Here is a 461,373-nt window from a genome sequence, read left to right on the forward strand (position 1 = left end):
TTTTATAAATTTTCAATAAAAAAACAGATTAGTTGAAAAATATATAATTTTATTTTACCTTTGGTTTTTAAACAACGGATTGCTTAGCTAGGGTTAAAAAATAGCAATCAAACAAACTATAACATCAATGAAACATAATTTTGGAGCAGGTCCATGTATTCTGCCAAAGGAAGTATTTCAACAAGCCTCAGAAGCTGTAATTGATTTTAACAACACCGGTTTATCAATTTTAGAGATCTCTCACCGTTCCAAAGAGTTTGAAGCAGTGATAGATGAAGCCACACAATTAGTACGCGAGTTATTGGCAGTACCTCAGGGATATTCGATTCTTTTCCTTCAAGGAGGGGCAAGTTTGCAATTTGCAATGGCGCCGTTGAATCTTTTACCTGAAGGCGGTAAGGCTGCTTATTTGGATACGGGTGTATGGGCTACAAAAGCATTAAAAGAAGCTAAAAAATTCGGTACAGTAGATGTTGTAGCTTCGTCGATTGATAAAAATTATTCCTATATCCCTAAGGGATATGCCATCCCAACAGATGCGGCATATTTTCATTATACAGCCAACAATACCATTTACGGTACGGAGGTTTTTGATAAACCCGAAACCGCATTACCAGTGGTTGTTGACATGTCTTCTGATATTTTTTCACGTGAGATCAACGTTGCTGACTATGATTTGATTTATGCTGGTGCTCAAAAAAATATGGGGCCTGCAGGTGTTACACTCGTGATTGTTAAAGATGATATCTTAGGTAAATCAGGACGTATTCTTCCATCGATGTTGGATTATCAATTGCATATCAACGGTGGTTCAATGTACAATACACCACCGGTATATTCGATTTTTGTTTCGATGTTAAACCTTCGTTGGTTAAAAGCAAAAGGCGGTGTTTCGGTATTGGAACAAGAGAATATCATCAAAGCACGTGCTTTATACGATGAAATCGATCGCAACCCATTATTCAAAGGTACTGCTGCTGTAGAAGACCGTTCGCGCATGAATGTTACTTTTGTGATGGATACACCAGAGTTGGAAGCTGAATTTTTGGCTTTGGCGAAAGAACGTAATTTGATTGGCATCAAAGGTCACCGTTCTGTCGGTGGATTTAGAGCTTCAATCTACAATGCTTTACCATTGAGCAGCGTAAATGCGTTGATTGATGCCATGAAAGAATTTGAGGACACGCATACAGCCTAAGGCTGCATGCATGTTGCTGAAATTTAACAGTTGACGAATAAATAATTAGTTAGATTACGAATTATAAAGGTCGTATCGTATTCACGGGATTGGATCTTCCAATGAGTTGAATGGTACTGCTACCTTTAAAAACGAATTATAAAGATGAAAATATTAGCGAATGACGGTATCGATCCACTAGGAAAAAAAATGCTGGAAGATGCCGGTCATAGTGTAGATACAACGCATATTCCACAAGAAGAGCTTCCAGAAAAGCTTCTTGCTTATGACGCAATCACGGTACGTAGCGCAACTAAAGTGCGTCAGGCCCTGATTGATGGCTGCCCTAATTTGAAAGTTATCGGCCGTGGTGGAGTAGGCATGGATAATATTGACGTAGAATATGCCCGTTCAAAAGGCATCGCTGTTGTCAATACCCCGGCGGCATCTTCGCTATCCGTTGCTGAGCTGGTGTTTGCTCACCTATTGAATGGTGTCCGCTTCTTATACGATGCCAACAGAAAAATGCCAGTTGAGGGCAACACAAAATTTGGCGCCCTTAAAAAAAGCTTATGGTGCCGGTACGGAGCTTCGTGGTAAGACGATCGGTATCGTTGGATTTGGCCGTATCGGTCGTGAAGTTGCCAAAATCGCCATTGGTCTAGGGATGGATGTGGTTTATACGATTTGTTCGAAGGACCAAAAGCGTTGACCATAACACTTTCAGGTGGTATCCAGGTTGACGTGCCTATTCAACAAGTGGAGATGGACGAGCTATTGAAAGTTTCAGATTTTATCTCTTTACACGTTCCATTTTTGGATAAACCAGCGATTGGAGCTGCAGAGTTCCCATTATTGAAAGATGGTGTAGGCTTAGTCAATGCTTCTAGAGGTGGCGTTATTGATGAGTTGGAATTGGTGAAAGCATTGGATTCGGGCAAGGTAGCATTTGCTGGTTTAGATGTATTCGACAACGAACCTACTCCACGTGAGGAGATTTTGAAACATCCGAAAATTTCATTGACGCCACATATTGGAGCGGCAACTAATGAAGCTCAAGAAAGAATCGGCGAAGAATTGGCCGGTCTACTGATCGAAAACTTGAAGAAGTAATTCTTCCGCGTAACATATCAGATATGCGGCACAAAACTTTCATGATTTTGTGCCGCATTTTTTTTAATATAAATTCATGAATTGCCTATATTGGCACACAGAAATTTAATAATTGTAACTTTCAGTATGAAAGTTTAAAATTTGGTGGTACTTCCGTGGGGAGTGCAGCACGTATCAAAGGGTTGTTGGATATTGTAAACCCTGCTGAACGTCAGATCGTCGTGTTGTCCGCAGTTGCTGGAACGACAAATGCTTTGGTTGAAATCGGTCAAGCTTACACAGCAGGTAAGAAGGACGAAGCTAAAGAGTTGGTCAAGAAGCATAAGGATAAGTACGAAGACCTTATTAAAGAACTTTTCAGTACTGAACAGGGATATAAAAAATGGTAAAGAATTGATCGATTACCATTTTAACCTGATTTCTACCTTGGCCAACGAATTGTTTACACCGATCGAGGAGAAAGTTATTTTAGCACAAGGCGAATTGATGTCTACCGCTTTATGGCATTTTTACCTGAATGAAATTGGCGTAAAATTCCGTGCTGTTGCCAGCCCTGGACTTTATGAAAATTGATGAAGACAATGAGCCTATGGTTGATTACATTGGCGAAAAGCTAAGCCATATTTTTGGCCCAGAGTCCAGAAAATACCCTATTTATCACGCAAGGTTTTATTTGCCGTAATTCTTTTGGTGAAATTGATAATTTGCGCCGTGGAGGTTCAGATTATACGGCTTCCTTGATCGGGGCAGCAATCCGTGTCGAGGAAGTTCAGATCTGGACTGACATCGACGGGATGCACAACAATGATCCCCGTGTTGTCAAAGGAACCACACCGATTGCACATCTAAGCTTTGATGAAGCTGCGGAGCTGGCTTATTTTGGTGCTAAAATCTTACATCCACAATCGGTGTTCCCAGCGCAAAAATATAACGTTCCAGTTCGGTTGTTGAATACGATGGAACCCAATGCAAAAGGGACATTGATCAGTAAAGACGGTGCGCAGAAAGGTTGTATTCGTGCTATAGCAGCGAAAGACGGTATCACAGCAATTCATATCCATTCGTCGAGAATGCTACTTGCCTACGGTTTCCTGCGCCGTGTCTTTGAAATATTCGAGCGTTATAAAACACCAATCGATATGATCACAACTTCGGAAGTGGCGGTGTCTTTGACGATTGATGATACCACAAATTTGGCGGATATTATCAAAGAAGTGGAAGATTTTGGTTCAGTAACAGTGGATGGTGATCAGACCATTGTATGCGTTGTAGGGGATTTTGGTTTGAATAGCCATGGCTATGCCGCTCGCGTACTTGATGCTGTAAAACACCTTCCAGTTCGTATGATTTCTTACGGTGGTTCAGACTTTAACGTGTCAATTCTATTGAATTCAGATCATAAAACTGAAGCATTACGTTCATTGCACAATCGTTTATTTTAAGAATTAGGTTTTTATATGATAAATACAGGTATCGCGGCGAAAATTTGCAGAGAAAAGAAACGCCGTTTTATTATTATGATCTGCATGTGTTAAACAAGACCCTGGAGGCTGCGCATGCTGCTTCGCACAAACGGGGATTTTCATGTTCATTATGCATTAAAGGCCAATTTTAATGACGAGTTATTGAAGGCGATTCAAGCGGTCGGCTTTGGTGCGGATTGTGTGAGCGGCAATGAGGTGAAGAAAGCCATTGAATGTGGCTTTGATTCCAAAAAAAGTTACTTTTGCAGGAGTTGGTAAATCCGATAAGGAAATCAATTACGCGCTCGATCAAAATATCTTTCGCGTTTAATGTTGAATCCATTCAGGAGCTTGAGGTCATCAATGAGCTTGCCTCAAAGAAAGGTGTAAAAGCGAATGTAGCTTTACGGATCAATCCAAACGTGGATGCACATACCCATCATTATATTACAACAGGGCTTGATGAAAACAAATTTGGTGTGCCCAATGCCGATTTGGAAAAATGTGCAGCCGTGCTTAAAAAATGTGAGTCTATTGAATTGGTAGGTCTTCATTTTCACGTCGGTTCACAGATTACGGATATGACCGTATTCAAAAGCCTGTGTGTGAAAGTCAATGAATGGAAAAACTGGTTTGAAGAACGCGGTACACAAATCCGTGTATTGAATGTCGGTGGCGGATTGGGGATAGATTATAAAAATCCGGATGGAAATACAATTCCCCATTTTGAAGCCTATTTTGATATTTTCGACCGCTTCCTGGAGCGTACAGCACAGCAAGAAGTGCACTTTGAATTGGGACGGGCTTTGGTTGCGCAATGCGGAAGCTTGGTAAGCCGTGTCTTGTATGTCAAAAATGGTGTCAAGAAGAATTTCTTGGTATTGGATGCCGGAATGACTGAATTAATGCGCCCGGCCTTGTATCAGGCCTATCATAAAATTGAGAATATCAGTGCGGTGGACACTGTAGAATCCATTAACTATGATGTTGTTGGACCTATCTGTGAATCTTCAGATTGTTTTGGTAAGGAAGTGCCACTTCCGGTCTCAAAACGTGGCGACTTAATTGCCATTCGTTCTGCAGGCGCCTATGGCGAAGTGATGGCTTCGCGTTATAACCTCCGTGAGGAAATACGGTTTGTGTATAGCAATCAGCTTTAATAGCTGTCGTAAAATAATTATTCTTAAGCCAGTCCATTTCTCGGACTGGCTTTTTTTGTTTTTAAATGCTGGCGTCCTGTCTGCTTGGTGAGCAATTTTGTTTATCATTTTGTTGATCGTCTTTCGTATACTTGTTTATGCTTGTGCTAATTGAATTTCCGGTTACGATAGATTTGTTTGGAAAAACATTTCTCTTACATCCTTTTATGGAAGGGTTGGGGATGTTTATAGGGATGCGTTATTACCAACTGCTCAAGTGGAAGGATGAGGAAAGTTTAGGGCATACCAATTCACTTCTTATTGTTATTGCTGCCGGCTTAGGCGCTTTAATCGGCTCGCATATTATCGGTTCCCTCGAGCGTCCGGCTGAGTTGCTCAATGCGACACAGAAATTGACCTACATCTGGGTGAATAATACGATAATCGGTGGTTTGGCAGGAGGTTTGGTTGCTGTAGAAGGGATGAAAAAGATCATGGGTAAAAAAGAAAGTACCGGGGATCGGATGGTCTTTCCTTTAATTACCGCAATTGTCATTGGCAGGATAGGATGTTTTTACACGGGTGTATTCGAGCAGACCTACGGTTTACCCACTACCTCTCCATTGGGGATGTACTTGGGCGATGCCTACAAACGGCATCCAGTTGCGCTGTATGAAATCGCATTTTTGCTGCTTTTATTTGTAATGCTCCAACTTTTTAAACGACGATACAATTATCGAAATGGTGTGTTGTTTCAGCTTTTTATGCTTAGTTATTTTAGTTTTCGTTTCCTTTTGGACTTTATTAAGCCACGGGCAATTATACTTTTGGGGCTAAGTACCATACAAATTACCTGCATCGTGGTGATAATTTATTATATTTATTTATTAAAAAATGAACGTTTAATCAAAAAATAGGAATCATGTATTTGCTTGAAGGATCATTTGGATCGGAAAGTACCGCGATGTTGGGACTTTTTCTTCTTACTATAGGTGCTATTGTGATTGGCATCGCACTTTTGGTTATTATTATCGGCTCGATTATTAAAGCAGGTAATAAGGAGTCGAAGTTTAATGTCAATCCCTGGCTTAAAGTATTGTTGGGCGGAATTGGAGCAATGCTGGCAGGAGGGCTTGCCTGCGGACTTACCTTTATGAACTAGAAATCAGAACGATGCCAGTAAGAAACTATACGTACTACGATTATACCATTAGCCTATGTCCAACATGCCTTTCGCGTGTGGGTGCCAAGATTATTATCGAGGATGAACAGGTATTTATGACCAAAAACTGTCCCGATCATGGTTTTTTCAAAACGCTGATTGCGACGGATGTTGACTATTATAAGAACATTCGGAATTATAATAAAGCCTCCGAAACACCGTTGAAATTTGACAACGAAGTACATTATGGCTGCCCATACGATTGCGGTTTATGTGTAGATCACGAGCAGCATAGCTGCTTGTCCATTGTTGAGGTGACCGACCGTTGTAATTTGACCTGCCCAACTTGTTACGCCATGTCGTCGCCCCACTACGGACGACATCGCTCGCTGGAAGAGATTGAACAGATGTTTGACAAAATCGTCGAAAGTGAGGGTGAACCAGATGTGGTTCAGATCAGCGGTGGAGAGCCAACCATACACCCTGATTTTTTTAAGATTTTAGACATTGCGAAGACAAAACCTATTAAGCATCTCATGCTCAATACGAATGGTATCCGAATTGCCAATGATCCTGGTTTTGCTGAGCAACTCGCCACCTATGCGCCTGAATTTGAAATCTATCTCCAGTTTGATTCTTTTCGCCCATCCGTGCTCGAAAAGTTTCGGGGCAAAGATCTCACGGATGTCCGAAAAAAGGCCATTGACAAATTAAATGCGCTCAATCTGAGTACAACATTGGTTGTGGTCTTAGAAAAGGGAACAATGATGATGAAATTGGTAAAATCTTGGAGTACGCTTTACAACAGCGATGTGTACGCGGGGTAACTTTTCAACCGGTGGAAAATTGCCGGGCGAAATGCGACCGATGCACAGCAGCATAAAATGACACTGACCGAGGTGCGTCAGGAAATTCTGAATCAATATTCCCTATTGGATCCACATGATATTATTCCTGTTCCTTGTAATCCTGATGCGTTGGCGATGGGTTATATCCTGAAGATAGGCGATGAGCGGATACCCTTGACCCGGCATATTGATCCGGCTATTTTATTAAATAACCAATCGCGCAATACCATTGTCTATGAACAGGACAAAGGTGTTCAGATGCAATTGCTGGATATATTTAGTACCGGAATTTCGGTGGATAAGGTAAAGCCAAAAGTAAACCAGTTACTTTGCTGTTTGCCAGAAGTGTGCGCACCTGATCTTGATTACGACAATCTTTTCCGCATTATCATTATGAATTTTATGGATGCCTACGATTTTGATGTTCGTGCTGTTAAGAAATCTTGTGTCCACATCGTCAATAAAGACTTGAAGTTGATTCCTTTTGAGACGATGAATTTATTTTATCGTGATGATAAAATAAAACGGCTGGAAGAACTAAAACTCTCCGATGCTATTCGATTTTAACAGGAGATAAGTTATTTTTGTCGGAGAAAAACCTTTGGTCCTTTCTTTGCAATTTGTAGTTTCCATGGCATTTGACTACCTATTGCCAGGAAAGAAAATCAACAAAATTAGAAGTATGAAATTGGGCATTGTCAAGCATTTTATTTTTGTCTTAAGTCTCTTGACTTTTCAGCTGCACGGATTTGCACAGGACTCCGTTCAGGTTCGGAAGAATCAGATAGGCGATCGCACGGCGAACCATAGCAGCCTAAGTAGACGGTCGAATGTGGATTCGACACGCGTTAGAAATGACTCACTGCGGAATGAGCTACGAAATGATCTGCGCAAAGTAAATCTAAACTTTTTATCCAATATTCGTACGGCTTCCATGGCCGAGCTTATCGCGCAGCTGAATGAAAAATCCAATGGCTACTTGACAACGAATGCTGGATCGGCTAAAGATAGTATTGCTTTAATAAAAAATAGTATCCATGAAGAAATCAGCCAGCTGAAGTCTATTAAAGGCAGTATCAGCAATTATTCCAATAGCCTCAATGTGACAGCAGATCAGATCAAAACGCTGATCAACCGCTATGATATCAGTGCCAATAATCACAGTAGAGCGTATCAATATCTCGACAATGCGCAGCTTAAACTAGCTGCAAAACAAGATTCGCTGGAGGCGATCAATCGGACGATTGATGAACTTATAGCTAAAAATCAACGTCATCTGATTCGGATCGAAACCGTTCACGAAATGAAAAGCGGAAACAAAAAAGCCGATTCCGTGACCGCTAAAAGTTCGATATGGAAAGCCAATACGGCAGCCATCTCTAAAGATGTGATCTTAAATAATATCCGGAGTAATTACAGTAACAATAAGTCGATAGACAAATATGTGAATCGGACAGATTGGGCGAGCCGTATCCTGTTAATTGTACTGGGATTGGGGTATTGCTACTGGATTGTACGGGTGTCTTATATCCTTCAGCAAAATCATCCTGAACATAAACTTGCGATTGATTCGATCGTTGGGAAAACCATTATTTTTCTCCTGACACTGTTGCCTTTTGTAAACTTCTTTACACCAAGTTTCATTTTGCAGGCTTCCCAATTGGTCATCATGTTAATCTTCATGTTTTTGCTCAGGCATCGCATGAGTGGATTGCAGCGTAAAATTGCCATTATCCTTATTGTATTCTATATCCTGGATGTATTTGTCAATATGATCGTAAGCGATGACCTGTTTTTACGTATCGTTTGTATTGCCTTCAATTTGATTGCTTTAGGATTGGTCAGTTATACGAAACGGCGTATAAAGAATGCGGATAGTCCGGGTTATATCAGTAATTTTATTTATGTGATTTTTGCTATACTCAACGTGACGGCAATTACGCTGAATATTATCGGGCATGTGGAGCATTCACGTAGTTTTAGTATTGCCTGTGCTGTGGGGCTGGTGCAGTCTTTTACACTGCAGTATTTTTCGGATATGATTAAGGCGGATGTCCGCAATCAGTTTAAAAAAGATCGGCTGACTTCCGGTTTTTGGATGCGTTTCAACGAGCAGCGCACCTTGGCTATCATCACCGAAATTCTGCGTATTGTCTGTGTGCTTTTGGCGATCATTGTCCTGGCAAATAACTTACAGTTTATTGAAAGTTTATTGGCATTGAGCGAAACATTCTTCGGAAAAGTACGCAGCATCGGCAGCATCTCTTTTACCTTAGGAAATCTTGGTGTAGCGGTTTTACTGCTGTTGGTGGCCAATTGGTTTCAGAAAAATATTAGTTTGATCGTTCTTGGTGGTGAAGACGGTCAGCTCAGCCAGGTCTATAATCAGAAGATGACCTTATTTCCGCTCTTTCGCTTGGCCATTATTCTGATCGGTTTCTTTATGGCCATCTCGGCCCTGGGTATGAGTTTGGACAAACTTACGGTCGTGATTGGCGCATTGAGTGTTGGTATCGGACTCGGCATGCAGAATATTATCAATAATTTTGTCTCGGGCATAATTTTGGTTTTTGATAAGCCGTTTCGCGTTGGTGATCAAATTGAGCTTGCCGACAAAAAAGGGCGCGTCAAGGAAATCGGTATACGCGCCAGTGTTTTAAAAACAGGTGATGGTGCAGATGTCATTATTCCAAATGGTGATTTGCTGTCGGGAAGGGTTGTCAATTGGACCTTATCCCAAGAATACAGCAAGACAAGTTTTGTTCTCCATATCGATCGGAAAGCAGATTTGGACCAAGCCAAACAATGGATCAAAGACGCGATGGAAAGCAGTGACCATTTTATCAAGGATAGAGATAGCGGAATCAGTATACAGGACATCAGTGCTGAGATGATTTACCTGAGTGTTTCCGGCTGGGTAAATTTTGCTGCCAATGCTTCTGCCTTTAAAAATGATGTATTACTTGTATTGTATAAGAAGTTTGAAGCTGAGGGCTTGAAGTTTTATAGCGTCATTCCACCCAAGATTTAGCCCATTCAATTGCAATTTTTCCGCGTATACAGGGTGTATTATCTGGAAAGCCTACTATTTAGTCCGCTGAGTTCGATAATGTAAAGGACTAAATCCCCTGGCGCGTTTGTAGAAATGGGAAAGATGGCTCTCGTCGGTAAATCCGAGTTCTGCAGCAATTTGTTTCAAGGTATAATCTTTGGATTTAAGTCTGTTCTCGATGAGTTCGATCCGGTAGGTATTGATATACGCTCTTAAACTGCTGCCGAAGTTCTTCTTAAAGTAGGTCCCAAAATAGGATGGGGCAATATTGAATTTCTGAGCCAGTAGGCTGACCTGAAGTTGTTCGGGCGAAAAAATATGCTGATGAATGTAAGCCGAAATCGATCGGTCAACATATAGTTCATGCTGCTGGGGTAAACGTTGCGTCTCTGCTATTTCTTTGAAGAGCCCAAAGATCGCGACGAGTTGGTCAAATAGCCAGTCCGAATGCTCGCTGACTGTGGTATGACTATACAGTCGGACCGCTTCCAGGATATGAGTGTAAATCAGGCGATAATGCTCGTCCATATCCAATTTGCGTTCCTTTAATCCCCTGTCATTCATCAGCTCCATAATCCAGGCATAGCGCTTTTGATTGCGTTTATTCTGCAGGAAGTAGGTATCTGTAAATAAAATAAACAGAAAATGTGTCTTTTCTTCAATGTTAAAATAATGCTTGTCTGCCGGACTAATTAAGAATACATCACCACGTTCATAGTTCAGTTCAAATCTGTTGATCACATGGGTTCCTTTGCCTGAACGAATATAAACAAGCTCATAATAATTCTGTTCATGTGGAGGTAAATGAAAGCTATCCTCAATAAATTCACTGATCCGCAAAGGCTCAAACTGTTTTTTGCGCATTATTCTCCTGATTATATATCCGTAAATGTACATAAAAATAATGTATTTGTACATGTTATTGCCTGCTGTACTATTGCACCTTTGTGTCGTATAAAATGGTAATAAAACATGGTCAATTTTATAATGATTGCATTTTGCATCGCGGCAGGGATGCTGTTAAAGCGAACAAATTTAATTCATTCCGAAGCACATAAAGGGATCAATACCTGGATTCTTTATTTTGCCCTTCCAGCGGTGTCTTTCAAATATATTCCGAAGATTGTATGGTCATCGCAATTACTGTTTCCGGTGTTTTCGGCAATCCTCGTTTGGGCAGGTAGTTGGTTATTTATGGAAATGTACTGTAGGCGTAAAAACTATAAACAGCGTTCGCGCAGTAGTTTGGAATTGGCCGCTGGTTATAGCAATACGTCCTTTATTGGCTTTCCATTGATCATCGCCTATTTTGGCGAAGCCCAGTTGCCGATTGCGATTATTTGCGACCAAACCACATTTATTCTACTTTCTACAGCTGGACTTATCAATGCACTGCGAGCGAATGCCCAAGATGGCGAGGCGATCGATGTCAAATTTATGCTTCGAAAGTTAGTCAGCTTTCCACCCCTGATCGGTTGTATAACAGCCTTAATGCTGTCGCAATTGGTTGATCTTTCAGTTGCCGAGCCTTTTTTTGATAAGCTGGTGGCGACCGTTGGACCCTTGGCCTTATTTTCTATTGGTTTACAGTTGAAGTTTGACGGTTGGCGACAACAGATTTCGCAGATCAGTACAGCGATGAGTTATAAATTGATTCTTGCCCCAGCATTGGTATTACTGTTTGCTTTACTACTTGGTGTAAAGGGCGCTGTTGCGCGGATCAGTATATTCGAAGCGGCTATGCCAACCTTGGTAACCTCAGGGATCATTGCCGAGCAATACCATCTGAATACCAAATTGGTCAATCTGGTGATCGGTTTTAGTATCGTTGTGGGGCTGCTGACAACCGCGTTTTGGGATTTTGTTATTCGATTTTTTTTCTCCTAATTTATGGTTGCATTGATTGATTGATTGATTGATTGATTGATTGATTGATTGATTGATTGATTGATTGATTTTGGAAACAGCGTGAGGCCTCATTTGCCAACGATTGGTTTTAGCAGAAGTGTTGCGTAGGAGTGGGCTGTCTTCACTTCGTAACATTTTGATAGTGAATCATCTCATACAAACAACTTTTTTACTGTTCAATTGTTATTAGGCTATAACCATCTATAAAAAGGAGGTATGTTATGAACCTGATACACAAAATTGAGCATTGGGGCGATGCACATCACCCACAATGGATCGATTACCTAAGAATAGCCTTAGGGATCGTTATTTTTGCCAAAGGTGTAAGTTTCGTAAATGATAGGGATGTTGTTCAACACATGATTGAGCAAAGTGGTTTCCACTTATCATCGTGGGGTGCGTTTCACTATGTGGTTTTTACCCATTTGGTAGGCGGGCTGTTCCTTATCTTAGGTTTTCAAACCCGTTTAGCCTCATTACTATTATTTCCGGTATTGGTAGGGGCTGTATTTTTTGTTAATATCACCCACGGGTTTAGTTATTTGAATTCCGAATTGTGGCTTTCTATAGTCGTATTCTTTTTGCTGATCTTTTTTTTATGGTCATGGGCTCTGGAAAATACTCCCTAGATCAAATGATGAACAAACCAGGATACAAAAGGGATATCTAAAAAAAACTCCTTCATACATGAAGGAGTTTTTCTTTTTTTATTTGCCTTGCTCGTCAATCCATTGACGTGCATTAACGAATGCTTCAATCCAAGGAGAAACTTCGTCCTGACGACCTTTTGGATAATTTGCCCAATGCCATTGGAACACCGAACGCTCAATATGTGGCATCGTAGCCAAGTGGCGTCCAGTCTTATCGCAGACCATTGCTGTATTATAGTCCGAACCATTTGGGTTATGCGGATATTGCTCATAAGCATATTTTGCCACGATATTGTATTGCTCTTCCGCATACGGAAGGTTGAATTTTCCTTCTCCGTGTGAAATCCAAACCCCTAAGGTACTTCCCGCTAGTGTCGATAACATGACCGAATTGTTTTCCTGAACTTTTACAGACACAAAGTTTGACTCGTGTTTCCCTGAAGTATTGTGTAGCATTTTTCCATGGATTTCATGCTCAGGATTGATCATTTCAAGTTCCATAAATAACTGACATCCATTACAGATACCAACCGAAAGTGTATCCGGACGAGCAAAGAAGTCGTTTAAGGCTTTTTTCGCTTTTTCATTGTAAAGGAAAGCACCGGCCCAACCTTTTGCCGAACCCAATACATCTGAGTTCGAGAAGCCTCCGACGGCACCGATAAATTGGATGTCTTCCAATGTCTCACGACCAGTGATCAAATCGGTCATGTGAACATCTTTCACATCAAAGCCTGCCAAGAACATGGCATTTGCCATTTCGCGTTCGGAGTTGGAACCTTTCTCACGAAGGATTGCCGCTTTCGGACGTGCTTTAGTTTCGTCGATTTTTGGTTTCTTACCATCAAATTGACTTGGGAAAGTAAAGGCTAGGGGTTGGTGTTTATAATTATCAAAACGTTGTTGTGCAGTTCCATTTTTAGATTGCTTGGAATCCAAAAGGAAGGATGTCGTAAACCATACATCACGTGTTGCTGTTACATCAAAGCTGAATACCGCTTCTTGATTTTTAATCGTCACTGTATTACCTTCGATCACCTGACCAATTTTAACCGCGTTTACACCGGCATCTTTCACGATTGCTTCGAAAGCAGCGTCGTCTTTTGCTTGAAGGACAATTGCGATATTCTCATTAAAGAAGGCTTTTACGCTATCCGATTCATGTAATGCCGAAAGGTCATAATTGGCACCAAGATTAACATCGGCAAAGGTCATTTCCAATAAGGTGGTAATCAAGCCACCCGATCCGACGTCGTGACCAGCTTCGATCTGTCCTTCTTGAATTAATTGCTGTACGGTATTGAATGCTGTTTTAAAGTAAGCAGCATCTTGAATGGTCGGTACTTCAGTACCTAATTTATTGATGATTTGTGCAAATGACGAACCGCCTAATTTGAACTGATCTTTTGATAAGTTGATGTAATAGATCGATCCGGCTGTTTTGTTTAGCACAGGTTCAACCACTTTGGTGATATCAGTACAGTTTCCTGCGGCAGAAATGATCAATGTGCCAGGGGCAATGACGTTTTCGCCGTTTGGATATTTTTGCTTCATCGACAAAGAATCTTTTCCCGTGGGGATATTGATTCCCAATGCAATGGCAAAATCCGAGCATGCTTTAACAGCTTGGTATAAGCGGGCATCTTCACCCTCATTATTGGCTGCCCACATCCAGTTGGCCGATAGGGAGATTCCTGCAAGACCATTTTTGATTGGGGCAAATACGATGTTGGAAAGCGATTCCGCAATAGCCGTTCTGCTTGCCGCAGCCGGATCCACTAAGGCAGCCACAGGGGAGTGACCTATTGTTGTCGCAATACCTTCTTTACCTTTATAATCCAATGCCATGACACCGACGTTATTCAACGGCAATTGCAATGGACCCGCACATTGTTGTTTGGCAACACGGCCACCAACACAACGGTCTACTTTATTGGTTAACCAATCTTTGGAAGCAACCGCTTCCAGTTGTAATACTTGGTTTAAGTAGCTTGGAATATTAGCTGCATCATAAGCAAGATCAGCGTAGTTGCGAACTACGGTTTTATCGCGCATGAAAGTTTTTGGCGATGAGCCAAAGAAATCTTCAAGGGCATAATCCATTGGTTTTTTCACCCGTACTTTTTGATTCGAAAGTAAAGCGGTGGTCGCCAGTGACATCACCTACGGTGTACATTGGTGCACGTTCGCGATCGGCAACACGTTTTAAGGTGTCAATATCATCTTCGGCGATGACAAGTCCCATACGTTCTTGCGATTCATTACCGATAATTTCTTTTGCGGATAGTGTAGGATCGCCTACAGGAAGTGCATCCAGGTCAATCAAGCCGCCGGTCTCTTCAACAAGTTCAGATAAACAGTTTAAGTGGCCACCTGCACCATGATCGTGGATAGAGACAATAGGGTTATGAATCAGACTCTACTAAGCCACGAACAGCATTCGCTGCACGTTTTTGCATTTCGGGATTGGAACGTTGAATGGCATTAAGCTCAATTCCAGAACCAAATGCCCCTGTATCTGCAGAAGATACAGCAGCGCCACCCATGCCGATTCGGTAATTTTCTCCACCTAGGATAACAACTTTATCGCCAGTTTTCGGCGTATGTTTTTTCGCTTGATCCAGTTTTCCATAACCAACACCACCCGCTTGCATAATGACTTTGTCGTAACCAAGTTTACGGCCATCCTCTTCATGTTCGAAGGTCAATACAGAACCTGTAATTAAGGGCTGACCAAACTTATTACCGAAGTCAGAAGCACCATTGGAAGCTTTAATCAGGATGTCAACCGGGGTCTGGTACAACCATTGACGCTCTTGCATCGCATTTTCCCATGGCCGCGTTTTGTTGAGTTCCTTTGCCGGTTCAGTAACTGTTCCTGCCTGAAGGTCCAATTTATTTTGTTCCAATCGCGAATAAGCAGTCATGTATACGGCAGTACCCGCCAATGGAATCGCTCCTTGGCCACCGGCCATACGGTCGCGGATTTCACCACCTGACCCAGTTGCAGCACCCGAAAATGGTTCTACAGTAGTCGGGAAATTGTGTGTTTCAGCTTTTACGGATAAAACCGAATCAAATGCTTTCTCTTCGTAAAAGTCAGGTTTGTCGGCCGATTTAGGTGCAAATTGTGTGACACGTGGACCTTTGACAAAGGCAACGTTATCTTTATAAGCAGAAACAATCTCGTTCGGATTGGTTTCAGAAGTCTTTTTAATTAATTTAAAGAGGGAAGTGGGTTGCTCTTCGCCATCAATGATAAAGGTACCATTGAAAATCTTGTGTCTACAGTGTTCAGAATTCGCTTGCGAAAAAGCGAATACTTCCGAGTCTGTAAGCAGACGACCCAATTTGGTCGAAAGGTTATTGAGGTAATCTACTTCTTCTGGATTTAGCGCTAGGCCCTCAGATTTGTTGTAGGCCTCGATGTCTTCAATTTCCAATATCGGTTCAGGTGTAATGTTGACGGTATACATGTCCTGTGTCAACATACTGAACTTTTGTGAAATCATTGGATCGAAGTCATTGAAATCCGCTGGTACCGGTTGAAATTCTTCTATACGAACAATTCCTGCAATTCCCATATTTTGCGTGATTTCTACTGCATTGGTACTCCAGGGAGTAACCATCGCGGCGCGGGGTCCTACAAAGTAATGGTTAAGGTTTTGGTCGTCTAGTTTTTTGGCGTTGCCGAATAGCCAGTTGAGTTTAGTAATGTCTTCTTGTGATAAAGAGTTTACGCTTTGAACACCATATACAGTGTTCGATGGGTTCTCAAAGAAATGAATCATTATAAATGTTTGTTTTGAACGTTCTTCAAATTAAAGCACAAAGTTACATATTATTTTTATGGAAATGACTGGATTTTTGATTAAAAAATAGGTCTTTAAGATTGGACATAAAAAGGATAAAAATTGGTACAATTTGATAAGGCTTTTTTTATGAAATTGTGTTGGGCTTGCTTATTCAAGAGCGGAGTGTATATGCCTAAAGTCCGTTTAATTCCCTTTAAATCCGCTCAAGTCCGTTCAAATCCGTACGCTATTCGGCAACGGATCGGGATTGCTTCGGGAACGGCTCGGGACAGCTTCGAGACAGCTTCGGCTGGGCTTCGACTGGGCTTCGGGAAAGATTCGGGTCCGCTTCGGCAAGGAGCCGAACAACGGCCGAACAGCAGGCGAAGCAATCCCGACCATGTTCAGGCCATGTCCCGAAGCTGCCCCGAACCAAGGCCAACGATGTGCCGACTAAAGCCCAAAGCACCTTGTCCATGCGGAAAACCTGAAAAAGCATAAGCAATAGCGCAAGAAAAACGCCCTGTGGCAAGTCGGTTTGTTCGCCGAAGCCCAACAACCCCTTAGATCATATGGTAATTTGTCATACAGCCGGTGAGGATAGGGGCTGCCAGCTATCTTCAAATTCAGGACTTCCGGCGATGATCGGCAAATTGACGTTGGATATAAACTCAAATTTATCTAAGTTTGTGCATCAAATCAGATTCGAGATGAATATTTCATATAATTGGTTAAAACAACACGTTAATATAGATTCGACACCGGAGGAACTATCGCTGATCTTAACAAATACAGGATTGGAAGTAGAAGCTTTGGACGTCGTGCAGAGTATCCCAGGTGGATTGGATGGTTTGGTTGTTGGTGAAGTGAAAACTTGTGAACAGCATCCTAATGCCGATAAATTAAGAGTAACCACTGTTGATGTCGGTGGACCGGAGTTATTGCACATTGTATGTGGTGCACCAAACTGTCGTACAGGATTGAAAGTTATTGTTGCTACAGTAGGTACTACTTGCCATCCGCTTACCGGAGAGCCTTTTAAAATTACCAAATCTAAAATTCGTGGTGAAGTTTCCGAAGGTATGTTATGTGGAGAAGATGAAATCGGTTTGGGTACATCTCATGCCGGTATCGTTGAATTACCAGCTGACGTTGCTGTGGGGACCTTAGTGAAAGATCATTTCAATATCCAGGATGATTACCGTTATGAAATTGGCTTAACACCAAACCGTGCAGATGCTGCTTCGCATTTAGGCGTTGCAAGAGATATTGCGGCACATTTTCGTACACACGTGTTAAAGGCAGATGTTTCTGCATTTAAGGCTGCTGAGGCGGAGGGAACGACAGTGATTGTTGCAGACGCTCAGGCAAGCCCACGTTATAGTGGTATCAATATTACCGGTGTTCGCGTTGGCGAATCTCCCGATTGGTTAAAAGAGAAATTAAATGTTATCGGTGTTCGTCCGATCAATAATATTGTCGATGTTACCAATTATATACTACACGATTTAGGTCAGCCACTGCATGCTTTTGATGCTGATAAAATTGCGGGAAATAAAGTCATTGTTCGTTTGGCGACTGAGGGTGAAAAATTTGTTACGCTGGATGGTGTGGAGCGTACCTTGTCTGCAGACGACTTGGTGATTGCAGATGCTGAAAAACCAATGTGTATTGCGGGTGTTTTCGGTGGAGCACATTCGGGTGTATCAGCCGAAACGACCAATGTATTTTTGGAGTCGGCCTATTTCAATGCTGTTTCTGTACGGAAGACCTCCAAAAGACATGGCTTAAAAACAGATGCCTCTTTCCGTTTCGAACGTGGTACCGATCCGAATATTACGGTTGAAGCCTTGAAGCGCGCAGCTTTATTGATTCAGGAAATTGCGGGTGGAACGATTTCATCGACGCTAAAAGATGAGTATCCCGTGGTGATTAACCCGTTTTCATTTCACGTGAGCTATGCGAATGTGGTTCGTTTGATCGGTCAGGCGATCCCAAATGAAGAAATTAAATCCATTATTGTCGCTCTTGGCATTGAAGTCGCTTCAGAAACTGAAACAGGACTTGATGTGTTGGTGCCTGCATACCGCGTTGATGTCACACGCGAGGTAGACGTTGTGGAAGAAGTGTTGCGGATTTATGGTTATAACAATATCGAGTTGAAGTCACAAATTAAGGCCTCTTTAAATACGGTTGAGAAGCCGGATAAGGAAGTTGTCTTAAATCAATTGGCTGATCTGCTCATCGCCAATGGGTTTCGTGAAATTCTGTCCAACTCCCTAACGAAGCTGGATTATGCGGATGATAGCGAAACGGCGGTCAAATTGTATAATCCATTGAGCTCGGATTTGGATACAATGCGTCAAAATATGGTTTTTTCTGTTTTGAGTGCGATTGAATATAACCAAAAACGAAGAAACTTTGACCTGAAGTTCTTCGAATTCGGTAAAACTTATGTGCTGGATGGTGAAGGCTATAAAGAAACGCAGCATCTGGCTTTTGCCATGGCAGGTAAAAATGAAGCTGAGCAATGGAACAGCAAAAAAGACGCGGTTAATTTCTATAACCTTAAAGCGGCTGTAGATACGCTTGTCAAACGCTTGAAAATTGAAGGAATTCAGATACAAGATGCTACAAGTACACATTTCGCCTATGGTTTGAACTATATGAAAGGGCAGAAATGTTTAGTTTCTTTTGGTGCAATCGCGAACGCAGATTTGAAAAAAGCAGATGTTGAAGGTCAGGTTTTCTTTGCTGATTTTGACTGGGATGTTTTGATGAAAATTATTCGTAAGAATAGCATTCAATACAAAGAAGTTTCCAAATTCCCGGCTGTGCGCAGAGATTTGTCGCTCTTGATCGATGAAAATGTGAGCTTCGATAAGCTACAATTTGTTGCTCAAAAGACCGAACGCAAGCTTTTGAAGGAGGTAAATGTGTTTGATGTGTATAAAGGTGATAAAATTCCGGAAGGGAAAAAGTCTTATGCTCTGAGCTTTATCTTGCAGGATGAAGAAAAAAACACTTACGGATAAGCAAATTGATGCGATAGTTCAAAAATTAATTGTTAATTTTGAGAAGGAACTAGGCGCGGAAGTGCGTGGTTAACGAGAGATACAACATTAATTGGTAATATTCAATTTATACTATGGCAACATTGTCTTCACAAATGAATCTGATCGTTGAGAAAACGAAAAATTTAATTCAATTGTGCGAAGTCTTGCAAGAAGAAAATGATTTGCTTAAATTAGAGGTACAATCCTTAAAAGTGGCTTTCGATGCGAGCAACGATAAGAGCAAGCAGTTGGAAGAGAAGGTCAAAGCGTTGGCAGTTGCCCGCACGTTAGATTCTGAAACGGATAAGGAAGCAATTAATGAAAAAATACTTGACACAAAACAAAAAATTAACGATTTTGTGCGGGAAATAGACAAATGTATTAGTTTGTTGAAATAGTTGGGAGAAGTGTTATCGGATTCAAACTAATACAACGTTAAAAAAGCTCAAAGAAATGGGAGAGATTTCCATAAAAATAAATATCGCAGATCGTGTTTATCCCCTTCGGGTGGAGAGCGCGGAAGAAGAAGTAATTCGACATGCTGCGAAATTGATAAATGAAAAAGTAAAGGAATTGCAGGAAAACTATACTGTGAGAGATAAGCAGGATTTGTTGTCCATGTGTGTATTGCAATTTGCGACGCGTATGCTTAATGCAGAGCGGCAGTCCCAAAACCACGAAGTGGGCTTGGAAAATTCAATACAGGAACTTGATCAGTTGTTGACGGATTTCTTTAAAAAATAAATTTACGTTCTTTATATTTAGAGCTTAAACGACGAATTTGCCGCAATTAAATTCGGGTTGTCACTATTTTAAACTTAACGCTTCAATATTACAGGCGCAAAAAGATATAGGCCATTTTGCGAAAGCCATCTGGGTCATAATCTAAGCCTAATTATGTAATCACGAAGTTTAATAATACATGAGACCTGTTTAAATTTAATTGCGGTTTTTTTTTGTCATGAAGTCTTATGAGCTTATCAGGCTCGCCACATTGGTGCATACCAAAGAAGGGGAATAGGACGATTCATGATTTTACTGGAATTTGAATATAATTAATAAAAACAAACATAATAATACAATTATACATACATGGACATCGCAATTTATAGCATAATTTCTCTGATTGTTGGTGTTGTTATAGGTCGTTATCTATTGGTTTTGTTGTTTAAAAAGCAAGAACAGGAAGCCAAGGATAAGGTAAATAGCATACTGAAAGATGCAGAGCAGGAAGGGGAACACATTAAAAAGAAACGCCTGTTAGAGGCCAAAGAAAAGTTCCTTCAATTAAAATCTGAACATGAAAAGGAAGTCAATCAACGTAACAATGCCATCAACCAGAAGGAAAATACGTTAAGACAAAAAGAGCAGTCAATTAACCAAAAATTGGAAAACATCAACCGCGACAAGCAGGACGTGGATACCAGGAAAAAGCAATTGGATAAATTGGTTGAACTGAATGAAAAGAAATCCGAGGAAGTAGAAGCGTTAAAATTGCAACAGATTAAGCAATTGGAAAGCATCGCTGGCGTAACTGCCGACGAAGCAAAAAATCAATTGGTGGATTCGTTGCGTGAAGAAGCCCGCTCACAAGCCATATTCAAATCAAAGATATTGTGGATGAGGCAAAATTGACAGCGACTAAAGAGGCGAAAAAGGTTGTTATACAGACGATTCAACGCACCGCTACGGAATCTGCAATCGAAAATACCGTTTCAATTTTCAATATTGAAAATGATGAAATTAAGGGCCGTATTATTGGTCGTGAAGGTCGTAATATTCGTGCATTGGAAGCTGCAACGGGCGTAGAGATCATCGTGGATGATACACCTGAGGCAATTATCTTATCCGGTTTCGATCCTGTACGTCGGGAAATCGCACGTTTAGCTTTACACCGTTTGGTAACCGATGGACGTATCCACCCGGCACGTATTGAGGAAGTTGTTGCAAAAACACGGACGCAAATTGAGGATGAAATTGTTGAAATCGGTGAACGTACAGCGATCGATTTGGGGATCCATGGTTTGCACCCCGAATTGATTCGTATGGTAGGGCGTATGCGTTACCGTTCATCTTACGGACAGAATCTTTTACAGCACTCGCGTGAGGTTGCTAATTTTGCAGCGACAATGGCAGCAGAACTGGGCCTGAATGTTAAACATGCGAAACGTGCTGGATTACTACACGATATTGGTAAAGTGCCTGATGACAATCCAGAGTTGCCACACGCTATTTTAGGTATGCAACTTGCAGAAAAATACAAGGAACACCCTGATGTATGTAACGCAATTGGTGCTCACCACGATGAGATCGAAATGACGGCTTTAATATCTCCGGTTGTTCAAGCTTGTGATGCGATTTCTGGTGCACGCCCGGGCGCACGCCGTGAGGTTGTAGAAAGTTATATCAAGCGCTTAAAAGAGTTGGAAGACTTGGCTTTATCGTATCCTGGGGTTGAGAAGACCTTCGCGATACAAGCTGGTCGTGAACTACGTGTCATCGTGGAGAGTGAGAAGGTCTCTGATGCGCAGTCGGAAATACTCGCTGCTGATATCTCTAACCGTATCCAAACGGAAATGACGTATCCAGGGCAAATTAAAGTAACTGTTATCCGTGAGACAAGATCGGTGTCTTACGCAAAATAGATCCTAAGGATCCATCTTAAAAAAAGCTCCAATCAAAATGATTGGAGCTTTTTTTATGGAATTCTACAGCTTTCCCTCAACAGGATGATTTCAGTTATTCAAGGTGTTTGGGTATTGACTTGAACTGTTCTCAATAAACTTGGCCTGAGTAGAATTAGCCTGAATTGACTTGTGTCTTGCCTGGTGAATGGACTTGAATTGGTGTCAATAGACTGTATTGGAATTGATCTGAATAGACCAGACTTGAATAGACTGAACTTGAATAGACTAGACTTGAATCAAGTTGACCTAAATGGACTCAACCTAAATTGTCTTTAATTTAGGATCCCTATTTTTTAATTGAAAAATTCGATCAGGTCAGGCACTGTCTGGATGAGATAGGTCGGTGACTCCTGCTCGAGTTCGGCTTGGCTACCATAGCCATACAGTACGCCAACAGCATCCATGGCAGTTTCCCTTGCGCCAATCAGATCATGTTTACGATCGCCGATCATGAGGCATTCCTGTGGATTTGTTAGTTTGGCCTTTTCCATGACATATTGGATGACGCTGGTTTTGGTCGGTCTGGAATCGTCCAAAGCGCTTCCACCCGCAAAATCAAAATAGGTATTTATTTCAAAGTGTTGTAATATTTTGTGGGCGAATATTTCGGGTTTGGAGGTCGCCAGATAGATGCTGTACCCTTTTGTTTTCAGGAGCGTTAAAAGCTCGGGTATGCGATCAAACAGGATGTTCTCGTACAGTCCTATGGCTGAAAAGCGCTCCCGATATTTTTCTACACAGGCAATTGCTTCGCTGTCCCCAAATCCAAAGGTATGTATGAAAGAATCTTTAAGGGGCGGACCGATCAAGGGTTTGAGGCTATTCAGATCGGCTGTATGGATGCCTTTGGACTCCAAGGCATAGGCAATACATTTTGTAATCCCTTCTGCAGGGTCGGTCAGGGTTCCGTCCAGATCGAATAAGATATGTTTGTAAGACTTCATGCTGCAATATTACGGAATAGAATAGGAGTAAGCGAGTTTGTTTGCCCTGAAAGCAGATAATGACCTACGGCAGACCAAAAAATAGGGAATATTATCATTTTTAAGACCTAAGGCATGCTCAATATTTGTTAAATTTGCCGAATGAAACAAAAGAAGAAAGTTCAAGAAGTCGAACCTTTACGTCCCGTAGATAAGTATTTTGCGGAGCTGGATGCTAATTTTCAGGATCCGACCAACCGCCTGATTCAGGCCATCTTTTTACCATTATTATTTTTTGGTATCATGGGCTGCATCTGGATGATTCCATTTCCACAGTTCGAATTCTTGGTCAAACTCAATTGGCATACGTTTTTGAATTGGGGCTCTTTCTTCATTGCTATTGTCATTTATTATTATTTAAAGCTGTCTGCAACCTTGTCCTATGCGATATTATTCTCGATCGGGGGTATGAGTTTCTTTATCGTGCAACTGGAATACGCACAGAAGAACGGTGGCCCGGCTGTCATCTGGGTGTGTTTGGGAATCGCATTGCTATCTATTGTCGCGCTGTTTATCGGTAAGGGAAAGGAAAAGAAGAAAATCACAGGACAACAGTTTCTGCAGTTTTTACTTGTCGGACCGATATGGCTGTGGCATTTTGTCTTTAAAAAATTGAAATTAAGATATTAATTGAGCTGTCCTTAGGAGCTGATCGCATTGCATCTGATCGCATTGCATCTGATCGCATCCTAATCGGGGGCTTAAAAGAACGGGCCAAATTGCAAGCCAATTTGGCCCCGTTCTTTTAGTTGAGCGCTGACATAGATCGGGGATATCCGACAGCCATGCGTAATTAGTTCAGTACATAACTAACTTTTGTAATTGAACCATTTGATGATTTCTTTGAGATTTGCCTTTTTTCCATAGATCAAAATCCCGACGCGGTAGATACGTGCAGCGACCCAGGTTACCAATAAGAAGGTCAGTATGAGCAAGGTCAACGAGGTCAGGATCTGCCATAGGGGTACACCAAAAGGTATGCGAACGAGCATGGCGATCGGTGAGGTGAATGGAATAAAGCTCAACCATGTTGCAATCGGTCCATTGGGATCATTGATAATGACGCCGAAAGAAAGAATATAGGTCAATAGCAAGGGCATGGTAATGGGCATGGAAAACTGATTGGCCTCTGTTTCGTTGTCGACAGCTGAGCCTGCAGCAGCGAAAATGGCACTATACAGCAGGTATCCGGCAATAAAAAACAGAAAGAAGAAGATGATGACTTCCGTGAAGTTAAAGCTTTGGATCGAAGTAAGGATAGCAGTAGAGTCATTCTGGGCCATTGCTTTTGATACGGTACTCATATTACCCGCTCCAGGTTGGCTTGCGGCGACTTCCTGCATGTCCTGCGGATTGACAAACAGTAGCGTTGCTGTTATAAATAGGCCTCCTGTAAGTACAAGCCACATGACAAACTGTGTCAGTCCAACCATACCGATTCCAACAATTTTACCCATCATGAGCTGAAAGGGCTTGACCGAGGAAATAATTACTTCGATGATACGATTGCTCTTTTCTTCGATAATACCCCGCATTACCTGGGCTCCATAGAGAAACAGGGATAGATAGACTAAGATGGCCAAAGCGACACCAAGGCCCATGGCAATGGCTGTATTGCTGTTCTTTTCTTCACCGTCGGCTGTAATTTCTTTTGCATCGATGCTGACTTTGGGCTTAATGGACTGGATAATCTGCAGGTCGATTCCCTTGGCTTTATATTCCTTTTCACGGATGATTTCTTCCAACTGTCCACTAATGATCTCCTGTATGACAAAGCTGGTCTTGCCTCCAGTAATCAGTTCGGCTCTTTCACTTGTTAAGATATCTTTTGGAATATAAAGGATCGACTTCTTTCCTTCGCTTTGTGTAAGTGCAGCTTTTTGTGCCTGAAGATCCAGTTTACTGATGGTATAACTTACATTTTTATTGCTTTGGAGTTTGCTCGCAAAGTCGCCTTGTTCATCTAAAATAAAGACTTCGGTATGTGAATCTTTAAAGCTCTTTTTTGTCAGATAAAACATGCCTGCATACAATGCAAAAAAGAACAAGGGCACGGCAAAAGTCATGACAATAAAAGATTTTTTCTTGACACGGGATAGGTATTCCCGTTGAATGATAAGTAGTATTTTATGCATGATCTTGAGATAGGGGTGAGACTTGTGTAACTTTTTGAATGAAAATATCCGCCATAGAGGGAACGATTTCGATCAACTGGTTGAGCTGTATTTGGGGTAAGAAACGCATTAAGACATTATTGATATGAATATTGTTATTTAGCTGAATTGTAGTGTTGTATGTTTTGTCGTGCTTTGTGGACGTGATGACCTTAAATAGGCTGTCTTCGGATAGAAGAAAATTATCTTCATTGGCTGTATATTCCAATCGATAGGTTTGATTTCGGTATTCTTTTTTAATCGCCTGTACGGAACCATCGAGTATTTTCTTGGATCGGTTGATGAGGGCGATATTATCGCAAATTTCTTCCACAGTCTCCATACGGTGTGTGGAGAATATAATGGTCGCCCCCTCTTGATTCAATCGGAGAATCTGTTCTTTTATGATATTGGCATTGACGGGATCAAATCCCGAAAAGGTTCATCCAAGATAATCAATTGTGGTTGGTGGATGACCGTGGCGACAAATTGTACTTTCTGCTGCATACCTTTTACTGAGATCTTCAATTTTTTTGTCCAACCAGGATGTGATGTCCAGGCGCTGGCACCAATCTTGGATGCGTGCTAGGGCTTCTCGCTTGGAAAGTCCTTTAAGTTGCGCCAAATACAACATTTGATCGCCGATTTTCATTTTTTGTACAGCCCCCGCTCTTCGGGTAAATAGCCGATTTGTGCAATATGCTGTGGACCCAGCGCTTCGCCATTAAACAAAATCTCACCGGAATCGGGCGCGGTAATTTGGTTAATAATACGGATCAGGGACGTTTTTCCAGCCCCGTTTGGCCCCAATAGTCCGAAAATTTTACCCTTTGGGATTTGAATGGATACGTCGTCCAATGCACGGTGATTGGCGTAATCTTTGGTGACATGATTGATTTCGAGTAACATCTATTTTAAGGTTTAATTAATTCGTTCTTTGAGTTTGTTAGAAATATTCCTTTTTTCCCAAAGACTGACGTTTATTTATGTGATTAGTATCTTGAGCAGCTGAATTGTTACAGCAGCTCCGAAAAATTTCTTGTTTGGTGATGCTTCCATTTTACCTACTGGACTTCTTATTACAAGATTTATTTTTTTTATGGCATGCAGGACTTCTTTTATTTGGCTAATAAGACGTATACCCAACCGCATAGTGCATCTTCGGAATGCGCTCAGTTGTTTGATGAATCGTTTGAAGTGAAAGTTAAAAATAATTGGGGACATTTTAGTCCCTGGCCAATTAAATAGGAGACGGAGCTTTTTTATGGAATAGAAGCGGTACACATCTTGTCAAAGGGATTCATTTAACGTACCTTTGTTCCATGGAAGTGAAAAAAGCCGAATTCGTGTGCAGTAACACGAGAGTTGACAAATTACCTGCACCCAATTTGCCGGAGTATGCGTTTATCGGACGTTCAAATGTCGGTAAATCATCGTTGATCAATGCAATGACCAACAAGAAAGGACTTGCCAAGACCTCCCAAAAGCCTGGTAAGACTCAGTTGATCAATCATTTTATCATCGACGATACCTGGTATCTGGTGGATTTGCCCGGTTATGGTTTTGCCAAAGCCTCTAAAACAAGTCGCACGGAATGGGAGAAGTTCATCCGCAGGTATCTTACCCATCGGGACAATTTGCAATGTGTTTTTGTATTGGTAGATAGCCGTCATGAACCACAGAAGATAGACTTGGATTTTTGCTATTGGTTGGGCGAATGCGGTTTACCCTTTATGTTGGTTTTTACCAAGGCAGACAAGCAATCGACTGTCAAATCCGATGTGAATATTGCGAAATTTAAAAAATCATTGCTTCAATGGTTTGAAGAGGTGCCGCCGATTTTCCTAACTTCAGCAGAAAAGAAAATGGGGCATGAGCCTATTTTAGAAGCTATTGATGAAGTTAATGGCCGATTTGTTCGCCCTGAACCCGAAGGAAACGAACAATTTTAGCTAGATCTTAAGTTCAGATGAAAAAATACTTGTCCTTAGTTTTATTTGCCCATAGTGTATTTGCATTGCCATTTGCCTTCATTGGTTTCTTTTTGGCTTTGCACACAACGGACTACACCTTTTCGTGGAAATTATTGGTTCTGATGCTCGTGTGTATGGTAACGGCCCGTAATGCCGCTATGGCATTCAATCGTTATTTGGATCGCGATATTGATGCCATTAATCCGCGAACGGCCATGCGTGATATTCCTGCCGGAAAAATTTCTGCTAAAAATGCATTGATTTTTACGTTAGTAAATTGCCTGATTTTTATCGCAGCGACATATTTTATCAATTCTCTTTGCTTTATGTTGTCGCCCATTGCACTTTTTGTTGTGCTTTTTTACTCCTATACGAAGCGCATAACACCCTTATGCCATCTTGTATTGGGAGCAGGGCTAGGATTGGCTCCAATAGGTGCATATATGGTTATTACAGGACAGTTTGCGACTGTTCCGGTACTTTATGGCTTCGCAGTGTTGACCTGGGTGAGCGGCTTCGATATTATTTACGCGTTGCAGGATGAAGCATTTGATCGGGCCAATCAGCTGAATTCTATACCCGTTTGGTTGGGAACGAAGGGAGCCATGCGCGTTTCGGAAGGTCTGCACGTGTTTTCTTTTATATTTATTTTAATACCAGCATTTTTGATGCCTATCGGTTGGATTTATTATTTAGGTGTGGCCTTTTACGGTGCATTGCTGATTTACCAGCATACCCTGTTTTCATCGACTAATTTAAGTCGGGTCAATCGTGACTTTATGACAACCAATGGTTATGCCTCGGTGATTTTTGCGGTATTCTACCTCTTGGATATCTGGTTGATCAAATAAACGTTTTAGCATAAAATAAGAAAGGCTTTAGGAATTCCTAAAGCCTTTCTTATTTTTGCATCTAAACCAATACACATGCTATGAAGAAAAGTATTCTTTTTACCTCTATTTTATGTTTGTCATTGTCGACGCAGGCGCAAAAGCTGTCGAGTTATGTCATTCAATATAACCAAAGTTTCAATGGGAATACAGCTGCCAATCAAAATGCCATCCTCGTCTATGCCAATGAAAAGGAGACTTTTGTCAGTTCAGCGAAGGAAATGCAGGGACAGTTGGCGCCGCCATACGAACGGGTTGTGGTGGAGCGTTCCGGAGGCAATGCCTTACTTAAAATTGCTAAACTCAAAGATGGATCAATCATTCTAACCAAAGATTCGCTCGCACTTTCGAAGCAAAAATTTAACACGACAAACGAGACTAAAACAATCTTGGGCTATCCCTGCAAAAAAGTGGAGACCAGTATCAATTCCAATAAAATAGAAGTTTGGTATACCGATAAATTAGGGGTAAAAGGTGCACCCACGGAACTTGGTCAGGACCTTGGTTTGGTACTCGAGGTGATCCGCAATGGGAATACACGGACTTTTGCCACCAAAGTAGAAAAGGTCAAGACGATACCGGAGCAACTGCAATTAAAAGGAAATGAAAAATTGTACGATGAACTCTCGTATAAAGATCTGATCTGGAAAAATCGTTTTATCCAAATACCTGTTTTTCGGAAGGAGCGCATACGTTTTGCGGATGATGTAAAGTCGGATTCTGTTTTGCGTTTTGCCAATGGGACTGTTTTGGTAAAAAAGGTGAAAATCCCAAAAATAAAGACTAGCGATAATGTATTTGTGCAGTTGGTCGAACAATCGAAAGGTGATGCCTATGACCGTACGGGATCAGTTTTTATCATCCCGACCAACAAGGCGCAAAGCTTTTTGGATGGCATGAAAAATGGTATGGGTACCCTGCCTAAGTACGAAAATGGAAATGGTAAAGCTTATCAAGGCGTTGTAAAAACAGCATCTTTTGAACCTATTGTTGAATTGATGCGTTTCTTTACACCCTTTGGTGTTAAGCAGTTTAACTATCTTCAGTTAAAGGATAAGGTTTGGCAAGACTCGGTGCTGTACCGTCAGGACGTAACGGAACTGGCTGGTCTGTTGAGCGAGCAGGAAGTCTATGTGGGCGCCTTCATTGGCAATTATGATAAAAATGGACATGAGGTGAGTGTGGAGTTGACAATACATCCGGGTTTCGATGCCGATTCAAAAGGCAGCCTGAAAAAGACGATGTCTTTATTTACTACAACCAACGTTATGGAAATGGGCGGTCAGGAGTATGGATCTATGTTTGACAAGGAGAAAGGTCTTACTGTTTCGTTTCATTTGGACCAGGACGCTAAAAATGTGCAATTACGCTACATTACCACAGGGCATGGAGGCTGGGGGAACGGTGATGAGTTTGTGCCGAAGGAAAACCGCATTTTCCTAGACAATTCATTACGCTTTAAATACACGCCTTGGCGGAATGATTGTGGCTCGTATCGCTTGTCGAACCCAGCTTCAGGCAATTTTGCTACAGGTCTGTCTTCATCCGATCTGAGCCGCTCCAATTGGTGTCCCGGCACAGTAACACCACCAATCTACATTGATCTGGGGGATTTAAAAGCAGGTGACCATACGATGCAGGTGCAGATTCCACAGGGAGCTCCTGAAGGAACCAGTTTTAGTAGCTGGAATGTGACAGGAACCTTGTTGTTCGATTAATTAGTTTTTCATTGCTGTCATATGCAATAATGCTATTGCATATGACAGCAATATTCCTTGGGTTTTTAAGACAAAGATTAAAGGGGGTAGGCCGTCTCGCTTTTTGTCTCCGATAATACAAAGTAGGTCTGTACGGTATTTACTTGCGGTAGTACGGCCAGTCGATGCCGCAGAAAAATATGATAAGCATCCATATCTTTGGTTGCGATACGTAACATAAAGTCGTAAGAACCCGCCATTTGGTAGCATTCCATCACCTCGGGAAATTTAGCTACCTCTTTTTCGAATTCATTCAACACTTCAAAAGTATGCGCCTTGAGAAAGACCTGAGAAAAGGAAATTAACCCAATGCCTATCTTGTGGCGGTCCAAAATTGCCACCGTTTTTTTGATGTAGCCCAACCGCTTTAGCTTTCTAACGCGTTCGTGAACAGCAGCGATAGATTTGTTAAGTTCAAAGGATAGCGCTTTATTGCTCATGGAGGCATCTTGTTGTAGGAGGCGTAATAATTTTACATCTATTTCATCCAATTCCATAATCTGAATATTTTCGGTACGGTTGTAAAAATACGCTATTGTTCTGAATTATTTATTGGTTTTTATATCTTTTAATTTAATTTTTATTGAAATTATAGTGATGTGTTGAATATTATCTTGTCAATGGTCAATTTTGCAACAGAATAATCATTTATAAGAAATGGCTGAACAAGAATTATTAAGTGCGTGTTTGTCACCTGCATTGGACAAGAGATTCAAACATCTGTGGAGATTGATCGGAAATACACCGATGTTGGAACTACAGTATACTTACAAAGGTAAACCCGGACGAATTTTCGTGAAATGTGAGAACTACAATCTGACTGGTAGCATTAAGGATCGGATGGCGCTTTATATTTTATACAAAGCGTATATGAATTGTCAGATCCGGCCGAGTGATGTTGTCATTGAAGCCACAAGTGGCAACACAGGGATTGCCTTTTCAGCAATCGGTAAAGCACTTGGTCATCAGGTAAAGATTATTATGCCCAATTGGCTGAGTAAGGAGCGTACCGATATTATTCGCAGTATGGGTGCCGATATACAGCTGATAAGCAAAGAAGAAGGCGGTTTTTTAGGAAGTATTCGTTTAAGTGAAGAGCTTGCTGCAAAAGGTGGTGTTTTTCTTCCACGACAATTCGAGAATCAATATAATGCCGAAGCGCATGAGAAAACCACCGGTTATGAAATTGTCAAGCAACTGGAAGAACAGGGCTTAGTTGCTGATGCTTTTGTTGCTGGTGTGGGAACTGGTGGTACGGTCATGGTGTGGGTAGAAGCTTAAGAAAGGTAAACCCAAATGTCCGCGTCCATCCGCTAGAACCGGCAGAAAGTCCAACCTTAACTACAGGGCATAAGGTAGGTTCACACCGTATTCAGGGAATATCTGATGAGTTTATTCCTGCCATTGTGGATTTGGATGAACTCGATACGGTCGTATGTGCCAACGATGGCGACTCCATTATCATGGCGCAGAAGCTATCGCGCCAATTGGGATTGGCTGTTGGAATCTCTTCGGGAGCAAATGTAATCGGAGCGATTAAATTACAGCAGGAGCTGGGGGATGAAGCTGTCGTGGTGACCTTACTTTGTGATGATAACAAAAAATACCTAAGTACCGATTTGGTGAAAGAGGAGCCGGTAAAAGAAGGGTATCTTTCTACGGACGTTGATTTCTCGGGTTTTCAACCGATCTGCAGATTGGCAAATCCGGTATTTGGTGCTTAAAAAGATTTAGTTTCATATGTTTATAGTTAACTCGGGGAGTCTCTAGCTCCTCGGGTTTCATTTATTCAAAAACCAATTTATACCTAAGAATAACACAACATGAAAGTCAATTTTAAATTATTAATCCTTTTGTTGTTGTTGGTTGCGCCTGTGGCAATGTTTGCCCAAGCGGATACAACAAACACGTTGGAGGGGCTTGAGTTTACGGATGGTACGATAAGTCCCGATTCACTGTCCTTTGAGGAGTCTCCAGATACCGCTACCGTAAAAGCCGATTCCGCCCAGATGAAATCGGTAGCTGGGCCAATCGTAGACAAAGCTGGGGCAGAAGGCAAAAAATCGCTGTGGAGTATCTTTATTGCGGGCCTTTTAGGCGGTTTTGCCGCTTTATTGATGCCTTGTATTTTTCCGATGTTACCGCTGACGGTGAGTTATTTTACCAAACAGGCGGGGAGTCGTGCCAGTGGTATTAGTAAAGCCCTGTTATATGGATTATTTATTATTGTGATTTATGTGGCTCTGGGGATGATTATCACGATCGCATTCGGGTCTGATGCACTCAATGCACTTTCCACCAACGGTATCTTCAACTTCATTTTCTTTTTGTTGTTGGTGGGCTTTGCGGCATCTTTTTTTGGTGCTTTTGAAATTACCTTGCCAAGCTCCTTTGTCAATAAAATGGATGCCAAATCGGATAAAGGTGGATTAGTGGGGTTGTTCTTTATGGCCTTCAGTTTGTCCTTGGTTTCATTTTCTTGTACGGGACCGATTATAGGGACACTGTTGGTTGAGGCAGCTTCGAAAGGCGAGCGATTGGGTCCAGCAGTTGGGATGCTGGGATTCTCCATTGCCCTGGCCATTCCTTTTGGTTTGTTCGCGATGTTTCCTTCGATGCTTAAATCCTTGCCGAAATCTGGCGGTTGGCTGAATAGTGTAAAAGTCGTTTTAGGCTTTTTGGAACTCGCTTTAGCGTTGAAATTTTTATCCAATGTCGACCTAGCTTACCACTGGAACTTGTTGGATAGAGAGGTGTTCCTGTCGCTATGGATTGCTATTTTTGCGTTGATGGGGCTATACCTGATTGGCAAGATCAAGTTCTCCCATGATAGTGAGCTGAAATTCCTGTCTGTTCCTCGAACTATTTTGGCCATTGTTGTTTTTTCTTTTGTGGTCTATATGGTGCCAGGTTTATGGGGAGCGCCTTTAAAATCAATTTCCGCTTTTTTACCGCCATCGGCAACACAAGATTTTGATCTTTCTTCGGGCGTAAGTGCCGGAGCTGCTGCGCATTCAGATGGAAAGGTGAAAAAATATGCTGAAATTTTTCATGACAGAGGCACGCCTAAGGGATTTGATCCTTATTATGATTACGACCAGGCCTTAGCTACGGCTAAAGAATTAAACAAGCCTGTTTTAATTGATTTTACGGGCTGGAATTGTGTCAATTGTCGTAAAATGGAAGCGAATGTCTGGACGGACAAAGCTGTGGCAAAATTATTAAAAGAAGAATTTGTGATGGCCGAACTTTTTGTGGATGATAAAACCGAGCTGGCTGCAAACGAACAATTTGTTTCAAAGTATAGTGGCAAAAAGATCAATACCATCGGCAAGAAAAACAGCGATTTTCAAGCGGCTACATTCGATAGCAATTCGCAGCCGCTGTACGTTATTGTCGATCCGACGGGCAAAAAACTGGTGCCCCAGAGTGGTGCCAACTACAATGTAGAAGAGTACAAGGCATTCCTACAAAGTGGTGTGGATGCATTTAAACATAAAAACTAACCATCGTCATATGCTAATTTTATCCTCCTTGTACTATGCAAGGGGGATTTTTTTGTTCATAAGCCATCGGTTTTTGTGTCTGCAGGCCTGATGCAGTGGGGCTTTCCTCGTATCGTGTTCGTACCTGCTTCGTACCAGCTTCGGAAGGCGACAATCTTGCAATAAATATTGACCAGCCCCTGACCAGGTAATTCCTGGTCAGGGGCTGGTCGGAATCTGATCAACATCTGTACAACATCTGTTGTATCTCCGAATAAGGTACGAAGCAGGTACGAAGCTTTCCCCGCTATTTCGTCCAGAAATTGTTGGCGGGGGAGCCGATGTTGCGGAAGCCTAGGGCAAAAAAAGAAGCCCCGTCATTTATATGAACAGGGCTTCAAATTATACTATAAATTTATGGAAACTATTAGAAGTCAAATCTGACCCGCGCACGAATACCCCAAGCTGGTGCATCGACGTGATCAAGATAATTTAGACGTTTTACGTAGTCCACGCGTAATATTTTAAAAATGTTGGATAGACCGATACTGGCTTCCATATAAGGTTCTGAACCGAAGGTATAAGAACTCTGTACACCTTCTGCATTGTGCTGCCAAGTGAATACCTTTGAGCCATAGTTAGGATCGTCAGGATTGTTTTCCTTGCGCAGTCCGCCATATACACCTTTGAAGCTAAATACTTCACGTAATTTAAGCTTTCTGATCAAAGGAATTTTATTCAACAGAAAACCGTTCATGTAATACTGCACGTTCAAAGAGGCATTGTGGTCACTAACAAACTCCAGGAAGTTCATTAAGTTATACGAGTTCAATTGATAAGCATAGGTCTGATTGGCACGATGGATTGTCAAGAAAGGGAATGGGATCTCTTTACCTGCAATATAGTTGCCTTCAGCTGTTACGTCAGCAAATCCAAATTGACTAAAATAAAAGCGTTTGAATGCACCAACATTAAAGTTGTGATAATTGTATTCACCTTTAGCCAATCCTTTGATTCCAGCAGTATAATTGAACGTGAAGATCGGATATTGATTGAATATAGGTGTCCGGTAAATCTTGCCTTGATAGAACTCTTCATGTGGAGCATATCTGAAATTTACGGATACTTCTGTCGAGTTCAATTCATTAAACAGTCTGCTTTCATTGTTGGCATCTACCATCTGGTAGGTAAGGCTTCCAGCAGGTGTTTGTCTGTTGATATTGAATGCCGCGCCAATAGCCAAGTGGTTTAAAAATTCTTTTTTATACTCTAAGCCGTAATTTGTCTCATAGATGTAACGGTCATTATCACCGCGTTTGAAAGACAGCAAGAAGTTGTCTTCCTGAATAAATTCCAGTTTTTGTCCTGGAATCTTCGTATCCTTTTTATAAGAGGCCCTGATGTAGTGCATTGGGAAGGAGTAGACCGATTTGTTGTTAAATGCGTAGGTACCGCTGAAAAAGTACTTCCATTTCTGATCTTTAAAACCATAGGCCGCATACGATTCAGCATAGAAACGCTTGCTTAGCGCTTCTGTTGTACGTCCGCCGACACGTAAACGGAAACCTTCTACGGGATTAAAGCTATAGAATGTATTGACTGGACCGATCTCAACTGGGCCGGCCTGTTTGTATCCTGACAGCAATAAGGCAGCGATATCCATGAACGAACGGAATGAAGGAATCTTTTGTAAGGTATCAATATTATGATAAATATTCAGTTCGTTTTGCGCAAGGACAAGCGGACGTTGTGTTTCAAACAATGTTTTAATCGCTTTCTTATTTTCTACATTATAGGCAATGACCGTAGATGGACCATCATAGGTACTATCAGGACGCTGAATGCCGACTTTGTAATTGTTGTAATCAACTGTACGACTTCCGCGGATCCCCATGCCTTTTTCCGTTAAAGAAAAATCGATACCCAGGGTACTTGTTTTTAGGTAGAAGCGACTTTTGCTGTCTTTCTCAAATTTAAGCTGTATCTGAAGGTCACGTACAAAGTTTAGATTGATATCATCGGCCACAGTCATATTGGCGCCCTGCACCGCATAATTGCCGTCTAGCGTCACATACAGTTGACCTTTAAATAACATGTCGGCCTTGTTGCGTGGAAAGAAGCTTAATTCGACCAACCAGGGTTGAACAGTCTTAATGGTATCCGTTATAAAAAACTTATAAAAAGTAGGAGCGGAATTTGCAATTGGACTTAAAAACTGATTGGTAACCAATGAAATGTTGTTGTCGTAAATATCAACTTGTTCGTACAGTTTATTGAAGTAGGCTGTCAGACCATCATTATCAATAAATCTAGGGTCAAATTGTGCCCGTTGGTCACCAAGGATATACTGTTTGGTTTTGCTTGGATCTTTACGGTAATATACCTTGGACATTTTTTCTTCAATAAAGGCAGGTAAAACATATTTGTTGGCTGTTTTAGCGGAGTCGTCCGTTTCAAAAAGAAATTGATAGTTTTTGAATATTTTTTTATTGACGAATTTCTCCGAAAGATTGCTCAGTCCTAAAGACATCTTCTCATACTGGTCAAATTCAGCATATTGTTGTCCTGAAAGTCTATTTTTCTCCTTATTCTCGATGACTTTTCGGATCAGTGCGACAGCAGGATTATCTTTGTTGCTGTATTTTTTCTTTGTGGCCTTGACAACAACTTCTTCCAGCATGTTGTCCTGTTGATCCATCAGAATTTCTTTTGTTTGCGTTGCATCATTCGTAACAAAAGCGTCTTTGCTGTCATACCCAATGTAACTTGCTCTGATTTTTACATACGATGTTGGAAAGACAAGTTTAAATTCACCATTTGCATTGGTCGACGTCGTGGTTCCAGCAGAAGCCGGAGCGCCAACGACGGCTACGGTAGCATAGGGTATAGGATTCTTGGTCTTTGCATCTTTAACTGTACCGGTTACGGTCTTGTTTTGGGCAAAAGCCATGGACACCGTTAGTACGAGCGTTATCGAAAAAAAGAGTTTAGTTATGAAGGTTGTTGCGTCTATTTTAGCTCTCATTATATTGCTATAATCTTGAAAATTCAAAATTGTTTTCCTGTTTCTACTTTATTTTTGACTTTATAGGTATTAAAATCAAAAAATCAGTGAACAAAGGAAACAAAAAATTAAGAATAATTAAAATTTTATTGTAATGTAATAAAGGAAAGTAGTTGAATTACATTTGTTTGTAAGTATTTGTTTGTGAGTTGTTTATGTTAAATTATTGATTTGGGTCAATAATTTTCACATTACATTTTGACTTGGCGATGATTTTCCGCTACTTTATTTACTGACTTTTGTAACGATATAGTCAGCGCTATTAAAAATCTGGCTCGATTTCGAAGGTCATTTCTTTTTTGAAACGAGGGTGTATAAAGGTAATTGAAGCGGCATGAAGGTGTAATCTATTAGCTTTTTTGCCATAGAGATCGTCACCAACAATAGGTGTATTTAGCCCATTGGGGTGCACGGCATGCATGCGGAGCTGGTGGGTTCGGCCAGTCAAGGGATAAAACCTGATCCTCGTTTGATTATTCTCTATCGCAATTTTTTCCCATTTTGTCTGCGCTGGCTTGCCATAGGTGTAGCAGACCATTTGTCGGGGTCTATCATCCAGATCGACGCGAAGAGGGAGGTCGATCAAGCCGGATGGAGCTTCGATAATACCATCAAGTAAGGCAATGTATGTTTTTTTGATGGTATGCTGAATAAATTGATCCTGAATAAATTTATGCGCTTCTTTGTTTTTGGCAACAACCAATAGGCCGGATGTCGACATGTCCAGGCGGTGGATAATAATCGGGCCTGCTTTTGGATAACGTTGAAGAATACGGTTGTAGACCGAATCCTTGACATATATTCCTGGTACAGAAAGAAATTCTGCTGGTTTGTTGATGATGATAATATCTTCATCCTCATAAATTTGAGGAAGTGCGATATCCAAGGTCGTTTCCTGCTGCATGGGATTCGGATCTACGACCAAGCCTTGGAGCATATACCCTAAAATCGGTTCACATTTTTTGCGGCATGCCGGATAGTAGTTTTTGTGCCTGCGTATTTCAGATGCAGGGGAGCAGCCCCACCAAAATTCGGCCAAAGCTAGGGGTGTTAACTGGTTTTCATATGCATATTGCAGCAGTTTTGGCGCAGCGCATTCCCCCGATCCCGCAGGCGGAGTTATCGTGTCAAATTCATGGAATATGTCGACGACATTCTTGCGTTGCCCTTTTGCATTGCGAAAATTATATTGTTCGAAAAGCTGTTTTTGCAGATTGCCTGAGCGTGTTTTGCGTTCCTCTTTTAGCGCGGTAATCGTAGATAGCAATTGTTGTAAATGGTTACACTCTGTTTCCAGAGCCAAATGCATGTCATATTGAAAGCGCTGAAGCTGTTGTTTGTCTTTTAAACTCTGGCTCCGCATGTCTTCCATCAATAATTCATATTCCGCATCGGATAAACTGACCTTCAGTTTTGTACGGGTTTCTTTTCGTTCCTTCTTTTGGATTCTTAATTTCGATTTTAGCTCATCGAGCGACTTATCCCATTCATTTTTTAACCGGTCAAGATTACGCTGCGTGTCTGCTAGCTCTTCACTATTTTCAAGCCTTTCTATTTTGCGGTTCAGTGCATTGAGATGCACCTCTTCGTTTAGAAAAAAACTGTTTTCTTCCAACATATCGAATATTGGCGGTACAAAATAGCGGTGTTTGTTGCTTCCGGCCAGTTTTCCCGAAACAGCGGCAAGGTAGCCAAGCTCATTGTGTTGGTTTCTGACAACCAGCACACCGAACATTTTTCCAATAGCGAGGCCCTCCATGGCGCTGTCCAGGCCAAAATTGTGGGTCCAGTCCTCTTGTGTTTCGATGTAATATTGAAGTTCTTTTGCGGCGGTTACGGCAAGGGGGTGCGGTTCATAGCAAAATGGGAAGGTAAATCGTGTTGGAAGTTCAATCGCTGAAATATCCTGTTTGAATTTGTGAAAATAGGTGTTGTTGTCCATGTTGTCCGCAGCTTTCCCTCAAAATAAAGATGTCTGCAAAAATACAACATTATGTGCTTTAAATAATAGCTTGATCGATTTTTGTTTAAAATGTTTCGTTCATAAGGTACAATCTAGGTCTTATCTGTTTCTACAAAGAACACTGTCGGTGCAGCCTTCGCTTTTCATTTTTCAGTCTAGCAAACGCTTTGCAGTAATACGAAATGTAAGTCTGGTTTGGTATAGTGGGGTGAGGTAATTGTTGTGAATTTGACTGGCTTTTATTTGGTTTTTACCGCATTTTTGGGTAAATTTAACTAAGCATTTAAAACATATAGTTAACAAAAGATTATAATATGAAAACTTCAATTGGAATTAAAGATGCGGACTTGAAAAAAGTTGCAAAGTTGTTAAATGTGCTGTTGGCAGATGAACACATTGTCTACATGAAGACGCGTAACGCGCATTGGAATGTGGAAGGTGCGGATTTTCATGCTGCTCACTTATTTTTGGAATCACAATACGATGAACTAGCTGAAGTGATCGATGAAGTAGCAGAACGTGTACGTACTTTAGGGCATTATGCGGTAGGTACCTTTGATAAATATTTGAAATTGACTCGTTTAACGGAGTCTACTTCAGAAAAAACCGACAGTCAGTCCTATTACAAAGAATTGTTGGCTGACCATGAAGCTATAGCGATGTCAATTCGTGCCGACATTTCTGTGGTTGAAGGCACTTCAGATAATGGTACGGAGGACTTTTTGGTTGGACTATTGGAAAAGCATGAAAAGATGGCCTGGATGCTTCGTGCGCATTTTGTTAAGTAAGCTGTAGAAGTTTATCCACAGGTATTGAAAAAAATCCCGTCTTTCCCAATAGGCGGGATTTTTTTTTGTGTTTTGTTGTCAGCGCAGGATTAATTTTCTATCTTAAAGAGGAATTAAGCCTTCAGAAACTTTTTAACATATTACAATTATGCTTGAAGACGACAACCTAAATCAAACCACACTACATGAGGAGGAAAATGATGGTACTTTGGAGAGTATGCATCATGTGAATAATCCGGTATTGGATTTACCGAAAATTGAAAAGAAATACCTTGAAACGATAGTAGCCCACAATCAAAACGATAAGTCTTATTATTTTTCTGACGGCAAAGCCAAGGTAGAAATTAAGATCGTCACGGATGAGATCGTGCGAGTACGGCTGGCTCCACAAGGGACTTTTTTGGAGGATTTTTCGTATGCCTTGGCCAAGAAAGATCACCGCGTCAGTATACATCAATGCAAGGAAGAGGCAGATCATTATCTGGTGCATACGAATACTATTTCCTGTAAGATCAATAAGAATGATTTTTTGATTTCTTTTGCTGATCGTTCAGGTAAACTGTTCAATGCAGATTTGGCGCCGATGCACTGGGAGGAAAACCCTGATTTTGGAGGCTATTATGTATATAGCACAAAAGTGGCCTTTGAAAATGAAGCTTTTTATGGACTGGGGGACAAGGCCACTAAATTGAACCTGAGAGGTAAAAGACTTAAAAACTGGAATTCAGACACTTATGCTTTTGCTTACGATCAGGATCCACTTTATAAAACTATTCCGTTTTATATTGGTTTAAAAGATGGTGAAGCCTACGGTATATTCTTTGACAATACCTTTAAAACGTATTTTGATTTCGCCGCGGAAGATCCGGGAAAAACAAGCTTTTGGTCCGAAGGAGGGGAACTGCAGTACTACTACATCCATGGTCCACATATTATCGACGTCATCCGTCGCTATCATACGCTGACAGGTACGCATTACCTGCCACCGCTGTGGGCAATTGGTTACCATCAGTGTCGCTGGAGTTATTATCCCGAAGCGAATGTCCGGAAGGTTGCTGAGGAGTTTCGGAAGCGACAGATCCCCTGTGATGCGATTTATCTTGATATCGATTACATGGAAGGATACCGCTGTTTTACCTGGAACAAGCAGTATTTTCCCAATCCTAAGAATATGATCAGCGATTTGGCCAATGATGGCTTTAAAACGGTGGTGATGATCGACCCGGGCATCAAGGTTGATGAGAACTACTGGGTGTTCAGGGAAGGAAAGGAAAATAGGTATTTCTGTCGCCGCGGGGATGATTATTTTATGGAAGGATTTGTGTGGCCGGGACGTTGTCAATTTCCTGATTTTACCAATCCGGAGGTTCGTCAATGGTGGGGCACCTTATATCAGGGCCTTGTGGAAGATGGCGTGGCTGGCTTCTGGAACGATATGAATGAACCGGCGGTATTTGGCCGCGGAACATTCCCCGACGATGTACGTCACCAATATGACGGGCATCGGGGTTCGCATCGTAAGGCACATAATATCTACGGCATGCAGATGGTCCGGGCAACCTATGATGGTTTAAAGAAATTGTATAAAAATAAACGGCCATTTACCATCACCCGAGCGGCTTATGCGGGAACACAACGCTATTCTTCGGTCTGGACCGGCGATAATTTGGCGAGTTGGGAACATCTCAAGTTGGGAACCTTGCAGTTACAGCGTTTGTCGACTTCGGGCATGTCCTTTTGTGGAACGGATATCGGTGGGTTTACGGGTGAACCCGACGGTGAGTTATTTACGCGATGGATGCAATTTGGCGTTTTCTCGCCTTTTATGCGTGTGCATTCCGCTGGCGATACCCGCGACCGGGAGCCCTGGAGTTTTGGGGAGGATTGGGAAAAGATCAATCGGAAATTTATCGAACTCCGTTATAAGTTGTTGCCGTATATCTATACCTGTTTTTGGGAGCAAACGAAGTATGGTTTTCCCATATTACGTCCGATTTCCATGGTCGAACAGCATATACCGACCAATTGGCAACGTGAGGAGGAATTCTGTTTTGGGGATAAAATATTGGTATCCCCAGTATTGCAGCCGGGACAAAAAAGCAAGATTGTCTATCTGCCTGAAGGTACTTGGTTCTATTATTTCAATAATGAAACCTACGTGGGCGGTAAAGAACATACTGTTCCTACGCCGATTGATGAGATGCCGATTTTCATTCGTGGGGGATCTGTTATCCCCGAATATCCAGTGATGCAATATACTGGTGAAAAGAAAATTGAGGAGCTGCAGCTCAATGTTTACTTCGCTGAAGGTGTAACCCGTTCGTATGTGTATTCGGATCATGGTGACACCTTTGCCTATGAGCAGGATATTTATCTTGAAAAATGCTTTACCGTATCGGGGCTCAAAGAATCCCTGTCGATTAAACAGACGCAAGATGGGCTTTTTACGGAGCGGTATGAGGAATATAAATTACAGTTAATCGGCTTGCCTTTTCAGGTTAAGAAGTTGAAGACTGATGGTATTGAGACAAAAGTACAAGTAGATGATAAGGGGCGGTATTGGATTAATGTCGCACGAGAATTTGATAACATATTGATAGAAGGTTAAAACATGACCAATGAAGTAATTCCGCATAGTCTATTTTCTGAATTTGATGTCGCCTTATTCCAGTCGGGTAAGCACTTCAAATTATACGAAAAGTTCGGTTCACACGAGCTGGAAGTCAATGGTGAAAAAGGCGTTTATTTTGCGGTTTGGGCTCCAAATGCAAAATCGGTCTTTGTAACCGGCAACTTCAATTTTTGGGATAAAGCGCGTCACGCGCTCTATGTGCGCTGGGATGGTAGCGGAATCTGGGAGGGATTTATTCCGGGGCTTGGCAATGGGGAGGCGTATAAGTATGTTATTGAGACTTATACTGGCGAACAACTTGAAAAAGGAGACCCCTTTGCTTTTCAGTGGGAGATCGCGCCAAAGACTGCTTCCATTGTTCATTCGACCTGGTTCGAGTGGCAGGATAAGCAATGGATGCAGGAAAGGGCTGTTAAAAACAGGCTGGATCAACCATGGTCTGTCTATGAAGTGCATTTAGGATCTTGGTCGCGGGATCCCGAAAGTCCGGATACTTTGCTCAACTACCGCGAAATCGCTGTGGCGCTCGTATCCTATGTGAAGGAAATGAATTTTACCCATGTAGAATTTATGCCCCTGATGGAACATCCCTATTACCCTTCTTGGGGATACCAGATAACGGGCTATTTTGCTGCGAGTTCGCGCTACGGATCGGCACAAGATCTCATGTATCTGATTGAGGAGCTGCATGCCGCCGGGATAGGCGTATTGTTGGATTGGGTTCCGTCGCATTTTCCAGGTGACGCACATGGTCTTTATCGTTTTGACGGTACGAGCTTATACGAGCATGAAGATCCCCGGAAAGGGTTTCATCCCGATTGGCAATCCTATATTTTCAACTACGGACGTAATGAAGTGCGTTCTTTTTTGATCAGTAATGCATTTTATTGGTTGGATCGTTTTCATATCGATGGACTTCGGGTCGATGCGGTTGCTTCTATGCTCTATTTGGATTATAGTCGAAACGCAGGCGAGTGGATTGCCAATGAGTTTGGTGGAAATGAGAATCTTGAAGCAGTACAATTTTTAAAAGAACTGAATGAGGCCGTTTACGGACATTTCCCACATGTGCAGACCATCGCGGAAGAATCGACTTCCTGGCCGGGTGTCAGTCGCCCAACCTATGCTGGTGGATTGGGGTTTGGAATGAAATGGATGATGGGCTGGATGCATGACACATTGGATTATTTTAAAGAGGATCCGATTAATCGCAGCTATCATCATGATCGACTGACCTTTGCGACAGTATATGCTTTCCATGAAAATTTTATGCTACCGCTGTCACATGATGAGGTTGTCTACGGAAAGCATTCATTAATTTATAAGATGCCGGGCGATGAATGGCAAAAGTTTGCCAACCTGCGGGCATTGTATCTCTTTATGTATACTTTTTCGGGAACAAAATTGCTGTTTATGGGCGGAGAATTTGGGCAGACTTCGGAGTGGAATGTAAACCAAGCGCTTGATTGGCATCTTTTGGAATTTGCGCCACACCAGGGTATGAAGCAATTTGTAGCCGACCTGAATACGGTTTATAGGAGCCAACCAAGTCTTTACCAGAAGGCTTTTGACGCTTCGGGCTTTGAATGGATAGATGCTGGTGATCGTGAAAATTCGGTTGTGGTCTATTGGCGAAAGGGATTTGACGCCTGGGATGATACGGTTGTTGTACTTAACTTAACGCCTGTTGTTCGGGAACATTTCCGTATTGGTTTACCTTACGCTGGTGAATGGGAAGTGCTGCTGAATTCGGATGATTTGACCTATTTCGGTTCTGGAATACATCAGCTGCTCATTCATAGTGAACACCTGCATTGGATGAACCAGGTACAGTCTGCTCAAGTTCATTTACCTCCGCTTGGCGGATATATTTTGAAAAGGAAGAGAGCGGTAAAGGAAGTCAATCCCATTAAACAAGGCGAGCGTATCCCTGTATAAAATCTTGTTATTAAATCTCATGCTGTAAAAGAAGAATGAACGTATTTCACTTGAGTGTAGAATGTTATCCCGTGGCCAAAGTAGGTGGTCTCGCGGATGTCGTGGGCGCGCTGCCCAAATACCAAACCAAACTGGGATGGGAGGCGGCGGTTGTCATGCCTTGGTATGATCGTCCTTTTGTTAGGGATCATGCTTTTAGCCTAGTTCATGATGGTACTTTTTATCAAGGATCTGAATTGCTGCGCTACAGTGTTTATAAGGAAGATCATCAGGTACTTGGATTTGAGCTCTACCTGATTAAGATTCCAGGTAAACTCGATCGGCAGGAGGTATATTGTTATCCGGATGAAGGCGAGCAGTTTATCGCCTTTCAACATGCTGTTTTGGCGTGGTTTAAGGATAAAAATATAGTACCTGATATCGTGCATTGCCATGATCATCATGTCGGCTTAATGCCTTTTTTGATGAGGTATAGCAATGACTATAACTTTCTTGCCGACGTTAAAACGGTGGCCACCGTCCACAATGGGCAGTATCAGGGCTGGACGCATTGGAGTAAAGCTATTCTGTTGCCCGCTTTCGATAGTTGGAAATGGGGATTATTGGACTGGGATGGTTTAATTAATCCGCTTGCAGCCCTCATTAAATGTTGCGATGCGTACACAACGGTCTCCGAAGGTTATCTCGAAGAGCTTTATGTGGAAGCAAATGGTTTGCAGCAGCTGTTTTATGATGAGCGAAATAAATCTGTCGGTATTGTCAATGGAATTGACTGGGAAATCTGGGATCCTAAAATTGATTATACCTTGCTAGAAAACTATGATGCTGTACAAGCTTTTTCCGGAAAGTTGAAAAATAAGGAGGCTTTGGCGAAGCAGTATAAAATCAATCCAGATCGACCGTTGCTTGTTTTTATCGGCCGATTTGCAACAGAAAAAGGAGCGGATTTACTTCCGGAGATAATTTTGGATTTGACGGAGAAATATCACGATAGATTAAGTATATTTATACTGGGTGCCGGAGACCCAGCGATCCAGTCACGTGTGAAATCACTCGTCGATGATGGAATTGATAATTTTGATGTGTTCTTTGGTTATGATGAAAATCTGGCCCATTGGCTTTATGCCAGTGCGGATTTTCTTTTAATGCCTTCCCGTGTTGAGCCCTGTGGGCTTAATCAGCTCTATGCTATGAAGTACGGTACATTGCCGATCGTGCATCAGGTGGGGGGATTAAAAGATACGGTAATCGATCTGAAAAATGATGGCTACGGTATAGGTTTTGATAGTCTGACAATCACTGAAATTAGTGCAGCGATTGTTCGGGCTATAAATTTTTACGATAGTAAAAAGCAGTTTGAGGAGAATCAACGTAAAATGATGCAGTTGGATTTTTCTTGGGATAAATCTGCAGCGAAGTATATAAGTCTATATAACCAATTAATGTAATTTGATATGTCACGTCATAATGTAGTAGCTATCGTCTTGGGCGGAGGAAGGGGCTCACGTCTGTATCCATTGACCGATCAACGGTCTAAGCCAGCAGTTCCCATTGCCGGGAAATATCGCTTGGTGGACATTCCCATCTCGAATTGTCTTAATTCGGGTTTTAACAAGATTTTTGTGTTGACACAATTCAATTCTTCGTCGCTCAACTCCCACATTAAGAATACCTACAACTTTAGTATTTTTAGCAAGGGCTTTGTCGATATTCTGGCTGCTGAACAGACCAACGATGGCGACAAATGGTTCGAGGGTACGGCCGATGCCGTGCGACGATCGTTTCGGAAGCTGGCGAGTATTGATTATGACTATGTACTGATTTTATCAGGGGATCAGCTATATCAAATGGATTTTGATGCGCTGGTTGACTTCCACGTCGAAAACGAAGGCGACCTGACCATTGCGACTATACCAGTAAACGCCAAAGATGCCACCGGTTTTGGTATACTGAAATCGGATGAAAAGAATCATATCACCTCTTTTATCGAGAAGCCGAATAGCGAGCAGCTGGTAGACTGGAGTTCAGAAGTGAGTGATCATTTAAAGGGTGAGGGCAGAGAATTCCTGGCCTCTATGGGTATTTATGTTTTTTCAAAAGGCGTCCTGAAACGTATGCTTGAAGAGAATCGCGGAATGGATTTTGGTAAAGAAATTATTCCCGATGCCATTGATACAAGTCGGGTGCTTAGCTATCAATTTGAGGGCTATTGGACAGACATCGGTACCATAGGGTCTTTCTATGAAGCCAACATTGGTTTGACCGATAATATTCCGGCCTTCAATCTGTTTGATAAAAATACGGTTTTCACCCGTCCAAGGATGTTGCCGCCTTCTAAGATTTCGGGTACAACATTAATCAATTCGGTCATTTCGGATGGCTGTATTATCCAAGCTGATAAAATAGACCGTTCCGTCGTGGGCGTTCGTTCACGGATTGGTACAGGATCTGTTGTGCGCGGTACTTATATGATGGGATCAGATTATTATGAGGATCTCGTCGATATGGAGGAAGCAAAGCGTAAAAATATACCTGTGGTCGGTGTTGGAGAACGGTGTTATATTGAGAATGCTATTTTGGATAAAAATTGTCGTATCGGCAACGATGTCCGGATCAATGGTGGACCTCATTTGCTGAACGCCAATCACCCCACCTATACCATTTGTGACGGCATTGTTGTCATCAAAAAAAATGCTGTAATTCCAAATGGAACAACAATAGGATTGACAAGCTTATAAAATTTATAGAACAAGGGAGATAATATATTGTTATCATTTCATGTTATTCATATAAAAGTATCTTGAAAAGTAATTACCTGAAGTCAAAATTTGCCTAATACCGGCAAATTAACGTCAGATGGTATTGTCTTTGCTAGCAAAGAATAGATATTATAATGAATAGTATGCGATTGAGACAGATTATCTCCCTTTGTTTTGTGTTGTTTGTTCTTTTGGGCTGCCAAACGTCATTGATGGTTCAAGGTACAGGTGTCTTGCGTGATGCCTCACGAAAATTCGAGCTTCGCCATGGCGATCGATCAGTCGTTTATATTCCAATGCGGCATCTGGGTACGAGGGTGTACTATGATCAAATTCAGCGCGCTGTAGATTCCCTCCAACGTTCGGGCTATGTTGTTTTTTATGAAAGTATCGCCTATCAGGTGGATAGTGCGGCACAACGTGATCTGTATGACCGCAAATTTAGAAAACTTACAGGCAATCGGCTCGGGCTGCAGCAATGTATTGAAATACCGGGCGATACCTCCCGGGTTCTTCGGGCGCCCATGTACCGTAAACTGGGGCAACGAATCATCAGTCAGCCCGATTATTCCTTTTTCCTGGTGAATTATGAAACGGCGGTGAATGCGGATATTCCCAAAAATAAATTGCTTGACGAGTTTGAATACCTGTATGGTACGATCAAACTGGATGATTGTGATTACAAAACACCGCTCCAAGAACCTTATTCCTGTAAACCGATCAAAGCAGCCTTAAAGAACAAATTTGATAAAGAATTTGTCATGAAAAAAAGGGAAGAAAACCTGGCATCATTAGTTGCTGACGCCCCACAGCAAAAGATTTTAATCTTATTCGGAACCTCACATTTTAAAGGCTTTTTGCGTAATTTGCAGGCTCGGGATCCCAAATGGATACAGATCAACTAATATGTTAGGAAAACTATTTATTATACTGCTTATACCAGTAACCATTTATGTTGTTTATTACCTGTTAAATCGTACGGCCAAAAACAGCAAAGCCATTAAACGTGTATTAAGCGACGAAGGAAAGGAAATTCTGGAAAAAGAAGTTGCCTATTACCGCAATCTGTCCAATGCGGATAAAATGGAATTTGAAACCCGCTGTTTAAAATTTTTGGATACAGTCAAAATTGAAGGTGTGGGCGTAGCGGTTGAGCTGAAAGATTATATGATGATTGCCGCCAGTGCAATTATCCCAATATTTGCCTTTAAGAAATGGACTTATCCCAATTTGACCAATATTATGGTTTATCCTTCCCAGTTCAATACAGCGTATGAATTTGAAGGCCATGCTGACCGAAATATAATGGGAATGGTAGGTGAGGGAGCCATGAACGGACAAATGATATTGTCCAAATCGGCATTGGAGTATGGTTTTAGGAACCCAAAAGATGGACAGAATACAGCGATACATGAATTTGTACACTTGATCGATAAAACCGATGGTACTGTGGATGGCATTCCAACACATCTGATGGATAAAGCTTCAGTCATTCCTTTTATGAATCTGATACGGGAAGAGATTGCCAAAATAAAGGCGAATAAATCTGATATTGATGTCTATGGCATGACCAATCCAGCCGAGTTTTTTGCAGTTGCGTCTGAATATTTCTTTGAGGACCCAGCGAAATTCAAGACCCATCATCCTGAACTGTATAAAGCACTTTCTGAAATTTTTGAACAAAGTTAGTTATAGATAAATAAAATTTTACTATTTTTAAGGCAAACAGAAGTTGTTTGCCTTTTTTCTGCGAGCACCCTGCTCCTGGGCTGGAAAGAAGATCATCGCTTCGCTAAAGTTTTGTTAATTATAACTGTTATGCCTAAAACTACAATTTATTCTTCTATTGCCCTGGCTTGTATGCTATTTTGCGGCAGTAATCCGGGATTTTCCCAGCAGCGTTTTGCTACAGGGACAACATTTACTGAAATGGCCGATCCGACAAAGGATACGTTATCCAACTGGTCGAATGTTAAAGCCGGCCTACATGCTTCGTTTGTATCGATAGACAAACGTTACCCCAAATCTGTCAATCCAAATCTGACAACACAACGTACGGCGACTGTAGATGCCTGGAAAGGTGAACAAGTATCGGCGCAAGTATTGTTATGGACCAGTGCTGCCACAGCGCATGTCGCTGTATCAGCAAGTGAATTAAAATCTACAACAGGCAAGGTGATTGGCAGCGATGCGGTACAAGCGCGTTTTGTTCGTTATGTCATGACTGATGAATTTGCAAGTGGCTGTGGCCATCGTAAGCCAGAAGATTTTAAAGCTTCTCTTTCGGCAGATATGTTGGATGATCTCAAAAGCTATGACCTTGAAGCGAAGAAAGTCCGTCCTGTATGGATTACCGTAAAGGTTCCCAAGGAAGCTGCCGCAGGACAATATAAAACGACAATTTCGGTTCAGCAAAATGGCAAGGTGAAAGAGCAATTACAGCTTATCGTCAATGTTCAAAATCATGTGCTGCCGCCATCGTCGCAGTGGACTTATCATTTGGACCAATGGCAGCATCCTTCTGCTGTGGCTCGGGTCAATAATGTGAAGATGTGGAGCGATGAACATTTTGAAGCGTTGAAGCCGACCATGAAACAGCTTGCAGCTGCTGGGCAAAAAGTGATTACAGCGACTTTAAATAAGGATGCGTGGAACGTACAGACCTATGATCCCTATGCGGATATGATCACCTGGAAGAAAGCAAAAGACGGTTCCTGGGTTTATGATTATTCTGTTTTTGATCGATGGGTAAACTTTATGATGGATCTAGGGGTCAACAAACAGATCAATTGCTATTCGCTTTTACCATGGAACAACGAGGTACATTATTTCGATGAGAGCAAAAATGAACTGGTCAATGTGATTGCAAAACCCGGTACAGCAATATTTGAGGAGCTATGGACGCCTTTCTTAAAGGATTTTAGTAAGCATATTACCGCAAAGGGCTGGTTAAAGATTACCAATATTGCGATGGATGAAAGAGGCCGGGAAGAAATGGATCCAGCGATCGCCTTATTGGAAAAAGTAGCGCCCGAATTTGGTGTTGCATTTGCTGATAATCACAAAAGCTACCAACGCTATCATAAGAGTACAGATATCAGCGTCGCCGCTGGCGATCCTTTTGATCAGAACGATCTTATTGAGCGACGTAAAAAAGGATATATCACGACATTTTATGTGTGCTGTTCGGACGAATTTCCAAATCAATTTACGTTCTCGGATCCAGCAGAATCCACCTATATGGCTTGGTATGCGCTGGCGGCAGGTTTCGATGGGGCACTGCGTTGGGCATTCAACTCCTGGGTGAAGGATCCACTGCATGATTCAAGGTTCCGTACGTGGCCGGCAGGAGACACCTATATTGTTTATCCGCAAGGAAGAAGCTCTATCCGTTACGAGCGTATGTTGGAAGGTATTCAGGATTATACCAAAGTCGGCATTCTGAAAGCCAAGTTGGAGAAGTCAAAAGATCAAGCCAACCTAGCGAAGCTAAATGCAAAAATTGCAAAATTAAATACCGCTAAACGCTATGCGGACTGGAATAAAGATCTCAATGATGCAAAGCGTTTTGTCGATGAGTTGTCGCGACAAATCAACTAAGGATTTATCCAAGCTATCATTTTAAAAAAGCTGTTTCAATGAATTTGAAACAGCTTTTTTTGTTGAATACAATTTCTTTTTATTTCAAGTATAGCGAATTGTTGGCTTTAATTTGAGCTCAGTGTATACCTGCTCCCAATTGAGGCTGTTATTGCACATTCGACCAGATTATACGCTTGGGAAACGACAGACCTGTTCAGCTAATGTCCCAAACCATTACGCTACATTATTGTTGTTATTAAATAGCGGCAATATAATTTGCACGATGCCGCTATCACAAAATCTTAAATTATAGTATAAGTATGAAAAATGTAGCACACCAGATTGTGGGTCTTTTAAAGGATGCGGGAATTCAGCGTATTTATGCCGTAACGGGCGATAGTTTAAATTTTTTCAACGAAGCTGTTCATGCAGATGGAACGATGCAATGGATACATGTCAGGCATGAGGAAGTGGGGGCGTTTGCTGCAACGGCAGAAGCTGATTTGCACGGGATCGCTTGTTGTGCGGGAAGCAGTGGGCCTGGGCATGTGCATCTGATCAATGGTGTTTATGAAGCACACAAGACTCGTGTACCCATGCTTGTGATCGCATCAACATGTGCTACCTACGAATTTGGAACCGATTATTTTCAAGAAACCAATCCAATCAAGCTGTTTGATGATTGTTCTTGCTACAACCAAATGATCACTCGGCCGGAGCAGGTGCAACGTATGGTGCAAAATGCATTACAACAGGCTATCTCTAAACGGGATGTTGCAGTTATCGGCCTACCTGGTGATGTATCAGAAATGGAAGCGGTTCAAATGAATACTTCAACGAAGGTGTTTTTTACCGAGCCGCAAATTAGACCTTCGGAGATGGAAATTGGGCGATTGGCACAATATATCAATCAAGCAGAAAAGATAACCTTGTTCTGTGGTGTGGGGGCCAAGAAAGCACAGCAGCAAATTGTAGCATTATCACAAAAGATCCATGCGCCAGTAGGTTATTCATTTAAAGCAAAGTTGGATATCCAACGCGACAATCCCAATGAAATCGGGATGACAGGACTTCTAGGAATGGCTTCAGCATTTCAAAGTATGCATCATTCCGATCTTATTTTACTTTTAGGGACTGATTTTCCTTACAAGGATTTTATACCGACCAACAAAACCATTATCCAGATTGATATTGAAGGTGAAAAGCTAGGGCGTAGATCCATCGTAGACTATGGGCTTGTTGGCGATATTGAGCATACCTTAAAAGCGGTATTGCCCTTTGTAGAAGCGCGTTCGGATACGAAATTTCTGGAGAAGCAGCTTGCTTCTTATGAAAAGGTCAAGGAAGATCTCATGACGTATGTGGAGGATTCAGGCAGCGAATGCGCAATACAGCCAGAATTTGTCGCTCATACCATTGATCAGAAAGCCAATGATGATGCGATTTTCTTGCTTGATACCGGGATGTGCTGTGTTTGGGGAGCACGTTATATTAATCAGCGAAAGGATCGAATCATGCTGGGGTCTTTCAATCATGGTTCTATGGCTAATGCCATGCCAATGGCTATTGGAGCTGCATTGACACATCCTGAGCGCCAGGTTATTGCTTTTTGTGGCGATGGAGGCCTATCCATGTTGTTGGGGGATCTGGCAACAATAAAACAATATAACTTACCGATCAAAATCATCGTCTTCAACAATCGTGCACTTGGTATGGTTAAATTGGAGATGCAGGTATCAGGTCTTAAAGATCAGGAAACTAATATGGTCAATCCAGATTTTGCGATGATCGCCCAGGCGATGGGCATACGTGCATTTACGGTGACTCAACCCCAGGAGGTGGATGGTGTTATCCATGAGGCTTTTGGGATTGTCGATGAGCCTGTCCTAATTGATCTATATACCAATCCCAATGCATTGGCTATGCCACCAAAGATATCCTTCAGTCAAATGAAAGGGATGACAGAAAGTATGGCAAAATTAATGTTGTCGGGTAATTTCGAAGAGGTGTGGGATACCATTAAGTCTAATTATAAACATTTGAAATCGCTTTGATCCCTTGTGACGGCGAATTATTGAATATATTAAAAGCCCCAAAAAGCATAAAGCAGAGGGGCTTATTTTGTGTTAAAAGTGACTTGAATGTGTGGCGGTCAGACCATAAGAGGCTGATCGGCGGATAGTCGAAAATTGAAGGAAAATGTTATCTCAACATTGACGTTGAACAAACCAAAGGCTTTTAAGTAATTCTTCTTTACAGCGTCTGAGTTTTTCAATTTTGGATTCGGAAGGAATCGTAACTTGCTCTTTAACAATAATAGCCAAGTCTGTTTCAATGGACAATTTTGTGAGTGATGTACATCCACTATCAAATTTCTTAAAGCTTACATCTTTCATACTAATATTGGTTAAGAATTCCTGAATTTTATAATGTACAATTTACTAATAAAAATTAGCTTTACAATAAGCCTACGATAATTTTATTGTTACTAAATTGTTTATTTTTAATAGCTTATATCGTGCTAAAATAGTAGACTGCTATCTAACTTATAAACAATATTCGCTTGCTTTTTGTTTTTTGAATTTGAAAATTTTAAATGGTAGTTATTTAAAACAAAAATTCTTTTGAATTGCTATCTATACGATCAAACAAAAAATAGACGATGAGAATAATCAATTTCGGATTTATAGCGTTGCTGTGTTGTGCTGGCTGCCATCAGGAACAAAAAAAACAAGTTACTTCAACGAAACGCAATGATACTGTTCAAACTACTCAACCGTTGGATACCGCGGGGTTTCTTAGTGGAAAGAGTACATATCAGTACCTTAAAAATGGCGATACCATTTCACTGTCAATCACTGTTGATGGAGAAAAGGTACAGGGTGATCTTAGCTATGCCTGGAAGGAAAAAGATCGTAATAGCGGACATATTGATGGTGTATTGAAGGGGGACATTTTAACGGCCGATTATACTTTTTCTTCTGAGGGACAGGAATCGGTCCGCCAGGTGATATTTAAATTATCTAAAGCTCGTGCAATGGAAGGTTATGGTGCGATGAAGGAGAAAGCTGGAAAAATGTCTTTTGTTGATCCGAAGAAGATTGCATTTGATGAGAAATTCGCGTTAGAAAATGTAACGAAGGGCCAATGAGATCAGCTTGGGGGTAAAAATTAATAGGCCGATCAATAGCGCGGTGATGCTGCTTATCATCACTGCCGCTGCGGCGACATCTTTCATCTTTTTGATGTTTGGGTTATGTTCTGGACAGATAAAGTCAGCCATATTTTCCAATGCAGTATTTAACAACTCACAGACGAATACAAAACCAATGGCAAAGAGTACAGCAATCCATTCGTGGGTACTGATGTGAAGCACAACGGATAGCAGTATGGCCATAATGGCCGCTATACAATGCACCCTGAAATTATGTTCTTCCTGCCAGGCTGTTTTCAACCCACTGAAAGCATAGTGAAAACTCTTTAATCTGGCACGGAATGAAAAGTTGTTTTTGGCCATAGTTGTTATGCTATTTTCTGTAAAGATAGCGCTTTCTGCTTATCCAGGTATACTGGATTTTTTTATTGCATGTTGTCTATTATGTCCGCGAGTTTTGTTATGTATATTAGCCTTCACTAAGTAATTTATCGTGCGATCTGAACCCCCTTTTACTTTATCATATTTTTTTTGCAAATGCCTCCTAATTTTAATTAAATTGCTGTATGATCTATAATTTTGACAAAACGATTGTTCGTCGTGGTACCGATTCGGTCAAATGGAATCAACATGATTATGCCGATTTGATTCCACTCTGGGTTGCGGATATGGACTTTCCAGCAGCACAACCAGTCGTGGATGCACTTGCGCAACGGGTTCAACATGCGGTATATGGTTATGCTACGATTCCAGCTGCTTTTTACAGCGCAGTGATGAGCTGGTCCTCACGGCGACATAAATTTGTACTTCAACCGGAATGGATACTTCCAGTTATCGGTGTGGTACCGGCGCTTTCGGCTTTGGTTAGCGCATTGACATCACCCGGAGATAAGGTTTTGGTGCAAGAACCTGTATATCATTGTTTTTTTTCTTCCATAGAACGCAATCAAGCCCAGGTGGTTTCCAATGACCTGATTTATCGTAATGGCGAGTATACGATCGATTTTGAGGATTTTGAGCATAAAGCAAGTGATCCGAAAGTCAAGTTATTTATTTTATGTAGCCCACATAACCCGGCTGGGCGAGTTTGGACCCGAGCTGAGCTTGAACGTCTTGGTGAAATCTGTTTGCGACACCAAGTTTTAGTCATTTCGGATGAAATTCACTGCGATCTGGTATTTGAAGGCTATACACATATTCCTTTTGGAAGTATCAGTGCAGCCTTTTTGGCGAATTCGATTACCTGTGTAGCACCGAGTAAAACCTTTAATTTGGCGGGATTGCAGGTCGCTACAGTCCTCGTGGCCGATCCTGAACTCAAGAGGAAGGTGCAACAGGCTTTCTTAGCTAATGAGATCAGTAGCATTAGCCCCTTTGCCATTACGGGCTTGATCGCTGCGTATGAGTGGGGCGGGGAATGGTTGGATCAGGCTTTAAGCTACATCCATGCAAATTATCTGTATTTGAAAGGCTTTATGAACGAACATCTGCCTGCTTTGCATGTGCTTCCTTTGGAGGGTACTTATCTGGTATGGGTAGATTGCGCCGCTTTGGGGATTTCAAGTCGAAAATTGGGAAAGCTCTTATTGGATGAAGCGCATGTGCAGGTGAATGTAGGTGCGATGTACGGGAAGGGGAGTGATGACTTTATTCGCCTCAACATTGCTTGTTCGAGGGAGGTATTGACAACAGGCTTGTTGCGTTTGAAGACTGTTTTCTCTTCTTTGCTCCAAGGGGCAAAATAGTACGCGAAGCTATTCTGAGTTAGATGAATAGGTTCTGATTTACGGTGAATTCTTCGTTCGCAGTGGCACGCCGCCGGGCGAATCGGAAATAGCGTGGTGAACAAAAAAAAGCCGCTGCATCTCTCGATGCAGCGGCTTTCTTGCGCCTTGTTTTAGACCAGATTAGATACCCATTTCTTTCAGGATAAAATGCGCGTTGTCAATTTTATCGGCAACCCAGAGGACATAACGAATGTCGACTCCGATGGATCTGCTGTAACTCTCGTTCCAAGCGAAATCATTAATTGTTGCGTCGTAAGCACGATCAAAATTTACACCGATTAATTCACCATTGGCATTCATAATTGGAGATCCTGAATTTCCACCTGTGGTATCCATATCATATAGGATATTGACCGGTACGGATCCCAGATCCTTTTGAAGATACGGACCAAAATTTTTGTTGAGGTAAGCTGTCTTGATTTCTTGTGGATAGTCAAATTCTGCTAAACCAAGATTTCCTTTTTGAATAATCCCTTCGATTGTTGTAAACGGTTTCATATAGGTTGCGTCAGCAGGCGAGTAGCCTTTGATGTGCCCGTAAGTCAGACGTAAGGTTGAATTTGCATCAGGAATAAAGTTCTTGGCCTGGAAAATTTCCTTAACGGCGACATAATCGCCCATTAATTTGTTCAGTACCCCTTCACGTCTTTTTTGTTCAGCAGCGAACTGGACAATATCATTGTTCAATTTGCCCTGGAAATCCAATAATTTGTCGTCAAATTTCTGAAGTGCATCGGCATTGGCCAAGACAGTATTTAGTATGTAATTTTGATCGCCAAGTTTACTGTTCTGAATAATCTCTGTTGCAAATTCTTGTGCAGTAGCCGTATTAAATTGCAATTTCTGAATGGAGGCCAATTGATTTTTACCTTGGAATGCAATGGCATCTTCCAACATTCGGGAGAAAATACGCTGATCAGCTTGCTTATTGTAGCTTTCGTAAGTTTCTTTAAGTGCTGTTTTTAACTTTTCAATATTTAAATCGAAAAGCTGTTTGGCCACCTGGGATGATTTTTCCTTGGCTAAGTTGGTTTTCAGAACGTTTAGGTCGCGAGCTACTTTCAATAAGCTTGTGCTGTTGTAAATATTGTTGATCCAAAGTTCCTTAAGGGCATCTTGATCACTGAGCTGATAATAGGCATCAATATCAGCGAGTAGACTTCCATATTTGTTTTTCAATTCGGGTTTACTTAAGATAAACGCTGCCAGTGCTTCGTCTTCTTGTTTTTTTGTCGATAGCAAGTCGATTCCTCGTAAGCCCTTGAGTTTACCACGATAGTTTTTCAATACATTCGCATTACGTTTTATGCGTGTTGCCAAGGACAAGGCGATATCGGTATTGTCTTTTCCTGCTTCCTCCATCTGTTTATTTTGGAAATCATACAGGTTGGATACGTAAGGCAAAAGATATTCCTGTTGATATTGAATATATTGTGCTGGTCTGTGTCGGAATGTTTTTCCGGGATAACCAAGGATAAAGGTGAAATCATTTTCCCGTACCCCATTTGGATTGACTTTAAGGTGTTTTTTGGGCTGGTAAGGAACGTTATCTTTAGAATAAGGTGCAGATTTTCCGTTTTTGCCGACATAAGCTCTCAGAAAAGAATAATCTCCCGTGTGGCGTGGCCATACCCAGTTATCGGTCTCTCCACCAAATTCTCCGATGTTTTGACGTGGAATATAAACTAAACGAACGTCTTCAATTGTTTTATAACGGAATAGGACATAACTTTTGCCGATAAACATTTCCGATACTTCAGCTTTAATCGTTGGATCTTCCTTTTCAGCTTGTTTAACCAGTTCTTGTTGTTTACGTTTGATCGTATTGATACGCTCCACTGGATCGCTGATGTTAGCGACAGCATTTAATATTTTAGCGGAAACATCCTCATAAGAATCGGTAATTCTTATTTTTAATCCTTTTGCCTCAATTTCCTGCTCTTGATTTTGTGCGACAAAACCGTTTTTTAGGTAATTGTTGATTGCTGTACTCGCAAGTTGAACGGCAGAAAAAGCACAATGATGATTGGTAATAATCAGACCACGGTTTGAGACAAACGATCCAGTACATCCACTAACTTGAACCAGGGCATCTACCAGTCCGACCTGGCCAGGATTGTAGATGTCTCTCTCACTGATCTTTAATCCGGCTTTCTTCAATCCAGCTCTATTTAATTCGCTCAATGGAAACATTCCCTCATCAGGATTTGCCTTGCTATAAGGACTGTTTGCCATGGTTAAGAATAAAGCTAGTGCAATTGTCGTACGATTTATAAACTTCATAGGATTTTAACTATCAACTGTTGTAAATCTCCAAATTTAAGAAAAGCATTTCGATGAAATCGATTTTTTATGTGAACTAATGTAACAATAGTGGATATACAGGATCTTTTTGGCAAGGTATTTATTGTATAATAAGCAGGCCAAATACCCCTGTTGACTTTAATTGTAAAGGATTTGACATTGGTTTACGACAGGAATCGTAATTTTGTGCTTTAAAGATAGTAAGATGACCTTAATCCAATTGGAATATATTATAGCTGTTGATACCTACCGAAGTTTTGTTGCAGCTGCAGAAAAATGTTTTGTCACGCAACCTACGTTGAGCATGCAAATACAAAAACTTGAAGAGTCTTTAGGGGCAAAAATCTTTGACCGGAGCCGTCAGCCTGTTGTTCCTACAGAAATCGGCGAGAAAATTATTCTTCAAGCTCGAATGGTATTGACGGAAAGCCGAAAAATCAATGAGATTGTACAGGATAAAAAAGGGGAAATTGAGGGCACGCTAAGGGTCGGTGTTATCCCGACAATCGCACCATATTTACTTCCGAATGTGCTGACCACATTTATGGAAAAATATCCAAAGCTACAATTGCAGATATGGGAATACACGACAGAACGGATTGTGCATGAATTGAAGGTCGGACTTTTGGACTGTGGTGTGCTATCTACTCCTTTAAATGACCCTGGGATTTTGGAGTCGCCCTTATTTTACGAAAATTTTGTCGCCTATATATCCGTCAATAGCCCCCTGTTTCCGAAAAAAATACTGAGTGGCGATGATATTGCCGATGATAAACTTTGGTTGCTCAATGAGGGGCATTGTATGCGTGGGCAGGTACTTAATATTTGTCACCACAAGCACAATCAAGATCTTACGGGAAGATTTGAATATAACACCGGTAGCGTAGAGACCTTAAAACGTATGGTCGATATCAACGATGGCATCACCATATTGCCTGAATTGTCGATTTGGGATTATTCCGACGAACAATTGGATCGTATCCGTTATTTCAAATCACCAGAACCGGTACGTGAGATATCATTGGTGACCACACAGAACTATGTGAAGAGACAGGCCATCCAGGCGCTGGAAAGAGAAATATTGGCCGTAGTACCCGATAAATTCAAAACAAAAAAGAAGAAGGAAGTGTTGAGCTTTCAATAGAACGATATGGGAAACCTCAAAAGACGTTTTTTTAAAAAAATAGACCAGATCAATCAATGGCGGATGAAGAAAGTTTCAAATCGGAACTTTATCATTATACTCGCATTTTTGGTTGGAATTGTCGGTGGTATTATGGCATCTGTACTGAAAAGATTAACCCATTTTATTGCAACGACAATACAAGATGATATCGACTGGAAAGTAAAATACTCAGTTTACTTAATTTTTCCATTGATCGGAATATTGCTCAGCGTGTTTTTTGTTCGCAAATTTCTAAAAGGGAAGAAGATGGAACATGGGATTACACCCATTATCTATGCCATCAGTCGGAAAGGCAGCCGATTGGATCCCAGTAATATTTATTCTCAGGTAGTGACCTCAGCTATAACCGTTGGCTTTGGCGGTTCCTGTGGTTTGGAAGCACCAGTTGCTTTGGGCGGGTCTTCTATCGGTTCTAATATCGCCCGTTTTTTTGGACTGCAGTATAAGGAAGTTACCATGTTATTGGCTTGCGGTGCAGCAGCAGGAATTTCAGGTGCATTCAACAGCCCTTTGGCCGGAATGATCTTTGCCATCGAGATTTTGCTTCCAGAATTTTCAATTCCCGTGTTCATTCCTTTGCTGATCTCATCAGCATTAGCTTCTGTTGTCTCTCGTGTGCTTTATAATGAACCCTTATTCAGTACATTCAATTCCGACTGGCAGGTTTCGGCCTTAATATTTTACCTCTTGTTGGCCGTGTTGATTGGGCTTTATACGATTTACTTTGCACGTGTTTCCAGAAGTGTGGGTAAATGGTTTTCTAAGATTAAGAATCCCTATAATAAAGTCTGGGTCAGTGGAATTGCTTTAGGTCTGATGATTTTTGTATTCCCGGCACTGTATGGCGAGGGCTATATTACCATTCAGCAGATTCTGAATGGTCAGTTTAACTCGATTGTTAAGAACAGTTTGTTTTCAGACTATAAAGATATGGGATTAGTCGTCCTGGGTTATACGATATTGACTTTATTTGGAAAGTCCCTTGCCGCATTATTTACTTTAAATGGCGGTGGAAATGGTGGTGTATTTGGACCAAGTTTAGTCATGGGCGGATTATTAGGATTTGCATTTTCGTATGGTGTAAACTTAACCGGAATAGCCGAGTTAAATGTGCCAAATTTTGTGGTTGCGGGGATGGCCGGTGCGTTGAGCGGCATTATGCATGCGCCGTTGACGGGCATATTTTTGATTGCTGAAGTGACCGGAGGTTATACGTTAATGGTTCCATTGATGTTGGTTTGTTCCATTTCTTATTTGATTAATCGAGCCGTGCTAAAGCATTCCATTTACACCAAGGTATTGGCCGAGTCTGGCGATCTGATTTCTTATGAAGATAAGGATCGATCCGTGTTAAGTATGATGCGGATTAAATATGTATTGGAAACTAATTTTGTGATCTTACGCCCTGACGAAACACCAAAAGGTCGACAAACAGACATCATCCATAGTAAACGCAATATCTTTCCCGTGGTTGATTATGAGGGCAAATTTATGGGACTTCTTTATAGTGAGTTTCTATTTTCAGTCTTATTGGGCGAAGTGGATGGGGGAGATACCACCTTTGAGAAATTAGCGCAGAAGCCAAATGATACCGTTGGGATCAACGAAAACATGGAAATCGTGATGGCTAAAATGAATAAGGACGATACGTGGATACTTCCGGTTTTAGGGGACGAAAATAAATATATGGGCTTTGTTTCCAAATCGAGTGTATTCAATAAATATCGCGCATTACTGATCCGTCAGGGGCACTATTTGGAATAAATCAAGTATACAGTTAGGACCCGGAATAAAGCGTGTAAGGATGAACTTCCTTGGATTACCTTTAAACCCAAGGAAGAACAGTGAATTTTTTAAGCGCGCAAAGCCATTATCTTCGTGACATATTTCCCGATGATATCAAACTCCAAGTTGACTGTGCTCCCCACTTCAACCTGCTGCAAGTTGGTATGCTCTAACGTATATGGAATGATGGCAACGGAGAACTGATCGTCTTTAGAATCGACTACTGTCAAGCTGATACCATTTACGGTAATGGATCCTTTTTCTACGGTGATATTTTGTTTGGAAACATCATATTGAAAGGTGAAAATAAAACTACCATTTTCATCTTTCTTTTGGATACAACGCGCAGTCTGATCTACATGTCCCTGAACGATATGTCCATCAAATCTTCCGCCTGCCAAAGTACAGCGTTCCAGATTGATCAGATCGCCCACCTTTAACTGAGCCAGATTTGTCTTCTGTAGCGTTTCGTCAATTGCTGTCACTTTATGGAGATCATTGTTTAATCCTACTACAGTAAGACAAACGCCATTATGACTAACGCTTTGGTCTATTTTAAGTTCATTGGAAATAGCAGAACTGACGTAAAAATGGATATTACTTTTCTCCTGTTCGATATTTTCTATTTTTCCTAAGGTTTCTATGATTCCAGTAAACATGTTATTTTATTTTTGATTGTTTCCAAAGTTACTAAATAAAAATATGAAATATGATTGTTAAGGTCGCACAAATACTGTCGCGATAAGTCAGGCGTATGCTAGTTGAAACTGGACTTGATGTTCAAACTAGCAGGATCGTTATAGCGATTGTTAAAAGGATCTTTAAAAAGGGCAATCCATCATTTCGGACCCTGTTTATGCATCCAATTGAACCTGTAAAGAATAAGAGTGCTTGATAAAACGAAGCAAAGGAGTGCTCCCTTATTACATAGTAAATTTAAATAATGCACGAGTTAAATACTGTGGTTGGGAGGCGCTGAGCGAAGCTACCAAAAAAAAAGCTTGTTGAAAAATGCAAAAAGATTGTAGTGTACATTGTACACTTACTATTCCTTTTGTGATTGCTATGCTAAAACAAATTTATGGGAGTTGAAAAAAAATATAACAAAATTTTTGTTTATATCATTTGAAGCACTATCTTTGTCCTAGGTTTAGGTTGATTGCCTCTTACAAAGAGGTATTTATAAAAGCTTAGCAGGTCGCCCGACCGAATGCTAAGCTTTTTTTTGTTTCTAGTTTTTTAAAATTATTGCTTTCTTAGTTTACTGATAAACAGCTGTTTGTATTTTTTAAACCGTTCCAAGGTTGGAGGGCAAGTATTGCCTGAAGGTGGTTAACCTTAGGGGGGATGCTGTGTGAATAGCCTATTGGTCTATCTAGGGGTCGGATGCGGGAAATTGAAGGGAGTTAATTATCCTTTGAAGGCATACCATACAGATAGCATAAGAACACTGAGGTATTCAAATTTTTTAGATTTGAACCTTTCTTTTAATGCGTATAATGCCTTAGACCTTGCATAATAGACGGTCGATGCGGTTGTGTTTAATGTTTCACAAATTTCTTCGGTATTCAAGCCGTCCAAAAAGCTGAGCTTGAAGATCTGAGCCTGCTGTCTGGGGAGCAAATTTATTTCAGCAAGCAGCAATTCGGTGAGTTCTGTACGGAATATTTTCTTGAGTACATCGTCTTCCGGAACCGACATATGCTGAAGAATATCGAGCTCCTCTTTCCGTATTTTGAATTGCGTCGTTCTTTGCATATCGATACAGGCATTTTTAGTAGCGATAAAAAGAAAGGCTTTCAGGCTTTCATAATTCTCTACCTTTTGTCGATTATTCCATAACTTAACAAAAACATCGGAGACAATTTCTTCGGCGTCGGTTTTGTTGCGGAGGTAGGAAAAGGCAAAATAGCGTAACGAATGACCAAAATGATCCATAAAAAAGCATAAAGCCATTTCATCACCTTCTTTTAGTGTATTGATGTATGATTCTATTTGCCGCATACTTGGTTATTGATCCTTTTACGTTGGCCTTCGGAATATGTTGTACTCCTCTATGGTCGATACGTCATTCAATAGGTACATTCACATTAGACTCCAGCTGTGGATTGCTGTGCTAAATTACATAAAAAACTTGGGTTGTCATGATTCAATCCGGACAACCCAAGTTTTTTAAGATAAAAAAATGAAGAAAGAAATCGATTTATTTTTTAATCATCTTATTCGCTACAATTTCCCATTCCTGAATATGGGCAGGTCGGTGTTCATGCTGAACAATTTCATCAAAATGTCGCAGCATTTGTGGGTATTGTGCAGCTAAATCATTTTCTTCCCAAGGGTCTGTCGTTAAATCAAACAATTGCCATTTTGCTTTGGGGTTTTTCTTCAGATCGAGTTTGACGGCCTTCCAACGTCCTTCGCGTATGGCGAGCTGGCCGCCCTTTTCTGGATATTCGAAATAGAGGTATTGATGTTTCTGTTGATTCTTCTGACCCAGCCAGGTTGGAAGGAGGGAGAGCCCATTGCTGTGTCCGGGGCTTTGTTGAACCAGCTGTGCGAAGGTTGCCATGAGGTCATATTGGGCCGAGATAAGGTCCGTTTCAGCATTGGCTTTGATATGGTTTGGCCACCTGACAATTAACGGAACTTTGATACCACCTTCAAAAACATCCATTTTTAATCCCCTAAGCGAATCGACACTGCGGAAAAAGCGATAATCTATGCCCCCATTAAAACCAGTTCCGTTGTCACTGGAAAACAGAATAATGGTATTGTCATCTATTCCCAATGATTTGATATGTTTCATAATCGTACCGACTTGGTCATCCAGATAGGTGATCATACCCGCATAGGTCGCTCTTGGATAGGGGGTAGCGGTATAGCCGTCCTGTCCGTAATACGGTTTGTCCTGGAAGAGGTCCTTATATTTATCCACATATTCCTGGGGAACTTGTAGTGATAAGTGCGGCAAAGTATAAGGAAGGTATAAGAAAAAAGGTTTACTTCGGTTTTTGTCGATAAAAGCCAGCGCTTTCGCTGTCATTAGTTCAGGTGCATATTCCTTACCGTCAAACTGCTTGAAGTCCTCTGCCGTGGCCTTACTGGAATCTAAAGGAGTATGTACAAATTTTTCCTTGTTTTGAAGGGGATATTTTGTTTCATTTTCCCAAAGATGGGTTGGGTAGTAATTGTGGGCCTGTTTTTGGTCCAGGTAGCCAAAAAAATAATCAAATCCCTGTTTGTTGGGGCTTCCGGTGGAGTTATTCATCCCAAGTCCCCACTTTCCAATGGCTGCGGTCTGATAGCCGGCTTTTTTAAATAGGTGAGCCATGGTATACGTTCCTTCAGGAAGTGGCATCTGGCCAGCTTCGAGACTATCTGCAAAACCGCCCAATTCATAATTTCCACGAATATAGGATTGGCCACCATGCTTGCCCGTCAATAACATGCAGCGGGCGGGGGCACAGACAGGCGTACTTGTATAGTGGTTTATAAAACGTAGACCTTCACGTGCCAGCTGTTGGATATGGGGTGTTTTGATCAATCGCTGTCCATAGGGCTCCGTTTCGGCATAACCTAAATCGTCCGCATAAAAAAATATAATATTGGGCAATTTTTGTTGCTTTTTCTTTTGTTGTGCAAAAAGAGTCCCCCATCCAAGGAGGATGAGGGCGAGTCCAGCTTTTATTTTCATTTTTTACGTTCTCCTTCCAATAACTGCTTGAGTTCAGCGACCTTTTCTGGATATTTTGAAGCCACATTATTCTTTTCGCCGATATCATTTTTGAGATCGTATAACTGATCTTCCGGAAGACTTCCTGTTTCAGTATCGGTTAGTTTCATGTAGGGGGCACCTTTGCTGGGTGCAATATATTTCCATTCGTCCTTTACGATAGCCAGTGTCTGCGCATGCTGTACCATACTGCTACGTCCCTTATTATCTTGACCGGTTAAGGTTTTCAAGAGTGGGGCGCTGTCTTTTGCTTCATCTGCTTTTAGTGGAACATCCAATAATTGGGCACTTGTTGCCAACAGATCTATTTGGCTGATCAAAGCATTGGAAACTTTCCCCTGTGCAACACCTTTGCCGCTCACGATAAAGGGCACGCGCGTTCCGCCTTCGAAGATGCTATATTTGCCACCGCGTAGTGGGCCTGCGGGTAGATGGCCATTTTGTTGGGCCACAGCTCCATCCATATAGCCGTCGTCGAGAACGGGCCCGTTGTCGCTACTGAAAATTATAATCGTGTTTTTGTCAAGTCCCAAGAGCTGCAACTGCTGTTGAATTTGTCCGACGGTCCAATCCAACTGCAGAATAGCATCGCCGCGGTAGCCGAGTTTGCTTTTCCCTTTAAATTGTGTTGCGGGCATACGTGGGACATGTGGTTCTGTCAAGCAGAAATAGAGAAAGAACGGTTTGTTTTGATGTTGGGAAATAAAGTCCTGGGCTTTGTGGAGAAATGTTGTGGAAACTTCTTCATCCACCCACCTGGCACGTGTTCCGCCGCTCATGTAGCCGATTCTTCCGATACCGTTGACGATAGTCTGATTGTGGCCCTGACCCGGTGAAGAATGCATTTTGAGCAGTTCGGGGTGTTCTTTGCCCGTAGGGTCGTTCCCAATTTTCTTTTCATAGTCCACCAGAATTGGATCATTGGCTTCAGCGGCCACAACTTGATCATTTTCAAGAAACACTGTTGGGACGCGATCTGCTGTTGCAGGAAAAATGAATGAATAGTCAAAACCTACATCATTAGGCCCGGGTTTAATGGGGGCATTCCAGTCTTTTTGGACCTGATTTCCGAGTCCCATATGCCATTTGCCAACAATGGCAGTAGCATAGCCGGCATGTTTAAATACTTTGGGTAATGTAATTTTATCCGTAGGAACGATTAGCTTGGCATCGCCTGGCAGAATGCCTGTACCTTCCTGGCGCCATGGATACGTCCCGGTCATCAATGCAAAACGGGAAGGGGTGCAAGTTGCCGATGTACTATGTGCATTGGTAAATCGGACGCCGTTCCGGGCGAGCTTATCCAGGTTGGGTGTCTCGATTTGTTTGGCACCATAGCTACTTAAATCACCGAAACCAAGATCATCCGCATAAATATAGATGACATTCGGTTTACTTGCCTTTTGGGCAAAACTAACGGTGGGTAGCGTAACAAAAAGGCTCGCGGAGAGTAATAACGCTAGAGATAGTGGCTTCTTCATATACGTTGAATTTTGTTTAAAGGGTATCGTTTGACAATTGACGATACCCAAGGTACTATTTTAAATTTGGATTGATATTAATTTCATTCTGTGGAATTGGCCAATGTTCATCTTGGCCAGCTCGGAAGGCCTTACTGGTTACGTACCATCGGCTATAAGGATCTTTGTTTCCACCTGCTTTTATGCGGAGATTTTTCGCCCCTGGGAATGGTGCCCCATAGAAATCGCCCTTTAGTACATCTTTTGCGATACCCCAACGTAATAAATCCCAATAACGGAGTCCTTCCAGTGCAAGTTCGACACGTCTTTCGTTACGTAAGGTCGAACGCAGTGCGCTACTGCTTTGGACGGTGATGGCTGGCATATTAACGCTGCTTCTTTTTCTGACAGCGTTGATAGTTTTGTCCAGTAGGTCGCTTGTAATAGGATCACCATTTTCGAGTTTGGCTTCAAGGTAACTCAGGAGGACTTCGGCGTAGCGTATAATAGGAACATCGGCTCCAGAGTTTTGTAAGTTTCCACTAAAGCCTTCGTCGTTGAACTTGCGCAATCCGTAGCCCGTGCGTGTTGCCTGTTTTGTTGTTGTCAATTGATCAATAGACAATGTGGAATCTGGATGTGAGGTGTATTTTAAATTTTTAAAGCGGTCTCCATTTGTTATCACCGTGAAGGCTAAACGCGGATCCCGGTTTTTGCTGATGTCTTGCGCATTATATCGCGCATCATCGTACGAAAATGCCGTTCCATCGGTGAAACCATAGCTCTCTACAAGGCTACCAAGCGGGCAATGGAGATGCCAACCGCCGGCGACTGCGGGAAAATTGTGTTGGAACATACCGTTTCCAGCGAGATCAACAAGATACTGCGTGGCAAAAATAATCTCTTTGCTCGTTTCGTTGGTTCCATTAAATAAGCCTGAATAGTTGGGATCAATGCTGTTTTCATTGGCATTGATGATCTGCTCATAACTTTTGATCGCGTCGGCGTAGGCTTTTTCGGCCAGTTGGATGCGTCCCAGGAAAGCGAGGGCTGCCTGTTTGCTTGCGCGGCCCCGTTCTGCGGCAGTCAATTTGCCATAACTCGGTAAGTCGTTTGCCGCTTCCTGTAATTCACGTTCAACAAAAGTAACCAATTCCTGTTTTTTTGCTTTGGATACCTGGTTTGCCTCATTGGGTGTTAAGGTTTTGGTCACCAAGGGAGCGTCACCCCAGTATTGAGAGAGGTAGAAATATTGACAGGCACGTATAAAGCGCGCTTCTGCCTTGAAACGAGCGAGTAGTTCAGCTGAAATCGGCGTCTTATCAATATTTTCAAGGAAATAATTTGCACGGGCGATTTTCTTATAGGTATACTGCCAATAATTGTCTAAGTTGCCGTTATTGCTCGTTAATGTTCCATCGGATAGCTTGTTGAAAACCGAATTATCACCACGTCTATCGTAGGCATTGTCCGAAGCAAACTCCAGATAAAGTAGCCCGTTATAGGACCACCAGTCTGTGGGGCTGAATTCGGCGAGGGAGTTCATTTGGATTTCTGCTTTGTATAATCCTGTCAGCGCTGATTGCGCATTCGTTTCACTGGTCCAAAAAGTCTCGTTTGCAAATTTATCAAGCGGATTGGTTTCCAGCTGTTTTTTGCAGCTGATGCTCAGGCTTGATGCAAGAAGAATGCATAGGGCCAATTTTATATGTCTGTGTGTGCTATGTATCATGGTTTTTTATCGATCGGTTAAAAACTAAGGTTAACCCCAAATGTAAAATTGCGCATAATAGGGTAGTAGGCGCCGCTTGAATTGATTTCCGGATCCCAGCCTTTTCTATAATTGCTTTTGGTAAATAGGTTTTCGGCGTTTGCATAGATCCGCAGGCCTGACAATTTCCATTTTGCAAGGGTGTTCTTGGGAATGGTATAGCCTAATTGCATATTTTTGAGGCGTAAGTAGCTCGCATCCAAAAGCCAGTAGTCTGACAGCAGTGTATTGGGAGTACCTGTGCTTGGCAATTGTTCAATTCTTGGGTAAACCGCATTGCGGTCGGGATTTGCTGCTGTCCATCTGCCATCAGCTTGCCAGCGTTGGATATTGCCGTTTTGTGTCAACGCAAATCCAGCATAATTGTCCAATAAGCCTTTAACACCACTTACACCTTGAAGAAGTATTCCTAAGTCAAAACCTTTATAGCTCATCCCGATATTCATCCCGTAGGTGTATTTGGGGATACGTGATCCGATCACAGTTCGGTCATATGTGGCATCTACTTTTCCATCAGGTATGCCGTCGGGGCCACTAATGTCTTTGTATCGGATATCGCCTGGCTGTGGCTTTGGGTTGATGCTGGTTTGATTGGCCCAGCTTGCAATATCAGCAGCATCGATAAATAGGCCATCGGCTTGGTAGCCATAGTAAGCCTGTATGGGGTAACCGATAAATAGGGTTGAACCATTTCCAACTAAGCCATTTGGCTGGTTGATATTGCCGACACCCAAATCGACGACTCTATTTTTGACGGTAGAGAAGTTTAGATTCACATTATACGAAAATTCGTTCAACTTCTTTTGATGTCCCAAGGTGAATTCCCAGCCACTATTTCGAAGTTTTCCAGAATTCTGTACGCCTACTTCAAACCCCAAAACTTTGGAAACACTAGAACCTGGGCTCACCAAAATATCGTAAGTATATCGGTTATAATATGTACTACTGAATGTCAATAAATTTTTAAATAAAGCCACTTCCATGCCCGCATCTGCCGTTCGGGTTGATTCCCAGCGTAGCGTAGGGTCAACAATTGTTGTTCTGGCGACCCCTGGAGAAATGGTATTTCCAAAAGGGTAATTATAACCAGGATTTAAAACATCCTGGTATGGGTAGTTAGAGACAACGCGCTGTTGTATATTACCGACAATATTTTGGTTTCCAAGTACCCCATAAGATCCTTTGATTTTCAATTCGTCGATCCAACTATAATGGTCCTTTATAAACGATTCTTCACTCAGCAACCAACCTACTGCAATCGAAGGGAAGGTCGCATATTTTTTATCGGTTGGAAAACGGGATGACCCATCGTATCGAACAACACCCTCGACAAGGTATTTCTTGGCATAATTATATTGTACGCGTGCAAATAATGATTCTAATGCCCACTCTGAGGCTGTCCCAGCGTTCTGTTGCCCATCTGGTGAACCTACATTTAACTCGGTAAGATCATTGCTGGGAAAATTCTGGCGGTAAGCGCTTAAACCTTCGCTGTAGCCTTTTTCGAAAGAATAACCACCTAATATTTTCAGGTTATGCGACCCGAAAGTCTTCGTGTAGTCTGCTAAAGCTTGAAAAGTTTTGTAAGTGTCGTAGGGCGCACTTTGGTTCAGATTTGAGGGGCCCAGAATTATGGAATTGTTGATCCGTTGCGAAGCTCTGAAAAGTTTTGTACGGCCATTCGTCTGCGTATACCCGCCAATAGCGGATAAGGTCAGATCTGAAATCGGTTTCCAATCGAGCCTTGCGTTTCCCGAGATATTGGATACTTTTTCTTTGTAGAAGGATTCGCTCTCCAGGAAAGATACGGGTGTCCCTTTCAGGTTATTTCCTGCGCCCCAGTCACCGTTGCTCAACCGAATAGGGTATATGGCGGGATAGCGAATCACCTGAGAAATGATATCCGTCATGCGGGAGAAGTCGAGCGTTGCCGGTGCTGCCGGTTCGTCTGTTTCGGTCTGAATTGCTGCTACCCGCGTCGTTAATTTGAGCTTGTCATTGAGGTTTGATATGAGATTGAGGCGGACATTGTATTTGTCAAAATTGTTTTTGATGACAATACCTTTTTGATTCAAAAAACCAGCAGATAAGGTGTATTGTATTTTATCTGTGGTATTGGATATATTTAAATTGTGGCCTGTTTGTGTTGCTTGCGACTTAAATGAGCTTGCCATATAATTGGCATTGGGATAATTGTCAGGATCTGAGCCATCCTTAAATTTTTGGATTTCTTCGGCCGTATAACCACCGCCACCACTTGTGGTTTCGTTGAGTAAGGAAGCGTACTCCCAAGAGTTGACAAATTCGGGGAATGCTGTTGGCTTTTGGATCCCATAATAACCATTGTAATTGACCGTTAATTTTCCGCCAGCTGCGCCTGTTTTTGTTGTTACCAGAATAACGCCGTTTGCGGCTCTAGCTCCATATATGGCTGCTGAGGAGGCGTCTTTCAATACCGATATCGAGGCAACATCATTTGGATCAATATCATTAAAGGAATTGGTGGGGATACCATCAACTAAAATAAGTGCGTCGGTACTGGCGCCGAATGATCCCACACCACGAATCTGTATCGTATTGTTTGCTGCCCCGGGTTGGCCAGATCGCTGTATGACGGTCACGCCCGGCATTTGACCAGTGAGGGCCTGAGCAAGCTGGGGAACGGAGCGTTTGGCGAGTTGTTTCCCATCAACTTGGGAAACCGAACCGATTAGTTCTTTCTTTTTTGTCGTACCGTAGCCTACGACGACGACTTCCTCCAATGCGTCGATATGCTGGCTAAGTTCAATATTGAGGTAGGGCTGGTTGGCCAACGGGATTTCCTTGGTTTGGTAGCCGATCATTTTAATGACAAGTACGGCGTTATTATTTGCTTCAATCTGAAAGTTACCACTTGCATCTGTAGTAGTTGCTTTTGTCGAACCTTTTATCATAATTGTTGCACCTTGGAGCGCGGTTCCTTTGCTATCGTGAACATTTCCCTTGATGGTGCGGTTTTGTTGCACTAAGACGTAATTGCTTGGAAGGTCATACGTTAGGTGGTTTGTTTTTAACTTCGTTACGACAAGCATATTATCCTGAAAACTCCAATCCACAGGTTGGCCTTTTAAGAGGATCGGTACAGCTTTTTCTAAAGGCATATTGCGAACCTGCGCCTCAATTTTTAGTTCAGCAAGTTCTTTACCATTCAATAGAAAGGGGACGCCACTCTGTTTTTGGATGGTACGTAGTACCTGCACCAATGACATTTTTTTGGCGTTAATCGTGATTGATTGTGCGTAGCTGGCTGCAGACAGCTTAACAACACATGCAAGAGTAAAAAATGCGCTCAGCTTCATTTTGGTCTTCCATTGCTTGGGGATGTTCACAGCAATTCGATTTCTATGAACAAGAAATTTAAAATTCATAAATTTGTTGAATTAGGGATATAATCTATTGTTAAACTGATTGGGTAAATCGGTCAAAAATGGAGATCGCTATTATGGCCGATTAATGTTCGTAGCATTGGTCGGCTTTTTTTAGTATCTCGTTTTGTCTCCTTAGGTTGGTTTTCTCATAATTGTTGTTTTTGGGTTATTTCATGGATAATTGGTTAGTTTGAAACAAAGAGTTTACGGATGCCATTTTCTTGGATCAATTCAAATTTAATATGGCTGCGTTCCAAAATTTTTAGGACTGCCGATAGACTTTTCGTACGTTGAATTTCGCCATATAATAGTGTTTCTTTTATCGGTTGCGTGTAGATGATTTGCAGGTCATACCATTGACCGATCAATTGTAGGGCAGTATGAAGGTCCGTTTCATTAAAATAGAATTTATTGTCGAGCCATGCGATGTAATTAGCGGGATCGACCACTTTTTTGGATAGTTGACCCGAAGCTAAGAGCGCTTGTTGGTTGGGTCTGAGCTGTAACGTTTGCCCTTGCGCCGATAGATTGATGCTTCCCTCCACAAGCGTTGTACTACTTTGGGATTTCGAATAGGTGTTTACGTTGAATTCGGTACCGGTGACTTCGATGAGCTGTCCATTGGAAACGACCTGAAATGGAACCTTTTTATTTTTTGCAATTTTGAAATAGGCTTCACCGTCAACTTCAACAACACGTTTGTTTTTTGCAAAATGAAGCGGGTATTTGAGTGTTGTTTTCGCATTGAGTGTAATTTCCGAGCCATCTTCCAATTGGAGTTTCAGCATTGTGCCGGCGGGGGTATTAACTGTGGCCATCAGATCTTCTTTTAAAGATTCGTTTTGTAGAACAGTACCGTCTTCGTAGGTCAATTTATCTCCTGAAACAAGGGCTCCTTTCTGACTCGATACCTGGAGTACTTTGCCATTCGAAAGTCGTATTTCAGCGTTGTTGTTCTGTGCTTCTACATCATTTAAGACCATTCGATCGCTGATCGGTGTAGCCTGTTTTTTTACCACTATGAAATACATCAGACCACCTAAAATTAGGCTTATTAAAGCTGCAGCGTAGGGTAGCAAACGCTTTAGGTTTCTTATAGGAGATGGTTTAATGGCGGAGGTTCGAATGGTCTCTAGGGTCTTTGTCTTTAACCTTTCGTTCCAATCCATCGTATCTGAGGCCTGGAGTAGGCTCCATTGATTTAAATCGTTGATAAAATCATCGCGATCTAAAAGGTCTTCAAAAAAAATACGGTGTTCTGCTGATTCGTCCAACCATAGCTTTAAATCGGTCTTTTCATCCGACGTTAAGTTGTCGCCGATGTACTTTATGATTAGTTGTTTGATATCATCAGTCAATCTCATGGTGTATAATTTTAGATAGATACGTAACAGGAAGGATAAACCTTAGTAAAAAAATGAAAAAATATTCAGGTGTAGCATGCCGACAAATATTAAGGTCCATCCGTCAAACATCGTCAGGACCACGTCCAATAGTGCTTTGGCATTTATCTTTCAAGGATTAATTTGCATCTTTAAAAAGATTCTTGTCGTTTAAAGGTTACGCGGGTTTAGCAGTTATGCTATGTGAGAAGTCAGCCTTGAATTCGGTTTTGAAATTGAGGCGCTCGGAAGGGGCCTGGTCGAAATTTATTAAGGGAAAATAGGAGGGGACGAGAAGTTCAGGCCTATTCGCGGTTTTGTTTATTTTAAAATATTGTGCCGATGAAAAGAAAGCTAAGTTTTATTTTTCTGCGAATTATAGGGTTTAGTGTGTCGACGACCTTTGTCCTTACAGCCATACTTCAGGCAAATAATGAGGCGGCAAAAAGAGCACGTTGCTACATGCCCTTTTTTACAGAATTGTTGCTTTCATTCGTGACACTCTGTATTGCGATTGGTACGATATCTATTTTTCTAAATTTAAATAAGCAATTCAGAAGCAGTAGGCTTGCACGGGCACTATCCTTTGTTTTATTGCCCGCTGCTATTAGTCTATTGTTTTCATCCTTTCTGATCCAAACTGGTGGAGCCTCTAATATATTTGAAATGCTCCACATGGCTGCAACCATAGTTCCGGTTTGGGGGCTGATCTTATGGCAATATAATAGATTTAGTCATTGGCTGGCTACTACGACTTACCAACATTAATTATGATGACAGCCATTAAAATCAGGAGTATGCCCAACCATTGGAATCCTGAAACAACTTCCTGCAGAACCAACATGGCAGATAAGGTTGAAACAGGAATTTCCAGACTTGAAATAATATTTCCCATCGCTATTCCAGTTTTCGGGATTCCCTTTGTAAACAATAAAGGCGGTAGGATCGTTCCAAAAATGGCAATCAGAAATCCCCAGGGGACTGCATTAACTTGCATATACCGAATAATATCCATGTTCCAAAATGCGACGATGAGCAGCAGTCCGCCTAAAACCAAGAATTGGCTTCGTACCGAACTCGGCAGCTCTTTCTCCACTGTGCTTGAAGCATAAATTGCCAGCGCATAACTTATTCCCGCTCCGAACCCCAGTATTATTCCTCTGTAATCAAGCGCATTATTGTTTTGAAATAGATTGGTTGCTAAGGTCGTGCCGAGCAAAACGATAATAACTCCTGCTAGTTTACCTTTTGATGGGAGCTTTTTCAGTAGCACTGCTTCTGCCACTAAACTTATCCAAATAGACTGCATCAGCAGGATAATCCCAACGGATACGGGAATATATTGGATGGAGAGATAGTAAAGTGTTGTTGTTAGACCAAGGGAAATGCCCCATACCATCAGTTTTATTTTTGATCACTTGCGTCCTAAACGTTTAAAAAGTGGCGGTGTTTAGATATAGCAAAGTTGCTATATTTAAATCGCAAAATTATAACACACCGCCATGATAAATTTAAACGTTTTTAGTCAGATTTTATCTCTTATCGACCGCGAATTATTCAAAGATTTGGTTTCAAAGCACAAAAGTGACAAACATCAGAAAGGGATCAACAGCTGGACGCATCTAGTCAGTATGCTTTTCTGTCATTTTTCCTCGGCAGATTCGGTTCGTGATATTAGTAACGGTTTACGCAGTACCACTGGTAATCTGAACCACTTAGGTGTAGTAAGAGCTCCAAGTAAGTCTAATATATCCTATATCAACACACACCGTACCCATGAACTTTTCAAAGATCTTTACTATTCTGTTTTGGATAGGCTTTGGCAAAAGGACACCCATTTTCGCAAAGATCTTGGTCAGCTAAAGCGTAAAGTATATCTGATGGATGCCAGCATCATCCCCTTATGTCTATCTGTATTTGACTGGGCTAAATTCAGGAGCACCAAAGGTGCGGTAAAACTGCACACCGTTCTGGATTATGATGGCTGCCTGCCTGTTTTTATGCAGATTACCGATGGAAAAGTACATGAGAGCCAGCGGGCCGGTAGTTACAGTTTTTCTAAGGGAAGCGTGGTGGTAGTGGACCGTGGCTACGTGGATTACAGCTGGCTTGGGGATTTGGACAGCAGGGGCTGTTATTTCGTTACCAGGAGTAAAACCAACATGAATTACAAGGTTATCAAATCATATCAGAGTGAAGCACTCTTGGAAAAGGGAATCATTAAAGATGAGATCATTGAGCTTTCCGGTGCTGCCTGCAATAAATACAATTCCAAACCGTTACGCCTGGTCCACTTTTGGGACAGCACCACTGGTAATGAGTACCACTTTTTGACCAATAATACTAAATGGAAGGCTTCTTTGGTGGCAAACATCTATAAACAACGCTGGCATATCGAAGTCTTCTTCAAGCATCTAAAGCAGCGCTTAAAAGTATCGACATTCATAGGGACTTCTGAAAATGCAGTGATGATACAGATCTGGACTTCACTGATCGGCATATTACTGTTAAAGTACCTCCAAAAGAAGGCCAAATATGATTGGAATCTTTCCAATCTTGTGGCATTTATCAGAATGAATATCTTCGTGAAAATAAACATCTGGAAATGGATAGATGATCCATTTGTCAGGCCTCCGGTCAAAGGAAAAAATGGACAGCTGAACATCTTCACGGAATGAAAAGTAGGGGTCAAAATTCAAATGAGCAAAAAATCAATGGTTGTAACACAGAAAACGACTCCTAAAATTTATTTAGGACACATGTGATTTTTGATGAAAATTTGATAACGTTATGTTCTTTTGCGTGACGTTTTGACAACAGATTAAAGGCCAGCAAAAAGAGAAAACCAAACATAAACTGCAGAAAAGTCAACAGACTTGTGTGTATCCCTAAGTGGTTTGCATATTTCACGATCGTTGCGAGTAGTCCATAGCTGCAAGCGCCTGCAGCAACATAGAGTGTCGATCTATAATCCTTCATGTTGAAAGTAGTTTTGAAATAAAGCCAACTGTTGTGATAGTGATTTGCTCCAATAAGCAGTATCGTGTCCGCCTTTTGATTCGATGTAAAGATGCTCGATGTTTTTGTTGGTCAGATGCTTGTGGAATGTACGGTTCATTTCCAGCATTTGCAGGTCTTCCGTTCCACAATCGAGGATATAGCGTTGTTTATTGTGCTTCATTTTATCTTCGTTGCTGTAGATGCGGTCTACATCGTTCAGATTTTTGAAATCGCCCAATACCTTGTCTACCTGATATTGCTGGTAGGCCTGTCCAAAGCGGTCGAAATCAAGTGCGCCGCATGAACTTCCGACGATCGAAAATGTTTGTGGGTAGGCTATGCCGATATGCAATGCTCCGTAGCCACCCATACTCCAGCCCAGTATTCCGCGCGCATTTCGGTTTTGTTGCGTCGGGTAGTGATGATCGATGTAATTGACTAGCTCATTTCCGATAAAGGTGCTGTACTGTGAATGTGGATCGATGGGGCTATCTACGTACCAAGAATTGAAATTTCCATCTGGTAGCACGTAAATAGTCTGAAAAGTTTTTGCTTTTTGGATTAAGTCGGGAATGTCTTCTTGCACTGTACGGGTGGGGTTGCCGCTATAACCATGGAGAATATAAACTGTTTTATAATTGATCCCGTCTTTCATGTCGGGCGTAATTATAATGGTTTCAATGTTTTTGTCCATTTTGGCACTATGGATTTTTGTCTTAACGACTTTTTGTGCCGCCAGTGGTAGGCTAAGGGCAGAAAATAGGAGGGTGTATACTGTTTTCATAGCTTAAAATTTTATCTTTATAAGGCAAAATTCAAGAGTATAATCTTTAAAAACGTATACAGATGTTGATGGAATTATTCTTTTAATTCCTTACGGATGCGGCTTAATTGCGTGGGAGTTACACCAAGATAGGAGGCGATATGATGCTGTTTGAGGCGTTTGAAAAGCACTTGATTCTGATGAAGTTCAAGGTAACGTTCCTTCGCAGATTCCCATTTCAGCTCGATTTCAAGTGGTTCTTTTTTGACCACCCAATTCTTTTCCAGGTAGGCTATCTGAAAGAGTGCTAAATCATGCTTTGTCCGGACAAGCTCACGGAAAGCCTTGGCAGAATACTGAATCAACTCAACATCTTCGAGTGCAACGATGTTGAACGCGCTCGGTGTTTCTGTGATGATGGCGGCGGTGGAAGCACAAAAGCTATTTTCTTCAAAAAACATTTTATAGATGGTATTACCATCAGCGTCTAATTTATAATAGCCTAATAATCCTTTGCAGATAAAATAATAGTACTTGGCATATTCTCCAGCACGTAGAATATGTTCATTTTTTTTGAACTGCTTCACCTGAAAGATAGTTTTCAAAATGTCTGTTGTTTCTGCACTGAGCGCAGCATAAGTATTCATTTCGAAGAGTAGTTTTTCTATCATCTGGGGCAATTGTTTTTGTACATGCTGGTCTGTCTTATTAACAAAGTTAGTGAAATGACAGCTGCAATAGTGTCTTTACGGACTGTAACCTGGAAATTAATGATTTTTACACTAGTCTTTGATGTAATACTCTGTTCCATTTAAGCCGACATAGATTTCCTTATCGAGGTCACCGCGATAGCCAATAAATAGCGGATACTGCTGTTCACGTAGTGGATTATTGTAAAGTTCCTCGATATTCGCATACTTTGCTTTAACAACGATCTGATTGGTTTCGCTATTTTTTATTCCCTTCAGTAAAGTGTGTTCACTGGTAAAATCTATGTAGGGTATTTCTTTTCGTTTGGGCTGAAAAACCAATTTAACACCTTCTTCAATCAACTCCTTGTTTTTTGTTCGAAATTCCTGAATGGATTGCTCGTCCGGAAATAGTTGTTTTCCGTTCCGGTTGTCTCTGATGTGTTGAAAGAGTGTGTTTTGATCTATGTTGTCGCTATAATAAACAGTTGAATTTTTGTAGAGATAAATTGTTGTTTCACCTGTTTTAAAATCGGCACCATTGTATTTATATACTCGTGCACCCTTTTTATCGATGCGGTATCGCTCACCATTGAATAGAACCCAGGCATAGTCTGCTGTTCCATATTTAATGATCTCGGCATTATTCACATGGAAAAGTTGGAAATTGTAATCAGCCTCGAATAATTCTGCCTTTTCAAAAAGCGCTTTTATCTTAATGTTTAGCGATTTGTCAGAGTAGCCATATAAGCTGTTCTGCATGAGTGTCGGAATTAAATCAGGATACGCCAAATCTGTTGAGGCTAATTTATCTTGGGCATGAGCAGGAATACATAAAAAGGTTAGAAGAAGTAAAACAAAATTTTTCATCCGTTGTGCTATTTAATGTGCCTAACAAAGCTATTAAATTAGCTCTGTAAAAAAATCAATGGAAATAGTGATTTTTAATATTGCTGAGCCCCGAAAGGATCGAACCCGGCCGAACTTTTTTTTCGAATCCTAATAGCTTTTAAAACAAAAAAAGCTAATCTTGCGATTAGCTTTTCTTTTGTGATCCCGCTGGGACCATATCTTGAACTACATAAGTAGTTGAAAATCAAAGTTTTATTAGGTTAAATATTTTGATGTCCACTATTTATGACCACCATATAATTTGAACTTAAATGAACGATTTTGGCTAAATCCTTAGCTTCGGAGTGCAAATATAGATTGATGTTTTGAGATGACAAAATTTAAGGCTAATTATTTTTATAATTTCTGGTGGTCATTGAAAGCAATCCATGGTGGTCATCTGGTGGCCATCTAATTATTGTGGTAATATTTCAGCGACAAAATTATTGACTTAAGGGCCTTTTTAAATAAAAGATTTCACTTTAACACAGATGACTCTAGTGATGAAAGCCCGTTTAAAACCCTATAAAATTTGTTGAATGAATAGCAGATTACTCTTTGATGAATAGGAACAGACGCTGGATGATCTCAATGTTGCACTTTGCTAATTTTATTTCAAACCTTAAAGATTAAAAGTAACTTTATAATTTACCTATAAACAATAGTATAGTTCTGATATAGTTAATAATCCAAACAAACGCCCCGGCGAAGAGGCCGCTATAGGGGGGTATGGTTTTCAATACACAATCTTTGCTACAGAAATTTATAATGCATTACTAAATGACCAGAATGAATTAGAGTGGGTTGAGTTTGCCAGCAGTGAAGCCGGAAAACTTGATGATGTATTAATTGGACTGAAAAATACAGTTCTGGCTTTCCAAGTGAAAAGTCTCAATACTTCAACATTTTCTTATTCAGGTTTCATTACACAAAACATTCTTGAGGGAATGGTGGAGGGATGGGAAAAGCTAAAAGATCAGAATCCTGATAAGACCATTGATGTGAGGTTTATTACTACACAGGCGGCTTCAAAGAATGACAAAATAGAAGCTTATTCCGGAGCTATAAAGCCATCCTTCTATGATTTTATCAATAATCTATGGGAACCTATCAAATCTGGAAAGTATACTAATGGGAATCAGTTTATTGGCAAACCAATTCAATTGACAATAAAAATAAACATCATGATTCTGAAGCAGGCTGCGGTTGGTATGTCATTTTATACGAAAGGGGGCATGAGAGATTTAAGAAAATTATTGAAGATCACAAACTAGAACTCTATCACCATAAAAAGGTATCACGTCACATGAGGGGAATCCGTGAACGCCATAATGAGGAGATAAATAACAATTTTTCTATTTATGATGCATCTAAGGTTACTTTGTAATTAACCCCTTTTCCTATTTTAAAACACTCCAGTTTTTAGGAAATACGTCAAATATTCTGACGTACTCTTCTATTAAAATAGTACAAAGGTATTTTGCTTCAGTCATATAAATTGCGATAAGTAACATCAAAAACAGTACAAAAGTTAGTAATACCCAATTCCTCTTTGATTAGCATTTTATTGATCTTTACAGTACTATGATAAAAGTAATGATTATTGAAAATAAGCCTGATTATCAAAACTACTTTAAAACCATTGTAAATATAATCATTTATCATTTAATTGTATTGGTGTTTTCTAGAGGTAAGGCTAGTGTTGATGGAATTTTTAATCTTAAACTAGTTATTGAATTATAGATCAAAGAGATTATTTTTATATCAAATGCATTGCTGTTATGAGTATTTTTATTCGAACACTCCTATATTCCCCATTTATATTATTCACCATGCTATGGAGTAGCTGTACCAACAGAAAAGGGTATAAAATGTTACGTGGATTTGGAAAACCAAGTAGCTAAACCTGACGAAAAATTATTTTATGCTTTTTATGGAAGTATTCGTCATAAGGCAACAAGTGCAACTCGAATTGAAAGTACTTTGACACTAAAATATGATTTAACTTTTCACAAAAGTTATAAAGAATACAATGTATTCCTTTCTCCAAATACAATCTTGGATACAGATGATTACCATGGTTGTAGTGGAGCACCCATTATTGATAAATGAAGGAAAGTTTGTAGGTCTTGCCACAGCAGTAAGAAAAACACAAAAATGATTTATGCACTTAAAGCAGAGGATATTTTTAATATTTGAATGCTTTATTGCTACCGAAGATAATAATTGATTATACAAAATTTGAAAATTAAAAATAATGGATAAACTGGATGATGAGCTTGTAAAATTTGCGTATCAAAAAATTGAATTTAAACTTGCTAATTTTGATCAGATCAAAAGGTCTTGTACCACCAAACTCAATAATAATTTAGATTTTATTAGGGAAGAAGCTTGTAAATCGATATGTTTTGGACTATACCAAGGAGCTATTGGTCTGACCAACCATTTAATAGAATCATTTTTAAGATTGAATTTAGCAATCCGTGAAAGTAAAGCTACGGAATACAATGAACATTCATTTAATTGAAATAAACAAAAATTTTTTAAATCGCTCATCTGACGAATTTGGAAAATTAATAAATAGTGCAAAGTCACTTGGATTAATTACAAAAGACCAAGCAAAGAAAATTGACAAATACCGTGTAGATTGGCGTAATCCGTTTAGTCACGGTTCATCGCATCAATTGTTGAAAAATTCTGGAACTGTAAAAATGTTTAGTACTTCTATATCCGGAATAAGCGAGGTTAAAGATGTTGAAATTCAAGGACATTATCAGCTACATGGATTTATGCAAGCAGCAAAAGCAGCAAAGGAGGCAATACCGTATTTTAATTTTGTAGACAATCTAATAATAGACTTCTATGAAAATTTAAAAAAATAATAATATAAAGTATAATTTCATTTACTTAATATCCACTGCCAAGCTAGTGTTTTCCAATTGCTAATCGGTTGACCTTTAGGGTTTTTCCATGTTAGAGATTGATAATGATCATAGAATTCAGAGGCGTAGTGGTCATCCTGACCGTAATAGGAAAAATAGATTTTAACATGAAACAGGTCTGGAGGAATTTCTTTCCCCAGACCTGTTTTTTTATTTTCTGCCATTTAAATTACTCCTTTCTTCCAGCATTTTATGTACTGCTTTTTCGTTGTAATAGATTGTTCTGCCAATTTTTGTAAATTCAATTTTATTACTATTTCTGAGAGTCTGTAACGTTCCTGGGCAGAGGTCTAAGATCTTGCGAACCTCTTTAGATTTTATCCATTTGGTTTTCGGCTCATTTGAAAATAGCGTTTTTAATAGTTCAATAAGCTCTACTTTAAATTCCAGTAGATCCTGATAAGTAATGAATCTGTCTTCTCTGTTCACTTTTTACCTCCTGTTTCATGCTTACCATTGATGGTACTTTTGTTGATTGTGATGGATAATATTCGATATAGTTCTTTTCCTGTAGGTACTTAATTTTCATGTAGTAAGTGCCAGGGCTAAAGATTTTTGCCATTTGCATAATCTCGGATGTATTGATGGCAAATACGCTAGTTCCTGCTTCAAGGGATTTGGCATAGAGTGCGTAGAATAATGCCAGATGACAGCTATCGATGATATTATCACTCTTAGTTTTTTCAATGAAGTTCTTTAGGACTAAATACTGCCATTGATACATTATAACCTCCTTTTTCTGCCGTTATTCCAGACAGGCCACAAATATCTCACAATTTATGATCTCACCGGTATTACCATCGATAAAATGAAGCTTCTTGCCGGAAAAGTCGATATAAAGTTTATCTGCTGGCGTATGTTCCATGACCATCGAGCTGCGCTTCTGTACTTTGAGATATTGCCCCAGGTGGAAACAGAACTGTGAAAGTTCATAGCCGTCCGACACGCTCTGCTTATATTCTTCCCAAAGAAGTTTACGGGTAACACCGGGACGGCCGAGTTCTTGCTGAAAATAGGAAAGCCGCTCTTTGAAATCCTCAAACCGGGCATCACGATAGGCTGGATTACCGGCATTCAGAAGCCCGTCGAGAATCGGATCCTCCAGTTCCAGCAGCTCGTTCATGTTGAGCTTTGCCTGACCGATCTTGAAAAGATAGGTCTTTACGGTGTTCTTACTCAGTGATAAACAACGTGCTATCGCTTTTATGGCATAGCCCTGCTGTTTCAATCTTATCAATTGTTTTATCTGACTCATGGGTCTTGATTTACCGGCCATTGGAATAACTCTTAAAAATCTTATCCCAAATAAATCAAAATAACCAAGGGGTCAAGATGCTCCGGAATTAGACCCCATATTATTTTTGAGGGTCAGTATGATCCGGAATAAATCCATCTAAATCTTATTAGGGGGTCAACATCTGCCGGAATGGCATGCGATAACTCAATGGAATCGCGCATATACTCCGGTGCAAAGTGCCGGAATCATGGGGTCAATTTACTCCGGAATATGCACCTAAAACAGCTACGATTATAAATGTAGTTTTTAATTTCTAGACTTGGTTCTTAAAATAATGGGAAGTAAATCCAGTTCATGTTGATTTTTTCCATTTCTACACAATTAGAATTAACAATAAAATTGCTAAGCCTTATCAGCCATTCTCACGTAAAATCAAATCCGTGGTGGTCAAATGTAGATCATAAAGATGACCACCACAATGACCACCATATGAAACTGGTTAAGATGAACTTAAATAACCTAAAAATTAGTACTTTGAAGGGAAGAAGATATAGATTAAACTAAAAAAGGCACACCTAAGTGTGCCTTTGTGATCCCGCTGGATTCGAACCCAGGACCCATACATTAAAAGTGTATTGCTCTACCAGCTGAGCTACGGAATCTTACTTCTTTGTTTTTGAACTACCGTTCCTTGTTGAAGTGATGCAAAGATAGGGTTAATCCCTATTCCACGCAAGTATTTGTGCCATAAAAATGCGCTACAGCTGTTTAGGGCTTCATTTTTAGTGGTTTATTTTTCTTTTAGGAGAGGAATTCTCGATCTTCATCCGATAATTGAGGTTTTTTGTGATCGTTTTCTTCTTCCGATTCGTCTATTTCTTCCTCTTCATACGCCCGCTGTTTCTTTTTTCCGATTTTCAATAGAGATACAAATACAATTCCCGCAATAAAAAAGGCCAATAGTAGCTTCCATAGTGCCACTTGCGATTCCCCGATAAAATTGAGCTGCACCGATTGCGGGTTCTTGACACAGACAACTGTGATGATAACCGTAATTAAGATTAAAAAGATATTACGCATGTTACTGTAAGCTATATGTCGTTATTGTAGCAGCGAATATAGGGAATATCTGTTTTTAATCGATATCGATCTTTGCACGATTTAAGCGCAAAGAATTCAAAATAACCGAAACGGAACTAAAACTCATTGCGGCAGCTGCTATCATGGGTGACAAGAGAATTCCGAAAGATGGATATAGCAGGCCGGCTGCCAAAGGAATTCCGAGTATATTATAGACGAAAGCAAAACCCAGGTTTTCCTTAATGTTACGAAGCAATTTATGACTCAGTACTTTTGCTTTGGCAATTCCGGTCAGGTCTCCTTTCAACAAAGTCAAAGAAGCACTTTGTATGGCAACGTCAGTACCCGTACCCATGGCAATGCCGATATCGGCTTGAGCAAGGGCAGGGGCATCATTGATACCATCACCAGCCATAGCCACCACATGTCCTTTTTGCTGTAACGCATGAATTTCCTGCAATTTATCTTTGGGCAAGGCATTGGCTTTGAAATGCTTGATGCCAACTTGATCCGCCACAGCCCTTGCCGTATGGATATTATCTCCCGTCAGCATAACGACATCGACTTTATGCTGTATAAGATATTGGATTGCACGCTTCGAAGAGGCTTTTATTTGATCTGAAATACTAAAATACCCCAATAAGCTACTGTCTTTTGCAAGGAAGGATACCGTCTTTCCATGGGATTGAGCAGTTTCGGCCATCTGCTTCATATCATGAGGAATTGTTATGCCGATAGACTCCATCAACAATTGATTGCCCAGTGCTATGCTATGTCCAGCTATATTTCCCTTGATTCCTTGCCCGGCAACATTTTCAAAATCGGAAACTGCAAGGTCCGTTTTACTATTTTCCTTTTTTGCCCTTTCAATAATAGCATGACCTAATGGATGTGTGCTATTGGCGTTTAAAGCGGCAGCCAAAGATAATATCTCGTCTTTGCTGCTGGAAGAGTTTGGCTGAATATCATCAACGGTGGGTTTTCCTTCGGTGATGGTACCTGTTTTGTCTGTTAGAACCACATCCACTTGGTTCATTTTTTCCAGCGCACTTGCATCTTTGATCAGGATCCCATGTTTGGCCCCTTTGCCGACACCCACCATGACAGACATCGGTGTAGCGAGTCCCAAGGCACAGGGGCAGGCGACAATAAGTACGGCAAGTGCATTGGCAAAGCCGAATGCTAAGGAAGCGGAAGGAACCCAAAGCCACCAGGTAAGAAATGTCAAAATTGCAATAATGATGACAATCGGGACAAATATCTCGGATACTTTATCCGTTAATCGTTGAATGGGTGCCTTGCTTCTGCTCGCATCATTGACGAGTTGAATGATCTGAGCCAGTAGTGTGTCCGAACCGATACGCTCTGCTTTCATGAGGAAACTGCGGTCGCCATTGATTGTTCCCGAACTAACATGATCTCCTTCTTGTTTTTCTACCGGAATAGGTTCACCCGTCAGCATGGATTCATCAATGTTACTGTTGCCATCCGTAATCTGCCCGTCAACGGGGATTTTGTCCCCGGGTTTTACTTTGAGTATATCTCCGAGTTGAATTTGATCTATGCCGATCTTTTTATCTATTCCATTTTCTACGCGCGTAGCTTCGGAAGGGCTCAGCTTGATCAGCTCTTTGATTGCCGAATTGGTTTTGGAATGTGCTTTGGCCTCCATCACCTGGCCTAATAATACCAAAGTCAATATGACGGTAACGGATTCGAAGTAAAGTGCAATGTAGCCATGGTGATTTTTTAATTCAGCAGGGAATACCTGCGGAAAAAATAGGCCAACCAAACTATAGACAAACGCAGCTCCAGCACCAAGTGCAATCAGGCTAAACATATTAAGGCGCCAGGTTTTGAAAGATACCCAGCCCCGTTGAAAAAAAGACCAGCAGGTATAAAAAACAACTGGCAGGGATAAAGCCAGCTGAACCCAACCAGACCAACTCGGCGAAATGATTTTACCTATTGGATTACCGGGAAGCATTTCACCCATGGAAAGTATAAAGATCGGGACCGTAAATAGGATAGAGACCCATAATTTCATGCGTAGATCACGATATGTGTGATCGTCGGCCTCATCATTCCCATTGGCTATAGGCACAAGGTCCATACCGCATATAGGGCAATTTCCAGGATGATCTTGTACAATCTCAGGATGCATAGGACAGGTATATTGAAGATCTGTCTTTAACATGGGTACCTTTTCCAGATTCATGCCGCATACCGGACAGTTTCCGGGTTCGTTATAGCGTTTGTCTCCCTCACAATGCATCGGACAATAGTATTGATCAGCAGACGTATGACCATGTGCTTTGTCAGGTGTAGATATTGTCTGTGATTGATGTACCGTGGCATTTGACTGAGCGGAATGATTGTGTTGCTGTTCGTGTTGGATATGCAAGGTCGCTGCATGCGCAGTATGCAGCTTATTTTTAATTGCTGTTTCTGCATCGAGCTTCACCAAATGCATACCACAAATCGGACAATTTCCTGGCTGGCTGTACGTTTTTTCACCTTCGCAATGCATGGGGCAGCCATATCTCTCCGAAGTTTGTGCTACAATGTGTTGATCGGACTGTACATCACCCTGATGCTTATGTATTTCGCTGAGTTGATAAGGACCTAATTTTGATATTATTTCCTGTAATTGCTGTAACGGAATATGTTTCTGGGATGTTACTGTCATGCTTGGCGGGTTTAAAGTTACCTCGGCATGAACCCCAGGAAGCTCATTCAATGCATGTTCGATTGTGGTTCTACATCCATCACAGGACATTCCCGAAAGTGTATAGTGGTGTTGCATAGCGTTGTCTTTGTTGCCTAAAGTTAAACGTTATATCGAGGTGATTTTTACATTTTTACCGGGTTTTCTTGTAAAATTTCCCGTTGATAATATGTGCTTCCGGTTTGCTCTCATTTTCTAGGTCGAACCAGCGTTATAGTCTTCGGAAGACGGAATATGGTGTAAAAAAAACAGCGAAACTACGCTATGATAAACACAAGCGAGCTATGTTTTGTTTGCTCTGGGGATAGGTATGAGGATAGGGGAATTTCCCTTTGATTAAGCCAGTAGCATTACTTGGGGATGTTTGATCAAGGTATTGATGGTTACTTGTTCTTTCAGAACTGCTTCGTGAAAAGGCGCCGGGATCATCAATTTAAATGTTTTTTTTGTGGTTTTGATTACAAATAAGGCACCGTGAACGACCTGTTTATCATCTATGATCAAGGTGTACTGTTTTGCCGGCTGATTGCCTAATTTTTCCTTTTCGATGAGTTGTATAAGTTGTTGCATTGTATCAGAATATTTAGCCAAAATTACCAAATACTTAGCATTTATTGTTTTTTTTCTAATCGTTGCTATTTGAAATTTATCCAGTGCATTCAACCTTTTATTATTTTTTTAATAGCTAATAATCGTTTTAGCAAAGAAGAGATTTCAAAACATAGCGCAATCGATTGCGTATTTAGTCTGCTAAAATGCTAAATATGAGAAGGATGTATTTGCTAAAGTTTGTTTAACTTTTTTAGCTTTGTGCAACAAATATCCAATAAAACAACATTATGAGTGGTATAACTACACTAGGTCAATTTATCATTGAAAAACAGGCCGATTTTCCGTATGCTAAAGGGGAGCTTTCCAGACTACTGCGCGATATTGGAATCGCAGCAAAAATTGTAAATAGAGAGGTTAATAAAGCGGGATTGGTTGATATTTTAGGCGATGCAGGCCAGGTCAATGTGCAGGGCGAGGGACAAAAGAAACTGGATGTTTATGCCGATGAGCAGTTTATCAAAGCGCTTCAAAGTGGGGAGAATGCTGTGTAGTTGCCTCAGAGGAACATGAAAATCCAGTGTATATCCAATCAGGGGTTTCCAAAAATGCGAAATATATTGTGTGTATTGACCCACTGGATGGCTCAAGCAATATCGATGTTAACGTATCTGTGGGGACGATTTTTTCCATTTATCGACGAATTTCTGATACGGGTGTTTCTTGTAATAGCAATGATATTTTACAGCATGGAACGAAACAGGTCGCTGCAGGTTATATAATCTATGGTAGTTCAACCATGTTGGTGTACACAACTGGAAAGGGCGTAAACGGATTCACATTGGATCCTTCGATCGGCGAGTTTTGTTTATCCCATCCTGATATGAAAATTCCGGCTTCGGGTCAAATTTATTCGATTAACGAAGGAAATTATTCTAAATTTCCAAACGGCGTTAAGCAATATATCAAATATTGCCAAATGGAGGACAGTGCAACGCAACGCCCCTATGCGTCACGGTATATCGGCTCAATGGTGGCCGATATTCACCGTAATCTCCTCAAAGGGGGTATCTTTCTTTATCCAACGACTTCTGCGCACCCTAATGGTAAGCTAAGATTGATGTATGAGTGCAATCCAATTGCCTTCATCATTGAGCAGGCAGGGGGTAAAGCTTCGAATGGATCTCAGCGCATACTAGATATTGAGCCAAAAACTTTGCACCAGCGATCAGCAGCTTTTTTGGGCAATACCGATATGGTGGAATTGCTGGAAGATTTCCTGAAAAAATACAGTGATTGATTCTGTAGTGATTCAATGACAGGTAAGATTCTTTAGACAATAAGAATTATTTATCTTTGTCCTCAGAAAATGGCTTCATTATTGCGAAGCCATTTCTTTTTCACGATTTGTAATATGTTACGATTTTTAGTTTTTATTTCATTTGTTTCAGTAGTATTTTTTTCTTGTAAGGATAATCCTCCGACTTATGGCGATGTATTGGCGAAAGAGTTTGAAAATAAGTCCTATAAGGATTTTGACACAGCAGCTTATGTAAAAGTCTTCCGTGAGGTGTATGGCAAGGAAAAATCTCAATTGGTTAATCCAAGCTGGATGAAGGAATTATCGGATTCTACTGAAGGGATGACTTTAATTGCCGAACACCTTTTTGATGGTAGTATCGACACCATGTTAACTTACTTTGAGCGTAGTGATGCACATGGTATTCGAGCTAGTTATTTCCATACAACTGCGATTAAGGAAACATTATCTTCGCTTCGAAAACTGAAAAGCAAAGATGTTGCTGAAGTTTATCCATTATTGGCCAAACTTGACTTATTGAGTACTGATGGGCTCGTGGCTTATATCAGCAGCATAAAATATGGTGTCGTCAACCCCAAACGCCTTTATGGAAGATATTTCGTTCCTCAAAAGCGTATGAGCTATGGTAAAGTTGTACAAATGCTGGATAGTGTAAAAATTGGAACTGTGTTGACCGATATCCAACCTAAAAATCAGTATTACACCAGGTTTCAGGATTTATTGGAAAATGGCAACCTAAACAGTGCACAACGTAGCCAGGTGTTAATGGTATTGGAAAAATTGCGCTGGATGGGAGATGCTTTTCCGGAGAAATATGTATTTGTGAACATACCTGAACAACGGTTACATATTATGGAAGAAGGGAAGACAAGTCAACTGATGAATGTGTGTGTCGGTGAAACTGATAATCCGGCTTATACGCGAAAAGGTGAGAACCACGAGACACCTGTCATGCAAGGGGTGTTGGATGCCATGCAAGTAAATCCTGTATGGAATATTCCAAGCAGTATTGTCAAGAAAGAGTTATTGTCAAGCGTTCGAAATAATCCAAACTATCTGGCTTCGCGTAATATGGTAGCCTACTACAAAGGTAAACAAGTGGACCCTGCAACGGTCAACTGGAATTCGGATTCTGTGGAGAATTTTCGTTTTAAACAAAATCCTGGTTCGGATAATTCATTGGGGAATGTGAAGTTTTTGTTTGAGAACCCCTATTCCATTTATCTGCACGATACGCCTGCAAAACAAATGTTTGGGCAGAGTAATCGCGCCGTGAGCCATGGTTGTGTGCGTGTTGAAAAACCCGTTGATTTGGCGTCTTACCTTGTCAATAATGAAAAACAGGCCGAAAAAATTGCAAAAGAAATTACCACAGATTCGATCTCAAAATCACGTTGGGTAACACTTAAACGGCAGATGCCAGTTTATATCACCTACTATACAACCTGGTTGGATGACGAAGGAAAAATCGTTACGTATCCGGATATATATGGTTATGATCCGCGTTTGAAGGAAGCGTTAAAGAAATATTGGACAAATTAATCAAAAAGGCTTAACTCATTTAGTTAAGCCTTTTTTTTAGCTAGTATTCAGAGTTGTAGGCTAGTGCTATCCGTACAAAAGGATAGTCTTTGTTGACATTGTTATGGTCTTGATAATGACCTTCCAATCTAAAGTAACCGGAGTAAAGGTTGACACCGAAATTTTTCCAGATACGCATTGAAGCACTCGTGGATACCGCGTGTAGAAAATGGTGGGATTTGTTGCCACTGATTGTGACAAAATATCCGCCACGATAATCTACACCAAATTTAAAGCGGTTTAATGTGCTCAATGTGGCTGAAGCCCTAACATCGGCCCCGGGGCCATAATCGTAAGTGCGGCTTTCACCAAAATGGAGATAAGGATCAGGTACAGCAGCCAATACCACTGGACCACCACCAAGGATGGTTGTCAGCTTGGTACGGCTACCAATATTGAAGTTTGAAAAAACATTGTAATTGATGCTCTGTGATCCGTAATAAAAAGCTTCATTGCGTAGAAAGTCGAAATGCGCAGACACGATACCACGATGACGTCCTGTTAAATTGGATAAAATACGGTTACCGTATAACGAGGCATACACATTGACCGCATTGACGATGGAACTATCATCTGATCCAAGTTCCAAATTGAGGAAGAAGTCATCAAAGGGTTTCTTTTTGTCTAGATCATCGTTGGTGTAAATCAGTTTGATACGGGCATAGATGTCATTCTTTCCTTTATTCAAGATGTCATGTTCTTTGGCATCAAACCGTCTTAGCCCCAATTCAACTTCAGTGTGTACTAAAGAACTGTCGACCACCGCACCTTTTACCTTATCTCCCCAGCGCCCGTCGAGCAGACGGTTGAGCCCATTTATCGGATTGATCAACATGGCCAATAGTTCTTTTTTATTGCGTTGTCCTTTGGTCAGGCTTGGGCGCGAAAGAATATGATGCGATAGTCTATGGGTCATTTCACCTAAAATAGTACCGCCAAAACTTGTGTTGATGATATCATTGATGGATGGTGGTTCTGTTTCACCTGCAGTTTCCCAGATATAGCTACCAGCTACGGTTGCTGCTGTCGATTGTAAAAAACTGTAGTTGTTGGATCGGAACGAATTAAAATAAAACTGACCGTGATAAGGATGCGCTATTTGATTTGTTGCAAAAAGATTGTCGTCCCAGGTCCAGGCAGACAGTTTTAAATGGCTAAAGAAGTTTTTAAAGGAAATATGGGAAACAGGATCTTTTCGAATGAAGTAATTAACCGAAGCAGGAATAGCTTGGATGGAAAACCACTCAATTCCCGCCCTTAAGAAGTTCTTCTTTTGGTACTCGAATAGACTGTCTGTTTGTTTTACGTTGATAAGATGATTGTTCCAAAGTCGTGGTTGCTCATCGCGGTACATGGGATATTTTTCGACAGGTTTCGCTCGAAATAGGCTATCTGAAGTCATTAAGGAATCTCTAGCTGGTAGGAATGCAGCCTTACTAGGCCCTATACTCCCGAGCTGGACAAGCAACAAAATGATATATATTAAGAGACTATAAGGACGTTGGTTAATGCGTTGTTTAATCGAAATGAACATACTGTTTTGCGATAAAATTTGTAAAGAATAACAAATATTGGGGAAAAGTGTTTGTGTGATTAGTACCTTTGCGGCAATTATCCTGTTCAAGTAATTTAAAAATGAACAATACCTTTGAAATATTCAATATAAAATCGATTAATCTTAAGAATGAGTTGTTTGCAGGATTAACGGTCGCAATGACAATGATTCCGGAATCACTCTCATTTGCAATTTTAGCCGGGCTACCACCATTGACGGGACTTTATGCAGCATTTTTAATGGGTTTGGTGACCTCCGTTTTGGGCGGTAGACCAGGGATGGTATCCGGAGGTGCTGGCGCAACAGTGGTTGTATTGATGGCCCTGGCGGCAAGTCACGGGATTGATTACCTGTTTGCTGCTGTCGTCTTGGCGGGGCTCCTGCAATTTTTAGTCGGGCTTTTTAAATGGGGGAAATTTGTACGCTTAATTCCGCAGCCCGTTATGTACGGTTTTTTGAACGGACTGGCCATTATTATTTTTATGGCTCAAGTAGTCCAATTTAAGGTGAATACCGGACAGGGAGCGGAGTGGATGTCGGGAAGTACCTTATACATTATGGGGGGACTGACTCTGCTGACGATGTTGATTGTGATTGGATTTCCTCGGATAACGAAGGCTGTTCCAGCCTCTTTAATCGCTATTTTAGTTGTATTTGGTCTGGTTTCTTTTTTAGGTATTGATACCAAAAAAGTAGTAGATATTGCCTCTGTTAGTGGGACATTACCCCATCTACATTTACCTAATGTACCCCTGAGCTGGGAAACATTGCAACTGATTTTTCCGTATTCTTTGGTGATGGCTGGAGTAGGGTTGGTGGAATCGCTCCTGACACTGAACATGGTGGACGAAATAACGGCGAGTAAGGGAAATGCAAACCGCGAATCCATGGCGCAGGGGATAGCCAATACAATCAATGGATTTTTTTGGGGAATGGGTGGCTGTGCCATGGTTGCTCAAACACTGGTCAATTTAAATGCTGGTGCACGCACGCGACTTTCTTCTTTTATAGGAGCGATGACCATCTTAGTGATTATTTTGGTAGGTGCTCCTTTTATTGAGCAGATACCCATGGCCGCGCTGGTCGGTGTGATGATGATGGTGGCCATTGGAACCTTCCAATGGGTGAGCTTGCGGATTGTCAATAAATTTCCCAAATCAGATATTTTCGTTGGGATTATTGTCGCCGGAATTACCGTGGTTTTACATAATTTGGCACTTGCGGTGCTCATTGGTGTAGTGGTATCCGCACTTGTATTTGCCTGGGATAATGCGAAGCGCATTCGGGCAAGAAAATATTTGGATGCCGAGGGCATCAAGCATTATGAAATCTATGGACCTCTTTTCTTTGGTTCAACAGCTAATTTTTTGGATAAATTTGATGTTTTGGAAGATCCCGAGCGCGTGATTTTAGATTTTAAGGAAAGTCGTGTGGTGGATATGTCCGCCGTGGATGCACTCAACAAAATTACCGAACGCTACGCTGCACAAGGAAAAAAAATAGAATTGTGGCACCTCAGTGAAGATTGTCGCTCTTTGTTAAAAAATGCTGCGGGCATTGTGAAGGTCAATATCATGGAAGATCCAACCTATCGGGTCATGCCGGGCAAGTAGACTATTTTTTGCGCAGCTCAAAAAAGAGTTCATTTCCCTGTCTTTGGGGAATACTGTTGGTTGAATCTGTCAGCTGTAAAATGTCAAATTGCGAAGCGAATAATTGTTGATATTCCGTTGGATCTCCACCGAAAGGTGGTCCCTGTTGTGCAAATTCCCGTTTGAACAATAAACCCATCAGAATACCCTGCTGCTTGAGCAAAGTATGCATTTGTTGTACGTAGCTGGGGCGTAATGAAGGATCCAGTGCACAAAAAAATGTTTGCTCAATTATATAGTCGTACTGGCCCTGGTGCTGGAAAAAATCTTGACATACAATTTGGATCTGAGGGCTATTGGCGAACTCCTTTCTTACCTTTGCAACGAGGGTCGGAGCGATGTCAAGTAAGGTAATTTGATGGAACCCCATGTCAAGTAGAGTCTTTGCTTCATAGGCATTTCCACAACCGGGAATTAGAATAGATGCATCTTTGGCAATAGACTCCGCTGCATAATTGATAATAGCAGGAGAGGCATAGCCAATATCCCAGCCTGTTGCTTTGTTCTTATAACGTTCATCCCAATAATTTTCATCCAATAATGAAGAATTCATAGCTGTTTTGTTCTATATGCTTTAGCAATTTACATAAATATTAGGTCAATAGGGTGCTTCTCTTTGCTGAAAATTGCTTTTAGCTACCCGCTCGGAAGTTGATTTTATTTAGTTGATTTGGACTATTGTGGTCAAAGTTCGATTGGCAAGATGTCGTATTGGAAAGAAATCTTGAAATTCACGTATGTTCCATACGATATTAAAATTTATAGCGTTCAATTACTCTAGTAGGGATAATCCCCTGATGTTTTTAGATGAATTATATTAAAGTAGTTTTATTTATTGTTTTATTTCTAATTGTTGGTCTTGCCTACGCTAATCAAGATTGGAATGGTTTGGAGAGCGCGCATCACTATATCGGTTATTTGTTGTTATCACTCTATATATCGGGCTCAACACTGTTTATGTATAAACCTCTTAAAGGGGATCAAAAACTAAAACGACATTTTTTTATTCGATTTTCTGTAGTCTGTATCGCCTTTCTGCTACTTCTTGTCCCATATTTGATTCTTAAACAACAAAATGATGCTTTGGGGGCTGGATATTTACTCTATTTTATGACCGTCAGTCTTGCAGCACCGTTGTCCATTTATGCCTTTATTGAGATCCTATGGTTATTTACCCAAAAGAAATATCCGCAAATAGGTGTTAACCTATTACTTGTTGGCTATATCTACTGCCTTTTCTTATTCAGTGGTCTATTTGGATATTAAACCTATGGGAGACACGGACTTGTCATCATCGCCTTTTAATCGGTTAAAATTAAGCATGTTTCTGCTCGTTTTTCTAGAATTACTTTTTTGTGAAAAGAATCATTGATTAAAATTGTTGTTTGCTTCTTATCCGGAAAATTGCTAATTTAATAAGGATTCTTAAACCTGAATTTAAAGAATCTCGAGACTAAACCTGATCAGGTCCTTGTTCTTGAAGATAACAATTTTATAACCAATTAATGGATTGAGGTATGATACACAAAGTAGTTTCCCTTGTATTGGGAGGAGGTCGAGGGTCGCGCCTTTTCCCATTGACACAGCAACGGTCGAAACCAGCGGTTCCAATAGCTGGAAAATACCGTTTGGTCGATATTCCGATTTCGAACTGTTTGAATTCTGGCTATAATAAGATCTTCGTACTGACGCAGTTCAATTCAGCCTCTTTGAACACACACATCAAAAATTCTTACAATTTCAGCATTTTCAGTAAGGGCTTTGTCGACATCTTGGCTGCAGAGCAGACCAATGAGGGCGATCGTTGGTTTGAGGGTACCGCTGATGCGGTCAGGCGCACGCAGAAGCATCTCCTTAATGTCGATTACGACTACATTCTTGTATTGTCTGGTGATCAGTTGTACCAAATGGATTATTCAAAGCTGATTGATTTCCATGTTGAAAATGGAGGCGATGTTACCATCGCTACGATACCAGTCAATGGTAAAGATGCTACGGGATTTGGTATTTTAAAAGCGAACGAAGCGAATGAGATTACTGCTTTTGTCGAAAAGCCCGATAAGGATGAAGTATTAAATTGGACCTCAGAGGTTTCAGCGGTTTTGCATAAACAGGGAAGGCATTATTTGGCATCCATGGGCATTTATGTTTTCTCGAAAAACATATTGCGCAACCTTTTGATCGCCAACCCGGGGATGGATTTTGGTAAAGAAATTATACCTGATGCTATCGAAGCACTTCGGGTATTGAGCTATCAATTTGATGGGTATTGGACCGATATCGGGACCATCAAATCATTTTTTGATGCCAATATTGGATTGACAGATGATATTCCGGATTTCAATTTGTTTAATGAAACCGTGTATACACGTGCGCGGATGCTCCCGCCTTCGAAAATTTCGGGTACAACGTTAAATAATACGGTAATTGCCGATGGATGTATTTTAAATGGCGATAAACTGGAGAGGTCTGTTATTGGGATACGTTCCCGTATTGGTGAAGGAACGGTTATTAAATCGACCTACATGATGGGAACTGATTACTATGAGCAGTTGGAAGAAGTATTGGAGTTGGGAAATACACAAAAGCCACCACCGGTAGGTGTAGGTAAACGTTGTTATATCGAAAACGCAATCTTGGATAAGAACTGCCGAATTGGAGATGACGTTCGTATCATTGGTGGACCGGGTTTGAATGATGGTGATTTTGATACGCATATGATCTGTGATGGGATTGTTGTTGTGAAAAAAGATGCGGTCATTGCCAATGGTGTGACGATAGGACTTTGATCATACATAAATTTTAAATCTAAAGCCCGCTGTTCACATCAATTCATGAAACAGCGGACTTTTGTTTACGCTTTTTGAGCAGACACATCTTCATGTGCCGATTACGCTTTCGCCCTACGGCTATTCAACCTATAAGGGAAGCTGACCCTCTGACGAAGGTGGATGCAAGATGCTTAGTTTCCGAGTTGACAATGCCCGTTGTCTTTTTTTACTGGATATTTTAATATTATCTTTGCGCACGATAAAATAAATACGGATAAAATGAGCACTTACAAAAGATACTTTATTTTTTATTGTATCCTGGTTTCACTTTTTGTAGTACCGGCTACCTCAATTGCCCAAATTCTGTCGGAACAACCGTCGGATTCGAGCCGCGGATCTCATTTTTTTAAGAAAGTTCCTTACAAGGAACTGGCTGTTCCTGTAGGACTGATCACCTATGGTGTCGTTGCCAAAGGAAATCCTTTTTTAAAGGGGATAGATGAAGACATTAGAGACGGCGTATCGAGAGGAACTAGCCGAAAAATTAAGTTGGACGATTTCACCCGCTTTGCTGGAACTGCCGGAGTATTTGTTTTGGACGCGGTAGGGGTGCCTGCCAAGCATAACCTTAAACAACGCCTGTTTACGACAGCTGTTTCTAATATTATAATGACTTCAACCGTGAAAATTATGAAATCCACCATTCCCGTATGGCGGCCTGATAGTTCAGCGAATAATTCCTTTCCTTCAGGGCATGCTGCTACTGCGTTCGTTGGTGCCGAACTGCTTTGGCAGGAATATAGACAGGAGTCAATTTGGTACGGTATTGCAGGATATGCTGTTGCAGCAGGTACCGGTTATCTGCGGATGTACAACGACAAGCATTGGTTCTCGGATATCGCTATGGGAGCTGGGGTCGGTATCTTAAGTACTAAAATCGCCTATTGGTTGCTCCCTTTGGTAGACAGTCGATTACAGAATTCGAAAAAGAGCTATGTTGTGCTTCCAACATATAACGGGAGACAATTTTGTTTAAACGCTAGTTTACAGTTTTAGGCTCATTTTTTTAAGCCCCATTCGGAGTCTCTACATTGATCGTTTTCGGCTTGCCTCAAAACAAAATTTCCTAGATAGTATTCGTACAGGGGTATAAATCCACTTTAAACCCCTGTATTCACCACAGTTTTTAGGTGTTCTACCTGAAGATCGGCACTGCTGTGTCGGCCATTTCCATTCCCTATTTCAGCATGTAACGCTTATGTGAACTTCGGATTAAAAAATCACGTTAATTTCGTAAATAAGAATTTGTTTTTTAAATTTAGTAGACAATCTAATCCACTTTTGCTGTTTTTTACAAAAAGAAAAGCAGGCTAAGTAAATAAACCAAAGTTGAGCCTAAGGGTTCTTTATTATTTTAAACCAATTTGTAATTATGATGAGAAATTTTTTTCTTCATGGAAAGGCGAGACCCATTAGCCTTTTGGGGCTCTGCCTGCTGTTTAGTCAGCCTGATTCTTACGCACTGAATCTGGATCCGATCAATGCTATTGTCGATCAAGATCAGGTTACAGGGATCGTCAAAGATGAGAAAGGTCAGGCATTAGCCGGCGCTACCATCACCGTCAAAGGAACATCCGTTCAAGCATCCTCCAATCAACAAGGTATTTTTTCTATTCGGGCCAAGCGTGGTGATGTTTTGGTCGTGAACTACCAAGGCTTTACAAAACAGGAGGTAGCCGTTTCCGCAGGCAACATCAGTGTTGTTATGGTTTCGAGTGATCAGGCGCTTGAAGAGGTCGTGATCATTGGCTATGGTAAGCAGCGGAAAGGGAATATCACCGGTTCCGTCGCTACCGTCAATGCAGAACAGCTAAAGAATATCCCCAGTTCAAATCTTTCCAATTCACTTGCCGGTAGAGCAGCGGGGGTCAATGTCACCAATACTTCGGGGATGGCTGGAGCATCGTCGAGCTTGCGTATCCGGGGGAGTTTTGCCGAGCCACTTTATGTAATTGATGGTGTGGTCCGCGATAAAGCTGCATTTGATGTGCTTGAAGCGAACGAGGTCGACCAAATGACCTTCTTAAAAGATGCAGCGACTGCCGCAGTGTACGGCACCCGGGCGGGTAATGGCGTTGTCGTTGTGACGACGAAAAAAGGAACAGCGCAAGCACCAGTTTTTAATGTACAAAGTAATTATACTTTTAATACGCCAACACAGGAACTTCTTGCGAATTTAACGACTGCACAAGATGAACTCACCTATCAAAATAGGGTCGCCGAATTTCGCGGTCTTTCCATCCCAAATGGACAAAAAGAGTTTGATTATTTCAAGGATAAAAATTACAATGCAAATGATGTGATCTGGCGCAATCCATTTACCCATCGCCAATCCATATCGGTCAATGGTGGTGGCGACAAAATTACTTATTATAGCTTGCTGAGCTACCGCAAAGAAAATGGATCCTATAAATCTTTGGACCATGAGAAGTTCAATTTGCGCAGCAATATCTCCGCGCAGATTACCGAAGATTTTAGCATGGATTTTAATATTTCAGCTAACCAGACCAACTCGAAGCGCTTTTTTTGGCCTTTTAGCACATCTTCCAATGATGATGATTTTGATGTATCCGATTTCTACCGTGTTACCTTCAACTGGCCAAAGATGTATCCGTTTTACTTGAATGCAGACGGAACACCGAGCAATACGCCAACGGCTTATCCCGTACAGACACCTATGGGAAGCTGGCAGGCATGGAATGTGATCGATCAGGTCATCGGGGATCGTTATATCGACCGCAAAGTGCGGCAGGTTAATCCTATTATGACCCTAAATTTGAAGCTGGATAAATTGGTACAAGGTCTATCGACAAAACTTGTGGGGAGTTATCTTGCCAGTGACTATATGCGCAAGCGCTATATGAGCTTTCAAAAAAACTACACCTTTACTTCACTGAATCCAAATGACAACCGCTTTATACCGGCCCCACCTTCGGAAGCGAATATCAATATCTTTACTTTTAGTCAGAGTCAGCCTTTCATGGATTACAGCCCACAACGATTGTGGGAATATCAGGTAAACTGGTTTTTAAACTATAACCGCAAATTTGGTAAACATTCCGTCGATGGGACATTGGTTTATGAGCAGTCCAAAAAAGGAGGGACGTACGTTACTTCACGGGCAGAGAATCCGATTACAGCCCTGGATCAGATGTTTATTTATCCTACAGATCGGAACTTTAGGTCGACAACTGCCAATGAAACAATTGATTCAAGACGCGGCGTGATTGGGCGTGCTAATTATAATTATGCAGATAAGTATATTGCGGAGTTTTCTTTCCGCTACGATGGATCACCTTTGTTTCCTAGCGATAAACGGTGGGGCTTTTTTCCTTCAGTCTCGGCAGCCTGGCGTGTATCGGACGAGAACTTCTTTACGGATATAAAGAATACGATATCAGACTTGAAGTTCAGAGCTTCTTACGGTACAACGGGTAATGATTTGGATGTAAATGCTAATCGAATCGGTCAGTTTGGCTATCTGGAAAAATATTACAGCTCTGGTGGCTATATGTTCGGAGATCGCTATTACAATGGTATTGCGTATGGTGCAACACCGACGCAGAACCTCACTTGGACGACTTCTAAAAGCGTCAATCTCGGTTTGGATTTTGGATTTATTAAGAATAAGCTGACCGGTAGCCTAGATCTGTTTTCACGTAAGGAAACGAACATCCTAGGACCAAGATCACTGAAAGTTCCGGATAACTATGGTCGCGCACTTGCTCCTGAAAACTATGCCGCAAGAAGTTACAAAGGCGGGGAGATTTCGTTGAACTGGAATGATAAGGTGGGCGAGGTGACCTATGGGCTCAATGGGAATCTGGGTTATGCAAAAGACCGCTGGGATATCATTGACGAGGAACCGGCGTATGCTGCCGGCCAACCGCAGAACTTTCGTTCCAGAATTGGGCGGCCAGAAAATAGAATTATCGGCTTAGAGGCACTGGGTTTAGTAAGGACACAGGCTGAAGCCGACGCACTGAAAGCAAAAGGATTTAAGACCTACGGAAGGGATCCTTTTCCTGGGATGATCTTATATAAAGATATTCAAGGGGCGAACTACTCAGGAGGTCCGGATGGGAAAATTGATGATAACGATTTGCAGTTATTGTCAGACAATAATTCTCCGCGCATCAATTACGGGTTTGGCTTCAATGCGAGCTGGAAAGGCTTCTATGTCTCGACATTATTTCAGGGGGTTCTTGCTTATGATCGGATGATCAGCAATCAAGAAGGTGGTGGAATGCGTCAGCATGGCGATACTTTCCGTCCATATTACCCGATTTGGGCTTCCGATGTCTGGACGCCGGATAATACCAATGCGAAATACCCTCGTCCAACAGGCTATTCTGGTTGGGCTGATTCTGGTGCAGCTCCTTCGTCGTTCTGGATAAGAAATGGAGCCTATCTGCGTTTACGCGATGTTAACGTGTCTTACCGATTGCCGAAAAGCATGACCGAGAAGATCCGTGTAAAAGATGTCAACCTGTTTTTCAATGGAACCAATTTGTTTGTTTTTTCGCCGATGAAAGAATTCCATGATCCGGAACAAAAGCTGTATGATTCTTATCCAGTCATGAAAACCTTTACGTTTGGACTTGATGTTAAATTTTAAATGAAAAAAAGATGAAAAAAATATATTATCCTTTAATAGCGTTGGCTCTGTGTATGTCTTCCTGTAAAAATGTGCTGGACATTGATGATCTCAATTCGCTGGATGAAGCTAAAGTATGGGCCGATCCAAATCTAGTCAACGGCTATCTTGCCAATCTATATCCACTATTTGGCAACTGGAACGCTGGTGCGGATGGAAATTCGGAACAACTAATTGGCATCGCTTTCCCTTTGGATGCGGTCACCGTCAACATTGGTTCTTACAAATCCTGGGATTATACAACCATCCGAAAAATTAATACGGCGATCCAGAAAGTTGGTGAAAGTACTGTGCTAAAAGCGGACTTCAAAAATGCGGTGATTGGGCAGTCTTTGTTTCTCCGTGCCTATATGTATTTTAATATGGTCAGGATTCATGGTGGGGTCCCTTATATTACGGTACCTCAAGATTTAAAAAATGATGATCTTAATGTACCCCGCAATTCTACAAAAGAGTGTTTTGATCTGATGATCAAAGATTTGGATCAGGCTATTTCCTTACTGCCAAAAACGATTGCCAAGGGTACGGCAGATTATGGAAAGGTTGACGGTGATTTTGCGGCAGCTTTTAAAGCGAAAGTATTGTTATATAAAGCTTCACCCCAGTTTAATCCTTCCAATCCTTATGGAAATGCCTATTGGCAGGAAGCCAACACTGCGAATAAATTGGCTTATGAGCAACTTAAAGCGGATGGCTATAGTTTGACTCCAGATTATTCCAATATTGCGCTGGTTGAAAAAGGACCAGAGGTTGTTTTTGCTGTGATTAATACTTATCCAAATAAAGTCGCTAATTGGGATAATGGCGTACGACCCGGCTCCGAAAGTAGAGGGCCAGCGGGTTCCGTTCCATCCTGGGAATTTGTAAAAGCTTTTCCAATGAAAGATGGAAAGCTTTATTCCGATCAAACGGGCAAATACTATAAGACAGAAGATCAATTTTTGCAATCCTATTGGGAAAACCGCGATCCGCGTTTTGATAAATCCATTTTGTGGAATGCCAAGATTTATGAGGTTTCAGGAAAGACCGGCAAACGACAATACACTTCTGTAGGTATTGCTCCGGCTTTAGATGACTTTGGTATAAACCCTAACGCAAAAACACCTTCTTCCAATTTGGATCGATATAGTGGATTTTTTATCTTAAAAAAACTCTAAATTATCATTAAAACAGACCGAAGTGGAAACCCAGTATGATGTGGATTTTGTCTTGATGCGCTATGCCGAAGTCCTGTTGAATTATGCTGAAACAGCAAATGAAACCGGAGACTTTGCGACAGCCTTAGATTTGGTGACACAGATCAGAAAAAGATCGGGTATAGAACCTGGTGCGGATAATAAATATGGTATTGCAGCGACTACGAAAGAGCAAATGCGTGAAGCCATTTTAGCAGAGCGTAATATTGAGTTCTGCTTTGAAGGACATCGTTTTTGGGATTTACGACGGTTACGTAAGTTAAATATACTAAACAATACGACAAAGCATGGAGTTGAAGCTATTGCGATCAATGCTAATGGAACTGAAATGAAACTGGAAGATGCAAATGTATTGGCCAAAACATACACGTTGAAAGAGAATCAGTTTAAATATAGTGTCTTGGCAGGTGCCAAGTACAGGAAACAAAGTGAACCTGGTACCAGATACCTATTATTTCTTTCCAATAGCACAATCAGTCATTGATAAAAATCCGAATATCAAGCAGAATAAAGATTGGGGCGGAACATTTAATCCAACCTTAGAATAGTGTATTCACTAAACCCATTCAATAAAAAACACCCTCAACGGCTTTCGCTGTTGGGGGTGTTTTATTTAAATTTCATTTATGGCGAGTTTTTTAATCGCCCGATTGAGCCTTATTTGGATGATAATTTAAAAACTCTTGAACTGAGTCTACCCTGGCCTTTGATTTTGATTTCTTCCGGATAAAGCTCCAAAAGACCATAGGCATTGCTTGTAGGTGTTTCTATCATACCTTCCATGGTTACAAAAGGAATATTGTTTACCATCACATAATTGCCTTTATGATTATGACCGGAAAGTACCAGTTTAACTTCTGGGAATTTGTAGAGTATATCAAGAACTGGCCTATTATTGAGTGTTTCATAACCATTTTCTGGCAATAAGGGATGATGTGTCAATACGATCACATGCTCCTTATTTTTCCGCGCTCGGGCAAGTTCGTTTTGCAACCATAGGAGTTGTTTATGATCAACTCCGCCATTCCAGGGTTGCGTATTTTTCCTTCCGTCTGCCTGTAGGCTACCCACCAAGGTTTTCCATTCACGTTGGTCTGCTGAATTGGGCGTTGTGGCATATTCACTGAGCGCATTCGTATTTAAGAAAACAAATCGCCATTTCCCTTTTGTAAATGCGTAGTATTTAGCTGGCATCCCAAAAGTGGTGTGCAGAAGATCTGGTTTAGATACGCTGACATAGTCATGGTTGCCAAGTAGACAATACATCGGTTTTTTTAAAGGGTAGAGATGTTTTAACAATACAGGTAGATCTTTTGGACCTTCGTCGACAAGATCGCCAAGAACCAATGAAAAATCGACTTTATTGCGATTAAAGAAGTCTACAGCGGTATCGACTTTCATTAAAGAATTGTGGTAGAACCGGCTACCGTGGTCTGTTTTGTCTGCGTATTGCATATCGGCCATGATACCGATACGGAGAACCGGCCTGTTGGATTGTGCCATGCTGAATAAGCTTGGTAAAGAGCAGATGACGAATATGGAAAGAAACTTCCATTCCTGTTTGATTTTTAAGCCAATCTGTTTCATTTTTTTAGCGTTTTAAAATATGTTGCTTTAAGAATATATTAGTCCGTATTCCGGTAATGTTGCTTTGCTGTCTGTTTAGTCTATTTTTTGAACCGCTGTTCTGGGTAATTGATTATAATGTTATGACGAGTATACTGAGAATAAATTAGAGATTCAAGTAAATTGAATACACAAACGTTTGTGTAAATTGATGGATCACTAACGAATTATAAATGATTGCCAACACATATAAACTAACGATTTTTTAGCTATTGTAAAACTGTAAATTGGCGATTGTGGTGTTTAACGAATAAAAGGTTTAGGTATATAGATCATATGAAATTGATTCGTGCAATAACAATTATTCTGCTTACTTGTTATGGTATTTTGTTACCAATTTATCTCGGAATTATACTTCCCGAATATTGGGCTTGTCGGAAATGTATTTATGAGGGGGCTATGGGCACTGATATATGGGGAAACTCAGTACAGTGTTTTGGCGACAGTAAAGCGTTTGGTGAAGCTATTTTCCAGTTTTCGTCTTTTCTGGTCTCGGGATTAACAGCTGTGTTGATTGTAATTTTTTTAAGGGCTTATTATTTGAAACGAAATGCAAAAATAAATACGTATGATAAAGAAAATCCTGATTAGCTTGACTTCAATTACCATTATGGCTGTTGCTGGTTTTTTTTTACGCTATTCGACGCTATCGACTTGGCACCTACGAAAGTGATCATCTGGCAAGTGAGGAAAAATGGAAAATAGAGCAGCGGGCTGATATTGATAGCTGTGAAAAGCATGTGCTGAAAAATCAGATCGATTTACGGCGCAGAAACGCAAAACGAGTCTCTGAACTTGCTTTTCGAACTCAGACTATTTTGTTTTTTGTAATCTGCATACAGATTGTTCTACTCATAATACTTCTATTAGTTCCCAAAAGATATATTCTTAAAATTTAAGAATGAAAATGCTGCTGACTAATTTGAGTTTGTCAATAGGACAAGCTGGTCGTTGTTGTTCTGCAAAACATGGATGACTAGTATTCAAAAAAAACGTATTTTCACAATAGACAAATTTTATCCATACCAGTAAGGACTAAAAAACTATATCAATGATCAAACAGAATTCGGCGGAGAGAGTCACTATTTACCTGAATACAAAAGAAGAATGGCGATTTTGGCTCGAAAACAATCATCATATAGCACAATCAATTTGGGTGATCTGTAATACTAAAAAATCAAATTTACCGGTGGTCAGTTGGACAGAGCTGGTGGATGAAGCTTTGTGTTTTGGCTGGATTGATAGCACGAGGAGGCCGATTGATGCCTATTCATTTATGCAATTATTTAGTCGAAGAAAACCAAAGAGCACGTGGTCTAGAATTAACAAAGAAAAAGTTAAAAAACTAATCGATGCGAATCTGATGGCTCCAGCGGGGTACGCGGTTATAAAAATAGCACAAGAAAATGGCTCTTGGTCAATTTTGGACAGTGTGGAAGAATTAATTATTCCCGAGGATTTGGATGAAGCATTTCAACATTATGCTGGTTCAAAAGATTATTTTCTTGGATTGAGTAAATCCGTCAAAAAAAATGATGTTGCAATGGATTGTTCTCGCCAAAAGACCAGATACCCGCAAAAAACGCATTGATGAGATTGCCGCAAGAGCAGCAGAAAAAGACAGGCCTAAGCAATTTCAGTAAAGTATTCAATTGTCGAAATGAATCAGGTCTATGGTATTAGCTTTTGTCTTTTATAACTAATATTGCACGTTCTATGTAGCGTTGTTTCGCTTTTTTTTACGTTTTCCATCACTTCCTTATAAGTCAATTTCTTTCTTGGATTTTAACGATTGTTTAGAGTGGTTAAACGTATCAATTAATTTATACGAGTTCAACCAGTAGGAGGGGTTTAACTGGGGGGTAACAGGGGTATAACAGGGGTAAACCCTTGTTAACCCCTGCTATATCCCTATAAAAATGGTGTTATTTAGGTTTAACTCACGAACTTGATCTCAATGTGGTAACATGGTTAGGGGGATAAAGAATAGTTGTCTCAATAATGCCATTTTTTATATTGGAAATATGATAAGGGGTGATAGTGCGTGTTGTATAATGATGAAACGATCAAAAGACCATGTTAAAGCTTATATTAATAGCAACTTGATTTGCTGTATTTGCTCAATTTTTGTATCATTGGGGAGATGATAACCAATGCAGCAGCTTAAGTCTTTTTTATACGCGTATCTCCAACTTTTTCTTTTCCTTTTCTTAGGGCAATCGTCAGCTTGGAGCCAGGTCAATACCTATGCGTTTAAAACCTTAACCTCTGACCAGGGCCTGGTCCATAATCATGTCAATTGTGCACTCAGGGATAAGTACAATTACCTCTGGTTTGGTACCGAATCTGGCCTTAGCCGATTTGATGGAGCGCAATTCACAAATTTTCGCTATTCCGCTAATAAACGTACCGGGCTGAGTGGAAATTCGATTTCCGCAATCTTTGAGGGACCAGAAGGCAATGTATGGATCCGTACCAGCAACCGGATGAATGTGTATGATCAGCATTCAGGCATTATCGTCCAGCAGCTTGATTCCATACTGACCCGCTTAAAGTTGCCCGTCAAAGACGTATATACGATAAGACAGCTGGAAGGGCAGACCTTTGCACTATTGTATAGTGATCGTTCGCTGATCTTGTACGATAGCCTAAAGAAAACCTATCGTACTGTACCGCAGTTGACCAAAAACAACCGAATAGCCGATGTGATAGCTGGGCAAGGGCAGACGATCTGGGTAATCTACGAAAATGGCCTGCTGGGTCACATTGATACGAAATCACTGCGAAGTACCAAAACTAGCTTATTGCCGATCAGCAATAAGCTGGTAAATTATAATCTATTTGCCGATCAGGATGGGGCGATATGGATCTTCTCAAAGGATATTCCAATCGGTGTATACTGGTTTGACCCGAAAGATGGATCAATTCAACATCTCCAAAAAGAACTATCCAATCCTTTTGTAGGTAATATCGTGCAAGATGATCAAGGGCATCTTTGGCTAGGAACTGATCATGGTGGGATCAATGTTTATGATAAAAAAACAAAAAGTGTACAGATCCTCGCTAACGATAAATATGATTTACGGAGCCTACCTTACAATAGCATAACGGCTTTATATCGGGATAAGTCAGGTATCATATGGGCGGGAACCTATAAAGGTGGCATCAGTTATTATCATCCCAAGCTGTTGTTATTCTCTTTAATCAGGAACTATCCAGGGCTTCCTAAATCGCTTCCCTTTGACGATGTCAATAAGTTTGTACAGGATCGAAAGGGTAATCTATGGATCGGGACAAACGGTGGGGGATTGCTCTATTATAATAGCAGTCAGAAAACATTCACGCAATACCTGCATGATCCTCAGGATCCCAACAGTTTGAGCAGCAACGTGATTGTTTCCTTATTGCTGGATACGGAAGATAAGCTGTGGATCGGAACTTATCGAGGTGGTATGTGTCGATTCGACGGCAAAAGTTTTAAGGTTTTCCACCGTGATTCGGCACCTGGAAAGTTGAACGACGATAGTGTATGGGAGATCTACGAGGATAGTCAACATCGATTTTGGATAGGAACCTTAAGTGCTGGCTTGTACCTGTTTGATAAAAAGACAGAACAGTTTTCGAGAGCGTATACTCGGCAGGGACAAACCATTAACAGCAATTATATCTCTGTCTTGTTTGAAGATTCAAAAAAACGGCTCTGGATCGGCACAGCGACAGGTTTGGCATTGTTGGCTCCCGACGACAAGATTAGCTATATGAATACATCCAGTTCGCCCATGAAACTTATGAATGATCTGATTTATGATATTAAAGAGGACAAAACTGGTCGTATTTGGGTAGCAACACAAGAGGGCTTGCATGTAATCGACGGTACAAAAGTAAGCTATCTCACACAGCAGGATGGACTCAGCGACGATGCGATCCTGGCGCTCTTGGTCGATAATCAGGGGGGAATCTGGGCTTCAACAAACAAAGGACTGTCGGCGATTGTTGGCAAAGGGCAGGCCGAGAAGTTCATCATCCGCAATTTTACAAGGGAATCAGGCCTTCAGGGGAATGTATTCAATGAAAACGCCGCTTTAAAAATGCGGGACGGAAGACTTGTCTTTGGTGGGCCAAAGGGATTCAATTTTATCGACCCTAAGAAAATTAGCAGCGAAAGTGAACTGGTCTTACCGCTTTTGTCCAATCTTTATTTATTTAACAAGCGGATAGCCGTAGGTGAGGAATTTTCTGGCCGGGTCATTTACGATCAAGCCCTGAATAATCTTAAAGAACTGAGTCTTCCTTACAACCTCAATGCCATTTCGCTGGAGTTCTCTACCTTTGACTACCTGCAACAGCATAATGGACTCTACCAATATCAGCTTGCTGGTCTAAGTGATGAATGGTTTGATTTTGAACCGGCAACCATGCGCGCCAATTTCACCAATCTAGACACCCGAAGCTACAATTTGTATATTCGGCACGCCATCGATTCGAATAGCTGGTCTGAGGGCGTGCTGCTCCTAACAATCGATATACAGCCACCTTTTTGGCGTTCGGCTTGGGCCTTTCTTTTCTATGCCAGCCTGGTACTGATCGTCCTATGGGCTTATTTTTATTTGACAAAACTACGTGTCAAGACGCGCAATCAACTCTACCTCGCCCAGGAACAGGCTGCACAGGCAAAGGAACTGGATGCGTTGAAAACACGTTTCTTTACCAATGTAAGTCATGAATTCAGAACTCCGATCAGTTTGATTCTAACTCCAGCGCAGCAGCTGCTGGATGAAGAGCAGCATCCAGAAAAAAAAGCCGACCTAAACTTAATCAAGAAGAAATGCAGACCGTCTGCTTAAATTGGTCAATCAGCTGCTGGACTTTAGAAAAATTGGGAGAAAAGTGAGCTTGAGCTGAACGAAGCGTATGGGGACCTCACGGGATTTATCCGCGAAATGCTTGATGCCTTTGCCGGGATAGCGCAAAGCAATCAGATCTCGCTGCAGGTCAATATCGCTCCAGACACCTATCTGTCCTGGTTTGACAAAAACAAATTGGAAAGCATTATTTTCAATCTGATGTCAAATGCGATCAAGTTTAGCCCGGTATCCGGCATTGTGGCATTCAATGCCGAAGTCACTGAACACGAAACAGGAAAGATGCTGCGTATTGAAGTTCAAAATCAGGGTACAGCGATTCCCGAAAACCTACAAGCCCGCGTATTTGAACGTTACATGCAACTGGATGTGCCCAATGGAAAACTGAATCAGGGTACGGGAATCGGGCTTTCTATTGTTAAAGACTATGTCGAATTCTTGGGCGGAACTATCGCGCTGAGCAGCAATGTGCACTGGACGATTTTAAAGTTCAGCTACCCATACATAAGGCCGAAGCGAGTGTCGATCCTGTCGAAAGCAATAAGCAGGATAAACCCGCTATTTTATTGGTCGAAGATGATATCGACTTCCTTCAATACCTGGAGCGGACCCTGAGTTCAGATTACCTAATCCACGCTGCGCAAAGCATCAATGATGCAAAATTGATCCTAAGCAATCAGCAGGTCGATCTTGTCATCACCGATCTCAGCCTGCCTGGTGAGAGCGGACTGGATTTTTGCCGGTTTATAAAGGCCCAGGCCAAGCTGGTCCATATCCCTGTGCTGATTGTAACGGCCGTAGTCAATCAGAAAATTGAACTGGAAGCCTTGGAGTCGGGTGCTACAGATTATATCAACAAGCCTTTTAATATTAACCTGCTGCGTTCAAAATTAGCGCAGATACTCCATCAACAACAGACAATGGTAAAACGGTATAAAAAACAGATTAATGTTAATCTGGCGCAGCCCGATATCGTATCTGCTGATGAACAGTTTATCCGTATGCTGGTAAAGGAAATTGAACAGGATCTCAGCGACTCTTCGCTTTCTGTCGAACTGCTAGCCAAAAGAATGAACCTCACGCGCGTAGGGCTTTATAAAAAGGTGCTAGCCATCACAGGCTATTCACCGATGGAATACATCCGACATATTCGGCTCAAACGTGCCATGCATCTGGTTCAGAACTCGAAATTATCGATGGCTGAAATTGCTTATGAAGTAGGATTCGGAAATCCGAAACAATTCAGCAAATATTTTAAATCTGCATTTGGTAACCTGCCGTCTTTTTATCGAAAAAGCTTGTAAATAAGTGAATTGTCGATAGTGTTTTCCGCCAGTATCCCCGCGTAAGTTAACAAAATAACCCCTAAAAGTTAACAAAATATACCCCTTATACAACCGGTTGCATTCTATATTTGATCTGTTCTTTCAATAGGAAAGGACGCGTAATAACCAAGGGAATATAATAACCAATAAATCTTATTTAAATGCGCAACTTAACGTACGCTTTAAGTGGTTTGATGCTCTTCGCAATCGTGCAGCAGGGATTTAGCCAAGCCAATAAAGCTCATTATCAAAAAATGCCTTCCGGTATTAAGGTCAGCTTCAAAAATTCGGAGACCTCCATTGATCAGGATATTTATTTGGATGTCGTAACCGACAAGATTGTGCGTGTTACAGCTGTTCCAGCTGGTGCAGTCTTACCGGAACAAACGAGCTTAGTGATCGTCGATTCACTGCGCCGGCAAGTAAAATCACTCGCGGTAAGCTCGACCGACTCGACGGTAAATGTACAAACGGCCAATATGCAGGCCGTAGTTTCCTTGATGAACGGCAAAGTGGAATTTTTTGACCTTAAGGGGCAATCCATCTTGAAAGAAGCAAAGCGGAATTCAAGTTCTTTTTTAGCCAATAGTTATCAAGGTGATGCATTTTATCACATTAACCAAGACTTTATTGTCAATTCGGAAGAGGGGATCTATGGACTCGGCCAACATCAGAATGCGGTGATGAACTATAACCGTGGCAAACAGGTTTCGCTGCTGCAGTACAATACAGAAATCGGAATGCCCTTTTTACTGTCCACTAACAACTATGGCATTTTATGGCACAATTACTCCATTACAAAAGCGGGCGACGTGAGGCCGTTATTGCCTTTAAATGCTTTTAAGTTGCAGTCAAAAGAAGGAGAGCCGGGTTGGCTCACGGCAACCTATGTAAATCGGAACAAGGACGAAGAAGTGTATCTATCCCGACCGGAATCAATCATTGACTATGGCTACCTAACAGATCAGCACAAATTTCCAAAGAGCGTAAAGCTGGCCGAAAGCAAAGTCATCTATGCCGGAAGTTTCTCTTCGCCCTATACTGGCAAACATGTGCTGCATTTTAAATATTCAGGTTATATGAAAGTTTGGATTGATGGCGAGCAGGTCGCTGACCGCTGGCGGCAATCCTGGAATGCAGGTACCTTTGAAATAGAAAGAGACCTGCAGAAAGATAAAACTTACCAGATCCGAATGGAATGGATACCTGATGGGGGCGAATCTTATTTTACCTTAAACTGGCAGAGCCCCATTCCAGAAGCGCGTAAAAACGTATTTTCCTTTAATTCAGAAGCTGGAGATGCCATTGATTATTACTTTGTACAGGGCGCATCAATGGATGAGGTCATTGCAGGTTATCGCCACTTGTCCGGCAAGGCACCGATTATGCCGATTTGGAGCTTTGGATTTTGGCAGAGCAGAGAACGTTACAAGACACAAGCGGAAATTGAGGAGGTCGCGGCTGAATTTCGCAGACGTAAGATTCCGATCGACAATATTGTGCAGGATTGGTCTTACTGGGCTGAAAACGACTGGGGGAGCCAAAAATTTGATGTAAAGCGTTTTCCAGACCCTCTGGCCATGGTGAAGAAGCTGCATTATCAGCACTTTAAGATCATGATTTCGGCCTGGCCTAAAATCAATGAAGAGTCTTCCGTATACCAAGAATTTAAAGCCAACAAATGGATCTATCCGAGAAATATTTATGACGGCCGTAAAGATTGGATCGGAAAGGGCTATACCTCGACATTTTATGATCCTTTCAACAAAGCGGCACGCGATGGTTCTGGAAATTGTTGGACAACAATCTTTTCAAAATTGGGATCGATGCCTGGTGGATGGATGCGAGTGAGCCAGATATTCACTCCAATATTGATCTGGACGAGCGTAAATCGGTCTTTCAGCCAGCTATAGGATCATCTGTTCGCTACTATAATGCGTTCCCTTTGCAAAATGCCAAGGGTATCTACGAGGGCCAGCGTGAAACAGATCCTAACAAACGGGTGTTTATTCTGACGCGATCCTTTTTTGCAGGGCAGCAGCGCTATGCGGCGGCTGCCTGGAGCGGCGATATTGCTTCGAGATGGCATGACATGAAAGATCAGATTGCCGGGGGCATCAATTTCTCGATGTCCGGTACACCTTATTGGACGATGGATGCAGGTGGCTTTTTGGTTGAAAACAGGTTTCACAAACCTGATGCGGTGGACTTGGAGGAGTGGCGCGAGCTGAATAGCCGCTGGTACCAATACGGGGCATTCTTGCCTTTATTCAGGGCGCATGGACAATATCCCTACCGCGAGCCGTATAATATCGCTCCTGTGGATCATCCGGCCTATAAAAGCATGATCTATGCGATCAATCTACGGTATAAATTACTGGCCTATAATTATAGTCTTGCCGCAAAGACTTTTTTTGATGACTATTCGATGATACGTGGACTTGCCATGGATTTCCCCCAGGACAAAGATGGATTCGACCGCAATGACCAATACCTTTGGGGACCATCTTTGCTCATCAGTCCTGTCACTGAAAAAGGTGCGAGCTCACGCAAGATACACTTTCCAAAAGGAACCAGCTGGTATGATCTATACAGTGGCAAGATGGTAACAGGTGGGCAGGATCTGCTTGTTGCTGCACCATACGAACGTATCCCTGTTTATGTCAGAGCCGGAGCAATATTGCCTATTGGACCGGTCATGCAGTATACTGCCGAGAAAAAGCCGGATGTACTGGATGTCTATGTCTATGCGGGAGCAAACGGTCATTTTTCACTCTATGAAGACGAAGGAAGCAACTATAATTATGAAAAAGGGAAATATAGTCGCATTGATTTCAGTTATGACAATTCGACAAAGACGCTGTCAGTGGCCAACCGTCAGGGTGATTTCGATGGCATGCTGACCAAAAGAAAGTTCAATTTCATTTTTGTCAGCGACAGCAACGCCGTTGGACTGGATGTTTCACCAGCAAAACCCACAGTGGTAACCTATGCCGGTAAAGCCTTGCAGGTCAAATTAAAATAATAAAAACCAATTTATAAATCAAGAGATATGATAAGCAAACAATTGTTGAGCAGGGGCATGGCCGTCGTTGTCATGACCAGCGTAACCTCTTTGGTCTGGGCACAATCCTTTACCGGATCGGTTGTTTCGGCTGATTCAGGACTGCCGATCGGGGGAGCGAGTATCAAAGTAAAGAATCAGAAGATTTCAACGAGTAGTGATGAATCGGGCAAGTTTGCACTGAAGGCCAGCACAGGGACAGTATTGATCGTTACCTACGTAGGGTACAAAACCGAAGAAATTACAGTGACTGGCCCCAATATGGTGATCCGCCTGCAGCCGCAAGCTTCCGATCTTGAAGAAGTGGTGGTTATCGGCTACGGTGTACAAAAGAAAAAATTGAATACGGGAGCCAACTTGAAGGTAGAGGGTGAAGAACTGCAGAAACGTAATCAATTAAACCCGCTGCAGTCGCTTCAGGGGCAAGCACCGGGTGTATCCATTACATCAACTTCCGGTCAGCCGGGAGCAGATATGAAGGTCGTCGTCCGCGGACTGGGAACAATTGGCAATTCAGGCCCCTTGTACGTCATCGATGGCGTTCCGGGAGGGGATATTTCGGTCTTAAATGCGGCCGATATCCAATCTATCGACGTATTGAAAGACGCGGCTTCGGCCGCCATCTATGGTTCGCAGGCTGCCAATGGGGTTATTCTGGTCACCACTAAAATGGGCGCTGCGGGAAAAAATGTGCTGTCGTTTGATGGCTATACAGGCATTCAGAACGTTTCGCGTAAAGCAAAATTGCTGGATGCAGATCAGTACAAGCTGATCATGAATGAGCAATCGCTGAATTCGGGGGCTGGGGTTATTGATTTTAACAGCATGGACGGTCTGGCCAATACCAATTGGATGGATTACATGTTTAAGGATAATGCAAAAATGGACAATTACAATGTTGCCCTGACTGGCGGCAATGAAAAATCCACCTACGCCTTATCGATGAACTATATTGGTCAGGAGGGGATTGTCGGTGGTAAAGATGTTTCCAACTATCAGCGTTATGGTTTCCGTACGAACTCGGAACATAAACTCTTCGATAACTTTGTGAAAATAGGTCAGCACCTCAACTTTAACTACATCAAAAATCGAGGCATCAGTGTCGGCAATCAGTACAGTAATACGCTGCGCGGTGCTTTTGCGACTTCGCCCTTGTCACCGGTGTACTCGGACAATGGCTTGTACGGAAGTCCTTTCAATGATACCTCCAATTCACCTTGGTACAATGGGGACAGCAATCCATATGGGGTGATGATGACCAATTCGAACAATGCCAATGATGGTCAAAAATTATTGGCCGATATCTTTGCGGAAATCGAACCGATCAAAGGCTTGAAGATCCGGTCATTGCTGGGATTCAACTATTATGCTTCAGAATATAGAAGTTTTACGCCCATGTATCGATTCTCTATCTACACCTACAATCAAGATCATACAACAACCTCGCAGAACATGAGCAAAGGTCATACGCTGACCTGGACAAATACTGCTTCCTATGACTTTGATATCCATACGGATCATCGTTTTTCGGCTATGGTTGGTATGGAATCGCTACGTTACCAGGGAACTTACCTTTCAGGATCCAACTGGAATCTGCTTTCGCAGTTCAATGATTTTGCACATGCTTATTTGGACAATACCACAGGCCAGGCGCACCTGGATGAAAAAGGGAACGTCGTCGAAACGCGTACGGTGTCTGGAAAGCCAGAGAACATCACCCGTAGGGTCTCGTACTTTGGACGGCTGGGCTATAATTATAAGGAAAAGTACCTGTTGAATGCTACATTGCGTGCAGATGGATCCTCTAAATTTTCGCGCAGCAATCGCTGGGGATATTTTCCTTCGGTATCGGCAGGTTGGGTCATTTCTTCCGAAGAGTTTTTTAAAGAACATTTAGCGGCTGTAAACTTCTTTAAACTCCGTGCTTCATGGGGGCAAGTGGGTAATCAGGATATCGCTGATTTTCAATATGCGGCACCCATCAGTACCTCAACAGGAATTACATCGTCCAACCCCGGAGCACATTATGTCTTTGGAACGAGTAACAATAATATCGCCGGGGCTTATCCGAGCCGTTTATCCAATCCGAATCTGACCTGGGAAACTTCCGAACAGACTAATATTGGATTTGATGCCAAATTTGCGAACAGCCGCCTGGATGTTGTGGCCGATTTTTATGTCAAAAAGACCAAGAACTGGCTGGTTACAGCGCCTGTTTTGGCGACACCGGAACGTTGCCCCCTTTTATCAATGGCGGTGACGTGAAGAATACAGGGGTGGAATTGGGCCTAAATTGGGCGGATAAGATCAATGAAGTCAAGTATCGTCTTGGGGTAAATGGTGCCTATAACAAAAATAAGGTGGGACAGATTCCGACTGAAGATGGCATTATCCATGGACAGACAGCCATGTTATACGATAATTCGGAAGAATTTTATCGTGCTGCAAATGGTCTACCCATTGGCTACTTCTGGGGGTATAAGACAGACGGCCTATTCCAGAACCAAGCCGAGATCGACGCCTGGAAAACAGCCGGGAAAGGTATCCTTCAAGCGGATGTGAAACCGGGCGATGTGAAATATGTAGACCAGAATAGTGATGGTATTATTAATGCCTCGGATAAGACAAATCTGGGTGTGGGCATGCCTAATTTTACTTATGGATTTAATATTGGACTGGATTATAAAGGATTTGATTTCTCGGTGAATGCCTACGGTTCCCTGGGAAACAAAATTGTACAATCTTACCGCAATCATGCCAATAAACAAGCAAACTATACCACGCGAATATTAGACCGATGGACCGGAGAGGGGACTTCCAGTACAATTCCCCGTGTTACGGAAACGAATGTCAATTGGCAGTTTTCAGACCTTTATATTCAGGATGGAGACTTTCTTCGGATCAGCAATGTGACCTTAGGTTATGATCTATCGAAGCTGATCAAATGGAAGTATGCTAATCAGATCCGCTTCTACGTTCAAGGACAAAACCTGTTCACGTTCACCAAATATGATGGGATGGATCCCGAGATCGGTTATGGAACCGATGGTTGGGTGTCGGGTATCGACCTTGGTTACTATCCAAGACCAAGGACTGTATTATTTGGCCTAAATGTTAAATTCTAAACACAAGAAATCATGAAAAAAACGAGCTATATCTATCATTCCATGTTATTTGGGTCCTTAATCTTAGGATCATGTTCATCCAGTTTTTTGGATGTCGAACCGATGACAAGCGTTTTGGAAAGCAATTTTTATAAAACCATAGCCGATGCTGACATGGCTTTGGTCGGCTGTTATGATGGTTATCAACGCACAACCTCCAATGGGAGCCAATCTTTCTATCTGACAGCAGAGGTGGCCGCCGACAATTGTTTTGGCGGAACAGGTACAACAGACGGTCGATCATTTCAGGCAATAGACCGTTTTGATATTGCGCAGTCCCAATCGGACAATAATATCTTTGATGGTACCTGGTCTGATTACTATGCGGGAATTTTTCGCTGCAATACACTCTTGGGAAAATTGGATGGCACTGATTTTTCAGGCAACACAACAGCGCGGGCACGTATTGAAGGGGAAACGAAGTTCCTACGGGCGACCATGTACTTTGATCTCGTCCGTCTATTCGAAAACATACCTTTGCTAACGAGCCCGACCAATGAGAATATTCCACAGTCGGATCCCAAAGCGATTTATCAACTGATTGTTTCAGACCTTAAATTTGCGGCTTCCAATATCCCAGCCACAGCTTACCCCAAGTCAGCTGCGGCAACCAATGATGGCCGGGCTACTCCATTTGCAGCAAAAGCGCTATTAGCCCGTGTTTATCTATTTTATTCAGGTTATTATGGTGGCGAGGATATCGGTGTCTCCAAAGCCGAAGCCCTGGCGGGACTGGAAGAGGTTATCGGTAGCGGCCAGTTTGCGTTGGTGGCTGATTTCAAAAATCTGTGGCCAGCAGCGAGTTATATCCCCAATGCAAGCAATAATACACTAGATATCTCCAAATATGCCGGCAAGGGAAATGCAGAGGTTGTATTTGCACAGAAATTCAACAATACATCGAACTACAACGGTTATGTTGATGGCAACCGCTGGGTCGTCTTTCTGGGCTTGCGCGGAAAAAATTGGTCGCCCTATGGCCAAGGATGGGGGGCATGTACGGTAAGCAAAAAGTTTTTCAATGAGTTTGACAACATGGATACGCGCAAAACCGCCTCAATTATTGATATCGATGGCGAGAACATCACTGGATTTGACCTCAAAGACCAGCGTGAGTATACAGGTTACACCATAAAAAAATACGCCCCCACGGCATTGCCGGATGGGACCACCAATACAGGTGGGGATAAGGATATGCAACTGTCCCAAGACCAGGATTACTTTGTCATCCGCTATGCTGATGTCTTGCTTATGGCGGCAGAACTCGGTTCCGCAAACGCGCAGAAATACTTTGATGAGGTAAGAAAAAGAGCTTATAAGACCAATTTTGTGTCGCTAGCAGTTTCAAAAAACAATATTCTGAAAGAAAGAAAATTTGAATTTGCTTTTGAAGGTATCCGCTATTGGGATGTATTGCGGCAGGGGCTGAATAATGCCGCCGCAACACTAGAAACAACAGAGGATGTGCTAAGTGGATCTGTACCCGAGAAGGTCATCGTGACTAAAGAGCGTTTTTTGACAACGAAAGGATTTATGCAAATACCCAATAAGCAGATTACCTTATCCAATGGTGTACTGAAACAAAATGCTGGATGGAACTAAACACAAGTATACGAGGACTCACTATTAGTTGAATTATAAATAGACAAACATGAAAAAGATATTCACCTATGCCATCTGCTTTTTTGCGGCGATGGTACTCTTTGGAGCCTGTTCTCCTGAGAATTATATATTGGGAGACATCGATGTCACATCGGCACAGTTGGACAAGGGAAAGGCCTTTACTGTTGAACATGATGCCAATAATCCCAATATTGTGTATTTAACCAGCTTGATGGATTCAAAATACACCCCATTGTGGGAGCATCCACAGGGGCGGAGTCAAGAGAAAAAGGTAACCCTAAGAATGCCTTTTCCTGGTGAGTACACTGTCAAATTTGGTGTCGAGACGCGTGGTGGCATCGTCTACGGCGAGCCTGTGACATTTAAAATCGATCAGATGTATGCCGAGTTTATCAGTGACGAGACCTGGACCTTATTGACGGGCGGGGCAGGGGAAGAGAAAACCTGGTACCTCGATCTGGATGCTGAGGGCATTTCCCGCTACTTTAAAGGTCCAATGTATTTTTACGGCACCGGTGACTGGTGGGGAAGCATCAATAAAACAGCCGCGCCTTTAAACAGCGATAGCTGGAGCTGGGAACCCGATTGGAAAGGCAATAGCTGGCTTATGCCTGCAGGCGATTATGGAAGTATGACTTTTGACCTGAAAGGCGGTGCAAACATCAACGTGAATCATGCCATGCTAGGTAAAGTCCAGAAGGGGACTTTTAACATTGATACCGAAAAGAAAACCATCCGTATGACTGGGGCGTCGCCTTTACATGGAAAGCCACAAGATGGGATCGTTGTCGACTGGGGCGATGTCCGTATTATGTCGCTGACCGAGAATACGATGCAACTGGCGGTATTGCGGGATCCCGTGCTTTCGAATGACGGAGCGGCCATGCTGACCTTTAATTTTATCAGCAAGACCTACAAGGAGAGTTTGGCCGAAGATGCCAAGAATAACAATAAGACCCCATAAATGTATGCTGAAGCAATTAGTTGATACTAGGTATAGCCGGATAATAGGTATACTGATCCTGTTATTTGCGACGGCGGGTTCTTTAAGTGGACAGTCCAGAAAGGTTATTGATTTTAATGGGGGCTGGTGGTTTAAACGGGACAGCAGCCAGCAATATAGCAATGGACGAAAAGGAGAGGGGTGGCGAAAGCTCGATCTACCACATGACTGGAGTATCGAAATGCCATTTAGAGAAAGCAGTCCCGCAGGTAGCGGGGCTGCTTACCTTGATGGTGGCGTAGGATGGTATCAAAAAACGTTTAAACTGGCTCGGGCTGAGCAAGGGCAACGGATATTTATTGCATTCGAAGGTGTATACGAAAACAGTGAGGTCTGGATCAATGGGCATTTCTTAGGAAAAAGACCCAATGGTTATATCGGATTTGAATATGAGCTTTCCCCTTATTTATACTGGGATGGTAGAGACAACCTGCTTTCAGTAAAAGTAAACAATAAGAATCAGCCCAACTCGCGTTTCTATTCGGGGTCGGGGATCTATCGGGATGTCAAATTAATCAGCCGGAATCCAGTCAGCATAGGAACGAACAGTACCTTCATAAGAGCTGGGCAGCTCAGTGAGAAACGTGCTGTCGTGGATCTCTCTCTGGAAATTGAGCATAACCTTGAGGAATCAAAAAAGATTACGCTACTGACAGAGGTTCTTTCAGCTCAAGGTGCTGTTCTAGCGAGTAAACGTACTACGTTGAACGCCCTCAAGGCAGGTCTGCATCCCCTCGATCAGCAGATAGTCCTCGAAAATCCCATCTTATGGGGTATCGAAAATCCCTATCAATATACAGCAAAGATTAAACTTATTGTTGATGGTCGGGTTGTAGATGAACAGCTTACGAAATTTGGCTTACGTAATTTTAGCTTCGATCAGCAACAGGGCTTTATGCTCAATGGGAGGCCGCTTAAAATCCGTGGGGTCTGTTTACATAGTGATCTCGGCGCTTTGGGCATGGCATTCAACCGATCTGCAGCATTACGTCAGCTTCGCATCATGAAAGAAATGGGGGTGAATGGAATACGGACATCACACAATCCTGCGGCGCCAGCGTTTTTGGATCTCTGCGATAGCTTGGGTTTTGTGGTGATGAGTGAAACCTTCGATGTCTGGAAAGGGCGCAAAAATCCCTATGACTATCATTTATATTGGGACGAATGGTACAAGCGGGACTTTGTTGACCATATCAAAAGGGACCGGAATCATCCGTCGTTGTTTATATGGTGCTTGGGCAATGAAGCGCAGGAGCAATGGCATTCCAAAGCTGATGGTGCAGCGATTCCGATTGCGCTGGCAGCAATCGTCGATAGTCTGGATGGCACACGTCCGACCACCATTGCCAATAATGAACTCTCCAAAGCCAATCCGGTGCTGATGAGTTCGGCGGTAGATTTGATTGGCTATAACTATAACCATAAGAAATGGGCAAGCTTCCCACAAGATCATCCTGAAAAGAAGTTTATCGTAACAGAAAGTACTTCGGCATTGGAAAGCCGCGGAACGTATGATTTGGTGCCATATGATTCTAGTCGCATGTGGCCAGAACGATGGGATATTCCCTTTTCTGGCGGGAACAAAGACAGGAACATATCGGCTTACGACAATGTATTTACACCTTGGGGATCAAATCATCAGACAAGCTTGAGGTTGATGGAAAAGTACGACCATATTGCGGGCATGTATGTATGGACAGGATTTGATTATCTCGGCGAACCAACACCCTACACCTGGCCGGCACGAAGTTCGTACTTTGGTATTGTGGATCTAGCTGGATTTCCGAAAGATGTCTACTATCTGTATCAAAGCGTCTGGACAGAAAAGCCGGTCTTACATGTATTGCCTCATTGGAATTGGAAGCAAGGTGATCGGGTAGATATCGTGGTATATTTTAATCAGGCTGACCGGGTGGAGCTTTATCTGAACGGTAAAAGGATAAGGGAGCAGTCCAAAGACCCAGATCGGTACGACCTTGTATTTAAAGCTGTTGAATTCAAACCAGGGGAGATTGAAGTAATATCGTTTCAAGGTGGCAAGAAACTGCTAAGTAAAACGATCCGTACCGCAGCGAAAGCGCATCGTATACAATTGTTTGCAGAAAATGTGACTTTCAATTCGGCAAAGAAAGAACTTTCCTTTGTACATGCTTATATCGTGGACGAGTTTGGCACGATCGTTCCTTATGCAGACGATAAAATCGAATTTGAGGTGGAGGGAGATGGTGCAAAAATTGTGGCGACAGACAATGGCAATACGACGGATCTGACGAGCTTCCAATCTGCTTCCCGCAATGCTTTTCATGGTAAAGCCTTGGCGATTGTCACGAGCAAAAACAAAGGCAAAATACAGGTAAGGGCAAAAAGCGAAGGACTAATTTCGGGTGATATTCAACTTGAAGCCAATTAGTTCTTGACTCTGCTCTGCTCTGCTCTGGATTTGTATGTTTTTTTTCACTAATAAGAGCAAGGTCCGACCATGGTCGGACCTTGCTCTTTGTTGTATAACGCGATCATTAAGGCTATGATTTACTTGCCAATGCAGAATTTCGAGAAGATATTATCCAATAAATCGTCTGTCGAAACACTTCCCGTGATTTCACCAAGATGATATAGCGCTTGGCGGATATCCATTGCTAGGAAATCAGAAGTGACCGGATTGTTAATACCATATATTACGCGTTCCAGTGAATCTGCTGTTTTTTGTAGCGCTTCCACGTGACGGATGTTGGTGACCATAACATCATCTGTATTCAAATTTCCTAATTGTACACGATTGATCAATTCGTCTTTCAATTCCTCGACGCCAATTTGCTCTTTTGCTGAAATGTAGAGCGGATTAAGGACATTGTAAACGTCTTTTTGCGCCTCAGAAAGCAAATCTGATTTATTGATAATGGTGACAAATGGAATTTGTAGTCGCTCGATTTCTGGTAATTGAGCTTGTACTTCTTCAACTTTGTCCTGTGTAGGATCGAAAAGATATATGATCAATCGTGCCTGTTTCATCTTTTCACGGGTACGCTCAACTCCTTTTGCTTCAATAACATCTGCCGTCTCACGTATACCTGCAGTGTCAATAAATCGGAATGTGACGCCATGAATATTAATTTCATCTTCAATCGTATCACGTGTAGTCCCTGCAATATCGGAAACAATGGCACGTTCTTCATTTAAGAAAGCATTCAATAGGGTTGATTTTCCAACATTCGGTTTCCCGGCAATGACAACAGGAACACCATTTTTAAGGACGTTACCTTGTTCAAAAGATTGTATTAATTTTTGAACAATGACCTGTATTTTGTTGATTAGATTTTTTAGCTGATCCCTGTTCGCAAATTCCACATCTTCTTCCGAAAAATCAAGCTCTAATTCAATTAGTGATGCAAAGTGAATGAGATCTTCACGAAGGGATTTAAGCTGATTGGAGAAACCGCCCCGCATTTGTTGCATCGCCACTTGATGCGAAGCTGCAGAATTGGATGCAATTAAATCGGCAACTGCTTCTGCTTGCGATAAATCCATGCCGCCATTGAGAAATGCACGTAGGGTAAATTCTCCTGGACGAGCAGCACGTGCTCCTTTTTTGATCAGTAAATTTACAACGCGCTCGATAATATATTTGGAGTTGTGCGTTGATATTTCCACCGAATTTTCTCTCGTGTAGGAGTTCGGGGCTACAAATAAAGAAACAAGTACTTCATCTATAATCTCTTCGCCATCCCTTATGGTTCCAAAATGGATAGTATGCGATGCTTGTTGAAGCAGGTTCTTTCCTTTAAATATTTCGTTTGTAATTTTTATGGCATTCTGACCTGAAACGCGTATGACAGCGATAGCTCCATTTGTTCCGGAAGATGTCGCTAATGCAACAATGGTATCTTCAGTGATATATCCCGTATTTGACATGGTACAAAGATACGTTAAATTGGAATAATGGATTCTATATATTGCGGCACAAATTAAATTCATATTGACCGATTAAACCTTTGTTCAAACATTGATGTCATACCCATAGAAACGCTTGTAAAAAAGAATGAAACACAGGCGGAGTGAAATTAATTTTTAAATTTAAATTATACTGTTATGAGAAAGATGATATACTTCGCGTTGGCAATAGGAGGACTTGTCTTAATGGCTCCACAACAATCGTCCGCTCAGTATCGGGGACATGAACGTGAGTGGAAACAGGACAAAGAGCGTAGAAAATATGAAGAGAAAAGGGATAAGGAATATCGAAAATATTTAGAAAAACGCGAAAAAGAAGACCGTAAGTATCATAAAGAAGTAGCTAAGTCATACCGAAAAGGGTACCGTCATGGAGCACCGGCCTGGGCAAGTGCACATCGTTACGATAGTAGACACCATGTATACTTTAGAGATTACAAAACATTCTATGACCCTTACAGAGGAGGTTACGTGTATATGCGCAATGGCCGTTGGAATTTTTCATCAAACGTGCCTTCGTTTATGTTGAATGTCAACTTGGGAGCAGCCAATATTCGGATTGTAAAAGATGTTGCAATTAGCAGACATCCTGAAGATTTTTACAACGACTACCGTTGGGATTAGAAAGAATTTATCTTGTTGTTTGAATATAAAAGCCTCAATCTTTAGGGAGATGAGGCTTTTCTTTTTGCTAGTCTTCTTCGAAACTGACTTTATTCACTTCAAGCGACTTTATCCGCGCTAACGATTCAATTCTTAAATCGGACAATTCTCTTAATCTTTTACCACCTTCCTGGAAGGATTTTTCGATAATAAATCCCATGCCCAAAACTGAAGCCCCCGATTGTTTAACGAGATCGAGCATACCAAAAGCGGCGTTCCCATTGGCCAAAAAATCGTCTATAAAAAGAACATTGTCGCTCGGCGTAAGAAACTCTTTGCTGACACAGATGTCATAGGTTCGGTTCTTAGTAAATGAATGCACCTGGCTTACATACATATCAACCATGGTGGTCGGTTTTGCTTTTTTCACAAATACAACCGGTAATTCCAAAAGGTAGCCAAGCATGATCGCTGGGGCTATTCCGCTTGCTTCAATTGTAATGATTTTATTGATCGGGAGGTCTGCAAAACGACGGACAAATTCCACCGCAATAGATTTCATCAATACGGGGTCCATCTGGTGATTGATGAAGTTGTCTACTTTAAGTATGCCTCCTGCAAGACTTTTACCGTCATGATGGATTCTATCCTTTAATAATTTCATATTTTACTCCTATAAATATAACGCGCTTAAATATAACGCGCTGTGTCAAAATTTTGATCAGTTGATCCTTAATCCATCTCCATTTGATAGAGGTTATTGAACTCTTCTTGATGATGTTCGAGAATGACCTTCCGTTTCATTTTTAAGGTTGGTGTTAACTCTCCATTTTCAATAGTAAATTCATCGGTTAAAATAATTGGTTTCTTAATCTGCTCCCAGTTACCAAAGTGTTGGTTTGCACGACGTACCTCCTGATTGACTTTTTTTACAATGGCAGGGTCAGTCAGAAAATCGTCCTTTGTCATGGTTGCAAGTTCAGGAGCATCTGTTCTGGCCCAATCCAATAAATGGGCATAGTTTGGCACAATAAAGGCAGAGGCAAATTTCATCCCGTCACCGATTACCATTGCCTGTTCTATAAACTTAGATTCAACGAGCTTGGTTTCGATAGGTTGTGGTATAACGTACTTCCCGCCCGAAATTTTGAACATCTCTTTTTTTCGGTCAATGATTTTTAAGAATTTTTCATCTTCCCACTTCCCGATATCTCCGGTGTGCAACCATCCATCAATGATGGTTTTATCCGTCTCTGCCTTATTCTTATAATAGCCCATCATGACGTTGGGACCTTTTACCAATATCTCTCCGTCTTCGGCGAGTTTTATTTCAACAAAACGTACAGGAAGTCCAACAGTGCCAATGCGAATACCTTTGATATAATGATTGACTGAAATGAGTGGGGAGGCTTCGGTCATGCCGTAACCCTCATATAATGGAATTCCTGCAGCTAAGAAGGCACGTGTTAACTTGCTGTGAAGAGAGGCTGATCCAGAGGCAACGGTAAGCAATTCGCCACCCAAAGCCTCATACCATTTGTTAAGGACAAGTTTCTTGGCAAGCTTTAGTTTGAGATTATAGGATAGACTTCTTTTCTCAGGATTTGGATCATATTCTTCTGCAACTGAAACAGCCCAATCAAATACTTTGCGTTTGAAACCAGTGAGATCGTGGCCTGTTTTCATGATTTTCTCGTAAACCTTTTCCAGAATACGTGGGACAACGGTCATGATATGAGGTTTTACTTCCTTCAGATTATCACCAATCTTGTCAAAAGATTCTGCGATATAGATCGTAAAGCCAAGATACATATAGGTATATAAAACCATACGCTCGTAGGCGTGACAAGGAGGGAGGAAGGTCAGTCCGCGGTCATAAGCTTTACAAGGGGTAATTTCTGCTGCGCCCAATACATTGGAAAAGATATTATTGTGTGACAGCATGACGCCTTTTGGTGTGCCCGTGGTTCCAGAAGTGTAGATCAGGGTAGCGAGATCTTCAGGTTTGATCTGATCGCGGAGCACTGCTAGTTTTTCTGGGGAGCAATTGGAGCCTATATCATTAAGTTCTTTCCAACTGCGTGTTCCTTCCTGTTCGGCGATACAAAAAAGATACTTCAATGTATAGATTGAATCGGTTAGATTCATCAGGCGATCGTACAAGCTTTTGTTACTGACGATACAAACCCTGATTTCGGCATCATTAAAAATATATTGATAGTCTGTATCGGTAATATTTGGATAGATGGCCACCACGACTGCACCAATTTGCTGGATTGCAAAGTCAATCATATGCCATTCCATGCTACTGCCGGCAATGAGACCAACTTTCTCGCTGGGTTTCACGCCAAGTTCAATCAGCCCTTTGGAGAGATTGTCTACTTGTTCAAGAAAATCTGCTGTTTTGATATAATTCCACTTGCCGTCCACTTTGTGCGCAAACATATCAAGATTGGGGTATTTGCCCATCTGTTGACGTGCAAGATCAAATAATCTAAGTTTTTCTTCCATTTCAAATCGTATTCTTTTAAGCTCCGCGGGAGCACCCTTCCAGTATGAACTTTGTTTTAAGGGAAAAGTTTGCAAACATAAATAATTGTTTCAAGAATATGGAATGATTTTGTAATTAGCTTGTTTCAAAAGTGTTAAGGGGAGGTGAGCGATAGGTGGAGTGCTTTTGTGCTTTTCAAAAGTAAGGTGTTTCTTGGAGACCATTTGAGCATATTTCCTTGAGTAGATGGACTTGATGCGCGCCAATTATAAAAAAAGCTAGTCGTTATCGACTAGCTTTTCTTCTTTGTTTTCTTTGATCAAAAGCCCGAGCTCCCGACCTGTCGCTCCTGCGACTGAAGTATTTTCCTGTGCTCTACGGAAAAGGTATGGCATCACTGCTTTCACCGGTCCGTAAGGCATGTATTTGGCAACATTGTAGCCGTGTGCAGCTAAATTGAAGCTCAGGTTATCAGACATACCCAATAATTGTGCAAAGTAAATACGGTCGATTGATCTGTCGATACCGCGTCTGTCAATTTCCTTTGCAAGTAGCATGCTACTGTCCTCATTGTGTGTACCCGCCATTAGTCCAAAGTTGTCCAGATGGTCCAAGATAAATTCAATAGCTTCATTATAATCTCTATCGGAAGCTTCTTTATTTGGCTGGATGGGATCGGAATAACCTTTTTGCGCAGCGCGAGCACGTTCGATCTCCATATAGGCACCACGAACGATCTTAGCACCCATATGAAATCCTCTAACTTTGGCGTATTCAAAGTCAGCTTTCAAAGATGCCAACTTATCACTACGGTACAATTGATAAGTATTATATACAATTGGTTTTTCCATATTGTATTTTTCCATCATTTCACGAGCGATATCGTCAATTGCATCTTGGATCCATGAATGTTCAGCATCTACTAAAACTTTTACACCAGCTGCATGACAAGCTTTACAGATGCGATCGGTACGGTCCAACATACGTTGGTATTCTGCTTGTTCACTTTCTGTCAAGGCTTCCTTTGCATTGACTTTTTCAAACAGTTCAAATCGGCCTAATCCAGTTGGTTTAAATACTGAAAATGGAATGTATTTGTTTTTACTGGCCGCGACTACGGTGCGCAATACCTCGTTGCAGCAAGCGTCAAATGCACTTTCAGTTTCTTCTCCTTCAACGGAATAATCCAATATTGTCCCTACACCATTCTCTCCCAATTCGTTGATCGCATTTTCGCAACCTTCGATAGTCTCTCCGCCACAAAAATGCTTGAAGATTGTTTTACGGATGATACCCTGGATAGGTAATCCGATGTTCAGTGCAAAGTTGGTCATGGATGGACCTACTTTTGTCAAGAAGTTATTCGCTATTATTTTGAATAACCAATACGCTCTTTCCAAATCCTTATCGCTTTTACTTTTAAAAGCAATCTCTGTATTATCAAAGGATAATGTCTTGGGCTCAGAATTCTCAATCATAATCTTTATTTGCAATAAGGCAAATGTAGCAATTTACTAAGCATTAAAACGATGATAATTCTTGTATTCCTCAGTGAAACCACTATTTTTGTGAAATGCAAGAATTTAAAATCGAGGGCGAATATATCCAGCTCATACAGTTACTTAAAGCTTTAAATTGGGTGGAGCATGGCGCTATGGCTCAGTGGGTTGTAGCGGAAGGGTATGTAAAGTATAATGGGCAGGTCGATTACCGGAAAAGGCTCAAATTGCGACCAGGAGATGTTGTTGAATTTGATGGGATGCAAATAAAATTGGTGTAATATTAAACAATATTGGTAAATAGAAAACTTAAACCTTAAAGAATCGTAGAATGGAAGTCATAGAAAGTTTGGGCTATCAGGTATATTTTGATGATACGTTGGCCTCTTTGGAGGCGTTTTTAGCTGAGCGCAGTTACTCAAAGATCATCGTCTTGGTGGATACCAACACCTTGGATAATTGTTTACCCTTATTTCAGCAGGCCTTACCCAATTTGGCGAATTATGACGTGATAGAAGTAGATCCTGGCGAGGAAAATAAAAATATTGATTTCTGTATTGGCGTATGGCATAATATGCTCGATTTCGGAGCGGATAGGCATTCGTTGATGATCAACCTGGGTGGTGGGGTAGTCACCGATATGGGGGGATTTGCAGCGTCAACTTTCAAAAGAGGGATGGATTTTATTCAAATTCCGACAACTTTACTTTCCCAGGTAGATGCATCGGTAGGAGGTAAGACCGGCATTGATATGGGCAGTGTGAAAAATATTATTGGAACTTTTGCACAACCTCAAGCAGTATTTATTTCAAGCCAGTTTTTGAAAACCCTAGATCAGCGTCAATTAATCTCAGGTTTTGCTGAAGTAATTAAACATGGACTGATCTTCGATCGGGCTTACTATGAGCGAGTGAAAACATTGGAGATCGATCAAATCGACAATTCTTTGATCAAACATTCTGTTTCGATCAAAAACCGTGTTATCCTTGAGGATCCGAAAGAAAAAGGACTGCGTAAAATTTTAAACTTTGGCCATACAATTGGTCATGCTATTGAGGGCTACTCGTTGTTGAACGATGCTTCACCTTTATTACATGGAGAAGCTATTGCAGTAGGAATGATTTGTGAGGGGTACCTATCGCATAAATTGAATGGTTTGCCTTTGGATGAATTAAACGATTTGATCCAAACTTTTAGAAAATATTTCAACGACTACACATTTGATTCTTCCATTGATACAGCCCTGTTGGATCTGATGCGAAACGATAAGAAAAACTTGTCCAATCAGATCGGTTTCGCATTGCTTGACCAAATTGGCAGTTGTCAATATGATATCTACGTTTCTGAGGAAGATATTATTGAAAGTCTTGATTTTTTACCGTGAGCTAATCACACCATAATAAAACAGAAAAGCCGTGTATCGGGAGAATGCACGGCTTTTCTTTACAGCTATTTTTATCGCAATTTCGTTGCGGAAATTAGTAAACCTAAACTTAAACCATCATAATAACCATTTATATCATGAATAGAATCTTCATTTTTCTGTTTCTCCTGTTGGGGATGTCAGCTGCTGTTCAGGCACAAAGGCAAGTATTGATCTTTAGCAAGACAAAAGGGTTTAGACACGGAAGCATCGAAAAGGGTGCAGAGGTACTTAAGCAATTGCTTGATAAAGAAAAAAATAAAATCTGATCATTCGGAGGATGCAGCTCTGTTTACCGATCAGGGATTGAACAAATATGACGCCGTTATCTTTCTGAGCACAACCGGCGATATTCTCGATAATGCGCAACAGGAAGCTTTTGTGCGGTATATCCAATCAGGAAAAGGGTTTGTGGGTATCCATGCAGCGACGGATACTGAGTTTGATTGGCCATGGTATAACGGCCTTGTAGGGGCGTATTTTGCGTCTCATCCTGCTGTACAAAAAGCCAAAATTGATGTGCTGGACAGAAAACATCCGGCCACCAAGCACCTCGATCCGATCTGGTGGCACAAAGATGAATGGTATAATTTCAAGGATGTGAAGGACGGATTGCATGTGTTGATGAATTTGGATGAAAAAAGCTACCAAGGAGGAAAAATGGGGGATCAACATCCAATCTCCTGGACCCAGAGCTACGATGGAGGGAAAGTCTTCTATACCGGGCTTGGACATACCGATGAGTCCTATGACGAACCTGAGTTCCAAAAACATTTAATTGGAGGAATTTTATCTGTTCTTCCCAAGAAAAAGTAACTTATTTTATAGTTGGCGTTTTTCTTAAATAGGGCATGGTACATGCTTCGATGTGGCAATAACACAATGAAAAGTCCCAAATGGTCATTCCATTTGGGACTTTTTTATAATTGATGGCGAAATGGGAAGAGAACCGATTTTGCCATTTAATCGGGTTTAATAGTTCAGTTTATATTTTGCGCCGATACTAAACCAACGACCGGGCATAGGAACGGCGGCAGCTTCTATATAGCTCTTGTCAAATATATTCTGAACATCCACAAAGATGTTTAAGTCTTGGAGTTGGTACGATCCTCTTACGTCAGCGATGAAATAAGATTTGTAACTGATACGCTCATTAAAGCGGTTTGCAGAAGTGAACATCCAGTTCTTGTGGTTTATGGTAAAGTTGGCAATAACTTGATGCCTTAAGCTTTCAATAGCATATTTGGATAGTATCCCGTCTGCTAATGTTATGCTTGGGTTGAGATAATTATAACTTAGCGTTGTAAAGTATCGTGTCGTTGCGCTGGGATCATTGATATTATATCGGAATGAAGCATTGAATCCATCAATTTTATTTTTTCCAATATTTATTGGTTTCCACGGAATGACCGTTCCGCTTCCTGTAGTGGCATCCTCTTTTTGCCAGTCAATGAAATCGTTTATCCTTCGATGGAAATAGCCCACTTGCGCAATAACTCGATTGGATAAGTATTTTATACCACTTTCTATCTGATAGGCATTTTCAGAGCTCAGTGTGGGGTTTCCGACGTTGGCTGTCTGATTGGTGTAAAGATCCGTAAAGGAAGGGATACGTTGGCTAGAACCTGCGTTGACTACAATCTTCCAATGTTCGGTAATATCATAGCCCAAATCTAGACCCGGGAATACCTGCCAGCCAAATTTTGAGTTATAATTGATGTAGGCACCTGAGTTGATCATCAGTTTTTCGATCGCCTCGGTTTTGAATTCCAGGTAGCCGCCGTAATTCTCCCGGTTATGGTCGCCAATACTGGTGCTATTGATACGTTCAAATCGACTTTCTAATCCTAAGCCAAATGTACCATAACTTTGCTCCAATGTAGCATTGATTTCTGCTCCAAAGACGTTGCTGTAATGTTTGGATCTACCTTTCGTTGTTTCTCGGCCTAAATACCAATATTCATCTTCGTTGTAGCGATTACTGAGGCGTGGACTGATGGAAAATGCCTGTGTTAATTGATGCTTGGACTGCAGGGAAGCGAAAGCTGTCTTAACCTGTTCATACGCTTCCTTGTCACTCGGTGCAGCGTAGTAACCATTGGCTCCAAATTGATTGTTGATATAGCCAACATTGGCTTTTATCATATTGGCTGTATTCGGTTGATATGTCCCGTCATAATAGAGTTTATTATTATTAGAGGCTGTATTATAGCGTTGCCCATTGGAGTCTTCGTGGCCAAAATATAAACCGTGGCTTGTTTGCTTGGTTAAGAACTGTGAGCCAAGCTGAACGCCTTTACCATAATACTTGCCTGTACTTGTCTGCTCATTATCTTTGAATGATGAACCACTATACACCTGGGCACTAATTTGATTTGATTCAATTTTTTTTGTTACGATGTTAATAGCGCCGGTTAGCGCATTAATGCCGAAAATTCTGGATGCTGGTCCTCGAATGATTTCGATACGTTCGATGGCTTCCAGCGGAACCGGAAGGTTCATATTGTGATGGGCACTCTGTGGATCGGTGATTTTAACACCATTGAGTAGGATCGCTGTCTGTTCAAAAGAGCCTCCGTCGATACTTATATCTGCCTGCGAACCGAATGGTCCACGTTGGCGAATATCAACTCCTGGGATATTGCTAAGCAATTCGTTGATTGATCGATTTGGTAGTCTCTGTATATCTTCCTGCGTCAATATTTGGATGTTCTTGCTTTGTTTTGAAAAAGGGATCTGTAAGCGATTTTGATTAATGATGACTTCACCCAAAGCGGTTGTGTCATTAATCTGCGCAGTCGCAGCTCCAATACTCAGTACTAATGCAAGTTTTGTTAACGTAATATTCTTATTCAACATGCTTTCCTAGATTTTACGCTGCAAAAGTAGCTTAGCAGATTAAAAAACAAATAGTCCGGTGTGAATAATACTGGTAGTCCGGATGATGTTTTATAGCCTTTTTACATCCATTCTTCTCGACCGATACGCTTTTTCCCTGTTATATCGATGTGATCTTGCTTGTTGGTGCTTTTTATTTTTTCGATGTTGGTCAAATCGGGTTGGCCAGATTCGAGCCAGGCGGAATACCAATAGGAGGCAACACGTAAGATGGTTTTTTGCATTCTCCTTTCTACCATACCGTTCATGGCTTCATGATAGGCTCTAGCATAATTATCAGAGTAGGTCCATACCAATTGATTGTTTCGTTCAATAAATGATTTTTTTTGAGATGCCTTAAATTGACGATCGAGACCAGCTTCAATCGTTAAGACAGAATCCACAAGGCGATTACTTTCGTAAACAATAACCCAGGCCTCTTGTAGAGGATCTTTGATATAGCTCGCTTTTCCGACGCGAAGGTTGTATTTTTCGGAAAACATTTCCGGTAAGCGGCTTTCCCAGAATGCATGTATGCCTAGTTGATTGGTGAGCTGTCCATTGTAATTTTTAGTCGTATGCAATGGAACATGGGCGTCTGCAATATAATGGCCCAGTTCTGCTGAGTGTTTGATGATTCGTTTATAATCTTTTGCTTGAAAGGCCTTAACAAGCTTTTGATAGGTAAGGTTGATTTGCCAGGGTACTATACCATTTTTTAACAATTGACTTTCTTGAAATCTTTCTTTGGCTTGTGACCAATGTAGGGGTATGGTGTCAATTGTACTTTCCTTAAGGTAGTCCTCCATATCGATAAAATGTCTCGGGCCTTCAGCGCTATCTGTGAAGCAACGTTTGTCTGGATCGACCGCTTTTTCGGTAATAAGGTCGATATTGGATTTATAAAATTTTGCCAACTTTGCTGGTAGGGCGAAAACGGCATAATGATTAATTTTTTTATGCGCAAAAAATCCCCACGATGTTAAAATTAGCATGGCGATTATGCAAAGCATCTGATAAAATAGAGACTTCATGGGTTATCAAACTGGCTATTAATTAATTGTTGATATTAAATATACATAAAGGAAAATTAAAAATGGATTAACTGTATTTTTTATTGATGTTAATTTATATTTTCTTAACATAACTAAACAATAAAATAATATTGATACTCGTTAAAATTGATTAATTTGCCGACACAAAATGCAGTCGTTATGAAGATATTGTATGCCGTACAAGGGACAGGAAACGGACATCTGAGCCGTGCAATGGATATTGTCCCCTGTCTGAGGGAGTTAGGGGAAGTTGATGTTTTGGTTAGTGGAATTCAAGCGGATCTATCATTACCTTTTAAAGTGAAATACCGTTATCATGGGCTGAGTTTTATCTTCGGTAAATCCGGCGGGGTAGACCTGTGGAAAACTTTTATGAGTTCGACGATCCGCAAATTTACGAATGAAATTAAGAGCTTGCCCATCGAAAACTATGATTTGGTGATCAATGATTTTGAACCGATCTCTGCTTGGGCTTGTCATTCAAAAGATCTAGAATGCATTGGGCTGAGCCATCAGATCGCTGCTTTAGACCCCTCGAGCCCCAAGCCAGAAGATAGTGACATGTTGGGCAAATTTATCATGAAAAATTATGCTCCGTCTACCCATTCCTATGGTTTCCATTTCAAGCGGTACGGCAAGAACATTTATCCACCGGTTATCCGTAATGCTGTTCGTGAATTAAATGTCACCGATCAGGGACATTACACTGTTTACCTCCCCGCATATGACGATGCGCATCTTTTAAAGCATTTGATGAAGTTTCCGGACGTGAAATGGGATGTCTTTAGTAAACACAATTCAAAGGCATTTGACATGAAAAATGTAACGATAAGGCCGATCAATAACCAATCTTTTATTGATAGTATGGCATCTTCTTCTGGAGTTTTATGTGGGGCGGGTTTTGAAACACCGGCAGAAGCGTTATATTTGAAAAAAGAAACTGTTAGTTATCCCAATGAAAAACCAGTATGAGCAGCATTTGAATGCAGCGTCATTGGAAGAGATGGGAGTGCCTGTAATTTCGAGTTTAAAACAGAAGAACATGCTGGCGATAGAAAGCCTGGCTCAACAGTAAATCTAGGGTTGACGTTGATTACCCTAATATCACGCAAGAAATTATAAATGAAATCGTGCAGAAGCACCGTTAAACACACATGAAGTATATCGCATTAGCCCTATTATCCTTGACGACGGTCACAGGATTTGCTCAACAAAAAAAAACGAACACGACGGCAAAGAAGAAGGTCGTCGCAACTAAACCAAGTGCAACAAATCAACTGAAAACGAAGGCCGATTCTGTGTCTTATGCATTTGGTGCCGATATCGGAAATTCCCTAAAGTCTATTGAGATCGATTATTTGAAGTCAGATGTCATTGCAAAAGCAATTTCGGATGTTCTGAAAGGAGAGAAGTCTCTATTGGAAGAGGGGCAAGGAAGAGCTGTTATCCAACAGGCGATCATGGACGTTCGTGCTAAAAAAGAGGCTGCTAGCCGTGCTGAAGAAGATAAATTTTTTGCCGAAAATGCAAAGGTTGCTGGGATGAAATCTACAGCTGAGGGGATTCAATATCTTGTTCTAAGTCAAACCGAAGGGCCAAAACCAAAAAGTGGACGATGAGGTAACAGTGCATTATAAAGGTACCTTATTGAATGGAAAGCAATTTGATAGCTCATATGACCGTAAGGAGCCATTGAAACTATCCTTGGGTCAGGTGATCAAAGGTTGGCAGATTGGAATCCCGTTAATGTCCAAGGGGGCAAAGTATAAATTTTTTATACCAAGCAGATTAGCGTATGGCGAACGGGCAACAGGTGAAATTCCGGCAAACAGCACATTGGTGTTTGAGGTAGAATTGCTTGATATTGGTGCAGATGGAACAACGTAAATTAGGTAATACAAGCTTAATCGTTTCGGAAATAGGTTTGGGCTGTATGTCGCTAAAAAGCAATCAGTCCAAACAATCGAAAGATATTATCCAAAAAGCTTACGAGAAAGGGATCACTTTCTTCGATACGGCTGATCTCTACGATAGGGGTCTAAATGAGATGATCGTTGGGGAAAGTGTGCAAAGCTTTCGCAAACATATTGTGTTGGCGTCGAAAGTTGGTAACCTTTGGCGTGCAGATGGATCAGGTTGGGATTGGAAGGCTTCAAAGGACTATATTATCAAGGCTGTGGAAGGTTCCTTGTCACGTTTAAAAAACGGACTACATCGACCTCTATCAGTTACATGGTGGTACGATAGAAGATCCGATAGAGGAGATTGTTGAAGCGTTTGAGTTGTTGAAGAAACAAGGGAAAATCCGTGCTTATGGTCTTTCATCAATTCGCCCAAATGTTATTAAGGCATTTTTATCCAAATCTGATATGGCCTCAGTTATGATGCAATACAGCTTATTGGATAGAAGACCTGAAGAAGAAATCAGTGGCTTATTGGAAGAACGGGGGGTAAGTATCGTCGTACGCGGCGTATTAGCCAAAGGTGTTCTCATTAACAAACCTATTGAACCTTTCTTGCAGTATAGTTCGGGAGAGGTGGCCCATATCGTGAGAAACTTGGCAAATCTTTCCAAACGTATCGGAAAAGACAATATGATTGTCGCACTTTCTTATGTGCTTTCTAACGCAGCTGTTGCTACAGCACTCGTTGGTGTGAGTACCAAATTGCAATTGGATGAATTGATCAGAGCAAAAGAGCAGATGATCAAATTCAGTGATTCGGATAAGCAGGTTCTATTGGAAGGTGTCCGGTCGTTATACTATACCGAACACCGGTAAGCTTTACTATTTATTGAAAAATAGTCTTAATATTTTAGCGAGGTCTTCTTTTGTATCCACAGCGACAGTTTCATGCGTTGTAATTGCCGTTTGAATGGCGTAACCGTTTTCTAACCAGCGCAGCTGTTCCAATGCTTCTGCTTCTTCTAGCATAGAAATAGGAAGTTGTGTCAGGGCTTTTAATGTATCTACCTGGTAGGCATATATTCCGATATGTTTATAGAATGTTTGCTTGTGTAACCATTGATCTTTTTCCACAGCTCTTAAAAAAGGAATGGTCTGCCGACTGAAGTAGATGGCTTCTCCTTTGGTGTTTCGGACAACTTTGGGTATGTTTACATTAAATAGCTCCTCTTCTGCTGTAATTTCCTTGACCAAGGTTGCTATCTGCGTAGTGGTATCTTCAAAACAACTTGCTAAAAGATCAATTTGTGCGGGGTCTATAAAGGGTTCGTCACCCTGTATATTGATGGCAACATCATAGCCTCCTATATTTGTTATGACTTCGGCGCAACGATCTGTTCCCGATTGGTGATGCGCTGCGGTCATGACGACTTCGCCACCAAAAGAGCGTACAGTCTGTGCGATGCGCTGGTCGTCAGTAGCAACAACAACCTCGTTTAATTTTGTTGATTTTTTGACCTGTTCGTAGACACGCTGGATCATCGTTTTTCCTTCGATGTCGATTAGCGGTTTTCCAGGGAATCTACTCGATGCATATCGGGCAGGAATAATACCTAAAAATTTCATTTTTTATTTTTTATCATTGGCTGAGGAAATGCGCGTTTATCAAAAAGCCTGTAAAATCAATTGACTTACAGGCTTTTTGATATCGCAATTATTCGAACAATCCAAATAATTCGGCTTCGATCTTTTGAATGATATTTCCGAGGTCCTCTGGGTTTGTGGTAAAATCCAGATTGTCTTTGTCGAGAATCATGACCTTACCGTCTTTGTAATTATTGATCCATTTATCGTATTTATCGTTTAGCTTTGACAAATAATCCAAACGAATTGCAGACTCATAATCACGGCCCCTTTTTTGGATATTATTCACCAGGGTAGGGACAGAGGCTTTGAGGTATATCAATAAATCCGGCGGTTTGATATAGTGGATGATGCTTTGAAAAATATTACTATAGTTTTCAAAATCACGTGCGCTCATTAAGCCCATATCATACAAGTTTTCGGCAAAGATATAAGCATCTTCATAAATGGTACGGTCCTGAATCATATCAATGCCGGTTTCCTGCAATTTTACAATATGTCTAAAGCGACTGTTGAGGAAAAAAATCTGAAGATTGAAAGCCCAGCGTTTCATGTCCGAATAAAAATCTTCCAGATAAGGGTTGTTGTCTACAGCTTCAAACTGAGGTTCAAATTTAAAGTGACTGGCCAACATTTCGGTTAATGTTGTTTTGCCGGCACCTATATTTCCAACGATAGCTATGTGCATATTATTTCTAGCTTAATAAAATCTTCTAATACCAATAATCTCACGAACTTCTTTCAGGGTCTTGCGTGCGGACTCGCTTGCTTTTTCAGCGCCCATTTTTGCAACTTTAGCAATGTATGCATCATCGTTTGATATTTCTTCAATACGGGAGCGTACATCGTTGGTGGCAAGGACCATATCTTCGGCCAATTGCTTTTTGAAATCACCATAACGAATTTCACATTTGTTATAGAGTTCATCAAAATGCTGTAATGTGTCTGCAGTAGATACGACCTTCATTAAGTCAAAAAGATTTTGGATAGCTTCAGGTTTAGGCTGGTTCATCTCCGTCGGGCCTGAATCCGATACTGCGCGCATCACCTTTTTACGAATTACGGTTTCACTATCCGATAGATAAATACAATCAGCTTCACCGTTAGATTTACCCATTTTTCCTTGGCCTGCAAGTCCAGGAACTTTCACCAATTTGTCAGAATAGGAGAACGCAAATGCCTCTTTAAAATAATCTACATTATATAAGCGATTGAAGCGGTTACCAAAAGTCCGCGTCATCTCCAAATGTTGTTCCTGATCTTTTCCTACCGGAACTTTTGTGCCATGGTGAATCAATATATCACAGGCCATCAAGACGGGGTAGGTCAACAAACCTGCGTTAACATTGTCGGGATTGCTTCTAACTTTATCTTTAAAAGCTGTAGCGCGTTCAAGCTCGCCGAGATAGGCGTTCATATTCATGTATAGATAGAGTTCCGCGACTTCTGGAACATCAGATTGAACGTAAATAGTCGATTTTTCAGGGTCTATTCCTGCTGCTAAATATTCAACAATAACTTGGCGAACCGTTCCCTGAAGCCCATGAGGAGTGGGGTGGGTCGTTAGTGAATGTAAATCCGCAATGAAAAAAAAGCAATTATATTCGTTTTGCATTTTCACAAAATTGCTCAATGCGCCGTAATAATTTCCTAAATGTAATTTTCCGGTACTTCTGATACCGCTAACAACTGTTTCCATATTGCTGCGAATTTACGCATAAATTTGACAAAGTCGAATTAAATTCGGTCGCTGCCCGCCTTTTATAGGAATTGCTTTATTTTTTCAATTTTTTAGCTTCATTCCAATAAACGTCCATTTCTGCTAAACTCATTTCCTGCAGTTGCTGCTTATTTTCGGCTGCTTTTTGTTCCAGATAGGTGAAGCGTGCAATGAATTTTTTGTTGGTACGTTCAAGCGCATTTTCGGGGTTTATACCCATATGCCGTGCATAATTTATCAAGGAGAATAAGAGGTCGCCAAATTCGCCTTCCGCTTTTTCCTGATCCATTGGAAGTGCTGTCTCTAGATTAAATTCAGCTTTAAATTCGGCCAGTTCTTCCTCTACTTTTTCCCATACTTGTTTCTTATCTTCCCAGTCAAAGCCGACACCGCGCACTTTATCTTGAATACGATACGCCTTCACCAATGCGGGCAAACCTTTCGGGACGCCAGAAAGAACAGATGTGTTGCCTTCTTTGAGCTTGATTGTTTCCCAATTGGATTTGACCTGATCTTCTGTATCGGCATTGGTGTTACCGTAGATGTGGGGATGCCGCGTAATCAATTTATCACAGATTGCATTAAGTACGTCTACGATATCGAACTGTCCCTCTTCTTCGGCAATGCGCGCATAGAATACAAGGTGCATCAAGACGTCACCAAGTTCTTTTTTTATTTCGGGATAATCTTTTTCCAAAATGGCATCGGTCAATTCATACATTTCCTCCATCGTCAAATGGCGAAGGGTTTCCATGGTCTGTTTCTTATCCCAAGGACATTCAATCCGTAAGGTATATAAGACATCGAGTAATCGTTGAAATGCCAATTGAGGTGTATGCTGATAAGCTGGTGCTGCTAGATTTGCCATATTTCATCGTGTTTGGTAGCACAAAAGTAGACATATGATTTTGAATAAACTATTTCAACTTGCGGAAAACAAAACCCTTTTGTCAATCGTTTTATAATAAATTATAAAAATTAGAATTTAGATCGGATTTAGAACAATCAACTATGGAAAGAATGCATGGATACTCCTCTGCAAGTGTTGCCTTGGAAAAGTTAAACAACTTAGGTTACACAATAGACTATAATATCGAATTTGACGATTTGTTGGCTCATGCTGATGAGTATAAAATTGACTACTTATTTCGCTACGAAGGGGCGTCAGATCCTGATGATGAATCGACTGTATATGGTATCAGCAAAAATTCAGGACAGAAAGGCGTTTTTGTTGCTGGCAATTTATCTTTGATTGAAGGTAAAAAGCGCGATATTCTATTACAATTAGAGCTTAGGGAACGGGAGCGGTAGTCTTATGGGAAAAAATGAAATGGAAACCACCGAGCGGCTTGAGCAGCTTAAACTTTGGGCCCTGAAACGGGATGGTATAGATGCGGCAGCGGAATATCATGATCTCGGGTCAGATCGTTGGTTGCAGGTGTATAGAAATGAAGCGCTCAACCTGATGAAATCTGGCGCCTACGACAAAGGGTCGAGGCTGTTTGAGTCATATGCTGTGGTTCACTACCCACACGAACTGGAAAAATTGATTGGCAAATTGGAGCGTAGTTACGACAGCTTACAGCGTTTTAGCCCAGGATTGCTTGAAGATGGTTTTTATAATCTCGTGTTGGGTGATATTCCTTTGCTTATGGCAGGTACGATCGCCGTTTTGCTTCGAGCCAAAGAGTCTGATTTTCCAGCCGTTTATAATAATGATGCCGATGCCGACATGCGAAGCTCTCCAAATTGGCTTATACAGCAGTCAAACAGCGCTATTTGGGTGGATATGCACCAAACCGCATTAAATAATATTCACTACCCGGATAAAATTCTTTAGTCTGGCAAAATTTTTGTAGCCGATTGTATTAAAAAAAGGAAAACTAACTAGGTTGTTCCTTTTTTGGATTTTTATTGAATTATAAACCCATTTTAAATTTTATTTTATGATGTTGTACATCGGCATTTTTGCTGTTATCGTTGTAGCTTGCGTGTTTTTTTCTCTTATGATGATAAAAAAGCAAAAGGAGACGGCCAAAAAATATGAAGGTGAATCCGGGATTGGCCTAGCCCCAGGTGTAAAAGATGAATTGTTAAATGATGAATTTAGCGAATTAAGAAAACAATTGAACGGCGCTCCAATCGACGCCTTTACGCAATGCGCGTATATTGCAACGGTTGGGGATAAAGTTGCTTCGGCTGCGGCGACAGCAGCGAAGACTGTTGCTTGGGCGGCTGTAGGAGTAAAGGCTCGTTACAATGAACGGGATAACGCTTCTTATCTGGTGCTTAGCAACAACGAATTGCATTACGTATTTTTTGATGAGGGGGAGGTGAGAGACCATTTGGTTTTCGATCATGAAACCTTGCTCAATGCACGAACTGCGCAGATTACAAATGCTGAAAAGGTAACGCGTATGGGCTCCGTCATGGGTTTGAAACCTAAGAAAATGCATCTTAACCTCAATGGAAATGGGCTCGATATCATGTATTATGGCACTGTTCAGCGTATGCCGCATGGTATTATTTCTCCAGGTTCAGGTATGTTTGAAACACAAGCCAAGCTCCAATTGATGGGGCGTTTGTTTTTGGATAGATTATATAAAAAATATCCGCAGTTAGAGAACTAATCCGCCGAGAAATGTCATTTTAGTTTCGTTTTAAATGAAGTAAATGTCCGCTTCTACTTGATTCCGCTTTGCTTTTACTAAATTGTATTTATCATAAAATTTATAACATATGAAAATTTTAGCAGATAAAGTAGCTTTGGTAACTGGGGCTGGTTCGGGATCGGACTGGCTGTTGCACTGGCTTATGGTAAAGAAGGAGCAAAGGTCGTTGTCTCGGATATCAATGAGCAAGCGGGCCAAGAAACAGTAAAACAAATTGAATCTCTGGGAGGAGAGGCCGCGTTCTTTAAAGCAGATAGCTCATCTCCAACTGACAATGAGTCTTTGGTGACTTATGCCGTCAAGACATTTGGCCGACTCGATATTGCCTGTAATAACGCGGGTATTGGGGGAGAGGCTGCCCTAACTGGAGAGTATAGTCTAGATGGCTGGAAAAAAGTCATCGATATTAATTTCAATGGCGTATTTTATGGCTGTAAATATCAGCTGGAGGCGATGGAAAAAAATGGAGGCGGAGTTATTGTGAATATGGCTTCCATTCACGGTACTGTTGCTGCTCCAATGTCAAGTGCTTATACTGCAGCCAAACATGTTGTTGTGGGATTGACAAAGAACATTGGTGCAGAATATGGTCAAAAGAATATTCGTTGCAATGCAGTTGGACCTGGCTACATTGATACCCCTTTATTGGCGAAGTTGGATAAAGAGCATATCAATGCATTAATCAGTAAACACCCTATTGGACGTTTGGGAAAGGCCGAAGAAGTCGCTGAACTGGTTCTTTTCCTAAGTTCGGATAAATCATCCTTTATGACAGGAGGGTACTATTTAGTTGATGGTGGATATACCGCTGTTTAACAGAGGTCGTTTAATAAAAACGGGGATCCAAAGCTGGATCCCCGTTTTTATTATAATTGAGTTGACGATGGCTGGCAGCAGGTCCATATCATCCATTTATTTAACAGTTAAGTTTTCTTGCTTGAGGACCTGCTGAAAAGCGGGTCTTGTTGCATCATCATCGCCTGCTTCGGCTTTTAGTTTAGTCAGCTTTTTCTTCAACCGGGCAATTTCTTTGACATATTTTTTGTCCAGAATGGCATTGTGTGTTTCCATGGGGTCCTGTTGTAGATCGTAGAATTCCCAGGCTGGTGCTGTTGTTTTGGAATCACTACCTGTCATTTCTAAGGGCTGTCCGTAAAAATAAATCAGTTTGTAACGTTCATCACGGACTCCAAGGTGGGCAGGGCGTATTGGTGCATGTTGCCAGTAACGGTAATATAGGGCAGACCGCCATGCTTTGGATGTATTTCCTTTGAGGTTATTCCGGAAGCTTTCGCCTTGGATGTAAGCGGGTTTCTTGATGCCGGCATAGTCTGCAAATAGCGCAGCGAAATCGATATTTAGAATCATATCGTCTAATCGACTACCCGCTTTGATTTCTTTGGGGTAGCTGATTACAAAAGGCATGCGCAGTGATTCTTCGTACATGAGACGTTTATCCATGAAATTGTGTTCTCCCAAGAAGTAACCTTGATCGGAAGCCAGGATCACAACGGTATTTTCGTCCAAATTTGCGGTTTTAAGGTAATGCATAATTTTTCCCAGATTATCATCGATCCCAGCGACGCAACGGAGATAATCTTTGATGAACTTTTGGTAGATCTTTTTGCGGGCTTCCAAAGGGGCCATTCCTTTTGTTGAAAACGGAAGCTCAGGATAAGATGTCCAAAAGGGGCCTACCGAAGCTTGCTCATAGCGGCGGCCAAGCTCTTCCAAGGGTTGACCTTCAAAAGTGCGTCCAGTCGTGGTTGCTCCTGAGTCCAAAAATGTAGGAGGATAAGGAAACTCCACATCTTTGTAGTAATCTTTGAATCGCTCCGCAAAATCAAAGGGTTCATGTGTCGCTTTGTAATGACACATTAAGAAGAAGGGCTTGTCTGGGTTGCGTGATTTTAACCAGTCCAGACTCATCGTTGTGGTGATATCATCTACATAGCCTTCGTAAGGTGTGCCAGCCTCTTCCTTATCATTCCAATTGTCTTTAGAGAGGTAAGTCGGGTTATGATAAACACCGTGTCCAGGTAGAACTTTAAAATCGTCAAATCCACTTGGCCTCTTTTTTAGGTGCCATTTTCCAAAAACAGCAGTTTGGTAGCCTGCATGGTGCAGATCCTTAGCGATGTTTTCCTTATCGGGATCCAAAGCATCTTCAAGTGTGTAAACTTGGTTTTTATTACTGTACTGTCCTGTCAGTATGGTTGCGCGGCTAGGGGTGCAAATGGAATTTGTACAGAAGGTATTATTGAGCACCGCCCCTTGACTGGCTAATTTTTCAATATTCGGATTTTTGACAAAATCTTTTAAAATACCACCGTATACGCCCCATGCCTGGGCCGTGAAATCGTCCCTCAGGATAAAGACGATGTTGGGGCGTTGTGTTGCGTTGTTCTTTTTCTGTGCTTGTGAAAAAATGGGCAAGAGGCCGCAGAGGAGCAATACTAATTTTTTATTCATGTGAATTCAGCGATATATGAGTCGACGAATTGAGTATACCGGATTACGATAATTGCTATAATCGTTCGTCTTGGTCTAGTTCTGTCTATTTGATTGTAGACAAATCTACTCTTTATAGACTACTATATCGCGAATAAACTGTAATAAATATGTTAGTCATCGACACCTTTTCCATCGAGAATATGCTGGTAGTATTTTTCGATTCTTGCCTCGCGAGTTTTCACTTGTTTTGCCTGGTTAAAGTAGAATAGATACCCTTTTTGCCGACCAGGCGTAAGTGATTGAAAGGCTTTTTGGAGCAAAGGGTCTTCCAGTAAGGCGCGCTTAAATTCTTCTGGTACAGGGTAATCAGTAGCTTTTCGCATGTCCACTTTCTTACCTGATTTTTCAATTTCGATGGCTTCCTGAATATATGCCGATATCACCTCTCGTAATGATTCAATCTGTTCAACAGTGGTGAATCTAAGCTGTCTGGCCGATTGAACATTTTCGGTTTGCTGGATCAATATATTTTTGGGATCTTTTAATAATGCACCTTTGTGGAATAGCAGTGCACAGTATTCTTTAAACCCGTGTATCAATACGACATTTTTACCTTCAAATGTATAACAAGGGTGCATCCATTTATAATCCTCTTGCAGTGTTTTATTGCCACGGACAATTTCTCTCAACAGATTGAATTCTTCATTCCATCTTGTCGCATTTTCAAAAAAATGTTCAATTTTTGGATTCATCATGTAGTGCTTTAGGTAAGTTTGGAAAGAATTTCTTGTAATCTGTTGTGCGCCATATTGATTCCTTGCGCAAAAGGCATCTGTAGCAGCTGGTTTCTAAACGCGACCGACTGAAATATAATATGGATGTGAAGCCTGCTACGTTCTGCACTTATTTTTTCAAATGTTAAATATTCCAATTGTACGGGAAATGTACTGTTTTCCATTTCAAACGTCCGTGTGATACGTTGATTGGGCAGGAATTCGTGTATCGTTCCATTTGCTTTGAACATGACCTGGCCATTATGGGAAGTTTCAAACGCATAGGAGCCATGCGTTTTATTTTCCAATTTTAAGACTTTGGTTCCCATCCACTGTTCAAAAATTTCGGGATCCTCGTATGCTTTGAAGAGCAGTTCAACAGGTAAATCGAACTCTCTTGTAATGACAATCTCCTGTTTATTATCCTCAGCCTGTACGTTGGTTTTTACCTCCATATTATTTGTTCTTGTAGTTTTGCATAATAGCTTCCAATCTATTGAATCTGTCATCCCACATTTGACGAAAAGGTTCGATGAAATCTGCAATTTCTTTCATCTTCGTTGGGTTGAGTTGATAGTATATCTCACGTCCATTTTGTTGAGACTTTAATAACTCACATGTCGTCAATATTTGTAAATGTTTTGAAACTGTCGGTCTTGCTGTATTGAAGTTGGCTGCAATTGCACCTGCAGTCATGGCTTGTGAGGCCAAAAGAAGTAAGATCGCTCTTCTTGTTGGATCTGCTATAGCTTGGAAAACATCTCGTCTTAAGTTCATTTTGAAGTCATTTGACTACGAATATACGTGTAGTTATTTAGCTACGCAAATATTTTTTTACATTTCTGTGGAGAAAATCGGTGGGCAGAAATGGAGATGACGAATAAAAATTCTTTCCTGGCGGATTTAAAATGAAAACAATCGAGAATTAAACCGACGGATCAATGTTTGGCGAATAATGCTAAATTAGGGTAATTAATTATAACAAGATGAAAACACAGTTATCGTACTTAAAAAAATTGAGCGTATTGGGGACGAAAACTTTAGTCAAATATTATTTGCTGACTATTGTTTCGACTTTACTTTATTTGGTGGTTGGTAGTTTACAATTTAATGCTAGTCATGAAGCTTTCTTTTCGACAGTCAGTCCCGCACAAGCCGCGGCTAAATTCCTTTGGCTGATTGGATTGATCCTGCTACCAGTATTACTTTTTATTTTCAGCAACAAATATGTGTTTTCGAAGATTGCAAGTCTTGTCGTGGAGGAAAGGCAGGATGATCTCATTCTTCCAGCATTTGACAAAGTACTTTTAATTTTTCAATCAAATCAGCCCGATGTAGTACAAAATGTCGCTGATTATTCGTTTGCGAAACTTAAACTGATTAATGACGTAAAAAATACCAAAATTGAGAGCCCTTGGGTGCGACGCATTGTCATTTTTGGTCTGAACAAAGTGAAGTTTGATTCCTTGGATTTGGACAATAACACCAGCTTCTATACTATTATAAGGTCAAAGTTTATTGGTGTACTCGAAATATTGACCACAGCAAGTAGTAAGCCATTTTGGACATGTATTCTTGTCCAATGGCTTATGCTACTTTTTGTTTGGCTGACCAACTAAATGCGTTGATCACTGCAAGCAAGCAAGCAAGCAAGCAAGCAAGCAAGCAAGCAAGCAAGCAAGCAAGCAAGCAAGCAAGCAAGCAAGCAAGCAAGCAAGCATCCGGCTGCTGCAGGTATTTGTCTATTGGTTAAATTTTCTTTAGGTTTTTGCGGTGAAATGCTAGTCTATCACGGTGGTATAGATTTTATTTTGTATTTTAACTGTAAGAATAAAACTCTAGAGTTCTAAATGAATGTTATGATGAAAAAGATTTTTTTTACAGTTGTTGGGCTTTTGGTTGCATCGTTTGTTTTCGCCCAAATGCCACAGGTAAAGGTTGAAGAGGGGGTGCTAGAAGGGATTATCTTGTCAAGCGGGGTCGAGTCCTTCCGAGGGATCCCCTTTGCAAAACCCCCAGTAGGCGATCTGAGATGGAAAGAGCCGCAAGCTGCTGAACACTGGTCTGGCATCCGAAAAGCAGATCATTTTGGTTATTCTCCGATGCAGAAACCGATCTATGGGGATATGCGATTTCGGTCGCCGGGGATCAGTGAAGACTGTCTATACCTGAATGTATGGCGTCCAAAGAGTCTTCATTCAGGCAAACTTCCTGTTTTAGTTTATTTTTACGGCGGGGGGTTCAATGCTGGTGATGGATCTGAAAATCGTTATGATGGTGAAAGTTTTGCTAAAGAAGGTCTTATTGTCGTTACTGTCAACTATCGTCTTGGTATCTTTGGTTTCTTCGCGCATCCAGCATTAACGGAGGAATCACCGAAACATGCTTCAGGAAATTATGGACTGCTGGATCAGCATGCAGCTTTGGTTTGGGTCAAAAAAAATATAGCTGCATTCGGCGGTGATCCCGATGCGGTCACCATCGGTGGCGAGTCGGCAGGAAGTATGTCTGTTTCCGCTCAAATGACTAGTCCGCTATCCAAGGGGTTGTTTACGCGTGCTATCGGTCAGAGCGGAAGTGTCTTTAACTTACGGTATGGTACAGCCTCTATTACTGAGCAGGAACAACAGGGTGTTGCATTTGCATCGCGGGTAAATGCAACAGGTCTTGATCAACTGCGTGAAATTCCTGCGGCCGAACTTCTAGATAAAGCCAGCGAGCCAGGAGCCTTCACTACCCGTTTGATTGTTGATGGCTATTTTTTGCCGCGATCTCCATTGGCTATTTTTGAAGCCGGGGAGCAATCTAAGGTTCCCTTGCTTGCCGGTTGGACTTCCACGGAAGCTCCCTATATGGCTTACATGGGTAAATCTTACCCATCTCCGGAGAATTATGAGAAGTTGGTAAGAGCACAGTTTGGTGTTAAAGCTGAAGAAGTGCTCAAGGAGTATCCAGGGAAGACCGAGGCAGAAGTCATTGAATCGGCAACTGCATTAGCTAGCGATAATTTTATTGTGTATAGTACTTGGAAATGGCTTGACCTGCAACGAAAGAATAGCGGTAACCCAGTCTTCGTTTATATATTCGGTAAACCGCGGCCACCCATGCAACCGGCATATCGTGATGCACAAACCGGGCTTGCCGGAGGAATTAGCAAGAAATCTACACAAGAAGACAAGGAAAAAAGCCCACAGCCCCTACCGGGAGCTTTCCATGCCAGTGATATCGAATATTTATTGGGAAATCTGCAGAGTAATGATGTTTTTGCCTGGACAGAAGATGATTACAAGGTTTCGAAACTTGGTCAGCAGTACTTTGTTAATTTTATCAAGACGGGTGATCCAAATGGAAAAGGACTTCCAGCCTGGCCGAAAACAACAGCAAAAGATCAGCGAATGAATATCTTGAATTTGAATACCGAGGTGAAAGCTTCTGCTGAAGAATTTCGGAACAGGTATCTTTTTCTGGATAAAATGTTTGTCGACCGTGAATATAAATCCAGATAGTTGCCTTCTTTATTTACGGTCAAATAAAAACCATTTATCGCTAAGGGCTGTTATCAGAGAGACTTTTTATAAAAGCGGATGGATGATATTGTCCTGTGCAGGAAAATCCTAGGTCGCGAACAGATTTATTAAGAATCGTCTGTTGAATAGCGGGGGCAACCAATGTATGAGACCGAAGCATGATTTGTAACGTTGATTTTTTGTAGATGAAACTCATATAGAACAAACTTGGATATATGGTAATACACCCTGATGTGATTATTATAGGTGGCGGCTTGGCTGGACTTACAAGTGCATTGCATCTGTCTAAACAAGGATTCAACGTGACGTTAATCGAAAAACATGATTTTCCTCGTCATAAGGTTTGTGGCGAATATGTTTCGAACGAAGTCTTGCCCTATCTGCATTGGCTACAAGTGGATGTCGAATCGCTCTGTCCAACACATATTCGGGAGCTTGAGTTCTCGACAGAAGGTGGGCAGATGAATAGGGTCAGGTTACCCTTGGGTGGAATTGGCATCAGTCGTTACGCGTTGGATGATCTGTTATATCAGCGAGCAAAAGGGGCGGGTTGTACAATTGTTATTGCGACCGTCACAGGCGTATCCTTTAGCAATGATACATTTGCTGTTTCATTTCAAGATCAGGTATTAAGATCAAAAATTGTACTGGGCGCATATGGAAAACGCAGCAATGTGGATCAGCTCTTATCCCGCGATTTTATAACAAAAACCTCTCCGTGGATGGCTGTTAAAGCACACTATTCGGGCGATTTTCCGAATGACCTTATTGCCTTGCATCATTTTGAAGGCGGTTATTGTGGTATTTCTAAGGTCGAAGATGACCAGATAAATTTATGTTATCTGGCCGATGTAAAAACGTTCAAGAGGTATAAAAATATAGGTGATTATCAAAAGTATGTGTTGTCTAAAAATAGGCATCTTCAGTGTTTTTTTGAAAAGAGTAGACTACTTTTTGACAAGCCGCTTGCAATAAGTCAATTTTCATTTGATCAGAAATCAGCGGTAGAAAACCATATGCTTATGATTGGTGATACGGCCGGTCTTATTCATCCATTCTGTGGAAATGGGATGGCGATGGCGATACATAGTGCAAAAATGGCTTCCGAGCTTATTGTGGACTATTACCATGGTCATATCGATTCGCGCCAGCAATTGGAACAGTCCTATATGAATCAATGGAATCGAACCTTTAAAAGACGGCTCTTATTCGGACGACTTCTGTCGGGTGTACTGCGTTATAAAATAGGTACCGCGGTTCTAATGAAGGCTACGATATTTTTTCCAAAAATCTTAAGTTGGATGATAAAACAAACTCATGGAAATGCAAGCTCAATAAAATGGGGATAGACACAAGATATAGAACATCGCAGAATGAGATCATGGACGATTTTCGGCTGGAGGGCGACGAACTTCGCGTCACGCTGGATCGAATTGCAAAGATTAATCGTTTTCTAGGCGGAAATAGCATTACGTTGAATGGTGTGAAAACATTGCTTTCAACCGGCTACAAGAATGAAACAATAACCATTGTGGATATCGGTTGTGGTAATGGGGACATGCTTCGCATGTTAAGCGATTATGGCAATAGACATCATATTAAGCTTTCATTGCTCGGGATTGATGCTAATCCGTATACAATAAATTGTGCAAGGGATCTGTCGAAAGATTATACCAATATATCCTATTTGTGTGCAGATATCTTTGAAGCGAATTTTGAAGATGTCAAGTATGACATTGTTCTGTGTACGCTTACTTTACATCATTTCGACGATGAAGCGATTTTTCGTTTGCTAGATAGCCTGGTCAACGTATCAAAATTGGGGGTCGTCATAAACGATTTACAAAGGAGTAAAATGGCTTACCGGCTTTTTCAAACTATTGCTGTTGTTTTTAGGTTAAATAGAATGACAAAAGTGGATGGGCTTGTTTCCATACTGCGCGGGTTTAAAAAGATTGAGCTTGTACAATTCGCAAAGAGATTACGGTTAGAACATTACACCATCCAATGGAAATGGGCCTTTCGTTACCAGTGGATAATTTTCAATAGATGAATGTTAAAATAATAAATGTTGCCAAGCAACTCCCTAAATACTCTTGTACTACCGTTGATATTCTTCCGCTATTGGATATTTGGCTTCATGGACAGGAACCTCGTTTTATTAAGAAAATCAAGAAACTTTTCGAAGGTGCCGCCGTGGACAGGCGCTATGCGATTATGGATCCGATTGAAGTCTTCACGGCGACATCTTTTGAAGAAAAAAACAATGTGTATTGCCGGGAGGCGATAGCCCTAGGGGAGCAAGCACTTCGTCAGGCCCTTGAACAAACGGGCTGGGATCCCCAGTCTCTGGATTATATCATTACAGTCAGTTGCACTGGAATTATGATCCCCTCTCTAGACGCGTATCTTATTAATAGGATGAAACTCCGACAGGATATTGTGCGGTTACCAGTTACCGAAATGGGTTGCGTTGCCGGTGTTTCAGGTATTATTTATGCTAAAAATTTTCTTCAGGCAAACCCAGGTAAACGTGCTGCGGTTATTGCCGTCGAAGCGCCAACAGCGACTTTTCAGCTGGAAGATTTCTCGATGTCGAATATGGTCAGTGCCGCCATTTTCGGCGATGGTGCAGCTTGCTGTCTGCTTTCATCCTGTGAGGAAGATTGCGGACCTGTAATTCTTGATCAGGAGATGTATCATTTTTATGATGCGGAGGACATTATGGGGTTTAAATTGACCAACACTGGTATGCAGATGATACTGGATGTGGATGTGCCCAATGTGATTGCGTCCCATTTTGATGCAGTTATACATCCATTCCTGAAAAAGAACCAGCTGGAAATTAAAGATATTAATTACATGATTTTTCATCCGGGCGGGAAAAAGATCGTAGCCACAATCGAGGAGATTTTTGCTGAATTTGATAAAGATATTGAAGATACTAAGGCTATACTAGCGGACTATGGTAATATGTCGAGCGCCACGGTACTCTACGTCCTTGAACGTATTATGAAACGTAAGCCTCAAGCCGGTGAATTGGGGTTGATGCTGAGTTTCGGTCCGGGATTTTCAGCACAGCGGGTTTTATTACAGTGGTAACTTACTCATTTTGAACAATGGAATTGAATGCTATACTAGCGAAATTGCCCTACAGGGCCCCATTTTTATTTGTCGATGAGTTGATTCATGTCGATGACGAAGGTGTTGCAGGTACCTATACTTTTGATGAAGATCTGGACTTTTATCGCGGCCATTTTTATGATAGAGCGATTACCCCGGGAGTTATTCTGATCGAAACGATGGCTCAAATAGGTCTGGCCTGTTTGGGAATCTTTCTGCTCAATAAAGACTTAATGCAAGGCTCGTCTATTGCGTTGACTTCTACTGAAATACAGTTTTTAAAACCAGTATATCCAAAGGAGAAAGTCACCGTGTTTTCAAAAAAAATATATTTTAGGTTTGGCAAACTAAAGTGTGCCGTTACGATGAAGAATGAAGCCGGACAGGAAGTTTGTAAAGGGATATTGGCAGGCATGATGACGGAGGAGTTATGAAGAGAGTTGTGATTACTGGACTAGGAGTCGTTGCGCCCAATGGAGTGGGGGTGCCTGCCTTTACTCAGGCCATCAAAGATGGCGTTTCGGGTATTAGACATGATGAACAGCTGGAAAAACTACAGTTTTCCTGCCAGATTGCTGGAATGCCGCAAATATCAGATGATCTTAAAAGGCAATATTTCACTGAACTTGAGCTTAGAGGTTTTAATAGTACAGGCATCTTGTACGGAGTCATTGCTGGAATGGAGGCCTGGACAAATGCAGGTCTTCCTATTGCCGTAAATTCGGCCCCCGATTGGGATAGCGGAACAGTCTTTGGTTCAGGTACATCAGGTATTGATAAGTTTCGCGAGAGTATTTATAAAATTGATGAGCTACAAACCCGCAGACTAGGTAGTACAGTTGTGGCGCAAACAATGAACAGTGGTGTCAGTGCATATTTAGGCGGGAAACTAGGCCTCGGAAATCAGGTGACCACCAATTCCTCGGCCTGTGCTACTGGGACTGAAGCAATTCTAATGGCATATGACCGGATTCGGTCCGGAAGAGCAAAACGCATGCTGGCAGGCAGTACTGGAGATAGTGGGCCTTATATTTGGGGCGGTTTTGATGCACTACGTGTCTGTAGTTCGCAATATAATGACCGCCCTGCGGAAGGGTCGCGCCCAATGAGTGCAACAGCCGCAGGGTTCGTCCCGGGTAGTGGGGCTGGAGCCCTATTACTGGAAGATTTGGAAAGTGCCTTAGCACGCAATGCCGTTATATATGGCGAGTTATTGGGCGGCCAAGTAAACTCTGGAGGACAACGGGGAACAGGCAGTATGACAGCTCCAAACGCTGATGCTGTACGCCGTTGCATTCAAGAGGCCCTAAACAATTCGGGCGTCTCCAAATGGGATGTCGATGCTATAAACGGTCATCTAACGGCAACAGCCAAAGATGCTTTTGAAATAGAAAACTGGACCGAGGCACTTGGGCGTAAAGGGAAAGATTTTCCATGGATAAATTCGCTAAAAGGAATGACTGGGCATTGTCTCAGCGCGGCAGGTAGCATAGAATGCGTGGCCACAGTTTTGCAGTTATTTCATGGATTTTTATTCGGAAACAGTAATTGTACTGATTTACATCCCGAGATCGCAGCACTGATAGATCCATCAAGAGTATCAATACATCAAATTGATGTCAAACCCCAAATTATAGCCAAGGCAAGTTTCGGGTTTGGAGATGTAAATGCCTGTTTAATATTTAAAAAATTTGATAACTAAATTTATGAAGAGAGAAGAATTGATCGGTGCTTTAAAACCAATTATAGCACCCTACACAACAAACGAAGAAGCTTTCGGAAAGCTTACTGAAGAGACTGATTTTATGCGTGATCTACAAATTAATTCAGCCAATTTGGTCGATATTGTACTGGATATCGAAGATCAATTTGGGATCGTTATTGAAAATTCTGATATGGAGCGTATGCTTAATATAGGAGCCGCAGTCGAAATAATCGAAAGCAAGTTACAAGAAAAATGATTGGTAATGACATTATCGATCTGGTTCAGTCCAGAAAAGAGAGTAATTGGAGACGTAGAGGTTTTCTTTCAAAACTATTTAATGAGCAGGAACAACTGTTGATTGTGAACAGTCCAGACCCCGAAATTGTTGTTTGGCTCTTATGGAGTATGAAAGAGGCTGCCTATAAAATATGGAATAGACAGACAGGAATCAGAAAGTACATTCCTTTAAAATTGCGGTGTTCAGTTATTGAACGAACTGCTTGCAAGGCGAGGGGAGAAGTCATCTGCGAAGGAAAAAGGTATTATACGAAGACCATCGTTTCCCCTGATTTTATACATAGCGTAGCAGCTGGCGAATTAGTTCATTTGGACGATATTGTTGAAATCAAAAGAGATGGAATTATTAAAGATTCTCTCGGAGTTCCAAGCCTCGTTCTGAGGGATGGGAAGAGGCGCTTGCCTGTTTCCGTAAGTAACCATGGCCGTTTTGAGCGAATAGTTTCGATTCATAGCCTATTGACTTAATTAGACGAGCGGCCATCTTATTGTACTTGGATGGATTCCTCCCGAAGCATCTGTTTGAATTTGGGATCTCGGATATAACGACTAAAGTCATGGCTTGACATTCCTGTGAAATCAGTCATCGAAAAGATGGTATAATTTTTCTTAAGTGCGTTAAAACTTTCCTCTTTATATCCCAGATCTGTTGGATTAAGTTTATTCGATAAGAATCCAAAAAACTTCTTCAACATCTTATCCGTACCATTTATGGTGATATGTATTTTCTTAACCTGGGAGCTCAGTTCCACAAATTTTTTGGTGCTAGTTGTTGTATCGGTATACTGAAATTCGGAAAGCCCTATGGCTGGCGCCAACATAATACAGGTAATCCTGTTTTTGTTTTCCAATAAAGGTTTTGCCCGCTCGATATCGACCTTATGAATGTCTTTGGCCTGAGCGGAAAAAAGAACTGTTGTATTCCGGATTCGAAATAGCACTCATCACCACAGATGCTCCACGACTGTGAGAGATAATGAAGACATCTTTATCGGCCATATTATTCAGTATACGTCTCAATCCAAATTCACCGGCCATCTGGCTAAAGGAGGCTGCGGAAAACCAGTTTTTTGCAGATCGAAACGGAGAGGTTGATCGTAAACCATCCCAATAAAAGCGAATAATTTCGTCGGTTTTGGGATTTGTAACGATATGATCGGCAATATATTTATATTGTTTTACAACGGATTCTTCATCGGCATTAAAGCCATGAACTAAAATGAACACACGTTTTTTTGGTGCAATGCGTTTTGACAGACGCAGCATGTTACCGCGTTCAAAAGCAAGTAACTGTTCGCGGTCGCCTCTGTCGGTGGCAATCTTCATCAGTGAATAAGGGTCTCTAGCAGCTTTATTCGAGGGGATGCCATAACTTTTCTTCCAATTATCGGGGTAGAAATTTCCATTCTGATCCACAAATGAATACCATAAATTGGGATCTACACCAGTATTGGGAGATGCCGAATCAGGAAGGTTATGAATAAGACCACACGAGGCGAACAAGGTGATAATGAGGATGAAGTAGAAAAAATATCTTTTGTTCATATGCTTTATTTCCTTCTATATCAGAATTTTATTTTCACTAGGATCCAATGGCTATCAAATTGGATGTATTTCTACAAAAATTCATTTCATGTAATATAGTCATTATTTTGGATAGCAAAAAGCAAGTCCGCATTTCGTCTGCTTATTATTTTTCCTAATTTATCTGGATGAAGCTAAGGATCTATTCTTTTAATCAAATAAAGCCTATTGCGTCGACTGGTGAAAAGCTGGTAATTTAAAGCCGCATTTGAGTAGTAACCATAGTTATGAAATTGTTCCGTATCCTCAAAAGTCAGCGCTCCAATATTCTTACCATTGATTTCAATCTGAGACCAATGCCACTCCTCATCAAGATATAAATGATCTTTAAATTTTAAGGTGTCGTTTTCGACAACAAGGTGTGAGAAAAGGCAACCTTGCCAACGATCGCCTTGCTCATATTTTCCGCTGTTCACATCCTGTCGATTGCGAATACGCCTGATTTTTTGGTAATAAACCGATTGAATATTGGCGGGGGAATGATTCGTGACCCATTCATTCTTGTCCCAGTGTCCGAAAAGGTCATTTACTGTACGCCCTCTAGACACAGTTTGCAGATTTAAATTACCATCATCCGATATATTTTCATAGAATATATGCCATTTACCGTCCATGAAATACGTTTTTTTTGAGTAGCTTTTCGAATTGCTGTGTTCGAAATCATAGATTCGCTCAGAAAGAAAATACTGTGCTTTACGATCGATATCATCTAGTTGTTGGCGTTGTTGATCCGCAGTCCAGTTGAGATCGGCATTGCGTATTTCAATGCTGTTTTTTGTGGTATCACCATCTAATGGCCAGCTACGAAAGTAATGTTTTCCTATGTTGATCAGATAGCCCTCGAAAAGAATCTCTGTATCCTTATCTTCATCCTGTGTGTAAGAATATTGATCGATCTGCTTGCCGTTTTTGTCCAATTTATAAAACATATGGATGGTTGGTTCTGCATCGTTAGCGTTTTTAGCCTTGCTCAAACTATGGATGATTAATTCGTTGTTCTTTGTCAAAAACTGATCAATAGGATTACTACTCGCCTTGAAAAGAATGATTTCATGTCGTCCAAATCTATTTTTGGTGTTATTGATATCGAGATATTGCCCGTATTTTTTCGGGAGTGTCGACGAGTGAAAGAAGTTTTGAATCCTAATATCGATATCAAAAATACCATTTGTATATATAATTGTACCGGCTATCAGCATACATCCCAGTAGATAATATTTCAAAGTACTGGTATCTTTTAACAGCAGATAGAAATAGCAAAATACCCAGCTCAGTATAAATGCAAGCGGCGAAAAAATAATATAATTCAGCTTCACATTGTTGCCTGCATCAAAAATAAAAAAACTGATGAGATAGGCTGCCATAAACACTAGGCATCCGAAAAAAGACTTTAATAAAGGACTCTTTTTAGCTTTCTACGGATTTTGATCTGTCTGTTGCACGATGTTATAATTTAGGATAGTTTGTATACTATTTAACACTGGACTGATAAGGGCGTAATTTAATTTTTTTCTTTAAGGTTTCAAAGAGTCGATTACACATTTGATGCTAAAAGCATGCATATGGGTTCATTAATTTTTATTGGTCCTTGGGGAAACTTCCTTAACGCCACCTTTTGTTAAAATAAGGGAATTGTAAATTCCTGTTTTGTCTCTAACAAACTCGATTGTTCTGTCGTTGTCGTCTGCCCTGAAAAATTTTGTTTTAGACTCGGGAATGAGTTCAGTATCCGCATCGTTATAGTAGAGTTTGCCTGCAATTTTTAATATATGTATTTTCCCATATTCACCTGCATAGTTATCGTACAGCGTCGTATCTATTTTGGTGGGATAATGTTTATAGGGAAGCTCTACTTCTTTACCCAGCGCAATCGCAGACAGTCCATACCCGATGATATGGGCGGGGGAGCCGTTGTTGGAAAGGACAGTGACAAAGAGTTTGTCCTCAGTAAATCGATTAAAAGAAGTCATTGTACCAAAGAATCCGCCATCATGTGCAATCAAATAATGTCCGTGATTGTAAAATGGATTGATGATAAATCCATAGCCCCAATTTTCAGCGCTATATGGTGTAAACATTTTTTCTTTCATCGCTGCCGATAGAATCGTTGTTCCATAGAGTGCTTTGTCCCAAATGGCTAAATCTTCAACGGTTGAATAAATGCCATCGTGGCCCAGGTTGATCTCCCAGTTGATATGGGGATTATGGATAAAACCTTCTGCATTAGGGTAATATACTTTTGCTTTTTTCGTGACGATGGAATCATTATTACTGACTCCGGTGTTACTCATGCCAGCTTTATCAAATATGTTTTTCTTTAAGAAAGAAGCGTAATGCTCACCTGAGACCTTTTCAATAATCTTTGCTAACAAATAATAACCGATATTACTATAGGCGCTTTTCGTTCCCGGTGAGCATTCGAAAGGAATTTTCTTGATGGCGGCATAAGCAGAATCGCTACTTATACTACTTAATGCGATTTCTTTGAAACCCATAGCAAGTCCTGAGGTGTGTGACAGCAACATGTGGATACTTATACTATCGGCTTTTGGATAATCGGGGAAAAACTTACTGAGTTTATCGTTTAGCGATGATCTTCCGCTGTCTACGAGCTGTAAAATAGCAGCCGCGGTAAATTGTTTTGTGACCGATGCCAACTGAAACTTCGTATCGATCGTATTTTTGATCCTCCATTCATAATCTGCTAAACCGTAGGCTGTTTTTAATAAAATCGCGCCGTTTTTCGTGACAAGAACTGTTCCACTAAAATTATTTACATCGGCTTGTGCCTGCATATAGGTGGCAAGTTTGGCTGATGTTTTTTCTTGTGCCACAAGAAAAATTGGACAAAACATAAGTAACATTAAAAGCTTCATAGCGTATGGTATAAATAATTATGGAGCAATGTTACTGTTTAATAAAATAGTGTGATTGTATTTTTGTAAACCTGCTAAATAAAAATCCATTTTATTTGGTCCCGTTCAAGATCAGCTATTTTGGAAAAGAAAATTTTTGGTGTAAACCCTGTTAATTTTTTAAAATCTCTGATCATGTGGGACTGATCGAAATAATCCAGGTTATAAGACAGACCTATTTTGTTGCCATCTTCGAGGTGACTTTGAATCGCAGCTCGAAATCTAATGATTTTTTTGAATTGGGAAGGTGTTTTACAGATATGTTGATCGAATTGCTTATTTATGGTTGTTCTCGATCTTCCTGTTTTTAGCGAAAATTCTGACATCGATTGATTGAGGTTACTTGTATCTAGCATTTCGGTGATTATGTTTTCGAGCAATGCATTTTCAAATAGCCAAAATTTTGATATCCAATACTCTTCTAAGGCCCTGATTCGCTCGTCTTGGTTATCAATGGAAAGGATAGATGTCATCGCGTTTTTATAATCCAAGTGCGGATTAAAATCGGGAAATGTTCCGCTGTTATAATAGCTTAAATCATTGGGTATAAAAGCATTTATCCCAAGAGGTTTGAAGTAAGTGGTAATTTCATTTATTTTTCCCTCATAACTCACTAAAACAGGTTCATTAAAATTGCATACAAGGTTTGTTTCTATCGAATTGGACGGACAATGCTTCGTAATGACCTCATTTGGGCTTACCTTAGTTTTGGTCTGCTCACTTATCGTCACTATGGTGTAAATGCTCGGAAACGTAAAATATGCCGTCGCTTTTTCTTCGTGAATTTTCTCAAGTACATAGAAGCATTCAATATATTTTTTTAGAAGTAAGCTCTTTGGTCTATATATTTTTATCGTCATTTATTCTTCATGTAAATAGGTGTTATTCATACATCATCTTTTTAAACTTGGATGTATTGGATAATCGATTTAAATATAGAGAACCTTTATGATAATTTTTACCAAGCTTAATTTCTTAAAACACTTATTTTTAAATTGGGGAAAAGATGAATCCGATAGCATTCAATTTTTAGCGTACTTTAGTCGGTAATTAACCGTTTAATAAAAAACCAAATGAACGATTTGAATCTAGAAGAAAATTACATCGCAATAAACAAACACTCGTGGAATAATAGAACAGATACACATCTAAAATCAGACTTTTACAATCTAGCAGGATTTTTAAAAGGGGAGACTTCGCTAAATTCAATCGAATTGGCCTTATTGGGTGATATCAGCGGAAAAAAAATATTACACCTACAATGTCATTTCGGACAGGATACAATTTCTTTGAGTAGACTTGGTGCCAAAGTTACTGGTGTTGATCTATCCGACAAGGCGATTGAAAGTGCCCGAGAAATTGCGAAAGAAACGAATGCAGATGTACAGTTTATCTGTTGTGATTTGTATGAGCTTGAGAATCATCTTGACGGACAATTTGATCTGGTCTTTACCAGCTATGGAACGATTACTTGGTTACCGGATTTAGATAAATGGGGGAAAATAATTTCACGTTTCTTGAAACCGAAAGGGAAGTTTGTTTTTGTCGAGTTTCATCCAGTTGTTTGGATGTTCGATGATAATTTTGACAAAATTGGCTATAATTATTTTAATGTTGCTCCAATTGTTGAAACCGAGCAGGGAACCTATGCCGATAAAGATGCAGCTATTTCGCAGTCCTATGTTACCTGGAATCATAGTATGAGCGAGGTCGTTGGAGCTTTACTTCATCATGGGCTAAACATTCAAGACCTGAACGAATTTGACTATTCACCTTATCCCATTTTTAAAAACATGACAGAACTAGATCCTAAAAAATTCAGAATAGCCCATTTGGGAAATAAAATTCCGATGGTCTATGCTATTGTTGCGCGTAAAAGTGAATAAATAGAATGCTGGGAATTGACCAGGTACTTATTTCTTTTTCAAATAACGATTTATCATGGGGCTAAAATCTATTTTGGATGAAGCCTGAATATGTTCTGCCAATACGGATGCGGGAAATTCATCCAATGTTTTGAAATTAATACAGCCTTTTTGAAATTTAGCCTTGGGTAATTTTAATTTTAGTTCTTCCATTAATTCGGGGTTAGTATAGATAACCAAGGAATGGAATGAAATGTAATTCTTTGCGACTGTTAGCCCGTATTTAAATACGCCCTGTTCATTAAAGCTAATTGCATTAGGGTTTGACATGAATTTTCCGAAGCTCTCAGAGACGGTATTGTCATTTTCTGTTATCGCTTTCCGGAATTGACGGATGACCTCTTGCTCCGTTTCCGAAAGTGTATTGATATACTGATCTATTTCCATAATATCGTATTGTTCTTAAGGGCTTGTCATTGTTAGCTAAAATATTCAATTTTCTTGATTTAGATGAAGCAATTCTTGAAAAAGATTCGACAGGTTATGGCTACGGATTGCTTAAAAGAAATTATTCAGAATTATCTCCCGCTGGTATAATTCTATTGGTTACCCTAATATCGTAGTGAACATATTTTGTGTCGATTCGAATTTATTCCTGTCCTATGGCACGTATAGGAAGTTCCGTTTAGATTTTATATATTGCATCGATCAATTTTAAACCGACATTTAATTTCTCAACAATATAAATCTTCAGTTATGTGCAATAGTAGTCTTGAGGATCTTTTTCTTTTGGTGAAGGAGTCGAATGAAGATGCATTTGACGAACTGTATCATCGAACTTGGAAAAAATTGTATGAAATTGCGCTCAGACGCCTGCAAGATGAAAGTACAGCAAAAGAAGTTATTCAGGATCTTTACATTGATTTATGGGAGAAACGGCATCGCAAAACAATACAAGATGTTGATCATTACCTTTGCCAAGCCGTCCGTTTCAAAGTGATTGACAGGTTTCGAAAGGAAAAGAGGTATTTTGAAGAATTAGAAACAATGGTTGAAGAGCTAAGCGATGGATCTACTGCCGATGACAACTATATTCAAACTGAATTGGAATCAATGCTGCATAACTGGATTGCACGTATGCCACAAAAACGTAGAGAAATATTCTTGCTTCGCTACAATGAGGATAAAACTGTTAAGGAAATTGCGAAATTATTAGGTTTGTCGACAAAAACTGTTCAAAATCAATTGCTTAATACAACAAATACACTTAAACTTCTAATCCAAAAAATTCTTTTTATATTTTTTTAATTTTTTTTTGGGAATTATCATTAGTCACAACGACATATAAGAAAGGAACCAATATAAACCATCTTATATGTCTGAAAGGAAACGTCATGTTCGCACGGTATTAAAAGATCTTCTCGATCGGTATATTTCGGGAGATACCAATCCTCAAGAACGACAATTTGTTGAATACTTGTACGATGCAATGGACAGAGAGGGAGAGGGACAAAATGATATGGACCGCGTGGGAGAGGAGATTAAAGACAAGGTTCATCATCGTATTAAAAAGCGTACTTTAAGTTTTCATATACTCAAAATAGGCTATGCTGCAGCAAGCATCCTGATTCTTTTTGGAATATTTATATCCTATAAGCTCATCGATAATTCAAAAATAAGCGACAGAGTTCTTCATGTCGCTAATCATAATCCGTCGTTAATAATCGGGAAGGAAAAACGGTTTGATCTATTAGATACCTTACCACAAGGAGCTCATTACACAACTATCAATGATGAAAAGTACTCGCACTAAGCACAGTTTCCAAAGGGACAGATTTTGGGAAACTGCGTATAGAAAATCCTTCGAGAAACGTATTTTCGGTTTTACTGAACGATAGCACACAGGTGTGGCTTAATTACTTGGCAACAATTGAACTTGATCCCGATTTTAATAAGAATAATCGTTCTGTCCATATTACTGGGGAGGTTTATTTTGATGTTCATAAACAATATACTGGGGGTAAAAAGATTCCGTTTTCAGTTCACTCCGCCTTGCAGACCATTGAGGTATTGGGAACAAAATTCAATGTAAATACATCTGGTAATTCCGAAGAAAATGTATTGCTTACAGAAGGGAGTATTCGTCTTACGCATAATCGCTATGGAACACAGGTGTTTATTAAGCCGGGGCAAACAGGCTTTCTTGGAAAAAGATAAACCTAAAATCTTACTTATTCAATCCGAAAATGTCGAAAAAGCAAATGCCTGGCGCAAAGGACTGTTTTATTTTGATAATGAGAAGTTCGCTGAAGTTGTCCCCGAATTTGAGCAATGGTACGGAATTCGAATCGTTATAGATCCGAAAATTGCAGGACTTCCCATTACAGGAATGATTAGCAGGTATGAAAATATCCGCGAGGTCTTGGCGATCATTAAGATGACTAATAATATAAACTATATAGAAAGGAAAGGAACAATATATGTAACAGAAGCAAACCCATAAAAAATTAGGAATGCTGCTACATTCCTAATCGCGCCTTTACGGCTTTTGGTAATGATCAATTATCACTTGCGTCCTAAACGTTTAAAAAGTGGCGGTGTTTAGATATAGCAAAGTTGCTATATTTAAATCGCAAAATTATAACACACCGCCATGATAAATTTAAACGTTTTTAGTCAGATTTTATCTCTTATCGACCGCGAATTATTCAAAGATTTGGTTTCAAAGCACAAAAGTGACAAACATCAGAAAGGGATCAACAGCTGGACGCATCTAGTCAGTATGCTTTTCTGTCATTTTTCCTCGGCAGATTCGGTTCGTGATATTAGTAACGGTTTACGCAGTACCACTGGTAATCTGAACCACTTAGGTGTAGTAAGAGCTCCAAGTAAGTCTAATATATCCTATATCAACACACACCGTACCCATGAACTTTTCAAAGATCTTTACTATTCTGTTTTGGATAGGCTTTGGCAAAAGGACACCCATTTTCGCAAAGATCTTGGTCAGCTAAAGCGTAAAGTATATCTGATGGATGCCAGCATCATCCCCTTATGTCTATCTGTATTTGACTGGGCTAAATTCAGGAGCACCAAAGGTGCGGTAAAACTGCACACCGTTCTGGATTATGATGGCTGCCTGCCTGTTTTTATGCAGATTACCGATGGAAAAGTACATGAGAGCCAGCGGGCCGGTAGTTACAGTTTTTCTAAGGGAAGCGTGGTGGTAGTGGACCGTGGCTACGTGGATTACAGCTGGCTTGGGGATTTGGACAGCAGGGGCTGTTATTTCGTTACCAGGAGTAAAACCAACATGAATTACAAGGTTATCAAATCATATCAGAGTGAAGCACTCTTGGAAAAGGGAATCATTAAAGATGAGATCATTGAGCTTTCCGGTGCTGCCTGCAATAAATACAATTCCAAACCGTTACGCCTGGTCCACTTTTGGGACAGCACCACTGGTAATGAGTACCACTTTTTGACCAATAATACTAAATGGAAGGCTTCTTTGGTGGCAAACATCTATAAACAACGCTGGCATATCGAAGTCTTCTTCAAGCATCTAAAGCAGCGCTTAAAAGTATCGACATTCATAGGGACTTCTGAAAATGCAGTGATGATACAGATCTGGACTTCACTGATCGGCATATTACTGTTAAAGTACCTCCAAAAGAAGGCCAAATATGATTGGAATCTTTCCAATCTTGTGGCATTTATCAGAATGAATATCTTCGTGAAAATAAACATCTGGAAATGGATAGATGATCCATTTGTCAGGCCTCCGGTCAAAGGAAAAAATGGACAGCTGAACATCTTCACGGAATGAAAAGTAGGGGTCAAAATTCAAATGAGCAAAAAATCAATGGTTGTAACACAGAAAACGACTCCTAAAATTTATTTAGGACACATGTGATCAATTATTAATCAATTTTCAAATGTATAAATTACTTATGACATCCCGCAAACAAAATAAGTTTGCACGCAATTTTTTGTACCTTTTTTTTGGCAGCCTTGTCTGGTTATTTAGCTCGGCCAAGCCAATCTTTGATGTACAGAAAAACATAACAATCGACTTTAATAATATTCCGGTAAAGCAGGTTTTTAAAGAGTTAAATAGCAAAACCGGTTTAAAGTTTATTTATTCCCCAAATGACATCGACGATTCGAAGCGTATATCCATGACATTTAGAGAGCAGCCGATATTGACTGTTCTAGATAAGATCTTTTCAAGTTTAAAGATCTCTTACACGTTAAATGACAATACTATTATTGTGAAACGTGGTCTTCAACAAGCTTCAAAACAAGAAGGCCGCGTCATTGCGGGCCGGGTGTTTAATAAGCGACAGACGGCCTTGGCAAATGCTACTGTCGCCACAGGCCTCGGCAAAAATAGAACATCAACAAATGACCAAGGGCAGTTTACACTCAAGCTTGATCCACAGGACAGTTATTTCATGGTTAGTCTTGTCGGCTATGTGAGTCAGCGTGTACCCCTCAAATCAAACGGAGAATATACGGTGATATTAGCGGATAGTATTAGCGCACTGGACGAGGTCGTTGTCGTAGGTTTTGGTACCCAAAGACGTGCCTCTGTGGTAGGGGCGATCACGACGATAGAACCCAAACGCTTGCAAATAGGAACATCTCGTTCTATGAGTAACAATCTTGCAGGACAACTTGCTGGTATCATTGCTGTACAGCGATCTGGAGAACCGGGGTACGATAATTCAAACTTTTGGATACGAGGTATCAGTACTTTCGGTGGAAGCAGAAGTCCATTGATTCTTGTGGACGGTGTGGAGCGGTCTTTGGACAATATGGACCCCGAAGAAATCGAATCGTTTTCGATATTGAAGGACGCGGCAGCAAGTGCAGTGTATGGTGTAAGGGGGGCAAATGGAGTGATTTTGATCAATACAAAGAGAGGAAAAGTAGGTAAACCCAATGTTTCTGCTCGTTTTGAGCAGGGAATCACATCGCCAGTACAGCTACCTAAATTTGTTGGTGCGGCTGATTATTTGGAGGTAATGAATAGCATTCGGGAGGAACGTGGGGAGCAAGGTTTATATTCGAAAGAGCGGATTGAAAATATCCGTAATCATACGGATCCAGACCTCTATCCGGATGTCAATTGGTTGGACGCAGTACTTCGGGACCAAGCTGGAAATTCACGGGCGAATGTTAGTGTCAATGGGGGATCTGATATTTTGCGTTATTCCTTAGTAACTTCATATTATCGGGAAGGTGGATTGATTGAACGCGATGAAAAACAGGCATGGAATTCATCTTCACGGTTAAACCGTTATAATGTGCGCTCCAATGTAGATATCAATGTGAGTCCAACCACTCTCTTCCGGTTGAATATTGGCGGATATCTCCAGGATAGAACAAGAGCTCCCCAAAGTGTTGATGAGCTATTTCAGGAGGCTTTCACGATCCCTCCATATGTACATCCTACCATCTATTCCTCTGGCGAAATACCTCGGACACCCCAGCGGACAAACCCCTGGGCATTGGCAACTCAACGCGGGTACGAACGTATTAGCGCGAGTAAAATCGAATCTTTATTTGCCGTAGAACAGGACTTATCGTTTTGGTTGAAGGGATTAAAGGCTCGGGGGCTTTTTTCCTTTGATAGATATTCTAACACGTCGGTCGTTAGGAGTAAAAGCCCCGATTACTATAATCCAGCTATCGGAAGGGACGAAAATGGAAAATTAAAGTTAGTCATTGATAGTTATGGACAGGAATTTTTAGGCTATGAAAAAAATTCAGACTGGGGTGATAAGAGCATGTATCTTGAGGGAGCTATTAACTATGTTCAATCTTTTGGTGGCCATAACGTAGAGGGAATGTTTTTATACAATCAGCGAAATTACGATAATGGAGATCTTTTGCCTTATCGGAATCAAGGAATCGCAGGTAGATTTTCGTACAATTATAGCAACAGATATATTGGGGAATTTAATTTTGGTTATAATGGATCCGAAAACTTTGCTCCAGGAAAACGTTATGGGTTCTTTCCTTCCTTTGCTTTAGGCTGGTATATTTCCGAAGAACCTTTTATGGAACATCTTAAAAATACATTTTCCAAAATCAAACTGCGCGGATCTTATGGATTGGTGGGGAATGATAAGTTAGATGGTCGTCGGTTTGCCTATATCACAACCATTAATGAGACCGGTGGATATTCGTGGGGACTAAATAACGATTTTAAACGCAGTGGTCGCATGGAAGGTGATCAAGGTAACAGTGGACTTACTTGGGAAACAGTTGCTAAATCCAATATCGGTTTCGAACTAGGCTTATGGAAAGCACTGGAATTTCAGCTTGACTTATTTCATGAGGACCGGAAAAATATATTTATGCAACGTCGTTCTATACCCGGTTCGAGTGGTTTTACCAATGCACCCTGGGCAAATTTCGGACGCGTAAACAATAAAGGTATTGATATGTCGCTTGAATTGAACAGGCAATTAAATCCAAATCTATTCCTTTCTGTTCGCAGCACATTTACTTATGCCTTAAACAAGATTTTAGAACAGGACGAACCTAGCGCAGTGATCGGTACCTCAAGGTCTTCTACCGGAAAGCCGATCGGCCAATTGTTTGGCTTTATTGACGAAGGCCTATTTACGGATGCAGATTTTTCAGATATTGCTAATGGTACTCTTCGATCAGATATACCAAAACATACTTTTGGACCAGTGCGTCCAGGTGATATCAGATATCGGGATTTGAATGGTGATGGCGTGGTAGATGCCCTCGATAGAACTGCTATCGGTGGAACGGAGGATCCACAGATTGTATTTGGCTTCGGATCCAACCTAAGGTACAAAGCTGTTGATTTCGGTTTCTTTTTTCAGGGAGTCTCCCGTACCTACAGGATCATTGGTGGTTCAAATTTTATTCCCGGAAGTGCCAATGGAGCAATGGGCAATATTTTCGACAATGTTTCCGATAGATGGACCTTGGATAATCCTAGACAGGATGTTTTTTATCCGCGGCTTTCTGACTATCAAAGTGCGAATAATAATTTAGCCTCCACTTGGTGGCTTAGAGACATGAGTTTTATAAGACTACGTAATATTGAAGTGGGCTATAGCCTACCATCAAAAATTCTTGATCATCTCGCTATCCGTAATTTTAGAATATTTCTGCGTGGTAATAATCTATTGACAGTGAGTGATTTTAAGCTTTGGGATCCAGAGCTTGGGGTTAATAATGGTATGCGCTATCCGATCATGAAATCTGTTTCCATGGGATTGGAATTGAATTTTAAATAGAAATAACCTATACAATGAAGACTATAAAATATAATATTACCCGGATATTACTGCTTGTTGCGCTGGGTTTTACAGCGACCTCTTGTTCGAAATATTTGGACAAAAGCCCTGATGATCAGCTTACTTTAGATATGATTTTTAAAGACAAAACCAGAACAGAAGACTGGCTGGCAGGAATATACAGCAATGTACCAGATCCATATTGGGGAAATACCCGTACACTTGGCTGGGACCCACTTTCGGATGATATGGCACCATCTACGGGCTGGGAGCAATTTGGTTGGTCTGTTATAGGGATGCAGACCGGTAATTGGAATCCCAGTACTTCATGGGATCCTAATTATTGGGTGGAAATTCCCAAACGTATTCGTTCAGCTTATATTTTTCTGGACAATGTAAAACCAAATCCAGCACAGTTGGTGACCGAGGAGGAAGTAAACCTCATGAAAGCTGAAGCTCGCTTTATGATCGCTTATTATTATACCCTTCTGCTCGAAACCTATGGTGCTATACCGTTTCATCTTGGATTGACCGATCCGAATGCATCGGCCGAAGAATTGATGATTGGACAGACCCCATTTGATCAGGTGGTGCAATGGGCTGAAAAGGAGCTCTTGGATTTGTCTGCTATTTTACCCGCTAAATATAGTGCTGCCCAGAAATATGGTCGCGCGACCTCTATTATGTGCTTGGCCGTCAGAGCTCGTCTTCTATTATTTGCTGCAAGCCCGTTAGTCAATGGTAACACGGCATACACCGGTTTCGTTAATAATAAGGGAGAAACGATATTCAATGGAAATTATAGTGTAGATAAATGGAAAACTGCAGCAGCGGCCTCAAAATTACTAGTGGAAAAAGCAGAATCAGCCGGTCATAAATTATATATTGAGTATAATGCAGATGGGTCTATAGATCCGTTTCTATCTTATCAAAATATGTTGTTTAGACGACCTCAAGATGGGAACGAGGAGATTCTTTTTGCTCGTCCTGATTGCAATATCTGGGAATATGATAGGCACGCACAACCAAGAGGTACTGGGGGAAACGGGGGACTGGGAATTACACAATCCTTAGTGGATGCCTTTTTCATGGAGAATGGTCGGAAGATTGATGACCCATTATCGGGATATCAGGAAAAAGGGTTCTCAAAGGCCGCAGAAGTGCGAAATACACGCTGGGCTGAGTCTCAGGGAAACGGAAAGGTGACTTTGGAAGGCACTTATAATATGTATACCCATCGTGAACCACGATTTTATATTTCGGTTCTGTATAATGGTGCTTGGTATAGAAGAGAAAATCGGACAACCGAATTCTATAGTGGTAACTGGGATGGGGGACCTACGCATGACGCCCCACAAAATGGATACCTTGTACGTAAGAAAGTCCATCCAGATCACGACCCCCGCAATGGAACAAATCCCTATAGACCAGGAATACTTTATCGACTGGGCGAAGTGTATCTGAACTATGCCGAAGCATTAAATGAGTCCGACGCTAATCATCCTGATATATTAAAGTATGTCAATTTGATAAGGGTGCGCGCAGGTGTACCACAATATGGTGTAGGAAAAGATGCTTTACCAGTACCATCTTCGCAGGAGGCAATGCGTAAAGCAATCCGAGATGAGCGACGGGTAGAACTAAATAATGAAGGTATCCGTTACCGAGATGTGCGACGCTGGAAAATTGGTGAAGCTGTGTTAAATGGAAATTTCTATGGTATGAATTTTTCTGGTACAGAAAAGGATGACAATGAATCTAACCCCAAAGCATTTTTCAAACGCTCAGTTTATCAAAAGCGCATATTTACAGCAAAGAATTATTGGTTCCCAATTCCACAAACGGAGATAGATAAGAATCCAAATTTGGTGCAAAATCCAAACTGGAAATAAATATTAAAAACCAATCCAGTTTTCTATATTTATTGAATATGCTGCTTAGTTTTTTGCTATGTGGCATATTCTTTTTTAAAGAATATGTTGAATGTCTATTTCAGGTTCTAATTTAAAATTTTACCCCTCTTTATTTCAGATTTTACCCCCTGTGGTTGGCAAGTTATTTATAATTTAATGTTATTAATCAAATTATACAATTCGTATTCGTTGGAATAAGGAATACGTCTGCAAGAATTATAACATTTATAAACTAAAAACAGCATTATGAGAAAATTTATGATGGTGATTTCTATTGGAATCATTGGGCTATTGAGCTGCCAAAAGTCTGTTCAACTAGATTCTCCGACATCACTAAAAACAAAGCGAAGGTAAATCTAGCAAGTATAGGTAATACTTACTATATAGATCCCAGCGGAAACGATGATAGCACAGGAACGAGCACAACTGCAGCATGGAGAACGCTGGCCAAAATTAATGCCTCGGTTTTTGGCCCTGGTGATCGTATTTTGTTCAAGAGTGGTGGCGTATGGAATGACACGTTGCATATGAAAAATTCGGGAACGGCTGAGGCTCCTATTATTATAGATAAATATGGCGGCGATGTTCGTCCGATTATCAACGGTGGTGGAAAGAGAAACGGATCAAATGCACTATACCTCAATAGGGTGTCTTATTTTGAGGTAAATAACCTCGAACTGACAAATACAATCCCAAGCGGAACAAGTTATGCTGCTACGGGGATCCGCGTGGTTGGAGGCAGTTCTGCAGGAACAGCAATTAGCAATGTCTTCGTTAGAAATTGTTATGTTCACGACGTCAATGGTGCGATCGATGGACAGACCAATTATAACAAAAGCTCTGGCGGGATTATCTTAGACGGTAAAATATACGGTGCTTTGGTACAAAGTTGCCACGTAGCCAATTGTTCCGTTGAAGGGATAAGGACCACTGGCGATAGGGCTATGGCAGCAAGATCAAAAGATATTATTATCGATAACAATTTGATTGAATATATCTACGGCGACGGAATCGTTATGTCCGGCGTGACGGGAGGAAGTAAAATCACACGCAATACGGTCTATAAGGCATGTATGAACACAGGCTCTGAAAATTATGCGGGTATTTGGACAATTGGTAGCTTGAATACGCTGGTGGCTTATAATGAAGTTTACGGTATGACAGGCGGGGGCGCTAACGATGGAGTCGCGTTCGATGCCGATGGCTATGATACCAATTCAGTAACCGATGGAGATATTTTCGAATACAATTATTCGCATGATAACAACGGTGGATTTATGCTTTTTATGAACCAGTCTAAGAATATTAAAGTTCGCTATAACGTTTCTGTTAACGATATCGGTACAACACGGTTAAAAAAGCTCTTTTTGATCGAAAAAACGACATACGATTCCCGTGAGATTTATAATAATGTATTTTACATCAAAAATCCAACCGCCAGCCTGTTTAACGTCATGAATGGCGTAAGTTCAGGAAAGCCTTATGCAACATTTTCAAATAATATTTTTTACACGACCTCGACCATTAGTAGTTTGTCTACCCAAGCCGATAACGGACTGAATTTTAACAATAATTGTTTATTCCCGTCGAGTACATTTACGTCATTGAACTGGGGAACTACCGTGCGGAACAACAATTTCTATGAAGATCCGGTATTTGTCAATCCAATCGGTGGAAACGGCCTTGAAGCTGCAAAAGGTTATGATGTCGGTTCCAGTTCGGCCGCCCTTAATGCTGGTGTATTTATAAGTAACAATGGGGGCGAGGACTTCGCTGGAAACGCGCTGCCATTGGGTAATCCAGACGTTGGAGCGTTTCAGCATGCTGTTGTAGCCAATGCCGGAAGCTCTCTTGCCGATGCCTATGTCCGCAACGGTACCTATGCAAGTACAAATTATGGAACTACAACTGACCTTGTCATCAAATCCGACGCTACATCTTACGCACGTAAAGCATATACTAAATTTGATATTTCGATGATTACTAAACCTAAAGTGAGTTCGGCAAAATTAAAAATGTATGTTGCAGGAGTGAATACAGCACCACAACGTACTATTAATATTTATACAACCTCCACGACATCTTGGTTGGAAAATAGCATTAATTGGAACAATGCACCAATGGATACTGTACTTGTCGGTAAAATTCCTATTTCTGGGATAGGTTTACAGACCATCGACGTCACTTCGGCCATTAACAGATTGCTGACCGGCACTGATCGTAAAGCATCCTTTCTATTTTTAAATACAGCTGCGACCTCTTCTACAAATGATATGTCTTTTAGTAGTAGGGAAGCTGCCGCCAATAAACCGACTTTGGAACTGCTCTATTAAGCTGGTACTTATTCAGGTAATTCTATCCTATTTGTGGAATAACCAAATCAAGAAGCCGCAGAGAATACCAATTCTCTGTGGCTTTTTACGCTTTCCCAATAGCGCTTTATGCTATCACCCAAAAAATCGGGCTAAGTAAACAAGACTGCTATTAATTATAGTGTACATTATTTTTTATGCGTCATACTATAGCCAGTTTTTGAAGTTAAATGGACATACGGTGCTCACAAAAATTATTATTTCGTAAATTCATACTATGAAGCATCCGATACAAGAGTTGGATAGCTTCTTCATACTAATAAGAGGAATGCATGAAAAGCACGAAACGAAGGAAAGGTTTTCTTTTCAAACAATATGAAGGGCCGTTTCAAACGCCTTTTGATAAATTATTTGACATTTTCAAAGAACTGATTACCCATACCTCTGGTGATTTTGATGAAGCCATTGACTGGCTTAGGCAATTGGATAAAGAGTTCAAACTGACGACTCCAGCCTATACGATAGACGATTTCGTTGCGGATCTGAAGGATAAAGGTTATATCAGGGAAAAAGTGGAGTTTGGTGGTGAAGGTGGCGTAGATATTACCTCAAAGTTGGAGAAAGCCTTGCGTCAGCATGCCTTGGACCAGATATTTGGGAAAATGAGGAAAGGAAAATCAGGCAATCATAAGACCAATCACCAGGGCGGAGTGACGAAAATATGGGCGATTTCAGAAACTATCAGTACGGAGATAGCCTGGAGAAAATAGTTTTGACAGAGAGCTTGAAAAACGCACAGATCAATCATGGGATAGGTGAGTTTGCCTTATCCGAAAATGATCTCGTCGTAGAAGATACACAGTTTAAGTCGCAGATGAGTACAGTGTTGATGATCGATATCAGCCACAGTATGATTTTATACGGCGAGGATCGGATCACACCTGCAAAAAAAGTGGCGATGGCTTTATCAGAACTTATTTTGACCCGTTACCCGAAAGACTCACTTGACGTCATTGTTTTCGGAAACGATGCATGGCCTATCGCGATAAAAGACCTTCCTTATTTGCAAGTTGGACCATTTCATACCAATACCGTCGCGGGCTTAAAGCTAGCGATGGACTTGCTCAGGCGAAAACGGCATGCGAATAAGCAAATTTTTATGATAACCGACGGGAAACCGAGCTGTTTAAATATGCCGGACGGCACTTACTATAAGAATCCTATGGGTTTGGATCCTTTTATCACCAGCAAATGCTATAGTATGGCTGCGCAGGCTCGAAAGTTGGGAATACCAATTACAACCTTTATGATTGCTTCGGATTCTTATCTACAGCAATTTGTCGACGAGTTTACAGCTTCAAATCAAGGGAAGGCTTATTACACGGGACTTGGGGATCTAGGTGAAATGATCTTTGAGGATTACGAAGAAAATAGAAAAAAAAGAATACGATAAGAATATATGGATTACACGAAGATTACAACATTTGGTGCATTAAAACTTCGGGTTATAAACCTAAAACAATAAAAGAAGAATTGCGTCAGAATCTGATTACAAAAATAAAGACGGGTGAAACCGTGTTCAATGGGGTACATGGTTATGAAGATACCGTAATTCCAGAACTTGAAAGAGCAATACTTTCCAAACACAACATTAATTTCTTGGGCCTTCGCGGTCAGGCGAAAACACGTCTCGCTAGGCTCATGGTCAACTTATTGGATGAATATGTGCCTGTGGTTCAAGGTTCAGAGATTAATGATGATCCGTTTGACCCCATATCGCGTTATGCGATAGAGTTGCTGAAGGAGAAAGGCGACGATACACCGATAAGCTGGCTTGGTAGAGGTGATCGTTTTGTGGAGAAACTGGCTACGCCTGATGTGACAGTAGCTGATTTGATCGGTGATGTAGATCCCATCAAAGCCGCAAATTTAAAACTGAGCTATGCAGACGATCGGGTGATTCATTTTGGTATGATTCCTCGGGCAAACCGTTCTATATTTGTCATTAATGAGCTACCTGATCTTCAAGCTAGAATCCAGGTAGCCCTCTTCAATATATTACAGGAGGGAGATATTCAGATCCGCGGTTTTAAGTTACGCTTGCCGTTAGATGTACAATTTATATTCACAGCGAATCCGGAGGATTATACCAATAGAGGAAGTATTGTGACGCCGCTGAAAGATCGCATTGGATCGCAGATACTTACACATTACCCCGCATCGGTTGAGATAGCAAAGGCAATTACTGCGCAGGAGGCGAACTTGGAAGCGGCCCAGAAGGAGCAGATATATGTCCCGGAGCTGGCTAGGGAATTGATTGAGCAGATAAGCTTTGAAGCACGAAATAGTGAATATGTTGATGAAAAGAGCGGCGTGAGTGCGCGTATGAGCATTACAGCATTTCAAAACTTATTAAGTACCGCTGAATTACGCATGCTCCGAAGTGGGGAACAAGCAACTGCAGTACGGCTGAGTGATTTTATGGGTATTGTGCCTGCGATAACCGGCAAAGTTGAGCTCGTTTATGAAGGCGAGCAAGAAGGAGCGGGTGTCGTTGCAGTGCAGCTGATAGAAAACGCGATTAAAAGCCTTTTCCCGATTTTATTCCCAAAAATTGAGAAACTGGAAAGAGAAAACGAGCGTTATCCCTACGATGATATTGTTCGTTGGTTTTCGGAATCAGAAGGAATCGAATTATCTGATGAACTCAACGATTTGGCGTACGGGCAGGTTTTGGATCAAGTGAAGCCTATCCATGCTTTAATTCAGCAATACCAACCGGAAACGAAACCCGAAGATCTCCATTTTCTGACTGAATTCGTTTTATGGGGACTTACCCTCAACAATAAATTAAGTAAATATAGACTGGGGTCCGGCCTTCAGTTTCAAGATAATTTTCAGGGATATCTGAGAAATAATCTGTAACAGGCAACGAGTAATAGGATGGGTAAGTTTACAGCGCAAACTTACCCATCATGTTATTTTAAAAGGTTTCACAAGGACGGAAAAAGGAGGATAACCTATCTTTTCATTAAAATTAAGTCTATCGATAGACCAATAATAACCACGACAACAGTAAATGACAGATAACCTAAAATATAAACAGCGAGCGCTTTTAAATAACTGGGTATTTTGTAGGGGTCGAAAAATTGTCCAATAGCCCAAACGCTATATACCATAGCGACGATGCTAGCCTGTACCATAACACCTGTATGTGTTACACCTTCAACTAATGCAAAAATAGTATAGATCAACATCGTGATTCCCAAAATAAAACACAGCAGGATAACAATTTCAAAAAAATTAAAACCGTATTTATTAAAAAATAGTTTCGCCCAAAAAGCGATAAACAATCCTATCATGATATTGGCGTAACCATAGTGATCCTGGATCCAGAGGTATATCGAACCCGTAGTAGAATGTTGGGATTCGTAATAGCTCACATATTTGTCGTTTACATGAAAAAAATGGCTTACTACAGAGTATATCAGCGAGGTGATGATGATAAAAATAATGGGTTTTACTAGGCGACTCCTGTTCTCGGCAATATATTTTTTTACATTTTTTCCGGGTGTGGTAATGAGTTCACGAATCGTGTACAAGATGCCGCGCTCGAAATGAAGGACATGTTCAATCTCGTGGACGATATAATGCGCATCAATTCTTTTAAGGACCGCTGGCTGTCCGCATTTCGGACAGAAATTCAGCGTTATATCTGTCCCACAGTTTTTGCATTTTGTCATGTTTATACTATGTTATAGGTAATAAGTTTGTTAATATTTGAGGATTCTTTCCTTTCCATATTCTGAAAATCTTTGGCTTTAGCCTCCTATCGATTAGAATTTGTCCAAAAATATTATAGATTATGTCAATCAAGGCTACACCTAAGTGTAGTTTTATACCAACCAACTTCTCTCGTAAGGTAAATAGATTTATTGCGCTGTCGTGTAACCGCGCTGTTGGAAGAATCTTTTATTCTATTCGGCCATTTAAATAAAACTATTATATTTGCATAATACTTGAGTTGTCAAGTATTATGCAAATAACAAGAACAATAATACTATGAACGCGATTAATACGATTCTGAACATTGTAAAAGTTCAATCTGTCATCACCAAAAAGTTTGATGGGTTGAGCTTGCATGGACTAAGTCTGACAGACTTTATGATCCTACATATTTTAAGGCAGGTTCCCGGTAACCGGCTACGGCGAATTGATCTGGCTGAAAGTACCGGTTTAACAGCCTCAGGAATTACACGGATTATTTCCCCCATGGAAAAGATGGGGCTTGTTGTAAAAGAGCACAATGATAGAGATGCCCGGGTCAGTTATGTGAAGCTTACGGCGGCTGGTGATCGAATTTTAAAGGAGGCGACTGTTACAGCTGAGCACATCGCCAATAAGCTATTGGACGGAATGGCCGTAACAGATCTCCTTATTTTTGCTGCGCAATTGAAGTCATTGGGTGGAGATTTATAATTTTAATTTAAAAACACATGAACAAAATAGATAAAAAGCAATTGAAAGCCGAATTCTTGGACAGTAAACCATTGATGGGAGTGTTAACAATTTACAATAGGGCCGAAAATAAAACATATATCGCAGATAGCCTGAATTTAACGGCTCTTTCCAACAGAATTAGATTTATGTTAAACATGGGGCAATTTGACAATCAAAACTTACAGGCGGATTGGAACCAATTGGGCGAGGGAAATTTCCTGTTTGAAAATGCAGTTATTATTCCATTTGAAAACGACAAAATCATTGATTATAAAAGAGTCGTACATCATGCTGCAACTGAGTTGAAGAGTAAAGTGAGTGAAACAACAAGTATCTATTGATATGGCAAGAAAGACGTATTTGTATCCGAGTTATGAAGCCGGAAGGAATCTGGCATTGAAAAATATCCAAGGCCCCATTGTCAATCTCAATTTAATTCAGTTGAGGAAAATCGCGGACTATACTAATTTTCCGGAGATTGCGCCAATCAAAGAAATTTCGGGATACGATGCTTTCATGAATTATATAAAGCTAGCCAAACCTTTTGTGGAAGAAAGCGGCGGTGAGCTACTTTTTGTTGGGCATGGTGACCAGTTTCTGATAGGCCCCGATCAGGAGCAGTGGGATATTTGTCTGCTGATCAAACAGCGAAGTGTGTCCGATTTTTTTTCATTTGAACAAAATCCAGCGTATATGAAGATTATAGGGCATCGTACTGCAGCAATCTTGGATTCAAGACTTTTACCCCTGGAAAATGTCCCGTTTTAAACGGTACTTACCATAAAAATATCGCCTATTTAAATAATAAATGTATATTTGACATTAATAAAAGTAAACCTCGTATCGTATTCTTCTACAGCTTCGTGGAAAAGTGTTTTTGAGCAAATTTAAATTTGTGTTGAATATCCCTTCGATCAAGATAATTTGGAATTTGTGCATTAAATAATCCATTGTTAAGGTGTAATAAAGAAGGTTTACTCGGCAAATAAGCATTTAGAAAAACCTAAAAATTGATCAAACATGAAACTAAAACAAATAGGGGTATTGAGTATTGCATTAATGAGTTTTACCAATGTCATAGCGCAAAAAATATACAATGCAGATAATGCGGCGGGTTATCTTTTTGCATATTTTGAAGGTTCGGGGGATAAAAATACACAAGAGCAATTGCGATTTGCAGTCAGTCAGGATGCGCAAAACTGGGTTGCATTAAATAACAATAAACCTATTTTGTCATCGGCGGATATATCCCAAACGGGAGGGATTCGTGATCCGCACATCCTTAGGGGAGAGGACAAAAAGTCATTTTATATGGTCGCAACTGATATGTTTACGGTAAAGAATGGGTGGGGAAGTAATCCGGGTATTATTTTGATGCGATCTGATAATCTGACGGACTGGAAACACAATACTGTTGACCTGGCAAAGTTATACCCTAAAAAATTTAAGAACGTAAAATGGGTATGGGCACCACAGACGATCTACGATCCGGCTGAAAAAAAATACCTGGTGTATTTTACGGTGAAATCGCATGAGAATGATAAACTTGATTTTTACGCGGCCTATGCGAATAAAGATTTTAGTGGCTTTGAAAAGGAACCTACTTTATTGTTCAGTCCAAAATTTGGCGGTATTGATGGCGACATTGTCTATAAAGATGGGCTATATCATTTTTTCTTTAAGGGTAATACAAAAGATGCTGCCGGAAAAGAAGTAAAAAATGGAATTCAGCAGGCGACAAGTAAATCCTTAAAAGGACCATGGAGAGAAGACTTCCGGTATCTCGATGCCTACGCAGACACGTCTGTTGTTGTCGAAGGATCTAGCCTTTTTAAGTTGAATGGAACAAACGATTATATCTTGATGTACGATTTGTATGCGAATGGAAGATACGAATTTCAGCGCACAGATGATCTCTTTAATTTCTCTTCAAAACCTGAACCTTTTCATAAGAATTTTAATCCGCGACATGGAAGTGTGATTTCAATCAGCAAGGAAGAGTCTCGTCTTCTGAACAATAAATGGGGCGGTGTACCTGGTGAATTGCTAGCTCCTGTGGCTGCGGATGACCGGTATCATTTTACCGCAAAGGGAAATCCGATTATTAAGCATCATTTTACGGCCGATCCGGCAGCATTAGTTAAGGGGGATACACTTTGGTTGTATGCAGGTCATGACTTTGCAGGAGGTCAGAAAGGCTATAAGATGAAAGACTGGATCGTTTATTCTACAACGGATTTAAAAAATTGGACGGAATATCCCGTGTCTTTGCGCATAAGTGATTTTACCTGGGCAAAAAGCGGCGATGCATTTGCGGGACATGTTACCGAACGTAATGGAAAATATTACTGGTACATCAGTTCCAATTGGTCCGGAATAGGTGTCGCTGTAGCAGACAGACCCGAAGGTCCCTTTAGCGATGCATTGGGAAAACCCTTATTGACCAACAAAGACTGTTTTGCTTCTTCCCATTCCTGGGCCTGTATCGATCCAGCTGTTTTTATTGATGATGATGGTCAAGCCTGGATTTTCTGGGGCAACCGCGAATGTTACTACGCAAAGCTCAAAGAAAATATGGTTGAGATTGATGGCGAAATAAAACAAGTGAATTTTGAAGGACTAGCTTTTACGGAAGCACCATGGGTTCACAAGCGCAATGGAAAATACTATTTGAGTTATGCCACGGAATTTCCGGAGAAGATCGCTTATGCCATGGCCGATAAGATCGATGGCCCCTATGTCTATAAAGGAATTCTGAATGAAATAGCAGGCAATAGCAATACGAACCATCAGGCAATTGTCCCTTTTAAAAACCAATGGTATTTCATTTATCATAATGGGGGAATTAATCCAGATGGAGGCAGTTTTAGCCGTTCGATATGCATAGATACCTTAAATTACCGTCCAGATGGTACAATCCATAAAATTAAAATGACAACGGAAGGAACTACCGGAGACTAAGCATGAAAAAGCCGGCGATCAAGCTAAAGTGGCTGCCGTAGAAGGTGGGGTAAAGACCGGTTTAATACATTAAAAATGTGGAACGACAGCATCGTTCCACAAAATGTTTTTCAGTGTAGTATTGTAGGATTCTTTTTACAGTATTCTTATCGAATCAATTCAGAAATTTAAAATGATGAGATAGGCATCTCCATTCATTTCGGCAATTACTTCTCTTGAGTCAAGTTTACTTATGGAACAAATGTAGCTTAGAACAGCAGTAGAAAGAATATGAAAAAGATACTTTTTTATGTGAAAATGGGAATATTTGAGTTTTATATAAATACGGTTGTTGCAATATGACACATTGTATCAATTTTACGTCGATTTGTTCCACCATGCTTAATTGTCATAAAAATTCTGTTGATTAGGTCTTTGTTCCAGTTCTATTCCATACAACCATATGAAAAGACAACATCGTTCCGTTTTTTTAAATTCTATTGTTTTAAGCAGCACAGCCTTTTTGGTTCTAGGTGTTCTTTTTTCCTGTTCGAGTAACCGCGGATTTTCTGGGAAGCAGGAGTCGATATATCAGCTTGAACTTGATCGTTTAAAGGAAGTGGCGAAAAATAATCTAACAGATAATATAAAAGAGTTCAATGCTTACGAGCACCGGCCAAAATCGGACGGCGCTTTTGACGAATCCAACAACAAAGACTTTTTAGTCAATAACATTCCGTATTTTGAGAGTTCCAACGATACCCTAAATCGCGTGTATAATTATCGTTGGTGGATGATCAGCAAGCATCTTCGGGATTATTATGATCCACATGATTCAAAGAAATATTGGGTTATAACAGAGTTTTTCGGGTATCCCGCCTGGGGATCCTTGAGTGGAGCGATTACCTGCCCAACGGCGCATCAGTTTTACGATGTACGTTGGCTTCGTGATCCAAAATACCTTCGATCTTATGCCGAATATTTTATGCTTGGATCAGCTTCCAAATTAAATCAACGGGAAAACGGTAATTTTTTGACCCATTTGAGCAGGCCCGAAAGTGTTCATTTTTCCAGCTGGATGGTCGATGGTATTGAATCATTTTTAAAAATTCATCCCGATCAGGCCTGGACACAAAAGATGCTTCCCGCAATGGAGAGCCATCAGCATCTTTTGGATAGCCTATTCACTGTAAAAAATCCAAATGCGAAGACCGACGGCATGTACAAAATTCTGGATCTGTACGATGGTATGGAATTCAGCCTTTCGGCGGTACTTGGCTTAATTGAAAGTAAAGGACCTTATGCTATTTATACCGATAGTACATGGAGAGATCTTTATTTAGGTTGGGGGACGACAGACAAGGCTGCAAATACGACTGCGGCGAAGGAATTTCCATTGGCCTTTACCAAAGGTTATCCTGATTTTTATTTGGTGCGCCCATCCGTTGGAAGTTATTCCTTCGGAAATACCAACGCATTGTACAATCTCTATAGACTGGAACAGCAACAACATCCTTCGATTACGAATAAGGCGAAAGCAGATTACTATAAGGTCAGAAGCCAGGAAATACAGCAGAAATTTCTCAGGACACTTTGGAATTCAGATGATGGTTTTTTTAATACCTTGACAGCCGGTGACAATGCCTATGGTGTTCGGGATTACGAAGCTCGGGTGCGGGAATCCGTTGGTTATACCCCTTGGTATTTCAATATGATACCGCATGAGGATAATAAAAAGTATGAGGTAGCTTGGACGATGTTTACTTCCGAAAAAGGTTTCAATAACCATAAAGGAATGACCACGGCCGAAAGACAACATCCCTATTATAATGAGCAGGCTTATGCCTGGAATGGCAGAGGATGGCCTTTTCAAAACTCGGTCGTCTATAAGGGATACAGCAACTATTTAAGAAATTATAAAAATCAAATCACTGTGCAGGACAAAGAGACCCTATACGAACAAATTATGAAGCTTACACGGCTTCACGGTTATGCCCACCCAAATATCGGTGAATGGTATATACCAAGTGATGGTGAGCAATTTGGTGGGCAGAATGATTATTTTCATTCAACCTATCCAGACATGATCATAGCAGATCTCATTGGATTTAAGGCATCCCATCACAACAGTTTTCAGGTTCAGCCACTGATACCTGCTGGCAAAATGGATTATTTTTACCTCGGAAACTTAGACTATCACGGGAAAACAATAGACATTATCTGGAAAGAAGACTGGGATCAAAACAAACCTGGAAAACAGTCTATGTTATGTATTTGGGTAGATCATGTTTTGAAGGCAAGCAGCAAAGATCTTGGTGTTAAAATAGACGTAAATTTAGACTAATATCAACAGGTGTTTAACCAATTTATAATCCATCGATTGGATGAATCTATTTGAACGAAATTTTAAAAAAATAAGACTCTATTGCACAACCGTCCTTTTAATTATACAGAACTCAATCGTTAAATTTGAGAAATTGAGCGGTACAATGGTAAATGATTACAAAAAATATGAGCTATTTGGAAGACCGATGATGCAAAAAATTGCATTGAAGGCACCATTTACATTTGAATTTCCAGTAGCGGAACAGGCTTGCTTCCTCTATGTGCTCGAAGGGGGGATGCAATACCAGGCAAATGACGAAGAGCTAACTATTGCGAAGCATTATTCCTTATTGCTGAATTGTATTAATTCTGGAAAGCGAATCCAGGATGTGAATCCAAGGCAAGATTGTCAGCTGTTAATCGTCACTTTTTATCCAGATACCTTGAAGAAAGTTTACGATAGAGAGTTGCCCTCGTTGCTGCTTGAACCTGAAAATATCATTTCAAACCAATCAAAAGAAAAAATTGACAATGATTTCCTGATCCAGAAATATGTGGAAGGCTTGCTGTTCTATTTTGAAAATCCTTCATTGATCAATGAAGATATACTGGTGCTCAAATTAAAAGAAATTATATTGCTCCTTTCCCAAACGAGAAACGCATCGGTCATACGGGTGATATTATCACAGCTTTTTTCTTCAAGTACCTATTCGTTTAAACAGATCATTGAAGCCAATCTCTTTTCCCAATTGACCATTGAGCAGCTTGCGGAACAGAATAATCTGAGTGTTTCTTCATTTAAAAGAGAGTTTGCCAAATTATATCAGGATACACCTGCCAGCTATATCAAAAATAAGAAGCTCGAAAAGGCGGCAGAGCTCCTTTTGGTTTCCGATCAGCGTGTTTCCGAAATTGCCTTTAACTGTGGATTTAACGACCTCGCAACATTTACAAAGAGTTTTAGTGACAAATACCACATATCGCCAACAAATTATCGTCGACAGCTTAAAAGCAACTAAAAACCAATGGTGACTTGTATATGGTATTCCATTTTTATCGAGGGGACCAAGTTTTCTCCAATAAGATTGTAGTCCTGTTCTTTGAACTAAAACATCAAATCTTTGAACGAAATCAAAAAACCATTTTTCTGATTCTATTGCAACTTTGTAGTGTTCCATTAAAGGGTTGTTATTCCATGGATTGTACCGTGAAAGCGTGGCAACGACTTTACATTACAGGAACATTTTTTTGAAATTATCAACGTTAAAAATAGAAAAAATGAATTTATCAGGTTTAGGAGTTTTCCACACAGTTATTGATCTTACAGCACTTTTAGGCGCTGTATTAGGATTTATCAGCTATGGTAAGATCAATCTTAAAGTATTATCGGGGAAGTTATATTTTTATGCAACAGCCATCACTTCTCTTACGGCATTAGGAATTTCGAAACGGGGCGGCTTCAATGCTGGACATGTTTTTTCACTTTTCATATTGGTTCTTGTCACGGTAGCGTATTGGCTGCACGCAACAAAGAGAAGTAGTACGAAGGCCCGGTATTTTGAGAATTTTCTATGGTCATTCAGTTTTTTCTTGTCGCTCGTGCCTACTGTTAATGAGATCTTTACCAGAGTTCCGGTCGGACATCCATTGGCAAAGGATATAAATGATCCAATTATTGGACAGACCCTTCTTGTCCTCTTTGTACTTTTTATTATTGCGGTCATTTTTCAATACTTCAAACAAAAGAAAATCAACACTGAATTGGGGTCAGAACTAAAAAATCGAATCCAGTAGATCTATTTGATCCAGGCCGTTCCCGAACACTCATCTTTAGTGCCTTTCGATTCATGTGATACTGTAATCTAGTTGTACATTATTTAAAATATGACAAACTAATCTTTTGCTTTTATTGTTAGGTCTTGTATAAGTTTAACAACATAATCATTTTGAAATATATGCTTAATTACGATTGTCTAAAGAAATTAAAGATGTGCGACGGAAAAAATAATTCAACGGGATTACTTCTCGCAATGGTGGCGGGAGCAGCAGTTGGTACATTGGTCGGTCTATTAGTGGCACCGAATAGTGGAAAAAAAACGCGGAAAAAAATCAAGGAAAAAACAAGGGACCTCAAAGAACAGGCAAAACACGCATACGAAGAAGTAGCCGATAAAGTGAAAGACGAGTATGATCATGTGTCTTCCTCGATTAGCGAAACAGCAGGCCATGTGGCTGATAAGGTCTCAAATGAATTTGATAAGTATAAAGATCAAATAAGTGAAAAGACCGCCGAAGAAACTAAAGCGATTAAAGATACAATTAAAGATCATAAAGAAAAATAAGCTTTGTTGATTCAAACAGCAGACCTGATAATACTATTGCTTGGTCTGCTGTTTATTTTTTGATCTCCGCCCCTAAAATTATAATGTCCATGTCCAGATGGACCGTTTTACTGAATCCAACGGCCATTCGATGGTCACGGTTAGCTTTCACTAACTTAGCGAAAGCCCGCTCGAAATTCCAGGGGCGAAAGTTTGGTTTTTGTTTTAAACAAGATCGCCACGGATTACCTGAGCACCTAAATTGGTGATTATTTCTGCTGATTTTTCTGAGCGTCCTAAACCAGATACTTGATGTCCCGCATCGATCATTTCTTGAACAACTGCTGAACCTATGAAGCCCGAAGCTCCAGTTATAAATACTTTCATAATCTTTTTTTTCTTGAGACAAAGTTCTGTGTAAAGTTGACGGCAGATGTATCCAAATGTCAGAATGTTGTAGCCATCTTTCAGAAAATCGATGATCTCGTATTTTGCAAGCCGCTGTACCGTTCAAAAAAGATCCTCTGCCACGAAATGAATACAGTATTCACGGAATAAGTAGGGTGTTAAAGCTTCGGGATGATCAGTCAAACTGTCCCATATACAAACGATAGTATTTACCTTTTTGCTTTAGCAATTCTGTATGCGAACCGAACTCGGCGATTCTCCCTTTTTCGATCAGACAGATGACGTCAGCATTCTTGATGGTCGAGAGTCTATGGGCAATGACGAAGCTTGTTTTGTTTTGCATTAACCGGTCAATACCTTCCTGAATAGCGATTTCAGTTCGTGTATCGATCGAGCTTGTCGCTTCATCCAATATTAAGATTGGCGTATTGGCTATAGTTGCTCGGGCGATGTTAATTAACTGCCGTTGTCCCTGACTCAGATTGGCTCCATCATTGGTCAATTCGGTTTTATATCCTTGTGGCAATTGCATGATAAAGCTATCCGCTGCGGCAAGCTTCGCTGCCGCTATCACTTCATCATCTGTTGCGCTGAGCCGGCCATACCGGATGTTTTCCATAACCGTATCGGTAAACAAATGGGTGTCCTGAAATACAATAGATAGTTTTTTACGCAGTTCATTGCGATCCAGCTTAAAAATCGATGTCTTATCTAACAGAATATCCCCGGATAGCAAAGGGTAGAAGCGAGGCAGCAAATTGATAATTGTCGACTTGCCTTGCCGGCACCAGTTTCACCCACAAAAGCGATCTTTTGACCTGGTTTTACGTCGATGTCAATATCAAATAAAACCTGTTTTTCCGGTACATAGCCAAAATTTACATGCGATAGTGTTACTTGGCCCTGCACCGGGGCCGGCATTGCCTGCGGATCGACCGTTTCACTTTCAGGAGCCGTGTCAATAACGGCAAAAATACGTTCTGCGCCCGCCAACGCTGCCTGTAGGCTATTGTATTGACTGGAAATCTCATTGACAGGCCGTCCAAATTGCCGTGCATACTGTAAAAATGCAGTTAATCCCCCTAAATCGAATCCACGTGTGATCACTAGAATACCACCTGCGATGGTAGTAAGCGCGTAGTTAATGGTGCTCATATTCGCCATCAAAGGCATCATCATGCCAGAATAAAACTGTGCCTTTGTTGCTTTTTCCCGGAGCACTTGATTAAGCTGTTCAAATTGTTCGATGGCGGCGTTTTCGTGCCCGAAGACCTTCACCACTTTTTGTCCGCTGATCATTTCCTCTACATAGCCATTGGCATTGCCGAGTGCAGCTTGGTTGGCGGCAAAAAAACGCTTGCTTTTGTTGATGATCAGTTTCGCCAGATATAACATCAGGGGGATCATGATCAATGCAATAATAGATAGGATAGGGCTGATATATACCATGAGCGCGAGTGTTCCCAACAAGGTAATTGAGCTGATTAAAAGTTGTGTAATGCTATTGTTTAGGGCGTCGCTTACGGTATCCATGTCATTGGTGAAGCGACTCATCAGATCACCATGTTGATGGGTATCGTAAAACTGCAAAGGTAGGTACTGCATGCGGTCGAACAGCTCATTTCGGAGGTTGGAAATCGTTTTCTGTGCAACTTTTATGGTCAGCCGGTATTGCAACATGTTGAAAATTCCTGTAGCGATATAAATTCCGATCATGACGAGGGCGATATGTCCTAGACCAACAATATCTTTTTTAAGTACATAATTGTTGATTGCAGGCCGTAAAAGGTAGTTGCCCGCTAGTGTTCCCGCAGTTCCCAGCAAAAGTGAAATTAAAATCAGCAGAAGCATCAGCCGTTGCGAAGACAGGTAGCGCATCAATCGCCATAAAGCCCTAAATCCCTGTTGGGGCTTTTCATTTTTAATGCGTCTTGAACTTCCGGGGCCGGGTAAACTCACGGGGATGGATTTGTTTGAGGTACTCATTAGGCTTCTTCTTTTTGCAGGTGTTGGGACTGATAAATTTCCTGATAGATGGTATTTGTTTGCAGAAGTACCTCGTGTGATCCGGAACCGACAATGCGGCCTTCTTCCATGACCAATATCTGGTCGGCGTGCATGACGCTTGAAATACGCTGTGCAATAATCAATTGTGTGGTATCCTGCAGATAATTTTTTAAACCTTCACGAATTTTCCGGTCGGTGTCGATGTCCACAGCACTTGTGCTGTCGTCCATAATTAAGATTTTAGGTTTCTTCAATAAAGCCCTGGCAATACATATGCGTTGTTTTTGTCCTCCCGAAACATTGACGCCTCCTTGTCCTAGTAGCGTGTGATATCCGGCGGGGAAGGAGCGTATAAAATCGTCTGCACAGGCAGTCCTGGCAGCAGCATAAATATCCTCATCCGTTGCCTGCTCATTTCCCCATTTGAGATTTTCTAAAATAGTTCCTGAAAAAAGTTGATTTTGCTGCAAGACAATCGCAATCTCACTGCGCAGTTCCTGTAGTTGGTAATTTCTGACATCGATGCCATCGACCAACACGCTACCTTCAGACACATCATACAGTCGTGGGATTAATTGTACCAACGTGCTCTTTCCGGAACCTGTGCCACCTATGATAGCTAAGGTACTCGCAGGCTTCACGTCGAAGCTAATGTTGTCGAGGTTGGGTTTCTCACTTTGTTTGTTGTACCGAAAAGTGACTTGCTGAAAGGCGATCCGTCCTGCTGTGATAGCGTATCTGTTTTGGAGACCTTCCACCGTATCCGATAAGGAAGGCTGTTTCTCTAAAACTTCTTCAATTCTATCACCCGAAGCGATTGCCCTTGAAATCATCATGAAAGTCAATGAGAGCAACATCAAAGAAATAAGGATCTGTGTGATATAACTTAGAAAGGACATCAGTCCACCAAGCGCAAGCGTTCCGGTCATTACTTTCTGTCCGCCAAACCAGGTCACGGCAACGAGCGACAAGCCCATCACCAATTGCATAACAGGCATAATAAGGACAACGATGCTTGAAGCTTTGGTCGCAACATCCATCAGGTCGAAATTGACTTTGTCGAATTTCTTTTTCTCAAAGTCTTGACGTACAAAAGCTTTAACCACCCGCACATTGAGTAGATTTTCCTGCACAACACTATTGACACGATCGACCGCCTGCTGCATCTTGATAAAAAAGGGGAGCCCTTTGCGTAATAATATGAAAATGCTTAGGGCCAATATAGGCAACGCAATGGCCATCACGATGGACAGATCCTTATTTATAGAAACCGCAAAGATAATGGCAAAAACCATCATAAGTGGTGCCCTGAGGAGCATACGCAGGCACATCATCATGACTTGCTGCATCATATTGGTGTCGTTGGTGAGCCGCGTAGTAAGCGACGCCGAACTGAAATAATCGGTATCCGCAAAAGCAAAAGATTGTATTTTTCGAAACAGGGCAGTCCGGAGATTCGTCGCAAAACCCACAGATGCATGTGCAGAGTAATAGATGTTGAACAAATTGGCAACGATGGCAACGATGGCTAACCCGATCATGGCCAATCCAATTTTCAAAATGTAGTTGATATCTTTATGAAAGATTCCGTCATCGACAATAATTGACATTAGACGAGGTTGTACAATTTCGCAAAACACATCAATTAAAACGAAAAAGGGAATAATCAAAAAAGCCTTTCTAAATGACTTGGTATAAGGAGTAAACGTGGAAAGCTTCATCTGCTTGTATATCCATTAAATCATTTAGTCCAGTTTGTATGCCTGAACACTGTTACTCCTAACGGTAGGCACATAAAGCATACCCGAAGATTTGTCGTAACCGATATCGGCAGCATTTATCTTCTTGTCCCGTGTATCAAGCAATACCGTATTGGAGCCGTCAGGTTTGACATAATAGATCAGTCCTTGCCAGCCCGAAACTACAAATTCGTTGGGTTTAATTTGTACGACACCGTCCAATCCACCTTCCATACCTTTCGATATTACAGTGGTTTTTTTATCCTGATCTATCTTAACAAGAGCACCATCCGATAACACATACAAGTCTTTGCCGACAGCCAGCAGTCCGTTTGCACCTTTGAGATTTTCGGCATATAGCATAGGGGCGTCATTTTCAATGCGATATACTTTTCCAAGTCGCGTATCACTCACATAAACAATACCCTTTGAGTCAACTGTAATGTCATTGAGCAGCTCAGCACCATCGATGGTAATTCTTTTAACGATGCTTGCTTTATCTATATCGATGACGGCAATCGATTTAGCGAATGCTTCCGCTGCATAGAGCCGGTTTTTGTAGATTCCTATGCCCAAAACAGCATTTAATCCTGTCACCCAATCTTTTTTGATAAATTTTCCGTCCATATCCAGTTTACTGATGAATGCAGTTGTGTTAGGTTCGAAGGCAATCGTATTTGAAACATAGAGTACTTTGTTTTTGGCATCTACCCAAACGGACTCTGGAGATCTTAGGGTAGTGTCCGATTGCCATTGAGGCGTTAAAGACTTCTGTCCAAACAGGACTTGTACAAACATGATAAGGGTTAATGTTAACGTAATTTTCATAGAAAATCGGATTGGTGTTTATATTAGTTTAATTTATTCGAGTTAAAAAACGACTACTCAAATGAACTTTTGGTCTTCTGTTAAAGAATAAATAGTTGTAGTCAAAAAAACCGACCATTGAGCTCCTTTAATATACAGCATTTAGATCGTATTGTTTTCTTTTTTCGAAAGAAAACCCCATCAGATCGCTTAGATCAATACTTCCTTATAGATAAATTGCTGTAATATTTCTTTTCAATATACGGCAAAATTGCTTTAGGCCCACCAATATATTTATAAATAATTTTTCGTTTCATACCGATTTATAGAAGCTATTAATTTCTTGTTAATAGTTCATTAATGGTACCTCATAACTTTGATTTCGAGAATAAGCCTAATAAAATTTTTGGCCTTTCAAAACAGCGAAGCAGTATGGGCACCAGCATTGAAATAAACCAATATGTATAAACCAGTTTCAACCATTTATAAAAAAAATCTCTTGATTATGAGTATTAAAAAGCAAACAAAATTATGTATGGTCTTCTTGTTGGCAACTTTGCTGGCGTCCTGTTCGAAGATCGAAAAGATGATGGAGCAACCGCTCCCGAAAGAGGAGGCCAAAAAGGCAAATGGCAATAATGCAGTTTCCGCGACAGGCGATGTTGTTGGCCAGATTACTGTGGGATACCAGGGCTGGTTTTCCTGCGCTGGCGACAATTCTCCCATGGGAACACATTGGTGGCACTGGACTGAGGCCTGGCAACAGACGCCGTCCCAGGGTAATTTCCATATTCCTTCTTGGCCCGACAACAGTGAATACCAAAAAAAATACAACAGCAATTTACCGGCGTTGGGCAATGGTTCACCTGCGTCTTTGTTTTCTTCATTTGACGATCAGACAGTCAATGTCCAGGTTAAATGGATGAAAGATTATGGTATCCACACGGCGGCATTGCAGCGATTTAATCCCACAGGGATAGAAGGTCCCATTCGTAACGCCATTACGGCTAAAGTTAAAACTGCCGCCGAGCAACACGGTGTCAAATTTTATATCATGTATGATGTGTCGGCCTGGGTTAATATGCAGGCTGAGATAAAAAATGATTGGCTAAATCTAATGAAACAATATACTCAGTCTCCAGCCTATGCCAAACAGAATGGCAAGCCTGTGGTCGGTATTTGGGGATTTGGTTTTAATGACAACAACCACCCCTGGTCGGCGGCCGTCTGTCTGGATGTGATCCAGTGGTTTCGCGACCAAGGCTGTTATGTCATGGGCGGCACGCCAACACATTGGAGGCTGGCACAAGCAGGGGGAGATTCGAGGCAGGGCTACATCGACGTTTACAAAGCATTTGATATGTTGTCGCCTTGGATGGTAGGACGTATCGGAACCATTGCAGACGTGGATCATTATGCACAGCATATCCAAAATGCTGATCTACAGTTTTGTAATTTAAATAACATAGACTATCAGCCCTGTGTATTGCCGGGCTCACTGCAGGAGGGGCAAAGAAAACATGGTGATTTTATGTGGCGACAATTCTATAATCTGACTTCGCTCGGTGTCAAGAGTATGTATGTGTCTATGTTTGATGAGTACAACGAATCCAATCAGATCGCGAAGACTGCTGCAACCCAACAGGATGTTCCGGTTGGGCTGGGGATTAAATCCATGGATGAAGATGGGACTGCTTGTTCTTCGGATTACTATCTCCGGATCACAATGGACGGTGGAAAGATGCTAAAGGGACAGATACCGCTGAACCCAAATAGACCAACCTCCCCACAATAAGTCAACTTTTAACGAACACAATTGGTTTATATAGTTTAATAGTGCGGCCGAATCTTCGTTATGAAGATTCGGTTTTTTATAGGGTTTTATTATCCGATCAGAAAAGCATTTTTCATTTTCAATTCAGACTTTCTTTAGTAACTTTAATCTATGATGAACGTTGCGCTTACCGTTTATAAAACTTCGCAGCATACGTTTTGTCTTGTACAGCGTTGGTCGGCAAGGTTGTCATGTACCATCCTTGGTCCTAGGTCCAAGGGTATTCATCGACCTAAATTCAGACGATGTTGGGGTGGTTTCGTGTAGCTATAGATTGTCATGTTTCAAAAAAAAATAAAAAAAATGCTCTTTATAATTTTATTCATCGTGGCGGTAGTCGCAGCAGGTGTAGCCTATTATTTATTCACCAATGGTAATGTTAAAGTAGATATGGCCTTGAAGTCAGCTACGCTATATGATTTTAAAGTGAAGGGGTTGGATGGCTCGTCCATCGATTTTGCGCAGTTTAAAGGTAAAAAGATACTTGTTGTAAACACCGCTTCTAAATGTGTATTTACACCACAGTACGAGGGACTCGAACGCTTGTATAAAAGATTTAGTGATAAGTTGGTCATTGTAGGTTTTCCATCAAATGATTTTTTAGACCAAGAACCTGGTAAAGATGCCGAAATAGCTGCTTTTTGTCAACGGAATTACGGCGTAACTTTTCCGATGGCAGCAAAGATTGATGTTAAAGGAAAGCGGCAAGCGCCTATTTATCAGTGGTTAACAAATAGAAGCTTGAACGGCGTAGAAAGTTCTGCTGTCCTGTGGAATTTTCAGAAATATCTGATCGATGAAAACGGCAGGCTTATCAAGCATTTTCCTCCAAAAACAGATCCCGAAGATCCAGCAATTGTAGCGCTGATCGATTAGTTAGACAGCGTTCATTCAACTTTCTTTAAACAGTTGAAAGTCGCGGTAATGGCTGGCTGCACAATGGGAGAAATTCTTTTTTAACTTATTTCTTCACCGCCACTTGCTTACCTGCAGTACTTTTTCATCCAGCTGCGCAGCCAATGATTTCACCCGCGCTTTTAAGATCAATTTTCTACCAGCAATTGTTCGGGTAAAAATTAATTCACAATTTCCCTTACATGTGCTCCCACTGGATTGCTAAAATATTCGGCGAATTCTTTTTTTGCGTGCCAGCAGTTCCGGAACAGCATGATAATCTTCCTGCTTGACAAAAAAAGCAAATTTATCTTTCCTGACAATCACATAACGCGGATTATTGATCGGTGCAATAATCTCTTGTAATGCATGGATAAATATGGATTTGTCGAATGTTGTACCCCTTCTAAATGGCAATAAACGGCACCGGAGCGGTCAACTTTGCGTTTCCACGCCGCACTTCGTTTTGATCAGCCGTATGATATGTGCTTTTAACAAGCTATTTAAGAGCGCAGAACTCACTTGTTTCAGATTCTTTGGAAATATCGCGATATTTCAAATATAGTCTGAGTGACTTTGATCGTATTTCTTCCGAAAAGCCAGCATTCCTACTGCACTCAAGCTGGCGATGTAAATATAAAAAATCTTTCAGGGCTTTGCATATTTTTTAATGCCCCTAAAAAATCCTTGAACGTTGTCAAGCCCCAAAACTTAGCCAGGCCAGCGCCCCACTGTCGCCAGTACATTTCTAATTGTTTTGTTGAGATACAACGATTTTACCCCGTTGATAATCTTGTTCTTCCGCAAAAGGTATCTTGATCTCCTCGACGAGATTCATTCCTCTGGTAAGCGCATCATTCCACCGCTGCCTGAGGTTTACCCGATTGGCAGCAAATAGTAGCATTTTCCGCATTTTTCCGTGAAATTTCCCCAACGTTGTTTATGTTTTCAGGTAGATCAAAACGGCCTATACCATTTTCAATTTCAGGTTCTTGTCGCAAGCGAGACGCCGACAAAAACTTTTGAAACCGTCGTTTTAGTAATTTAAGGTCATCACCACCCGTTGCCGAGGTAGAGTCAGCACATACCAAATGCCAGATATTTGCCGTTTTATCCTTATTGCCCTGTTGCACTCTAATAGCCCGACCGCGCATCTGATTGGAAAGTACAAATGAGCCGACAAAACTCGCTAAAATCAACGCATTGATTGCCGGAGCATCCCAGCCTTCACCTAGCAATGATTTGGTCCCCAGTAGGACTTCAATTTCTCCAACCTGGAATAGCTGTGTGACAATGTGAACAATATCGTGTTTAAGACCCTCCGTCTGGTTTATTAAAAGGTAATTTGCATCAAAAGGAACAGGGCTCGTAGAGCTGTCAAATATACCATATCTAGCAGCAGTAGTTTGAAATGCTGAGTAAGCACTGGCCGGAATAATGATCATGGATCCTGTAAGCACAGCGATTTTCTTATTATTCTTATTTTCCCGTCTTAATTTTTCGAAAATAGGGATGACACCTATTTTGTTCAATTCAAGCGTATTGTGGTCGGTGTTTACATAGAATTCTTTTCGGATGAAATCCGAGAGGACGACCAGCCGAAGGTCTTTCCCCAATTTTTCATATTCAAAATCCACAATCGCGGTAATAGCGTCCATTTTACTGATACTGGATGTTAAATATTGTCGGACACGGCTATTTTGGGAAAAGTTTACCTGTTTTCTTTCCATGGCACCGTGTCGTTGTAATTTATTTTCCAGCGCGCTTCGATGTTCTGCAAATGCATTGAAATGCACCTTTTCCTGATGTAGGTAAAATTCAAGTAGAATTTCGAGCCATTCATAATCCAGGTGAGGTATTTTAAAATCTTTGCCACCGATGATTTCCATATGGAGCTCGGGAATTGGGATTTGGTTGGCATGGAGAAAAATTAAGCATGCCGAGTAATATTTCAAGTTATTATAGACCCAGTCGAGATCATCCATCGGGTTTAGCCATATCGGATGATTTTGGATCCCCTGAAGTACGATTTCGTCCGTGCCTAATTCCTTAAATAGCTTAAGCATACTATCCCTGTAATCGGCAATAAACTGTCTTTCCTTTTCGCTGGGATTGGTGAAATAGATATAATCCTGATGCGGACATAGATCACCTTCAATGACAAGTTCGGGGACCGAAATTTCCGCATCTATGGGGCCGTTGAGGTCCATATAGCGCTGCCATTCTGTTGGAGAGACATCGTAAGGGGAGTCGCTGTTAGGCCAACGATCGTCGGGTTCAGCTTTTTCTTGATATTAATTAATGTATGGCACCACTCATTTTTAAGATGGTGTGCTTCGTCGACGACAATTGTACCAATTTTTTGGGATTTCAATCCTTTTAGGATAAGGTTAAGGTTTGAATCTGCTCCGTTTGGATCTTGATCACTGCAGGCAGCATGCATTCCCTGATAGGTCGCTACAGTGATAAATTTAGGATTTCGGATATCCCTAGAGATCCAGTCAGGCACGGTGTCCGATTGAAGAAAAAGTTCGCAAAACCGTTGTATCCATTGGTTACGGATTGCACGTGTCGGTGAGAGAATTAGCGTTGGTTTATTGATGCGTATAGCAACTTCAAGCCCCAGGACCGTCTTACCTGAGCCGGGAGGCGCCACCACATGTAAATGACCATCTTTAAGATGCTCCTGTAATTCCTCAAGTACCCGCAATTGGTACTTACGCCATGGATATTTGAATTTAATTGCTTTAGGGTACTCAGTCAATAGATTCGGATAATTTAAAATTTACACCATATTGCAGCGCAATATACCAATTTAGTTGCAAATACGATTTGCCGGAAAGGCTTGTGAAATTAACTCTATTGACCTCGAATGTAAGCGACTCACCTCTTGTACCCGAACAGTGCTATGTCCGTGCTTGATCTGTACAGCCTCCAAAAATAGGCTAGTTTTAAGCTCTGAATTTTAGCAAGATGTTCGTTAAAAGTGAATAATAGACGGGGGGATTTTGGCACCGTTTTTATCTGCTGTTAGGCTTATTGGAAGGCATAATAATTACTATTCGCCGAGATTGACTTTATATTCGTGTATCAGTCCCAGAAAATAACTTGATATCTTTGTAAGCTTACTTGAAGGAGTTGTCAATGCATAAACAAAACGTTATCTCGGTTATATTATTCATAAAACCAAGAAATCAGCAACAGCAATTATAAAATACGAAGTAATATGGGAAAAATTATATTCAGATTTTGGTTGGTTAATGTATTGATAAGTGTCGCGCTATTTGTACTGTACCGACTTGTTATCGCAGAGACGGATACGGCTGCTACGGGATTTCTCGAGACAATCATCGTTATTCTGGATATTATTGTCAATTTGGGTTTTTCAACAATTTATCTTTTCGCGGTGATTTTATGTTCCTTACTATTTTTTCTAAATCATATCGAAAAAATTCGCCGTAATAAAGCATTATCGTTTTTGACATTTTCGGGAATACCGGCTGTTTGCCTGATCTTACTGATCATTTATATTTTGGTTGGATTTTATAGATATCATATGGTTCTTGACCCGTTAAAAATGCTGCTTCTGTTCTCCGTTATTTATCTAGCCAGCACCATCTTAGAATTTATCCTGTTCCGGAAAATAATCGAAAAACAGCAGGCTGACCCGAAAGTTCAGCAATAAACCGCATTGTTATGTTATCCCTTCCTGGCGTATCTACTGTCCTTTACAAAAAAACGCAGGGGTAGGACTGCGTGCTCCTGAGCATAAGCGATACCGATTCGTGCTGCTTTTCCGATTTGTGCTGAACTGTATTTTATTCCCTGATCTTCAATCCATATGCTATCACCGGTCAATAATGCGCCATTAAATGAGGCGTCAATTCCCAAAGCTTTAGCTGTAGATCCCGGTCCGTTGGAGAAGGAGGGTTTTTCGGGTCGCACAGGTCTCCGCAATGCCATTACGTCAATGCCAACCAACGGTTCAATCCCTCTAATTAGAACGCATTGGGGATCGTCTGCTCCAGAAGTCACAATATTCAACAGATGGTGAATACCATAACAGAGGTATACATAGGCGACGCCACCTTCCTTGTACATCGGCTCGGTTCTCGATGTTCTCTTTCCGTTAAATGCATGGGATGCTTTATCCATAATGCCAAAGTAAGCTTCGGTCTCGACAATTCTACCCGCTGTTACCAGGCCATCTTTTTGCGTATAGAGAACTTTTCCTAACAGATCTTCCGCCAGGAATATGGTATTTGTATTAGTGTAATAAGATTGAGGTAGTTTAACCATTTTTTATCCTTCTAACTGTCAACGATTATGTTCGTCGCATGACGGTGATTAAATATAGAGAAAATCATTTGATTCGCTATTCATTAGCCAATCAAATGATTTCAGGGCTTATATTCAGGAGCAGATGAAAAGCCTGTTTATCTTAATTTTCGTGTTTCCTTAGCAGATGTTATTGGTAAGACGGCACAGTTTGACAAACAATAAGTACAGTGTATGTTGTGTGGATTATTTTAAAAAGCTATTCAGATAACCTAAAATGCTACCAGTTTGACCTATCAGGCTGACGTGGCTTTGTCCTGGGATAATAGCTAATTGGGACTTCGGCATTTGTCCAAAGTCACCAACTACTTCACCGCCCAATAATTGATATGTTTTTACCAGCTCGATCTTGTCTAGACCGTCGTTGTCTCCAGCAATCAAGAGTACAGGTGAAGATATTTTGGCAATATTTGCGTCTCCCAGATCATATGGTTGCTGTGCCAATGAGATCATCTGTTCCAAAAATTTTGTCCACTTTGTTTTGTCGGGAGCAACGGCTTCATAGGCTTGCTGCATCGGACTATTTTCAAATAGTGCTGGTTTCATGTTCTGGAAGGCTTTGTTAATTTCCGGCATCCATCCCTTACTTTTATAGGTAGCAGAAATAATGACTAATTCATCTAAGCGCTTCGGATACTGAATGGCAAATTGGTAGGCTACTGCCCCTCCATAGCTGTAGCCAAGCACTGCAGCGTGTTCAATTTTCAGATAATCCATCACTTTGGCAACATCAGCTGCAAGTATGGCGTGGTCAAATTTTCTATCAGAATAGGGTGAATGGCCATGGCCCTGCAACTCAATGGCGATGACTTTCCTGTTTTTTGACAGTTCGGGTATGAGCTGACTCCAGTTTGTGCTGATGGTCATAAAAGCGCCGTGTAATAATACAATCGGTTTTCCAGTACCATAAACTTCATAATATACCTTGCTGTCCTTAAGGTGTACTAAACCTTGAGCCGAGGGTTTAATTTGGGCATAAGATTGCATAACAGTAATCATCATAATGATATAAAGTAATGATTTAAAAATAGTATTGGTTTTGATACGTGTGTTCATAACGAATTTATTTAAAATGTACATGACAAATATCATTACGATTTCCCAGGAAAATACTGTGGAAATACGACAAATATAGGGGCGATTGCGTCAGAAACGCGAGCAGACAGTTCGGTAAAAAAAGATCGGAGCGCGATAATACCCGAGGGGAGGATTTCGTATCGTTGGGGCAGTTGAGGTGTAATTAAAAAAGACAGGGACCAATATCCTATACCAGCCCCTGTGTTTTGCTATTATTTCAACTTATCTTTTACACTTTTAGCATGATCTAGGTGGTTTCTAAGTGTTGGTAGAGTTTTATCTACAAACGCTTTCAGCTCGGTATCTTTAAGATTTTTACTAGCGTCCTCAAACAGCTTGATATCCTTTTCATGGTCTTTAACCATATCTTCGATATACGATTTATCGAAGTCTCCGGGCGACTTTTTGGACAATTCATCCTTCAAATTTTGCTCATCTGTACCCAAGGTGGCTGGTAGCGTGATATTTTTTGCTTGTGCAAGCGTTGCAAGTTCATCATTTGCTTTGGAATGATCTCTAATCATCATTTCGCCGAAGGCTTTTACATCCAGATGCTGGCCTTTTTCCTTTGCCAGTTTTCCAAGTTCTACCTCAGCCATGCCACCGTTCGCTGCTTCAGTAACGAATTTTGCATCGTCTTCACTGACAGCAACAGGCGTCGTTGCCGTATTATTATCGTCTATGTTTTCTGGTGCTTTTGTTTCGTTGATACTGTCCGCTGTTTTTTTGCTGTCGTTATTTGCATTGCCGCAACTTTGGACAGCAACAATAGAAAATGCAATTGCTAGGGTCAAAAATATTCTTTTCATGATCTTATGAGTTTTGATTTCTAGATAAACAGTGGTCAAAACAGTATCGTTTCAAAAAAATGACCAACGCAACTATCTCATATTACATTCACGTGTTTTTTAGCTTCAAAAATTTAATAGTGATACCCAGCTGACCCAGGTGGTAAAAATCGTGATGGATAAGGCCTGTCAGGAGGTATTTGAGGTTATGCGGGAAATCAGGATTCGTATGTTTATAGGGTTGCTCGAGGAAGGAATCGTCTTTGCCGTTGAGAAAGTGAATAACGTGTCGCTGACTATCCCAGAAATCTTCCAACAGCTTTTTCCAGCCTGTTGTCTTCAGTTCGTCATTCGTTCGCCAATTCCTAGCTTCGTTCATTTCGAGTCCCCGTGGATTTCCCTTCAAACGGCTTAGAACCTCCTTACGCCATTCAATGAGATGCGACATCAGTTCCGCTACACTGTGCATTTCTGGGATAGGACGCTCATAAACAGATGATTCGCTCACCGTAGCTAATTTTTTTTCAAAATTTTCATCGATCCATAGATCGGCGTGCTCCACATCCTTTAATTGCTGAATGATATCTTTTATCAGAATAGTGCTCATAATGACTTAGTTTTAAAATGATTAAGTTTGAGATTTTAGAAAGTAAAGAGAACTATACAGGAATTAGTTTTAACCAATTGTGTATTCGTTTAAAATGCTAACATCGTACTGAAGAATTCCAGCTAGCAACGCTGGAATAGTTGCGGAGTGAAAAGGTTCTAGTTAGGATGTAATCAGTAGACAAACTATTATTTGCCGAATCTTGTCCTTCTATCGAGATTCCCTAGGAAAGGCAATCGCTTTATGATCCGGGCTTATACTCGCGTTTTATGGTCTCGAACACTCGTATTGAAATGGCTGATCAAAGATCCACAGCACGTCTGTCTATCAATCAATTAATGAAACAGGCTAAATTGTTAGAATCCGAAGGCAAATTGGAGGATGCTGTCAAAAACTATCATACAGTTATCGCAAAGGATAAGCTGCATACCGCTGCATATAATCGGCTCATGATTGTATATCATAGGCAGAAAATGTACAAGAAAGAGCTAAGTACCATAAAGAAGGCGCTCGCCGCCTATGAAAATGATCTGTTGAAAGATCAGCGCAAATGGAAGAAGCTGAACGGTGGGTCAGCGGACTTAAGTCAGCGTTTGGCTAAAGTACTGGGATTAATGCAGGAGGATGGCCTTCCAAGATATGAAGAACCGCAAGTCATGGCCTGGAGAAAGCGTTTGGGAAAGATAGAGCAATCTATCAAAAAGGCAAAAGGTGTAAAGACCTAGACGCTTTAAATTTGTTATAAAATCGTAAACGAAATTGTAGATGCTACTGTTCACTATAAAACTCATTAGTTTTAATAAGTCGATATTGAGCCGAAACCCATTTTATAAATGACGATGAAATACATATTCTGCACGGTTGAAACACCCAAAAATTCAAATGCTAAATACAACTATGAGCCAAAATGTGGCGGATTTGTTCTAGCAAAATACCTTCCTTTGGGCTCAGTTTTCCCCTATGATTTCGGTTTTATCCCAGGCACGGTAGGAGAGGATGGTGACCCTTTGGATATTATCGTTATTTCGGAACAAGGGACGTTTCCTGGCTGTATATTGAAATGCAGAATAATTGGTGCAATAAAGGCGATACAGCAAAATAAAGATGGCGACACTGTAGAAAATGACCGGTTTTTGGTTGTGCCAGAGGCTTCAGCCGTCTTTGGTCACATTCATCGTGTCGCCCAATTGCCTGAAACCGTGCTCGATGAACTGCAACAGTTCTTCATAAATTATAATAAACAGGAAGGCAAAAATTTCCAGCCTTTGAAAATTCTAAGTGCTAAAGATGCATGTAAGGCAATAGAAAAAGCAAAAAGTAACAGTCAGCCCATCAAAAAAATTGAACTTTTTCTTCCACTCTACGATGCGTCGGGAACACCCTTCTCCGCTCAACTATTTCAGGATATTGGTAAGCAGCTCATTAAAGACTTTGGCGGGATAACAGCTTATACGCGTGCCCCTGCCATTGGTATATGGATCGATCCTAAAAAACAGCCAATTAAAGACGAGAATGTGGTTTATGAAATCATGGTTGCTGAAATCGACCATGCCTACTGGAAACAATTCAAGAAAAAACTTGAAATACAATTTGCCCAGAAAGAGTTAGTTATTAGACAAAGTGAGGTCGGGCTGCTCTAGTCGGTATATTAATACTGTAGATCTGCTGGAATGTAGATCTAGTAGGCTTATAGATTTATTTAGTTTGAAGCGTAGGTGAACGGAAAATCAGAATAGAAAATAGATCCCTTATCCTTGGCGCTTTAAACGTGTATCTGTGAACCATGTTTTCGCAGGATTTCTGCGACCAAATATAGGCCGATGCCAAATCCAGATATGTTAGAAGTATTTAGGTTATCCACCCGATAGAATGATTTAAAAATATTTTTTTGATGTTTGGGCTCGATTCCAATCCCTTCATCCTGAACATATATACGTACTTTTTCGCCTATTATCTGCGTGCCAATAATAATCGTTCCGCCGTGGGGAGAGTATTTTATGGCATTGTTAAGTAAGTTGGCAAAAACCTGATCCATTTTGGGCCAGTCAGCTAAAATATGAACGGTAGGATCGCAACGCAGTTCAATGCTGTGCCGATTCGTTTCCAAATCATTAATACAGTCTCGCATTAATTTGTCAAGCTGAAAAATGGTTTGGTGAAGTTGCAATTTTCCTTCGTCTACCTCCGTTATACTTAGAAAATCCGCAATCATGAGCATCATTTTTCTTACTTGGGATTCGATCTTAGTTCCTATCTGGGCACTTTTTTCACCAAATATAGTTGCATGCTGTTGCATCATCTGCGCACTCATCAAGACTGTGGTGAGCGGTGTTTTGAGTTCGTGGCTTGCTACGGATATAAACGTATTTTTTCGCTTCTCTTCCTGCTTTTTTTCGCTGATATCCCTTGCAATTTTTGATACACCAATGATCTCGCCGAGATCGTTTTTTATGGGGGATATCGTCAGCGACAAATCGACCAATTTGCCTGATTTTGTCTGCCGAACAGTTTCAAAATGCTTGATGGAATGTCCCATGCGCATTCGCCCCAGGATATAATCTTCTTCAGAATGCCTATCTCGTGGAATTAATTTTAGGATGGACTGACCGATCATTTCCGCATTTGAATAGCCAAAAAGATTCGTCGCAGCGTCGTTCCAGCTGGTTATAATACCGTCTAGTGTCTTTCCGATAATCGCATCGTAGGATGAGTTAACAATGGCTGCGAGTTCGGCACTTTTTTCTGTCGCTTTTTTCTGATCTGTCACATCCATAAGCGCTCCGATAATCCTGCGCGATTCTTTGCTGCCGCTAAAGAAAGCCGATCCCGTGATTTTTACAAAGGCAATCCCATGTGTGATAGGTCTTATAATGCGGCAGGTAAACTCAAAATGGCCGTCCATTTTATTTTCGCTCAGCCCTCTCATTTGCTGGAAAATAGCGGGTTGATCTTCCGGATGGATGAGCGTTATCATCGCTTCTTTCTTTTGGATTGGGGCAGAAAGTTCCAAAATTTCTTGAGCCTGTGGGGAAAGTTGAACTATTCCTTTCGCAGCGTCCCAATCCCAGGTCCCAAGTCCGGTAGAGGCGATGGCAAGGCGAAGTCGCTCTTCCTTCTCCTGCAGGATTGCTGTGAGTTTATCTCTTCTTTTTTCTGCAAGTACGGCTTCCGTAACATCTTTGGTAAAACACATCGAATGGACAAATTCGTCATCCTTCATCAAAGCACTGGAATTTATAACAACATGCTTTATATCTCCATTTTTGCACCTCAGACTTTGCTGGATAATCCTCCACACGTTGATTATTTAAAAGCATGTGTAGGATTTTCGAAATGGTATCCTGATCTGTGTGAAAGTCTGCAATGGGGAAACCAATATATTCTTCCTTACGATAACCAAGAAGGTCAAGTTCAGCTTGATTGGCCCAAATAATAACCCCTTCCCGGTTAACCCAATGTAGTGCTAGAGATGCACTGTCGATAAAGTCAGTTAGTTCAGTAATCCGGTTGTTGAGCTCGAGATTTTCAATTCGTAATTGTTCTATTTGTTCGGAGCTGTTCATAAAGATGTCGTATGGTGTTATAAAGACAATTATATGGATATAAAACTACTTTAAAAAAGGTAAAAGTACGGGTCATCTTAATGATAAATAACAAAAATCGCACTAAACCATGTTTGAAGCTATTTAAAGCAAACAAAAATTGGGTGACGGCAGTTTGAAAATAATAGTATCGAATAATTTTAAGTATAATATTTCATGGCGGACAGCAAAAAATAGAGGCTATTATATCATGGACAATAATAAAACATCAATTTACAGTGCCCTTGCTGCCAATCTACTGATAGCGCTGACCAAATTTATCGCCGAATCTTTTACCAACAGTTCTTCTATGATTTCTGAAGGAATTCATTCCACAGTTGATACGGCTAATCAGCTGTTGATATTATATGGATTGAAACGTAGTAAAAAGGCGCCCGACCAGTCTCATCCTTTTGGTTATGGAAAAGAGCTTTATTTTTGGTCCTTTGTGGTTTCTATTCTCATATTCGGTTTGGGTGGAGCGCTGTCCATCTATCAGGGAGTGATGCATATACGGGAGCCCGAATTGATGAAAGATCCTTTCTGGAATTATATCGTCTTGATTCTCTCGCTTATTTTTTGAGGGTACTTCTTTTATTATTGCTGTAAAAGCATTCAACAAAACCCGAAAGGGGGTTGGCTGGTGGGATGCGATCATTAAAAGCAAAGACCCCTCCAGTTTTCTTGTTGTTTTTGAGGATGGAGCAGCAGTGGCGGGACTATTGATTGTCATGATCCTCATGTCGCTAAGCCATTCCCTGCAGATTCCCGAATTGGATGGATTAGCTTCTGTAATTGTTGGGGTGCTGTTGGTTTTTGTTTCGTTTATTCTCGCCAGGGAAAGTCTGAGCTTGCTGTCTACCTATCAGTCTCCTGAAGACGTTATATTGATGCTTATCATTGATTTTAAGGATGATCTTGATACAGAATATATTACCGAAGCAATTACCCGCATCCGTACACGCATTAAAACCGAATTTCAATTTATCCATTATGTCATTATCCAACCAGAATAAATATTAAACGCCAATTAACCTTGATAGCTATTTTAATAGCAGTGGCTTCGTTTTGAAAGTGAGCTTTTGCAAGGACATCGCGGGGGGCTTATGCCAAGATTGCAAAGAACACAGCGTTGGCTAGCACAGTAAAATGTAGCGTTGGGCTATCTTTAGGATGGATAACCGAGTTTCGGAACTTTATCGAAAAATTATGTAAGAAGTAGAAGAATGACAATGTAAACGTGTAAGTTTGTAGATCACCAATATTAAATTTAAGGTTATGCTATATTTAGGAATTTTGGTCTTTTTTGGACTTATTACATTATTTGCTTCATTTTATACGGTAAAGCAAGAGTCTGCGGCCGTGATAGAAAGGCTGGGTAAATTTTTAAAAGTAAGTCATGCCGGTTTGCATTTAAAAATTCCATTTTTGGATCAGATCGCTAAGCGGCTGAATCTTAGGATAAAGCAATTGGATGTCATAATTGATACCAAAACATTGGATAATGTTTTCATTAAGATGAAAGTTTCTGTTCAGTATCAGGTAATCAGAGATAATGTAAAAGACGCGTATTATCGTCTGGAGAATCCCGAAAATCAGATTACATCGTATGTTTTTGATGTTGTGCGTGCTGAAGTTCCAAAAACAAAATTAGATGATGTTTTTGTAAGAAAAGACGATATTGCCATTGCTGTAAAAAGTGAATTGCAGGATGCGATGCAAAGCTACGGTTACGATATTATCAAAGCATTGGTGACAGATATTGATCCTGATGAACAGGTGAAACATGCTATGAACAGAATCAACGCTGCTGAACGCGAGAAAACTGCCGCAGAATATGAGTCTGAGGCACAAAGAATACGAATTGTTGCCGTTGCAAAAGCTGAAGCAGAATCTAAAAAATTACAGGGGCAGGGGATTGCAGACCAGCGAAGAGAGATTGCGAAGGGACTGGAAGAATCGGTAAAAATGCTGAATGCGGCCAATATCAATGCACAGGAAGCTTCTGCCTTAATTGTCGTGACGCAACATTATGATACGCTGAATGCCATTGGAGCAAATAGCAGAAGCAATTTGGTCTTGCTTCCAAATTCACCAACAGCAGCAAGCACTATGCTGAATGATTTGGTAGTTTCAATGGCCGCAGCACAAAAAATTGATGGGCATACTAGTGCGCAATTGCCTGAAATTCCTAAAGATAGCAGTCGGCAGGAATAAAACAAAGGTAGCGTGGTATAAGCGCTACCCTTGTTTTATTGTTTCATTAGTATCCCGGGTTTTGGATCAGATTGGGTTCGACTTGAAAGCTACTTTCGTGGAAAGGCCAGAGGTATTGATGTTTCAAAAATTTTCTATCTTCAATTTTAAGCACCTCAGATTTCCCGTCCGCACTTTGTCGCATATGACCCAATGCAGGTTGATTAAGAACTACTTCTGCTGTTTTCCATCGAAGAATATCACTATAGCGCAGCCCCTCACCGGCAAATTCGACTCTTCGTTCATTGCGAATTAAGTCAATCCATTCTTGTTGAGATCTCACCGTGAGATTGACATCTGCTACATTCATATCGAGTCCTGCACGTTGTCGAATCTGATTGATACAGCTTTTCGCTAATTCATCTACGTTATTCAGCATAATTTTGGCTTCGGCATAGGTCAATAACACTTCTGCGTAGCGTGCCAAAGGAAAGTACATATTACCTCCCGTCCGAAATGCATCAGCTTCATCGACAAATTTCTTAAACCAATAGCCCGATCGGCTGCTTCGTAAGTTTTGATAATAGAATAGACTCTTTGAATCATAAATATCTATTTTTTCTTTGTTGAATAGGTCGCCCTGCCCAAAAATACTTGCTGTGTAACGTGGATCGCGATTTAATTTGGGGTTGAGCTCATATTCCTGCTTGCTGTGTAAGGGGCATTTGTCAATCGAACGTCCTTGTAGTGTCCAATAACTATCAACCAAAGACTTCAAAGGAACGACATAAGATTGCCCATTTCCGGTCTTATATTGTGGGGCAAGATGCTGAAAGGAATTTGTAGCAGAATTATTGTGGCTTTCCATGTCAAATTTGATGATAAACTCCTTATTGGTCTTGTCTGCTTGATAATTGAATAGGCTAGCATATTGGGGGTGAAGTTGATATTTGCCACTGTCCATTATTTCCTTCGCAAGGGTTGCGGCAAGCTCATAGCGTCCATTGTAAAGAGCATATCGCATGACCAACGTTTTGAAGGAGTATTTGTTGAACATATAGGCGTTTGTGGTACCTTCATTTTCAGGGAGCCTGTTTGCCACATCTTGGCTCATTTCAAATAGTTTGTTCAGTATTTCAGCTTTCGGCGTTACTGGAGGTATTGCTTCTTCAAGTGTAACCGGGACTAGGACAAAAGGTACGTCACCCCAAACTTCAGTGATCCTGAAATAATGCCAGATACGTAGGGCTTCTAAGATTGCTTTATATTTTTGTCTTATCGACTCATTTTCCACATAGGGAATGTCAATATTCGCGAGGTAAGTATTGATCCGCCCACGTGTTTATTATATAATGTCCAATAGTACTCAGCCAAACGTGCGTTGCTTGTCATATTGCCATTGGCAATGATCATATGGTGGTCTGTCTCTATTCTAGCATAGGCGTTTATCGCTACGACCATCTAACATATAGAAGAGCAGGCGACGTTCTCCTGGTCCCATAAAAACATCCAAATAACTACTGTGACTACCGACGTAAATCTTCTTCGGTATTGAAGAACTCGTCGAAGGATGTTGCGGTAGGATCTCGTTTATCAAGAAATTTTTCGCAGCTACTTAACGTTGCTAGCGCAATTATCAAGGTTAAAATTTTCTTTTTCATTAGCATAGTTTAAAAAAATACTCGCACTCAGTCCAACACTGTAGGTTGCCATACGTGGATAATTTCCGTTCCCATCATTTGTTCCAGGACTATCGACATCAATACGTTCGGGTCAAGACCTTCCCATTTCGTGAACGTGAATACATCCTGCGCATTAACATATATTCTAAAATTTTTGATGCTTTGCCGATTTTAGGAAATGTATAACCAAGCTGAAGAGACTTGATACGGAAAAAGGCAGCATTGCTAAGCCAAACATCACTGAGTAGGTATTGGGGCTTGGCCCCGTCCAAAGACGTGGAAAACGGCTATTCGGATTGTCGGGGCTCCAATGGTTTGCTACATATTCGACACGTGGTGCGCCGAGGTCGTTACTGTTTCCATCAACATACACCGGATAGGCCTCTTGGCCCGATCAAGCGGCCCGTGCGCTTTCCGATCCCCTGACCCAATGCTGAAAATCCCAGCCTTTATAGCGAAAGTCCAGATTTATAGCATAGTTATAATGGGAAGAGGGTCTGCCAGATAGCTGCGGTCCTCATCGTTGATTATACCATCCTGATTTTTATCCACGTAGCGGATATCACCAGGTTTTGAATTTGGCATTTTAGCGGGCGTTGCGTCAACTTCCGCCTGCGTTTGGAAATAGCCATCAGACTGGAAGCCATAATAATTGTTGATTGGGACACCTTTGTACCAGATTCGGTTATTATCGCCTTTAAAGATCAATCTATCGTTTTCATTGTAGCCCGCCTTGAGCATTCGGTTGCGGTTATCAAAAAGCATTCCACCAATCGTATACGAAAAATCGTCCTTTTTGTCGGACCAGCTTGCTGACAGCTCCCAACCATTATTTTCCACGGCACCGATGTTGACCGCAGATTCCAGACTATTTGATCCCGTGAGCGGAGGCACGGCAAATTGGTCATAAATAAGATCGTATGAATTTTTATGATAAAGCTCTGCCGTAAAGGATAGTCTATTTTTTAAATGCATTGACGTCTAGGCCCAGGTTCCATTGCTTCTGTTTCTCCCAGGAGAAATTTGGATTGGGAACACGTATTGTCCAGCCCCAGGTATTAACAGATTCCTGCCAGAGGTATGGCGCTACATTTTCGTTTCCGATAAGTCCATAGGAAGCTCGTATCTTAATGTTATTAACTGTTCCCGATTCGAGAATAGGTTTAAAAAAATGTTCGTTATGTAAGTTCCAGGCGAAAGCTCCCGAGGGAAAAAATCCCCAGCGATGACCGGGGGCAAACTTGCTACTCCCGTCTGAACGTCCAGTCAACTCTAAAATATAGCGGTTGTTAAAGGAATAATTTAATTTACCGAAAAAAGAAGCTTTGCTGATTTCTCTAAAATCGGTGAAGGTGTAATTCATGACTTCTGAACCTGCGGTTAGATAGATCTTGTCTTTGTGCTGGCGGAGCTCTTTGTTAAAGTTAATCAGCATCCGAGCGGTGAGCTGGCTTTCACTAACACCTTGCGAGGCATTGACATCATTTCCCCAAATTGCTGCCGGAGCACCATTTTCATCAAAGAACTTATAGGTCAACCTTTTTTGTTTATTGGCCGATTTGTTAATCATGTAGGAGACATTTCCCTCAATATTGAAATTGCTGTTGATGTTATATTTGGGACGTAAATTGATGGTACTACGATCATACATATTGTTTTTTGTACCACCGTGTTTTATTGAAGCAATTGGGTTGATGTTATTATGCAGTATATAGTGTTCGGGGAGGTCAGAATCATAAAAAATTTGTTGCGTTGGGTTCAGGCGCCAGGCCTGTTTATAAAGGCCGTGCCCATCATCGTTTGCCAAAAGACGATCTACCTGTAGACGGTGCGCATAGAAATCGGCCATTAATACAAATTTGTCGGCAATGTTGATATTTGTATTGAAACGTGCCGAAAACTTTTGAGTACCTTCAATCTTATTGAGGCCATTTTCTTTTATATGGCCAAGCATTAAATTAAAAGTACCAACCCCACCACCGCCAGATATACTTGCGTTATTATTCATTGCTGTCGACGTTCGTTCCATGACTTGATCGAGCCAATTGACTTCTTTTAATTCTCCGGAAGCATATTTGTTTATTGTTTCTTCGGGGTAGATCGCAGATTGTCCCTGTTGGATTAAGGTTTCGTTCCGCAATTTCATAAAATCAACGGCTCCGACAAATTTTGGAAGATCAATGGGTTTATTGACTGCAAACCAGTTGTTGGTAACGACTTTAAACTGTCCTGTCTGTCCGCGTTCTGTTTCGATGATGATAACGCCATTTGCGCCACGGGAACCATACATGGAAGCGGATGCGGCATCTTTTAAGACGGTAATGCTTTTAACTTGATTCGGGTCAATATCATGTATGCTCTGTTCCATACCGTCTACGATGACCAAAGGATCTGCATTTTGTAAGGTACTGATTCCGCGAATAGAGATGGTACCCGGAACACTTCCCGGCATACTGTTTCCGCGCATCATTGTGACTCCTGGGATCGTTCCTGAAAAAGCATCCTGCATTTTAAAAATTGGACGATTTTTTATTTTCTCCATATCCATTTGTGATACGGAAGATGCAACGTGCTTTTTGTCTACTTCGGAGAAGCCGACGACCACCACTTCATCAAGCCCCACTTCATCTGCATCCATAATAACATTTAGCTCCGATTTATTGTTAATCGGGATTTCTAGCTGTTTGAATCCGACTGCACTAAAAATCAGGGTTCCTTTTTTGCCATCGGGGAGTGTCAGTTGGAACTCTCCTTTCGTATTCGACGAAGTTCCTGTATTGGAGCCTTTTAGCAGGATGCTTACAGCAGTCAATAGATTTCCCTTGGTATCATGTACTTTTCCTTTTATGACTTGCTGCTGCAGATTGGATATGCCGGACGTACTTTGTTCTGGCAAAGAAATATCTTCATTTTTACGCTTGATAACAACAGTACCACGATGTAACATGTAATAGAAAGCGGTGCTTTTGAAAATTTTATCTAAAGCCTTATCGAGTGATACATCTGTGATTTCAACCGTTGCTTTTTCGTTTTTTAGTAATCCTTCTTTAAAGATAAAATGTATACCAGTCTGTTTGGTAATGCTTTCCAGGACAGTCTCAATCTTGGTATTTTGGGCATGTAAAGTTATCTGAGCGGAGCTTGAAGCGTAGGCGCCCATCATGGATGTCGCCAATAAGATTCCTGTCAGTTTCATTTTTAATAAATGGTTCAGAGTTTTCCCTTTGTCAACGGGACATAAGGTCCCTTTTGAATAAAATAAATTATTCATAAATTGGTATAGAATTAATGGTTTATGATCAGTGTTAATTCAATTTTGATGCAGGAGTATTTGCCGTACTTCTGCATTTTTATCATCTTAATTTAGGTTTTTCGCTTTTTTACATACAAAGTCCGCCTCAATAAGTTTATCTGTTTATAATTAGTTTATCTGTTTACAATTAGTTTATCATTGTCAATGGTCAATTTATAACCTGTCAAATCTTTTAGTACATTACAAAGTTCCGCCAGCGTTACATCTCTTTTCATGCTACCTTCATATCGTTCATTATTTAATGGGATCTTACAATCGACCTGAATTCCGTACCAACGGCTTAATTCATCAAGTATCTGTTGCATATCTTTATTTTTAAAATAAAAATATCCGTCTTTGAAGGCTGTGGCTTCAGCCTTACTGGCTAATGGAAAAGTCTTTAGCTTTTTATCGACAATTTCCGTTTCGCTGCCAGCATTCATATAGATTTCGTTTTCATCGTTGCTAACTTTAAGTTTTCCTTCTGTCAATGATACTCTCGTATTTGCATGATAGGAATTTACATTGAAAGCTGTTCCGATCGCCTGTATATTGATATGATTTGTTTCAACAATAAAGGGCCTATGTGCATCTTTTGCAACTTCAAAATAGGCTTCACCTTTTAGTGTCACTCTTCGCTCTTTTTTATCAAAATTTGCTTTATAGCTGAGCTCAGAGGCAGCATTTACCCACACTTTAGTCCCATCGCTAAGGGTTAATACCATGGTAGATCGTTTAGGAACTATTAAAGTATTTTTTAGGTTTTCTGCTAAGCTAGCGGGGTATATAAGCCGTCCTTCTTTTAATTCGATACCTTGCGCAAAATATTGGATTGCCTTTTTTTCGGTTAATCGTATTTCTTCTTTGCCCTCAATTTTTAAAACTGCACCTGCTCCTCCTGGAAGAACATCATTTTTATGTCCGTATATCTTGTCCGGAATTAAATAGTTTATAGGTTTTTCTTGCTGTTGTCTTTGCCATAACAGCGTTAGGACAAGTAATAGGGCGGCAGCAATCCCAATAGCCTTGTACCATGGTTTATTTAAGAAGAGATATTTCTTTCTTGATTGTAAAATTGTTTCCTTCGCCGTAAATTTACGCTGTGTGATGAGCCATTCTTGTTTTACATCAGTAGTGCGAAGATCAAAAGGAACATATATGTCGGTCTGTGATAACCGACGAGATAAGCTATCCCTTGCGCTTGGATATTTTTGTAAGAGATTTTTTAATTGGTTTTCTTTGTCGGATGGTAACTCACCATCCTTCAAAAGAAGAGCAATCAGTTCTGCTAATAGTATTTTGTCGGTTTCTATCATAATTCAGAAGCTAAATAACTTGAACGGTTGAAATGGGTGATCCGTTTATGGAAATAAGTGGAGGTTTAGTTATAAGGTACTGATTGTTAGAGTGTAAAAAATGTAAGAAGTAGGCTTAGAAATTTTCTTTTAAGCAGGTTTATCGCACGCATCCTTTGTGTTTTAACCGTGTTTACTGAAACATTGAGTTCCTGTGCGACCTCGTCATACTTCATTCCGTCCAGATAGATTAAACGGCAGATTCGTTGACAACCTTCGGGCAATTCATTGAGTTCCCGATGAAGAGCTCCAATCAGTTCGGCGTTTATTAAATTATCCAGAATATCATTGTCATCCGGCTGGTCAGGGTTAAATTGGCTCCGTACACGATCAAATACCACATTTCTTCGTTTGATATTCATCGCTATATTTTTTACAGCGCTATAAAGGAAGCTTTTAATAACGGGCTCTCCCTTTTGCAATAAGTCCTGTCTACCCATTAGAACGATAAATGCGTCCTGTACGATGTCTTTTGCAATTTCTTCGGAACCAACCCATGGAAATGCAAATACACTGAGTTGCAGAAAATATTTGTTAAAATAATATTCTGTGGATAACATTTCGTTTACTTTTTTTATTAAAATATAAATTTTAAAAGTGAAATAAAGAAAAATATTAGAGATTTTATGTAGGTAAAAACGTCTTAAAATTTTGAAGCTTTATAAAGCTGCTATTAAATGCTGTTTTTAGTTATAGTTTACTGTAATTTAATATAAATATGATATAACAGAGTTTTTTTTGTGTGAACATCTTGGTTTTTCGGAATCTTTCATGTGTTGTTTCTATCGATTTTTTTTCAGAGGTAGGCTACTTTACAGTAAGGCTTTGTGCGTTTTTATCTCATAGCGATTTGCCCCATAATTTTAGTTATTCAGTGAACAAGCCCATTGCGAATAGTAACGGATCAGCTGCGAATTCTAAGTGACCATTTACAGATATTTAATCATCATTTAAATAATTAAATGTGTCTTTATTTTTACCGTCATATACAAGGGTATGCCATCAAATCATACCATGGTTTAACAAGTAAATTTAAAAACAATGAAAAGATTAATGATGAGTTTGGTAGCAGTGGTTATGCTATCATCTGTTGCTTCGGCTAAGACAGCGACAACACCGGTCAATGGAAATGCATCTGTGAAAACAACTTCCCAGCGCCTGGCCAACAATACGCTCCGGGTAACCGAGGAAACCACGGAAACGAATGCAGCCTTTGTACGCTGTAATTTTAAGGTAAGCATATATAGCAGCGACGGCGTTTTGCTAGGCAGCGCAGTCTATACAGATTATGCTTCTTCAGCTGGCGGTTGTGCGGGTTTTTTTGCTGCAATGCATGACTGGGTTGCAAACAACTAACTTTTTATTCATTATCACAAAAAACAAAAGCGGGGCTTTGACCCCGTCTTTCTAAACTAAATTATCATGTGTAAATATTATATATTCTTTTTATTTCTGTTCCTTTCCAGATTATCTTCTGCACAGCGGCTTCATGCCGTATATGAATACATTCCATCGGCAATGGCTACTTTTAAAGAAGCGGTCTATTATGATGGAACAGTGAAGATTGCTGTTCGTGATTCGATGCCAATTCGTAAGCAAGAGCTTAACAAAGATGCCGACGATGAAGAAGTAGCATCTTCATTTTCGATAACAATCGGTTCTGGCAAGAGGTATAACAGGGTCGTGATCCATCAAAATAAGACTGACCAACAGTTAGAAACCCGTTCCATTCAAGGTGTTAACTATTTGGTGACGGACAAATTTCCGGCGCTGGTCTGGAATACGGATTACACCGATGTGGATACATTGGGCAAACATGTATGCCATAAGGCAACGGCCTCTTATCGAGGGACTACGTTGGTAGCTTATTATACGAATGATATTCCCGTGCCTGTTGGACCATCGAAATTTGGCGGCTTGCCAGGCCTTATCGTGATGCTCTATAACGAAAGTGCTAATCCGAACTATTGGTACTTGAAGGAGGTAAATTATCCCTATACTGGCGATATTCCCGTAAATGATAAATATATTCAGTCTTTACCCAAATTGAGCCTGGAAGAGTTTGTCAAGAAAGACGACCAATTCAATGAAGAGCAAATGCGCATTATGTACAGCAAAATGCCAATGATGGAAGGCGTAAGCGTTGAGAAGCAAAAAGTTAGGGGCAGTGTAGAGCAAGTGTATGAATGGGAACATCAATAAGCGGATAGCGGTCTTACTCAGCTTTTGTCTGTTGTGTATGGCCGTATATGGACAAGTTGCTATCCATGGAAGCGTCAGTACTGAAGGAAAACCTTTAGGAGGGGTGCGTATTGATTTACGGCGTGATGGCGATAACAAAATGCTGGCTTATACGTTTAGCGACGGTCAGGGGAAATATCGTGTGCAAACGGCCCAAAGTGGATCATTTACGTTGCTATTCAAGGCGCTGAGCTTTAAGTCTGTTTCCCTTTCCATCACACCAATGCAGGTCGATACGCTAATTGATGTGCAGTTATCAGCTGGGGGAGTGGAACAATTGCAGGAAGTGATTGTCCACTCCAAAGGGGCTTATCGTCGGGGCAGAGATACCATTGAGCTTGCTGTGAAATCCTTTTTGCAGGGCGACGAGCGTACGGTAGAAGATCTACTTCGAAAGATCCCAGGTATTCAGGTGGGTACCGACGGCAGTATCAAAATAGGTAATAAAGAAGTGGAAAAAGTGATGGTGGAAGGGGATGATTTTTTCGAAAAGGGCTACCGCTTGCTGACGCAAAGCATGTCTGTTCGTCCCTTGGAAAAAATTCAGATATTGCAGCGGTATTCCAATAATAAGCAGCTGAAAGGTATCGAAAATTCGGACAAGATTGCACTAAATCTGCAACTTAAGGAGGAAAGTAGGGCACAGTGGCTTGGCTCTGTTGATGCGCAGGTGGTTCCCATAGGCCCCAAATATTATCAGGCGAGTGCTAACCTGATGAATTTTGGGAAGAAGAACAAATATTATCTCTTGGGTGCTGCTAACAATAACGGAGTGGATGCCGTAAGCAGCATCAACCACCTCATTCAGTCTGGTTCTCCAGATGAACCAGGTCAGATTGGTGTGGGGGTAACAACACCCACTTTGATAGATAATACACCAAATCTGCCTGGTTTTGATTATAAAAGAACCAATTTCAATAACGACAAGTTGTTGTCATTGAATACCATTTTAAATCCGACCCCACAGTTAAAAATCAAATGGCTGGGTTTTGCAAATCCTACTAAAAAATCATTTTACCGAAATACCGTGCAGAACTATCATTTGGAGGATATCCAATTTACCAACACCGAAGCTTATCAGTTTACCAGAAACATCGATAACTACTTCACGAAACTGGAGCTGCAGTTGGAGCCCAATAAGCGTACATTGTTGAGCTATTCAGGTACACTAGGTTCTTTGAGGAAAAATGTTTTGGGCGCATTATTGTTCAATGGTGTACAAAGTGAGGAACTGACCAAAAGCAAGGGGTATTTGACCAACCACAATCTGAGTTATAGCTACAAATTTTCGGAGCGGGATGTACTGGTCAGCTCACTACGTTGGATAAACCAGCAATCGCCAGTAGATTACAGTATCGATCAATATTATTATAAAGACTTGTTTGGGGGGGAAGATATCCGTGCGGTAAAACAACATATTGAAAATAATCTACAGTATTTGGGTGCCACTACGCATTATGTAAGCCGGAAAAAAAATGGTGACTTCTTTGAGTTGGCTTTCAATATGGCCTATCAGCAGCAACAGCTTAATACCGAATTAGATTTGCTGTCAAATCCAGATGAGTTAGGGGGAAAAGCAGTCTCTCCCTTGGGATTTTCTAATGCGATGGACTTAAACGTATTCCAGACAAACTTTACTTCCAAGTACACTTTTAAACGAAATAAATGGGAATTAACACCTCGTTTGCAGGTAGGTCTCGTACAGAATAGGTTAACAGATTTTGGGAAAACCATGCCTAAAAATAACCTCTTGCTTTCGCCTGGATTATCGGGGAAATGGGTTATCCACCCAAAAGGGCGCCTGGAAACCGACCTCTATTTTCAGCAACAGAATACCTCGCTTACCGAGCTCATTCCCCATTATTATACGACAGGAGTTCGAAACTTTATTCGAGGAATGGATAAGCTAGCCACGCTAAGCAGTTCTGGTGGCACGCTGATGTATACCTATGGCAGTATGACAGATCGTTTTTTTGCGAACCTCTCGGTCGGACATCAGATTTTGTTTGATTATGTGGGTACAGAAAGCAGTTTAGACCCCAATTTTAGCCTTGTGCAACAGGTATTGCTCAAAAACAAAAAGAGCAGCAATTATAAGGCGGATCTTAATTACTACCTGAAGGCTGTAGGAGGAAATTTTCGTTTGGACTTAGGTGCAAATACAACAGATTACGAAACATTAGTGGTGGGCGTGGGCAATCGTCGCATCCATACAGAGACATACGATTATGGACTATCGTTTAGAAGTGCATGGAAATCCAGGTTGAATATTTACACAGGTTACGCCCTGCAGTCGGTCACTTATCGCTCAGATAGCAAAACTACACTACATAATAGTCGCGGGTTTCTGAATGTATTTTTTGAATATGGGAAAAAACATACAGTGTAATCTAAAGAATGAATCCTATCGCTTTGGTAGTTTCCTTGGCCAGGATTCCAAGACCTATTATTTCTCGGATTTCTCCTTAGCTTATGAATTGCGGCAGCATAGGACAAGATTTACCATGACAGCAAAAAATATTTTCAATACTCGCTTTTTCAGAAATGCTGAATTGACAGACCTTTATAATACCAGCACCGAATATAAGCTTTTGCCTGGTTATATCAGTTTTGGGGTAGATTATAGCTTTTAAGTTTTTATTTTGAAACTAGGACAGTACTATCCCCAAAGCTGAAAATCCTTCGCGGATAGCCAACACAATCGTTGCTGGTTGATTACAAGTTGATTTCGTCTGAAATTAGATCGTCAATAAAAACTCTTTGATCAATTCGGCAGTTTCGATAGGTTTTTCGGCAAGAATAAAATGGCCACAGTTTTCAATTTTTTTAAGTGTTAGATTACAGGTGATTTCCGGTAAAGAATGATGCAATAGGTCATAACCACTCGCACCAATCGCTAGGACTGGCATTTCTAATTTATCATAGCTCCCGTAATCTTTAATATCTTGTGGAAAGGCCTGATACCATGCATTGGAACTACGAATGGCATCCTGGTTGTCATACGCTTTACTATACACCGATATATCAAATTGGCTTATGCTATCTTTATTAATCAGCAGGTTGTCGAATAACCAAGAGATGACGATTGACATGCGTCCCTCAAGCAACTTTTCTGGCAATTCTTTGACTTGGTTGAAAGCTAGCCACCAGGGATATAAATAACTGCTCCCGAAAATAGGTAACATCGGAAGCTGATACATGCTTGGGTCTGGATGTGGTGTATCCAGCAGTATCAATTTGCTTGTTGCTTGTGGATAATTACAAGCAAAACTAAAAGCGACATGTGCACCGATATCAATGACCTGCAACACAAACGCTATCGAAGCCTAAATGCTTGACTAATTCGTAGATATCCTTGGCCATGTTCTTTTTATCGTAACCATTTTCAGGTTTATCCGAGCTCCCCATCCCTCTAATTTCAACAACAAATACTTGGTTGTCTTCTGCTAATATGGGCATGACATGATGGTAAGCCCACCATGTCTCTGGATAACCCGGAATAAGAATTATGGGGTCTCCTTTGCCACCTTGAACATAATGGATTGATAGGCCATTTATTACAATAAATTTGTTTGTGAAGCCGGGTACAAGTTTAATAAGTTCTTTGTCGGAATATCCTATTTTCATGATAAAAGATAATTGATAGTTACCCATTGATTTTCAATAGACAATTTAAACTGTATTTTTACAACCCACAAGTATGAAGTATACTATATACTTTTATTATTTTTTTAAACTATTGATTATCAAGTGAAATTAATTAGTCAACTAGCGAAGGAAGCGAACATGCCTATTGGAACTATACGTTTTTATGAAAAGAGCGGACTCATTTCTGGCATGACAAAAAAGGATGTAACTTCCAACAGGTACGTGTATTATGACGATGAAGTAACCGAAAAACTGAGGTTCATAAAGATGGCGAAAGCTGTAGGCTTTACCTTAGCTGAAATTAAACAGGTTATTGATGCATGGTATCAAAAAGAGCTGACTCAGGCAAGTAAAATGGAAGTGCTTGATCTTAAATTGCAACAGATAGACACTAAGATAAAGGAACTTAAGCTAATGAAAAAACAAATTGTACGATGTAAAAGCAATATCGAAAATGGTTTAAGTCGATAACCTATAAAAAACTTTGCGAAAAAGAAAATGATGAAGGAATACAGCATTGCTATTGGACTGTCAATCGTATTGTGTCTAATTGCCTTTTTTATTAGAGATCGGTTTGTGGTGTTTTTTACCACCGAAATAATAGGTGAAAGCCCTTTGCTTAATAGTTGGCGCCTACCCGGTCAGGTTTTGCCTGCACTGATTTTTATTTTCTCTTTTGGGATTCTTCCTTTTCTGTATCTGTCAGTCAAAAATTATTGTAAAATATCTTCGGTAAGAAACCAACTGTATACTATACTATTGATCGGTACTTCAGGACTTACATTATGTGGTATGCGCGTGATTTATTTAAAATTTAAAGTTGCTCAGATACGTGACCTATTAAAAAGGGCCGAGTTTTCTTCGGATAGTGATATACCTAGTGTTCGTTTTCAGGATATGCACCTGGAGTCTTATCTCTTGGCAGGTTTACTTGTTGGCTGGCTATTGTGTATGATTATTTTTAGAAAATCTACATATCCTAAACTTTAGCTTTTAAACCCACCCTGAATGTTTAACGAACGGGGCATTTCATACTACGAACTGCATGAAAGTGTAGAACATCCTGCGGTGTCGTCATAGCTTGAAGGACGCTTGACGGAAAATTCCGGAAATAATTCCTGGTAAGGATTTTCTAATGCTTGCGTTAGCTTCATTAACAGTGCTGTTTTTCCGGCACTAATTTCTTCAATACATTGGTAAAGAAGATAGTTCCGCAATATAAATTTGGGGTTTGTTTTTTTCATTAATTCCACGGACTCAGCTTTTGAAATAGCATTTGAATTCAGACGGGATCGATAGTTTTCCATGAAGTCTTTCAGTCTGCTGAGCTTTTCTTCATTTAAAGCGCTGTAAGCTACCGGGCTGAAATGTTCCTGTAAATCAGTTTCTGGTGTTGTTTTCTCCAGTTGATTGAAGAATAAGGTATGATCCAATGCGAGGTCCTGCATTAAGCTCTGCCAGTTATTAAAAACACCTCATCCTCTTCTTTTAGTTCATCAAATCCGAATTTTTTGCAGAGCATTCTGTCATGAGTTTCCCAAAAATAAACGCCAAAATTATTTAGGGTGTTTTCAAGAAACTTTTCATCGTTGATGATGGGCTGGAGGGTATTTGCGAGTTTCCATAGATTCCATTGGGCAATCTGTGCCTGCTTTCCAAATGCATATCTTCTTCCCGGTAGATCCGTAGTATTCGGGGTGAAATTTAAATTATATTCATCCAGCATTGAATAGGGACCATAATCGATCGTTAGGCCTAAGATGGACATGTTGTCTGTATTCATTACCCCATGTACAAAACCTACTCTGAACCATTCTACCATTAAGTCTGCTGTGCGGATACATACATTCTCAAAAAAATCTTTGTATTTCTGCTGATCGGATGAAACAATTTCAGGAAAGTAATTTTCAATTGTAAAATCAAGCAGATCCTGTAATAACGTATGTTCACCCTGAGCAAACATCAGTTCAAAATGCCCAAAGCGAAGGAAGCTTTCGGTAGTTCTGATCACTACGGCTCCTTTTTCGTATTGTGGATTGCCGTTATACATGATATCCCGAAGAACATCTTCTCCTGTAAAGGCCAGGCTTAAGGCCCTGGTGGTAGGTATGCCTAAGTGATACATGGCTTCACTCATAAGGTATTCACGTACAGAAGACCGCAATACGGCTCTTCCGTCTGCACGCCTTGAATAGGGTGTTGCACCGGCTCCTTTCCATTGTATTTCGGTCTTCTTACCAGCAGCATTAGTAATTTCTCCCGCCAGAATGGCCCTGCCGTCGCCCAGTTGCCCGGCCCAATTACCAAATTGATGTCCGGCATAAGCTGTAGCGTAGGTCTGAATATTGTCGGGTAGGTGAGAGCCTACCAGAAAGTTAAGATCCTTTTCTTCAAATTTACCCAGCCCTATTTCCTCAGCAAGAGCTTCGTTAAAAGCAATCCGTTGAGGCTGTTCAAACCCTGCAGGTTCAATCGTAGCAAATAGCACTTTTGGCGTGCCTCGCTGTGTAGGGTTATTGGAAAAATCTCCAGGGAATTTTTTGAGGAAAGGTTGTTTGATCTGTTCAATATTCATACAGCAAAGATATTAAATCTAAAAGATAAAGACTTTCCTTTTTTATACCTAGATGGTGTCTTCATAATGAGTACATAGATAGCCAAAATAAAGAGCCGATAGCTAATTATTGCAGTGAATGAACATTTTATGAAGACAAAGCCTGTCTAAAAGAATATAGCCTGCTGTTTTTATCTAGCACGATCGTAAGCCTTTTTCAAGAGATAACAGGCATAGGCAACATCTTGCTTATTGTGAAGATAAAAACTGATCCAGCCTGAATTTTTAAACACATGGTGGTCCTTAATTTTTCCCTCCATCATCAATGATTTTTTTAGCTCTTTATTTAATAAAATGTCCACTAAACCATTGCTATGGACATGTGCAAATTCCTTTCCCAAATAATTGAACGCAGTCCCACCATATTTATGTATCCCAATCGTCGTCCCGGGCATTCCTTTTACATTTTCTTCCAGGTCATCGATCCAATTTAGCAGTTCAGGCTTGGCAATGAACATCCAAAATCTCATGAGACTATCAAATAGAATGGCTAATAAGGGGATATCCTTTAAAAAGCCAACTCTTTTTACCACAAAAGAAAACATAGATTATCGCTCGCTTAAAAGTTTAATATGCTCCATGACTCGGAAATGGACATTCCTAGTGATACTTTCTGCCCAAAGGTCATAGTACCAAGTCGGGAAAACATGGAGATTATACCAACTGTTCCCAATAAGGGTAGTGGTACCATTTCCATTGTCTTTCAATATAAATTGACCTCTTTTGATATCGATATGTCCCATGATTTCAGGGTCTTTGGGTTGATCAATGATATCAAAAATTAAGTTTTCATTGACGTCAAATTTTACAATCTTCTCATCGAAAACATACCCGTTGCTAAAAATACATTTTCGGTTTGCGCCCAGTTTATGTTCACTTACCGTTGTAGCCATGGGGCTCGGCATTCCTATACTAAAAAGCCAATAGTTTTCCTTCTGAGATATGGGATCGAAGGCGACCACGTGTTGCCATACTTGCGTTGGACTCGCATGAATTAAGATCTCATCGGAGACCATATTTTCATGATGGTGATCAGTCAGGGAGTCGACAATAAAAATTCCAAGTAAGAGGCTAACAACGCTTATATTCAATTTTTGATTACTCTTTTTAAACATTGACCTTCCAATAAAGGCACCTGCGATAACAAAGCCAAAGATAAGAGGTGAAACAATTAAGAGGCAAATAATGCCCTCACCTAGGAATATAAAGCTGAGTAAGATAGCCATAAGGCCACCCAAGATAGAACATGCGGTTATTTGTTTACCTCTCATGTCAGTATCTTTCCAACACCAAGCCATGATAATACCCATCAACAGTGGAATAATCACAAACTCAGAAAAAACAAGTACCCCTGCATCCTTGGGCAGCAATGAAGATTGCATACCAATAATTAGAAATGCAAAAATGTTGGCGATTAGAATTCCCTGAACTGTTTTAGAACTTCGTACTTTATAAAACGTTTGTTTCAAACTCATGATACTTGATTTTTATGTTCATAAACCGGTTGTGCTAAAACTTTGTGTGGCTAAGGTATTAAATAATTCGCTATTTAATAAATTGTGGAATGCTGATAAATATGATGCTATTCAATTGAAGCTGATCAAAATGTTACAAATACAAAAATGCCGTTGCGTTGGATGTATCCTACTGCTGAATTCGATACAAATCGCGAAAAAGTTGATGAAGCAAGTCAACGACAATGTGTTGGAGTTGATAATGTGGATAAAATTATTTGGTTATTACAGAAATAAGTAAGAAACTCGCTTATATGATAATGGTAGAAACCGCTCTCGGCAAGAACGTTGCGGTAATACTTTCCAGTAGAAATAGACAACTCCAATGAAATTAAGAAAGATTATATTGCTTTTATTGATAGCCCTTTTGGGGCATACACTCTTCGCTCAGGCAAAAAATGAGGTAAAAGTACTGCAGATCAACATTTGGCAGGAGGGGACTGTTGTGCCCAATGGGTTTCCTGCGATAGCAGACGAAATTATTGCCAAGCATGCAGATGTCGTTCTCTTTAGTGAAGTCCGCAATTACAAGGGAACAGATTTGATTCAGCGTATACTAACGGAACTCAAATCTAAAGGGGCAATCTATTTTGGCCAGTCCAGTGATGCAAAACTGGATGTCGGTTTTATTTCCAAATATCCGATTGAATCACAGCATGCGCTTTATGAAAAAGATAGTACCATGGGCGGTGTTTTAAAAAGTAAGATCAAGATTGGAAAGCGTTCTTTTGTATGCTATTCTTTACACTTGGACTACACAAATTACGCATGCTACTTGCCGCGTGGTTACGATGGTTTGACCTGGGAGAAGTTAGATCGTCCTGTTTCAGATGTAGGTACCATTATTGAGGCTAATCGGAAAAGCAAACGTGATGAAGCTATCCAAGATATCCTGAGCGACGTAGAAAAAGAGGATCAATCACAATCGTTTATTATTGCAGGTGATTTTAATGAGCCTTCACATTTGGATTGGACATTGGCTACAAAAGATCTTTTCGACCATCGTGGGGCAGTGGTTCCTTGGGACTGTTCGGTTTTATTAGAAAAAGCCGGATTTATAGATAGTTTCCGTCAATTATATCCCAACCCGGTCAGTCATCCTGGTTTTACCTATCCTGCTTTTAACAAGGATGTTCCCATTGGGAAATTGGCATGGGCACCCACAGCGGATGATCGAGATCGGATCGATTATGTTTATTACCGCAGCAAAAAACCGTTGAAACCAGTAAAAGCTAACATTGTCGGTCCTGTAGAAACCGTAAAGTATGGACAGAAGCAGGAAAAAGATAGTGAAGATAACTTCCTGCTGCCCGAAGGTGTGTGGCCAACCGATCATAAAGCGATGCTGGTTATGTTTAAATTCTAGAGCATTAATAGCCAAATGAAATATACCGAAAAGACTGTAAGTGCCTACGAATGATAATTTATCTGCAGCGAATTATAATTGGTTCGATTTTCAATTGGTTGTACTATTAAATTTGTGTTTAAAATGATAAGTTTATCATGAACAAATCAAGCTAATGAAAAAGATTAAAAGGTTCGTTTTAGTGGTTGTGGTTCTATGCGTAGTAGCCCTGGTTGTTGTGGTGATAACCAATAGCAATGTAACGGCTAAAACAGATTCGGTGATTTTCACTGAACTTAAAGATGTGCCAAGAACCAAGGTAGCCATCATTTTTGGCGCTGGCATCAATGGTGATCAGCCAAGTAGGTATTTGAAAGATAGACTCGATGCTGGGATTTCGTTGTACAAAAACCACAAAGTGGATAAAATATTGTTGTCGGGAGACAACGGAAGAGACGAGTACGATGAGCTTAGCGTAATGAAGTTGTACTGTCAGAAAAATGGCATCGATACCGCTAAAATTTACATTGACTATGCTGGGTTCGATAGCTACTCGACCATGTACCGGGCAAAATATATATTTAATGTTGATACGGCAATTTTGGTATCTCAAAAATATCATCTAAATAGATGTGTTTATCTGGGTGATAAATTAGGCATAAAATCATTCGGTTATAGTGCCGATCGAGGAGTTTACCCTGGATATAAATATTATGCATTTAGAGAAAAACTATCGGTAACGAAAGCGGTTTTGGATGTAATGAGAAATAGAAAACCAAAGTATTTAGGTAAGCAGGTGGATGTAAACGGAAAGTCGAATTATACGAAAGAATAATTTAGGAGATTTTACGGATTGATAGTTATTATCGTAAAATTGTTTGAGAAGCCAGGTATTAATTTATTAGTAGACAACAGAGAAATGAAGATTTTTTTTAAAATACTCTTAGTTATATGTGGTATAGGGTTCGTATTTTTTGTCGGTATGATCGTTATGATTAAGGCTGCTTTTGGCGGATTTGACAAAGATTATTCCGTAACGGAGCTTAAAGAAAACTTTGCGGGAAAAAGAGCTGAGATTTATGATGTGAAAAATTATATAAACAAAATAATTCCACCAAATAAATCTGTTGAAATAGAATTTAGCAAAAACAATACTTTAAGTATTTTCCATTTGATAGTGGGCGGCAGGTTTGACAGTAACTGGGATGTGAAAATTAATTCGAATAAAGCAGACTCTTTATTGCAAAAACTTGGTTGGACAAGAGGGACTCTAAAGACTCTCAAAGAGAAGTTAGATAAAGCAAATTGTATCGGTATTACAAGTGGAGAACCTTGTAATATAAGCTTTCAACGAAGCGGAATGGTGGATATACTGGAGCATATTGACCCCTCAAAATCGAATTAATTTTAGGGATGCATATTGCGTTTAATGCCCATATTCAACTGCCATACTGGCTCATGTTGACCCCCTAAATTCATTATTAGTTCATTGTGCTGGAGCATGCTGACCCCTTTGCGAGTAGTTTTTGTTACTTAGTGATCAAACAATTTTGGATCACTGATGGCTGGAAAACCAAAACAAATGAGTCAGATAAAGCAATTAATTAGATTGTATCAGAGCGGCAGTGGAATAAAAACGATTGCCCGCATTCTTGGAATGAGTAAGAATACAGTTCGGTCTTACCTGAAAAAGATGGCCGATGGCGGGTTCAATACCGAAGAACTGCTTAAGCAAGAGGACCCTTTATTAGAAAAATCTTTTCATTCAGGTAATCCTGCATATAAGGCAGATAAGTTTGAATACCTGAAGAGCCGTCTTGATTATTACGAAAAAGAACTTAAGCGTACCGGGGTCACCAAACAGTTGCTCTGGCAAGAGTATATTGAGAGCGACCCCACTGGTTATAGCTATCCACAGTTCACATATCACTTAAGGCAACAGCTTGTCTCCAGAAAAGGCAGCATGGTGATGGAACACATCGCTGGCGACAAACTGTATATTGACTTTTCTGGAAAGAAACTCCATTATATCGATCGGTCCACAGGTGAACTGATTGCCTGTGAAGTATTTGTTGCCTGTCTTCCTTTCTCAGATTACGCGTTTGCCATCGCCGTACGCTCTCAACAAACTCCCGACTTTCTTTACGCGCTGAGCTGTTGCCTGGAGGCTATGGGAGGTGTACCAAAAGCCATTGTTCCCGATAACCTAAAAGCGGCAGTGATCAAAGCAGATAAATATGAACCAGTCCTGAACCAATCCATGGAAGACTTTGCCAACCATTACGGCACAGTTGTAGTCCCGGCCCGTTCAGCTCGTCCTAAGGATAAGTCGCTGGTAGAAAACCAGGTAAAAATGATTTATAGCCGCGTATTTGCACCCCTTCGAAACCAGCAGTTCTTCGATATACATGCACTTAATCAAGCTATAAACACCTGTATGGTAAAGCATAACCAGACGCGCATGCAACAAAAACCATATTGCCGAGAAGAGCGTTTCTTAAGTGCAGAAAAGTCTACACTGGATGAGCTTCCAAGTGAGCGATTCGAGTTAAAGTACTACGCAGAACTCAAAGTAGGAAACAATGGCCATATCTACCTGCAGCGCAACAAACACTATTACAGTGTCCCATTTACCTACATCGGAATGAAAGTGAAGCTTATCTATACGCGTACTATGGTATCGATCTATTGTCAAGGAAAACAGATCGCTGTGCATATACGGAGTTATAGGGAAAATGCCTATACCACTGTTGCAGAACACTTAAAGTCCGAACATCAGGCCTACAAGAAACGAAGTCATGAGACCTATTTAGCCCGAGCTAGAGAGCACTCACCAGAGTTCCATGAGCTTATGCAAGTTCTTTTTAAGCGAGCCCGCTACCCTGAACAGTTATACCGTACCTGCGACGGTCTATTCAAGTTAAAGCGGGACTTTCCAGTAGAAGAGTTTGATAAAGCATGTAAGTATGTTCTAAAAAACAAGCTTTACACTTACTATTTCTTTAAGAACGTACTTGAAAACGGCATCGCTAACAGCGAAGAAGAACCGTTGGTAAAAGACGCATTGCCAGAACATGCCAATATACGAGGTAGAGCATATTATGCAAGTAGCCAGCCGACACACTTTGATCAACCAAAGGACGGATTGGGTGCGCAATGACCAAGAAATAGCAGAATGAACATAATGAACATAATACATGATATAAATACACTAAAATGAACATTGAAACACAAATGAGAGCGTTACGCCTACACGGTATGGAACGTAACTGGAAAGCTCTGAACGAAACACGCCGGAGCACTGAACTCACTCTTTCTGAAGGGTTAACCCTATTGTTGCAGGCAGAAGCAGATGAAAGGGACGAAAAGCGGTTTGACCGCCTTAAGCAGAATGCGGGGTTCCGCTATCAGGCTTCAATAGAAGAGATAAACATGGTAGCTACCAGAGGGTTGGATAAGGGAATGATCACTGCCCTAGCTACGGGCGAGTACATCAAAAAAGGAGATCCGATACTGATCAGTGGCGCTACAGGCTGCGGGAAGAGTTTTCTAGCCTCTGCCTTAGGTCATCAAGCTTGTGCACAAGGTTATAAGGTACTGTACTTTAATCTGCAAAAGCTACTTCTAAAGACGAAAATGGCTCGTTTGGAAGGTACGCTACATAAGTTAATGGATAAAATATCAAAAACAGACCTTCTTATTATTGACGATTTCGGCCTGGTAAACCTAGACCAGCATCAAAGATTGGACATGATGGAAATAATTGAAGATAGACATGCTAAGGCATCTACAGTGATTGCAAGCCAGCTACCGGTTGCAAGTTGGTATGATGTAATTGGAGAAGATACAATTGCGGATGCAATACTCGATAGGCTAATTCATGGCTCATATAGAATTGAGTTAAAAGGCGAAAGTCTAAGAAAAAAGAAGTAATATTGTCAGGTCATCAGTTGGACTGAAGAAATCCTAAACAGAGGGGTCAGTATGTCCAGCAGAGGGGTCAATATCACCATTATATCCAGAATGGAGAGGTATTCCTTCAATGTGTTTGATAAACCAATTGCCGATAGCTTAAAAACGGCTTATAATGATGGTTGCACTTACATTATGGTCAATGATAGGCTTGTGTTGGAATATGGTGGTGGCGCGATAGGAAGTCAATGCTTTTATAATTTAGAATAGGTAGAAAGCTTAGTAGCTAAAAAAGATACACCGTATGAAATTGACCATTAAAATCTTACTATTTGTCATGCTTTCTCATTTTGCTTTTGGGCAAGCTAAAATGAGGCAATTAAACGAACTGATTAATAAGGATGAAGACGCCATAAAGTTAATCATGGCTTGGAGAAGTGCTGCAAAAATAAGATTCAAATTTTAGCGAATGACTCATTGAGGTCCAATGAAGCATTATTTAATACCCAAATATCAACACGTTCACCAATGGGAGCAATAGTTTTTCATACGGGTGGTATTTTAATTGATAATGGATGGATCAGGATTTACGGCTCTGGAAGCGAGAAATTAAATCGAAATCTACCCGATTGGAATAAAGGGAAAACTTTTCAGAATTTTGGCGACAAACCCGGTTATTTAATTATTGCAGATGATGCTGTAGGTGGATTTTTCTTATTAAATGGAGGTGATTTGGGAAATGATTTAGGCAAAATATACTATCTGTCTCCGGATAATAATGAATATGAACAGCTCGATCTAACTTATACAGAATTTGTTAATTTCTGCTTTAGTGGGAATATTGATTTGTTTTATAGGGATTTACGTTGGAAAAAATGGGAAGATGACTTCAAGGAACTAAGTACCAATGAAGCTTTTATGTTTTATCCCTATTTATGGACTAAAGAAGGAAGGGACATCAACAAAGTGGAAAAAAATAAAGCAAGTATAGACGAAATCTATACACGGAGAATACAGAAATAAACGTTGTTTCAGGGTAATTTGTCTTATCCTTTATAGTCAGCGAATCACTCTTAGCATCCGCGATTAAAACCTGAAGATTTCGATGAACAACCGGGAACAAAGTAATTAAAGACAATGCGTGCTGCTTACTTTATTTGACTGGGCTGCAAGAAGTATAAAATTGTATTAAGAAGGGGCTATCTAACCTTTAGATAACCCCTCGCACGTTAAGTTTTTCGTTGCTATTGCGCTAAATCGATTGAATTTGTCTAATCATTTGGTTGGTAAATCCCCATTCGTTGTCGTACCAAGCCATCACTTTTACCAGATCGCCATCGACAACTCGAGTCATTTCTAGATCTACTGTCGCTGCAAATGGACTTTTGATAATATCGGTAGATACCAGGGGCTCATCAGTCACCGTTAGCACCTTTTTATAACGATCAGTTTTTGATTCTTCGATCAAGATTTGGTTGATCTCTTCGATTGTGGTGGGCCTTTCTGCAATAAACGTAATATCGGAAATGGATCCTACTGGAACAGGCACCCTCACAGCTATACCGTCAAACTTTCCGGCGTATTGCGGAAGTGCTTTTGTCGTCGCTATTGCAGCACCAGTGGCCGCGGGGGCAAGGTTAATGCCTGCAGCCCTTCCCATACGCGGTTCTTTTTTTGATGGAGCGTCGACCAATGCCTGTGAAGCTGTATAACCGTGTGTCGTATTTAGTATTGCTTTTTTTATTCCCAGTCTCCTGCCTAATATTTCGATTACTGGACTTATATTGTTTGTCGTACAGCTTGCGCACGAAAAGACAGAAACCCTTCCATCTTCGGTATTTACCCCATGGACCACTGTCGGTGTATCTTTAGTAGGACCCGAGATGACGACAAATTTTGCTCCAGAGGTTAAATGTTTTTCAGCGTCCGCTTTGTTCGTGAAAATACCCGTACTCTCTATAACGATATCCGCTTGATATCTTTCCAAGGTAACTTTTCAATCTCCCTGATACTTGTATATTTAACCATCTTTCCATCGACCACAATTGTATCTCCTTCGATACGCACATCTTTTTCATATTTCCCATAGTTACTATCGTATTTAAGCAGATATGCGGCGTTTTCAATACTCATCAGATCATTGATTCCAACGACCTCAAGATCGGCAGTTTCTGTTATTATTTTTAAGGCAGCGCGTCCGATGCGACCAAATCCATTAATTGCTATCTTTTTCATCCTATTCCTTTTAAATCTGTTTATATTATTTCTTTTGTTTTTATATATAGACTAAGTTCTTTTATTTTTCGAAAAAAAAGATTGACATGGATCAAGAATTTCGCTTAACTAAAGTTACTCCATTAGTTTTCAGGGATTAGGGGGCGAATGCAGTTGATATGGGCCTATCGGTATTGAACTATGACAGAGTTCTGACCATAATGCGCAGATCAAAGCGAGTACAGGCGGACTGTAAAGTTTTATTCCTTACTTCATTTTAAACTCCGTAGGTCTCATGTTGGTAAGCAGATAAAAGTTATTGCTAAAAGCCGCTATATTTGAATAACCAATTTCGTAGGCAATCTCAGTCATATTCAAATCTGTATCGTTGATTAATTCCATTGCCTTAATAATCCGTAGCATTTTTAAATACTGAACAAATGTAATGTGCAGTTTATGCTGGAATAGTCTGGTGAGACTACGAACACTCATTCCCGATTGCTGCGCAATCATTGCTAAGCTTAGATTTTCATTTAACCTATTTCTAAAACTGTCGATTATGGTATTGAGCCTTTGATCGTCTGTTGTTGGAAGTTGAATGGAGAATTTTTTGAGATTTTCTTTTGATAGTAGGCCTTTTAGCGTAATTAAAAATTCAAATTCCCACGAACCTTTGTAATAATTACCTTGCCACTTCTCACTAAAAGAAAGCATCTCTGCCAGCAGCTTACTCACCGGATAAATCCCCAACTCCTCATAAAAATTACCAACACTTTCCTCCGGAAAATAAATATTGATAATAGACAGGTCCTTGGTGTTGAACATCAGGTTGTGCCGATAATTTTTTGGTATCCAGATATAATGATTTGAGGGAATATAGAAATCCTTTTCGTCAGTCTGCAGGTAAGCAATCCCGCCATAAACCAATAACAACTGAGCCTTCTTATGCTGGTGGGCAGGCAAACGTTGTTCCGTCTGCTGTCGCATCACCAGGATTGAATCAGGATTTTGATCAACAATATGTATGATTTGGCTCAGAATTTCCATATGGCCAAATTTAACAAATATTAGGCTAATTATATAAAATGATACTTCGCCATGCTTGATACTTTTGCTATGTAATAATAGTAAAGTCATTATGAAACATAAAATCATAACATCGCGCAAAGATTTTCAACTTGAAACACAGGACCAAAAGTCTGCTAATAAATTACATCATTCAGATGAAGGAATTGACAGTGCACATATTTTCTGGTTTGCTTATGGGTATAACTATGCTTTTATGCCAATGGTAGATTTAACTTTTGCTTTTGATGAATTGAAAAAGATTGTAAAACTATGGCTAGTAAAAAGAAAGAAATATATAAACAAAACCGATGAAACAATATAAAATAGTCCCGATTTTGAGCTTATTGTTAACCCTATTTGTACAATCAGTCTATGCTCAAAATATAGCTAATGAGCTGGTATTAAGCTTGGAAGAAATTTGGAAAGTAGCCGAAACAAATAACCGTCAACTGAAACTATCCGATCTACATCTTCAGCAGAGCAATTTGGAAATATTGGAAGCGAAAGATCGTTTGTTGCCTGAGCTTTTTGTTGGTGGAGATGCAAAACTCAATTCCAAATTCCTGATCTATGACAATGGATTATTTTCTTCTCCGCAGGATGTGCCTGTAAAAGGTTATGGTTACAGCGTGGGTTACAACCTGAACGTCAATCTTTACAATGGTGGTAAGGACAAAAGAAACATCGCCATGAAAAAGGAAGAGGCGATACGTACACAATATGAAGTCGATCTGCAAAAACACAGTGTAAAATACAATGTTGCAGCGGCTTACTTTGATCTGTATAAGTTTCTGCATTTCCAGGATTTTCTTGCTGCAGAAATTGAAGCCGAAAAAAAACAATTGACACTGGTAGCAAGCTTGCATAAAAATGGCACCGTGCTAAAGAGCGATGTATTAAGAACCTCCGTGAAATTAGCGCAACTGGAACTCAGCCTTTCTGATATCGCGAAGAAGATTGAAATCGCTAAACAACGGCTCAATATCCTGATGGGGAAAGAAAATGATGCTGAGCTTGCAATAAAATACCAAGATACAATCGAGTTAAAGGCTATCACTCAAGGTGGTTATGAGGATTATCTAGACATCGCATTTAACAAATCGCCGGAATACAAGATAGCCTATAGCGCTGTCAAAATGAGCGAAATGAACGTCAAGCAGGCAAAAGCGACGCTGTTACCCAAAATCTCCTTGTATTCAACTTACAATTACACCTATCCGCAGATTTCATTTTATCCATATTCGAATGATTTATGGGGATTTGGTCAGACGGGGATCAAAGTCCAGTTTCCTATTGATAATCTATACAAAAGTAAGCATTCCATCGCTCATGCTCAAGTGATCAGTAATGAGGCAAGAGAAAAAGCAAACATTAAAAAAGAGGAGATCTATCTTGAGGTAAAAGAGGCTTATTTACAACAAAAACAGGCTTTGGAAAGCATGGAAACAGCGGAGCAAAATATCGTTAAAACCGCCGAAACTGCTCGTGTTATCAGAAGTAGCTACTTAAACCAGGAATCCCTTCTGACCGATCTTCTGGAAGCCGAAAATGCTTTGTTAGAAGCTAAATTTAATCTGACAGCAGCACAAACAAACGTCAAACTTACGCATATCAGGCTATTGGCAATTATCGGAATACTTTAATACAAATATCATGAACAAAAAATAAAACAGATAAAATTGTTGTAGACCTAACCAAATGGCTCGGTATCACATCATTCGTGGGAATTATTATTTGGGCAGCTGTTTATTTCTTCGAAGGATATCGCTATGAACAGACCAACGACGCTCAGATTGATGCCTATCTTTCCCCGATAAACGCAAAAGTAGGGGGCTATATCCGTAAAATATATTATAAGGACAATCAGCAGGTGAAAAAAGGCGATACCCTTGTAGTGATCGAACAGGACGAGTACGGGTTAAAGAGAGATGCTGCGTCAGCAGAACTCATGAGCGCGCAGGCCAAATTACCGATCTTGGCGGCAAGCGAGGAAACGCAGGTTAAAAGCATTGCCGTCATTAAGGCCCAATTGGAAGGTGCTAAAGCACGATTGAACCAGCAGCAAAAAGAATTTGACCGCTATAAAAATCTACTCGCGGACGAATCGACCACACAACAAAAATTCGACAACATCAGTGCTACTTTATTCATCACCCAATCAGATTATGACCAGACAAAAGCTTCTTTGCAGGTCGCTGAATCCAAATTAAATGATTTCAGGGTACAGCACAATGCTATAAAGGCAGAAATAAAGATCAAAGAAGCACTTCTCAAAAGACAAGAGTTGGATATTCGATATGCCGTTATCACAGCACCTTTTGATGGACAAATCGGGAAAAAGACCATTCAGGCGGGACAACTGATACAGCCCGGACAGACATTGGCATTCTTAGTGAACAGAGCCGAGGAAAAGTGGGTAATGGCAAATTTTAAGGAAACACAGATTGGGAAATTCAAAATCGGTCAAGCGGTATCTATTGAAGTCGATGCTTTTCCGAATGAAAAATTCAAAGGTACTATCGAGTCCCTTTCGCCAACCACAGGATCCCGGTATTCGCTGCTTCCGCCAGATAATGCTACCGGTAATTTTGTTAAAATCATCCAACGTATTCCTGTTCGGATTAAACTGATCGATATACCCGAAAAATTAACTAAGCTATCTGCCGGAATGAACGCAAATGTTTACATTTTAAAAAATTAACGATGCAAGTACACAAAATACCAATTTTTAAATCCTGGGTATCCGAATGGATGGCAAGGTCTGTCATATTTGCTATTCTCATGACGAGTCTGTTTAGTTTTGCCTTTTACGGAAGTCCAGGTGCCGCGATGGGCTTTTACGGAATACAAGCTACCGATATACAATATGGTATGGTCGTTATCTATGGTTCAACCGTAGCTTTCCTGGCGCTGGATTTTAGAATTGTAAAGTATTTCGCACCAAGGGAATATCTACTGCTGGCACTTGGGGTAAATGTGCTATGTGCTGTGGTTTGTTTTTATTTCAGAGATTGGATATTATTTGTTTTCTGTCAGTTTTTGCAGGGCATTACCTGTGCATTAATGTCGGGCATTGTGTTACAGCTTATTTTTCCAAGGTTACAGTCTGTACGTGCCCGTGTGATTGCTTATAGCCTCCTTTATGGCAGTATACAAATAGCGGTGCCATTTTATTCCATCTATATCAGTGTCATCCTTTATTTCTTTGACTTCAACTGGATATTCTACGGATTTGTTATTGTAGTCATTATGCTGACAAGTGTTGTTTTACTTACCATGAACGGTAAGGCCAGGTTTACCAGAAAAATACCACTGTATCAGGTGGATTGGATCGGCTATTTATTTTATGTGTCTTTTATCTTGATCGTAGGATACATCCTTGTGTACGGACGTCAACTGGGATGGTTTGATAGTTCATTAATCAGCACACTTTGTTTAGTTAATGTAATTATTCTTTCTCTTTTTATTAGCAGAGAACTAAAACTTAAGCGACCACTAATCAATTTACAGATTTTTAGGGCAAAGAATTTCGTTATTGGACTTTTGCTTCTTTTTACCTTTTATATTTTTAAAGGAAGTACTGGGCTAGCCTATGGTTATCTTGAAGTAATTTTAGGAAACCATCCATTGAGTACCATTCCGGTATGGATTGCTGTGATTGCTGGAACTATACTGAGTATGTTTATCACTTCTCGATTTGTCTTGATGGGGTACAACCTGATCAGGATGATTATTGTTGGTTTTGGGTTGATGGCGGTATATTATACCTATATGATACTATTTGTTTCTGTACAGGGTGAAACAACCGACTTCCTTCTGCCTATGTTTGTGTATGGCGCGGCAACAGGGGTGTTGTTTGTTCCGATTGTTTCATTTACCGCCGCGTCAGCACCTTCCAAAATTGCCATCAATGCCTCTCTGATTGGTATATTTTCAAGGTTCATAGGATTTACAGCTAGTCTGGCACTTAACAACGAACTTCAATTTTTTGCAAAATCATCCGTAAGGGAAAAACTTCGGGAATCACTCACGGAGACGAACCTTCAATTGCCTGTTACCTTATTGGATATTCAGGCACAATACTCAAATGCAGGCAGCGATATATATACGTCCAAAATAGTATCCTCGGGCTACTTGAATCAGATGTTAGGTAAGCAGATATTGGCTCGTGCTATTAGGGATTATTATGATTTAATGTTAACAGGTTTAATTTTTGTCATTCTTATTTTAGTACTCTTACCTCAAATTCAACATGTTGTTTTGAAACTAAGAAAGGGAAATGTTCCTTATTAAGATATTGATATTTCAGAAATTATCATCGCGAAATATTCTCCAACCATGCCAAAAGAATCCGGGCGTTTAAATACGCATACTATGACACAGGTAGGTGGAGAAATCCGAACAAAGAGAGCAACTTTTTTCAATAGTCGATTATTGTTAATTTTGCATGCAGGATTTGGTATGGGACCCCGAGCTTTTTAAGAACAGCAATAGAAGACACAATATGATAATATGACGGATGCACTAATAAAATATCTATTCTCGATAGGAACACTGTCAGCTGACGAAGTGAATTTTTCTGTTCAGTTCTTCAAACCACACGATTTGAAAAAGGGTGATTTTTTTATTCGTGCGGACGAACCCTGTCGTCATATTGGATTTATATCCAGTGGTGCGGTAAAAGCATATGCCGTCGACAAGGAGGGGAGAGAAAATATAACCTGTTTCAAATTTGAAAACGAGTTTGTAACTTCATTCCCAGAGTTTGTCGCTCAGGAAAAATCCAGAAGGAGTATCAGGGCTGTAGAAGATAGTATAATTCATCGGATAAACTATGCTGACTATCAATATCTGCTTGGTCGAGTGACTTCTTGGAACAAGGTTATACAAGCTGTGATGGAACGGGAATATATCCAAAAGGAACAATACCTCCTGAATTACAATAATAAGTCAGCGCTCGATAAATATCATCATTTCCTTTCGAATGAACCAAAGCTCGTTCAGCGCATAGCGACACAAGACCTCGCCTCATATCTGGGCATCACGCAGCGATCTCTTACAAGAGCGAAGGGACAAATACATCGCGCCAAAGTATTATAGGACAAATGTCCTTATTTATTTCTATAGAGTGCCATAGTTTTGCAAAAAAAAGCTATGTTACATCAAATTGCCCAAGAAGTTTTTCATGTACCATTGATGCCACGAAATAGTATCAACTGCTATATAGTAGAGGGTGTGTTGGTTGATTGTGGGATACGCAGTTCATATAATACGGTGAAGGGAGTCCTTCAGAAAATACCCGTCCATCAACATGTGCTTACGCATGCCCATGCAGACCATCAGGGCTGTAGTGATCAACTATGTGATGAATTTGGAATACCTTTACTTTGCCATGAAAATGAAATTTTTAGGACTTAAACAGGTATGGTAACTAATGACTATCCAAATCCCAAACATTGGTTAGCAAAACTTCAACAAAAATACTGGGCGGGGCAGGGCCACAAAGTCGATGGTACACTCGTTGAAAATGATAGCATTGGAAACTTCGGGTCATAGAAACTCCAGGCCATTCAGCCGGTCATATTTCTTTATTCCGTGAGCGGGATGGTGTATTGATAATCGGGGATGCTGCTACAAATATGAACCTGCTCACTACAGTGCCTGGCCTAGGGCTCCTCCAAAAATATTCACGTCGGATCAACAGCAAAACATCAGATCGCTCCAAAAGTTAGCAGGATTAAATCCTTCTATGATATGCTTTGGTCATGGCCCGGTCATGCGAAATACGGACCGAAAGTTTGAGCAATTTGCGGCCAAATGTGTATCGTGGTTTAATTCGTAAACTTCCAGTACAGACTCGTCAAGTAGGGAATTACAAATGAATAGACAGTATAAAACTCTTTTTTGAAATACAGTTTTTGCGATGATTATCTAAAGATTAACATCCTGAAAATGGATATCTTCGTAGATTCAATATCGATTGGCCTTGAAGCCATATCAAGATATCGTATCCACTGTCATAACTGTCCCAAAGAAAGACTGGAAACATCTTGTTGCCTTAGAAGTTTTAAGTAACTTAATATTATTCCGCTGTGCTCGGCTTCGTGAAAGTTAGCGGCTTGAAGCGCTTGGATATGATTATTGATGGAGAAGCCAATTGGTAAGCTGAACGATTGGTATTCAACAAATATACTTGATGCCAGGTCTTTATTAAAAGGAAGAAAGAGAAAGAATAGCCAATATTTTCAATGAATTAACTGTAGGCATTATATAATCTAAATACGTTCTTTGGAATAAGTATAACCTAATCAATAAATCTGGCAAAGAGATGAAAAGAAGATCGGCATTAGTTACATTATTAGTCGTCGGAATTGCAGTAATTTTTTCCTGCAGTAAAGATGAAAAGTTGCCAAATGGCATCAATTATTGGTAAATGGGAGATAAAAGCTTCCATAAATGGATTTACCGGGCAGCGGGAAAATTTTGATAAAGGAAATGGTAAAATTGTACAATTTGGCGTGAAAGATTATTATTTCATGACGGGTAACAACACGACAAAAAAGGGGCTGTATTCCATTGAAAGAAAGCTAAGTAAAATAACAGGGAAGGGAAGAATCGTATATCATATATGATGATGTCAAAGATGGCGTTCCACAGATTTATTCCGTTAGTTCAGAAGAATTGATCCTATCAATCGATGCAATGGATGGACCTACCGCTATTTACAGAAAGATAGATTAACGAACATCCTATAGTCAAATTTAACGTTGCCGTATATAATGAGCGCATATTACACCACGTCTTATCAAAAGTACAATGGAGCGTATAGATCAATTAATTCGATTAATGATTATGCCCATGCGATTTTTTGCCGAGTACAAGAAGTGCATCTCTGAAAGCTAGTGCCAGCTCCCTAGAAGGACCGACTCCAAAGTAATGAAGAAAGATCATGTGTGGATCATCTCCAAGCATATGGTTGTGGATTGCTACAATTTCGATATGGTGTTTCCTTAAAGTACTGATAACTTGATTGACCTCATGGTCTAACATTGCGATGTCACCAGCAATATAGGCTTCGTTTTCGGATCCGGTAAATGACGCCCAACTGTTTAAACCGATCGATGATGTCATTTCGGCTCCCATTGCCATAATTTTTAAATCGGATCGTCCTACGGTATATTTGATTGTTGAGCCGTTTATCGCGGCCTCATGACCGATAATGTTATTTAATTCGGTAACATTAAATATCTTATCCCCTGGATCTTGTTTTTGATTCAGTGGTGCTGGTTGATTTCCAACAGCTATTTTAGTGTTTGAGATAGCTGTTGCGTATTTCTGAGCCAATTCGACTGGTTCCCCCATACCGTAGATGTGCATATAAAAAGATTCGGGGTTCTTCATAAAAGAAATGATTATGGATTGCCCCAACTTCCAGACCTGATTCAAGGCAGCAGTAATAAGGGGATTTACTTCTTCCTGAAGTAGAACACAATCACTCATAAGCACAGCACTCTTTCCATCCATGGTCCTCTTTATCGCAGCCCATCCTCCAAAGCCAAAAGATATAGAAACATCCTTACCTTTGACGGTCACAGCTAGATTATTACGGGGAAAACTGGTATTATGTGTAACTTCTTTTTGCGTTATATTTTCCTTTCTTTCCTAAAGCTTTTTCAATTCCTTGGATTTCAGCCTCGGTGAGATCAGGCCGTATTCGACGTGGTCGTAGAAAACGCACGAACTGTTTTAAGACCAACTAGTCCGCTGCCTGTTAGGAGCAATCCCATTTTCAATAGCGTTCTGCGTGACGTTAAGTTTCTAAAATTTTTCATCCTGATCTATTATATTTTGAAAATATTACTACGTATAAACAATAAACTATCCCTTGCAACAAATGAACACCACTATTGTTGTTCATTTGGGAATTTTAATCGATCACGATTCGATTTAGAATATATATCCGAATTGAAAAGCAGCAGCAATAGAAATTTTTTGTTCATTGCCAAATCGGACTGGGAAGGGAGTTGCTAGAAAAAGTTTTCCAGCCTGACCATGTGTTATGACCTTGCTTAATACCGGTGTAAGCCCATATCGTCCGGAAGTTTCAAATGCAGCCCTAGCGATAAATGTGAATTCCTTTCCGATGGGAAATAATACGCCCGGATGGAACAAGAAATTGCTCATTTTGCTGTTCCCGGATGCTATTTTAATGTAGGGAACCATTTCCAGTGAAAATCCCAAGTGTCCTTCTCTAAGTATATTGATACCTGTCGGCATACCTACCTGATAGCTATCTTTAAAATTTGGCGTTATCGTACCAGATGATAGGGAAACAATGGGGTTTACTATACCAACATAAGCAACTAGTTTGCTCGGTTGTTGGGCTCTTAAATGTAATGATGATAAGAGTATAATAATGATCGCTGCACAAAAAGTTTTATGGTAAGAGGAGTGGTATCGGTTTAGTTTCATAATATCTGCTTTATAAAAGCAAGTATAACTAATACGTAACATCTCAAAATAGAATAAATTTTACTATTTTGTATATTCCTTACTTTTTAAAAGATTTCCTCCTATATTCTGAAGGATTACTTCCTGTAAATTTTTTAAAAATGCGCGTGAAATGACTTTGATCAGAAAAACCTGTCAGATAGGCAATTTTTTTCTTTTTGCTTATCATTTAAATGTTCGTGATAGATTTTAAGGAGCAAAACCTCAGTTGGCCCTTCATTGCTATGTTTCAGTCGGTAGAGGTGTTGAGCCCAGCTATAAAGGCCGTCATAAATGACCATTCCGATCTCCAAAAGCTGATTGTCGTCCTTGATATTGTAAGCTAGACCTGAAAAAATCGCCTCGAGACCTGCAGATTGTGGCATTAAATCATGTCTATCCGTGTCCGCACCACGAACAATTGCAGCAATTCGTTTTAATGCCGGATCGTTTAATTCATGTTTTTTAAGGAAATAGTCAAATGTACACTCGTCTGCATAATGACTGTATTCTACACCAGGAATATCAAACGGAATGGCGTTCGTTTGTTTAGCAATTTCAAAGACCGTATCTAGGGGGGCATATATTATTTTTGCGTCCGGATTTATAAAACGCTTTATCAGCCATGGACAAGCAATCCTATCGATCTTTGGTCTTTCACGTGTAATCCAATCCATATCTTTTTTTCCGTCAAAATATTATGATTAAGATCAATAATTATTGTGTAAAAACAAAGGGAAGTATTTAATTTATTATAATAGCAATACGTTGTCTTCTTATCCAGTTTTAAAAAAATACTTTCTTTATTAGTGTATTTTATTATATTAGAGTGAAAAGCTTTGAAACATTAAGAGGGAAGTAATTCTTCATCCAACACATAGCTAATAGATATTTAAACCAAAATCTTATCATTATGATCCATACCAAGCTTAGTATACACTGTAAGATTTTGGTATTCTTTTTTTTTCTTTCGAGCTGCACAACAGTAAATATACCAATAGCTAACTTAAATAAGGTTTCTCCAGGGGCAATGAATCAATTGACAAATGATTCTTTAGGACTAAAGATTGACTTCTATGGGAACGCAAACTTTGGATCTAAGTATCTAGATTTAAAAGATGTCAGGTCTATTTTCGAAAAAGAAAGATAAAATTTCCATCAAAAAATATTGTTTTTTGGGGTACATATGATGTGACAAGAAATCCAATGTATTTTGTCGGCAGTTTGGAAACTTCTTTAGATGTCTCTAAGTTCACTGCAGATACGTCTATGTATAAATGTGTTTATTATCGTAGTATCCAGAAAAATAGAGATAATGTAATAAGTCGTGTCGCGATCCCATACCACAGAGACTCATTTCTTTTGATCAGTGAAGTTAGGACGGAAATCACCGATATGCAAGAAAGTGTTAAAGATGTTTTAAATAGCATAAAAACGTCCTACAATTCCTTGGCTTACGGAGAGAAATTTGTCGAGCAGAAGCCCGTTCAAGAACCAGATTATTATAATATAGCTGAATCAATTTTTAAAGATAATGGATATGCGAATTATTTGTCTACAAGAGATACGCTGGAAAAACTTGTTCTGCAAAATGAAGATAGCCAATTTGCCAACGAGCTATTAAAATCATATCGTTCGTTTCTTGGTGAAAGTGTTCAATATGATAACGAAACTAAACAAGAACAACAGTCAGTCGAAAAAACAGCTATTACCATTGACCAACTGGTAGAGAAAATTAAGGAACATCGAGTGGTTATGTTTAATGAGAATCATTTACAACCACGTTGTCGTTTGTTAATCAATCTTTTACTGCCAAAACTTTACAAAGAAGGCTTTAATGTCCTTGCTTTAGAAGGTCTATCCGAGGATGATGACCGAATAATAAGCTGGGATTTCCAAACGTTGAGAGCGGATTTTACACCAGGGATCCTAATATGGCGAATCTCATCAGAACAGCAAGAATTTACGGCTTAAAAGTAATAGGCTATGAAGATTTTGAAAACACAATCAATAGAGATCTACAGCAAGCTAAAAATCTGATTAGAAAAAGTGAAATCGTTACAAAAAATCAAGTTAAACTTATCGTATTAGCTGGCGGAGGACATATTGAAGAAGGAGATATCGGAGAAATCAAAAGTATGGCTCAATATTTTAAGAAACTAAGCAAAATTGACCCTTACACAATTAATCAAGTTAAGTTTTGATCACTTGCGTCCTAAACGTTTAAAAAGTGGCGGTGTTTAGATATAGCAAAGTTGCTATATTTAAATCGCAAAATTATAACACACCGCCATGATAAATTTAAACGTTTTTAGTCAGATTTTATCTCTTATCGACCGCGAATTATTCAAAGATTTGGTTTCAAAGCACAAAAGTGACAAACATCAGAAAGGGATCAACAGCTGGACGCATCTAGTCAGTATGCTTTTCTGTCATTTTTCCTCGGCAGATTCGGTTCGTGATATTAGTAACGGTTTACGCAGTACCACTGGTAATCTGAACCACTTAGGTGTAGTAAGAGCTCCAAGTAAGTCTAATATATCCTATATCAACACACACCGTACCCATGAACTTTTCAAAGATCTTTACTATTCTGTTTTGGATAGGCTTTGGCAAAAGGACACCCATTTTCGCAAAGATCTTGGTCAGCTAAAGCGTAAAGTATATCTGATGGATGCCAGCATCATCCCCTTATGTCTATCTGTATTTGACTGGGCTAAATTCAGGAGCACCAAAGGTGCGGTAAAACTGCACACCGTTCTGGATTATGATGGCTGCCTGCCTGTTTTTATGCAGATTACCGATGGAAAAGTACATGAGAGCCAGCGGGCCGGTAGTTACAGTTTTTCTAAGGGAAGCGTGGTGGTAGTGGACCGTGGCTACGTGGATTACAGCTGGCTTGGGGATTTGGACAGCAGGGGCTGTTATTTCGTTACCAGGAGTAAAACCAACATGAATTACAAGGTTATCAAATCATATCAGAGTGAAGCACTCTTGGAAAAGGGAATCATTAAAGATGAGATCATTGAGCTTTCCGGTGCTGCCTGCAATAAATACAATTCCAAACCGTTACGCCTGGTCCACTTTTGGGACAGCACCACTGGTAATGAGTACCACTTTTTGACCAATAATACTAAATGGAAGGCTTCTTTGGTGGCAAACATCTATAAACAACGCTGGCATATCGAAGTCTTCTTCAAGCATCTAAAGCAGCGCTTAAAAGTATCGACATTCATAGGGACTTCTGAAAATGCAGTGATGATACAGATCTGGACTTCACTGATCGGCATATTACTGTTAAAGTACCTCCAAAAGAAGGCCAAATATGATTGGAATCTTTCCAATCTTGTGGCATTTATCAGAATGAATATCTTCGTGAAAATAAACATCTGGAAATGGATAGATGATCCATTTGTCAGGCCTCCGGTCAAAGGAAAAAATGGACAGCTGAACATCTTCACGGAATGAAAAGTAGGGGTCAAAATTCAAATGAGCAAAAAATCAATGGTTGTAACACAGAAAACGACTCCTAAAATTTATTTAGGACACATGTGAGTTTTTATCTATTAACGATGTTAATGATTTGGTATATGTTATCGAGAGCAAGATATTGAATGGTTATGACTTGTATTTATCAAATAATCTGAATAGCGATAAAATAGTAATTGGAGCAAAAGATTTAAACCGCAGCTATAGTATACCGAATACTGATTCGACCAAATCAGGCACATCGGCCATTTACATTTATCATGAAAAGGAATATCAATTGGATAAAACAGCTATTCCAGTTTACTTGTCACTTTCTAAAAAGGATTCGCTACAGGTAGACCTTCCGAAAGGAGTATATAGATATGTCAAGCGAGATCATTATGGGGCTATAATTCATCAAGAAACTATTGCGGTAGAATGATTAAAACATCGCGCAGGATATAATTTTCGCTTATGTTATTTTTCGTTGTTAAAGGGACATGGGGGGTGAAGGTAAAACCATGTTCGAGAAGCTAACTACGCCTTTTTTTACAAAAAATAAAACGAAAGCAAATCAACCGTTGTTATAAGAATACTTTTCATAAATTAGGTTAATAACAGGTAGTAAAAACCTTGAGATCCCCCCTCAAGGTTTTTTGTCTTTATCTCACTGTTTTACTGAGCTATGCACAAACTTTCAAACAACTTGGTATTTATCCTAAGCCCATTAAAGTCGCAGCAGCTCCGGTAGGCACTAGTTGATCAGGTCTAGTTCTTTCAATTTTCCCAATATAAGTCGGACGACGGCAGAGGTTCTGCCAACATCACTGAGGGTTATCCATTCAAATGAATCGATTTCACTTGCTGCCTGTAGTGTGCCCGAATAATCCGCAAAATAGCAGGTCATCTTCACGATTACATCAGCCTCTTTGCCATCGGCTGGGGCTTGGAAGGTCTCAAAATAACGGATCGAATCTTCTTGGACCTCAACGTTGAGTTCTTTCTTAATTTCTCGCTTCAGACATTCTATGTCAGATTCATTAGGTTCTCTTTTGCCTCCTGGCAAATAGAGCTTTGACTTTGATTTGGAAAGTGCCGTCAACACTTTTTTATCCGAAATGCTGATCAATGCGACCTTATCTATAACCTTATTGTCCATATTACAAATTTAGTGAATTAAAATGATGTAATCGGTTAACAAGCTATGATCACTTCGCTTTTTCCTGTTTGGATTAAAGTTGTTTTTTTTTATTCTTATTACAGCATTTTAACGATGTACTTCTAAAGCAATGATCGTTAATCGATCCAAATGAAACCCTGAGAATAGGTACGGGCCTTACCGGCCACGATCACTCTATCGTTTTTGTTTTCGCAATAAAGTTGCCCCTCTCTTTCAGACAGCTGACGGGAAAAAAGAGTATCCTTGCCCAATCTTGATGCCCAAAACGGAATAAGGGAACAATAGGCAGACCCAGTAACGGGATCTTCGAGGATCGTTGATTGCGGTGTAAAGTATCTAGATACAAAATCACTGTCGTTTCCTGTTGCTGTGACGACCACACCTCCGGGATCAAGATTAATCAGATCAAAAATGGATCTGTTAATGTGGATGTTTCTGACCTCTTCCTCAGATTCGTATAGTAAAACATAATCTCTTGATTTATAAGTCTCTTTGGGTTGGATGTTAAGCGAGTTTTTAATAACGTCGGGCAGTGCGGAAGGCTGTGGCATTCTGGATGGAAAATTCATATAATAAACTTCGTCTTTTATATCAACAGTTAATTCACCTACTTGCGTTTCAAAAACAATTTTGCTTTTTTGATAGTCTAGGTGCTTAACCAGGCAATGGACGGTCGCTAAGGTTGCATGGCCACATAGGTCCATTTCAATTTCAGGTGTAAACCATCTTAAATGGATTGTATCACCGTTATCTATGAAAAAGGCCGTTTCCGCCACAGCATTTTCACGTGTAATTTTAAACAGTGTCTCATCGGGTAACCACTCTTTTAACGGTACCACGCAGGCTGGGTTTCCCCGGAAAATTTCTTCTGTAAAGGAATCTATTTGATATAGTTCTAACTTCATGATGGATAAATTGCTGTCGTTTGTAAAGTTAATTCAATTCATGAAGATTAGCTTCATTGTTTACAGAATTTGACAGTAAACGCTATATTAACCGATGCTGTACAATCCCTTTGAACAGGTCCCGGGCTGTCAAATCCAAAGATTATTATGTTCTTTTTCGCTCAAATTTTTCCTAACTGTAATTAGGTAGAAATACAGCAGATGTTATTGTGAAGCAAAATGATGAATAGTAATAAACAGTTGAACAACATTTTGAGGGAAATATTTTAAACCTTTTTCATGCTACTATTGTGTTATAGAGAAAATGGGGTAAAGTAAATAAATAGCTATGGGACTATCGAAATATCGTGAAAAGCGTTCTGAAGAGAAAACCCCGGAACCGTTTGGGGGACAGCCAAGTGGGACTGAACTACGCTTTGTTGTGCAGAAACATGATGCCTCTCATTTACATTACGACTTTCGTCTTGAGATGAATGGTGTTCTGAAAAGTTGGGCAGTACCAAAAGGGCCTTCTATGGATCCTAGTATTAAGCGCCTCGCTATGATGGTAGAAGATCATCCCTATGATTACCGAGACTTTGAAGGGGTGATCCCCAAAGGTCAATACGGTGGCGGTACCGTGATCGTCTGGGATGAAGGGACGTATGAGCCAGCTGAAAGTGGCCTTAAGGAAGTAGCTAAACAAGAAAAAGACCTGTTGCATCAGCTCTATTCCGGCAAGCTTAAATTTAAGCTCAATGGTCAAAAGCTAAAAGGAGAGTTCGCTCTTGTTAAAGCCCACGGACGTGGAGATAACGGGTGGCTGCTCATGAAACTAGACGATAAATATGCCAGTGAGAAAGATATTACAACAAAAGATAAATCAGTGATCTCAGGCAAGACAATTCCACAGATGGAAAAATCACCCGATCAGGTTTATGGTAAACATATTATCAAAAAAGACAGTACGGTAAAAGATAAGCGTTCAACAAAAAACAAAGCATCTGAGCTAATCAATGATCAGCTTGAAGCTGTTCCTACGGCGACTTCCAAAAAGAAAACGAATATTCAGGCACTTTTAAAAAATGCGCCAAAACAAAGATTCTATTCCCATATCGAGCCTATGCTCGCTACCTTGGTCGATAAACCCTTTGATGATGAGGGCTGGATCTATGAAGTCAAGTGGGATGGATATCGCGCAGTAGCTTTTATGAATAAAGGTGAGTTGGAACTAAAATCCCGTAATGACAAGAGCTTTAATGAAAAATTCTATCCCATCTATGATCAATTGAAGGAGCTGAAATTAGATGCCATCTTGGATGGGGAAGTTGTCGTTTTAGGTGGAAACGGCACGGCCAATTTTGGCTCGCTCCAAAATTGGCGGAGTGAAGCGGATGGCGATCTGGTTTATTACGTTTTCGATATCCTTTGGTATCAGGGACAGGACCTGAAAGACCTGACATTGCTCGAGCGTAAGGCAATTTTAAAAGAAATCATTCCCAAAGGCAACAGTATCCTGGTCAGTGAACATTTTGAAACTTCCGGAATACATTTTCTGGAGGAGGCTAAAAGGCTTGGCTTGGAAGGGATTATGGCGAAGCGTAAAGATAGCACCTATCATATCCATAATCGTTCTAAGGACTGGCTTAAAATTAAAGCAAACAAAAGACAGGAAGTGGTCATAGGCGGGTATACACTGAATGATGATTCAAGTAAGCAGTTTAGTAGCCTTCTTGTAGGCGTCTATGAAGGAAAAAAATTGATCTACACCGGAAAAGTCGGTACTGGCTTTAATGATAAGCTTCAAAAAGAAATGATGAAGCTATTTAAACCGCTTGTTATCAACAAAGCACCTTTTTCTGAAGAACCTGATGTCAATAAGCCCTCGCGTTTCAGACCAAATCCGCCACATGCTACCGTGACATGGCTTAAACCGGAGCTTGTCTGTGAGGTGAGCTTTGCGGAATTAACCAGCGACGGTATTATGCGGCATCCTTCGTTTGACGGAATGCGCGAAGATAAAAGTGCCAAGAAAGTAATTCTTGAGGAGGAAACTCCTACAGAAAAAATGGTAGACGATATGGAAGATAAAATTGTTACACCCAGAGTAAAAGGGCCGCGGAAAACGCTATTAAATCCGACGGATAAAACCCAGGTCAAAAAGATAAATGGACATGAACTAAAGTTTACCAATTTAGATAAGGTGTTTTGGCCGAAAGAGGGAATAACCAAAAGAGACCTCATTAATTATTACTATCAGGCTGCTCCATTTATATTGCCTTATCTTAAGGATAGGCCGCAGAGCATGAACCGTTTTCCAAATGGCATTGAAGGCGAAGGTTTTTATTTTAAGAACGTGACTGATACGGCGCCGGAATGGGCAGAGACCTATCTCTACCACAGTGAAACAGATGAAAAGGACCGTCATTATCTTGTGGGCAAGGACGAAGCCACATTGCTCTATATGGCGAATCTCGGCTGCATTGAAATGAACCCCTGGAGCAGTACGGTTAAAAAGCCTGAAAATCCGTCGTTTTGTATAATTGACCTTGATCCGGACAAAAATTCGTTTGATCAGGTTGTTGAAGCTGCTCAGGTCACAAAGAGCATATTGGATGATATGGGGGCGACTAGCTATTGCAAAACCAGTGGCTCTACAGGGCTTCATATCTATATACCACTCGGTGGCAAATATACCTACGAACAATCTAAAGAGTTTGCCCGGGTAATTGTCACGCTAGTCCATCATGAGCTTCCTAAATTCACCAGTCTAGAGCGGTCCATAAAAGACCGCAAAGGTAAAATGTATCTTGATTTTTTGCAGAACAGGCCACATGCGACCATTGCAGCCGCATATTCTGTCCGCCCCAAGCCAGGAGCGACAGTGTCTATGCCACTCCATTGGGACGAAGTGAAAAAAGGGTTAAAAATAAGCGATTTTCATATTTTAAACGCGATTGAAAGAATGCAGAGCGAAGGAGATATTTTTAAACCTGTATTGGGAAAAGGGATTAACCTAAAAAGTATAGTGGATAAATATTATAAATAAATTTCATTTTTAAAAATCAATAACTTTAAACGAGTATTTATGAACGTAAAACGCTTTTTCGGAACAATACTGACTATTCTTGGTATTGTCGGTTTAATTTATACAGGCTATGAACTCATCAATAAAAGCACTACGTACACCAATTTAGGGGTAGTGGGCGTATTAGCTTTGATTTTCTTTTTTGCCGGTATCGGTCTGGTGAAAAATACCAAAGACGAGTCTTAGCATTAGCCACCAGTTAAAGACCAGCAGGGATTATAGTATATGGTGATCTCGATTTTTTGCATCGCTGACCGTTTTATAAGGTAACCACTACCTTTCCGACGGTACGGCCGGTTTCGATTTGTAGATGAGCTTTTGCCATCTCGTCGAAACCGAAAACATGCGAAATGTGCGGTTTTAAAATACCATTTTCCAATAAGGATGCTATTTTCTGCATATCGCGACCACTTGAATAGACTGACATGAAATAACAGGCATGTAACTGTTTTTTTTGAGCCTGAAGCTCATCCGCTTTGCTGGCTTATGAATTTGGATTTACAGACGAAAGCCATATCAACAAGTTCTTCAAAAGACATAAGGGTATGATTTTAAAAGGGTTTCGTACCAGTGCGCTCTTGGGTAACAGGGAAGAGGCTTAAGTCAGATGCTCGGCTTTTTTATAAAAGATCAAACGAATACTGCATTCTGGTTGTTCCTAATACGAAAAATGAGACGATTGCTTTTGCTGGCTTGATTTACACTTTGTCAAGCCAGCATTTTTTGAAACCGACTATCCCATTATTGGGATCATAACTATATATCAGGGCCGGACTATTCCGGCCTTTTTTACTATATGGTAGCAAATCTTGAACCTGGGATATTTATTGTATATGTCGGGTTGCCTTTTGCAGATATTGCCTTTAGCTACTTCATCTTGCTGTACAACTAATGTTTTTTCTAGATCATCCCAAGGCTGTTTCACAGCCTTGAAAACATGTTGAGAAATTTTCTAATACCATGATACTAAATTCCAGTAGCCCGTAATTCTTTATTTTGGTTAGGATTATCCTCATTATGGCAACGTAAGTAAATCCATTTTAGAAGCAACTTTGCATTCATATTAATATTAGTTAAAAATGGAAAATAGGCAAAAGGAAAAAGTTTGGTTCATTACAGGATCTTCAAGAGGATTTGGAAAAATATGGACAGCAGCCGCTTTGAAACGTGGCGACAAGGTGGCAGCTACAGCACGTAATATAAATAGTATTGCCGCGTTAAAAGAAACGTATGGCGATCAGGTTCTGGTTCTTGAAGTGGATGTAACCAATCGCTCCCAAGTGCAAAATGCGATCCACCAAGCCAAGCAGTATTTTGGCAGATTGGATATTGTGCTCAATAATGCAGGGTATTCTTTAGTGGGGACCATTGAAGAGAGTAGCACTGATGAGGTAAAAGCCATGTATGAAACAAATATTATCGGACCTATCCATGTGATTCAGGCAGCATTACCCATACTGCGAGCCCAAGGGCATGGCCATATTTTAGGGACATCCAGCGCTGTCGGCATTTATAGCAATCCCCTAATCGGGTACTATTGTTCTTCGAAATTTGCGTTTGAAGCTATTTACGATAGTTTGTCTAAAGAAGTTGCGGCATTTGGCATCAAAGTAACGCTGATTGAACCTGGGGCTTACAATACCGAATTTGGCAGCACCGAATCACTGAAAATAGCCAGCAAAAAGCTACCGGATTATGATGATTTGAAAAGTCAGGTGATGAAAAATTTACAAACGATGAAGCGGGGAAATCCTAGTGCCACTGCCGATGCGCTATTTGCTGTTGTAGATGCTGAAAACCCACCGTTGCGATTCCTTTTGGGTAAAAATGATCTGCCATTTATCCGTCAAATTTATTCAGAGCGTCTCCAGGAATGGGAAACCTGGAAAGCGATTTCTCAAGCAGCCCAAGGCTAGTGATCTATGTCGTCGGTAACAATCTTGCGATCTATTCGCTTTTCTTTTTTGTGAGGAAAAGCGAATATTGTTTAACTTGTAACCTAGAATTTTTATAATATGGTTTCCAAAAAATCGAATCATTCCGTAAAAAGATTTAATACGCTGGCCGATGTCATGCAGGCATCAGGTTTTCCGCCGCCGCAGCATCCCTTAATTGTTTTGTTGAATGGGGTAGACAAGCCACTTGAAGGTCATGCTCCTCCTAAATCACATGTGTTGAACTATTATAAAATAGCTTTTAAACCAGATGCCGGAGGGGAACTAATCTATGGCCATACCAAATTTGATTTTAAAGAGGGCGGTCTGTTTTTTGTTGCTCCTCAGCAGATTCTCTCTGCTATAGAAACGGATAAGCAGAAGGAAACTGGAGAACAAAGCATACTTCGCCCACAGATCACGCTGCTCATAGATCCTGATTTTTTATTGCACTATCCGTTAGCCCAAAAGATCCATCAGTATCACTTTTTCTCCTACGCTACCAATGAAGCGTTGCACCTTTCGAACAAAGAAAAAGAAACCATTCTATCACTTTTCAGAAATATAGAAGAAGAACTTGAGAACCGTATAGACGAGATGAGCCACAATGTGATCATCGCCCAGATTGAACTGTTGCTTAATTATGCCCAACGATTTTATAACAGGCAGTTTCTGACCCGAAAACAAAACTATCCAAGTATTGCCGAGCGTATTGATCAATTGTTGGAGGATTATTTCAATAGCGATAAGGTCCTGAGTGGAGGAGTTCCTACTGTGAATTATTTGGCTGATCAGCTGCATATGTCAGCGAGTTATTTAATCGATCTGTTGCGAAATCTTACCGGTCAAAACACCCAGCAAATCATTCATGATAAAATGATTTATCGGGCAAAGAATAAGTTATCTACCACAGCTCTCCGCATTTCTGAAATTGCATTTGAATTAGGTTTTGAACAACCGCAATCTTTTAGCAGATTGTTTAAATTAAAAACCAAACAAAGTCCACAACAATATAGAGCTCAATTCAAATAATTTTTACGAATACTTAAACTCTCCGCACTATTTTTTCCGCGGCGGATTTGTATCAGCGTTTTTGAGAAAACACTTCATTTAGTCAATTTTACAATGGAAGTTTTAACACTTGTAATCAGCAGTAAATGGTACTTACAATCTAATGGAAGATAAATATAATCTGTTAAAAGAACATATAGAGAAAGTCGTTGTACTTACTGAAGATGAATTTGACTTGGTAAAAGCATGTTTTATTCAACGGCAGTATAGAAAGTCGGAATGTATTTTTAGGGAGGGCGATACCGTAAACTATATTTACTTTGTATTGTCTGGTCTTCTTAAATTTTATTATACAGACGATGACGCTAAGCAACATATTGTTTCATTTGCAATGGAAGACTGGTGGGAAACCGATGTTTCGGCCTTTTATACACGCGGAAATGCTTCATTTACTTTGGAATGTCTTGAGAACACAGAATTACTTTGTCTATCGCTGGAAAATTTTGAAAGGTTGTGCAATAGGCTTCAAAAGATGGAACGCTTTTTCCTTCGTAAATCAATTGCCGGCCATATCGGGTCACAGCAACGGATCTTATCATTTTTAACCTCGGGAGCAAAGGAAAGATATGAGCAGCTGATCAAAAGAAATCCCGCTTTGCTGCAACGGATTCCAAAATTGTTGCTTGCTTCTTACCTAGGCGTATCCAGGGAGACATTAAGCCGTCTGTTTTCTTGATTTTATTTAATTGTGAGGTTTGTCACACAGATGAATGTAAAAATATTTTGAGCTTTGCTCCATAATAATTTTACGGAAATGGAAAAGAAAATAATCAATCCTTGGAACTGGCAGGAAGCCAGAAATTATGTGCAGGCTGTTGAAATTAAACATGCCAATTCAACCTTATATGTGTCGGGACAATGTGCTATTAGTGATGATGGCGTATCGAGCACTGCTGATATGAGAACGCAGATTTTTCATACTATTGAAAATCTTGGAAAAGTTATTCAATCAAGTGGATATGAAGCTCGACATCTCGTTCGCCTCAATATCTACACGACCGATTCTACAGCGCTATTTGAAAACTTTGATGTAATTCAGGATTGGATTACTAAAAATAAAGTGAAGCAAACAAGTACAGTTTTGGAAGTCAAGACATTGTTTGAAACTTTGAAGGTAGAACTGGAAGCAACACTGGTTAAATAACGTCAGGATTAAAAAAATGGCGATAGCTCGTTATTTGCCATTTTTTTATTGTTGAATAACGTCCATAAACCGCATTTGGTTGGAAACTCATAAAGGACAATTCTAATAGCTATAAAACGAAATAATCAGCAAAACTTTTCCCCTAAAATCGCAAACGCTCTGCAGCGAGGATTGTTCTTTCTTTGCAGGCATAGGTTTTTGATGCTTCGGAAAATCGTATAAATTTTAGCTCATTATTCCATGGATCAGCTTAGCTTATTTCAACATGAAGGATATATTTTTCCGGAAGATCTCCTGAACTTTGAACCGGACTTCCTTACGCAGGAGGAAGCTAATCAGTTGTTTGATTTCCTGCTGAAAGAAGTTCCCTGGCAGCAGACATCCAAAATAATGTACGACCGAACGATATTGACTCCTCGCTTGACCGCCTGGTATGGCGACGAAAATGCTACTTATCAAATGGCCGGAAAAATTATAGCCGTGAACGAATGGCTTATCCCATTAAAGGCGTTGAAGGAGCGGATTGAACAGCGGTTTCATTGTACATTCAATTCCGTCTTGCTCAATCTATATCGCGACAACAACGATTCAGTCGCTTGGCACCGCGATCGCGAGAGCGAATTGGGCAATAGACCCGTGATCGGGTCGGTGAGTCTGGGACAAGCACGCTATTTTGATTTCAGGAAAGTGGACGATCATAATAAGAAGTATTCGTTGCTACTGAACCATGGTGCTCTGTTGTTGATGAAAGGCAATTTGCAGGAGACATGGGAACATCGAATCGCAAAATCTACGCAAAAGATGAGGGCAAGGATCAACTTGACATTTCGCCTGATCAACGAACTAGAGAATGAATAAACAATTTTTGTATAAAGATCAAAAGAAAGAGAAACGTCCCTTGTTATAACAATACTTTTCATAAATAAGGTTAATAACAGATAGTAACAACCTTAAGTTCTCGATTCAAGGTTGTTTATCTAACATATTTTAATTTGAATTAATTCTTTTTTTATTAAAAAACTATTCAAATAAAATTGTTGTTTTGTTATAAACTAAATTTCTATAGCATATTATAACTTTATGCACAATCAAAGATACCCCAAAAACGATAACAGCCATCCTCTTATCATGGATAATAATTATAAGCTGGTCGCTGATATGATTAAAAAAGATCTTTTTGGAGTGCTCCTTAAAGCTAAATTAATATGTAATACGGAAATTGCAGTGTTGACTTTATTTGATAACAGTCAAAATTTTGTACAGACTTATTTTCATGATGTCGATGGCAATGTAAGTATCGATAAGGTATTTTTCGACTATTTGTTTGATGTCAACGGCACGCTAGAAATTCCAGACGTTAGCACTGAGCCTCAATCGCAGCGCAATTCAGTTATTTTCCAAAATTTTGGCATACTGTATTATTATGAGGCACCGTTAATCGGTTACGACGGAAAAATAATTGGTTTTTTAAGCGTTATGGATAGACGCCCCAACAAGCTTACGGATAGTCAACGGACTCTTCTTTCATTATTGTGTATAGAAGTTCTTAATTTACTTCAAGAGAAAAACCAGCATCTCCAGTTAACTAGTAAGTTGGAATATGTGAAGTCTACACTAGACATGACCAGTCAGGTTGCCAGAGTAGGGAGCTGGGAGTATGACTTAGTTGATGATTATATCGATTGGTCTGAAATGACCAAGATTATTCATGGGGTCCCAAAGGACTATCGTCCATCTATTGAAACAGCAATAGAGTTTTACAAGGATCCTCAACATAAAATGAAAATTGCTCAGGCTATAAATTGCGCAATATCTACGGGAGCATCTTGGGATCTTGAATTAGAGATTGATACCTATCAGGGTACAAGGTTGTGGGTTAGAGCATTGGGCAAAGCAGCTTTTAAAAAGGGTAAATGTGTTCGACTATATGGCACTTTTCAGGATATCGATAAGCGTAAACGCTCTGAAGCGGAATCGATACGTTCTAAGAAAATGCTTGAAGATGTTTTGAATGCCACTACTGCCGTTGCTATCATAGCAACTGACGCAGAAGGGGTGATAACCCTTTTCAACCGGGGTGCAGAAAATTTATTGGGGTATAAAAGTGAAGAAGTGATCGGTAAAATTACGCCGACATTATTTCATAGCAGTAGAGAAGTTAGAGATCGCGCGAAGGAACTTGAAATTGAATTTGGCTATCCGATTAGTGAATTTAGAGTGTTCGTCGAAATAGCGGAGCGCTACGGATACGAGCAAAGAGAGTGGATTTATATAAAAAAGGATTTTACGCAACTTTATGTATCTCTTGCCGTTACTGCAATGCGTGATATTTCTGGTCAGATTATAGGTTATCTTGGCATTGCCACAGACATCACGAAGATTGTACTTCAAAGAGAAGAGTTAGAGAAAGCTAAAAAGCTTGCTGACCAAGGTAGCGTGGCGAAGTCAGAGTTTCTCGCCAATATGAGTCATGAAATTCGTACACCTCTTAATGGGATTATAGGGTTTACGGATTTGATGAGTCGAACAAAACTAGACGATACACAAAAAGAGTATCTTTCCATTGTTGATCAGTCTGCTAATCTTCTTTTGAGTATCATAAACGATATACTTGATTTCTCTAAAATTGAAGCTGGCAAATTGGAGCTTTCTATTGAAAAAAATGATCTGTATGAGATGTTTGCTCAGGTGGCAAGTTTGATTGATTTTCAGTGGAAAGCCAAAAAATTAGATTTTCGGGTAAATTTATCAGAATCACTACCACATTATGTTTGGGTTGACTCACTTCGTCTCAAACAGGTGCTCATGAATCTTTTAAGTAATGCAATAAAATTTACGGAAAAGGGAAGTGTTGCGCTACATGTTGATGTACTATCTTCGGACGAAAATTCCACGACGCTTCGCTTCTGTGTTACGGACAGCGGAATCGGTATTAAACCGGATAAACAGCAAAAGATATTTGAAGCATTTTCTCAAGAAGACGCGTCAATAAGTAAAAGATTTGGAGGAACAGGGCTAGGACTTAGCATTTCCAACCAATTGCTAAAAATGATGGACAGTAAATTACAATTGGAAAGTGAACACGGAAAAGGTAGCAAATTTTATTTTGAAATAACATTGAGATCTCTAAAAGGGGATGTATATGAATGGAAACTTTTAGAATCTTTACATATTATGATACTCGCCCGGCGAGATGCCGAACGAGCAAATATTGCATTGATGTTGCAGATGAAGAAAGTTAATGTCTCGTTGGCCGATAACGGATTTGAAGTTCTTCAATTGTTGACTAAAGGAGAACGGTATGATGCGATTATTATCGACAATGATCTACCTATTATGAACGGTATCGATACTGTAAAAAAAATCAGGGAAAAGTTACTTTACAGAGGAGTTGGACAGCCCGTAGTTTTAATGTTATCAGTGCTTGAAACCAACCCAGCCCTTATTGCTGAAAGCAGCAATATTATTCATTGTATTAACAAACCAGTTAAAGTAGATCAACTGTATTCAACATTAGTTGCTGCGCTACAGCTGAATGAAGGATCTATCAAATATGCTGAAAAAGAAACGCTCTTTTTGGAAGGCAAATACAAGATTTTAATTATTGAAGATAATAAATTTAGTATGTTGCTCACCAGAACCATTGTACAGAATGTTCTTCCCAATGCTGAAATCATAGAGGCTGTCGATGGTTTCGCGGGATTTGAATTGTTTAAGGACAATAGGCCTGATTTGGTATTCATGGATATACAGATGCCTGAAATGAATGGATATGAGTTAACTGAATTGATTAGGAAAAATGAGGACGGTAGGATGCATACACCAATTATAGCATTGACTGCAAGCAATATTAAGGAAGAAAAAGAACGATGCATTTCGTGTGGAATGGACGATTTTGCAGTGAAGCCTTTTGTTAAGAAAACGGTGCTGGAGCTTTTGAGAAAATGGTTGATAAACGACGACAATGAGTAAAGAATAAATCTAATTCACAATTATCGAATGTCCTACTTAAATCCTAATCTCTACAGTTCGTCGTAGCATTGAATATATCTTATTTCATTGTTTAAAACAACATGTTCCTCTGTGTGGTTTTATAAACTAACGGGGTATCATACTGATCCATCACAAGATCTAATGCTTGTAGACCGACAAAAATTAATGATTCAAAACAAATTGATAAAAATGAAAAATATAAGAATATTACAGATAGCCAATGAATTTATAGCAAAGGGAGATTATGAAAGCTTCTTAGCTTATTGTACTGCAGACACGAAATGGGTCTTTGTAGGGGATCGTATCCTCCATGGAAAAGAAGAAGTCCGTGCTTATATGAAAGAGTTCTATCAGGAACCACCAGTTTTTAATGTGGAAAAATCGATTGAGGAAGGCGATTCTGTTATGGTGACCGGAGAAATTCGGTTGAGAAATAAGGCCGGAAAATATGAGCATTTCGATTATTGCGACATTTGGCGATTCGAAGATGGAAAAATGGCAGAGCTTAAAGCATTTGTAAATGAAAAACACGGATCGCCGCTATCGTCATCCGAATAGGCTTGGTATTTGATCTATTTCGTGTGTGGTTATACAATAATCCGTAATTTTGATTGAACGTGTGGGGCTTTTCACCGGATGTGCCATATTGAATTTAGCGGGGAAGGCTATTGCGCACAAACTCACTAAAGCAATGGAAAATGAATTAAAATATCAGGCAGTAAAACTGACAGGCCGTTAGCGGATTTTGTTGACAGCTTTTGGCTTTTACAAAATCAATCGGATTGTGATAAAGAAGTTGTGGTACTGCCTGACGGAAGAGTTGATCTATTTTTTACGCAATCTGCAACAGAGCCTTTCCACATGACGCTTTTGGGCATCCAAACTAAGCCGGGGCGGCGACCATTGCGCCTTTGCGACAGACTTACGCCATCAGTTTTAACCCGCTTGCAATCCAATCTGTTTTTCAGACCAGCATCGCCAACTTGGTGGACAGGGCAAGCCTCTCGCCTCCTAATTTTGAACTTTAGTGCCGACGACCTGAATGACTTTGATTTATTCTGTGCGAAAGCTACAAAAAAATACAGTCACTTTTGCCACGTGAAGTTGACAACAGGAACGAACACTGTTCGACCTTATTTATACATCAAACGGGGCGATTACAATCAAAGAACTTGCAGCACAATCGTTTTGGAGTCGGCAGCAGATCAACCGTTATTTCGATCAGCAGTTCGGATTACAGCAAAAGCATATTGCAATATTATCCGCTTCCGTGCTTCCTTCCAGCACATCAAGAAGGCAAATTGTTTCCACAACAAAACTTTGCCGATCAATCCCATTTTATTAAAGAAGTCAAGAAACTTGCTGGTGTTTCACCAAAAGAACTGTTGAAGAACCAAAATGAGCGTTTTATACAATTTTCAACGCTCAGATCCACCTAATTTTGTTCAGTCAAAAAAATTAAATTGTACTGGATATGAAATTACAAGACAAGAAAGTTGCGGTTATTGGCGGTGGTCCTGGCGGACTCACACTAGCCAAACTCTTACAATTAAAAGGAGTAAATGTAACTGTATATGAGCGTGATAGTAATAAAGAAGTTCGCCAGCAGGGAGCCACACTGGACCTGCACGAAGAAAGTGGATTGGAAGCTCTTCGCAGGGCAAATTTGATGAATGAATTTAAAGCTAGCTTTCGACCCGAGGCTGGACGTTTAAGGGTGTTGGACAAGCAGGCCATCATCAAAATGGATGAGCACGAGCTTCCACATAAGGATCAGGAAGATCGTCCTGAAATTGATCGTGCCCCTTTGCGTGATATTTTAATAAACGCATAGCATGAGGTACCATTGTCTGGGACAGTCAGTTTGTTTCAATGGAAGAACAGGATCATGGCTGGCTTCTGCATTTCAAAAACGGAAAATCTTTTTACGCTGACCTTGTCGTCGCAGCGGATGGTGCAAATTCAAAAATTCGCCCTTATTTAACCGATATTAAGCCAATTTATTCTGGCATCACGATTGTTGAGGGAATGTCTACGAGGCTGAAGAAAACGCACCGAAACTTTGGGAAATCACAAAAGGCGGAAAAGTCTTTGCGCTTGGAAACGGACAATCCATTATCTTAAGTGCAAAAGGAGAGGGCAGTTTATCGTTTTATACCGGTTGTAAAGTCCCTGAAATTGGGTGCAGGAAAGCGGCATTGACTTTAACAACAAGCAACAGGTATTTGATTGGTTTAAAGTCGCGTTCTCCTCCTGGAGCGAACAATGGCATGAACTTTTTGCAAGTAATGAAATTTGGTTTATGCCACGCCCGCAATATTATTTTCCATTGGACGAGACTTGGCCCACATTACCCAACTTGACCATGCTTGGCGATGCGGCACATCGTATACCGCCCTATGCCGGTGAGGGTGTAAACCAGGCAATGCAGGATGCTTTTGAGCTGGCCGAAAATTTGACCAGCGATCATTTTCCGGATATTCAGACGGCAATTTCACAGTATGAAAACAAATGCAGGCAAGGGCGGCCGAAGTTACCAAAGATACGTTGGAAAACACCGAAATATTACACGCGGAAGGTGGACTTGACAATTTGCTGGCGATGTTTAACGAGCGGAGGTAAACCACGCTCGGCCATTTCGTGGGCAAAAACCACGATTAATCCAATACCTACTCTTTTCCGTTCTATTTTATACGATCGGTTCTGCTGTACTTTGCTTTGAACAAAATATAAATACTATGCCAATTGCACCAAAGTGGTTATTTGATACCTTAGAATTCTTAACGCCCAAGCTGCCTTTGATCGAAGTTGTCGAAACAGTCTCTTTATCAAAATCTGTGAAGAGGATTTGTTTCAAAGGGGATTTAAAAAATGTACAATTTACGGTCGGTTCGTTCATAGACTTCAGAATTAATGATACAGAGGCTCGAAGATATACCGTTTCCCATGCAGATACTGAAAAGGGCTTGTTTGAATTCGTCGTTTATTTGAATGGTAAAGGTTGTGGAAGTCGTCTTATGGCGGATTTGAAAGTGGGCGATCAAATTGTGATGTATAAGCCAAGAGCGTTAAGTAGGTACTATGATAAAACAACGCAAAGATTTGTCATTTTTGGCGATGAAACTTCGTTAGCACTTGCTTGTTCTTTTCTTCCAGTGTTAAAGAAGAACAAGCATCAGTTTATGTTTATTTTTGAATTAGAGGAAGAGAACAAAGATGTTCCAAAATTATTGGGTTTGGAAAACTGCCTGATATTTTCCAAAAACTTTTTGTCCAACAAGCAGGAGTGGGTAGGCAAACTGCCGGTGATCGATACTCCAGATTGGCAAGAAGCTAAGTTCGTGTTGACAGGTAATGCAAAATCGGCTCAACTCTTCAGAAAAATTATTAGAGAAAACACCAATGGTACCGTTTATTTACACGGCTACTGGTTAGCCGGTAAAAGGGATTATAAATAGCTTTGAATTATCATACACATCATTAGCCGCCTGGGCTGGTCCAGCTTGGTAACTAAAGGTGAACCGTGGGCGATGAAGATGAAGGATTGTCAGCATTAAACCGTAATTTTATCGTTCAAACACGTTGAACATGACATTTCTATACCAGTATTTTCGCTTGTATTGGGTGCTAGCGGCATTCCTATTTTCCTTCCATGTTTCTGCACAAAAGCAATCAGGAGTGGACAGCAATGCGTTGGCTATTCACTTTGTTGACGGACAACTTCCTGAAGGTAACTATACCGCAGCGGTGTTGGGAATTCCTCGACCTAATGCATCGCAGCTTGCAATTGTTGAGAAAATGAAACAAGCCTTGAAAGCCAATGAAGATTGGTTTTTCAAAACAATGAAGGAATTAAAACCCGGAGAGCCTATACCATATCACAAAATCTAGGGATTAGCGAAGCGGAGTATGCTACTTTTATGGAGTTCTCCCAGGCTATCAAAATAGATAAAATAGGGGCTATGGAGCTCAAGATCGTTCGAAAGGACAATAGCATCCATTTCGAACCTAAAGACTTCGGCGATTACTTAAAATATGTGGTCATCAATTTAAAAGACCAGCGGGTCAGGGTTGATAGCCTGGGCTTGGAATACAAAGGGCAGATCATTATGGATGCTAAACGGACAACACTGGTTGCTGGACCTTGGGCAGGTTACTCCTGGCAACTCGAAGAATTTAAGAAAGACGGACAATTAATTTTAGATCCGAATAAAGTGGATCCTGCAGAGATGGGAGAACTGAATATAAAATCTATTGAGGTGATAGTTGGCAAACTCGATCATAATAATCAGTGTTTTCTATATGTCAAGAGCAATATTGTCGATAAAGGCCATGTGCTTGCAAAACAGGATATAGCCCTTTTATTAACGAAAGAATAGGCAGAAATTCAGAAATATACCTAACTTTAAATTAGAGCAAAGCCCAAAGCCGGTTTAACATTGGCTCAAGCGGAGATCTAGCCAAAAAAAGGCTCCCTTATCGGTTAATAAGGGAGCCTTTTATTTGAAAAAAATCGCCTATCCATTTTCCACTTTTGATTTTTCATGGGCGAGAAGTTCATCTGCGCAGAGTTTTCCGAATTTATCGGCCGCCAATGGGCTATCCCCAGTAATCAATTTTCTGTCAATGTGACAATCGCCGGCAATTTTTTTATTCAAAATTTCTACCCCAAGTTGTTTGAGTTTTTCGCCATAAAACCAGGGCATCTCGCCCGGCTGGTAACCACTTTCTGGCAAAGTCTTATCCATTTCATCGGGAAACGAATTGATCTTATACCCCTTAAAGGGAAATTCAGCGTCTCCGCAATCTGCAGCGCTTAAGAGCGCTGCCGGGCCATGGCAGATTGCCAAGAGATATTTATCTTCAGTTACTGCCCATTTGATAAGTTCTTTTACATCATTATTTTCAGGTAGCCCGAGCATTGCGCCATGTCCACCTGGAATAAAAACGGCCACGTAGTCAACATATCCTTTGTTCGTATCAGCTATAAAATCCCGTAGGTTGTGCGGGTTTGAAAATTGTGTATTATACTTGTCGAGGATGTTACCGATGTTTTCATCTTCGTACGGCATAGCCCACATTTCGAATTTTACAGGAGCACCGGTTGGTGTGTAGAAGTCAACCTCAAATCCAGCCTGTTCGAAATGAAGAATGGGAACGAGTGTTTCGACCGGATGATTGCCTGTTGAAAATTTCTTTCCATTTTTCATGGTCATATACCGTTCTTCTGTGCAAAGCACAAGAATCTTTTTTCGGGTGTCCTTGTTGACATCGCTGTACTTTTTTTTGCTGTAATTTGTCTTGGTCGTAACCATTGTCTTTCTTGAAAAAAAAGAAGGTTCGTAACCAATCCCGTCAAATACGGGTTCTTTGCTCAAATCGTTTGAAAATAATGACATAGTAATATTTTTTTTGGTTCGACATTCGTGCTATTGATAAGCTTCGAAGGTCAAACTTTCCACATTTATTAATCTTTAAGAGATAACAATATCAAAACCCATGCTGTTTCGCCTAAAAAATATTTGTAATCAGGGCAAAATATTTTACGAGGAACTTGGCTTTATGTACTCAAAAATATTTCATCGCTAAAGTAACTAACCATATCAGGTTTTAAGGTAGCTTGGACGCTGTTCAAGCGGGCTTTTTCTTTTTGTACATGAGGGAACATATTTTCCAATTTGCCGTCTCTTCAATACAATCCAACAGATCGATATCCGGCATCAAGGTATACGTTTCATTTGGCAGGAGTAAAAAAAATATTAGCTCCAGTGTAACAGATGTTTACCTCCATATACTTATTCTATATGAAAGAACTATTCAAAGCAATGCTGTTGCTGTTTTTAGGCACAGCTTTTACGAAAGCTGTATCGGCGCGTTCTAATACGAGTCAATCGGTTATGGTTGAGGGAAAAAAAATGGCCTATAAAACCAGCAATCTTGCCAACCGCAAAGCGGGGGAACCTATTTTGGTGTTCGAAGCCGGATTGGGCGGCGGTACATTTGATCCGATTTTACCCCTTTTGCCCAACCATATCGCGAGTATTCAGTACGAAAGAAGTGGTATTGGTAGTTCCGAACCCGACTCCCGTATTGTGACAGATAGCCAGGTGGTGGCGCGCTTACATGGCCTTTTGCAAACCTTGGCCATTCAGCCCCCTTACTTGTTAGTGGGGCATTCCATGGGAGGCCCTTACATCCGTCTGTTTGCAGCCCAGTATCCCGATGAAGTATGCGGACTGGTATTTTCGGACCCGACGGATTTTATGTTAACCGAGCAAGAGGATGAACATGCTAAAGTGGTCTCGCAGAGTAAAACGAGCTATCAGCAGATTACAAAGATTATTATGGAGCAGATGTCCAAAAATAAAAATTCCAGTGCGGGAGCACATATTGATGCTGCTCGAGCGCTAACGTCCATTTCAAAAGGATACTTTCATGAATACCGAAAATTGCCGCCATTGAAAAAAGAAATTGCTGCTACAGTGATCATATCCTACAACAAAAATATTGAACTGCCCGATGAAGAGCTGGACCGTAAACTAAATCTGGGTATCAATTTTAAGGCATGGTGGAAAGAATACGATGAATTGCGAATCCAGCACTATGCAGCATTGTTAAAAGACAATGACCATAGCATGCTTGTCCTGCTCCCGAAATATTCACATGGTATTTACTACCAAAATCCGCAATTGGTTGCAAAACTCATACAGGACAATTTTAATAGCTATAAAAAGGAATAACTACCTCGAGTCCCTTGATTCGAGGGTGGATCCGATGTAGGAATCAAGGCTTTTTATTTTCCCCTTTTCTTCTTTACAAGCGCGTTCCAATCATCTTGCAGACTTTCTGTGTCGACCAATAATAGCGCATTGTCTATCTACAATAAATCGTCTTCCCAAAGTGGTGTTGGGCAAGTTCGTGCGAGCAGCTGTTCAAGATTTCCTTTCATGGGTTTATAGGCGTGCTCGCCAAATTTTCGCCATAAGTACATGAATCCTTCACGCTTTAAATAGCTGAGTATCTTTTCGTTCATAGGTCGCGTTTTGTAATAAACAGCACGGCCGCCATCTTGTTTAAGCCAACGACCGACTATAAATTATATCGCTGACAATGAATGTGATAAAAATTAAACCATTGTGCCTTCTTGATTGTTTGCTAATAATATTAGTAATTTTGAACTGAGCAACTACCAAATTAAGAGAGGCCGAAGGACGGCTTTTTTATACAATTGAAAAAACATGGAGAGGAGTATAGTACATTGTGATCTCGATACATTTTTTGTATCTGTCGAGCGCTTGCAGAACCGCAAGCTCATCGGAGTACCCGTGCTCATAGGAGGAAGTAGTGACCGCGGGGTAGTTGCGTCTTGTTCCTATGAAGCCCGTAAGTTTGGCGTGCATTCCGCTATGCCGATGCGGCTGGCACTACGCATGTGTCCCGAAGCCGTTGTAGTCCGGGGCGATCACGATCGATACAGCCACTATTCCGGTATCGTTACACAGATTATCGAAGAAGAAACGCCTATTGTCGAAAAAGCCAGTATAGACGAACATTATCTCGATGTCTCCGGTATGGACCGCTTTTTTGGTTGTTGGAAATGGACCCAGGAGCTCCGCCAGCGTATTATCCGAGAGACTGGGTTACCCATTAGCTTTGGCCTGTCGGTCAACAAAACCGTCTCTAAGATCGCCACCGGTACGGCCAAACCCTGTGGCGAAAAGCAGGTACAAAATGGTACCGAAAAAGGTTTCCTCGCACCGCTATCCATCCGCAAGATTCCCATGGTAGGCGAGAAGTCCTTTACCTTGCTCCGAAATATGGGGATTTCCAAGATCGGAACCCTACAGCAAATGGAGGTGTTCACCATGCAGAAGGTCCTCGGGGAAAATGGGATCAACATCTGGCGCAAAGCCAATGGGCTTGATGATTCCCTGGTGTTGCCTTTTCGGGAGCAAAAGTCCATGTCCAAAGAAAATACCTTTCAGCAGGATACTATCGATATGGATGTACTCCGTCGCACGCTGATCAGCATGGTCGATACACTCGCTTTTGATCTGCGCAAAGAGCAGAAACTAACCAGCTGCGTCACTCTCAAGATCCGTTACAGCAACTTCGATACCCATACGCAGCAGTTGCAGATTGGCTATACCAATTCGGATCGAAAGCTTACCGATGTGGTGCTTTCGCTATTCAAAAAACTCTATAGCCGCAGGATGCTGATACGGCTTATTGGGATCAAGTTCTCGGGCCTGATATACGGTTCTTACCAGACCGATCTCTTTGACGATAGCGCCGAGGAGGTTAACCTCATGCAAGCCATGGACAAGATCCGAAAACGCTATGGGGCCGAATTTCTGATGAAGGCCATCTGTGCGCCGCTGCCGGAGAAAGGAGGGGAGCATGCTCTTAAATCTACATAGCTATTATAGCCTACGTTTTGGTACCCTCAGCCTGCAGGATCTCGTGTCGGGCATGCTTGCTGGCGGTTATGATACCGCCGTGCTTACCGATATCAACAACAGTTCGGGATCACTGGATTTTATCAAACTGGGGCGCGCAGCCGGACTGAACCTACTCGCAGGGATGGAGTTCCGCAACGACGATCAGCTTTGTTTTGTAGCCATCGCCAAAATGAGTGTGGCTTCCGTGAGATCAATGAGTATCGAACTAAGCTCAATATGGAAAACCGCGCTATACCGGAGCGTGCGCCCGAATTTGAGGAGGTCTTTGTCATCTATCCCTTTAGCAGGCTCAATGCCTTTCCATTGCGGGACTTCGAATACATCGGCGTTCGACCCAGTGAGCGAACCCGCGCCCAGCTGATGGACCGCAAGGTACTTGATCGCTGTGTGATAATCGCACCCGTCAGTTTCCGCAAAACCGACTACACCTTACATCGGCAATTAAGGGCGATTGATAACAACTTGTTAATTTCGCAGCTTAACAAAGGGCAGATCGCTGCCGAGGACGAGGTATTTATCCCTCGGGTCAAGCTTATGCGCTTATTTGCCGACTTGCCCCAATTGCTGGCCAACACCAACCGTATACTGGGCCAGTGTTCTTTCAGTTTCGATTTCACCAGTGTTAAAAATAAAGCAACCTTTACCGGTAATCGCTACAACGATAAGCAGCTCCTGTACAAGTACTGCATGGATGGCTTTTCCAGACGCTATGGTCGTAACGACCGGGTGGCAGCCGAACGCATTCAGCGCGAGCTTGAGATTATCGAAAACCTGCGTTTCTCCAGTTATTTTCTCATTACCGACGATATCTGCCGCTACGCACGTGGGCGCAATTTTCACTATGTAGGCCGTGGATCGGGGGCCAATTCTGCTGTTGCTTATTGCTTGGGGATCACCGATGTTGACCCCATTGCACTTAAGCTTCCCTTTGAGCGTTTTCTCAATCCCAAGCGCAAGAGTCCGCCTGATTTTGATATAGATTTTAGTTGGAATGAACGCGACGAGATGTACGACTATATTTTCAACCGTTATCAGACAGGACATACAGCCCTGATGGGCGCCATGAGCACCTTTCGCTCCCGCAGCATCCTGCGCGAGCTGGGTAAGGTATATGGGCTACCCAAGGCCGAGATCGACCGTCTCGTGCATGAACCCGAGCATATGCTCAACAAGAATGAAGTAACCAACACCATATTAAGCGTGTACAACCGCATGGCCGATTTTCCCAATCAGCGGACCATCCATGCCAGCGGCGTGCTCATTTCGGAGGAACCGCTCACCTGTTATTCGGCGATGGACAATCCGCCCAAGGGATTGCCGACCATGCAGTTTGATATGTATGTGGCCGAAGATATCGGTTTTGAAAAGTTCGATATCCTTTCCCAGCGAGGTATCGGCCATATCAAAGATTGCCGGACCATTGTGCGGGAAAACTTGGGTGTGGTGATCGATACCGACAACCCCAAGCGTTTTTTTCAGGATGCCCATATTGCGACGCAATTAAAATCAGCCAATACCATCGGCTGTTTTTATATCGAGAGCCCGGCCATGCGGCAGTTGCTCACCAAACTGCGTTGCGATGATTACCTGACGTTGGTGGCAGCGTCCTCCATTATTCGGCCTGGTGTGGCCAGTTCGGGTATAATGGGCGAATATATCCGCCGGCATCACGACCCACGACGGTCATCTATCCGCACCCCGTGTTTAAGGAACAGCTCGAAGAGACCTATGGCGTGATGGTCTATCAGGAAGATGTGATGAAGATCGCCAATGCCTACGGTGGACTCGATATGGCCGATGCCGATGTGCTGCGGCGCATGATGTCGGGCAAATACCGGAGCAAAGACCACCTGATCGAAATCGAGGATAAATTCTTTTCCAACTGCAAGGCCAAGGGATACCCCGAAAAGACGAGCCGCGAGATCTGGCGGCAGATGGAAAGCTTTGCGGGCTATTCCTTTAACAAGGCGCATTCCGCATCCTTTGCTGTAGAGAGTTATCAGAGTCTTTTCCTCAAGACTTACTATCCTTTGGAGTTTATGGTTGCGGTACTCAACAATTATGGTGGGTTTTACAATCGTAAAGTCTATGTCAATGAAGCACGAATTTCAGGCGGCAATATCTGCCTGCCCTGTGTCAATCAGTCCGTTTTTAATACCTCCATTCAGGGTAAGGATATTTATCTGGGTTTTGACTGCCTGCTCAACTTGGAGGGTAAACTGGCCCATCGCATTATCGAAGAGCGCGAAGCGAATAGCACCTATACGAGTCTGGAAAATTTTGTTAAGCGCACACAGACGGGTATTGAGCAGGTTGTTATCTTGATCCGTGTTGGAGCCTTGCGCTTTACGGGGACGGGAAAAAAGCAATTGCTGTGGGCTTCGCATCTGATGATGAGCAAGCATAAGCCTGTTGCAACGGGTATGGCGCTCTTTGAGACTGAGAGTCGCAAGCCTATACTGCCACCCTTGGAAGAAGATATCTTGGAGGACTATTACGACGAAATGGAGCTGATAGGCTTCTGTGTCACAGGGACGCTTTTTGATCTTACCAAAAGCAATTACCGGGGCGATATGCCAGCCAGAGAACTCCACTTGTTTGAAGGAAAAATAGTCCGCGTTGTAGGGGATTTTGTCTGTGAGAAATTTGTGAAGACCGAGCGTGGCGACCTGATGAAATTCGGTACTTTCCTCGATGCCGAGGGGCGCTTTTTTGATACCGTCCATTTCCCACAGAGCCTGGTCAAATATTCGCTCCATGGGACGGGAATCTATTTGGTTGAAGGCAAAGTTGTCGTAGAATATGGTTGCCCTTCCATTGAGGTGATCCGCTGTGCTAAAATGCCGTTAAAGCCAGACCCTAGAAGCGAGTAACCTGCCGCTTTAATCCAGTACTGCGGTGAGGTTGGGATTAATCACAAATTTACCTTCTGCAGTCTCTTGGATGAAATCTGATAGATTGATATGAAGCATTAGCGTATGGTTTTCATTCGGAGAAAGCTTATTGTCGGCAGCGATATTCACCGCGATAATTTGTCCTTGCGGCATCTCTAAAGCATAGGGAAGGTCATCTATGACTATTTCATTTCCTTTAGGGGCAACTTTTAGCATAACTTCCTGTAGGCTGCCATGGGGCACATGTCCACCCGCGATGATGCTATCCTTTTGAATTCGGAGGATGTTTACCCTTTTATTTGCCTCGATTTTTCCTCCACCTGCAGACGTGCGGGTCCATAACTTCTGGATCTCGAGATGGACTGCATCATACTGATCACCTTCAGTTTTTACCGTTACTTTTAAGTGCGCCTGCTCGGGTGCGGGGCTATCATCCTCATGGCAGCTACCTAAAAGTATGAGGAGGACCAGGCCCATAAGATGCAACAGCACAGAAACCCTGCGGGCGGTTAACTTTGTATTTTTTCTATTGGAAATCAGGGGCATAATTGTTTTTTATAATTGAACACATGAGGAGCGGTCATCGTTTGCTTTTTTGTAAAAACAGCCCGCTACGTGAGCCATATACACATTGTCCATTTTTCTCTTACTATTCAATTTAACTTTTCATATCTTTGTAGTTCATGCAAAAACAACTATTCACATATTATAGTTTAGCGATTGGAATGATTGCCTGATTCCGGGTGTCTTGCTTCTTGCGTTTCGCTGGTAATAAGCATGTTACCAGTGGTATACCTGTGAGTCATTCGGATGACCAATAATCAGCAATTTAATTCATCATTCTAAATTAATAATAAATGAATAACCTCGCATTATTTGGTTGGAATAGTGACCTATTTCAGCTTAAACAAGAATCTACATATTCTAATCTTTTTCATGGTCGTGTTTCGGCTGTGAACAAAACTAACTACGAGATCATGTCCGAGAACGGCTTGCTATTTTGCGAGCTGGCGGGCAATCTGCTCTTTGGAAAGTCAGCGTTTGAGCTACCCTGCACGGGGGACTGGGTTATCTTTCAACCTTTTGACGACAACAAAGGAATAATTGTCGATATCCTATCACGTACCCACACATTGTACAGAAGAAAGAGTGGTACCACTTCGGATAAACAGGCAATAGCATCTCATATAGACAAAGCTTTTATTGTTCAGAGCTTGGATGCCAATTTTAATCCCCGTCGAACGGAACGGTTTATGGCCCAGGTATTGGAAGAAAATATTCAACCGGTGCTCATACTCACTAAATCTGATTTGGATTTTAATCGACAGGATATAGATGAGTCGTTAAAACACCTTACCAGCAACGTGCAAGTATTTTACACAAGCATTCATTCCACAGAGTCAATTGTTCTTGTACGTGAATCTATCCTGCCTGGGGAAACAATAGTATGTATAGGCTCCTCTGGTGTAGGAAAAAGTTCTTTAGTCAATGCGTTATGCGAACGCACAGTGTTGCTCACCTCCGAAACAAGTAACGCCACAGGGAAAGGTAGGCACACTTCAACCCGGAGAGAAATGGTCTTGATGGATGGTTCCGGCGTTTTGATTGACACGCCCGGTGTAAGAGAATTCGGTTTAGCGTTAGAAACTCCCGAAACATTGGAAGACGTATTTGATTTCTCTGGATTTGCTGGCTCCTGTCGCTTTGACAATTGTGCTCATCTTTCCGAACCTGGATGTGCAGTTAAGAATGCGGTAGACAATGGTCTTTTAGAACCTCGTGTATACGAAAGCTACTTAAAATTGAGAAGGGAATCATGGCATTTCTCCGTATCTGAACACGACAGGCGCAAAAGAGATAAATCCTTCTCAAAAATCGGGGAGGAGGCGAAGCGAATAAAGAAACGCTAATCAATTTTTCAATTTTATACAGATGTTCCTTAACAATGTTGAACATCTGTATAATTTAAGATGCAGATATCAAACCTTGGTAGTCACGAATTCAGTTTATACTATACAATTCTACCCCCCGGAAACGACTAATTTTCGGGGAAACATTTCATGTAGCGGATATAATAACAGAATCGATTGAATCAGGGGAAAGTACTACTTTATTAAAAAGGCCGGCGACATGAATTACCGACCTTTATAACTACTAAAACAAACTAACTTAACCTATCAGATAACGATATTCATTTATAATAGTTCATTTTTTAGCAAAAAAAGGACTAATCTTTCGATTAGCCCCTAACTAAATTATAGACAGATCCATAAAGGACCGGAAAATACGTTTAATATGGCCAGGCCTAAAACCTGACCATACAATTAAATCAATCTAACTGAACTGATACATAACGATTGACGCTAAATGGACAATTCTGTTAACAGCTTGGTTTGATAAAAATGGAAAAAGCCTTGAGGGGGGAACCCAAGGCTCTAATTATTATTAACCTATATTTTTGAAAAGTACTTATAATACAATGTCGAATTACTTTTAGTTTGAAAAAAATAAAAAAGGCTGATCCTAAGACCAGCCTTTAAAATCAACCATAAAAAATAAAACCTATTAATCGTGTCCTTCAGTCTTAACGATCTTATTGTAAATTCCCAATAATAAAAACGGTGCCGCCCATTGACCGACGAACAAAGCTGTATTATCATCTTTTGTTTTGCAACATTTTAATGCTGCTGAAATTCCCATCGCTGCAAGTGATGCCGCCAAGAATAAAATTGAGGGAATTTTAGAAGTTTGCTGTTCTACTTCTTTTGTTACTTTGTCTTCATTTCCTGTTGTAAGTGCCATAATATGTATACTTTGGTTTATTAACGAACTACTTTCAGGGATGAATAGTTTAGTTTTATACAAAAAAGACCGAGACTCAGCATCTCGACCTTCCATTCAAGACATTGCACTAAAGACTTTTATGTCGTTACTTTGGTATTCCTAAGAAATAAAATACGCTATTTTGTGTTAAGGTTCTTCGTTATCTGCCATGATTTTAAATGATGATTATAGGTGAGCATCCAAGCCGTTTCATTGGCTCTCTTTCCTTTTTCATTTAAATATTCACCTACTCGTACTGTTATCAGTGTTGTATTATCTCTAAGTATTTCAGCATATGCTTTTTCACCAGTGCTAAGTTCTGCTATTGCCGGAATATTTTCTACACCTACTTCGGGTTCGAACAGGAATGTTGCTGTACACCCAATATTGAGACTTTTTCCTTGAAATATGATTCCGTTCATGATGTTATCTTTTTAAGGGTGAGAAATTTATATTACAAAGAGAACCGCTATGGCATTGGTACCCTTTTATAAGTTTTACAGTAATATAACGTTTACAAGTCGTGATTTATTTTTTCTTGCTAATTTTATGAAATAAATATTACATTTCTTCAATAAGATCGCGAGTCCCTTGATGCTGGGGTGATCCATTGCAAGCGATCGGTTTGGTTCGGGGTCAGCTGTAGGATCTTTGACTAAGCACAAAGTTAACGACTTTTTGAACTATATGGGCTGCATTACTGTTCCAAAGTAAAGAGAACCGTATATAGCTTTTGAAGATGAAATTTGTCAAAGTAAATCGAGTCGTATTAACCGCGCTGCGAGCGATGGGGTATAATGTGCTGATTTCACCTGTTGAAGTTCAGGATCCACAAAATATTACTTGGAAGGCGATGTGGGTAGAGAACGTCGATACCTGGATTAGGAACTTGTATTGTGGGCAGGGAAGTACGGCTCGTCCAAATATTCTTGACATTGATTATGTACTGGCAAACGTTCCCGAGTGCTATTTGTCAGGAAGTGTATTTATAGAAAGTGATAAGGTCTATTAGTCTATAAATCCGCTTCGTTATTTGGAGTGAATATCTTCTGTTTAAAGATTATTGTGGCTACGTTTTTTTAAGAGATCCAGAGGTTAAAGAATCGTTGTACGATTACCCATTTACCATTCACTTTTTCAAGAAGAAATGCATCACCGTTTCCACATAAAGGACCGCATACATAGTCAACCGGCACGTATTCTTTTTTGCGGTTATACCCCATAATGGGAAGATGAAGGTAATAAATGCTTTGATTACGGTTCATCCTGTATTTATCGGCGTCATCGACATTGTACGCTGCTTTGATAGCGGCTGGAATCGGGATGATTGCCTTCCTTTCGTTCATCTGATTAAGCATATCCAGCGAGTCTTTGAGCTGGTTATCCAGTATTTTCATCAGCTTCTGTGGATCGACGTTGTAAAAAACATAATTCCTGTCATGCAATGATGAGATAGAATCTCTCATAAACTTATTATGAATGAACGCCCTTCGTTCTCCTTCACGTTGCAGTTTGATACCGGCCGAATCGTCAGACAAAATTGTTTCTAAAATGGAAACATAGTCTTTTTGCACTGAGCTGTCATTGTATATTTTGGATTTATTATTTTGGACAGGTGTCATTGTACTTTTACGCATTGTACAGCCCTGGAAAACTAAAAAAAAGAAGATAATATATAGATAATTCATATGCAATTAGTTGTTCCTATTTCCGTACTAGATCTGTGCCAAAAAACTTCATTTTCAGTTTTTGGTCTAATGCCGCTTTCCATCTTTTGCGCCATCCCAGACTTCAGTAATGCTACAACTGGGTGCAGAAGAGGCAAAGCCTTTATTTTGTCAACGAAGAAGATTATGAGCTGTTCTTTATGAATAGCTTATATCAGTGGCATGAGATGGGGGATAATAGTTTCGTTTAACACTGTAATACGCATTCTATCTGCGTACTTCTATATTTCTGTGTAAGCTTCAATTTTTTCAAGAAAATTATCTACCTGATAATAAGAGGTCTTCCATTGTTTTTATGCTCTTTTTTTAAAATGCGCAAAAAGGCTTCAGTAGCGCAATCGATCTTTGTGTTAATGAAAATTTAAAAAAGCATGAAGAAATGAAAGCACATATCATCAAGAAGCTCATGGAAATAGAAGCGAGCGAAGGAGTACGTATACTTTTCGCCTGTGAATCAGGAAGTCGAGGTTGGGGATTTCCGTCAATCGACAGTGATTACGATGTTCGGTTTATTTATGTAAGAAAAGCAGAGGACTATAGTCTTTTGTTTCCGCTTCCTACCGAAATGCGGTTTCCGATAACCGATGACCTTGATATCGCAGGCTGGGATCTGTTTAAAGTACTCATCTTAATGTATAAGAGCAATGTGAGCCCATTTGAATGGATTCAGTCACCAGTGGTCTATCACGAGTTTAACGGATTCAAAACAAGTTTTAGGACAATGATCGAAAATTATTTTGACGCACGTAGGCACGCCCATCATTATCTTGGGATTGTCCGAAGCAAAGTGAAAGATCTTCGGCGAGAAACGATGAAGCTCAAGAGCTTATTTTATATCCTCAGATCTTTACTAGCGGCAGACTGGAGTATGACCTATCGCAGTTATGCGCCGATGACATTGGCCGAACTATCCGTATTATTGCCCAATGTTGTTAAAGTCGAAGTCATGCAGTTACAGAAGTTGAAAAGCCAAGTCGATGAAGGTTTTGTATTCAGCTGTTCAGCTACCATAAGGAGTTATATCGAAACAAAGTTAATACATTTAGAGAGCCAAGTAGAACAGGTTCCCGTATCCGTATTGGATAAGGAAGGACTAGAGAATTACTTTAAAACTATATTAAGATGACTATAGACGAACTTCGAAAGAACGGGCTGATCCTGTTTGAGGCCGTTGTCGGCAGCCGGGCATATGGTTTGGCCACCGCATCTTCCGATACGGATATCAAGGGGGTATTTTATCTGCCTCTGGAAGATTACTTGGGTGGTCAATATACTGCCCAAGTGGCTAATGCGAGCAATGATGAAGTGTATTATGAGCTAGGTCGCTTCGTCGAGCTCCTGTCAAAGAGTAATCCGACTGTATTGGAGCTATTGGCTAGTCCTGCCGATTGCATCGTATACCGAGATCCAATAATGGAGCAATTTAAAATGCAGGAATTTATTACGCGGGAGGCCGTTATGACTTTTGCGCAATATGCTATGGTACAGGTGCGTAAGGCAAAAGGGTTGAATAAGAAAATCAACAATCCGATGGATCACGAACGTAAAAATTTGCTGGAGTTCTGTTTTATCATAGCCGGTAATGGTAGTTTACCGTTAAGCGCGTGGCTGAGCAGGCGGCATTGGAAGCAGGAAAACTGTGGTTTAGCAAAGATTGAACATGCAAAGGGAATGTATGCCCTATATTATGATCAGACTCAGACTTTGGGTTATAAAGGCGTCGTGGCTAACCTGGATAGCAATGAGGTGTCGTGCAGTTCTATCGCAAAGGGTCAGACACTTTGTGCGTACCTCTGTGTTAATTACGAATCTTATTCATCTTATTGCAAGGCGTATAATGAATATTTCAGCTGGGTGTCAGCACGCAATGAGGCACGTTTTGAGGGGACAATGGATCATGGGCAGGGTTATGATGCGAAAAATATGATGCATACCATACGTTTATTGCAACAGGCAAAGGAGATTGTATCCAAAAAGAAATTACAGATACAACGTCCCAATAGGGAAGAGCTCCTGCGCATCAAGAATGGCGCCTATAGCTATGAGGAACTTTTTGTCTGGTCGCAAAAGCTCTTTCAGGAAGTTGAAGAGCTCTGCTTGCACAGTTTATTTCCGGTAGCGCCAGATCAGGTTAAGCTGAAGCATCAATTGGTTGATATGCGTAAGCGTCTGTATCATGTTAAGATTTAATTCTTCATGTCAAGGAGAAGTCAGTAATGGATAGCGTTCCACCATCCTTAAACTTCATGGAAACTAATGCATACTTTGGATTTTAAGCAAAGCATTTGCGATTTCGGTTGCTTTCTCCCGGACGGTGACCGGTTGATTTTTATATGATGGTGGATAATCTCCATTATACCAAGGCATAATTCCTCATTTTTGTATTTAGAACAAGGTACGCGTAGGATATCAAATAAATTTATCTGTTTCTGTACTAATTAGTTAATTGACACAGGATTCTTACAGGAGGAATTTTTTCTTAATTTCGAACCGTTAATATTTATAATTCATTCCATTTATGCTGTTCATTTATACACGTTACGAGTACGTTTTAGGAAGTAAAAATATCACTGCAACATTAAAAAATGAGACCATACCGCAGAATTTCAATCTTAGTATCATTACACCTGCGACCAAATTTTTAGGGTTTCCGGTTGGAGGAGGTCTGGTAAAAATGTCTCGTTTAGTCAATCAGTACGGGCAGGTCATCCACGCAAGAAATTATTCGCCTGAAATAAAAGAAGAGGTAAAGAAATTTAAGAAGACACTAGAAATTCCCTATTTCAAACTTTGGAAAGGGTATTTGATTATAGCATCGATAGCAATTATCGGCTCTATTATTTACGGTATTAAACTGAACATGGATGGCAAGAAATATCGGAATGAAAAAGAAAGTCTTGCTAAGTCGGCTCAACAATTACAGGCAGGACAACTATATGGAGCAAGTTTCTTTACCGATGCTGAAGGAAATAACATCCAAGGTTTACCAGCAGGTTGGGTTAAGATTCTAAAGATAGAAGGAGATACAATCTTTGTCCAACGGTCTAAAAAAATATCGGATCGTGCGATGTTTGAAATGAAAGATTTGGAATCAATTAAGCCAACATCGGATGAAGACTGGAATAATAGGATCGAAAAAATGAATTATACGCTATTTAAAGAAGCTGTAAACAATAAAAATTTATCCGGTATTGATTTATCTTATATTGGTGCAGATCATGATAAATATTCTGGCGTTATTATGTCTTTTAAAGGCGTTGAATAATATTATTTCTAGAATTAAAACTGGAAAAATGGAATGAAAGTTCGCAAGTTTATTATCAAGAAGAGAAGAAATACATCGATATTACCAATTATCAATATTGGTTGATTTTTCAAGAATGGATTTGATCAGCCCATTAAAGTACGCGTTTACGAATTGATGTTTTTTCTCATTTTTGGGGCTACCGTTGCCTTTGAAATAAAATTTTTTCACGTTCATTTTATTCCAAGTACCGTTGTAATTCATAATTTGAGCACTGAAAGTTGGACTATTGATTCTTATTTTTCCATCTTTAAACAAAAAAGACAAGGTATAATCGACATCATAGTAAGCAATACCCGATGTTTTAAGTCCTCTTTGTTGGTAAGCTGCTAAAGTTATCGCCTGCCCGGGAACCAAAGTCAGGCCTTCTTTGGGATTGGAATACAAGCTATTGATCGACTTTAATACATTATTGTAAAGTTCTTGCTGTTTAACGCCAGGAACTTCTACTACGGTATAATCTAGATTCTCTTTAGAAACGAAACCTGTTGGAGCTAGGGTGAAATATTGTGGAAACGCCAAATTTGTGAACAGAAGCAAAAATATTCCGGTAATGATATAATTTTTCATATTAAATTGTTTTAAAGAGAATTAACTTAGCCAATTTTACAAAATAATTCTTTAGTCGCATCAATGTTTCTGCAATGTACTTCATTGTAAAAGAAAATCCAATTGAAAAGTGCATACAGAGGATGTCGAACCATTTTATAACTATACCACTGAGGAAATTGTTTGCAAATCAATGTATATATTTGAATACTAAAAAGATTTAAAGATGATAAAATCAATGCGAACACAAACTATTACCATTGGAATTATAATAATAATTATTTTAAATTTATTTGGCTGTTCTGGACATACTAAGCAAAACAATAATAAGCCATCAATTCAGAATCCATTAACCGAGCAGATTATTGATACGACTTCGGATGACATCTTATTGGAAGTCGTTTATGATAACCTCTTTCGTAAGTTATCGCCGGCATATGACAAAGAATATGAAATCGTCTTGTCCTGGAACAAATCCAGACAAGCAATTATATGATCAGCCAATTAGAAGGAGAAGTAAATAATGGTGGTTATAACCAGTTTTATTTTAATTCAAGCGGTCAATTTGCTGCTGCGTTGCCAGAAGCGCTGAAATTAGTTGGCGCTACTCAATTTGCTGATCTGACCGAGCGGGCAAACAGCACATTTGAAAAGGAGAAATCGAAAATAACCGAAGATCAGGATGGTACGGTAGAAGGTTTTAGTAAATCTTATGAAAACAATCCGCTAAACAAATTTGACGAGGAGTTCTACAAACTTAATGACGCTAAAAACTTGCAAAAAATTCTGGTTGACTACATCCGAAAGAACAAGAAAGAGTTTACTGATTAGCATGTATTTACATATAGCCAAAAGTAAAATTAAAATTAGAGAATTTGGACCTGGATAGTTTATATGTTGAACGATGCCCTTTTCACCGTATTGATTAATGACATTTTCCAGTTGATGATAAAAAGTGTCACAATGGAAAGAAAATTTTAGATAATTTTTTTACTGGCATGCATTTCAGTAATTTTGAATTTATAACATAAACTTTAAGTAAGAATGGAAAAGTATAATTACGGGGTCATTGGTCTGGGTGTAATGGGAAGAAATCTGCTTTACAACATTGCCGATAATGGTTTTTCTGTCGTAGGATTCGATTTAGATGAAGAAAAGGTAATCGAACTTCGTAAAGGAGTGGCTTCCGGTACACAGGTTGTTGGAACTGTTTCACTAGAGGAATTTGTATTGAGTTTAGAAAGTCCGCGAAAAGTTATTTTGATGGTACCAGCAGGCAAACCGGTTTGATGCTGTTCTTGAAAGCATAACCCGCTGCTGAGTCCAAAAGATATTGTCGTTGATGCGGGAAATTCTTATTTCAAAGATACCGAGAGACGTATAGCCAATTTAGCTTCTAAAAACCTTCATTTTATGGGAATGGGAGTTTCTGGAGGAGAGCAGGGCGCCAGAAGAGGACCGAGTATTATGCCAGGGGGAGATTTGGAAGTTTTCAATTTGGTGAAGCCTATGCTGGAAGTTATTTCAGCAAAAGTAAATGGGAGCCCTGTACCGCTTATATGGGGAAAGGAGCTGCTGGGAATTATGTTAAAATGGTTCACAACGGTATTGAATATGCCATCATGCAATTAATCAGTGAAGCATATGATTTACTGAGAAAAGGAGCTAATCTTACGAATGAACAATTGTATGAAGTTTTTAAAAGATGGAATGAAGGCGAGATGAATTCTTTCCTTATTGAAATAACAAGAGATATCTTCCAGCAAAAAGATGATGTAACAGACGGTTTTCTTGTCGACAAGATTTTAGATAAAGCAGGAGCAAAAGGAACCGGAAAATGGACTCCCAGGAGGGTATGGAAATTGGGGTCTCTATTCCAACCATCGATATTGCCGTAACATCAAGAATTTTATCCGCTTACAAAGATGAGCGAGCAAAAGCTTCTCAAATATATGCTAAAGAAGAAGTGAAAACTCCAGAAAATACAGAATTGTTTATAAAAGAGGTGGGGGATGCTTTGTATTTATCTACTTTAATCAGTTATGCTCAAGGTTTGGCATTATTGGTAAAAGCTTCTGAGGAATATCAGTTTGAAATTCCGTTAAAAGATGTTGTTAAAATCTGGAGAGGTGGGTGTATCATCCGTTCGGTTTTATTGGAGAAATTTTATCTGGCTTATTCAAAGTACGAGAACTTATCTAATATTTTATTGGATCAGGAAATTTCAGAAATTGTAAAAGATAAAATTCCGTCATTAAGAAAAACGGCTGCTTTTGCTGTATCAAACGGAATTCCAAGTTTAGGAATTCAGTCGGCTCTAGGGTATTTCGAAGCATACACCACAGCATCTTTACCTGTAAACCTGCTCCAGGCTCAGCGTGATTATTTTGGTGCGCACACTTACCAAAGAACGGACAGAGAAGGAGTCTTTCATACTTCATGGCAAACCCCAAATAACTAGATCCTAACAATGAGTGACAATACAATCCTGCATCCAACAACGATCGTTATTTTTGGTGCAACAGGGGATTTGGCAAAAAGAAAGCTTTTTCCAGCCTTCTACAATTTATACATCGATGGCAGAATGCCCAAAGGTTTTAATATTCTAGCTTTAGGAAGAGCCGAAAATACGGATGAAAAATTCAGCGCTTATATTAAAGAAAATCTGGAGAGTTTTTCCAGGAAGACCGTAACCAAGGAAGATTGGGCTGGTTTTCAGGCTCACATCAGCTATTTTCAGCATCAGCTTGATGAAGAAAGCTCTTATCAGAATTTATATCAGAAACTGGAGAATTTTGATAAGGTGTACGGAATGAGAGGAAACAGACTTTTCTATTTGTCGATTGCACCAAACTTTGTATCTGTAATTTCAAATCATCTTAAAAATACATCAATAGCATCTGATCCTGCAACAGATCGAATTATTATCGAAAAACCTTTTGGTCACAATAAAGAATCTGCCATTGAGCTAAATAATCTTCTTTCACAAACTTTCCAGGAAGAACAGATTTATCGTATCGATCATTATTTAGGTAAAGAAACAGTACAGAATATTTTGGCGTTCAGATTCGGAAATTCAATTTTTGAACCTCTTTGGAACCACAGACATATAGAATCGGTGCAGATTACGGTTGCCGAAGAAGTCGGAGTGGAAACAAGAGCCAGTTTTTATGAGCAGACAGGAGCTTTGCGCGATATGATTCAGAACCATCTTTTGCAAATTCTTTGTATGGTTGCTATGGAACCTCCGGCTTCACTTGGATCGGGTGAGATCAGGGATCGTAAAGTTGATGTTTTAAAATCCATCCGTAGGATTTCTCCTGAAAAAGTAGATCATTATGCGGTAAGAGGACAGTACGGACGAGGCAAAGTAAATGGGCTGAAAGTAAATGGCTATCGCCAGGAGGAGGGAATTGCTCCTGATTCCAATACCGAAACATTTGTCGCTATCAAGTTTTATCTGGATAATGAAAGATGGGAGGATGTTCCTTTTTATGTTCGTACCGGGAAGAAGATGAAAGAAAAGCATTCTTATATAACGATTCAGTTTAAGCCACTTCCCAATTCTATGTTTTCAGAAAGCACCTCGCTTCTGTCGGCTAACCGATTGATTATTAATATCCAGCCACAAATGGACATCAGATTGCAGTTTATGTCTAAAAAACCAGGCTTGTCCTTAGCGCTTAAACCTGTGGAAATGATTTTCGATAATTTTGCCTGTCAGACCGATACTCCCGAAGCTTATGAAACTCTATTATTGGAAGCACTTGTCGGAGACCTTACACTGTTTATGCGCTCTGATCAGGTAGAAGAAGCGTGGGATGTGATAAAAACAATTCAGGAAACCTGGGAAAAAACCAAAGACCCCTCTTTCCCAAATTATGCTTCAGGAAACTGGGGGCCTGATGACAGTGATGCACTGGTAGAGCGGCAGGGACATCAGTGGGTTTAAAATCTATTAAAAGAAAATGAATATTACGATATTTGATAATCTGGATGCTTTATATAAAGAAGCAGCAGATACATTTGTTGAGCTTTCGAAAAAAGCAATCCAGAAGCATGATAAATTTGTGGTTGCGTTGAGTGGTGGCTCTTCACCGAAAGCTATTTTTAGTTTATTAGCTACTCCTGAATATGCCGATAAAATAATTTGGGAGAAAATCCATTTTTTTTGGGTAGATGAAAGATGGGTTTCTCTTGAAGATGAGAAAAGTAATTTTAAGATGACTTTGGAAGTACTTTTGAATAAAGTTCCAGTCAATAAAAATCAGATTTTCCCCATGTATAAAGAGGGAATTGAGCCTGAAAATTACGCTAAAGAATACGAAGCGCAAATCAGAAATGTTTTGGGAGCTGACGGTATTTTTGATTTCATCCTATTAGGAATGGGGGATGATGGCCACACTGCCTCTCTGTTTCCAGGTGAAAAGATCCTACAAGAAAAAGGAAAATGGGTTGATGCCTACTATCTAAAGCCACAGGAAATGTTTAGAATTACGTTGACTGAACCTATCATCAATAAAGCTGAAAATATTCTAATTGTTACATTTGGCAAATCCAAGAAAAACGCTTTGAATCAAGTTCTTCATGGTGTATATAATCCTGAACTATATCCGTTACAGTTAATTGAAAAGAAAGCAGGAGTCCAGATTTTTACTGATAAAGAAGCTGGAGTTTAATTGAATTGTCTTTTCATCCGAATGCCCTTTATTTTCAATTGTATTTTGGGGGTAGGCAGTATGCATGCGAAAGATTTAGGAACACGTTAGATTCCTATAAAATCGCAACAAAAAGTATGAGTAGAAGGAGGAACATAACGCCAAACAACATAGGATTCCATTATATGGAGGAATATTAACCTCCATTTCGATATTGAGATTATCAAAAAGACCTTTCCGCAATTGCGGAAAGGTCTTTTTGATTCCTCTTTTCGTGCGATGAAAGGAATTTTATTAATCCTAAAAATACGCAGATTTTAGCTGAGTATAAGATGAATTTTCTGGAGTAGTCTACAGTACATTTCCCTTAGCAATTGGGACCTGAGGTGAAACAAAAAAATCATAGCAGGTTTTAGTGAATTTCCGAAGATTGACGGGAAATGACTTAAAACTATTTATTTTCTTTGACAGATTCATCTATAAGTTTCATTAGATGATCGACAGTTTTAGCTACCTCTTCTTTCTTCACGACTAAGGTTTTTTTTTCTAGACCCGGAGGAAGAGAAATCTTGCCGTTAAATTCAGGAAGAAACAAATTGATCTTTTCCTGATCCATTTTATTGAAATTAATAAAAGTCCATTTTTTGGTTTCGTCCTCTTTTAACGCTAATAAGTAAGCCGAAGTAATAGCCATTTTGCCTTTTTCAGGCATAGACATTACCAATACCTGAGGAATAAAGCAGTAGGCTATCCCATAAATTTTTGAGACATCTATATCGACATAATTGATCGTGGAATCAATTTTAACCCCATATTTTATAAGAGATGAATAGAGTTCCTTGGTCAGTTTTGTTGCCTGATCTATCCCGCCCATGCTTTCAATTATGCGGGGCGATGTTTGACTTATACCTTCGATATCTCCAGAAATAGATGCTTTTGTCATGATAGACAGTGCTTCCCTGAGCTGCGGATCTTTTTGCGCGAAGCTTGTATGATGAAAAATAGTTAATAGCGTAATTAACCAAAATACCCTTTTTCGCTGGATGTATTTAAACCGGTTGAACCAATTGTTACTTTGCATAATGGAAAGAGGTTAATTTCCGTTGAATGTACGGGTTTTTATTTATAAATCAAATTAGATAAGTGTCTCCGTATGAAGTATATTTTATTAATCTCTATTAACGCCAAAGCACAGGAGATAGAGATTTTAATTTGACTAGATCGTATCGGAAAGCATTTTTCAGGGACACCGATGGAATCTATTCAATTTCGAATATAGCCTGTATTTCGACTGAAGTATTTCCTGGGAGTGACGAGGCTCCCACCGTTGCCCTGGCGTGTTTTCCTTTTTCACCAAATACTTCTACAACCAAATCTGATGCAGCGTTCATGAGGTCAGCATGTTTGGTATAGTCATCAGTTACATTAAAGTACCCAGTTAACTGAACACATTTTTTTATGCGGTTAAGATCGCCTCCCACAGCATTTTTTAATACTCCCAAAACATTGAGCATTGTGGTACGTGTCGCTTCCTTAACCTGCCTTTCATCCACGTCTTTACCGAGTTTTCCGGGGTATTGTAATTTCCCATCCTTTAATGCATATTGATTGATAAATACCAGGTTTCCGGTACGTACAAATGGCTGATAATTTCCAGCAGGTTTTGGAACATCAGGCAGGATAATTTTTTTATTGATCAGTTCCTGATTTATATCATTATTGTTTTTTTGTTCAATAGGAGCGGATTCTTTGTGAAATGTTCCTTGTAAGGCCTTTGCAACCTTCCCGAAGTTTTCCCCCTGATCTTCGGCAAGAAGGCGTTCATCGGAGCTCGGACGTGGCACATTTTTTATACCTACCAAGCTCGTGGTTCCTAAAACAGAATTGCCCTGAGCAATTGATCTGTCAATTTTGTCATTTGAGCGTATGCCATTTGAAACAAGTATCATTCCATGAACCGCAAGAGTATTCCAAAACGACTGTAAGGCAAGTTCACGTCCTGCTCCGGTACCCGCAGACATAAATACGCTGGCAGGCATTCCTTCAAGTGCGTGTTTCGCCCATAGATCTGTTGTTTTGGAGAAAAATTCGCTCATGCCGGTACTAATATTTCCAAAATACACCGGAGAGCCAAACGCGATACCATCATATGATGAAAGTTCCTCCATACTAACAACTGGGATAGTTTTTAAAATTGGATTGTCCGAATGCTTTACTTGTTTAATTACTGATCGAACATTTGAGTTTTTTTCTAAGCCTTTAGCAAATTCTTTTGCTAATTCTAAAGTCCCACCGTTATCGGAGTAAATAAGGACCAAGACATTTACATCTTTCTTTTGTGCCATGGATTGAGTTGATAAAGTAGTCATCATAACCATTAAAAGCAGTAATAACTTTATAAAGTTTTTCATTTCTAAGTATTTGGTCAAAATTAATCAAAGTACTTTTTTTAACTTTGCCAAAAAGTGTATGCAAAACGACATGGTTAAATGTGGATATCGTAGGATTTAAATGCATTTTGGGGAAATTTAAATATGTTGAAAATATGTTATCAATATTTTTTTTAATTTGTTGCGAATTATAATCCGATAATAGTTGACAAGGACGGTTCTTTAAATGTCCGAGAATAACCTTGACCTGTTTCCTATTCAATGAGGCTGGCCGCAATTTCTTGTTTTGAAGGCTCTCGAACAATGGTTATTTTATTGTTTTTGAAGGATATATATCCGCACTCATTAAATTTAGTTAACCATCCCATCATTGGCCAAACTCTCCATTTTAGGAAAAATTGATTAGCGTTGATGACAATTGGTTTGAAGTGGTTTAAAGGGGGATTATAACTTGGATGATATTGGTGGTAGGCCAATGCGTCGATCGTGATATGAGCAACCCCATTATTCCTCGCACTGAAACCAAAATCGGTATCTTCAGCTCCATATCCAATATAATTTTGATCAAATCCTCCAATTTTATGGAAAGTCTCTTTGGTACACGCAAAATTGAGGGACCAAAAAAGTTCATAACTAAATTGATCTACATCTTTCCTGACAGGATCCGGCCTGCTGTTTTGCATCAACTGCGACATCCATCCAAGTTTATCTGCAAAGCCTTTTTTTAAATACCTTACCCGGCCGCTTATTAAAATATTTTTTGTTGAATAGGGCAGATACTGTTCTATTAAATCATCTGCCGGAATACAATCTACGTCTAAAAAGATATTAAATAAAGAACTCGAACTTTTTATAGCCGTATTTCTTGCTTTGGCCAAATTTAATTCACCTGTTGTATCTATTTCCAAGGACTTTATCTTAAAGGGATATTCGTCTTTGAGTGGGTAGGCACGTTCATTGATATAGACAATGATCAGCTCTGTGGGTAGAATAGAATTTTTTGCGAGCCCATTCATCAGGTTTATTAGCGCGTCATGGCGTTTATGTACGATCGTCAATACAGAAATGGAAGCGGTAGAGTACATATTATTTATATAAAGTTTTAAATAGATTTGAATGCAATTTCTTAAGGCGCGCAGCAATTTCGATGGTCGCTTTTGGGTTCATCAATTTTTCCCATGCTTCGACCTTTAATTTTTTTGCGTTTTCAATGATGTGGGACCAATTGACCTGATGTAAAGCTTGCTCTTCTATTATCGTCGCTACACCAGCATTTTGCAGTAGCTTGGCTTTTATTTTTTGCTCTTCAAAAGGCCTTTCCGCAGGTACGCAAATAACTTTTTTTCTTAAGTCGCCCAATTCCATCACGCAGTTGTGTCCCGCATTGCTTATCACGATGCCGCAATTTTTTAATATATCGTATGCAGTTTTTGAATTGCCATAATAGCTGACTCCACTAATAGCGTGATAATCTGGTATTGTGCCGAGTATATGTAGGCTGGATGTTTCAGGTAAATCTTTCCGAATTTGAGCGATGAGCTTCCAATCGAAACATGTGCCACCTCGTCCAAAGAACATCGCTATTTGATCGTCCGCACTCGTATTGTTCTCAACCGACATGCCGCTATATTTGGAGAAGCCACCTGAATAAAATGTTTTATGCGCAAAATCGCTTTCAATATCTTGAGCCATTGATTTTGCGTATGGTGCCAACACAAAAGAAGCGCTTTCATAAGCCATTAAGTGTGCTAAGTCGGAGCGGTTGCCATGTTGTCTTACGACTACTGTTGGTATCCCACAGAGACGCGCAAGTAAAGTTATCTCGACCGAAACATCAACGATTAGTAAACAGTGGTTGTGCTTTGCAAAAAATTCTGTTATAAGGTAATTTCTATTTATTATACCCTTCACATTCACGGGAGCATAATGTAAAAAACTCAGGTCACTAGCAGCCCAATCCCGATCGCTATTGGCGGGAATATCAAATGGCAATTCGATTGAACGAATACCTTTTGGTATTAAATCTTTATAAGTTTCTAATGAACTACCGAGGAAAACCACTTCATCAGCGGGTAGTTGCGCAGCTATAGCTAAGGCTCGAGTAAGATGACCAGACCCATGGTGGTGAATGTAAAAAGCATATTTATAAGACATATTTATCTGCACATTTTTTGATTACTTGAGCAAATATATTTTCGTAGGAAGATACCATATGCTGTATATCCAATGATGATTCAGCATGCACTCGGCATGCTTTGCGACTAAGCTGTGCTGCGTCGTTTATGCAATTAGCCAATTCTGTCACTGAGCAGGACGCTGTAAGACATCCAGTTTCTTTTGTCACAATTTTTGGTAGCGCTCCTCTCGCAAAGCCAGCGACTGGCGTTCCGCATGCTAAGCTTTCAGCAACAACCAAACCGAAAGGTTCTTCCCAGCAGGGGGTAATCACACTTACTGCCGCATTTCCGATTAGTTCATTAAGTTGTTCGTGTGTGCAATGCTCTACCCATTCAGCGTTTTCATCGAGAAGCGGTTTGACAAAAGTTTCGAAATAATGTTTGTCTGCGACCGAGCCTGCGATTTTGATAGGTCTTCCGGCCAATTTTGCAGCTGCTATTGCGAAATGGGTTCCTTTATCGGGATGAATTCTGCCAAACCATAATGCATACTCTCCAGAGTTATTTGCTATATAGCTCCATTTATTCAAATCAATTCCATTGTGTACGACCTTACAATTGGGTATATAGGGCTCCCACATTGATGCATTTGTTTGCGAGACAGATACATAAGTCATTTTGTTGTATCTGTTTGCTGCCATAATAGCTTTTTTCATCTCAAAAATAGGAGGTGTATGCAATACTGTTACCATCGGTGTTTCCGCTAAGGTCGCCATTGTAATGGGTACGTAATTTAGGCTATTGTTAAATATAACATCAAAATCATATTGGTCTATCTCCTGCATCAGCTCCAGATAGGCGTGATGTGTCGATATAAAATCTTCACTCAATTCATGCGAGCGAAATCTACTTAATGTCTCCATATCGTAATCTACATCGCTAAGGATAGCATGCACATTTAGAGAAGGATCGGAATGCTCACTGGCAAACAAGGTAACCTCGTGTCCCCTTTGCAGTAAAAGTTTAGTTACTTCGTATGTAAAGGCTTCCAACCCGCCCATAAATGGTTTGCGGATGGGATGTTTTTAAATGAGCTAGCACTGCTATTTTCATAATATATTGATTGTATATGTGATGCACGTGACGAAACCATGCTGATTAGAACAGCACCAAGTGAAATTCGTTCACCGTTAGTAACAATTATTTTTAGGATCCCTAAAACCAGCTACTATTGAATTGACTATTTCGACGCTATCTAGGTTGATATGCCAAACTCTTGTAAAAACCTATAAAACAATAGGGATTAAGCTTCCTCCTTTTAGCACTTTATTCTAAACAAAGCTATGTACCAAATGGTTATTTTAGTCCTCCATTATCAATATTACGTATCATGTTAAGGTCGAGAATCAGAGTCTCGACCTTTTTTTGTTTAAATTTAAACCATTTCCTCTTGAAAATAGTTCAATAATAAACCAAAGTATATATATTATGGCACTTACAACAGGAAATGAAGACAAAGTAACAAGAGAGGTAGAAAACCAAACTTCTAAAATTCCATCGATTTTATTTTTAGCAGCTTCGCTGGCAGCGATGGGAATTTCAGCAGCATTAAAATGTTGCAAAACAAAAGACGACAATAATGCACTGTTTGTCGGCCAGTGGGCGGCGCCGTTTTTATTATTAGGTATTTACAACAAGATTGTTAAGACTGAAGGGCACGATTAGTATGTTTTATTGTGATGAGTGTTTTAGAGGCTGATCTTATGATCAGCCTTTTTTAAATAGTAGGATTTCCTCCGAATCGAGAAATTCAATCGTAAATCAGCATAACGTCGCCGCCTTAATCCAGGCTGGCCATTTGCTGTTTCGACCATTTTCACAGATTGGATTATTCCGAAACTATTCGCTCATTTTTCCTGTTATATTTCTGTAACAAAGACCGCAAATACCATAGAGTTATGAGTTTACAATTAAATAATGTTCTACCAGTAATTAGTGCTTCACCTGAGATCGAAAAGTATGAAGGGGTTTTTCACAAGGAAGTGGTAGAAGGTTTAAATACTTATCCGAAGAAATTATCTTCAAAGTATTTTTATGATCCCATTGGCGATCGACTTTTTCAGGATATCATGCATATGCCCGAATATTATCTGACCAACTGCGAGCTTGAAATATTTCGCACAAAAACTGCTGAGTTAGCAGATTTCATCACAACTGATGAATCCGATTTCGACCTGATAGAGCTGGGGGCAGGTGATGCCCTTAAATCAAGTCATCTGTTAACCCATCTCAGTGCACATCATAACACGTACTCCTACATGCCTATCGATATATCGGGCAATATTCTTGCGGTATTAGGCGAAAAATTACATCGTGACATTCCAACTTTAGACATCGTTCCGTTGGAGGGAGAGTACTTTGAAATGCTTGACCAGGCGATGAAAATTTCCGAACGGCGAAAAGTAGTTTTATTTTTAGGTGGTAATATCGGCAATATGGATATGGACGAAGCCCACTTTTTTTGTGCCGAAATCCGCCGTAAACTAAGCCCCGGTGATATTATTATAATCGGTTTTGATCTCAAAAAAAATCCACACACCGTTCTTTCTGCCTATAACGATAAAACCGGAATCACGTCGGCCTTCAACATCAATTTACTGAATCGCATCAACCGGGAACTTGAAGCTGATTTTGATACCCAATATTTTCAGCATTATCAATCCTACGATCCAATCTCCGGAGCCTGCCGCAGTTTCTTGGTCAGTCTAACCAATCAACATGTCCATATCAAAGGCGAGTCTATTTTTTTTAAGGAAAATGAATTAATTGACATGGAAATTTCTCAGAAATATGCTCCTGAGGAAATACAGCGAATGGCTTCTATAGCAGGATTTCAGCTGATCGCAAATATTGAAGACAGCAAAGGATGGTTTGTTGATTCGGTATGGAGGGTGTCCTAATAAGTTTTATTTATGAAAAATATACAAAATGCGCTTATCGAAATGTCCGAAAAGCAAAAATGGATCGATAGCTATCTTGCTATACGGGCTTATTCCGAAGAAATTTGCCAACCATTGGAAACTGAGGATTATGTTGTTCAGCCCATAGGAGAGGTTAGTCCTCCGAAATGGCATCTTGGACATACCACCTGGTTTTTCGAAACATTTATTTTACTTCCGCATTTGCCAAACTATCAGCCATTCGACGCTGAATACAATTTTGTGTTCAATAGTTACTATGAAACAATAGGAGCTCGGGTGATTCGTACAGATCGAGGAAATCTGAGCAGACCTTCCGTTGCAGACATCTATAGATATCGCAAATGTGTGGACAAGTCCATGATTGAGTTTTTGGATGGTGGGTTTTTGACAAAAGATCTCCTTGACATCTTTGTGCTAGGATTAAATCACGAACAGCAACATCAAGAATTGCTGCTTACGGATATCAAATATATACTGGGGCACAATCCCCTTTTTCCTGCCTACGGCAGTACAAAAGCTCCTGTCAGTTATGCGGCTGCCGAATCAACGTATGTCCAATTTGGTGCTGGGATTTATGAAATCGGATATGAAGGTTCAGGTTTCTGTTTTGATAATGAGAAAGGAAGACATAAGGTCTATTTGAATGACTTTGAAATCGCGAGTGATTTGGTGACAAATAAGGAATACATTGCTTTCATGGAAGATGGTGGGTACGACGATTTCCGGTATTGGCATTCCGAAGGTTGGGACTGGGTAAAACAGCATCAGGCTCAGGCTCCCTTATATTGGCATTTGATGGATGGACAATGGATGAATTATACCTTAGCGGGGTTGATGGAAATAGACTTGGAAGATGCAGTTTGCCATGTCAACTTTTATGAAGCTTCCGCATTTGCAGCCTGGAGGGGAATGCGGCTTCCGACAGAGGCAGAGTGGGAGGTTGCGGCAGATCATCTCAATTGGGGACAGCGGTGGGAGTGGACCAATTCTGCATATCTTCCTTATCCCGGATTTAAAAAGGAGGCTGGCGCCGTGGGTGAATATAACGGAAAATTTATGGTTAACCAGATGGTCTTGCGTGGAGCCTCCATTGCAACACCTAAAGATCATAGCCGCAAAACGTACCGAAACTTTTTTCAGACGGCACTGCAGTGGCAATTTACAGGTATTAGACTCGCGAGATAATATGATAGATATCGTCTCCATTTCAAAATTCTTTAATGGAAAGGCCGCAGTCGATCAGATTTCCCTTCAGGCCAATCAAGGCGAAGTTCTTGTTCTGCTAGGAACCAGCGGTTGTGGAAAGACGACAACCCTAAAAATGATCAATAGGCTTATCGAACCCGATAAAGGCCAGATCTTTATTGCTGGCAAAGATATCAGAGAAAGAGGCATCCATGATTTACGTAGGCAAATTGGTTTTGTCATGCAGCATGCCGGCCTTTTTCCGCACTATACCGTTGCACGCAATATTGCTGTAGTTCCAGAATTGTTGAAATGGGAAAAAAAGAAAATAAGCATGCGTACTGCGGAGCTACTTCACAAATTAAACTTGGGCGAGGAGATCCAACAAGGTTATCCCCATGAACTGAGTGGAGGGCAACAACAGCGCGTAGGCATTGCTAGGGCACTGATCGCCGATTCACCTATTCTATTAATGGACGAGCCATTCGGAGCACTGGATAATATAACCAAAGCAGATATCCACGCAGAATTCAGATCCTTGGAGGAGATACGCAGTAAGACGATCATCCTCGTTACGCACGATGTGTCTGAGGCTTTCGAACTTGGACAGCGGATCTGCTTAATGGACAAGGGGAAAATCGTGCAGATCGGAACGCCAAAAGAACTGTTATATAGACCTGCAAATGAATTTGTAGCCAATTTCTTCGCCGAAAATCGCCTACTATTGGAGTATAAAGTGACTACCTTACAAGAACTACAAGGGATTACGGCGATAGATCCTTTTATCTCGCGTTATGGATTTACATTGAGCACAGATTTATGGCATGCCACCCAGGTTCTGAGTATGCATACAGATACGGCGCAAGCCTATGAAACGCTAGTGGGCGCATTTAACAACTATCGAAAACAACAAGTGGTATGACGGCGCAAAGTTTTTGGCAATTTATTCTCGAACAACAGGACAAGCTATTGACCCAGATTGGCCAACATCTCGGGCTTACATTTTTATCTTTGGTATTTGCCATTCTTATCGGAGTGCCTCTAGGGGTACTGATCTCGAGAAAGAGAAAATTTGCTGCTATTATTTTAGGTTTCGCAGGTGTTTTGCAAACTGTACCGAGTATTGCATTGTTGGGTTTTCTTATTCCGGTTCTGGGTATCGGAGCCATTCCCGCCATTGTTGCACTATTTATCTACGCTCTCTTACCCATTATCCGGAATTCCTTTACCGGCATTACAGGAGTTGGTTCCAGTATCGTAGAGGCTGCGAAAGCGATGGGTATGACCGATTGGCAACTGCTCCTCAAAGTAGAACTTCCACTTGCCATGCCAGTGATTATCGCGGGCGTACGTACAGCGGCAGTGATCAATGTTGGCGTAGCAACCTTGGCATCATTTGTTGCCGCCGGGGGCTTGGGTGAATTTATTTTTGGCGGTATATCCCTTAACAACTCCAACATGATCTTGGCCGGCGCTATTCCTGCAGCATTATTAGCAATCCTCTTGGACAAAGGCATTGCACTAATCCAATATTCCCTAGTAAATATCAAAAGTCGACAAACCTATATTATATTGGGCATATTCACCGCAATGTGCTTTTTAAGTATGCTTTATATGGCTATGAGGTCCAATGACAGTCGCATCAAGGCAGGTTTCACACCAGAGTTTATGGGACGTCAGGACGGTGATCTGGGACTTCGCAGTATCTATGATCTTCAGGTCAACCCACTTGTTGTCAGCGATGCAATTATGTATAAAGCCGCTTATGAAAAAGATCTTGATCTCATTAGCGGATACTCCACCGATGGGCGGATCAAGGCATACGACCTGTTTGTGCTGGCAGATGACAAGAAGATTTTCCCACCTTATTTTGCTTCACCGATCATCAAGACGGCAACCCTTCAGAAATTCCCCAAGCTGGAAGAGACAATGAACCTGCTGGCAGATAAGTTCAATGATTCGGTCATGACGGAGCTCAATTATAAAGCAGATTTTTTGAAGCAGACGCCAGAACATATTGCAAAGGACTTTCTGCTGCACAACAATCTTTATAAGCCAACTGGTTCTGGGAGCGCCGGTACGATAAAGGTAGGTTCAAAAATTTTTGCAGAACAATATATTTTGGCTGCGATATACAAAATGCTGATCGAAGGCCATACCGATTATAAAGTAGATACAAAGACGGGGTTGGGTGGGACCAAAATATGTTTTGATGCTTTGATGAGCGATGCCATTGATTGCTATGTAGAGTACACGGGAACAGGCCTTTTGGTGTTGTTAAAACCAAATCAGCAGGTATTAGGAAGCGTATCCAAAAGTCCTTCCGATACCTATAATTATGTGAACAATGAGTTTCAGAGGCTGTACGGCATCAAGTGGTTAAAACCTTTGGGATTTAATAATGCTTATGCGCTAATGATGCGGCGGTCTCAGGCCAGAGAACTTCATATTGAAAGAATTAGTGATTTGAAAAAATATTACTAAAAGTGGTATAAAAACTAAATCAGAAAGTCAAAAAATGATGTTCCGAAGCATTTCTCCTGTATGATTACACCTCATAAAACTCATACAGGACAGTTTTAATAGTTATATATAAAAAGGAGTAACCACCACGAGTCTCTTGATTCGGGAATGGATCCGATGCAAGCGATCAGTCAGATTTAGTACTATTAGGATCTGCCGCTAAGCACAAAAAGTTAATGACTTTTGAACCATATGGGTTGTATTTCTGTTCCAAAGTAAAGACAACCGTATATAGCTTTCGAAGATGAAATTTGTCAAAGTAAATCGAGTCGTATTAACCGCGCTGCGAGCGATGGGGTATAATGTCCTAATTTCACCTGTCAATGTCCAGGATCCACAAAATATTACCTGGAAGGCGATATGGGTGGATGACGTAGATACCTGGATCAGGAGTTTGTATTGTGGGCATGGAAGTACGGCTCGTCCTAATATTCTGGACATTGATTATGTATTAGCCAATGTTCCCGAGTGCTATTTGTCGGGAAGTGTATTTATAGAAAGTGATAAGGTCCATTAGGCTATAAGTCCGCTTGGTTATTTGGCGTGAATATCTTCTGTTTAAAGATTATTGTGACTACATTTTTTTAAGAGATCCAGAGGTTAAAGAATCGTTGTATGATTACCCATTTACCATTCACTTTTTCAAGCAGAAATGCATCACCGTTTCCACATAAAGGGCCGCATATATAGTCAACCGGCACGTATGCTTTTTTGCGATTATACCCTATAATGGGAAGATGAAAGTAATAAATGCTTTGGTTGCGGTCCATCCTGTATTTATCGGCGTCATCAACAGTGTACGCTGCTTTGATCGCGTCTGGAATTGGGATGATTGCCTTCCTTTCGTTCATCTGATTAAGCATATCCAGCGAGTCTGTGAGCTGGTTATCCAATATTTTCATCAGCTTCTGTGGATCGACGTTGTAAAAAACATAACTCCTGTCATGCAATGATGAGATAGAATCTCTCATAAACTTGTTATGAATGAACGCCCTTCGTTCTCCTTCACGTTGCAGTTTGATACCAGCTGAATCGTCAGACAAAATTGTTTCTAAAATGGAAAAATAGTCTTGTTGCATTGAGCTGTCATTGTATATTTTGGACTTATTATTTTGTACCGGTGTCATTGTACTTTTACGCATTGTACAGGCCTGGAGAACTAAAAAAAAGAAGATAATATATAGATTATTCATATGCAATTAGTTGTTCCTATTTCCGTACCAGATCTGTGCCAAAAAACTTCACTGAGATAAGTAATTCTCCAGTCGTATCCCGTGCTATTCGAAAACTTTTTGTTGCTCTGTGTAATAAGTAGTTCTGCCGCTAATTTTGGTTTGCAATATTTCATGACCCTTACCATCAACCTTCGCTTTTTTGTTATGGACTTTCATGAAGTCCCTTATCTCACCGTTAATGATTTCAGGATGCTCTTTTAAAATCTGCTGTTCGGCATTTTCCAGTACTTCCTTAATTGCTTTGGCAAGATGTTGTACCTGCTTTTCGGGTATTTTGTTTGAAATTGAAAGTGGTGATATCCCTGCTTCGTAAAGGATTTCGTCAGCGTAGGCATTTCCAATACCACCAATGACATTTTGGTCCATCAGGAGAGTTTTAATTTTGGCCTTGCTCGATTGCAATAGTTCGGAAAGTAATTTTGGGGTTAGCTTTTCAGAAAGTGCATCCATCACGTTTGTATGTTCAGGATTCAATTCTATATGTGCCATTTTCTGAAAGTCAGTAACGGATAGCGTTCCACCATCCTTAAACTTCATGGAAACTAATGCATACTTTGGGTTTTCGCCCTCCGAATATACCAGTTTGCCATGCAACATGAGATGGATCGACAAGATAGCATCTTTGCCAAAATCAAAAAAAAGTCTTTTACCTTCCCGATAAACTTTGATGAGTTTTTTGCCTTCAAGAGTTTGCAGATCATTCAGGCTGACTTTAGTTTTTTGTTTGTTGTGAATGGCAGCTTTTTCAAGCACTTTACCTTTAAGCATTTTTGTGAGATTTTTGCTGAAGGCCTGTAGGTCTGGTAATTCTGGCATAGTTGTCGATTTAATAATTTATGTGCTTCTTTACTTTCTATTTTCCTCTTTTACCTTTTTAAAATGCTCCCTCGCTTTTTTTAGGCCAGTTGCTATGGCAATTCCTTCTTCGGCGCCTTCCTCAAGCAAAGCATTAGCGATTTCAGTTGCTTTCTCCCGGATGTTGACCGGTTGATTTTTATATGATGGTGGATAATCTCCATTATACCAAGGCATAATTCCTCCTTTTTGTATTTAGAACAACATCAGAATAGTGATAGTTTTCAAACTCTATTGGTTGGCGGTTGTTCTATTCCAAAAACATTTATTATGACAGACAATAAAAATAAAAAAGATGCAAGGGATCGCAATCAGGTAGCTGGCGGTGAATCTTATGAGGTCGATTATTTGGCAAAAGAACTTGGCGTAACCCGGCAGCAAGTCGAAGAGGCCATCAAAAGCGTTGGCAATGGTCGTGAGGATGTTATTAATTATTTGAAAAATAAAAAATAAAAATATGGCAGCTATAGCAACATTCACTGGAATTCCGGTGACAAATAAAATAGGAGTAGAAAAATACTGTGATTTTGAGGTAGGACAGGAGGGGCAAAACGGACCATATGCCCGAATTACGATGGATGGCTGCCAGCTGATCCTAGATGAAGATTTTGGTTATATAGAGGGCGATCTTGCGGAAGAGTGGAGGGCACCCGCTATTGCCAAACTTCTTCTTTTACTGGAAGTGGACCGAAACCGAGATGGAACTTTGAGCTAGCTAATCTGTTCATTACTTTTCTCGAGTTTAATTATGATATTCAGATTAAAAGGACTCTACAATTTATTAGCGGGGATTTGGCCGGGTATTCTGGATCGTATTGATAGATAAAAATAAATATGACTGGTATTAAGAAATCCAAAAATGAGCTGTTAAAAGATGCACGATTGCAGGAGCTCGAAGGTAAAACCGAAGATGCCATCGAAAGCTACAACCAGGTTATAAGGAAAGCACCATTACAAGCAGGGGCATATAACAGATTAATGATTCTTTATCGAAAGCTCAAAGAATATAAGAAGGAGCTAGCCATTATTAAGCAAGCTATTGCTGCTTATGAGAAGGATTTTAAAGACGATCAACAGACATGGAAGAAAGCAAACAGTATGTCTGCACGCCTCAGTCTTAGTTTAGCTAAATCTATGGGGCTCCTCAACGATAAAGGCCTTCCTGTATATGAAGAATCTCAGATCATCAGCTGGAGAAAACGCATGGAAACCGTACAGAAAAAAATTAAGACACCAGCAAAGCCACAAAAAAAGAAACCGACAAAACGGTTAAAAAAGTAGCGTTAAACGCGCAAATAATCTCGAAATTATCTATTATCATCTTTTCTCCATTTTAGCTCTCCGTGTTGAATCATTCCGATGTATTTTTGTACTTGGTCGTCGGTCAGTAGGCTATTGTCCTCAATATGATAATCGAAATTCTTAGTATACTTGTCGTGCTGGATACTTCCTACATAAGCATTGTTCAGATAAATGTGCCAAAGACTGTATTTTTTCGCGCGTACCTCGACTACCTGGCGCACGCCATGGTGGTAAAATAGCTCCGGTACATCGCTATCGAATCGCAGGATCAGTGCATCGATACATGCTTCCTTTATATCATCTGCAAGTTCTCCAAACGCAAGTTCCCAAACTCCCTGAGACTTCCTGAAAACGTAAAAAGCAAGCCCATTTTTGTTGTAAAGATGATAGTCTTTCATGCCCATGCTTTTATCATGCACAGTCATTTGGACATACATAACGCGATTTCGGCAAAAGACTTCAAGAGGTTTCATGGATCAAAAATACTAATTTATTTAGTAAAAATTAAGTAATCAAATTGTGGTAATTGTATCTTTCAGTGTCACTACACTTCTTTGTACTTTATTTTTGTGATCTTTTTTTACAATTATAAATACTGCTAACAGAGGGATCTTCCTGCCTTGATACTGCTGATCTGCATAAACCGTATATATCATGGTTCTAAATATTTAAGAAAGAACAAGAGCTGTGGCATATAGGTTTATCTATTGGTAAATATTGGTCAACGAGCAACTTCAAAGGGCTAGCGTATGTACACGAAGATCAAAATAAAAGGTGGAACCCTCCTTTTAGCCCACAAATTCCGATATACATCAGTATGCCTTTGTTCTTGCCGGATTTTGGCGAAGAAATAGTCGCTAAAATATTTTATGCAGACAATGGATTCGATTCTGCCTTTTACAATGATATGGCTTGGAAGGGATTAACAGGTCCTAAAGCTTTTATGAAGCTCTCGGACACGAAAATAAAAGTATAATAGATCGTATTAAAGCTGAACAGTATAAAGTAGAAAACAATGATACAGTTCAACACGGTCAACCTGCGGGATGTTAAAAATGTAATCTTATCTTTATTGTTTATAAAAGTAATTTTTTTATCGAATCGATTTTAATGAACAGATTTTTTACAGTTTTATTATCTATAATTTTTATAACTATTGGTTGTTCTCGGAGAATGTATAGTGAAGATCCTATCAGAAGAGTGCAACGATATAACAGCGGTGGATTTGAAGTGGAAGCTTACACAGATGAGAATGAAAGTAACATGTATGAAAACCTAATTGTATCGGGGGTAATTAGATTGGGGGACACTAATGAAAAAGCAAGCAATACATCTGTGAATTTTAAATCTGAAAAAGGGAAACTAATTGGAAGTACCGTTACCGACTCAGATGGCATATTTAAAATGGAGCTCTCAACCTCTGATTTTTCCGGTAAAGTAGAATTTGCAAAGGGATAAGGTATTTACATTCTATTTTTATCCTGCCACTTCTTTGGTTTTAATCCAAAGTGTTTTTCAAACAACCTTCCGAAATAACTCAGGTTGCTAAATCCTACTTGATAGCCAACTTCTGAAACTGAAAGATTTTCCTGCTGTAATAGTCTTGCTGCTTTTTGCATACGAAGATGATTGTAATATTCGTACATTCCTTTTCCAAAAACTTGTGTAAAAATCCTTCTTAGTTTTAGCTCATTCATTCCACCTATTTTTACCAGTTCATCTTTAGATAGGGATTTTTCCAGATTTGATGCTATCGTATTCCGAACCAAATAAACCGCATCAATTTCAGCGTTGTTAAGATGGAAATAATCTGTTTTTTTCCTTTTTAATAAATTGCTGAAAAGCAGATAAATAAGTTCAAGTGCTTTTAACCGATAAAAAGCTTGCGGTAAAATGTTTTCTATTGAAAGGTCAGCTAATTGAGCAATTAAATCAGTCATTTCAGGTGACAAAAATTCTTCTATCCAAAAGGTTTTTTCTATATCAAAAAGATAAGACAATTTATCTGCATCATTTCCTACAAAATGTTTCAGGTATTCCAGCTCAACTAAAATGCTGATTTGCTGTACGTGGACATCTTTAGGAAATAACACTTCACTTTCCAAATGTGAAGGTATAATACGAACATGAGGCTGATTGTTCAAAGATCTTTTACTAATGGCATTTGCCGATTTTTTGTTAATAAGAATATTTTGAAACGAAATGAGTAGTCCTTTTTCTATTGTCCTGATTGGTTTTCTTTTATAAGCAAAAGTCTTGCTGGCAATTAAAGAGCGAACCATTATTAACATCTCGGGCATCAAGTCCACAATGTTCAATTCGTTGAAATTCAAAAATTTTATCTCATTTTCAATAGAAGATAAGGAGATGCCAAGTTTTTCAGCAAGTTTTCTCATTTTACGCTTTTCATCAAACATAATTTTTTGGACTATTATTAGTTTAATTTGGGCTATTTTATCTGTAAATATAGAAAGATATTTGCTGTATAAAAATGAAAAAAATGAAAAAAAATATTATTATTTCAGGAGGTGGCATCGCTGGATTGACTGTTGCAAAACTGTTGAGCAAACAAGGGCATAAGGTGACTGTTTTGGAAAGAGCGGCATCATTCAGTAAATCCGGATTTCTTATTTCGCTTAAGAGTTTTGGCGTTCGTATTATTGAAGAATTAGGATTAGCAGAACAATTACAACAAGCATCGTCACCCTCTGAATTTGTAAATTTCAGGGAGTCAGACGATTCAATTATACAAAGTCTTAGCTATGAGAAAATGAACGAGAATATTGAACGTTCCGTACTGATAACGCGAGGCGGATTGCATCACGTTTTATACAACGACGTAAAAAATGAAGTGAGTATTCATTTCTCATCTTCTGTTGAAAACGTAATGCATGATGAAGACAAAGTTCAAATATTACTCAACAACGGAACCGTGTTGGAGGCCGATCTCCTTATCGTTTCAGAAGGGTTACGCTCTACAACAAGACAAAATTATTTTCCGGAAAGTACGCTAGCGGATTTTAAATTTGTTTATATGGGTGGACGATTGAGAGAGCATCATTCTTATGAGGTTGGCAAATTCAATATCTATATTGATGTGAATAAGATGCTGTCTATTTATCCAATTGCTTCCGATGAAATAGCCATTCAGTGCTATTTACATGATACAGGAGATTTACCATCTGTTCAAAATAAAGCTAATGAAATACTCAAAACTTCTTTTGCCGGGTATAATGAAGATATACAGCATTTGTTAGGTCGCTTTGTGGATAACGGTCTAATGTTTATTGATAAAATGGGGATGATAAATTCATCCACTTTAGTAAATCGTAATGTGGTTTTATTGGGAGATGCGGGGTATTGTCCCACTGCGCTATCGGGAATGGGAGCATCTTTATCAATTTATGGAGCAAAGGCGCTAGCTCATTTTATTCATCAAAATCCGAATGATTTAAAAACGGCTTGTTGCAATTATGATACCATGATGCAGCCAATAATTCAGAAATTTCAGGCTAATGCAAAAAATAATTCAGCATCATTTATCCCTGATAGTAAAGAAAAATTAAACAGTTTTGTCCATTCATTCAGAGCCGCCTCTGAGGCTGATGTGCAAAAAATAATGATTGATCCAATTGTATTAACGGAAGACCAGTTAAATTTTAGATAATGAATTTTAGAAAGATATTTTCCGTCATAGTTGGATTCGGAACGATAGGATTAATGAGTTCTGTTTTTGCAAAAATGCAAGGCTTGCTGTTCACGTCATCTTTAGAAATATTTGCCAGTCAGGAAATCGCTGCCACCAATTTTTCCCAATTTATCATCAAACTTTTTTGTGTTTGGGTTAGTTGTGTGTTGAGTGGAATGGCTACTACGAGGATAGGGGGCAAGCCAAGAGAAAATCTTATAGTTGGTGGTTTAATAATACTGGTCTTGGGTTGGCTATGGTTGTCGACTAAAAATCCTATATGGTTTTGGGTATTGCTGATTTTAGGTATTTTACCCTGTGTATTTTTAGGATATCGAGTAACTTCTATTATATGTAAATTTCGTATCAAATGACCATGCGATTCTTAGTTGCAAATTGACTACCTGATTTTCTGGCGAAACTAGATTTAGTGCTGTAGGAGTAATGCCATCAAAAGTGATAATTAATATGCATCTTTTAAGTTATCAAGCCTGAACGTGAGATCAGACTTCGTCATTTGGTGTGAATAGCTCCCTTTTAAAGGTTATTGTGGTTACGATTGTTGCCTCGATAACCTTTAATAGGAGTCGGAAACCAATGAGATAACATTATTTGTGCTGGTTACCTGCGAATTATCGGTTCTATCAATGGCGATTCGCTAATTATCACTTATATTGATTTTCGTTGCCACATGCACGTGGTTGTTCAAATTTGCTTCTTCTTCATCCTGTTGACGGATAAAATCAAGTAGTCGCTTCAATTCTCCATTGGCATCATCCCACCATTTAATGGACCATATCCTATGGAATATAAAACCATATCTTTCAAGTTGCTCCTGGCGGAAGCTGTCCCATGCGTAAGCTTCAGGACTGTTATGGTATTTTGCGCCATCACACTCTATTGCGATGAGTGGTTTGTGGCTTATTTTTGATTTTACAACAATATCAATCCTAAAACCGCCTACGGAATGCTGCTGTTCTAAACGGTCTGCACCGATATGCTGTGCAAGTTGTTCGAATACTTCATCTTCAAATGGAGACTCAGACCCTAAGCTAAATTCCGCTGGTTCATACAGTTTATCTGTACAATACTGACTCAACAGCTGTAGAATGCCCCTTCGCAATTCGTCATTCCCCTCACTTACCGCTTTCGCATAGGTAAAGTAAGCGTACAGAATTCCACGGCCTTTATTGCCCTTCTGTTGGATAAGATTTGGGTACTGACCAACATACTCCTGCGGGAAAGAGGTACATACATATACTTTTGACCGCGCTCGAGTAATGATTACATTCAACATGCGATGTCCTTTACCTTGTATAATCGGACCAAAGTTTTGACTAAACGAGCCGTCAGCTTTCCGTCCAAATGTCGTGGACAGAATGATAATATCCCGTTCGTCTCCCTGAATGTTTTCGAGATTTTTAACAAAGAATGAATCTCCTGCCTGCGCCATTAAGCTATCGAATACAGTATCGTTCTGGCGAACTGCACTCAGTTCCTCCAGGATCAAGTTACGTTGGTAGATATTGAATGTAGCAACACCCACGCTTGGAATACTATCTTTCGCATCCTTCATGATCTGTTGTAACAACTCGACCACTTTCAATGCCTCTTGCTTATTTACCTGTCCTTCATACAATCCATCAATCTGTAAGTATTCAATAGGAGTGTAGTGTTCTTTTGCCGGAACAGGCATCAATCTATTTCCGTAAAACGCATGATTGGAAAAGTCGATAAGATAAGGATGTTTCGAACGATAATGGACTTTTAAATACGATTCAACGAAGCCTTTATCTACAGCATAAGCGAGTAAAGATTCGCTATCTGCAAGATTAAGCTGAGCCGCTTGCAGTGCAGTCCGATCTGAAAATTCATCTTCGTGATCTTCTATCTCATCATCAATCGGGTCAAGTAGCGCTCCACTTCCTTCAAAGTAAGAGGAGGGAGCCATCTGATGCTTATCGCCGGAAACAATTTTAGCCTTTCCTCGGATCAGGGCCGCGTACGTATCTTCGAGACGCAACTGGCTGGCCTCATCAAATATGACCACATCAAAAATTCCTTCCTCCAGTGGTAGGATAGAACTGCAGACCGATGGATTGACCAACAATACCGGGAAAAAATCTGTAAATAGTTCAAATTCTCTGTTCACAATAGTGCGGAGTGAATTGCGGCGCATTCCCTTCGATCCCTTTTTGTTAAACAAGCTATTTATATTTTGTCCTCTAGCTTTGAACTGTCCTACAGCGTCAGCCTGTTTTTCCGTCCATAAGGCAATAATACTATTCAGCTGTGCATGGTTAAACTCCTGTTTATGCTGTTGATATTGCTGTAGTTGGTAGTCACTTTTTGGCAGTTCTTGTGGCTCATTTGTCGTGAGTACCCAATACAGATACCAGCATTCAAATGCTTCAGTCCAATGATCTTTAAGATGTATGCTGATTCTGGTAATAAGCCTTTGTTATATATAAAGTGAACCTTCTTGGGATCGGTTTCGTTAACTGATAAACTACGCAATATAGATCGTTTAATACTTGAAATCGCTGTGATAGCATAGTGTCTATACCAGGTAAAGCATTAGTGCAAATATCAAGTATGTCGTTAATCCCTAAAATAATAAAATTGGTGCCCCAGATTGATAAATTTTTGGGGAGTAAAAGATCTTAATAATTTAAATTTAGCATTTTATTGATCACCTTCTCCAGATCGACGATGTCGAATGGTTTTTCCAGGTAGTCATCAGCTCCTGCCAGTTTAGCCAAGCTTTCTATATCTTTGTTCGCGGAAAGATAAATTACCGGTATTCTCTTGAATTCCTGATGGTTTTTGAGTAACTGAGTCGCTTCAATTCCTCCAATGGAGGGTATCCAGTTATCCATTAAAATTAAGTCAGGCTTTGTCTCAGTAACCTTTTCTATCACGTCGTGGGAGGTAGAGGACACAGCTACTGAATATCCGAAGCTCTCCAATATCATAGAAATCATCTCCCAGCAATTGTTTGTCATCGTCAAACAATAATATTTTCTTCTTTTCCATTCTTAAAATTTTTCGATCAGCGGAATAAGTTCGTCGATATCTATAGGTTTAGAAATATAACCATCTGCGCCAGCACTTAGGCATTTTTCCCGGTCACCGGACATGGCCTGAGCAGTAACCGCAATTATGGTAACATCGTTAAATATTTCGCTGGATCCCTTGATCCTGGCAATGCCTTCATATCCATCTATTTCAGGCATCATCATATCCATCAGCACGATATTGATATTTTTATGCTGATGGAGTATTTCAAGCCCTTCTGCTAAGGAAGCACTGCTTAGTACAGCATAACCTTTTGACTTAAGAACAAATTTTAGGGCAAAAATATTATAAGGTTCATCATCGATGATCAGAATCAATTTTTTATTGTCCATATTTTAATCAGTTGTATAACCATACACGTAATAATGAAAGCAATTGATCGGTGTCCACGGGCTTTGAAATATAATCAGAGGCCCCGGCTATGATACACCTTTCCCTGTCACCGATCATGTTTTTTGCTGTTATGGCAATTATCGGTATTTCACTATAATGGGGATTTTGACGAATCATTTTAATCGTTTCATACCCATCCATTTCGGGCATCACCATATCCATAAGAATAGCAGAAATATCATCGTGTTCTTCAATTTTGTCTAGACCTTCCTTTCCGTCCATTGCAGAAACAACATTAATCTGATACCTTTCAAGCGCTTGAGAGAGATAATAAATAGTGCGTATATCGTCATCGACGATAAGAACTTTTTTATTTTGCAGTACTTCTCTGATGGTTCCTAAAGACGATTTTTTTGACCATTCTTCACCAGGATGGTTTCCTACTAAATGCAAAAACAGTCCAACTTCGTCCAGTATTCGCTGGTAGGAATTTGCCGTTTTGATGACAATCGAATCGGCATATTGCTTCAATTTTAGCTCTTCAGATTTCGAAAGATTCTTCCCTGTGAATACAATGATAGGTATATTTTCTAAACCGGGTTTTTGTCGTATCGAGTCTAATGTGTCATATCCCATATTGCCCGGAACGCCCATGTCCAGTATAACGCAATCTGCTTTATCAGAATAGAGACTGTCGACACTTTCTGTAACGGTAGTCTTTATTTCAGAAATGATATCATAGCTTTCCAAAAAGTTAGCAAGTGCTGCTGCATGTTTTGAATTTTCCTCTACAATAAGCACCTTTTTCGGATTCCGGGCAAGTGCTTCCTCAATTTTTATAAACATCTGCGCCATTTGTTCCAGCGCAATAGGTTTATCCATAAAATCGATAGCCCCTTGGAGCAGACTTTCCCGTTTAACTTCAAAAGATGACATAACATGGACTGGAATCGGACGTGTAATTGGATTGTTTTTAATCTCTGCCATAACCTGCCACCCATCTTTTACAGGTAATTGAATATCCAATAAAATCGCCGTAGGCTTATACCTTATCGCTGCATCAGCTGCCTGGTCTCCACGCACGATGACTACCCCTTTATACTTTTGCTGCCGGGTATACCTAAGCAGCGCTTTAGCAAAATTAACATCATCTTCCACGATCAATATCACTTTATCGTCCTCTTTTATATCATTCCGGTCATCATCAACATCCGGCGGGATAATGTCAACGGTATGCGGACTACTGGACATTATGATGTCCTGTGTTTTTTCGATGTTTTCCGCAATGGACTGTATAAGCTCTCCCGTTGTCGTAACAGTATTTTCTTCCAGATTTTCGGGAATTAAAAGGGTAAAGGTACTTCCTTTTTTTTCCTGGCTACTTAAACGGATCTCTCCGCCCAACAGACGCGAGAGTTCACGGCTGATCGAAAGCCCAAGACCTGTCCCGCCAAATTTACGGCGTGTGGATCCGTCAGCCTGCTGAAAAGCTTCAAATATGACGTCCTGTTTGTCCGGTGCAATTCCTATACCGGTGTCAGTTACGGCAAAAGCAATCTGTCCATCTTGTGCCTCGCTTGGGAAGACGGAAAGTGTGACTTGTCCCTCTTTCGTAAACTTGATGGCATTCGATAATAGATTCCGTAGGATCTGGTCCAGTCGCTGGCGGTCAGTACGTATTGTCTTTGGCAGGTTGTCTGCCAATTTTATTGTAAATGAGAGTGCTTTTTCCCTTATAATCGGAGAAAATAGATTGTCCAGGTCTTTTGTCAGATCCGAAATTGCAACCTGCTGATAATCGAGTTCCATTTTACCGGACTCAATTTTTGAAAGATCGAGAATTTCGTCGATAAGGGTCAATAGGTTTTTTCCCGATAATTGGATCACCTCGGCCGATTCAATCTGTTCGGTTGTCAGGTTCTTTTCGGGATTATCCGACATTAGGCGTGATAGAAGCAAAATTGAATTGAGCGGTGTACGCAGCTCATGTGACATATTTGCCAAAAATTCTGACTTATATTTCGTGCTCCGCGCCAGTTCTTCCGCTTTTTTCTGAATTTCCTGATTTCGGTCTGCTATCAGTATATTTTTTTCTTCTAGCATTGCAGAGCGTTGCTCCAGTTCTTTATTGGCTTGCAGCAGTTCTTCCTGTTGTACGCGTAGTTCTTCTTCGGACGTCTGGAGTTTTTGGGTATGGATTTCAAGATTTGCATTGAGATTTTCCAGCTCGGCATGCTGTGCCTGAACTTCCTCTGTCTGCGATTGCGTTTCTTCAAGCAGCTGCTGTACTTTCAGCCGCGCCTGAGCTGCAACAATCGCTGCACCAATATGACGGCCCGCTTCTCTATAAAATGGCATCTGGGGTTCCTCGAATTTCCTGAAAGAACCAAGTTCAATAACACCAATGCAGGTGTGACCATCAAAAATTGGAAGTAATAAGATCGAATTCAGGGGTAAATATCCTGCAGTAAAACTGACCACATTTTTCGAAGGATATGGATTTTCTATGATCCGTACTTTGCCGTCCACAAACGCCTGACCGACAGCGCCTTCTCCGGGTGCGATAAATTGCCGCATCGAATCTTCATGGCCGTAGGCTCCTATCAGTGCTAGCTGTGTATGCTCAAGGATATAAAGGGAGCCGTTGGCACATTCCCCATAAGTGACTAAGATTTGCAATGCATCGGAAACTAGATCTTCTTTCACTTTGTTGCCGACTAAAACTTCGTTTAGCAAGGCGAGCCCGGTCTGGCGCCATTCATTGTCGCTAAGTTCATCGAAAGATTGTTTTAACGAATCTGCCATATTGTTTAGTGAACCGGCTAAACTTCCTAGTTCATCATGCTCCTGGTCATTGATTTTAACCGAATAGTTTCCGGCAGCAATCTGTCCCGCAATACGTTGTGTTGCGACGAGTCTTTGGGTGATCTCCCTATCTTTTTTCTTAAGGTCTTGTTCGAGCTGTACCCGTTTCGCCAGGTCCCTTCTAAGCCTTATATAAGAAAATATGGTAATGAACAGCGAAAAAATCGCAGCGATGATCACAAAAAGTGAAGTCAATGTTGATGCCGTATTGAGCCTTCCGGACCTACTGTCGAGCAATTTCTCCTCATTGTCCACAAGTCTGGCGAGAAGCGCACGGCATCTGTCCATATATTTCTTGCCCTCCTCCATGTCCGCTAAGGTCACCGTACCCCGGGCCTTTTTTATGTTAACCAGTCCGGCCAGTTTATTCAATCGGGACTCGACCAGCTGGCCGATGCTATCTATTATTTTTTGCTGCGGGAGATTGTCCGATACCAGGTCACGGGCGGTGGCAATTGACTGAGGGAGGGAGCGGGAACTGCTATAATAGGGTTCCAGAAAATGTTCTCTTCCGGTGAGCAGAAACCCCCGCTGTCCAGTCTCGGCATTTTGTAGGTCGATCAAAATTCTGTTCGAGCGTGCAATGACACGTCTACTGTGATCAACCATTTGACTATTATGAATCTGATTACGGATACTTAGATATGATGCTGTCGAACTGGTCAATAACAGGGCCAGTGAAAATCCAAAGCCGATCTGCAGATCTCTTAAAAAACGTTTTGGCATTGCCTGGTTCAATTTAAAGGTAAAGAAAAATAAAAAGTAGATCCTCCTGAGGGGGCACTGCGTACACCGATAGTTCCATTGTGCTGCTTAATTATTTCAGCGCAGATATAAAGACCAATCCCCAGACCCTGAAAGTTTACGGACGATTCTTCCACACGGTAAAACTTATCAAACACGTGTTTTTGCCTGTTTTCCGGGATACCTATACCGCAATCGGTGACAAATACACTAACTGAGTCAGATTCATATTGTATGTCTACTGTTATACAGGGCCTATTGACTGAATATTTTATCGCATTACTGAGAAAATTGATCAAGACTTGCTCTATACGCCTCTTATCAGCTTTTATCATGTGGTTGATAAGATTGGGATCGTAATGAAAATAAAAATCAACATCGGCATTCATCTGTCTCATTGAGGATATAGTCTCTTCAATCAGGTTTTCAATTACAAAATCCTCTTTTCTTAAATTTAGCTGGCCGCTATCAATTTTAGAAATATCGAGCAGGTCTTTTATCAGCTCCTGTAATTTATCTACATGTCCATCTAGGGTAAGGAGATGTTTTTGGATAGAAGAAATGTCGTTTAAGCCGATCAGACGCATCATAAATTGCACATAACCCTTAATACTGGTCAGAGGTGTCTTTAGTTCGTGGCTGGCAATGCTCAAGAATTCGTCTTTCTTTTTTTCCAATTGTTTTCTGTGGTCAATGTCCGTCAGGGTTCCCACCCAAATTGGGCCCGATTCCTGCTCGCGTATCGGTGCTATGCGAAGAAGAAAATATTTGTAATTTTCTGCGCTAAGCTCTTTGATGCGGACTTCTTTTTCATAAACCGTTCTGTGTGACACAGCGTCAGTCCATAGCATTTTGATCTCCTCGTCATCGGGATGTGTGGGTGGAAAAGATTCAGCGGACCGAGCAAATCGGTACCATTGGGAATTGACAAATTTTATGCCCCCATCAAAATTTGCAGTGAAAGCCAGCTGCGGTAAGGATTCGAGTGTCAGGTGGAGCTGGTCAACCTGTTTTTCAAGGGCACGCTGGGCTTTTTTGCGTTCTTCGATTTCAGATAGAAGCTGTTCCTGCATTTTATTGAGAGCGACTGTCTTTTCATGGAGATCATAGAAAGTTTTGACTTTCAGATTCAGGATATCCGGATCGACAGGTTTAGTGACGTAATCATGACCACCGGAAGCATATCCCTGCGTAATGAATTTTTTGTCCTTGCTGACTGCCGATAGGAATATTATCGGGATATTTTTTGTTTTATTGAGGCCACGTAGGGTTGCTGCAACTTCAAATCCATCCATATCCGGCATCTGGACATCCAGAATAATGAGTACGTAGTCGGTTTTCAGGGATTTTTTTAGCGCTTCCTCACCAGAGAGGGCAGTATCCACTAAAAAATTTTTTGATTCTAAGAGCTTCTTTAATGAAAATATGTTTTCTTCTTGGTCATCTACAATTAAAATCATGGTTTCTGCATTTATGTTTAACGGTAGTTTGAGATTGTATAAGTAAATGTTAAATATACACAGTTTATTTGTATCAACGAATTCAACTCTGTCCTAAAGGGAAAATTTTTGATAAATTATAAAAGCCGACAGCAAATATAGATTTAGCCGTTTATAAATTGGGGTAATATAGAAAATCGATACAAGTCTACCAAAACTAGCTTTGCGGTATTACTTAAAAATAAATGAACTATTGTAGCTTCAATAATGCATAGAAATAAACTCTAATTATCTGATATAGTATTTACTATCGTCTTAAAGCGTATGATTGATTTACAAAAAATATTTGCAGATGGGGTGGTCCCAGATCGAAAGTGCTGCAGTTAATTTTAAAGGGGGGATTACAGCTTACACGCTTGAAGAGAAAGTAGACCAAAGCACAGCAAAAATATGGATAAAATATTTTGGTAACTTTTGAAGGAATACTTGCGAAGCTATTTTAGCGATTTGCGAAAAGGCCTAGCAGCATTAACCGAACGATAAACCGCGAGGAAAAATCATTTAATGTTTACAGCAAGCCTGCTCGTTTTTCGTGATTTTTCCTCGCAAATTTATCTTAGGGTTTCAAAACTACTTTAACGCAATCGTCTTCTTTCTCATTGAAGATTTTATAGCCATGCTCCGCTTCAGTAAGCGGAATGGTGTGGGTGATAATATCATCGAGAACTACTTTATTTTCGCTGACGAGGTTCACAAGCTTGTCAATATAGTTAAGAACAGGGGCTTGACCCTGCTTAATGGTGATACCTTTATCAAAAATCCTGAATAGTGGGAAATTATCGTATGGTGAACCATATACGCCCATGATCGATACTGTTCCCATTCGTCTGACCGCTTCAAAGCACATTTCCAATACTTTTATCGACCCTTTTTCAAAATTTATCGTTGCTTTTACTTTATCCATAAAATTTCGTTCGGGCTCAAAGCCTACTGCATCTACGCACACGTCGGCTCCTCTTCCGTCAGTCATTTCACGAATTGCCTGAATAACATCTACTTTATGTGGGTTTAGGATTTCAACGTTATTGACTGCTTTCGCTTTCTCCAATCGATAGTCCAGTGGGTCTATAGCGATAACTCGACCAGCACCATTAAGCCATGCTGCTTTTTGAGCCATCAGGCCGACAGGACCCGAACCAAAGATTGCAACAGTTTCACCGCCTTTCAGATTTGCCCAATCAATCGCAGACCATCCGGTAGGAAAAATGTCTGTTAAAAACAAAGCCTGTTCATCAGTCAGGTGTTCGGGAATAATCCGAGGACTGATATCGGCATAAGGAACGCGTACATATTCAGCCTGACCGCCAGAATATCCTCCGTAAAGATCAGTATAGCCAAAGAGTGCACCACCTTTTTGATCCATCAAATCCCCGTTGGGACCATAGTGTTTAAAGTTTGAATTCTCGCAGGCAGGAGATGCTTCATGCGTACAGAAAAAACATTTTCCGCAAGCGATCGGAAAGGGGACTACTACACGGTCGCCTTTTTTTAGATTGGTGATTTCTGAGCCCACTTCCTCTACGATGCCCATAAATTCGTGTCCCATGATCAGGTTTTCCTTCTGCGGGACTGCACCGCTTAGAATATGTAGATCGGAGCCACATATTGCGGTCGCGGTTACTTTTAGAATGACGTCTCTTGGGTCAAGTATAGCTGGGTCAGGTACATTATCGACCCTGATATCGCCGGGCTTATGGAATACTGCTGCTTTCATAATTTATATTTTAGAATGTGTGTACATTTAACCAATTATTAATCTGTGTTTTAAAGGAACACATCCAAAACAATTTTGGTTCAAAAAATAATAGCACACAACTATTCACATCTCAATGAAGGGTATTTTTCTCAAAAGATAACGTATATGCAACATCAATATGTGTCAAACCATTAGGTGTTCGGTGATGTTCACGGTGAAAGAATAATTCATTAAATGAAGGTGATGAAGATTAAATAGAATAGGTTGTATGGCGGAGTGATATTATTTTTAAATTCACTAGAATCAATCTCTGTCGAAGAGTCTTCGAATTGCTCTATTGTTTTTTTGAGTTCTTTCCGCTCGCAACAATACTAAGGCTAATCAATAACAGCAATGATAAGGTAATTAGGTAAGGTCTTTTGCTTTAGCTCAAAGCCGCCGAAGCCCGTTAACATGTAACCAATTAACAAGGGAGGCTTTTTATTTTTCCCTTTTCTGCTTTACCAGCACGATCCAATCATCTTGTACGCTTTCTGTACCCACCAATAATCGCGCATCGTCTATTGACAATAAATCGTCCTCCCAAAGTGGAGTTGTGCAGGTTTGAGCGAGCAGTTGCTCCAGATTTCCTTTCATGGGCTTATAGGCATGCGCACCGCATTTCCGCCATAAGTAAGTGAAGTTTAAGCCAATCCTTTACTATAAATTATATCGCTGACAATGAATGTGATAAAAATTAAATCATTTCTCGCTGTTGATTGTTTGCTAATAATATTAGTAATTTTGAATGCGGCAATTACCAAAAATCAAAGGCGACAATACAGGGCCTTTGATACAATTGAAAAAAACATGGAGAGGAGTATAGTACATTGTGATCTCGATACATTTTTTGTATCTGTCGAGCGTTTGCAGAACAGCAAGCTCATCGGAGTACCTGTGCTCATAGGAGGAAGTAGTGACCGTGGGGTAGTTGCATCTTGTTCCTATGAGGCCCGCAAGTTTGGGGTGCATTCCGCTATGCCAATGCGGCTGGCGCTGCGCATGTGTCCAGAGGCGGTGGTCGTACGGGGCGATCACGATCGGTACAGTCATTATTCGGGTATAGTTACACAAATTATCGAGGAAGAAACGCCTATTGTCGAAAAAGCCAGTATAGACGAACATTACCTTGATGTCTCCGGTATGGACCGCTTTTTTGGTTGTTGGAAATGGACCCAGGAACTCCGCCAGCGTATTATCCGAGAGACTGGATTGCCCATTAGCTTTGGCCTGTCGGTCAACAAGACCGTCTCCAAGATTGCCACCGGTACGGCCAAACCCTGTGGTGAAAAGCAGGTGCAAAATGGTGCCGAAAAAGGTTTCCTCGCACCACTATCCATCCGTAAAATTCCCATGGTAGGCGAGAAGTCCTTTACCCTGCTCCGAAATATGGGGATCTCCAAAATCGGAACCTTACAGCAGATGGAAGTGTTCACCATGCAGAAGGTCCTCGGGGAAAACGGGATCAACATCTGGCGTAAAGCGAATGGCCTGGACGATTCGCTGGTGGTACCTTTTCGGGAGCAAAAGTCCATGTCCAAGGAGAACACCTTCCAGCAGGATACTATCGATATGGATGTCCTTCGCCGAACGCTGATCAGTATGGTCGATATGCTCGCTTTCGATCTGCGCAAAGAGCAGAAGCTGACGAGCTGCGTTACCCTCAAGATCCGTTACAGCAACTTCGATACCCATACCCAACAGTTGCAAATCGGTTATACCAATTCGGATCGAAAGCTTACCGATGTGGTACTTGCACTCTTAAAGAAACTCTATAGCCGCAGGATGCTGATACGGCTTATCGGGATCAAGTTCTCGGGCCTAATATACGGTTCCTATCAGACCGATCTCTTTGACGATAGCGCCGAGGAGGTCAACCTGATGCAGGCCATGGACAAGATCCGAAAACGCTATGGGGCCGAATTTCTGATGAAGGCCATCTGTGCACCGCTGCCAGAGAAAGGAGGGGAGCATGCTCTTAAATCTACATAGTTATTATAGCCTGCGTTTTGGCACGCTCAGCCTGCAGGATCTTATTTCGGGCATGCTGGCCGGCGGTTATGACACTGCCGTGCTTACCGATATCAACAACAGCTCGGGATCGCTGGACTTCATTAAACTGGGCCGCGCTGCCGGACTGAATTTACTGGCGGGAATGGAATTCCGCAACGGCGATCAGCTTTGTTTTGTCGCCATTGCCAAAAACGAACAGGGCTTTCGTGAGATCAATGAATACCGCACCAAGCTCAACATGGAAAATCGCCCTACACCGGAGCGATCGCCTGACTTCGAGCAGGTCTTTGTGATCTATCCCTTTAGCAAGCTCGATAGCTTTCCATTGCGGGATTTTGAATACATTGGCATCCGGCCCAGCGAGCGTACCCGCGCCCAACTGATGGACCGCAAGGTGCTCGATCGCTGTGTGATACTCGCACCAGTCAGTTTCCGAAAGGCCGATTATACCTTACATCGGCAGTTGAGGGCGATTGATAACAACTTGCTGATCTCGCAGCTCGGCGATGAGCAGATAGCTGCTGAGGACGAGGTATTTATTCCTCGTGTGAAGCTGATGCGCTTATTTGCCGACTTGCCCCAATTGCTGGCCAACACCAACCGTATACTGGGCCAGTGTTCTTTCAGCTTTGATTTTACCAGTGTCAAGAATAAAGCAACCTTTACCGGTAACCGCTACAACGATAAGCAGCTCCTGCACAAGTACTGCATGGATGGCTTTACCAGGCGCTATGGCCGCAATGATCGGGTCGCAACCGAACGCATTCAGCGCGAGCTTGAGATTATCGAAAACCTGCGTTTCTCCAGTTATTTCCTGATTACGGACGATATCTGCCGCTACGCGCGTGGCCGCAATTTTCACTACGTAGGCCGCGGGTCGGGGGCCAATTCTGCTGTTGCTTACTGCTTAGGGATCACCGATGTTGACCCCATAGCACTCAAACTTCCCTTTGAGCGTTTTCTCAATCCCAAGCGCAAGAGTCCTCCTGATTTTGATGTGGACTTTAGCTGGAATGAGCGCGACGAGATGTACGATTATATCTTTAACCGTTATCAGACAGGACATACGGCATTGATGGGGGCCATGAGCACCTTTCGCTCCCGCAGCATCTTGCGCGAGCTGGGTAAGGTGTATGGACTGCCCAAGGCCGAGATCGACCGTCTCGTGCATGAACCCGAGCATATGCTCAACAAGAATGAAGTAACCAACACCATATTAAGCGTGTACAACCGCATGGCCGATTTCCCCAATCAACGCACCATACACGCCAGTGGCGTGCTGATCTCAGAGGAACCATTAACCTGTTATTCGGCGATGGACAATCCGCCCAAGGGATTGCCTACCATGCAGTTTGATATGTACGTGGCCGAAGATATCGGTTTTGAAAAGTTCGATATCCTTTCGCAACGTGGCATCGGCCATATCAAAGATTGCCGTACCATTGTGCGGGAAAACTTGGGCGTGGTCATTGATACCGATAACCCCAAGCGTTTTTTTCAGGATGTCCATATTGCCGCCCAGCTCAAATCGGCCAATACCATCGGCTGCTTCTATATCGAGAGTCCGGCTATGCGGCAGCTGCTCACCAAGTTACGTTGCGATGATTACCTGACTTTAGTGGCTGCGTCATCCATCATTCGGCCCGGCGTGGCCAGTTCGGGCATGATGGGCGAGTACATCCGTCGGCATCACGACCCCACGACGGTCGTCTATCCACACCCCGTATTTAAGGAGCAGCTCGAAGAGACCTACGGCGTGATGGTTTATCAGGAAGATGTGATGAAGATCGCCAATGCCTATGGCGGGCTCGATATGGCCGATGCCGATGTGCTCCGGCGGATGATGTCGGGCAAATACCGGAGCAAAGACCACCTGATCGAAATCGAGGATAAATTCTTTTCCAACTGTAAGGCCAAAGGCTATGACGAGAAGACTAGCCGCGAGATCTGGCGGCAGATGGAGAGTTTTGCCGGTTATTCCTTTAACAAGGCGCATTCAGCATCCTTTGCCGTAGAGAGTTATCAGAGTCTTTTCCTCAAGACCTACTATCCTTTGGAGTTTATGGTTGCGGTGCTCAACAATTATGGTGGGTTTTACAATCGTAAGGTCTATGTCAATGAAGCACGAATTTCAGGGGGCAATATCTGCCTGCCGTGTGTCAATCAGTCGGTCTTTAATACCTCCATTCAGGGTAAGGATATTTACCTGGGTTTTGACTGCCTGCTCAATTTGGAAGGTAAACTGGCCCATCGCATTATTGAGGAGCGCGAAGCCAATGGCAAGTACACGAGCCTGGAAAATTTTGTTAAGCGCACACAGACGGGTATTGAGCAGGTTGTTATCCTAATTCGTGTAGGTGCCTTGCGCTTTACGGGGACGGGGAAAAAGCAATTGCTGTGGGCAGCTCACCTGATGATGAGCAAGCATAAGCCTGTCGCAGCAGGTATGGCGCTCTTTGAGACCGAAAGTCGCAAGCCTATTCTTCCCCCTTTGGAAGAAGATATCCTGGAGGATTATTATGACGAGATGGAGCTGATTGGCTTTTGCGTAACGGGTACGCTATTTGATCTTACCAAAAGCGATTACCGGGGCGATATGCCCGCTCGGGAACTCCATCTGCATGAAGGAAAGATAGTCCGTGTGGTGGGGGATTTTGTCTGTGAGAAATTTGTGAAGACCAAGCGTGGCGACCTGATGAAATTTGGTACTTTCCTCGATGCCGAGGGACGATTTTTTGATACCGTCCATTTCCCACAGACCTTAGCCAAATATCCGCTCCGTGGGGCCGGAATCTATTTGGTTGAAGGCAAAATTGTTCTGGAATATGGTTGCCCTTCTATTGAGGTGATCCGCTGTGCCAAGATGCCACTAAAACCCGATCCGAGGAGTGAATAGGACGGAAATGATCTTCATTGGGGAAGTTGTTTTAATTCATATACATACTAATGTTTTTACGCTAAAAATATTAGTATTAAAATGCTTTTTTACTTATATTTGCATTGTTAACCAATTTAAAAACAATGTATTATGAGTGAGTTGAAACAGTCGAAATATATCGATATTACAACAGATTATGGATTTAAAAAAGTTTTCGGATCAGATACCAATAAAGATCTTCTGATCGCTTTCTTAAACGAACTGTTTAGAGGACGCAAGATTATTGCCGACCTGTATTATAACAAAAATGAGCATGTCGGGGATACAGAGGATATCGGTACCGTTATTTTTGATCTGACCTGCACGGCAGACAATGGCGAACGTTTTATTATTGAAGTGCAGCGCACGGCGCAGGATAATTTGAAAAAGCGCATGCTTTATTACAGCAGTAAATTGATAGCGGATCAGGCACCCAAAGGCAACCGAAGGGCTTGGAATTATGCAATTAGTGAAGTTTATATCATTGTACTGATGGATGGATTTGCAATGCCTGATGCGGGGGATGAGAAGTATTTTCTGCACGATATTTGTTTATGTTATCGAGATCATGGTAAAATATTTTATGACGATCTAGGCTTTATATATGTGGAATTGGTTAACTTTGTTAAAGCTGAGGCAGAGTTAGTTAATGATTTAGATCGTTGGCTTTATGTACTCAAAAATATGTCTTCGCTAAATGGACTTTCCACTTATTTGCGTAAGCCTATTTTTGAGAAGTTATTTCAGTTAGCAGAGTATAGCAAACTAAAACCGGAGGAACGAGAGATGTACAACGTAAGTTTAAGGAATAAATGGGATGCCGAGAGTATCCGAAGTAGTCAGGAGGAGCAATTGAAGCGAGCGCGCGAAAAAGCAATGGCTGAGGGAGAAGTTATCGGAAAAGCTGAAGGAAAGGCGGAAGTAATAAAAAATCTTTTGTCTTCGAATAAGTTTTCGATATCGGAGATAGCCGAATTAGCGGACGTCACTATAGAGTTTGTAAAGCAGATCGAGGCAGAGAAGGCTAAAGGAAAATAAAACAGATTACAATATAAGATTTTAAGGTCACTTGGATACTGTCTAAGTGGCCTTTTTCTTTTTTATAGGTTAAGTTGGTCTTAGACAATACCATTTTGAATAAGCTCTCATTTAAATAAAATAATTGTGAAGCAGGGAATACGAACTCAACCTTTTTATAAAAGATCAAATGAAAGCAAATCAACCATTGTTATATCCATACTTTCATAAATTAGTTAATAACAGGTAGTAAAAACCTTGAGATCCCCCTCCTCAAGGTTTTTTTTATTTTTTCAAACGAATATTATATTTCTGTTGTCCTTTATACGAAAAATGAGAAGATTGCTTTTGCTGGCTTGATTTGCACTTGTTAGGCCAGCATTTTTTTGAAACCGACTATCCCATTATTGGGATCATAACTATATATATCAGGGCTGGTTTATTCCGGCCATTTTTGTGGTATAAATCCTATCTTAGTCCTATGCTGTACAATCCCTTTGAACAAGTCACCAAAAGTTCATTTCGCGAGCTCGTCGAGTCGGGCTATGTCGACTTTGTGCTGCAGCGCTTTGAGTGGCCCGATGTTAAGGAAAAGACAGGTTTTCTGCTCACGCCTTATGATGACAAGGAAGCTGCCGATCAGCATGCCCATCAACTGGGGGCAAAGGAGGGAAGAGCTTTGCAGTTGCCGCAGGATGCCGATAAGATTGAAAGTCTACTGGAAACAGGGTCAGGCTATCGTATTTTTCTTAATCGCATCAAGGAGGAGAATTGGGATAAGCGTATGCTTAAGCTCTATGAGAAAAATATTGTCAATTACCTGCGTACCAAGACCAAGTTTCAGCGCAAAAATCCGATCGATATCCTATTCTCCTTAGCATATGGTCGGGTAGTGGCTACCATTAGCGATGGGCAGACCCAAAAGAAAGTATTTGCTATAGAGATCCTTCGGTAATCAAATCCGGGCCGAACTAAAAAACAGCTATTTTCTTGTCCTAGGGCAATCCGTATTTACAGCACAAATTGCGTATATTCGTATCAAAGCCAAACAAAAAAGGATACCATTATGTGCTGGGATATTAGCCTCCATACCGATATTGAGATTATCAAAAAGACCTTTCCGCAATTGCGGGACGAGCGCCGTCAATTGGATTACAATTATGACTATCTGGAAAACGTGCAGGCCATTACCTTTCCCAAATATCCGATCCTGTATAAGGACAAGGACTCAAGCCAGCTGGCCTTGACCGAGATGGAGTGGGGGGTATTGCCTACCTATATTAACGATCCCAAACTGCAGGCCGATCGCAGGCGCAATATGATTAATGTGCGTAGCGAACGTATCCTGGAAGATAAAAAGTCCTATTGGTACCGTTTGCGCAAGCAACGTTGCCTTATCCCTGTGAGTGGTACCTTTGAGCATAGAGCTGTAAAGGGCTGGAAAAAGAAAGTCCCTTATTTCATCGGTGAAGCGGGAAGAGAGCTATTCTATTTACCAGGTCTGTACCAGTGGCATGAGACGGTGGATGAGGATGGCGTGGTTGAACGTGTAGGATCTTTTGGTATGCTTACGCGTGCAGCCAATAAAGTGATGGCCAATATCCATAATGACGGTCCCAATAAACATCGTATGCCTTTGTTTTTGCCTGAGGATCTCGAGCGTCAGTGGATCGAGGATATTAACGAAGAGAATATGCCACCGATTTTTCGATTTGAGATGCCCAATGAAAAGTTGAAACATTATCCAGTGTATACCTTGAGAGGATATCCAAACCGCCCCGATGGTAAGCATCGTTATGAGCAATTTGATTGGGAAGGATTGCCGCCATTGGGGAGTGATACGGCGCAGACTTCATTATTTTAAATCAGTATAGAATGGGAAGTTTAACAAAATATGTATCAAACGATCGCCCTGAGTTCGCCGTACTTATCGAAGATGACGATAAGGTCTGTTATGCATACTTATTGAATGAGGAAAAAGAGGAAAGAATAGTTGGAGACATATGGTTATACAATAGTGTTCCTACTCCGATGGAACCTGAATGGCATAAAAAGGAAAATCTACCGTTTTTAAATCCTTCGGAGTTTGTCAAAGAGAATCTTGAACCATTTGAGGCGAGTTCGCCTGTCGAAGTAACCTGGGATTTTGGTGAAGAAACAGTGGCCAATATATTTCTAGCGTCCAGATTGATCGCGAAACTAACCGTGGGATCTTGTCCCGGTTGGTCTAGTCTGGTCACTAAGGATGGGCCTTTGGCGCGGAAGATGTAGAGCTTTTAAACTATGATTGTCAGTAAAGATTCCTACGTGTTTTTATTTCTTCGATCCTTTTATAATAAAGTCTTCTTTGTTTTTGTTTACGAAATGGGTCAACAGACAAATAAATAAACAACAATATAATAATTCCAGAAAAAAAAGCAGCGACATACATTAACCAAGTAAAAAACTTTTTCATTTTTTTCGGGACTGTCCCACTAAATGTTTAAATAAAAACTGCAGATTCCAGTTATGTTCCTTATAACTGGAATCTTTTTTCAAATAAAGTTAAGAATTGATTTAGGACCTAGCGTGTCAATTCTTTTACTTATTTTTAGCGTATGAATGATAATCAAGCATCAGGCTTGTTTCTAGCCATTTTTAGCATTATAGTTGGACTTATTATGAAAAGGTTCGGACAACCTTCATATTGGTATACCCGACCAATTGCTCTAGGAATATTCGTTATCATGCTTGTTCTTTTTGATGTTTTTATTAATAGATCATGAGTTTTATCTGTCCTTCTTTATCTGGTATTTTTTTCTTCTTTTTTCAATCAACTCTTTCGCGATAAACAACTTTGATAAGATCCATAGTTATTGAGATATTATTATCGTTAACTCGCCATCATCAAATCCCACCGTTATTGCTATCGCTTGGGCAAAAACTGAAGTTTTGAAATCTTCGGATTTTACATACGATTGGACTAACGATGCAGCATATTTTAAAAATATCCTGCCAGTCTTTATCTTTTAAAAACTCATTACCGAATGAAAAATATTTCTGTTTAGGCTCAAAGTCGATATTGGTAGCCAATCGTCATCATTTTTATCGAAAACTTTGGAGCTGATAAAATCACTTGTTGACAATGCATATATACTGTATAGATAGCTACCTTTTATAATTGGAAAGTAGTTATTTGAAATCTTATATTTTTCTGGGACCAAATCGTCAACAAGGACTGGCTTAGATGACTGAGCAAAAGCGGAAATGCTCAAGAATAAAAATAGGAATAGTGTTATATTTTTCATGTGATAAAAATCTTGTTTAATTTTTTTATGTTCATTTAATTGACTTGCATGTTGGGATTGAATTTTCTCACCCGAGTTGGTATCTGAAAAGTGTAACGATTACTTTGTGGCGTTAATGTCTCCTGAAGTTCAGAATTTTTCCCTGTTAATACGTTTGACGTCTTTCATCAGGCCATCTCTATCCAGTCTTTTCATATCCATCCAGCGTGTGGCTCCAAAAGCTAATTCCCGTCTCCTTTCTGCCAATACCAATTTTTAAAGCATCATCTTTATTCAGTGAAGTAGCGGGCTGATAAGCAGAAGCCTTTATTCTAACTTTCCGGATTATATTTAGATATTCCATAGCAGCAGCGGTACGGTTAGAACGAGCCGCCAGTTCAGCAAGGGTCAAATAAACTTCCGGAAAAGTTATTCCAAAATTTGCTTCCCCATATGCTCCCCCTCGATTGATTCCTTTGTTGTTACTGATCGTCAAAATGCTGTATCTTAGATCATTTTCATCAAAATATGTTTTTAACTCATCAGAATACAACATAAATACCGGGACATTTCTATCTTCACTTCCACGCTGCCATAAAATTTCAGGATCAAGATCGGCAATAGGTAGGTCATCACTTGACTTAATTGTATTATAATCCGTTAGTTTATGGGCTACGGCCATAGTTTCCAGGGCATATTTTTCGGCATTAGTATAGTCGGCAATATATAGATAGACTCTTGAAAGAAATCCTTTTGCGGCACCTTTTGTTGCTCTGTAGCGATTTACATTATTTAATGGCAAACAGTCAATTGCACGCAGGGTGTTATTGACAATACTGTCTATATTATCCTGGATTAATGCTCTTGGGGGGACTTTATCAGTTACATTTGTCGTTGTTACCCATGGTAGTCCTAGGTCCGTATTTTTAGTATTTATATTATAGCTCTTTGCATACACTGTTAGGAGTGTAAAATAGGCATCTGCACGAGCTAATAAAGCCTCTCCCAGCACTTCTTTTTTCTTTTGATCATTGCTGCCGGTAGCAGACATTACATTGTTGATGATCACGTTTGCATCGTAGATGATCCTGTACAATTGCCCCCAGATAACCGGGCTCACCTGGTCATTAATATCTTTTTCCTCCCGCCAGAAATATAGGTTGGCGTTGACACTTTTATCTTTCGCGCTATAAGTGCCATAATAATCATCTGTACAATAAAGTAGGGCAGAAGGAAAAGACTGGGTCATTGTGAAGGAATTTAACATGCTTTCAAAGTCAGTCAATTTTTCCGGCAGGACTACACCTTTGGGCTTTACTTCCAGAAAGTCTCCACAGGATAGAATACCTAGTAGTGTTAATAAAATCAAAAATTTCAATAGTATTTTTTTCATCATTTTATAATGTATTATTCCATCAGGAAGATGGGTTTGGCTGTTTTATGGAACTTATTAGCCAATTTAAAGTCATATTTTTCGATATTTATCTTTTTTGTTTTCCGAACAAAAGCTAGAATGTAGTGGAAAATGTCAAACTATAAAATGAAGTTTGTGGCAGAGTCCTTATTCCTGTCCGTCTATCAATTGATTCGGGGTCTATATCATTTCCACTAAATGTATATTTGAATGGATTCTGAACCTGAAACCTAAATTGAGTATTGGATAGACCGACCTTTTGCAGGAAGTCATTTTTCAAATTGTAGGTTAAGATGATATCTCTCAGCCGAATGTAGTCTGCTTTACGTACATATCTGTCTCCGTATGTATACCCATACCGCGCGGAATACATAAAGTCCTCAGGAGTTCCATACTCAGGGAGTCCCGGTATTGTAGTTACAAGCTCGTCTCCTGGCTTTTTCCAGTAGTTTGAAGAGCCTTTTATTGCATTTCCGCTCTGTAGTTCATCAGGATTGGGCTGTTGGACTCTCATAACATGGCCACCGTAATACATAAAAAGAAAAGACAAATCGAAAGAACCTACAGAAAACTGATTATTGAGACCGATCACATACTTGGGATTTGTTGTGCCACTGTAGACCAGATCATCAAAATCGACATCAATGACGGCATCGTCGTATGTATTTAAAACTAACACATTACCGTTTCTATCGTAAACTCCAGGGTGTCCTAAATTATTCAGTCCAGCGTATCTATAACTGAATAGTGCATTCATTGGATAATCTTTCTGTAGGTCTGTGCCTGATATGATATCTAGGGATGATGTTTTATCTTTTGCCTGTACTTCAATAACCCTATTTTTATTGAAGGATGCAGTTGCACTTGTTCGCCATTTGAAGATGCTTTTATCAATATTTACGCTAGTCAGTAATATTTCAAGACCTTTATTCTCAATAGAAGCCGTATTAGCACTATATTGGTTAAATCCTAATGTTGGATCTGCGGACATCGTACCAAATACATCTTTTGTTCTTTTATAATAAAGGTCTACAGAACCTGATATTCTATTTTTTAATAATCCATAATCTAACCCCAGATTGTAGTTAGTTGTTGTTTCCCAGCGGATGGATTGGTTTTCAGGTGATAGTACATCATAAAAGACCTCTGAAGTGTTAAACCTATTATTAAGTCCGGATGTTAGGATCAGGAAAGGTCCGTTAAAGCTACTTGGAACATTGCCGTTAAAGCCGGAGGCGGCCCGAATCTGTAATGAATTGATCCAGGAAACAGATTTAATAAATTCCTCTTCGCCCATACGCCAATTCATTCCTAATGACCAAAGCGGTTTGTTTTTATACTTATCGTCTACTCCGAACAGATTAGACTGGTCTATACGGATACTTCCAGTAGCGATATATTTATGCTTGAACATATAAGTTCCTTGTCCATAAAATGAACGGAACCTTCTGTCGCTATATTTTTCTCCAAAATAGTCATTGCTATTAAAACTTGATCCGTAGTCTCCGACTTCTTTGAAGGCTGGTTTTATCCTTGAATTAAGCACCTGAAGATTGACAGGTTTATTGATAAGAGACTGGTCATCGTAACCAAAGAATGTTGTTTTAAATGATTCAGCTTTTACTTGCCTTTGTTCAATACCAATGATTCCCGAAATACTATGTTTTTTATCTTTTGTTTCGTAATTGAGATTTGCCTGAGCACGTAGGGTGTAAGCTGTATTTTTAAGTGTTTCTTTTGTCAGAAAATTTCCCTGAGGCAGGTCAGTGAATAAAGGGGTTCCATTTGCTGGATCTTTTTTTGCCTTAGTATTTACCAGATACCTTACTCTATAAGAATCCTCTGTTTTAAGCAGGTCGTTCACACCCTGTTCATTTTCAATAGCGCCGCCAAGATCGATATTTAGCCACTCAGTAATTTTGGCATTAAGGCGGCCTTGTGCCCTGAAAGAATTGAGTGATGTCTTTTGAGTCGTAGCGGACAATTCTCCGAATGGGTAATAAAGCTGGTCATACAAACCTAGGGATTGGGCTCTCTCGTTATAATCTTTATTTATTACATAAAATTTTTCTCTGAATTCACCAAAAGTAGCCGGGAGTGCATTACCATTTTCGTCGACAATCCTCTCAAAGGGGAGGAGGTCACTATAATCTGGTGTAGTACCATTTTTTATTCTGTTATTTGAATAAATTCCTTTAAAATCAAATGAAATATTCTTGTTGAACTTGTAAGTGTTGGCAACATTTAAAATGGTTTTTTTATTATCTGTACCTACTTTCTGAGCTCTTTCTCCGATATGGTTGACACCAATTAGATATGTGCTTTTTTCCGTACCTCCGCTGATATCAAAATTGATGTTATTGACAAGTCTACGTCTATAAAATAACCGTTTATACTCCGCAAGATTGTTGTAAGAAGCTATAGCGCCAATTTTCTCTTCTGCAAGCTTGTTATCTATAAGGCCATCTTTAAGATCGAATAGTATACTTGTAACTTGGTCAATTGGGTTATAATCTGAGTAAAAATATCTATCGTCACCGCCTGTACTGACCATATCACGCTGTAAGTCTATGAATTCCTTTGTATCGAGATAGCGCATATAATCGAAATCGGGCTTTGAATCAAAAGCAAAAGTGTTTCTAAAAGTGAACGTTGGTTTACCGGATTTTCCCCTTCTGGTTTCTATAACAATAACACCGTTTGATGCCTGGACACCGTAAATTGAAGCGGCGGCTGCATCCCTTAACACGCTCACTGATATGATATCAGTTGGGTTTATGGAGTTTATGTCGATTTCAGTAGGAAAACCATCCAACACGATAAGTGGTTTTTTTACTGCGTCAAAAGTACTGACACCACGAATGGAAAGTTCTCCAGAAATACTATTGTAGACTAGTCCTGGGACTTTTCCTTCTAGATTTTCTAGAAAGTTACCGGTTACGGCTACCCGCTGTTGGTAGTCCTTTTCGCTTAATGTGGAGGCAGCACCCGTAAGCTGTTCTTTCTTGATCTTCTGGTAACCAGTCGAAATTACATTCACTTCGGCCAACTGATTATCCAATTTGGCCATCTTAATCTCCATAAATTCATCACCGGGCCTGACAATACAGTCCTTATAGCCGATATATGAAATTATAAGTTCTGTTACTTTATTCGATGCGGATATAGAGAAATGACCATTCTCGTCTGTAAAAAATACTCTTGGCTGGCCCTTTACTTTAATGCTGGCTCCAGATAGAGGCGATCTATCTTCGGTGATAACCCTTCCAACAATATTTCGCTGCTTATTTTCTAATTGTTTAATAACAACTATTCTGTTTTTGATATCGTAAGTGAGGGACTTTCCATTTAGCGAATAATCTAGGATTTTCTCAATAGAGGCATTCTGCATTTGAATATTTACAGGATCTTTATCCGACAATAAGCTTTCCTTGTAAAAAAGTCGTAGCCACTCTGTTTGCGAATTTCCTGAAATAATTGTGGCAGTGTAATGTTCTGGCGCTGAATTGAAATCTGCGCAAAGGTTTTGGAATATGCCTGGAGCCCCCCCATGGCGACAAGGCAAACAAGTGATAAATTTACTCGCATAAAGAATCTCCGTCTTTCAACGGGAATAAATTTAAAAATCATATATTTGATTAATTTGGGTTAGTGATTTGAATTGAGTTCGAGCTTCTATTTAACTACTTGATCCAAAGTTTTTTGATCTGGGATGTTAGCGCATTCCAGATTTCTTTTCTCAAGTAGTTTATCAATTTGTTTACATTATAATAGATATCCTCCTTCCTGTTAATTTAAATTTGATCTGTCCTGTTGATTCCAGCATTGTCAGTATAGCTGACAGATTGTTTTGATTTGGATATCATACCGCTGAAGGTGATATCTTCCTTTCTTGCTTATGAAATCCACATCTACTTGGTACCATCGGGAGACCTTTCGCATAATACTCTCAATATTTTCATTCTTGAAAATAAAGTCTCCTTCTTTCCAGGCCACATCGACCTGAGTGTCTACTTTTTTGACTGCTATTGTATTTCCACTGATCAGGATCTGCTCTCCAGGTTTTAATACAACAGATCGATGTGAGATATTGTCGCTTACTGAGACGCTGCCTTCAATAAGCGTCGTACGGGCTATACGCTCATCAGCGTATGAGCTGATATTAAAATGGGTTCCCAGTACTTTTACATTCTGTTCTTTAGTCCTAACAATGAAAGGTTTATTTCTATTTTTCGCAACTTCAAAATAGGCTTCTCCAACTAGTTCGACCGAGCGGTTATCCTTAGCAAATCTTTCAGGAAATTTTAGCATAGACTGCGCGTTCAACCAAATATTGGTGCCATCTTCAAGGATGATTTTATATTGGCCTCCCTTTGGAGTTACAATGCTGTTCATCTTTTCAGAGAAAGATTTAAGTGGTCTATCTTGAACATTGAAAGTTATCTGCCCAACAGTATCGCAGTCGACTTTTATTCCACTCAGTTGTGTGATAGTACCTATTTTTGACGAGCCTAGATCAAATTGTTTTCCATCTGCGAGTATGAGGATAGCTTTATTCCCTCCGGCAGCAATTTCTTTATTATCAATCTTCTGGTTTGGTGCTTCTGAGGCAGATCACGTGAATAGTAAAGTATGCCAGTGAATGTTGCAAATGCAAGAATAGCGGCAGCATAGCGGTAGAACACCCTAGATTTTCTTTGGTAAAAGAGACGGCTGTCCAATTTGGCTTTTACTTTATACAATTCAGACGATGCTGTGATATGCTCATTTTTATTCAGCATATGGAGGTACCAGTCTTCAACTAATTTTTTTTCCTCTATGGTACATTTACCTTTATTATATCTTTCAAGAAGCTTTTCAGCTTTATTGTTGTCCATATATTTCTTTATAGTCTAAACTCTATAATATAAAGACAGGCGGAAAGAGTGAAAGTATACGTTGATTTTAAAAAAAAAACAAAAAATTTTAGAAAAGGAATGTTATTAGTGTGTTTAGCTTCTTTTTTAACTGTGAAACTGCTCTGTGAAGAACCGTTTTTACCGTATTCTCAGTTATATTCAGCTCTTTTGCTATTTTTTTGTAAGACAATCCTTCATTTCTACTCTTTAAGAAGATCTCACGCATTTTTGGGGGTAAATTTTCGATTTCAGATTCGAATTTTTTTAATAGCTCTTTAAAATATAGTTCCTCCTCTGTTGACGAACGGTAAATATCCACAAATTCATTTAAAGAATCTATATACATACTTCGTGTCTTGCTTTTTTCAATAGCATTTAAGGAAGAGTTTCTCACAGAGGTAAATAAATAAGCTTTTAATGAAGATTGCACGACGAGACTTCCAGCCTTATTCCATAAATTCTCAAAAACATTCTGGATGGAATCCAATGCTTCATCTTCATGTTGTAATATACGAAAGGCATGCACATATAAAACGGACCAATATCGTTCATAGATTTCTGTATAAGCATTATGATCGTACTGATTGAGTAGGTCAATAAGTTCTATATCACTCAGTTTGTTGTACACGGTTGTAGATATTAGGTGCGGCAATATACGAAAGTTTTAAATATTGAAGGGCTTTGTTCGTAAACATTTTGTTTGAAAGGTTTTCGAAAGTATGCATGAAGCTCATTGCTAGTGTGTTTTGTTCCGTTTCAAACTGAATTTAGATTGTACTGGATCATCGATTAAATTATTCGCTTGTGTTTTGTTCTCTTGTTGATCATTTATAAAATGGAACTTGAACCATCTAATTACCGACCTTTTAAAACAAATTTATTATGTTTTTAGCTAGCATCTATTTTTGTGAATTATCCATATTGAAATCTACCCTCAATTTGGTTAGAAATATCCACGATTCAACTACAACTGACCGCTCGTAGATGTGGAACTTTGTCTTGTTACATTTAAACTAATTTTAACATGCAGACAAATGAAATAAAAGTAGCTATAATAGCCAATAATTTTGGCTAACGGAAGAGTTCTATACGCAGAGAATCCAAATTATGAAACTCTTGCTGAAGCGATGAATTTCTATGTTGGTTTTGTTCGAATGCATCTAAGCAAAGATGAAGGGCAGCTTCGAAGTTGATTTACCATGAATAAATTAGTTGGTACCTCTTGAATATAACGCCATAATTTTATTTATTTTTAAATTCAAAAAAATAAACGACATTTGGACATTTATTATTTAAGTCCAATTCGCCTTTCAATTCCGTCTATGATATTAAGAGAAGTCACACCGCTATCCGATAAAGATTGTTTCATGGTATTTGCCAGAAAGAAGTCACGTTTTGATTTTCCAATTCATGTACATTCAGAATTTGAACTCAACTTCATTGAAAATGCTGCTGGCGCACAACGCATCGTAGGGGACAGTATAGAGGAAATCGATGAACTTGAATTAACACTGATCGCAAATGCGAATCTGGAGCACGGGTGGTTTGATCACAAATGTCAGTCTACCAATATTTCGGAGATCACCATACAGTTCCAGCCAGATTTATTTGGTGAAACACTGCTCAATAAAAATCAATTTCGTTCGATTAAACAATTGTTCGAAAAAGCGGTGTACGGCGTGACGTTCAGTATGCAAACAATTTTGGTTGTACAGGAAGCCATAAAAAAGCTCTCCCATGAAAAAGACGGTTTCTATTCTGTCGTTGGTTTGTATGATATCCTATTTAAGTTGTCGCAGGATGAAAATATGAGGGAACTCTGCAGCCGTTCTTTCCATAGTAGTACCGGAAAACACGATAGTCGTCGTGTCGAAAAAGTATTGCGTTACCTTTCTAAAAATTATCAGAAAGAAGTGTCTCTCGGTGAAGCGGCAGATCTGATTGGGATGACGGATGTGTCTTTAAGTCGATTTCTTAAACAACGTACGGGCAGAACTTTTGTCGATACCCTAAATGATATTCGCTTGGGACACGCCAGCCGCATGCTTGTCGATACAACACACAGTATTGCCGAAATCGCATTATTGTCGGGGTTTAACAATCTGTCCAATTTTAATCGGATCTTTATGAAGAAAAAGGGAGCAACTCCAACGGACTTCCGGAATAAATACCGAAATTCAAAATTCTATTTGTGAACAGCAGGCCATACATGCTGTTAAAAAAATATAGGCCATACCTCACTTTAAAAAGTCATGAAAGCCATTGGTTGAAATAGCATAAGAAGAAGATAAAAAAGTATTATCCTTGAATATGCATTCTCCTTAGTTTTGGAATAAGTTAAAGCAATTTAAATAACCAATTTTAAGGGAACTCAAAAATGATCAAGAAAATCTTTTATGCCTGTATGGTTGCTGGCCTTACTCCGATGCTTACTTTTGCCCAGAAACTGCAGCTATCGGACAGGTAATTAATCAACAAATCAATTTACCAATAGCCGGTGCGACAGTGCGCAGTGGCGCAGGAAAAACTGCGCTGACAGACGAGAAGGGAAATTACCAACTTGAGGTCAGTGTAGGGGATAATCTCTATGTATCGTTTCTAGGTATGGAGACTCGTACTTTAAAAGTCACCACTCGGGAGTCAATCAAAGTTTTTCTAAATCCGAAATCGGATGTCTTGGACGAGGTCGTCGTCGTAGGTTACGGCAAAGTGAAAAAAAGAGATCTATCCGGAGCCGTAAGCCAAGTGAAGGCTGCTGATATTTTGGCGGGAAATCCCGCTCCCAGTATCAACCAGGCGCTACAGGGACGTATGGCAGGCGTTACAGTCAACCAGAATGATGGCGCTCCTGGCGCAGGTGTTTCTATTACCATACGGGGAACGAACTCCTTCTCAACAAATTCACAGCCCCTCTATATTGTTGATGGAATTCCCTTTGACATGGCTTCTACACCAGCGAGCAGTGCCAATGAAAATATTAACCAAACCGCTAATGCGCTTGCATCGATCAATCCCAATGATATTGAATCGATCGAAGTGTTAAAAGACGCTTCCGCTACAGCTATCTATGGCTCAAGGGGCGCAAATGGGGTGGTATTGATTACAACAAAGCGAGGTGAAAATGGAAACGAAAGGTTGAGCTAAATGCTAATTTTGGAATGGCCACACTTGGACGGAAAGTCAAAATGCTCGGACCTTTCGATTATGCATCTTATATTAACGAACAGGCTGTAAATAGTAAAAATTATGAAGGAGTGGATTATCAGCTATTACCTTATCCGGGCACCTGGTCCTATCCGACAATAAACGGCCAGCCGGTAACGACATCGGGAAAATATCAGCCCTCACCGGAAGATTTTTTAAATCAGGGGCTGCGTACCGATCAGTATGGTAATCAGACATTGGTGCAAGGGGCTGACTGGCAGGATGAAATTTATCAAAATGGATTTTCCCAAGAATATAATCTTAGTGTATCAGGTGGCAGTGAAAAAGGTTGGCACATGTTTTCAGGAAATTTTCTGAATCAGGGTGGAACTATAAAAAACTCAGATTACCAACGCGTTGCCCTACGTACTAATATCGGTCGAAAAGTGAGGTCTTGGCTTGAACTGGGTGCCAATATCAACTATACAAATGGACTCACGAATTTTGCGAAATCAAATGCATACGATTACGGGATTATTCGTTCGGCATTGATATTTCCTGTGACTTATGGCCCTGACATGAGTACCATAGAGTCGGATCAGCTGAACTGGTTGGCTTCCAACCCGGGCGTTTATGTCAATACAGCGAAGGATCAGCTGCGGGCTAACAATGTTTTCAGTTCGTCGTACGCAAGTGTCAAGCTATTACCATTCTTAACCTTCCGCCAGAACTTGGGATTTTCGTACTCCAATAATAACCGAAATACGTATTATAACCGCAATACGCAGGAGGGAAGAACGCCAAAAAATGGAAGTGCCGGACAGAGTGACAATTGGTACCAGAGTCTAACGAGTGAATCCTTGCTAACTTTTGATAAAACTTTTCAGCAAGTTCATAGCCTAAATGCGGTAGCAGGTTTTACCTATGAGCAGGCAAATTACTCGGCCAAATCCATGACAGCTACCAATTTTCCGAATGATATTACAGGCGAGTTTGATATGGCTGCGGGCTTAAATCCAGGCCCGTTGGTGAGTAGCCGTGGGCGGACGCAGCTGGCTTCCGTGTTAGCTAGGGCAAATTATTCATACAAAGGTAAGTACATCGCTACAGCATCTTTTCGCCGTGACGGTTCGAGTCGATTGACCGAAGGACAGAAATTTGCCAATTTTCTCTCCGGAGCACTGGCCTGGAGAATCTCTGAGGAGCAATTCGTGAAAAATCTTGGTGTTTTAAATGATCTAAAATTGCGTGCAAGTTATGGGCGTACGGGTAATCAGGGCGTCAATGCGTATCAGACAAGAGCTTATCTGGCCGTAGCCAACTATCCTTTGGGCGGAGCGCTTAGCAGTGGTTTTGCGGAGGTAGACTGGCGTGGTGCATTAAATAAAACTCTCAAATGGGAGACCACAGACCAGTATAACCTCGGATTGGACATGGCTTTTCTAAATAACCGTATCCAATTTACCATCGATGCATATTATAAAAAGACCAACGACCTGTTGCAGAATGTAAATATTGCTTCAAGCAACGGAATGAGAACACAGTGGGTCAATTCGGGATATGTCACCAATAAGGGGCTTGAGTTAACAGGTAAATTCGTTGCTGTTGACCGCGATGCCTTTAAATGGAATATCGATGCTAATATCTCATTCAATCGGAATGCAATCGGTGGCCTTGCAGCAGATCGCTTTGCCGAACGGTTATGGTACAATGCCGATAATATCTTTATCCAGCGAAATGGCATGCCGATAGGTTCTATGTTCGGTTATATCGAAGATGGCTTTTACGATAATGAAGCCGAAGTTCGTGCAGATCAGACCTATGCTAACGCCAGCAATGCCGTTGTGCGGTCCAAACTGGGCGAAATTAAATACCGCGACTTGAATGGTGATGGTCAAATTACAGCTAGTGACCGTACAATAATCGGAAATACAAATCCAGATTTCGTTTTTGGTCTGACCAATAATTTTAAATATAAGGATTTTACGCTCGGTTTCTTCTGGCAGGGATCTATCGGTAACGATATTTTCAATGGCAACCTGATCGATATGAAAATGGCCAATTTGGGTAATATCACACAGGATATTTATAACACGCGCTGGACGGAAGAAAACAATGAAAACGCTTTATGGCCTAAAGCGGTCTCCACGTACAACCGTACCATGTTAACTTCGGATCGTTATGTTGAGAATGGCTCTTATGTTCGGCTAAAGAACGTCAATCTGGGTTATACATTTAAGATACCTTTTAAAGGGCTTAATTCGCTTTATCTCTATGCAAGTGCGACCAATCTTTTGACTATCACGGACTATAGCTGGTTCGACCCGGATGTAAATGCATTTGGTGGTGACGCTTCGCGAAAAGGGGTGGATATTTATTCTTACCCAAGCAGCAGAACTTTCTCACTGGGAATTAAAGCCGATTTTTAACCTAATTATGATGATCATGACTACTAAAAATTACAAACAATATATAAAATATGCCTTATTGGCATCGATCAGTCTTGCGGGATTAAGTTCATGTGAGAAAATGCTCGAAGAAAAAAAGTTTGATTTTATAGATCCGCAAGATATCCCGGATTCGGATGAAGGGGTCAACCAATGGGTTGTAGGAACTTATAGCAAACTGCTTGACGATATGTTTCGCTGGAACCTTTTTTCCACCAGCACTGGAATTTGACTGTGATTACATGACTGGACCGGATTGGTCATTTGGAACTTTGGGTGCAGGAAATTTTCAGAACAATGAATATACTTCTGCTATGTGGGAAAAGCCTTATGCCATTATTCATCGGGCAAACTTAGCGCTAGAAAATATCGAACCCATGACCAAAGCTTCGGAAGCAGCCAAAAACAACGGGATCGGTGAGCTCTATTTTCTAAAGGCTTATTCTTACTTTCTTTTGGTACGTGCCTTTGGCGAAGTGCCCATCCGTAATGCTTCCGTCAACTCCGGTGCCGATCTCAATCAGCCACGCCAGCCGATCAGTAAGGTGTATGAGCATATCATCGAATTGCTTACCAAGGCCGAAGGATTGCTCTATAAAAACACGGATAGCAAATTTCAGGAAGGGCGAGCTTCAGCAGGAGCGGCCGCGTCCTTATTGGCAAAAGTTTATGTCACCATGGCTTCAGGATCTTTGGCATCAGGCAACGTTACAGTAAGAGGAGGGCAGCCTTACAGCATGAATGGCAGTGAAAAGGTGTACACCAATCCTGTATCTTTTGTGGTTTCTAAAAAGGTAGTTGCCGGTTATGAAGGAATTAATGCAAAAGAGTATTTTGGTAAAGCACGTGACAAGGCGCTGCAGGTCATTAATGGGGAGTTTTGGTAATTATAGTTTGCTGAGCTATGATAACCTCTGGTCGCGTGCCAATAGAAATAAAACCGAACATATATGGACTTTACAGTCTATGTCTGCTGATGAAAAGTATGGGGTCACTTTTTCACAAGGTTATAATGGAACCTTCAATGATCAAGGCAACATACAGACCGGGCTATGGTGGGGCATGCGCGATCACTGGTATAAATTGTTTGAAAGTAAAGATTTGCGCGTGGTAAAAGGGGTGATTCACCGCTGGATCAGACAAGGAGATGATTCCAGCTGGGGTGGCGGATCGTATTACCCGAATAACGAAGAGTATACGAACAAAGCAAAGGGCTATACCGATGATAAGGGTAATTGGGTACCGCCGGTAGCACCGTTTAATGACGGCGCACAATACCGAAGTGAAAAATCACCGGCCTTTTTGGCTTATCTCACAAAATATAGTGATGTGAGCAACAATAAGCTGGAACGTACAGATGCACCATGGTATTTCCTTCGATTTGCGGATGTGTTACTCATCTATGCAGAGGCTGCCAATGAGGCAGACAACAGTACCGCAGCACGTACATTGGCCTTGGCAAAGCTCAATCAGGTACGCGAAAGAAGCAATGCGACGCCCCGTAGACTCATTGGAGATGGAAATATCGATAATCAAAGCGGATTCCGCTCTGCAGTGCTAGAGGAGAGGGCAATGGAATTTGCACTGGAAGGCGACCGCCGCTGGGATTTGATCCGTTGGGGGATTTACCTTGATGTCATGAATAAAATTGGTGGAACCGATGAGGTGGGGGTTGTGAAAATACGCACTGAAAAGCATTTGCTTTACCCAATCCCCAATTCTGAAGTGGGCGTCAATACCACAATCACTTCAAATAATCCCGGTTGGAACTAACGTAAACCTAAATTTGAATAACCATGAAATTATTAAATCAATCCATATTATTTACCATATTGTCAGGTTACCTTTCCCTAGGAATGATCTCCTGCCAGAAGGATATTGTTAACTATAACGACGGCTATGACGATCAGTTGAGCTCAGATGGCCCACCTGTTATCGAAAAAGTCTCAACAGCAGCAGATCTCAATGCGACAATTACCAGTGCAGCGCTTACAGATATGATCGTCTTACAGGGTAATAATCTTGCTGAGCTTAAGTCCATAAAATTAAACGATGTGGAGGTAGACCTAGCGACGGTCTATGCTGTCAGATCCCGTATTACGTTACCTATACCGCGTATCGTTCCGACTGAGGTAAATAATAAGGTCACTGTTGAGACGGCAAAAGGAATTACGGAATTTCCTTTTGAAGTAAAAATTCCCAATCTGGTGATTGAAGGGCTATACAATGAGTTTATTGCTGCTGGAGATACGGCCATTCTCGTAGGTAAATATTTGGATCTCTATAAATTGGATGTATTGGAGGGAAAATTCTTACTTAATAACACTGAAATCAAACCTCTTCGCAGTGTCGCAGACTCTGTCTATTTTATTTTTCCTTCCAGTACGGCCGATGGTGCAACGCTATCGTTTTCAAGCCCACTGATTGAGGTGCCGAGACAAGTAAAATTTAGAGAGAAAGGAATTTCCATGCTGGATATCAAATCTTTGTCCGCCTACGTTACCGATGGAAAAGCAAGCGGTGACCCGGCAATTTTGCCCGGCTTTGATCGCTTTTTGCGGATCCGTCAATCTTTCGGTGCTTGGTCCTGGAACGGTATTTTCTGGTCAGGTTTTGATTTGAATGAAGCTGCGGTATTGGCCAATCCCAAAGATTACTATGTCAAATTTGAGATCAACACCAAAAGTACGGCTTCGATTAGCCAGGGGAATTTTATATTGGGCGGCGACAGACAGGAGACACGTTACAATCCTGCCGAGAATGGTGCCCTGAATACGTATGGCCAATGGAAGACGATGCGCGTTGATTTGACAGAGTTTTATAAAGATGCCTCCCAGGGTAATGGGACCTATCTGAAAACGGGTTGGAATACCTTTGTTTTCTCTTACCAACCTACGGTCGATGTCAATGACGACTTCAGCGTGTGCAATTTCAGGATCGTTAAAAAATAGGAGCACAGTTGAAAAGATATGTATACTGCATACTGATGGTAACTATGTTGCTGACGGTGGCCTGTCGATCTGCATGGATCAACCCCAAGCCTAATTCCAAAACAGTTGTCGCCAGGCACGGTCAGCTCCGTGTATCGGGTACAGCGCTTGTCGATGCGCACGCCGATACGCTGGCTCTTCATGGTGTCAGCCTGGGCTGGCACAACTGGTGGCCGCGCTTTTATACTGCCGAGACCATCAATTGGCTTAAAAAAGACTGGAATGTTCAGGTGGTCCGTGCAGCTATCGGTGTAGAGCCTGACCAGGCTTACTTACAAAATCCTGAGGCAGCGCTCAAGCAATTATATGCCGTGGTCGATGCGGCAATAGCAGCGGGCGTATATGTGATTGTGGATTGGCATGCACACCATCTGCATACGCCGCAGGCAAAGGAATTCTTTCGCACTGTAGCGAGCAAGTACGGGCGTTATCCAAATGTCATCTATGAGATATTCAATGAACCCATGGAGACAAGCTGGGACGAAATTCAAGCCTATGCAAAGGAAGTGATCCCCGTCATTAGGGCCATAGACCCAGATAATATCATTTTGGTCGGATGCCCCAATTGGGATCAGGATATACACCTGGTCGCTGATAAGCCTATCGAAGGATTCAGCAACCTGATGTATACAGTACACTTCTATGCAGGTACACATAAGCAGTTTCTACGTGACCGTGCTGATTATGCCCTGGCCAAAGGTATTCCGATTTTTGTGTCGGAATGTGCAGGGATGAATGCCGATGGTGACGGACCGATAGATCAAAAGGAATGGACAATCTGGAAGGAATGGATGGCTCTGCATCAAATCAGCTGGATAGCCTGGTCTATCGCTGATAAAAATGAAAGCTGCTCCATGATTGCGGATCAGCAGGTGCCGGCGAATGGCTGGTCTGACAAGCAGCTCAAGCCTTGGGGAAAAATGGTGAGACAAGATTTAAAAACGATCAATAAATGAGCAATTCTATAAAAACTGCCCTGTTAATCTCGTTGTGCGGAGCAGCATTCCTACTAGAATGTCACGCACAGATGCAGCCTAAAAATAGCGCAACACATGATTTTGGTACCGATTGGAGGTTTCATGCCGGCGAGGGAAGGGACAGCAGCTGGAACACGAAAGATTACCGGGATAAACACTGGGCAACCGTCGTATCGAACAAACCGCTCAAAGAACAGGGGAAATTGTTGGAACAGGGCTTTGGCTGGTATCGCAAGCAGCTGGCTTTTCCTGCCCAGATGCAGCAAAAAATTGTCGAGGCTGAAGGTGTTGAAATTGATCTCGGTAAATTTGCCGCCTGTGAGGAAGTGTATGTCAATGGTCATTTAGTTGGTAAAACGGGAGAATTTCCACATAATTTCGCTGGCTACTTTGATCATGAACGCCGGTATTTCGTCCCCTTGGAAGTGCTTGACCTTACCGGTGAAAATGTGATTGCTATCAAATTTTTTGATGGTTGGAGTGCCAATGGCGGCTTCTTAAATGCAGCGGTTATGCAGGTACAGCCGGCCTCAACAGTGGATAAACTGAAGCTGAAAGTCAATGTCCTGGATGACGATTATATTTTCCTGGGCAAAGATAGTATCGCTATAGCGCCAACGATAGAAAATAGAGGTAAAAAATCACTGAAGGCAAGCTTGAAAATTTCGTTGACGACGGATGCGTACAAACCGATCAAATCACAGGAATTGAAGGTCGATATTCCTGCGCATGCAACAGCTCCTTTGGGTACCTTTGGATTAAAGAATGTCGAACCGGGATTTTACCGCTATAAGGTGTCTGTGGAGATCGACGGTGGACACAAACTGGAAGAACAGGTCAATGTGGGCTATGAGCCTGAAAAGATTGCTTCGCCAAACGATGAGGCAACAGATTTTGATAAATTCTGGAAAGCAAATAGAGCCCAGCTCGCTAACATAAAGCCTGATTATCAGTTGATGTTGATTCCGGAGCAGTCCAAGCTGGATTATGAAATGTACCATGTGTCCATGCGTTCGCTGGATAATGAGCTTATTATGGGCTACTACGCTAAACCTAAAAAAGCAGGAAAGCACCCAGTCATTGTCGAATATATGGGCTATGGATCAAAACCTTATTTTCCGAATCAGAGCTGGGATGGATTCGCCTATTTTGTACTTTCCATCCGGGGACAGGCATTGAATGAAAAATCAAATCATTTCGGTACTTGGTTTACCTATGGCATAGACAGTAAAGAAACGTATTACTATCGCGGGGCGTTTATGGATGTGCTGCGTGCACTGGATTTTGTCAGCTCAAGAGATGAAATTGATGGTGAACGTATTGCTGTGCGTGGATCGAGTCAGGGGGGTGCATTGTCGGTTGTTGCGGCATCGCTGGATTCACGTGTAAAAGCACTGGCAATTGGTATTCCTTTTCTATCGGATTTTCAGGATTATTTCAACATTGCACCCTGGCCAAAATCGGATGTAGATCACTACAGGGCTCAACACCCGGAACTGAGCTGGAAACAGGTGTACAAGACCCTTTCTTATTTTGATATTAAAAATCTGGCTTCCCGTATCCGGGTGCCATTGGTCATGGGAATCGGGGTGCAGGATAATGTTTGCCCGCCACATATCAATTTTGCAGCGTATAATCAGGTGAAAAGTGAAAAATCCTGGATGGCTTTTCCATTGCATGGACATAGCACCGGAAATGCATTTCATGTCGCGGGATTGGACCTCTTTAGACGTGTCCTCCATGTTGAACAATCAAGATAAATAAAACATAAAAAAGAACTTACTTTATATTTAATTCGAATCATGAGTACACTATTTGAACAACGTCTAAAAGATGTTGAAGCAGATCACTTTGCCCTATTAGAAAGAAAAAACCATCCTGTGAAGGAGCACAACGGTATTTACCAGCGCTATGAACATCCTGTCTTGACAGCAGCTCATACCCCGCTTTTCTGGCGGTATGATTTAAATGAGCAAAGCAATCCATTTTTGATGGAACGATTTGGTATTAACGGAACTTTTAATGCCGGTGCGATCAAGTGGAACGATAAATACGTATTGGTCGTACGGGTCGAAGGAAATGACCGTAAGTCCTTCTTTGCAATAGCTGAAAGCGCAAACGGAATTGACAATTTTAAGTTCTGGGATTTTCCGGTCGATCTTCCCGAGACGAATGATCCGGATACAAATGTCTATGATATGCGCCTGACGGCCCATGAAGATGGCTGGATTTATGGTATTTTCTGTACCGAACGGAAAGATCCGGCAGCGGCTTCCGGAGACCTTTCTTCGGCAGTGGCCGCAGCAGGAATCGTGCGTACAAAAGATCTAAAACACTGGGAAAGGCTACCGGATCTGAGATCCAAGAGCCAACAGCGAAATGTGGTTCTGCACCCCGAATTTGTCGACGGTAAATATGCCTTATATACCCGCCCGCAGGATGGATTTATCGATACCGGAAGTGGCGGCGGTATTGGCTGGGGCTTGGTAGATAGCATGGAGAATGCAATAGTATACGAGGAAAGAATCATAAACCATCGGTATTACCACACGATCAAAGAGCTGAAAAATGGAGAAGGGCCAGCACCTATCAAAACAGACAAAGGCTGGTTGCACCTCGCGCACGGCGTGCGCGCATGTGCTGCTGGACTGCGCTATGTCCTGTATGTCTATCTGACTGATCTTGCTGCGCCAGAAAAACTGATTGCCGAACCGGCAGGTCATCTGATGGCTCCAATGGGTGAGGAACGCGTTGGTGATGTCTCAAACGTGCTTTTTAGTAACGGCTGGATTGCAGATGATGATGGTACAGTTTATCTTTATTATGCCTCGAGTGATACCCGTATGCATGTGGCCGTATCTTCGGTTGAAAAACTGTTGGACTACTGCTTGTCTACAACTGGAGATGGCATGCGATCAAAAACATCGGTTGAAACACTTGTCGGGATTATTTCAAAGAACTTAGCACAATAAAATGTTTAAATTTATTGCAAAACGAGAATGATGAGTAAAACGGAGCGTATTACATTAAAGGAAAAAATCGGTTATGGACTAGGGGACGCTGCTTCGTCCATGTTCTGGAAATTGTTTGGCATGTATCTCATGTTCTTCTATACAGATATATTCGGGATGGAAGCAAAAGTGGTCGGCACCATGTTTCTGGTCACGCGCGTCTGGGATTCTTTGTTTGATCCTATTATTGGTGTACTGTCCGATCGTACACAATCGAAATGGGGTAAATTCAGACCTTACCTACTGTACGTTGCGGTACCATTTGGTGTAATTGGTGTGTTCACGTTTTATACCCCTGCACTCGCTGAAAGTGGAAAAGTTGTGTATGCTTATCTTACTTATTCGGTCATGATGATGGTTTATTCGGCTATTAATGTTCCCTATGCGTCTTTATTGGGGGTAATAAGTTCGTCGCCCAAAACCAGGAGTGTGCTGGCCACCTTCCGAATGAGCTTTGCATATCTTGGCAGTTTCGTAACGTTATTGCTCTTCAATCCAATGGTCAATTTTTTCAGTGGCCACAGGCAGGATATTCAGGCCCAGCAGCAGGGCTGGGTGATGGCAGTGGCTGTTATAGCGCTCTGTTCCGTCGTTCTATTTCTGCTCTGTTTTGCTTGGACACGCGAACGGGTCCAACCAGTAACGGATAGTAAAAGTAGTTTAAAGCAGGATGTCAGGGATCTGCTGAATAATAGTCCTTGGTGGATTTTATTGGGAGCGGGAGTCTCCACGTTGGTCTTCAATTCGGTAAGGGATGGCGCAGCACTGTACTATTTCAAATATTACGTACACGAAGAAAATTATGGCCAGATCGTACTTCTGAACATTCCATTTGTATTGAGTGGACTCTACCTTGCATTGGGCAGGCCGCCAATATTCTAGGTGTTATTTTGGCGGCTCCAGTAAGCAACAAAATTGGAAAGAAAAATACATTTATCTTAACCATGCTCTTGGCAACTGTTGGCAGCATACTGTTTTACTGGCTCGACAAAAGCCAGGTATGGGAAATTTTTGCATTGCAGGTCATCATCAGTATCTGCGCTGGAGCGGTATTCCCATTACTCTGGTCGATGTATGCCGACTGCGTGGATTATTCAGAGCTGAAGACAGGCAATAGGGCAACAGGTCTAATTTTTAGCTCCTCTTCCATGAGCCAAAAATTGGGCTGGGCACTTGGAACAGCGGTAACGGGCTGGCTCCTGGCTTATTTTGGTTTCCAGGCCAATCAACTACAGTCCGAGGAGACGCTTAGTGGTATAAAAATGTTTTTGAGCCTATTTCCGGCAATAGGAACACTCTTATCAATCCTGTTTATCAGCTTTTATCCGCTGACAGAAAAGAGGATGCAAAAGATTACTGCGGAGCTTGAGGAGCGTCGCAATTAATCTAAAGTGTAATGAAGAAAAGCAATGAAAGGATTTAAAGAAGAAATTGAAAATAATATCCTTCCGTATTGGATGGATAAAATGGTTGATACGGAGCATGGTGGTTTTTATGGCCGTATCGACGGTGACAATGTACTGGATAGGATGGCCAACAAAGGCGTCGTCATGCATGCCCGGATCCTGTGGACATTTGCTGCGTCCTACCGTGTGCTGGGCCACAGTGCCTACCGGCAGATCGCAGAACGCGCATACCTGTACCTCAGGGACTACTTTATGGATAAAGAATATGGCGGAGTATTTGGGAACTTGATTTCCGAGGCCGCCCCGTAAACCCGCAAAAAACAGACGTATGCACAAGGGTTTGCGCTCTATGCGTTTTCGGAATATTACCGTGCAACGGGCTGTACTGAAGCCCTGGACTATGCAAAGAAACAATTTTATCAGATCGAACGCTGTAAAGACGATGAATTGGGTGGTTACTGGGAGGCATTTACCGAGGATTGGCAGCCTATTGCCGATATGCGTCTCAGCGAGAAAGATGAAAACGAAGCTAAAACCATGAATACGCATCTCCATATTTTAGAACCTTATACCAACCTTCTTCGGGTATGGATCGATGCAGATTTGGTAAAGGCACATACTGATTTGATATCCTTATTCCTGGAACGTATATATAGTAAGGCTACCGGACACCTGCAGCTTTTCTTTGATGCAAAATGGCAGGTAAAAGGTCAGATGCAATCCTTTGGACATGATATTGAAGCTGCCTGGCTACTCTTGGAGGCGGTCAAAGTACTGGGTGATCCGGATCTGGAGGAAAAAGTGAAAACTGTCATTCCTCATATTGCTCATGCAGCATTGGAAGGGATCTTGCCCGATGGTAGTCTCGCTTATGAAAGAAACAATGCACATTGGGACCGCGAACGCCATTGGTGGGTACAGGCCGAAGCTGTGCTCGGATTTTCATACCTAGGGAAGCTGCTGAATGACAAGCTCTATCAGGAAAAGGCAGAAGGTATATGGGCCTATATCCGGTCGAATCTAATTGATAGCGAGGAGGGCGAGTGGTATTGGAGCAGGCTTGAGAACGGGGAAGTAAATAGAGCTGAAGATAAGGCAGGCTTCTGGAAGTGCCCTTATCATAATGGACGCATGTGTCTGGAAATGATCGAAAATTTTGGAATAAAATGATGAACAATAACGTTGTTTTCTACTTGGTCTTGGTAGCAATGCTCTTGAACTATAGTCTTTCGGCGCAGACCAATGTCCCTATTGACCGTATAGCCACTAGCGAAACTGTCGCATTGTACAAATACTTAAAATCAGTCCAATCGCAAGGAAAGGTTCTTTTAGGCCAGCAGGATGCGCTTTGCTATGGAAGGCATTGGAAGGGAGAGCCAGACCGTAGTGATATAAAAGAAGTGACAGGAAGTCACCCAGTAGTGCTGGGCCTCGATTTTCAGCCGTTGACTCATGAGGACAAGGTCTATCGGGAAAGTGAAACCAAAAGACTGGTCAATGTGGTCAAGGACATGTATCGTAGGGGGGGAATTATTACGTTCTCCTGGCACATGTCAAATCCTGTAAACGGTGGCTCCTATGAATGGAAAAATAACCCACAGCTCGCGGTGAGAGAAATTTTACCCGGAGGCAGGTCAAATGCTGCCTATCAGTCTTACCTACGTCGAATAGGTGCTTTCTTAGCGCAATGTAAAGGATCGAGGGGCGAGGCTATTCCGATTATTTTCAGACCTTTTCATGAGTTCGATGGTGATTGGTTCTGGTGGGGGAAGGGGCATGCCACTCCGGCGGAATTTATTCATTTATGGCGCTATACAGTTAATTATCTTCGGCAAGATCTGGGCATACACCAGTTGCTCTTTGCATTCTCTCCGGACTGTAAGTTTCGGGACCGGACGGAATATCTTGCGCAATTTCCGGGCGATGATTATGTCGATATTTTAGGTATGGACAATTATTGGGATTTTCGCCCCGATGGTGCAAATGATCCAGCAGCAGCAGCGTTCAAGATGGGAATTGTTTCGGCTATAGCCCAGGAAAAAAGTAAGATTGCGGCAATGACCGAAACGGGGCTCGAACGGATTACCGATCCAAACTGGTTTACACAGATTTTACAACCGATATTGGCAAAATGGCCACTGGCTTATTGCATGCTCTGGCGAAACGCAGACGATATTCCGACTCATTATTATGTACCTACCAAAGATCATCCGGCAGCAGCAGATTTTAAGAAATTTTGCCAGTCAGCGGATATCATTCTTTTAAACAACAATAAACTTATTTATAATGCAGCAGCAAAATGAGAAAGACTAAAATAAAAAGATATCTTGGACAGCTAATCCTATGTGGTATATTTACCGTAGCTGTATTCAGCCTCCGGGGGCAACAGCCGGCAGACCTTCATGCGACCGAAGAAACTAAAGATCTGTATCAAACAATCAATTCAAGGCGTGCAAAAGGGATTTCTGTAGGACATCAGGATGCGCTGGCCTATGGCCATGGCTGGTATAAAGTGAAAGGGCGCAGTGATCTGAAGGATGTGGCTGGTAAGCACCCCACTGTCATTGGCTGGGAAATAGGGGATATTGAACTTGGTAAACCGTACAATTTAGATTCCGTGTATTTTGACGACATGCGCCGCTACATCGTAGATACGCAAAAACGTGGCGGTATAACGAGCTTGAGCTGGCATGCCAATAACATCGTGTCAGGCAAAAACGCCTGGGATTGTGCGCAGGACACTGTCGTTCGCTCCATTCTTCCGGCAGGAAGCAACCACATAAAATACTTAAAATGGTTAGACCGGACCGCGGAGTTTTTGTTAAGTCTAAAGGATAATCAAGGGACTTTAATTCCGGTCGTGCTGAGACCTTATCACGAACATACCGGATCTTGGTTTTGGTGGGGGGCTAAACAGTGTACACCCGAGGAATATAAGGCGCTCTGGAAAATGACCGTCGATTACTTTCAGCAGAAACACGGTATCCATCACCTTCTTTACTGTTATTCGCCATCTGAAACCGAAAATGAAGCTGAGTTCTTAACACGGTATCCCGGCGATGCTTATGTGGACCTGGTCGCATTTGACTGTTATGTACCCGGAGATGGTACGCCCAAAGATATTGAAAAATACAAAATTGCTATGGCAAAAAATATTGCCATTGTAACGGACTATGCCGCCAGATCCGGGAAAATTCCGACAATCGGAGAAACGGGGCTCGAAGGTGTCAAAGATCCGACTTATTTTACCCAGGTGGTTTACCCTTTGGTCAAAGATAAGGGCTTGGCCTGGATATTATTCTGGCGGAATGCTTATGAAAAGGATAAACCAAATCACTATTATGTGCCCTTCAAAGGTCACCCTGCTGCTGGGGATTTAAAGAAATTTACCAGAAATCCGCGGTATTGTTTTAATGCCAAGAGGTGTACATTCAGTTGTATATGTTAATTTAGTATTTAATTAACATAATTTTAATCTAATTTACACTCCTTAATATTCATTAACACTTGTTGTTGTTAGCTTTGAAACAATAAAAGGTAAACTTATGTTAAGGAAAGTCATATTTTATGGAATGGTACTGATTGTGGGAGTTTCCATAGCTGCATGTTCAAAAGATGAAAAAACAGAATCAGAGTCAGGGGAGGTTATCGAAACCGGTACTGCGATAAACATTAGCTCGATTTCAAAAAGTGGTGCGGTTGAAGGTAGCCAGGAGACTGGAGCGGACGACGATGATCTTATAGCAAACTCCACTTTCAACAGTACCGTAAAAATAAACTACGATGGCAATTCGGCCACTATTGAAAATCCAGCTTCCGGGGTTACAGTCACTCAAACTGGAGCTGATGTCGTTGTAAACTCTTCTGCAAGCGGTGTTGCCTATGAGTTAACAGGCTCAACAACAAGTGGATCATTCAAGATCTATTCGGATAAGAAATTCAAGGTTATCTTAAATGCGGTCTCTATTACAAATAACGACGGCCCTGCAATCAATATTCAGTCTGGAAAGAGGGCATTTATCATACTTGCCGACGGGACGGAAAACAAACTTACAGATGCAGCTAGCTATGCAACATCTGCTGAAGATCAAAAAGGCACAATTTTTAGTGAAGGGCAATTGATATTTTCTGGGACCGGCACATTAACTATTTCTGGCAAAACGAAGCACGCCATAGCCAGTGATGATTATATACGCGTTGTGGAGGGTACGATCCAAGTTTCCGATGCTATTTCGGATGGCTTACACAGTAACGACGGTATTTATATTGATGGCGGGAAATTAAATATCGTGGCAAATTCTGATGGTATTGAAGCTGAAAAAGGTCGGATTATTGTCAATGGAGGGGAAATTACCTTAAAAGTTGCTGACGATGGTATTGTTGCGTCCTATGAGGATGGGGACGAAACTATAATACCCGATGTGATTATAAATGGCGGAAAAATAAATATCGAAACCACTGGATCAGGTGGGGAGGGAATTGAGAGCAAGGCGACCCTTAGCATCAATAATGGTGAAATTTACATCAAAGCTATTGATGATGCGATCAACGCCGGGAAAGCAATTTATATTAATGGAGGAACAATCGTAGCCTATAGTACCACAAACGATGGTATAGATTCCAATGGAACGATGACTATTACTGGAGGGCATATTTTTGCTATCGGTGCAAAGAGTCCAGAAGAAGGGTTCGATTGTGATAACAACACCTTTAAGATTACCGGAGGGCTTATGGTCGGCGTGGGAGGAGCCACAAGTTCTCCAACTGCAAGTGTTTCTACACAGCCCTCGGCAATTTTAAGTGGCGGTCAAGCTAGTCAGATATATAGTGTTCTTGACAAGGACAACAATGAGGTCCTGACATTTAAATCGCCTGTTTCTTTTTCAACATTACTGATCTCCAATGCTAGCTTTTCAGTAGGTGCATCCTACAAGCTCGTAAATGTATCTTCAGTTGCGGAAGCCAATGCGTTTAACGGACTATACTTAAGTGGAACATTTAGCAATCCAACAGTTACCTCATCGTTTACATTATCAGCTATGGTCAGTAATTTAGGAGGAAACCTAGGACCGGGTGGAGGAAGATAGAAAAGAATTAAAGTGACCTGCTCAAGCAGGAAACGGGCAAAACGGCCATGGAGCTGATCCATATTTTTATGGTCTCAGAAGCGACGAACTTATTCCTATTTTACCCGGCTTTTACGTATAAAATCATTTTTCGGAATGGATATGTTGCCGTAAACAGGCCGCCGTTCGCGAGACAGTATCTTTGAGCAAATCGGCAACGGTACCTGTGAACACCACATTTAACGATTTTTGTTTGTCGATAAGGCTATCCACATCAATGGTCTGCACAATGCCCAGTCCTTCACATGCCTTGCACATGCCCAAAGGATTATTGAATGAAAAAGCACTTGAATAGCCTACAAAGGGTGTTCCCATGCGCGAGAAAAGCAGGCGCAAGGAAGCATATATGTCGGTAGCCGTTCCTACAGTCGAGCGTGCATTACCGCCCAATCTTTTTTGATTGATAATAATAGGGACATTCAGGTTGTCGATTTTGTCCACATCCGGAACGCCGATGTGCTGCAGCCGGTTTCGGATAAAACTGCCCTGTGTTTCGCTGAACTGCCTTTGGGCTTCAGCAACTATGGTTTCAAAGACCAAAGACGACTTGCCCGATCCGGAGACTCCTGTAAAAACAGTGATCTTTTTCTTGGCGATCTGGAGAGAAATATTCTTGAGATTATTTTGTCGGGCATGTATAATGTGACTTGCGTTTCAAGTATAGTCCCTTTTATAGCGCTCCGTAGGTAAGGTATATTTTATGCTGTTTTAACTATTTCTTTTAACCACATCGACCATATGATCTAAATCAAAGGGTTTTTCAATAAAGTCGTCGGCTTTACATTCGGCGGCGGTTTTTGCAATATCGCTGGCTGTCGATGTCAGGACAGATGGAAGCTCTTCGGTATCTGGATCAGCTTTGAGTTCCTTGATCACCTCGGATCCTTTTTTACTTCCTTTAATATGGTCATCCACTATAAGAATGTCGGGATCAATAAGCAAGCTCTTCTATTGGTTCAGTCGTAAGCGATGGAATCACATCAAAACCCTCATCAACTAAGACCTCATCCATGATATTCAAGATATCTTCATTATCTTGAATAACTATAGCCTTCTTTTTCGTCATTTCTATTGAAATTTATCGCGTAAATATAGGAAAAAAGCGGATACAAAAAACAGGGGAACGCGCAATTTTCAGTTCGGAGAAACAGAACAAAAGTAAGGCTATCAGTGAGCTGATAGCAATGTAGGCTATTAGGGGGGGTAGGTCGTCGTTTTTGGCTAATTTTTTAACAAAAAAAAAACAGATAACATGAATGTTATCTGCTGAACTTAACTTAAAGAAGTTTTTAAACTTCCTACTTAATTAATTATGCTATTCGCACATTAACTGCGTTAATGCCCTTTTTACCGTTTTCTAGATCGAATGTTACAGTATCGTTTTCACGTACATGATTGATTAAACCTGACGAGTGTACGAAAACATCTTGACCGCCATCTGTTGGTGTAATAAAACCAAAACCTTTGGTGTCATTAAAGAATTTTACTGTTCCTTGTTGCATTGTATATATGTATTAAATTATGTATTTATTAGAACGCTTTTGCAGCATACCTTTCCTTTAACCATACGCGTTAGTAAAGGATAAATCGATCTGTCAACAAAAAATGAAGTTTGCAATTTTTCGTATTGACACTATCAATCTGAAAAAGTCAATTGACTTTATATGTTGATAACAGAATAGCAGCTGGAAAAACGAAGACTGAGAAGAATGAGTAAACTCAAAAGTGTCAGAAGAAGTAATGGCAGAAGCCTGATTATTATTCAAATGTAGTTATAAATTATTGAAAAACAAAGTTTTTTATTTTCTTCTGCTAATGTCAGCAAGCGCTAGAGGCGAAAGAGTTGCCGCCGATGCGGAGCAGATGTTTTGCTGGCAGAGCCATTTGAACTTGAAGATCGTTATGATTTAATAGAGAAAACGTTCTAAGCGTAGTTTTAGATTTTAAGGTTGAATCAGGCCACTAGGCGATTGAATGAGTTGGAAAAGCAGAAGCGGACCAAACTTAAAGATAGTTTGGTCCGCTAGGTTAAAAAAAATATCATGCATTAATAATTCTTACCCATGTTTTTATTTTTATCCTGCTTTGTTATACGTTAGCTCAACGGTATTTTGAAACAATGCATGCTATTGATTGCGCATGGGATTATACCTTGATCAAACGCTATGAATGGCTTAACTGTAATTTTCCAATAAAGGGGCGATTATCAACCGTTAGAATAGCTTCTTTAAGGGAATAGCATAGCTGGTAGCTTTCGCTCAGTGCCTTTTTGCTAGCTTCTATTTTGTCTTTTTCAACCTTGTCAACAATCCAGGTTGGGTTTAACGGATCGGAATTAAATTTGGTGATTAATACGGTAAATCCTTCTTTCTGAGCACTGATTAAAGTGTCTTTTGTGATGTCTACTATTTTCATAGTGAGATAATATACAAAAAAAATATGAAACAGGATGTGCCAAGTTGAGTTGATGACCTGTTCGACGTCCGGACAATTTTAACGCAAATGTACCTTCTTTTATGGATCCGGCGCTAAAATTTGGCGATTCAGGCATCGGAATACCCATCGTAAAGCAGCTCACAAAAAAAATTATATGTAACTAAACTTTTTATCTTAATTCTATTCTCCATTGAGGTGGTCGCGCACAAAATTTAGCCAATTCTTAGGATCAATGGTTTTATCAATAAAGACGTCTGGTTGTAATCCGATATCGTCTACAGGGAAGTCCGGAATACGGTAACTTTTAGATAATCCATAATACAGTTCAATATCGCCCACAAGGAGATGTGACGATATTTACATTAGAAATATCAAGCATCCCTTTTTGTTGTTCGACCGTACAATTTTACCTTTTTACTTTGCATGGCAGTCAATAGAAATTGCTCTGTCGTGCTCCCGTTATTTTCATTGATAACGATTCCTATGTTTTTGGGTAGGGCTGAATGGTATCCAGCTTGGTTATGTTTACTTTTTTATTGAATAAATCAACATACTCACCTTTATTGGCCTGCAATTTTTCGTAGTAGTTTTTGAATGTTTTTTTAGACTCCTCGTCAAAATCGGGGTTTTGACTCAGCTCCAACATGCGTTGATTATTTAAATCAGTCGAATAAAATAATGCACCTACGGTTCTGATCGGTTGCGTGTATAAGAAGGGGATAAGGCTACCATAACTCGCATCACTTCCACCTGGATTATTTCTGACGTCAATAATAAAGTTTTCGGTCGATAAGATGGTTGCTCGGTTGGCCAATATAAGGCTGTCAATCGCCTTCTTTTCGGATATTTCAAAATCAGGAATACGGAGGTAAACCGTGTTTTCATTTAATTTTTCGAAAAATGGCTTTGTGGCGTTTAATGGATTCAGGTCCTTTTCGATCGGCTGTTTATGTTGTTCGGTAGCCTTTTTGACGTTCTTTGTTTTTCCAATATAATTTACGCCGATATGTCCATTACGGAAGAAACGGATCCATTGATTGAGCAATGTAGCACATTCCTGATTATTGGGCAATTGTTTTACTTTTTTTAGATATAGCGCATTGTGCAATTCATAAGCATCCCGGCCTTTCTTGCTGATGATGTATTGAAAACCGGCATCATTCTCTTCAAACGTTTTTTTTTACCCACAAAAAATTGGATTCACAATTGCAGTTTTGGGCGAAATTTAAGATAGGTAAACTTAGCAATAGCCATAAAAATAGGACGCGTGTGTTCAGGTGCATAATCAAAATTGTTAATAATTGTCGATTGCACAAATATAGACTAAAAATGGAAAATACCCTCGTAACCGAACAAAAGATTATTCAGGATGTCAAGGGCCCATTTTTTAGGTATATTTGCACCAGATCGAAGCTTTGCCATTAGAAAAAAGCTGCAAGAATTATTGAAAAATACAAGGCAATTCCTGCTGCAGGTCCTAGCGATAAAAAGGGCAGCAATAAGCTTAAAACAACTCAAAAATAGGGGAGTAATAATAACTCAGCCAAATGTAATGCACGATATGGAATCACTCTTTAACGCATGGAAAACGAGCAGAATGGCTTACCTCAAGTTTTTTGAAAACTATTCATTGGAACAGCTCAATCACATTCCGGAAGGATTCAGTAACAACCTGATATGGAATATTGGGCACATCATTGCCACACAGCATAAATTGATTCATATCGGATCTGATGTAAAAGGGCATATTCCCGAAGAAATTTTTAACAATTATGAGTCGGGAACAAAGCCGACAGTCCCCGTATCCCAACAGGAGGCAGACTTACTGAAAAGACTGCTCCTTGAACAAATTGAGCCAACTATCCGTGATTTTAATAGCAAAAAATTTGTCACCTATCAGGAACGGACAACCGGGACAGGATTTCATCTCACTTCAATATACGACACCTTCGAATGGAACAATTTTCATGAAGGACTTCATCTAGGCTATATGATTCGCTTTTTACCCATAGCATGATCAATATGGCAGCTGTCATTCCAGAAGCTAACCCTACACTATTTATCGTAGTAAAACCTTTATTCTTTCATAGATGACGAAAGGCTATTTTAAAATAATTCGCAAGCATAGTAAATTGTTATGGATTAACCTTTGCCAATTCATTGCCAATAAATTAAAGTGTTGAAAATAAGGTGTTAAAGTTTTTTTCTAATCAGTTGCATGTTCGAACACGAACGGTCTTTGTTCGAAAGCGGACAATTTCGGGCAAAAGTTTCGTAGGACTTTATCTACCCCCACGGATGTAGTTTGGGGATTGGATTCGTGTCCAAAAGTAGCGCAGTTGTATGCCGTCCTGGTAGTTATTTATGATTGTGAGGTATCAATGAGGTAGTTGTAAGACTACCTTATTGATGTCTATTGCCTTTATGGTAATAAGCGATATTTTTGTTAATCCCTTGCGCCGCATCGTTTTTATCCGGTGATGCCATTGCGGGAGCATATTGCAATGATACAATATCAGTGCTGTCCATTTCGGGCATTTTAAGCGGGCGATACCAGGAAGGTGGGTTCGTGAGGTTACCCGTGTTTTTGTGATCAGTCTGTTCGGTTGATTCCTGTACAGAACGTTGTTTCCAGCGTCTATATACGAGCAGTGCTGCTCCAGCAACTGCAGTGATAACGAGTCCGATTTGTGCTTTCATTTCTTCTTTTTTAAGAATTGAACAAAGTTCCCTTCAAAAAAGTTCAACAAAAAACAAATCAGCTATTTCTGGCGTAGGTGCCAGAAATAGCTTTTTATAAATCATCGTCATCAGGCAAAGTGATGACAGCAACTTCGGCAATGACTACGACCGCTTGATCACAGTCCCATAAATTTAAAGGGTTCTGCTTTTTTTAAGGTGTCCATTGCTCAGTCCAGTGTAAGTTTTGTTTTGCTCGACATCAAGTTTGAGAACCTTACCTTTCTCGCTCAGATCCAAATCTTTTAGATTGATCCAGAAAGTTCCCGGACTAGTCGCTGTTTCAAAATAGTAAACCAAATCTTTGTGATTGGCTACCGAGCGCCATCTTGTCGTGGAGATATTGGGTTCTTCTTCGTTAAGGAGTCTGTGCTTGTGTCATTAAGAAAAATGAAACTGAGTTGGCCACAAGGACTTCGTAGTGCTATTGGCAAAAACAAGGTTTTTGGAACTGGCTGTTAAATTGAGCGGTGTAGAAACTTCAATAAAGGGAATCACTCCTTAGCTTAGAGAAAACGAATAGAAAGGCTAAACTCAAGTTTTAGGTTTGCAGCTGGGGTATATGATGAGCGGTAGAGAGTTTCTTACAGCGTACTCATGCGGGAGAAAAAAGGTGGGCTAAAGCAGATGTATTTCTGTAATATAAAAAATACGAAAACGTTATAGTTAAATTACGAAAACGTTGTAGTTAAATTTTGGCTCCTGTGCTTTTTAGGCGTTTTTTTAGCAACTCTGTCGCCATCATCATTCAATTGTTTATTTTTTTATATCGAAAATCGTGTTATTGAGACAAAATAGCACTTTTTTGATACGATCTAGTTCTGTTTTTCTAATTGCTAATATTCACTTTTACAGTTAAAATTCCTTTATCAAAGGAAGCCAATTATAAAATTACTAAATCACCCATAGTGAATATTTCTTTATGAGAAACAATTGTAAACTAAAACAAAGTCGCTTTTATGGCTTCGGCGCAGGCAAATGGATACCCTGTTCCTGCCTGCTTTGTCTGGTCGCTCTAGCTAGTCCTGCCGCTGCATTAAAAGCCAATGTACCCCTGATTTCGACGGCAAACGGGACGGTACAGAACCGCGAAATCACAGGTAAAATATCGGACGGCAATGGGCAGCCGCTGGCCTCCGTGACAGTCAGTGTGCTGGGCAGCAAGGTCAGCACAGCCTCAAAAGCTGATGGTACGTATACCATTTCGGTGCCGCTTGAAGCAAAAAAACTGGTGTTCAAACTGTTGGGCTACAATAGCCAGGAAGTCGACCTTACCCCATCCAAGGTCGTTAATGTGGTCCTTAGTTCGTCCGCCGATGAGCTTGACGAGGTAGTGGTGGTGGGCTATGGTACCATGCGCAAAAAGGATCTGACAGGTTCCGTGACCCAGATCCATCCAGACCGCATTGCCAATGAAAACCCAAAAACCGTACAGGATATCCTCCGCGGATCGGCAGGACTGAATATCGGTTACGATGCCTCGGCAAAAGGGGGCGGCTCCATTGAAGTGCGGGGTAAACGCTCGGTCTACGATAGCAACAGCGGGCACAACAACCCCTTGCTGGTACTCGATGGCATGATTTTCTACGGCGAGCTTTCTGAAATCAATCCGGATGATATCGAGCAGATCGATGTGCTGAAAGATGCTTCGGCCGCCGCTGTTTACGGCTCGAAAGCAGCAAGTGGTGTGATTATTATCAGTACAAAAAAAGGGAAGCAGGGCAAACCGACGATCAATATGACCATGAATGCCGGAGCAACACAATTGAGTGAATATCGCAAAAGATTCAGCCCGGAAGCTTACCTGCAACACCGCGAGGATTGGTATACCAAGAATACCTACGGCATCAATCCGACAACGGGTCTATATGAGGCTTACCAGACGCGGGATGATAATGGCAACCTTACTGTGCCTTACGGTTTTTACTTCAATCCGGGGCAGCTGCCTTCGTCATTATCACTGGATTCTTGGCGCGCGCAGTCGACCAACGAGGACGGGGAGTCCGACCGAAGTATCTGGGGCCGCCGCCTGGGCCTGCAGGGAAATGCTCTGCAGAATTTTTTGGATGGGAAAACGGTCGATTGGGCCGATCATACCTTCCGAACGGGCTTTAACCAGGATTACAACGCGAGCATCAGCGGCGCGAGCGACCGCGTCAATTATTACTTGTCCATGGGATACCTGAAAAATGAGGGAACCGTTGTCAGCGATACCTACAAGGCTGTGCGGGCAAACATGAAGATCAATGCGCATGTGACCAACTGGCTAGAATTGGGCGCCAATGTGAATTTTCAGGATCGCTCCGACGGCAATATTGATATTGATATCGACCAGACATTGCGCAACAGCCCTTACGCCGATTATGCCGATGCCAGTGGCAATCCTTTACAATATCCGCTCAGTGAGCAGTTTAGCCAGCGCGGGTATAATTATGATTTTCAACGGAAATACCTGGAGCTGGACAAGGGCTATTCGGTCTTCAATTCCATTTTTAATGCGAAAGTCAAGCTGCCCTTTAACATTACCTATTCCTTTAACGCTTCGCCGCGGCTACAATATTTTCATGACCGTTATTTTATGTCGGCCGAGCTGCCGGGTTCTAATCCGGCCGATCGCGGAGCAAACCGCGAGCAGACTAAACGTTTTGACTGGTCGCTCAACAACACCATCAGCTGGGAACAGAGCTTTGCGGATAAGCACCGCCTGATGGTAACCTTGGTACAGGAGGCGGAGGAACAGCAGTCCTGGAAAGATCGTATTGAAGCGCGCAATATTTTGCCTTCGGATGCACTGGGATTTCACAATACCAAAAATGGATCAAAGGAGAATAGCAGCTTTGATAGCTACGATACGCACCAAACGGCGGATGCTTTGCTCGCCCGTTTATTTTATTCCTACGATGACCGCTATATGCTCACGACCTCAATTCGGCGGGATGGCTATTCGGCTTTTGGTACCTCCAATCCCTACGCGACTTTCCCTTCTGTGGCCCTGGCCTGGAATTTTACCAAAGAGAAATTCTTTAAATGGACCGATGTGATGGATTATGGTAAACTGCGTGTTTCCTATGGTAAAAATGGGAACCGGCAGCTGGCAGATCCCAATCTGGCGCTCGCCAACTTGTATTCGGGCAGCGGCAAGATGCATGGCTACCTCAACTCGGCTGGTGAACTGGTCCAATACCGCTACCTGATGGTAGACCGCCTGGCCAATCCGAACCTGCAATGGGAAAAAACCACGGCATGGAATTTTGGACTGGACTTTGGATTCTTAAAAAATCGCATTTCGGGTACCCTGGAATATTACCTGATGCAGACCCACGACATGATCATGGAGCAAAAACTGCCCAATTTTACAGGATTCAGCAGCATCACCACCAATCTGGGGCAAGTGGACAACAAGGGGATTGAATTGACCTTAAATACCGTCAACTTGAAAAAGGAAAATCTGCAATGGTCTACCACCTTTAATTTTTCGTACAATAAGAATCAGATTGTACATCTCTACAAGAACTACCAGGATGTACTGGATGCCGATGGAAATGTGGTTGGCCGCAAAGAAATGGACGAAATTTCGAATGGCTGGTTTATCGAGCAGCCCATCGGCGCGATCTGGAATTACCAGGTTACGGGCATCTGGCAGGCCAATGAAGCTGCAGAAGCCGCCAAATATGGGCAGGCTCCAGGTGACCCGAAAGTGGCCAATGTATATACAGCAGATGATGCCGTGAATGGGGATAGCAGAAAGCCTGTGTATAATAATAACGATAAGGTCTTTCTGGGCAGACGGATCCGCGTTTCCGCTGGTCGATGCGCAATGAGTTTACGCTATGGAAGGACCTCAGCTTTTCGTTTAATATTTATTCATACATGGGGCACAAAAGCTTGTCGGGCAATTACCTGAATAACGACGATGATGGCGGGCGCATGGCTTATGGCTGGCCAATCTGCCAGCAAAGGAATATTGGACCGCCGGACAAGCCAACGGACCGCTACGGCCGTATCGAGGCTAAGGGACCGATCGGCGCGGAGGGCGCTGCGCGGCTGTATGACCGCTCGTTTATCCGGCTCGACAATATTTCGGTAGGCTATACATTACAACAGCCTTGACCTCCAAGTATAACCTCAATCGGGTGAAGCTGTATGGGACGGTGCGCAATGTGGCCACCTGGACCAAAGAATGGGAATACGGCGATCCGGAGACGGGATCCTGGGCTTCAAGGGTCTTTACTTTCGGTGTGAATTTATCTTTATAACCTGATTAATTGTGATGAATATGAACAATACACTAAAAAAATCCAGATCCGCAGGCAGAGGCATCGCCTTTTTGCTCGCCGGTACGCTAGCGATAAGCAGCTGCTCGAAGGAATTTCTGCAGCCCGATCCGCTGTCAATCTATATCCCTAACGAAACTTTTAACACCGAATCGGGCTTACTGTCGGCCATGGCCATCTGTGACCGTCACCTCAAGGGTATTGGGCCACAGATCATAACGAGATGCTGACGCTAGGCACAGAGTATATCTTTTCCGAACTGATGGTGGCCAGTAATACCGACAAACGCAGCATGCTGGCGGATGTCGCCAACATGCTGACCCGACAAGTGACAACTCTACGCATCAAAACCTCGACCGTCCAACAGCCTCTGGTATCTGTGGGACGAAACCTACAAGGGGATCAGTTATGCCAATACCATTATCAAATATGTAGACCAGGTACAGACATGAGTGAGCAGGATAGGAATGCCTACAAAGGGCGGGCGTATTTCCATCGGGCTTTCCGCTATATGGCCTTGGTCTTTGAATACGGCGATGTGCCTTTGGTGACGACCATCATCGACGTACCCAAACAAAATTACCGGAGCACCAAGCGTGATGCCATTCTGCAGATGATCACCAAGGATATGGAGTTTGCTGTACAATGGGTGCCTGATCAGAAAAATATGAACCTGATCGGCCTGATCAACAAGGGGGCTGCCGCATGCTTTTGGCAAAATGTTACCTCGCCATAGGGAGTATCAGAAAGCCAAAGAGCAGACGGATATCCTGATTGACCAGTCGGGCTATGCTCTGATGACCGAAAGCTTCGGAACCTTTAACGATGGAGGGAGGCGCAGACCTGGCCCATCACACGTAACGTGATCTGGGATATGCACCGCCCGAAAACAAGCTGATCGCCAGCAACCGTGAGGTGATCATGGGGATGCCCAACCGTGGTGCCGATGCGGAGTCTTTCGTTAAAATGCTGACCATGCGAATCTTATATCCCTTTGTCTTTGACAGCCGCATACAGACTGCCGATGGTAAACAGGCTTTGTTGAACATCAAACGGAACAGCGGGGATTACAATCCAAAATATGACTATATGCGCGCCTTTGGCCGCGGGATCGCAACGTTCCGCCCTACATCATTCCAGACGCAGGGCGTATGGTCTGTCAATGGCAAGCCGGATGAAGGCGACCTGCGCCACAGTTCAAAGATGGGTAACTGGGTACGGATGGAAGATTACAAAGTGAACAACAAAGCTTCCAAAGATTTTGGGAAACCGGTCACACTGAAAGATCCGCAACGGGCAAACTCCTTTGCAGCGATACCATTCGTCGCTGGTACGATGTGCCGCATTATAAATTTTTCTTGGATGATCCTGTAAGTGAAGCCAATATCAGCGGTTCAGACGGTTCACGGGGTGCTACCAATGGGGGAATCGCCGACTGGTACCTCTATCGCCTGGCAGAGGCTTACCTTTTGCGCGCCGAAGCGAAATATTATATTAATCCGGCCGATGGAACGATAAAAGATGATTTAAATGCCGTCCGCCAGCGCGCAAAATGTACCGAGCTTTATCAGGGTGCGGTAAGCATCGGAGATATTATGAACGAGAGGGCCCGTGAGCTCTACTGGGAGGAGTGGCGCAACGTGGAATTGAAACGGGTGTCCCTCTGCTTGGCACGTAGTGGTAAACCTGATGAATGGGGAAATGCGTACAATCTGGACAATTTTGATAAGCAGAGCGGTACAGATGCCAATGGCGGAAGTTACTGGTACCAGCGCATCATGCATTATAGCCTTTACAATAAAGGTATTATTCATGTCAATGCCACTGGACTAAGCGATATCAAATACACGATGGATAAAAAGAATATGTACTGGCCGATTCCCAATGTCGCGATTACCTCCAATATTAAAGGGCAGCTAAAGCAAAATTACGGCTACGACGGTTATAATCCTGCTACTCCAGTATGGGATAAATGGGAGGATGCCTTAGCGGATGAAGCCAAAGCAGAATAATCCGTTTAATAGGTCCCGAACCGATATTTATTAGAGAAGATCGATTCGGGATTTCTTTGAACATCGTATTTTATAACATAAAACCAGTTCGTAATTACATAAAAACCAGTTTGTATGATCAAGAAAATCTTTTTGTTTTTATTGTTTCTCCCGGTTCAATTTTTAAGTGCACAGACAGACCTGGCAAATTTTCCTGCCGGGGCGGATCCCAAGGAGGTCGGCCATCGCATTGCACACCGCTTTATCGCGGGCAAACATATGCTGCATGCAGGGAAATGGATCAGTTATCCCGAGACCTTCTATTGGACGGGAGCCATTAATTACGCCCATTTAATGGGCGATCAGCAGTTGATGCAGGCTATGAAAGAGCGATTCACCAAATTAACAGTAAGTGAGCCGCAGCTGCTGCCTATTAAAAACCATGTCGATTTGAATATGTTTGGCAGCCTGCCTTTGCGGCTTTACCAGCTGACCAAAGAGAAAAGCTATCTCGACCTGGGCTTGCCCTATGCCGATACGCAATGGGAACTTCCGCAAAATGCCAGTCAGGAAGGGAAGGCCTGGGCGGAAAAAGGATACTCCTGGCAGACCCGTCTCTGGATCGACGATATGTACATGATCACGATCGTGCAGACCGCTGCTTTTAAAGCAACGGGCAAAGCCGAATACCTGGACCGTGCAGCCCGGGAGATGGTACTTTATCTGGATGAGCTGCAGCGTCCAAACGGACTGTTCTACCATGCACCCGATGTCCCTTACTACTGGGGGCGAGGCAATGGTTGGATGGCCGCGGGTATGACTGAATTGCTGCGTATGCTTCCGAAGGATCATCCCAGTCGACCCCGTATATTAAAGGGCTACCTGACGATGATGAAGAGCCTGAAAAAACAGCAGCGCAAGAGCGGTATGTGGAATCAGTTGATAGACGAGGCAGACTGCTGGGCAGAAACCTCCGGTTCGGCGATGTTTGCCTATGCGATCATATCGGGTGTAAAGCAGGGCTGGCTAAGTGATAATCAGTATGGTCCCGTTGCCCGCAGGGCTTGGCTGGCGCTTGCAAAATATGTGGACGATCAGGGGGCAGTGTCGGAAATCTGCGTAGGTACCAATAAAAAGAACGATAAACAGTATTATTATGACCGCCCTCGCCATACTGGTGATTATCATGGGCAGGCGGCCTATATGTGGTGTATCAATGCATTGCTGGAGGGAAGCACCCCTTAGGTTTTTGACCGGCTGGCAGTTTGAACAGATTATTTTTTGATTTTGCTGAATTCAAAAGGAATCTGCAGGCTGTCGCCGGCTACATTTGCCTTTAGCTTTTCGCCATCCCGCCAGTAGGTAATCTTTTTTGGGAAGGGTAGGGAGTCATTATTGCATTCGAATAGCCCGTCTTTCTGCATGGTCATTTCAAAGGCGATGAAATCCTTTTCATCGGTTGTTTTCACCTTTAATTGCCAGTTTCTATCGGATTTCAGCAGCGCCATTTTTTCCTGATTGACCGTATCGTTGTTGTGTAGCGTAAAGGCCAAGCCTGCATATTCAGCATCGTTAATTTTGACCCAATATTCAAAGGTCTTTTTACCTGGCGTTTCGTTGGTACGCTGCCATTTGCCCAGTAACCAGTCGAAGTTCTCCGAAGGGTCATGTTCACTGCCCATACATTGTACAAAAACAAGGAAAATGGATAAGAGGACTAGCACTTTACATAATTTTATCATCTGGAGTTATATCAAAGGCTTAAAAATGATTGCTGTTACCGCTGGGTGAAAGCTTTAAAAAGGTTACCATGCGGCGATAATTAACTAAATTTAATAAAAAATTTGCACTCGCAGCGCACAAAAAAACTGATGCAGACTTGCATCAGTTTTTCGCTAAGAGCTATGCTATACCATTTACTTCTTGGCTAGCAAGGGCAAGTATTTTGCATAACCCTTGGCTTTCATTTCTTCTTTAGGCACAAATTGGAGAGAGGCACTATTGATGCAATAGCGTAGCCCGCCTTTGTCAGCAGGGCCGTCATCAAAGACATGTCCTAGGTGAGCGTCGCCAGTTTTGCTACGTACTTCCGTGCGGCGCATGCCGTGAGAATTATCCGCTAATTCTTCGACTAAGTCTGGATTGATCGGTTTGGAAAAGCTGGGCCATCCACAACCTGATTCAAACTTGTCGGTCGAGACAAATAGTGGTTCACCGGTAGTAATATCTACATAAATGCCATCTCTGAACTCATCATTATATGCGTTATCAAAGGCACGCTCGGTTGCCTGATGCTGCGTGACATCATATTGCAGTGGTGTAAGTTCTTTTTTTAATGTGCTTTGGTCTTTCCTTTTATAAGTTTGCTGCGCGGATGAATCTTTGGCGGGAGAAGGATTGGCTTTTCGTGCCAACTCGAATAATTCCGGATCAATATGGCAGTAGCCACCTGGGTTTTTGTCGAGATATTTTTGATGGTATGTCTCAGCGTCGTAGTAATTTTGTAAGGGTTCCAGTTCAACAACTATTTTTGCCGGATATTTTTTGGCCAGTTCGGCAAGGCTTTCCTTGATAACCGGAACGGCTGAATCGCTTGTATAGTATATGCCGGTACGATATTGTGTTCCGATATCGTTTCCTTGCTTATTGAGCGAGGTCGGGTCAATAGTCTTTAGGAATAAATCTACGAGCAGTTTTAAGTCGACGACTTGTGGATCGTAAGTGACTTTGACAGTCTCCGCAAAGCCCGTTTTTCCTGTGGAAACCTGCTCATAGCTTGGGTTTTTTAGATTGCCATTGGCATAACCAACTTCGGTAGCGGTCACCCCACGGACCTGCTTAAAAAAATGCTCCGTACCCCAAAAACATCCCCCTGCAAAATAAATAACCTGATCTTTCTCGCCAGTAGGGTTCATAGCTTGTTTTTTAATTATTTTGGAATCACCAGTTTTCTGTGAAAAGCCAAATTTGCTGAGCATAAATAAGCCTAATCCTAGTAATAATAATAAAAATACCTGTTTCATAGCGTTTCTCCATTCTTGTTTTTTAATATACGATGTAAAGGTCCGAATTGGTTTTTGATCAATTTAAAATTGAGGATCTTTGCTTCGTTATTGGTAAGATATGTCTAGAGATGGAATTCCATAAACATCCATGGAGAATTTTTAGACAGAGGTACTTTTTTACCTGAAGCAGACAATACGATACAGTTACCGATAGAAATCTATAGTTGAGTTGCTAAAAGTTGACGGATAGTGCTTCCCATTTTTAAACTTAAATGGATGTTTATTGTTTCCTATTCGAGATAATGCCCCTGGCGGATTAGCAATGCCCGATATTTATTAAACACACTTGATTTTGACACAAAACCCATATACTTATTCTCAAGTCCGAGCACAGGTAGGATCCAGGTATCTTCTTTATTCATTTTGTTCATCACGGATTCCATATTTTCATTTATCAGCACAATATCATTGGGTTTCTGGGCGAGTTTTTCAAAGGTACTTTCCAGTCCTTCCAATTCGCCAAGTAGAATCGAGAATAGATATTCGCTGTTGACCAGCCCGATGAATTTGCCATCATGGCTCACAATAGGAAATATATTTCGTTTGCTATGAATAATATCGTGCTGCCTAGATTTAGGGGTTTCATCGGGACGTAAAATCACAAAGTTGGTTTCCAGAACGTATTTGATGCGCATCATGCTTAATACGGAACGGTCTTTATCTTCATAAGATATTAGGTCTCCCGATTCTGCGAGCACTTTGGTATAGATCGAATGTTTGAGCACTGTTCTATTGATAAGGTAAGATATCGAACAGACAAGCATCAAAGGAACCATCAATGTATAGCCTCCGGTCACCTCTGCAATAAGGAACATGCCGGTTAAAGGTGCATGCATGATGCCGCTCAGGGCACCGGCCATGCCAGCTACGACAAAATTAGGAACGTTCAGCTCTGCAAACCCTGTCAGATTGATTCCATAAGAAAATGCAAAGCCCATTAGTCCACCCATAACCAGACTTGGGCCGAATACGCCACCATTGCCACCACCATTCAGGGTAAAAAGTGCGGCAAATGATTTTCCGAAGAGCGTCAATAGGGTATAACCGAATACTACGAAACCCATATTGTGGTATTCGGAGAATAAACTATTCTTGACAATTGCGTTGAACTGCCCATTCAAAATTTGCTGTATGGTCAGATAGCCCTCGCCGTATAGCGCAGGAAATACCAGGATCATAAGACCCAGCGCAACACCGCTCACCCATACCTTGTTATAAGGGTTTTTGATTTTCCGAAACCATTGGTTGACAACGACAGATACGCGCGCAAAATATACGGTGTATAAGCCTATCAGTACAGCCATTAGCAGGTAGAAGAATAAGGCGGATACCTGCCAGTAGGAATTAAAGTTCGTAAATAGGGGTTCACTGTAGAGCAGCCGCGAAACCACCGATGCCATTGCAGAGGAAATTAGCAGTGGAATAAACACAGGGATGGAAAATTCGGGTAGCAGAATTTCAATGGCAAAGATCATTCCTGCCAAAGGACTATTAAATGCGCCAGCAATACCTGCAGCTGCGCCGCAGGCCAGTAGCATGGTCACTTCTTTATATTGTAATCCAAAAAAACGCGCAATGTTTGAACCAATAGAAGATCCGCCCAAGGCAACGGGAGCCTCCAAACCACAGGAACCTCCAAATCCGACAGTGATCGCTGAAGTCACCACCTGTGAATAAATATTACTGGGATCCAGTCGGCTTCCTTTTCGGCTGATAGCGTAGATAATGGGTGTTATGCCATGTTCTATCTTTTTGCCTTTGATAAATTTTCGGACAAATAATACACTCAGCAGAATACCGATCAACGGAAAAACCAGATACAAAGAATACTTTAATTTCCAGTCAATATCGTTCTGAATACTGGTCGCAATAAAATGAGTCAGTCTTTTTAAAACGGATGCCATGAGTCCGCCAACAATACCGACCAAAAAGGCCAAGATGATGATAAAGTTCCGATTAGAAACTTTTCTCATACGCCATTGGTTGATATGGTCTATTTTTTTATAGAAGGTCTTTTTAAAATTTGCCATTTTTGAAATATTCAGCACACTAACTTACGGACAGCTGAAGTAGCGTGCGCCAAGATAGTCATTATTGGAAGCAAATAGTTTGTATCGTCTTATAGTAGGTATTAATACTAACGTATTGTTACATACACAGGCTTATACACTACTCTTTTTGCCGAACACCGACAATACCATATAACCTAAAATTCCCGCCAGCAGGGAGGTCAGCAGAATCGATAACTTCGCTTCATTGATATGCAGCGCATCGCTGAAGGACAGGATGGAAATAAATATAGACATGGTAAAGCCAATTCCAGCCAATAAACCCACACCCAGGATATGTTTGAATGAGCTTCCTTCCGGTAGACTACTAATCCCAAGTTTAGAGCAGACAAAAGTCATGATTAAAATGCCCAACGGCTTGCCCAGTAATAAGCCAAGGCTAATACCTAGCCCCATCGGCGCGACCAATCCTGTAAGCATTTCACTTTCAATGCTGATATTGGTATTGGCAAATGCAAATAAGGGGATAATCAAAAAATTGACAGGCTTGACAAGCGCATGCTCCAGACGTTCTAAGGGCGACTCAAGGTCTGTATCATTGGTCGGGATGGTCATCGCTACCATCACACCAGCAATAGTAGCATGTATACCCGAATGATGAATAAAATACCAGATAAATACACCTGGTATCAGATACAGATAGGGGTTTTGTATATTCATGCGGTTCATGACAAACAGAATAACCATACCGATCCCGGCATACAGTAAGTAGGTGGTTTCAATACCTGAAGAATAGAAAAAAGCAATCACCAAAATGGCGATCAGATCGTCCACGATAGCCAAAGCGGCCAAAAATACCTTTAAACTTGCTGGAATCCGGTTACCTAGCATACCGATTACGGCTAATGCAAAGGCGATATCTGTCGCCATGGGTATACCCCAGCCACCTGCTGTCGCCTGCCCTGAATTGAAGCTTAAAAAGATGAGCGCCGGAACAATGGCTCCGCCAATAGCGCAGAGGATTGGGAGGGATGCCTGTTTGGGCGAGGAGAGTTCCCCTTCCACGATCTCGCGCTTGATCTCCAGTCCCACGAGCAGAAAAAAGATAGCCATTAATCCATCATTGATCCAAAGCAGTATGCTATATTTTAAATGTACGGTGTCAGTATCGAAACCAATAGGTGTATCTAAAAATGACTGCAGCCCAGGACCAGCAGCAGTATTGGCTACGATGAGGGATAAAATGACGCAGATAAATAATAAAATGCCGCCAGCGTTACTTGACTTGAAAAAATTTTTAAATACGGTAAGATTAATCAATTGGCTCATGGTGTTGCATGTTGTTTTTGGACCATAGGTCCATGTTCGGAAACTGAAATTTGGAATTGTCGAATACAGGGTCTTTCTTGGACTTCTGCTGCTCGCGATAGTCTGCATAAATAGCGACAACTTTTTTGTGAAGCAGGAGTATTGCAATCAGGTTGAGCCAAGCCATAAGCCCGACACCAATGTCGCCCAGTGTCCAGGCAGATTTGGCTGTACTGATACATCCGACATAGGTGGATACTAATATAAGCAGTCGCAGAATCCAGATAAGCACGGTTTTATGTTGTTTTTTTCGGCTAACAAAGCTGATGTTGGTTTCGGCGATATAGTAATAAGCCATAATGGTCGTGAACGCAAAAAAGGCCAGCGCCAACGCGACGAAAGCATTTCCAATGCTGGGGAAATGATGTGAAACGGCCTGTTGGGTAAAGGCGGGTCCCATTTCCGTCGCCGGAAGATGTTGGACGAGAAATCCTCCGGCTGGATTTTCAACATTATATTGCCCTGTAAAGAGAATCATCAAAGCTGTTGCGGTGCACACAAACATGGTGTCGACGTAAACAGAAAACCCCTGTACCAGGCCTTGCTTGATCGGATGGGATACTCGGCTGCTGCCGCCGCATGTGTGCTGTGCCCTGTCCGGCCTCGTTGCTATAGATACCCCGTTTAACACCCCATGAAATTGCCATGCCGGCAATTGCGCAAAGTAGCTTCCATGTTCAAGGCAGATTTTACTATCAGGGCGATAACGCCGGATCTCCGTAAAATTGAGGGCAATAATAACTAGAGCCATAAGAATATAGGCGCCCGCCATAAACGGTACAACGTATTCGGCAACGGTGCTGATCCGCTTTACTCCACGATGATAATAATCGCCAATAGTCCGGCAATAGCCAATCCGGTTATACTCGCGACACATGGAAAGCGGACTCGACTGCTGCGCTATACTGTTGCTCTGCACCCCGGCAATAAAAATCCGTACTGATGATCGTCACAATCGCAAAGGTCCAAGCAAAAGTCTTGGATCGCAATCCTTTTAGATATAGAATGCAGGTCCGCCCCGGTATTCCCATCGTTTACCTCCTTGTACATCTGACCAAGGGTAGCTTCGACAATGGCCGACGCACTGCCTAAAAACGCAATTACCCACATCCAAAAAATAGCTCCTGGGCCGCCCATAGCAATCGCTGTAGCGACGCCAGCGATATTTGCCTGTGCCAACGCGCCCCGAAATAGCAAGCGAAAAGGCCTGAAACGAAGAGATGCCTTTGTCGGAACTGCTTCCATTAAATAGCAATCGCACCATTTCTCTTATCTGCATAAGCTGCGGGCAGCGAAAATCGTACCGTAAAGTAGATGCCCGTCAGTAGACAGAGGTAGACAAGTGCATCACTCCAGATGATATCATAAATTTTATTGATTATTACGTCCATGTTGTATCATTGAATTCGTAGGCTGGGCTAAAAGTAGGGAAAACCAGCCAAGGCTGCTTTAAAATATCGAATAGATTTTGTTTATGTATTTTAAATATCTAATACGTATAATTTATATGTGTCCTTTGCCGCATCTACAAGGAATATTTTTGCTATTGAAAATTTTTATATTGTTTCCGGCTTGCGCCGGATAATTTATTTTTTTTAATTTTACCGGTATACCTTAAAATATTTTGATCAAAAAACGATTCTATAATCCGGCGCAATTGTTCATCTTTAGTTTCCTTGGCATTGGATTGTTATGGGAACTATGTTGTTGAAACTTCCCATTGCCCTTAATAAACCAATCTCCTGGACTGATTCGCTTTTCCACTGCAACGAGTGCAGTTTGTGTTACAGGGCTTGTTGTTGTTGACACAGCTACCCATTTCACTGGCTGGGGCCAAGTTTTTAATTTTATTGCTGATTCAAGCTGGTGGAATAGGAATACTATCTTTTGCTGGTCTTTTCGCCTATTTTTTAAAAGGGGGAAGCAGTTATGAAAATCAGCTTGCCATACGGGATTTCTCGAACACGCAACGACTGGGTGAAGTATTTACTTTACTCAAGCGCACGATCGCAATTACATTCGGAATAGAAGCTGTCGGTGCTGCCGTCATCTTTTGGACTATGGATGGTTTTAACGGGGCAGGTACTGCCGAACGCATTTTTATTGCTGTATTTCATTCGGTGTCTTCGTTCTGCAACGCTGGTTTTTCGACGTTGTCAAATGGCCTGATGCATCAACAGGTTTATTATAATTATGGGTTCCAACTGGCGGTAGCCAGTATATATATATTTGGCGGTTTAGGATTTCCAATTGTTATAAATGTACTTAAATATATCAAACACTTGATAAATAGGTTGTTCCATAAATGGACAACGAAGGAAAATTATTACCGTCCTTGGGTAATGACCATTAACAGCAAGCTCAATCTGATTACGACGTCTTGTATCACTGCGTTTGCGACTTTGGTGCTCTTTATCTCCGAATATAATCATGTTTTTGCTGATCATAGTGGTATAGGAAAATGGGTAGTAGCTTTCGCAACGGCGACAACACCGCGAACGGCAGGCTTCAACAGTATTGATTTTGCACAGCTGCATTTTTCAAGCATTTTGTTTATTATGCTATTAATGTGGATAGGAGCATCGCCAAACTCCACAGGCGGGGGGATAAAAACGAGTACATTTGCGCTCGCCATACTGAATGCGATCAGCTTGGCAAAAGGGAAAGACCGAACTGAAATATTTAGACGCGAAATAGCAGGGATCTCAATTCAGCGTGCTTTTGCTACGATGTTTCTCTCGCTTATAATTATAGGGATGGGAGTATACGCAATTTCATTTTTTGAGCGCAATCGGCCTTTGTTAGAGATCGCATTTGAATGTTTTTCGGCATACAGTACCGTTGGCCTTTCTTTGGGAGTTACAGGTGATCTGGCGGAAGGAAGCAAAGTCATATTAATTCTTTTGATGTTTATTGGACGAGTAACCATGCTATCGGTATTAATCGCTTTTATCAAAAAGGCGCGCTATACGCACTATCGATATGCTGAAGAAGAATTGACAATATATTAGGTAAAGGTTCCCGTATTAGTTTTAATAACTATGGGAAGGGATGTACGTATAATTTGTAAAGAACATACAAGAATGAAATTTATCATTTTAGGATTGGGGAACTTTGGAGCTTCTCTGGCAGAAAAGCTCACTGCACAAGGCAATGAAGTAATAGGTGTTGATCGTCAGATCGCTAAAGTGACGGCATTGAAGGAAAAGATTACACATACGATTTGTTTGGACGCAACCGACGAAACGGCTTTTCACTCTTTACCGTTAAAAAATACGGATGTTGTGGTCGTCGCGATCGGTGAGGATGAAGGTGCCAATATTATGGTCAGTGCTTTGTGTAAAGAGGCTAACGTGAAACGCCTGATCAGTAGGGCCGTAAACAGACTGCATGAAAAAGTACTAGGTGCGCTAGGGGTGTCAGAGATAGCTCATCCGGAAGAAGAGTCTGCAGAACGGTGGTCCAAGCGCTTGTGTATGACCGGGTTTGTAGATTCTTTTGAACTTAATAGTAATTATTCGATTGTAGAAGCCATCGTCCCTAAAAAATATGTAGGACAAACGATTCAGGAGATCGGTTTCCGAGAAAAGTATGAACTATTAGTGCTTACGATATTAAAAAATACGGAAAAAAAGACTTCATTTGGAAAAAGTGTTGTAACCACAGTACTCCATGGTATTCCTCGTCCGGATACGCGATTGCGGGAAGGAGATATTTTGGTGATTTATGGCTACAACGATCATATCAAAGCGTTCCTCTAATGCTATCTTTTAATGATTTCGACACTGTCTTTTGGAAAGTGGTTTTTTAGCCATTTTTGCAATTTATCTTGTTGGATTTGTGTTAACGCGGCGGGGGAAGTATAAATAAATGCAATGAGATTTGCCACGCTATCGGTTTTTGCGTAATGCTGTTGCATTCCCATGCTATATGAATTTAATTCAGGGAACAGAACCTTAATATCCCGATCGAGCTCCGGACTTACGACCTGGTATTTTGTAAGTTCGTTGTTTAACGCGCGAATCGTTAGATCTTTCTCACTGACAGCTGCGGTACGTTTGTCTATTTCGCTAAGAATACTAGACTTTAAATCCAGGCTATCTTGGTGAATAATAAGTTTGGTGTTTTCAATTCCGAATGTATGCATTGTTTGTTCCAATGATTTTATCTCTTGACTACTGAACTTTTTTGCCAAAAAGGCTAATTCTAGCTTTTTCGGTTTACTGTTGAGCTGCATTTTTTCATAAATGACAGTATACCCTTTGTTGCTTAGTTCCTGCTGTACAAATTGCTTCACTTTATTGGTGTATTTTTTTTCCTGCAGCAGATTGTAAGCAAAATATATACTTGGTATGACGAGCGTTAGCGTGATAATTGTTATGCTTTGCGTAATCCTTTTTTCTCGTTGCTGATCTACATAATGAGTTTTTGGATAACGCAAATATTTAACAATAATAAAAGTCGCTATATAGATAAATACACAGTTGATAATATACAAAAACAATGCCCCTGCAAAATAGGCAAAATTGCCAATTGCAAGACCATAGCCCGCTGTACATAGGGGAGGCATAAGGGCTGTTGCAATGGCTACCCCAGGGATTGGATTGCCTTTGTCAACCCGAGTAATGGCTATAACGCCCACGAGGCCACCAAATATGGCAATCATTACATCATAAATATTTGGAGATGTGCGCGCGAGCAATTCGGATTGGGCTTCTTTGAATGGACTAAGCAGGAAATAGATAAAAGATACAACAAGACTGATGACTGTCGCAATCAGTAGATTTTTAATGGATTTTTTAAGCAAAGGAAAATCAAATGTTCCTAATGCGAATCCTGCTCCGACGATAGGGCCCATAAGTGGAGAAATCAACATAGCTCCAATAATTACTGCTGTTGAGTTGACATTTAAGCCCACAGAAGCTATGACAATAGCACAGGCCAAGATCCAAGCATTGGAACCCCGAAAGGAAATGTTTGCAACGACGTTTTCTAATACCGTCTCCTTTTTTTCTTCACCTTGATGCAGATCAAAAAAGCTCAAAATTTTATTCATACACTTTTCACCTTAGATTTAAACGAATATAGTAAACATCCTTTATCTTATAGAGCATACGACCAAATTATTTGGAAAAGCGTGGTATAATAGCTACAGGTTTTCAAACCTGAAAAAGATAAATTTCGTTTTTGGGTTTTTAACAAACAATTAGGCAAACTAATTGTTGAAATTATAATCATTGGTATATTAATTTGTGATTATAACAATAAATAAATATATTAAGCCCTACGCCTTACATTTTTAATAAAATATAACTATGAACAATTTAGCATTGAACGACGTCCAGGAACATTGGAATAATTTTATTTCCTCAGCCATTGCCTGGGCACCACGAATTATTACTGCCGTAATTTCAGCTTTACTGATATATTTAATTGGATCATGGATCATTCGACTGGTCAAGCGCATGATTGATAAGGCTTTCGAACGCCGGCAGATGGATGTCTCCTTGCAGCGTTTTTTAAGTAATCTGATCAGCTGGATTTTAAATATATTGTTATTTATCGTTGTAGTCACACAGTTGGGCGTTCAAACCTCAGCATTTGTTGCCATTATTGGAGCTGCAGGTTTAGCCATAGGTTTGGCCCTGCAGGGATCTTTATCCAATTTTGCCGGTGGAATACTGATCTTGTTATTGAAACCTTTTCGGGTAGGGGATTATATCACGTCCAGTTCAAATGTTTCGGGTACGGTCACCGAAATTGATATTTTCAATACCAAATTAAATACGCCTCAAAATCAGCAAGTGGTAGTTCCAAATGGGGTATTGTCTAATAGCAGCATTACAAATTATACCCAGTTGGGCACACGCCGCACTTGGTTCGATATTGGTGTCGCCTACAACGCTGACTTAAAACAGGCGAAAGAAATTCTGATGGAAGTGGTTCGAAATAATGATTATGCTTTTAAGGAGCCAGCTCCGCAGGTTGTGGTAACCGAACTTGGCGACAGCGCAATTAATCTTTCGGTGCGTGTCACCACGTCAAACGAAAACTTTTGGACCATGCAGGAACAGTTGATTATTAATTGTAAAGAGGCATTGGATCAAGCTGGTATTGAAATACCATTTCCACAAAGGGATATCCATATTCGCAGCAATGCATGATTTGTGCGTAATAATGCATACGATTAACGTAATGATTGGTCGAAAGACCATAATGTAAACCAAATTTAATTCAAGTGATTTTGTCAAAATCGACATTTAATAAAGGAATCATTATTCCAAGCCTGCTCTTCATTATAGGGGTTTGCCTGCTAGCGGTGTTTTTTCCAACGTTGACAGTAAGTATTCTAGATACAATAAAACAGTTTATCTTTGTGAACCTCAATTGGGTATATGTCTGGGCTGTGACACTTTTTGTCATTTTCCTGGTTTACCTCATGTTTAGCAAGTTTGGTAATATCAAGCTCGGAAGTAACGACAGTAAGGCCAGAATATACCTTCTTTTCTTGGATTTCTATGTTATTTGCTGCAGGTATGGGAATCGGATTGATGTATTTCAGTGTCGCAGAGCCGATGCAACATTTTTTCGACCGAGGCTTTTGCCGGTAATCACTATATTAACCGAGCCAAAAATGCGCAGCTGTATACTTTTTTTCATTGGGGGTATGCATGCTTGGGCAATTTATGGTGTGGTCGGTTTGGCATTATCATATTTTGCATACCGCTATCGGCTTCCGCTTTCACTTCGTAGTTGCTTCTATCCTTTATTGAAAAACAAAATCAATGGAAAATGGGGTAATGCGATTGATGTATTTGCACTTTGCAGTACATTTTTCGGTATCACGACTACGTTGGGGTTCGGAGTGGTTCAAGTAAATGCTGGCTTGCAGACCCTGGGGCTAGTACCCGATAATAATTTTACCTATCAGATCATGATTGTTGGCGTGTTAACGCTGTTGGCTGTTTTATCTGCCACGTCAGGGGTCGATAAAGGTGTAAAGATATTAAGTAATATCAATATACTAACTGTTATTATTCTGTTGCTATTTGTTCTTTTCCTTGGACCTACAGTTTACCTTATTGGCAGTTTTACAGAAGGAATAGGCAATTATGTAAACAATTTCTTTAGTTTGACTTTTGATACACATGTTTATGACGAGGCAACATTACCCTGGTTTTATAACTGGACAATTCTATACTGGGCCTGGTGGATATCATGGTCTCCCTATGTGGGGCTGTTTATTGCTAAAATCTCCAAAGGGCGGACCATTCGTGAATTTATTGCTGCGGTACTTATTATTCCGACCATATTTAATTTTATCTGGATGTCTGTTTTTGGAAATAGTGCCATGTGGTTTGATATTAATATCGCTAAAGGCGCTTTGAGTTCTTTAGCAGATAATCCAGATGCCTTGATGTTTCGATTTTTAGACTACTTGCCTTTGTCGGAAATTGTCAGTTATCTGGTTATCCTTATTATTATTATCTTTTTTGTAACCTCGGCTGATTCGGGCATATTTGTTATGAATAGTATTGCTACCAAGAATGCTCCAAAGTCCCCAAAATGGCAAATGGTTTTTTGGGGCGCTTTGTTGGCCATCTTAGCGCTCATGTTATTGAACACGGGTGGACTGCAGGCATTACAAACTATGACACTTATAACAGCATTGCCATTTTCAATTATCATGTTGCTTTTTTGCGTCAGTTTGGTAAAAGCATTGACGATTGACCGAAGTTATTATGAGCGTGATTTTTCGGTGAGTACTGTGCCCTGGTCGGGCGAATTTTGGAAAGATCGCCTGCAACAGATTGTTTCTTTTAAAAGCCGTGAGTCGGTCGATGAATTTATGAGGAGTACAGTGAAGGCAGCGTTCGAAGATTTGCAGGCTGAGTTTAAGGAGAATGGTATTGAATCAAAGATTCATGAGTTGGATAAACCAAATCGGATAGCTATTGAAATCCGACACGACCTAATCAACAATTTTATATATGGGGTCAAAAATCATTTTAAAGTGGTGTCCGATTATGTCGTCGAAGAAGAAAATCTCCCTGATATAGCCGATAAGAAAACTTATTTTCCGAAATCTTATTTTGGAGATGCTCGTGAGGGTTATGATATTCAGTATTTTACAAAAAATGAGCTGATAAGTGATGTTTTGAAGCATTATGAGCGCTTTTTAGAAATAATTTCAGAAGAAAAAAATGAAATGTTTATTAGCAGCAATGCCAACAAAAATCTGAGATGATCAGCAGGCTACGACGCATTGCTTAATATGTGAGATAGCTTGTGCCTAACCAAATCGAAGCTGCTTAATACCATTTTTATTCCGCGTTAAGCTATCCATTACTGGGGGAGGAATTTTATGAAAGAGCTCGAAAATCGGGCCAGCAGTCGATATTTAGTTCGTTTTTCTTCGGGTTTAAAGTGAAAGATGCAAATTTCGATAGGTCAGAATATTTTACTAATTTAGTAACATATGATAGCATTGATGGAGGATAGTACTGTTGATTTTACCATATTTTTATTTAATAGATCAGTAACTTTATGCGTGAAATCAATTGTCATGAGGAAAAAATTCACCTGTGTGGAAATATACAGTCTTTTGGGTATTTATTTATCTTTGAAGACGATAAGTGTATTGCGGTAAGTGAAAACTGTGTAGCTATTGCAGGTGAAGATTACTCCGAAATACTCGGCATGACAGTAGACGATGTTCTTCATCGGATTGTTCCATCTTTTGAACTTCGTGGAGAGAGCATAGAACATGCTGTTTCAGACAACATGTTTGCCAGGTATGCCGATCGTGTAGCTATCCATGCTAACGATTATTTTTTAAGTCTCTATAGGTATGATGGCAAAATTTATCTTGAAATAGAGACCTGCAATCCACTTGCTGTCAAAACCACCAAATTATATTATTATGCCAAGCATTTAGATGACCGTAGCGGGGGCAACTCTTGCTGGCAGGCATTGACTGAATTGATTAAGGACATTATTCACTATGATCGGGTGATGGTATATCGCTTTTTGGAAGATAATAGTGGACAAGTTATTGCAGAGAGCAGGAGCGCTGATCTGGAATCTTTGATGAATTACCGTTATCCGGAATTCGATATTCCTGCACAGGCGCGCGAGCTTTACCGTATTTTTCATGCCCGCCATACGGCGGATGTCAATGCGGAAGCGATTCCGCTGATGGGGCGTAGTGCCGATGATCTGGATCTTACACGCTGCAGCCTTCGGGCGCTTTCACCCATGCATTTACAATACCTTAAAAATGCCGGCGTAAAGGGGAGTGCAAGTTTTAGCATTATCGTGGACGATGAGCTTTGGGGGCTTGTAGCCTGTCAGAATCGGGAGCCAATGCATGTCGATCTTTCACAGCGCCATCTATGTACTTTTCTTACAAAATACGCTGTAAACAATTATCTGGCAGATTTTCAGAAGAAACAGGTGAAAGTTCAGAAAAATCTATCACAGCTGAAGCATGATCTAAAAAGTGATTTGTTGGTCAAGCGCGACTTGTATGACGTGTTGGAAAAGTATGCCCTGCGTATTATGGAGGTAATGAATGGGCAGGGTCTACTCATTAAACGTGATCGTGCGATCATGATAGTGGGTGAGGTGCCTGATAAAAAAATGCTCCGAGAAATTGATAAAAAAATAGCCACTGCAGAGTTTTTTGCGACTGATAGATTTAAGGAGGATGGTCCTTCCGAAGATGTTGAAATGTTTCCCGGTGTACTACGCATCAGTATTCTGCCCGCAAATAACTGGTACGTATATGTTTTTAGAAAAGAACGCCTGATAGAAGAGACCTGGGCAGGGAAGCCAGAAAAGGTGATGCAGGTTGACGAAGATAGAAAGATCACCTTTCCCTCGCCACGTTCGTCATTCGAGGCATGGAAAAAAATTACAAAAGGAAAAGCCGAAAAATGGCAATCTTCTGAACTCGCTTTTATTGAGGATATTACACAAATTATTCAGCAAGCGGTAGCACAACGTGGTGGAGAGATTGATGAATTGAACAAGAAACTGGTGCGCTCTAATAATGCGCTTGATACTTTTGGCTACACACTGACCCATGATCTTAAAAATCCGCTGACGACGATACAGCTCACTGCACAAATGTTGCTCCATAAAAAAGACATCTCTGAGGAACTGCTTGCAAAGTCAATGAAAAATATCTTAGATGGGACGCAGCTGATGCGGGATATGATGGATAGAGTCTACCAAATGTCAAAGGTAAATCATGTCGACTTTGTGTTCGAACCAATTAATCCAAAGTCCAAGATTGTCAATATCGTTGAAAATTGCAAACAGCAATACCAGGTCCCGCATTTAGAATTTATAATGGGCGAAACACTGCCTGTATTGGGGGAGAGAACATTGATCTATCAATTGTTTCTGAACCTTGTTGGCAATGCCATAAAATACAGCAGCAAAAGGCAAAACCCGCAGGTGTCCGTTAAGAGCATGCGGCAGGGAAATACGGTCCGGTATGATATCAAGGATAATGGAATCGGAATTGATTTGAAGGAGGGCGACAAAATTTTTGAAATCTTTGCCCGAATGCCCAATTCAGAAGGCTTTGAGGGTTCGGGGGTTGGCCTGTCCATTGTTAAACAAATTGCGAGTAAGCTCAACGCAACTATTCATGTAGAAAGCGAATTAGATGTCGGTACTACATTTTCAGTCGTCTTCAAAGATGTGCCTGAAGCAGATCGTATGCATTTAGTATCTTAATCAAAGGAACGTAAACTTTTATCCAATAAATTGTCTATCTTGTAAAATCTCAAAGAAAGATTATATAAACGGTTTGGTAACCAACTATCTGCCCAGCTTAGGTCTATATTTTAAATCCCCCCACAAGACCATATTTTTCAATCATTGCGGTGTTTTTAAACAATCAAAAAATGAAAAAGAAAATTGTTGTTTGTGATGATGAAACCTTCATCCTTAACGTTTTAGAGCTGGCTTTAAAGAATGAATTCAGAGAAGTTTATTTAGTTTCAAAAAGCAGAGAACTTATTGCATCTGTCGAAGAAATTGAGCCTGATATTATATTGTTGGATATTGAAATGCCATGGCTGTCAGGTGACGATATCCTTCGTGAACTCCGAAGTTCGGAAAAAAATCGAAATATTCCAGTGATCATGATGTCTGCAAGCTCGCGTGGGAAGCAGATTGCTTCTGAGAGCGGAGCTGACGCCTTTTTGGCCAAACCATTTGAACTGGACGATCTTTTACTTCTCGTTGATAAATTAGGCTAAGCGTAAGCGTTTGTCTTAGGATGATCCCATCAGCTGCATAAAAGCACTTTTTAAAGAAAAAGTGCTTTTATGTGTACTTCGTCAGCATGTACTTGCCGGCTAGTTGTTCAGTATGCTATTAAGTTTATCTGTGATATCTGTTAAATCAAAAGGTTTGGCGATAAAGCCATTTGCGCCTAAATTTCCTGCGATTTCAGGTCCATCGACGCTTGCTGATAGCACAATGATAGGAGTTTCTTTAATTTTGGGTGTGCTGCGGATAATTTTAATCAACTGGTCACCAGAAATTATTGGCATTCAGAGGTCCAGCAGCAAGAGGTCTGGCTTATGGGAAATTAATTGCTTCGTCAGGTGGGTGCTATTTATTTCGCATATAACAGCGGAGTTTCAGAAGATCATCGGCAGTACACCTCTTTCAAAAGACCTCAGCATCGTTGATATGGACAAAAAGCCCTTGCTTAAGGCGGAACTTGCGGGCAAGATCGTTGTCATTGATTTTTGGGCAACCTGGTGCAAACCCTGCATAGCCTCTTTTCCTTATCTACATCAGGTGTACAAAAAATATGCGGATGACCCGCAGGTGAAATTCGTTGTGCTCAATTCGGGCAGTGGAAATAGCTGGGACGACGCCTACAAATGGGCGCAGGCCAAACCCGAATTTGACTTTCCATTTTATTACAACCAAGATAAAAAGCTGAGCAGTAAACTGGAAATAACCTCCATTCCGAGAACGTTGATCTTGGATAAAAAAGGGAACATCCGTTTCCGAAAGGTGGGCTTTGAAGGTGAAAAGTTGCTGCAGAGCCTCGATGCTATGATCGAATACCTGAAAGAACTGGATAGATAGCTATACGATAATAGGATAGCAATAAGGTAGTTATACAACTACCTTATTGGTATCTATTACCTTTGTGGTAATACGAAATGTTTTTGTTGATCCCTTGCGCCGCATCATTTCTGTCGGGCGATACCGTTGCGGGAGCATATTGCAATGACACAATATCGCTGCTGTCGATGTCGGGCATTTTAAGCGGGCGGTACCACGAAGGTGGGTTTGATAGATTACCCGTTTGCTTGCGATCTGTTGTTTCGGTTGATTCTTGTACCGAACGCTGTTTCCAGCGTTTGTATACCAGTAGTGCTGCTCCAGCGACTGCCGTGATAACGAGTCCGATTTGTGCTTTCATACTTTCTTCTTTACCAATTGAAAAAAATTCCTTTCCAATTGAACAAAGCTCCTTTCAAAAAGTTCAATAAAAATCAAATCAGCTTTTTGGTCTAGCGCAATAAGGTCTTCCAACAGAGCATTCGAACGTTAGTCCACCAGTGTCACCAGCATATCAGCCAATTTTGTAGGTGCTGTGAGCATGGCATCGTGGCCCGTCGCGATCTCCCGATAGTGCCAGTTGAGCTTGTGGTCGGCGCGTACCTTTTCGCTCATCTCCTTCATAATGGGCAGCTGGGGGTCGGTGCATGCGATATAGACCAAGGGTAATCCATTGCCATACTTGTTTTTTAAGTGCAGCCGCTGTGCAAATGTGCCAAAGGGTTGTGCTCTGAGCCTTTCCTTGACCCAAGAAACCATGCCGGGGGCTGTAACACCAAATAGTGCAACGTCAAAAGGCGCAAAATTCTCTTTCCGCTGAATGTTTTTGAGCTGAATTTCTTGCACTGCCTTGGGTTGCAATGAAATGGGGCTCTGGCCGTCTTCAATAATCATGGCGTCGAGAAAAATCAACTTGTGTAATCGTGAGGGAATGCGATCGGCAACTCCGGCAATCACAGCACCGGCATAGCTGTGCCCAACGAGATACACATCATGCAGATCTTCCATCTCGATCAGGTTGACAATGTCCTGGATATGGGTGTCGATGTCGACCGAAGGCTCGATCAGGTGTTTACGTTCACCAAGCCCCGTCAGCGTAGGGGCGTAGACCCTGTAGTGAGCATCTGTGAGCTGTTGTGCGACGGCCTGCCAGCACCAGCCGCCATGCCAGGCCCCGTGAACCAGCACATAGGTAGGCCGATGATCTTGGTGTTGAGCGTATCCACTTAACATACCGCAGCTTAGCAGGACAAGCAGAAATAAAGTTCGCAGTTGTTTCATTTTTTTATAATTTTATACTGTTTTTAATACCTGACAAAGGTATAGGCAAGCTTTTGTCCGCACAATAACTCATCCTGAAGTGAGTGGCTATAACTCGATATTTAAAATGGCAACACCCCGAAAAAAACAATCCACCAACACGGAGAATCTACAGACTTTGGCACAGGCATGTGATGTGAACGAAGTACTGGCGCAAATAGCGTTGCGTTGGAAAATGCAGATTCTATACTGTATTGCAGCGGATGTATCGCAATTCAGCACCTTAAAAAAAATGTTTCCGACACTTTCAGATCAGGTACTGAGCAAACGTTTAAAGGAGCTGAAAGAAGAATCGCTTGTCGTTACCGAAGAAATTGAAAACACCGTACCGCCTCAGATACGCTATAGCCCAACAGAAAAGGGTAAGGAACTGTTGAAGATTATCCTGAATCTGCATCACTGGGGACTAAAATGGAAAACTACAGGCAATAACTATTGCCAAGTGCATTCGGAAAGCGATCAGGATCGCGTTTTTTAACCCTATTTAAATCTTATGGATTCACTCTTTCGCGCCTGGCAAAAAAGCCGCATGGCTTACCTTAAGTTCTTCGACAATTATTCTTTGGAACAGCTTAACCGCATTCCCGAAGGCTTTAGCAACAACCTGATCTGGAATATCGGGCACATCATTGCCACACAGCATAAATTAATTTATATCGGATCTGGGGTAGCGGGACATATCCCCGGGGAAGTGTTTGTGAATTATCAGTCCGGAACACGGCCTTCAGCGGCTGTATCGCAACAGGAAGCCGATCTGCTTAAAAGATTACTCCTCGAGCAGATTGAGCCGACCATCGGTGATTTTAATAACAAAAAGTTTGTCCACTATCAGGAACGTACAACCGGAACGGGCTTTCATCTCACTTCAATAGCGGATGCCTTCGAATGGAATAATTTTCATGAAGGGCTGCATTTGGGGTATATGATGAGTATTAGAAAGTTTGTTGTTGACCGACAATAATCTAGGGGTTTTATTTTCAACGGTTTGTACATGTAGTACGAAAGGTTAAATAGGTAAACACGAATGATTTTTAAAGCTCTTCGGTCGAATATGGATGTCGATGACAGTGTATTTGATGATATATACCCTTCCAAAATAAAACAATTGGCTGAACGCCACTGGACACCTGTTCATGTCGCAAAAATGGCTGCCGAGTACCTGGTTGAATCTCCCATGGACAAAGTCCTGGATATTGGTGCCGGAGCAGGGAAATTTTGCCTTGTTGGCGCTTCTTGCACCCAGGGAATGTTTTATGGTGTGGAACAGCGCGAATCGCTGGTGGAGCTTTCCAATGGATTGGCCGAGAAACATCAGGTGCACAATGTAGCCTTTATTCATGGCAATATTGACGAGATCTGTTTTTCCTACTATGACGCATTTTATTTTGGAATTTGGTCTTAAATAGATCGACAAAGTATAAAGGTGTTTTTGACAGGAATATGTTTATTTTGAAATCTTAGCAAAGGTGAAGGGAATTTGGAGGCTGTCGCCCGCCACATTTGCTTTCAGCTTTTCACCGTCCCGCCAGTAGGTAATTTTTTTAGGAAAGGGGAGCGAGTCATTCGTACATTCAAACAGACCGTTCTTCATCATGGTCATCTCAAAAGTGATAAAATCTTTTTCATCGGGTGTTTTAACCTTTAAATTCCAGCTACCGTCGGATTTTGATAACTGCATTTTTTCCTGATGTATGGTATCCAGGTTATGTAGGGTAAAAGCAAAACCGACATATTCAGCGTCTTTGATTTTCTTCCAATATTCAAAGGTCCTTTTATCCTTGGTTTCGTTGGTACGCTGCCATTTTCCCACGAGCCAATCGAAATTTTCAGATGGCTCATTTTGAAGCCCTGAACATCGTACCAAAACGAGTAGAATCAATAGTGAAACTCCAACTTTGATTAATTTTGCCATCTTCTGTTTTGTTTTAAAGGTTGAGCAGCCAACATAGGCGCTGCTGAGACGGGCCCAAATGTTGACAGGAGGCTCTGTTGCCCCTATGCGATTAAATTTAATAAAAAAAACGGAGTTTGAAAAGTATCGGCTTGGTCATCCTAGTCCATTATGTCTCTTTTTGGCGCTATCCAATGGCTTTTTGGCACTTGTATTATGAGAAAAAACGACTCCTATTGCTGCCCTGCGTAGCGTGCATGATCTGACTGGTAATTGTCTGTATTCAAATGTACATATTCCCGCCCGCTCTTCTACATTGATTGACTCTATTTTTGGTCAGGAAAAAGATTATTGAAAATAAAGTCTACTAATATTATAGAATTTATTTTATGTTTACTATATTTGTTTTATCAACCTAGGAGATAAGCCTGTCTTGCGTACAAGCCGTATCTTCCGCACGTAATGATCACAATGTTTTACTTAATTCATTATTTATGAACGGCAAATTTTATCTAAATCCTTTCCAACCGAGCGCAGGTCTGCGCAATGGTACATCCTTTTGTTCTGATTTCAATAAGCGAATGTGTAGCTGCGGTTAAAGGGAAGTACTTCTTTCCATAAAAAGCAGCTTTTCTGACAAGTAATCAATTGGCGTTGGCACTTGTAAATATTCACTGTTAAAATTTTACCTATGAAAAATAGCGTATGGAAGTACGCCGTGACAATTTTTTTGTCACATGGTTTGCTATTGCCTGCATTTTCGCAGCAAGCTGAGCCCCTTATTAACGCTACCTTAAAAGGTGTTGTATTGGATTCGATTACCAATCGGCCTATTGAAGGCGTTACCATAAAGCTCGAAGGCGTGACGCACCAAGTAAAGACCGACGCGTCGGGGAGATTTCAGTTTGTCACGGGGCAACGGCTTCCGTTGACATTCTCCACTTCATTTTTGGGATATAAAGGTCGAAAGATTACCGCACGGGAGGCGCAGATTCAGATCTTGCTTCAACCGAGCGTTTCCGACCTGGATGAAGTGGTTGTTGTGGGCTACGGTATACAAAAACGAAGAAGCCTAACGGGCGCAGTTGCCAAGATCGACGCTGCCGAAGTCAACAAAATTCCGGTAGCCAGTTTTGATGCCCAGTTGCAGGGTAAACTCTCGGGAGTGCAGGTTTCCACCAACTCGGGTGTCCCTGGCGAAAGTATCTTTCTGCGGGTTCGCGGAACAACATCCATCAACTCCAGTAGCGATCCCTTATATATTATCGATGGGGTAATCTTAAACAATACCTCGCTTCAGAATATCGGGCTCGGTGGACGGACCAGTTCGCCGCTCACAGATATCAACCCGGCAGATATCGAGTCGATTGAAGTGCTGAAAGATGCATCTGCTACCGCAATCTATGGTTCCCGGGGGCCAATGGTGTGATTATCATTACCACCAAAAAGGGAAGCTACGGTGGCCGGACCAAAATTGATCTCAACCTGCAGGGGGGCTGGGCTGAAGCCAATAAATCCCTGTTGCCCAAACTGGCTACAGGTCCCGAAACGGCAACCCTCGCCAACGAGTGGTGGATAAACTCCGGACTGGACAATCCGGCATTGAAACAGACTTTCGCCAACAGGCCTCACCGTCCTGTTTCGGAAGGCGGGAAAGGAAATCCCGAAGATCAGCCTACTTACGATCGCCTTGGTTTCCTCTTGCGCCACGGGAAGCTGCAGGATTATAACATCGGCATCCAAGGGGGCGGAGACAAATCGCGTTTTTATATTGGTGCGGGCTACACGGGCCAGGAAGCTTTTATCAAGGTGATCGACTTCTCACGTACTAATCTCAAGTTTAATTTTGACCATCAGCTCAGCAGTCGTGTGAAGATCGGCGTGACCAATAATTTTTCCAGAACCTACCGCAATCAGGCACGTACAGGCGATGGCCCACAGGTAAGCCTGTTTAATTCGGCCGTTTCTTCGGCAACGAATGTGCCGATATTCAATACCGATGGATCAATCAATGGTACCGATAACACCTATACCCTGGTAGACAACTACGATGTCAATACCACAAGCCTACGCTATATAGGAAGTGCCTTTGCGGAAATCGATCTGCTGAAGGGACTGAAATTCAAATCCAGCTTTAGTGCCGACTATAACCTCTACGACGAATCACAATACTGGAACAGCAAAACCAGTATCGGTATCGCAAATAACAATCAGGCGACGTCGGGAATATCGCGAAATGCAACCTGGATCAATGAGCAAACCCTGACCTACCAGCATACGTTCGGCAAGCATAGCCTCAATGCTATTTTGGGAAATACCTTGCAGAGCAATGTACTTGATTACAAGTATTTGGAGGGGAATGGTTTTGCCAATGATTCCTTTAAACAGATTTCCTCGGCAGCCAATATCATTGCCGCCGACAACTGGACTAAATATACCATTGCTTCCTATTTTGGAAGGGTAGGCTATAGCTATGCCGACCGTTATTTTGCAGAGGCAACCCTGCGGGCAGATGGCTCGTCCAAGTTTGGTGCCAACAACCGATGGGGGTATTTTCCCGCTTTTTCGGCGGGCTGGCGGATTAGTCAAGAAGCCTTTCTGGCAGATCAAACCTGGTTAAACGACCTGAAAATAAGGGCTTCCTATGGATTGACGGGCAATCAGGCCGGAATCAGCAATTTCGCCGCCAGAGGTCTTTGGTCGGGCAATGAAAAATATGCGGACAGCTACGGCAAGGTGTTGCCAAGTACAGGTCCTTTCCAGTTGGGTAACGAAAATCTGCGCTGGGAGAAAACAGCACAGGCCGATCTTGGACTGGATGTGGCGCTCTTTAAAAATCGCCTGTCCATTACCGTAGACCTTTACCATAAATATACCTCCGATCTGCTGCTCGAACGACCTATTGTCGGCAGTTCCGGTTTTTCAAAGTATTGGGCCAATGTGGGTGAAATCAGCAACAAAGGCTATGAAGTGTTGATCAACTCGCTCAACGTGAAAACAAAAGACTTTGCCTGGAATACAAGCTTCAACATCTCGGGCAATAAAAATAAAATTGAGAAACTGCCCACGCAAATCACCCAGTATACCCGCGATTGGGTGATTATGAAAGAAGGTTATTCGCTCAACTCATTCTGGCTGTATGAACAGTTGTATGTCGATCCGCAGACCGGAAAGGTGGTATTTGACGGACAGCTGAGCGATGGTTCTTTGCCGACTTCGGCGCGGAAGGTGTTTCGCAATGCCTATCCCAAGTTTTACGGAGGTATAGGTAATACCTTTACCTATAAAAACTTCGATCTGGGCGTAGACTTTAGTTTCCAATATGGCAACTACGCGGTGAACCTCAACCGCTATTTCAGGGAGCGTAATCCCAGCAGTGGTGGCGTGTCTCAAAATGTGCTGAACAGGTGGCAGCAGCCCGGGGACATCACCGATGTGCCCCGACTGACATCGGAAGGGCTCAACTATACTATCGATGCCAATAGCCGTTATCTCGAAGATGCCTCGTTTTTGAAGCTGAGACAGCTTTCTTTTGGATATAAACTGCCGAAAGAGCTGGTAGAGCGGGCGAAGCTGTCTGCAGCGCGGATCTATTTTGTAGGATCAAACCTCTTTATCTGGAGCAAATATACAGGCGATCCCGAATCGAATGTCACCAGCAACCCAAATGCGCAGGGGATAGGCACATTTGGAACTCCACCGCAGCCCCGTACGTTTCAGCTTGGGCTCAATGTAACCCTTTAAACGTTAACCTTAATCCGTAAAGCTCATGAAAAAAATTATATATTTCCTTTATCCGCTTCTTGTCCTTCAGCTCAGTGGCTGCAGTTCTTTTTTGGATGTGGAGCCCAGGAGTTCAGTATCTGATGAAGTGACTATCGTCGATGCGAGTTCTGCCGCAACAGCAGTACGCGGCATTTACTCTGCACTTCGGTCCAACGATTATTATGGCTATAGCTTTCAGTTACTGGGATTCTTTTCGGCAGACAACATCGTGTATCGTGGCAGTCAGACTGTTCATCAGACGCTGACCAATCATACGGTCAAATCCGACCTCGCTGTGTTGGCTACGGCTTGGAACCAGATCTATGCCACCATCAACAGGACCAACCATGTGATCAGCAAAGTACCCAACCTCGCGCTGACGACGACTTTCACCGAAGCCTACCGCAACCAGCTTGTGGGGGAAGCCTATTTTGTGCGCGCACTGGCGTATTTTGATCTGGCCAGAACTTGGGGTGGTGTACAGATCGTGTTGCAGCCGACAACTTCGGCCAGCAGTCTGCCGCAGGTCAAAAGAAGCTCCCTGGCCGACACCTATGCGCAGGTGTTGCAGGACCTGCAAAAAGCAGAACAGCTCTTGCCCAATGACACCAATCGCATCCGCGCTACCAAGAAAACGGCCCGCGCGCTGCTGGCAAGATTCTACCTCTACCAGAAAAACTGGAGCGAAGCCATAAAATATGCATCCTATATTATTGACGACAACGCCAATTATAGCTTGGTCAATCCATACCGCTCGTTTTATGCCAACAATACCTCCAACACCAAAGAGTCTGTCTTCGAACTGGTCTATGATATCAACAATACCAGTGGTCAGACCAGTCAATGGTTGTCGGGCAATAATGGCGGAACTGCCTGGATCAGACCTTCGCAGGGCATCTACGACCTACTAGTGGATCCTACGATCGGAGGGGATCGTGCTGCGCTCGTGTCCAAAACCACTTCATCCACAGATCCAAATATCCTGATCGGCAATCTCTATTCCCGAACAGACCGTACTGACCCCGCTTTTTTGATCCGTACGGCCGAGCTCTATCTGATCCGCGCCGAGGCATTGGCTCAGCGGAATGGCCCGGGCGATCTGACTGCGGCATTGGCCGACTTAAATGCCATACGCTCGCGCGCAAATATTAAGCCCTTGCAAGGACTCGGAGCTGCGGCACTGCTGCAGGCTGTGGAAGATGAGAACCGCGTGGAATTTGCCCTGGAGAACCATCGCTGGTACGATCTTTTGCGGACGGGACGTGCACAGCAGGTGCTTAATATTTCTTCCGTGAATAGGCTTTTGCTGCCGATACCGTACGCTCAGGTTTCGATAGATCCGGATCTACAGCAAAATCCTGGTTTGGATTGATCCGCATGAATCAGGTGTTTTTTTTCATTTAATCGTATTGAAATGACCATATTAACAGACTCTCATTTTTTTAAGCGCCATCGCTCAGCGATTGTATACATTGGCCTGATTTTCTTTTTGATACTCAGTATCCCTTACGACCCTAATCTTTTTAGGGACCGTTCATTTGGGGATCTGTTTTCCTTGGAGAACTGGTTTGCGTTGGCGACTTACCGCACTTCTTTTATTGCCGAGAGCCCTTACGTCGGTACGGACGTGCGCGGATATTACAACTGGGCTATTGCGCTGCTGCTCGCGTTGTTGCAATTTTGGGCCTTTGGCCGTAAAATCAGGCAATCTTTTCAGGTCAATGATGATAGCGTATTTTATTGGCTGCGCGTGCTGCTACGCTATCGTTTAGCCTTAGCAATGATCTTTATCGGTCTCGTCAAAATCATCCCTATACAACTTCCCGAACCAACCATTAGCGAGCTGCATACCGAATATGGTGATTTTCTGCTCTGGAAGCTCTATTACCTGACCAACGGCATTGCAACCGCGGGTTATCTACCGGTAATTGGTGCGCTAGAAATTGTGAGTGGACTCTTTTTATTGAACCGGCGCACAGCAATCATCGGGTCGGGGCTGCTTATCGCTGTATTGCTCAATGTTGTTATCGTCAACTATGTGTACGAAATCGGTGAACAGGTGTATAGTTCATTTTTACTACTGCTTGCGGTCGTGATCTTTTCGTACGACTGGCCCCGTTTTTATCAGCTCCTGATTAAAAAGGGAGCAACTGTCCCCGATGGGTTTTGGCCTGAGTATGGACGCCGCATTGCGCGCATTCGCCCTTATCTGAAGGTCTTATTCCTGCTGCTGATCGCTGTATTTAGCGTGCAGGCTTACCTGAGCTGGAAGAATTCGGATTATCCCTTCCCCGATGAAAAAGGGTTGGAAGGAGCAGCAGGGGTGTACAATGTGAAAGATTTCGTGTGGAAGGGCGATACCATCCCGTATTCGCTGAGCGATACATTACGGTGGAAGGACGTGGTTTTTGAAAAATGGAATACGCTCAGCATACGCGGAAACCGTTCCGTACGGGTTGATAGCCTCAAACCACATATCGCCTTCAACCGGGAGCGTAACTATGAATATCTGGGCAATGGTGGCCGCGAATTCTTTGCTTATGCGATCAAAAAAGGAGCAAACAAGGCGGAGACAGCGATCAAACTGACGGGAAAGGTCAGTAAAGGCCACACCTTTGCCTTTGTGGTCAATCGCCCGGATAAGCGCACGCTTGTGCTTGATGGTGTCAACCAACTCGGCGATTCCCTGCATGTGCGCCTGGAGAAAATAAACAAGAAATACCTGTTGCAGGAGGGGCGTAGAAAGCCGATCCGTATTTATTAACGATTCAAATTTAGACTAAGCTTATGGCAACGATTCAATATTTGGAAAGCACTCCAACCATCCAGCAGGAGCAGGGCTGGAAGTACTGGGAGAAAGTGGGATTTAGATTTACGTTTATTTTCTTTATCCTGATGGTGGTACCCCTGGATGGGGACTGGTACGAAAAAGTATTTAAACCCGATTCGCTATACGATTGGATGGCAACGATCGCCGGTGGCTCGCGCACAGGTTGGATCGAAATAGACAGCGAAAGTGGCAAATGGGGGTTCGCATCGTATACGTCCTGGTGGCTCAATGGCCTGATAGCCGTGCTGGGTGCTTCCATCTGGACGATATTGGCCCGGAATAGCAAGGTGCAGCGCTACGATGCGCTTTATTATTGGTTGCGCGTATTGGTGCGTTACCGCATTGCTTTGGGACTTATTGCCTTCGGATTTATCAAGTTCTTTCCGATGCAGATGCCTTTTCCATCACTTGCCAATCTGAATACCGACATCGGCGAATATGCTCCCTTTAAGTTGTACTGGCAAATCGTCGGTGTATCCTATAAGTATGAGATCTTCTTAGGCTTTTTGGAGATCGCAGCGGGAAGTTTACTCTTCTTCCGGCCTACTGTTGTGATAGGGGCCATTATCAATGCGGGCGTGCTCTTTAACATTGCTCATGCCAATATCGCCTATGATGGCGCGGTACATGTTTACAGTTCGTATTTTGTTTTGCTTTCCCTTTTTCTATTGCTGCAGTACCTGCCAGCGATCTGGAAGCTTTTTATCCTGCGCGAACCGGTGAGCACCTATTACTATGTGCCCAAATTTCTCAAGCAGTGGAATAAACCCCTGTATTTCGGTCTTAAGTCAGTCATTGTGGTGCTGTTTATATTCGTTTACGGCTTTTATCGCTATGAGCGATTCTATGATGAAGGGCGTTTAAAGGAGCCGGTGCTTCCAGGGCTGGCAAAAGCAGCAGGACATTATGAAGTTTCGGGTTTTCTGCTCAATGGAAAGCCGCAGCCTTATTCACCGGCAGATTCGGTACGTTGGCATGAAGCCTTTTTTGAACGCTATTCGACCTTGGTCTACAAGGTCAACAAAGCCAATTCCATTGATCTTGGTAATGGTACGCCAGCCTTGAATGATGTGCTCAAAACGTATGAATTTACGGGCCGGGCCGGAGGAAAGAATTACCTGTATTATGAAATAGACTCGGCAGAACATGCGCTGTACCTGATCGACAAAAATCAGAAATTTAGTAAGGAGCAACGAAAAAAACTCGATGAAAAACTGGATGTAGGGCTGAAGGCCCTTTACGGAAAAGCACAGGGCGATAGCTTAGGTATCCTGAAATGGGCTTACGAACGACCAACGCCAGAGCAGATTAGACTCAAGGGGCTGGATGCCAGCGGTAATAACCTTGAAATTACGCTCGACCGGGTTAAAGAATCCTATCTCACCGGTAAAGAATGGTATATGAAAAACACCCTCTTTACCTATTAATCACCTTAAAAAATAGCATGTTATGAATAGAAGATCATTTATCCACCGTTCAGCTGTCTTTTTCACGCTTGCTTCGGCAGGCCAGGGCATATCCTGTTTTGGAAATACCGATCACACCGGGGCGGGCTACAGTATCAAACAGTTCGAAGATGAGGGCCTCGCACAGTTTTCCTATGCGATTTTGGCCGATAAGAAAATTGTACTTGTGGACCCTGCCCGTGATCCGCGGCCTTATTACGCTTATGCAAAGGAACAGGGGGCCAAAATTATCGCCGTTGTGGAGACCCATCCGCATGCTGATTTTGTGAGTTCACATCTGGAGATCCATCAAGAGCAGAAAATTCCGATTTATGTGAGCAAGCTTGTCCGTGCAACGTATCCGCATCATACGTTTGACAATGGCGATAGGTTGAAGATTTCGGACCATATCGTGTTGCATGCCATCAATACAGCGGGGCATTCGCCCGACAGCATCTCCGTCTTGCTAAAAGAAAGCGGTCGTGATGTGGCCATCTTTTCGGGGGATGCGGTGCTGATTGGCGGGGTTGGAAGGCCCGATTTGCGCGAGTATTCGGGTGAGCAGGCGACACTACGCGAAAAATTGGCTCGGCAGCTCTATCATACCGTTCATGATGTCTATGTCAACTTAGGCGATCAGCTTCTTCTGTATCCGGCCCATGGTGCCGGATCGCTCTGTGGCAATGCCATAAAAGGCGCGAAGCAAAGTACCATCGCTGCGGAAAAGGCCCATAATTTTGCCTTTCAGCAACAATCCGAAGAAGCGTTTGTCAAGCAGATCTTAGCAGACCGTTCGCCGATACCGATCTATTTTCCTTATAATGTGGAGTTGAACCGTCGGGGCGCAAAGCCATTATTGGCTTCTTTGTCGGATATTTCATCGGTTTCAGCAGCTGCGGTGCCTTATGAATCGAGCACTGTCCTTGACACACGCGCTGCTTCAAAATTTAGAGCGTCGCATTTTCCAGACGCCATCAATATCCCCGAACGGAGCAAGTCGGAATCTTGGGTCGGGACTTTTATTGAACCGAAAGACGGTTTTTATCTCGTTGTGGATACCAAAGAGCAGGGGCAGCTGCAGCTTGAAAAACTGGCCAAAATTGGCTATGAGCAGTTTGTAAAAGGGATCGTGCTGTATGGGGATTTCGCAGGGCAGCCTTCGACAGCTTTTGACCAGACTGCTTTCGACCGGGCGCAAGATCACTATTTTATAGTCGACGTACGCACGGCCGAGGAGGCTAAGGCCGGGCCAGTATTCAAGGGGGCGCATAACATTCCGCTGGCGGAACTGAAGCAGCATATTGCTGAACTACCGGTCGATAAACCTATTGTCGTGCACTGCGCTTCGGGTTATCGTTCGGCCATTGCAAGTAGCCTGATCAATGAATCGGTGCCAAAAGCGCAGGTATGGGATATCGGAGAACATATTAAAACCTACAAGCAATCGGTGAATTAACACGAGGGGTTACACTTAAATGCATACATGATATGAAAGATTTAAAACTATTGGTTAGTATGTTGTTAGCGGTAGCGGTATTGCTCAATATGACGAACTGCCAATCCAGACAGGACACCCAGGAAGCCGTAAAGAATAGTCAGGTTTCGTTTAAAAAGGAAGAAGGAGTGCGCTTTAAGAAGGAGCTCGAAAGCCTGAATAAAACGAATAAAGTGCCGGTACAGATTCCCGACAATCCGCGGATCGTTTATGCGACCGAACAGGATGTGCTGGAGCTGGAAAACGGCATTGTGCTGTTTGGATGGCCCAGTTGTCCATGGTTTCGCAATGCCATAACGCCATTGCTGGAATTTGCCCAGGAGGAAAAGGCGGTCATCTATTACCTCAATATCCACGATATCCGGGATCTCAAAGAGAAGGATAAAGAAGGTAAGGTGATCACAACCAAGGCTGGTAGCCCGGGTTATGAAGCTATCTTGGCCAAATTTCATGATATCCTCAATCCTTATACAGCTGTGGGCGTTGATTCCATCAAACGGATTTCTTCACCAACGGTATTATTTATTGAAAAAGGCAAAGGTGTGCATAAGGTTGTTTCCACGGTCGTATCGCAGACCGATCCGAAGATCAAGCTCGATAGCACACAGCGACAGGAGTTAAAGCAACGGTATCGGGAATATTTTTTGGATGAACATACGATTTAAGACCAGCGTATTTCAACAGCATCGTAAATTAAATGGATAACATATGAAAAAAATAATCAATCTTGGACTTTTAGCATTTGTTTTAACGACATTTACAGTCTCCTGCGGATCTGCGGGCAAGAAAAAGGAAAACGGCAAATCACAGTCGGATTCCACATCATCAAAAGGTTCAAAAAAGGATCAACCCAATACGGGCTGCGACTAATAGACTGTAACACGATAACACATGCGAAGATTTGACGCAATTATTATTGGCTCGGGACCGAACGGACTGGCGGCAGCCATTACCTTTCAGCAGCAGGGGCTCAGCACCTTGCTGATTGAAGGTGCTGATACGGTCGGTGGGGGAATGCGGACCAAGGAACTTACTCTTCCGGGCTTCCGACATGATGTTTGTTCGGCAATCCATCCCATGGCCATGGCTTCGCCATTTTTCAGGGCTTTGCCTTTGGAAGCATATGGGCTATCGTTTGTGAAGCCGACGTATGCGGCGGCACACCCACTGGAAAATGGGGGAAACGGGAATTCTTTACCATAGTCTTGCCGAAACCATAAAAGGCTTGGGGCCAGATGGCGAAAGCTATCGCAAGCTGGTGGAAAAGGTCGCGACACATTGGGAAGACCTTGCTGCCGATATTATGGGGCCACTATCCTTGCCGAAGCATCCGTTACGGTTGGCTTCCTTTGGTCTGGATGCGCTTCAGCCGGCAAGTTGGACGGCAAAGCGTTTTGCAAGTGCACAGGCTAAGGCTCTATGGGCGGGAATGGCGGCCCATGGAATTCAGCCGCTAAGCAACTGGACAACTTCCGCCATTGCTATTGTGTTCGCGGCAGTAGGTAACTCATATGGCTGGCAGATCCCCATAGGAGGCTCGCAATCCATTGCCGATGCCTTATTAAGCTACTATAAATCCTTGGGCGGGGAGATCCAAACGGGCTTTTGGGTAGAGGACGTTCGCGATCTGCCCTCCCATAAAGTCCTGCTCTGCGATATCACGCCGCGGCAGTTGCTAGCCTTTAAAGGAATAGAACTGGGTAGCGCTTACCGCAGGCGCCTTGAAGGCTTTCGGCAGGGAATGGGGGTATTTAAAGTTGACTGGGCATTGTCAGAAAAGACGCCCTTTAAAGACCGGCGCTGTCAGCAGGCTGCTACCGTGCACTTGGGCAATACCTATGCAGAAATTGCCGAGAACGAGCGACTAAGCCATCTTGGAAAGCAAGTGGTCAAGCCTTTTGTGTTGTTTGCACAGCAGAGTGCATTTGATTCCAGCCGTGCTCCCGATGGAAAACATACGGGATGGGCATACTGTCATGTCCCCAATGGAAGTAGGGTCGATTATACCGAAGCGATTGAAAATCAGATCGAGCGCTTTGCACCGGGCTTTAAAGATACTATTCTGGCCAAGCATACCTTTTCTCCTGCAGCACTCGAGTCGTACAATCCCAATTACATCGGTGGTGATATCAATGGTGGGATTATGGATATTTCACAGCTGTACAGTAGACCTATATTGGCCCTAAACCCATACCGTACCTCGGTCGACTCGATTTATCTCTGTTCATCGTCGACCCCTCCTGGTGGTGGGGTACATGGCATGTGTGGTTATCATGCCGCACGTACGGCGCTCAAAGAACATTTTGGCTTATTGTTGTAAACGGCAAAAATTGGCTTATTGCTGTACATGGCAAAGGTTGGCTCGTTGCCATGAATGGCGCCGACTTACTTGTTGCTGTAGATAGCTCCGATTAGGTATGTCCTGATCCGCCTCTATTGAAGGCCCTTATGGTTACCCCGCATAACATGTTATCTATATTTAGGGAAAATTAACAGAATTTGTTACGAATTGTTCGTAGCTTTAGTAAGTAAATTAAAGCTATAGCATTCCATGAAAGCGATATATTCCTTACCTACATTCGTCTGTCTACTCTTTGCGTGGGCGCTGCCGCTTCATGCACAGAACGTAATCGACATTTTAGAAAAATCGAAATGGGCGCTTGAACAAAAAGAAGCAATAAACTACAATTACAGGCTGGAAATAAATTATGCCTCGGAAAATTACAACAACACGCTGGAAGGGAATACCTATTTGGATTTTAGGACAAAGGACAATCCGCTGGGGCTGGCTTTCCAATTTTCCAATGCAAAGAGCAAGATTGTGTATAATGGATCCGAGTCTTTTGAGCTTAATCTACTTGACAAGACAAGTGTGTTAAAACGTCATCCCCAAAAGAGTGAGCTGGGGCATTTTACCTTTCTGAACTTGAGTTTGTTAACCTGGAAAAATGTGCTTCCCCTCATTATTGCTTCGGCCGATATCCAAAAGACTTTTGTGGACAGTCCGAGTCCGATATGCTATGCGATACGAATCGGGGTGGGACAGCGGGATATCGATAAATTAGGAAATGTGAATGCCCTAACCGCAAAAAGGAATATAAGTTATACCGTGCTGCTGGACAAAAAAAGCTACCTTCCCGTCGAAATTATTCAGGAAAATGATGTGTCCAAAGGCGATTATCTCAGAACACAGTTTAGTTATAAGGATTTAGCTGAAGTTCCGGTCGAACGCTCCTGGTATTTTTCCAGTTATTCCGGATATAAGATTAAAGATCCGAAAGTGCAGGTATCGTTGATTAGGGGTGAAATTGCTCCAAAATGGCAATTACCGATGGTTTTAGACTCCGGATCAATCAAGCTGGATTCTCTTCAGGGCAACTATGTACTACTTGAATTCTGGATAAAGAACTGCGGCTATTGTATTGAAGCGGTTCCGCTCTTGAATGAATTACAGCTGGGTTATGCGGACAAGGGGGTAAAGGTGATTGCTATAAATGCTGGCGATCGTGAAGCAGATATCCAAAGCTTCCTTCGTCGAAATAAACCTGTATACCCCAGTGTATGGGACCGTGATGGTAAAATAGGCGCACTTTATGGCGTCGGTGGATACCCACAAGCTTTTCTTTTGGATAAAGGAGGTCGACTGTTATTCCAGGGAGCTGTAAATTCTCCTGAAATGAAAACTGTACTTGAGCAGTTGCCGCGGAACAGGTGATTTTTGCTGTTTTATATTTATCTGAAGCACAGCGCAATTAGAAAAAATAAGTTAATGGATGTGTTTTTTAATTTCGGCGGTATTTTTGCTGTATAGGGCTTGAAAACACCCCAAATAATATGTTGCATCAGGCCAAGATAATTTCTTGGCCTTTTGTATGTACTTGAATTTTTTTGGTTTACAAAGGCGATAACGGCTTCGATGTTGTCATTCCTTTTTGCTGAATACAAAATAGTAGGAATATGCACTTTAATAGCATGGCGATTAGGTCCCGATACGACTTTGATGTAAAAAACGCTTTATGTAATTATTGAATCACTTTATAAAATTATAACTGAATAAAACCTAAATTTGAACATTTTACCTTTCATCCTGGTTCAGTATTTGTCTTCATAGCGCTAATATATTGTCATCCTATCTTTTTAAAATTGGATGAGGATTCTTTGATTGTTGCAGTAAATGAGTCGGTTACAGTCTTTATTTGAAAAGGTCGTTTCTATACTGCAGGTCGAAACTTTCATCTTTAACCAGCCACCAATTCAGTATTGAGCCATGCTGTTACTATTTTGTTTCTAATATCGCAGCTGTTGAAAAATTGGAATTTACTCCTATTTTTATACCTTCAAATTTACAATCTATGTGAAACATTGATTCAGTTAGTTAGGATCGGTTTATTGAGATGACTGGCTTTGGTTATGTGGAATGAGAAAAATAAGTGATGTAATAGCGAGTTTTTTCAGCCGATTGTACACATAGACTTACATTAATTTTACCTTAATGAAAACAGAGCATTTGCCAATTACACTCACGGAAGAGGGGGTATTTTACAAAGAAATAAGTGGGACCGAAGATTATAATAAGACAACAAAATGTACGTATTTTTTGATGGTGCTATTTTCTGAAGGAAGTGGTACGCATTATATTGATACAGCGGAATATCCGATCAGAGGGGGGCAGCTTCGTTTTTTATTTCCAGGGCAGCATCACCACTGGACTACCGGCCCGGAGACGAGTGCGCAGAAAATTGTCGTGGGAAAGAAAGTATTTGAAACTTTCTCCAGTCTTAGTGAGATTTATTTCATTCGTCACAATTTGCATCCCGTCTTTAAACTCAGCACATCTTTATTTGAGGTGATATTTAATGAAATGAAAAGTACCCAACGTGATCTCTTGGCGTTGGAATCGGATGGAAAGTGGAACGAAATTGTCCGCTTGAGAATCGATATACTCGTTTCTTTGATAAAAAAGGAAGCTGGAGATTATTTAAAGGAAAATCTTCTTGGAAATTCAAATGTAATTATTGACTCTTTTTGGGATCTTGTGAATGTAAATTTCCTTACTCAAAAAAAAGTAAGTTGGTATGCTAAGCGATTGCATGTAACGGGTAATTATCTGAATATCCTTTGCCGAAGATATCTCCATATGACAGCTTCAAGCGTGGTTCAACTGCGAATAACACAAGAGGCTAAACAACTCTTAAAATTCTCAGGTAAAAGTATAAAAGAGATTGCATTTTATTTAGGGTTTGAATCGTTATCGGCATTTTCTACATTCTTTAAGAACAACAGTGGTTACTCGCCATCTGTTTATAAAGGGCAGTCATCTTAAAAGACCAAAAGTAGAAATCAAAAATAGGATATGCCAGGGAAGAGTTCATCGTGCATAGCAGGGCGAACCGCTGACGGATGGTACTCAATGGGCGAAGTTGATGTGCTATAAAGAGATTAATTTGTAACTATCTGTTTATATTAAACTATTTAAGTGGCTTATTGATATAGGATTATGTTTATATTATTTTGGTGTTATGTCAGTTTGGCAGATGCGTGAATCAACTCGCTGTTGGCTTTACAGGACTGCTTCGATTTCAGAAAGATGTGTTTCTTAATAGGGTTGCCCTACATTTTCCAACGAAAGAATGCAGTGAACTCGTACTTTATCTTGGCAGATAGGCAAAAGGACGGGGCCTGTTGGTTTTTTGTATACTGAACACCTTAATTTAGCTTTTGATAAAGTGGATTAGGGTATTGTTTTCGTGGTTGGATGTCCAGGTCACGTTATTATTTGATAGGAATATACATATAGTTCCATTACAAAAAATATGAGCCGTACAGCAAATAATTTGCAATGGTGTTATTTTATGTATATATTTTAATTGCTTATATACAGTGTATTGTGGTCTTTATATTGATTAAAAGTATAGGTGGTGTTTTGGCTAATAAGGACGACTAATGTATCTTTTGGAAATTGTTGCGTAGGATGAAACGATCAAATGATTGTGGAAAAAAATGCATAAATTAGGAGAACTAAACAAGCTGTTTTATGAACATGAACTTTATTCCAAAAGCTTTCTTCCTATTTACGCTCTGTCTGATCCATGTAATCGGTCATGCGCAAGAAAGCAACAACAATAAGAAATTGTGGGCAAAATCAATTTTGAATCAACAAGCGCCAAAACTGGAGGTGGAACAATGGCTGACTGATGTGCCGGATACAAAGGGTAAATTTATCCTCATTGATTTTTGGGCCACCTGGTGTGGACCCTGCAGGAAAGTTATTCCCGAACTCAACGAGTGGCATAAGAAGTATGGTGATAAACTTGTGATCATTGGCCTTTCGGATGAAAAAGCAGCGGTCATTAAAAAGGCGAAGGAGATTAAAATTGATTATTTTTCAGCGATTGATACGAAAGCGAAGTTGAAGAAACAGCTCGAAGTTCAGGGAATACCACATTGCATTCTAGTGGATCCTGAGGGAATTGTGCGTTGGGAGGGTTTTCCTACGTTGGAGGGGCATGAGCTAACCGATGATGTCGTTTCTGGTCTCATCAGAAAGTATTCGCGGAAGCGTGGGAGATTCAAAGATAGCAGTCCCTATTTTCTGCGGCAGGAAGAAGTGATGTTGGCTGGATTGTAAAAGTCTTCAGCAACCCAGATCGATAAATTCTCCGATTTTTAGTCGGTACTTGGGTAAAAAATGAATAAAAAAAAGTGTAACGGTTGCCCGTTACACTTCGCAAGAAGATAAATAAATTATCTTCTTGTGTGTTTACTTAATTATGCGATACGTACGTTAACTGCATTAACGCCTTTTTTACCATTTTCTACATCAAATGTTACGCTGTCATTTTCGCGTACTTCGTTGATTAAACCAGATACGTGTACGAAAATGTCGTCTCCACCACCCGCAGGCGTGATAAAACCAAAACCTTTTGTTTGGTTGAAGAATTTAATAGTTCCTTCTTGCATTGTTTTATAAATTATATTAAAGTAATCTGTACTACACTATTGTGATAAATGAATATGAACAATAGTTAATCGATTTTTTGCAAGAAATGGGATCTGATTTTAATGATCTTGGATTGACTCAAGTCCAAAAAGGTCTTTACCTCCGTTTTGCTAACAAAAAAGCTTCTGAAAATGCGAAAACTGAGCAGTAAGTAAAACTTGACGATTTCAGATAAGCAAAGGCGGAGCCGATTATAATCCAAATTTAAGTATAAATTATTGATATATACAGTGTTTTATTTTTTTTATATAAAATAAATTCTTATCACGCTTAAAACTTGCGATATACGAGCGGGGTCTATCGCCCCGGCAAAGCTATACGCGATAGACAAAAGCATTGATATTCATGCCCGCACCAACAGATGCAAATAGAATAATATCGCCTGCGTGCAAGGATTGGTTGTCTATCTGACCACGCGAAATAAGATCATAGAGCGTAGGAATGGTAGCCACACTACTATTTCCTAGGGTATGGATGGTCATCGGCATAATGTCGGGTGGCGGAACTGTATCGTATAGGGCATAGAATCTCATGAGAATGGCTTCGTCCATCTTCTCGTTGGCTTGGTGGATCAGTATTTTTTTGATTGCTGTGATATCGAGATCTGCTTTTTGGAGGCAGGCTTGCATGGCTAAGGGAACTTTGCTGAGGGCAAATTCATAGATTTTACGCCCTTTCATTTTGATATAGCGGATATCAGGATCCTGCTCTTGTTGATACGAGCTTCCGAAGTTGAGATATTCAGCTTCCTCAAGCGCATAAGTTGCGCTTTCATGCGATAGGAGCCCTTGTTCTGTGGTGCTGCCTTCGACGACGACAGCACCGGCGCCATCCGCATAAATCATCGAATCTCTGTCAAAAGGATCTATAACACGGGAAAGCGTTTCTGCGCCAATGACCATACAGCGCTTTGCCATACCCGATTTAATGAAAGCGTTGGCGTGCAATACGCCTTCGTTCCAGCCGGGACAGCCAAACAGTAAATCATAAGCCACACATTTGGGATTGCTGATCCCTAACTTTTTTTTCACTCTGCTCGCTAAACTTGGTACAGTATCCGATTGGATTTTGCCGGATGGCACATCGCCATAATTATGCGCAACAATAATATAATCCAAGGTTTCGGCATCAATGTCTGCGTTTTCAATGGCAAGTTGACCAGCTCGGAAAGCAAGGTCTGAAGCCATCTGGTCAGCGTCGGCGTAGCGACGTTCCTCAATGCCGGTGATTGCTTTAAATTTTTCTATGACAGAAGCCGGTTGCTTAAATGGCTGGCCATTTTCATCCAAAAAAAGATGATCGGCAAAATCTGCATTGGTTATTTTATGGGGTGGAATATAACTGCCAGAACCGATAATTCTAATATTCATCATTGTTTCTCCGTGCGTATTGTGTTTAAATATATTTCGACGATCATCCCCTTATGCTATGCTGAATCCTTATGGTCGTATACATTCACATTTTTGGCGGCCTATTTCCTTTTCAGCTTTAATTTACTAAATATTATCGGGATAGCGTTAATTTTCTTTCTCGCACCAGTCCAGCAGTGGTTTGTATAAGCCCTGAATATCTTTCGGGTTGTTGTCCTTATAAAGGCGAAACAATTCGGCGTTAAATTCATCTGCCTTGGGAAATCCTTTCTTATTGACCATCATATCGTTGACGTTTTCAACTATCTGTCCAAAAAGATCGTGATCTTCTCCAAACTTGTTGTAACAATATAAAATGAAAAGTCCCCAGGTTAAATATTCATCGAATACTTTTACCGGAGTCGGATAATGAACCGTACTTTTGTTCGCTGAATCTACCCATACTTCCCTGTTATTGAAAATTGCATCAATCTGTTTTTTGTTTTTTTCGCTCAATGGACCTACGTAGTTGTGGTCTATCTCTGTGAAAATGATGCGTGTATTGAAGGCTTTTTTGAATTTGGGGCTCCAGGATTCATCTTCGCGAAGGGTTGGTAAAAAAAGCAGAATTTCTTTGAAACCTTTGTACTTGAAGGTGTGGGTCGCATTCATTCCGGCAATCAGGGGGGAGGTCAATACACGGTAGCTATTGATTGTATAATCGAATTTATGTTCTAACCATTCTTTCTGCTCGGCAATGGAAGCATACTCCTGATATGCTGTACGAAGGCTGTCGTAATAGGTTTGATGCGCTTTGTAGAATGCCCGGTATCCACTCTGTTTGGCAAATTCTTCCAGATCGTTTTTGTAGCCGGGGATGGGATTTGATTTGACCTGATAATTTCCCACTCCTCTCGCTGGAAAAATATAGATGTTGGTAGGTACTAATTGATCGTTTTTAAATTTAAAGCCATATACATTGGCCGCTAAGAGGAAATAGTTGGTTAGATTCTCTCGCAGCTTCTGATCAAATTTCTTTACGATAGGCAAATTGGAAAATGGGGTAAAATGCGTTTTGACCTCCTCAAAATACGCTGTATTCTGCTTGGTCATGTTTGGGTTTTCCTTACCAAAGTCAGTTATTGCAAAGATAATATAAATGAGTTCCTGCGCCTCATTGATTTCAACAGTTGTCTTGCCATCGTTTTGGACAATATAGGCTTTGCTAAAATCGACGTCTTTTTCTTGACACATGGCTCGGCTGCCCATTAAGCCAAAGCATATTAGAATAAAAAGGAGTTTTCTTTTCATCGTATCGTTAGTTCATATAATTATTGATAGGACATGTTGGTGATCGCATAACATTCTTGCAGTTAACGGTCATGCCTGAAATGGGGATTTCACTATGAAATGAAATATTCCCGACTGCAATTATAGGGAGATTTCTGCTTGTTTTATAATAAAATTTGTACAATAAGGGATAAATGCTTCTCATGGAAGAGGCGCTTTATTTGATTTGTTTAATTTAATATTGATCTTAACTTAATACTGAGGAAACCTTGTGCTTTTAATTTTGACAGCGCAATGGAACACATTCAGCCTATCAAATCTTCCAATCAGAAAAGTTTCAATCTCGTATACGAAAAGTACCATCGACAGATTTATGGTTTCGTACTCAAGCGTACGCAATCGGACTATATTGCCCAGGAGGTAACACAGCTGACCTTTATCAAACTCTGGGACCAAAGAGAGAAGCTCGACGAGCAGCTCAGTATTTTGCTACAGCTTTTCGGTATGGCGCGGCAGGTCATGATCGATCTGCTGCGCAAGGAGGCGACACGTTTCAAATATGAGGGGCAGACAGCATCGACACCTTTTACCGATAGTCTGATCAAGGCGATTGAAAATAAAGACCTCTTGCGTATGATGGAAAAAGATATCCAAAATATGCCGACGATGCGTCGGAAGGTCTTTGAACTGAGCCGTAAAGAAGGTCTTTCCCATAAAGAGATTGCTGCTCATTTTTCCATTTCGACAAAAACCGTAGAACAGCATATCAGTAAAGCACTTCTACAGCTCAAACAACATCTTTATTCAATCATGCTATAAGTCCTTTATGTTAAGGATTGATGCCCTTTATTAAATAATTGTTAAGAACTAAGGGATGTCGTGCTGGCCTGCGTAATAGGAGTATGAAGCATGATAAAAAGCAGCATCAGATCAAAAAGAAGATCTGGAAAATGCCCTTCCTCGTGAACGAACTTTTTAAGGACGAAGACTGGAGGAAATTTGATGGTACGACAATGGAGGAGCCTGTGCCTACGGAAACGATGAAAACGCTTATCCAGACTGCTATTCAAAATCAGGAAAAAGCACAGGATCGTAAGGAATTACGTCGGTATCGGTTGGTAAAATTACTGCGGTACAGTGCCGCAGCTGCAGTTCTCCTTTTCTTTTCCTTTCATTTTGTTACCTGGTGGACGAAAGATTCAGTTGTGCAGCCGAATGCTCTGCGGTCCGCAGCTAAGCCTGTTATCGAACATAAAGATACCGTCTGGACCTCAATAGAAAATAAAAATCCCCGCAGTATAATCCTGGATCTACCCGATGGATCACATGTACGCTTGTTCGCTCAAAGTCATATTCGCTATGTGAAAAATTTTGTTGACAATGCCCGTGATATAGAACTTACGGGGAAAGCTTACTTTGATGTCGCTTCGGACCCGAAGCGTCCATTTTCAGTACTTGCCAGCGGAACCAAAACAACAGCGCTTGGTACATCCTTTACGATTAATACCAAATTGAAGCATAAAGCCGTGTCTGTGGCATTACATACCGGTAAGGTGCTTGTATCCTCGCTAACAAACGGTTTCAAACAGGTCTTTTTAGCTGACCCAGGTCAAAAACTGACAGTTGATGCACGAGGGGCAACAACAATTGATGTTGTCAATAAAGAAAAGACCTTGAGCATGCCAGGTCTATCGGCCCCAGCACTGTTAAAGCTGAAAAATACACCAATGCCAGCTGTGCTACAGGCGTTGGAAACAGCATTTAAAAAACAGATCCATTTGGGTGACAAGGGAATTGCTGCTATTCATTATACAGGTGAGATCGATGTGCATCACGATTCATTGAAAGATATCTTGACTACAATCTGCCTGATCAATGAATTGCGCTTTGTCGCCAATGCCGATGGCAGCTATACGCTTTACAAACAGGAAAATACAATTACCGAACATCTAAACAACTAACAGATATGCTCAACAAGAAAAATCCACAAAAAAAGAACCTGCTTATTTTTGCGTTGCTTTCCGCTGGACTTACCAACGTACATGCGCAGCAGCAACAAGTGAAGGGAGCTGTACAAAATGAAAAGGGCGAGTTTCTCCCTGGTGTCAGCGTTAAGGCAATTCAGGTCAATGGAGGTCCAAGTGTGACGACCAGTACGAATAGCCAGGGACTATTCCATTTTCAGAATTTAGTAGAACATGCAGGCTATCAATTTGTGTTTTCGGCTGTAGGATTTCAGTCCGATACCTTATCGGGTTATGTCGTCGAAGCAAGAAAGCCTTTGTCGTTGAGTGTGAAGCTTCAGCAGAGTGCCGTTAAACTGGATGAGGTCGTTATTGGTTATGGCCGTGTATCCAGAAAGGATCTGACGAGTTCCATCAGCACTATTAAAGCCGAAGATGCTAACGTTGGCGTATTTACTTCGCCAGCACAGATGCTGCAGGGGAAAGTTGCCGGCCTGACAATTTCGAGCAATAACAGCAATCCCAATGCTACACCTTCCGTTAGTCTTCGGGGAGCTTCAACTTTGCGTAGTGGTGAAGCGATGGAGCCCTACTATGTGATCGACGGCGTCCCGGGCGCATCCCTGGCCTTGGTGGCGCCAGATGATATTGCCTCGATTGACGTACTGCGTGATGCCTCAGCGACCGCAATTTACGGCTCAAAAGCGGCCAATGGGGTGATTATTGTCGCAACTAAGCGTGGGAAATCAGGGCAGACCAACATCAATTACAACGGTTATCTGGCGATCGATAAGGTGGCTAAGCATTATGAGATGATGAATGCAGCGCAATATAGGTCCTATGTTAATGACAATGGATTTTCGATGGAACCAACTGACGACCTGGGGGCAGATACCGATTGGCAAAGAACGGTGGAGCGGACAGGGGTATCGAACAACCATAATATATCCATTCTTGGCGGTGCAGAAAAAACACAGTATAGCATTAGTCTCAATACCATCAAAAACAATGGGGTTATCAAAGGTACAGATATGGGGCGTCAGATTGCTCGCGCATTTTTGCAGACCAAGGCACTTAATGACCGGTTGACAGCATCTTTCAATATCAACGCAAGTATCACCAAGCAGAATGATGTGCTCGCTTTGGATCAGGGACTCAGCGTATATGATGCAATGTACTATTATCTGCCTGTATCGCCGATCCGAAATACGGATGGTTCCTGGTTTGAAAAACCCGACCGTTCGCAATATGCCAATCCACTTTCCTTAATTGAAGAGAATACAAATTTTTCTAAAACGAAGGTTCTTCAGGCACATGCCAAACTGGGCTATGAGATCTTGCCGGGGCTGACCTATAATATTGACCTTTCGTTGCAAAATAGGCAGTTCAATAACGCGCAATACTACGCGATGTCTTCGATGGCTGCACGTGGCCAAAATGGCAAATCTATCCGTGCCGCAGTAGAAGATGAACGCAAAGTGATGGAAATGAACCTGAGCTATGAAAAGACATTTGCCGGAAAGCACAAAGTAGCTGCACTGGCCGGTTATTCATGGGAGGTGAACAACAATAACGATGGCTTTCAATTGACGACTTCCGATTATTATAACGATGATTTAAGTTACTATAACCCTGGGATGGCGAATGTCGTTGATTTGTTGGGCTTTGGGAACTATTATCTTTCCACCTTGCGTATGATATCTGTTTATGGCCGTGTGAATTATGCCTATAATAGCAAGTATCTCCTACAGGCGACGGTAAGACGTGATGGATCTTCGGCTTTTGGGTCGAACAATCGTTGGGCGACCTTTCCATCGGTTTCTGCAGCTTGGCGCCTGTCGGAGGAATCGTTCATCCGTGAAAGCGGAATTTTTGATGATTTGAAGTTACGTGCAGGTTATGGTGTGAGCGGCAACTCGCTGGGTTTTGATGCTTTTACTGCGCAGTCTGTTCGCGGTGCCTCATCCAAGTTTTTCGATTATGTCAGTGCCGATGGTCAGGTAAGCCCATTGCGCACTTTGATGGTGCTTCGCAATAGTAACCCGAACCTCAAATGGGAAGCCACCAGCATGATTAATCTAGGCTTGGATTTCGGATTTTTGAAAAATCGCCTGACAGGATCGTTGGAGGTCTATAAAAAGAAAACAAGCGACCTGATTTATGATTATCAGGTAAGCAAATCGAAATATATTTACCCAACGCTGACGGCCAATGTCGGTGAAATTGAGAACAAGGGGATCGAACTGAGTCTAAATGCAAAGGCCATTGATAAAGAAGATTTCAAATGGAATACCGGACTGGTGCTATCGCACAATACCAATAAGGTGGTGAGCATTGCTAACGAGCAGTTTACGCAGGATTATATCGAATTGTCGGATCTTGGGGGAGCTGGCCAGACCAATATTTTTCAACAACGACTAACACCTGGCGCGCCTATCGGTCAGTTCTATACCTGGGAATGGGCAGGCTACAACGATGAAGGTGTGTCGGTATTCTATACCCGAGATGAGAAAACGGGTGAGCGTACAGGCGAAACAACCACAACGCCACAGAAGAAAGATCAGGCTGTGACGGGAAGTCCACAGCCCAAGTTGACACTGGGTTGGAACAATAGTTTTTCGTATAAGAATTTTTCGTTAAACGGAATGTTTCAAGGTGCTTTTGGACAGAAAATTATGAACGCTACCCGGGCGCGTCATTCCAACGTTGTCGGTAATGCAGGGCAGAAAAACGTGCTTGCCAGCGTCGTGGAAACCGAACGCATGACGGATATCAATGCACATTACCTATCGGATCGTTACCTGGAAAATGGAAGCTACCTGCGCCTGGCTTATGTTACGTTGGCCTATACGATACCGATGAAAAATATACCGATTAAAAACCTAAGGGTATATGCAACGATGAATAACGTGTTTATGCTGACGAAGTATAAAGGCATTGATCCCGAGGTGGGCTTGGGAGGCTTGACACCGGGGATCGATAACCGCCAGACCTACCCACGTACACGTACGTTTATGTTTGGCCTTAATTTTAATTTATAAGACAGACCTGTGGGATGGAAAACTTTTTATCGAAACAATCCTGTTGACATAAATGGAGCATGCCACATGGCCTATAGAACAAGAAATAATTTATATGAAACCAACACTATTTATTCGCTTATTTACTTTATCGGCATTGAGTTTTTCGCTGGGATCTTGTACCGATCTGGATGTTGATATAAAATCACAGCTGACGGAATTTCCAGATTCGGAACGTGCAGCGGAGGCAATTCTTGCTGATGTATATGCAGCTTACCGTGGCGCAATGGGGCGCGATCATTGGATGGCCCAAACACTCTCAGCAGATGAGGCCGTGAGTGTTTCCATGGGGACAGACTGGTTTGATGGCGGTCGATACCGCGAATTCCATCTGCACAATTGGAACGCAGACAACGGCCTCTTACCAAGTATCTGGAACGATGCTTCCACTGGAATCACCTTAGCCAATAATGCCATTGCATTATTCGGGGAAGATAAAGAAAAGCTGACGGCACCTGCTCGCGCAATCCGTGCTTATTATTATTTTATACTGATGGATAATTTTGGCGCCGCACCGTTGATCACAGGGCCTGTTGATGCTGTCCCCGCACGTTCAAGCCGTGCTGAAATTTGCCGTTTTATTGAGGCCGAATTGCTTGCGGTGAAGGATTTGTTACCGACCACGGTTTCTGTAGCAACCTATGGAAAAGCAACGAAATATATGGCCGAAGCATTGCTGGCTAAGTTGTACCTCAACTGGGCTGTTTATACGGCTACCGATGTAGCCAATTACAATCCAAGTACACAAAATGAAAAATTAAATGATGTGGTTGCGATGTGCGACCAGATTATTTCCTCAGGACAGTTTAACCTGACAAGCCATAAGTTTATGGCCAAGTTTCGCCCCGATAATGGTTATCAGGTAAAGGATTTTATATTTGCCATACCCTATGATCGTGAAAAACAGCAGGGTATGACTTATTCGCGCTTCTGGATACATCGCAGTGCTCAAAATCAGTTTGCAACATTGCCTCAAAGTGTTGGGGGGACTTTTCGTGTATTACCGAGCTATTTGGAGAAATTTAATCTGGCAGGCGACGAAAGGAATGCCTCATACATCGGCGGTAAGCAATATTACTGGTCAAATTATACAGAAGATAAGACTCGGCCTTTTCTGATCAGAACTTCCAAACGCGGCATAGATCAGGATTATAATGCTGCGGATGCAGATGCGCAGTTTGATTGGCACCTGGAGACCACTAAAGAAATTACTTTGCGTTCGGATGGTGCGGCCACGCTGAATGTGGGTAACGACCAAAAGGGGCGCTCAATGGGGTACAGATCCATTAAGTTTTATATGGACGTAGCCGTTACATCAGCCAATCAGCGTAATCAGAGCAATGATGTACCTGTATTTCGCTATGCCGATATCTTGTTGATGAAAGCGGAGGCTATACTCCGTGGGGCTGCTGCCACCAATGGTCAGACTGCACAATCCCTGATTAATCAGATCCGTACCTATGTCAATGCACCTGTACTCACGGCAGCCCCAAATCTGCAAGATCTATTGGATGAGCGTGCACGAGAGTTTGCCGATGAGTCCTGGCGTAGAAATGATCTTATCCGTTACGGAAAATTTGAAGATAACTGGGGATTCCGATCGCTGTATCCTGCCGGCATGAGAGAGAAGTTCCGTCGTATTTTTCCCGTACCGACAACTGTATTAAACGTAAACACCCACTGGCAACAGAATCCGGGTTATTAAGATCTATTGATGAAACGCAGAACTTTTATGAAAAATTCCCTGGGCACGGCGATTACAGCCGGCCTGGAGGAATTACGCTCAGCAGCTTGGGGCTGACAAAACCCACGCAACTTGAAAGCGAAGATATACGACAGCTTTTAAAGCCCAAAGATGCTTATGATCTTCATTTTATGGCTGTAGGCGACTGGGGACGTAACGGTGCTGACCATCAGTTGGCCGTAGCAGAACAGATGGGCAAATGGGCCGATCAGCATCCCAATGATTTTATCATTTCTACCGGTGATAATTTTTATCCTTCCGGCGTGGTAAGCGAACATGATCCCTTGTGGCATTATTCGTTTGAAAATATCTATACCGCATTTTCGCTGCAATGGGACTGGTATCCCATTTTGGGAAACCACGATTATAAATCAGATCCCGATGCACAGGTACGTTATAGTACGATCAGCAGACGTTGGAAGATGCCTGCGCGTTATTACAGCAAGACATTTGCGCTTAAGGATGGAAAAAAAGTACTGATGGCCTTTATCGATACTAACCCGATGATTCCTGAATTTTACAGTAACAGCGAGTATGGACCGCATGTAGCGGGACAGCAACCGGAGAAACAGCTGGCCTGCTGGATCAGCTACTGGAAAATTCGGATGAACATTGGAAAATTGTCATCGGCACCATCCCTTGTATACGGCAGGACCGCGTACAACGAATTATGATACGCTGGCTGTACGAAAGGTCCTGGAATCTATTTTTGAAAAGCGGGGAGTCGATATTTACCTTTCTGGACATGAGCATTCCCTGCAGCATTTGAAAGTTGAAGGCAAGAAGTTTCATCAGTTTATCTCGGGAGCGGGATCCGAAGTAACCCCGGTGAAGACAGATCTACCGTATGGCCGTTTTGCGAAAGATCAATACGGGTTCTTCTCTTTCTCGATCAGTAGCGAAGAAATAGCTTGTCAGGTTATCAGTCATGAGGGTATGGAGCTGTATCGGATAGTGCTTACAAAAGTATAAGGTCAGAGGGCAGGAGGTGTGGAGCAGATTCGTACCTGCTTCGTACCTTATTCGGATGCGATACAGATATTGTACAGATGCTAAACAGATATTGTCCAGACCCTGAACAGGAATTACCTGGTCAGAATTTGGTCAATAATGATCAGCAGATTGTGGAGCTCCGAAGGTGGTCCGAACACAATACGAACACAACCCGAATACATTGGCGCTCGAGGTAAAAAAAACAGACTAGTCTGGGCTAAAAAAGCGGATTGGATTGAAAAAGGTCTGATTGAATAGAAGCATTCATCTAACATACTTTTTTGAGCGTTAGATGAATGCTTCATACGTTGTGTTAAATAGATATGCTGCAGGACTTCGCTGCGAAAAAGAATACAGCGAGCCATACAAGTCCTTTGGCCAGAAAGAAGAGAAATGCTCCAATTCCGGCACGCTTAAGCCATTTAGATTTGTTGTCTTTTTGCTCCATTTATGGGATTAAACACGAACACTCCAATTTTAGTTCGCACTGGCAATAGGAGTGAATACTTCGCCAAAGTTATAAAAAGTTTGGTTAGCAATCTCTACTGCGCGATCATAAGTTGCCGGATCTTCTGAATATTTGTTTAATACCGCTGTAAATCCAGCCCACATGTCACGGCTATTTTCGCCATAACCTTCGAAGAAAGAAGTTCCTTTGGTAACGCCATATTTATTGAGCATCTGCACGATATACGGGCCGCCCATGATTGAACCTTCCAAAACATATAATGATGCAAGTGCTTCCTGTACATTGGCTACCGCTGGAGCGTTTGCTTCTGGAAGGTTGTCTACGTTACCACCCAAAGCTTCGATATCGCTTTTAATGTACGATGAATTACGGCGTTCGGCCAAATCTGGCAATACTTCTGCGGTTACGAAAGGAGCGATGCGATCTTCTACAGCACGGAAATAAGCATAGAAGCCTTTCAATACTTCTGCGTAATCTGCTTCTGAACGAATATTTTTCAATTGGCGCACGATCGTTCCTTCTACGTTTTGGTGAGCTGCGTGCGTTTGCTCTTTGATATGTTGACTTAACATGTTCTTGTTTTTATTTATAACGATTCTATACAAAGATTCGTATTTATTTCTACAAATGTATGCTGTTTTCTGCTTTATCATCTATGAAAAGTGGTTTAAATTTAAATAGGAGTATAACAAAATCCAGCTTCAATAAGTTGCTCACTTTAACCTAAAGTTTGTTTTCAGTAGCAAATTTTCGTCTACTGGCGTCGGGAAATAAGACGCGGATGAAATTGCTTTGATCCGTAGGTTTCCTACAATATCTTTTAATGCTGCTGCAAGCCAGGCTTCCTTCGGGTCTCCGGGATGGCGGGAGCTTTCGACCGGAGCTAAAGGCAGGTCTACAGGTATGCCATCAAAATAATCCGACCATCCATCAGCATTCCGGATGAGAAATGAGGCTAGGTAAATATCGAAAGCTCCTACGCGTATGGAAAAAAAGCCGACGGGTTTACCAAACGTCTGCTGACCAATAAGGCGTATCGGAATATAGGGTTTGAAGCTGCTGATCAGTAATTCACTTGCCGAAGCCGTGCGTTCTGATACAATGCATGACAGCTGCTGTAAAGAATTGAAATGTCCCTTTTTGATAAAGTAATGCGTATTGGCTTTTTCACTATAATCCACATCGGCGAGGGTGGCAGGGCGTCCTTTGTATTGGACCACGTTGCCACTTGCATCCAGATAGGGTTGGTTGAGGAGTAGTTTTGCTTTGCCTTGCTGTACAGTCGGATGAAATTGTTCGCTGAACATAACTTTTTTATCCAGTTTGGCTGGGCTAATGAGGTTGGCTAAATATTCTGCGGTTTCCACATAACCGCCACCGTTATGTCGTAGATCGAGGATTAAATGAGTAACTTGCTTTTGAGCCAGTTGGGCTGCAAGCTGATCCAGTTCGGCCTTCACTGTCTGGAGCTGAGGAAAAGAGGGAATGTAAACATAAGCAATCCGTTTGTTTCCCGCAGACCAGTAGGACAGGTGTGTAGCATACCTGTAGGGTGTTTCTATGCTGGCCATGTGACCGCTACTTTTCTTGTCGTTACGACGACGCTCTAGATATGAATATTTGGGTTTATTGGGGATGGTCGACAATTCGTAAGGTCTATCTTTCTTGTGCAAAGCGTATTGGCTGAGGGCAAAAAGTGCCCGCTCATAAGCCGTTTGTTCGGGGTCTATCTGTGCATATTTCGTCCGCGGATCAAAAGTAGTATATGAAGGGAGAGCTTCCTGCCAGCGGTATAGCTGTTTGGCGTATAGGTAGATTGAGTCGAGCGTCAATTCTTTTTTTGTTCCTGTTTTTGGACTAATAAATTCATCGGGCAGCGTTGTTGTCTTACTGCCGTTCTGACAAGCTGTTATAGCAGTTATTGTAACTAATAGACCAACTATTGGGCGGATTCGACTCATGATTTGATGCGCATTTTGTTCCTTATGTCTGTAGTAGCTTCGCTACAAAATGGGTAATTATCTGAAATTTAATACTTTTTTACTTTTTTATTTCATATAAAAGCCTAATTTTGTGCCAATTTATTTAATTTTTGATGCCTCCGCTACTGTGGAGTACTCAAAATGTCCCAAAGGTATCCCCTTTGGGATTTTTTATTTTAGGGTAATACAGGTCGCTCTGTTTTGCTTGGCACACTGGATAAACTCTCCAAAAAAGCCAAGATATTTTCCTGTTCTTTACTGCTCAATCGTACATTTTGAATATGTGGCGATAAGGTCCCATTGATCTGTTGTCCTGTCTTTTGGGGCATGCCCTGACTCAGCAGATTGATCAGTTCACTTAAGCTCGAAATACTACCATTGTGCAGGTAGGGTGCAGTATGGATCACATTGCGCAGACCCGGCGTGCGAAAATTTACCTTTGTCTGTTTCCAGTCCTGTTGCCTCAAAGCGACCATTGTCCAAGGCACCTTTGCTGGTAACGGCATAACCCAGGTTATGGAAAATCGAGATCTGTAAAGAAGGCACCATTATGGCAGTTGATGCATTTCCCTTTTTGTGCGAAACAGATGGAGACCTTCGAGCTGTGCATCGTTTAATGCCTGGTAATCTCCTTTGATAAAACGGTCAAAGACGGTTTCACCACTGCTAATTGATCTTGAATACGCTGCTATGGCATCTAGCAATCCTTCGACGCTCATCGTCTGGCTCGAGTAAGCCGCCTCATATAAATGAAGATAGCCTGGTATAGCTTGCAGCTTAGCGGGTAAAGCAGTCGTATTTCCGCCCATTTCGATGGGGGAGTTGATGGCTTCGGCGATCTGCTCTCGATAAATCATTGCGCGGCCATCGTGGAAGAGTTTGCCTTCCAGGTACCAGACATTTTCTAGGGAAGGTGTATTGCGGTGATGCAGTGCGATCCCATCTGCCGTTGTTTTTTGGTCGATCCAGTAGGTGTCCGGATGATGACATGAAGCGCAAGTCTTCATGCCATTACCGGTGCGGGGGTCGAAAAATAAGGCTTTGCCAAGTGCGATTAGCTCGGTCTTATCTTTCGACGGGTTTTCGGGTAAAGCGGCCAGTTCACGTACCTTGATAGTGTTGTACCAAGTGGCAGCCGGCCATTGCGTTACCGATTTACTATATTGTTGGCGTAAGGTTTCTTCTGGGAAAGTAGGAGCTGTAGGCTCTTCTGGAACAGAAGCGCTCTTGTTGCAACTGCATACTGCCAGTGTCGCGAAACATGCTGTGATTAAAGGTTTTGTACGATAGCGAAAATATGCGGTCAAAAATATCTTAGGCAAGGTGTTAATTAATTTAAAGAGATGTTAAAATCACCTTCTGATAATAAGTTCCCGTTTTTATCCATCATCTTCAAGGATTTAATTGCGTTTCCCTGTACAGATACGGGAATGGATAGCTTTATCGTCATCGTTGCAACATCAAAGACTACATTGTTGATAGCATATTCGTTATTGAGGTTATCAATCGCTATAAAATGGTCAAAATCTGCCTTGAAATAAAGTTCATAAGTCTCTTTACTGTTTATCTTCAGCACCAGGTCGCCGCCCTTTTTGCCAGTATAATCCTGCCATTTTATGACATTGTATAATGTTGGTAAGAATACCTCAAAAGCATCGGTGAGTTTCGTGTAACGTCCGGAGATCAGTTTGATGCGGTATTTGCCTGGTTTGAGATCTTCTGGAGTGTTGAATTGTGCAATAAAAGATGTTGGCGGTTGAGAAAAAGAAAGTAAGGTCTCTTTTCCATCTTTATCGACCAGATAGCCCTTGGTTTGCGCCTCGTCTTGCAAAATATTTTCTCCTCGTACTACCAAATCCTCATTTTTTGGGTAACCAAGGTAATATTTGCCTTCGAGCAGATTCATTTCTGCCTGTACCAGCGGCTGGTTGTACTGGAATACCAATGTATAATTTTTGCTGGAACCATCTTGTGCCCGTACGGTATAGGTAATTGGTTTTTCAGATTGCAATTGTATAGCGGTACCAGATGCAGGCGTAATCGAAGCTAATTCCGAAATTTTAATCGTAGGTGTAATGCTTTCGGGTTGCTCCATCAAGGGTGGCCAATATAGGATAATCTGGTCATTCACAATACTGGCTGACAAGGTTTTGCCATCAGCATCCTGAATGCTAAAGGATTCGATGTCGTTGTAGGGTAGGCTGGGGTATTCGGTTTTACAGGACCAGCATGTTAGTGCTAGCATAGAAATAGCTAGGAATTGAATGATATGTATTTGTTTTTTCAAAAATGAGTGTTGCATAATTTTTTTTGGTTAAAAAATCGTTATGCGGATGATGATTAGGTTATAAAAATCCGCAACCCATCCACCAGGTTGCGGAATCTTTTATTCATTAAATAGGAAAGACTATAATGCCTTAACTTCGATATTGGTATCTGCTTTTACTTGTAACTGACCTGCCACTACTTGTTGACCAACATTTGTAAAATTAATTAACTTGACAGCATATAAAACTCCAGAAGAATTTCCCACTAATACAGTCAAAGGTTCGATAGCTTCGTTACCATGACTAACTGGATCGTAGGCATACCATTCACCATTACCTTGAGATGATACTGCTGTCGCAGTCGCCCAATCCGAAGCCGTAACAGAAGAGATGTCTTTTGCTACCGTTCTGATCGAATAAGATCCAATAGCCTTGATGGAACCATTTACATGACTAAAAAATGCAACCTGACCAGAGATACTCAAGCTTTGTCCACCTGTAGCAAGGTCTACATAGACTGCAGGCCAAGTTGCCGCTGCCGAAGGGCTCCACCATTGGCCTACTACAGTGTAGTTGCTGTTTGCTTTTGCTTGGTTTAAAGCTAAAGGAGCTGTTGCTGATTCTGTTGTTGGGGCTGCTGCCCATACTGCTGCCGATAGCACAGTCACGGCCATAGCAGATTTTAAGATAGTTTTGATGTTTAAGTTCATGTTATTTTAATTTATTTAATTTTGATGCCACCTTGGCATGCTGTGGATGCTTCTTTATGATTCCGTTATTGTACTAGGATTTTGCTCTGTCTTTACCACATCGGCCCAGTCTTTAAATTGGAACTTAACCTGTACGTTTTCAAATGTTCCTGTCGGAAGATCTGCAGGTAATGAAACTGTCATTTCAGTTCTCGTGTGCGACTTGATAATCAATGGATAATCTTTGCCATTGAGTGTCATGATAACGGCTGTCGGATCTAAAATCACTTTATCTAAGTTGGCTAAAATGGTCCAGTCTTTATTTTTTGCCAAATTTAGTCCCAATAAGCTAATATATACATCGGGTTGGCGATATGTAATCTTGAGCGGATTTGCCAATGTAACAGTATGATTTAGATTGGTTACCTCAACATCGTAGGTGCCTGCCAAAATATCGGATGGAATGCGGTTTTCCCGCTCGGTTCCCGTGTAGGTTAATTGATAAACACCACTCGATACTTTTAAGCTATTGGGCGTTGACATCTGATAGCGCACTTTAGTTTCTTGGTTAATTAATGCAATACTTACCAATGAGGGATTGGTATGCATAAAGGTTCCATTAATGGCTGGAAAAGCACCTCCAGGTCCTTTTGTAAGTATAAGAGACGAAGTTGTATAAAACTGAGCTTCAAAAGATGGCGTACTTTGTAGCTCAATCTTTAAGCTATAGGTTCTTGTGGTACCTGTAGCGGACGTTACGGTATACGTCTGGTTCTTTTCATCTGTTTTAACAGGCAAAATTTCTTCTGCTAAACTGGCTCCGTTAGCAACTTTAATAGTCGGGTCGATGACGAGCAACCCATAATAATAGGGAAGATATACCGTAACGGTATTTTTTTCATTGTCTATAGCGCCATAGATAACCTCATCATTGGGGAGATTGGTGACCTTGTATTCGAGAATCTTATCTGCAGGAAGTAAGGCTAATTCTCCCGTTTTGGTGCAGCGGGTTAACAGCAATCCTAAAAAAAGGAAGCTTAAAATGCTGTATAATCTTTTCATGTTAGTTTAGTATCTAATAAATAAGCTATACTTAATTTTTTTAGTTAGCAATTGTAAATTTGTTACTACCAGCTTTGGCAAGCACATATTGGAATGTAAAGAATGGTGTTGGTGAATCTTTAAACCAATCTTTTGGATCCAAGAGGTCTTTGTAGATACTTTGTATCTTGATCTTGGCGTAGTTCCCCTGGGCTGTACGGACGATCAATGTATTGCTTTCGATGGGATAGCAAACGTGTTTTTTGTTTTCCGCTCCACCACCTTTGATTACGCCATCAAAATCATATAAATACCAACCTAGGCCTTCACCAAACGCTCCTGAGTCATCTGTGCCATAGGCTTTTTCACCTATTCGGAATTCGGCATCTGAGGGGATATCGATTACATCTTCAAATTTTTTCTTGACAATTAAGATACCGCCTTTGCCTGGGCCTCCTTTACCAAATCCGTTTGCTGTGTTGTTGCAATTGATAAAACTGCGGTATATTTCTGAGCAAGAGATGTCCCATCGTGCGGTTAGTTTATAATCCGGTGTCACAGCTTTGTTCTGTTCCAAACTATAATATATTGGTGATTGCGCTGTGGTTGGTGCACTACCCGCGGGTAAATCTTCGCCAAAATTCTTAACCGTAATCAAGCGGTTGAACATAGCTTCTGGTGCAACAGGATCTGGTTCAGGCTCTACTACTGTGGGCTCGCTTTTACTACAAGCTCCCAGCACAATTAAAAATGCCAATACCGGTATGAATTTTAATAGGTTGCTGCGTTTCGTTATTTTCATTGTTACTCGTTTTTTTGTGTTAGTTGATACCTTGCCCCTTTTCTATACATGTAGTAGGGGTGTTAGTATGTTATTTTTATTTAAATTGATTCTAAATAATAGTAAAGATAAAATCTTTTGCTGATAAACTGTATATGAAAATTGGTATTTAATATATTTTTTTCGGTTTTTGATTTTTGGTTAATAAAGGCAGCTGGAATTTTAACCAGCTGCCATGTAGGTATTATTTAAATTCTTGGTAATCGATGGAGTAGAAAAAATAATTGTTTAGTGCGATTTCACGATTCATGGTTTCATTCTCATAAACATTATTCATCCTAATTTTAAAAAAGGGTTTACCTTCCTTTGAAATGATAATTGTTCGATTTGCTACAGCTAGAACTTGGTGATTTGGTTGTCCTGTATAATTCGCCCAACCAATTACATTTGGGGCGTAAGACGATTGAAGTCCTAAAAGATTATTTGAAGCAGACGTAAACTGGTCGGTAGATTTTACATCTTCAAAAGCTTTGTCAATAAAGGATAAGGTGTAGCCTTTAACATTATTTGTTATTAAATCTACATTGGAGCTTTTCGCGTTAAAAGAAACAATAAAATCGCTCGCATTTAAGCCATCATTCTCTTTAAAATCAAAATAATAGGTTTGTGCTGCAGTTGTTGTTGCTTTTCCATCTTCACCGATTGTAAATTGTTTAAAGTTACGAAGTGAATAGGTATTGCCTGTACGCTTGATTGTTCCTTGTGTATTGATCGTTTTGGAAACCTTTGTTAAATCAACAGTTTCACCGTCTTTGACCATAACCTTAGCTTGGTATTCCGGCTCAACTTGCTCCACCTTATCATCATCCTTGCTACAAGAAGTAAAACCTAAACTCAATGCACATAGTAGTGCTGCTGTTGTAAATAATCTATTCATCTTTAATTTAATTGTGTAATTTTCCGTATTATAATGTGTTTGTATTTAAATCTTTGCTGCCATCCTGCTGTACATAATATTTAAATGTATAGTACGGGGCAGGCCAATTGAGGTTGGTTACCGCCGCTGGATTTCCCTTATAGGCATTGATCAGTTGCAACTTGGCATATTTGCCATCGGGTAAGCGAATCGCATAGGTGCGATTAGGCAAAGCCTGCATAATATGGGTGCTCAAACTATAGCGAAACCATCCATCAGAACCATCGGTTGCCGCCCAGCCAATTTTGTTGACTTCACTTTTATTAAACTCTTCATCCGAAGGGGCTATAGTGACACTCTGATAGGCTTGTCTCAGTAAAACAACAGCGGTATTATTTGCATGGCCGCCATAACCCGGATTGTATTCATGCTGGGAATTGTTCAGATAGATCTCCGAATTGTAAGGACCTGTAAAGGCAATATCCCAATCTTTTGTTTTAAGCCACTGCGCAGAATCGGCTTTTGTTTTAACCCAGATTTGCTTTTGGTCTTTAAAACGAAAAAGAAATATAAAAAATGGTCTTTGCTCTTTTCCTTCAGTACCTTCGCCCATGGCTGCATCGGTATCGCCAGCAAGATCTTTGATCAGAGTACTTTTGCCATCTTCCAATCCGATAGTATAATCTTTGTCTTTCCCGCAGGATACGACTGTCAATAGCAATAGTGCTGAAAAAATACAACGGCCAATCTTGTGAAAGGAAAGCCAGATGCTACATTCTCCTATAATCATGCGAATCGTTCTCATCTTTTATCTTGTACTTGGTGTGCTAAATTCTTGTTCATTAGTGCTTATTATTCTTTTATCCAACGGTAGCTGACACCTCCCATAATAACCCGTCCAGGCTGCCCGAGTAGATAACGGCTTGTAAAATTGAATAAATTGTCACCGATCAGGCGGAGGGTCAATCTCCTGTTCATCAGACTCTTTTCTACTGTCATATTCACGAGTGTGTGATAGGGGATAAAAATGTCATATTTGTCGATAAACTGGTTGCCATTATATTCCTGAAAAGGTGTGGCACTTCTGAAATTGACCCGCGCATTGACATTAACGCCCCAGGGTTTATATTCATATTGGGCTTTTGCATTGAACATGTGTCTCGAACGGTCTTCAATACCCCAATAATCCGATTTTTTACTCTGGCGATATTCTCCTGTAGCGGGATCGTTGATCTGGTTATAGGGGTAACTTCCCTTGGCAATACTATCCAAAACACTTAGGTCTTTGGCAATCAGGTATTGATAGCCCATCGACAATTGCAGATCCTTGGTTGCCTGATAGGTCAATGAAACTTCGAAACCCTTATTCATTGCTTTGGGCAGGTTGCGGTAGCTATAGATCTGTGCTACTTTGGTCCCGTTACCCACACTGACTGTGTTGATCTGATTGTTGATCCGATGGTAGAAGACCGAGAAATCGGCCTGAAATCTATTGGACGGACTCCAGGTAAGTCCAATATTGTTTGAAATGCTGGTTTCGGCTTTGAGGTTGCCCGCCACCAAATTGAGCATATAGCTGTTTTTATAACTGAGTTCTCCGGCTTGATTCATGGCTGCAATTACATCGGCTACGCGCTCTGAACCGACGACCAAATAGTTGGCTGCTGGATTGAAAAAGACTTGATAGCGCATTTTATAGTCGGGTGCCTTAAATCCTGCACCAACACCGCCTTTGATGAGTAGTGTGGGGCTGACGTGGTATTGTAGACCCAGACTTGGACTCAAGTGGCCATTGTAGACGTTGGTCTGATCGTAGCGTAAGCCCAGCGTCGTTAATAAGCGGTCTACAGGTTTCCATTCGGTCTGCAAATAGGCGAATGCGCTGTTCAAAGAGCGTTTGGCATCCAGATCTTGGTTGTCCATCCGTTCAAGGCTACCACCTATACCGCCGGTAAGTTTAACCTGTTGTGCAGGGCTATACGCAAACTGCTGTTCAATGCGGTGTACATTCTGACCAAATTGCTCGGCGCTGGCAACAATACCCTGTTGCAACCATTGTGCGGCAATCTGGGAGTGGAAACGCGAGAAATAGTAACGCGTCATACTACGCAGTCCAGAAGCAAAATTATGGTCGTAACTTGCCGAGAGATTGATGTCCTGATCTTTTTGTTTATCCTGTAGCGTGGCCGACTCGGACCAGGCATTGATCATTTCAGATTCCCGGGCTGCATAACGCCCTGTCACGCCCAAAGTGCCATTTTTGCTTGTACGATAGCGTACTCGCCCCTGGAAACTATAGTTCGTATAAGGCGGAAAAGTGGTGCTCTTGGAGTCCAGGTATTGCTTGTCGGTATTAAAACCATCCGTGCGGTAGTAATTGCCCGAAAACACTGCGCTGCCGCGCTGATTAGCAAAAGGTGTCTCAGCTTCCAAAGTGGCATCGACGGTATTGAGACTGCCATAGAGGAGGGAAGCCTGTGCCTGCGGTGTGATAGCACCATGGCGTGTAATGATATTGATCGCACCACCTAATGCGTCACTGCCGTATAAGCAGGAGGAAGCTCCCTTGATGATCTCGATACGCTCAATATTGGTCACCGAAATACGGGACAGGTCAAAGTTGCCACTGTTGCGCCCCAGCATAGGTTGCCCATCTACCAGAACCATCACGTAGTTGCTGCTGAATCCCTGGATCTGCACACCGACAGCTCTGGAGCCTCCGGCGATATCGTTAACAATGGCGATACCCGTCTGTTCTTTTAAAACTTCATCTAGACGACGGCTGCCCATAAGCTCGATCTCCCGTTTGGTAATAACTTTAACGGGCATGGCTGCATTTTCAGCCTTAACGAGATTGTCTACAGCCTGCACTTTACCCTGCACATCAACTACATCCATCTGCCGTTCTTCAGCTTTTAACACAATGGTCAATTGCTGATTTTTGTCTTCCAAATCGATAACTTGACGGTACTGTTGATAACCCATGGCCTGTACCTTTAATTCGTAGCGCCCCGCATAGAGCTGGGTGAATTGAAATCTCCCTGCAGTATCTGTTTTAAAAGCATATTTATCTGGATAAAGATAGATAGTCGCATTGGCGACGCCTTTATTGGATTCGTTTTTCAATACACCGGAGATTTTCCATTTTTCCTGTGCTTGCACAGTGTAGATCTGGCAGGCGCAAAGGGCGATCAGGGTGCTTGTTCGAATAGGTGAGCTGCTTTTAAACACTATTTTTATTTTTAATAATTCTAAATAATGTTACAAAAAAAGGTAATCCTATTGGATTTTTCTCTATGCAAAATGTCATAAATTCTATTTAATCCGTTTTTTATGGACTGAAAAGTAGTTTGGATTTAGTTATATGTTGTTGTTTATTAATGGTTTGTCAGGCTTTTTATGTTGAAGTATGCTGTTCTGAAAGAAATAATATAATTTGTATTTAGACTGATTATTGATTTGTTTTGTACTCAAGTTGAACGGCGAGAGGTAAAACCATTCCTGGTGACCCGCTATCGCCATAGTGGAGATAAAGAATTACAATGAGTAGATTTTATGTTATTATACTGTGTTTTGTGATGCAAATCGGTGGATGGGCGAGGGCACAGCAGAGAATCATTACGTTAAACAGTTCGTTGACCGAAACGATCTATGGACTGGGAATAGGTGAGCGCATGATCGCTACCGATGTGACAAGTATATCGCCCAAAGCAGCAGCGGCCTTGCCGAGGGTAAGTAAGAACCGTTCGGTATCGGCCGAAGGTTTATTATCTTTTAAGCCAAGTATCGTTATTGCGAATGAAGGCGATGTATCCAAATCGGTCATTCAGCAGATTCGTGCGGCTGGTGTGAAATTTGTCTCCATTAAACCAAACTATTCTGTTCCGGGTGCACTTCGTTACATCCAGGAGGTCGCAGACGCCGTCGGTGAATCTGCTGCCGGTAAAAATCTGGTTTCGCGAACAAAATTAAGCCTGGATCATACCATGGAAATGGTGAAAAAGGAAAATCAGGGTAAAGCGGCACCCAAAGTATTGTTTTTATATGCCCGTGGTACGGGTACCATGAGTGTAGCGGGTAAAGGCAGTAGTCTGGATGCGATGATTAATCTGGCTGGTGGTAAAAACGCGGTTCAGGAATTTTCGGATTTCAAACCCTATACAACGGAAGCGCTGGTGCAGGCCAATCCAGATATTGTGTTGCTATTTGATTTTGGCGCAAGTAGTCTTGGGGGGCAGGATGCTATCCTTAAATTGCCGGGGATGCGTATCACGAATGCAGGTAAAAACGAACGTATCTTGGTGATGAATGCCTCGCTGCTGGTCAATTTCAGTAATCGGCTGCCAGACGCAATCTTAGCATTGCACCGTGGATTTGGAGAAATGATGGATTCAAAATAAAGCCGGTGCAAAAGAAACAGAAATTTATTCTATTGACTTTGGGCCTGGTATTGGGTGTCGTCAGTATTGTTGCCTTGGGGATGGGGGCTTACCATATTCCACCCGCTGATATCTTGAGGATGTTGACGCAAAAATTGCACTTCGGAAGTGCGGGAGGTGTGCATAATATGCACGAAGATGTTCTTTTTGAGATTCGTATGCCGCGTCTTTTGCTCGGACTTTTGGTGGGTGCAGCATTGGGTATATCGGGTGCTGCGATCCAGGGTATATTCCGCAATCCCTTAGCGGAGCCCGGATTAATTGGCATTTCATCTGGAGCTTCTCTTTTTGCGGTACTGATCATTGCCTTTGAGACTTTTCTCTTTACCTCTTTGGCTGCTTGGATTGGCTATTATTTATTGGCTTTTGGCGCTTTTGTGGGCGCTGGTTTGACCGCTTTTTTGGTTTACCGTATTGCCAGTAAAAATGGCCGCCCCAATGTGACGACGATGTTGTTGGCAGGTATTGCCATCAATGCCTTTGCGGGTGCGCTGACAGGTTTGATGACCTATATGTCTACAGAGCAACAGTTACGTACCATCACTTTTTGGATGCTGGGTAGTCTTGGTGGGGCTACTTGGGATAACTTAAGGGCTTTGGCGCCATTTATTTTAATCCCGGTGCTAATCTTACCTTTTTTTGGAAAGTCGCTGAATGCCTTTTCCCTCGGGGAGTTGCAGGCGGATCTTTTGGGTATGCGTACCGATCGCGTCAAACGCTGGGTGGTTGTTTTATCCACACTTGCTGTGGGAGCATCCGTTGCGGTATCGGGGATCATTGGTTTTGTGGGATTGATTGTTCCTCATACCGTTCGTCTGATGGGCGGGGCGGATCACCGATTTGTACTTCCTGGTTCATTGTTATTGGGGGCGTTGGTGCTGACGTTGGCAGATGTGATTGCCCGGGTTGCTGTTGCACCCATTGAATTGCCCATCGGCGTCATTACAGCTTTATTGGGTACACCGGTATTTTTGTATATTTTAATCAAAGATAAATAGTCTTTTGGCAGAGGCTTTAAAAATAATTGCATTATGCTACGTGTAGAGAAGATCAACTACGAAGTAAACGGACGAAAGCTCCTGAAGGATATTACCTTTCAGGTACGTAAAGGTGAAATTCTGGTAATCCTCGGAGCCAATGGCGCTGGTAAATCGACGCTGATGGGGGTGCTTTGTGGTGAAAAGAAGCCGGATTCGGGTGCTGTTCATCTCAATGGCAAGGCGCTATCGACATACGAACCTGCGGCTTTGGCGAAATGTAGGGCTTTACTGAGTCAACAGCAGCAGATGACATTGAGCTTTAAGGTAGAAGAGATCGTGCTGATGGGTCGGTATCCGCATTATAGGAATACGCCCAAACAACAGGACTATAAAATCGTGGCCGAAACCATGGAACTTTGTGGAGTATCTGCCTTTGCTGAACGGGATTTTTTGAGCCTTTCCGGCGGTGAACAGCAGCGTGTTCATCTGGCACGTATCCTGGCGCAGATATGGGATACTCCAGATGCACTGTTGTTATTGGACGAACCTATTTCTGCATTGGATCTGCATTATCAGCAGAAAGTACTGGCCATTGCACGGGCACTTGCCCGAAAAGGATTTATGGTGGTGCTGATTGTGCATGACGTCAATTTTGCTGCCATGTATGCCGATCGAATTCTGATGCTCAAAAATGGCCGCAAGCTCTTTCATGGTACCCCAGTGGAAGTGTTGGCCCAAAAGGAGATCTATACCATCTTTTCGGTCGAGTCCAGTGTCATTATGAATCCAAGAACATTGAAACCTTATGTTCAGTTGGAGGAAATGGATATTGACTTGGATTAATCCTGTTATTTAGAAAGATTATAAATAATTTTAGAATACCATCTTATTTCGTTAATTTTAACTGCTTCAGGCTTATTTAGGATTTGTAATCATGTTGGTGAAAAGTAAAATAGTAGAGTTGGCAGATTGGCTTTTTGAAGAAGAAATTCCGGATGGCTATGTTCCCGACAAACCTTTGGTCGAAAATAGGATATCCATATCCAAAGATCCGGTCCATATGGAGAATTTTCAGCTATCGACTTCAGGATTGTTTATCTTGCATTCGAAAATGCAGTTTGATCGGCCAGTGCAGGTTCTTACGGAGATCGAGGGCGAGACCATAACCAGCCAGTTTATTTTCTTTAAGCCGACGGATAGCAAATTGCCTTACGGCATGAGCCGGCATAATATACGCTACATTCCCTCGGTCAAATCCATCCATGAAGTGGAACCCGGTATTGAATACACGTATTTTATAGCTGTTATTTCCAAAGAGTATTACCTCAACCTGATCAAACGCGAGTCGTTATTGCATCAGCAATTTGTGCATGAGATCGAAAAAGGCGAATACGTTTCCTTCTCAGAAGAAGATCTGATGGCGACCTATGAGATGCAGCATACCATAACCGAGCTGATTGAATCTAAAAAGAAAGGGGAGATCCGTCGACTACATACCGAGTCGCGTGTTGTTGAGCTGCTGATGTATCAGTTTGAGCAATACAATGAGAAAACGGAAAGCAATGATTCGCTCTTTCATGAGGAGGATGTGCAAAGGTTGGAGATGGCACGGCAGATTCTTGAACAGCGTATTGCCAATCCGCCGACGCAAAAAGAACTTGCCGCGGAGGTGTTGACCAGTGAAAGCAAATTGCGTAAGGACTTTAAGGAATATTTTTCAGTGACCATTCACGACTACCTTACACGGGTGCGGATGGAAAAAGCCAAAAGTTATCTGCTCGAAGATAAAATGACTGTCTATGAGGTGGCCTTGTTGACGGGCTATGGTCACCAGAATAATTTTAGCAGTGCTTTTAAAAAATATTACGGAATCTCTCCCGGGGAGCTCAAGATGTAATATAAACTGCTGCTTGGATTAGTTTCTTCTGATCGGGAAGATATGATCGTCCGAAATAGCATAACTTTGATATAGGGAAGACAGGTCTTTGCTGTCCAATCCCGTAAAAGTACTAAAAGCGGGAAGGATAATCTGATGAGTAGATACCAGAAAACAGGGTAGGCGAACCTTCCGTTTCGGTGGAATAACCAGGCTGATACCCGGATGGATATGTCCACTAATCCGAAATGAAGAGGAATCTGCTGCATCAGCGGGATGGTGTTTAAATTGGATCTGTTGCATTTCGAAAACTTCTTTGTGATGCTCTATACCGAAGCGAATGCCCATTTTTTGCGATAGGCGGTCGTGATTGCCTTTGACAAGATGAAGGTGGAGCTCAGGGTGGCGTTGTCTGAATGATTCCAGTAAAAGTACTTCCTGATTGATGCCGGCGTGAATGAGATCGCCGACAACGATGATTTGCTTAGCTTGATAGTACGCTATTAGGGATTCTAATCGAGTAAGGTCCGTTATGGCGGTATCCATCGGGATAGCAATGCCATGCTTCCTGAAATGTGCCGCTTTGCCCAGATGTAGGTCAGATAAGATTAACGTTTTTTGGTCTTTCCAGTATATAGAGCGTTGTGTGTTAAGGGTTAATTCCTGTTTATTGAAGGTAATTGTTTGTTCTCCGATTTTCATTTTCTGCGCTTCTTTTTTTGAGCATTGGTCTTTTCCATGCGTTGAATCCGTTCAATCAAGGCTTCGCTCGACAGGGATTGCCGGAGGCTATCCACTTTTATCGGAAAGCTCAATGGCGTATACTCTTCGACAAAGGTATAACGTATTTTGCTCTGATTGATCCTTTCGAATGCATTTATTAACCGATGTTCTTCCAGTTGCTGGTTGAACACTTCGGTAAAAAGCCTGTTTGAGCAAAAGGTTAGTGGATCGTGTTCCATCAGTACGCGGAAAATAATCCCTGATGAGGCCTGTAATGATTTGTTGTTTTGCTGGGTGCCCGGATAGTTCTGCACAACCAGTCCCGAGATGACAGCGATATCCCTAAATTTGCGGCTGGCCATTTCTGCAGAGTTAATACTACTGATCACATCTTCCATCAAATTGCAGCGGCTCAATACCTGTTCGAGCTGCATTTGACTGAGCAGAATTTCCTTATCGGAATAGAGTTCGAAGCCATAGTCGTTCATGGCCATGGAAAAGCTGATCGGGTACAACTTGCTGATGCGGTAGGCGACAAGCGCTGCCATGACTTCATGGATCAATCGGCCTTCCAAGGGGTAGAAAAATAGATGATGACCTTCTCTGGTTTTGATATGTTCGACGAGGAATTCCGCTTCACTTGGCACGGCTGAAAGTTCAGCCTGTTTTTTGATCAGTGGCGCCAGGAAATGAAGCTCTTTTTCACTGGAAGGAGCGCTGGCTGCTGCAGCCAATTTTTTTCTCAGGAAATGGCTCAAATTGGACGATAAGGGAAGTCTGCCACCGAGCCAGCTTGGAGTAATGGCTTTACCCGACGAATTTCTTACGAATACGGTCATTTCCTTGACCATCGCTACTTCGAGTATCCGCCCCGCAAGGATAAAGCGTTCACCTTTTTTTAGTTTGCTAATAAAATATTCTTCGATCATGCCGATGTAACCACCGGAGAGAAACTTCACGCGCATCATGGCATCACCGACAATGGCACCTATATTGAGTCTATGGAGCAGTGCAAGACGACGGTTTTTGATGATCCATTTGCCATCTTCATCTTGGATAACCTTGTGAAATTCTTCGTAGCGTTTTCCAATTTTTCCACCCGCGGTAATAAAATACATACACCATTGCCATTCTTCCGTTTCCATGTAGTGAAAGGCATGGGTATTGGCGACGATTGCATGCAGTTCTTCCGAACGAAATCCACCGCCCAAGGCGATGGTTACCATGAATTGAACAAGCACATCGAAGGTCTGAACCATGGGATCCCGGTTTTCGATCGTCTGCGTTTTTACGGCCTCCTTCAAGGCGGCGACCTCGATGAGCTCCAGGGAATGTGTGGGGACGAAATAGATCGTGGACGTTTCAAATGGACTATGTCCACTTCTTCCAGCGCGTTGCATAAATCGAGCTACACCTTTACTGGAGCCAACCTGTATGACTGTATCTACAGGTTTGAAATCTACCCCTAAGTCCAAGGAGGAGGTTGACACGACCGCTTTAAGTTTGCCGCTGCTGAGATTGTCTTCGATCCATTCGCGGATATGGGCGTCAATGGAGCTGTGATGCAAGGCGATTTGTCCGGCAAAATCGGGGTGAGCCTGCAGCAGCAATTGGTACCACATCTCACTTTGGCTCCGTGTGTTGGTAAAGAGGATCGTACTTTTGCTGGCAAGTATAATCGGGACGACCTGATCTACGAGGTTGCCGCCGAGATGCCCTGCCCAGGGAAGCAGTTCCACTGTGCTGGGGAATATCGGTTTGATGGCAATTTTCTTTTTCTCCTTGGCAACAATCTGGATACGTTTTGCAGCGTGTGGAAGCAAAACTTCCATCGCTTCTTCAAGGTTTCCGATGGTGGCTGTGATACCCCAAACGCGTAGGTTTTTTATATATGCTTTCAGAAAGGAAAGTGCCAGTTCGACCATTACGCCCCTTTTGTTGCCCATGAGCTCGTGCCACTCGTCTACCGTCACACATCGGAGATTTTTAAAATATTTATCGCGTTGTTTTTGAGCAAGCAGTAAGTGCAGGCTTTCTGGAGTAACGAGTAAAACGTCAGGCATGGAGCGGGTTTGCTGCGCTTTGATCTTGGGATCGGTGTCACCATTACGCACCTGTACGATCCAGTCGAGTCCAATTTCGTCTATTGCTGTTTGCATGGCCCGCGCCAGATCTTTGGCCAAAGAGCGTAGGGGTGTAATCCAAAGGAGCTTTAGCCCCTTTTGATAGTGTTCCGGATGATTGAGGAAGTCCATCAGTACGGCCATAAAAAGGGAGAAAGTCTTCCCAAACCCTGTAGGCGCGATGACCAGCCCGCTATATCCTTGCGCATATTTTTCCCAGGCCTTGGTCTGGAAGCTAAAAGGGGCGTTTCCCTGCGATTTAAAATAATCACTGATTATTCGAAAACCGTCACTATATGCTATTTTTTCGTTCAATGTGTATGAGACTATGCCTTATTGTATCAACTTTTTAATATCTTCAAGACTATCGATCTCTGCGGCGGTCTTGTCTTTTCGCCAGCGTAATATCCTCGGAAAACGTAGCGCGACACCCGATTTATGACGTTTGCTGTATCCAATGCCTTCAAAGGCAATTTCAAAAACTAGTTCAGGTTTAACGGTTCTTACGGGGCCGAATTTCTCTAAAGAATTTTGTTTCACAAAGCGGCTAACTTCTAGAATTTCCTTGTCTGTAAGACCTGAATAGGCTTTTGCGATCGTTACAAGCTGATCGTCATCCTTTACGGCAAAAGTATAATCGGTATAATGGGCACTTCGGCGGCCACTTCCTTTCTGTGCATAAATGAGGACAGCGTCTATGCTCATGGGGTTTACCTTCCATTTCCACCAGTCGCCTTTTTTGCGGCCGGCGTGATAAGCGGAGTCCTTTTTCTTGAGCATAAGTCCTTCGCTGTTGACCTCGCGCGAGTTTGCCTGAATGTCTTGTAGCGCGGGCCAATCTGCTGCATGTATCAAAGGTGACAGCTCTAAAGCACCTGGAGGATTTGCAGCATAGCACTGTTCGAGCAACGTACGTCTGGACGTGAGAGGCTTATTGCGCAGATCGATGCCATCCAGTTCGACAATATCATAAAGGTAGACTGAAATAGGTACTTCTTCACGCAGTGACTTTGGAATGTTCTTTCGGTTGATTCGTTTTTGCAGTTCGGAAAAGTTGAGGACACGGCCGTCTCTGACAGCTAGGATTTCGCCATCAAGCACAAAATTTCCTTTCCACTGATGGAGGGCCTCGGTAATTTCAGGGAACTGCGCTGTCACGAGTTCCTCGCCGCGAGACCAGATATGTATTTCATCTTCGCGCTTGATGAGCTGGCCACGTATACCGTCCCATTTGTATTCTGCCTGCCATTCGTTGAGAGAGCCTAGGTCTTCGGGGGCCTTTTCTAAAGGATAAGCAAGGCAGAATGGATAAGGTTTGGAGCGGTTGGTATCGCTGTAAGCGCCATTGACGAGTTTGTCGAATTCTACCGCATGCGGATTCCATTCGCCCATGATACTATGCGCTACAGCGCTTGCTTCAGTGTTGGTATACTGCGCGATTGTATTGATTAATCCCTTATCGGAAACTCCCAGTCTAAAGCTGCCGCCGAGCAGTTTATTGAAAATGAAACGCTCTACGGTATTTAGTGCATTCCAGGAATGAAGGACAAAAGCCTTTTTTTGGGCTATACTGTCATCCCGGATGGCAATGATCTCGTCCATCCATTCACTCAGGCTTTTTTCGATCTGCTGTGATGGTGGTGGGAGCAGCAACGATAAGGTCTCGGCCAGATCGCCTACGGCAGCATACGATTCTATAAATAACCATTCGGGGATTCCGGTGATTTCTAAGGCCCATGTTTTAAGATCCTTGATCGCGATGCTTCGTTTTGGTCTTTTGCCGGTCATCAGGGCAAGAAACCAAAGTTTGTCTTTTTCGGAAGCCTGATTGAAAAAAGTTAAAATAGCTTCTTTTTTCGAATTGGTCTTATTGCTGCTGTCAAGCGCATGGATCAATGTAGCAAATTCTTTCATAGGCTATTCTGTGGTTTGGCTTTGAGGGTCCTCTTCATCTCCGTATTGCGTTTTAACTTCTTCGGCCTCAATACCGATTTCATTCAGATATTTGGCAAATGTTGCTGTCTGTCCGTGTGTGACATATACTTTTTCGGCAGCGCTACCACGTACCGCCTGCAATAAGCCCTGCCAGTCGGCATGATCGCTGATCGCAAAGCCGGCATCAGCGCTGCGCCATCGCCGTGCCCCACGGATTTGCATCCATCCGGAGCAGATCGCATGGGCAACATGCGGTATTTTCTGTAGAAGCTGGCTGTCTAGCAGAGCAGGCGGTAGCAGCACAATTTGATTGTCAAGCTGTTTGAGCTCCGATTTTAAATCGGCGATGCGGTAATTTGGCAATTTTATACCTGCCTGACTATAGGCTTCGTTCAGCTTGGCAATGCTGTAATGAACGTATACGGGCCCCATCTCATGAACAGCGTTGAGAATGCGCTGCGATTTTCCAAGGGAATAACCGATAAACACAGAGGTTTTGTTGTTGCTCTGATTGGTTTTAATCCATGTCTGTAGGCTTTCATTTTGCGCTTCTACGGAATCCCAACGGTAAATAGGGAGGCCGAATGTACTTTCTGTAATAAGTTCATGGCACTTTATGGGTTCGAACGGCGAAGATAAACCATCGTCCTGAATCTTGTAATCGCCCGTAAAGACGACAACTTTACCTTTATGTTCCAGGCGTATCTGTGCAGAGCCAATGATATGGCCAGCTGGATGTAAGGAGACCCTGACTCCATTGATGTATACCGCTTCGTTGTAGCTAAGACCTTGAACCTGAATGTCTGGACCTATGCGACTTCGTAGGATATTGACCGTAAAATGGTGGCATAAGTATTTCTTCATTCCCCAATGGGCATGATCTGCGTGACCATGGGAGATGACTGCCAAATCAACTGGTTGCCATGGATCAAGATAAAACTTGCCCGGAACACAGTAAATACCTTTTGATGTAAAACTTATCATTATTCATTAAAACAGGGTTTCGTGGGCTAAAGTTTTACTTATTTGCTGTCTTTTCAATTTACTGTTGTCTTTGCGTATTAATGTTGGGGGTATTCAGTTAATTTTTTTAGATTTGTTAATCTTGATGCTAAGTTTTAATACACTATGATATTAATTGTCGATGATAATCCGGATAATATTTATTCTTTACAAAAATTGCTGGAATCCAAGAATTTTAAAGTTGATACCGCTCATTCTGGGGAAGAAGCTTTAAAAAAGATCCTAAAAAATAATTATGCATTAATCATATTGGATGTTCAAATGCCGGATATGGACGGCTTTGAAGTCGCCGAGAATATCGCCGGTTTTAGTAAGACAAAGGAAACACCGATCATATTTTTGTCTGCGGTCAATACAGATAAAAAATTTATTACGAAAGGCTATGATTCCGGTGGTTTGGATTATGTCACCAAACCTGTTGATCCGGATATTCTAATGCTGAAAGTCAAGACGTTTTATCGCCTTTATGAGCAGACGCAGGCATTGAAATATGTTCAGCAGACCTTGGAGCTTGAAGTGGAACGACGAAAGCAGGCGCAGCAGGAGCTTCGGTCTAAATTGGACTATTTACATACGCTTTTGGAGTCGCTTCCTCAAATTGCATTTACTTGTGACAAGAGCGGTAATATTGATTTTGTCAATGGCCGTTGGTTTGAATTTTCTGATGATGCCACTATTTTTCCGCAGACTTACCCTGGTGACCGGCCTATCGCTGCCGCGCTTCACGGTAGCCTTCAGTCAGGTGAACCTTTGGAGATGGAAGTCCGTTTGAAAAAGACCCATTGTGGAGAGTATTCATACCAATTGTTGCGGGTGTGGCCAATCTTGCAAAATAGTGAAAGCAACTGGATAGGAACTTTCACCGATATTGACGCACAAAAGCGGGCGGAAAAAGAGAAAGATGAGTTTCTGAGTATTGCCAGTCATGAGTTGAAAACACCGTTGACAAGTATAAAGGCCTATATGCAATTGCTTGACCGCAAGTTGAAACTGGAAGAGGAAAGTGCTGAAGCAAGGTATGTTCATCGGGTGCAAGGACAAATAGATAAACTCAACAGCCTTATATCGGATCTTTTGGATCTATCAAAAATTGACAATGGGAAGTTGCTTATTAATAAAAAAGTATTCTCACTTGAGCATATGGTAAAAAGTGCGGTTGATTCCATTGTTCAGACGCATGACCAAAGCAGCATGAAGCTTATTCGAACCGGTGATATCACAGCGGTACAAATATACGGTGATGAGATCCGTCTGGAGCAGGTATTGGTTAATTTCTTGACGAATGCATACAAATATGCGGCGGGCACGGAAAAAGTCATTGTAGATTGTACGGTTGTCGACGATGCTGTGAAGATCAGTGTAATCGACTTCGGCATTGGGATACCCGTGGAAAAGCAAGCTGATGTTTTTGAGAAATTTTATCGTGTGGAAGAAACATCATTTGACTTTCAAGGGCTCGGGATAGGCCTTTACATCTGCGCCGAAATTATACGAAGCCATCAGGGAACGATTGGTGTAGAGAGTTCGGGCGAGCGTGGTGCAACCTTCTATTTTACCTTACCCTTAAATTAATTTAAGAATGCCAAATAGTAAGACACTCAATAATCTAACGTGGGGGATCGGTTTTTCATTAGTCGTGCTGCTTATTAGTTCTACTGCATCATACATTGGTATACAGGAGCAAAATAGGCATCGCCAGGAGCTTGCGGTAACAAGAAAAATAATCAGCACTTCAACTAGTTTACTAGCTTCGTTACAAGGTGCTGAAACTGGAAACCGGGGCTTTCTTCTGACTGGTAAAGAAAGCTATTTAGAGCCTTTTAATAATGCCTTGGAAAGTTTGCCCAAAGAATTGCAGGAGATAGAAGCCCTCACCAAGCAGGATCCGGTGCAGAAGGTTCGAGTAGACAGTCTTGTAATTGCAGCAAAATGGCGGCTCGACATTTTAAAGGAATCAGTTGCAACGAAGAGAAGGGGCGGCGTTTTCGGCTTAGCACAATTGGATGAGAGTAAAATGGCTATGGATAAGTGCCGTGCAATTATCAAGGTTATTAATCAGTATGAGGACGATAATATCGATAGGAAATCGGCTAATTTGGATAATTCTTCGTTTATCACAACCTTGTTTATTGTTATCAGTGCCTTACTTTCTCTTATTATTACCAGCTATTTTTATTTTAGGTTACGTGCCGACTTCTTGAAGCGTGCAGCACTCGAGAAATCATTACGTGAGAAGGATGAAGGTATTTCTAGGCGCTTAAATTTGGTTCAGAAGATTACCAATCGAATCGCATTGGGGGATTATGATGTCAGGGCAGAGGAGGTCGGAGACGATGATCTCGGTGAAATTGCGAAAGCCGTCAATAGGATGTCGAAGGCGTTGAAAAAATCATTTGAACAGCTAACAGATAATGATTGGCTTCATGCGGGCTATGCCAAACTTTACACTGGATTGATGGGAAATAAGAGTGAGCAAACAATTGCTGCAGATTCCATCAAAAGTCTTGTGGATTATACCGGTGCTATCAGTGGCGCGATCTATATTTTTAACGATGACAAGTTGGAACTTTCAGGAGCATATGGTTTGGATATGCAGACACAGCGATATTTTTTGCCGGGAGAAGGCTATATTGGGCAGGTATTTGTTGACCGGGAATCTAAGACACTTCATAATCTGAATGCAACGGATTACGTGGTTAGTTTTGCCAATGGAAAGATCCATATGCAGCATATTGTTTTCTTACCGATGCTGGTTGATGACCACGTGCTGGGCGTATTGGAAGTTGGTCAGATGGATAGTTTTACTACGGTAGAACAGACATTTTTGAATGAATGTGCCCGACAGATTGGGATTGCACTAGTTTCAGCAAAAGGAAGGGCAAAAATCCAGACATTGCTGGAGGAAACACAGGTACAGTCTGAAGAGCTATTAACACAACATGCCGAGCTTGAAAGTTTAAATACTGAATTGGAGGCGCAAACATTGCGTTTGCAGTCTTCAGAGGAAGAGCTTAAAGTACAACATGAGGAACTGATGCAATCCAATCAAGAATTAGAGGAACGCTCGCGATTGCTTGAAGATAAGAACTTAATGATTGCCGAACGGAATCAGGAAATTCAACAGAAAGCCGAAGAGTTGGCGTTGAGTACTAAATATAAATCCGAATTTTTGGCTAATATGTCCCATGAACTCCGTACACCGCTCAACTCGATATTACTGCTATCGCGTTTGCTATCGGAGAATGTAGAGGAAAACTTAAATTCAGATCAGATTGAATCAGCTAAAGTCATTCAAAGTTCAGGGACGAGTTTGTTAACCTTGATCGATGAGATTTTGGACCTATCGAAAATTGAGTCCGGTAAAATGACCTTAGATTATGCGTCGTTGGATCTGCATGATATTTTGTCCGATTTGAATAGCCTGTTTTTACCCATTGTAAAGGAGAAGGGGTTGGCTTTTAAGACGACTGTCAGTGCTAAGATCGCACCTCGCTTTGAGGGAGATCGGCTTCGCATCGATCAGGTACTCCGTAATTTGATTTCAAATGCGATTAAATTTACCAAAGAAGGCGAAGTACGTCTGGAAATCTATGAAGATCCAAGTGATCACGATCGATTGGTATTCGCTGTTGTCGATTCGGGTATTGGTATACCACTTGAAAAGCAGAAAATTATTTTTGAAGCCTTCCAACAAGCTGATGGCTCGACGAGGCGGAAGTTTGGCGGTACTGGCCTAGGACTTTCTATTAGCCGGGAGATTGCACGTTTGCTTGGTGGAGAGATCAGATTGGAAAGCGAAGTGGGTAAAGGTAGTACCTTTTTGTTCATTATTCCGAAGTCCAAAGTTGAAGTCAAAGAGATATTGACCAAGGAGCAGCAATTGGTTGAGGAGATATCTTCGGAAGTAGAAGAGGTGATTGAGATTGTTAAAGAAGATACCTATAATCCGGTCACAATTAGGATCCCCGAGGAGATTCCAGATGATCGAGATACGGTTGCAGAGGGAGACAAGGTGATTTTGATTGTGGAGGATGATGTTAATTTTGCCAAGGCACTCTTGAAATATACACATACACAAAACTATAAAGGTGTAGTTGTTGTTCGTGGTGATCATGCACTCCCTGCAGCACAGAAGTATCATCCAGCTGCTATTCTGCTCGATATTCAATTGCCAATCATGGACGGATGGGCTGTCATGGATCAATTGAAGGGCAATAAGGCTACGCGGCACATTCCGGTTCATATCATGTCTTCGCTTGAGGTGAAGAAAGAAAGTTTATTAAAAGGAGCAATCGACTTTATTAATAAGCCTGTTGCGTTGGAGCAAATGACTTCGGTATTCCAAAAAATTGAATCTGCCTTAAGCCGTTCACCGAAGAAGGTACTTATTGTTGAAGAAAATCCAAAGCATGCCAGTGCACTGTCTTATTTCTTAAGTAGTTTTAATATATCACTTGAAGTAAAAGATAATGTAGAGGAAAGTATTACTGCTTTACGCACGGCAGATGTGGACTGTGTGATTCTGGACATGGGGGTTCCTGATGAAATGGGCTACCATACGTTAGAAGCAATCAAACAACATGAGGGATTAGAGAACCTGCCGATCATTATCTTTACAGGCAAGAACCTGTCCAAGGCTGAAGAGTTGAAAATTAAGAAATACGCAGACTCCGTTGTTGTAAAGACGGCCCATTCTTATCAACGGATTCTAGATGAGGTCGGCTTGTTTCTTCATTTGATTGAGGTTAATAATTCAGACGACGCCAGAAGGAAGAACAATGGGCTTGGAGCTTTGACCGATGTATTGAAGGGCAAGAAGGTCCTTGTTGCTGACGATGACGTCAGGAACATCTTTTCAATAACCAAAGCATTGGAGAAATTTCAAGTGAAAGTAATTCCTGCAATGGACGGTAAAGAAGCGTTGGAAGTATTGACATCAGGAGAACCTATTGATATTGTATTGATGGATATGATGATGCCAGAGATGGATGGCTATGAGACTATTAGGAATATCAGGCAACATGTTGATTATGCAAGATTACCAATCATCGCTGTTACGGCGAAGTCGATGATCGGCGACCGAGAAAAATGTATTCAGGCAGGAGCTTCGGATTATATCTCGAAGCCGGTAGATATCGATCAGCTCTTGTCTTTATTGCGTGTGTGGTTATATGAAAATTGAGGACAACTGATATATGGATCAGAATAAGGTAATATTAATTGTGGACGACGATCAACGCAATATTTTTGCATTGCGTTTGACGTTGAAAGCGAAGGGATATCAAGTATTGAGCAGCACGAGTGCGAGCGAGGCTATCGAGATCTTGGAGACGAATAAAGGTGTAGCGCTGATATTGATGGATATGATGATGCCAGAAATCGATGGCTATGAGGCGATTCAGCTGATCCGCAATTCGAGTTTGCTGGGCAAAATTCCAGTTATTGCCGTGACAGCGCAAGCGATGAGTGGAGACCGGGAGAAATGCTTGGAAGCTGGAGCCCAGTCGTATGTCTCGAAGCCGATTGATGTCGATAAATTGATAGGTGAAATTGAACGGTTAATCTAAATGTTGGGCTATAGTATCATAAAAGACCATGAAATAGATATTTTGCTTGAAGATATCTATCGCGACTACGGGTATGATTTTTTGCAGTATAGCCGTGCATCAATGAAGCGGAGGATTAATCGGCTTATGACGAATGACCGTTTGGCAAGTTTTGCTGAACTTCGTTTTGTATTAAAAGACAACCCGGCATTTTTGCAGCATTTTGTTGAAGAGATTACTGTTAACTTGACCGAGATGTTTCGAGATCCCTTATTCTTTCGTCAACTGCGGGAGGAAATTCTCCCTCAATTGGGGACATATCCATTGATCCGTGTATGGATTGCAGGATGCTCCACAGGAGAGGAAGCTTATTCGATGTCCATTTTGCTAAAAGAGGCTAATCTGTATCACAAGTCATTGATCTATGCAACGGATATTAATCCTCGGGTACTCGATATTGCCCGAAATGGTGTATATCCATTGAGCCAGATAAAATCTTTTTCCGAAAATTATATAGAATCTGGAGGAAAACAGGACTTTTCGAAATATTACACAGCAAATTATGAATGGGCAAAATTCGATGCCGATCTTAAGCAAAAAATGATTTTATCTACCCATAATCTGGTATCAGACACATCATTTAATAGCTTTCAATTAATCCTTTGTCGGAATGTTTTGATCTATTTTAATAAAGATTTGCAGGAGCGTGTTTTTAAATTATTTGACGCGAGTCTAGAAAATTTAGGATATTTGGCATTAGGTAGTAAAGAAACCATACGATTTTCAGGTATTCAGCATAACTTTACAGCTGTAGGGGATCAAAAAATTTGGAAAAAACTTTATACCTTATAGGGGATTGCAGGCAGGCATGAATCTTTTGTGCCTCATGTAAAACAATGACGGTATATATATACTATTTTCTATGAGTAAAACAAAAACGGTGTTGATATTTGAGGACGATACCATTATTTTGGAGGTTATAACGGTTGTTTTGACAGATTTGGGGTTTCACGTTGAAGTTTCGGAAACTTCACATGATATTATCCAAAAGGTGGAATCTGCAGAGCCCGATCTTGTTTTAATGGATAACTGGATTCCAAACATCGGTGGGGTTGAAGCAACCAGATTGCTTAAATCAGATCAGCGTTTTAGCCATATTCCCGTAATTTACGTGTCGGCAAATAACGATATTCAATCCCTGGCAGATCGTGCCGGAGCGGATGATTTTCTATCTAAACCTTTTGATTTGGAAGATTTGGAAAATATTGTCAATAAATATATTGTATAGATCAATTTAAGGTTAGACTTAAAGGCTGCAAATCTCCGGTTCTCGCAGGTTAGTTTAGTCGATGGAAGTATGCTGGTCTATTCCAGCATCAATTAGCTTTTGATCTATTATGTATTTGGTGAAAATGTATCGGTGATCTGACTACCAGGTATTTAGACCTTCCTGTAAAATAGTGTTATAGGTCTCCACGTTGAATTTATAGAGATCAGGAGCTTTATGGGCTCCGCCTTTCCGCTGTTCGTCAAGTTTTTGGAGGATACCCATATTTTTCATTTTACGATAAAAATTGCCACGATTAAGTTTCTTACCAAGCACTGTTTCATAGAGTCCTTGCAGGTCGGTCAGCGTAAACTTGTCTGGTAGCAAATTGTATCCTATTGGTTTATAAGAAAGCCGCTCGCGAAGAGTCCGGAGAGCCTTGTTGATGATTTTGCGATGATCCATGGTGATATTGAGCTCAGTGATGTCCCTAAAGTCGATCCACTGACAAGTCTCACTTAAGGAATCAGGTTGAGGAATTACGTGTTTGTAGTTTACCAGCGCGTAATAACCAATTGAAATAAATCGCTGTTTGTTCCACAATGTGTCTGGGTAATCTGCAAAGGATTGCTGGCTGCGCTGTGGGCATCCAAATACCGCAAATTCTTCCAAGAATATATCCTTCACACCTGAGCGTTCATAAAGTACGCGTTTGACCGCCTCGTCCGTATCTTCCTCTTTTCCTACATAGCCACCAGGCAGAAACCATTCTTTATTATAATTCATTTTTAGCAAAAGGATTCTCAAAGAACCTTGGTCGAAGCCAAAGACGACGGTATCCACAGAAATGTGAGGTAGAAATTTTTCATAGCTCTCTGCTGATGCGTTAATTAGCTGTGTTCTGAAATCCATATAACTGCTGTCTTTGGGTTAATATTACAAAAAAATATCGCAATGGGAGGTAAGTTGCCGGATAAAACTCGAACAATTCCTTATGCAAAAATTACATAAGGTGCTTTTTTGATAAATCAATTTACTGGTAATTAGTTGTTTGTGTTATTTTGTTGATTTTATTTTGTAATTGAACAAAAAGATTGTACACTTGTATTGCTTCATTATGAAGCAATGTAAATAACTGATTATAAAGTGTTAAGCCAAATGTTTTATTAGCCTTCAGGCGAATGTTTGACTACGAACTCATGTATTAAACGAACAGATTTTATGAATGTAAGAAACCTACTATTCGCTTCATCTTTCAGTCTATTTTTAACTTTTTCAGCACAAGGCCAAGTTTATCAAAAGATTGAGAATCAGTATGGCCCTGTTTTGGGGTATTCAACAACTTCGGGCGTGAAGATCCTAAGTATTGCTGGAAATAAATTTAAGGATCTCAATCGAAATGGAAAATTAGACCGTTATGAAGACTGGCGTTTGACAGCAGAGGAGCGAGCCAAGGATCTCGCCTCAAAATTGTCTGTTGATCAGATTGCTGGGCTTATGTTGTATAGCAGGCATCAAGCTTTACCGGCACCGGCCTTTGGATTTATGGGAGGCACTTATCAAGGAAAAAACTATCAGGAAGGTCTAGTTTCACCTTGGGCTCTGACCGATCAGCAGCGTGAGTTTCTGGAGAAAGATGGGCTGAGGCATGTCCTGTTGACAGCAGTAAAAGATCCGGAGACCGCTGCCCGCTGGAATAATGAGTTGCAAGATTTTGTGGAAGGCTTGGGATGGGGGATTCCGGCGAATAATAGTTCCGACCCACGTCATAATGCTGTTGTCAGTGCAGAGTTCAACGCTGGGGCAGGGGGGCAAATTTCAATGTGGCCGGATGGGCTTGCGATGGCGGCGACATTCGATCCAGCTATCGTCAAACGTTTTGGGCAAGTAGCGGCTTCGGAATATCGATCCTTAGGCATCACGACGGCATTATCACCACAGATAGATTTGGGTACCGAACCGCGTTGGTATCGTATCGGTATGACTTTTGGAGAGAGTCCCGAGTTGACAACAGCAATGGCTAGAGCTTATATCGATGGTTTTCAGACATCGAGTGGAAAAGACGAAATTGCCTTAGGCTGGGGCTATAAGAGTGTCAACGCTATGGTGAAACATTGGCCCAGTGGTGGGCCAGAGGAAGGTGGTCGGGACGGCCATTGGGCTATTGGAAAATTTGCGGTATATCCAGGGGATAACCTGAAGCAACATATTATGCCATTTGTCAATGGAGCTTTCCAATTGGCTGGAAAGACGAGCAAGGCTGCCGCAGTTATGCCTTATTATACGATTTCTTTTGGTCAGGACAAGAAAAATGGTGAAAATGTGGGAAATGGTTATAGCAAATATTTGCTTACAGACTTGCTGCGTGGTACTTACGGTTACGATGGTGTGATCTGTTCGGACTGGTTGATTACGGGGGATGAAGCACCTAAGCCTGATGGATTTGCAGGCAAACCCTGGGGGGTAGAACAGTTGTCGGTGGCCGAGCGCCATTATAAGGCATTAATGGCAGGCGTAGATCAATTTGGTGGCAATAACGATAAGGCTCCTGTATTGGCCGCTTATGAATTGGGCGTGAAAGAGCACGGACAGAATTTTATGCGGCAACGGTTCGAGGCTTCTGCCAGAAGGCTTCTGTTGAATATTTTCCGAGTAGGACTATTTGAAAATCCCTATTTGGATGTCAAGCAGAGCCAAGCTACCGTTGGAAATCCGCTCTATATGAAGGAGGGCTACGAGGCACAGGTGAAGTCAGTTGTTTTACTAAAGAATAGTGATCAGCAATTGCCTATTCGTGGACGGAAGAAAGTTTATGTTCCGAAGATGTATAGTGCAGCAATGAAAGATTGGTGGGGAAACTATACACCGGCACGATTGGAATACCCTGTCAATATTGATCTCTTGCGGAAATATGCAGATTTAACCGATAACCCTAGTGAAGCTGACCTTGCAGTCGTTTTTGTACAGAGCCCGATCAGTTCCGAAGGTGGATATAGCGAAAGAGATCGCAAGAATGGTGGAAATGGCTATGTTCCGATTTCCTTGCAGTATGGCACTTATACAGCCTCAGATGCAAGAACGGAGAGTATTGCCGCAGGTGATCCTATAATCGATCCATCGATTAAGAATAGGTCTTATAAGAATAAAGTGGTGACTGCTGCGAATGTGATGGATCTTCAAACGATATTGGATACGAAGGATATGATGAAGGGGAAACCTATTTTGGTGTCTGTGACAGCAAACAAGCCCATGGTATTTGCCGAGTTTGAAAAGGAGGTATCAGGTATTATCCTAAATTTTGGTGTATCAACACAGGCTGTATTGGATGTTATGTTTGGAAAGTACGAACCTTCCGGTCTATTGCCTGTTCAAATGCCCGCAAACATGGCTACAGTTGAGAAACAAGCTGAGGACGTGCCTTTTGACATGGAAGTCTATGTTGATCAAGCAGGACACGCCTACGATTTTGGTTATGGTTTAAACTGGTCGGGAGTCATTAAAGATAAACGCGTAGGAGCGTTTGTGAGGAAATAATAGGGGCAATTTAAAAATGAGAAGGGGAGATAGGTTCAAGCTTGCGTATGTATCGTGGATATTTTGAGATTGATGTATAAAAAAAGCCCCTTTGTGTCATACAGAGGAGCTTTTAAGTACGCCAATCAGGATTCGAACCTGAGACCGTCGGTTTAGAAAACCGATGCTCTATCCAGCTGAGCTATTGGCGCGTCGTTTTCGGTAATGCAAAAGTAGACATTTGTGTTATATTTCCAAAATATCACTGACTTTTTTTTGTGGTTTTTCAATAACTGATTGCTTTTCAATAAGATTATTTTATTGATCTAGGTCAAACAAATTGAATAAAACTGCTGTTAACTTTGTGTTGTTAAACAAATAGAAAAAAACATAAAATTATGGCACAAGGAAAATGGGAACTAGACGCTGCACATAGCGAGATAGAATTCAAAGTAAAACACATGATGATTACAAACGTTAAAGGAAACTTTGACAGTTTTAAAATAGATGTTGACGCCGAGGGCGAAGATTTTAAAAATGCCCTTGCGAAAGTTGTTATTGACACGGCATCGATTAATACACGTAATGAGCAACGTGATGGTCATTTAAAAAGTGCAGATTTCTTTGATGTAGAGAAATATCCAGCAATTACATTTGAAGCAACGAGCTTGGAGAATAATGAAATTAAGGGAAATTTGACAATTCGTGACGTTTCTAGACCGGTGTCTTTCGACTTGGAATTTGCGGGTATCCAAAAAGATCCTTGGGGAAATACGAAAGCTGGATTTATTGTAGAAGGCAAAATCAAACGTTCAGAATTTGGCCTTAATTGGAATGCGGCGTTGGAAACAGGAGGGGTAATGGTAAGTGACGAAGTAAAATTTAGTGCTGATATTCAGTTTATAAAAGCTCAATAAGCGCAATATATAAAATAAAATTTGGTGGGAGTGTGAAAATTCGTACTTTTGTCGCGGAGAGTTGGCAGAGTGGTCGAATGCGGCGGTCTTGAAAACCGTTAACTGTCACAGGTTCGGGGGTTCGAATCCCTCACTCTCCGCAGAAAGGTGTTTTTAAAGTTTTTAAAAACCATCAAAAAAAAGTTAAATCTCGCAAAATCAACGATTTGCGAGATTTTTTTTGTTTATGGAGATTCGCAAAATCTTCAAAAACACTCTAAAAGTTTGTGGCACATATGTGGCACTTTTTGCATTTTGAAAAAGGTGCCACAGAATGTGGTTTAAGTGGTTGATTTTCAACTTGTAAATTACTTTAACGTCTTGATTACTTTAAGTCTAGGTTCGACATTTATAACAATTAAAAAGTTTTATTATGTTAGAACAAAGTTATGGACTTAATTTCTTCCTCAAGAGTCCGAAAAACAAAAAACAAGCAAAACGACTGATCTATATCAGGATCAGTGTAGATGGAGTGGCCAAGGAATCTTCCACCAAAAGAAAATGGGTACCTGGGAGATGGAGCCAGCAGGACGAAAGGGCTACTGGCCTCAAAGAAGACGCACGGGAACTAAACTTTTTCCTTGACTCACTGACCACGAAAGTAAATAGCTTCAGGACTGAATTACTGAATCAGGAAAGACCGGTCAGTGCTGTTGATTTGATCGATTATGTCAATGGGAAGTACAAGAAGCGCAATAAGGTTCTGGAGGAATTTCAAGAGCATAACGAAGAGGTTGCGGCTCTTGTGAAACGGGGAGATTATTCTGAAGGAACACTTGAAAGGTATACAACAGCACGTTCACATGTTAAAGAGTTTATCCGGTTTAAGTACAAGGTCGATGATTTACCATTCGCCGCGTTAAACTACGAATTCGTTAAAAATTATAACCATTATTTGCGGACAGTTCGAAATTGCTCTAACAATACTTCATTAAAGTATATCAGTAATTTTAAAAAGATTGTACTGAGAGCGGTCGCTAAAGACATCATTCCAAAAGATCCTTTTAAATTATTTACCGGTAAGAATGTTAATAACATTTGATGTATTTAATGATCGATACTTAATCCAATAAGACTATTATCTTTAATGTTGGTGCTATATTGTTTATTGCGTCTTTCCTTGTTTTCCTAAAAGAAGCACAACGATTGCCATCACAGCGGCAAGTGGATATAATGGTGATATTGACCCCTCTGCTGGACATACTGACCCCTCTGTTTAGGATTTCTTCAGTCCAACTGATGACCTGACAATATTACTTCTTTTTTCTTAGACTTTCGCCTTTTAACTCAATTCTATATGAGCCATGAATTAGCCTATCGAGTATTGCATCCGCAATTGTATCTTCTCCAATTACATCATACCAACTTGCAACCGGTAGCTGGCTTGCAATCACTGTAGATGCCTTAGCATGTCTATCTTCAATTATTTCCATCATGTCCAATCTTTGATGCTGGTCTAGGTTTACCAGGCCGAAATCGTCAATAATAAGAAGGTCTGTTTTTGATATTTTATCCATTAACTTATGTAGCGTACCTTCCAAACGAGCCATTTTCGTCTTTAGAAGTAGCTTTTGCAGATTAAAGTACAGTACCTTATAACCTTGTGCACAAGCTTGATGACCTAAGGCAGAGGCTAGAAAACTCTTCCCGCAGCCTGTAGCGCCACTGATCAGTATCGGATCTCCTTTTTTGATGTACTCGCCCGTAGCTAGGGCAGTGATCATTCCCTTATCCAACCCTCTGGTAGCTACCATGTTTATCTCTTCTATTGAAGCCTGATAGCGGAACCCCGCATTCTGCTTAAGGCGGTCAAACCGCTTTTCGTCCCTTTCATCTGCTTCTGCCTGCAACAATAGGGTTAACCCTTCAGAAAGAGTGAGTTCAGTGCTCCGGCGTGTTTCGTTCAGAGCTTTCCAGTTACGTTCCATACCGTGTAGGCGTAACGCTCTCATTTGTGTTTCAATGTTCATTTTAGTGTATTTATATCATGTATTATGTTCATTATGTTCATTCTGCTATTTCTTGGTCATTGCGCACCCAATCCGTCCTTTGGTTGATCAAAGTGTGTCGGCTGGCTACTTGCATAATATGCTCTACCTCGTATATTGGCATGTTCTGGCAATGCGTCTTTTACCAACGGTTCTTCTTCGCTGTTAGCGATGCCGTTTTCAAGTACGTTCTTAAAGAAATAGTAAGTGTAAAGCTTGTTTTTTAGAACATACTTACATGCTTTATCAAACTCTTCTACTGGAAAGTCCCGCTTTAACTTGAATAGACCGTCGCAGGTACGGTATAACTGTTCAGGGTAGCGGGCTCGCTTAAAAAGAACTTGCATAAGCTCATGGAACTCTGGTGAGTGCTCTCTAGCTCGGGCTAAATAGGTCTCATGACTTCGTTTCTTGTAGGCCTGATGTTCGGACTATAAGTGTTCTGCAACAGTGGTATAGGCATTTTCCCTATAACTCCGTATATGCACAGCGATCTGTTTTCCTTGACAATAGATCGATACCATAGTACGCGTATAGATAAGCTTCACTTTCATTCCGATGTAGGTAAATGGGACACTGTAATAGTGTTTGTTGCGCTGCAGGTAGATATGGCCATTGTTTCCTACTTTGAGTTCTGCGTAGTACTTTAACTCGAATCGCTCACTTGGAAGCTCATCCAGTGTAGACTTTTCTGCACTTAAGAAACGCTCTTCTCGGCAATATGGTTTTTGTTGCATGCGCGTCTGGTTATGCTTTACCATACAGGTGTTTATAGCTTGATTAAGTGCATGTATATCGAAGAACTGCTGGTTTCGAAGGGGTGCAATACGCGGCTATAAATCATTTTTACCTGGTTTTCTACCAGCGACTTATCCTTAGGACGAGCTGAACGGGCCGGGACTACAACTGTGCCGTAATGGTTGGCAAAGTCTTCCATGGATTGGTTCAGGACTGGTTCATATTTATCTGCTTTGATCACTGCCGCTTTTAGGTTATCGGGAACAATGGCTTTTGGTACACCTCCATAGCCTCCAGGCAACAGCTCAGCGCGTAAAGAAAGTCGGGAGTTTGTTGAGAGCGTACGGCGATGGCAAACGCGTAATCTGAGAAAGGAAGACAGGCAACAAATACTTCACAGGCAATCAGTTCACCTGTGGACCGATCGATATAATGGAGTTTCTTTCCAGAAAAGTCAATATACAGTTTGTCGCCAGCGATGTGTTCCATCACCATGCTGCCTTTTCTGGAGACAAGCTGTTGCCTTAAGTGATATGTGAACTGTGGATAGCTATAACCAGTGGGGTCGCTCTCAATATACTCTTGCCAGAGCAACTGTTTGGTGACCCCGGTACGCTTAAGTTCTTTTTCGTAATAATCAAGACGGCTCTTCAGGTATTCAAACTTATCTGCCTTATATGCAGGATTACCTGAATGAAAAGATTTTTCTAATAAAGGGTCCTCTTGCTTAAGCAGTTCTTCGGTATTGAACCCGCCATCGGCCATCTTTTTCAGGTAAGACCGAACTGTATTCTTACTCATTCCAAGAATGCGGGCAATCGTTTTTATTCCACTGCCGCTCTGATACAATCTAATTAATTGCTTTATCTGACTCATTTGTTTTGGTTTTCCAGCCATCAGTGATCCAAAATTGTTTGATCACTAAGTAACAAAAACTACTCGCAAAGGGGTCAGCATGCTCCAGCACAATGAACTAATAATGAATTTAGGGGGTCAACATGAGCCAGTATGGCAGTTGAATATGGGCATTAAACGCAATATGCATCCCTAAAATTAATTCGATTTTGAGGGGTCAATATGCTCCAGTATATCCAGCAAGTGCTCCAAACAGATAAACCGCTTGATAACTAAACCATTTAGCGACCAGACCTGCTAAAGGAGCGGCAATTCCCAAAGAGAAGTCAAAAAAAGCTCCGTACGCACCTAGTGCCGTTCCACGCATTTGAGGAGATACTTTTTTGATAGCCAGAACGCCCAGTGCAGGAAATATGAGTGAAAAGCCTGCTCCGGTAAGGCAACAGCCCATAATAGCTATGAATTTGGATGGTGCAAAACCTATACAAAACAGACCGATAACTTCTACTATAAAGGAGACCATTGCTACTGTATATGCTCCGTATTTATCGGGATAAGAAGAGAAAAATATCCGAACGAGTACATAGCTTCCGCCAAATAGCATAAAGGCAAGAGAGGCATCTCCCCATTGTTTTTGTGCAAAAAATAAGGCTACAAACGATGAGATGCAAGCAAATCCTATGGAAGAAAAAGCAAGTCCCAGTCCCTGACTTGAAATTTTTCCAATAACTTTATAAAAAGGTGTCCGAACGTGTTCCAAATCAACTGCTAAAACTGGAAGTTTGTATGTAACCATCAAACTAATCACAGCTAACAATATGATAGCTATAAAAGCCGTTTCGATACCAGCTATATTTGTCAGTGCAATTCCTAATGGGGCACCTAAAGCAATTCCTGCATACATTGCAATTCCATTCCATGTCATCACTTTACCTGATTGATCTACTCCGGCCAAGCCGATACCCCAAGTTAACGAACCAGTAACAAAAAGACTTTCTCCTGTTCCCTGTACAAGAACCGCTAATAAAATAAAGGATAAGGCGATAATTACATTTCCGCTAAAAAGAGAAGCCATCAGGTAAAATACGCCGCTAGAAACTATCATGAACGAACCTATTCTGCTACTGCGTTTTGCACCTTTAGTATCCGTTAACTTACCTGCATAGGCCCGGGTTAATAATGTAGCTATAGATTCTAGGCCAATTACAATTCCAACAATGATACTGCTGTATTTTAAATGACCTTGAATATACTGTGGTAAAGTCCCCAGCATAACACCTATAGTAAGATAAACGGAAAATACCGATGAAATAATGGGTACGATTATTTTGTAAAAATTCGGCTTCGTGTTTCTTTTAATAACTGCATTCACTGCATCCATATAAATCAATTTAATTTTATAGTTGCAAAGTTGCAGCATCTTTACAACACCGTTGTAACCAAAACGACTTTTGTTGTACCCAAAATGAAGTGAAGGATTTAATAGGGTTTTTTTTCTTCCATAAAGCTATGCACAAGCATTATTTTTTGCAGTAATTTTTAGCAGATTTTGTTTCCCAATCCACCAGTTCTTTATTTCTTTACTTGATATTTTTAATATATTTCACTTTAAAAATACAGGTAGTAATACTTCATTTACCATTGATGTAAGTCGCTTTTTATTGATATTTTCGGGTCTGATTAAATTCTCGATCCGGATTAGGTCAAAAGGAAGCATTAGGGTTACATGATTAACATTTTTTAATTTTTCGCCCCTCATTTCTGCCTTTTTCAAGATTTTTTCCATTATACCCAAATATGTGTTGACAGCATTTTTATGCATTTCAGTTTCTTGACTGTTGTCTTTGTCCTGCGTTCTTAAAAAATAGTAATTGTTAATGATTTCTACTCCGATTTTCTTGTACGTGTTTTGGAAAAGCATAAGTAATTGTAAAAAATCACTCCGCAAAGAACCATTATCTTTAAGCTGGCTGAAAAAAGAGCCACTAAACAGTTCTTGCGCTTTGTAATTGTAAATGTCCTGCAACAATTCAAAGGGTGTTGCCCATCTTCGATATAAAACCGCCCGGCTTGTTTTTGCTTCTTCTGCAATTTGTTGAAAAGTCAGATCTGTCAATTTTATCGTGTCTGTCAGCTTAATTGTTGCATTGTACAAACTTTCTAACAAATCGTCACCACGTCTTCTGCTATTTTTCTGTTGAGCCATTTTTTCGTTTTTACTATACAAAAATAAGAAACAATTTGTATCTAATTAAAATTTTACATTACCTTTGTGTTAAGATACAAAGTGTATCTTAATTAAAACTGCAAAAATATGGACAGAATAAGAAAAAATGAGTTGGCAACAACAGATTTAAGAGAATTTTTCCAAAATCATCACGATAAATTACTTTGCACTGCAAACAAAAATGGTGAACCATCTATATCATTAATGGGAACACCACGAATTATAGAAAATGGAAACATTGAATTTGAGTTGAGCGATGACCCCTCTATAACACTTAACAATCTTTTGGAAAATAAGTCGGTGGTATTTATGGTATATGAAGCCGCTTCACGAGCGCGGGATTACAAAGGCGTAAGAATCTATGCTGAAGTAACCGAAATTTTGAGAGAAGGCGAAAAATTGGCCCAGATAAGAACTAAAATCAGAGAAAAATACGGGAACGAAAAAGCTGATGAGCTAGTAGCTACAGTAACTTGCGAAATTAAAAAATTACGCCCGATTGTTGATAGAGGTCAAGAATGGAATGAATTGCCTGTCTTGGCATAGATTTTCCACTCGGATTAGGATCGGCTTAGTCTTGCTGCTAATTGATTTTCTTCAAGGAAATTGAATGGTTTTGGGAAGATTTTTACACTTTATAAATACTTTTTCTTAAATCAACGTTATTAACAGGTATGAACAGATTTATGAACTATCTTTATGAACAGAAAAACCATACCGTTTGGTACTTCTCACAATTAGATAGAAATATAATAATATTGACCTAACCGAATATTCTATCTTTTACTTATCTTAGAAGCCCCGCCATGTGGATTTGGAAAATATCATGTCAATCAACTACAAAAACTTAAAAGATCTCTTTCCGCAGAACTTTAGTAATATTCTTCGGGAATCCAACATGTAATTCTTCAGCGGATAAATTTAAACAAACAATGGAAAATCTAAAAAAATACATTCATTCGCTGACACCTTTTTCGCATGACAGTTGGAATTTGCTGGAACCTGCATTGACAAAGAGAACGTTTAAGAAAAATGACTTTTTGCTACAACAAGGAAAAATTTGCAACTCACTTTTTTACATTGACAGCGGTTTTTGCAAAAGCTATTTCGATATTGATGGAGTTGCAAAAAACACAGGATTTTTCTTTGAAAATGAAATTGCGACAAACATAAGCAGTTTTAGTAGCGGGCGGAAATCAGAATTTAACATCGTTGCCTGCGAACCATTGACGGCCATAGTTTTTGACAAAGACAAATTGTTTCAGGCTTCTAAACAAACCCATGAAATTGAAGTTTTAGGACGAAACTGCCTACGAATGTTTGCTACAAAACAGGAAGAATTTTCAACGCTGTTCAGTCTTTATTCAGCACAACAACGGTTAGAATATCTGGAAACCAAATATCCCGAATTTTTACAAAGGGTTTCACTTTCTCAATTAGCTTCTTTTCTTGGTGTTGCAAGAGAAACATTAAGCCGTATTAGAAAAAGAAGAACACAAAATTAATTTTGTGACGATCATCACAGGTCAACCACTGATATCTTGCGCAACTTTGCAGAAACAAATTAGTTATGCAAAAGTTGAAGTTAAACGAAGCAATCAATCATTTTACAGAGGCTGAAACAGATCAAGCGTTTCAATTAGCCAAACGAAAACAATTACCTGTTTTAGTCGATTTTTGGGCACCTGCTTGCAAAGGGTGTAAAAAGATGGAACTTGTCACTTATCAAAATCCAGAAATCCGGAAGTATGTTGACAATCATTTTGTGTTTGTAAAGTATGATATTACAAACAGGAATGTTCCAAAAATTCAATCTACACCGATTTTATGGACACCTACCTTTATTGTTTTCGCTAATGATGGCAGCGAATTAAGAAAAATCATAGGGTATCTGGACAATTGCCAATTTGAAGCTGAAATGGAAATCGGTAGAGCAATGGCTTTTTTAAGAAAGGCGCAACCCCAGGCAGCTTTGGCATTACTTGAAAATTTTATTGCAAATAGTACCAACGAAACATTCTTGCCCGAATTCTTGTATTGGGCGGGCGTTGCCTCATTCTTCATAAACAAAAGAAACCCCGAAAGCCTTATTTTCCATTGGCAGCGGTTGTTATCCGATTATCCAGAAAGTGTGTGGGCACAGAGGTCAGATATTTTAAACGTAATACTATAAATTTTAAACAAATATGCAAAAGCTAAAAAAAATTGACAAGCAAACCAATATAATAACCTGGTTTGAAATCCCTGTAACAGACATAGATAGGGCAAAAAAATTCTATGAGACTATTTTGGATATTGAAATGGTTCAAAGAGCAGACGGAAACGATCAGGCCGTTTTCTTCCCTTTTAACCCAAGTATTATTCAGGCAACATCAGGACGAGTAACGGGTGTATTATCAAAATCAGAAAGAAATAGTCCGTCAGGCAATGGCACCGTTGTCTACATCAATGCGAGTCCAGACATTCAAAAAGTACTTGACAAAGTGGAAAAAGCAGGCGGAAAAATTATTGCACCAAAGACACAAATCCCAGCAGGTTATATTGCAATCATTATTGACAGCGAAGGAAACAAAATAGGATTACACGCAGAAGAATAAATATGAAAACAAACATAAATGATTACGTTGTTCAGACACAACTATCAGAATGGAAGCCTTTAATAGAAGAGGACGTAAACACAAGCGGAATTTATATCAAGATTCTGCGCTTCGACGACAAGCAGGATCGACCGCCAAGTTTTATTTTGAAATTTGAAGCGGGAGCGTCATATCCCTTTCATAACCATCCAGAAGGTGAAGAAGCTTTTATTCTAAATGGTGAAGCATACTTCAATGAAACTAAACTTTCTAATGGCGACTATCTTTATACACCACCCAATTTCAAACATTCGGTTAGAACTGAAATCGGTTGTGAGATTTTGTTCATCGTACCACAAGAAGTGGAAATAATTTGACAAAAACGAACCGCTAATAAGTATCCGCAGGACTATGAACGAATTATTGGGTAATCAAATATGGAATTCATAGTGCGGATACATAGCGTTGGGTACTTCTTCCAATTAGACAGAAGTATTATAATTTTTTACCAACCGAATATTGTATCTTTTATCTAAAACTATAAGCGGCATATGGACTTTTGGTTCATTCGACCTTAGTATTGAATTGTCCTGTATAACTCTAATTTCAAAATAAAAACAATTATATTGCCTGTATGATAGCAATAGAATTATTTACACTTATACTTCTTGAATCAACTCTTTTACTTTCAGTGTTTTGGCTAAAAATGTAAAATCTTCTTAATAATAAGGATTTTATCCAAAGCGAGGGACAAATAAAAACGATATATAACATAATCTATTTAGCGAAAGCATCCAGCCTCCTAAAATCTTTGAAAAATTAAAAAAAATTTAGACTTTATAAAAAGAGGTTCTGTTCAAAGAAATTTGAAGTTTTATTTCAAAATTACTTTTGTTAAACGGTCCTAATGCTCATCTCCCCAAATTCCTAGTGAAAAAATTACAGGGATCAAGGTCTCCCCTAATTCTGTAAGACTATATTCCACTTTCGGTGGCGCAACAGGGCAAATAACTTTTGTAACGAACTCGTGCTCTTCAACTTCTTTCCGCTGCACATTTAAAACTCTTCGTGAAGCTTCCGGTATTGTTATTTTAATTCTAGTTTTTTTTAAAATGGATACATTAAAAATGCATATCGTTTGCAAAATTTTAAATAAAATCCACATCCTCTATTTTTGAAGATGATAGCGCTACTTGTTTTGGTAATCCTCTGGATGATTCGGGTACTCTTAAGTATTTCCGTTATTGTTCACAATGATATACTTCTCTGAAATTTGTTTGGAATGTTTATGGCCCATTACTTTTTTATCAGTATTTACAAGAATGAAAACTGCTAACAGTGGAACATTTCGCCCCTTGTAATGATGCTCTACGTAAACTGTGAATACCATATTACCGTTTCTCCTTAGAACAGCACCCAATGCTTATAGGTTTGAAAAGAGCAATTACTTAAAATCATTGGAGCTGGTGGATATCCTTGCTGGAAAGTCGAAATAAAAAGTTGATCCATTACCTTTCTTACTTTTAACCTCGATATGCGTACCGTGGCTGTCGGCTACAGATAAATGCTTTCAGAACAACCAACGAAGAAATGCTCTTCTGATTACATTCGGAAGAGCACAAAGCGATATTTCTGTGTTTTTTAAACATCTGCCTATTTGACTTGTCTAAGGATTTAGTATTTTTTTAAGGAGGAGGGTGCCGCTGTCCACTCTAAGGGTCTATGATAATTTACGTATCTAATTCATAATAAAAGTATAATTGAGTAAAACTATTTTTTTAACTTTGGTGGTCATTAAATACTAATCAACTTTATCTAATTGGGCCCTTAAAAGTTAAAGTTTGATAAGCCTTACATATAATAACTGTACTTTAACTGGGGTTGATCCTCGGGATCAAGATATTTTAAAATATCACCAACCTTTCTACTGCATTCGATCGTAATTGGATATTTTCTGTCAAACTGCGTATTATTCCAGTTCATCTTAGTAAGGCCCAGGATTTCTTTACATATCACTTCCGGAGATTCATCATGAGAAAAAAGTCTAATAAGAAGAGGATCCGGTATGTAAGCACCAGGGTAGGTTTCAAAGTAATTTACAAAGCCTCTGGTATACAAAAGAAAGTTCTTGCTATCGATGGTGCACATAGTACCTCTTAGTGGCGGATACATATTATCTCTAAAGAGTCTTAGAGAAGAGGTCATGATGGTTACAAGATCAATAGAATTAATTTTATGTTTTGTTGTTGCCCTTCTAAATCCTTCAATTTCACTTTCACTAAAATTTGAGGATTTATGTATTACTAGACGTTGCGGAAAGATCTTTAAAGCTTCATAATATTCTCCTAAAGCTGTATCCATGAGTTCAAAAGCTTGTTTTTCCGATAGGTGAGGTTCGCGATCTCCCTTTTTTAATTCCACTTCTGCGCCTCTCAATATCACTCCCTTGCCGTGCTCATTAAAGATTTGGGTAACTGTAATCGGTAAATCAGAATGGTTCTTCGCCAATTTTGATGCAATTATCCAGTTTTTGAAAGACAAACTTTTCTTCTAAGTAACTCAAAGCCACATCTACCATACATCTCACGTTTTTTATTTTTTAACCTGTTTACATTTCCTTCTACCAGGCCATTCGTCCAATTATAGCTTATGGCATTCTTTACCGCAAGTATATCCTTTTTCAATCCCTTACAAAAGCTGTCAATTCTACTTCGGCCAATAGATCGGACATATTCAAACCAGATGTCCAATCGATCGGGACAACCTCCTTTTAGAACATTTCTAAAGTCTACGAAAAGCGTACGAAAACTGGATAAAAGTGGAACCTCACTTACCAGTTTGTCAACAATTTCCTTTTCCTTTGAGCATTCTCCCGTATCCTCTGAAACTCCATATTCTGGATTTGTTACATAAATTGACAGCGTTTTTGGCAAAGGGATAGAATAAGGTCCAATTTTAGGTTTATTGACCTTTAATGGCTCCGGGTACGTCCTATTCCATTTATGTTCATAGTGGGGAAAATTCAAATAAAACCATCTTGTAAAAGATCGTTCACAACAGTTTAAGCCTATGCTCTTTAGACACCTGAACATGGCCGTAGGATTGATTTCCAAACTGCACATGTGCTTAATTTCGTCCATATATATTTCATAATGTACGCGCGTACTTCTTGCTGCTGAAGGCATTCCCTGTTCCAGATGTTTTTTTACAGTGCGCCGGTTCGTTTGGGTTTTTCGAGCGATTTCAGAAATACTGTGTCCGTCTTTTTTCATTTCGATCATCTGGGAAAGCTTCTCTTTTTTTTGAACCATTACGGAGGACATCGCCTGCTTAACATTGCCCTTGGCGTATAAAGTTTCTTTAGCTGCTTTATCAATGGGCCTCCTTGATTCGGATCTCTCATAAATACTTTTGGAGATTTTCTTCAAATGAATATATTCCTGCCTGATCTCCTCTTGTATAGCATCTCCGAGATTTTTCACCAAATGGAACCTATCAGCTATTTGTTTTGCCTCAGGGATAGCTCTCTTGATGGCACTGGAATAAACTGTGGACCGATCTCTGGTTACGTATTTGATTTCTTTATGATCCGACAGCCATTCCACAACATCACTGGAATCCCTGCTGTTCAGTAGGTCTATGGGCCGTCCTGTCTCGGCATTAACGATAATTGTACCATAATTCATTCCCTTTCTCTTTGCCCAATCGTCTATTCCGATGCAGAGCAATTTGTCGTTTGTTGGCATCGCCATGGATTTGACCATTCTAAGACAAGTACTACTACTGATAGGGATATTCATTATTCTGGAAATAGAATTATTCTACGATAAAGTATCGGAAGAAACCAGACTTGATAAGGGAATGGGAGTATTTGAGTTTGAAAGAATAAAATCACTTATTGAAAAATACATCATCTCTTCACCATTAACCATAATTGATATCGGTGGTGGCACAGGGAAGTATTCGGAATGGCTTGCAAAGAAAGGACATCGAGTTCATTTGGTGGAGCCCGTTACAAAACATTTAAAAATAGCCCGCGACAGAGCTAATAAATTGAAAAACAAATTTGCTGTGCACAAAGGAGAATCTCGAAAATTAGAGTTCTCAAATAATTATGCCGACCTTATTATACTACACGGTCCACTTTATCATCTTCAAGAGAAAGAGGACCGGGATTTAACCATTTGTGAAGCCAAACGAGTTTTGAAAAACAACGGCGTTATATTGGGTTTTGCCATTAATTATACTGCATCCACTTTGGCAGGTCTTTTAAATGGGTTAATCCACAAAAAGTCATTTTTTGAAATGTGTAAGGAAGAACTAACACTTAGCAAACATAATCCGCCCCCTGATTTCCCTTGGCTTTTAGCAGAAGCATTTTATCATAGGCCCGAACAATTAAAGAATGAATTTTTAAATCAACAATTAACCTATTTAAATACGTACGCAGTTGAAGGTATGGCATGGTTGGACAAAGACTTTTTTGCCAATATGCAGAACTACCAACGGCGGAGAGTACTCATGGAGCTTATTCAAATTACTGAAAATGATAGCTGCCTTCTTCCGTTCAGCCCACATATGATGATAGCGGTACAAAAAACATATAACCATGGAAAATAAAGACAAATATTACTGGGCACTAATAGACAATGATGGTCAACTAAACGAAATTGATCTCGGAGAAAAAATGGGATTGAACGAAAACGAAACCAACGAAATAATTGTACAGCTTTTGTCTGAATATAAAATTGAATATACAGCAATCAGATCCTGCAATTACAGCCCGACGAAAAGAGCGAAGAGAATGAAGAAAAATTAACCGCTAATGTATTTTTCCTAGGAGCTGTTACTGCAATAGTCTGTGTTGCCTTTAGTCTGGCAAGGCTCGTCATGACGATAATTGCGGCTTTGCTTATTGGTGGGTTTACGCTGAGATTGTATTTCGAGGGATCAATTTGATACGTAAGGAATATAGCGATTGGGAGCGCGAAATCCTAATAACTTTTGTAAATTAGGAAAGCAGCAAAAGACGTTGTCTGTTGACAACAGATAACGTTTTTTTTGTTTGATTATATACTTATTAACGTTTAAAGGAACAAGATATGGGCGGAAAATTGATCCTACAGTTCTCACTTTTGGTCGGACAGCTATTCTTAGGAGAAAGCTGTACCCATAACTCACATCGGGTGACGGCAGAAAATACTAAAGATGAGATTACAGCAGTGTCAATTTCTATGGTTGGCGGATTTACAGTAACACCTTCAAAAGGTTATACGATGAAGATAACAAGAGATAGTATTTATTGTCTGTTTTCTGCAATTGATACAGCGCAGAGTACCCTAAAATCATATGTCAACACGGAAGATAAATGGAACTTGTTATTGGATAAAATTGATTTGGAAAAATTTATTGCCGCTAAAGAAGAGGAATCGCGTCAGCCATACGACGGAATAGATATAAAAATAAGCATTACAACAAAAAAGGGGCAATATGTAAAACTGAATGCTGACGATAACCCTAGCTGGAATCGTGTATATAGACAATTGGAAGAATATTTTCCCCCACAAGCATATGGAAACAAAAAATTAGACAATTGAATCAACTAAAGACTGTACAGCTTATAGTAGCTTTTTGTAACTTAGTTTACTTTCCTTTTTTGCTGTAGAAATAGCGAAAGAAAATTTTTTGACATGTATAATCAAGGCAAATAAAATATAAATTACCATGGATGAGCAATTCAAACAGCAGGTATATGAGGTTGCAAAGCTGATTCCGAAAGGAAGAGTGACGACCTATGGGTCGATAGCAAAAGCCTTGGGCTATCCAAATCATTCGCGACATGTCGGAAAGGCTATGGGAGGATGTCCCAGTGATGTACCCGCCCACCGTGTTGTATCCAGTGGCGGCACGCTCGCAGTGCCTGAATTTCAAGAACGGCTTGAAGCCGAGGGGCTTGTTGTCAATAATTTACGGATCAAGGACTTTAGAAAGCTGTTTTGGGATCCGATGGACGAAATAATCGATTAATGTAATACTATGAAATACTGTGCTTTTCTACGCGGCGTCAATGTGAAGGGAACCAATATGAAGATGTCAGATGTCAGTCAGGTTTTTAAGGACGCCGGTGTAACGGACGTTACTTCGGTACTGGCTTCTGGAAATATTGTTTTTTCGTCGGACAAAGCGCCCGCCTCGCTCAAGCAGTTACTAGAGGATTCCATGTCGGCATATTTTTCTTATGAAGCTTTTTTGTTCATCCGATCACAGGAAGAAGTGGAATTGCTGCAGGCAAATATTCCTTTTGAAATACATACAGACTTCCATGTCTATGCTTTTGTAGGGACAACAGGTGTCGAAACAATACTGATGGATGAATTCAGCAATTCGACACATGTGCCGGGAGAGAAGGGAGAAATTGTCGATACGGTCTTTTATTGGCGCGTACCCAAGGGCAATACCTTGGATTCCAGCTTCGGAAAGGTGTTGGGGAAAAAGAATCTGAAAGATAAGATGACAAGCCGGAATATCAACACCTTTGAAAAGATATTGAAAAAAATGGGTTAATTAACGGAATGAGCCCGGTATTATCCGGGCTCGTTTTTAGTTTATGGAATTCAGCCATGCGTGAAGTAGTTCCTCGGATGAAAACTTTTATGGCATTGATCTTAATCAATCTCAGCCGATTTAGCCCAGATGTTAATATGGCCGTCTTTTGCATAAAGATCAATTTCGTGAATTTCTTCCGGGCTAAACGTCAGATTCTTCAGCGCACCCACGCAATCAATGACCTGTTGTGGTCTTGAGGCGCCAATTAGCGCCGATGTAACTTGCTTCTTGCGTAAAACCCATGCTATAGCCATTTGTGCCAGTGATTGCCCTCTACGCTGTGCAATTGCATGTAAGGCCTGGATGTTCTTTTGATTTTCTTCATTCAGAAATTTTGTCTGAAGTGATTTGGATTGCGCCGCACGGCTATTCTCGGGGATATGCTGTAAATATTTATCGGTGAGCATGCCCTGTGCCAAAGGGGAAAAGACGATAGAACCAATGCCTATCTCATCCAAGGTATCGAGCAAGCCATCGGTTTCTACCCATCTGTTTAGCATAGAATAGCTAGGCTGATGAATAATAAAAGGTGTGCCCAATGATTTCAGGATTGCATGGGCTTCTTTTGTGCGTTGCGAATTATAGGATGAAATACCGACATAAAGCGCTTTTCCGCTACGGACAAGCTGATCTAGCGCCAGCATGGTCTCCTCCAAGGGGTATTGGGGTCGAAACGATGTGAATAGAAAATATCGACGTAATCGATACCCAGGCGTTTAAGTGATTGCTCACAGCTTGATATCACATATTTACGGCTTCCCCATTCTCCGTAAGGCCCATTCCACATGTGATATCCCGCTTTTGATGAAATAATCATCTCATCGCGTAAACCGTAAAATTGTTCTTTTAATATTTGTCCGAAGGCCCTTTCGGCACTTCCAGCAGGCGGACCATAATTGTTTGCGAGATCGAAATGGGTAATTCCCAGGTCAAACGCTGTTGTGCAAATATCAACTTTCGTTTGATGGGCTGTGTCGTCACCGAAATTATGCCACATTCCCAATGAGATGGCAGGCAATAGAAGACCGGATTGACCACAACGATTATAGATCATATCTTGATATCGGTCTGGATTTGCTGTATACTGCATAGTCTTGAATAGTTTTAATCCAAACTAAGATAAATTTACGCTTATTTGCAAGTTTTAATTCCATACCATGGCTGTAATTTTTTAGTGCAGGAAAAGTTTTGAAAGTATCCTGTACAGATATTCTTCGAGAGCATTTGGAAAACTGCCGCTCAATGTCTTTCAAAAATCGAAATTTAATGTATTTTTATATGAAATCTAAGAAAACGATTAATTCATACGATGAGGAAAATTCTAACCATCCTAAGCTTTGTTTTTATTGTATTGGGGAATTGTTATGCCCAATCAAAACATTTACTTTTCAAGACTGATTTTGGCGATTTTAAAGTTGTACTTTATGATTATACCCACAATCATCGCGATTTGATGTTGCGATCTATTCGGGATACGGTCTATCAAGGAGCATTGTTTAATCGCATTATCGAAAATTTTGTTGTGCAGGGCGGAGAGCATGATATCGATATTGAAAAACGTGAGGCGGCAGATCCTCTTCATAGAAAACCGCGATTGGCGGCAGAGTTCGATGACCGGGCGTATCATAAAATAGGTGCCTTGGGTGCAGGACGGGATGGAAACCCCGCAAAAGCATCTTTTTTGAATCAGATCTATTTCGTGGTCGGAAAGAAAATCACGGCAGCAGAACTGGATAGTCTGGAATTGAAGAAAGGGATAAAATATACTGCAGCACAACGTCAGGAGTACTTGGCTCGTGGCGGACAGCCAAGACTTGATCACGATTTTACCGTTTTTGGCGAGATTTATGAGGGATTAGAGGTGATCATGAAAATCAGTCGGGTAAAGACGGATAAACAAGATTTTCCACTTCATAATGTGCCTTTTAAGATTGTCGAAATAAGTAAATAAACTTAACAGTCGGAGCAATATTGATAAAAAAAGGGCAATTAAGCCCTTTTTCTATTTGCGGTGTTGATCAAATTCTTCTTTAAGCTTCTGATAACGCTCTTTCCACTCGTCTGGCAGCTTGCTCGGGATGTCTTTGAGACTTTTCAGCTGAAATGCAAAGACACAGGCTGCAAAGCCCACCGTACTTATGGCCATTCCGGTCCATATGACCAGCGAAAAACCTGCAAATAGCGGATTCCAAAGTAAGATAAAGCTGAAAATAATGCCTAAAATGGCAAATAATAAATTCCAGCCCCAAGATTTACTGCCGTAATTTTTGAGGTCAAAAGAAAAGGATAGCAACTGAAAGGATTTAAAGAGCGCATAAAAGCCTACAATAAACGCCAACGTGCTGGCTGAAAGCAACGGGTTGGCAATCAGTAATATGCCGAATAGGGTATAAAGAATCCCTCCGGTGAGGTACCAACCCCAACCGTCCACTTCATCTTTGTTCTGCACGGCAAAGATAATTTCCAAAATACCGGAAATAATAAATGACCATGAAAATAGAATCGCTAATGTGAGAAATGCGGCAACAGGTGTGTAAATGGTATAGAACCCCAAAAGAATTAATAGAATGCCGATAATCAATGGAATATACCAGTGCTTGATGGATGATCTGATTGTTTTAAAAAATGAATTTGCCATAATAATGAGTTAAGATGATGCAGTATTGTCGATAAAAAAGCCCCATTAATTACTTAATGAGGCCTTACATATATAAAACTGATTAAATTAGGCAAAAGGAAAATGTACTAGATCTTTCCAGTCTCTTTTAAAAGTTTGTAATATGCATACACAATATTGATTTCAGCATTTGTGTATTTCAATTCCGCTTCAAGTTTTGAGTTTGAAGCATCCATGATATCGACGATCAACGCCAATTGGTTCAAGTACTTTTTCTCAATAATACGATAGTTCTCATCTGCAAGAGCTTTATTGTACTCCAGCGTCTTGCGTTGTGAGTAGGCCTCATTGTATTTAATGTATGCAGTATTAACAGCGACGCTGGTTTTTTGTTTCAGAGCACTTGTGTATTTTTCGTTCTTTTCAATTTGTAGATCATTTAGTTTAAGCTTTTTTCCTGTCGTGTAGATGGAAGAAATCGTATAATTCAGGGAGATACCGGTATTCCAGGTATTCATATACTTGTCGATCACCGGCATCACATTGGTGATAGGTTTCACAAGACTGTTTCCCGCGAATAGGCTGAGGGCAGGGGATCGCTCTGATTTTGTAATAGCCTTTTCTGTCAGTAAAAGTTCGGTTTCCTTGGCCGCAAGTTGTAGACCGGGACTGGAAACGTAAGCGTCTTGTTTTAAGCTCGCGAGGTCTGCCAGCTGAAAGCTGCTGTTTAATAGTTTGTCATCCGGCTCAATTACTGTGCCCTCCGGTAGCCCTAATGCGACTATAAGCTCGTCATTCAGGATTTTCCGATTATTCTGAATCACCTCTTTGGCTAACTCCAACTCGGATATTTGCAATTGGTTGCGGATAACATCATTTTTGGTGATCATGCCCTGTTTATATAATTTTTCCGTCAGGTCCAGTCTCTTGTGCGCAAGCTCAATATTTTGATTGTAGACAGCTTCTTGATTTTTCAGTTTAAATAGATCAAGGTAATAGCCTAAAACCAAAATTTTAATGTTCTGTTCTTCATTCTTATGGTCCAATTCAGCCAGTTCTTCGCCCAGCGAGGATGCTTTGATGCTATTTTTTACGACACCGCCCTTCCAGATAAGTTCTTTCGCTTCCAATGCATAGTTGTTACCGAAATGGGGTAAAGGGACTTTTTCCGACCCCGAAAGGTCTTTGTCGATCAACGCAGCGTTGCCGAGGTAAAAAGCCGATGCTGAAGCACTGATTTCGGGAAGCCTTCTTAATTTTGCAACTTCCGTTTTTTGTTGGGCGATACTTACGGCCGACGCCGAAACAATAAGATTTGGGTGGTTATGGATAGCAAGTTCGAACAGTTTTTCAATTGATATTTTTCGGCTGTTTATGCTGTCTTGACCGTATGTTTGATTGCAAAAGAATGTAAAGAAGCATAACGTCAAGTAAAAACCTATTTTTCGGGCTCTTGACTTTGTATTCATGGTATTTAACTTTGTTTATATATGTGCTACAAAGTTAGCATGCCCTGGGGTGACAAGAAATGTTTGATTACTGCTTTATGATGTTCAATTGGTAACAAGATTTACCTGTTGTTCACGAAATAGCTTAGGTGTTATGCCGACATGTTTTTTGAAAAACTTGCTAAAAGCATATTGATCTGAAAAATTAAACTCTTGTGAGATCTGGTTGATTGTTTTGGTAGAAATGGTGAGCTGCGCTCTAGCTTCTGTGACTAGCCAGTTACTGATAATTTCCGAGGGCGATTCTTGTGTAATCTCCTTGACGCTGATCGACAGGTATTTGATGGAAATGTGGAGGCGGTCGGCGTAGAATGCGAGATCGCGCTGCGCTTTGTAGTGGTCGGCGATAAGCTGTAAAAAATGTACGGTAATTTCTTCCTTTCTCTTGTTGCGTGCCTTTCCGGAGCTTTCACCAGCAGTATAGATCACATCGGCCAAAAGGTAGATAATAGCCATAAAAATATTGATGTTGGCTTTTTGGAGAAAATCCTTCTTCGGGTCGATCGGTTTTTTACGATTGCTATGCAAAGTGGCATAACAATGTCCAGATAGCTTCAAAATCGTTGGGGGCGGGAGTAAAAGGTGTGGAACGATTGGCATTGATTAACCGATACGCATCATATCGACTGATCGACAAGCGTATTCGGTTGGAAAAATTCCGGTCATAATGAAGGATTTTAAATATAGCATCGGTACTAATTGTTGTAAAGCTGTAGTACTTATTGTATCCGATAAAGAGGATACTGCCAGCTTGGAGATCGGTAAGCGTACCATTGCTATTGACCTGGATAGAGCCTCTATACAGCAGTATACAAGTCGTCCATAAGGGGTGATAGTAGTAGTCTTCTCCCTTCGCAGGAAGTTCCGATTGATCTATAAGTTCTATTTCATTCATTTTTATAATAAAAAAGTAAGGAATAGTGTAGGCAACTTTACCGCTATAATAGCAAAAAATTGTTATATCCTGTTTAGGAAAAAGGGACAATCAGTTCTTTGGTATTGGAAGCTCAACAATATAAGATTGGAGGAGCAGCCCAAGAGCGACTCCATCAATCCTATATTATCACCTTTAAAAAGCGACTTTTTTAGGGTCCGATCCGGAAAACCCCATTTCAGGTAAATCGAGGATAGTTTTGATATCGCTTTGCTGTCAGCTCAAAATCGTCGATCACTAAATTTCTTTTAATATTATCGGGATTGGTTTGATTTTGGCAGCGGCAAGATACCCTGAGATAAAGCAAATTTGATACAGAGTTGTCCAACACTAGTATTCTTTTCCTTAGCCAAAGCAACGAGTGTTTCATCCTGTAATATTCTGCCCGAACCCAGGGGTGACCAAGCCTGAACAAGGATGTCATTGGATTGGCAGAGTGCCACAGTATCTTGCTGAAGGTAACCCGGATGAAATTCAATTTGGTTCACTGCAGGGATGATTGTCGCTGACTCCAATAATTTGGCGAGGTAGTCTTTGGGGAAATTACTCAGGCCGATCGCTCTAACTTTCCCCTCTTTGTACAGCTGCTCAAAAGCCGCCAGGTATCGGCGTTGATGTCAGACCAGTTTGCAAATTGCGTTTCGTTGGCAGGCCAATGAATCAGGTAAAGATCAAGGTAATCCAATTGTAGAGCGCTGAGCGATTTTTCGAATGCAGCAATAGTCTTATCGTATCCACGCTCGGTATTCCAGAGTTTTGTTGTAATAAACAGCGAATTACGATCGATACCACTGTCTTTTATCGCTTTTCCAACACTCTTTTCGTTGCCATATATGGCCGCAGTATCAATATGTGTATACCCAGCGGCAAGTGCTTCTTTAACTGCCTGATAAGCTTCGTCGCCCTCAGGAATTTGCCAGGTTCCAAATCCAATTGCCGGAATTTCAATTCCATTGTTCAATTTGAATGTTTTCATTGTAAGTCGTGTTTTTATGTTGAGCTAAAATAGGATTTCGCCTGTAGTATCTGGTCACTGAAATGTCAAGAGGAAATACTTTTGGGTAGAGGAGGGGCGACTTATTCTGTATTGCCAAAATATATTTATTTTCACAATTTTATTGTCAAAAGGGGTGCAATTCCTCGTTAATTATGGCATTTATTCTTATCTTTAGGCGAATTTTTGAGAAATTCAGATTTTTCAATGATTTCACATAGCATTAAAAATTAAACATATTTCTAATAGATTACTATGTCAAACAAATCAAAAATTGTTTGGACAAAAACAGATGAAGCTCCTTTATTAGCGACTTATTCGTTTTTGCCTATCGTTCAAGCGATTACAGCTACAGCTGATATCGATGTTGAATTGAGAGATATCTCTTTAGCAGGCCGTATTCTTGCTAGCTTTCCAGAATTTTTTAAAAGAAGATCAAAAAATTGCTGATGCATTGGCTGAGTTGGGTCAGTTGGCAACAACTCCTGAAGCAAACATCATTAAATTACCGAATATCTCCGCCTCGATTCCGCAGTTAAAAGGTGCTATCGCTGAATTACAGCAAGCAGGCTACGCTGTTCCAAACTATCCTGATGAAGCGACAACAGAAGAGGAAAAGTCAGCTAAAGCGAAATATGCCAAAGTATTGGGTTCTGCGGTAAATCCTGTATTGCGTGAAGGAACTCAGATCGCCGTGCGCCTAAAGCGGTTAAGAACTATGCAAAAAGCAAACCCACATAAAATGGGTGCTTGGGCGAAAGATTCTAAAACAAAGGTTGCATCAATGACTTCAGGTGATTTCTATGGCTCAGAGCAGTCTGTAACCGTAGAAAATGAAGGCCAATTTAAAATTGAGTTTTGTTGATGAGCAAGGTGCAGTAACAGAATTAAAAGGACTTTCGCCATTGAAAGCGGGTGAAGTTATTGATTCTTCAACGTTGAGTTTAACAGCATTGAAAGCTTTTGTAGCAGATGCTATCGCTGAAGCGAAAGCGGCAGGGGTATTTGTTGTCTGCACATTTAAAGGCAACAATGATGAAAGTTTCTGATCCGATTATCTTTTGGTGCTGTTGTTGAAACTTATTTTGCAGATGTTTTTGCGCAATATGGCGATTTATTCAAAGAGCTGGGTATCAATAAAAATAACGGCTTAGGTGAGGTTTATGCTAAAATCGCGGGCCATGCAAAAGAGGCTGAAGTGAAAGCTGCTATCGACGCTGCTATCGCAAACGGCCCTGCTTTAGCGATGGTAAATTCGGATAAAGGCATTACAAATTTCCACGTGCCTTCTGATGTTATTATTGACGCTTCTATGCCAGCAATGATCCGTATTGGTGGTAAAATGTGGAATAAAGACGGTCAAGAAGAAGATACTATTGCGATGGTTCCTGATCGTTGTTACGCTGGCGTCTACGAAGCTACAATTGAAGACTGTAAGGAGCATGGTGCCTTAGATCCTAAAACAATGGGTTCTGTGCCAAACGTAGGTTTGATGGCGCAAAAAGCTGAGGAATACGGATCTCATGATAAAACTTTTCAAGCTGCAGGAAACGGCGTTATTCGCGTGGTTGATGCTGCAGGAAATGTTTTCATGGAGCAAAAAGTGGAGACAGGTGATATCTTCCGTATGTGTCAAACGAAAGATGCACCAATTCAAGACTGGGTGAAATTGGCTGTGAATCGTGCTCGTTTATCTGAAACTCCAGCTATATTCTGGTTAGATGAAAACCGTGCACATGATAGAGAAATCATCAAAAAAGTAGAAAAATACCTGCCAAACTTTGATACAACTGGTTTGGATATTCGTATTTTATCTCCGATTGATGCGACGAAATTCTCTTTGGAACGTATTCGTAAGGGCGAGGATACCATTTCAGTAACTGGTAACGTGTTGCGTGATTATTTGACGGATTTATTCCCGATCTTAGAAGTGGGTACATCAGCTAAAATGTTGTCTATTGTTCCATTGATGAATGGTGGTGGTTTATTTGAAACAGGTGCTGGTGGTTCGGCTCCGAAACACGTAGAACAATTCCTTCAAGAGGGTTACTTGCGTTGGGATTCATTGGGTGAATTTTTGGCGCTTGGTGCTTCTTTGGAACACTTGTCTCAAACACAGAATAATCCAAAAGCGCTTGTATTGGCGGAGACCTTGGATGAAGCAACAGAAAAATTCTTAGCGAACGATAAATCTCCGGCACGTCGAGTTGGTCAGATTGATAATCGCGGATCACATTTCTATTTGACACTATACTGGACTCAGGCTTTGGCGGCACAGACAAAAGATGCTGAATTGGCAGAGAAATTTGCAACTGTTGCAACGGTGTTGACAGATAATGAAGCGAAAATCAATGAAGAACTGATCGCTGCACAGGGGCATGCACAAAACATCGGCGGTTACTATTTCCCGAATGATGAATTGGCTGCTAAGGCAATGCGTCCTTCTGAAACATTAAATAATGCAATTTCTAGCATTTAAGCGGTAATTGTTTTCATAAAAAAAGAAGCCCAGTTCGATTGATCTGGGCTTCTTTTGTTGTTTGCAAAAACGAGTATTTTTGCTATTTTAATGGATACTTGACACCTGTAAAGGTCATCTTAACAGGTATGATATGTCCATTTTTGTCAAATTTCATTTCCTCGATACAGGTGACGCGCTCATTGGCCCCATCTTTGCCAAGCGGTCTACGGTGGTAGACGATAAAATACTTGTCTTTGTTGGGTACTTTGATGACTGAATGATGTCCGGCGCCAACAGCGACTTCGGGATCTCGTTCTAATATTGTCCCGATGCGCTCAAAAGGCCCAAATGGCGAATCGGCGATGGCATAAGCGACTTTGTAGTCGGGGCCTGTCCAACCGCCTTCCGACCACATGAAATAATATTTTCCATCTTTTATAAACATAAATGGTCCTTCAACGTAATCTTTAGGGGTGATTTCTTTGTAAAAGCTACCATCATCAAAAGGGAGCAAGCCGGTGAAATCTGGCTTGAGCTTCACCATATTGCAATGCTTCCAACCGCCGTAATACATATAGAAAGTTCCGTCTTTATCTTTAAAAACAAACTGATCTATCGGTTGAGCGCCATTGATAATATCGTTGATTAAGGGTTTGCCCAATAGGTCGGTATAGGGACCTTCTGGCTTGTCGGCCACAGCGACCCCGATGCCTCCGATCTCGCCTTGATGTACATCATTGGCTCCGAAAAATAGGTAATATTTGCCTTTGTTTTCCAATACCGCTGGTGCCCACATAGCTTTTTTCGCCCATTTGACATTGCTGTTTTCCAAGATTCGGCTGTGTTTTGTCCAGTTGGCCAAGTCGGAAGATGAAAACGCGTCGAAGAATATCTGCTCTTCATAAGGTGCCGAATAGGTCGGGAATATCCAGTATTTATTGCCATAGATAATACCTTCAGGATCGGCATAGTTTCCCTTGATGACAGGGTTCTTCTGGGCAAAAAGTGTCGCGGTTAAAAGTAAGGCTGTTGATGTTAAAAATGTTTTAATCATTGTATCGGTTTAAACCCGTAAGATACAGGATAAATATGGATCGGGATGAGTCAAAATGAATCATTTTTATGCTCATTTATCTCATTATTTTTTGAAATGTTAAAATTTTGTTAAAATATTATTGTGCTTTCGATTGTTTCCGATTTATTTCACATATTTGTTCATGTCATTTCCAAATGGCATAAATACTTTTCATAAAATAGGTTAATAATATGGCTAAGATACCCAAAGTCTCCCAGACTTTGGGTGTTTTTTATTCCCGCTCCAACCCAAAAATCATGACTAGTTTTCTGTCGTTGTATAAATTTAAGGTTTGTTCGGCTATGTCAAATTGAATTTGTTTTTGTTCAAAAATTTGGAAAAAGTCATTTTCGATATTTTGGCCATTGCAGGCACGCATGGTGCTTGCTAGGTGTATAAAGCTGATTTTGTCCCCTTTAATAGTGAAATTTCCCCAAAAATTGTTGCATCCCGTTGTTCCAGTAATCGTGCCATTTCGGGCATCGAACCCGATGCTTGCTTTGCTGTCGGTGACATCCTTTCCATTTAACTGAAGTAAATTCCATTTAAAACGAGCCAGAAATGCGGCCACACTGGGCAGTTCATCTGTACGTTCTTTTGAGACAACTTCAATTAAGCTGTATCTGATGGTGTCTGTATCTTTTTGTTTCGTTTGTTTTACCCGAATGCGGTAACGGTAGCCCTCTTGGTAATCGAAACCTTGAATGGTTGCAGCGAGGTATTCCCATTTATTTTTTTTATCAGATTTTATCTGCAGACACTTCAATTTACCAAGGTTCTGAGCATTTACGTAGTTTTCTCCAACTTCCCATGTGTCTACGGCCGTCTCTTCCGATAATGATTTTGTGATCGTTTTGGCTAAGCTGTATGTTGGACGTGAACCGTTTTGACGTTTGAGGATCTTGATGTCATATTCAAATTTGGGATCATAATCAAATTGGCGTATCTCGGTATTGAATTTCTCCCAATCTTTGCTGTTGTAGTACTTGACAAGATAGGGGGGTGTTTGTCGAAGACCTGATTTTACTTTTACACGAAATGAAGAATTCTGCGCGAGTAGGCTGTGACAAGGAAATAAGAGTGTTAAAAGAAGGAGTAATGAACTGTATGTGGAAAGCTTCTTCATAATTGGAATGTAAATATCAATAAAAACGTATCTTTAAACATGAATATTGCACGATTGAATCTGTGCCTGCTGTTTACATTTTCTCTGTTAAGTTTGCAGGTGTACAGCCAAAATAGGAAGGATTATTTTAAAACGCAAATTGCTCTTGGGGAACTGACTGATCCACAATTGAAGGAAGTGTCGGGTATTACACCGGCATATCAGGAGGGTAATTTTTGGGTACACAATGATAGTGGTGACGGTGCAACTATTTATTTAATTGATCGTCAGGCCAAACTACTGAAAAAATTTTCACTTGAAGGAGTCTCTGTCGTCGACTGTGAGGATATCGATCGGGTGAAAATTGGAGATACCTATTTTCTCGTCCTCGCGGACATCGGAAACAACGCCGGGAAAAGAACCTGGACATGCCTGTATGTATTTCCTGAGCCTCAGGCCGATGATCCTAGGCTTATTCCGAAGAAGTCCATTCGGGCTATCTTTCTTAAATTTCCTGGCCAGCAACGGTTAGATGCCGAATCGATTATGATTGATCCAATTGACAACATGTTGTATGTTATATCTAAACGTGAGTTTCGATCGACTGTTTATAGCGCCGAAGTATTTACAAATGTTAAACAGCAATATTTTACCTTAAATAGGATAGCAGAGCTGCCATTTACTTTTGCTACGGCTTCTGCTATAGATCAGACAGGTACACAACTGCTTGTAAAGAATATTACCCATATTTTCTATTGGCAGAGAAACCGAAGTGAATCCTGGAAGCAGGTATTGCAACGAAAGCCAGCTATTCTGCCTTATCAGGTAGAGCCACAGGGGGAAGCAATAGCTTTCGATAGCAATGGAACTGGATTTTATACAATTAGCGAACGTCCATTTGGTTTAAAATCCTATCTTTATTTCTTTGAAAGAAATCAATACATTTATGATAAACACTAGACCTATTTTCAGTTATTCGATGCATAATTTTCATCAAACCGATCCTATCAAAAGCGGCCTATTTTGTCTGGCCGGTATTAGACAGCTGTTAATTGCATTCACTTTATTTTTATGCACACTCACGAACTCCTATGCTGCCAAAGTGGATACCCTGTCCATTCAGAGCCCGTCTATGGGTAAAGCAATTAAGACAGTCGTAATTCTTCCGCAAAATTACTCGAGCAAAATCAATTATCCCGTCCTTTACCTATTGCATGGTTATTCCGGTAATTATAGCAATTGGGTTAAAAATTCAAGTGTAAGCGCATTGGCAGATCAGTATGGTTATATGGTGGTTTGTCCCGATGGCGGTTTTGGAAGCTGGTATTGGGACATCGCGAACGATAAAAACTACCAATATGAAACCTTTGTGTCCAAAGAGCTGATCGATTATGTAGATCAGCATTATTCAACGATCAAAGATCGGAGCGGAAGGGCTATTACGGGTTTAAGTATGGGTGGGCATGGCGCGCTCTCGCTGGCCATAAAACATCAGGATAGCTATGGCGCTGCAGGAAGTACGGCCGGTGGGGTAGATTTTAGACCTTTCCCCCTAAATTGGGAAATTAAAGATCGCATAGGGAATTATGCTGATGTACCGCAAGAATGGGATAATCGTGTTGTTATGAATATGGTTCCCAAATTAATCAATAATAAACTTCGCTTAATCATCGATTGCGGTAAGGAAGATTTTTTCTACACGGTGAATGTTGCGCTGCATGATAAATTGATGTACCATAATATAAATCATACCTTTGTTACAAGTGAAGGTGGACACAATTGGGAGTACTGGTCTCGGTCAATTGTTTATCAAATGGCTTTTTTTAAGGGATATTTTGATCAAGCGAAGAAAAGTGAAAAGAAAAATGGATAAATATTTGGCATAAATGAATAAAATGCTATTTTTGTTAAACAGAGACCTTAACTAACAAATTATAAACTTATTATTAAGCCTTACAAATTGTAAGGCTTTTTTATTATTTTCAGCAAAATTTTGACTTCACTTGATTATGTTTAAACCTATAAAGGTTGTTTTTTGTCTTTCTTCCATTTTGTTCTGCGCGCAGCAAGCGTATAGTCAACAGTCTAAATCTATTTCGGGGTTTGTTAGGGACAGTATCAGCGGTGAGAATATTATTGGTGCCGTGATAAGAAACGATGCGGAGAAAAAATCCACTGCGTCAAATAAATATGGTTTTTTAGCTTGTCTGTCCGTGATGGCAGCAAAGGATAGAAGTATCGTCGGTAGGCTATCGAACAAAAGGATTTTCTGTTTATCTGGATAAGGACTCCACTTATATTATTCAGTTGGTACCTGAGGAAAATCAGCTCGCCGAGGTTACCCGTGACCGGAAATAGGCGCAAATCAATAAAGGATCTAACTCCTGGGCTTACGCAGTTTAGCCCTAAAGAAATCGAAAAAGTCCCTGTACTATTTGGAGAAAAGGATATTCTCAAGACCATACAGCTATTTCCAGGAGTAACTAGTGGTGGCGAAGGAAGCAGCAATTTTTATGTGCGTGGTGGTGGTGGCGACCAAAATCTGATTTTGCTGGATGAGGCTCCTGTCTATAACAGTTCCCATCTGTTCGGTTTTTTCTCGACCTTTAATTCCGATGCGATCAAAGACGTTAATTTCTACAAGGGTGGGGTTCCGGCTCAATATGGGGGGTAAAATTTCGTCGGTTATGGAAATAACCACCTTGGATGGAAACAATCAGCACTTCAACGTAGAAGGTGGCTTGGGACTTATCGCCTCGCGTCTTAAATTGGAAGGACCTATTCAAAAAGGCAAGAGCTCATTTATGATCTCCGGCAGACGTACTTATGCGGATCTTTTCTTAAAACTTTCAAGTGATGAGAATATTAAGAAGAGCGCGCTCTTTTTTTATGACCTCAATGCAAAATTAAATTATCGCATCAATGATAAGAATACACTTTACTTGTCTGGATATTTCGGTAAGGATGCAATGGCTTATCATGATTTGTTTGATTTCAATTGGGGAAATGCGACTGGAACCATGCGTTGGAACCATGTCTGGAGCAATAGGTTGTTTAGCAATACAACGTTAATTTTTAGTAAATTCAATTATCAGGTTAAGATTGAGGATGATAATAACTTTAAGATCCGCTCAGATATCTTTAATTACAATTTTAAGCAAGATTTTCAGTACAATCTTTCGGACCGTCACAATCTAAAATTTGGATTGCCAGGCAGCCCTGCAGGAAATCCGACCGGCAAGTATCGAAGCGGGGGAAGATTCGAAGGTGAATTCATTGCAAATTCAACATCGTAAGGGTGTTGATGTTGCTGCATATCTAACCGATGACTGGTCAGTTACCGACCGTTTAAAATTAAACTTTGGACTGAGAGCATCCGCTTACGCAGCATTGGGACCGGGAACATTTTATACTTTCGATCCTGCTGGCGAGGCCGTGGATTCTACCTATGTAGGAAATGGCAAGTTGGGTAAAAAGTACGTCTATCTGGAGCCTCGCATTTCCTTAAACTACGCGATCAATGATTTGACAACGGTAAAGGCTTCGTTTAATACCAATGTTCAGTATTTGCATCAACTGAGTAATACGACCAGCAGCCTTCCTACCGATCAATATGTACTGAGCAATAATACAATTAAGCCGCAGTTATCCAATCAGTATTCGCTGGGTTACTTTCGGAATTTTGCATCCAACAGATATGAATTCTCTGTTGAAGGTTATTATCGAGATTTAAAGAACCAGATTGACTATAGGAATGGCGCCGATCTACAGGCAAATGAATTGCTGGAAGGGGAATTGCTGTTTGGAAAAGGTAGAGCGTACGGCATTGAATGGTTTCTGAAAAAGAGACTGGGGCGATTTAGCGGCTGGCTGAGTTATACTTTATCCAAAAGTGAGCGCCAATTTGAACAGATCAATGATGGTGCGTGGTTTAGTGCGCGGCAGGATAAAACCATAATATAGCCATTGTGGCGCAGTATCAGTTAAATCCGAAGTGGAATTTGAGCGCCAATTTTGTCTACTA

439 protein-coding genes, 3 tRNA genes and 18 pseudogenes are annotated in these 461,373 nt (G+C 41.0%); 280 read left to right on the forward strand and 180 right to left on the reverse strand.

The window, feature by feature from the left end:
• The first annotated feature begins 127 nt into the window (after positions 1-127).
• From serC to DTA23_RS08740, 9 genes and pseudogenes are all read left to right on the forward strand, one after another.
• Positions 128-1,198, forward strand: coding sequence for a 3-phosphoserine/phosphohydroxythreonine transaminase (serC, locus tag DTA23_RS08705; RefSeq protein ID WP_070569687.1), 1,071 nt, complete (start codon positions 128-130; stop codon positions 1,196-1,198).
• 144 nt (positions 1,199-1,342) lie between these two features.
• Positions 1,343-2,290 (forward strand): annotated as a pseudogene (locus DTA23_RS08710) (D-2-hydroxyacid dehydrogenase).
• An 89-nt stretch (positions 2,291-2,379) separates the two neighbouring features.
• Positions 2,380-3,732 (forward strand): annotated as a pseudogene (locus tag DTA23_RS08715) (aspartate kinase).
• A 2-nt stretch (positions 3,733-3,734) separates the two neighbouring features.
• Positions 3,735-4,913 (forward strand): annotated as a pseudogene (gene lysA, locus DTA23_RS08720) (diaminopimelate decarboxylase).
• Between the two features lie 137 nt (positions 4,914-5,050).
• Positions 5,051-5,809, forward strand: coding sequence for a prolipoprotein diacylglyceryl transferase (locus DTA23_RS08725; RefSeq protein WP_112374452.1), 759 nt, complete (start codon positions 5,051-5,053; stop codon positions 5,807-5,809).
• Positions 5,810-5,814: 5 nt separating this feature from the next.
• Complete coding sequence (locus DTA23_RS08730) at positions 5,815-6,054, forward strand: hypothetical protein (RefSeq protein ID WP_046675824.1); 240 nt, start codon at positions 5,815-5,817, stop codon at positions 6,052-6,054.
• Between the two features lie 11 nt (positions 6,055-6,065).
• Positions 6,066-6,881 (forward strand): radical SAM protein, encoded by an 816-nt coding sequence (locus DTA23_RS28775; protein WP_256603171.1) that lies wholly within the window; start codon positions 6,066-6,068, stop codon positions 6,879-6,881.
• Positions 6,882-6,938: 57 nt separating this feature from the next.
• Complete coding sequence (locus DTA23_RS28780) at positions 6,939-7,469, forward strand: hypothetical protein (RefSeq protein WP_256603175.1); 531 nt, start codon at positions 6,939-6,941, stop codon at positions 7,467-7,469.
• A 64-nt stretch (positions 7,470-7,533) separates the two neighbouring features.
• On the forward strand, positions 7,534-9,933 hold the full coding sequence (locus tag DTA23_RS08740) for a mechanosensitive ion channel family protein (RefSeq protein ID WP_239468704.1): 2,400 nt from the start codon (positions 7,534-7,536) through the stop codon (positions 9,931-9,933).
• A gap of 54 nt (positions 9,934-9,987) precedes the next feature.
• Here the strand turns inward: DTA23_RS08740 and DTA23_RS08745 are convergent, their stop codons facing one another.
• Positions 9,988-10,818, reverse strand: coding sequence for a helix-turn-helix domain-containing protein (locus DTA23_RS08745; protein ID WP_172462362.1), 831 nt, complete (start codon positions 10,816-10,818; stop codon positions 9,988-9,990).
• A gap of 108 nt (positions 10,819-10,926) precedes the next feature.
• On the opposite strand from DTA23_RS08745, the gene DTA23_RS08750 reads away from it, so the two are divergent.
• Positions 10,927-11,841 (forward strand): AEC family transporter, encoded by a 915-nt coding sequence (locus DTA23_RS08750; RefSeq protein ID WP_112374454.1) that lies wholly within the window; start codon positions 10,927-10,929, stop codon positions 11,839-11,841.
• A gap of 242 nt (positions 11,842-12,083) precedes the next feature.
• Positions 12,084-12,491 carry a DoxX family protein gene (locus tag DTA23_RS08755; RefSeq protein ID WP_317195278.1) on the forward strand — a complete coding sequence of 136 codons (408 nt, stop codon included), beginning with the start codon at positions 12,084-12,086 and terminating at the stop codon, positions 12,489-12,491.
• Positions 12,492-12,569: 78 nt separating this feature from the next.
• Here DTA23_RS08755 and purL read toward each other — a convergent pair whose 3' ends face one another.
• The 3 genes from purL to DTA23_RS31060 are packed head-to-tail and all read right to left on the reverse strand — an operon-like array spanning position 12,570 to position 16,303.
• Positions 12,570-14,615 carry a phosphoribosylformylglycinamidine synthase gene (gene purL / locus DTA23_RS31050; protein ID WP_502263819.1) on the reverse strand — a complete coding sequence of 682 codons (2,046 nt, stop codon included), beginning with the start codon at positions 14,613-14,615 and terminating at the stop codon, positions 12,570-12,572.
• A complete protein-coding gene (locus DTA23_RS31055; RefSeq protein WP_502263823.1) occupies positions 14,599-14,928 on the reverse strand; it encodes an AIR synthase-related protein in 330 nt (109 codons plus the stop codon). The genes purL and DTA23_RS31055 overlap by 17 nt, the downstream gene beginning before the upstream one ends.
• A complete protein-coding gene (locus DTA23_RS31060; RefSeq protein ID WP_502263820.1) occupies positions 14,918-16,303 on the reverse strand; it encodes a phosphoribosylformylglycinamidine synthase-related protein in 1,386 nt (461 codons plus the stop codon). Before DTA23_RS31060 ends, DTA23_RS31055 begins: the two co-directional genes overlap by 11 nt.
• Positions 16,304-16,495: 192 nt before the next feature.
• Between DTA23_RS31060 and DTA23_RS26910 the strand changes: the two genes are divergently transcribed.
• The 5 genes and pseudogenes from DTA23_RS26910 (at position 16,496) to rny (ending at position 22,007) form a co-directional block, all read left to right on the forward strand.
• A complete protein-coding gene (locus tag DTA23_RS26910) occupies positions 16,496-16,807 on the forward strand; it encodes a hypothetical protein (RefSeq protein WP_146753039.1) in 312 nt (103 codons plus the stop codon).
• Between the two features lie 209 nt (positions 16,808-17,016).
• Positions 17,017-19,414: pseudogene (pheT, locus tag DTA23_RS08770) on the forward strand (phenylalanine--tRNA ligase subunit beta).
• Positions 19,415-19,454: 40 nt separating this feature from the next.
• Positions 19,455-19,760: a hypothetical protein gene (locus DTA23_RS08775; protein ID WP_046675830.1), complete on the forward strand. Its 306-nt coding sequence runs from the start codon at positions 19,455-19,457 to the stop codon at positions 19,758-19,760.
• A gap of 55 nt (positions 19,761-19,815) precedes the next feature.
• Complete coding sequence (locus DTA23_RS08780; protein WP_112374456.1) at positions 19,816-20,106, forward strand: cell division protein ZapA; 291 nt, start codon at positions 19,816-19,818, stop codon at positions 20,104-20,106.
• A gap of 348 nt (positions 20,107-20,454) precedes the next feature.
• Positions 20,455-22,007, forward strand: a pseudogene (gene rny / locus DTA23_RS08785) (ribonuclease Y).
• A 335-nt stretch (positions 22,008-22,342) separates the two neighbouring features.
• On the opposite strand, the gene DTA23_RS08790 reads toward rny, so the two are convergent.
• Positions 22,343-22,993 carry an HAD-IA family hydrolase gene (locus DTA23_RS08790; protein ID WP_112374457.1) on the reverse strand — a complete coding sequence of 217 codons (651 nt, stop codon included), beginning with the start codon at positions 22,991-22,993 and terminating at the stop codon, positions 22,343-22,345.
• Between the two features lie 141 nt (positions 22,994-23,134).
• Between DTA23_RS08790 and DTA23_RS08795 the strand changes: the two genes are divergently transcribed.
• Positions 23,135-23,662 (forward strand): DUF962 domain-containing protein, encoded by a 528-nt coding sequence (locus DTA23_RS08795; RefSeq protein ID WP_046675834.1) that lies wholly within the window; start codon positions 23,135-23,137, stop codon positions 23,660-23,662.
• 179 nt (positions 23,663-23,841) lie between these two features.
• Here DTA23_RS08795 and DTA23_RS08800 read toward each other — a convergent pair whose 3' ends face one another.
• The 4 genes from DTA23_RS08800 to DTA23_RS28795 are packed head-to-tail and all read right to left on the reverse strand — an operon-like array spanning position 23,842 to position 26,094.
• Positions 23,842-25,167, reverse strand: coding sequence for an ABC transporter permease (locus DTA23_RS08800; RefSeq protein WP_112374458.1), 1,326 nt, complete (start codon positions 25,165-25,167; stop codon positions 23,842-23,844).
• Positions 25,160-25,570, reverse strand: a complete 411-nt coding sequence (locus tag DTA23_RS28785) for an ATP-binding protein DrrA1-3 family domain-containing protein (RefSeq protein ID WP_256603178.1) — start codon at positions 25,568-25,570, stop codon at positions 25,160-25,162. Before DTA23_RS28785 ends, DTA23_RS08800 begins: the two co-directional genes overlap by 8 nt.
• A gap of 57 nt (positions 25,571-25,627) precedes the next feature.
• On the reverse strand, positions 25,628-25,837 hold the full coding sequence (locus DTA23_RS28790) for a hypothetical protein (protein ID WP_256603183.1): 210 nt from the start codon (positions 25,835-25,837) through the stop codon (positions 25,628-25,630).
• Entirely contained in the window at positions 25,834-26,094 is a 261-nt protein-coding gene (locus DTA23_RS28795) for an ATP-binding cassette domain-containing protein (RefSeq protein ID WP_256603184.1), read from the reverse strand. Before DTA23_RS28795 ends, DTA23_RS28790 begins: the two co-directional genes overlap by 4 nt.
• Before the next feature lie 413 nt (positions 26,095-26,507).
• Here DTA23_RS28795 and yihA point away from each other — a divergent pair, with 413 nt between their 5' ends.
• The 3 genes from yihA (at position 26,508) to DTA23_RS08825 (ending at position 29,766) form a co-directional block, all read left to right on the forward strand.
• Complete coding sequence (gene yihA, locus DTA23_RS08815) at positions 26,508-27,137, forward strand: ribosome biogenesis GTP-binding protein YihA/YsxC (RefSeq protein WP_046676372.1); 630 nt, start codon at positions 26,508-26,510, stop codon at positions 27,135-27,137.
• Positions 27,138-27,154: 17 nt separating this feature from the next.
• Positions 27,155-28,009: a UbiA-like polyprenyltransferase gene (locus tag DTA23_RS08820; protein ID WP_112374459.1), complete on the forward strand. Its 855-nt coding sequence runs from the start codon at positions 27,155-27,157 to the stop codon at positions 28,007-28,009.
• 80 nt (positions 28,010-28,089) lie between these two features.
• Positions 28,090-29,766, forward strand: a complete 1,677-nt coding sequence (locus DTA23_RS08825; RefSeq protein ID WP_112374460.1) for a PNGase F N-terminal domain-containing protein — start codon at positions 28,090-28,092, stop codon at positions 29,764-29,766.
• Between the two features lie 77 nt (positions 29,767-29,843).
• Here DTA23_RS08825 and DTA23_RS08830 read toward each other — a convergent pair whose 3' ends face one another.
• Positions 29,844-30,302, reverse strand: a complete 459-nt coding sequence (locus DTA23_RS08830; RefSeq protein WP_046675839.1) for an Lrp/AsnC family transcriptional regulator — start codon at positions 30,300-30,302, stop codon at positions 29,844-29,846.
• Positions 30,303-30,552: 250 nt separating this feature from the next.
• Between DTA23_RS08830 and DTA23_RS08835 the strand changes: the two are divergent.
• Both DTA23_RS08835 and DTA23_RS08840 read left to right on the forward strand, forming a co-directional pair.
• A pseudogene (locus DTA23_RS08835) lies at positions 30,553-31,529 on the forward strand (PLP-dependent cysteine synthase family protein).
• 99 nt (positions 31,530-31,628) lie between these two features.
• Entirely contained in the window at positions 31,629-33,311 is a 1,683-nt protein-coding gene (locus DTA23_RS08840) for a protein-disulfide reductase DsbD family protein (protein WP_112374461.1), read from the forward strand.
• A 406-nt stretch (positions 33,312-33,717) separates the two neighbouring features.
• Here the strand turns inward: DTA23_RS08840 and DTA23_RS08845 are convergent, their stop codons facing one another.
• On the reverse strand, positions 33,718-36,240 hold the full coding sequence (locus tag DTA23_RS08845) for a DUF5686 and carboxypeptidase-like regulatory domain-containing protein (protein ID WP_112374462.1): 2,523 nt from the start codon (positions 36,238-36,240) through the stop codon (positions 33,718-33,720).
• 376 nt (positions 36,241-36,616) lie between these two features.
• A complete protein-coding gene (locus DTA23_RS08850; protein WP_112374463.1) occupies positions 36,617-38,296 on the reverse strand; it encodes an RluA family pseudouridine synthase in 1,680 nt (559 codons plus the stop codon).
• A gap of 335 nt (positions 38,297-38,631) precedes the next feature.
• Here DTA23_RS08850 and DTA23_RS08855 point away from each other — a divergent pair, with 335 nt between their 5' ends.
• The 9 genes from DTA23_RS08855 (at position 38,632) to DTA23_RS08895 (ending at position 52,070) form a co-directional block, all read left to right on the forward strand.
• Positions 38,632-39,105, forward strand: a complete 474-nt coding sequence (locus DTA23_RS08855) for a Dps family protein (protein WP_070569738.1) — start codon at positions 38,632-38,634, stop codon at positions 39,103-39,105.
• A 148-nt stretch (positions 39,106-39,253) separates the two neighbouring features.
• Positions 39,254-41,713, forward strand: a complete 2,460-nt coding sequence (locus DTA23_RS08860) for a glycoside hydrolase family 31 protein (RefSeq protein WP_112374464.1) — start codon at positions 39,254-39,256, stop codon at positions 41,711-41,713.
• Positions 41,714-41,716: 3 nt separating this feature from the next.
• Positions 41,717-43,675, forward strand: a complete 1,959-nt coding sequence (gene glgB, locus DTA23_RS08865) for a 1,4-alpha-glucan branching protein GlgB (protein ID WP_112374465.1) — start codon at positions 41,717-41,719, stop codon at positions 43,673-43,675.
• Positions 43,676-43,710: 35 nt separating this feature from the next.
• Complete coding sequence (locus DTA23_RS08870; RefSeq protein WP_112374466.1) at positions 43,711-45,123, forward strand: glycogen synthase; 1,413 nt, start codon at positions 43,711-43,713, stop codon at positions 45,121-45,123.
• Positions 45,124-45,129: 6 nt separating this feature from the next.
• On the forward strand, positions 45,130-46,413 hold the full coding sequence (locus DTA23_RS08875) for a glucose-1-phosphate adenylyltransferase (protein WP_070569746.1): 1,284 nt from the start codon (positions 45,130-45,132) through the stop codon (positions 46,411-46,413).
• Positions 46,414-46,577: 164 nt separating this feature from the next.
• Positions 46,578-47,339: a hypothetical protein gene (locus DTA23_RS08880; RefSeq protein WP_139145087.1), complete on the forward strand. Its 762-nt coding sequence runs from the start codon at positions 46,578-46,580 to the stop codon at positions 47,337-47,339.
• 1 nt (position 47,340) lies between these two features.
• Complete coding sequence (locus DTA23_RS08885) at positions 47,341-48,123, forward strand: M90 family metallopeptidase (RefSeq protein WP_112374467.1); 783 nt, start codon at positions 47,341-47,343, stop codon at positions 48,121-48,123.
• 129 nt (positions 48,124-48,252) lie between these two features.
• The gene (locus DTA23_RS08890; protein WP_204990732.1) at positions 48,253-50,034 is read left to right on the forward strand and encodes a DUF4091 domain-containing protein; all 1,782 of its coding nucleotides are present in this window, start codon (positions 48,253-48,255) and stop codon (positions 50,032-50,034) included.
• A 302-nt stretch (positions 50,035-50,336) separates the two neighbouring features.
• Positions 50,337-52,070, forward strand: coding sequence for a thiamine pyrophosphate-dependent enzyme (locus DTA23_RS08895; RefSeq protein ID WP_070569752.1), 1,734 nt, complete (start codon positions 50,337-50,339; stop codon positions 52,068-52,070).
• 153 nt (positions 52,071-52,223) lie between these two features.
• Here DTA23_RS08895 and DTA23_RS08900 read toward each other — a convergent pair whose 3' ends face one another.
• Positions 52,224-52,412 (reverse strand): hypothetical protein, encoded by a 189-nt coding sequence (locus DTA23_RS08900; RefSeq protein WP_112374468.1) that lies wholly within the window; start codon positions 52,410-52,412, stop codon positions 52,224-52,226.
• A gap of 266 nt (positions 52,413-52,678) precedes the next feature.
• Between DTA23_RS08900 and DTA23_RS08905 the strand changes: the two genes are divergently transcribed.
• A complete protein-coding gene (locus DTA23_RS08905; RefSeq protein WP_112374469.1) occupies positions 52,679-53,167 on the forward strand; it encodes a hypothetical protein in 489 nt (162 codons plus the stop codon).
• Here the strand turns inward: DTA23_RS08905 and DTA23_RS08910 are convergent.
• On the reverse strand, positions 53,141-53,533 hold the full coding sequence (locus DTA23_RS08910; protein WP_070569758.1) for a diacylglycerol kinase family protein: 393 nt from the start codon (positions 53,531-53,533) through the stop codon (positions 53,141-53,143). The genes DTA23_RS08905 and DTA23_RS08910 overlap by 27 nt on opposite strands.
• 203 nt (positions 53,534-53,736) lie before the next feature.
• On the opposite strand from DTA23_RS08910, the gene DTA23_RS08915 reads away from it, so the two are divergent.
• Positions 53,737-54,915 carry a MalY/PatB family protein gene (locus DTA23_RS08915; RefSeq protein WP_112374470.1) on the forward strand — a complete coding sequence of 393 codons (1,179 nt, stop codon included), beginning with the start codon at positions 53,737-53,739 and terminating at the stop codon, positions 54,913-54,915.
• Between the two features lie 162 nt (positions 54,916-55,077).
• Here DTA23_RS08915 and DTA23_RS08920 read toward each other — a convergent pair whose 3' ends face one another.
• Positions 55,078-57,240 (reverse strand): S46 family peptidase, encoded by a 2,163-nt coding sequence (locus DTA23_RS08920; RefSeq protein ID WP_112374471.1) that lies wholly within the window; start codon positions 57,238-57,240, stop codon positions 55,078-55,080.
• A 226-nt stretch (positions 57,241-57,466) separates the two neighbouring features.
• On the opposite strand from DTA23_RS08920, the gene DTA23_RS08925 reads away from it, so the two are divergent.
• Together DTA23_RS08925 and DTA23_RS08930 are read left to right on the forward strand one after the other, a co-directional pair.
• Positions 57,467-58,405: a hydrogen peroxide-inducible genes activator gene (locus DTA23_RS08925; RefSeq protein WP_046675858.1), complete on the forward strand. Its 939-nt coding sequence runs from the start codon at positions 57,467-57,469 to the stop codon at positions 58,403-58,405.
• Positions 58,406-58,411: 6 nt separating this feature from the next.
• Positions 58,412-60,211 (forward strand): chloride channel protein, encoded by a 1,800-nt coding sequence (locus DTA23_RS08930; RefSeq protein WP_070569765.1) that lies wholly within the window; start codon positions 58,412-58,414, stop codon positions 60,209-60,211.
• A gap of 89 nt (positions 60,212-60,300) precedes the next feature.
• Here DTA23_RS08930 and DTA23_RS08935 read toward each other — a convergent pair whose 3' ends face one another.
• The 7 genes from DTA23_RS08935 to DTA23_RS08965 all read right to left on the reverse strand — a co-directional run bounded on the left by DTA23_RS08935 (position 60,301) and on the right by DTA23_RS08965 (position 71,967).
• Positions 60,301-60,891 carry a riboflavin synthase gene (locus DTA23_RS08935; protein WP_046675860.1) on the reverse strand — a complete coding sequence of 197 codons (591 nt, stop codon included), beginning with the start codon at positions 60,889-60,891 and terminating at the stop codon, positions 60,301-60,303.
• A gap of 751 nt (positions 60,892-61,642) precedes the next feature.
• On the reverse strand, positions 61,643-62,236 hold the full coding sequence (locus DTA23_RS08940) for an RNA polymerase sigma factor (RefSeq protein WP_070569769.1): 594 nt from the start codon (positions 62,234-62,236) through the stop codon (positions 61,643-61,645).
• A gap of 199 nt (positions 62,237-62,435) precedes the next feature.
• Entirely contained in the window at positions 62,436-63,926 is a 1,491-nt protein-coding gene (locus DTA23_RS08945; RefSeq protein WP_112374472.1) for an arylsulfatase, read from the reverse strand.
• Complete coding sequence (locus DTA23_RS08950; protein ID WP_112374473.1) at positions 63,923-65,446, reverse strand: sulfatase family protein; 1,524 nt, start codon at positions 65,444-65,446, stop codon at positions 63,923-63,925. The genes DTA23_RS08945 and DTA23_RS08950 overlap by 4 nt, the downstream gene beginning before the upstream one ends.
• 55 nt (positions 65,447-65,501) lie before the next feature.
• A complete protein-coding gene (locus DTA23_RS08955) occupies positions 65,502-67,157 on the reverse strand; it encodes a RagB/SusD family nutrient uptake outer membrane protein (RefSeq protein WP_112374474.1) in 1,656 nt (551 codons plus the stop codon).
• Between the two features lie 17 nt (positions 67,158-67,174).
• The gene (locus DTA23_RS08960) at positions 67,175-70,603 is read right to left on the reverse strand and encodes a SusC/RagA family TonB-linked outer membrane protein (RefSeq protein ID WP_112374475.1); all 3,429 of its coding nucleotides are present in this window, start codon (positions 70,601-70,603) and stop codon (positions 67,175-67,177) included.
• A gap of 185 nt (positions 70,604-70,788) precedes the next feature.
• The gene (locus DTA23_RS08965; protein ID WP_112374476.1) at positions 70,789-71,967 is read right to left on the reverse strand and encodes a FecR family protein; all 1,179 of its coding nucleotides are present in this window, start codon (positions 71,965-71,967) and stop codon (positions 70,789-70,791) included.
• Between the two features lie 360 nt (positions 71,968-72,327).
• On the opposite strand from DTA23_RS08965, the gene DTA23_RS26915 reads away from it, so the two are divergent.
• On the forward strand, positions 72,328-72,753 hold the full coding sequence (locus tag DTA23_RS26915; RefSeq protein WP_146753040.1) for a hypothetical protein: 426 nt from the start codon (positions 72,328-72,330) through the stop codon (positions 72,751-72,753).
• Here DTA23_RS26915 and DTA23_RS08975 read toward each other — a convergent pair.
• Complete coding sequence (locus DTA23_RS08975) at positions 72,734-73,384, reverse strand: EamA family transporter (RefSeq protein ID WP_112374478.1); 651 nt, start codon at positions 73,382-73,384, stop codon at positions 72,734-72,736. The two genes, DTA23_RS26915 and DTA23_RS08975, sit on opposite strands and share 20 nt — an antisense overlap.
• Positions 73,385-73,487: 103 nt before the next feature.
• Here DTA23_RS08975 and DTA23_RS08980 point away from each other — a divergent pair, with 103 nt between their 5' ends.
• Positions 73,488-74,663: an IS4 family transposase gene (locus DTA23_RS08980; protein ID WP_112374444.1), complete on the forward strand. Its 1,176-nt coding sequence runs from the start codon at positions 73,488-73,490 to the stop codon at positions 74,661-74,663.
• A gap of 61 nt (positions 74,664-74,724) precedes the next feature.
• Here the strand turns inward: DTA23_RS08980 and DTA23_RS08985 are convergent, their stop codons facing one another.
• The 4 genes from DTA23_RS08985 to DTA23_RS09000 form a co-directional block, all read right to left on the reverse strand.
• Positions 74,725-74,964 (reverse strand): hypothetical protein, encoded by a 240-nt coding sequence (locus DTA23_RS08985; RefSeq protein WP_112374479.1) that lies wholly within the window; start codon positions 74,962-74,964, stop codon positions 74,725-74,727.
• On the reverse strand, positions 74,951-75,769 hold the full coding sequence (locus DTA23_RS08990) for an alpha/beta hydrolase (RefSeq protein WP_112374480.1): 819 nt from the start codon (positions 75,767-75,769) through the stop codon (positions 74,951-74,953). The genes DTA23_RS08985 and DTA23_RS08990 overlap by 14 nt, the downstream gene beginning before the upstream one ends.
• A gap of 74 nt (positions 75,770-75,843) precedes the next feature.
• Complete coding sequence (locus DTA23_RS08995; RefSeq protein WP_201639388.1) at positions 75,844-76,419, reverse strand: Crp/Fnr family transcriptional regulator; 576 nt, start codon at positions 76,417-76,419, stop codon at positions 75,844-75,846.
• Between the two features lie 111 nt (positions 76,420-76,530).
• Positions 76,531-77,307: a hypothetical protein gene (locus DTA23_RS09000; protein ID WP_112374481.1), complete on the reverse strand. Its 777-nt coding sequence runs from the start codon at positions 77,305-77,307 to the stop codon at positions 76,531-76,533.
• 902 nt (positions 77,308-78,209) lie between these two features.
• Here DTA23_RS09000 and DTA23_RS09005 point away from each other — a divergent pair.
• The 4 genes from DTA23_RS09005 (at position 78,210) to DTA23_RS09020 (ending at position 80,210) form a co-directional block, all read left to right on the forward strand.
• Positions 78,210-78,602, forward strand: a complete 393-nt coding sequence (locus DTA23_RS09005; RefSeq protein ID WP_112374482.1) for a hypothetical protein — start codon at positions 78,210-78,212, stop codon at positions 78,600-78,602.
• Positions 78,603-79,212: 610 nt separating this feature from the next.
• Positions 79,213-79,440 carry a hypothetical protein gene (locus DTA23_RS09010; protein ID WP_146753041.1) on the forward strand — a complete coding sequence of 76 codons (228 nt, stop codon included), beginning with the start codon at positions 79,213-79,215 and terminating at the stop codon, positions 79,438-79,440.
• A 145-nt stretch (positions 79,441-79,585) separates the two neighbouring features.
• Entirely contained in the window at positions 79,586-79,855 is a 270-nt protein-coding gene (locus DTA23_RS09015) for a hypothetical protein (protein ID WP_112374484.1), read from the forward strand.
• A complete protein-coding gene (locus DTA23_RS09020) occupies positions 79,836-80,210 on the forward strand; it encodes a hypothetical protein (RefSeq protein ID WP_112374485.1) in 375 nt (124 codons plus the stop codon). Before DTA23_RS09015 ends, DTA23_RS09020 begins: the two co-directional genes overlap by 20 nt.
• 17 nt (positions 80,211-80,227) lie before the next feature.
• On the opposite strand, the gene DTA23_RS09025 is transcribed toward DTA23_RS09020, so the two are convergent.
• The 8 genes from DTA23_RS09025 to DTA23_RS09055 all read right to left on the reverse strand — a co-directional run bounded on the left by DTA23_RS09025 (position 80,228) and on the right by DTA23_RS09055 (position 85,885).
• The gene (locus DTA23_RS09025; RefSeq protein WP_112374486.1) at positions 80,228-80,434 is read right to left on the reverse strand and encodes a hypothetical protein; all 207 of its coding nucleotides are present in this window, start codon (positions 80,432-80,434) and stop codon (positions 80,228-80,230) included.
• Positions 80,421-80,699, reverse strand: a complete 279-nt coding sequence (locus DTA23_RS30290) for a helix-turn-helix domain-containing protein (protein ID WP_204990729.1) — start codon at positions 80,697-80,699, stop codon at positions 80,421-80,423. The genes DTA23_RS09025 and DTA23_RS30290 overlap by 14 nt, the downstream gene beginning before the upstream one ends.
• Positions 80,650-80,994, reverse strand: coding sequence for a hypothetical protein (locus DTA23_RS26920; protein WP_146753042.1), 345 nt, complete (start codon positions 80,992-80,994; stop codon positions 80,650-80,652). Before DTA23_RS26920 ends, DTA23_RS30290 begins: the two co-directional genes overlap by 50 nt.
• 21 nt (positions 80,995-81,015) lie before the next feature.
• The gene (locus DTA23_RS09035; RefSeq protein ID WP_112374487.1) at positions 81,016-81,546 is read right to left on the reverse strand and encodes a helix-turn-helix domain-containing protein; all 531 of its coding nucleotides are present in this window, start codon (positions 81,544-81,546) and stop codon (positions 81,016-81,018) included.
• A gap of 551 nt (positions 81,547-82,097) precedes the next feature.
• Positions 82,098-82,169 (reverse strand) — tRNA-Lys (locus DTA23_RS09040).
• Between the two features lie 139 nt (positions 82,170-82,308).
• Positions 82,309-82,587 (reverse strand): lipopolysaccharide assembly protein LapA domain-containing protein, encoded by a 279-nt coding sequence (locus tag DTA23_RS09045; protein WP_070561913.1) that lies wholly within the window; start codon positions 82,585-82,587, stop codon positions 82,309-82,311.
• Between the two features lie 55 nt (positions 82,588-82,642).
• Positions 82,643-85,393, reverse strand: a complete 2,751-nt coding sequence (locus DTA23_RS09050; protein WP_112374488.1) for a heavy metal translocating P-type ATPase — start codon at positions 85,391-85,393, stop codon at positions 82,643-82,645.
• A gap of 258 nt (positions 85,394-85,651) precedes the next feature.
• Positions 85,652-85,885: a hypothetical protein gene (locus DTA23_RS09055; RefSeq protein ID WP_120334661.1), complete on the reverse strand. Its 234-nt coding sequence runs from the start codon at positions 85,883-85,885 to the stop codon at positions 85,652-85,654.
• A 269-nt stretch (positions 85,886-86,154) separates the two neighbouring features.
• On the opposite strand from DTA23_RS09055, the pseudogene fbp reads away from it, so the two are divergent.
• Positions 86,155-87,164: pseudogene (fbp, locus tag DTA23_RS09060) on the forward strand (class 1 fructose-bisphosphatase).
• 114 nt (positions 87,165-87,278) lie between these two features.
• A complete protein-coding gene (locus DTA23_RS09065; RefSeq protein ID WP_112374490.1) occupies positions 87,279-88,727 on the forward strand; it encodes a L,D-transpeptidase family protein in 1,449 nt (482 codons plus the stop codon).
• Positions 88,728-88,767: 40 nt separating this feature from the next.
• Here DTA23_RS09065 and DTA23_RS09070 read toward each other — a convergent pair whose 3' ends face one another.
• On the reverse strand, positions 88,768-90,300 hold the full coding sequence (locus tag DTA23_RS09070; protein WP_112374491.1) for a DUF3943 domain-containing protein: 1,533 nt from the start codon (positions 90,298-90,300) through the stop codon (positions 88,768-88,770).
• 101 nt (positions 90,301-90,401) lie between these two features.
• On the opposite strand from DTA23_RS09070, the gene DTA23_RS09075 reads away from it, so the two are divergent.
• A complete protein-coding gene (locus DTA23_RS09075) occupies positions 90,402-91,934 on the forward strand; it encodes a SulP family inorganic anion transporter (protein WP_112374492.1) in 1,533 nt (510 codons plus the stop codon).
• A gap of 1 nt (position 91,935) precedes the next feature.
• Here the strand turns inward: DTA23_RS09075 and DTA23_RS09080 are convergent, their stop codons facing one another.
• The gene (locus tag DTA23_RS09080) at positions 91,936-92,526 is read right to left on the reverse strand and encodes a methyltransferase domain-containing protein (RefSeq protein ID WP_112374493.1); all 591 of its coding nucleotides are present in this window, start codon (positions 92,524-92,526) and stop codon (positions 91,936-91,938) included.
• 254 nt (positions 92,527-92,780) lie between these two features.
• Between DTA23_RS09080 and DTA23_RS09085 the strand changes: the two genes are divergently transcribed.
• The 7 genes from DTA23_RS09085 (at position 92,781) to DTA23_RS28800 (ending at position 101,141) form a co-directional block, all read left to right on the forward strand.
• The gene (locus tag DTA23_RS09085; RefSeq protein ID WP_112374494.1) at positions 92,781-93,239 is read left to right on the forward strand and encodes a hypothetical protein; all 459 of its coding nucleotides are present in this window, start codon (positions 92,781-92,783) and stop codon (positions 93,237-93,239) included.
• A gap of 251 nt (positions 93,240-93,490) precedes the next feature.
• Positions 93,491-94,762, forward strand: coding sequence for a glucose-1-phosphate adenylyltransferase (locus DTA23_RS09090; protein ID WP_046675878.1), 1,272 nt, complete (start codon positions 93,491-93,493; stop codon positions 94,760-94,762).
• A gap of 61 nt (positions 94,763-94,823) precedes the next feature.
• Entirely contained in the window at positions 94,824-94,907 is an 84-nt protein-coding gene (locus tag DTA23_RS30295) for a hydroxyisourate hydrolase (protein ID WP_083295797.1), read from the forward strand.
• Between the two features lie 116 nt (positions 94,908-95,023).
• Positions 95,024-95,800 (forward strand): phosphatase PAP2 family protein, encoded by a 777-nt coding sequence (locus tag DTA23_RS27515; RefSeq protein WP_070561926.1) that lies wholly within the window; start codon positions 95,024-95,026, stop codon positions 95,798-95,800.
• A gap of 376 nt (positions 95,801-96,176) precedes the next feature.
• Positions 96,177-99,422 (forward strand): SusC/RagA family TonB-linked outer membrane protein, encoded by a 3,246-nt coding sequence (locus tag DTA23_RS09105; RefSeq protein WP_112374495.1) that lies wholly within the window; start codon positions 96,177-96,179, stop codon positions 99,420-99,422.
• Positions 99,423-99,433: 11 nt separating this feature from the next.
• The gene (locus DTA23_RS09110; RefSeq protein WP_256603204.1) at positions 99,434-100,618 is read left to right on the forward strand and encodes a RagB/SusD family nutrient uptake outer membrane protein; all 1,185 of its coding nucleotides are present in this window, start codon (positions 99,434-99,436) and stop codon (positions 100,616-100,618) included.
• A 22-nt stretch (positions 100,619-100,640) separates the two neighbouring features.
• The gene (locus tag DTA23_RS28800; protein WP_256603206.1) at positions 100,641-101,141 is read left to right on the forward strand and encodes a RagB/SusD family nutrient uptake outer membrane protein; all 501 of its coding nucleotides are present in this window, start codon (positions 100,641-100,643) and stop codon (positions 101,139-101,141) included.
• Between the two features lie 173 nt (positions 101,142-101,314).
• On the opposite strand, the gene DTA23_RS09115 is transcribed toward DTA23_RS28800, so the two are convergent.
• On the reverse strand, positions 101,315-102,244 hold the full coding sequence (locus tag DTA23_RS09115; protein ID WP_112374496.1) for a metallophosphoesterase: 930 nt from the start codon (positions 102,242-102,244) through the stop codon (positions 101,315-101,317).
• A gap of 1,090 nt (positions 102,245-103,334) precedes the next feature.
• Here DTA23_RS09115 and DTA23_RS09125 point away from each other — a divergent pair.
• The 12 genes and pseudogenes from DTA23_RS09125 (at position 103,335) to DTA23_RS09165 (ending at position 119,734) form a co-directional block, all read left to right on the forward strand.
• Complete coding sequence (locus DTA23_RS09125; RefSeq protein WP_256603208.1) at positions 103,335-103,874, forward strand: YdeI/OmpD-associated family protein; 540 nt, start codon at positions 103,335-103,337, stop codon at positions 103,872-103,874.
• Complete coding sequence (locus DTA23_RS28805) at positions 103,831-103,926, forward strand: hypothetical protein (RefSeq protein WP_256603493.1); 96 nt, start codon at positions 103,831-103,833, stop codon at positions 103,924-103,926. The genes DTA23_RS09125 and DTA23_RS28805 overlap by 44 nt, the downstream gene beginning before the upstream one ends.
• A 510-nt stretch (positions 103,927-104,436) precedes the next feature.
• Positions 104,437-107,127 carry a ligand-binding sensor domain-containing protein gene (locus DTA23_RS09130; protein WP_112374498.1) on the forward strand — a complete coding sequence of 897 codons (2,691 nt, stop codon included), beginning with the start codon at positions 104,437-104,439 and terminating at the stop codon, positions 107,125-107,127.
• A gap of 96 nt (positions 107,128-107,223) precedes the next feature.
• Positions 107,224-107,760, forward strand: a complete 537-nt coding sequence (locus DTA23_RS09135; RefSeq protein ID WP_112374499.1) for a sensor histidine kinase — start codon at positions 107,224-107,226, stop codon at positions 107,758-107,760.
• A complete protein-coding gene (locus DTA23_RS09140) occupies positions 107,712-108,449 on the forward strand; it encodes a helix-turn-helix domain-containing protein (RefSeq protein WP_112374500.1) in 738 nt (245 codons plus the stop codon). The genes DTA23_RS09135 and DTA23_RS09140 overlap by 49 nt, the downstream gene beginning before the upstream one ends.
• A gap of 275 nt (positions 108,450-108,724) precedes the next feature.
• Positions 108,725-111,093 (forward strand): annotated as a pseudogene (locus DTA23_RS09145) (TIM-barrel domain-containing protein); the annotation flags it as partial.
• Positions 111,094-111,168: 75 nt separating this feature from the next.
• Positions 111,169-111,495 carry a DUF5110 domain-containing protein gene (locus DTA23_RS28810; protein WP_256603494.1) on the forward strand — a complete coding sequence of 109 codons (327 nt, stop codon included), beginning with the start codon at positions 111,169-111,171 and terminating at the stop codon, positions 111,493-111,495.
• 27 nt (positions 111,496-111,522) lie between these two features.
• Positions 111,523-113,799: a SusC/RagA family TonB-linked outer membrane protein gene (locus DTA23_RS09150; protein WP_218565329.1), complete on the forward strand. Its 2,277-nt coding sequence runs from the start codon at positions 111,523-111,525 to the stop codon at positions 113,797-113,799.
• The gene (locus DTA23_RS27520; protein WP_218565330.1) at positions 113,796-114,659 is read left to right on the forward strand and encodes a SusC/RagA family TonB-linked outer membrane protein; all 864 of its coding nucleotides are present in this window, start codon (positions 113,796-113,798) and stop codon (positions 114,657-114,659) included. Before DTA23_RS09150 ends, DTA23_RS27520 begins: the two co-directional genes overlap by 4 nt.
• A gap of 12 nt (positions 114,660-114,671) precedes the next feature.
• Entirely contained in the window at positions 114,672-116,300 is a 1,629-nt protein-coding gene (locus tag DTA23_RS09155) for a RagB/SusD family nutrient uptake outer membrane protein (protein ID WP_112374501.1), read from the forward strand.
• A gap of 49 nt (positions 116,301-116,349) precedes the next feature.
• The gene (locus tag DTA23_RS09160) at positions 116,350-117,285 is read left to right on the forward strand and encodes a hypothetical protein (protein WP_112374502.1); all 936 of its coding nucleotides are present in this window, start codon (positions 116,350-116,352) and stop codon (positions 117,283-117,285) included.
• Positions 117,286-117,289: 4 nt separating this feature from the next.
• Complete coding sequence (locus tag DTA23_RS09165) at positions 117,290-119,734, forward strand: glycoside hydrolase family 2 TIM barrel-domain containing protein (RefSeq protein WP_112374807.1); 2,445 nt, start codon at positions 117,290-117,292, stop codon at positions 119,732-119,734.
• Positions 119,735-119,853: 119 nt separating this feature from the next.
• Here DTA23_RS09165 and mnmE read toward each other — a convergent pair whose 3' ends face one another.
• Positions 119,854-121,233, reverse strand: coding sequence for a tRNA uridine-5-carboxymethylaminomethyl(34) synthesis GTPase MnmE (gene mnmE, locus DTA23_RS09170; RefSeq protein ID WP_070568741.1), 1,380 nt, complete (start codon positions 121,231-121,233; stop codon positions 119,854-119,856).
• A 177-nt stretch (positions 121,234-121,410) separates the two neighbouring features.
• Between mnmE and DTA23_RS09175 the strand changes: the two genes are divergently transcribed.
• Entirely contained in the window at positions 121,411-121,896 is a 486-nt protein-coding gene (locus DTA23_RS09175; protein WP_070568738.1) for a hypothetical protein, read from the forward strand.
• Between the two features lie 67 nt (positions 121,897-121,963).
• On the opposite strand, the gene xpt is transcribed toward DTA23_RS09175, so the two are convergent.
• The 3 genes from xpt to DTA23_RS09190 form a co-directional block, all read right to left on the reverse strand.
• Positions 121,964-122,539, reverse strand: coding sequence for a xanthine phosphoribosyltransferase (gene xpt, locus DTA23_RS09180; protein ID WP_070568735.1), 576 nt, complete (start codon positions 122,537-122,539; stop codon positions 121,964-121,966).
• Positions 122,540-122,607: 68 nt separating this feature from the next.
• Positions 122,608-124,386: an AMP-dependent synthetase/ligase gene (locus DTA23_RS09185; protein ID WP_112374504.1), complete on the reverse strand. Its 1,779-nt coding sequence runs from the start codon at positions 124,384-124,386 to the stop codon at positions 122,608-122,610.
• A 258-nt stretch (positions 124,387-124,644) separates the two neighbouring features.
• Positions 124,645-125,844, reverse strand: coding sequence for a proline dehydrogenase family protein (locus tag DTA23_RS09190; RefSeq protein WP_112374505.1), 1,200 nt, complete (start codon positions 125,842-125,844; stop codon positions 124,645-124,647).
• A 95-nt stretch (positions 125,845-125,939) separates the two neighbouring features.
• On the opposite strand from DTA23_RS09190, the gene DTA23_RS09195 reads away from it, so the two are divergent.
• The 4 genes from DTA23_RS09195 (at position 125,940) to DTA23_RS09205 (ending at position 128,104) form a co-directional block, all read left to right on the forward strand.
• The gene (locus tag DTA23_RS09195; RefSeq protein WP_070568728.1) at positions 125,940-126,146 is read left to right on the forward strand and encodes an RNA-binding S4 domain-containing protein; all 207 of its coding nucleotides are present in this window, start codon (positions 125,940-125,942) and stop codon (positions 126,144-126,146) included.
• A gap of 50 nt (positions 126,147-126,196) precedes the next feature.
• Positions 126,197-127,249 carry a 3-dehydroquinate synthase gene (gene aroB, locus DTA23_RS09200; RefSeq protein WP_112374506.1) on the forward strand — a complete coding sequence of 351 codons (1,053 nt, stop codon included), beginning with the start codon at positions 126,197-126,199 and terminating at the stop codon, positions 127,247-127,249.
• Positions 127,250-127,386: 137 nt separating this feature from the next.
• A complete protein-coding gene (locus tag DTA23_RS28815) occupies positions 127,387-127,557 on the forward strand; it encodes a ThuA domain-containing protein (protein WP_256603220.1) in 171 nt (56 codons plus the stop codon).
• Entirely contained in the window at positions 127,532-128,104 is a 573-nt protein-coding gene (locus tag DTA23_RS09205) for a ThuA domain-containing protein (protein ID WP_256603222.1), read from the forward strand. The genes DTA23_RS28815 and DTA23_RS09205 overlap by 26 nt, the downstream gene beginning before the upstream one ends.
• A gap of 156 nt (positions 128,105-128,260) precedes the next feature.
• Here the strand turns inward: DTA23_RS09205 and DTA23_RS09210 are convergent, their stop codons facing one another.
• On the reverse strand, positions 128,261-130,147 hold the full coding sequence (locus tag DTA23_RS09210; RefSeq protein ID WP_112374507.1) for a TonB-dependent receptor plug domain-containing protein: 1,887 nt from the start codon (positions 130,145-130,147) through the stop codon (positions 128,261-128,263).
• A 101-nt stretch (positions 130,148-130,248) separates the two neighbouring features.
• On the reverse strand, positions 130,249-131,199 hold the full coding sequence (locus DTA23_RS09215; RefSeq protein WP_112374508.1) for a zinc dependent phospholipase C family protein: 951 nt from the start codon (positions 131,197-131,199) through the stop codon (positions 130,249-130,251).
• Between the two features lie 180 nt (positions 131,200-131,379).
• Between DTA23_RS09215 and DTA23_RS09220 the strand changes: the two genes are divergently transcribed.
• The 5 genes from DTA23_RS09220 (at position 131,380) to DTA23_RS09235 (ending at position 134,000) form a co-directional block, all read left to right on the forward strand.
• Positions 131,380-132,192: a glycosyltransferase family protein gene (locus DTA23_RS09220; protein ID WP_256603224.1), complete on the forward strand. Its 813-nt coding sequence runs from the start codon at positions 131,380-131,382 to the stop codon at positions 132,190-132,192.
• Positions 132,193-132,374: 182 nt separating this feature from the next.
• The gene (locus DTA23_RS27525) at positions 132,375-132,839 is read left to right on the forward strand and encodes an FKBP-type peptidyl-prolyl cis-trans isomerase N-terminal domain-containing protein (RefSeq protein WP_218565331.1); all 465 of its coding nucleotides are present in this window, start codon (positions 132,375-132,377) and stop codon (positions 132,837-132,839) included.
• Positions 132,829-133,107: an FKBP-type peptidyl-prolyl cis-trans isomerase gene (locus DTA23_RS27530; protein WP_218565332.1), complete on the forward strand. Its 279-nt coding sequence runs from the start codon at positions 132,829-132,831 to the stop codon at positions 133,105-133,107. The genes DTA23_RS27525 and DTA23_RS27530 overlap by 11 nt, the downstream gene beginning before the upstream one ends.
• Positions 133,094-133,492 (forward strand): aldo/keto reductase, encoded by a 399-nt coding sequence (locus DTA23_RS09230; RefSeq protein WP_112374509.1) that lies wholly within the window; start codon positions 133,094-133,096, stop codon positions 133,490-133,492. The genes DTA23_RS27530 and DTA23_RS09230 overlap by 14 nt, the downstream gene beginning before the upstream one ends.
• Positions 133,476-134,000, forward strand: a complete 525-nt coding sequence (locus DTA23_RS09235; protein ID WP_305887893.1) for an aldo/keto reductase — start codon at positions 133,476-133,478, stop codon at positions 133,998-134,000. The genes DTA23_RS09230 and DTA23_RS09235 overlap by 17 nt, the downstream gene beginning before the upstream one ends.
• A gap of 6 nt (positions 134,001-134,006) precedes the next feature.
• Here the strand turns inward: DTA23_RS09235 and kdsB are convergent, their stop codons facing one another.
• The 4 genes from kdsB to mazG all read right to left on the reverse strand — a co-directional run bounded on the left by kdsB (position 134,007) and on the right by mazG (position 137,356).
• A complete protein-coding gene (gene kdsB / locus DTA23_RS09240) occupies positions 134,007-134,750 on the reverse strand; it encodes a 3-deoxy-manno-octulosonate cytidylyltransferase (RefSeq protein WP_070568708.1) in 744 nt (247 codons plus the stop codon).
• A gap of 88 nt (positions 134,751-134,838) precedes the next feature.
• Complete coding sequence (locus tag DTA23_RS09245; protein ID WP_046675902.1) at positions 134,839-135,456, reverse strand: deoxynucleoside kinase; 618 nt, start codon at positions 135,454-135,456, stop codon at positions 134,839-134,841.
• Between the two features lie 12 nt (positions 135,457-135,468).
• On the reverse strand, positions 135,469-136,467 hold the full coding sequence (gene trpS, locus DTA23_RS09250; protein WP_046675903.1) for a tryptophan--tRNA ligase: 999 nt from the start codon (positions 136,465-136,467) through the stop codon (positions 135,469-135,471).
• 76 nt (positions 136,468-136,543) lie between these two features.
• Entirely contained in the window at positions 136,544-137,356 is an 813-nt protein-coding gene (mazG, locus tag DTA23_RS09255) for a nucleoside triphosphate pyrophosphohydrolase (RefSeq protein WP_112374511.1), read from the reverse strand.
• Between the two features lie 143 nt (positions 137,357-137,499).
• Here mazG and DTA23_RS09260 point away from each other — a divergent pair, with 143 nt between their 5' ends.
• The 4 genes from DTA23_RS09260 to DTA23_RS09275 all read left to right on the forward strand — a co-directional run bounded on the left by DTA23_RS09260 (position 137,500) and on the right by DTA23_RS09275 (position 139,976).
• Positions 137,500-137,799 carry a hypothetical protein gene (locus DTA23_RS09260; protein ID WP_046675905.1) on the forward strand — a complete coding sequence of 100 codons (300 nt, stop codon included), beginning with the start codon at positions 137,500-137,502 and terminating at the stop codon, positions 137,797-137,799.
• 4 nt (positions 137,800-137,803) lie between these two features.
• Positions 137,804-138,328 carry a hypothetical protein gene (locus DTA23_RS09265; protein WP_112374512.1) on the forward strand — a complete coding sequence of 175 codons (525 nt, stop codon included), beginning with the start codon at positions 137,804-137,806 and terminating at the stop codon, positions 138,326-138,328.
• A gap of 106 nt (positions 138,329-138,434) precedes the next feature.
• Complete coding sequence (locus DTA23_RS09270) at positions 138,435-139,118, forward strand: hypothetical protein (RefSeq protein ID WP_112374513.1); 684 nt, start codon at positions 138,435-138,437, stop codon at positions 139,116-139,118.
• Between the two features lie 177 nt (positions 139,119-139,295).
• Entirely contained in the window at positions 139,296-139,976 is a 681-nt protein-coding gene (locus tag DTA23_RS09275) for an SDR family NAD(P)-dependent oxidoreductase (RefSeq protein WP_256603497.1), read from the forward strand.
• Positions 139,977-140,072: 96 nt separating this feature from the next.
• Here the strand turns inward: DTA23_RS09275 and DTA23_RS09280 are convergent, their stop codons facing one another.
• The 4 genes from DTA23_RS09280 to DTA23_RS09295 form a co-directional block, all read right to left on the reverse strand.
• On the reverse strand, positions 140,073-141,632 hold the full coding sequence (locus tag DTA23_RS09280) for a sulfatase family protein (RefSeq protein ID WP_112374514.1): 1,560 nt from the start codon (positions 141,630-141,632) through the stop codon (positions 140,073-140,075).
• A 152-nt stretch (positions 141,633-141,784) separates the two neighbouring features.
• Positions 141,785-142,369 carry a YdeI/OmpD-associated family protein gene (locus DTA23_RS09285; RefSeq protein ID WP_236560166.1) on the reverse strand — a complete coding sequence of 195 codons (585 nt, stop codon included), beginning with the start codon at positions 142,367-142,369 and terminating at the stop codon, positions 141,785-141,787.
• An 8-nt stretch (positions 142,370-142,377) separates the two neighbouring features.
• Positions 142,378-142,842, reverse strand: coding sequence for an SRPBCC domain-containing protein (locus DTA23_RS09290; RefSeq protein ID WP_112374515.1), 465 nt, complete (start codon positions 142,840-142,842; stop codon positions 142,378-142,380).
• Between the two features lies 1 nt (position 142,843).
• Positions 142,844-143,164, reverse strand: a complete 321-nt coding sequence (locus DTA23_RS09295) for an ArsR/SmtB family transcription factor (RefSeq protein WP_112374516.1) — start codon at positions 143,162-143,164, stop codon at positions 142,844-142,846.
• A gap of 209 nt (positions 143,165-143,373) precedes the next feature.
• Between DTA23_RS09295 and DTA23_RS09300 the strand changes: the two genes are divergently transcribed.
• The 9 genes from DTA23_RS09300 to DTA23_RS09340 all read left to right on the forward strand — a co-directional run bounded on the left by DTA23_RS09300 (position 143,374) and on the right by DTA23_RS09340 (position 151,507).
• Positions 143,374-144,006 (forward strand): hypothetical protein, encoded by a 633-nt coding sequence (locus DTA23_RS09300; RefSeq protein WP_112374517.1) that lies wholly within the window; start codon positions 143,374-143,376, stop codon positions 144,004-144,006.
• A gap of 240 nt (positions 144,007-144,246) precedes the next feature.
• Complete coding sequence (locus tag DTA23_RS09305; protein ID WP_204990719.1) at positions 144,247-145,893, forward strand: carboxylesterase/lipase family protein; 1,647 nt, start codon at positions 144,247-144,249, stop codon at positions 145,891-145,893.
• Between the two features lie 236 nt (positions 145,894-146,129).
• Positions 146,130-147,263: an NAD(P)/FAD-dependent oxidoreductase gene (locus DTA23_RS09310; RefSeq protein WP_112374518.1), complete on the forward strand. Its 1,134-nt coding sequence runs from the start codon at positions 146,130-146,132 to the stop codon at positions 147,261-147,263.
• A complete protein-coding gene (locus DTA23_RS09315; protein ID WP_112374809.1) occupies positions 147,254-147,967 on the forward strand; it encodes a methyltransferase domain-containing protein in 714 nt (237 codons plus the stop codon). The genes DTA23_RS09310 and DTA23_RS09315 overlap by 10 nt, the downstream gene beginning before the upstream one ends.
• A complete protein-coding gene (locus DTA23_RS09320) occupies positions 147,964-149,016 on the forward strand; it encodes a type III polyketide synthase (protein ID WP_112374519.1) in 1,053 nt (350 codons plus the stop codon). Before DTA23_RS09315 ends, DTA23_RS09320 begins: the two co-directional genes overlap by 4 nt.
• Positions 149,017-149,033: 17 nt before the next feature.
• Complete coding sequence (locus tag DTA23_RS09325) at positions 149,034-149,471, forward strand: 3-hydroxyacyl-ACP dehydratase FabZ family protein (protein ID WP_070568678.1); 438 nt, start codon at positions 149,034-149,036, stop codon at positions 149,469-149,471.
• Positions 149,468-150,739, forward strand: a complete 1,272-nt coding sequence (locus DTA23_RS09330) for a beta-ketoacyl-[acyl-carrier-protein] synthase family protein (RefSeq protein WP_112374520.1) — start codon at positions 149,468-149,470, stop codon at positions 150,737-150,739. Before DTA23_RS09325 ends, DTA23_RS09330 begins: the two co-directional genes overlap by 4 nt.
• Before the next feature lie 4 nt (positions 150,740-150,743).
• Entirely contained in the window at positions 150,744-150,998 is a 255-nt protein-coding gene (locus DTA23_RS09335) for an acyl carrier protein (protein ID WP_112374521.1), read from the forward strand.
• Complete coding sequence (locus tag DTA23_RS09340) at positions 150,995-151,507, forward strand: 4'-phosphopantetheinyl transferase family protein (RefSeq protein ID WP_112374522.1); 513 nt, start codon at positions 150,995-150,997, stop codon at positions 151,505-151,507. Before DTA23_RS09335 ends, DTA23_RS09340 begins: the two co-directional genes overlap by 4 nt.
• A gap of 17 nt (positions 151,508-151,524) precedes the next feature.
• On the opposite strand, the gene DTA23_RS28820 is transcribed toward DTA23_RS09340, so the two are convergent.
• The 5 genes from DTA23_RS28820 to DTA23_RS09360 form a co-directional block, all read right to left on the reverse strand.
• Positions 151,525-151,890, reverse strand: coding sequence for a hypothetical protein (locus tag DTA23_RS28820; RefSeq protein WP_256603238.1), 366 nt, complete (start codon positions 151,888-151,890; stop codon positions 151,525-151,527).
• Between the two features lie 28 nt (positions 151,891-151,918).
• Positions 151,919-152,584, reverse strand: coding sequence for an alpha/beta hydrolase (locus DTA23_RS28825; RefSeq protein WP_256603239.1), 666 nt, complete (start codon positions 152,582-152,584; stop codon positions 151,919-151,921).
• A gap of 173 nt (positions 152,585-152,757) precedes the next feature.
• On the reverse strand, positions 152,758-153,987 hold the full coding sequence (locus tag DTA23_RS09350) for a hypothetical protein (RefSeq protein WP_112374523.1): 1,230 nt from the start codon (positions 153,985-153,987) through the stop codon (positions 152,758-152,760).
• 207 nt (positions 153,988-154,194) lie between these two features.
• The gene (locus DTA23_RS09355) at positions 154,195-155,457 is read right to left on the reverse strand and encodes a serine hydrolase domain-containing protein (RefSeq protein ID WP_204990717.1); all 1,263 of its coding nucleotides are present in this window, start codon (positions 155,455-155,457) and stop codon (positions 154,195-154,197) included.
• Between the two features lie 116 nt (positions 155,458-155,573).
• Positions 155,574-156,398, reverse strand: coding sequence for a helix-turn-helix domain-containing protein (locus tag DTA23_RS09360; protein ID WP_112374525.1), 825 nt, complete (start codon positions 156,396-156,398; stop codon positions 155,574-155,576).
• A gap of 213 nt (positions 156,399-156,611) precedes the next feature.
• Between DTA23_RS09360 and DTA23_RS09365 the strand changes: the two genes are divergently transcribed.
• Positions 156,612-157,424: a class I SAM-dependent methyltransferase gene (locus tag DTA23_RS09365; RefSeq protein WP_239468702.1), complete on the forward strand. Its 813-nt coding sequence runs from the start codon at positions 156,612-156,614 to the stop codon at positions 157,422-157,424.
• Positions 157,425-157,451: 27 nt separating this feature from the next.
• On the opposite strand, the gene DTA23_RS09370 is transcribed toward DTA23_RS09365, so the two are convergent.
• Entirely contained in the window at positions 157,452-157,850 is a 399-nt protein-coding gene (locus DTA23_RS09370) for a DUF1801 domain-containing protein (RefSeq protein WP_046675924.1), read from the reverse strand.
• A 309-nt stretch (positions 157,851-158,159) separates the two neighbouring features.
• Between DTA23_RS09370 and DTA23_RS09375 the strand changes: the two genes are divergently transcribed.
• The 11 genes from DTA23_RS09375 (at position 158,160) to DTA23_RS09420 (ending at position 171,842) form a co-directional block, all read left to right on the forward strand.
• Positions 158,160-158,711 carry an RNA polymerase sigma factor gene (locus DTA23_RS09375; RefSeq protein WP_112374526.1) on the forward strand — a complete coding sequence of 184 codons (552 nt, stop codon included), beginning with the start codon at positions 158,160-158,162 and terminating at the stop codon, positions 158,709-158,711.
• Between the two features lie 67 nt (positions 158,712-158,778).
• Positions 158,779-159,216: a hypothetical protein gene (locus tag DTA23_RS09380; RefSeq protein WP_112374527.1), complete on the forward strand. Its 438-nt coding sequence runs from the start codon at positions 158,779-158,781 to the stop codon at positions 159,214-159,216.
• Between the two features lie 74 nt (positions 159,217-159,290).
• On the forward strand, positions 159,291-159,620 hold the full coding sequence (locus DTA23_RS09385; protein WP_256603498.1) for a FecR family protein: 330 nt from the start codon (positions 159,291-159,293) through the stop codon (positions 159,618-159,620).
• Positions 159,607-159,906: a FecR domain-containing protein gene (locus tag DTA23_RS09390; protein WP_172462365.1), complete on the forward strand. Its 300-nt coding sequence runs from the start codon at positions 159,607-159,609 to the stop codon at positions 159,904-159,906. Before DTA23_RS09385 ends, DTA23_RS09390 begins: the two co-directional genes overlap by 14 nt.
• Before the next feature lie 150 nt (positions 159,907-160,056).
• Complete coding sequence (locus tag DTA23_RS09395) at positions 160,057-161,232, forward strand: IS4 family transposase (protein WP_112374444.1); 1,176 nt, start codon at positions 160,057-160,059, stop codon at positions 161,230-161,232.
• Positions 161,233-161,341: 109 nt separating this feature from the next.
• Positions 161,342-164,692 (forward strand): SusC/RagA family TonB-linked outer membrane protein, encoded by a 3,351-nt coding sequence (locus tag DTA23_RS09400; protein ID WP_204990715.1) that lies wholly within the window; start codon positions 161,342-161,344, stop codon positions 164,690-164,692.
• Between the two features lie 14 nt (positions 164,693-164,706).
• Positions 164,707-166,584 (forward strand): RagB/SusD family nutrient uptake outer membrane protein, encoded by a 1,878-nt coding sequence (locus DTA23_RS09405; RefSeq protein ID WP_112374530.1) that lies wholly within the window; start codon positions 164,707-164,709, stop codon positions 166,582-166,584.
• 548 nt (positions 166,585-167,132) lie between these two features.
• Positions 167,133-168,938 (forward strand): CBM96 family carbohydrate-binding protein, encoded by a 1,806-nt coding sequence (locus DTA23_RS09410; RefSeq protein WP_112374531.1) that lies wholly within the window; start codon positions 167,133-167,135, stop codon positions 168,936-168,938.
• Between the two features lie 311 nt (positions 168,939-169,249).
• Positions 169,250-169,687 (forward strand): vWA domain-containing protein, encoded by a 438-nt coding sequence (locus DTA23_RS30305; RefSeq protein ID WP_370445078.1) that lies wholly within the window; start codon positions 169,250-169,252, stop codon positions 169,685-169,687.
• Positions 169,639-170,370 (forward strand): vWA domain-containing protein, encoded by a 732-nt coding sequence (locus DTA23_RS09415; RefSeq protein ID WP_370445079.1) that lies wholly within the window; start codon positions 169,639-169,641, stop codon positions 170,368-170,370. Before DTA23_RS30305 ends, DTA23_RS09415 begins: the two co-directional genes overlap by 49 nt.
• 80 nt (positions 170,371-170,450) lie before the next feature.
• On the forward strand, positions 170,451-171,842 hold the full coding sequence (locus tag DTA23_RS09420) for a sigma 54-interacting transcriptional regulator (RefSeq protein ID WP_256603245.1): 1,392 nt from the start codon (positions 170,451-170,453) through the stop codon (positions 171,840-171,842).
• Between the two features lie 95 nt (positions 171,843-171,937).
• Here DTA23_RS09420 and DTA23_RS09425 read toward each other — a convergent pair whose 3' ends face one another.
• On the reverse strand, positions 171,938-172,660 hold the full coding sequence (locus DTA23_RS09425) for a DUF3667 domain-containing protein (protein ID WP_112374533.1): 723 nt from the start codon (positions 172,658-172,660) through the stop codon (positions 171,938-171,940).
• A 319-nt stretch (positions 172,661-172,979) separates the two neighbouring features.
• Between DTA23_RS09425 and DTA23_RS09430 the strand changes: the two genes are divergently transcribed.
• The 8 genes from DTA23_RS09430 to DTA23_RS09465 all read left to right on the forward strand — a co-directional run bounded on the left by DTA23_RS09430 (position 172,980) and on the right by DTA23_RS09465 (position 181,024).
• The gene (locus tag DTA23_RS09430) at positions 172,980-173,396 is read left to right on the forward strand and encodes a MarR family winged helix-turn-helix transcriptional regulator (protein WP_112374534.1); all 417 of its coding nucleotides are present in this window, start codon (positions 172,980-172,982) and stop codon (positions 173,394-173,396) included.
• A gap of 17 nt (positions 173,397-173,413) precedes the next feature.
• Positions 173,414-173,758: a GIY-YIG nuclease family protein gene (locus DTA23_RS09435; protein ID WP_112374535.1), complete on the forward strand. Its 345-nt coding sequence runs from the start codon at positions 173,414-173,416 to the stop codon at positions 173,756-173,758.
• 1 nt (position 173,759) lies between these two features.
• Entirely contained in the window at positions 173,760-174,185 is a 426-nt protein-coding gene (locus tag DTA23_RS09440) for a DUF1330 domain-containing protein (RefSeq protein WP_070568634.1), read from the forward strand.
• 252 nt (positions 174,186-174,437) lie between these two features.
• A complete protein-coding gene (locus tag DTA23_RS09445) occupies positions 174,438-176,378 on the forward strand; it encodes a family 43 glycosylhydrolase (RefSeq protein ID WP_112374536.1) in 1,941 nt (646 codons plus the stop codon).
• Between the two features lie 442 nt (positions 176,379-176,820).
• A complete protein-coding gene (locus DTA23_RS09450) occupies positions 176,821-178,701 on the forward strand; it encodes an MGH1-like glycoside hydrolase domain-containing protein (RefSeq protein WP_112374537.1) in 1,881 nt (626 codons plus the stop codon).
• A gap of 40 nt (positions 178,702-178,741) precedes the next feature.
• A complete protein-coding gene (locus DTA23_RS09455; RefSeq protein ID WP_256603248.1) occupies positions 178,742-179,701 on the forward strand; it encodes a helix-turn-helix domain-containing protein in 960 nt (319 codons plus the stop codon).
• A 259-nt stretch (positions 179,702-179,960) separates the two neighbouring features.
• Positions 179,961-180,476 carry a hypothetical protein gene (locus DTA23_RS09460; protein ID WP_112374538.1) on the forward strand — a complete coding sequence of 172 codons (516 nt, stop codon included), beginning with the start codon at positions 179,961-179,963 and terminating at the stop codon, positions 180,474-180,476.
• A 194-nt stretch (positions 180,477-180,670) separates the two neighbouring features.
• Complete coding sequence (locus tag DTA23_RS09465) at positions 180,671-181,024, forward strand: YtxH domain-containing protein (RefSeq protein ID WP_112374539.1); 354 nt, start codon at positions 180,671-180,673, stop codon at positions 181,022-181,024.
• A gap of 204 nt (positions 181,025-181,228) precedes the next feature.
• Here DTA23_RS09465 and DTA23_RS09470 read toward each other — a convergent pair whose 3' ends face one another.
• From DTA23_RS09470 to DTA23_RS09485, 5 genes are all read right to left on the reverse strand, one after another.
• Positions 181,229-181,390, reverse strand: coding sequence for an NAD-dependent epimerase/dehydratase family protein (locus DTA23_RS09470; RefSeq protein ID WP_112374540.1), 162 nt, complete (start codon positions 181,388-181,390; stop codon positions 181,229-181,231).
• Positions 181,391-181,586: 196 nt separating this feature from the next.
• Positions 181,587-182,168 (reverse strand): ABC transporter ATP-binding protein, encoded by a 582-nt coding sequence (locus tag DTA23_RS27535; RefSeq protein WP_204990711.1) that lies wholly within the window; start codon positions 182,166-182,168, stop codon positions 181,587-181,589.
• The gene (locus DTA23_RS09475; protein WP_204990710.1) at positions 182,123-183,397 is read right to left on the reverse strand and encodes an ABC transporter permease; all 1,275 of its coding nucleotides are present in this window, start codon (positions 183,395-183,397) and stop codon (positions 182,123-182,125) included. Before DTA23_RS09475 ends, DTA23_RS27535 begins: the two co-directional genes overlap by 46 nt.
• Entirely contained in the window at positions 183,397-185,139 is a 1,743-nt protein-coding gene (locus DTA23_RS09480) for an ABC transporter ATP-binding protein (RefSeq protein ID WP_112374541.1), read from the reverse strand. Before DTA23_RS09480 ends, DTA23_RS09475 begins: the two co-directional genes overlap by 1 nt.
• Positions 185,140-185,163: 24 nt before the next feature.
• Positions 185,164-185,985, reverse strand: coding sequence for an SMP-30/gluconolactonase/LRE family protein (locus DTA23_RS09485; protein ID WP_146753044.1), 822 nt, complete (start codon positions 185,983-185,985; stop codon positions 185,164-185,166).
• A gap of 484 nt (positions 185,986-186,469) precedes the next feature.
• On the opposite strand from DTA23_RS09485, the gene DTA23_RS09490 reads away from it, so the two are divergent.
• Together DTA23_RS09490 and DTA23_RS09495 are read left to right on the forward strand one after the other, a co-directional pair.
• On the forward strand, positions 186,470-187,759 hold the full coding sequence (locus DTA23_RS09490; RefSeq protein ID WP_112374813.1) for a glycoside hydrolase family 99 protein: 1,290 nt from the start codon (positions 186,470-186,472) through the stop codon (positions 187,757-187,759).
• Between the two features lie 342 nt (positions 187,760-188,101).
• Entirely contained in the window at positions 188,102-188,674 is a 573-nt protein-coding gene (locus tag DTA23_RS09495; RefSeq protein ID WP_112374814.1) for a glutathione peroxidase, read from the forward strand.
• Between the two features lie 872 nt (positions 188,675-189,546).
• On the opposite strand, the gene DTA23_RS27540 is transcribed toward DTA23_RS09495, so the two are convergent.
• Entirely contained in the window at positions 189,547-190,902 is a 1,356-nt protein-coding gene (locus DTA23_RS27540) for a P-loop NTPase family protein (RefSeq protein ID WP_218565333.1), read from the reverse strand.
• A complete protein-coding gene (locus DTA23_RS27545) occupies positions 190,881-191,456 on the reverse strand; it encodes a DEAD/DEAH box helicase (RefSeq protein WP_218565334.1) in 576 nt (191 codons plus the stop codon). Before DTA23_RS27545 ends, DTA23_RS27540 begins: the two co-directional genes overlap by 22 nt.
• 462 nt (positions 191,457-191,918) lie before the next feature.
• On the opposite strand from DTA23_RS27545, the gene DTA23_RS09505 reads away from it, so the two are divergent.
• A complete protein-coding gene (locus DTA23_RS09505; protein WP_112374543.1) occupies positions 191,919-192,377 on the forward strand; it encodes a hypothetical protein in 459 nt (152 codons plus the stop codon).
• Between the two features lie 14 nt (positions 192,378-192,391).
• Here the strand turns inward: DTA23_RS09505 and DTA23_RS09510 are convergent, their stop codons facing one another.
• The 4 genes from DTA23_RS09510 to DTA23_RS09525 form a co-directional block, all read right to left on the reverse strand.
• Positions 192,392-192,991, reverse strand: coding sequence for a DNA-3-methyladenine glycosylase (locus DTA23_RS09510; RefSeq protein WP_112374544.1), 600 nt, complete (start codon positions 192,989-192,991; stop codon positions 192,392-192,394).
• 225 nt (positions 192,992-193,216) lie between these two features.
• Complete coding sequence (locus tag DTA23_RS09515; RefSeq protein ID WP_112374815.1) at positions 193,217-194,086, reverse strand: alpha/beta fold hydrolase; 870 nt, start codon at positions 194,084-194,086, stop codon at positions 193,217-193,219.
• Positions 194,087-194,319: 233 nt separating this feature from the next.
• On the reverse strand, positions 194,320-194,916 hold the full coding sequence (locus DTA23_RS09520; RefSeq protein WP_070568583.1) for a DUF4142 domain-containing protein: 597 nt from the start codon (positions 194,914-194,916) through the stop codon (positions 194,320-194,322).
• An 88-nt stretch (positions 194,917-195,004) separates the two neighbouring features.
• Positions 195,005-195,502, reverse strand: a complete 498-nt coding sequence (locus tag DTA23_RS09525; RefSeq protein ID WP_112374545.1) for a DinB family protein — start codon at positions 195,500-195,502, stop codon at positions 195,005-195,007.
• A gap of 269 nt (positions 195,503-195,771) precedes the next feature.
• On the opposite strand from DTA23_RS09525, the gene DTA23_RS09530 reads away from it, so the two are divergent.
• Together DTA23_RS09530 and DTA23_RS09535 are read left to right on the forward strand one after the other, a co-directional pair.
• The gene (locus DTA23_RS09530; RefSeq protein WP_218565335.1) at positions 195,772-196,227 is read left to right on the forward strand and encodes a hypothetical protein; all 456 of its coding nucleotides are present in this window, start codon (positions 195,772-195,774) and stop codon (positions 196,225-196,227) included.
• 114 nt (positions 196,228-196,341) lie between these two features.
• Positions 196,342-197,142 (forward strand): inorganic diphosphatase, encoded by an 801-nt coding sequence (locus DTA23_RS09535; RefSeq protein ID WP_172462366.1) that lies wholly within the window; start codon positions 196,342-196,344, stop codon positions 197,140-197,142.
• A 122-nt stretch (positions 197,143-197,264) separates the two neighbouring features.
• Here the strand turns inward: DTA23_RS09535 and DTA23_RS09540 are convergent, their stop codons facing one another.
• A complete protein-coding gene (locus DTA23_RS09540) occupies positions 197,265-198,722 on the reverse strand; it encodes a sensor histidine kinase (protein ID WP_112374547.1) in 1,458 nt (485 codons plus the stop codon).
• Positions 198,712-199,065: a PAS domain-containing protein gene (locus DTA23_RS09545; protein WP_112374548.1), complete on the reverse strand. Its 354-nt coding sequence runs from the start codon at positions 199,063-199,065 to the stop codon at positions 198,712-198,714. Before DTA23_RS09545 ends, DTA23_RS09540 begins: the two co-directional genes overlap by 11 nt.
• A gap of 154 nt (positions 199,066-199,219) precedes the next feature.
• Between DTA23_RS09545 and DTA23_RS28830 the strand changes: the two genes are divergently transcribed.
• The 3 genes from DTA23_RS28830 to DTA23_RS09555 all read left to right on the forward strand — a co-directional run bounded on the left by DTA23_RS28830 (position 199,220) and on the right by DTA23_RS09555 (position 201,300).
• Complete coding sequence (locus DTA23_RS28830; protein ID WP_239468699.1) at positions 199,220-199,666, forward strand: cation diffusion facilitator family transporter; 447 nt, start codon at positions 199,220-199,222, stop codon at positions 199,664-199,666.
• A gap of 127 nt (positions 199,667-199,793) precedes the next feature.
• Complete coding sequence (locus DTA23_RS28835; RefSeq protein WP_239468698.1) at positions 199,794-200,099, forward strand: cation diffusion facilitator family transporter; 306 nt, start codon at positions 199,794-199,796, stop codon at positions 200,097-200,099.
• 262 nt (positions 200,100-200,361) lie between these two features.
• On the forward strand, positions 200,362-201,300 hold the full coding sequence (locus DTA23_RS09555; protein WP_070568567.1) for an SPFH domain-containing protein: 939 nt from the start codon (positions 200,362-200,364) through the stop codon (positions 201,298-201,300).
• A gap of 46 nt (positions 201,301-201,346) precedes the next feature.
• Here the strand turns inward: DTA23_RS09555 and DTA23_RS09560 are convergent, their stop codons facing one another.
• From DTA23_RS09560 to DTA23_RS09575, 5 genes are all read right to left on the reverse strand, one after another.
• Positions 201,347-202,573: a RagB/SusD family nutrient uptake outer membrane protein gene (locus tag DTA23_RS09560; RefSeq protein ID WP_218565336.1), complete on the reverse strand. Its 1,227-nt coding sequence runs from the start codon at positions 202,571-202,573 to the stop codon at positions 201,347-201,349.
• A gap of 856 nt (positions 202,574-203,429) precedes the next feature.
• A complete protein-coding gene (locus tag DTA23_RS27550; protein WP_218565337.1) occupies positions 203,430-203,936 on the reverse strand; it encodes a TonB-dependent receptor in 507 nt (168 codons plus the stop codon).
• Positions 203,920-206,157: a SusC/RagA family TonB-linked outer membrane protein gene (locus DTA23_RS09565; RefSeq protein WP_218565338.1), complete on the reverse strand. Its 2,238-nt coding sequence runs from the start codon at positions 206,155-206,157 to the stop codon at positions 203,920-203,922. Before DTA23_RS09565 ends, DTA23_RS27550 begins: the two co-directional genes overlap by 17 nt.
• A gap of 230 nt (positions 206,158-206,387) precedes the next feature.
• Entirely contained in the window at positions 206,388-207,569 is a 1,182-nt protein-coding gene (locus DTA23_RS09570) for a FecR family protein (RefSeq protein ID WP_112374549.1), read from the reverse strand.
• A gap of 86 nt (positions 207,570-207,655) precedes the next feature.
• Positions 207,656-208,168: a sigma-70 family RNA polymerase sigma factor gene (locus tag DTA23_RS09575; RefSeq protein ID WP_070568551.1), complete on the reverse strand. Its 513-nt coding sequence runs from the start codon at positions 208,166-208,168 to the stop codon at positions 207,656-207,658.
• Positions 208,169-208,649: 481 nt separating this feature from the next.
• Between DTA23_RS09575 and DTA23_RS09580 the strand changes: the two genes are divergently transcribed.
• The 4 genes from DTA23_RS09580 (at position 208,650) to DTA23_RS09595 (ending at position 212,482) form a co-directional block, all read left to right on the forward strand.
• Positions 208,650-208,964, forward strand: a complete 315-nt coding sequence (locus tag DTA23_RS09580) for a hypothetical protein (RefSeq protein ID WP_146753046.1) — start codon at positions 208,650-208,652, stop codon at positions 208,962-208,964.
• 66 nt (positions 208,965-209,030) lie between these two features.
• Positions 209,031-209,810 (forward strand): GLPGLI family protein, encoded by a 780-nt coding sequence (locus DTA23_RS09585; protein ID WP_112374551.1) that lies wholly within the window; start codon positions 209,031-209,033, stop codon positions 209,808-209,810.
• The gene (locus tag DTA23_RS09590) at positions 209,791-212,238 is read left to right on the forward strand and encodes a peptidase associated/transthyretin-like domain-containing protein (protein ID WP_146753047.1); all 2,448 of its coding nucleotides are present in this window, start codon (positions 209,791-209,793) and stop codon (positions 212,236-212,238) included. The genes DTA23_RS09585 and DTA23_RS09590 overlap by 20 nt, the downstream gene beginning before the upstream one ends.
• Positions 212,216-212,482 (forward strand): hypothetical protein, encoded by a 267-nt coding sequence (locus DTA23_RS09595; protein WP_112374553.1) that lies wholly within the window; start codon positions 212,216-212,218, stop codon positions 212,480-212,482. The genes DTA23_RS09590 and DTA23_RS09595 overlap by 23 nt, the downstream gene beginning before the upstream one ends.
• A gap of 105 nt (positions 212,483-212,587) precedes the next feature.
• Here the strand turns inward: DTA23_RS09595 and DTA23_RS27555 are convergent, their stop codons facing one another.
• Positions 212,588-213,157, reverse strand: a complete 570-nt coding sequence (locus tag DTA23_RS27555) for an alpha/beta fold hydrolase (protein ID WP_218565339.1) — start codon at positions 213,155-213,157, stop codon at positions 212,588-212,590.
• Positions 213,144-213,503: an alpha/beta fold hydrolase gene (locus DTA23_RS27560; protein WP_218565340.1), complete on the reverse strand. Its 360-nt coding sequence runs from the start codon at positions 213,501-213,503 to the stop codon at positions 213,144-213,146. The genes DTA23_RS27555 and DTA23_RS27560 overlap by 14 nt, the downstream gene beginning before the upstream one ends.
• A 96-nt stretch (positions 213,504-213,599) precedes the next feature.
• Between DTA23_RS27560 and DTA23_RS09605 the strand changes: the two genes are divergently transcribed.
• Positions 213,600-213,968: a MerR family DNA-binding protein gene (locus DTA23_RS09605; protein ID WP_112374554.1), complete on the forward strand. Its 369-nt coding sequence runs from the start codon at positions 213,600-213,602 to the stop codon at positions 213,966-213,968.
• A 27-nt stretch (positions 213,969-213,995) separates the two neighbouring features.
• Positions 213,996-214,487 carry a hypothetical protein gene (locus DTA23_RS09610; RefSeq protein WP_146753048.1) on the forward strand — a complete coding sequence of 164 codons (492 nt, stop codon included), beginning with the start codon at positions 213,996-213,998 and terminating at the stop codon, positions 214,485-214,487.
• A 44-nt stretch (positions 214,488-214,531) separates the two neighbouring features.
• Here DTA23_RS09610 and DTA23_RS09615 read toward each other — a convergent pair.
• From DTA23_RS09615 to DTA23_RS09625, 3 genes and pseudogenes are all read right to left on the reverse strand, one after another.
• Positions 214,532-216,072, reverse strand: a pseudogene (locus DTA23_RS09615) (protein adenylyltransferase SelO).
• 170 nt (positions 216,073-216,242) lie between these two features.
• Complete coding sequence (locus DTA23_RS09620) at positions 216,243-216,644, reverse strand: luciferase domain-containing protein (RefSeq protein WP_139145064.1); 402 nt, start codon at positions 216,642-216,644, stop codon at positions 216,243-216,245.
• A gap of 15 nt (positions 216,645-216,659) precedes the next feature.
• Positions 216,660-217,586, reverse strand: coding sequence for an SRPBCC family protein (locus tag DTA23_RS09625; protein WP_112374556.1), 927 nt, complete (start codon positions 217,584-217,586; stop codon positions 216,660-216,662).
• Positions 217,587-217,950: 364 nt separating this feature from the next.
• Here DTA23_RS09625 and DTA23_RS09635 point away from each other — a divergent pair, with 364 nt between their 5' ends.
• The 8 genes from DTA23_RS09635 (at position 217,951) to DTA23_RS09660 (ending at position 223,905) form a co-directional block, all read left to right on the forward strand.
• Positions 217,951-218,991, forward strand: coding sequence for an endonuclease/exonuclease/phosphatase family protein (locus DTA23_RS09635; RefSeq protein ID WP_112374558.1), 1,041 nt, complete (start codon positions 217,951-217,953; stop codon positions 218,989-218,991).
• 154 nt (positions 218,992-219,145) lie between these two features.
• The gene (locus tag DTA23_RS09640; RefSeq protein ID WP_201303515.1) at positions 219,146-219,805 is read left to right on the forward strand and encodes a SanA/YdcF family protein; all 660 of its coding nucleotides are present in this window, start codon (positions 219,146-219,148) and stop codon (positions 219,803-219,805) included.
• Positions 219,806-219,889: 84 nt separating this feature from the next.
• The gene (locus DTA23_RS09645; protein WP_204990703.1) at positions 219,890-220,375 is read left to right on the forward strand and encodes a hypothetical protein; all 486 of its coding nucleotides are present in this window, start codon (positions 219,890-219,892) and stop codon (positions 220,373-220,375) included.
• A 177-nt stretch (positions 220,376-220,552) separates the two neighbouring features.
• Positions 220,553-222,130: an IS21 family transposase gene (gene istA / locus DTA23_RS09650; protein ID WP_228429327.1), complete on the forward strand. Its 1,578-nt coding sequence runs from the start codon at positions 220,553-220,555 to the stop codon at positions 222,128-222,130.
• A gap of 56 nt (positions 222,131-222,186) precedes the next feature.
• Entirely contained in the window at positions 222,187-222,903 is a 717-nt protein-coding gene (gene istB / locus DTA23_RS09655) for an IS21-like element helper ATPase IstB (RefSeq protein ID WP_076350964.1), read from the forward strand.
• A gap of 51 nt (positions 222,904-222,954) precedes the next feature.
• Positions 222,955-223,152 (forward strand): hypothetical protein, encoded by a 198-nt coding sequence (locus DTA23_RS26925; protein ID WP_146753050.1) that lies wholly within the window; start codon positions 222,955-222,957, stop codon positions 223,150-223,152.
• A 34-nt stretch (positions 223,153-223,186) separates the two neighbouring features.
• Complete coding sequence (locus tag DTA23_RS27085; protein ID WP_172462367.1) at positions 223,187-223,348, forward strand: hypothetical protein; 162 nt, start codon at positions 223,187-223,189, stop codon at positions 223,346-223,348.
• An 11-nt stretch (positions 223,349-223,359) separates the two neighbouring features.
• On the forward strand, positions 223,360-223,905 hold the full coding sequence (locus DTA23_RS09660; protein ID WP_172462368.1) for a DUF2625 family protein: 546 nt from the start codon (positions 223,360-223,362) through the stop codon (positions 223,903-223,905).
• Between the two features lie 229 nt (positions 223,906-224,134).
• Here the strand turns inward: DTA23_RS09660 and DTA23_RS09665 are convergent, their stop codons facing one another.
• From DTA23_RS09665 to DTA23_RS09670, 3 genes are all read right to left on the reverse strand, one after another.
• A complete protein-coding gene (locus DTA23_RS09665; protein ID WP_218565343.1) occupies positions 224,135-224,869 on the reverse strand; it encodes a type I glyceraldehyde-3-phosphate dehydrogenase in 735 nt (244 codons plus the stop codon).
• The gene (locus DTA23_RS27570) at positions 224,839-225,117 is read right to left on the reverse strand and encodes a glyceraldehyde 3-phosphate dehydrogenase NAD-binding domain-containing protein (protein WP_218565344.1); all 279 of its coding nucleotides are present in this window, start codon (positions 225,115-225,117) and stop codon (positions 224,839-224,841) included. Before DTA23_RS27570 ends, DTA23_RS09665 begins: the two co-directional genes overlap by 31 nt.
• 246 nt (positions 225,118-225,363) lie before the next feature.
• The gene (locus DTA23_RS09670; RefSeq protein ID WP_112374816.1) at positions 225,364-226,143 is read right to left on the reverse strand and encodes an AraC family transcriptional regulator; all 780 of its coding nucleotides are present in this window, start codon (positions 226,141-226,143) and stop codon (positions 225,364-225,366) included.
• 91 nt (positions 226,144-226,234) lie between these two features.
• On the opposite strand from DTA23_RS09670, the gene DTA23_RS09675 reads away from it, so the two are divergent.
• The 9 genes from DTA23_RS09675 to DTA23_RS09705 all read left to right on the forward strand — a co-directional run bounded on the left by DTA23_RS09675 (position 226,235) and on the right by DTA23_RS09705 (position 232,796).
• Positions 226,235-226,486, forward strand: coding sequence for a hypothetical protein (locus DTA23_RS09675; RefSeq protein WP_112374561.1), 252 nt, complete (start codon positions 226,235-226,237; stop codon positions 226,484-226,486).
• The gene (locus DTA23_RS09680) at positions 226,473-227,807 is read left to right on the forward strand and encodes a TolC family protein (RefSeq protein ID WP_112374562.1); all 1,335 of its coding nucleotides are present in this window, start codon (positions 226,473-226,475) and stop codon (positions 227,805-227,807) included. Before DTA23_RS09675 ends, DTA23_RS09680 begins: the two co-directional genes overlap by 14 nt.
• A 77-nt stretch (positions 227,808-227,884) precedes the next feature.
• Positions 227,885-228,865: an HlyD family secretion protein gene (locus DTA23_RS09685; protein WP_256603271.1), complete on the forward strand. Its 981-nt coding sequence runs from the start codon at positions 227,885-227,887 to the stop codon at positions 228,863-228,865.
• A gap of 2 nt (positions 228,866-228,867) precedes the next feature.
• Entirely contained in the window at positions 228,868-230,457 is a 1,590-nt protein-coding gene (locus tag DTA23_RS09690; RefSeq protein ID WP_112374564.1) for an MFS transporter, read from the forward strand.
• Between the two features lie 219 nt (positions 230,458-230,676).
• Positions 230,677-231,264 (forward strand): Crp/Fnr family transcriptional regulator, encoded by a 588-nt coding sequence (locus DTA23_RS09695; RefSeq protein WP_112374565.1) that lies wholly within the window; start codon positions 230,677-230,679, stop codon positions 231,262-231,264.
• A 54-nt stretch (positions 231,265-231,318) separates the two neighbouring features.
• The gene (locus DTA23_RS27575; RefSeq protein ID WP_204991211.1) at positions 231,319-231,582 is read left to right on the forward strand and encodes an MBL fold metallo-hydrolase; all 264 of its coding nucleotides are present in this window, start codon (positions 231,319-231,321) and stop codon (positions 231,580-231,582) included.
• A 6-nt stretch (positions 231,583-231,588) separates the two neighbouring features.
• Positions 231,589-231,720 (forward strand): hypothetical protein, encoded by a 132-nt coding sequence (locus tag DTA23_RS28840; protein ID WP_256603274.1) that lies wholly within the window; start codon positions 231,589-231,591, stop codon positions 231,718-231,720.
• A 26-nt stretch (positions 231,721-231,746) separates the two neighbouring features.
• Positions 231,747-231,896, forward strand: a complete 150-nt coding sequence (locus DTA23_RS30310) for a hypothetical protein (protein ID WP_370445089.1) — start codon at positions 231,747-231,749, stop codon at positions 231,894-231,896.
• Positions 231,897-232,577: 681 nt separating this feature from the next.
• Entirely contained in the window at positions 232,578-232,796 is a 219-nt protein-coding gene (locus DTA23_RS09705) for a hypothetical protein (RefSeq protein ID WP_112374566.1), read from the forward strand.
• Between the two features lie 211 nt (positions 232,797-233,007).
• Here DTA23_RS09705 and DTA23_RS09710 read toward each other — a convergent pair whose 3' ends face one another.
• From DTA23_RS09710 to DTA23_RS09720, 4 genes are all read right to left on the reverse strand, one after another.
• Positions 233,008-233,811, reverse strand: coding sequence for an LppY/LpqO family protein (locus DTA23_RS09710; RefSeq protein ID WP_256603499.1), 804 nt, complete (start codon positions 233,809-233,811; stop codon positions 233,008-233,010).
• Between the two features lie 300 nt (positions 233,812-234,111).
• Entirely contained in the window at positions 234,112-234,636 is a 525-nt protein-coding gene (locus DTA23_RS09715; RefSeq protein WP_070568796.1) for a hypothetical protein, read from the reverse strand.
• 79 nt (positions 234,637-234,715) lie between these two features.
• A complete protein-coding gene (locus DTA23_RS28845; RefSeq protein WP_239468888.1) occupies positions 234,716-234,844 on the reverse strand; it encodes a helix-turn-helix domain-containing protein in 129 nt (42 codons plus the stop codon).
• Entirely contained in the window at positions 234,798-235,331 is a 534-nt protein-coding gene (locus tag DTA23_RS09720) for a chromate resistance protein ChrB domain-containing protein (RefSeq protein WP_239468887.1), read from the reverse strand. The genes DTA23_RS28845 and DTA23_RS09720 overlap by 47 nt, the downstream gene beginning before the upstream one ends.
• Before the next feature lie 685 nt (positions 235,332-236,016).
• Between DTA23_RS09720 and DTA23_RS09730 the strand changes: the two genes are divergently transcribed.
• The 4 genes from DTA23_RS09730 to DTA23_RS09745 all read left to right on the forward strand — a co-directional run bounded on the left by DTA23_RS09730 (position 236,017) and on the right by DTA23_RS09745 (position 238,564).
• On the forward strand, positions 236,017-236,628 hold the full coding sequence (locus tag DTA23_RS09730; RefSeq protein WP_146753051.1) for a hypothetical protein: 612 nt from the start codon (positions 236,017-236,019) through the stop codon (positions 236,626-236,628).
• Positions 236,589-236,858, forward strand: coding sequence for a hypothetical protein (locus tag DTA23_RS09735; protein WP_112374571.1), 270 nt, complete (start codon positions 236,589-236,591; stop codon positions 236,856-236,858). The genes DTA23_RS09730 and DTA23_RS09735 overlap by 40 nt, the downstream gene beginning before the upstream one ends.
• Before the next feature lie 88 nt (positions 236,859-236,946).
• Entirely contained in the window at positions 236,947-238,122 is a 1,176-nt protein-coding gene (locus DTA23_RS09740) for an IS4 family transposase (protein ID WP_112374444.1), read from the forward strand.
• A 115-nt stretch (positions 238,123-238,237) separates the two neighbouring features.
• On the forward strand, positions 238,238-238,564 hold the full coding sequence (locus DTA23_RS09745; RefSeq protein WP_112374572.1) for a hypothetical protein: 327 nt from the start codon (positions 238,238-238,240) through the stop codon (positions 238,562-238,564).
• A 312-nt stretch (positions 238,565-238,876) separates the two neighbouring features.
• Here the strand turns inward: DTA23_RS09745 and DTA23_RS09750 are convergent, their stop codons facing one another.
• Positions 238,877-239,281, reverse strand: coding sequence for an NUDIX hydrolase (locus DTA23_RS09750; RefSeq protein ID WP_112374573.1), 405 nt, complete (start codon positions 239,279-239,281; stop codon positions 238,877-238,879).
• Positions 239,282-239,418: 137 nt separating this feature from the next.
• Positions 239,419-240,207 (reverse strand): PhzF family phenazine biosynthesis protein, encoded by a 789-nt coding sequence (locus DTA23_RS09755; protein ID WP_070568473.1) that lies wholly within the window; start codon positions 240,205-240,207, stop codon positions 239,419-239,421.
• 328 nt (positions 240,208-240,535) lie between these two features.
• Between DTA23_RS09755 and ligD the strand changes: the two genes are divergently transcribed.
• Both ligD and DTA23_RS09765 read left to right on the forward strand, forming a co-directional pair.
• Positions 240,536-243,235 carry a DNA ligase D gene (gene ligD / locus DTA23_RS09760; RefSeq protein ID WP_112374574.1) on the forward strand — a complete coding sequence of 900 codons (2,700 nt, stop codon included), beginning with the start codon at positions 240,536-240,538 and terminating at the stop codon, positions 243,233-243,235.
• A gap of 39 nt (positions 243,236-243,274) precedes the next feature.
• Positions 243,275-243,460: a hypothetical protein gene (locus DTA23_RS09765; protein WP_112374575.1), complete on the forward strand. Its 186-nt coding sequence runs from the start codon at positions 243,275-243,277 to the stop codon at positions 243,458-243,460.
• Between the two features lie 73 nt (positions 243,461-243,533).
• Here the strand turns inward: DTA23_RS09765 and DTA23_RS09770 are convergent.
• Positions 243,534-243,713: pseudogene (locus DTA23_RS09770) on the reverse strand (zinc-binding dehydrogenase); the annotation flags it as partial.
• A gap of 640 nt (positions 243,714-244,353) precedes the next feature.
• Between DTA23_RS09770 and DTA23_RS09780 the strand changes: the two are divergent.
• The 15 genes and pseudogenes from DTA23_RS09780 to DTA23_RS09835 all read left to right on the forward strand — a co-directional run bounded on the left by DTA23_RS09780 (position 244,354) and on the right by DTA23_RS09835 (position 255,795).
• On the forward strand, positions 244,354-245,190 hold the full coding sequence (locus DTA23_RS09780; protein WP_112374576.1) for an SDR family NAD(P)-dependent oxidoreductase: 837 nt from the start codon (positions 244,354-244,356) through the stop codon (positions 245,188-245,190).
• A gap of 99 nt (positions 245,191-245,289) precedes the next feature.
• Positions 245,290-246,240, forward strand: coding sequence for a helix-turn-helix domain-containing protein (locus tag DTA23_RS09785; protein WP_112374577.1), 951 nt, complete (start codon positions 245,290-245,292; stop codon positions 246,238-246,240).
• A 142-nt stretch (positions 246,241-246,382) separates the two neighbouring features.
• Positions 246,383-246,955, forward strand: a complete 573-nt coding sequence (locus DTA23_RS09790) for a Crp/Fnr family transcriptional regulator (RefSeq protein WP_112374578.1) — start codon at positions 246,383-246,385, stop codon at positions 246,953-246,955.
• Positions 246,956-247,033: 78 nt separating this feature from the next.
• A complete protein-coding gene (locus DTA23_RS09795; protein ID WP_112374579.1) occupies positions 247,034-247,423 on the forward strand; it encodes a RidA family protein in 390 nt (129 codons plus the stop codon).
• A gap of 240 nt (positions 247,424-247,663) precedes the next feature.
• Positions 247,664-248,281 (forward strand): alpha-ketoglutarate-dependent dioxygenase AlkB family protein, encoded by a 618-nt coding sequence (locus DTA23_RS09800; protein ID WP_112374580.1) that lies wholly within the window; start codon positions 247,664-247,666, stop codon positions 248,279-248,281.
• Between the two features lie 222 nt (positions 248,282-248,503).
• Complete coding sequence (locus DTA23_RS09805; RefSeq protein ID WP_112374581.1) at positions 248,504-251,395, forward strand: response regulator; 2,892 nt, start codon at positions 248,504-248,506, stop codon at positions 251,393-251,395.
• A 210-nt stretch (positions 251,396-251,605) separates the two neighbouring features.
• Positions 251,606-251,974: a nuclear transport factor 2 family protein gene (locus DTA23_RS09810; RefSeq protein WP_112374817.1), complete on the forward strand. Its 369-nt coding sequence runs from the start codon at positions 251,606-251,608 to the stop codon at positions 251,972-251,974.
• Between the two features lie 150 nt (positions 251,975-252,124).
• Positions 252,125-252,256, forward strand: a pseudogene (locus tag DTA23_RS31065) (helix-turn-helix domain-containing protein); the annotation flags it as partial.
• Positions 252,257-252,507: 251 nt separating this feature from the next.
• Positions 252,508-252,855, forward strand: coding sequence for a helix-turn-helix transcriptional regulator (locus tag DTA23_RS28850; RefSeq protein ID WP_256603285.1), 348 nt, complete (start codon positions 252,508-252,510; stop codon positions 252,853-252,855).
• Positions 252,856-252,890: 35 nt separating this feature from the next.
• Entirely contained in the window at positions 252,891-253,250 is a 360-nt protein-coding gene (locus DTA23_RS28855) for an FAD-dependent oxidoreductase (protein ID WP_239468884.1), read from the forward strand.
• Positions 253,251-253,288: 38 nt separating this feature from the next.
• A complete protein-coding gene (locus tag DTA23_RS28860) occupies positions 253,289-253,540 on the forward strand; it encodes an FAD-dependent oxidoreductase (RefSeq protein ID WP_256603288.1) in 252 nt (83 codons plus the stop codon).
• A gap of 58 nt (positions 253,541-253,598) precedes the next feature.
• Positions 253,599-254,138, forward strand: a complete 540-nt coding sequence (locus DTA23_RS28865; protein ID WP_256603289.1) for an FAD-dependent oxidoreductase — start codon at positions 253,599-253,601, stop codon at positions 254,136-254,138.
• Positions 254,139-254,154: 16 nt separating this feature from the next.
• On the forward strand, positions 254,155-254,874 hold the full coding sequence (locus DTA23_RS09825; RefSeq protein WP_112374582.1) for an FAD-binding oxidoreductase: 720 nt from the start codon (positions 254,155-254,157) through the stop codon (positions 254,872-254,874).
• A 130-nt stretch (positions 254,875-255,004) separates the two neighbouring features.
• Positions 255,005-255,307 carry a hypothetical protein gene (locus DTA23_RS09830; RefSeq protein ID WP_112374583.1) on the forward strand — a complete coding sequence of 101 codons (303 nt, stop codon included), beginning with the start codon at positions 255,005-255,007 and terminating at the stop codon, positions 255,305-255,307.
• A gap of 71 nt (positions 255,308-255,378) precedes the next feature.
• Positions 255,379-255,795, forward strand: coding sequence for a hypothetical protein (locus tag DTA23_RS09835; protein WP_146753052.1), 417 nt, complete (start codon positions 255,379-255,381; stop codon positions 255,793-255,795).
• Between the two features lie 138 nt (positions 255,796-255,933).
• On the opposite strand, the gene DTA23_RS09840 is transcribed toward DTA23_RS09835, so the two are convergent.
• Positions 255,934-256,815, reverse strand: coding sequence for a DJ-1/PfpI family protein (locus DTA23_RS09840; protein ID WP_112374585.1), 882 nt, complete (start codon positions 256,813-256,815; stop codon positions 255,934-255,936).
• A gap of 405 nt (positions 256,816-257,220) precedes the next feature.
• Between DTA23_RS09840 and DTA23_RS09845 the strand changes: the two genes are divergently transcribed.
• On the forward strand, positions 257,221-258,156 hold the full coding sequence (locus DTA23_RS09845) for an alpha/beta fold hydrolase (protein WP_172462370.1): 936 nt from the start codon (positions 257,221-257,223) through the stop codon (positions 258,154-258,156).
• 137 nt (positions 258,157-258,293) lie between these two features.
• Here DTA23_RS09845 and DTA23_RS27090 read toward each other — a convergent pair whose 3' ends face one another.
• Positions 258,294-258,449 carry a hypothetical protein gene (locus DTA23_RS27090; RefSeq protein ID WP_159332901.1) on the reverse strand — a complete coding sequence of 52 codons (156 nt, stop codon included), beginning with the start codon at positions 258,447-258,449 and terminating at the stop codon, positions 258,294-258,296.
• A gap of 205 nt (positions 258,450-258,654) precedes the next feature.
• On the opposite strand from DTA23_RS27090, the gene dinB (DTA23_RS09850) reads away from it, so the two are divergent.
• The 4 genes and pseudogenes from dinB (DTA23_RS09850) to DTA23_RS28880 all read left to right on the forward strand — a co-directional run bounded on the left by dinB (DTA23_RS09850) (position 258,655) and on the right by DTA23_RS28880 (position 262,751).
• Positions 258,655-259,836, forward strand: a complete 1,182-nt coding sequence (gene dinB, locus DTA23_RS09850) for a DNA polymerase IV (RefSeq protein WP_070568437.1) — start codon at positions 258,655-258,657, stop codon at positions 259,834-259,836.
• Entirely contained in the window at positions 259,817-260,239 is a 423-nt protein-coding gene (locus tag DTA23_RS28870) for a PHP domain-containing protein (protein WP_256603300.1), read from the forward strand. The genes dinB (DTA23_RS09850) and DTA23_RS28870 overlap by 20 nt, the downstream gene beginning before the upstream one ends.
• Before the next feature lie 326 nt (positions 260,240-260,565).
• Positions 260,566-261,716, forward strand: a pseudogene (locus tag DTA23_RS28875) (DNA polymerase III subunit alpha); the annotation flags it as partial.
• 201 nt (positions 261,717-261,917) lie between these two features.
• On the forward strand, positions 261,918-262,751 hold the full coding sequence (locus tag DTA23_RS28880) for a helix-hairpin-helix domain-containing protein (protein ID WP_256603500.1): 834 nt from the start codon (positions 261,918-261,920) through the stop codon (positions 262,749-262,751).
• A gap of 9 nt (positions 262,752-262,760) precedes the next feature.
• On the opposite strand, the gene DTA23_RS09860 is transcribed toward DTA23_RS28880, so the two are convergent.
• Positions 262,761-263,318 (reverse strand): DUF4382 domain-containing protein, encoded by a 558-nt coding sequence (locus DTA23_RS09860; RefSeq protein ID WP_070568776.1) that lies wholly within the window; start codon positions 263,316-263,318, stop codon positions 262,761-262,763.
• Positions 263,319-263,629: 311 nt separating this feature from the next.
• Between DTA23_RS09860 and rsgA the strand changes: the two genes are divergently transcribed.
• Positions 263,630-264,682, forward strand: a complete 1,053-nt coding sequence (gene rsgA, locus DTA23_RS09865; protein WP_070568773.1) for a ribosome small subunit-dependent GTPase A — start codon at positions 263,630-263,632, stop codon at positions 264,680-264,682.
• A 655-nt stretch (positions 264,683-265,337) separates the two neighbouring features.
• Here rsgA and DTA23_RS09870 read toward each other — a convergent pair.
• Both DTA23_RS09870 and DTA23_RS09875 read right to left on the reverse strand, forming a co-directional pair.
• Positions 265,338-265,574, reverse strand: coding sequence for a hypothetical protein (locus DTA23_RS09870; RefSeq protein ID WP_112374587.1), 237 nt, complete (start codon positions 265,572-265,574; stop codon positions 265,338-265,340).
• 158 nt (positions 265,575-265,732) lie between these two features.
• Entirely contained in the window at positions 265,733-266,017 is a 285-nt protein-coding gene (locus tag DTA23_RS09875; RefSeq protein WP_070568770.1) for a hypothetical protein, read from the reverse strand.
• A gap of 317 nt (positions 266,018-266,334) precedes the next feature.
• On the opposite strand from DTA23_RS09875, the gene DTA23_RS09880 reads away from it, so the two are divergent.
• A complete protein-coding gene (locus tag DTA23_RS09880; RefSeq protein WP_070568767.1) occupies positions 266,335-266,607 on the forward strand; it encodes a hypothetical protein in 273 nt (90 codons plus the stop codon).
• 67 nt (positions 266,608-266,674) lie between these two features.
• Here DTA23_RS09880 and DTA23_RS09885 read toward each other — a convergent pair whose 3' ends face one another.
• Complete coding sequence (locus tag DTA23_RS09885) at positions 266,675-267,283, reverse strand: hypothetical protein (protein WP_146753053.1); 609 nt, start codon at positions 267,281-267,283, stop codon at positions 266,675-266,677.
• 418 nt (positions 267,284-267,701) lie between these two features.
• On the opposite strand from DTA23_RS09885, the gene DTA23_RS09890 reads away from it, so the two are divergent.
• The 3 genes from DTA23_RS09890 to DTA23_RS09900 all read left to right on the forward strand — a co-directional run bounded on the left by DTA23_RS09890 (position 267,702) and on the right by DTA23_RS09900 (position 270,587).
• Positions 267,702-268,448: a nucleotidyltransferase domain-containing protein gene (locus DTA23_RS09890; RefSeq protein WP_070566414.1), complete on the forward strand. Its 747-nt coding sequence runs from the start codon at positions 267,702-267,704 to the stop codon at positions 268,446-268,448.
• On the forward strand, positions 268,445-269,512 hold the full coding sequence (locus DTA23_RS09895; RefSeq protein ID WP_070566416.1) for a DNA polymerase beta superfamily protein: 1,068 nt from the start codon (positions 268,445-268,447) through the stop codon (positions 269,510-269,512). Before DTA23_RS09890 ends, DTA23_RS09895 begins: the two co-directional genes overlap by 4 nt.
• A 328-nt stretch (positions 269,513-269,840) precedes the next feature.
• Positions 269,841-270,587 (forward strand): hypothetical protein, encoded by a 747-nt coding sequence (locus tag DTA23_RS09900; protein WP_112374589.1) that lies wholly within the window; start codon positions 269,841-269,843, stop codon positions 270,585-270,587.
• Positions 270,588-270,668: 81 nt separating this feature from the next.
• On the opposite strand, the gene DTA23_RS09905 is transcribed toward DTA23_RS09900, so the two are convergent.
• On the reverse strand, positions 270,669-271,196 hold the full coding sequence (locus DTA23_RS09905; RefSeq protein ID WP_070566421.1) for a DUF4468 domain-containing protein: 528 nt from the start codon (positions 271,194-271,196) through the stop codon (positions 270,669-270,671).
• A gap of 217 nt (positions 271,197-271,413) precedes the next feature.
• Here DTA23_RS09905 and DTA23_RS27580 point away from each other — a divergent pair, with 217 nt between their 5' ends.
• The 6 genes and pseudogenes from DTA23_RS27580 to pgl all read left to right on the forward strand — a co-directional run bounded on the left by DTA23_RS27580 (position 271,414) and on the right by pgl (position 275,854).
• Entirely contained in the window at positions 271,414-271,671 is a 258-nt protein-coding gene (locus tag DTA23_RS27580; RefSeq protein ID WP_204991202.1) for a hypothetical protein, read from the forward strand.
• Positions 271,668-272,006, forward strand: a complete 339-nt coding sequence (locus DTA23_RS27585; RefSeq protein WP_204991201.1) for a DMP19 family protein — start codon at positions 271,668-271,670, stop codon at positions 272,004-272,006. The genes DTA23_RS27580 and DTA23_RS27585 overlap by 4 nt, the downstream gene beginning before the upstream one ends.
• Positions 272,007-272,258: 252 nt before the next feature.
• A pseudogene (locus DTA23_RS28885) lies at positions 272,259-272,807 on the forward strand (NAD(P)-binding domain-containing protein).
• A pseudogene (locus DTA23_RS28890) lies at positions 272,798-273,636 on the forward strand (NADP(+)-dependent, decarboxylating phosphogluconate dehydrogenase). Before DTA23_RS28885 ends, DTA23_RS28890 begins: the two co-directional pseudogenes overlap by 10 nt.
• Before the next feature lie 9 nt (positions 273,637-273,645).
• Positions 273,646-275,127 carry a glucose-6-phosphate dehydrogenase gene (gene zwf / locus DTA23_RS09920; RefSeq protein ID WP_070566428.1) on the forward strand — a complete coding sequence of 494 codons (1,482 nt, stop codon included), beginning with the start codon at positions 273,646-273,648 and terminating at the stop codon, positions 275,125-275,127.
• 16 nt (positions 275,128-275,143) lie between these two features.
• Complete coding sequence (gene pgl / locus DTA23_RS09925; protein ID WP_070566430.1) at positions 275,144-275,854, forward strand: 6-phosphogluconolactonase; 711 nt, start codon at positions 275,144-275,146, stop codon at positions 275,852-275,854.
• Positions 275,855-276,284: 430 nt separating this feature from the next.
• On the opposite strand, the gene DTA23_RS09930 is transcribed toward pgl, so the two are convergent.
• The 5 genes from DTA23_RS09930 to DTA23_RS09950 form a co-directional block, all read right to left on the reverse strand.
• Entirely contained in the window at positions 276,285-276,914 is a 630-nt protein-coding gene (locus tag DTA23_RS09930) for a hypothetical protein (protein ID WP_112374590.1), read from the reverse strand.
• A gap of 178 nt (positions 276,915-277,092) precedes the next feature.
• Entirely contained in the window at positions 277,093-278,244 is a 1,152-nt protein-coding gene (locus tag DTA23_RS09935) for an NAD(P)H:quinone oxidoreductase (protein ID WP_070566434.1), read from the reverse strand.
• 233 nt (positions 278,245-278,477) lie between these two features.
• On the reverse strand, positions 278,478-279,308 hold the full coding sequence (locus DTA23_RS09940) for a glycosyltransferase family 2 protein (RefSeq protein WP_070566436.1): 831 nt from the start codon (positions 279,306-279,308) through the stop codon (positions 278,478-278,480).
• Position 279,309: 1 nt separating this feature from the next.
• Positions 279,310-280,377 (reverse strand): glycosyltransferase, encoded by a 1,068-nt coding sequence (locus DTA23_RS09945; RefSeq protein WP_112374591.1) that lies wholly within the window; start codon positions 280,375-280,377, stop codon positions 279,310-279,312.
• Positions 280,367-281,401 (reverse strand): glycosyltransferase family 4 protein, encoded by a 1,035-nt coding sequence (locus DTA23_RS09950; RefSeq protein WP_218565345.1) that lies wholly within the window; start codon positions 281,399-281,401, stop codon positions 280,367-280,369. The genes DTA23_RS09945 and DTA23_RS09950 overlap by 11 nt, the downstream gene beginning before the upstream one ends.
• 427 nt (positions 281,402-281,828) lie before the next feature.
• Between DTA23_RS09950 and DTA23_RS09955 the strand changes: the two genes are divergently transcribed.
• The 6 genes from DTA23_RS09955 (at position 281,829) to DTA23_RS09980 (ending at position 287,546) form a co-directional block, all read left to right on the forward strand.
• On the forward strand, positions 281,829-282,065 hold the full coding sequence (locus DTA23_RS09955; RefSeq protein WP_070566443.1) for a hypothetical protein: 237 nt from the start codon (positions 281,829-281,831) through the stop codon (positions 282,063-282,065).
• Between the two features lie 233 nt (positions 282,066-282,298).
• Entirely contained in the window at positions 282,299-283,300 is a 1,002-nt protein-coding gene (locus DTA23_RS09960; RefSeq protein ID WP_112374592.1) for an L-histidine N(alpha)-methyltransferase, read from the forward strand.
• 12 nt (positions 283,301-283,312) lie between these two features.
• A complete protein-coding gene (gene egtB, locus DTA23_RS09965; protein ID WP_172462371.1) occupies positions 283,313-284,506 on the forward strand; it encodes an ergothioneine biosynthesis protein EgtB in 1,194 nt (397 codons plus the stop codon).
• 1 nt (position 284,507) lies between these two features.
• On the forward strand, positions 284,508-285,428 hold the full coding sequence (locus DTA23_RS09970; protein ID WP_070566447.1) for an ABC transporter ATP-binding protein: 921 nt from the start codon (positions 284,508-284,510) through the stop codon (positions 285,426-285,428).
• Positions 285,425-286,990, forward strand: coding sequence for an ABC transporter permease/substrate-binding protein (locus DTA23_RS09975; RefSeq protein ID WP_112374593.1), 1,566 nt, complete (start codon positions 285,425-285,427; stop codon positions 286,988-286,990). The genes DTA23_RS09970 and DTA23_RS09975 overlap by 4 nt, the downstream gene beginning before the upstream one ends.
• A 283-nt stretch (positions 286,991-287,273) precedes the next feature.
• Positions 287,274-287,546: a hypothetical protein gene (locus DTA23_RS09980; protein ID WP_088161273.1), complete on the forward strand. Its 273-nt coding sequence runs from the start codon at positions 287,274-287,276 to the stop codon at positions 287,544-287,546.
• Positions 287,547-287,613: 67 nt separating this feature from the next.
• Here the strand turns inward: DTA23_RS09980 and DTA23_RS09985 are convergent, their stop codons facing one another.
• From DTA23_RS09985 to DTA23_RS09995, 3 genes are all read right to left on the reverse strand, one after another.
• Entirely contained in the window at positions 287,614-288,222 is a 609-nt protein-coding gene (locus tag DTA23_RS09985) for a hypothetical protein (RefSeq protein WP_146753054.1), read from the reverse strand.
• 84 nt (positions 288,223-288,306) lie between these two features.
• The gene (locus tag DTA23_RS09990; RefSeq protein ID WP_112374595.1) at positions 288,307-289,080 is read right to left on the reverse strand and encodes an Fpg/Nei family DNA glycosylase; all 774 of its coding nucleotides are present in this window, start codon (positions 289,078-289,080) and stop codon (positions 288,307-288,309) included.
• Positions 289,081-289,110: 30 nt separating this feature from the next.
• On the reverse strand, positions 289,111-289,296 hold the full coding sequence (locus DTA23_RS09995) for a DUF2188 domain-containing protein (RefSeq protein ID WP_070568431.1): 186 nt from the start codon (positions 289,294-289,296) through the stop codon (positions 289,111-289,113).
• A gap of 12 nt (positions 289,297-289,308) precedes the next feature.
• Here DTA23_RS09995 and DTA23_RS10000 point away from each other — a divergent pair, with 12 nt between their 5' ends.
• The 3 genes from DTA23_RS10000 to DTA23_RS10010 all read left to right on the forward strand — a co-directional run bounded on the left by DTA23_RS10000 (position 289,309) and on the right by DTA23_RS10010 (position 290,400).
• Positions 289,309-289,572: a DUF3606 domain-containing protein gene (locus DTA23_RS10000; RefSeq protein WP_204991198.1), complete on the forward strand. Its 264-nt coding sequence runs from the start codon at positions 289,309-289,311 to the stop codon at positions 289,570-289,572.
• A 4-nt stretch (positions 289,573-289,576) separates the two neighbouring features.
• Positions 289,577-289,834 carry a hypothetical protein gene (locus tag DTA23_RS10005; protein ID WP_112374596.1) on the forward strand — a complete coding sequence of 86 codons (258 nt, stop codon included), beginning with the start codon at positions 289,577-289,579 and terminating at the stop codon, positions 289,832-289,834.
• 119 nt (positions 289,835-289,953) lie between these two features.
• A complete protein-coding gene (locus DTA23_RS10010) occupies positions 289,954-290,400 on the forward strand; it encodes a hypothetical protein (protein WP_112374597.1) in 447 nt (148 codons plus the stop codon).
• Positions 290,401-290,426: 26 nt separating this feature from the next.
• Here DTA23_RS10010 and DTA23_RS10015 read toward each other — a convergent pair whose 3' ends face one another.
• On the reverse strand, positions 290,427-290,819 hold the full coding sequence (locus DTA23_RS10015) for a hypothetical protein (RefSeq protein ID WP_139145061.1): 393 nt from the start codon (positions 290,817-290,819) through the stop codon (positions 290,427-290,429).
• Between the two features lie 712 nt (positions 290,820-291,531).
• Between DTA23_RS10015 and DTA23_RS10020 the strand changes: the two genes are divergently transcribed.
• Positions 291,532-291,879 (forward strand): hypothetical protein, encoded by a 348-nt coding sequence (locus DTA23_RS10020; protein WP_146753055.1) that lies wholly within the window; start codon positions 291,532-291,534, stop codon positions 291,877-291,879.
• Between the two features lie 5 nt (positions 291,880-291,884).
• Here DTA23_RS10020 and DTA23_RS10025 read toward each other — a convergent pair whose 3' ends face one another.
• Positions 291,885-292,838: a helix-turn-helix domain-containing protein gene (locus tag DTA23_RS10025; RefSeq protein ID WP_075992241.1), complete on the reverse strand. Its 954-nt coding sequence runs from the start codon at positions 292,836-292,838 to the stop codon at positions 291,885-291,887.
• 83 nt (positions 292,839-292,921) lie between these two features.
• Here DTA23_RS10025 and DTA23_RS10030 point away from each other — a divergent pair, with 83 nt between their 5' ends.
• Both DTA23_RS10030 and DTA23_RS10035 read left to right on the forward strand, forming a co-directional pair.
• A complete protein-coding gene (locus DTA23_RS10030) occupies positions 292,922-294,088 on the forward strand; it encodes an FAD-dependent monooxygenase (RefSeq protein ID WP_172462372.1) in 1,167 nt (388 codons plus the stop codon).
• The gene (locus DTA23_RS10035; protein ID WP_112374600.1) at positions 294,088-294,483 is read left to right on the forward strand and encodes a hypothetical protein; all 396 of its coding nucleotides are present in this window, start codon (positions 294,088-294,090) and stop codon (positions 294,481-294,483) included. The genes DTA23_RS10030 and DTA23_RS10035 overlap by 1 nt, the downstream gene beginning before the upstream one ends.
• Before the next feature lie 284 nt (positions 294,484-294,767).
• Here the strand turns inward: DTA23_RS10035 and DTA23_RS10040 are convergent, their stop codons facing one another.
• From DTA23_RS10040 to DTA23_RS10060, 6 genes are all read right to left on the reverse strand, one after another.
• Entirely contained in the window at positions 294,768-296,315 is a 1,548-nt protein-coding gene (locus DTA23_RS10040) for a PDDEXK-like endonuclease domain-containing protein (protein WP_146753056.1), read from the reverse strand.
• A gap of 457 nt (positions 296,316-296,772) precedes the next feature.
• Positions 296,773-297,051 (reverse strand): response regulator, encoded by a 279-nt coding sequence (locus DTA23_RS10045; RefSeq protein ID WP_256603501.1) that lies wholly within the window; start codon positions 297,049-297,051, stop codon positions 296,773-296,775.
• A complete protein-coding gene (locus DTA23_RS28895; RefSeq protein ID WP_256603515.1) occupies positions 297,011-297,145 on the reverse strand; it encodes a hypothetical protein in 135 nt (44 codons plus the stop codon). The genes DTA23_RS10045 and DTA23_RS28895 overlap by 41 nt, the downstream gene beginning before the upstream one ends.
• 2 nt (positions 297,146-297,147) lie before the next feature.
• On the reverse strand, positions 297,148-297,519 hold the full coding sequence (locus tag DTA23_RS10050) for a response regulator (protein WP_112374602.1): 372 nt from the start codon (positions 297,517-297,519) through the stop codon (positions 297,148-297,150).
• 7 nt (positions 297,520-297,526) lie between these two features.
• On the reverse strand, positions 297,527-301,111 hold the full coding sequence (locus DTA23_RS10055; RefSeq protein ID WP_112374819.1) for a response regulator: 3,585 nt from the start codon (positions 301,109-301,111) through the stop codon (positions 297,527-297,529).
• A gap of 8 nt (positions 301,112-301,119) precedes the next feature.
• The gene (locus tag DTA23_RS10060) at positions 301,120-302,589 is read right to left on the reverse strand and encodes a hybrid sensor histidine kinase/response regulator (protein WP_112374603.1); all 1,470 of its coding nucleotides are present in this window, start codon (positions 302,587-302,589) and stop codon (positions 301,120-301,122) included.
• A 331-nt stretch (positions 302,590-302,920) separates the two neighbouring features.
• Between DTA23_RS10060 and DTA23_RS28900 the strand changes: the two genes are divergently transcribed.
• Positions 302,921-303,046 (forward strand): hypothetical protein, encoded by a 126-nt coding sequence (locus tag DTA23_RS28900; protein WP_256603312.1) that lies wholly within the window; start codon positions 302,921-302,923, stop codon positions 303,044-303,046.
• 138 nt (positions 303,047-303,184) lie between these two features.
• Here DTA23_RS28900 and DTA23_RS10065 read toward each other — a convergent pair whose 3' ends face one another.
• Positions 303,185-304,342: a zinc-dependent alcohol dehydrogenase gene (locus DTA23_RS10065; protein ID WP_088161295.1), complete on the reverse strand. Its 1,158-nt coding sequence runs from the start codon at positions 304,340-304,342 to the stop codon at positions 303,185-303,187.
• A gap of 462 nt (positions 304,343-304,804) precedes the next feature.
• On the reverse strand, positions 304,805-304,960 hold the full coding sequence (locus DTA23_RS27095) for a hypothetical protein (RefSeq protein WP_159332907.1): 156 nt from the start codon (positions 304,958-304,960) through the stop codon (positions 304,805-304,807).
• Positions 304,961-305,173: 213 nt separating this feature from the next.
• Here DTA23_RS27095 and dinB (DTA23_RS10070) point away from each other — a divergent pair, with 213 nt between their 5' ends.
• From dinB (DTA23_RS10070) to DTA23_RS10100, 6 genes are all read left to right on the forward strand, one after another.
• The gene (gene dinB, locus DTA23_RS10070) at positions 305,174-306,355 is read left to right on the forward strand and encodes a DNA polymerase IV (protein ID WP_112374820.1); all 1,182 of its coding nucleotides are present in this window, start codon (positions 305,174-305,176) and stop codon (positions 306,353-306,355) included.
• On the forward strand, positions 306,336-309,272 hold the full coding sequence (locus tag DTA23_RS10075) for a DNA polymerase III subunit alpha (RefSeq protein ID WP_112374604.1): 2,937 nt from the start codon (positions 306,336-306,338) through the stop codon (positions 309,270-309,272). Before dinB (DTA23_RS10070) ends, DTA23_RS10075 begins: the two co-directional genes overlap by 20 nt.
• A 132-nt stretch (positions 309,273-309,404) precedes the next feature.
• A complete protein-coding gene (locus DTA23_RS10080) occupies positions 309,405-310,331 on the forward strand; it encodes an Rpn family recombination-promoting nuclease/putative transposase (RefSeq protein ID WP_070568761.1) in 927 nt (308 codons plus the stop codon).
• A gap of 460 nt (positions 310,332-310,791) precedes the next feature.
• On the forward strand, positions 310,792-311,265 hold the full coding sequence (locus tag DTA23_RS10090) for a hypothetical protein (RefSeq protein ID WP_146753057.1): 474 nt from the start codon (positions 310,792-310,794) through the stop codon (positions 311,263-311,265).
• Positions 311,266-311,376: 111 nt separating this feature from the next.
• A complete protein-coding gene (locus DTA23_RS10095; RefSeq protein WP_112374606.1) occupies positions 311,377-312,174 on the forward strand; it encodes an SOS response-associated peptidase in 798 nt (265 codons plus the stop codon).
• 11 nt (positions 312,175-312,185) lie between these two features.
• Positions 312,186-312,581: a hypothetical protein gene (locus DTA23_RS10100; RefSeq protein ID WP_112374607.1), complete on the forward strand. Its 396-nt coding sequence runs from the start codon at positions 312,186-312,188 to the stop codon at positions 312,579-312,581.
• A 1,194-nt stretch (positions 312,582-313,775) separates the two neighbouring features.
• Here DTA23_RS10100 and DTA23_RS10110 read toward each other — a convergent pair.
• The 5 genes from DTA23_RS10110 to DTA23_RS10130 form a co-directional block, all read right to left on the reverse strand.
• Positions 313,776-314,972, reverse strand: coding sequence for a RagB/SusD family nutrient uptake outer membrane protein (locus DTA23_RS10110; protein ID WP_112374609.1), 1,197 nt, complete (start codon positions 314,970-314,972; stop codon positions 313,776-313,778).
• Between the two features lie 112 nt (positions 314,973-315,084).
• Complete coding sequence (locus tag DTA23_RS10115; protein ID WP_112374610.1) at positions 315,085-318,411, reverse strand: SusC/RagA family TonB-linked outer membrane protein; 3,327 nt, start codon at positions 318,409-318,411, stop codon at positions 315,085-315,087.
• Between the two features lie 407 nt (positions 318,412-318,818).
• The gene (locus DTA23_RS10120) at positions 318,819-319,385 is read right to left on the reverse strand and encodes a FecR family protein (protein ID WP_112374611.1); all 567 of its coding nucleotides are present in this window, start codon (positions 319,383-319,385) and stop codon (positions 318,819-318,821) included.
• A gap of 116 nt (positions 319,386-319,501) precedes the next feature.
• Positions 319,502-319,867: a hypothetical protein gene (locus DTA23_RS10125; RefSeq protein ID WP_112374612.1), complete on the reverse strand. Its 366-nt coding sequence runs from the start codon at positions 319,865-319,867 to the stop codon at positions 319,502-319,504.
• Between the two features lie 88 nt (positions 319,868-319,955).
• Complete coding sequence (locus tag DTA23_RS10130) at positions 319,956-320,540, reverse strand: RNA polymerase sigma factor (RefSeq protein WP_172462373.1); 585 nt, start codon at positions 320,538-320,540, stop codon at positions 319,956-319,958.
• 670 nt (positions 320,541-321,210) lie between these two features.
• On the opposite strand from DTA23_RS10130, the gene DTA23_RS10135 reads away from it, so the two are divergent.
• From DTA23_RS10135 to DTA23_RS10190, 16 genes and pseudogenes are all read left to right on the forward strand, one after another.
• Positions 321,211-322,083: a helix-turn-helix domain-containing protein gene (locus tag DTA23_RS10135; protein ID WP_112374614.1), complete on the forward strand. Its 873-nt coding sequence runs from the start codon at positions 321,211-321,213 to the stop codon at positions 322,081-322,083.
• A 271-nt stretch (positions 322,084-322,354) separates the two neighbouring features.
• Entirely contained in the window at positions 322,355-323,032 is a 678-nt protein-coding gene (locus DTA23_RS27590; RefSeq protein ID WP_256603502.1) for a TonB-dependent receptor plug domain-containing protein, read from the forward strand.
• A gap of 14 nt (positions 323,033-323,046) precedes the next feature.
• Positions 323,047-325,461: a SusC/RagA family TonB-linked outer membrane protein gene (locus DTA23_RS27595; RefSeq protein ID WP_218565347.1), complete on the forward strand. Its 2,415-nt coding sequence runs from the start codon at positions 323,047-323,049 to the stop codon at positions 325,459-325,461.
• A 16-nt stretch (positions 325,462-325,477) separates the two neighbouring features.
• A complete protein-coding gene (locus tag DTA23_RS27600) occupies positions 325,478-325,711 on the forward strand; it encodes a hypothetical protein (RefSeq protein ID WP_218565348.1) in 234 nt (77 codons plus the stop codon).
• A gap of 10 nt (positions 325,712-325,721) precedes the next feature.
• Positions 325,722-326,366, forward strand: coding sequence for a RagB/SusD family nutrient uptake outer membrane protein (locus DTA23_RS27605; protein WP_218565349.1), 645 nt, complete (start codon positions 325,722-325,724; stop codon positions 326,364-326,366).
• Entirely contained in the window at positions 326,287-327,252 is a 966-nt protein-coding gene (locus DTA23_RS27610) for a RagB/SusD family nutrient uptake outer membrane protein (RefSeq protein ID WP_218565350.1), read from the forward strand. Before DTA23_RS27605 ends, DTA23_RS27610 begins: the two co-directional genes overlap by 80 nt.
• Before the next feature lie 23 nt (positions 327,253-327,275).
• A complete protein-coding gene (locus tag DTA23_RS10150; RefSeq protein ID WP_112374615.1) occupies positions 327,276-328,430 on the forward strand; it encodes a glycan-binding surface protein in 1,155 nt (384 codons plus the stop codon).
• Between the two features lie 8 nt (positions 328,431-328,438).
• Positions 328,439-329,425, forward strand: coding sequence for a glycoside hydrolase family 5 protein (locus DTA23_RS10155; RefSeq protein WP_204991191.1), 987 nt, complete (start codon positions 328,439-328,441; stop codon positions 329,423-329,425).
• Positions 329,422-331,206: an acetylxylan esterase gene (locus tag DTA23_RS10160; protein ID WP_112374617.1), complete on the forward strand. Its 1,785-nt coding sequence runs from the start codon at positions 329,422-329,424 to the stop codon at positions 331,204-331,206. Before DTA23_RS10155 ends, DTA23_RS10160 begins: the two co-directional genes overlap by 4 nt.
• 42 nt (positions 331,207-331,248) lie before the next feature.
• Positions 331,249-332,418, forward strand: coding sequence for a glycoside hydrolase family 130 protein (locus DTA23_RS10165; RefSeq protein ID WP_112374618.1), 1,170 nt, complete (start codon positions 331,249-331,251; stop codon positions 332,416-332,418).
• 27 nt (positions 332,419-332,445) lie between these two features.
• On the forward strand, positions 332,446-333,339 hold the full coding sequence (locus DTA23_RS28905; protein WP_256603320.1) for an MFS transporter: 894 nt from the start codon (positions 332,446-332,448) through the stop codon (positions 333,337-333,339).
• Positions 333,340-333,347: 8 nt separating this feature from the next.
• On the forward strand, positions 333,348-333,842 hold the full coding sequence (locus tag DTA23_RS28910) for an MFS transporter (RefSeq protein ID WP_256603322.1): 495 nt from the start codon (positions 333,348-333,350) through the stop codon (positions 333,840-333,842).
• Positions 333,843-333,923: 81 nt separating this feature from the next.
• Positions 333,924-335,033: pseudogene (locus DTA23_RS10175) on the forward strand (AGE family epimerase/isomerase).
• Entirely contained in the window at positions 335,030-336,166 is a 1,137-nt protein-coding gene (locus DTA23_RS10180) for a glycoside hydrolase family 26 protein (protein WP_204991189.1), read from the forward strand. The pseudogene DTA23_RS10175 and the gene DTA23_RS10180 overlap by 4 nt, the downstream one beginning before the upstream one ends.
• Positions 336,163-337,311 carry a glycoside hydrolase family 26 protein gene (locus tag DTA23_RS10185; protein ID WP_112374619.1) on the forward strand — a complete coding sequence of 383 codons (1,149 nt, stop codon included), beginning with the start codon at positions 336,163-336,165 and terminating at the stop codon, positions 337,309-337,311. The genes DTA23_RS10180 and DTA23_RS10185 overlap by 4 nt, the downstream gene beginning before the upstream one ends.
• Before the next feature lie 97 nt (positions 337,312-337,408).
• The gene (locus DTA23_RS10190; RefSeq protein WP_112374620.1) at positions 337,409-338,950 is read left to right on the forward strand and encodes a carbohydrate-binding domain-containing protein; all 1,542 of its coding nucleotides are present in this window, start codon (positions 337,409-337,411) and stop codon (positions 338,948-338,950) included.
• A gap of 123 nt (positions 338,951-339,073) precedes the next feature.
• On the opposite strand, the gene DTA23_RS10195 is transcribed toward DTA23_RS10190, so the two are convergent.
• From DTA23_RS10195 to DTA23_RS27620, 7 genes are all read right to left on the reverse strand, one after another.
• Positions 339,074-339,529: a P-loop NTPase family protein gene (locus DTA23_RS10195; RefSeq protein WP_204991187.1), complete on the reverse strand. Its 456-nt coding sequence runs from the start codon at positions 339,527-339,529 to the stop codon at positions 339,074-339,076.
• 168 nt (positions 339,530-339,697) lie between these two features.
• Positions 339,698-339,931, reverse strand: a complete 234-nt coding sequence (locus DTA23_RS10200) for a response regulator (protein ID WP_112374621.1) — start codon at positions 339,929-339,931, stop codon at positions 339,698-339,700.
• Positions 339,921-340,055: a hypothetical protein gene (locus DTA23_RS28915; RefSeq protein WP_256603326.1), complete on the reverse strand. Its 135-nt coding sequence runs from the start codon at positions 340,053-340,055 to the stop codon at positions 339,921-339,923. The genes DTA23_RS10200 and DTA23_RS28915 overlap by 11 nt, the downstream gene beginning before the upstream one ends.
• 244 nt (positions 340,056-340,299) lie before the next feature.
• Positions 340,300-340,491: a cold-shock protein gene (locus tag DTA23_RS10205; RefSeq protein WP_070566563.1), complete on the reverse strand. Its 192-nt coding sequence runs from the start codon at positions 340,489-340,491 to the stop codon at positions 340,300-340,302.
• A 661-nt stretch (positions 340,492-341,152) separates the two neighbouring features.
• Positions 341,153-341,404, reverse strand: coding sequence for a hypothetical protein (locus DTA23_RS10210; RefSeq protein WP_112374622.1), 252 nt, complete (start codon positions 341,402-341,404; stop codon positions 341,153-341,155).
• Positions 341,405-341,605: 201 nt separating this feature from the next.
• Positions 341,606-341,764 (reverse strand): hypothetical protein, encoded by a 159-nt coding sequence (locus DTA23_RS27615; protein ID WP_218565351.1) that lies wholly within the window; start codon positions 341,762-341,764, stop codon positions 341,606-341,608.
• A 142-nt stretch (positions 341,765-341,906) separates the two neighbouring features.
• On the reverse strand, positions 341,907-342,497 hold the full coding sequence (locus DTA23_RS27620) for a S41 family peptidase (protein ID WP_218565352.1): 591 nt from the start codon (positions 342,495-342,497) through the stop codon (positions 341,907-341,909).
• A 489-nt stretch (positions 342,498-342,986) separates the two neighbouring features.
• Here DTA23_RS27620 and DTA23_RS10220 point away from each other — a divergent pair, with 489 nt between their 5' ends.
• Positions 342,987-343,442: a DinB family protein gene (locus DTA23_RS10220; RefSeq protein WP_112374822.1), complete on the forward strand. Its 456-nt coding sequence runs from the start codon at positions 342,987-342,989 to the stop codon at positions 343,440-343,442.
• Positions 343,443-343,828: 386 nt separating this feature from the next.
• Here the strand turns inward: DTA23_RS10220 and DTA23_RS10225 are convergent, their stop codons facing one another.
• Positions 343,829-344,125: a hypothetical protein gene (locus tag DTA23_RS10225; RefSeq protein WP_112374623.1), complete on the reverse strand. Its 297-nt coding sequence runs from the start codon at positions 344,123-344,125 to the stop codon at positions 343,829-343,831.
• 961 nt (positions 344,126-345,086) lie between these two features.
• Between DTA23_RS10225 and DTA23_RS10230 the strand changes: the two genes are divergently transcribed.
• The 7 genes from DTA23_RS10230 to DTA23_RS10240 all read left to right on the forward strand — a co-directional run bounded on the left by DTA23_RS10230 (position 345,087) and on the right by DTA23_RS10240 (position 351,674).
• On the forward strand, positions 345,087-348,068 hold the full coding sequence (locus DTA23_RS10230) for a SusC/RagA family TonB-linked outer membrane protein (protein ID WP_218565353.1): 2,982 nt from the start codon (positions 345,087-345,089) through the stop codon (positions 348,066-348,068).
• Positions 348,035-348,274 (forward strand): hypothetical protein, encoded by a 240-nt coding sequence (locus DTA23_RS27625; RefSeq protein WP_218565354.1) that lies wholly within the window; start codon positions 348,035-348,037, stop codon positions 348,272-348,274. The genes DTA23_RS10230 and DTA23_RS27625 overlap by 34 nt, the downstream gene beginning before the upstream one ends.
• A gap of 166 nt (positions 348,275-348,440) precedes the next feature.
• On the forward strand, positions 348,441-348,668 hold the full coding sequence (locus tag DTA23_RS27630) for a hypothetical protein (RefSeq protein WP_218565355.1): 228 nt from the start codon (positions 348,441-348,443) through the stop codon (positions 348,666-348,668).
• Positions 348,669-348,766: 98 nt separating this feature from the next.
• On the forward strand, positions 348,767-349,174 hold the full coding sequence (locus DTA23_RS27635) for a RagB/SusD family nutrient uptake outer membrane protein (RefSeq protein WP_218565356.1): 408 nt from the start codon (positions 348,767-348,769) through the stop codon (positions 349,172-349,174).
• Between the two features lie 185 nt (positions 349,175-349,359).
• Entirely contained in the window at positions 349,360-349,812 is a 453-nt protein-coding gene (locus tag DTA23_RS28920; protein ID WP_256603331.1) for a hypothetical protein, read from the forward strand.
• Positions 349,776-350,450, forward strand: coding sequence for a RagB/SusD family nutrient uptake outer membrane protein (locus DTA23_RS27640; protein ID WP_370445081.1), 675 nt, complete (start codon positions 349,776-349,778; stop codon positions 350,448-350,450). Before DTA23_RS28920 ends, DTA23_RS27640 begins: the two co-directional genes overlap by 37 nt.
• 114 nt (positions 350,451-350,564) lie before the next feature.
• Positions 350,565-351,674: a glycoside hydrolase family 88/105 protein gene (locus DTA23_RS10240; protein WP_112374624.1), complete on the forward strand. Its 1,110-nt coding sequence runs from the start codon at positions 350,565-350,567 to the stop codon at positions 351,672-351,674.
• A gap of 29 nt (positions 351,675-351,703) precedes the next feature.
• Here DTA23_RS10240 and DTA23_RS10245 read toward each other — a convergent pair whose 3' ends face one another.
• The 7 genes from DTA23_RS10245 to DTA23_RS27650 all read right to left on the reverse strand — a co-directional run bounded on the left by DTA23_RS10245 (position 351,704) and on the right by DTA23_RS27650 (position 358,262).
• Entirely contained in the window at positions 351,704-352,111 is a 408-nt protein-coding gene (locus DTA23_RS10245) for a DUF6265 family protein (RefSeq protein WP_112374625.1), read from the reverse strand.
• Positions 352,112-352,345: 234 nt separating this feature from the next.
• On the reverse strand, positions 352,346-353,452 hold the full coding sequence (msrB, locus tag DTA23_RS30875; RefSeq protein ID WP_112374626.1) for a peptide-methionine (R)-S-oxide reductase MsrB: 1,107 nt from the start codon (positions 353,450-353,452) through the stop codon (positions 352,346-352,348).
• 272 nt (positions 353,453-353,724) lie between these two features.
• On the reverse strand, positions 353,725-355,524 hold the full coding sequence (locus DTA23_RS10255) for a chloride channel protein (protein ID WP_088161367.1): 1,800 nt from the start codon (positions 355,522-355,524) through the stop codon (positions 353,725-353,727).
• A 132-nt stretch (positions 355,525-355,656) separates the two neighbouring features.
• Entirely contained in the window at positions 355,657-356,832 is a 1,176-nt protein-coding gene (nhaA, locus tag DTA23_RS10260) for a Na+/H+ antiporter NhaA (RefSeq protein ID WP_112374627.1), read from the reverse strand.
• A complete protein-coding gene (locus DTA23_RS30880) occupies positions 356,816-357,790 on the reverse strand; it encodes an alanine:cation symporter family protein (protein ID WP_218565357.1) in 975 nt (324 codons plus the stop codon). The genes nhaA and DTA23_RS30880 overlap by 17 nt, the downstream gene beginning before the upstream one ends.
• Positions 357,772-358,008: an alanine:cation symporter family protein gene (locus tag DTA23_RS27645; protein ID WP_502263824.1), complete on the reverse strand. Its 237-nt coding sequence runs from the start codon at positions 358,006-358,008 to the stop codon at positions 357,772-357,774. The genes DTA23_RS30880 and DTA23_RS27645 overlap by 19 nt, the downstream gene beginning before the upstream one ends.
• 107 nt (positions 358,009-358,115) lie before the next feature.
• A complete protein-coding gene (locus DTA23_RS27650) occupies positions 358,116-358,262 on the reverse strand; it encodes a hypothetical protein (RefSeq protein WP_218565359.1) in 147 nt (48 codons plus the stop codon).
• Between the two features lie 381 nt (positions 358,263-358,643).
• Here DTA23_RS27650 and DTA23_RS10270 point away from each other — a divergent pair, with 381 nt between their 5' ends.
• Complete coding sequence (locus DTA23_RS10270; RefSeq protein WP_218565360.1) at positions 358,644-359,882, forward strand: TrkH family potassium uptake protein; 1,239 nt, start codon at positions 358,644-358,646, stop codon at positions 359,880-359,882.
• A gap of 72 nt (positions 359,883-359,954) precedes the next feature.
• A complete protein-coding gene (locus DTA23_RS10275) occupies positions 359,955-360,632 on the forward strand; it encodes a potassium channel family protein (RefSeq protein WP_070566542.1) in 678 nt (225 codons plus the stop codon).
• 2 nt (positions 360,633-360,634) lie between these two features.
• On the opposite strand, the gene DTA23_RS10280 is transcribed toward DTA23_RS10275, so the two are convergent.
• Entirely contained in the window at positions 360,635-361,927 is a 1,293-nt protein-coding gene (locus DTA23_RS10280; RefSeq protein WP_112374628.1) for a TIGR00341 family protein, read from the reverse strand.
• A 259-nt stretch (positions 361,928-362,186) separates the two neighbouring features.
• Here DTA23_RS10280 and DTA23_RS10285 point away from each other — a divergent pair, with 259 nt between their 5' ends.
• The 4 genes from DTA23_RS10285 (at position 362,187) to DTA23_RS10300 (ending at position 368,147) form a co-directional block, all read left to right on the forward strand.
• Positions 362,187-363,035: a mechanosensitive ion channel family protein gene (locus DTA23_RS10285; protein ID WP_070566538.1), complete on the forward strand. Its 849-nt coding sequence runs from the start codon at positions 362,187-362,189 to the stop codon at positions 363,033-363,035.
• A 74-nt stretch (positions 363,036-363,109) separates the two neighbouring features.
• Positions 363,110-365,119: a BCCT family transporter gene (locus tag DTA23_RS10290; RefSeq protein WP_256603343.1), complete on the forward strand. Its 2,010-nt coding sequence runs from the start codon at positions 363,110-363,112 to the stop codon at positions 365,117-365,119.
• Positions 365,120-365,418: 299 nt separating this feature from the next.
• Positions 365,419-367,620 (forward strand): ATP-binding protein, encoded by a 2,202-nt coding sequence (locus DTA23_RS10295; protein ID WP_112374629.1) that lies wholly within the window; start codon positions 365,419-365,421, stop codon positions 367,618-367,620.
• 170 nt (positions 367,621-367,790) lie between these two features.
• Entirely contained in the window at positions 367,791-368,147 is a 357-nt protein-coding gene (locus tag DTA23_RS10300) for a response regulator (RefSeq protein WP_112374630.1), read from the forward strand.
• Positions 368,148-368,246: 99 nt separating this feature from the next.
• On the opposite strand, the gene DTA23_RS10305 is transcribed toward DTA23_RS10300, so the two are convergent.
• Complete coding sequence (locus DTA23_RS10305; RefSeq protein ID WP_112374631.1) at positions 368,247-368,444, reverse strand: response regulator; 198 nt, start codon at positions 368,442-368,444, stop codon at positions 368,247-368,249.
• Positions 368,445-368,502: 58 nt separating this feature from the next.
• On the opposite strand from DTA23_RS10305, the gene DTA23_RS10310 reads away from it, so the two are divergent.
• Entirely contained in the window at positions 368,503-368,994 is a 492-nt protein-coding gene (locus DTA23_RS10310) for a TlpA family protein disulfide reductase (protein WP_172462376.1), read from the forward strand.
• 43 nt (positions 368,995-369,037) lie between these two features.
• On the opposite strand, the gene DTA23_RS10315 is transcribed toward DTA23_RS10310, so the two are convergent.
• Positions 369,038-369,334: a hypothetical protein gene (locus tag DTA23_RS10315; RefSeq protein WP_112374633.1), complete on the reverse strand. Its 297-nt coding sequence runs from the start codon at positions 369,332-369,334 to the stop codon at positions 369,038-369,040.
• A gap of 128 nt (positions 369,335-369,462) precedes the next feature.
• Positions 369,463-370,254 (reverse strand): alpha/beta hydrolase, encoded by a 792-nt coding sequence (locus tag DTA23_RS10320; protein WP_112374634.1) that lies wholly within the window; start codon positions 370,252-370,254, stop codon positions 369,463-369,465.
• Positions 370,255-370,360: 106 nt separating this feature from the next.
• Between DTA23_RS10320 and DTA23_RS10325 the strand changes: the two genes are divergently transcribed.
• The 3 genes from DTA23_RS10325 (at position 370,361) to DTA23_RS10335 (ending at position 371,695) form a co-directional block, all read left to right on the forward strand.
• Positions 370,361-370,771: a winged helix-turn-helix transcriptional regulator gene (locus DTA23_RS10325; protein ID WP_112374635.1), complete on the forward strand. Its 411-nt coding sequence runs from the start codon at positions 370,361-370,363 to the stop codon at positions 370,769-370,771.
• A 15-nt stretch (positions 370,772-370,786) separates the two neighbouring features.
• The gene (locus DTA23_RS10330) at positions 370,787-371,254 is read left to right on the forward strand and encodes a DinB family protein (RefSeq protein ID WP_112374636.1); all 468 of its coding nucleotides are present in this window, start codon (positions 370,787-370,789) and stop codon (positions 371,252-371,254) included.
• A gap of 63 nt (positions 371,255-371,317) precedes the next feature.
• Positions 371,318-371,695: a methyltransferase domain-containing protein gene (locus tag DTA23_RS10335; protein ID WP_112374637.1), complete on the forward strand. Its 378-nt coding sequence runs from the start codon at positions 371,318-371,320 to the stop codon at positions 371,693-371,695.
• 42 nt (positions 371,696-371,737) lie between these two features.
• Here DTA23_RS10335 and DTA23_RS10340 read toward each other — a convergent pair whose 3' ends face one another.
• Entirely contained in the window at positions 371,738-372,205 is a 468-nt protein-coding gene (locus DTA23_RS10340; RefSeq protein ID WP_172462377.1) for a DUF6265 family protein, read from the reverse strand.
• Positions 372,206-372,875: 670 nt separating this feature from the next.
• On the opposite strand from DTA23_RS10340, the gene DTA23_RS28925 reads away from it, so the two are divergent.
• The 13 genes from DTA23_RS28925 (at position 372,876) to DTA23_RS10390 (ending at position 388,347) form a co-directional block, all read left to right on the forward strand.
• Positions 372,876-373,613, forward strand: a complete 738-nt coding sequence (locus DTA23_RS28925; RefSeq protein WP_256603349.1) for a TonB-dependent receptor plug domain-containing protein — start codon at positions 372,876-372,878, stop codon at positions 373,611-373,613.
• A complete protein-coding gene (locus DTA23_RS10345; protein WP_256603351.1) occupies positions 373,610-375,928 on the forward strand; it encodes a SusC/RagA family TonB-linked outer membrane protein in 2,319 nt (772 codons plus the stop codon). The genes DTA23_RS28925 and DTA23_RS10345 overlap by 4 nt, the downstream gene beginning before the upstream one ends.
• Positions 375,929-375,953: 25 nt before the next feature.
• Entirely contained in the window at positions 375,954-377,321 is a 1,368-nt protein-coding gene (locus tag DTA23_RS10350; RefSeq protein ID WP_112374638.1) for a RagB/SusD family nutrient uptake outer membrane protein, read from the forward strand.
• 42 nt (positions 377,322-377,363) lie between these two features.
• On the forward strand, positions 377,364-378,713 hold the full coding sequence (locus DTA23_RS10355) for a beta-carotene 15,15'-monooxygenase (protein ID WP_112374639.1): 1,350 nt from the start codon (positions 377,364-377,366) through the stop codon (positions 378,711-378,713).
• Between the two features lie 23 nt (positions 378,714-378,736).
• On the forward strand, positions 378,737-380,206 hold the full coding sequence (locus tag DTA23_RS10360; protein ID WP_112374640.1) for a hypothetical protein: 1,470 nt from the start codon (positions 378,737-378,739) through the stop codon (positions 380,204-380,206).
• Positions 380,207-380,228: 22 nt separating this feature from the next.
• Positions 380,229-381,680, forward strand: coding sequence for an MBL fold metallo-hydrolase (locus DTA23_RS10365; RefSeq protein WP_112374641.1), 1,452 nt, complete (start codon positions 380,229-380,231; stop codon positions 381,678-381,680).
• Between the two features lie 32 nt (positions 381,681-381,712).
• Positions 381,713-382,384, forward strand: a complete 672-nt coding sequence (locus tag DTA23_RS10370) for a hypothetical protein (protein ID WP_112374642.1) — start codon at positions 381,713-381,715, stop codon at positions 382,382-382,384.
• A gap of 43 nt (positions 382,385-382,427) precedes the next feature.
• On the forward strand, positions 382,428-382,589 hold the full coding sequence (locus DTA23_RS27100; protein WP_172462378.1) for a hypothetical protein: 162 nt from the start codon (positions 382,428-382,430) through the stop codon (positions 382,587-382,589).
• 21 nt (positions 382,590-382,610) lie between these two features.
• Positions 382,611-382,922 carry a phytoene desaturase family protein gene (locus DTA23_RS30345; RefSeq protein ID WP_370445082.1) on the forward strand — a complete coding sequence of 104 codons (312 nt, stop codon included), beginning with the start codon at positions 382,611-382,613 and terminating at the stop codon, positions 382,920-382,922.
• A complete protein-coding gene (locus DTA23_RS10375; protein ID WP_370445083.1) occupies positions 382,894-384,039 on the forward strand; it encodes a phytoene desaturase family protein in 1,146 nt (381 codons plus the stop codon). The genes DTA23_RS30345 and DTA23_RS10375 overlap by 29 nt, the downstream gene beginning before the upstream one ends.
• 231 nt (positions 384,040-384,270) lie before the next feature.
• Complete coding sequence (locus tag DTA23_RS10380) at positions 384,271-385,434, forward strand: TlpA family protein disulfide reductase (protein ID WP_112374643.1); 1,164 nt, start codon at positions 384,271-384,273, stop codon at positions 385,432-385,434.
• A gap of 777 nt (positions 385,435-386,211) precedes the next feature.
• Positions 386,212-387,042: an AraC family transcriptional regulator gene (locus DTA23_RS10385; RefSeq protein ID WP_112374644.1), complete on the forward strand. Its 831-nt coding sequence runs from the start codon at positions 386,212-386,214 to the stop codon at positions 387,040-387,042.
• Positions 387,043-387,753: 711 nt separating this feature from the next.
• Positions 387,754-388,347 (forward strand): TlpA family protein disulfide reductase, encoded by a 594-nt coding sequence (locus DTA23_RS10390; RefSeq protein WP_239468879.1) that lies wholly within the window; start codon positions 387,754-387,756, stop codon positions 388,345-388,347.
• 140 nt (positions 388,348-388,487) lie between these two features.
• Here the strand turns inward: DTA23_RS10390 and DTA23_RS10395 are convergent, their stop codons facing one another.
• The 3 genes from DTA23_RS10395 to DTA23_RS10405 all read right to left on the reverse strand — a co-directional run bounded on the left by DTA23_RS10395 (position 388,488) and on the right by DTA23_RS10405 (position 391,379).
• Positions 388,488-388,679 (reverse strand): cold-shock protein, encoded by a 192-nt coding sequence (locus tag DTA23_RS10395; protein ID WP_070566486.1) that lies wholly within the window; start codon positions 388,677-388,679, stop codon positions 388,488-388,490.
• Between the two features lie 354 nt (positions 388,680-389,033).
• Entirely contained in the window at positions 389,034-390,092 is a 1,059-nt protein-coding gene (locus tag DTA23_RS10400; RefSeq protein ID WP_204991177.1) for a 3-oxoacyl-ACP synthase III family protein, read from the reverse strand.
• A 144-nt stretch (positions 390,093-390,236) separates the two neighbouring features.
• Positions 390,237-391,379, reverse strand: coding sequence for a DUF4932 domain-containing protein (locus DTA23_RS10405; protein WP_204991176.1), 1,143 nt, complete (start codon positions 391,377-391,379; stop codon positions 390,237-390,239).
• A gap of 273 nt (positions 391,380-391,652) precedes the next feature.
• Here DTA23_RS10405 and DTA23_RS10410 point away from each other — a divergent pair, with 273 nt between their 5' ends.
• The 6 genes from DTA23_RS10410 to DTA23_RS28935 all read left to right on the forward strand — a co-directional run bounded on the left by DTA23_RS10410 (position 391,653) and on the right by DTA23_RS28935 (position 399,118).
• Positions 391,653-392,177, forward strand: coding sequence for an RNA polymerase sigma factor (locus tag DTA23_RS10410; RefSeq protein WP_112374647.1), 525 nt, complete (start codon positions 391,653-391,655; stop codon positions 392,175-392,177).
• An 83-nt stretch (positions 392,178-392,260) separates the two neighbouring features.
• Complete coding sequence (locus tag DTA23_RS10415; RefSeq protein WP_112374648.1) at positions 392,261-393,319, forward strand: FecR family protein; 1,059 nt, start codon at positions 392,261-392,263, stop codon at positions 393,317-393,319.
• 5 nt (positions 393,320-393,324) lie between these two features.
• Positions 393,325-396,363, forward strand: a complete 3,039-nt coding sequence (locus DTA23_RS10420; protein ID WP_112374649.1) for a SusC/RagA family TonB-linked outer membrane protein — start codon at positions 393,325-393,327, stop codon at positions 396,361-396,363.
• 94 nt (positions 396,364-396,457) lie between these two features.
• Positions 396,458-398,107 (forward strand): RagB/SusD family nutrient uptake outer membrane protein, encoded by a 1,650-nt coding sequence (locus DTA23_RS10425; RefSeq protein WP_112374825.1) that lies wholly within the window; start codon positions 396,458-396,460, stop codon positions 398,105-398,107.
• A gap of 86 nt (positions 398,108-398,193) precedes the next feature.
• Complete coding sequence (locus DTA23_RS28930) at positions 398,194-398,820, forward strand: metallophosphoesterase (protein ID WP_256603356.1); 627 nt, start codon at positions 398,194-398,196, stop codon at positions 398,818-398,820.
• Positions 398,786-399,118 carry a metallophosphoesterase family protein gene (locus tag DTA23_RS28935; protein ID WP_256603358.1) on the forward strand — a complete coding sequence of 111 codons (333 nt, stop codon included), beginning with the start codon at positions 398,786-398,788 and terminating at the stop codon, positions 399,116-399,118. The genes DTA23_RS28930 and DTA23_RS28935 overlap by 35 nt, the downstream gene beginning before the upstream one ends.
• A 498-nt stretch (positions 399,119-399,616) precedes the next feature.
• On the opposite strand, the gene DTA23_RS10435 is transcribed toward DTA23_RS28935, so the two are convergent.
• From DTA23_RS10435 to DTA23_RS10480, 11 genes are all read right to left on the reverse strand, one after another.
• Positions 399,617-400,180: a biliverdin-producing heme oxygenase gene (locus DTA23_RS10435; protein WP_070566475.1), complete on the reverse strand. Its 564-nt coding sequence runs from the start codon at positions 400,178-400,180 to the stop codon at positions 399,617-399,619.
• A gap of 141 nt (positions 400,181-400,321) precedes the next feature.
• Positions 400,322-401,569, reverse strand: a complete 1,248-nt coding sequence (locus DTA23_RS10440; protein ID WP_112374650.1) for a S41 family peptidase — start codon at positions 401,567-401,569, stop codon at positions 400,322-400,324.
• A 197-nt stretch (positions 401,570-401,766) separates the two neighbouring features.
• Positions 401,767-402,096: a c-type cytochrome gene (locus tag DTA23_RS28940; protein ID WP_256603360.1), complete on the reverse strand. Its 330-nt coding sequence runs from the start codon at positions 402,094-402,096 to the stop codon at positions 401,767-401,769.
• Positions 402,097-402,138: 42 nt separating this feature from the next.
• Positions 402,139-402,912, reverse strand: a complete 774-nt coding sequence (locus DTA23_RS28945; RefSeq protein WP_256603361.1) for a cytochrome-c peroxidase — start codon at positions 402,910-402,912, stop codon at positions 402,139-402,141.
• Positions 402,913-402,920: 8 nt separating this feature from the next.
• A complete protein-coding gene (locus DTA23_RS10450) occupies positions 402,921-403,835 on the reverse strand; it encodes an SGBP N-terminal domain-containing protein (RefSeq protein ID WP_146753058.1) in 915 nt (304 codons plus the stop codon).
• A 162-nt stretch (positions 403,836-403,997) separates the two neighbouring features.
• Entirely contained in the window at positions 403,998-404,567 is a 570-nt protein-coding gene (locus DTA23_RS10455; protein WP_112374652.1) for a hypothetical protein, read from the reverse strand.
• Positions 404,568-404,621: 54 nt separating this feature from the next.
• Positions 404,622-405,608, reverse strand: a complete 987-nt coding sequence (locus DTA23_RS10460; protein WP_112374653.1) for an SGBP N-terminal domain-containing protein — start codon at positions 405,606-405,608, stop codon at positions 404,622-404,624.
• A 40-nt stretch (positions 405,609-405,648) separates the two neighbouring features.
• Complete coding sequence (locus DTA23_RS10465) at positions 405,649-406,389, reverse strand: HmuY family protein (protein WP_239468876.1); 741 nt, start codon at positions 406,387-406,389, stop codon at positions 405,649-405,651.
• Positions 406,390-406,612: 223 nt separating this feature from the next.
• A complete protein-coding gene (locus DTA23_RS10470) occupies positions 406,613-407,305 on the reverse strand; it encodes a hypothetical protein (RefSeq protein WP_112374654.1) in 693 nt (230 codons plus the stop codon).
• Between the two features lie 28 nt (positions 407,306-407,333).
• Positions 407,334-408,089: an HmuY family protein gene (locus DTA23_RS10475; protein ID WP_239468875.1), complete on the reverse strand. Its 756-nt coding sequence runs from the start codon at positions 408,087-408,089 to the stop codon at positions 407,334-407,336.
• Positions 408,090-408,136: 47 nt separating this feature from the next.
• A complete protein-coding gene (locus tag DTA23_RS10480) occupies positions 408,137-410,515 on the reverse strand; it encodes a TonB-dependent receptor (RefSeq protein WP_239468874.1) in 2,379 nt (792 codons plus the stop codon).
• 311 nt (positions 410,516-410,826) lie between these two features.
• On the opposite strand from DTA23_RS10480, the gene DTA23_RS10485 reads away from it, so the two are divergent.
• From DTA23_RS10485 to DTA23_RS10500, 4 genes are all read left to right on the forward strand, one after another.
• Positions 410,827-411,684: a heme/hemin ABC transporter substrate-binding protein gene (locus DTA23_RS10485; protein WP_112374655.1), complete on the forward strand. Its 858-nt coding sequence runs from the start codon at positions 410,827-410,829 to the stop codon at positions 411,682-411,684.
• A 5-nt stretch (positions 411,685-411,689) separates the two neighbouring features.
• Complete coding sequence (locus tag DTA23_RS10490) at positions 411,690-412,721, forward strand: FecCD family ABC transporter permease (RefSeq protein ID WP_239468873.1); 1,032 nt, start codon at positions 411,690-411,692, stop codon at positions 412,719-412,721.
• A gap of 33 nt (positions 412,722-412,754) precedes the next feature.
• On the forward strand, positions 412,755-413,546 hold the full coding sequence (locus DTA23_RS10495) for a heme ABC transporter ATP-binding protein (RefSeq protein ID WP_112374656.1): 792 nt from the start codon (positions 412,755-412,757) through the stop codon (positions 413,544-413,546).
• 91 nt (positions 413,547-413,637) lie between these two features.
• Positions 413,638-414,600: a helix-turn-helix transcriptional regulator gene (locus tag DTA23_RS10500; RefSeq protein ID WP_112374657.1), complete on the forward strand. Its 963-nt coding sequence runs from the start codon at positions 413,638-413,640 to the stop codon at positions 414,598-414,600.
• An 18-nt stretch (positions 414,601-414,618) separates the two neighbouring features.
• Here the strand turns inward: DTA23_RS10500 and pdeM are convergent, their stop codons facing one another.
• Genes pdeM through DTA23_RS10520 form a run of 4 tightly spaced genes read right to left on the reverse strand, consistent with a single transcriptional unit; the run spans position 414,619 to position 420,344 of the window.
• Positions 414,619-415,281: a ligase-associated DNA damage response endonuclease PdeM gene (gene pdeM / locus DTA23_RS10505; RefSeq protein ID WP_112374658.1), complete on the reverse strand. Its 663-nt coding sequence runs from the start codon at positions 415,279-415,281 to the stop codon at positions 414,619-414,621.
• Positions 415,278-417,740 carry a ligase-associated DNA damage response DEXH box helicase gene (locus tag DTA23_RS10510; protein ID WP_256603366.1) on the reverse strand — a complete coding sequence of 821 codons (2,463 nt, stop codon included), beginning with the start codon at positions 417,738-417,740 and terminating at the stop codon, positions 415,278-415,280. The genes pdeM and DTA23_RS10510 overlap by 4 nt, the downstream gene beginning before the upstream one ends.
• 18 nt (positions 417,741-417,758) lie before the next feature.
• Positions 417,759-419,339 carry an ATP-dependent DNA ligase gene (locus tag DTA23_RS10515; RefSeq protein ID WP_112374659.1) on the reverse strand — a complete coding sequence of 527 codons (1,581 nt, stop codon included), beginning with the start codon at positions 419,337-419,339 and terminating at the stop codon, positions 417,759-417,761.
• A gap of 3 nt (positions 419,340-419,342) precedes the next feature.
• Positions 419,343-420,344 carry a ligase-associated DNA damage response exonuclease gene (locus DTA23_RS10520; RefSeq protein WP_112374660.1) on the reverse strand — a complete coding sequence of 334 codons (1,002 nt, stop codon included), beginning with the start codon at positions 420,342-420,344 and terminating at the stop codon, positions 419,343-419,345.
• Between the two features lie 144 nt (positions 420,345-420,488).
• Here DTA23_RS10520 and DTA23_RS10525 point away from each other — a divergent pair, with 144 nt between their 5' ends.
• The 5 genes from DTA23_RS10525 to DTA23_RS10545 all read left to right on the forward strand — a co-directional run bounded on the left by DTA23_RS10525 (position 420,489) and on the right by DTA23_RS10545 (position 427,217).
• Positions 420,489-421,955: a hybrid sensor histidine kinase/response regulator gene (locus DTA23_RS10525; protein ID WP_112374661.1), complete on the forward strand. Its 1,467-nt coding sequence runs from the start codon at positions 420,489-420,491 to the stop codon at positions 421,953-421,955.
• A gap of 7 nt (positions 421,956-421,962) precedes the next feature.
• Positions 421,963-425,565: a response regulator gene (locus tag DTA23_RS10530; RefSeq protein ID WP_112374662.1), complete on the forward strand. Its 3,603-nt coding sequence runs from the start codon at positions 421,963-421,965 to the stop codon at positions 425,563-425,565.
• A gap of 13 nt (positions 425,566-425,578) precedes the next feature.
• A complete protein-coding gene (locus DTA23_RS10535) occupies positions 425,579-425,950 on the forward strand; it encodes a response regulator (protein ID WP_112374663.1) in 372 nt (123 codons plus the stop codon).
• Positions 425,951-426,781 (forward strand): CheR family methyltransferase, encoded by an 831-nt coding sequence (locus DTA23_RS10540; protein WP_112374664.1) that lies wholly within the window; start codon positions 425,951-425,953, stop codon positions 426,779-426,781.
• Between the two features lie 70 nt (positions 426,782-426,851).
• Positions 426,852-427,217 (forward strand): response regulator, encoded by a 366-nt coding sequence (locus DTA23_RS10545; protein ID WP_070566459.1) that lies wholly within the window; start codon positions 426,852-426,854, stop codon positions 427,215-427,217.
• A 141-nt stretch (positions 427,218-427,358) separates the two neighbouring features.
• On the opposite strand, the gene DTA23_RS10550 is transcribed toward DTA23_RS10545, so the two are convergent.
• Entirely contained in the window at positions 427,359-428,108 is a 750-nt protein-coding gene (locus tag DTA23_RS10550) for an NUDIX hydrolase (RefSeq protein WP_112374665.1), read from the reverse strand.
• Between the two features lie 309 nt (positions 428,109-428,417).
• On the opposite strand from DTA23_RS10550, the gene DTA23_RS10555 reads away from it, so the two are divergent.
• Positions 428,418-430,730 carry a glycoside hydrolase family 3 protein gene (locus DTA23_RS10555; RefSeq protein WP_112374666.1) on the forward strand — a complete coding sequence of 771 codons (2,313 nt, stop codon included), beginning with the start codon at positions 428,418-428,420 and terminating at the stop codon, positions 430,728-430,730.
• A 117-nt stretch (positions 430,731-430,847) separates the two neighbouring features.
• On the opposite strand, the gene DTA23_RS10560 is transcribed toward DTA23_RS10555, so the two are convergent.
• Positions 430,848-430,921: transfer RNA gene (locus DTA23_RS10560), tRNA-Arg, on the reverse strand.
• A 186-nt stretch (positions 430,922-431,107) separates the two neighbouring features.
• Here DTA23_RS10560 and DTA23_RS10565 point away from each other — a divergent pair.
• The 3 genes from DTA23_RS10565 (at position 431,108) to DTA23_RS10575 (ending at position 432,707) form a co-directional block, all read left to right on the forward strand.
• Positions 431,108-431,626 (forward strand): YceI family protein, encoded by a 519-nt coding sequence (locus tag DTA23_RS10565; protein ID WP_046676084.1) that lies wholly within the window; start codon positions 431,108-431,110, stop codon positions 431,624-431,626.
• A 55-nt stretch (positions 431,627-431,681) separates the two neighbouring features.
• Positions 431,682-431,766 (forward strand) — tRNA-Ser (locus DTA23_RS10570).
• A gap of 272 nt (positions 431,767-432,038) precedes the next feature.
• Positions 432,039-432,707, forward strand: a complete 669-nt coding sequence (locus DTA23_RS10575) for a phage integrase SAM-like domain and Arm DNA-binding domain-containing protein (protein WP_112374667.1) — start codon at positions 432,039-432,041, stop codon at positions 432,705-432,707.
• Positions 432,708-432,918: 211 nt separating this feature from the next.
• On the opposite strand, the gene istB (DTA23_RS10580) is transcribed toward DTA23_RS10575, so the two are convergent.
• The 7 genes from istB (DTA23_RS10580) to DTA23_RS10595 form a co-directional block, all read right to left on the reverse strand.
• The gene (gene istB / locus DTA23_RS10580) at positions 432,919-433,635 is read right to left on the reverse strand and encodes an IS21-like element helper ATPase IstB (RefSeq protein ID WP_076350964.1); all 717 of its coding nucleotides are present in this window, start codon (positions 433,633-433,635) and stop codon (positions 432,919-432,921) included.
• A 56-nt stretch (positions 433,636-433,691) separates the two neighbouring features.
• Positions 433,692-434,000: a hypothetical protein gene (locus DTA23_RS27655; RefSeq protein ID WP_204991174.1), complete on the reverse strand. Its 309-nt coding sequence runs from the start codon at positions 433,998-434,000 to the stop codon at positions 433,692-433,694.
• Positions 434,001-434,084: 84 nt separating this feature from the next.
• Positions 434,085-434,414, reverse strand: coding sequence for a Mu transposase domain-containing protein (locus DTA23_RS27660; RefSeq protein WP_218565361.1), 330 nt, complete (start codon positions 434,412-434,414; stop codon positions 434,085-434,087).
• Between the two features lie 8 nt (positions 434,415-434,422).
• On the reverse strand, positions 434,423-434,692 hold the full coding sequence (locus DTA23_RS27665; protein WP_218565374.1) for a hypothetical protein: 270 nt from the start codon (positions 434,690-434,692) through the stop codon (positions 434,423-434,425).
• Positions 434,641-435,267 carry a helix-turn-helix domain-containing protein gene (locus DTA23_RS27670; RefSeq protein WP_218565363.1) on the reverse strand — a complete coding sequence of 209 codons (627 nt, stop codon included), beginning with the start codon at positions 435,265-435,267 and terminating at the stop codon, positions 434,641-434,643. The genes DTA23_RS27665 and DTA23_RS27670 overlap by 52 nt, the downstream gene beginning before the upstream one ends.
• A 196-nt stretch (positions 435,268-435,463) precedes the next feature.
• A complete protein-coding gene (locus DTA23_RS10590) occupies positions 435,464-436,627 on the reverse strand; it encodes an MFS transporter (RefSeq protein ID WP_112374831.1) in 1,164 nt (387 codons plus the stop codon).
• Positions 436,628-436,849: 222 nt separating this feature from the next.
• A complete protein-coding gene (locus DTA23_RS10595; RefSeq protein ID WP_112374668.1) occupies positions 436,850-437,452 on the reverse strand; it encodes a TetR/AcrR family transcriptional regulator in 603 nt (200 codons plus the stop codon).
• Positions 437,453-437,560: 108 nt separating this feature from the next.
• Here DTA23_RS10595 and DTA23_RS10600 point away from each other — a divergent pair, with 108 nt between their 5' ends.
• From DTA23_RS10600 to DTA23_RS10620, 5 genes are all read left to right on the forward strand, one after another.
• A complete protein-coding gene (locus DTA23_RS10600; protein WP_112374669.1) occupies positions 437,561-438,019 on the forward strand; it encodes a pyridoxamine 5'-phosphate oxidase family protein in 459 nt (152 codons plus the stop codon).
• A 386-nt stretch (positions 438,020-438,405) separates the two neighbouring features.
• Positions 438,406-438,978, forward strand: a complete 573-nt coding sequence (locus DTA23_RS10605) for a Crp/Fnr family transcriptional regulator (RefSeq protein WP_112374670.1) — start codon at positions 438,406-438,408, stop codon at positions 438,976-438,978.
• Between the two features lie 65 nt (positions 438,979-439,043).
• On the forward strand, positions 439,044-439,646 hold the full coding sequence (locus DTA23_RS10610) for a thioredoxin fold domain-containing protein (RefSeq protein WP_112374671.1): 603 nt from the start codon (positions 439,044-439,046) through the stop codon (positions 439,644-439,646).
• A gap of 13 nt (positions 439,647-439,659) precedes the next feature.
• Positions 439,660-440,070: a VOC family protein gene (locus DTA23_RS10615; protein ID WP_112374672.1), complete on the forward strand. Its 411-nt coding sequence runs from the start codon at positions 439,660-439,662 to the stop codon at positions 440,068-440,070.
• Positions 440,071-440,072: 2 nt separating this feature from the next.
• Positions 440,073-440,426, forward strand: a complete 354-nt coding sequence (locus DTA23_RS10620; protein ID WP_112374673.1) for a cupin domain-containing protein — start codon at positions 440,073-440,075, stop codon at positions 440,424-440,426.
• Between the two features lie 527 nt (positions 440,427-440,953).
• Here DTA23_RS10620 and DTA23_RS10625 read toward each other — a convergent pair.
• The 3 genes from DTA23_RS10625 to DTA23_RS10635 form a co-directional block, all read right to left on the reverse strand.
• Entirely contained in the window at positions 440,954-441,214 is a 261-nt protein-coding gene (locus DTA23_RS10625) for a winged helix-turn-helix transcriptional regulator (RefSeq protein WP_112374674.1), read from the reverse strand.
• 686 nt (positions 441,215-441,900) lie between these two features.
• Positions 441,901-442,557 (reverse strand): argonaute/piwi family protein, encoded by a 657-nt coding sequence (locus DTA23_RS10630; RefSeq protein WP_146753059.1) that lies wholly within the window; start codon positions 442,555-442,557, stop codon positions 441,901-441,903.
• 11 nt (positions 442,558-442,568) lie between these two features.
• A complete protein-coding gene (locus DTA23_RS10635) occupies positions 442,569-443,795 on the reverse strand; it encodes a transposase (RefSeq protein ID WP_172462379.1) in 1,227 nt (408 codons plus the stop codon).
• Between DTA23_RS10635 and DTA23_RS10640 the strand changes: the two genes are divergently transcribed.
• From DTA23_RS10640 to DTA23_RS10660, 5 genes are all read left to right on the forward strand, one after another.
• A complete protein-coding gene (locus DTA23_RS10640; protein ID WP_239468871.1) occupies positions 443,767-444,669 on the forward strand; it encodes a class I SAM-dependent methyltransferase in 903 nt (300 codons plus the stop codon). The genes DTA23_RS10635 and DTA23_RS10640 overlap by 29 nt on opposite strands.
• Positions 444,659-444,868 (forward strand): hypothetical protein, encoded by a 210-nt coding sequence (locus DTA23_RS10645; protein ID WP_112374677.1) that lies wholly within the window; start codon positions 444,659-444,661, stop codon positions 444,866-444,868. The genes DTA23_RS10640 and DTA23_RS10645 overlap by 11 nt, the downstream gene beginning before the upstream one ends.
• A 283-nt stretch (positions 444,869-445,151) precedes the next feature.
• Positions 445,152-445,646 carry a hypothetical protein gene (locus DTA23_RS10650; RefSeq protein ID WP_112374678.1) on the forward strand — a complete coding sequence of 165 codons (495 nt, stop codon included), beginning with the start codon at positions 445,152-445,154 and terminating at the stop codon, positions 445,644-445,646.
• Positions 445,647-445,773: 127 nt separating this feature from the next.
• Positions 445,774-446,076 (forward strand): MGMT family protein, encoded by a 303-nt coding sequence (locus DTA23_RS10655; protein WP_112374679.1) that lies wholly within the window; start codon positions 445,774-445,776, stop codon positions 446,074-446,076.
• 9 nt (positions 446,077-446,085) lie between these two features.
• Entirely contained in the window at positions 446,086-446,613 is a 528-nt protein-coding gene (locus tag DTA23_RS10660) for a DUF1697 domain-containing protein (RefSeq protein WP_070560882.1), read from the forward strand.
• A gap of 101 nt (positions 446,614-446,714) precedes the next feature.
• On the opposite strand, the pseudogene mgrA reads toward DTA23_RS10660, so the two are convergent.
• Positions 446,715-447,745 (reverse strand): annotated as a pseudogene (gene mgrA / locus DTA23_RS10665) (L-glyceraldehyde 3-phosphate reductase).
• A 219-nt stretch (positions 447,746-447,964) separates the two neighbouring features.
• Between mgrA and DTA23_RS10670 the strand changes: the two are divergent.
• The gene (locus DTA23_RS10670; protein WP_112374680.1) at positions 447,965-448,606 is read left to right on the forward strand and encodes a peptidylprolyl isomerase; all 642 of its coding nucleotides are present in this window, start codon (positions 447,965-447,967) and stop codon (positions 448,604-448,606) included.
• A 51-nt stretch (positions 448,607-448,657) separates the two neighbouring features.
• On the opposite strand, the gene DTA23_RS10675 is transcribed toward DTA23_RS10670, so the two are convergent.
• The 5 genes and pseudogenes from DTA23_RS10675 to DTA23_RS30350 all read right to left on the reverse strand — a co-directional run bounded on the left by DTA23_RS10675 (position 448,658) and on the right by DTA23_RS30350 (position 452,690).
• Positions 448,658-449,293: an HdeD family acid-resistance protein gene (locus tag DTA23_RS10675; protein ID WP_046676237.1), complete on the reverse strand. Its 636-nt coding sequence runs from the start codon at positions 449,291-449,293 to the stop codon at positions 448,658-448,660.
• A gap of 107 nt (positions 449,294-449,400) precedes the next feature.
• Positions 449,401-450,741 carry a TolC family protein gene (locus DTA23_RS10680; protein WP_112374681.1) on the reverse strand — a complete coding sequence of 447 codons (1,341 nt, stop codon included), beginning with the start codon at positions 450,739-450,741 and terminating at the stop codon, positions 449,401-449,403.
• Positions 450,742-450,825: 84 nt separating this feature from the next.
• Positions 450,826-451,236: a helix-turn-helix domain-containing protein gene (locus DTA23_RS10685; RefSeq protein WP_172462380.1), complete on the reverse strand. Its 411-nt coding sequence runs from the start codon at positions 451,234-451,236 to the stop codon at positions 450,826-450,828.
• Positions 451,237-451,300: 64 nt separating this feature from the next.
• A complete protein-coding gene (locus DTA23_RS27105) occupies positions 451,301-451,675 on the reverse strand; it encodes a hypothetical protein (protein WP_172462381.1) in 375 nt (124 codons plus the stop codon).
• Positions 451,676-451,968: 293 nt separating this feature from the next.
• Positions 451,969-452,690 (reverse strand): annotated as a pseudogene (locus DTA23_RS30350) (aldo/keto reductase).
• 273 nt (positions 452,691-452,963) lie between these two features.
• Between DTA23_RS30350 and DTA23_RS28950 the strand changes: the two are divergent.
• The 5 genes and pseudogenes from DTA23_RS28950 to DTA23_RS28970 all read left to right on the forward strand — a co-directional run bounded on the left by DTA23_RS28950 (position 452,964) and on the right by DTA23_RS28970 (position 455,187).
• Entirely contained in the window at positions 452,964-453,158 is a 195-nt protein-coding gene (locus tag DTA23_RS28950; protein ID WP_256603393.1) for an NADP-dependent isocitrate dehydrogenase, read from the forward strand.
• 4 nt (positions 453,159-453,162) lie between these two features.
• Positions 453,163-453,573: an NADP-dependent isocitrate dehydrogenase gene (locus DTA23_RS28955; protein ID WP_256603394.1), complete on the forward strand. Its 411-nt coding sequence runs from the start codon at positions 453,163-453,165 to the stop codon at positions 453,571-453,573.
• Positions 453,542-453,634 (forward strand): annotated as a pseudogene (locus DTA23_RS28960) (hypothetical protein); the annotation flags it as partial. The gene DTA23_RS28955 and the pseudogene DTA23_RS28960, both read left to right, overlap by 32 nt.
• Positions 453,635-453,680: 46 nt before the next feature.
• Positions 453,681-453,785 (forward strand): NADP-dependent isocitrate dehydrogenase, encoded by a 105-nt coding sequence (locus DTA23_RS28965; protein ID WP_256603396.1) that lies wholly within the window; start codon positions 453,681-453,683, stop codon positions 453,783-453,785.
• The gene (locus DTA23_RS28970) at positions 453,757-455,187 is read left to right on the forward strand and encodes an NADP-dependent isocitrate dehydrogenase (RefSeq protein WP_256603504.1); all 1,431 of its coding nucleotides are present in this window, start codon (positions 453,757-453,759) and stop codon (positions 455,185-455,187) included. The genes DTA23_RS28965 and DTA23_RS28970 overlap by 29 nt, the downstream gene beginning before the upstream one ends.
• 82 nt (positions 455,188-455,269) lie before the next feature.
• On the opposite strand, the gene DTA23_RS10700 is transcribed toward DTA23_RS28970, so the two are convergent.
• Together DTA23_RS10700 and DTA23_RS10705 are read right to left on the reverse strand one after the other, a co-directional pair.
• Positions 455,270-456,223, reverse strand: coding sequence for a glycoside hydrolase family 43 protein (locus tag DTA23_RS10700; protein ID WP_112374683.1), 954 nt, complete (start codon positions 456,221-456,223; stop codon positions 455,270-455,272).
• Between the two features lie 253 nt (positions 456,224-456,476).
• Positions 456,477-457,370, reverse strand: a complete 894-nt coding sequence (locus tag DTA23_RS10705) for a DUF4377 domain-containing protein (protein ID WP_112374684.1) — start codon at positions 457,368-457,370, stop codon at positions 456,477-456,479.
• Between the two features lie 39 nt (positions 457,371-457,409).
• Between DTA23_RS10705 and DTA23_RS10710 the strand changes: the two genes are divergently transcribed.
• From DTA23_RS10710 to DTA23_RS28985, 5 genes are all read left to right on the forward strand, one after another.
• A complete protein-coding gene (locus DTA23_RS10710; protein WP_112374685.1) occupies positions 457,410-458,309 on the forward strand; it encodes a hypothetical protein in 900 nt (299 codons plus the stop codon).
• A complete protein-coding gene (locus DTA23_RS10715; RefSeq protein WP_312523349.1) occupies positions 458,296-459,222 on the forward strand; it encodes an alpha/beta hydrolase in 927 nt (308 codons plus the stop codon). The genes DTA23_RS10710 and DTA23_RS10715 overlap by 14 nt, the downstream gene beginning before the upstream one ends.
• Positions 459,223-459,693: 471 nt before the next feature.
• The gene (locus tag DTA23_RS28975; RefSeq protein ID WP_256603399.1) at positions 459,694-460,023 is read left to right on the forward strand and encodes a TonB-dependent receptor plug domain-containing protein; all 330 of its coding nucleotides are present in this window, start codon (positions 459,694-459,696) and stop codon (positions 460,021-460,023) included.
• A gap of 13 nt (positions 460,024-460,036) precedes the next feature.
• Positions 460,037-460,645: a TonB-dependent receptor gene (locus tag DTA23_RS28980; protein WP_256603400.1), complete on the forward strand. Its 609-nt coding sequence runs from the start codon at positions 460,037-460,039 to the stop codon at positions 460,643-460,645.
• Positions 460,626-461,312 (forward strand): TonB-dependent receptor plug domain-containing protein, encoded by a 687-nt coding sequence (locus tag DTA23_RS28985; protein WP_256603402.1) that lies wholly within the window; start codon positions 460,626-460,628, stop codon positions 461,310-461,312. Before DTA23_RS28980 ends, DTA23_RS28985 begins: the two co-directional genes overlap by 20 nt.
• The last annotated feature ends 61 nt before the right edge of the window (positions 461,313-461,373 follow it).

It is taken from the genome of Sphingobacterium multivorum (assembly GCF_900457465.1).
Classification (GTDB): domain Bacteria; phylum Bacteroidota; class Bacteroidia; order Sphingobacteriales; family Sphingobacteriaceae; genus Sphingobacterium; species Sphingobacterium multivorum.

Coding starts and splice junctions, on each gene's coding strand:
- serC (WP_070569687.1), top strand. CDS start 128: ATGAAACATAATTTTGGAGCAGGTCCATGTATTCTGCCAAAGGAAGTA.
- DTA23_RS08725 (WP_112374452.1), top strand. CDS start 5,051: ATGCTTGTGCTAATTGAATTTCCGGTTACGATAGATTTGTTTGGAAAA.
- DTA23_RS08730 (WP_046675824.1), top strand. CDS start 5,815: ATGTATTTGCTTGAAGGATCATTTGGATCGGAAAGTACCGCGATGTTG.
- DTA23_RS28775 (WP_256603171.1), top strand. CDS start 6,066: ATGCCAGTAAGAAACTATACGTACTACGATTATACCATTAGCCTATGT.
- DTA23_RS28780 (WP_256603175.1), top strand. CDS start 6,939: ATGACACTGACCGAGGTGCGTCAGGAAATTCTGAATCAATATTCCCTA.
- DTA23_RS08740 (WP_239468704.1), top strand. CDS start 7,534: ATGGCATTTGACTACCTATTGCCAGGAAAGAAAATCAACAAAATTAGA.
- DTA23_RS08745 (WP_172462362.1), bottom strand. CDS start 10,818: ATGCGCAAAAAACAGTTTGAGCCTTTGCGGATCAGTGAATTTATTGAG.
- DTA23_RS08750 (WP_112374454.1), top strand. CDS start 10,927: ATGGTCAATTTTATAATGATTGCATTTTGCATCGCGGCAGGGATGCTG.
- DTA23_RS08755 (WP_317195278.1), top strand. CDS start 12,084: ATGAACCTGATACACAAAATTGAGCATTGGGGCGATGCACATCACCCA.
- purL (WP_502263819.1), bottom strand. CDS start 14,615: ATGGATTATGCCCTTGAAGATTTCTTTGGCTCATCGCCAAAAACTTTC.
- DTA23_RS31060 (WP_502263820.1), bottom strand. CDS start 16,303: ATGATTCATTTCTTTGAGAACCCATCGAACACTGTATATGGTGTTCAA.
- DTA23_RS26910 (WP_146753039.1), top strand. CDS start 16,496: ATGCCTAAAGTCCGTTTAATTCCCTTTAAATCCGCTCAAGTCCGTTCA.
- DTA23_RS08775 (WP_046675830.1), top strand. CDS start 19,455: ATGGCAACATTGTCTTCACAAATGAATCTGATCGTTGAGAAAACGAAA.
- DTA23_RS08780 (WP_112374456.1), top strand. CDS start 19,816: ATGGGAGAGATTTCCATAAAAATAAATATCGCAGATCGTGTTTATCCC.
- DTA23_RS08790 (WP_112374457.1), bottom strand. CDS start 22,993: ATGAAGTCTTACAAACATATCTTATTCGATCTGGACGGAACCCTGACC.
- DTA23_RS08795 (WP_046675834.1), top strand. CDS start 23,135: ATGAAACAAAAGAAGAAAGTTCAAGAAGTCGAACCTTTACGTCCCGTA.
- DTA23_RS08800 (WP_112374458.1), bottom strand. CDS start 25,167: ATGCATAAAATACTACTTATCATTCAACGGGAATACCTATCCCGTGTC.
- DTA23_RS28790 (WP_256603183.1), bottom strand. CDS start 25,837: ATGAAAATCGGCGATCAAATGTTGTATTTGGCGCAACTTAAAGGACTT.
- DTA23_RS28795 (WP_256603184.1), bottom strand. CDS start 26,094: ATGTTACTCGAAATCAATCATGTCACCAAAGATTACGCCAATCACCGT.
- yihA (WP_046676372.1), top strand. CDS start 26,508: ATGGAAGTGAAAAAAGCCGAATTCGTGTGCAGTAACACGAGAGTTGAC.
- DTA23_RS08820 (WP_112374459.1), top strand. CDS start 27,155: ATGAAAAAATACTTGTCCTTAGTTTTATTTGCCCATAGTGTATTTGCA.
- DTA23_RS08825 (WP_112374460.1), top strand. CDS start 28,090: ATGAAGAAAAGTATTCTTTTTACCTCTATTTTATGTTTGTCATTGTCG.
- DTA23_RS08830 (WP_046675839.1), bottom strand. CDS start 30,302: ATGGAATTGGATGAAATAGATGTAAAATTATTACGCCTCCTACAACAA.
- DTA23_RS08840 (WP_112374461.1), top strand. CDS start 31,629: ATGAAAGTCAATTTTAAATTATTAATCCTTTTGTTGTTGTTGGTTGCG.
- DTA23_RS08845 (WP_112374462.1), bottom strand. CDS start 36,240: ATGGCTTTTGCCCAAAACAAGACCGTAACCGGTACAGTTAAAGATGCA.
- DTA23_RS08850 (WP_112374463.1), bottom strand. CDS start 38,296: ATGGACAACAACACCTATTTTCACAAATTCAAACAGGATATTTCAGCG.
- DTA23_RS08855 (WP_070569738.1), top strand. CDS start 38,632: ATGAAAACTTCAATTGGAATTAAAGATGCGGACTTGAAAAAAGTTGCA.
- DTA23_RS08860 (WP_112374464.1), top strand. CDS start 39,254: ATGCTTGAAGACGACAACCTAAATCAAACCACACTACATGAGGAGGAA.
- glgB (WP_112374465.1), top strand. CDS start 41,717: ATGACCAATGAAGTAATTCCGCATAGTCTATTTTCTGAATTTGATGTC.
- DTA23_RS08870 (WP_112374466.1), top strand. CDS start 43,711: ATGAACGTATTTCACTTGAGTGTAGAATGTTATCCCGTGGCCAAAGTA.
- DTA23_RS08875 (WP_070569746.1), top strand. CDS start 45,130: ATGTCACGTCATAATGTAGTAGCTATCGTCTTGGGCGGAGGAAGGGGC.
- DTA23_RS08880 (WP_139145087.1), top strand. CDS start 46,578: ATGCGATTGAGACAGATTATCTCCCTTTGTTTTGTGTTGTTTGTTCTT.
- DTA23_RS08885 (WP_112374467.1), top strand. CDS start 47,341: ATGTTAGGAAAACTATTTATTATACTGCTTATACCAGTAACCATTTAT.
- DTA23_RS08890 (WP_204990732.1), top strand. CDS start 48,253: ATGCCTAAAACTACAATTTATTCTTCTATTGCCCTGGCTTGTATGCTA.
- DTA23_RS08895 (WP_070569752.1), top strand. CDS start 50,337: ATGAAAAATGTAGCACACCAGATTGTGGGTCTTTTAAAGGATGCGGGA.
- DTA23_RS08900 (WP_112374468.1), bottom strand. CDS start 52,412: ATGAAAGATGTAAGCTTTAAGAAATTTGATAGTGGATGTACATCACTC.
- DTA23_RS08905 (WP_112374469.1), top strand. CDS start 52,679: ATGAGAATAATCAATTTCGGATTTATAGCGTTGCTGTGTTGTGCTGGC.
- DTA23_RS08910 (WP_070569758.1), bottom strand. CDS start 53,533: ATGGCCAAAAACAACTTTTCATTCCGTGCCAGATTAAAGAGTTTTCAC.
- DTA23_RS08915 (WP_112374470.1), top strand. CDS start 53,737: ATGATCTATAATTTTGACAAAACGATTGTTCGTCGTGGTACCGATTCG.
- DTA23_RS08920 (WP_112374471.1), bottom strand. CDS start 57,240: ATGAAGTTTATAAATCGTACGACAATTGCACTAGCTTTATTCTTAACC.
- DTA23_RS08925 (WP_046675858.1), top strand. CDS start 57,467: ATGACCTTAATCCAATTGGAATATATTATAGCTGTTGATACCTACCGA.
- DTA23_RS08930 (WP_070569765.1), top strand. CDS start 58,412: ATGGGAAACCTCAAAAGACGTTTTTTTAAAAAAATAGACCAGATCAAT.
- DTA23_RS08935 (WP_046675860.1), bottom strand. CDS start 60,891: ATGTTTACTGGAATCATAGAAACCTTAGGAAAAATAGAAAATATCGAA.
- DTA23_RS08940 (WP_070569769.1), bottom strand. CDS start 62,236: ATGCGGCAAATAGAATCATACATCAATACACTAAAAGAAGGTGATGAA.
- DTA23_RS08945 (WP_112374472.1), bottom strand. CDS start 63,926: ATGAAAATAAAAGCTGGACTCGCCCTCATCCTCCTTGGATGGGGGACT.
- DTA23_RS08950 (WP_112374473.1), bottom strand. CDS start 65,446: ATGAAGAAGCCACTATCTCTAGCGTTATTACTCTCCGCGAGCCTTTTT.
- DTA23_RS08955 (WP_112374474.1), bottom strand. CDS start 67,157: ATGATACATAGCACACACAGACATATAAAATTGGCCCTATGCATTCTT.
- DTA23_RS08960 (WP_112374475.1), bottom strand. CDS start 70,603: ATGAATTTTAAATTTCTTGTTCATAGAAATCGAATTGCTGTGAACATC.
- DTA23_RS08965 (WP_112374476.1), bottom strand. CDS start 71,967: ATGAGATTGACTGATGATATCAAACAACTAATCATAAAGTACATCGGC.
- DTA23_RS26915 (WP_146753040.1), top strand. CDS start 72,328: ATGAAAAGAAAGCTAAGTTTTATTTTTCTGCGAATTATAGGGTTTAGT.
- DTA23_RS08975 (WP_112374478.1), bottom strand. CDS start 73,384: ATGGTATGGGGCATTTCCCTTGGTCTAACAACAACACTTTACTATCTC.
- DTA23_RS08980 (WP_112374444.1), top strand. CDS start 73,488: ATGATAAATTTAAACGTTTTTAGTCAGATTTTATCTCTTATCGACCGC.
- DTA23_RS08985 (WP_112374479.1), bottom strand. CDS start 74,964: ATGAAGGATTATAGATCGACACTCTATGTTGCTGCAGGCGCTTGCAGC.
- DTA23_RS08990 (WP_112374480.1), bottom strand. CDS start 75,769: ATGAAAACAGTATACACCCTCCTATTTTCTGCCCTTAGCCTACCACTG.
- DTA23_RS08995 (WP_201639388.1), bottom strand. CDS start 76,419: ATGATAGAAAAACTACTCTTCGAAATGAATACTTATGCTGCGCTCAGT.
- DTA23_RS09000 (WP_112374481.1), bottom strand. CDS start 77,307: ATGAAAAATTTTGTTTTACTTCTTCTAACCTTTTTATGTATTCCTGCT.
- DTA23_RS09015 (WP_112374484.1), top strand. CDS start 79,586: ATGGATAAACTGGATGATGAGCTTGTAAAATTTGCGTATCAAAAAATT.
- DTA23_RS09020 (WP_112374485.1), top strand. CDS start 79,836: ATGAACATTCATTTAATTGAAATAAACAAAAATTTTTTAAATCGCTCA.
- DTA23_RS09025 (WP_112374486.1), bottom strand. CDS start 80,434: ATGGCAGAAAATAAAAAAACAGGTCTGGGGAAAGAAATTCCTCCAGAC.
- DTA23_RS26920 (WP_146753042.1), bottom strand. CDS start 80,994: ATGTATCAATGGCAGTATTTAGTCCTAAAGAACTTCATTGAAAAAACT.
- DTA23_RS09035 (WP_112374487.1), bottom strand. CDS start 81,546: ATGGCCGGTAAATCAAGACCCATGAGTCAGATAAAACAATTGATAAGA.
- DTA23_RS09045 (WP_070561913.1), bottom strand. CDS start 82,587: ATGCGTAATATCTTTTTAATCTTAATTACGGTTATCATCACAGTTGTC.
- DTA23_RS09050 (WP_112374488.1), bottom strand. CDS start 85,393: ATGCAACACCACTATACACTTTCGGGAATGTCCTGTGATGGATGTAGA.
- DTA23_RS09055 (WP_120334661.1), bottom strand. CDS start 85,885: ATGCAACAACTTATACAACTCATCGAAAAGGAAAAATTAGGCAATCAG.
- DTA23_RS09065 (WP_112374490.1), top strand. CDS start 87,279: ATGTTACGATTTTTAGTTTTTATTTCATTTGTTTCAGTAGTATTTTTT.
- DTA23_RS09070 (WP_112374491.1), bottom strand. CDS start 90,300: ATGTTCATTTCGATTAAACAACGCATTAACCAACGTCCTTATAGTCTC.
- DTA23_RS09075 (WP_112374492.1), top strand. CDS start 90,402: ATGAACAATACCTTTGAAATATTCAATATAAAATCGATTAATCTTAAG.
- DTA23_RS09080 (WP_112374493.1), bottom strand. CDS start 92,526: ATGAATTCTTCATTATTGGATGAAAATTATTGGGATGAACGTTATAAG.
- DTA23_RS09085 (WP_112374494.1), top strand. CDS start 92,781: ATGAATTATATTAAAGTAGTTTTATTTATTGTTTTATTTCTAATTGTT.
- DTA23_RS09090 (WP_046675878.1), top strand. CDS start 93,491: ATGATACACAAAGTAGTTTCCCTTGTATTGGGAGGAGGTCGAGGGTCG.
- DTA23_RS27515 (WP_070561926.1), top strand. CDS start 95,024: ATGAGCACTTACAAAAGATACTTTATTTTTTATTGTATCCTGGTTTCA.
- DTA23_RS09105 (WP_112374495.1), top strand. CDS start 96,177: ATGATGAGAAATTTTTTTCTTCATGGAAAGGCGAGACCCATTAGCCTT.
- DTA23_RS09110 (WP_256603204.1), top strand. CDS start 99,434: ATGAAAAAAATATATTATCCTTTAATAGCGTTGGCTCTGTGTATGTCT.
- DTA23_RS09115 (WP_112374496.1), bottom strand. CDS start 102,244: ATGAAACAGATTGGCTTAAAAATCAAACAGGAATGGAAGTTTCTTTCC.
- DTA23_RS09125 (WP_256603208.1), top strand. CDS start 103,335: ATGATCAAACAGAATTCGGCGGAGAGAGTCACTATTTACCTGAATACA.
- DTA23_RS09130 (WP_112374498.1), top strand. CDS start 104,437: ATGCAGCAGCTTAAGTCTTTTTTATACGCGTATCTCCAACTTTTTCTT.
- DTA23_RS09135 (WP_112374499.1), top strand. CDS start 107,224: ATGCTTGATGCCTTTGCCGGGATAGCGCAAAGCAATCAGATCTCGCTG.
- DTA23_RS28810 (WP_256603494.1), top strand. CDS start 111,169: ATGCAGTATACTGCCGAGAAAAAGCCGGATGTACTGGATGTCTATGTC.
- DTA23_RS09150 (WP_218565329.1), top strand. CDS start 111,523: ATGATAAGCAAACAATTGTTGAGCAGGGGCATGGCCGTCGTTGTCATG.
- DTA23_RS09155 (WP_112374501.1), top strand. CDS start 114,672: ATGAAAAAAACGAGCTATATCTATCATTCCATGTTATTTGGGTCCTTA.
- DTA23_RS09160 (WP_112374502.1), top strand. CDS start 116,350: ATGAAAAAGATATTCACCTATGCCATCTGCTTTTTTGCGGCGATGGTA.
- DTA23_RS09165 (WP_112374807.1), top strand. CDS start 117,290: ATGCTGAAGCAATTAGTTGATACTAGGTATAGCCGGATAATAGGTATA.
- mnmE (WP_070568741.1), bottom strand. CDS start 121,233: ATGTCAAATACGGGATATATCACTGAAGATACCATTGTTGCATTAGCG.
- DTA23_RS09175 (WP_070568738.1), top strand. CDS start 121,411: ATGAGAAAGATGATATACTTCGCGTTGGCAATAGGAGGACTTGTCTTA.
- xpt (WP_070568735.1), bottom strand. CDS start 122,539: ATGAAATTATTAAAGGATAGAATCCATCATGACGGTAAAAGTCTTGCA.
- DTA23_RS09185 (WP_112374504.1), bottom strand. CDS start 124,386: ATGGAAGAAAAACTTAGATTATTTGATCTTGCACGTCAACAGATGGGC.
- DTA23_RS09190 (WP_112374505.1), bottom strand. CDS start 125,844: ATGATTGAGAATTCTGAGCCCAAGACATTATCCTTTGATAATACAGAG.
- DTA23_RS09195 (WP_070568728.1), top strand. CDS start 125,940: ATGCAAGAATTTAAAATCGAGGGCGAATATATCCAGCTCATACAGTTA.
- aroB (WP_112374506.1), top strand. CDS start 126,197: ATGGAAGTCATAGAAAGTTTGGGCTATCAGGTATATTTTGATGATACG.
- DTA23_RS28815 (WP_256603220.1), top strand. CDS start 127,387: ATGAATAGAATCTTCATTTTTCTGTTTCTCCTGTTGGGGATGTCAGCT.
- DTA23_RS09210 (WP_112374507.1), bottom strand. CDS start 130,147: ATGTTGAATAAGAATATTACGTTAACAAAACTTGCATTAGTACTGAGT.
- DTA23_RS09215 (WP_112374508.1), bottom strand. CDS start 131,199: ATGAAGTCTCTATTTTATCAGATGCTTTGCATAATCGCCATGCTAATT.
- DTA23_RS09220 (WP_256603224.1), top strand. CDS start 131,380: ATGAAGATATTGTATGCCGTACAAGGGACAGGAAACGGACATCTGAGC.
- DTA23_RS27525 (WP_218565331.1), top strand. CDS start 132,375: ATGAAGTATATCGCATTAGCCCTATTATCCTTGACGACGGTCACAGGA.
- DTA23_RS09230 (WP_112374509.1), top strand. CDS start 133,094: ATGGAACAACGTAAATTAGGTAATACAAGCTTAATCGTTTCGGAAATA.
- kdsB (WP_070568708.1), bottom strand. CDS start 134,750: ATGAAATTTTTAGGTATTATTCCTGCCCGATATGCATCGAGTAGATTC.
- DTA23_RS09245 (WP_046675902.1), bottom strand. CDS start 135,456: ATGCACATAGCTATCGTTGGAAATATAGGTGCCGGCAAAACAACATTA.
- trpS (WP_046675903.1), bottom strand. CDS start 136,467: ATGGAAACAGTTGTTAGCGGTATCAGAAGTACCGGAAAATTACATTTA.
- mazG (WP_112374511.1), bottom strand. CDS start 137,356: ATGGCAAATCTAGCAGCACCAGCTTATCAGCATACACCTCAATTGGCA.
- DTA23_RS09260 (WP_046675905.1), top strand. CDS start 137,500: ATGGAAAGAATGCATGGATACTCCTCTGCAAGTGTTGCCTTGGAAAAG.
- DTA23_RS09265 (WP_112374512.1), top strand. CDS start 137,804: ATGGGAAAAAATGAAATGGAAACCACCGAGCGGCTTGAGCAGCTTAAA.
- DTA23_RS09270 (WP_112374513.1), top strand. CDS start 138,435: ATGATGTTGTACATCGGCATTTTTGCTGTTATCGTTGTAGCTTGCGTG.
- DTA23_RS09280 (WP_112374514.1), bottom strand. CDS start 141,632: ATGAATAAAAAATTAGTATTGCTCCTCTGCGGCCTCTTGCCCATTTTT.
- DTA23_RS09285 (WP_236560166.1), bottom strand. CDS start 142,369: ATGATGAATCCAAAAATTGAACATTTTTTTGAAAATGCGACAAGATGG.
- DTA23_RS09290 (WP_112374515.1), bottom strand. CDS start 142,842: ATGGAGGTAAAAACCAACGTACAGGCTGAGGATAATAAACAGGAGATT.
- DTA23_RS09295 (WP_112374516.1), bottom strand. CDS start 143,164: ATGAACTTAAGACGAGATGTTTTCCAAGCTATAGCAGATCCAACAAGA.
- DTA23_RS09300 (WP_112374517.1), top strand. CDS start 143,374: ATGAAAACACAGTTATCGTACTTAAAAAAATTGAGCGTATTGGGGACG.
- DTA23_RS09305 (WP_204990719.1), top strand. CDS start 144,247: ATGATGAAAAAGATTTTTTTTACAGTTGTTGGGCTTTTGGTTGCATCG.
- DTA23_RS09310 (WP_112374518.1), top strand. CDS start 146,130: ATGGTAATACACCCTGATGTGATTATTATAGGTGGCGGCTTGGCTGGA.
- DTA23_RS09315 (WP_112374809.1), top strand. CDS start 147,254: ATGGGGATAGACACAAGATATAGAACATCGCAGAATGAGATCATGGAC.
- DTA23_RS09320 (WP_112374519.1), top strand. CDS start 147,964: ATGAATGTTAAAATAATAAATGTTGCCAAGCAACTCCCTAAATACTCT.
- DTA23_RS09325 (WP_070568678.1), top strand. CDS start 149,034: ATGGAATTGAATGCTATACTAGCGAAATTGCCCTACAGGGCCCCATTT.
- DTA23_RS09330 (WP_112374520.1), top strand. CDS start 149,468: ATGAAGAGAGTTGTGATTACTGGACTAGGAGTCGTTGCGCCCAATGGA.
- DTA23_RS09335 (WP_112374521.1), top strand. CDS start 150,744: ATGAAGAGAGAAGAATTGATCGGTGCTTTAAAACCAATTATAGCACCC.
- DTA23_RS09340 (WP_112374522.1), top strand. CDS start 150,995: ATGATTGGTAATGACATTATCGATCTGGTTCAGTCCAGAAAAGAGAGT.
- DTA23_RS28825 (WP_256603239.1), bottom strand. CDS start 152,584: ATGAACAAAAGATATTTTTTCTACTTCATCCTCATTATCACCTTGTTC.
- DTA23_RS09350 (WP_112374523.1), bottom strand. CDS start 153,987: ATGGCAGCCTATCTCATCAGTTTTTTTATTTTTGATGCAGGCAACAAT.
- DTA23_RS09360 (WP_112374525.1), bottom strand. CDS start 156,398: ATGACGATAAAAATATATAGACCAAAGAGCTTACTTCTAAAAAAATAT.
- DTA23_RS09365 (WP_239468702.1), top strand. CDS start 156,612: ATGAACGATTTGAATCTAGAAGAAAATTACATCGCAATAAACAAACAC.
- DTA23_RS09370 (WP_046675924.1), bottom strand. CDS start 157,850: ATGGAAATAGATCAGTATATCAATACACTTTCGGAAACGGAGCAAGAG.
- DTA23_RS09375 (WP_112374526.1), top strand. CDS start 158,160: ATGTGCAATAGTAGTCTTGAGGATCTTTTTCTTTTGGTGAAGGAGTCG.
- DTA23_RS09380 (WP_112374527.1), top strand. CDS start 158,779: ATGTCTGAAAGGAAACGTCATGTTCGCACGGTATTAAAAGATCTTCTC.
- DTA23_RS09395 (WP_112374444.1), top strand. CDS start 160,057: ATGATAAATTTAAACGTTTTTAGTCAGATTTTATCTCTTATCGACCGC.
- DTA23_RS09400 (WP_204990715.1), top strand. CDS start 161,342: ATGTATAAATTACTTATGACATCCCGCAAACAAAATAAGTTTGCACGC.
- DTA23_RS09405 (WP_112374530.1), top strand. CDS start 164,707: ATGAAGACTATAAAATATAATATTACCCGGATATTACTGCTTGTTGCG.
- DTA23_RS09410 (WP_112374531.1), top strand. CDS start 167,133: ATGAAAAATTCGGGAACGGCTGAGGCTCCTATTATTATAGATAAATAT.
- DTA23_RS30305 (WP_370445078.1), top strand. CDS start 169,250: ATGAAAAGCACGAAACGAAGGAAAGGTTTTCTTTTCAAACAATATGAA.
- DTA23_RS09415 (WP_370445079.1), top strand. CDS start 169,639: ATGGGCGATTTCAGAAACTATCAGTACGGAGATAGCCTGGAGAAAATA.
- DTA23_RS09425 (WP_112374533.1), bottom strand. CDS start 172,660: ATGACAAAATGCAAAAACTGTGGGACAGATATAACGCTGAATTTCTGT.
- DTA23_RS09430 (WP_112374534.1), top strand. CDS start 172,980: ATGAACGCGATTAATACGATTCTGAACATTGTAAAAGTTCAATCTGTC.
- DTA23_RS09435 (WP_112374535.1), top strand. CDS start 173,414: ATGAACAAAATAGATAAAAAGCAATTGAAAGCCGAATTCTTGGACAGT.
- DTA23_RS09440 (WP_070568634.1), top strand. CDS start 173,760: ATGGCAAGAAAGACGTATTTGTATCCGAGTTATGAAGCCGGAAGGAAT.
- DTA23_RS09445 (WP_112374536.1), top strand. CDS start 174,438: ATGAAACTAAAACAAATAGGGGTATTGAGTATTGCATTAATGAGTTTT.
- DTA23_RS09450 (WP_112374537.1), top strand. CDS start 176,821: ATGAAAAGACAACATCGTTCCGTTTTTTTAAATTCTATTGTTTTAAGC.
- DTA23_RS09455 (WP_256603248.1), top strand. CDS start 178,742: ATGAATCTATTTGAACGAAATTTTAAAAAAATAAGACTCTATTGCACA.
- DTA23_RS09460 (WP_112374538.1), top strand. CDS start 179,961: ATGAATTTATCAGGTTTAGGAGTTTTCCACACAGTTATTGATCTTACA.
- DTA23_RS09465 (WP_112374539.1), top strand. CDS start 180,671: ATGTGCGACGGAAAAAATAATTCAACGGGATTACTTCTCGCAATGGTG.
- DTA23_RS09470 (WP_112374540.1), bottom strand. CDS start 181,390: ATGAAAGTATTTATAACTGGAGCTTCGGGCTTCATAGGTTCAGCAGTT.
- DTA23_RS09475 (WP_204990710.1), bottom strand. CDS start 183,397: ATGAGTACCTCAAACAAATCCATCCCCGTGAGTTTACCCGGCCCCGGA.
- DTA23_RS09480 (WP_112374541.1), bottom strand. CDS start 185,139: ATGAAGCTTTCCACGTTTACTCCTTATACCAAGTCATTTAGAAAGGCT.
- DTA23_RS09485 (WP_146753044.1), bottom strand. CDS start 185,985: ATGAAAATTACGTTAACATTAACCCTTATCATGTTTGTACAAGTCCTG.
- DTA23_RS09490 (WP_112374813.1), top strand. CDS start 186,470: ATGAGTATTAAAAAGCAAACAAAATTATGTATGGTCTTCTTGTTGGCA.
- DTA23_RS09495 (WP_112374814.1), top strand. CDS start 188,102: ATGCTCTTTATAATTTTATTCATCGTGGCGGTAGTCGCAGCAGGTGTA.
- DTA23_RS27540 (WP_218565333.1), bottom strand. CDS start 190,902: ATGGACCTCAACGGCCCCATAGATGCGGAAATTTCGGTCCCCGAACTT.
- DTA23_RS09505 (WP_112374543.1), top strand. CDS start 191,919: ATGGGAAAAATTATATTCAGATTTTGGTTGGTTAATGTATTGATAAGT.
- DTA23_RS09510 (WP_112374544.1), bottom strand. CDS start 192,991: ATGGTTAAACTACCTCAATCTTATTACACTAATACAAATACCATATTC.
- DTA23_RS09515 (WP_112374815.1), bottom strand. CDS start 194,086: ATGAACACACGTATCAAAACCAATACTATTTTTAAATCATTACTTTAT.
- DTA23_RS09520 (WP_070568583.1), bottom strand. CDS start 194,916: ATGAAAAGAATATTTTTGACCCTAGCAATTGCATTTTCTATTGTTGCT.
- DTA23_RS09525 (WP_112374545.1), bottom strand. CDS start 195,502: ATGAGCACTATTCTGATAAAAGATATCATTCAGCAATTAAAGGATGTG.
- DTA23_RS09530 (WP_218565335.1), top strand. CDS start 195,772: ATGGTCTCGAACACTCGTATTGAAATGGCTGATCAAAGATCCACAGCA.
- DTA23_RS09535 (WP_172462366.1), top strand. CDS start 196,342: ATGAAATACATATTCTGCACGGTTGAAACACCCAAAAATTCAAATGCT.
- DTA23_RS09540 (WP_112374547.1), bottom strand. CDS start 198,722: ATGAAGGATGACGAATTTGTCCATTCGATGTGTTTTACCAAAGATGTT.
- DTA23_RS09545 (WP_112374548.1), bottom strand. CDS start 199,065: ATGAACAGCTCCGAACAAATAGAACAATTACGAATTGAAAATCTCGAG.
- DTA23_RS09555 (WP_070568567.1), top strand. CDS start 200,362: ATGCTATATTTAGGAATTTTGGTCTTTTTTGGACTTATTACATTATTT.
- DTA23_RS27550 (WP_218565337.1), bottom strand. CDS start 203,936: ATGCATTTAAAAAATAGACTATCCTTTACGGCAGAGCTTTATCATAAA.
- DTA23_RS09565 (WP_218565338.1), bottom strand. CDS start 206,157: ATGAAACTGACAGGAATCTTATTGGCGACATCCATGATGGGCGCCTAC.
- DTA23_RS09570 (WP_112374549.1), bottom strand. CDS start 207,569: ATGATAGAAACCGACAAAATACTATTAGCAGAACTGATTGCTCTTCTT.
- DTA23_RS09575 (WP_070568551.1), bottom strand. CDS start 208,168: ATGTTATCCACAGAATATTATTTTAACAAATATTTTCTGCAACTCAGT.
- DTA23_RS09580 (WP_146753046.1), top strand. CDS start 208,650: ATGAAAAGATTAATGATGAGTTTGGTAGCAGTGGTTATGCTATCATCT.
- DTA23_RS09585 (WP_112374551.1), top strand. CDS start 209,031: ATGTGTAAATATTATATATTCTTTTTATTTCTGTTCCTTTCCAGATTA.
- DTA23_RS09590 (WP_146753047.1), top strand. CDS start 209,791: ATGAATGGGAACATCAATAAGCGGATAGCGGTCTTACTCAGCTTTTGT.
- DTA23_RS09595 (WP_112374553.1), top strand. CDS start 212,216: ATGGGAAAAAACATACAGTGTAATCTAAAGAATGAATCCTATCGCTTT.
- DTA23_RS27560 (WP_218565340.1), bottom strand. CDS start 213,503: ATGGGTAACTATCAATTATCTTTTATCATGAAAATAGGATATTCCGAC.
- DTA23_RS09610 (WP_146753048.1), top strand. CDS start 213,996: ATGATGAAGGAATACAGCATTGCTATTGGACTGTCAATCGTATTGTGT.
- DTA23_RS09625 (WP_112374556.1), bottom strand. CDS start 217,586: ATGAGTTTGAAACAAACGTTTTATAAAGTACGAAGTTCTAAAACAGTT.
- DTA23_RS09635 (WP_112374558.1), top strand. CDS start 217,951: ATGAAATTAAGAAAGATTATATTGCTTTTATTGATAGCCCTTTTGGGG.
- DTA23_RS09640 (WP_201303515.1), top strand. CDS start 219,146: ATGAAAAAGATTAAAAGGTTCGTTTTAGTGGTTGTGGTTCTATGCGTA.
- DTA23_RS09645 (WP_204990703.1), top strand. CDS start 219,890: ATGAAGATTTTTTTTAAAATACTCTTAGTTATATGTGGTATAGGGTTC.
- istA (WP_228429327.1), top strand. CDS start 220,553: ATGAGTCAGATAAAGCAATTAATTAGATTGTATCAGAGCGGCAGTGGA.
- istB (WP_076350964.1), top strand. CDS start 222,187: ATGAACATTGAAACACAAATGAGAGCGTTACGCCTACACGGTATGGAA.
- DTA23_RS26925 (WP_146753050.1), top strand. CDS start 222,955: ATGTCCAGCAGAGGGGTCAATATCACCATTATATCCAGAATGGAGAGG.
- DTA23_RS27085 (WP_172462367.1), top strand. CDS start 223,187: ATGAAATTGACCATTAAAATCTTACTATTTGTCATGCTTTCTCATTTT.
- DTA23_RS27570 (WP_218565344.1), bottom strand. CDS start 225,117: ATGAAAAAGATAGCAATTAATGGATTTGGTCGCATCGGACGCGCTGCC.
- DTA23_RS09670 (WP_112374816.1), bottom strand. CDS start 226,143: ATGGAAATTCTGAGCCAAATCATACATATTGTTGATCAAAATCCTGAT.
- DTA23_RS09675 (WP_112374561.1), top strand. CDS start 226,235: ATGAAACATAAAATCATAACATCGCGCAAAGATTTTCAACTTGAAACA.
- DTA23_RS09680 (WP_112374562.1), top strand. CDS start 226,473: ATGAAACAATATAAAATAGTCCCGATTTTGAGCTTATTGTTAACCCTA.
- DTA23_RS09690 (WP_112374564.1), top strand. CDS start 228,868: ATGCAAGTACACAAAATACCAATTTTTAAATCCTGGGTATCCGAATGG.
- DTA23_RS09695 (WP_112374565.1), top strand. CDS start 230,677: ATGACGGATGCACTAATAAAATATCTATTCTCGATAGGAACACTGTCA.
- DTA23_RS27575 (WP_204991211.1), top strand. CDS start 231,319: ATGTTACATCAAATTGCCCAAGAAGTTTTTCATGTACCATTGATGCCA.
- DTA23_RS28840 (WP_256603274.1), top strand. CDS start 231,589: ATGGTAACTAATGACTATCCAAATCCCAAACATTGGTTAGCAAAACTT.
- DTA23_RS09705 (WP_112374566.1), top strand. CDS start 232,578: ATGGCATCAATTATTGGTAAATGGGAGATAAAAGCTTCCATAAATGGA.
- DTA23_RS09715 (WP_070568796.1), bottom strand. CDS start 234,636: ATGAAACTAAACCGATACCACTCCTCTTACCATAAAACTTTTTGTGCA.
- DTA23_RS28845 (WP_239468888.1), bottom strand. CDS start 234,844: ATGATAAGCAAAAAGAAAAAAATTGCCTATCTGACAGGTTTTTCTGAT.
- DTA23_RS09720 (WP_239468887.1), bottom strand. CDS start 235,331: ATGGATTGGATTACACGTGAAAGACCAAAGATCGATAGGATTGCTTGT.
- DTA23_RS09735 (WP_112374571.1), top strand. CDS start 236,589: ATGGCGAATCTCATCAGAACAGCAAGAATTTACGGCTTAAAAGTAATA.
- DTA23_RS09740 (WP_112374444.1), top strand. CDS start 236,947: ATGATAAATTTAAACGTTTTTAGTCAGATTTTATCTCTTATCGACCGC.
- DTA23_RS09750 (WP_112374573.1), bottom strand. CDS start 239,281: ATGGACAATAAGGTTATAGATAAGGTCGCATTGATCAGCATTTCGGAT.
- DTA23_RS09755 (WP_070568473.1), bottom strand. CDS start 240,207: ATGAAGTTAGAACTATATCAAATAGATTCCTTTACAGAAGAAATTTTC.
- ligD (WP_112374574.1), top strand. CDS start 240,536: ATGGGACTATCGAAATATCGTGAAAAGCGTTCTGAAGAGAAAACCCCG.
- DTA23_RS09765 (WP_112374575.1), top strand. CDS start 243,275: ATGAACGTAAAACGCTTTTTCGGAACAATACTGACTATTCTTGGTATT.
- DTA23_RS09780 (WP_112374576.1), top strand. CDS start 244,354: ATGGAAAATAGGCAAAAGGAAAAAGTTTGGTTCATTACAGGATCTTCA.
- DTA23_RS09785 (WP_112374577.1), top strand. CDS start 245,290: ATGGTTTCCAAAAAATCGAATCATTCCGTAAAAAGATTTAATACGCTG.
- DTA23_RS09790 (WP_112374578.1), top strand. CDS start 246,383: ATGGAAGATAAATATAATCTGTTAAAAGAACATATAGAGAAAGTCGTT.
- DTA23_RS09795 (WP_112374579.1), top strand. CDS start 247,034: ATGGAAAAGAAAATAATCAATCCTTGGAACTGGCAGGAAGCCAGAAAT.
- DTA23_RS09800 (WP_112374580.1), top strand. CDS start 247,664: ATGGATCAGCTTAGCTTATTTCAACATGAAGGATATATTTTTCCGGAA.
- DTA23_RS09805 (WP_112374581.1), top strand. CDS start 248,504: ATGCACAATCAAAGATACCCCAAAAACGATAACAGCCATCCTCTTATC.
- DTA23_RS09810 (WP_112374817.1), top strand. CDS start 251,606: ATGAAAAATATAAGAATATTACAGATAGCCAATGAATTTATAGCAAAG.
- DTA23_RS28855 (WP_239468884.1), top strand. CDS start 252,891: ATGAAATTACAAGACAAGAAAGTTGCGGTTATTGGCGGTGGTCCTGGC.
- DTA23_RS28860 (WP_256603288.1), top strand. CDS start 253,289: ATGGAAGAACAGGATCATGGCTGGCTTCTGCATTTCAAAAACGGAAAA.
- DTA23_RS09825 (WP_112374582.1), top strand. CDS start 254,155: ATGCCAATTGCACCAAAGTGGTTATTTGATACCTTAGAATTCTTAACG.
- DTA23_RS09830 (WP_112374583.1), top strand. CDS start 255,005: ATGACATTTCTATACCAGTATTTTCGCTTGTATTGGGTGCTAGCGGCA.
- DTA23_RS09835 (WP_146753052.1), top strand. CDS start 255,379: ATGGAGCTCAAGATCGTTCGAAAGGACAATAGCATCCATTTCGAACCT.
- DTA23_RS09840 (WP_112374585.1), bottom strand. CDS start 256,815: ATGTCATTATTTTCAAACGATTTGAGCAAAGAACCCGTATTTGACGGG.
- DTA23_RS09845 (WP_172462370.1), top strand. CDS start 257,221: ATGAAAGAACTATTCAAAGCAATGCTGTTGCTGTTTTTAGGCACAGCT.
- DTA23_RS27090 (WP_159332901.1), bottom strand. CDS start 258,449: ATGAACGAAAAGATACTCAGCTATTTAAAGCGTGAAGGATTCATGTAC.
- dinB (WP_070568437.1), top strand. CDS start 258,655: ATGGAGAGGAGTATAGTACATTGTGATCTCGATACATTTTTTGTATCT.
- DTA23_RS28870 (WP_256603300.1), top strand. CDS start 259,817: ATGCTCTTAAATCTACATAGCTATTATAGCCTACGTTTTGGTACCCTC.
- DTA23_RS28880 (WP_256603500.1), top strand. CDS start 261,918: ATGGTTGCGGTACTCAACAATTATGGTGGGTTTTACAATCGTAAAGTC.
- DTA23_RS09860 (WP_070568776.1), bottom strand. CDS start 263,318: ATGCCCCTGATTTCCAATAGAAAAAATACAAAGTTAACCGCCCGCAGG.
- rsgA (WP_070568773.1), top strand. CDS start 263,630: ATGAATAACCTCGCATTATTTGGTTGGAATAGTGACCTATTTCAGCTT.
- DTA23_RS09870 (WP_112374587.1), bottom strand. CDS start 265,574: ATGGCACTTACAACAGGAAATGAAGACAAAGTAACAAAAGAAGTAGAA.
- DTA23_RS09875 (WP_070568770.1), bottom strand. CDS start 266,017: ATGAACGGAATCATATTTCAAGGAAAAAGTCTCAATATTGGGTGTACA.
- DTA23_RS09880 (WP_070568767.1), top strand. CDS start 266,335: ATGAAATTTGTCAAAGTAAATCGAGTCGTATTAACCGCGCTGCGAGCG.
- DTA23_RS09885 (WP_146753053.1), bottom strand. CDS start 267,283: ATGAATTATCTATATATTATCTTCTTTTTTTTAGTTTTCCAGGGCTGT.
- DTA23_RS09890 (WP_070566414.1), top strand. CDS start 267,702: ATGAAAGCACATATCATCAAGAAGCTCATGGAAATAGAAGCGAGCGAA.
- DTA23_RS09895 (WP_070566416.1), top strand. CDS start 268,445: ATGACTATAGACGAACTTCGAAAGAACGGGCTGATCCTGTTTGAGGCC.
- DTA23_RS09900 (WP_112374589.1), top strand. CDS start 269,841: ATGCTGTTCATTTATACACGTTACGAGTACGTTTTAGGAAGTAAAAAT.
- DTA23_RS09905 (WP_070566421.1), bottom strand. CDS start 271,196: ATGAAAAATTATATCATTACCGGAATATTTTTGCTTCTGTTCACAAAT.
- DTA23_RS27580 (WP_204991202.1), top strand. CDS start 271,414: ATGCGAACACAAACTATTACCATTGGAATTATAATAATAATTATTTTA.
- DTA23_RS27585 (WP_204991201.1), top strand. CDS start 271,668: ATGATCAGCCAATTAGAAGGAGAAGTAAATAATGGTGGTTATAACCAG.
- zwf (WP_070566428.1), top strand. CDS start 273,646: ATGAGTGACAATACAATCCTGCATCCAACAACGATCGTTATTTTTGGT.
- pgl (WP_070566430.1), top strand. CDS start 275,144: ATGAATATTACGATATTTGATAATCTGGATGCTTTATATAAAGAAGCA.
- DTA23_RS09930 (WP_112374590.1), bottom strand. CDS start 276,914: ATGCAAAGTAACAATTGGTTCAACCGGTTTAAATACATCCAGCGAAAA.
- DTA23_RS09935 (WP_070566434.1), bottom strand. CDS start 278,244: ATGAAAAACTTTATAAAGTTATTACTGCTTTTAATGGTTATGATGACT.
- DTA23_RS09940 (WP_070566436.1), bottom strand. CDS start 279,308: ATGTACTCTACCGCTTCCATTTCTGTATTGACGATCGTACATAAACGC.
- DTA23_RS09945 (WP_112374591.1), bottom strand. CDS start 280,377: ATGTCTTATAAATATGCTTTTTACATTCACCACCATGGGTCTGGTCAT.
- DTA23_RS09950 (WP_218565345.1), bottom strand. CDS start 281,401: ATGGGCGGGTTGGAAGCCTTTACATACGAAGTAACTAAACTTTTACTG.
- DTA23_RS09955 (WP_070566443.1), top strand. CDS start 281,829: ATGGCACTTACAACAGGAAATGAAGACAAAGTAACAAGAGAGGTAGAA.
- DTA23_RS09960 (WP_112374592.1), top strand. CDS start 282,299: ATGAGTTTACAATTAAATAATGTTCTACCAGTAATTAGTGCTTCACCT.
- egtB (WP_172462371.1), top strand. CDS start 283,313: ATGAAAAATATACAAAATGCGCTTATCGAAATGTCCGAAAAGCAAAAA.
- DTA23_RS09970 (WP_070566447.1), top strand. CDS start 284,508: ATGATAGATATCGTCTCCATTTCAAAATTCTTTAATGGAAAGGCCGCA.
- DTA23_RS09975 (WP_112374593.1), top strand. CDS start 285,425: ATGACGGCGCAAAGTTTTTGGCAATTTATTCTCGAACAACAGGACAAG.
- DTA23_RS09980 (WP_088161273.1), top strand. CDS start 287,274: ATGAAATTTGTCAAAGTAAATCGAGTCGTATTAACCGCGCTGCGAGCG.
- DTA23_RS09985 (WP_146753054.1), bottom strand. CDS start 288,222: ATGAATAATCTATATATTATCTTCTTTTTTTTAGTTCTCCAGGCCTGT.
- DTA23_RS09990 (WP_112374595.1), bottom strand. CDS start 289,080: ATGCCAGAATTACCAGACCTACAGGCCTTCAGCAAAAATCTCACAAAA.
- DTA23_RS09995 (WP_070568431.1), bottom strand. CDS start 289,296: ATGCCTTGGTATAATGGAGATTATCCACCATCATATAAAAATCAACCG.
- DTA23_RS10005 (WP_112374596.1), top strand. CDS start 289,577: ATGGCAGCTATAGCAACATTCACTGGAATTCCGGTGACAAATAAAATA.
- DTA23_RS10010 (WP_112374597.1), top strand. CDS start 289,954: ATGACTGGTATTAAGAAATCCAAAAATGAGCTGTTAAAAGATGCACGA.
- DTA23_RS10015 (WP_139145061.1), bottom strand. CDS start 290,819: ATGAAAGACTATCATCTTTACAACAAAAATGGGCTTGCTTTTTACGTT.
- DTA23_RS10020 (WP_146753055.1), top strand. CDS start 291,532: ATGAACAGATTTTTTACAGTTTTATTATCTATAATTTTTATAACTATT.
- DTA23_RS10025 (WP_075992241.1), bottom strand. CDS start 292,838: ATGTTTGATGAAAAGCGTAAAATGAGAAAACTTGCTGAAAAACTTGGC.
- DTA23_RS10030 (WP_172462372.1), top strand. CDS start 292,922: ATGAAAAAAAATATTATTATTTCAGGAGGTGGCATCGCTGGATTGACT.
- DTA23_RS10035 (WP_112374600.1), top strand. CDS start 294,088: ATGAATTTTAGAAAGATATTTTCCGTCATAGTTGGATTCGGAACGATA.
- DTA23_RS28895 (WP_256603515.1), bottom strand. CDS start 297,145: ATGGAAAAGAAGAAAATATTATTGTTTGACGATGACAAACAATTGCTG.
- DTA23_RS10050 (WP_112374602.1), bottom strand. CDS start 297,519: ATGGACAATAAAAAATTGATTCTGATCATCGATGATGAACCTTATAAT.
- DTA23_RS10055 (WP_112374819.1), bottom strand. CDS start 301,111: ATGCCAAAACGTTTTTTAAGAGATCTGCAGATCGGCTTTGGATTTTCA.
- DTA23_RS10060 (WP_112374603.1), bottom strand. CDS start 302,589: ATGATTTTAATTGTAGATGACCAAGAAGAAAACATATTTTCATTAAAG.
- DTA23_RS28900 (WP_256603312.1), top strand. CDS start 302,921: ATGGGGTGGTCCCAGATCGAAAGTGCTGCAGTTAATTTTAAAGGGGGG.
- DTA23_RS10065 (WP_088161295.1), bottom strand. CDS start 304,342: ATGAAAGCAGCAGTATTCCATAAGCCCGGCGATATCAGGGTCGATAAT.
- DTA23_RS27095 (WP_159332907.1), bottom strand. CDS start 304,960: ATGAAAGGAAATCTGGAGCAACTGCTCGCTCAAACCTGCACAACTCCA.
- dinB (WP_112374820.1), top strand. CDS start 305,174: ATGGAGAGGAGTATAGTACATTGTGATCTCGATACATTTTTTGTATCT.
- DTA23_RS10075 (WP_112374604.1), top strand. CDS start 306,336: ATGCTCTTAAATCTACATAGTTATTATAGCCTGCGTTTTGGCACGCTC.
- DTA23_RS10080 (WP_070568761.1), top strand. CDS start 309,405: ATGAGTGAGTTGAAACAGTCGAAATATATCGATATTACAACAGATTAT.
- DTA23_RS10090 (WP_146753057.1), top strand. CDS start 310,792: ATGCTGTACAATCCCTTTGAACAAGTCACCAAAAGTTCATTTCGCGAG.
- DTA23_RS10095 (WP_112374606.1), top strand. CDS start 311,377: ATGTGCTGGGATATTAGCCTCCATACCGATATTGAGATTATCAAAAAG.
- DTA23_RS10100 (WP_112374607.1), top strand. CDS start 312,186: ATGGGAAGTTTAACAAAATATGTATCAAACGATCGCCCTGAGTTCGCC.
- DTA23_RS10110 (WP_112374609.1), bottom strand. CDS start 314,972: ATGATGAAAAAAATACTATTGAAATTTTTGATTTTATTAACACTACTA.
- DTA23_RS10120 (WP_112374611.1), bottom strand. CDS start 319,385: ATGAACAGCATTGTAACTCCAAAGGGAGGCCAATATAAAATCATCCTT.
- DTA23_RS10125 (WP_112374612.1), bottom strand. CDS start 319,867: ATGGACAACAATAAAGCTGAAAAGCTTCTTGAAAGATATAATAAAGGT.
- DTA23_RS10135 (WP_112374614.1), top strand. CDS start 321,211: ATGATATTAAGAGAAGTCACACCGCTATCCGATAAAGATTGTTTCATG.
- DTA23_RS27595 (WP_218565347.1), top strand. CDS start 323,047: ATGGCCACACTTGGACGGAAAGTCAAAATGCTCGGACCTTTCGATTAT.
- DTA23_RS27600 (WP_218565348.1), top strand. CDS start 325,478: ATGACTACTAAAAATTACAAACAATATATAAAATATGCCTTATTGGCA.
- DTA23_RS27605 (WP_218565349.1), top strand. CDS start 325,722: ATGACTGGACCGGATTGGTCATTTGGAACTTTGGGTGCAGGAAATTTT.
- DTA23_RS27610 (WP_218565350.1), top strand. CDS start 326,287: ATGAAGGAATTAATGCAAAAGAGTATTTTGGTAAAGCACGTGACAAGG.
- DTA23_RS10150 (WP_112374615.1), top strand. CDS start 327,276: ATGAAATTATTAAATCAATCCATATTATTTACCATATTGTCAGGTTAC.
- DTA23_RS10160 (WP_112374617.1), top strand. CDS start 329,422: ATGAGCAATTCTATAAAAACTGCCCTGTTAATCTCGTTGTGCGGAGCA.
- DTA23_RS10165 (WP_112374618.1), top strand. CDS start 331,249: ATGAGTACACTATTTGAACAACGTCTAAAAGATGTTGAAGCAGATCAC.
- DTA23_RS28905 (WP_256603320.1), top strand. CDS start 332,446: ATGATGAGTAAAACGGAGCGTATTACATTAAAGGAAAAAATCGGTTAT.
- DTA23_RS10180 (WP_204991189.1), top strand. CDS start 335,030: ATGATGAACAATAACGTTGTTTTCTACTTGGTCTTGGTAGCAATGCTC.
- DTA23_RS10185 (WP_112374619.1), top strand. CDS start 336,163: ATGAGAAAGACTAAAATAAAAAGATATCTTGGACAGCTAATCCTATGT.
- DTA23_RS10190 (WP_112374620.1), top strand. CDS start 337,409: ATGTTAAGGAAAGTCATATTTTATGGAATGGTACTGATTGTGGGAGTT.
- DTA23_RS28915 (WP_256603326.1), bottom strand. CDS start 340,055: ATGACGAAAAAGAAGGCTATAGTTATTCAAGATAATGAAGATATCTTG.
- DTA23_RS10205 (WP_070566563.1), bottom strand. CDS start 340,491: ATGCAACAAGGAACAGTAAAATTCTTTAATGACACCAAAGGTTTTGGT.
- DTA23_RS10210 (WP_112374622.1), bottom strand. CDS start 341,404: ATGAAAATAGTAGACATCACAAAAGACACTTTAATCAGTGCTCAGAAA.
- DTA23_RS10220 (WP_112374822.1), top strand. CDS start 342,987: ATGGAATCACTCTTTAACGCATGGAAAACGAGCAGAATGGCTTACCTC.
- DTA23_RS10225 (WP_112374623.1), bottom strand. CDS start 344,125: ATGAAAGCACAAATCGGACTCGTTATCACTGCAGTTGCTGGAGCAGCA.
- DTA23_RS10230 (WP_218565353.1), top strand. CDS start 345,087: ATGAGAAACAATTGTAAACTAAAACAAAGTCGCTTTTATGGCTTCGGC.
- DTA23_RS27625 (WP_218565354.1), top strand. CDS start 348,035: ATGGGGCACAAAAGCTTGTCGGGCAATTACCTGAATAACGACGATGAT.
- DTA23_RS27630 (WP_218565355.1), top strand. CDS start 348,441: ATGAACAATACACTAAAAAAATCCAGATCCGCAGGCAGAGGCATCGCC.
- DTA23_RS28920 (WP_256603331.1), top strand. CDS start 349,360: ATGGGGATGCCCAACCGTGGTGCCGATGCGGAGTCTTTCGTTAAAATG.
- DTA23_RS10240 (WP_112374624.1), top strand. CDS start 350,565: ATGATCAAGAAAATCTTTTTGTTTTTATTGTTTCTCCCGGTTCAATTT.
- DTA23_RS10245 (WP_112374625.1), bottom strand. CDS start 352,111: ATGGGCAGTGAACATGACCCTTCGGAGAACTTCGACTGGTTACTGGGC.
- msrB (WP_112374626.1), bottom strand. CDS start 353,452: ATGAAACAGGTATTTTTATTATTATTACTAGGATTAGGCTTATTTATG.
- DTA23_RS10255 (WP_088161367.1), bottom strand. CDS start 355,524: ATGGCAAATTTTAAAAAGACCTTCTATAAAAAAATAGACCATATCAAC.
- nhaA (WP_112374627.1), bottom strand. CDS start 356,832: ATGAGCCAATTGATTAATCTTACCGTATTTAAAAATTTTTTCAAGTCA.
- DTA23_RS27645 (WP_502263824.1), bottom strand. CDS start 358,008: ATGGGCGGCCCAGGAGCTATTTTTTGGATGTGGGTAATTGCGTTTTTA.
- DTA23_RS27650 (WP_218565359.1), bottom strand. CDS start 358,262: ATGGACGTAATAATCAATAAAATTTATGATATCATCTGGAGTGATGCA.
- DTA23_RS10275 (WP_070566542.1), top strand. CDS start 359,955: ATGAAATTTATCATTTTAGGATTGGGGAACTTTGGAGCTTCTCTGGCA.
- DTA23_RS10280 (WP_112374628.1), bottom strand. CDS start 361,927: ATGAATAAAATTTTGAGCTTTTTTGATCTGCATCAAGGTGAAGAAAAA.
- DTA23_RS10285 (WP_070566538.1), top strand. CDS start 362,187: ATGAACAATTTAGCATTGAACGACGTCCAGGAACATTGGAATAATTTT.
- DTA23_RS10295 (WP_112374629.1), top strand. CDS start 365,419: ATGCGTGAAATCAATTGTCATGAGGAAAAAATTCACCTGTGTGGAAAT.
- DTA23_RS10300 (WP_112374630.1), top strand. CDS start 367,791: ATGAAAAAGAAAATTGTTGTTTGTGATGATGAAACCTTCATCCTTAAC.
- DTA23_RS10305 (WP_112374631.1), bottom strand. CDS start 368,444: ATGCCAATAATTTCTGGTGACCAGTTGATTAAAATTATCCGCAGCACA.
- DTA23_RS10315 (WP_112374633.1), bottom strand. CDS start 369,334: ATGAAAGCACAAATCGGACTCGTTATCACGGCAGTCGCTGGAGCAGCA.
- DTA23_RS10320 (WP_112374634.1), bottom strand. CDS start 370,254: ATGAAACAACTGCGAACTTTATTTCTGCTTGTCCTGCTAAGCTGCGGT.
- DTA23_RS10325 (WP_112374635.1), top strand. CDS start 370,361: ATGGCAACACCCCGAAAAAAACAATCCACCAACACGGAGAATCTACAG.
- DTA23_RS10330 (WP_112374636.1), top strand. CDS start 370,787: ATGGATTCACTCTTTCGCGCCTGGCAAAAAAGCCGCATGGCTTACCTT.
- DTA23_RS10335 (WP_112374637.1), top strand. CDS start 371,318: ATGATTTTTAAAGCTCTTCGGTCGAATATGGATGTCGATGACAGTGTA.
- DTA23_RS10340 (WP_172462377.1), bottom strand. CDS start 372,205: ATGGCAAAATTAATCAAAGTTGGAGTTTCACTATTGATTCTACTCGTT.
- DTA23_RS28925 (WP_256603349.1), top strand. CDS start 372,876: ATGAAAAATAGCGTATGGAAGTACGCCGTGACAATTTTTTTGTCACAT.
- DTA23_RS10350 (WP_112374638.1), top strand. CDS start 375,954: ATGAAAAAAATTATATATTTCCTTTATCCGCTTCTTGTCCTTCAGCTC.
- DTA23_RS10355 (WP_112374639.1), top strand. CDS start 377,364: ATGACCATATTAACAGACTCTCATTTTTTTAAGCGCCATCGCTCAGCG.
- DTA23_RS10360 (WP_112374640.1), top strand. CDS start 378,737: ATGGCAACGATTCAATATTTGGAAAGCACTCCAACCATCCAGCAGGAG.
- DTA23_RS10365 (WP_112374641.1), top strand. CDS start 380,229: ATGAATAGAAGATCATTTATCCACCGTTCAGCTGTCTTTTTCACGCTT.
- DTA23_RS10370 (WP_112374642.1), top strand. CDS start 381,713: ATGAAAGATTTAAAACTATTGGTTAGTATGTTGTTAGCGGTAGCGGTA.
- DTA23_RS27100 (WP_172462378.1), top strand. CDS start 382,428: ATGAAAAAAATAATCAATCTTGGACTTTTAGCATTTGTTTTAACGACA.
- DTA23_RS30345 (WP_370445082.1), top strand. CDS start 382,611: ATGCGAAGATTTGACGCAATTATTATTGGCTCGGGACCGAACGGACTG.
- DTA23_RS10375 (WP_370445083.1), top strand. CDS start 382,894: ATGGGGGAAACGGGAATTCTTTACCATAGTCTTGCCGAAACCATAAAA.
- DTA23_RS10380 (WP_112374643.1), top strand. CDS start 384,271: ATGAAAGCGATATATTCCTTACCTACATTCGTCTGTCTACTCTTTGCG.
- DTA23_RS10385 (WP_112374644.1), top strand. CDS start 386,212: ATGAAAACAGAGCATTTGCCAATTACACTCACGGAAGAGGGGGTATTT.
- DTA23_RS10390 (WP_239468879.1), top strand. CDS start 387,754: ATGAACATGAACTTTATTCCAAAAGCTTTCTTCCTATTTACGCTCTGT.
- DTA23_RS10395 (WP_070566486.1), bottom strand. CDS start 388,679: ATGCAAGAAGGAACTATTAAATTCTTCAACCAAACAAAAGGTTTTGGT.
- DTA23_RS10400 (WP_204991177.1), bottom strand. CDS start 390,092: ATGATGAATATTAGAATTATCGGTTCTGGCAGTTATATTCCACCCCAT.
- DTA23_RS10405 (WP_204991176.1), bottom strand. CDS start 391,379: ATGAAAAGAAAACTCCTTTTTATTCTAATATGCTTTGGCTTAATGGGC.
- DTA23_RS10410 (WP_112374647.1), top strand. CDS start 391,653: ATGGAACACATTCAGCCTATCAAATCTTCCAATCAGAAAAGTTTCAAT.
- DTA23_RS10415 (WP_112374648.1), top strand. CDS start 392,261: ATGAAGCATGATAAAAAGCAGCATCAGATCAAAAAGAAGATCTGGAAA.
- DTA23_RS10420 (WP_112374649.1), top strand. CDS start 393,325: ATGCTCAACAAGAAAAATCCACAAAAAAAGAACCTGCTTATTTTTGCG.
- DTA23_RS10425 (WP_112374825.1), top strand. CDS start 396,458: ATGAAACCAACACTATTTATTCGCTTATTTACTTTATCGGCATTGAGT.
- DTA23_RS10435 (WP_070566475.1), bottom strand. CDS start 400,180: ATGTTAAGTCAACATATCAAAGAGCAAACGCACGCAGCTCACCAAAAC.
- DTA23_RS10440 (WP_112374650.1), bottom strand. CDS start 401,569: ATGAGTCGAATCCGCCCAATAGTTGGTCTATTAGTTACAATAACTGCT.
- DTA23_RS28940 (WP_256603360.1), bottom strand. CDS start 402,096: ATGCCGTTACCAGCAAAGGTGCCTTGGACAATGGTCGCTTTGAGGCAA.
- DTA23_RS10450 (WP_146753058.1), bottom strand. CDS start 403,835: ATGCTAGCACTAACATGCTGGTCCTGTAAAACCGAATACCCCAGCCTA.
- DTA23_RS10455 (WP_112374652.1), bottom strand. CDS start 404,567: ATGAACTTAAACATCAAAACTATCTTAAAATCTGCTATGGCCGTGACT.
- DTA23_RS10460 (WP_112374653.1), bottom strand. CDS start 405,608: ATGAAAAGATTATACAGCATTTTAAGCTTCCTTTTTTTAGGATTGCTG.
- DTA23_RS10465 (WP_239468876.1), bottom strand. CDS start 406,389: ATGAAAATAACGAAACGCAGCAACCTATTAAAATTCATACCGGTATTG.
- DTA23_RS10470 (WP_112374654.1), bottom strand. CDS start 407,305: ATGAATAGATTATTTACAACAGCAGCACTACTATGTGCATTGAGTTTA.
- DTA23_RS10475 (WP_239468875.1), bottom strand. CDS start 408,089: ATGAGAACGATTCGCATGATTATAGGAGAATGTAGCATCTGGCTTTCC.
- DTA23_RS10485 (WP_112374655.1), top strand. CDS start 410,827: ATGAGTAGATTTTATGTTATTATACTGTGTTTTGTGATGCAAATCGGT.
- DTA23_RS10495 (WP_112374656.1), top strand. CDS start 412,755: ATGCTACGTGTAGAGAAGATCAACTACGAAGTAAACGGACGAAAGCTC.
- DTA23_RS10500 (WP_112374657.1), top strand. CDS start 413,638: ATGTTGGTGAAAAGTAAAATAGTAGAGTTGGCAGATTGGCTTTTTGAA.
- pdeM (WP_112374658.1), bottom strand. CDS start 415,281: ATGAAAATCGGAGAACAAACAATTACCTTCAATAAACAGGAATTAACC.
- DTA23_RS10515 (WP_112374659.1), bottom strand. CDS start 419,339: ATGAAAGAATTTGCTACATTGATCCATGCGCTTGACAGCAGCAATAAG.
- DTA23_RS10520 (WP_112374660.1), bottom strand. CDS start 420,344: ATGATAAGTTTTACATCAAAAGGTATTTACTGTGTTCCGGGCAAGTTT.
- DTA23_RS10525 (WP_112374661.1), top strand. CDS start 420,489: ATGATATTAATTGTCGATGATAATCCGGATAATATTTATTCTTTACAA.
- DTA23_RS10530 (WP_112374662.1), top strand. CDS start 421,963: ATGCCAAATAGTAAGACACTCAATAATCTAACGTGGGGGATCGGTTTT.
- DTA23_RS10535 (WP_112374663.1), top strand. CDS start 425,579: ATGGATCAGAATAAGGTAATATTAATTGTGGACGACGATCAACGCAAT.
- DTA23_RS10540 (WP_112374664.1), top strand. CDS start 425,951: ATGTTGGGCTATAGTATCATAAAAGACCATGAAATAGATATTTTGCTT.
- DTA23_RS10545 (WP_070566459.1), top strand. CDS start 426,852: ATGAGTAAAACAAAAACGGTGTTGATATTTGAGGACGATACCATTATT.
- DTA23_RS10550 (WP_112374665.1), bottom strand. CDS start 428,108: ATGGATTTCAGAACACAGCTAATTAACGCATCAGCAGAGAGCTATGAA.
- DTA23_RS10555 (WP_112374666.1), top strand. CDS start 428,418: ATGAATGTAAGAAACCTACTATTCGCTTCATCTTTCAGTCTATTTTTA.
- DTA23_RS10565 (WP_046676084.1), top strand. CDS start 431,108: ATGGCACAAGGAAAATGGGAACTAGACGCTGCACATAGCGAGATAGAA.
- DTA23_RS10575 (WP_112374667.1), top strand. CDS start 432,039: ATGTTAGAACAAAGTTATGGACTTAATTTCTTCCTCAAGAGTCCGAAA.
- istB (WP_076350964.1), bottom strand. CDS start 433,635: ATGAACATTGAAACACAAATGAGAGCGTTACGCCTACACGGTATGGAA.
- DTA23_RS27655 (WP_204991174.1), bottom strand. CDS start 434,000: ATGCAAGTTCTTTTTAAGCGAGCCCGCTACCCTGAACAGTTATACCGT.
- DTA23_RS27660 (WP_218565361.1), bottom strand. CDS start 434,414: ATGGTAAAGCATAACCAGACGCGCATGCAACAAAAACCATATTGCCGA.
- DTA23_RS27670 (WP_218565363.1), bottom strand. CDS start 435,267: ATGAGTCAGATAAAGCAATTAATTAGATTGTATCAGAGCGGCAGTGGA.
- DTA23_RS10590 (WP_112374831.1), bottom strand. CDS start 436,627: ATGGATGCAGTGAATGCAGTTATTAAAAGAAACACGAAGCCGAATTTT.
- DTA23_RS10595 (WP_112374668.1), bottom strand. CDS start 437,452: ATGGCTCAACAGAAAAATAGCAGAAGACGTGGTGACGATTTGTTAGAA.
- DTA23_RS10600 (WP_112374669.1), top strand. CDS start 437,561: ATGGACAGAATAAGAAAAAATGAGTTGGCAACAACAGATTTAAGAGAA.
- DTA23_RS10605 (WP_112374670.1), top strand. CDS start 438,406: ATGGAAAATCTAAAAAAATACATTCATTCGCTGACACCTTTTTCGCAT.
- DTA23_RS10610 (WP_112374671.1), top strand. CDS start 439,044: ATGCAAAAGTTGAAGTTAAACGAAGCAATCAATCATTTTACAGAGGCT.
- DTA23_RS10615 (WP_112374672.1), top strand. CDS start 439,660: ATGCAAAAGCTAAAAAAAATTGACAAGCAAACCAATATAATAACCTGG.
- DTA23_RS10620 (WP_112374673.1), top strand. CDS start 440,073: ATGAAAACAAACATAAATGATTACGTTGTTCAGACACAACTATCAGAA.
- DTA23_RS10625 (WP_112374674.1), bottom strand. CDS start 441,214: ATGTGGATTTTATTTAAAATTTTGCAAACGATATGCATTTTTAATGTA.
- DTA23_RS10640 (WP_239468871.1), top strand. CDS start 443,767: ATGCAGAGCAATTTGTCGTTTGTTGGCATCGCCATGGATTTGACCATT.
- DTA23_RS10635 (WP_172462379.1), bottom strand. CDS start 443,795: ATGCCAACAAACGACAAATTGCTCTGCATCGGAATAGACGATTGGGCA.
- DTA23_RS10645 (WP_112374677.1), top strand. CDS start 444,659: ATGGAAAATAAAGACAAATATTACTGGGCACTAATAGACAATGATGGT.
- DTA23_RS10650 (WP_112374678.1), top strand. CDS start 445,152: ATGGGCGGAAAATTGATCCTACAGTTCTCACTTTTGGTCGGACAGCTA.
- DTA23_RS10655 (WP_112374679.1), top strand. CDS start 445,774: ATGGATGAGCAATTCAAACAGCAGGTATATGAGGTTGCAAAGCTGATT.
- DTA23_RS10660 (WP_070560882.1), top strand. CDS start 446,086: ATGAAATACTGTGCTTTTCTACGCGGCGTCAATGTGAAGGGAACCAAT.
- DTA23_RS10670 (WP_112374680.1), top strand. CDS start 447,965: ATGAGGAAAATTCTAACCATCCTAAGCTTTGTTTTTATTGTATTGGGG.
- DTA23_RS10675 (WP_046676237.1), bottom strand. CDS start 449,293: ATGGCAAATTCATTTTTTAAAACAATCAGATCATCCATCAAGCACTGG.
- DTA23_RS10680 (WP_112374681.1), bottom strand. CDS start 450,741: ATGAATACAAAGTCAAGAGCCCGAAAAATAGGTTTTTACTTGACGTTA.
- DTA23_RS10685 (WP_172462380.1), bottom strand. CDS start 451,236: ATGGCTATTATCTACCTTTTGGCCGATGTGATCTATACTGCTGGTGAA.
- DTA23_RS27105 (WP_172462381.1), bottom strand. CDS start 451,675: ATGAATGAAATAGAACTTATAGATCAATCGGAACTTCCTGCGAAGGGA.
- DTA23_RS28950 (WP_256603393.1), top strand. CDS start 452,964: ATGTCAAACAAATCAAAAATTGTTTGGACAAAAACAGATGAAGCTCCT.
- DTA23_RS28965 (WP_256603396.1), top strand. CDS start 453,681: ATGCTATCGCTGAAGCGAAAGCGGCAGGGGTATTTGTTGTCTGCACAT.
- DTA23_RS10700 (WP_112374683.1), bottom strand. CDS start 456,223: ATGATTAAAACATTTTTAACATCAACAGCCTTACTTTTAACCGCGACA.
- DTA23_RS10705 (WP_112374684.1), bottom strand. CDS start 457,370: ATGAAGAAGCTTTCCACATACAGTTCATTACTCCTTCTTTTAACACTC.
- DTA23_RS10710 (WP_112374685.1), top strand. CDS start 457,410: ATGAATATTGCACGATTGAATCTGTGCCTGCTGTTTACATTTTCTCTG.
- DTA23_RS10715 (WP_312523349.1), top strand. CDS start 458,296: ATGATAAACACTAGACCTATTTTCAGTTATTCGATGCATAATTTTCAT.
- DTA23_RS28980 (WP_256603400.1), top strand. CDS start 460,037: ATGGAAATAACCACCTTGGATGGAAACAATCAGCACTTCAACGTAGAA.